We start from the raw sequence: 461,373 nt of genomic DNA, 5'->3' as shown, positions 1-461,373 counted from the left end.
CCCGCACACCAGGTGCCCCTCGCCGCTGACGAGGTCGCCGACCGCCACGTCCCGCACGTCCGCCCCGACCGAGACGACCTCGCCGACGAACTCGTGCCCGAGCACCCGGGGCGTCGCCACCGCCCGCCGCGCCCAGCCGTCCCAGGAGCGGATGTGCAGGTCCGTCCCGCAGATCCCGGTGCGCAGGACCCGGATCAGCACGTCACCGGGACCGGTCTCGGGCTCCGGGACGTCCATGAGCCAGAGGCCGGGCTCGGCCCGGTGCTTGACGAGTGCCTTCATGGGGGCGGCTCCAGCCGGAAGTGGGGGTGATCACGAACGCGCACCAATCTGCGGGACGGCGCCCCACCGCGTCCATCGAGGTTTTCTTAAGCGGCCCGACAGCGCAGCTTCACGCGCTGAACGCCCGGGATGCGGGTACGTTGCGGAAGCGTGAGCCATCCGGACGCCCGCACCACCGACAGCCGCGTGGACGACCCGCTCGACCCGCGCCGCTGGAAGGCCCTCGGCGTCTGCCTGATGGCCGGGTTCATCACCCTCCTCGACGTCTCCATCGTCACCGTCGCCCTGCCCTCGATCCGCACCGGGCTGGACGCCGGGGCGGGCGCCGTCCAGTGGATCGTCGCCGGGTACGCCCTCTCCTTCGGGCTGCTCCTCGTCCCCGCCGGACGGGTGGGTGACGCCCGGGGCCGGCGGCTGCTGTTCATGACCGGGCTGGTGCTCTTCGCCCTGGCCAGCGCCCTGTGCGGGGTCGCGCCGAACCCGGCGTGGCTGGTCGCGGCCCGGCTGCTCCAGGGGCTGGCGGGCGGCATCCTCGCCCCCCAGGTCGCCGCGCTCATCCAGCAGCTCTTCCGGGGCGCCGAACGCGGCCGGGCCTTCGGCATGTACAGCGCGGTGATCGGCGTGTCCACGGCCGTCGGCCCCGTCCTGGGCGGCGTCATCATCGCCGCGTTCGGTGCCGAACAGGGCTGGCGCTGGATCTTCTTCGTCAACCTGCCGGTGTGCCTGGTCGCGGTCGTGCTCGCGGCCCGCTACCTGCCGGGCCCCGAGGACACCGCCCGGCCCTGCGCCCGTGACCTCGACCCCTTCGGCGTCGTCCTGCTCGGCGCGGGCGTCGGCCTGCTGCTCGTCCCGCTCGTGCAGGAGCGGCAGTGGACCGGCCCCGGCAAGTGGCTCCTCGTGCCTGCGGCGTTCGTCTTCCTCGCCCTGTTCGTCCAGTGGGAGCGCCGCCACGCACGCCGCGCCCAACCCCTGGTCGACCTGGGCCTCTTCCGGCTCACGTCCTACACCCTCGGCTCGCTGCTCATGCTCGCCTACTTCGCGGGCTTCACCTCGATCTTCTTCGTCTTCACGCTCTACCTCCAGGCCGGTCTCGGCTACAGCGCCCTGATGGCCGGTCTCTCCGTGACGCCCTTCGCCCTCGGCTCGGCCCTCGCCGCCGTGCTCAGCGGACGCCTGGTCGCCCGCTACGGCCGCACGCTCGTCGTCGTCGCCCTCACCGTCGTGGCCCTCGGCCTGTGCCTGGTGATCGTCGCGGTGGCGGCCGTCCCGCAGCACGCCGTGGGCCTCGCCGTGGCCGGTCCGCTGCTGCTGGCCGGTCTCGGCGGCGGCGCGGTCATCGCCCCCAACCAGACGCTCACCCTGGCCGCCGTCCCGCCCGCGCAGGGCGGCAGCGCCGCAGGCGTGCTGCAGACCGGTCAGCGCATCGGTTCCGCCGTGGGCATCGCCGTCGCGGGCGCCGTGTTCTTCGCCCGCCTGGCGGCGACGGACGACGACTGGGCCGCCGCGTTCCGGTACAGCCTCGGCGTCTCCGTGGGCTTCGTCGTCCTCGCCCTCCTCGTCGCCCTGGTCGACCTGCGCACCCGGCGTCGCCCCGCACCCGGGACGGCGTGACCGGACGGCGTGACCGGACGGTGTCCGGGCCGGTCAGTACAGTTCGACGATCGAGCGGGGGACGACGACGTGCCGGGCGCGGTGCTCGCCGGCGAAGCGGAGCGTCGTGGCGGCCCGCACGTCCTCGTCACCGGCGGCCTTCGCCACCGCCCTGCGGTGGCTCGCGCAGGTGGGGCAGTCCGCGTCCCACTCGGGGAGCTGTTCGGGGTGGTCGGCGGCCATGTGCTCGGCCAGGGCGATCTGTGAGGAGACGACGCTGTCGAACGGGTCGTGGTCCACGTGGGGTTCACCGGTGAGGCGGCTCTCGTGCACCGCCGCCATGGTGTCCTTCATGGCCCGGTACCGTTCCGCGCACTCCTGGCAGGCCCACATCCAGGCGGGCGGCAGGGGCCATGCGTCGTCGGGCCTGATCTGGTCGGCGCTCATGGCGCCACCGTAGTCGGCGGTAGCTGTCCGTGGTTGCGGTTACGGTGATTGCGTCACTGCGGAGCGTGCGCACAGCAGGTTCCGCAGGTTCCGCGCACGACCGGGCGGGGCCGACGCCGTGGGGACGGGGGCCGGTGTGTCAGGGGGCCTGCTGCACATTGCCGTGGGAACGGCTGTGCCATGGAGGTGGCAGGGGGGCGCGTCGCGTCTGGCAGGATGGCCGGGAGTGACGGGGATTCCGTGCGGTGGGTGAAGAGGAATGGTGTCCGTGGCGTCGCAGAGGGCTTTTCAGGTCGGGGCCCCCGGGGAGCGGGCGGGTGTTTTCCGCTACGACGTCCGGGAGGACCGGTGGTGGTGGTCGGACGAGATCTACGCCGTGCACGGCTACGGGCCGGGGGAGGTACCGCCGACCATGGACGTCCTCCTGGCGCACAAGTACGAGGAGGACCGGGCGTACGCCGCCGAGTCGCTCAAGCACTGCCTCGTCAACGGCGAGCCCTTCGGCTGTTACCACCGCATCGTGGACGCGTCCGGTGTGGTCCGTCGCGTGGTGATGACCGGGGACGGTGACGTCGCGGAGGACGGCTCGGTCACGGCGTTGCGCGGATTCTTCGTCGATGTCACCGAGAGTGTCGAGAAGGAGTTGCGGACGGAGGCCGGACGATCCATCGCGACGGCGCGCGCCAGTCAGGAAGAGGTCGACCAGGCGCGCGGCATGCTGATGGCCGTGTACGGCATCGACGCGGACGCCGCCTTCCAGGTGCTGCGGTGTCACTCGCAGCACGCCAACGTCAAACTGAGGGACGTGGCCAACGCCCTGGTCGCGGCGGCGCCCACGCCCGCCGGGGACCCCGCCGGGGGGATGCGGCGGCGCGTGGAACGCGTGTTGTACCCGGAGTCCGGGTGCGGTCCGTGACGGGACGTCCCGTGCTCACGGGTGCGACACGAAGGTGATCTCCGCGGGATCGGGCGGGTTTTTCCTACACTCGCGGAATGCGGATACCGAGTGACGCCCCGGAGGAGGAGTGGGAGGGCCTGGCCGAGGTCGTTCCGCTGCGTGGTGGCTACGAGTGGGGTTCCTGGGCGACCGTGCCGCAACTCCCCGCCCTGGCGGAGGAGAACGGGTCGGAGTCCGGCCATCCCGCCGGACCGGTCGACGCGGCGCGGCAGTTCGTCGTGCTCCGTGTGCAGATCTTCGCGGACGCCCGCGACGTGGCCGAGTACGTGATCGCGGGGGACCCCGTCCTGCTGGACCTCAGCGCGGCCGAGCCCGACGTGGCACGGCGGGTACTGGACTTCGCCAGCGGAACGGTCTTCGGACTGGGCGGGGGCATGCACCGGATCAACACGGACGTCTTCCTCGTCACCCCGCTGGGGACGGAGGTCAGCGACCGCTGACCGGCGGGTGCGGAGCGGGGGCGGGCCGGCCGAAGGGGCGCGGGGGCGCGGGTGGTAGACCGGGGGCATGAGCACCGAGAACGGCCGCGATCTCGCGGCGCGGCAGCGGCGACTGGCCGAGTTCGCCGCCGCCCGCGACTGGGGGCGGTACCACAACCCGAAGAACCTGGCCGCCGCACTCAGCGTCGAGGCGGGCGAGCTCGTGGAGATCTTCCAGTGGCTCACACCTGAGCAGTCGGCGGCGGTGATGGAACGGCCCGAGCAGGCGGCCCGGGTGCGCGATGAGGTCGCCGACGTGCTGGCCTACCTGCTGCAGTTCTGCGAGGTGCTCGGAGTGGACGCGCTCGAAGCCCTCGACGCCAAGATCGAGCGGAACGAGCAGCGCTTCCCCGTGCCCGAGCCCGAGAGGCCCTGATCGGGTGGCTGAGTTGTCCACAACCGCCCAGTAATCCACAGATTCCCGAGGGTCCTGGCGAGCCTGCCGCGCAGCCGTCACGGTGGGTTCCGGCGACGCGTCACGTGGTGACGCTCGACGCTGCGAGGGCTCACGGAGAGGACAGATGGATGCGGTACGGCTCGTCGGTGCCAGTCGGTCGGCGCTCACCCGGTGCGGGGACGGCGCGCAGATCGTGGTGGAGGCGTGGCAGGTCCAGGCGCTCGCTCAGGCCGTGGGGCGGCTGCTGGCGGGCAGTGGCCCGCCCCAGGCCCGGGCGGCGGCCGGTGCCCTCGCCGAGGCGGGGGTCCGCCTGCGGTGCCTCCCCGGTTGCCCCGCCGAGATCCGGGCCGCGCGCCTCACCGAAGTCCGCGACCCGCGCCGCGCTCTCGGCGCTCTCGGCGGCCTGTTGGCGGAGTTGTGCGCCGCGTTGGTCGAGGTGGCGGCCGGAGCGGAGGACGAGACGCTGTACGGGCACTGTCTGGACGCCCTGGACGCGGCGGGGGAGGTGGCCGATCGCGCGACCGCGCTCCTGGAGTGCCTGGCCTGACCCGGTGCGGGCAGCCGCGTCGAGGGGGGTGAACGACTCCGGGAGCCGGGTGCGTCCACCGCCGCGGAGGGTGGGTCGGACGTTCGGTGGGGTCTTCGGTCGGGTGGTGCGCGGCGTGCGTTCCGCGCGCTCCCTTCCCCCGGCGCGGCAGTATGGAGGGCATGGATCTTCGCATCTTCACCGAGCCCCAGCAGGGGGCGAGCTACGAGACGCTGCTGCGCGTGGCCAGGGCCACCGAGGAGCTCGGCTTCGACGCCTTCTTCCGGTCGGACCACTACCTGGCCATGGGGGACGCGGACGGGCTCCCCGGACCGACCGACGCCTGGATCACCCTCGCCGGGCTGGCCCGCGAGACCAGCCGGATCCGCCTGGGCACCCTGATGACGGCGGGCACCTTCCGGCTGCCGGGTGTGCTCGCGATCCAGGTCGCCCAGGTGGACGCCATGTCCGGAGGGCGGGTGGAGTTCGGGCTCGGGGCGGGCTGGTTCGAGGCCGAACACACCGCCTACGGCATTCCGTTCCCCCAGGAGAAGCTCGGCCGGCTGGAGGAGCAGCTGGCCGTGGTCACCGGCATGTGGAACACACCGCCCGGCCGGACCTTCGACTTCGACGGGAGGTTCTACCGGCTCCAGGAGTGCCCCGCGTTGCCCAAGCCGGCCCAGGAGCGCGTCCCGGTCCTCGTCGGCGGGCTCGGCCCCACCCGGACGCCCCGCATCGCGGCGCGCTACGCCGACGAGTTCAACGTCCCCTTCGCCTCCGTCGAGGACAGCGACCGGCAGTTCGGGCGGGTCCGGGCCGCAGCGGCGGAGCAGGGCCGGCGCCCCGAGGAGCTGGTGTACTCCAACGCCCTGGTGGCCTGTGTCGGCAAGGACGACGCCGAGGTCGCCCGGCGCGCCGCCGCCATCGGGCGGGAGGTGCCCGAGCTGCGGGAGAACGGACTGGCCGGCTCCCCGGCGGAGGTCGTGGACAAGATCGGCCGGTATGCCGAGATCGGTGCCTCGCGCGTCTACCTCCAGGTGCTCGACCTGGACGATCTGGACCACCTGGAGCTGATCTCCTCCCAGGTCCAGTCCCAGCTGCCGTGACCCGGCCCGTGCGCCCGCTGGCGGAGGCGCTGGCCCGCGAGACGCTCGTCCTGGACGGCGGTCTGTCCAACCAGCTCGCCGACCAGGGGTGCGACCTCGACGACGCGCTGTGGTCCGCGCGGCTGTTGGTCGACGCCCCGCAGGAGCTGGCGCGTGCGCACGCCGCCTACGTCGCGGCGGGCGCGCGGGTCCTGATCACCGGGAGCTACCAGGCGTCCTTCGAGGGCTTCGCCCGGCGGGGCGTCACCGGGGAGGCGGCGGCCCGACTCTTCGCGCGCAGTGTGGCCGTCGCCCGCGAGGCGGCCGGGGAGCGTCCGGTGTGGGTGGCCGCCTCGGTCGGGCCGTACGGCGCGGTGCTCGCCGACGGGAGCGAGTACCGGGGCCGGTACGGGCTCACGACACACGAACTGGTCCGCTTCCACCGGTCGCGGATCGAGGCGCTGGCGGCGGCCGGGCCGGACGTCCTCGCGCTGGAGACGGTGCCCGACGTGCGCGAGGCGGAGGCCCTGCTGCGCGCGGCGGAGGGCTGCGGGCTGCCCGTGTGGCTGAGCTACACCGTGCGGGGGGAGGCGACGCGGGCCGGGCAGCCGCTGCCGGACGCGTTCGCGGTGGCGTCGGGCAACGACCAGGTGGCCGCCGTCGGGGTCAACTGCTGTGCACCGGCGGACGTGGCCTTCGCGGTGGCGGCTGCGGCCGAGGCCACGGGGAAGCCGGTCGTCGCCTACCCCAACAGCGGGGAGCGCTGGAGTCAGGCACGCGGTGGGTGGGAGGGACCGGCCTCCTACGATCCGCGGCTGGCCGTGCACTGGCGGGCGGCGGGGGCCCGGCTCGTCGGCGGCTGCTGCCGGGTCGGCCCGGACCGCATCGCCCGACTCGCCCCCGTCCTCGCGCGGTAGCGGACCGGTACCCGGGGCTGGTGCCCGTCCCCCCGTGCGGGGGAGGGCCGGACCGTTCTCCGGTCCGACGACGGGCGGGTTCACCACCGACAGCATGGAGGCATGCGCGACGACCAGCACCTGACCACTTTCCCGGCCCACACGGTCGCCCGCCCGACGGTGGCGGACGACGCCCCGGTCCCCGCGCCGCGGTGGGCGGTGGTGGCGGCGCACCTCGTTCCCCTCACCGTCCTGCCCTCCGGGGTGTGGCGCGTCGCGATGGCGCTCGGCGTCCCCGTCGGCTACAGCGACGCGGTGCTGCGTTCCCAGTACGACGCGCCGGGCCTGGGGTCGGTCACCATCATCGGGATCAGCGTCGTGGCCGAGGTCCTCGCCTTGCTCACGCTGGGCCTGGTCCGCCCCTGGGGCGAGCGGGTGCCGGGGTGGGTGCCGTTCGTCGGCGGCCGTCGCATACCGCCGTGGGCCGTCCTCGTCCCGGCCGCGCTCGGTGCGCTGGTGCTGACGTCGGTGCTGACCGGTCAGGCGTTGCTGTGGAACAGCGTGGGGCACGGCGCCATCTCCGCCGAGGGGCGTGCGGTGCTGGGATGGTGCTATCTGCCCCTGCTGGCCTGGGGCCCGCTGCTGGCCGCCGTCACCGTCTCCTACCACCGCAGGCGTCGATCGGGCCGCCGAGCGGCCTGGTGCGGGGGCGGGGGCGGGGTCATGGCGGGAAACGTCCGTCGTTCGCTGGGCACGGGGCACCGGCCTCGGGAAGGATGAGCGCATGGGATTCCACGTCGACTCCGAGGCCGGGCGGCTCCGCCGCGTCATCCTGCACCGCCCCGGGCTGGAGCTCAAAAGGCTCACCCCCTCCAACAAGGACGACCTCCTCTTCGACGACGTCCTGTGGGTGCGCCGGGCGCGTCAGGAGCACGACATGTTCGCCGACGTCCTGCGCGAACGGGGCGTCGAGGTGCACCTCTTCGGTGATCTGCTGACGGAGAGCCTGGACCTGCCGACGGCCCGTGCGCTGGTCCTGGAGCGCGTCTTCGACGAGAAGGAGTTCGGCCCGCTGGCCGCCGACCACCTGCGGGCGGCCTACGACGAGCTGCCCTCGGCGGAGCTGGCCCGCGTCCTGGTGGGCGGTGAGACCAAACGGGAGTTCCTGGAGCGGCACGCGGAACCCATGTCCGTGCGCTTCCACATCATGGCCCCGGACGACTTCCTGCTCAGCCCGCTGCCCAACCACCTGTTCACCCGCGACACCTCGGCCTGGATCTACGACGGGGTGGCCATAAACGCCATGCGCTGGCCCGCCCGGCAGCGCGAGACCGTGCACTTCGAGGCGATCTACCAGCACCACCCGCTGTTCACCGGGGCGGAGTTCGCCTTCTGGTCGCGCGGGGAGAGCACCCACCCCTCGACGATCGAGGGCGGCGACGTCCTCGTCATCGGCAACGGCGCGGTCCTGGTGGGGATGAGCGAGCGCACCACCCCGCAAGCGGTCGAGATGCTCGCCAAGGTGCTGTTCGAGTCGGGCTCGGCCCGCACCATCGTGGCGCTCGACATGCCGAAGGCCCGTTCCTTCATGCACCTGGACACCGTGATGACGATGATCGACGGGGACACCTTCACCCAGTACGCGGGGCTGGGCATGCTGCCGTCCTACACGATCGAGCCGGCGGCCGACGGGGACGAGCTGAAGGTGACCGGCCACGCGCCGGAGCACATGCACCACGCGATCGCCGCCGCCCTCGGTCTGGACGCGATCCGGGTGCTCACCGCCGTGCAGGACGTGCGGTCGGCCGAGCGGGAGCAGTGGGACGACGGCTGCAACGTGCTGGCGGTCGAGCCCGGCGTCGTCGTGGCCTACGAGCGCAACGTCACGACCAACACGCACCTGCGCAAGGAGGGCATCGAGGTGCTGGAGATCCCCGGGAGCGAGCTCGGCCGGGGGCGCGGCGGGCCGCGGTGCATGAGCTGCCCGGTGCACCGCGATCCGGTCGGCTGAGGGGCCGCCCGGAGAGCGGCTGCATAGAGATACGATGTCGCGTATATAGTTTCAGTACGTATCGGTTACGCGACCCAGGAGCCCATCCTCATGGCGACAGATCTCACCGGCCGCCACTTCCTCAAGGAGCTGGACTTCACTCCCGAGGAGTTCCGTCACCTGATCCGGCTCGCCGCCGAGCTCAAGGCCGCCAAGAAGCTGGGCACCGAGACGCCTCGGCTGCGGGGGCGCAACATCGCGCTCGTCTTCGAGAAGACGTCCACCCGCACCCGCTGTGCCTTCGAGGTCGCGGCGGCCGATCAGGGTGCGGCGACGACGTTCCTGGACCCCTCCGCGTCCCAGATCGGCCACAAGGAGTCCGTGAAGGACACCGCCCGCGTCCTGGGCCGGATGTTCGACGCCGTCCAGTACCGGGGCAGCGGCCAGGAGGTCGTCGAGGAGTTGGCGGCCCATGCCGGCGTCCCGGTGTACAACGGCCTCACCGACACGTGGCACCCCACCCAGATGCTGGCCGACGTGCTCACGATGACCGAGCACTGCGACAAGCCCCTGAGCGAGGTCGCCTACGCCTACCTCGGGGACGCCCGCTCCAACATGGGCAACTCGTACCTGGTCACCGGTGCGCTGCTGGGTATGGACGTCCGCATCGCCGCTCCCCGCGCGCTGTGGCCGCACCAGGACGTCGTCGAGCGGGCCCGGGAGCTGGCGCGGGACACGGGTGCCCGGGTGACCCTGTCCGAGGAGGTCGCCGACGCGGTGCACGGCGCGGACTTCGTGGCGACGGACGTGTGGGTCTCGATGGGCGAGCCCAAGGGCGTCTGGGACGAGCGCATCGGCCTGCTGTCGCCCTACGCCGTCACGATGGAGGTACTGCGGGCCACGGAGAACCCGCAGGTCAGGTTCCTGCACTGCCTGCCCGCCTTCCACGATCTCGGGACGGCCGTCGGCCGTGAGATCCACGCGCGCCACGGGCTGTCGGCCCTGGAGGTGACGGACGAGGTGTTCGAGTCCGAGCACTCCGTCGTCTTCGACGAGGCGGAGAACCGGATGCACACGATCAAGGCGGTGCTCGTCGCCACGCTGGCCGGCGGTTGACGGCTCCGAGGTGCGCCGGGGCCGACCGCGTCTATCGCACCCTCGTGACGACAGTCAGAAACCGGTGATACGTTCGTGTCATGAGCCCGTTCACCGGTTCCGCTCGCAGCACCGACCAGTGGCACCACCTCGACGTCGAACGGGACGACGGCGTCGTGACCGTGACCCTGAACCGTCCCCACCGGCTCAACGCCCTCACGTTCGCGGCCTACGCCGACCTCCGCGACCTGCTGGCGGAGCTGACACGGGAGCGCTCCGCCCGGGCCCTGGTCCTCGGCGGCCGGGGGAGGAGCTTCTGCTCCGGCGGTGACGTGGAGGAGATCATCGGCGCCACCCTCGGCGCCGACACCGCCCGGCTCCTCGACTTCAACCGCATGACCGGGCAGGTCGTGCGGGCGATCCGGGAGGCGCCCTTCCCCGTCGTCGCGGCCCTGCACGGCGCCGCCGCCGGGGCGGGTGCCGTGCTCGCGCTCGCCGCGGACTTCCGCGTCGCCGACCCCAGCACCCGCTTCTCGTTCCTGTTCACCCGCGTCGGCCTCTCCGGCGGGGACATGGGCGCCGCCTACCTCCTGCCGCGCGTCGTCGGCCTGGGGCACGCCACCCGTCTCCTCATGCTCGGTGACCCCGTCCCCGCCGACGAGGCCGAACGCATCGGCCTCATCAGCAGGTTGACGCGCGACGGTGACGCCGACACGGCGGCCGGGGCACTCGCCCGCCGGCTGGCCGACGGCCCCGCCCTCGCCTACGCCCAGACGAAGGCGCTGCTCACCGCCGAGCTGGACCTGCCGCTGGCGGCGGCCGTCGAGATGGACGCCGCCACCCAGGCCCTGCTCATGCACAGCGCCGACTACGCCGAGTTCCACGCCGCCTTCACCGGGAAGAGGCCCCCCGTATGGCAGGGCAGGTAGCGCACCGCGTCGCCGTCGTCGGCGGGGGCCCCGGCGGGCTCTACGCGGCGGCGCTGCTCAAGCGCCTCGACCCGGCCCGCCGCGTCACCGTCTTCGAACGCAACGCGCCCGAGGACACCTTCGGCTTCGGCGTCGTCCTCTCGGACGAGACGCTGGGCGGCATCGAGGAGGCCGATCCCGTCGTCCACGCCGCCCTGCGTGAGCGCTTCGTGCGCTGGGACACCATCGACGTCGTCCACCGCGGCCGCACCCTGACCTCCGGTGGGCACGGGTTCGCCGCCCTCGGCCGCCGCGCACTGCTCTCCGTGCTGCACGCGCGCTGCCGGGAGCTCGGCGTCGACCTGCGCTTCTCCGCCGAGGCCCCGCCCGCGGGCGAACTCGCCGACACACACGACCTGGTGGTCGCCGCCGACGGCGTGCACAGCACCATCCGCGAGGCCGGGCGGGACGCGTTCGGCCCGCACCTGACCGCGCACCGCTGCCGCTACATCTGGCTCGCGGCCGACGTCGCCTTCACGGCCTTCCGTTTCGAGATCGCCGAGACGCCCCACGGCGTCATGCAGCTGCACGGCTACCCGTACGCACCCGACCGCTCCACCGTCATCGTCGAGATGCGCGAGGAGGTGTGGCGGGACGCCGGGTTCGCGGGCCTGGACGAGGCCGCCTCGGCGCGGCGTTGCGCGCGGATCTTCGCCGACGCGCTCGGCGGCCGGCCCCTGCGCGGCAACGCCTCGCGGTGGACGCGCTTTCGCACCGTGGTCAACGAGCGCTGGTACCACGGCCGGACCGTCCTGCTCGGCGACGCCGCCCACACCGCGCACTTCTCCATCGGCTCGGGCACCAAACTCGCCGTCGAGGACGCCCTCGCCCTCGCCGCCTGCCTGCGCGAACAGCCCTCCGTCCCCGAGGCGCTGGCCGCCTACGAGGCGGAGCGGCGGCCCGTCGTGCAGTCGGTGCAGCGGGCCGCCCGCGCCAGCCTGGAGTGGTTCGAGGATGTGGCCGGGTACGTGCACCAGCCGCCGCGGCGGTTCGCGTTCAACCTGCTCACGCGCAGCCGTCGCGTCACCCACGGCAACCTGCGGTTGCGCGACGCGGCCTTCACGGACGCCGTCGCCGGGGAGGCCGGGTTCCCGCCGGGCACCCCGCCCATGTTCACCCCGTTCACCCTGGGGGGAGTCCGCCTGCGCAACCGCGTGGTCGTCTCGCCCATGGACATGTACGTGGCACGCGACGGTGTCCCGGGCGACTTCCACCTCGTCCACCTCGGCGCCCGGGCGCTCGGCGGCGCCGGCCTGGTGATGACCGAGATGGTGTGCGTCAGCCCCGAGGGGCGCATCACCCCGGGCTGCGCCGGGCTGTGGAACGACGCCCAGGAGGACGGCTGGCGCCGCGTCACCGACTTCGTGCGGGCACAGTCGCCCACGGCGGCCGTCGGCGTCCAGCTCGGCCACGCGGGCCGCAAGGGGTCCACGCGGGTGATGTGGGAGGGCATCGACCAGCCGCTCGCGGAGGGCAACTGGCCGCTCGTCGCGCCCTCCGCCCTGCCCTACCTCGACGGAGTCAGCCAACGGCCCAGGGAGTTGACGCGCGCGGACCTGGTCCGGCTGCGCGGGCGGTTCGCCGGCGCGGCCCGCCGCGCCGCCCGCGCCGGCTTCGACGTCCTGGAGCTGCACTGCGCGCACGGCTACCTGCTCTCCAGCTTCCTCTCCCCGCTCACCAACCACCGCACCGACGCCTACGGCGGCGACCTCGCGGCCCGGCTGCGGTTCCCGTTGGAGGTCTTCGACGCCGTGCGGGAGCAGTGGCCGGCCGCCCGGGCCCTGACCGTACGGATCTCCGCGACCGACTGGGCCCCGGGCGGCACGACGTCCGAGGACGCGCTCGGCATCGCCGCCGCCTTCCGCGACCACGGCGCCGACGCCATCGACGTCTCCACGGGCCAGGTCGTCCCGTACGAACGCCCCGACCACGGCCGCTCCTACCAGACGCCGTACGCGGACCGCATCCGCAACACCCTCGGCCTGCCCGTCATCGCCGTCGGTGCCCTCTCCTCCTGGGACGACGTGAACTCCCTCGTCCTGGCCGGCCGGGCGGACCTGTGCGCGCTGGCCCGTCCGCACCTGTACGACCCGCACTGGACGCTGCACGCCGCCGCCGAGCAGGGCTACAGCGGCCCCGGCGCCCCCTGGCCCGCGCCCTACCGCGCGGGCAGCCGCATCCCGCCGACCGGGCGGACGGACGCGCCCCGCCCGAGGCTCGCCCTCTGAGGCCGGTCAGACGTCCCGGCCTCCGGTCCCGTCCCCGTGCGCGTCGCCGTTCCCGGGACCGTCCCCGGGACCGTCCGCACCTTCGTCCCACCAGTGGTCCGACTCCTCGCGGCGGTTGGCCACGACGGCCGCCACCGGGGGAATGAGCGCGGCCACCACGCACATGCCGACGGCCAGCGGTACGGAGAACAGCCGCACGAAGGCCCAGGCGCTGACGAAGAGCGCCAGGCACACCGCCATCAGCGCGAAGTAGCGTCGCTCCCGTCGTGGCTGCGTCCCGGTGGGGACGCCGCCCGGGGGCCTGCGGTCGGGCATGCCTCCAGGCTACGCCCGGCGCCCCCGGCCGCGCCCGGACGTCAGGCGAGCTGCTCGCGCACGAACTCGGCCCCCCGGTCCCGCAGCCGTTCGTGCAGCCCGGCGAAGACGGCGGCGGAGCGCTCGCCGGGCCAGTCGGCGGGCAGCAGCGACGGGGGCAGGCCGGGGTCGGCGTAGGGCAACTGCCGCCAGGCGTCCAGGGCCGCCAGGTAGTCGCGGTACGCCTCGACGGGCGAGGGACGGCCCGCCAGGGGGGACCAGGTGTCCAGCACCGGCTCGTGGGCGCCGAGGAAAGCGTGGTGGAGCGCGGCGAGCGCGTCGAGGTCCCACCAGCGGGCGACGGTGCGTGCGGTGGGGGCGAAGCCCGCGTGGGTGCCGAGGAAGAGGTCGACGTACCCGTCCAGGTCCAGCCGCCGCAGGGTGTGCCGGGTCTCCTCCGCCAGGTGGGAGGGCGCGATCCAGACCCCGGGCGCCGCGTGGCCGAAGCCGAGCCGGGCCAGCCGGGAGCGCAGCAGATGGCGTTTGGTGCGCTCGCTCTCCGGCACCGAGAAGACGGCGAGGAGCCACTGCCCGTCCGGTCGCGGACGTCGGTAGATCCGCCGGTCGCCGTCCTCCAGGAGCTGCCGGGCGGCGGCGGAGGGCGCGTAGCCCGCGGTCTTGCTCCCGGCGTCGGCGACCGTCAGCAGCCCGCGCCGCTTGAGCCGGGAGACCGCCGAGCGCACGGCGGGGCCGTCCACGTCGAGCGGCGCCAGCAGGCGGATGAGCGCCGCGACGGGGACGCGGGCCTCGGGAGCGAGGTCGCGGCCGTAGGCGCCGTAGAAGGTGAGGATGAGCGATCCGGGTGTGTGCTGCTCTGCCACGCCCGTCACTCTAAGGGCCGTGGCACCCGGGTTACCCGTCGGTCGCGGCGGGGCCGGGCCCGCGCAGCCGGTACCGCTGGAGCTTTCCGGTCGGGGTGCGGGGGAGGGCGGCGGTGAACACGACGGCACGCGGGCACTTGTAGGGCGTCAGCTCCGTGCGGGCGAAGGCCCGCAGGCCCTCCGCCGTCGCGGCCGTCGCCGGGACCCCCTCGCGCAGGACGACGTGGGCGACCGCGATCTGCCCGCGCCGCTCGTCGGGCCGCCCGACGACGGCCACCTCGGCGACGTCCGGGTGGCGCAGCAGCGCGTCCTCGACCTCCGGTCCGGCGATGTTGTAGCCGGCGGACACGATCATGTCGTCGGCGCGCGCGACGTACCGGTAGGAGCCGTCGGGCTCCCGCACGTAGGTGTCGCCCGTGAGGTTCCAGCCCGCCCGCACGTAGGCGCGCTGCCGGTCGTCGGCGAGGTAGCGGCAGCCGACGGGGCCCCGGACGGCGAGCAGGCCCGGCTCGCCGTCCGGCACCGGCAGGCCGTCGGGGCCCTGGACCTGTGCCTGAAAGCCCGGTACGGGCACGCCCGTCACCCCGGGGCGGGCGGCCTCGTCGGCGGCCGAGAGGAAGATGTGGAGCATCTCCGTGGCGCCGATGCCGTTGATCAGCCGCAGCCCGGTCGCGCGCTCCCAGGCGGTCCAGGTGACGGCCGGGAGGTTCTCGCCGGCGGACACGCAGCGCCGCAGCGAGGAGACGTCCCGGCCGTCGAGCCGCTCCAGGAGCGCCCGGTAGCCGGTCGGGGCCGTGAACAGCACGCTCACGCGGTGCCGTTCGACGGCCTCCAGCATCTGCTGCGGGCCGCTCCACTGCTCCAGCACGGCGGAGGCCCCGGCCCGTAGGGGGAAGACGAGGAGCCCGCCGAGCCCGAAGGTGAAGCCGAGTGGGGGAGAGCCCGCGAAGACGTCGTCCGGCTCGGGGCGCAGGACGTGCGCGGAGAAGGTGTCGGCGACGGCGAGCACGTCGCGATGGAAGTGGACGCAGCCCTTGGGACGGCCCGTGGTGCCGGAGGTGAAGGCGATGAGGGCGACGTCGTCGGCGGCGGTGTCGACGGCCCGGTACGGCGCGGGGTGCGCCGCCCCCAGCCGGCGCAGCTCGTCCTCCTCGCCGCCGAAGGTGGTCAGCCGCAGCCCGGTGACCTCCGCGCCGACCAGTTCCTCCAGCGCCGAGACGTCGCACAGGGCGTGTCCGATCCGGGCCAGCTCGCAGACCGTCCGCAACTCGGCGCGGCGCTGCGCCGCCAGCACCGTGACGGCGACCGCCCCGGCCTTGAGCACGGCGAGCCAGCAGGCCGCCAGACGCGGCGAGTTCGGCCCGCGCAGCAGGACCCGGTTCCCGGGCACCACGCCGAGGTCGGCGGTGAGCACGTGGGCGATGCGGTCCACCTCGGCGCGGAGCTCGCCGTAGGTGAAGCGCGGTCCCCGGGCGTCGTGCAGGGCGGTTCGGTCCTCGCCCAGCCGCCGGGCGGTGGCGTCCAGCAGCTCGGTGGCGCAGTTGAGCCGCTCGGGGTAGCGGGGGCCGGGGCCGTCGAGGAGGAGTACGGGCCACTGTCCGGCCGGTGGCAGGTGGTCGCGGGCGAAGGTGTCCACGTGGGCGGACCGGCTCAGCTCCATGGCGGGATCTCCCCTTGGGCGTACCGAAGAAATGGGGTGGTTCCTGGCATGCCGTGTGCGGTTGAGCGTAGCGTGATGGTGACGACAGTCAACAGATCGCAATACACGACCCGGAGGAGCCGGATGCCGCAGTTCGCCCTGGAACCCGAGCAGACGGCGCGCTGCGCCGAACTCCGCGCCCTCGCCGCCGGAACGCTGCGGCCGCTCGCCGAACGCGGCACCCCCGGTACCGTCAACCGGCCACTCCTCGCCGCCCTCGGCGACCTCGGACTCCTGAGCCGCCTCTTCCCGGTCCGCGCCCTCGAACTGTGCCTCCTGCGCGAGTCCCTGGCCCACGGCTGCACCGAGGCGGAGACGGCCCTCGCCCTCCAGGGACTCGGCGCCTACCCGATGGTGCTGGCCGGCAGCGCCGCCCAACGCGACCGCTGGCTGCCCGAGGTCGCCGCCGGGCGCGCCGTCGCCGCCTTCGCCCTGTCCGAGCCGGACGCCGGGTCCGACGCAGCGGCCCTCTCGCTGCGGGCCCGGCCGGACGGCGCGGGCTGGCGCCTGACCGGCACCAAGACATGGATCTCCAACGCCCCCGGCGCCGACCTCCTGACCGTCTTCGCGCGTACGGGCGAAGACGCCGGAGCCCGGGGCGTCACCGCCTTCCTCCTCGCCGCCGACCGGCCGGGGCTCTCGGTGACACCGCTCGACATGCTCTCTCCGCACCCCATCGGCACCCTGGAGTTCGACGGCGTCCCCGTCGGCCGCGAGGACCTCCTCGGCGACGTCGGAGGCGGCTTCACCCTCGCCATGCGCACCCTCAACCTCCTGAGGCCCAGCGTCGGCGCCTTCGCCGTGGGCATGGCCCAGGCCGCGCTGGACGCCTCGCTCGCCCACGCCGACGAGCGCCGGGCCTTCGGCGGACGGCTGCGCGCCCTCCAGGCGGTGAGCCACCAACTGGCCGAGATGGCGACCCGGGTGGAGGCCGCCCGGCTCCTCGTCCACGCCGCCGCGGCGGCCTGCGACCGGGGCGCGCCCGACGTCGCGGCCCGCTCCGCGATGGCGAAGCTGTTCGCCACCGAGACCGCCCAGTACGTCGTCGACACCGCCGTCCAGATCCACGGTGCCCGCGCCCTCCAGCGCGGGCACCTCCTCGAACACCTCTACCGGGAGGTGCGCGCCCCCCGCATCTACGAGGGGGCCACCGAGGTCCAGCGCACGATCATCGCGAAGGAGCTGTACCGGTGACCCTGCACCGCCTCAACCCCGCCGGGCTCGCCCGCCCCTCCGGCTTCAGCCACGCCGTCGTCGCCACCGGTTCCCGCCTGGTGATGCTCGCCGGGCAGACGGCGCTCGACGGCCAGGGGCGCGTCATACCCGGCGGGCTGCCCGAACAGTTCGAGCGGGCCCTGGCGAACCTGCTGACCGCCCTCCGCGCGGCCGGCGGCACCCCGGCCGACCTCGCCCGCGTCACCGTCTACACCACCGACGTCCCCGCCTATCGCGCGCACGCGGCCGCCCTCGGTGGCCTGTGGCGCGCCCACGCGGGCCGCGACTACCCGGCGATGGCCCTCATCGGCGTCGCCCGGCTGTGGGACGAGGAGGCCCTCGTCGAGCTCGACGGCCTGGCCCTCCTCCCCTGAGCCGGGCTGGTGCCCGCGCGGATGCCGCGACCGGTACGCGCGACATCACCGAGCATGCTCGGGCCCTCACCACCGTCGTCACCGCACTGTCCCCCTCCTCGACGACGGGCTCCCCGCCCCTCCCCGCCGAGCGTCCCGGGGCCACCGAGCGGGGCGTCCCGGCGTCCCCGGACCCGCCCGATCGGCGACCCCGCCGTGGTAACTCTCCCGGGCCAGTCGCACCTGGTGCCCCTCGGGCACAGGTCAGGGAATACCGGTGGGAATCCGGAACTGACGCGCAGCGGTGAGGGCGACGGGCGTGGCATCGAAGGTGTCGAGAAGGTCGCGGAAGCGCTGCGCACCCACGGTTTCACCCCGTGAGCGGTTCTGAGGCGGCCACGGCTGGGAAGGCACGGGTGCGCCGGGCCCCGGTGGCCGGTTCCTCCGGCGCGGCACGGCGCTGGGGCGGCGCCCTCGCCCGGACGGCGGGGCTCGCCGCGCTCTGCGCGTCCGTCGCCGTGGCCATCACGATCGGTCCTGCGGACATCGGCGTACGGGACGTCTGGTCGTACTGCGACCGGGTCGCCGTCCTGAGTCGCGGCCGGACGGTGGCCTGCGGCAGTCCCCGGGAGGTGCTCACGGAAAGCCTCATCGCCGACGTCTACGGGGTGCGGGCGGCCGTCACCCTCGACGGTCCCGGGCTCCGCCCACATCCGCTTCCTGGGCACGCTCCGAGGGTCCTGAGTCCTCAGCGAGACGGAAGCGAGGGAAAGGACACCGGAAATGTGCAGGGGTGCGCAGGGGGATATCGACGGCCCCGGGAGGGGCGATTTTTCGCCTTTCCCGGTGAGCTGCTCAGGGGGTTCCCCGGTATCATCCGCGCCGCGCGTCCCCGCTGCCCGGGCGGGCCCCGGGGGCGTGCACGGCGCTCGGATTCGTGCGGGAGCAAACACGGCGAACTCCTCCCGGAGCGGCCGACGGCGGGTCCGCTTCATCTGATCTGCCGGGCTTGTCCGGTCGCTCCCGGCGGGTGGACCAGTCGGTGCGTCGGATCCACCTGACCACCGGAAACGTCGCTCAGGGGTAGGAACCGGGCTCACGGGGTAATGACGCGCGTATATTCCTTTGGGGCCCGCCGCTGCCGAAGGTGCGTACAGGGTTCGGTCCGGAACGCCGGCGGACGGGGGGCTCGGCGAAGTGGGAGGTGTGGGCCGTTCCATGGTCATCCGCATATGGTTCAACTACTTGTCTCCTTTCAGTATGTTGACCCGACGCATCGTCGGGAGCACGCTGGCCGGGGCGGCCGTGGAGGTCCGGTGGTTACCGCACGAGGGGGGAGTCCTGCGCCAGGGGCCGCTGCCGCCCTCGGGTCTCGTCTGGGAGTTCGGGGTGCGCCGCCTGGCGAGCAGGCTGGGCCAGGAGGTGGGCGCGTCAGCGCCCAGACCGACCAGCGGACGACTGGCCCTGCGCGGCTATCAGTACGCCTGTGACCAGGGACTGGGGGAGAACTACAGCGACCACGTCTACGCCGCCTACTTCTCCGAGGGGCGTGACATCGGGGCGCTGGGGCAACTGGTGGGGGCGGCCGAACGGGCGGGACTGGAGCCCGAGGCCTTCCGAAGAGCCGTCACCTCTCAGCACTACGCCCAGCGGCACCGGGCGGCACTGCGGGAGGGGCGCCACGTCACGGTCGTGCCGACGCTGGTCTGCGGCCGGCACCGGATCGAGGGGGTGCCCACGGAGGCCCAGATGGACCGCCTGACCGCCGACGCGGGCTCCGCGCGGGTGCTGCGGCCGTGAGAGCGGACGGCACACCGACGGGGGTCAGTTGCCCCGACCGGCCGTCGTCGGCTCTCCCGCCTCGTCGATGTGGGCGAGCGTCGTGTTGAGCGCCTGCAGGAGGTGCGCCGCCGTGCCGCAGGGCAGCCGGGCGAGGAGGCGGGCATGGCACTCCGTGACCGTCTCGGCCACGACACGCGTCAACTCCGCGCCTTCGGGGGTGAGATGGACCCAGTTGCTCCGGCCGTCGCGGGTGTTCGCCTCGCGGTTGACGAAACCCGACCGGGCGAGGCGCTGAATGATGTTGCTCGTTCCCCCGGACGACAGCCCGCAGGTGGCCGCCAGTGACGTCGGCCGCAGGCGGTGGTCCTGGGCTCTCAGCAGGGCCCTGAGGATGTCGGCCTCCGCACGGGTGAGTCCCACGCGGGCCGCTGCCGCGGCGGTCGCGGAGCTCAGCAGCTGGCCCAGCCGATCCACCTGGTGGGCGAGCAGGGCGGGGTTCACCGTGAAGTCGTCCGAAGGCGCCATTCAGCGTTCTCCTTCTGCTTCTGGAGCCTCTGCTCCCCGGGCCGGTCCGCGCAGCGACGAGCGAAGGCTCGATGCGGGGGCGCGAAGCCGAAGAGGGGGCTGTCTGAATCCCACTCCGTGGTGAAGGCGGCCCCCGGCGCCCTTGCTTGAGCAAGTGTAAAAGGCAACGTTCGCCGACGGGGTGGGCCCTGGCAATATTGGCCAGTTGATTCCGTGGAGCGCGTGATATTAGCATGTCGATGTACCTTTCTGGAAAGCTTTTTGAGGTGCGGTCGCACGGTTCTGCTCATGGCCCGACATCTCTCCACGCGTGACCAACCGTGTGATGCGCGCAGTTGGCCACCTCGACGTCCGCACACAGAGGGTCACATGATCAGTCAATCCGGACTCGTCCGAAGAACCGCCGCGTTACCCGAGCCGTTCGACGCCCCCGGCCCGGACCGCCTCTCTCCCACCGTCCCGGTGCCGATCGCGGATCTGCGTCCGGCCGACTCGCCGCGCTCGGCGGCGGCGGGGGACCCCGACCACCTCCGGGCGCTGGCCGCGTGGCCCGGCGAACTGCCCCCCGTCATCGTCCACCGCTCCACGATGCGCGTCATCGACGGGACGTACCGGCTGCGCGTCGCCGTGCTGCGGGGGGCCACCCACATCCCGGCGCGGTTCTTCGACGGCACCCCGGAGGACGCGTTCGTGCTCGCCGTCACCGCCAACTCCACGCACGGGCTGCCCTTCACACCGTCGGAGCGTTCGGCGGCGGCCGCGCGCATCCTCGCCACCCACGCCCACTGGTCGGACCGCTCCATCGGAGCGGTGACCGGCCTCTCGGCGCACGCCGTCGCCGCCCTGCGCCGACGAGCCGCCCTTCCCGCCGGCCCGGTCCGGGTCGGCCGGGACGGCCGGACCAGGCCGCTCAGCACCGTGACCGAACGTCAGGAGGCGCGCCGGCTGCTGGCCGAGGAGCCCGGTCTGTCCCTGCGGGAGATCGGTCGGCTCACCGGCCTCTCGCCCGCCACGGTCCGCGACGTGCGGGACCGGGTCAGCCGGGGTGAGGACCCCGTCCCCGCCCGGCTCCGGCGCCCCGCCCCGGCCGCCGGTGGACCGCCGCCCGCGCCACGGCGGCCGGGCCGTCCCGCCGCGCAGCGCCCCGCCCCGGCGAAGGAGCTGGGTGACCTCTACGGAAGCCTGTGCGGCGATCCGGCGCTGCGCCACAGTGAGTCCGGCCGCGCGCTCCTGCGGCTGCTCGGCCAGTTGAAGGTGGCGACGGACGAGTGGGGAGCCATGGCGGAGGCGGTCCCGGGCCACCGCACCGAGGACGTGGCCGCGATGGCGCGCGCCTGCGGCCGGCTGTGGGAGGCGTTCGCGGAGCAGGTGGGCGCCGGCGGCGCCCGGGGTCAGTAGCGGACGGAACGCAGCCGTGGTCCGTAGGGCGCCGCGTCCAGCCAGCGGCCCGCCGCGGACGACCAGGGCGCGACCGCCGCCGCCGCGCGCTGCGCCCACCGCTGCCGGCGGCGGGGCGCGAGCAGGTGGCGCAGGGCACTGCCGGCCGCCGCCACGTTCTGCTCCGCCGCCCGGCGGCGCTCGTGGGCGTAGGCCGCGACGCCGTCCTCGCGCACGGCGCGGGCGGCGGCCACCGCGTCGGCGATGCCGGAGTTCATGCCCCGGGCGCCGAACGGGGGCAGCAGGTGGGCGGCTTCCCCCGCGAGCAGGACGCGGGCCTGCGGGTCGGTGAAGCTTCCCGCCACGCGCTGCTGGAACCGGTAGACCGACGTCCAGGTGATCCGCGGCCCGCGCAGCTGGGGTACGACGTCGGACAGCCGCTCGGACGTCTCTCCGGCGACGCGGTCCGGGTCCTCCCCGGGGCGGCACTGCACGTCGATCCGCCAGCCCCCGCGGAACGGGACGAGGAGGACGTTCCGCCGCAGCGCCGGGTGCCGGTAGTGGAAGACGCGTTCCGGCTCGGCGGGGAGCGTGCCCTCGTCGACGTCGAGCACGACGAAGTCGGCGGGCGTGGTCACGCCCTCCATCGCCACCCCGAGCTCCGCGCGCACGGCGGAGCGCGGTCCGTCGCAGGCGATGAGATGGCCGGCCCGGTGCTCGGCCCCGGAGGCGGTGCGCACGCGCACGTCCTCGCGTGTGACGGTCACCTGCTCCGCGGCGTCGCCCCAGGTCACCGGGATGCCGGACGCCTCGCACGCGTCGCGCAGGAGATCCTCCAGCGCCGTCTGCGGCAGGCTGGTGAAGGGAGGGAGCCCCGACCGCGCCGGGTCTGCGCCGAAGGAGCGCCGGTGGACCTCCAAACCCGCCCACAGCGTGCGGTGGGTGGACCAGGTCAGCCCCTGTCCGGCGACGGCGGCGCCGAGCCCCGGGCGCACGGCCTCCAGGTGCCGCAGCGTGGCGCGGTGGACGAAAAGGGCCCGGCTGCCCGCGCGTTCCTCGTCACGACCGCGCGCCTCCAGGACGCGCGGTGACAGCCCGGACGCGGCGGCCGCCAGCGCGGCGCTCAGCCCCACCGGGCCCGCGCCGACGACGAGGACGGACCGGCTCACGTGCGTGCCCCTTCGTACGGGTGCGACCGGGCGGGGCCGCCATCCGGTGGACGCCGACCGCTCGGCACCACGGCGGGGTTGAAGTGCTCGACGACGTACAGCGGCGCCTCGTCGGCCAGGTGCAGCAGGTAATCCCGGCGCACGGCGGGGGAGTCCGGTGTCCCCGGCCACGGGGCGGTGCCGGCGCTCAGCAGGGTGCGTCGCTGGGCCATGCCGGTGCGCAGCAGCGTGCTGCCCAGGGGGGTGCGGGGGCAGGTGACGGCGTCGAGGACGGCCGGTGCCGTGGGCACGCGTCCCGTCACCAGGTTGCGGGAGACGGTGAGACCCTGCGGGGTCACCAACTCCGTCACCCGCACCAGCCGGGGCGTGCCCGGCGCCGGCCGGGCCGCGTGCGGCACGTGCGGCCGGTCCGCCTCCTGCGGCGGTCCCGTCCGCTGGCTGACGAGGCGCAGCAGCAGCGGCTGTCCGGTCCGCAGCCGGAGCTGTTCGGTCGTGGACCCGGTGTGCCCGACCAGCCGGCGGGTGAAGGGGTCGGCGAAGTGCTCCCACCGCACGGGCTGCGGCGGGGTCGAGGTACCGGTGTTCCCGCGCGTGCGCATGGTCGGTTCACCCCCGGCTGGACGGGACGACGCCGTTGTGGCCGCACCGGCGGCCACAACGGCCGGGAGGGTCACTCCCCGGGGTGGTAGTTCCCCGGCGCGAGGCGGGCGGTGATGGCCAGGCGGTTGTAGCTGTTGATGGCGACGACGACCCAGACGAGCTGGGCGAGCTGCGCCTCGCCGAAGGCCTCGCGGCCCCGCTCGAAGACGTCGTCGGGCAGCTGACCGTCGTGGATGAGGGTGACCGACTCGGCCACCTCCAGGGCCGCGCGCTCGCGGTCGCTGTAGAAGGGGGTCTCCCGCCAGGCGTTGAGCGCGTAGATGCGCTGCTCGCCCACGCCGGCCCGGCGGGCGTCGATGGTGTGCATGTCGATGCAGAACGCGCATCCGTTGATCTGCGAGGAGCGGATGCGCACGAGGTGGAGCAGTTCGCTCTCCAGCCCGGACTCCTCGGCCGCCTTGTCGGCCTGGCCGGCCAGCCGGTGCATCACCGCGTAGGTGGAGGAGGACAGTTCACGGAGGTCGAGACGCTCGTTCTTTCCGGTAGCCATGCGCTGACCATATGTGACCCGAAGTGGTCGCCCAACTTCCGGAATGACACCTGCAGTTGAACGTTGCGACGGTGTCCCGCCAGGCCGGTACCCGGTCAGCTCGCGGTGGGCTCGGGTCGTGTTCGGCTTCGCCTTGACAGGCGAACTGTCTCGCGCGAAAGATAACTGTGCTCTCCGGAACGATGACGCTCGGTTCCGGTGCGACGCGTGACCACATTCCCTGGCTGACCACCAGCACCACCTGCACCACCCTCACCTGCACCACAGCACACCGTGCTCCACGCCGCGGGTATCCCGGGGTGCGGGCTGCCGTCCAGGCGTCCGGCCCTTTCCCGCGGTCCGCCACGTTTCCACCTCCGGATCCGTCCCGCCGCGCTCCGACGGTGATCCGGGACCGACCGATGAAGGGCCGCAGATCAACATGCCTGAGCTGACCCCTGGCACGTCACGGCCGCAGGACGAGGCCGCCGTCGCCGCGCACCTGCACGCGATGATGCGGTGGCACTTCGAGCCCGCCACCGGTTCGCCGTTCTGGCTGAACCGGACGGGAAGTCTCGGCTTCGATCCGTTGACCGACATCACCAGCCTGGCCGACCTGCGCAGGTTCCCCGACGTCAGCGACGAACTGCGCACCGTCCCGGTCGAGGAGCTCTTCCCCAAGGGGTCCGACGCCGCGTCCTTCGACGTCTTCGAGTCCGGCGGCACGGTCGGCGCGCCGAAACGTATCGTCGACAGCACCGCCCGCACCCGCAACGTCGACTGGGTGAGTGAGGTGCTCGCGGAGCACGGCTTCCCCGCCACCGGCCACTGGCTGCACGTCGGTCCCACCGGCCCGCACGTCGTCGGGCGCACCGTGCGGCACCTCGCCCACCTGCGCGGCGGCGTCTGCTTCACCCTCGACTTCGACCCCCGCTGGGTGAAGCGGCTCATCGGCTCCGGGCGCACCGACCTGGCCGCCGAGTACCGCGAGTACCTGCTGGACCAGATGGAGCTGGTGGTCCGCTCCCAGGAGATCAAGACACTCTTCATCACCCCGCCCGTGCTGGAGGCCGTCTGCGCGCGGGCCTCCCTGCACGAGCGCCTGGCGTCCACCGTCGAGGGCATCCTGTGGGCGGGGACGAGCATGAGCGCCGAATCGCTGCGCCAGGTCGAGGAGTTCTTCTTCCCCCGGGCGAAGGTCGCCGCGATCTACGGCAACACGATCATGGGCATCGCGCCCCAGCGTCCGCCCGAGGAGGGCGACGAGCACCCCTGCGTCTTCCGGCCCTACTTCCCGCAGTCCGTGGTCGAGGTCCTGGACCCCGAGACGGGCGAGGAGGTCGAGTACGGCCGGCGCGGGCAGGTCCTGATGCACCAGCTGAGCCACGACATGTTCCTGCCGAACGTGCTGGAGCGGGACACCGCGATCCGGGTGCGCCCGGCGGCCGGGGACACCGTCGACGGGCTGGCCGACATCGCCCCCCTGCGCACCGACGACGCGCCGACCGTCGTGGAAGGGGTCTACTGATGAGCGCGCTGCCCGTGGTCAACCCGGTCATCTCCGGCCGCGACGTGGACAGCCGGGACCGCTCGACGCTGACCGGCGTGGACGGCATGCCGCTCGCGTCCGTGGGCCTCGCCCCGCGGCTACTCGCCCAGGCCGCCCTCAACCGGGTACGGGCCGGCGCCGCCGACCTCGCGCCCGACGCGTCCGTCTTCGCCAAGGCGGGCGAGCTGTTCGCCACCGCCGAGCTGGAGGGGGAGACGCCCGAGGAGTACGGGCGCCGCGTCGCGCTGGCCACCGGTACGCCGCTGGGCGCCGTCCACCGGGCCATCGAGGGCATCCGCGCCCAGCTGGGCCGGATCGAGCGGCTCAACCAGGCCGAACTGCCGGCCCCGTTCGCCGAACCCGGCTTCGCCACCCGCTGGCTTCCGCGCGGCGACCTGCTGGCGGCCGTCGTCCCCAACAACCACCCCGAGCCGAACGTCACCTGGGTGCGCGCCCTGGCGATGGGCGTCTCGGTCCTGGTGCGCCCCGGCAGCAAGGACCCCTTCACCCCCCGGCGGCTGTTCGCGGCCCTGCTCGCGGCGGGCACCGGCCCCGACCGCGCGGCCCTCCTGCCCGGTGGGCACGAGGTGGGCGAGCACCTCCTCGCCGAGGCGGACCTGGGCCTGGTCTACGGCGGTCCGGCCGCCGCCGAGCGGTTCGGCGCGCGGCGCGACGTCCTCGTCCGGGGCCCGGGCCGCAGCAAGGTGCTGGTCGGCCCGGCCGCCGCGCGGGACGAGGGCCTGCTCGGCGACCTCGTCGAGTGGATCGCCGACGACGGGGGCGTGCGCTGCAACAACATCTCCCTCGTCCTCACCAGCGGGCCCGTCGCCCCGCTCGCGGACGCGCTGGCCGAGCGCCTGGCCGCACTGCCGGTCCGTCCGGTCACCGACCCGACGGCCACGCTGCCCGCCATGACGCGGGAGAGCGGGGCCGTGCTGGCCGAGCACCTCACCGGGATGACGGCGGGCGCGGTCGACCACAGCACCCACCGGTACGCCGACGGCCTCTGCGGTGACCCCGGGGACGGCAGTGCCGTCATGCGTCCGCTCGTCGTGTCGGTGAGCGACGTGACCGCGCCGATCGTCGGCACGGAACTCGGCTTCCCCTTCGTCGTCGTGGCCCCCTGGCGCCCCCAGGACGGCACCGCACCGCTGCGCGACTCGCTGGTCGTCTCACTGCCCGACGAGCACGCCGAGCTGGCCGAACGGGTCCTGCGGGAGCCGAGCGTCCGCAAGGTCGTGACCGGCCGGGTCCGGCCCTGGACCTCGGTCCCCGAGATCCCCCACGACGGCAGTCTCGCCCAGTTCCTGCTCGAACCGAAGGGCCTGGTCTCCGCGCCGCCGGAGAGCTGAGTCCGCCGCCGGCGGGCCCCGTGCCCGCCACGTCCACGGAAGAGATGAACGGGTGACCACGACCGATTTCGCACCTGCGCCCCCCACTCAGTCCGACGCCCACGACCCCACCGGGGCAGCGGCCGTTCCGCTGCCCGGCCTCCACTGGCGGCACCTGCCCGCCGAGCAGCAGCCGGAGTGGCCCGACGCCTCCGCCGCCGCCCGGGTCCAGGACCGGCTCGCCCTGTGGCCCGCCCTGACGGCGCCCGCCGACGTGCGGCGGCTCGGCTCCGCCCTCGTGGACGTCCGCGCGGGCCGGGCCTTCCTGCTCCAGGCCGGTGACTGCGCCGAACCCACCGGCCCCGCCGCCGTCCACGCGGTCCGGGCCAAGCACGAGGTCATCGGCGCGCTGGGGGAACTCCTCAGCGAGCGGCTGGACCTGCCGACCGTCACCGTCGGGCGCATCGCCGGCCAGCACGCCAAACCGCGCTCCAAGCCCGTCGAGTGGTGCGACGGCCGCGCGCTGCCCGTCTACCGGGGCGACCTGGTGAACGGCCACGCGGCCGACGAGGCGTCCCGGACGGCCGACCCGGCCCGGATGGAACTCGCCTACGCCACCTCGCGCGCGGTCATGAACGAACTGCGCCTGCTGGCCCACGCGTCGGCGGGGGAGCAGGCCCTGCGCGAGCTGAACGGCGCGCGGAGCGGCAGCGCCTACCCGGTGCGCACCTGGGACGGCAGCCTGCGGTCCGTGCTGCGCGACTACGGCCGGACGGTGCGCGGCCCGGAGGGCTGGACCCGCACGGGGCTGTGGACCAGCCACGAGGCCCTCGTCCTGGACTACGAACAGCCCCTCGTCCGGCGGGACCCGCACACCGGCCAGCAGTACCTGCTCTCCACCCACTTCCCGTGGATCGGTGACCGCACGCGCCAGGTGGGCGGCGCCCACGTGGCCTTCCTCGCCGGCATCGCCAACCCCGTGGCGTGCAAGGTCGGCCCCGGCACCCGGGAGGAGGACCTGCTGCGGGTCTGCGCACGCATCGACCCGCACCGCACCCCCGGACGGCTCACCCTCATCAGCCGTCTCGGCGCCGGTCAGGTACGGGACCGGCTGCCCGCCCTCGTCCGCGCGGTGCGCGGGGCCGGACACGACGTGGCGTGGCTGTGCGATCCCATGCACGGCAACACCGTCACCCTCGGGAACGGCCTCAAGACCCGCCGGGTCGCCGACGTCCTCACCGAGATCACCGGGTTCTTCGAGGTGCTGGGCCGGGCGGGGGTGTGGCCCGGAGGCGTGCACCTGGAGATCGCGGGCGAGGAGGTCACCGAGTGCCTCGGCCCCGGCGGTCCCTCCTCCGAGGAGCAGTTGACCCAGGCCTACCGCACCCTGTGCGACCCGCGGCTCAGCAACGCCCAGGCGTTCCACGTCATCGAGGCCGTGGCCGACCTGCTGCGCCACCACTGAGCCCTTTCCCCATCCGAGCCGGAGGTACGTGACTTCGGCAGAAAGCGACAGGCATGCGCACTCTGCTGATCGACAACTACGACTCGTACACCTACAACCTCTTCCAGCTGATCGCCGAGGTCAACGGTGCCGAGCCCGTAGTGATCACCAACGACACACCGGCCACCGCCGTCCCGGAGCTGTCGGACTTCGACAACGTCGTCGTCTCCCCAGGCCCCGGCCACCCCGGCAGGGCGCGCGACTTCGGCATCGCCACCGACGTGCTGGAACGCAGCGAGATACCCGTCCTCGGCGTCTGCCTGGGGCACCAGGGCATCGGCCTCGCCGCGGGGGCCGGGGTCGTCCCCGCCCCGCAGCCCCGACACGGCTACCTCAGCACGGTCCGGCACCACGACGAGGACGTCTTCGCCGGGCTGCCGCAGGACTTCACCGCCGTGCGCTACCACTCCCTGAGCGTGGCCGAGCCGCTGCCGCCGGAGCTGGAGGCCACGGCGTGGTCGGAGGACGGCGTCATCATGGGGCTCCGGCACCGCACCAGGCCGCTGTGGGGGGTGCAGTTCCACCCCGAGTCGGTGTGCACCGAGTACGGCCGGCAGCTCCTGGCGAACTTCCGCGACCTCACCCTGCGGCGCGGCACCCGTACCCCGGCCGTCGGGGCCCCCGCCCGGACGTCCCCGGCCGCGCCGCCCGCCCCCGCGACGCCGAAGGCCCAGGCGCCCACCGTCCGGCCCGACGAACCGTCCGCCGGACTGCGGGTGCACCTGCGCACCATCGAGACGGCCGTGGACACCGAGGCCGCCTTCACCCACCTGTACAGCGACTCCGCCGCCCCCGCGTTCTGGCTCGACAGCGCCCACGTCGAGCCGGGCCGGTCCCGGTTCTCCTTCATGGGCGACGCCTCCGGCCCGCTGGCCGAGCTCGTCCGCTACCGCACCGGTGAGAACGCCGTCGTCGTCGAACGTGCGGGGCACCCCGCACGTCCGGTCCCGGGCGACATCTTCGACTACCTCCAGCGCCAGCTGCGCCGGCGGCGGGTGGACCTGACGGACGTTCCGTTCGACTTCTCCGGCGGCTACGTGGGGTACTTCGGCTACGAGCTCAAGGGCGACCTCGGCTCCGTCAACCGGCACACCTCCCCCGTGCCCGACGCGATGTGGCTCTTCGTGGACCGCTTCGTCGTCGTCGACCACTTCGAGGAGTGCACCTACGTCGTCGCGCTCTCCGACCCCGACACCGAGGTCGCGGCGGCGCGCTGGGCCGACGCGGCGGTGGCCTCGCTGCTGTCCCTCCCGCCGGTGCCGCCCGTCCCGACGCCCCCCGGCACCGACGCCGGGTCCTGGCTGCTGCACGACCGCGAGCAGTACCGGGCCCGGATCGCGGAGATCCAGCGCTACCTGCACGCCGGGGAGAGCTACGAGGTCTGTCTGACCACCTCCGCGTGGCTGCCCGCCGCCGACGGGGACGGTTTCGCCTACTACCGTGCCCTGCGGCGGCTCAACCCCGCCCCCTACGCCGCCTACCTGCGGCTGGGCGACGTCGAGGTGGCCAGCTCCTCCCCCGAGCGGTTCCTGTCCATCGACCGGTCCCGGGTGGTGGAGACCAAGCCGATCAAGGGCACGGTCCACCGCAGTCCGGACCCGCAGGAGGACGTGCGGCTGCGCGACTCGCTCGCGGCCGACGCCAAGACCCGCGCCGAGAACCTGATGATCGTGGACCTCCTGCGCAACGACCTCGGCCGGGTGTGCGAGATCGGCAGCGTCCACGTGCCCCGGCTGATGGCGGCCGAGACCTACACGACGGTGCACCAGCTCGTGTCCACCGTGTGCGGGCGCATCCGCCCCGAGAACGACGTGATCGACGTCGTGCGGGCCTGCTTCCCCGGCGGCTCCATGACCGGTGCGCCCAAGCTGCGCACGATGGAGATCATCGACTCCCTGGAGGACGAGGCACGGGGGATCTACTCCGGCGCCATCGGCTTCCTGTCCACGAACGGGACGGCGGACCTGAACATCGTCATCCGGACCGCCGTGCGCAGCGACGGACGCTGGCGGGTCGGCGCGGGCGGGGCCATCGTCCTCGACTCCGACGCCGACGCCGAGTACGACGAGGTGCTCCTCAAGGCCGCAGCCCCGCTACGGGCCCACGCCGCAGGGGAGACGGCCGACAGCGCGCAGGTGCCCCTACCGGGCTGACGCCCCCTCCACCCACCAGCCGGGACCCGACGACGACAGGAGCCGAAGGATGAACGCGACGACCGCGGGCAACGCGGCGGCGGTGCTGGCCGACCTCTGCGCGCGCAAGGGGTGGGACGGACGCCCGGCGTTCCACGAGGACGACGTGAGCGTCACCCACGGGGAGGTCCACGCCCTCGCGGCGCGGACGGCCACCGTCCTCGCCGAGCGGGGCGTGGGCCAGGGGAGCCGGGTGTGCCTGGCCCTGACCGACGGCATCGCCTGGGTCGCCGCGTTCCTCGCCACGGCGCGGCTCGGCGCCGTCACCGTCGTCACCAACCCGGCGCTGACGGCGGCCGACCACGCGCACCTCGTCCGCGACAGCGGGCCCGTGCTCGTCGTGACGCGCGAGGAGACCGTCGACCACTTCCCCGGCGTCCCCCACCTCACCCCCGACGCACTGCTGGCGGCCGCCGAGGGCCGGGAACCCGCCCCGGCGGCCCCGGTCGGGGGCGACCACCCCCTCTACCTCCAGTACACCTCCGGCACCACCGGCTCCCCCAAGGGAGTGCTGCACCGGCACCAGGACCTGGAGCGGTACCACAGCGGCGCCGGGGCCCAGGTGCTGGAGATCGGCACCGGCGACGTCCTGCTGTCGGTGTCCAAGCTCTTCTTCGCCTACGGCCTCGGCAACTCCCTCGCCTTTCCGCTCTGTTCCGGTGGCGCGGCCGTCCTGGAACCCGGCCCGCCCAAGCCGGCCCGGATCGCCGAGCTGGTGGCCCGCCACGGCGTCACCTACCTCTTCGCGGTGCCCTCGGCCTACGCCAACCTCCTCGCGGAGACGTCCTCCGACGCCTTCCGCACCGTCCGCGCGGCGGTGTCGGCGGGCGAGCGCCTCACCCCCGAACTCGGTGAGCGGGTGACGGCGTTCCTCGGCGCTCCCGTCTACGACCAGCTCGGCTCCACCGAGGCCGGACACGCGATCGCCACCAACGGGCCGGCCGCGCACACGCCCGGCACGGTCGGCCGCCCGGTGCCCGGCTTCGCGGCGGAGATCCGCGACAAGCACGGCCAGCCCCTCCCGGACGGCGAGGCGGGTGAACTGTGGGTGAGCGGGCCGACGGTGACGCCCGGCTACCACGGGCTGCCGGAGATCACGCGCGCGACGATCGTCGACGGCTGGCTCAACACCCGGGACCGGGCCGTCCGCAACCCCGACGGCACCCTCGTCCACCTGGGCCGCACCGACGACCTGGAGATGATCGGCGGCATCACCGTCTCGCCGGTGGAGATCGAACGCCTCCTGGCCCGGCACCCCGCCGTGCTGGACGTCGCGGTCGCCGGGGTCCCCGACGACCGGGGCGCCACCAAGCTGCGGGCCTTCGTCGTCCTGCGCCCCGGCACGGCCGACCCGCAGGAGGTCGCCGCCGCACTGCTCGCCACGGCCCGCGCGGAGCTGGCGGCCTTCAAGGTGCCGCGCGGCGTGGAGGTGGTGAGCGCCCTGCCGCGCACCGCCACCGGGAAGATCCAGCGCTACCTGTTGCGCGGCGGCAGTTGGTGACGTCCCGGCCCCGCGCCCGGCCGCCCGGAGCCCCGCCCGTATCCGTTCCCCCGCACCCGCGCCAGAGAAGAAAGCAGCCTGAGATGTTCCTCGATCGTCTGCCGGAATCCGCCTTCTACGTCGGCCTCATGTGGGAGAAGGCGGCCCGGAAGTTCCCCGCCGCGCCCGTGACCCTGGACGAGCCGCTGGCGACCCTGCCCAAGCTCGGCACCCACTTCACGTACGCGTCGGTCGCGGACGTCGTCGCCGACCTCTCCGCACGGCTGTGGCGGATGGGCGTGCGGCCCAGCGAACGCGTCGCCGTGCACAAGAGCGACAACTTCGACATATCCCTGCTGGCCAGCGCCGTGTCCCGGATCGGCGGCGTCCCCGTGATGATCTCGGCCGCGCTCCCGGGCGAGATCGTCGGCAAGCTGCTGAAGCGGCTGGACCAGCCGTGGCTGATCACCGACGCCGCGAAGCTGGCCGGCCCCCTCGACGGCGTCCCGGTGCGCGAGTTGACCCACGAGACGCTGCTGGCGGGCACCGACGAGCACGACGGCCTGCGGCTGATCGCCGCCGTCGAGGACGCCCCCCGGCGCTCGCCGGTGACGATGCACCCCACCCACCCGACGCTCATCACCCACACCTCCGGGACGACCGGCGTCTCCAAGCTGATGGTGCACAACGCCCGGGGGCTGTTCCACCGGCTGCTGCCGCAGCAGATCATGGCCTGGCCCGTGCGCCGGAAGGAGACGGTCGCGCTGTGCATGTCGTTCGTGCACTCGCGCTTCTTCCACTCGCTCGGCGTGTTCCTGAACTACGGCAACCCGCTCGTCGTCCTCCACGACCCGGACCCGGACAAGATCGGGCCCACGTTCGTCCGGCACCGGCCCGGACTGGTGGAGACCCACCCCAACAACTTCATCCAGTGGGAGGAGCTGGCGACCGCCGAGGGCTCGCCGCTGGCCAGCGTCCGCTACTACAGCAGCACCTTCGACGCCATCCACCCGCGCACCATCCAGCGGCTGCTGGCCGCCTCCCGGCGCCGTCGCCCCATGCTCGTCCAGCTCTACGGGCAGAGCGAGACGGGACCGATCTCCGGCGCGGTCTACACCGAGAAGGGCGCCAGCCGCATGGACGGCCGGGACGTCGGCTACGTCCTGCCCGGCTTCATCCGGGTGCGCGTCGTGGACGACGCGGGCCGCCCGGTGCCCAAGGGCACCCCCGGCCACCTCGAACTGCGCGGCCGCAGCACGGTGATGACCTACCTCGGCGAGCACGAGCGGTACCTCCGGAACAAAAACGAGGGCTGGTGGCGGCTGGGGGACATGGGCCACCTCGGCCGCTTCGGCAAGCTCCACCTCATCGACCGGGAGATCGACCGCATCGACGACATCGACAGCAACCTCGAGGTGGAGGACGTGCTGATGTCGCGGCTGCCCGAACTCCTCGAAGCCATCATCGTGATCGGTACCGACGGCGAGCCCGTCCCCGTCATCTGCACGCGGCGGGACGCCCCGCTGGACACCGACCGCTGGGCCAAGGCCACCGCCGACCTGCCGGCGCTCGCGCCCCCGCTGCACTGGCCCTTCAGCGAGGTGCCGCGCACCTCCACCTGGAAGGTCCGGCGGGTGGAGATCACCCAGATGCTGCGCGAGAACCGCGTGCCCGTCCTGAACGCCGACGACTGACGCGCCACGCCGCGACGGAAGACCGAGGGGAACACCCAATGACCGAAGACCAGCCGACGCAGGACGTGCTTCCGGTGCTGGTGGTCGGCGCCGGCCCGGTGGGGCTGACGGCCGCCCTGGCCCTGCGCAGCCACGGACTGCCCGTCACCCTGCTGGAGGCCGAGCCGGAGGACCGGGTCCGGCCCGGCAGCCGCGCGCTGTTCGTCCACCGCGAGTCGCTGCGGCTGTTGGGCCGCATCAGCCCCGGCCTGGACGAGACGCTGGTCAGCCACGGCGTCGTGTGGCCGACCCGCCGCACGGTCTACCGGGGCCGCGAGGTGTTCGCCCGCACCTACCCGGCCCGCGACGGCGCCGCGGGCGCCCCCGGCGCCGCCCCGCCCTTCACCAGCCTGCGGCAGGTCGAGACCGAGCGGCACCTGCTCGCGGCCTGCCGTCGGGCGGGGGTGCGCTTCCAGTGGGGCGCACCGGTGCGGGACGTGCGCTCCTCCGCCGAGGGCGTGGAGGTGCACGCCGGGGAGGGCGTGTGGCACGGCCAGTACGTGATCGGCGCCGACGGCGCGCGCTCCACCGTGCGGCGTTCGCAGGACATCACCATGCGCGGCGACCGTTCCGTCGCCTTCCACGTCGTCGTCGACATCCAGGAGGACGAGGACGACCCGATGCCGCTGGAGCGGGTGTTCACCTACGAACACCCCGGCCTCGGCGGTCGCAGCGTGATGCGGGTGCCCTTCGCCGGCGGGTTCCAGCTCGACGTCCAGTGCAAGGACGACGACGCCCCCGAGGACTGGGCCGACGAGGAGGCCGTGCGGCGCTGGGTGCCGCGCGTCGTGCCCGCCAAGTACGCCGACCGCGTGCTGTGGGTCTCCAAGTACCACTTCCTCCACCTGGTCGCCGAGCGCTTCGCCGACCACCACCGGCGGGTGCTCCTCGTGGGGGAGGCGTCCCACCTCTTCCCGCCCTTCGGCGCGCGGGGGATGAACAGTGGCATCGCCGACTCCGTGGCCGCCGCCGAGAGCGTGGCCAAGGCGCTGGCCGCCCCGGACGACCGGGAGCGGGCGATCGACGAGTTCGCCGTGCTGCGCCGGGAGGCCGCCCTCTACAACAGCGACGCCGCCCGCACCGCGCTCGACCACCTGCGGCCGAAGCGACGCATCACGCGGCTGCGGCAGGCGGCCGGAGCGGCCCTGTCCCCGGTCGTCCCCTCCTGCGGCGAGTGGCTGGAGAGGGCGCCCTACGGCCCGCGCGCCGGAGCCGCCACCAACACCAGCGGACGGTACTGAGTGGAGGACACCGCACCGCACCCCTGGTGGGTCTGGGACGACGGACACGGCCTGGTGCCCGGTGACGCGGGGCCCGAGCCCGCCCTGCTGGCCGCCGACTCCTGGCTCGTGGACGACGGCCGGATGCGCGGCCGGGCGACGCACCGCGCCCGGTTCACCGGTGCCTGCCGCCAGGAGGGCGTACCCGAGGACGTCGCCGCCCGCTTCTGGGACGCCGCCCTGGCCGTCCTGCCCCGGCAGGGCGCCTGGTTCCCCCGCACGGAACTGCACACCGACGGCGTCCTCGGGCTCCGCGTGCGGCCCGCGCCGCCCCTGCGGACCGACATCCGCGTGCTGGTGCCGCCCCGCCCCGACACCCGGCACGCCCCGGCCCGCAAGGGACCGGACCTGCCGGCCCTGGGCGCGCTGCGGCGGGAGGCGCAGCGCGAGGGCGCCGACGACCTCCTGCTGGCGCTGCCCTCCGGCGTCCTCACCGAGTCCACCACGGCCAGCCTGCTGTGGTGGGACTCCGGGACCCTGTGCACCGCCGACGCCGGGCGGCACCAACTGGGCGGCGTCACCCAGGCGCTGATCACCGGCCTCGCCACCGCCCGGGGCGTCCCCGTGCGGGCCGCCCCCGTCACGGCGGCGGAGCTGCCCGGGCACGAGGTCTGGCTGGTCAACGCCCTGCACGGCATCCGGCCGGTCTCCGCCTGGGTCGGTACCGGAGCGCGGGCGGCCGCCCCCGAACAGGCCGCCCGCTGGCGGGAACTCCTCCGCACCCTGGAGGAGCCCCTGCCGACCACCCGCCGGGACGCCGGACCGGCCGCCCGGCCCGCTTTCGAAGGAAGGAACACCACATGATCAGCCGCAGGGCACTTCTGGGAGCAGGCGCCGGCCTCGCCGCCGCGGCGGGTCCGCTCGCGACCGTCCCGAGCGCGACCGCCCAGCCGCGCCGCTCCTCGGTCCCCTGGCACCGCCTGGAGCACTGGCTCTCCGGGGACGTCGTGCTCCCCGGGCAGGCGCAGTACGACCCGGCGCGTAAGCTCGCCACCGCCATGTTCGACACCATCCACCCGCAGGCGGTCGTCCTCGCGGAGAACCCCCGCGACGTCAGCCGCACCCTCCGCTTCGCCCAGGACCACGGGCTGCACACGGCCGTCCGCAGCGGGGGCCACAACTACGGCGGCTGGTCCACCAGCGAGGGCCTCGTCATCAACATGACCCGGATGAACGGCGTGCGGGCGTGCGGGCGCACCGCCAAGGTCGGTACGGGCGCGCAGTCCGTGGACATCGTCGAGCAGCTCGCGCCGCACGGCGTCGCCGTGGCGGGCGGCTTCTGCCCGAGCGTGAGCCCCGGCGGGTTCATCACCGGCGGCGGCACCGGCTGGCAGTACCGCAAGTACGGGCCGGCCAGCGACCAGCTCGTCTCGGCGCGCGTGGTCCTGGCCGACGGACGGGTCGTGACCGCCTCCCGGCACTCCCACCCCGACCTCTTCTGGGCGCTGCGCGGCGGCGGTGGCGGCAACTTCGGCGTCGTCACCCACTTCGAGGTCGAGGCCAACCCGATCACCCACGTCGGCCACTACGTCCTGACCTGGGACTGGGACGACGCCCCCGACGTCGTCCACGCCTACCTGCGCTGGGCCGAGCAGGCCTCCGGCGACCTGGCCTGCGGTGCCCTCCTGCGGCTGCCGGACGCCGCTCCGGGCAACCGGCCGACCGTCATCATCACCGGCGTGCACTTCGGCGGCGTGGCGAAGCTGGAGCGGGAGCTCGCCGAGCTGGTCTCGCAGGCGGGCACCTCCCCGGCGACCCGCGCGGTGGAGGAACTCTCCTACGAGCGGGCGATGATGCGGGTCTTCGGCTGCGAGGACCGCACCGTCGACGCCTGCCACCTCACCGGCAGCAACCCGGAGGCCGCGCTGCCGCGCCAGGCCTGGGTGAAGAACCGGGGCCGGATGTTCGACGCCAACCTCTCCCGGCAGGGCGTCACCGACCTGCTCACCGCGTACGAGGCGGAGCGCAGGGCGGGGCAGACGCGGATCGTCAGCCTCCTCGGGCTCGGCGCCCGCGCCAACCTGCCCGCGACCGGCGACACCGCATGGGTCCACCGCGACGCGCTCTACAGCGCCACGTGCACCGTCTCGCTCGCCTCCGCGACGCCCCCCGCCGAGGAGCGGGAGGCCGCCCAGCACTGGCTCGACGGGATCTTCGCCGCGATCGACCCGCACTCCAACGGGCGCTCCTACGTCAACTTCCCCGACACGGCGCTGGAGAACTGGGCGGAGGCCTACTACGGGTCCAACCTGCCGCGCCTGCGGCAGGTCAAGCGCTCCTACGACCCGCACGGCTTCTTCCGGTTCCCCCAGTCGGTGCCCCTGCCGTGACGCGTGCCGGCGTGCGGGACGATCCCCCGGAACCGGCCGCTCCCGAGGCGGTCCCCACCCACTGCCCGTACTGCGCCCTGCAGTGCGGCATGTGGCTCAGTGAGGACGCCTCGGGGACCGTCCGCGTCCGTCCGCGCGACCTCCCCACCGACCGGGGCGGCCTGTGCGCGAAGGGCTGGACGGCGGCCGAACTCCTCTCCCCGGCGCACCGGCTCACCACCCCCCTGGTGCGCCGGGCGCCGGGCGCCCCGCTGGAACCGGCCACCTGGGACGAGGCGCTGGCCCGCGTCGCGGAGCGGGCCGGCGCCCTGCGCCGGGACGACGGGCCCGACGCCGTCGCCGTCTTCGGCGGCGGCGGCCTGACGAACGAGAAGGCGTACCTGCTCGGCAAGTTCGCCCGGACGGTCCTCGGCACCTCGCGGATCGACTACAACGGCCGCTTCTGCATGTCCTCCGCCGCGGCGGCCGGAACCCGCGCCTTCGGCCTCGACCGGGGCCTGCCCTTCCCCCTGGAGGATCTGGAGGGGGCCGGCGCCGTCCTGCTCGTCGGGGCCAACCCGGCCGAGACCATGCCGCCGTTCATGCGGCACCTGCACCGCCAGCGGGAGGCCGGGGGAGCCCTCGTCGTCGTGGACCCCCGGCGCACCGCCACCGCCGAGGAGGCCACCCTCCACCTGCGGCCACGGGTGGGCACCGACCTCGCCCTGGCCTGCGGCCTGCTGCACCTCGCCGTGGCCGAGGGACTCACCGACGACGCCTACATCGCGCGGCGCACCACCGGCTTCCGTCAGGTGCGGGACGGCGTCGCGGAGTTCTGGCCCGAACGCGTCGAGCGGATCACCGGCGTGCCCGTCGCCGACCAGCGCCGGGCCGTGCGGCTGCTCGCCGGGGCCGAGCGCGCCGTCGTCCTCACCGCGCGCGGCGCCGAGCAGCACAGCAAGGGCACCGACACCGTCACCGCGTTCATCAACCTCGCCCTCGCCCTCGGGCTCCCCGGCACGCCCGGCTCCGGCTACGGCTGCCTGACCGGGCAGGGCAACGGGCAGGGCGGGCGCGAGCACGGGCAGAAGGCCGACCAGCTGCCCGGCTACCGTCGCCTCGACGACCCCGCCGCCCGCGCCCACGTCGCCGCCGTGTGGGGCGTGCCCGAACACACCCTGCCCGCCCCCGGCCCGAGCGCCTACGAGCTGCTCGACTCCCTCGGTACACCGGGCGGGCCGCGCGGCCTGTTCGTCCTCGGCAGCAACCCGGTGGTCTCCGCGCCGCACGCCGGACGCGTCACCGAGCGGCTGCGCGCCCTCGACCTGCTCGTCGTCGCGGACGTCGTGCTCAGCGAGACGGCCCGACTCGCCGACGTCGTGCTGCCCGTCGCGCAGTGGGCCGAGGAGGACGGCACCATGACGAACCTGGAGGGCCGCGTCATCCGCCGGCGCCGCCTGCGGCCCCCGCCGCCGGGCGTCCGCACCGACCTGGAGGTGCTCGCCGCGCTGAGCCGGCTGCTCGGGCACCCCCGGGGCTTCCCGGCCGACCCGCACGCCGTCTTCACCGAGCTGCGGCGGGCCAGCCGAGGCGGCCCGGCGGACTACTCGGGCATCAGCTACGAGCGGATCGACGCCGAGCACGGCGTCTTCTGGCCCTGCCCGTCCGAGGAGGGCGCGGCGGGCACCCCACGGATGTTCACCGACGCCTTCGCGCACGCCGACGGCCGGGCCCGCTTCGTCCCCGTCGAGCACCGGCCCCTCGCCGAGGAGCCCGACGACGCCTACCCCGTCCTGCTCACCACGGGACGCTCGGCCGCCCACTACCAGTCGGGCGCGCAGACCCGCCGCGTCGCCTCCCTCACCGAGCGCGAGCCCGAGGCCTACGCCGAGATCCACCCCGATCTCGCGGCCCGCCACGGCCTGGTCGACGGCGGCCGCGTCCGCCTGGTCAGCCGCCGGGGGTCGGTGCTGGCCGTCGCCCGCGTCGTTCCGGCCGCGCCCCTGGACACCGTCTTCATGCCCTTCCACTGGGGCGGGGAGGGACGCGTCAACTCCCTCACCCACGCCGCGCTCGACCCGGTCTCCCGCATGCCCGAGTTCAAGGCCTGCGCCGTACGTCTGGAGCCGCTGTGAAGCACGTCGTGATCGTCGGCAACGGCATGGCCGGACACCGGGTGGCCACCCGGGTGCACGCCGCGCGTCCCGAGTGGGAGGTCACGGTGGTCGGGGCCGAGCCCCACGCCGCCTACAACCGCGTCCTGCTCACCGACCTCCTGGCCGGACGCCCGGACGCCGAGCGCCTCACCCTGCCCTGGCCGGACGGCCTCCCCGCCCCACTGACCGGCCACCGCGTCACGGCCATCGACCGCGCGGCGCGCACGGTCGCCCTCGCCGACGGCCGGGAGCTGCGCTGGGACCGGCTCGTGCTGGCGACCGGCGCGAGCCCCGTCCTGCCCCCGGTCAAGGGGCTCGTCTCGGACGACGGACACCTGCATCCGGACGCCGTCGCCTTCCGCACCCTGGACGACTGCCGCCGCATCGCGGACCTGGCCTCCCGGCGGCGGCGCGCGATCGTGCTCGGCGGCGGGCTGCTCGGCCTAGAGGCCGCGCGCGGGCTGGCCGCCCGCGGCCTGGAGGTACACGTCGTCCACGCCATGGGCCACCTCATGGAGCGCCAGCTCGACCCCGGCGCGGGCGCCGCGCTCGCCGGAGCCCTCGCCGAGCTGGGCGTCACCTGCTGGACGGGGGCCCAGGCCGCGCGGGTGCTCGGCGGCGGCCGGATGCGCGGCCTCGTCCTCACCGACGGCCGGCACGTCCCCGGCGACTTCCTCGTCGTCTCCTGCGGCGCCCGCCCCGACACGCAGCTCGCGGCCGCCGCCGGCCTGACCACGGCGCGCGGCGTCGTCGTGGACGACCACCTGCGCACCAGCGCGCCGGACGTCTACGCCGTCGGCGACTGCGCCGAGCACCGGGGCGTTGCCCACGGCCTCGTGGAACCCGCCTGGGAACAGGCCCGGATCGCCGCCGAGGCCCTCACCGACAGCGGCTGCGGCCCCGGCCCGGGCTACACCGGTTCCGCGCCCCTCACCCGGCTCAAGGCGGAGGGCCTCGAACTGGCCGCCATGGGTGACGTGGAGGCCGAGGCGGCGCACCCCGACGCGGAGGTCCTGCACTTCTCCCACTCGGGCCGACACGTCTACCAGCGGATCGTCGTGCGCGAGGAGCGCGTCGTCGGGGCCGTCCTGCTCGGCGACGCCACTCCGGCGGGCCCGCTCTCGCGGCTGTACCTGACCGGAGCCCGCATACCGCTGGACCGCCGGCTGCTCCTCTTCCCCGGGCTCGCCGCCGCCGCGCAGGACGCGGAGCCGCCCGACGCCGTCGTCTGCCGGTGTGCCCACGTGACCGCCGAGGCCATCCGGCGCAGCCGGAGCGAAGGCGCCAGGGACGCGGCCGACGTCGCCCGCCGGACCCACGCGACCACCGGCTGCGGAGGCTGCCGTTCCGCCGTGGAACGCCTGCTCACCGAGGGCTGAACCGCCCCCGGGAACCCGTGCCGACGCCCCGTCGGACGGCACCGGAGACCACCCTCTTACCCGTGTGGGGGAACGGGATCCTGGGTGCCTTGACAACCCCCGAACCCCCAGCTCACAGTGGGCGCTACGGACCCCTACAACGCCATCATCCGCGTTCATCCGGTGTCCCGGCGCTACGTGTCATCTGTCGTGCGGACTCTTCCGCCCCCTCGGGCTCTTCAGCCTGCTTGTGAACGCACCGGCTCCCACGCGAGCCGACCTTCGTGACCCCGAAAGGAACCTCTCCGCTGTGCCCTCGGGCCGACGGCGTACGCGCCGACCGGGGCACCGGCGTCGATCTCGTGCTGCTCAGTGGCTGGAAAGGGTGAGTGCCCCGTGCTGGAAACCGTTGTCGAGACCCCTCTTCAGGCCCGCGATCAGCCGTATCTGGAGATCACCTGGCACGATCCGGAGACCACCGCCCGAGGCCACGTCGTGATCGACCGGCTGATCACCGGCATCGCCACCGGCGGGCTGCGCATGCGGCCGGGCTGCACCCGCGACGAGGTCGCGGCGCTCGCCCGGGAGATGACGCTGAAGATGGGCGTCTTCGGCCTCCACGTCGGAGGTGCCAAGGGCGGCATCGACTTCGACCCCGCCGACCCGAGGGCCGAGTCCGTCCGGGAGCGCTTCCTGCAGGCCGTCCGGCCGCTCCTCGAACGCTTCTGGGTGACGGCGGGCGACCTCGGCACCCCGCAGGAACAGCTCGACCAGGCCTTCGCGCGCATCGGCCTGGGCGACACCTCCCTGCACGCCGCCATGGTCCGCGCCCCCGACGAGGCGGACGCGCGCTCCCGCGTCCGGCGGGCGTTCACCGCCCGCACCGACGGACTGCTGCTGGGCGAACTGATCGGCGGCTACGGCGTCGCCGAGGCGGCGCTGGCGGCGCTGGAACAGCGGCGCGTCCCGGCCACCTCCGCCCGAGCGGCCGTGCAGGGCTTCGGCGCCATGGGCGGCTCCACCGCCCTCTACCTCGCCCGCGCCGGGGTCACGATCGTCGGGATCACCGACGCGCGCGGCCTCGTCCTCAACACCTCCCGCGGCCTGGACGTGGAGGCCCTGCTCGCCGCCCGCAGCCCGTCCGGCGTCATCGACCGCTCGGCACTGCGCGAGGACGACGTCGAGTGCCCCGGCGACGCGTGGCTCGGCCTGGACGTGGACGTGCTGGTCCCCGCCGCCGTGTCCTACACGATCACCGCCGACAACTGCGACCTCATCACGGCCCCGCTCGTCGTGGAGGCCGCCAACGTGCCGACCACCCCCGAGGCCGAGCAGCGCCTGCTGGGGCGCGGCGTGACGGTCGTCCCCGACTTCGTCGCCAACACCGGCGCCGCCGCCGGGGCCTGGTGGGTGATCCTGGGCGAGGTGATCAGCCCCTCCGGCGCCTGCAGCCGACTGTCCGCGCAGATGCGTCCCCTCGTCCACGGCCTCCTGGAGCGCGCCGACGCCCTGGGGGTCCCCGTCCGGAGCGAAGCGACGCACCTGGCCCACGAGAACGCCGGACGCCTCGTGCACGAGTACGGTGGAGCGGTCGCGTTCCGGGGCCTCTTCCCCGAGTTGGGGGAGGAGCGCTACATGGTCCACCAGGAAGCGGGCCCCGCCTCCTGAGCCAGCTTCCTGAACCAGCCACAACGGCCCCGCACCCGCCGTACCGGCGGGTGCGGGGCCGGGACTTCCTTGACGAGGCACCTCTCGTAGCATCCCCTCCATGACGCAGGGGGAGCCCGGTGAACGGGTGATCGACGGCCGCTTCGCGCTGGAGGCACGCCTCGGGGGCGGCGGCATGGGCACGGTGTGGCGGGCACGCGATCTCGTGCTGGACCGGGCCGTGGCGCTGAAGGAGGTCCGGCCGTCCGACCCGGACCTCGCCGAGTACGACCCCGACGCGGCGGCCATGCTGCGCGCGCGGGTGCTGCGGGAGGCCCGGGCGCTGGCCCGCGTCGACCATCCGCACGTCGTCACCGTCCACCACGTCGTGGACGGCGCCGAGCACGCCTACCCGTGGCTGGTCCTGGAGCTGGTCACCGGCGGCTCCCTGGCCGACCGGCTCGCGTGCGGCCCGCTGGCCCCCGCCGAGGCGGCCCGCCTCGGCCGCGAGGTGCTCTCCGGGCTGCGGGCCGCGCACGCGGCGGGCGTCGAGCACCGCGACGTCAAACCCGCCAACGTCCTCCTGCGGCCGGACGGGCGCGCCGTCCTGACCGACTTCGGCATCGCCGCCGTCCGGGAGGCGACGGCGCTGACCGCCACCGGCTCCGTCATCGGCACGCCCGACTACATGGCCCCCGAGCGCATCTCCGGAGCACCGGGCGGACCCGCCGCCGACCTGTGGTCACTGGCGATGATGCTCTACGTGGCCGTGGAGGGCGACCATCCGCTGCGCCGCTCCAGCACCCTCGCCACGCTGGCGGCCGTGCTGAACGAGGAGCTCCCGCCGCCCGCCCAGGCCGGGCCCCTGACGCCCGCACTGAACGCCGCACTCCGCAAGGACCCGGCCGCGCGGCCCTCGGCCGCCGAGCTGGACGACCTGCTCGCGGCGGCCGAGGAGGGACGCCCCGGCCCGTCGCCCGCCCCCGGCCCGCCCGCCACGGCCGACGAGGACACCCCCACCTCCTACCCCCTCGCCCCACCCGCCGCCGTCGCTCCCGCCGCGAACCCTCCCTCCACCACCGCGCCCACCGCGCCGCCGCAGACCGGGCGCCCGCCGGTCCGCACGGTCCGGTCCCGGCGCCTGGCCTGGAGCCTCCCCCTCCTCGCCGCCGCCTTGGCTGGCGTCGTCGTCTGGACCGTCCTGCCGTGGGGCGGCGACGAGGACGCCCCGGAGGCCCGCAGCCCGCGCCCCTCCTCCGACCCCAAGGCCCCTGGCCCGTCCGGCACCCCGGCGCGGGACGCCGGGGACACCGAGCCGACCGGCCCCGCCCAGCCCGCCGAGAAGGAGGCGGTGGACCTCCTGACCCCCGAGGGCGTCCGCACCGCCGTCGCCGCCCTCAAGGAGGCGACCGGCACCGACCGGATGAGCTCCTTCACCGTGTACGCCGAGCACGTGTCGGCGAACGTCATGATCGACGGCAGCGACAGCCGCTACGACAGCTGGACCTACCGCACCGCCACCGGCGCGGAGAAGGGCATCATCCGCAGCTCGGTGAGCGCGACGGAGAGCCCGTTCAGCATCGACGACCTCGACTGGGACACCCTCCCCGCCCTGCTGCGGCAGGCCGAGAAGGAGCTGGACGTCGAGGACGTCACCGTCCGCTACCTCACCGTGCGGGCCCCCGACCCGACGTTCGAGACCCCGCTGGGCCTCGCCGTCTACCTCACCAACGACTACCACGAGGTCGGCTACCTGGAGGCGGACCCCAAGGGCCGGGTCACCCGCGTGATGCCCAACGAGACCGACTGACGCCGTGTACCGGGGGCCGTCAGCGGTCCCGCGAGAGGGCCAGCAGCTCGGCGAACGTCCCGTCGGCACGGACGAGATCCTCGTAGTGCCCCTGCTCGGTGATGCGGCCGTGCTCCATCACGACGACGTGGTCCGCGAGCCGGGTGTTCTCCAGCCGGTGGGTGACCACGATGGTGATGCGGTCGGCGGCGACGGCCTTGATCCGCTCGAAGATCCGGTGCTCGCCGCGTGGGTCCATCTGGGAGGTGGGCTCGTCCAGGATCAGCAGCTCCGGCCGTCGGTACAGCGCCCGGGCACAGGCGACGCGCTGCCACTGGCCCCCGGAGAACTCCGACCCGCCGAAGACGTCGCGGGCCAGGAGGGTGTCCAGGCCGGCCGGCAGCTCCTCGACGGCCTCCCGCAGCCCGGCCGCGTCGACGGCCTCCCACACCGGCCCGTCGTCGTGCGTCCTGGGCTGACCGAGGGTGACGTTCTCCCGCACCCGCAGGGGCCACTGGGCGAAGATCTGCGGCACCAGGCCGGTGCGCGCCCACACCGTCGCCGGGCCCACCTCGGCGAGGTCGGTGCCGTTCCAGGTGACCCTGCCCCGGTCGGGCAGGTAGATCCCGGTGAGCAGCCGGGTGAGCGTCGACTTGCCCGAGCCGTTCGCCCCGACGATCGCGAGGATCTGTCCGCGCCGGAGGGTGAGGGAGACGCCGTCCACGGCGGGCCGGTCCTTTCCGGGATAGCGGTAGACGACCTCCTCCAACCGGATCTCCTCCGCCGGGCCGGTGAGGGCGGCCCGGCCGCGTCGCGGAGCCCGCGCCACGGCGTCGTCGAGGAAGGCCTGCATGTCGCTCAGGTACAGGCTGGTGTGGAAGACGGCCGCCCCGCTGACGACCACCCCGGAGAGCGCGGCCAGAGTGGTCTGCACGGCGATGACAGCGGTGGCGGCGACGGCCAGATCGACCCGGCCCGTCACGGCCAGCCAGCCCAGGGCGCCCCATGCGGCGACGAGGAAGACCCCACCGGCCAGTGAGGACAGCAGCGCGATGCGCAACGTCCGGGGCGTGCCGGCCAGCGTCCGCCGGTCGCAGCGGTCGGACAGGGACCGGTACCAGAACACCAGGTAGTCGGTCATCGAGTTGGCGCGGACCTCGTCGGCGTACTTCGACGTGGTGGCCCACCAGCGCATCATGCCGCGTACGTTGCGGTCGGCGACGTTGGCGTAGTGGATCTCGTAGTCCACCCTCGCGGTCAGGACGGCGCCGACACCGGCCGGGAGCACCGCCAGCAGGAGCAGCGGCAGCATCAGCACGTTGAGCACCGACAGGACCCCGGCCGCCGTGATCATGCGGATCAGCGCGGAGCTGAACCGCTGCGCGTCGGCCACCATGAACTGCGCACGGATCACTCCCATCTCGGCCGCCTCCTGACGGTCCACGAACCCGTCCTCCGCGTAGGCGGCGGCCTCCACCCGGCACACCGCCTCGACCAGCGCGCTGTCCGTCTCGGTGATGAGCCGGGGCGTGATGCGTCGCTCGGCGTAGGTGGCCACCGCCCCCGCCCCCCGGCCCAGCGCGGCGGCAAGCGCCACCACCAGCAGCGCGGGCAGCGCCCCGTGCAACCGCTCGCCTGCCGAACCACCCCCGAGCAGCGGCCCCATGGCACGGGCGGTCGCGGTGAGCAGGACGGCCGCGGAGACGCCCGTCACGACCTGGCAGCCGAGCAGGAACTGCACGGCCCGCCGGTCCGTGCGCCACGCCAGCCGGCCGATCCGGCCCAACACGGCCGGGATCTGCGCGCACATCCGCCGGAAGGAGACCTCGGCGAGCGGATTGACGGAGTACTGCCCGGTGTAGGTGATCTCCGCCGGGGGCGGCGGAGGTACGGCTTCCGGCTTCTTGTGCACAGCGGTCGAGGTCAACGTCGTCACCCCTGACGGTCGTCCAGCGCGGTCGAGGGGCTCAACGACCCGGCCCGGGATATCGAACTGATGTGTTTCGGTCAGCCTCCGAACCCCGAAACCCCACGCGTGTCGACTCCTGCACCCACCACCCACCCCACCCCCGCAACGCCCCCGCAGCCACCCACGATGGCCAGAACACGTCTACCCGCTGTGGACTACGTTGTGCGGGCGCTCGGGCCCCACCGTTGCGGCCCCTGCTGGAAGTGGCGACGGCTGGCGTATTTCCGCGCCTACTTCTTGTCCAACGCTGACCCAACCCTGAAGGGGCACCGGCCGAACGGAGCGCCTCGGACGACACCTCTCGATCGTGTCGCTGACGGGCGTCACTATCGCCAGGGCCTGATGGGCGCCGTCAGCCCTCGACCGCCGCGTTGAGGAGGCGGCTCCGCTCACCGCTCCAGGAAACGGCCAGTGCGTCTCTCGCTCGGGTGCAGGCCACGAAGAGCAGGCAGTGTTCGGCGAGCAGGTCGGACTTATGCTGTACGGGATCCACCTCGGAGGGCGTGATCTTAGGCGGAAACGGCAGCACGCCCGCGTTGACACCGACCACGGCAACGCAGCGGAACTCGAGCCCCTTCATCGCGTACATGCTCGCCACGCGCACGCCCCCTACTTCCGGGCCGGGGGCTTTCCTCACGCCAACGGCGGGGACGCCCGCCCGCTTCAGCCCGGCGATGACCGCATCGACCACGGCGTTGAAGCGTGCGCACACGGCGATCTCTGACGGCCGCACACCGTCGACGTCGATCCAGGCCCGGACCTGCTCCGCCAAGCCCGCAAGCTCCTCCTCCTGCGTCCTCCACCCCCGGGCGACCGGCATGCGGCCGTGCAGCTCCGAGCGGTAACCGGCGAGCGTGTCGAGATCACCTTCCTCGTCGTCCTGACCCAACCGGAAGACCTGCTGTCCGTCCAAAAGAGACAGCGCCCAGGTCAAAATTTCCTCTGTGCTGCGGTAGTTGAGCCGCAGGCGGGCGGACCGGCCGGTGATCGGGATTCCCAAAGACTTCAGAGACACCCGTGAGTCATAGATCCGTTGATGGGGGTCGCCGACGAGGAACATGTCGTCGGCTCCGGGTGCGACACAGGCGCGCAGGACCCTCCACTGTGCCGGGTGCAGGTCCTGGGCCTCGTCCACCACGACATGCCGGTACCGGGGAGTCCGCCCCCGCAGAATGCGCGCGGCGCGGGCGCACAGCTGGGTGTACGTCGCTGTCCCGCGGGAGTCGACGGTGGTAGCGAAGTCCTCCATCGCTCGCCATAGCTGAGCCCGCTGGACAGGTCCTACCGGAGTTCCACGCCCGCGCCGAGTGCAGCGTAGATACTCCTCGGGGGTCCTCAGCTCTTGAGCCAGGAGCACGTGCCGGAACTCCTGGGAAAGGAACTGCTCGGACCATCCGAGCCCGTGGCGCGAGCGTATGGTCGTCCACATGCTCTTCTCGGCGGGACCGGAAAGTGCCTTCGGTACCGCGCCGTGAGCTTCGCGGATGACGCGGGAAGCGAGCGAGTCGACGGTGGTGATGTCGACGCGGGTGAGCAGGTGGCGATCGGCCTCGCCGAGGAGCAACCCGAGGTTCTCCCGTAGTGCGTCGGCCATGGCGTTGGTGAACGTGGTCAGGAGGACCCGTGCGTCACTGTCACGGTTCGCGAGTAGCAGGTGCCGCACCCTGTGCAGCGCCGCGACCGTCTTGCCGGTGCCGGGTCCGCCGGTCACCTGTGCGGGGCCCCTGTAGCCGGGGTGATAGGCGACTCGCCGCTGAGTCGGGTGCAGGAAGACGCGCCACCGGGCGAAGTCGTCGGCGAGTACGCGCTCCAGCTCGTCGGCGCCTGCCACTTCCACGATGCGGTTGGGAGTGTTGCGAATCGCCTCACCGATACCCACGGGTGCGCGCTTGTCGGTGGAGCGGCTCGCCGGCCGACGCACGGTGATCAGCTGTTCCCAGACCTCCTCGGGAGTGAAGCCCTCAGCCAGGAATTCCAGAACCTCGAACTGGTCCGCCGGCATCAGCGGCGGAGTGATCATGCGTAGGTCGTCCCGGTCTGTGCAGAGACGCGCCAATCTGAGCATCTGGTCGTCAAGTCCGAGGTCGCGCAGCACGGAGTCGGAATGCGTCGCGAAGAGCCGGCTCGGCTCGGTGTTCGCCTTGTCCGCGAAGAACGGTTCCACTGCTTCCAGTGCTTCGACGTTCCGTACCTCCAAGGCGCCCGTGGCCGCGTTGACCGAGTAGGCCCGCTTCTGAGCCCAGGTGATCGCCTCGTCATGCGGTGCTACTCGGATCAGGAGGAAGGTATGGCTTCCGTCGTCCGGTGCCAGTACGACACCCCGGTAGGACTTGGTGATGCGAATCGTGCGAATGCGCGGATCGCGAGCGTGCGCCAGCTGTTCGAGGTGCAACCCCTTCTTTCCGTACAATTGTGCGATCGTGAGTTGCTGGAAGGTGCGGACAGCGTCGCGTACGCCGCTGCGCACGTGCTTCTCCAGGCGCGCGTACTCCTCGAAGAACTCCTCCGAGATGGCCAGTTTTGGCATGTCTCCCCGCGGGCGATGCGATGTGTGCGGTCCGGCGACCAGTCTAGGGATCATGCTGACGTGACCTGGCCCGGATGCCGGAATGCGTGCGGCTTTCCGGCATCCGCCCGGACTCGGAGGTGAGGTGCTCAGAAAAGCGAGAGTTGGGGTTCGGGCGCCGCATCGGGCGAAGGGGGCTCGGTGAGGTCGGGGTCAAGGTCCCCTTCCGTTCTCCCATCTGCGTGCGCGCGGCCTTCCAGGTCCGCCTCCTCGGACTCCTCGGCCTCCGCCATAGGCAGCACGTAAGCCTGAGCCTGACCGGCCAGATGCAGCGGCAAGGGCAGTGAGAGGGCGTCCGGGTAGTCCGGCGCCTGGCGTAGCTGATGCATCGCCAGCGCGAAATCGAGTGGATCGTCTTGGCGGTCCTCGCTGTTGTCGTCAGGATGACAGGCGAGCACCGTGATCTCCGTCAGCGCGGGGTTGCAGGCATCGGTACCGGCTTGGGAAGTCGGTGTGCCCTGTGCGTTGACTCGAATGGCCAGGCGGTCCAGCGAGGGGGAGACGGGTTGCGTCTGCGGTCGGCTCGTAGCGCTGTAGAAGACCCGCTCGCCGAGCGTTCGCCTACAGCCCTCTTGCACCGGGAGGGACCAGAACCCTGCCGGCTGCCCGCTGGCCTGATCCGGTCCTTCGGCCACGCCCCACCACTGGGCTGTCTCCCTGCCCGAGCCTCCTCTTACCCGAACCAGTCGCAGTTGCTCGTCGATCCGGCGTGCCGGCGCGTGCCCGTCTTTCAACAGATCCCGGATTACTCGACCATCCTGGAGCCAGGGCCAGTGCAGTCTGCTGTTCTGCGCATGGGTGATGAGGACCGTAGGCCGCCCGCGCAGGGAGTGCAGCAACCGCTGGAGGAACCTTGCCGTCCGGCGTCGCTGCTCCTCGAGATTGCCACGCCACGCTGGAGAGGTGACGTGGACCGGCGACGACTCGGAGCCCTCTCCAGAACGCGGGCCCGGAAGGCGAGGCGTCGGCTCGTGGAAAGCGTCGGCGCTGACCTCTGCCTTCTTCACCAGCCCGAGCAGGAAGTCCGGATACGGAACCCAGTCGCCCCGCTCATCGTCCCAGCCTTGGATCCGAGCCAACCCCGCAGCACCTGGAAGTGGGGTCATGAGGACAGCGACAGGCTGATGGAGTGGCAGCCGAGTAGGCCCGTCCTTGCGTCGTTTGACCATCCACAGGGCGGCGTATCGCAGATCGTCGGGTAGCGCTTCGGTACGTGTATGTTCGGGCAGCACCCGCACACCGAGCTGCCGGATCCCGTCGAGCCAGGCGTTACGCACCCGGTGCTCCAGGCTTCCCTCGTTCCGGGCTCCTCGCTCGGCGGTAGGCGTTGCGGCGAACTGTGTCAGTACCCCCGCGTCCGCGCAGCCAAGCCGGAGCGCGAACTTGGGGTCAGTCCCGGAGGCTCGGAAGGCGCTGCGATGGGCGATCTCCACGAGGGCGAGGGCGGGCTGCTCCGGGGCGGCACCGTCCTCCTTGAGCCGGGTGCATACGTCGCGCCGTCGGGTGGTGATCGCCTCCGCGATCCGAGCCCCCTTGCCGCGGATGCTGTCGTCAAGCTCCAGTCTCTCTCCCAGCCCGCCGTTCAACGGCAGACAGCGCAGCCGGAGCAGCAGTTCGGGAGTGTGCCACTCCAGATCCACGGATGATCCCGGCCTGGCCTCGTCGAAGGTCTGGTCGGTGAGGCCGGAACGGTTGGACGCCTGCGGACGCTCGGGAAGACCGAGCACGTCAGCGAAGGCGGCCACGGCCTGGTGACGCAACTCGTGGGTCTGCCACAGGAGCCGGAACTCCACCTCGGGCCTTCTGCCGTCGGCCGATCGAACGGCGGCCAGTGCGGCACGCCGCTGGTGAGCCGTGCGCTCTCCTTCCCGCTGCTTCGCCTCATCCCCCTTCGGCTTGGGCCGCCGATTGGCGGGAGCACCGGCGCCCCGTGCCGCCCGTACCAGGTCGGGGGCCCGCCGCACGCCCTCCGGCAGCGCCTGCTCAGCCCACGCCGTCAGTTGGGACCGCTGATGAGGCATGAAGCCACGGCCGATCTCATGGGTGGCGCTCATGCGGTTGCTGTGTGTTACGGCCGCACGTACGCCGGGCCCACCCTCGTCGATCCAGGTGACGGGGTCGGACAGCAGCGCGTCGACAGCGGGGAAACGGTCTCCCAGCGTGAGGGCGCGCAGGATGCCGGCGGGGTCGTTGTGCATCCAGGTGAAGGAGCCGGAGCGGTGATCCCTCACCAGCCGGGCTACGGCGTACCGGTCGCTCGTCGGTGCACCGGGTAGCCAGGGGATGTTCGGGCGCAGATGGACGGAGGTCGCTTGTGTGAAGGGCAGATCGAGCCTGCCGGTGTCGCGGCGGGGGTGGGTTGCCCAACGTCGCACACTCCAGTGCAGGTGCAGGCGGGGTTGCGGGTCGAAAGGCACGGTGTGCAGCGAGATGTTGAGGACGACGGAGAACCACCACTCCCTTCGCTTGACGGTGCGGCACAGCGGCTGGGACATCAGCTCGGCGCCTTGATCCCGCGGCCCCCGTGGCACCGCGCGGAAGCGCAGCGTGCCACCGTCGAACTCGTAGGGGTCGAGTGCGAGGATGCGGCGGGCCAGCGCATCGGTGGCGAGCTGGAACTGCCGACCCTCAGGCACTGCGGTGCCACCGTCGCTGGCCGGAGTAACGAGCAGCTTGACCTCGCCGACCGCATGCCAGGTCGGCAGGCTCTTCTTCAGTTCGGCGCTGGTCGCGAGCATCAGACGACGGAACTTGTGCCCGAATCCGCCGTCCCTGGGGCCGAGCGTGGGCAACCAGGCATCCAGCAGCCGACTCAACGCGGGCGCGGGCAGCGGAGGCGGTGCCTCGGAAGGAACGTACAGCCAGGCGTCTTGGGGGGGAGTGGTCCGTTCGCCGAGGGGCGGACGGCTGCGAGGACGCACGATCAGATCGGGAGCCAGCGTTTGTAGTACTCCGTCGAGACGTCGGGTCGGGACCGTGCGCAGCCTTCTCTCTTCGTCCCGTCCGACGTTGCACAGGGCGAGGAGGCCCTCATGCCAGTGCTCGGGAAACGGTAGAGCGTGGTACGACGCGGTCCAGGGCGACGCGTCGGGGTCCTGGAGGTAGGCGGCACGCCGGAGATGGGTGTAGCTCGGCATGGTGCTCCGTTCAGCGGATTCTGTCGGTGGTCTGATCGATTCAGTCGTCGGTGCCGAGGCGGCACAGGGCCTGGTAGAGCGGCTGATAGAGCTTCCGGACGAGCGCCGGATCGGTCGGGTCCGTGAAAGTGCAGGGATCGGCCCCTTGGTCGAAGTACGGCGCGAGTACGTCTCGCAGCCGCACGAGCAGGCCGGGATCCCGCAGCCAGCGTGGTGGCTCGACCAGGGGACGCGGTGCCCAGGCGGCTGCCAGCGCGGGGGCGAAGGCCGCGTCCACGAAGACGACGCGGGCCGGAACACCGCCTCGCACGAGCCGTCCGATCACTTGCCAGATGGTGACGAGCTGATCCCAGGCGAACGACTCCTTCTCACTCTCCGACAGAGCGGAGTAGACGTACGGTCGGGACAGGAGATGCCGCCACACCCCTCGAGCGGTGGTACGGAACGTGGCGCCGGCCTGATTGAGATCCGGGGCCGCCGAGACGAGCTCGGTGAATCCGCCTTGCTGCCCGCTTCTGCTGTCCCGGTGTTGGTCCCGGACGAAGCGTGCCGCCCAGTCGTTCACGGCGAAGACCGTGAGCGACAGGTCGTCCGGTCGGGGATGCGGGCGGGCGAGGAAGAAGACGGTGCCGAAGGCGGCCACACGTTCCTCGCCGGGGCGTTGCGGCACGGTGAGGATGTTGTGTCCCCGTTCGATGGCCAGCAGCGGAGCCACCAGCAGTTCCGCGTCCGGATCGTCCGCGAACGTGGCCAGGTCGCCTCTGCGGACGGCGCCCGCACGGCCGCGTCCGTCGCCGCGCGCCGGGTCTCCCGCGACGGCCGCGTCCAGCTCGGCGTCATCGGCGGTCAGGACCCGTACCCGGCCGTGCCAGCGCGGGATCTCGTCCAGCAGATGGGCGGCGACTGTGGCCTCACGGTAGCTTCCCACCAGCAACAGGGCGCGCCGTCGGCGTTCGTCCGCGATGCGGCCGAGCTCCTGGCGCAGGGGCCCCGGCTCACCGCCGCGGCCGTCGCGGGCCAGCCCCAGCACCATGGAGCGCAGCACATCGGCGCGACGGTCCGGGTGCTGGCCGGAAAGCCTGATGGGCCGACCTGCGGTGTCGTAGAGGAAATGCGTTCGGAAGTGCGTCTCGCTGATGGCCCGAAGTGCCTTCGTCCCCGGACGGAGGACGGCGCGAACCGGAGCGAGGACATGCGCCCGGGTGGACGTTCCTGCCCAGCTGGTGCCGGACATCAGCAGCACCTGGGGGCCGCCCCGGCCGTGTTCCGGCTGTGCCCCCAGCCGGTGGAGGGAGAGCAGGAGCTCCCGGCCGACCCCGGCGCAGCGAAAGAACCGCAGAGTGCCGGTGCAGCGCCCTTCGGAGTCCCGGCGCCGCTCGCGGTCGTCGGGGAGGTACTGGAAACCCAGTACGTTCCCCATAGGCGTTTCGGGCACCAGCGGGGCGTAGTCGAGCGGCGGGCGACGAGTGAGGTCGTTGCCGCCGGTGTCCAGGTGGAGTGCCGCCTCAACCTGCGGCCACAGGAAGGTGACGCGATCCAGCCGCTGATGCAGCACGGCCAGGATGATCACGAACTCCAAGCGTTCTGCGGCTTGCTCAAGCCACTTATCACCGGATGCGCTCCCCTCCTTGACGCAGGGTGCTTCCTTCAGCAGGACTTCCAGCACGGTCCGGACCCTGCGCCGGGTGCTCTTCTCGTCGAGGGTGTGCAGCAGGTCGTGGGCCAGGCGCGTCAGGGCATCGGTGTCCGTGCCGTAGGGCCCGCGGTCGCCGAGCGGATCGTCACGGAAGGCGTCCAGCACCCGGGTGACCACCTCACGGCGTTCGGCGTGGGGATCTCCGGCAGGGCTCAGGCGTTGCCCGTCCGGTTCCTCCCCGGAGGTGCGGGCCGCACGCAGCCCCCCCTCGCCTTCGTACAGTTCCGCTTCGTTCTCCAGGGTCTCCTCGGTCGGAGCGGCAAGGGGCGGGTACCACTCGTGGAGCAGCCGCTCCTGCAACGTCCAGGCACTGAAGTAGTCGATCTGGGCCCAGGAACGCAGATCCTCATTCTTGATCAGCCGTGCGTACAAACGGTCGGTGGCCTGACCGACGACATCGAGTGCGGAGGACCAGCGCTCCACGTCACGGTCGGAGAGGGGCAGCCTGCCCTGCCGTGCCAGTTCGGCGATCTCGTGGGTCTGGAGCTGGTCGAGCCACGACTCCGGTCCACGCGTCACCAGCGTCGCCGATGGCGCGAACATCTGGTCCAGCTGCATCTGTACGCGGTCCGCCTCGTCCACGATCACGATGTCGCTGCGTAGGCAGGCCAGTTCCAAGTAGCGCAGTCGTTCGGCGCTGAGCTGACGTGGTACGGCCGTCTGCACCAGACTGGCCGGATTCGCCACCCAGATCAGCGCATCGACCAGGGAGCGAGCGGCGAAATGGCGTGGACAGGACGACCACAGGGGGCACGTGTGCGCGTCCCGAAGTTCGTCGGGAGCTTCCGACGGGCGGTCCGAAGGAGGTGACTCGGTCCGGCGAAGGGCGCGCAGGTGTTCCAGCCGGTCGTCCGGGCCGGACGGCTCCTCGGGGGGCGCGGTGTGACGGACCGGGTGCAGGGCTCCGCAGGGCGCGTCGGCGTAGCGTAGCGGAGCGGCCGCGTCCAGGCCGCGCAGGGCGTCCAGAGGGCACGTGGTGCTCAGATGGTCGAACGCACGGTCGGTGTGGAGCAGCAGGGATCGTGCACCACGGGCCGCGAGCCGACGGTGCAGCCGCTGGGTGTGCTGCTCCCGTGTGGTGCCGCCTTGGACCACGGCGGCGGACAGGCCGAGGCCGCGGAAGAGTTCGGTCAAGGCGATCTGTTCCGCGACGTCCCCGACGACCAGCGTGGTCCGCAGGCCGCGCTGGTGCGCCCAGACCGCCAGAAGGCTCATCAATGTGGACTTACCGGCGCCGACCATACCCACCAGGTGGGTGAGCTCGTCCAGCCGCAGCCGGGAAGCGGGGACGAAGTCGCTGCCGCCCGGGGAACGCGTGTCGAGATGGAGATCCGTGAGGCGCTCCGCCCAGTTGCCGGCCCGGAGCCCGAGCCGCTGCTCCTCGGCGTCCATCCACTCCGCAGTATCGGCGAGTTCATCCATCGACACATCGATCGGTGTGGAGTCACCAGGCCGGCCTGCCGCCAGATCGTGTCCCGCCGTCGGTTCTCGGACCAGGGACTCGGGGATGGATACGGACGCGTGTCGACGGCCGTCCATGAAGCGGTAGGATCCCGTGCCGGCCAGGGGGAGCGAGCTGGTGGCGAAGTCGGGCAGCGTCGCGAGTGCGGCATCGTAGACGGTAAACCGTGCCCCTGCGATCGGTGGGTCTACCCGACGGGCAGGACCGCCGGTGGTCGGAACACGGTAGCCGCGCAGGCGTTCCGGCAGCTCCAGGTAGGTCTCCAAAGCCTGTTCCCACATCCGCCGTCGGCGCATCGGCCACAGCAGATGCCGAGCGGCTGCTACCGCCAGGTGCTGGGAGTCGCTCCGCACCAGCCCCGCTGCCTGACCGAAGGGATATCCCCCGAGCAACGTCCACACCCCGTCCGCACCGCAGCGCGGATCCAGGGTCTCCAGCAGTCTGAGCCCCAGCTCCACTTGGCACAGCAGCGACGGTCTGGTGTCGTCGTGCGCTTCCGGCCAGGGTCGCAGGGCCTCCACCACCGGCCGGTACCAACTGCTCCGGTCACGCATGACCCTCTCCGTTCTCCGGGTAGGACGAAAGAGAGATGCGCGCCTTCGGGCCGCGCTCACCGCCCAGCCGTGTTCGGGCTGCGGCGAGAAGGCGGACGTCGGTCAGGAGCCGCAGCCCGCCCGCGCGGTCGCCGCGTTCGCGTTCATAGGTCTCCAGGTAGTCGCGCCGCGCCTGCAGACGGAATGCCGGAACCACCCAGCAGGCCTCGTCGTACGGAGGGTCGGGACGTACTGCTTCGGCCTTTCGGCCCAGCAGTCCCGGATGGGCCCAGTCCTTGACGTCCACGGCCCAGACGTGTCCGTCGGGGAAGGTGATCCGCACGTCGTAGGCGTCGTACCCGGGCCACATCTCCACGGCCAGCCCGAGCTTGCGCAGGGATCGTTCGAGAGCCACCTCGGCTCGGCCGGGTCCGGTGACGAACTGGCGCAGCGGCCTGTCGAGATGACGCACTTCACCGCAGGTGTCGGGACGGAGCCCGGGCCCGGGCGGGGGCGGGCCCAAGTGGCGGCACTGATCCCGCTCGCACCACCAGCCGCCGTCCGCGAGCGGAGTGAGCAGCGTCAGACAGCGTGCGCACGGCGTGTAGGAGCCTTGTCGCAAGTACCCGTCGGGAACCGAGGCGTAGACGAGGTTCACCAGCTCGCGCACGGGTTCGAGGTAGAGGTCGGCGGCCACGGACAGCCAGTCCGCCTCGGTGAGCACCGGCCGGGTCACCAGCAGCCGGCGGAACGCGGTGTAGGACTCCGGCGAGGCGGCGTCACGGCAGGCGCGCATGGCTTCGTGGACGACCATGCGGTCGTACTGGCGGGCGGTGCTGTCGCCGTGTTCGGGCACGGCCAGCTCGTGGCAGAGCTGGCTCGGCTCGCCGGACGTTTCGTCGATGAGCCGGTCTCCTGCGTCGAAGGGAAGCTCCGGTAGTGCCTCCAGGGGCCAGCTCCCCAACGGCCGAGCCCTGCACCAGCGCAGCAGGTCCGGCAGACCGGCGGGCGGTCGGGCGCCGTCGCGGAGGCACACCAGCACCAACGCGTCCAGGGCCCGCTGTGCCTGTGCCGGGTAGGGAAGGGCGAAGGAGTCCAACCGCGTCACCTCTTCCAGGCGGACGACGGCCGTGGCGATGTCCCGCAGCAGTCGCACGTCAGCGTGGGTGTACCAGTCGAGCCCTTCCTGAGAGGGTGAGGAGAGATCAGGCATCGGTACCTCCGTCGTCGCGGCCCGTGGACACTGCTACCTCAGACCGCTGAGCGACTGGTCGCTCGGTGACGAAGGCGGTGCCCGGGCCACACCACGGACGAGCGTCACAGTGGTGACAGTGACGTCCCGTCAGTGACGGAAAGGTGGTGTCTTCCAGCAGCGGGCCGGCCAACCCGGCAATGACCCCTTCTGCTTCAGCGACGACATCTGGACGGCTTGGGTCGATGCGCTCCAGCGTGGCCTCGCCGCGGTGGAGCAGCTCGAACTCCACCCATGAACGCCGGGGATCGGCCCCCAGGGCGCCGGCGTTGAGTAGGAGTACCGCCAGCGCCAGTTGTGGGTAGCTGCGGAGTAGAGACTCGCCCTCCCACAGCTCGGAGGAGGACGTCTTGGTCTCGCGCCAGACCCAGCCGCCGGACCGCGTATACAACAGGTCCGGAACGGCTAGGACGACAACGTCGAGCTCCGGCACGTAGACAGCGACGCGGTGCTGGACGAGGACCTGTTCGTCCGCGCCGAGACCGTCGAGCGGACAGCACGCCCGGTGCGCGTCCAACATGCCGGCGCCCTCTCGAGCGATAGCACCCTCCAGGTGATGGTCGCCGCCGGTCCAGTTGGCGGGGTCTGCCGGGCCGGGAAGGTCGTGGCACCCGCGGACCGGACGCCGAGTGGCCCCGTGGTGGTCATTGAGCCACGCGTCCACGGCACGCCCTCGCCGGATGGCTTCGCCTTCCTCCTGGAGGGACGTCAGCCACAGCTGGCGGGTGAGGTGGTACTGGGCCGGACACTGGTCGTGTGCGCGCAGGTCCGAGACGGAGAGGGACCTGCGCCCGGTCTGGGTTCCGGGCCGGCCTCCCCACAAGGCCGGGGTACGGCGTATCGATGTGCAGGCGTCGATCGCCTTGCAGTCCACACAGTCCGTGCCCGGACGTGCGCCGATGCCGGTGGCTGCCTCATGAAAGGCGGGGGCGGCGAAGGTGGCGAAGCGTCGTTCCGCTTCCTCTCGGTCGCAGTCCAGCAGGAGGCGTGCGTCACCTTCCGCGCAACCGAAATCGATGACGCGGACGCGCTCGGGGAGATCGGTGTCGGGGGTCGGCTCCGGTGCGGGGAAAGCACCGTAGCGCGTCGTACGGCCCGGGGCGCCGCGAGTGAGCACGTACGCCACCGCCGCGAGTTCGGCGTCCGGCCTGCTCGACTTGGCCCGGCCGAGGGACGGCAGCCACAGTTCTCGGACGTGTCCGTCGGCCGAGGCGTACCGGCGGCCCCACACGGTGTGCTCGTACTGCCTGGCACCCCGGGCGTCGGGCTCGGCACGCCGTGCGGTGCGTACGGTCCACGCGGAGCGGACCGGGAAGGTCGGTGGTAGTCCGGCGCGCTCGGCCGCCTCCTGTTGCGCGGCGCGTTGCGCCACGTACCTCTCCAAGGCCCCCATGGTCCAGCGCACCAAGCCGGGATGGCAGGGCCGCCCCCGCTCCCTTATCACCCCGTCCGAGGTCTCCAGCCGGTCGAGGACGCGGTCGAGGGACCAGTTCTCGTGTTCCAGGAGGTCGAGTGCGCCGAAGAGCGGGCCCAGCCCGAAGTCCTCCAGAGGGGGACGCGCCCGGCGTCTGACGGCGGAGGGCGTGAGCAAAGGGCGTACGGCCGTGCGGCGGTGGTCCGGGCAGCCGTCGGGCTGTGGTCTGGCCATCCGGGTACTGACTCGGATGAGTGAGGAATCGCCGGTGAGGCCGGGAGACATGGACGGGATGGGCATGGCCACTCCCTGAGGGCCGGGATCGAAGTCGCCGACAGCATGACACAAAGCTGTGAACTTAGTCCACTGACGACGCTTCTGTGAATGATGAAGCTCTATGCTGAGCGTTGGAGCGCGCGGAACGAAGACGCGGAACGAAGACGCGGAACGAAGGCGAGGAGCGGTCGTGGAGCTGTGGCCGGAGCGTATCGAGGCGGGCGAGGTCCTCGGTGATCGCTACGAGTTGGTCCGGGTGATCGGCAGAGGCGGTATGGCCGAGGTGTGGCGCGGCCGGGACGTCGTGAGCGGCCACGCGGTGGCCGTGAAGTTTCTCCGCCCCGACACCGAGGATCTCCAGACTCTCGACACTCGGGAGCTGCTTTCCGAACTGGACAATCTGCGAGGTCGGTTCCGTCGCGAGGCCGACTTGCTGGGCGGGCTCGATCACCCCGGCATCCCCGAGCTCTACGGCCAGGGCCTTCACCACAACGTGCCATACCTGGCGATGCGTCACGTGGACGGCGTCACTCTGCACGCGTTCCTGGCCGACCACTCGACACTTCCGATGACGGTGGCCGCCGCCGTTGCCGCGCAAGTGGCGTCCGCGCTCGCCTGTGCACACGTACATCCGCTCGTGCACCGCGACCTCAAGCCGCAGAACATCATGCTGTCGCGTCAGGGCATCGCCGTACTGATCGACTTCGGCATCGCCAAGCCGCTCGGCACGGGCGTCACCCGCTACACACGCCGTGGGTCCACCCTCGGCAGCCGCGGCTACCAAGCCCCCGAACAGATTCTGGAGAAGGAGCCGACGGCCCGTACCGACATCTACGCTCTCGGTTGCGTCGCGTACGAGCTCTTCACGGGCCGAGCACCGTTCCTCGGCGACGGAGCCCGGGGGCTGACCGACCAGCACCTGCACGTCGAACCCGCACCGCCCAGCTGGTTCGTGCCGGCGGTCCCCGCGGTCCTGGACGATCTGCTGCTCCGCATGCTCGCCAAGGACCAGCAAGACCGTCCGTACGTCGAGGAAGTCGTCGACGTGCTCGACACGTTGGTGCCGCGTCCCGGCGACCCGGAGCCGCGCCCCCGACTCAGTCCCGATCCGACGCGTCCCTTCCGCGTCCCCGGCGATGCCCCGCTACCCACCGGCCGGACGCCTCCTGCGGCACCGGGCGCAGGTCCGGATCTGGAGGAGTGGCTCGACGCTCGTACAGTGCAGGGGTTGTGCGCTGAGGCCGAGGACGAACTCGACACCGGGGAGCCGGGGAAGGCGGTACGTCGGCTGGCCACCCTCGCGGAGCGCGCGCGCAGGGAGTGGGGTGTGCGTAGGCCGCTGGTCCGCCGGGTGTGGTGGCTCGCAGCCGACGGCCTGCGGTGGTCCGGCGACTGCGGGGCCGCCGCAGCGCTCTACGAGGGGCTCGTGGGCGAGCTGATCCCCGGCCAGGGCGACGTTGCCCCCGGGGACGTGGCCGACCGGGCCGTGGCGCGGCTTCGCCTGGCGGAGTGCCGTCTCGCGTTCGGCGAGATCGGCGCTGCCCTCACCGCCCTGGAGGAGAGCGCCACGACGGTTCGGGCCCTGCCTCCCGACTTGGCCGCCACCGTGGACGCCGTGCGCCGTGAGGTCCAGATCGACGTGGCGGAGCGCTGTGCCGACCCTGAACAGGGGTAGTGCCTGGCCCATGGGCCTGTTCCCGGGCGACGTGCCCTGGTCACTCGACCTTCGTCAGACGACCTGCGGCCAGTCGGTCGCCGAGCTCCCCTGCGAGGCCGCCGCCCAGTTCCGCAAGGCGCCCGACGAGCTCCTCAAGGGCGCGTACGTGCCGGAACGCGGAATCGTAGCGGAGCTGTTCGGAGAGCGGGATCTGGAGCACCTGAAGCCTGCGCACCTCCACCCGGGATGAGCTTGAGGCGTGTGTGCCGGCCTGCCGCCGGTTGGCCGGAGCGCGGAGACAGCCCGCCAGGAAGCCGGCGTTCAGTTGTGTCGGGTCGACACGCAGAGCGTGGAGTTGAGGGCCCAGCGCGAGTGGCGATCCTTGGTGGACCCACGCGCGGAAGGCCCTCGCCACTCCGGCGACCACGACCTCGCCGTCCTCGACCACCACCGGTGCGGCGTCGGCCGTGACCCTGGTGGTGGGGTCGGTACGCATCATGACATCGGCCACCGTCAGCAACGGCACGGTGTCTCCACCCGGTGACTCAGTGTTCGTGAGCGTGTCCTCGGGCGGTTGTTGCCCGCTCCGCAGCGTCAGTGCCCCCGCTCGCGCCAGCTCGCCCACGGTGGTGGCCGGATGGCGGCCGGAGGCATCGTCCGGCAGATCGAGGTCGGCGAGCATCGCCCCGGTCTCCGACAGCCGGGTGAGCAGCGTTCTGTACTCGGTCCAGAGCGGACCGAGTTCGGGTCCGGTCTGCTCCGCGCTCGTCGAGACGTGGCGCCCCGGGGTGAGGTCCACGTCCTCGTCCAGCAGGTCGATGATGGGAACCCTGGCGACGGTTTCCGGGACCGCCGCCTCCGGATCGTCGAGCACACCCATCGCGTTCAGTGCGTCGGTCCTCAGAGCCTCCCACGCGGGACCCGATTCCTTACCCCCCGGCCCGCCGTGCCGTGCGGCGTCCATGAGCAGCACGTCGTCGGTCGTGGGCGCATCGTCCTCCTTCGACGGCAGACGCAGCACCCAGATGTGCAGTGAGACGCTGTGCGGAGGCGCGGAGCCGCGTGGTAGCGCCATCACCGCTCGCAGCAGACCGCTCCGCAAGAGAGCGCTGCGGATCCTGCGGCCCGCCTTGCGCGCGGCCACCGCAGGGGGCAGCAACATCACGGCGGTGCCCCCGGGTCTGAGGTGGGCGAGACAGTGCTGCACCCACGCGAGCTCCGGTTCCGTGCGGGGTGGCAGCCCGTACACCCAGCGCGCGTCCGTCGCCAGTTCCTCGTAGCCCCAATCGCGTTCGTTGAAGGGTGGATTGCAGACCACGACGTCGGCGACGGCGCCCGGGTGCGGATCGCCCCGCAGGGAGTCGGCGGTGCGGATGTCCGCAGTGGCCCCGGTGTCGTCCGTCACGAAGCCCAGCCGTGCCGCCGCCAGTGCCGCGAGGGCCGCATCCCGGTCGTTACCCAGCAGTGACGTTTTCTCCCGGCTGCGGACCTGCGCCGCCGCTGCGAGAATCTGCCCGCTGCCGCATGCGGGATCGAGCACCGTCAGTGGATTTCGACTCTCGTCCGGTCGGATGGCCAGGGCGATGCGGGTCATCAGCTCGGCCAGCTGCGGGGGAGTGGTGCTGATCTGCCGCACGTGGGTGTCCAGCCACCGCCTGAGCAAGAACTCATAGGTGTCCTGAGCTCCGGAGCGTCGACCGAGCCGGACCGCCTCGGAGATCAGCTCGACGGCTTCCTCGCGCAGGTGGGGACCGCCCTTCCGGGCCCGGCCCCCGCGCATCCGCCGTCCGCTCTCAGCGATGGCCATACCCGTGTCGTCGCGGTCCCCCAGGACCTCGAACCGGGGCCACAGCAACTCACGTTCGCCGCCCGTCTTGAGCTTTTTCTGGGAACGCAGCCATTGCTCCACTTCCTCGAGCGAGAACTGCGGGCTGACGTCCGTACCGCCGATGCGATCGGGGAAAGTGCTGTGGCGGCGTCGCCAGTTGCTGACCGCCGCGCGCCCCACCCCCGCGATCCGCGCGATCTCCGCGAGGGTGACCGGTACGGGTTGGGCTGAAGTCATCGAGGTCTCCGGGCGGTGGGCGGGTGTGTCCTGATCCGGCGTGTGGGGCCGACGGCCAGAGCTGGGTGCCCTGTGGCGCGAGTCGTTGCACCTGGCAGGCTACTACGCTTATTGACTCTGTTCACAGATAGGTGAGGGGGATGTCGTGCGGGAATGCGGAGGGGAAACCGTGACGAAGATCGGGCGAGGAGCCGTGCTGGGCGGCCGATATCAACTCGAGGGGCAGCTCGGTCGGGGAGGTATGGGGCAGGTCTGGGCGGGACGTGATCTCCGTCTCCACCGGCCCGTCGCCGTCAAGATCGCCGCTGCCGAACTGCTCTCCGATCCGGACGGGCGGTCCCGGGCGCTACGCCGGTTCGAACGCGAGGCCCGCGTGGCGGCATCGCTCGAGCACGCCAACATCGCCACCGTTCACGATGCCGACGTGACCGGATCCGCCTACTGGATCGCCATGCAGCTCGTGCAGGGCGCCACCGTGGACATCGTCTTGGGTGAGCGTGATCAGGAAAGGCTGGACGTCCCCTCGGCGGCGGCGCTGATCGCTCAGCTGTGCGCCGGGTTGTCGGCCGCCCACGCCGCCGACCTGGTGCACCGCGACCTCAAACCCGAGAACGTGATGATCGGCCGGGACGGCGTCGTCAAGATCCTCGACTTCGGCCTCGTCAAACTGCTCTCCGACCTGGGATCACGGCTGACCATGACCGGCGAGTACGTGGGCAACATCCTCTACGCCTCCCCGGAACTGCTCACCGGCTCCCGCGCACTCGACGGCCGCAGCGATCTGTACGCCGTCGGTTGCCTGCTGCATCACCTGCTCACCGGCGCGCCGCCCTTCCCTCGCCAGCAGTCGGCGCGGCTGGTCGTCCAGCACCTCAAGGAATCTCCGCCGTCGGCCGCCGCCCGCGGTGTCCGGATTCCCGCTGGATTGCAGGGCCTGCTGGACGGTCTGCTCGCCAAAGAACCGGAGGACCGCCCCGCCTCGGCCGCCACGGTCTACGCGGCACTGGCGCCATATCTCCCTGCCCCCGACCCCGCCCGGGCCACGGGGACCTGCGCCCCCGAGGACCCACGCCGTCCCTTCGTGCTGCCCGCCGGGCCGGTTCCGACGTAACCCCGGACGGAAACGGTGAGCACACGCCGGGTAGTGAGAGGATTCCCCCGGTGCGGTGCCGACACGGGTGGACTGGGGACGGACTGTGACGCGCGAGATCCTTGGGCGGTACGAGCTGCGTGACCTGCTGGGTCGAGGTGGCATGGGCGAGGTCTGGGCCGCCCACGACGCCCAGCTCGACCGCCAGGTGGCTATCAAGTTCCTTGCCCCTCGGGGAGTCGGCGCCGGTCTCACCACACTCGAACAGCGCTTCCTGCGCGAAGCCAGGCTCACCGCGCGGCTTGCTCATCCGGGTGTTCCCGTCATCCACGACCTGGGCAAGCTCGACGACGGGCAGCTCTACCTCGTGATGGAGCGGGTGAACGGCCACACCCTGAAGGACATGGCCGCCCGTGAGGGGCGCCTGCCCGTCCACCACGTAGGCGATGTCCTGGCCCAAGCCGCCGACATCTTGGCGTACGCGCACCATGCGGGCGTCATCCACCGGGACCTGAAACCCTCCAACCTCATGCTCACGACCGGCGGTGGGCTCAAGGTCCTGGACTTCGGCATCGCCGCCGCGTTGCGGGCCGTCCCGGACGACCAGCAGCTCACCGCCACCCACGCCACCCCCGGAACACCGGGCTTCATGGCTCCCGAGCAGGCCGACGGCCAGGTCGTCGAAGCCAGCGATCTCTACGCACTCGGATGCGTCGCCTATGAACTGCTGTCCGGCGAGCCGCCGCTGCGGGCGGACACGCCATTGATGCTGATCCTCAAGCACCTGCGCGAACCGGTGCCCGCGCTGCGTCAGCGCTGCCCGCACGTCCCCGTTCCCGTCGCCGATCTCGTCATGGCACTGCTGGCCAAGGACGCGGCCGACCGCCCCACTCCGGCGGAGGTCCGCGACCACGCGCGCGCCTGGTCCCGGGTCCGTGGCGCCACTCCCGCACCGGTGACGACCCCCGCCGCTCCGGCTGTGCTCCCCGCGCCTCGGCCCGTTCCGAGCCCGACGAACCGTGCCGCGGCGGCCCGGCTGATCACCGAGGCCGGTGCGCTGGCGGCCCAGGGAGACCATGCCGGTGCCGCGGCGCTGCTGGAGCCCGAGACCGGGGTCCTGAGCCGTTCCACAACCGACGCCTCAGTGGTCACGCTTCGGCTCGCCTACCTGGACCACCTCCGGCTGGCCGGCGCCCCCAGCCGGGCGCTGGACGGGTTCCGTGCCCTGGACGGTGCCCTGCGTGAGCATCGCGGAGCGGAGGACCCCCAGCTGCTCTCCTGTCGTATCGGCACCGCCCAGTGCCTCGCGATGGTGGGGGACACGCCTCAGGCGTTGAGCACCTTCGATGACGTCTTGCGGGTCCACATGCGCGGCCGGGGCCCGGCCGATCGGGAGGTGCTGCGGATCCGGGAGGAGGTCGCCGTCCTGGTGGCCCGGATCGGCGATCACCGGCGGGCCCGAGCACTCTTCGCCGCTCTCCGCGATGATCTGCGCGTGCTCGGCCCCGAGCACGCGGACCGCCTGACCCGGGCGGAGCTCCTGTTGGCCCGGTTGGACCGGCTGCTCCACGATGTGGCATGACCGGGCGACGATCTTCTGTGAACTAAGTGCACATGTAGTTCATTCTGTTAGTCTGACTCGCCCCGGCCACCGGTCGGACCGAGGACAATGCCGGTGAGTCGGCACCACGACGCACCCGAGGGGAAGGCCCGGCCCACGCCATGACGGCACCAGCAGCGCAGCGCGCCACCGGCACGACCGGCAACCCGGCCGAAGAGGAACGTCCCGAAGAGGGCAGGCTCGTCGAAGTGCGCGGGCAGAGCTGGGTCGTCGCGCGTGTGCAGCCGGCTACCCCGGCCGACGGCGGGCGTCCGGCCACGCTGGTCCACCTCCAGTCCGTAGCCGACGGCCGCTTCGGCGACACCCTGTCCGTCATCTGGGAGGTTGAGCCTGGCCGCCGCGTGCTGCCCGCGGGTTCCCTCCCCGACGCCGCCACCGGCACCTACGACCCTCCCGAGCGCCTGGCAGCGTTCCTGGACGCCGTCCGCTGGTCCGCCGTCGCCTCCGCCGACGTCAAGACCCTCCAAGCACCGTTCCGCTCGGGCGTCGCCATCGAGCCCTACCAGCTCGAACCCGTCTCCCGTGCCGTCGGCGCCCCCCGCGTCAACCTGCTCCTCGCCGACGACGTCGGCCTCGGCAAGACCATCGAGGCCGGGCTCGTCGTCCAGGAGCTGCTGCTGCGCGGCCGAGCCCGCCGCGTCATGGTCGTCTGCCCCGCCGGCCTCACCCTCAAGTGGCGCGACGAGCTTCATGACAAGTTCGGCCTGGACTTCACCATCGTCGACTCCGAGCACTGCGCCCGGCTGCGCCGCACTCACGGCACCGCGGCCAACCCCTTCCGCGTTCACCCGCTGACCATCGTCTCCCTGCCCTGGCTGCGCGGCACCAAGGCCCAGCGCCTCCTCGACGAGGTGATCCCCACCGGCTCCACCCACGCCGGCGGACCCCCACACGACGAGAAGGCCGGACGCGTAAGCCGCTTCTTCGACCTGCTCGTCCTGGACGAGGCCCACCACGTCGCACCCGCCGCCCCCAAGCAGGTCTACGCGGTCGACTCGCAGCAGACCAAGCTGATCCGCCGCCTCGCGCCCCACTTCGAGCACCGGCTCTTCCTGTCGGCCACCCCGCACAACGGCTACCCCGAGTCCTACACCGCGCTGCTCGAACTCATCGACGACCAGAAGTTCGCGCGGGGCGTCGAACCCGGAAGGGAAGCCCTCGCCGACACCGTCGTCCGCCGCCTGAAATCCTCCGTCACCCACCCCGACGGCACCCCGCGCTTCCGCACGCGCACCACCCACACCGTCGAGGTCGAGTACACCGAGACCGAGCGCGAGGTGCACGGCCTGCTGTCCTCCTTCGCCGATCTACGGCGCACCAAGCTCACCCCGCGCGCCCGCGGCGGACGCCGCGCCGCCGACCTGGTGACCCTTCTGCTGAAGAAGCGCCTCTTCTCCTCACCGGCCGCCTTCCTCCACACCGTCCGCGTCTACCTCTCCCACCTGGACGACACCGGAGGCCGCGCCCGTACCGCAGCCGACGACGTCCCCGAGTGGCTGGAGGACTACACCGACACCGTCGGCGACCTCGACGACCTCGGACTCGCCGACGCCGAGGACGACGCCCTCACCCGCTCCACGAGCCTCACCCCGACCGAGGACGGTGAGGAACTCGACCTCCTGGCCCGCATGGAGAGCTGGGCCCTCACCCACGAGGCCGCCGCCGACTCCAAGGCCCAGGCTCTCATCGACCTTCTCAAGGCCGTCTGCCTCGCCTCCCCCGGCGGCCTGTGGCTCAACGAGCGCGTCGTCGTCTTCACCGAGTACCGCGACACCCAGCGGTGGCTGCTGGACCTCCTGCGCCAGGAGCGGCTCACCGACGACGGCCGCGTCGCCGTACTGCACGGCGGCCTGAGCACCGAGGAACGCGAGCACATCCGCCTCGCCTTCCAGGCCGACCCCGCCACCGAGGAAGGCAAACTCCGCATCCTCCTCGCCACCGACGCCGCCGGGGAGGGCATCGACCTCCAGAACCACTGCCACCGGCTCGTCAACTACGACATCCCCTTCAACCCCAACAAGCTCGAACAGCGCATCGGCCGCATCGACCGCTGGGGCCAGCGCGCCGACCCCGAGATCACCCACTTCATCGGCTCCGGCTGGCAGCACGCCACCCCCGGCTCCTACGAGGCCGACCTGGAGTTCCTCTCCCGCGTCGCTCGCAAGGTCGCTCGCATGGAGGCCGACCTCGGCTCCGTCAACGCCGTCCTCGCCGACGCCGTGCAGCGTCGCATGACGGGCGACACCACGCCCGTCGACGTCGAGCACGCCCGGCCCCGGCAGATCAAGGGCCGCAGGACCGGGGGCGAGGTCGCCCCCGAGCAGAACGTCACCGCCCAGGCCCGCCGCCTCGCCGAGCAGTACGACGAGACCGTCACCACCCTCGGCCTCACCCCCGCCACGATCAAGCGGGCCGTCGACACCGCCCTCGCCCTCGATCACCAGCAGCCCCTCACCGACCACCCCCACGAGGACTTCGACGGTGGCCTCTACCGCGTGCCACCCCTGTCCGGCACCTGGGAACGCGCCACCCGCGGCCTGGCCCACCGGCTGCGCCCCGACGAGCAGCGCCCCATCACCTTCGACCCCGCGATCGCGTCCGAGAGCCGCGACGACGTGGTGCTCGCCCACCTCAAACACCCCCTCGTCGCCCTCTCCACCCGTCTGCTGACGGCCGCCGTCTGGAACGCCGACACCGTCGGCCTCCACCGCGTCACCGCTGTCGTCTCCGACGATCCCGCTCTCCAGACGACCCTCGTCTCCGCCTACGCCCGCTACGTGCTCGTCGGCGCCGACGGCACCCGGCTGCACGAGGAGATCCTGCACGCCGGCGGCTGGTTCGGGGACACCGGCCGCTTCCGCCGCTGGGAATCCGTCCGCGAACAGGCCGCCACCCTCGCCCGCGCCCTCACCGAGGGTGCCGAGGCCGCAGGCCACCTGCGCGCCCAACTCGCCGCTGCCTGGCCGAAGCTCCAGCAGCCCCTCTACGACTCGTTGGCGGCCCGCGCCCGAGAACGCCGTGCGTCCCTGGAGAAGGCCCTCGGCGACCGGCGCGGGGAGGAGGAGCGCCGCATCACCGCGACCCTCGACCGCTTCGAGACCACCCTGCGAGCCAAGCTCCGCGAGGAAGGCGAGGACGAGGGCGAACAGCTCGCCCTCATCAACCCCCGCGCACTCACCGCCCACGAGCGCCGCCAGTACGAGGACGACCGTGCCCGATGGCAGCGCCGGCTCGACGGCCTGCCCACCGAACGCGACCGCGAACTCGCCGCGATCGCCGCTCGCTACCGCGACCCCGGCTCCCACCTCTTCCCGGTCGCCGTCGTCTTCGTCATCCCCGCCAAGGAGGCCCGCCGATGAGCCGCCGCAACCGGTCCACCTCACCCGGCCTCGCCGCCGCCAAGGCCAAGGCACTCGACGGCCGCGCCCAGCACCAGGAATGGCTGGACCTCACCGAGGTCTCCGGCCCTTTCCTCACCATGCCCGTCCTCCTGACGGCCTGGCCCCAGCTCGACGCCCTGGACAAGGACGCCCGCACCCGGCTGCGCGCCCATCACGCGGATTGGCAGACCGACCCGGTGGCCGGGCGCGACGCGTGGGTCGCCCACGTCCTGCGCTCCCTGCTGGAGTGGGGCGACGCCCTCGTCCTGCGGCAGGAGGACGAGGAGCCGGCGGACGGGGGCCTGGACCGCCTCGCCCTGGACGTCCCCGAGCACAACACCCGCCTCCGCCCCGACTTCGCGCTCACCGAACCGGGCACTCGCCTCGACGCCGAACCCGGCGCCGAGTCCGCCGCCAAGCGCGTCCGCCTCCTCGGCATGACGGTCCCCACCGGCACCGTCCCCACCGCGCGGGCGACCGGCGGCGGCGAGTGGTCCGCCGGCCCGGCCGACCGCCTCGCCCGCCTCCTGCGCCACCACGGCATTCCCCTCGGCCTGGTCACCGATGGCCGCTGGTGGTGCCTGGTCTGGGCCCCGGTCGGCGGCGTCACCACGACGGCCGTCTTCGACGCCATCGGCTGGAACGAGGCCGCCGAACGCAACGTCGTCCGCGCCTTCGTCTCCCTGCTGCGCCGCCGCCGCTTCTTCGAGTACGACGAACCGGAGACGCTGGTCGGCCTGCTGCGCAAGAGCCAGGAAGCGGGCGAGGACGTCACGGACGCCCTCGGGATACAGGTTCGCCAGGCCGTCGAACTGCTGGTGGACGCCATCGGCCGGGCCGACGCCCGCGCCGTCGCGGGCGGCGCACCCGGCCTCCACGCCTCCGGTGTCCCCGCCGGGGAGGTCTACCGGGGCGCCGTCGCGGTGATGATGCGCGTCGACTTTCTGCTCTTCGCGGAGGAGCGCGGACTGCTCCCCGCCGACAACGAGGTCTAAGCCACCTCCTACTCCGCCCGCTTCCTGCGCACCGAACTCAAGGCCCGCGCGGACACGGAGGGCGAGACCGCCCTGGAACACACCACCTCCGGCTGGCACCGGCTCATCGCCCTCTTCCACGCGGTGCACGGGGGAGTGGACCACCCCGAACTGCGCCTGCCCGCGTACGACGGGTCCATCTTCGACCCGCGCAAATACCCCTGGCTGGAGCAGGGCACCCCGCTGCTCGCCATCGACGACCGCACGGTGCTGCACATGCTCCAGGCCGTCCAGGAGGTCAGCGTCGGCACCGGGCGACAGCGTGAGACCCGGACGCTGAGCTTCCGCGCGCTGGACGTGGAACAGATCGGCTACGTCTACGAGGGCCTGCTGTCCTTCGACGGCGAACGGGCCGTCGAGCCCATGCTCGGCCTCATCGGCCCGGCAGGGCTGGAACACGAGGTTCCGCTGCGGGACCTGGAGTCCCTGGCGGTAGCTTCCCAGGACACCAAGACCCTCGCCCAGAAGATCCACACCCGGTACAAGGACCCCAAGCCCCCGGCGAGCGCGGCCAAGCTGGAAAAGCTGCTGAACCCGCTGAAGCCGGAGGAGGACGCCGAGGCACGGCGCCTGCTGAACGCCGCCTGCAAGGACGCGGCCCTCGTCGAACGCCTGCTGCCGTTCTTCCGCCTCATCCGCCGAGACCTGCGCGACCTTCCGGTGGTCATCGCGGCCGGCTCGCTGTACGTCACCGAGTCCCCCTTGCGGAAGAACACCGGCACGCACTACACCCCGCGCTTCCTGGCCGAGGAGGTCGTCCTGCACGCGCTGGAGCCCCTGGTGTACGAGCCGGGCCCGCTCCAGACGGCGGACACGGGGGAGTGGCGTCTGAAGTCCGCCGAGCAGGTCCTTGACCTGAAGGTCGCCGACATCGCGATGGGCTCGGCGGCGTTCCTGGTCGCCGCCTGCCGGTACCTGGGGGACCGGCTCATCGAGGCCTGGGCAGCGGAGGAGCGGGCGGAGGCCATCGCCTACCGCGCGGGTCGCGCCGTCGACGCGGTGACCGCGGCTGACGCCGAGCAGGACCCGGTCGTCATCGAGGCCCGGCGGGAGGTCATCGAGCACTGCCTGTACGGGGTGGACATCAACCCCATGGCGGTGGAGATGGCCAAGCTGTCACTGTGGCTGGTCTCCATGGACCCCGAGCGGCCGTTCACGTTCCTGGACGACCGCCTGGTGGCGGGCGACTCCCTGCTGGGCGTGTCCCGGATGGACCAGATCGAGGGCATCCACCTCAACCCGACGGGCCAGCACGACGTGCTGGGGGACCTCGCCCGTCACCGGGTGGCGGAGCTGACCCGGGAACGGCTGGCCATCACCGCGATCAAGGGCGTGGACCTGCCCGCCCTGGAGGAGAAGCGCGCCCGGCTGGCCACCGTCAACGAGCATGCGGCTCGGCTGCGGTTGGTGGGCGACCTCATCGCGGGCGCGGCCCTGGCGACGTGCGCCTCCGGCCGCGTGGAGTGGTACGAGCCGGGTGGCGGAGAACGTCTCCGCAACCTCTTCCCCCGCGCGGCCTGGATCGCCGGCCAAATCGTCGCCGAGGGCGTGGACGAGGACTCGGAGATCGTGCGCGAGGCGCGAGCGACTGCGGCGGAATGGCTGGCCAGCGAACTTCCGGAAGGCGGGATGGAGCGCCAGCCGGTGCACTGGCCGCTGGTATTCCCGGAGGTGTTCACGCAGCGAGGCGGGTTCGACGCCGTCGTGGGCAACCCGCCGTTCTTGGGTGGGCAGAAGCTCACTGGGGCAATGGGAGAAGCGTACCGGGAGTATCTGGTGGACTACGTTGCGAGCGGGAAGCGGGGGAGCGCAGACCTTGCTGCGTACTTCGAATTGCGCGCACATGGGTCGCTGAATCGAGGTGGTCAGACGGGGCTGATCGCTACGAATACCCTGGCTCAGGGCGATACGCGGGAGGTTGGTCTCGATCAACTTGACGCAGCGGGGGCAACAATCCGACGGGCAGTTAAGAGCGCTCCTTGGCCATCGAGCTCTGCTGTGTTGGAGTACTGTGCCGTGTGGTCCACCAAAGCGCCAGTTAGACAAGGGGCAAATTTCGTACTGAGTGACATCATCGTCTCGAATGGGATTTCGACTTCCTTGAATCCTGCGACGCGAGAGGCGTCGTGGGTGGAATCCTTGGATCGGAACAGCGGAGCCTCGTTTATTGGGTCATACGTTCTGGGGATGGGATTCACACTGGACAAAGCTGTGGCTCGTGCATGGATTGCCGAGGACGAGCGGTATGCCGAGGTGCTGTACCCGTACGTGAACGGTGAAGATCTGAACCAAAGCCCTACACATAGTAGTGACCGGTGGGTGATCGATTTTCAGACTTGGCCTCTGGAGCGTGCGCAGGAGTACGAGAAGGCTATTGCGCAAGTTGAACGTGACGTCCGCCCCGAGCGCGAGACAAACAAGGACAAGCGGCGACGTGAGATTTGGTGGCAGTTCACTCGACCTGCTATGGACATGCGTGGCGCCATTGCGCGGCGTGAGCAATGCATCGTCATCACGCGCGTCAGTAAAGTTGTCATGCCTGTTATGGTTCCGACAGGGCAGGTCTTCAGTGAGGCAACTGTTGTATTCGCCTCCGACGATCCTGCTCTCTTGGCAGCGCTCTCCAGTGCACCCCACTACTGGTGGGCCATTGACCGGGCTTCAACCATGAAGGGTGATCTTCGCTACACCCCCACGGACGTCTTCGAAACTCTTGTCCGCCCCCCGCTCACAAGCGAGCTTCGCACCGCAGGTACCCAACTCGACAACTATCGCCGCGAGTTGATGATCCGCCGCAACGTCGGTCTGACTGCCACCTACAATCTCGTGCACGACCGGGCTTGCCAGGACGACGACATCGCGGAACTCCGGCGTATTCACGTCGAGATCGACCGTGCGACGGTTGCTGCCTACGGTTGGCACGATCTCTTGGACGAGACAGGCGAGACCCCGCCTGCCGATCCCACGCACGAGACTCATCCCCTCGACCACGGGTTCCACGAGACCGACCAGGGGACGCGCTACACCATCGGCTTGCTCGCCCGTACCGAAATCATCGACCGGCTGCGTCAGCTCAATCACCAGGCATACGCAGACGAGGTGTTCCTGGGCCTGCACAAGAAGCCCAAGAAGCACCCCGACATGCCCCCGCCCTCGGCTGAGGCCCGCCGTCGGAAAGCTGAGGGGAGTGGCCGTAGCGCGACCACTCCCTCCGGCTTCGACGACGGACTCTTCCCACCCGACGACGCCTTGTTCTGACCGCACAGCGCCGCACGGGGGCCGGTGGCCCGCCGCTTCCGGTGGGCCGCTTGCCTCTACTCCTCGTGCTCGCTGCGTTGGTGTCGGCGCATGCGCACATTTGCATCCGACACAGCCGATCCGTCGCCCATCGCGTAGGCCCGTTCCCGGCAGCGGGCCAGATGTGCGCAGGTGATACAGCCGCTCACCGGCTCGGGCCGGTCCGCGTTCTGGTCCTGTAGGTGTGGAATCAGCATCCGTTGTGCTCCCCCGATGCGGTCCTGGCTCCAGCGGCCGCCATCCGGGCAACCGTGTCGGCGGCCTTCGCCAAGAGCCGTAGGGAGTGTGCGGGGTCGGGGTCGGTCCCGCCGTCGGCACGGGCCAGGGCAACGGCTTTCCGCACAATCGCGGCGTGCCGTTCCTGCTCCGTCGCCCCCGGGTGACCGGCACTCCAGGCAAGGGCGGCAGGCGCCAGCGCGTGCACGTACGTGCAGAGTCGACGCCGCAACGTGTCGATCAGTTCGCCGTGCGCTCGGCCGAAGTGGGCGAGAAGAAGGGCCAGCGATGCGTCACTGTGCACTTCGGCCACGGGGAAGGGTGGCTGCGTTCGAGGTTGGACGGGGTTCATGGATCTCCCGGTTTTTCGAACTGACTTCTGGATTCGCGTGGGATTCAGGAGAAGTGAGCGCGCTCAGAACGGACGCCACTGGCTGTCTGCCAGTTGGTCGGGCATCCGAGAAAATCATGCACCTTTGAATCGGAGTCTCGCAATATTGCGAGCTCAACTCCCAAAGAAAGAAAACTAGTTCGATGGACTTGCGGACCCTATTCGAGGCAGAATTCACCCACCAGGGCGCCAGAGACGCCCGGTTGAGCCGTCTCAGCACCCGAACCGCCGCACTCGATACCCGCAAAGGACTCAGCGCTCATGCCGACCGTGAAGCCTGTTGCCACCCTGCGCCGACGGCGCCTTGGAGGACATCTGCGTGACCTTCGAAACCAGTCCGGGTACACGCTGGAAGCAGCGGCAGCGCTCGTCGGCTGGGATGCCACCAAGCTGTCGAGAATCGAGAACGCCAAGGCGCACATCAAGCCGAACGAGGTCGCACCGCTCGTCAGCGCCTACGGGGTCGAGGACCAGCAGGTGATCGGAGCCCTGGAGGGGCTGGCCAAGGACGCGGGGAAGCGTGGCTGGTGGCAGACCTACGGGAGCGTGGTCGCACACGGCTATCGGGACTACATCGCGCAGGAGGAGGACGCCGAGTCCACGCACATCTACTCGCCCAACCTCGTCCCTGGGCTGCTCCAGACCGGCGCCTACGCGCGAGAGGCCATCGCGGCGACTGCGATCACTCGGACTCCCGAGGAGGTGCACGCGCTTGCGGAGGTCCGTAAGACGCGCCAGGCCGTGCTCACCCGTCCGCAACGCTCGCTGACCTTGTGGGCCGTGATCCATGAAGCCGCCCTGTACCACCGGTCGGCGTCACATCCGTCGATGATGCGAGAGCAGCTCCGGCACTTGCTCGACATGACGGAGGTGCCCAGCATCACCATTCAGGTCATGCCACTCAGTGCTACCGCGCACCCTGGGATGATGGGCTTGTTCGAGGTTGTTCGCTTTCCGCAGCCGTGGCCGACCGTAGCGTTCCTGGAGAACCTGCGGGGTGGCCAGTTCGTGGAAGCTGACGACGACGTGAAGGTCTTCGAGATGGCGTTCGAGCGGGTTGTCGCCGCAGCGCTGCCCGTGGACGACTCACGGGAGAAGATCAGGAAGATCATGGAAGGAAGCATGCTGTGAATCACAACCGCGACGTGCACGCCGTCAGTCTGAGCGCGGCAGCCTGGCGCAAGTCGTCCTACAGCGCAAACGGCGGCGAGTGCGTCGAGGTCGCCGACCTGCCCGGCGGGCTCGCCGTGCGGGACTCCAAGGACGTCGTCGTTCCCGGCTTTCGGACCAGGGCGGATGCCTGGAACGCCTTCGTCCAGGCCGTCAGCGCCAACCGGCTCTGAGCCGTGTCCGTGTCGCCGCCCCGTCCCCGTGCCGGGGAGGCGACACGGGTGCTGCGCCGTACCTCGGTTGGGGGCTGCTGTCAGGGGTGCGCGGCTTGAGCGGCGGACGACCGCCGTCTGAGGGTTGAGCGCCCACAGATCCTCGGTATGCCGTGTCAGCGTCGCGCCGGGTTCGCTGATGCGCGGCATCTCCACGTCACCACGTTGGACATGCGGTTTTGCCGGGCGGGGCACAGGGGGGTCGACGAACCCTTTGCAGGAGGCCGCCAGGGCACCCTTGTGGTGTTCCCGCAGCGTCTGTGGCCGGGCTTCGCTACGACGAAGCCTCTTCGTCGGCAGCGGGTTGCAGCCAGTCGCTGTCGGGGCGAGCCAGCAGCCGAGCGTTGTTGTATGCCATGGCGGTCGTGAGAACTGTGTGGCCACGATAGAACTCTCCTTGTCGGGAGACCACCAGCGCGAGGTCCACCATGCCGGCCTCGAGGAGCGACAGCGGGAGCAGGAGCTGAACCGTGTCCTGCGCCGGATACCAGGTGGGTACGGCTGCCTTGTAGTTGCGGCGGACTCGGCCCACTGCTCCGTCGACGGCGCCTTTCAGGGCCATACGTGCAAGGTGGGGGTTGGCCTGGAGCGTTGCGGGAAACCGGGCAAGGTTGCCCTGATCGTCCAGGATGTGGTCCACGCTGACAACGACTTCTCGACGCCAGTCGTAGACGTAGTCCGCCGGGTTCTCGGTGTAGGTCACGAAGTCGGGGCGGAGCGAGGGTGGGAAATGGTCCATGAAGTCACGCTTGCTCTCCAGACACCAGTCAACGAAGACCCACGGCTGGCTGTCGGACCGGTCGTTGCGACGGAAGAGCCCGTAGATGGTCTCCTGTCGCGCAGCTGCCAGTCCTGTATTGAAGGCGGAGTAGGACGCGTCGCTGCTCGTCGAGATCTTGCCCTGCTGGTGAGCGCGCTCGAACGTCCATCGGACGTAATTGCGAAGGATGCGGTTGCCGCCGGGCGAGTCCCCCTCCCTCCCGTCCCAGTTCTCGCGCTCCGCGATGTCGGCCAAGCGGTCGAAGAGGTCGGGATCACCAGTGCCCTCACGAAGATTGGCACTCGATCGAACTCTCCCCATGTGTGCGTATTCGTAGAGCGCGTTACCAGACTGACCAGACAGATGGGGTGATCGCACCGGGGCTGTGTGCGACGTTGGAGGCGTCGCGCCACCGAAGTGCTGCTTCAGACGAGCAAGGTCTGTTGGTGACGCCGAGGGGCGGTTCTCGCTGATCACAGGAACTCTCTTAAGGTCGCATGCCGGAGGTGTCCGACACTATTTTCAGGTAACTGAAGGTCGTCGGGTAGGTTCGTGAGATGCTGTTGGCGACCGTCTCCGACACCTTCGCCGAGGACATCGGCACTGGTATGGGCTACGGCGCCAGCGAGACCTCGGTCGCCTCCGAGTCGGTGTTCGCCAGCAGCCCGGCGCGGCGCCGGGGCAGGCGCGAGACGCTCAAGTCCTTCGTGCGGTGCCACGCATTCCGTTGATACCTCTGGGCCGCCCCGAAGTCGGCGTCCGTGCCCGAACGGCTCGTGCGGTTCGTTGGGCCGCAGGTGTCCAGTGCTGCCTTGCACGGGGCCGTGGCATCGGTAGAGGTCCATCGGCGGCCGACGTCGCATGGGCGTAAGCGTTGATCGGGTCGGCGGTGTTTGCCCATGCGCCCTGCACTTGTATGGCGGTGGGCAATACCTGCACCCGCAAGGGCTACTGCCCAGGCCGTGGTGGGTATGTTCGCATACCCACTTGTACTCGTCGTCCTCCCCCGGAGCGTAGCGGCCTTCGCCGTCGAGAAGGTCGTTCACCTCGTCCACGCGGTTCGGTGGGGTTCGCTCGTCCAGCATGGCCCGCCAGGCGTGCCGAGCAAGGTGTGCCCGGAACCCAGCTCCCGCCGCCCGTGTGGTGTCAGCCCCGCCGCGCCAGGTCCAGGGCCGCCGTGTGGACGAACCACTCCAGCACCGCGCTGATCTCCTCACCGTGCTCGGCGAAGACGTGCAGGGAAAAGGACGGGCGCAGCTCCAGCTTGGCCTCGGCCAGCTCGATGCCGTCGATCTCGTTCAGCCGCCGCAGCAGTTCGCGTCGCTGCTCGGTGTCGTCGAAGGGGCTGCGCGTCTTCAAGGCCTGGAAGACGACCTCGGCCGTGCCGGAGACCGGGTAGAGCGCCAGCGGCCACAGGTCGTGCGGCTGGCGCGCGGTGCCGGCGTCCAGGACGGGGAAGCAACTCGTCTCCTCGTGGCGGCCGTAGTTGAGGTAGCCACCCTGGCGCCGCCAGAAGTCCAGTGCGGTTAGGACGCCGTCCACCGCGTCGGGGTGGTGCTCCTTCAGCTGGGCCTCGAAGCGTCGCGCGGCCTCGGCGTTCTCCGCCTCCGGCAGCGGGTCGTGCACGGTCTCCTGCTGGACGTCCTTGCCCAGCAGCGTCGCCAGGTCTGCGGCGTCGAGACGGTGGGAACGGTCGGCGCGACCGGTGGAGTTGAAGGAGACGCCTTCGCTCTCCAGGATCTGCTGGGGCGGGTCCGTGCGCCCGCCTTCGGGCCACCGGAAGCCCGGTGAGACCTTGCCGTCGGAGGTGAGCACACGGTAAGCCCCGAGGACTCCCGGGGTGTTGGCCAGGTAGTTGCCGACCACCAGCGGGTGGCGGCCGATGAGCTCGGCGATGTCCCCGTACGTCGTCCAGGTGCCGCTGGGCATCGCGACCAGCGCGGCCCGCAGGTCGGCCCAGTCCGGAGACTCCTCGGTGACGGAGGCGACGGCACCGATCGGGCCCGGCCACAGGCGGACGGCGCGCTCGGTGAGCCGGCCGGCCCGCTCCAGGATCTCCTTCTTGCCCCAGCGGTCCCCGGAGGCCGCGATCTCCTGGTTCATGTGCAGGGCGCTGGAGTCGAGGATCGCCTGCTTGCGGCGGAACGGGTGGTTGGAGAGCTTGGAGTTCTCCCCGCTGAGCGTGAGGTTGCCCAGGGTGTGCACCAGCAGGTCGTACAGCTCCTGGGGGGTCTGCCCGTCCTCCGTCTCTTCGGCGAGAAGTTCGAACCACGCCTGGGCCGGGCGCTGCGGCAGGATGTGCTCCAGGGTGAGGGACGCCTGGGTGAAGTCCACCGGTTCGGCGGAGGCGTAACTCTCCTCCAGGCGCCGCAGGATGTAGGTCCGCTGGATGGGCCGCCCGCTCCAGTAGAACGGCTTGGAGGCGATCGCCTCGCGCAGCTCCTCGTCGCTCGGCCACCGGCGGCGTCGGCCGGAGAGGAAGCGCCGCACCGCCTCGGCGGGGGAGCGGTCCTGCTCCAGGCCCCTCGGCGCTTCCATGAAGATGCGGTTCAGGCCGGTCGTCGGCGTCTGACAGATCAGTCGGCGCACCAGGTACGACTCGACGTAGCCGAGGGCCTCCGCCACCTCTTCGGGGGTGGTGCTGCCGGCGTCGATGAGGTTCAGCAGGTGCAGCGCGAGCGGGTAGTGGGTCTGGCCGCCCCAGGCGGCGAGCCGCTCCAGGGCGGTCCGCAGCGGCGCGGACGGCTCGCGGTGCGGTTCCAGGATGCGCAGGAGCCGCTGGCCGCGTTCGGCGAGCTGGGCGATTTCCTGCTGGAGTGCCGCCTCGTCCTTGGCCAGGGGCTCCAACCGCTTCTGCTGCTCCCGGTAGATGTCCCCCTGCTTGGCCCGCTCGTTGCCCCTGACCACCAGGTCCAGCCAGACCAGCAGCTCCAGGTTCTTCGGTCCGAGCTGCTGCTGCATCGGCAACCACAGCTCGTGGTAGACGCGTTCCCCGCGCTGGGGCAGCAGCATGAAGAGGTAGTTGCGCAGCAGGTCGCTCTGGCTGAGACCGACGCCCGTGTTGTTGATCGACTCGAAGATCCGGTAGACGTTGTCGCCCCGCTCGGCGGTGATCTCGACGATGGAGAGCAGGTCCTTCAGTACGGTCTCCACGGCGCCGGACCACGTCTCGTCCCGCTCGGTCGCCCCTTCGGCGAGGACACCGCGGAAATACCGGTAGGCGGCGCCGATGTTGTCCGCGCCGCCGGCCAGGGGGGTGGCCTCGACGCACGCGGTGTAGGCGTCCCGGTCCGCCTGCGTGGGCAGCAGACGGTAGTGGTCGTACCCCTCGTGGAACTCGTTGACCAGCAGCTGCCGGTGCACCCGGTCCACGGCGCGGTCGTCGCCCGCTTCCTTGAGGTGGTCCCGAAGGGCGGTGACCAGGAGCATCAGCGTGGTCAGGCGCTGCTGGCCGTCCACGACCAGCCAGCGCTGCACGCCCCCGGCCTGGAGGCGGCCGGGCGCCAGGACGACGGAGCCGAGGAAGTGGGGTGCGGGCGACTGGCCGGAGAGCTGCTGCTCGACCAGCTCGGTGATGTCGTCCCACAGCCGTTGCAACTGCTCGCGACCCCAGCTGTAGGTGCGCTGGTACAGCGGCACCTGGAACTGCTTCTCGCCTTGGACGAGCTTGAGGAAGGTGATTTCCTGGGCGCGCATGGGTCTCCCCCCGAATTCTCACGTGAGCGCTCGCGTCGCGATGGTGGCGCTGGGGTGTAACGAAGTGTCACCGTATCCCAGCAGCCCGTGGGAAACTAACACGACTTACTGCTAATGTCTCCGTGTACTCAGTTCACAGAGTTGCCCGGGTGCCGTCGCGCGCCGTCGAACGGGTGCTCCGGGGAGCTGCGATGAGGGCTTCCTACGCCAGGTGATGGCGGACCGCACGGGTGGGGTGATCCATGAGCGCGCACGACGAGGCTGACAGCGTTACGGAAGAGGCCGGTTCGGCTCATCCCGACCCGGACAGGACCGGACCCCTCCCGCACCCGCGGAAGGCCGGCCGGACCTCGGACGAGTCGGCCCGCATCCGTCAGATCTTTCGGTTCCTGGCCGCGGCGGAGGAGTCGCGGGTGCGCCCGGTGCGCACACTGGACGGAGCGCTGGGGGTGGTCTGGTTCGCCGATCTGCCCGACGACCCCAGGGTCACCGGTCTGCCGTGGACCGAGGACGCGGGGAGCGAGCCGGCGTGGCTGACCGTGCGGCGCCCCCGACTCGACGAGCCGCCCACGCTCCCGTCATCGCTCACCGACTGGGTGGACCTGGCCCGGGTACGCGACTTCACCGCGCGGCACGCCCCTGACCTGCGCCGCAGCAGGGAGGCTGCGCCTCCGGAGGGCACCTGGGGCGTCAGCCTCGAAAAGACCTACACCAAGCTGGCCGACCATCCCGACCGGAAGGACATCGAGCAGCGCTACGCGGCGTGGAAGGCGAGCTGGTACCAGTGGGCGGAGCGCCGCCGGGACGTCGACCCGCTGGTGCGTCTGTACGACCGGCTGCACAAGATGCACGACGACGCACGGAACCTTGGCGAGTCCTTCGAGCTCGTCCTCGGTTTCGGGCGCCTCACCTGGCGCTCCCCGGACGGCGCCCGGGTGGAACGGCACCTCGTCACCCACCGGGCGACCCTGCACCTCGACTCCGCCACCGGCACGCTGACCGCCGCGCCGGACGGTGGCACGCTGGGCCTCCAGCTGGAACAGTCCATGCTGGACGCCGCCCAGCACGTTCCCCAGGACGTCTACGACGAGATCCGCGAGGCGCTGAAGCAGGCGGCGGACGCCACCCGGTCGGAGCATCTGGAGTGCCTGCACACGGCCCTGGAAAGCTGGGTCAACGCCGCGCACAGCGCCGGCCGGTACGAGCGCGACGGTGCGCTTCAGCGACCGCACACGCTGGACACCCCCGTCGTCGGCTTCACCCCGGCGCTCGTGCTGCGTGAACGGACCGGGCGCGCCACGCTTGAGGCGCTGTCGGGAATCGCCGGACGCATCGAGGGCGGTGAGCGGCCCACCGAGCTGCTCCGCTACCTGGCGGGCGCGGAAGGCGCCTTCACCGCCGCCGACCGGCGGGCACCGGACGGCACGGCGGGTGAGGTGTACTTCGCCCTTCCCGCCAACGAGGAGCAGCGCACCATCGCCGAACGGCTGCGGGAGAACCGGCTGGTCGTCGTCCAAGGGCCACCCGGCACCGGCAAGACCCACACGATCGCCAACCTCGTCACCGATCTGCTCGCGCGCGGCAAGCGGGTGTTGATCACCAGCCACACGCCGCGCGCACTGCGGGTGCTGCGCGACAAACTGCCCCGGGACGTACGGGACCTGTGCGTGAGCCGAACCGAGGACGGCCGTCAGGCCCAACGGGAACTGGAGGCCTCGGTCCAACGCATCCTTCGCGAGTACTCCGGTTTCGACCCCCGCCACGCGCAGAGCGAGATCGCCCGGTTCGAGGCGCGATTGGCCACCGCCCGGGACGCCCAGCACCAGTTGCTGAAAGAACTCGCCACGCTGCGCGAGCAGGAGACCCGGCGCTTCACCGCCGACCTCGGTGACTACAGCGGCAGCCTCCAGGAGATCGCCGAACGCCTGGCCGCCGAGGCGCCGAGCTATTCCTGGATCGGATCGGTGCCCCAGGAACAGCCCGCCGTCACCGCCGAGGAGGCGCTGCGGCTGCTCCACACGGCCCGTGCGTACACCCCCGAGCTGCGCTCCCTGGCGGCGGAGGTGCCAGGTCCCGCCGAGCTGCCCTCGCCGGGCGACTTCGAGCAGGCCGTCGCCGTGGTGCGGACGGCGGAGGAGGCGCACACCGCCGCGGCCCGGGAACCCGGCGCGTCCGCATACGACGAGCCGGTGGACCGACTCACCGAAAAGGAACAGCAGCGCCTCGACGCCGCCCTGGATGTCTTCGCCGCCGCCCGTGTCCGTGCCGCGGCCATGGCCGCGGCTGCCGAGCCGTGGGTGGGGGAAGCGCTGGAAGCGGTGTTCGTCGGCCAGGACTGGCAGGTCAGGACGCGGCACGAGGCCGTCACCGCCGCTCTGGACACCGCCGGAACCGCACTCGGGGAACTCGGTCCGGCACTCGTCACCGGGCTGGAGGACGACGAGCCTCCGGCCGCGCTCGCCTCGGCCACGACTCTTCACGACGGGCTGAGCGTGGGCCGCAGGCTTCGGGGCGTACTCGGCACGCGCACCAAACTGGCCAAAGCGGTGGGTGCCTTCGCCGAGCGCGTCCGGGTGGACGGCCGGGCACCCGAGGATGTCGAGGGCGCGGCGAAGGTACTGGCCCGAGTGCGGCTCGAACTCGCCCTCGACCAGGTCGAAAGCGAATGGGGCGGGGGAGGGACGTCCGCCTGGCGCAGCCATGGGCCACGGCTGGCGCGGCTTCGCCAGGACGCGGAAACGCTCGACGCCTTGCTGGAACTCGGCGCGGCCCGTACCGAGGTGATCAGTGCGGCGGCCACCTCGCCGGAACTGGCCGCCGCGCCCTGGCAGGACCGTGCGGTGGAGAGCGCCGTGCGGGCGCTCCTGCGAGCACGCGTCACCTTGCGCGAGGCCGAACGCTCCCGCCGTCTCATCGCCGAGGCCGAGGACCTGCTGCGGACGTGGACCGACCGTCCCGGCGCCTCACCCGCCCTCGCTCTGGCCCGTGAAGCGGTCGTGGCGGTGGACGCGGCCGCCTATCGCGCGGCGTGCGGGGGACTGGCCGAGGTGCGGGAGGCGGCACGGCTGAGGGCCGCGCACGGGTCGGCTCTCACTCCGGTCCAGGAAGGGTTCCCCGCGCTGGCCAAGCGCATCGTTGCGGCACCCGATGAGCCGGAGTGGGAGGAGCGGCTCGTGGGACTCGCCGACGCCTGGGCCTGGTCGGCCTGGCGGGAGCGCTTGGAGAGGCTGACCGACCCCGAGGTGGAGCGTGCGTGTCACGCCCGCCTCGCCGAGGCCGACGCCGAGGTGCGCATCATGTTGAGTCGGCTGGCCGCCGCCCGCGCGTGGCATGGATCGCTCAGTGTGCTGACGGGAGACCAGACCACCGCGCTCAAGGCCTATCAGCAGGCCGCCGGGCGCATCCGCGGCAAGTATCAGCACCGCTACCGGCAGGCGGCCCAGGAAGCGCTGCGCGACGCACAGGCCGCTGTGCCGGCCTGGATCATGCCGCTCCACCAGGTCGCCGAGACCGTGCCCATGGAGCATCCCGGGGTCTTCGATGTGGTGATCGTGGACGAGGCCAGTCAGTCGGGGTTGGAGGCGATGCTGCTGACCTGGCTGGCGGACCGCATCGTGGTGGTGGGTGACGGCAAGCAGGTCAGCCCGTCCCACGTCGGGTTGCGGCAGGATGAGTACTTCGGCTTGCAGGACAAGCATCTCACCGGCCTCGATAGCAGTCGCAAGAGCCTTTTCGGGCCGGACACCAGCCTCTTCGACCTCGCGGAGGCCCTCGCGGGCGGCCGGGGCACGCTCATGCTCAAGGAGCATTTCCGCTGCATGCCGGAAATCATCTCCTTCTCCAACGAACTCGCTTACAACGGAGACCTGTTGCCGCTACGGCAGTACGGGGCTGACCGGTTGCCCCCGGTGCGCACCGTCCATGTCCCCGACGGAGAGGCGATGGGAAGCAGCGGACGTACGGTCAACCAGGCCGAGGCCGAGGCCCTGGTGTCGGCGCTCGTGGCGTGTAGTGCCGACCCCTCCTACGCCGGCCGCACCATGGGCGTCATCAGTCTGCGCAGCAGCAAGGCCCACATCCAGGAACTGGAGAACCTGCTCGTGGCCCGACTGCCGTACGAGGAGCGGGAAGACCGACGCATCCGCGTTGGGAACGCCGAGGACTTCCAAGGAGACGAGCGCGACATCATGTTCCTGTCCTGCCTCGACTCCGCCACCACCTCTGCCGGCAGTGTCCGGGGCGGCTACAGCGGCAAGACGTACGAGCAGCGGATCAACGTCGCGGCCTCCCGGGCCCGGGACCAGGTGTGGGTCTTTCACAGCGCGACCACCGAGCAGTTCCATGAGAACGATCTGCGCCGTGCCTACCTGGACCACCTCACCCGCCCGGCCGAGGAGGCCGAGGCGGTCGTCAGCGGGGAGGTCCACCCCGACCAGCGTCACGAGGCGTTCGAGAACCTCTTTCAGCAGCGCGTCTATCTGGAGCTCACCGGACGTGGCTACCGGGTCCGGCCCCAGTACCAGGTCGGTCGGCACGCGATCGATCTCGTCGTGGAAGGCGGCACCCGGCGGCTCGCCGTCGAGTGTGACGGCGACAAGTTCGCCGAGGGTGAGGATGCCGCGACGGCCGCGGCCCGCCAGCGCGACCTCGAGCGGGTGGACTGGACCTTTGTGCGCCTGCGGGGCAGCCGCTTCCACTGGGACCGTCAGCAGGCGATGGACCCGGTCTGGGCGGCGTTGGACCGGCTCGGCATCGAACCGGTCCCGGAGACGGACTCCTCGACTCCGGCCACCGTATCCGTCGAGTCGGCGGAGGCCGCCGTTCGGACCCAGCCTGCGGACGAGGCCGAGCCGATCGAGCTGATCGAGCCGATCGAGTCCGAACCGGCAGAACCGATGGAGACGCCGACGACGGGAGCGGTGGTCGGATCCGGGTACGACGCCCCGGAGGAAGCCGCCGCTCTGGAGCCGGAACCCGAGCCGGAACCGAAGGGGGGAGAGCCGGCTCCGCCCCCGCTCACCGGCCGCCGTCAGGGATTCCCGGTGTCCGAAGTGGCCCCCGATTGCTATCAGCGCGTGCTGCGGGAACTGCACCAACTCCAGCGTGTGCTGTCCCGTCCGGACGAGGACCCCGGGGACGTCGATCCGGCCAACCTGGTTTTCTACCGCATGACCCAGCGCGAGCGCCGCGACCGGTACGAGAAGCGGGCCGCGTTCCTCCGGTCCTTCCTCGACGCTGTGTCGGGCAGTGCCGAGACGGACGATGCCACGGTGGTGGTGCCCGGCTCACTGCTCACGCTGGAGCTCGACGGGGAGGTGGACGACAGCCTGTTCACCATCGCCGAGATGGCCGGTGAGGGAGTCGAGTGCGTCTCACCCGCATCACCCCTGGGGCAGGCCCTGATGTGGCGGCCGCAGGGCCAGCGAGTGGAGTACAGCGCGGCGGACGGCCGCGTCCGGCATGCCGTGATCCGCGCCATCCGATCACGGTGATTGCCTGCATTGCAATGATGTGAACTTAGTCAACGCCCCATATAAGTTAACCTGACGGCGTCCCTGACTCGTGTCAGTGGGGAGCAGTACGGTGCACTTTGACCGTGCCGTTCTGGTCTCCCCAGGAAGGTCCCCTGTCGTTATGCCTCCTCAGTCTGCTGTAACCGACGTACCGCACCCGATCGACGACGTGCCGCAGACCTTCCTGCCCGGCGATTCCTACGACGTGCGGGACGGCCTCGGTCACTACATCCGCAGGGACCTCCTCGGCCCGTGGGACGGGGAGGAGGAGACCCTGCCGCACCGCTCCGCAGGACCGCGTGATCGGTACCTCGTCGGCATGCTCGGCCCGAAACCGGCCGCCGGCACCACGCGGCAGATCGCGCGCGCCGCCGCTCAACTGGCCGAGTCGGAGCCGGGAGGCGAGGGCGAGCGCGAGGCGGAACAGCATGAGCGGCTCACCCCGCAGGCGGCGGGGCGTCTCTGGGCGTCGTCCATGGGCCTGTCCTTCGTGGTGCCGGCCTCCGTCGGCACGCTCACTGTGACGCTGCGGTGGGGCCGCTACGTGCTGCGTGAGACACCAGCCGAGGACGGTCGCAGCCGCCGGGTCTGGGCGCGCGAACAGGTGCAGCACCGCGAGGACATCGACGTGCACAGCTCGGGCGGAGCTGAGCGCGTCCTGGAAGGAACGCCAGGCGGCCCACGCGTCTGCCTCGACGTCCAGGTGCGCAAACGCCCGGCCCGGGCGAGGCGCGAGGAACTGCGTGTGGTCGAACTGTCGCTGGTCAACAGACTGCACGAGACGGTCGGTGACCGTCCCGACGCAAACTGGCTCTTTCAGACCGAAATCGATGTGACGGCTTTCCCCGAGGAGCGTGCCTCGGTCTTCCTGCCCGTCGATGATCCCCTGGAACCCGCTTCCGGCGAGAACGGGCCGGAGGACGCCGAGGACCGACGTCTGCGGCTGCTGTACCGGGACAGCCTCCGCCACGCCCAGGGGCGGAACGTTGCCGTGCATGCCCGGACCAGGCAGGGAGAACGGCGCGCGTACCGGCTGACCACCACGTGGTTGCCCGAGTACGACGTCCGGGACACCACAGCGCCCACGGCCGACGAGCAGCCCCTGCTGGCCGGGCTGGAGCTCGGCATGGATGAACTGGCCGACCTCGCCGTGCCCGCCCGCCGGAGCGAGCTGACCGAGGCTCTGGCTCCGCTCGCCGACGGCTATCACTCCTGGCTCGCCCAGCAGCGTGAGAAGGCACGCTCGCTCCCCGAGGGCCTCCGGGCCTCCGCCGAGGCGGCCATGGAACAGGCCGAGGACGTCTGTCACCGCATCGCCTTCGGAATCGACACGCTCCGTGCCGACGACGTCGCGCTCGACGCGTTCCGATTCGCCAATCAAGCTATGGCTCTCCAGCGGCGCAACACCGCCATCGCCGCTGCCCGGACGGGGAGCGAGCAGGACCCGGCCTCCTACAACCAGGCCTACGCCGAGGTTCACGGCCAAGGCAAGGAATCCGCGAGCTGGCGCCCCTTCCAGCTCGCCTTCATCCTGCTCAACCTCGCTTCGCTCAGCAAACCGGACCACCCGCACCGGAGCAGCGGCCGGGAGGCACTGGTCGATCTGCTCTTCTTTCCCACCGGAGGCGGTAAGACCGAGGCGTATCTGGGGCTTGCCGCCTACACCTTCGGGCTGCGCCGTCTCCAGGGCGTCATCGGCACCGGCACGGAGGCCCGCAGCGGCGAAGCCGGTGTCGGGGTGCTGATGCGTTACACCCTGCGCTTGTTGACCGCCCAGCAGTTCCAACGGGCGGCGGCGCTGGTCAGCGCCTGCGAGGTACTGCGACGTGAGGCGGTAGCGGCCGGTGACGTCCGCTGGGGCACCACCCCCTTCCGTATCGGCCTGTGGGTGGGGACAACGGTGTCGCCCAACTGGTTCGGTGAGGCGAGGGAGCAGATCGCCGGTGCCAAGGAGAGCGCCAGCGACAAGCACGCCCGCGTCATCCAGGTGCTCAGCTGTCCCTGGTGCGGCACTGAGCTGAAGGCCCACCAGAACATGGAGTACGACGAGGCCCGGCGCCGGGTGTTGCTGTACTGCCCGCGTGGCGAGGGTGAAGATCGCTGCCCCTTCTCCCGCCGCGCCGCGCCGGGGGAGGGTATTCCGGTGCTCACCGTCGACGAGGAGATCTACCGGCTGGCTCCCGCGATGCTCATCGCGACCGTCGACAAGTTCGCCCAGCTCCCGTGGAACGGGTATGGCGGGTTGCTCTTCGGCCGGGTCACCGAGTGGTGTCCACGCCACGGCTACCGTCACGACGATCTGGATCGTGAAACAGGTTGCCGTACCCGGCACACGGCCAAAGGAAAGATGCCCGCCGTCACCGCGCAGCCTGTGGCCAGACTTCGGCCCCCGGACCTGATCATTCAGGACGAGCTGCACCTCATCTCCGGTGCCCTCGGCACCTCGGTCGGACTCTTCGAGTCCGCCATCGACCAGCTTTGCACCTGGACCGTGGTCGGTGCCGACGGCACGCGGCGTGAGGCGGGGCCCAAAATCATCGCCTCCACTGCCACCACCAAGCGAGCCGCCGACCAGGTCCGCGGTGTCTTCGCCCGCGATGTCGCCGTCTTCCCGCCCCAGGTGCTCGACGCTCATGACACGTTCTTCTCCCGGCAGGTCCAGCTGGGACGTGACCATCCCGGCCGCCGCTATCTCGGTGTCTGTGCGCACGGCACGCGGCTGAAGGCCGCCGAGATCCGTGTCGCGGAAATCCTGCTGCTCGGCGCTCAGGAACTCTTCGACACCTACGGCGCACCGGCCGACCCTTACATGACCCTCGTCGGCTACTTCAACGCCACGCGCGAGCTCGCGGGCATGCGCCGCAACCTGGATGACGACATCACCACGCGAGTGCGTTCCAACGGCCGCCGCAAAGGGCACGACACCATCGCCGACCGCATCGTTTCCAGGTCCGGGATGCTGTCCATCCAGGAGCTGACCTCCCGTATCTCTTCGGCCGACATCAGCACCACTCTCAAGCGCCTCGACACCGGATTCGATCCGGAGCGCGACACCTCCGAGCGGCGCCGGGCCCTGCTCCGTGAGTACGCCGCCGCGTTCAAGGAGAAGCGTGAGCCACGCGTGGGGATGACCCCGCTCGCGCGGCAGGGGGTGGACGTGGTGCTCGCCACCTCCATGTTGCAGGTCGGCGTGGACGTTTCCCGATTCGGGCTGATGCTGGTGGTCGGCCAACCCAAGAACACCGCTGAGTACATTCAGGCGTCCTCGCGCGTCGGGCGTGACCGCAGGCGCCCTGGCCTGGTGGTCACCCTGTACAACTGGTCGCGTCCGCGGGACCTCGCCCACTTCGAGGATTTCGAGCACTATCACGCTACGTTCTACCGACAGGTGGAGGCACTCTCGGTCACGCCCTTCACCCGCCGCTCGCTGGACCGGGGCACAGCCGCGACGTACGTCGCAGCCCTGCGACAGGCCCACCACGAGCACTCTCGGAACACCGACGCCCATTCCCTCGATCTCCAAGGCCCGTTGGCGGAGGAGGTCGAGCGCCGCTTGCTCGAGCGCGCGGAGCGAGCCGACACCGTTGACGGCACCCGAGCCCGCCAGTACCTGAAGGAGCGCATCGACGTCCTCAAGGAGAAGTGGGACGAGCGACGCGACGGCAATGCCGTGCTCGGCTATCGGAAGGAAAAGAGGAAGGACACGGTGGTCTCCCCGCTGCTGCGCAAGGCAGACGGTGCCGGATGGACCGAGCTCACTGTGCCCATGTCGATGCGCGAGACGGAGAATGAGATCAACCTGTTGCTCCCGGGCGGGGGAGCCTTTCTGAACGAAGCCGCGGGCAGTGGCCCGGACTGGCGGTTCGGCTCGCGGCGCGAGGAGGGGGACGCGTCGGCTACGCCCGTGGACGCCGATGAGTACGGAGATCCACCGGCACCGGCGCCTGGAGGGAAGGGAAAGCGATGAACGACCGCCACTTCCGGAGGGTCGGCGCGGCCCGGCCCAGCCACCTGATGTACACGGCCGGTGTGGGAGCTCTCATCGACCTTCCCAACTTCTCCGTTCTGGTCAAAGGCCTGGAAGCCTGGAGCCACACCGGGCTGAGCGGCTACGACATCGACGAGCCGCGCCTTCGGTCGGCCGTCAATCGCTCGCTCCAGCTCTATGGGCGCGCCCAGGTCACTCAACTGCGGTCCGCGCCCTGGACGGAAGGAGCCGACAGCGCGCCCAAGGACTGGGCCGCTCAGGGCGTGGGAGTCCCCGTGACTCCGTTCCCCCAGTGGCTGCGGTGTACGGCATGCGATGTGCTCGCCGCCATTGACACGGGGGAGTTCACCTTCGTCAACCACAATCCACGGGCCCCGCACGAGGCGAAATTCGTCCACGACTGCAAGCGCGGCAAACCTCTGGCCGTCGCCGCGCGCTTCACCCTCGTGTGCACCGCCGGCCATCTGGACGAGTTCCCCTACACCCCCTTCGTCCACGGCGGTGGGGCATGCCCCAAGGTCCCCCGCCCCAAGTTGCGCATGAGGGACCACGGTGGCAACCAGGCGGCCAACGTCACCCTTGAATGTGTCGGCTGTGGCGGGAAGCGGAACATCCGGGACGCCATGGGTGAACGGGGGCGCCAAAACCTCCCGGCCTGCCGCGGCCGCCACGCTCACCTCGGCAGCTATGACAGTGAGGGATGTGATCGGGAGGCGAACCTGATGGTGGCCGGCGCCTCCAACCAGTGGTTCCCGCTCACGCTGAGCGCCCTCGCGCTGCCGCTGGGAAAGGACGGAGATGTCGGGAAGCTCGTCGAGAAGCACTGGGACGAACTGAAGGGCATTACACAGCCGGATCAGTACCACTTCCTGGCCGGGATCCCGCGTTACGGCTTCCTCAAGGAGTACGACGCGGCGGCCGTGCTCACCGCGATCCAGGCCCGGCACGCGGGTGAGAACGGGCAGGCTGTCACGGCGCCGGAGGCCCAGGCCGATCTGCTCGGGCCCGAGTGGGATGTGCTGTCCGGGTCACCACCCGCCGCGCCGACCGATGACTTCGCGCTGGCTCCGGTCACGGTGCCGGACGCCCTGCGCCCACTCTTCTCGGATGTACGGCAGGTGGAGCGGCTGCGTGAGGCACGAGCCCTGATCGGATTCACCCGGCTCGACGCGCCGGATCCGGAGGCCCCCGATATCGCGACCCCGGTCCGGCTGTCCCGCACGTCTCAGGAGTGGATCCCCGCGAGTGAGGTTCGCGGGGAAGGGATCTTCCTGCGTGTGCGCGAGGATCTGCTGACGGACTGGGTGGCACGGATGGAGAAGTCACCCCGGATGACCGCTCATCGGGAGGCGTTCGCTCGCTTTCGGACCAACCGCCGCTCGGACCGGATCACCGGACCCTTCGACCCCATGGCGGGCTGGCCCGGCGAGCGCTACCTGGCCCTGCACACTCTGTCGCACCTACTGATCCGCACCATCGCGCTGGAATGCGGCTACAACTCCGCGAGCCTGGCGGAGCGCATCTACGCGGGAGACGAGACGGCTCCCAAGAGCGGGATTCTCATCTACACCGCGGTGCCGGATTCGGAGGGCACCTTGGGGGGCCTGGTCTCGCTGGCCGAGAACCCCCACTTCGAACGTATCGTGCGTCGGGCACTTCGGGAGGCGGCGCACTGTTCGTCCGACCCTCTCTGTGCCGAGCGGCTGCCCCATGATCCGGAGGACTTCCTGCACGGCGCCGCCTGCCACGTTTGCCTGTTCGTCTCCGAAACCACCTGTGAGCGTGGCAATCGCTTCCTCGACCGTCGTTTCCTGGTACCGCTCGAGCACGGTGTGGACCAGGTCCTGACACCACCCGGCCTGCTCGGATGAGCAGTGCAGAGGAGAATTTCGTAGAGGCGGTCCATGCCGTCGCTGACGCCCTGGGTGCGGAGCGCACGCACGACCTCTCCTTGCTTCTGAGCCGCGGACGAGGGCGTGAGCACACGTTGACCGTGATGCAGTCCCCCGGCGCGAGCGCCGCGATATCGCAGCTGTATCGGACCATGGCGACCGTCCGCATACCCCAGGGAGAAGCGGCGGCATATCTGCGCGGATACGTGGAAGCGTGGCGTCACCGTCGTGACGAGGTCGATGTGCGGACCGTGTGGAGCGGTCCCGCGACGCCGGGAGTGCCGGTGCGAGCCACGGCCCACGTCCTCCTGGAGGTCATCGGTGAGGCCAAGAGCGAACTGCTGGCCATGACGTACGCGGCACGCCCGTATGCCGCGCTTACGACCGCGCTGGCCGCAGCGGTGGGACGCGGTGTCGAGGCGCACGTCGTCGTGGAGACCCTGGACGGTGCCGCCGGTCTGCTGCACGGCCCCGAGCCGGCGACTGCCTTCACCTCCGTGTCAGGGCTGCGACTGTGGCACTGGGCACCCCAAGCACGGTCGCAGCCGGGAGCGCGTCAGCACGCGAAGTTGGCGGTCGCCGACCGGCGTGTCCTCTTTCTGGGCAGTGCGAACCTCACTGAGGCCGGAGCTCGCCGCAACCTTGAAGCCGGTGCCCTCATCCGGGGTGGCACCGCCCCCATTCGCGCGGCCGAGCACATCACAGCGCTGCAGCGCATGGGTGCGCTCAAGAGACTGTCGATCTAAAGGTGTCGCGAAGGTGGCGTCTCCACCTGGAGGGAGGAGAGCCAGGGGCACCCCAACATCACTGAGATTGAAGTCGACGGGCATGCGTGTCATTTTCGGTGTTTTGCTGCGTCCTGAGTGATACAGGTGAGTCCGCCTACTGTCAGCAGCACGACAAGCAGGAAGAAAAATGACCAGATCGTGCGCTCTCGGGCTTCTATCCATAGGTAGAGGAGGGCAGTCGCGCTTGCCAATTGAACCCCCAGTGACATGAGGTAAACGGGGCTCTTCTCCTTTTTCATGAATGGTCCTCCGCTCTGAGTGCAGGGGGGCAACCTGTCCTAGTGTCTTGAGTCGTTAGTTCGGTTGCGGTTGTAGGGTGGGGCGATGCCTGGTCCGAAGCCGCTGCTGCTGGAGCTGTCCGATCACGAACGCCGTGTCCTGCGGGGCTGGTTGCGCAAGCGGACGGCCTCGCAGGCACTGGCGCTGCGGTCGAGGATCGTCCTGGCGTGTGCCGAGGGCCGACCGAACGCGCAGGTCGCGGATGACCTGGGGATCTCGCGGGAGACGGTGCGCAAGTGGCGCTCGAGGTTCGTCGCGGACCGGTTGGAGGGTCTGGTGGACCTTCCGCGTTCGGGCGCGCCCCGAAAGATCACCGACGAGCAGGTCGAGGCCATGGTCGCCAGGACCCTTGGCCAAGCGCCGCCGTCGGGTGATTCGCACTGGTCGACGCGGTCGATGGCCCAGGCCGAGGGCATATCGCAGTCGGCCGTCTCCCGGGTCTGGCGGGCGTTCGGCCTCAAGCCCCACATCGTCCAGACGTGGAAGCTCTCGACCGACCCGCAGTTCGTGACCAAGGTCCGCGACGTGGTCGGCATCTACCTCTCGCCCCCAGAGAACGCGCTGGTCCTGGCGGTGGATGAGAAGTCGCAGATCCAGGCCCTGGACCGCACGCAGCCCGTGCTGCCCCTGTCGCCGACGACGCCGGCGAGGATGACGCACGACTACGTCCGGCACGGCACCACCAGCCTGTTCGCCGCCCTGGACATCGCCTCCGGCTCGGTCATAGCCCAGCACTACCGACGCCACCGCCACCAGGAATTCCTCCGCTTCCTGAAGACCATCGACGCCGCCGTACCCAAGCACCTGGACCTGCACCTGGTCCTGGACAACTACGCCACCCACAAGACCGAAGCGGTCAAGAAGTGGCTGCTGCGACACCCTCGCTTCCACCTGCACTTCACCCCCACCTCCGCCTCCTGGCTCAACCTCGTCGAGCGCTGGTTCGCCGAGCTGACCTGCCGCAAGCTCCGCCGCTCGGCCCACCGCAGCGTCGTCGAGCTGGAACGGGACATCCGCGGCTGGATCAACGAGTGGAACAAGAACCCCAAGCCGTTCGTGTGGACCAAGAGCGCGGATGAGATCCTCGAAACCCTCGCCGCATACTGCACACGAACTAACGACTCAGGACACTAGAGGTTGTCCCGTAAGTGATCTGCGGGTTGGTTGTGGCTGCGGGGAGGTCGGTCCTATCCGGCAGTGCGAGGTTGTGCAGCCGGGCAACACCGAGGATTGCCTGGTGGACGCCGTCTCCTTTGAGGCGGCAGTCGCGGAGGATCTTCCAGTTCTTCATGCGGGAAAAGACGTGCTCGACCCTGGCCCGTACCTGACGGTGGGAGGCGTTGTGTTCCTCCTTCCATCCGGGCAGCTCCCGGCCCGCTTCCCGGCGGTGTGGGATGAGGAGGCCGGTGCCGATGTAGCCGCCGTCGGCGATGACCGTTGCGCTGCCGACGGCGATCTTGGCCCCGGACTCCTCCCACGCCTTGCAGTCGTTGCGGTTGCCCGGCAGGGGACGGCCGATCAACGCGACCAGGAGGGTGTCGGCGTCGATGACGACCTGGTGGTTGGTGGAGTAGCGGTAGTTCTTGCTGGAAGCGGCCACCTGCCGGTCGCGCGTGGGCACCAAGGTGCCGTCCACGATCCAGACCGTGTCCCTGCGCCGCTTGCGGACCGGCTGGAGTGCGAGCATCGGCACGATGTGGTCGATGACGCGGTCCGCGGCCGATTTCGAGACACCGAACAAGGGCGCCAGCTGCCGCAGCAAAACCTGGTCCGCCAGCGGCAGACCCCATGGCCTCCCACGACCCGGTGCACCCGCACCCTCACGCTCCAAGGCCGCCACCAGCTAGGCGAAGGAGCGCGGGCTCAAACCGATGAACGGGGCTATCCAGGACGGCTCCGACGCCGTGATCACACCAGCCACCACAAGATCATCCCACGACAAGATCACTTACGGGACAACCTCTAGGTGTGTCGCCCGTCACCAACGTGCCGGGACAACACACCTAGTTCTTCACCGGGCGAGGGCCTCGGCGGAAGCCGTGCCCGGGAGGGGAGAGGGTGTTCCGTACGGCGTGGAGCACCACCTCGTGCGGTTCTGGCCGACGTCCGCGGTGGGCTGAGCGTACGCATCGCCGGTCCCGCTGTGCCCATGCTGCGGTTCCGGCTTGAGCGCGGCACGGGCAACGGCCCGACGATCGGCGGATCGTCGGGCCGTTGCCGTACGTCGCGGGCTACCGGACGGTCGGGGTCAGGGGTGGGACGGGGTGTGGAGGAGTTCGGTGAGGATCTTCGGGAGGTCCTGGGCCGAGGCGGAGGTGCGGGCGCGCCAGGCGACGTGGGCGTCGGGGCGGACGAGGACGCCGCCGTCCGCGTCCACCTCGCGTAGCCGCTCCCAGGTGCCGTAGGGATCACGCAGCCCGTTGGTGGTGCCGATGGACAGGACCGTGACGTCCACGCCGGTCTCCCGGGCCGCCGACCGGGCCGCGTCGTACCAGGCGTCGCCGCCCCGGCCGGTGAGCAGGGTGAAGCGGCCGCCCCCGGCGACGTCCAGGGTGGAGCGCCGGCGGCGGCCGTCCTCCAGCCAGGCGTGCGGGAGCCGGGCGCCCGGCCAGGTCGTCGGCGCGTAGTACAGCTCCGGGTCCCGTTCGGCGGGGGGCTCCGGCGTGCCGTCGTCCATCCGCGCGCCCGCCCGGTAGCGGTAGCCGAGTTCCACCCCGTGCGCGTTGACCTGGTAGTCGATCCGCGCGGTGGCCTCGGCCAGGGCCGCGCGCCGGGCCGCGGCCGACGGGGTGTCGTCGTCGAGGGAGCGCAGCAGCTCCCACTGTTCCTCCGCGCTCTGCCCCGCCGTGTACCCGAGGGCGGCGGGGATGCCGAGGAAGTCGGCCATGCTGCGCACGGCCCGGTCCACGACCTGCGCGGCGACGGGACGACGCTCGCTCTCGTAGGTGGCCAGCAGTTCGGGGCCGGCCCTCCCTCCGAGGACCAGCGGCAGTTTCCACGCCAGGTTGAAGGCGTCCGCGATGGCCGTGTTGAGGCCGAGGCCGTTCGTCGGCGGCATCTGGTGCACGGCGTCGCCCAGGCAGAACACCCGCCCGGCGGCGAAGCGTTCGGCCACCACCGCGTTGACCTGCCACGGCGACACGCGTTTCACGCGGACGTCGATCGCGGGGTCGCCGATGCTCTGCCGGATGTGCGCGACGATCTCCTCGTGGTCGTCCGGGTCGAAGGACGCGGCGCCCTCGGCGTCGAGGAAGCGCAGGTACATCCAGTCGTGCCACGGGCGGACGCTCACGAACACCCGGCCGTCCTCGGGCGGCCGGCCGGGGACGCCCCCGACGTAGAGGATCGCGGGACGGTCCGCGCAGTGCCGGGAGAGGTCGGCCTCGAACCACACCGACACCACCCGGGCCAGGCCCTCGCTGCCCTCCAGCGCGATGCCGCAGCTCTCCCGCACCCGGCTGCGCCCGCCGTCGGCACCGATGACGTACTCCGACCGTACGGTCCACTCCCGCCCCGTCCGCCGGTCCAGCAGCACCGAGGTGACGCCCTCGCCGTCCTGCTCCAGCCGCAGGAACTCCTGGCCGCAGCGCAGCGACCCCACACCGGCGCGCTCCACCTCCGCGACCATGATCGGCTCCAGCAGGTGCTGGGCGAGGTTGCACATCCGGCTGGGGCTGGCGGCCAGGTAGTCCCCGATCCGGTCCGGCCCGTTGCCGTAGGCGTCCAGACGGCTGACCTCGGGCCCGGCGAAGGTCGACATGAAGACGTGGTTGGCGAACATCGGGCTCGGGGTCGCCTCGGCCAGCACCCGCTCCTCCAGGCCGAGGTCGCGGAGGATCTCCCCGGTGCGCTGGTTGAGGAGGTGGGCCCGGGGGGTGTGGGCACTGCCGTGGTGGCGGTCCACGAGCAGATGGGCCACTCCCTGCCGGGAGAGGGTGAGGGACGCCGTCAGCCCGGCCGGGCCCGCGCCCACGACCAGCACCGGGACGCGGACGTCGGGTGTGTGCGTCCCGGAGCCGCGAGCCGTCCCGGCGGCTCCGGGGGCGCCTCGCGGGCGTGCGGTCATCGGTGCACCTTCCGGGCCCAGCCGCCGTAGACGACCGAGGTGTCCCGGTGCACGCCGAGCTGGAAGCGGCGTCCCAGCTCCCCGTAGGTGATCTGGCCCTTGGCCCGGCTGCGCATCGCCCGCAGCAGCTCTCCCTTCGGGCGGTCGGAGGCGAAGCCGACCGTGTCCTGGTTCTCCAGGCCGTGCTTGCGGAAGAGGGCGTACAGCTCCTCGGGCTTGATGAAGCTGTTCCAGTCGTGCAGGTTCTTGGGTGCGAAACGCGTCGCCTTCCAGTCCTGAGCCATCTTGATCATGGACAGCTTGGAGAGGAACGTCCGGTTGATCGTGTCGTAGAAGTAGTGGCCGCCCGGCTTGAGGACACGGACCGCCTCCGCGACGGCCTGGTCGGTGCTGGTGACGTGCTCCAGCGTGTCGCAGCAGTACACGAGGTCGAACGAGGCGTCCTCGAAGGGCAGTTCCTCGGCGACGGCCTCCAGGTACTCGATCGTCAGGCCCTCCTGGGCGGCGTGCTCACGCGCCGACGCCAGGGAGGGGCCCGAGGGGTCCACGCCGGTGACGTGGGCGCCGAGGCGGCTGAAGCGCTCCGCGAGCAGCCCGCCGCCGCAGCCGATGTCCAGCACCCGCAGGCCCGCCGGGTCCAGGTGCAGACGGCCGGTGAGCACACCGTGGAAGTAGTCGAATCGTGCCGGGGTGAACGCCTCCAGCGTCGCGAACGGCTGGTCGTCGTCCCACCAGGGAAGTTCGTTGTACACGTCGTTGTCGACTGCCATGGGCTCGGCTGCTCCTTAGGACAAGGAAGGGAAGGGAGTGCGCGGGGGGTGGGGGAGAGGCGGGACGGCGGGGAGGCCGTCCGGGCTCAGGACAGCTTGATCGTCGGACGGTAGGTGTCGAGCCAGACGGCGAGGTCCAGGACGCGTTCGAACGCCTCGCGTTCGTCCGGCTCGACGGCGCCGGGCTCACCGGCCGCGGCCTTGGCCAGTGCGGCCCGGTCGAAGAAGTCCGCCGCGCCGTGGTCGTCGCTCAGCAGCTCGCTGACCTGGCGCTGCAACGCCGCGACGTAGCGCAGCTCCTGGGTGTGCGGGTAGAGGGCCTTGACGCGCTCCACCACCGACGTCGGGAGCGTGTCGCGCATCGCCGCGCGCAAGAGGCTCTTCTCCCGGCCGTCGAACGTCTTCATCGACCAGGGGGTGTTGAAGACGTACTCCGCGAGCCGGTGGTCGCAGAACGGCACCCGCACCTCCAGCCCCACCGCCATGCTCATCCGGTCCTTCCGGTCCAGCAGCAGGCCCAGCAGGCTGGTGAGGTGGACGTAGCAGAACTCGCGCATCCGACGTTCGCGCGCGTCCTCACCGGGGACGGCGGGCAGGTGCGCGACGCTGTCCGCCCAGCGCTGCGCCCAGTAGCCGGGCACGTCGAGGGTCTCCAGCAGCAGGGTGGGGTCGATGAGCTTGGTCGGATGCGACTTGGGTCCCATACCGGAGGCGGTGACCCACGGGAACATCGGGACCTCGGTCACGGCCGGCAGGTGGAACCACGGGTAGCCGCCGAAGATCTCGTCGGACGACTCGCCGGAGAGCGCCACCGTCGAGTGCTCGCGGATCGCCTTGAACAGCAGGTACAGCGAGTTGTCCGCCTCACCGAAGCCGAAGGGTAGATCACGCGCCCGGACCGTGGCCCGCCGCACCTCCGGGTTGGCCAGTTCCTGGTGGTCGAGCTTGATGTCGGTGTGCAGCGTGCCCAGGTGCTCGACGACGGCGCGGGCGAACGGGGCGTCCTGGGAGCCGCGCAACTCGTCGGGACGGAACGCCTCCGGCTGCTCGAAGTCGACGGTGAACGTCCGCGCGCGCTCCCCCTGCTCGGCCAACTGCCGGGAGGCCAGAGCCGTCAGGGCGCTGGAGTCCAGCCCACCGGAGAGCAGCACGCAGCGAGGGACGTCCGCGACGAGCTGACGGCGGACGCTGTCCTCCAGCAGCTCCCGCACGCGGCCGACCGTCGTCTCCGTGTCGTCGCGGTGTTCGGCCACCTCCAGCCGCCAGTAGACCCGCTCGCGCAGCCCGCTCCGGTCCAGCAGCAGCATGGTGCCCGGAGCCACCTCGCGCATGCCCGCCCACACCGCCCGGCCCGGCTCCTTGACGAAGCCGAACAGCTCGCGGAAGCCGTCGGCGTCGACCACGGCTTCCGCCTCCGGGTGGGCGAGGATCGCCTTGGCCTCCGACCCGAACAGCAGGCCGTCCTCGGTCTCGTACACGAACAGCGGCTTGATGCCGAGCCGGTCGCGCAGCAGGAGCAGCCGGTCGACCCGGCCGTCCCAGATGCCGAGCGCGTACATGCCCTCCAGATGGTCGGCCACCTCCTCGCCCCACTCCAGGTAGGCGTGCAGGACGACCTCGGTGTCGCTCGCGGTCCGGAACCGGTGACCGCGACGAACCAGCTCCTCGCGCAGCTCACGGAAGTTGTAGGTCTCCCCGCTGTAGGTGAGGACGACCGGCCCGTCGGGCGTCTCGGCCGTCATGGGCTGGACGCCGCCCTCCAGGTCGATCACGGCCAGCCGGCGGTGTCCCAGCGCGGCGGGGCCCGACACCCAGGCGCCCTCGGCGTCCGGGCCCCGGCAGCCCATGGTCGCGGTCATCGCGTCGAGCGCGGGCCGCTGCTCCTCCAGGTTCCGCCGCAGGGCGATCCATCCGGTGATCCCACACATGTGCGTCTTCTTCCTTCGCTCGTCGGGGTGCTCGGGGCTGCGCGGACCGGCCCGGACGTGGCCGGGCCGGTCGCGTGGCGGGGTCAGCGGCGGGTGGTGGCCAGATGGGTGGCCAGCCCGTCGATGTGGGAGCGGCCGGTCGGCGCGAAGGCGAGCCGGTCCAGCGTCCCCTTGAAGTAGGAGTAGGGCGGGTTCAGGTCGGCCGCCCAGCGCCAGCTGAACCGGGAGCCGCTCTCCGTCGGCTCGACGACGTAGTCCTCCACCAACCGGCGGAAGATGGGCCGGGTCGTCTCGACGGCGCAGAACGTCTTGCGGTGTCCCTCCTCCCAGCGGAAGAAGCGCTCCCGCAGCAGGAACCCGCCCCCCAACTCGATCTCGCGGGTGGTGCCGACGCCGAACGGGCGCGGCGAGGTCCAGGTGAGCCGCTTCATCCCCTTGGTCCAGCTGGACACCTCGTCGCCGGTCAGCGCCGCCCAGGTCTCCTCGGCCGAGTAGGGCACCTCGACGGAGCGGGCGTGGTGCAGGGAGGCCGTCGCGAACAGCGAGTCGTCGGCCTCCTCGATCGGGTACCAGCGTGTGGGCATGACGTTCCTTTCCGGGTGGTGCGGGGGAGAAGGGGGAGAAGCGGTGTCACGGGGTCCTGCGCGCGCGGAACAGGGCCACGCTGCCGCGGGTGACGAGGTCGAAGTCGGAGAAGTTCTGCTCCAGCTGGGACGTCAGGTCCGCCAGGCTGTCCTCGTCGTTGTGGAAGACGCCCTTCGCGTTGAGCTTGTTCATCAGGCTGCGGCCCGCCCGGGTGACGGGGACGCCCGAGGACAGCACGGTGCTGCCGAAGACCGTGCCGCCGGGGCGGACGGCCGCCGCGGCGTGCTTGATCGCCACCCCCTTGTCCCTGATGCTGCCGGGCACGCAGTGCAGCAGGAAGCACAGCGCCGCGGAGTCGTGGCTCCCGTCGGGCACCGGCAGCGGCTCCAGCGCGTTGCCGACGACCTTCGTCGTCTCGAAGAAGCGCAGCCGGGAGGCGGCGAAGTCGAGCGTCGCCGGGTTCAGGTCGACGAGCGTGATCTTGGGGTTGGACACCGGGAACCGGGCGCGGGAGGGCAGATAGCCGGTACCGACCCCTATCTCCACGTGCTTCGCCCCGACGCTGGTGTGGTAGAGCTGCTCGAAGTCGCGCGGCGAGCAGCGCCAGAACAGCGGGGCGCTGCCCCGGAAGACGAAGAAGTCGTAGAAGGCCAGCGCGCGTCGGTGGTAGGGGGCGTAGCCGTCCACCACCGCCTGGTCGTGGTCGAGCGGCGGTCGGTTGAGGTCGTCGGTCATGTCGGGGCTCACCCTCGGTCGGTGTCGGTGTCGGTGTCGGCTTTGGCTTTGGTGGTGTCGGTGGCCGGAGCGGTGTCGGGGGCGCTCGCCCGCCGGACCGCGTCGAGCGTCGTCGCGGCGTGCTCGGCCGTCATCGTGAAGTGGTCGCCGGGGACGTCCACGACGACGGGTCCCGGCTCGCCGGTCCAGGACGCGCGCCATCCCTGGGTCGGGAACCCCGGCAGGGGCTCGCTCGCCCGTACCAGCAGCGTGGGGCAGCCGGGTGCGTCCGGGCGCCAGGAGGCGAAGAGCCGCCCGTAGCCGGCCATCGCGGTGAGCACCGCGTCGTCACGGCCGGGCTCCCCGGTCGCGACGGCACCCTCGGCGTCGTCGGCGGGCGGGCGCGCCAGATGGTCCTGAATGCGGTCGAGCACCGGGCTGCCCGGCGGGTAGGTGTCCAGCAGCGCCACCCCGGACGCGGTGACGCCCTCGGCCCGCAGCCGCGCAGCGACGGCGTGCGCGATCCACCCGCCCGCCGAATGCCCGAGCAGGACGAACGGCCGCCCGTCCGCGCAGCGTTCGACGTCCGCCACATGCGCGCGCGCCAGGGCCTCGATGTCCACGGGCAGCGGCTCCCCGGCCGTGAAGCCGGGAGCGGGCAGCACCCACACGTCCCGCTCGCCGCGCGCCCCGGCCGCGAGCCGCGCGTACTGGTGCGCGCCGGACCGGCTCGCGAACGACGGGAAGCAGATGAGCACCGGCCCGCCCGGACCGCGCGCCAGCCGGACGGGTGCCGGACGCCGGACCGCTCCGGGGCGCGTCGCCGCCGTGGCGTCGAACGTCTCCCGGAACCGAGCGGCCTCCGCCAGCAGGGCGCCGAACTCGGCAGCCCTCCCGGTGCGCGCGGCCTGCTCCGCCAGCGCCGTCAGGAGTCCCGGCCCGGTCGGGGGGCCCGCCCCGTCCGGACCGGCGGTCGACGCCCCGCGCGCGGGCGCGGTGTCGAGCGGCCGGCCGGGCTCGGTGGGCAGCCGGCCCGTCTCCACCAGCAGTCGGTGCAGCTCGGCGGCGAGCGCGTCGACGGTGGGGTGCTCGAAGACGGCCGTCACCGCGAGCGTCACCCCGGTGGCCGCCTCCAGCGACTCCCGCAGCTCGGTCGCCGTGAGGGAGTCCAGTCCCAACTCGGGCAGGCCCAGGGCTGATTCGACCTCCGAGGTGTCACTGTGGCCCAGTACGGCCGCCGCCTGGACCGCCGCCAGCTCCCGCAGCACCTTCTCCCGGTCGGCCACCGCCAGCGGCGCGAGCCGGGCGTGCAGGGATACCGGCGTCCCCGGCTCCGCCGTGCCCTCGGGCGCCTCGCCGCCATCGTCCACGGTGGCCGGGTCGTCCACGGTGTGCACGTCCTGCGGGCGGCCGGGCGTGCCCGCAGCTGTGAGCGCCGGGCCGCCGGTCGGTGCGGGCCAGAAGCGCCGGCCCTGGAAGGCGTACGTCGGCAGCTCCACGGCCGCCCCGGCCGGACCGGTGCCGAGCAGCGCCGACCAGTCCACCGGCACGCCGCGTACGTGCAGTGCGGCCAGGGCCGCGACCGCGCTCTCCGCCTCCGGGCGGGCCCGCCGCAGCAGCGGCACCGCCTCGACCCTCCCCTCCGGCCGCTCCGCCGCCGCGTCCCGCACCAGCGCCGTCAGCACGCCGCCCGGGCCCGCCTCGACGACGGTCGTCACCCCGTCCGCCAGCATCCGGCACACCCCGTCGTGGAAGCGCACCGGCTCCCGGACGTGCCGCACCCAGTACTCCGGGGAGGAGACCTGACCGGGCTCCGCGAGGTCTCCGGTCACGTTCGACAGCAGCGGAATCCGTGGGGACCGCAGGGCCAGGCGCCCGACGACGTCCCCGAAGGCGTCCAGGACGCCGTCCATCAGCGGCGAGTGGAAGCCGTGCGAGACCCGCAGCAGCCGGGTGCGCCGCCCCCGGCCGCCGAACACCTCAGCGACCTCCTCGACCGCGCCCGCCTCGCCCGAGACGACCGTCGAGCGGGGGCCGTTGACGGCCGCGACACCGATACGGCCCGGCTCCGCGCGCTCCGCGAGCACCGCCGCCACCTCGTCCTCGGCCGCCTCCAGCGCCGCCATCGCGCCACGCGGCGAGGACTGCATCAGACGTCCGCGCGCCGCGACCAGCCGACAGGCGTCCCGGGTCGGCAGCACGCCCGCCACGTACGCGGCCGTCAGCTCACCGATGGAGTGACCCCCCACCACGTCCGGACGGACGCCCCAGGACTCCAGCAGCCGGAACCCCGCCGCCCCGACGGCGAACAGCGCGGCCTGGGTGTAGGCGGTCTCGTCCAGCAGCGCCGCCTCCGGCGTGCCCGCCTCCGCGAACATCACCGCACGCAGCCCAGGCGCCTGGCCGTGCCCCGCGTCCGGGACGGCATCGGCCAGCTCCGGGTCGAGCAGCCCGCACAACGCGTCCAGCGCCTCGGCGAAGACCGGGTACCGGGCGTACAGCTCCCGTCCCATACCCGGCGCCTGGCTGCCCTGGCCGGGGAAGAGGAACCCGACCCGGCCGGGGGACGGAGCACCGCGCACCACGGCGGGGGTCGCCGTGCCCGAGGCGAGCGCCGTGAGTCCGGCCTCCAGCTCCGGCCCGTCCGCGCCGATGACCACCGCGCGGTGCGACAGCGCCGACCGGGTCAGGGCCAGCGCCCGCCCGACCGCCACCGGACTCGGCGCCGGGTCCCGTCCGGCCAGGTGCGCGCGCAACCGCTCGGCCTGAGCCCGCAGCCCCGCCGCACTCCGCGCGGAGAGCGGCCAGGCCAGGACCGGCGGCACGGCACCCGACGCGGCCGCGTCCCGTTCTGCCGCGTCCTGTTCGGCCGGTGCCTCGGGGTGCGTCGGCGGGGCGTCGGGCGCCTGCTCCAGGATGACGTGGGCGTTGGTGCCGCTGATCCCGAAGGCGGACACCCCGGCCCGGCGGGGCCGTCCGTCCTCCGGCCACGCCACGGGCTCGGTGAGCGGTGTGACGGCACCGGTCGACCAGTCCACGTGGGGCGTCGGTTCGCTCAGGTGCAACGTGCGCGGCAGCACCCCGTGCTCCATCGCCTTCACCATCTTGATCACTCCGGCCACCCCGGCCGCCGCAGCGGTGTGCCCGATGTTCGACTTCACCGAGCCCAGCCACAGCGGCCGTTCGGCGGCCCGGCCCTGGCCGTAGGTGGCCAACAGGGCCTGCGCCTCGATCGGGTCGCCCAGCGGCGTGCCGGTGCCGTGCGCCTCGACGGCGTCCACTTCGGCCGCCGACAGCCGCGCGTTCGCCAACGCCTGACGCAGAACGCGCTGTTGGGAGGGGCCGTTGGGTGCGGAGAGGCCGTTGCTGGCGCCGTCCTGATTGGTCGCCGAGCCGCGCACGACGGCCAGGACCTGGTGTCCGTTGCGGCGCGCGTCCGACAGGCGCTCCAGCAGCACCAGCCCGACGCCCTCGCCCCAGGCCGTGCCGTCGGCGTCCGCCGAGAACGGCTTGCAGCGGCCGTCGGGGGCCAGGCCACGCTGGCGGCTGAAGCCCACGAACGCCTGAGGGGTCGACAGCACCGTGACACCCCCGGCCACCGCCAGCTCGCTCTCCCCGGACCGCAGCGACTGCGCGGCCAGGTGCAGAGCGACCAGCGACGACGAGCAGGCGGTGTCCACGGTCACCGCAGGCCCCTCCAGCCCGTAGGTGTAGGCGAGCCGGCCCGACACCACGCTCGCCGCGTTGCCCGTCATGAGGTAGCCCTCCACCTCCTGCGACGGGCCGAGGAGAAGCGGGTAGTCCTGCCCACTGAGCCCCGCGAAGACCCCGGTACGCGAGCCCCGCAGCGTGGCCGGATCGATGCCCGCGTGCTCGAACAGCTCCCACGAGGTCTCCAGCAGCAGCCGCTGCTGCGGGTCCATGGCCAGCGCCTCACGCGGGTTGATGCCGAAGAACGCCGCGTCGAACCGGTCGGCGTCGTCGAGGAAGCCGCCCTCCCGCACGTAGCTGTGCCCCGGACGCTCCGGATCCGGGTCGTAGAGCGCCTCGGTGTCCCAGCCCCGGTCCTGCGGGAAGGGGGCGACGGCGTCGGTGCCGTCCGCGACCAGCCGCCACAGCTCCTCGGGCCCCCGCACGCCGCCCGGATAGCGGCAGGCCATCGAGACGATCACGACGGGGTCCTCGTCCGGCCCCCCGTCCGCGTGCCGCTCGGCCGCCGACGGGGTGGCGGCTCCGTCCGGTGCGTCGGTGAGCAGACCGAGCAGGTGGCGTGCGAGGAAGGCGGGTGTGGGGCGGTCGAAGACGATGGAGGCGGGGAGCGGGGTGCCGGTCGCGGACACGAGCCGACGACGCAGCTCCAGAGCCGTCAGGGAGACGAATCCGGCCTCGTGGAAGGGCCGGTCGGCGGCTACGGCCTCGTCCACGCCCAGCACGGCGGTGGCATGCCGCACGACGAGGTCCGTGAGCACCTTCTCCCGCTGCTCGGGCGGGAGTTCGACAAGCTGCTCGCGCAGGCGTGCTCCGGCGGAGTCCGCGCCGTCCTCTTCCGTGGCATCGACTCCCGGGGAGCGGAAGGCGGCCACCTGGCCGCTCCCGGTCGTCTCCACCCAGTAGCGCCTGCGTTGGAAGGGGTAGGTGGGGAGGGTGATGTGGTGGGTGGGGCGTTGTTTGGGGGCTGTGGTGGGGATGCCGTGGGTGGTGGTGTGGGCGGCGTTGGTGAGGAGTTGGTGCCAGGCGTTCTTGTTGCGTTGGAGGGTGCCGGTGATGAGGACGGGTGTGTTGGTGGTTTCGAGGGTGGTTTCCAGTGCGGGGGTGAGGATGGGGTGGGGGCTGATTTCGATGTAGGCGGTGTGGCCTTGGGTGTGGGCGTGTTGGGTGGTGTGGGTGAGGAGGACGGGTTGGCGGAGGTTGGTGTACCAGTAGTCGCCGGTGAGCTGGGTGGTGTCGAGGGTGGTGCCGGTGACGGTGGAGTAGAAGGGGATCTTCGACGGCTGGGGGGTGATGTCGGTGAGGGTGGTGGTGAGGTGGGTTTTGAGGGTTTCGATGTGGTGGGTGTGTGAGGCGTAGTCGACGTCGATGCGTCGGGCCCGGATGTCGTTGTTCTCGCAGTGGGTGAGGAGTTGGTCGAGTGCCTCGGTGTTTCCGGCGATGACGGTGGTGTGGGGTCCGTTGTGGGCGGCGATGCTCAGCTCGGAGGCCCAGGGGGCGATGAGGTTCGTGGTGTCCTCAGGGCTCAGGGGTAGGGAGGCCATGCCTCCGGTGCCGCTGAGGGTGCGCAGGGCTTGGGAGCGTAGGGCTGCGATTTTGGCGCCGTCGTTGAGGGTGAGGGCTTCGGAGACGACGGCTGCGGCGATCTCGCCCTGGGAGTGCCCGATGACCGCCGCCGGTTCGACGCCTAGGGAGCGCCACATGGCGGCGAGGGACACCATGACGGCGAACAGGACGGGTTGGATGACGTCGACGCGGGTGATGGGCTCGTCGCTGCGCAGGACCTCGGTCAGCGACCAGTCCACGTACGGGTTGAGGGCTTCCTCGCAGGCGGCGATGGATTCCCGGAAGACGGCGGAGGTGTTCAGGAGGTCGTGGGCCATGCCGGCCCATTGCGAGCCTTGACCCGGGAAGACGAAGACGGGTCGTTCGGCCTGTCCGTGTCCGGTGATCACCCCGGGGGCTTCCTGACCTGCTGCGAGGGTGTCGAGGCCGTGGAGGAGTTCGTCGCGGTCGGTGCCGAGGATGACGGCGCGGTGGTCGAGGAAGGCACGCTGGGTGACCAGGGCATCGGCCACCTCACGCACGTCGTCGGACGTCTCCCGCAGGTGCGCCGCCAGACGTCCCGCCTGGGCCTGCACGGCACGGGCACTGCGCCCCGACAGCACCAACGAGATCACCGACGTCTCCGCCCCGGCCTCGGCCGTCCCGGTCGCTTCCTCCGGGGTGGCGGGGGAGACGTCCTCGGTGGTGGCCTCTTCCAGGATGACGTGGGCGTTGGTGCCGCTCACGCCGAAGGAGGAGACGGCGGCCCGGCGCGGCCGGTCCTCGACGGTCGGCCAGGGGCGTTGCTCGGTGAGCAGCTCGACGGCTCCGGCCGACCAGTCGACGTGCGGCGTCGGCGCGTCGACGTGCAGCGTCTTCGGCAGGGTCGCGTGGCGCAGTGCCATGACGGTCTTGATGATGCCGCCGACGCCTGCGGCGGCCTGGGTGTGGCCGATGTTGGACTTCACCGACCCGAGCCACAGCGGGCGTTCGGCGGGGCGATCCTGGCCGTAGGTGGCCAGCAGGGCCTGGGCCTCGATGGGGTCGCCCAGGGCCGTGCCCGTGCCGTGCGCCTCGACGGCGTCGATGTCGGCGGCGGTCAGCCGGGCGTCGGCCAGGGCCTGGCGGACGACGCGTTGCTGCGCCGGACCGTTGGGGGCGGTGAGTCCGTTGCTGGCGCCGTCCTGGTTGACGGCCGAGCCGCGCACGACGGCCAGCACGCGGTGCCCGTTGCGGCGCGCGTCCGAGAGGCGCTCCAGCAGCAGGACGCCGACGCCCTCCCCCCAGCCGGTGCCGTCGGCTGCGGCCGCGAACGCCTTGCAGCGGCCGTCGGCGGACAGTCCGCGCTGCCGGGCGAACTCCACGAACATGCCGGGCGCGGCCATCACCGCTGCCCCGCCCGCCAGCGCCAGCGTCGACTCACCCCGCCGCAGGGACTGGACGGCCAGGTGCAGGGCCACCAGTGAGGACGAGCAGGCGGTGTCGACGGTGACCGCCGGACCCTCGAAGCCGAACGTGTAGGACAGTCGTCCCGAGATCACGCTCGCCGCGCCGCCGGAGAGCAGGTAGCCCTCAAGGTTCTCCGTGGCGCGTTGGACGAGCCCGGCGTAGTCCTGCTGGCCGGTGCCCATGAAGACGCCCGTTCGGCTGCCGCGCCGCGTCGTCGGGTCGATGCCGGCGTGTTCGAAGGTCTCCCAGGTGGTCTCCAGCAGCAGTCGCTGCTGCGGGTCCATGGCCAGCGCCTCGCGCGGCCCGATGCCGAAGAACGCCGCGTCGAACAGGGCCGCGTCGTCGAGGAAGCAGCCCTCGCGGGCGTAGGTGCGGCCCGGTGCGTCCGGGTCCGGGTCGTACAACTCCTCGATGTCCCAACCGCGGTCGGTGGGGAAGGGAGTGGTGGTGTCCCGCCCCTCGGCCACCACCTCCCAGAGCCCGTCGGCCGACTCGACGCCGCCGGGGTAGCGGCAGCCCATGCCGATGACGGCGATCGGTTCGCCCGTGACGGCCTCCGACTCCTGCAACCGCCGCCGGGTCTCCTGGAGGTCGGCCGTCACCCGCTTGAGGAAGTACCGGAGCTTGTCCTCGGTCTCACTGCTCGCCACCGTGGTGCCACCCTTTCTTGTTCCTGCCGCTCAGGAGATGCCGAGTTCCTTGGTGATGAAGTCGAAGACCTGCTCGTCGTCCGCCGAGTCCAGTTCGAGCTCTGCGGTGCCGTCCGGTTCCGACCCGTTGCCCGCTGTGGTACGGGCGCCCTCGCCCCAGCGGGACACGAGCGCGCGCAGCCGGTCGTTGACCCTGGCGTGGTCGGGATGGTCGGGGCCGATGCGGTCCAGGCTCTGCGCCAGGCGATCCAGTTCGGCCAGGACGGGGTCGGCCGCCGGGACGTCCGTGCGGGGCAGCGCTTCGTCCAGGTGCTGGGCGAGGGCGGCGGCGGTGGGATGGTCGAAGACGAGCGTCGCCGGCAGCCGCAGCCCTGTGACCCGGTTCAGCTCGTTCCGCAGCTCGACGGCCGTCAGGGAGTCGAAGCCGAGGTCGTCGAAGGCGCGGTCGGGGGTGATGGCGGCGGTGCGTGTATGGCCGAGCGCCCGGGCCACCGCGCCGCGTACCAGCTCCAGCAGGATCCTTCGGCGTGCTGCGGCGTCCACCCCGTCGAGGCGGCGGTGCAGCTCGGCGACGGCCGCCTGCTCGGGTGCGCCCGCCGACGCCTCGCCGGGTGCTGGCCCGGCCAGCGCCCGGAGCAGCGGCGGCACGTCGGCGTCGGCCGAGCGGAGGGCCGCCAGGTCGAGCCGGACGGGCAGCAGGGTGGCGGGCGTCCGCCCGGGGTCGGTGCCCACGGCCGCGAGGGCCGTGTCGAGGAGGGACGCGCCTTCGTCCGTCGTCAGGGGCAGGACACCGGAACGGCGCATGCGTCGCCGCGTCGCCGCGTCCAGATCCGCCGCCATGCCGCCTGCCTGCTCCCAGGGCCCCCAGGCCAGGGAGACGGTCGGCAGCCCGAGCGCCGCACGGTGTCGGGCTAGGGCGTCGAGGAAGGCGTTGGCGGCGGCGTAGCCACTCTGTCCCGCCCCGCCGAGCGTAGCCGTGGCGGAGGAGAAGAGCACGAACGGGACGGGGTGGGCGCCCCGGGTCAGTTCGTGGAGATGCCAGGCGGCGTCGATCTTCGGGCGGAGGACGGCGGCCACCCGCTCCGGTGTCGAACCGTCCAGGGTGGCGTCGTCCAGCACCCCGGCCGTGTGCACCACGGCGATGAGGGGATGGTCCGCCGGTATCCGCTCCAGCTCGGCGGCGAGGGCGGCGCGATCGGCGGTGTCGCAGGCCGCGATCCGCACCTCGGCGCCCAGCGCGGTGAGCTCCGCCGTCAACTCCTCGGCGTTCGGAGCCTTTTCGCCCGTCCGGCTGAGCAGCAGCAACCTGCGGACACCGTGCCGGCTGACGAGACGCCGGGCGACGAGTGCGCCGAGCGCCCCCGTGCCACCGGTGACGAGGGCCGTGCCGTCGGTGTCCGTGAAGGTCGCGGCGGTGGCGTCGGACGTCCGGGCCCGCGCCAGCCGGGGGACGAGCAACGCCCCGCCGCGCAGGGCGTACTGGGGTTCGTCCGTCGCGCTCCCGCCGTCCGTGGTGTCCGTGGCCGGACGGGTCGCGAGCAGGCCGGCCGTTTCCTGGACGCTCGCCGTCGACGCGTCGTCGGTGTCGAGCAGCACGAAGCGGCCGGGGTGCTCCGCCTGTGCCGCCCGGACCAGCCCCCACACGGCTGCCTGGCGCAGACCGGCGACCTCGTCCTCGGGCGTGGCGGCCACCGCGTTGCGGGTGACCACCACCAGCCGCGCCCCGGCGAACGCCTCCTGCCGCGCCCAGGCGGTGAGCCTCGCGCGCACCGCGTGCACGGTGGTGTGCGCGGCCTCGTGCACCGGCCGCCCGGCGTCCCCGGGCACGTCGAGGAGGACGGCGTCCGGCACCGCGCGTCCGGCGGCCAGGGCGGCCGTCAGGTCGGCGAGGCCGGGGAACCGCTCCGCGGCGGCGTCCTCCCCGGTGACGCCTCCGGGCGGGCCCACCACGACCAGGTCGGGTCCGTCCCCTTCGGGGGCTGCGGGCGGGGGCGTGAGCGGGGTCCACTCCACGTGGTAGAGGTGGTCGGCGGACCGGCCCCGGGCCGCCGCGCGCAGCTGCTCGACGGAGACCGGCCGGGCCCGCAGCGCCGCCACCGAGGCCACCGGCGCGCCGTGTTCGTCGCTCACCGCGAGCCTCATCGCCCCGGCGCCGGCCGGGGAGAGCCGAATCCGCACGGTCGTCGCACCGGCGCGGTGCAGCCGGACGCCGCTCCAGGCGAACGGCAGCAGCACCTCGCCCCGGGTGTTGCCGACCAGGCCCGCGTGGAGCGCGGCGTCCAGCAGCGCCGGGTGCACGCCGTACCGGGCGGCGTCCGCGTCGAAGGGTTCGGGCAGGACGGCCTCTCCGAAGATCTCCTCGCCCGCCCGCCACACCGCACGCAGCCCCTGGAAGGAGGGCCCGTAGGCGAAGCCGTCACGGGCCGCGCCCGCGTAGAAGTCGGTCAGCTCGACGGGGACGGCGCCCGGCGGTGGCCACGTTCCGGCCGTCGTGGGCGCTTCGGACGGCTCGTTGGGCTCGTCCGTCCCGTCCGTCGTCGTCAACAGGCCGCTGGCGTGCCGCGTCCATGGCTGCTGCTCGTCGCGGTCGCCGTCCGGGAGGTGCGGCCGCGAGTGCACGGCGAGCGGGCGACGGCCCTCCGCGTCGGCGGGCCCCACGGTCAGGCGCAGGTGCACCGCCTCGTCGCCGGTGAGGATCAGCGGACTCTCCTGGGTCAGTTCCCCCACCGTGTCGCAGCCCACCAACCGGGCCGCGTGGAGGGCCAGGTCCAGGTAGGCCGTGCCGGGGACGACCGTCGTCCCGAGGATGACGTGGTCCGCCAGCCAGCTGTGCGTGCGGACCGACAGCCGGCCGGTGAGGACGGGGCCCGCCGCGTCGGTGGGCGCAAGCAGCGCCCCGAGCAGCGGGTGCTCCGCCCGGGTGAGGCCGAGGTCGGCGGGCTCGGCCGCGACGGTGGCCGGGGCCGTGGGCCAGAACCGCTCCCCCTGGAAGGCGTAGGTCGGCAGCGGGACGGGCCGGGGCGCCGGGGCCTGGGCGCCCTCGGCCAGGCAGGAACCCCAGTCGACCGGAACCCCGCGCACGTGCGCCTCGCCGAGCGCGGTGAGGAGCGTACGCTCCTCACCGCGTCCGCGCCGCAGCAGCGGGACCGCGAGCACCTCGGGCGGGACGGCCGCCGCCGTGCGGGCGTCGTCCCCGGTCTCCTCGGCGCCGGCGGCCTCCCGGACGGCCGCCGAGAGGACGCCGTCGGGGCCGAGCTCCAGGAAGAGGCGCACCCCGTGGCCCAGCAGCGTGCGGACCCCGGCGTGGAAGCGCACCGGCTCGCGCGCGTGCCGCACCCAGTGGTCCACCGAGCGGATCTCGGGCCCCGTGACCGGGCGCCCGGTGAGCGTCGAGACGAGGGGGAGGACGGGCTCGCGCAGCGTGAGCGTCTCCAGGACGGCGCGGAAGTCAGCCAACATGCCGTCCATGTGCGGCGAGTGGAAGGCGTGGCTGACGGGCAGCTCCTTGACCCGCCTGCCCCGGCCGCGCAGCTCCTCGGCCACCTCGCGCACCGCGTCCGCGTCACCGGAGACGACGACGGCCCGCGGCCCGTTGACGGCGGCCAGGGCCACCCGCCCCGAACGGCTCTCCAGCAACTCCACGACCTCGGCCTCCTCGGCCTCGACGGCCGCCATGAGACCGCCCGTGGGCAGCTCCTGCATCAACGTGCCCCGGGCCGCGACCGCCGCGACGGCGTCCGCCTCGCTGAAGACCCCCGCCACCTGCGCGGCGGCCAGCTCGCCCACGGAGTGGCCGATGAGGTGGCCCGGGCGCACCCCCCACGACTCGATGAGCCGGAACAGGCTGACCTCGACCGCGAACAGCGCCGCCTGCGTCCACGCGGTGCGGTCCAGCAGCTCAGCCCGCCGCGAGCCGGGCTCCGCGAACACCACGTCGCGCAGGCCCAGGTCCGCGCGCTCCTCGAACAGGGCGCAGAGCCGGTCGAAGCAGTCGGCGAAGACGGGGTAGCGCGCGTACAACTCCTTGCCCATGCCGAGGCGTTGTGCGCCCTGGCCGGTGAAGAGGAAGGCCGGGGCGGCTGCGTGCGCCACCGTGCCGACGACCGGCCGGACCGGGCCCTCCGGCTCCGTGCCGCGCAGCACCGCCAACCCGGCGAGCAACTCCTCCCGGTCCAAACCGAGCAGGACGGCACGCCGGGTGAGGTGCGCCCGGCTCGTCGCCAGCGCGTGGGCGATGTCCCGGGGACCGGCCGCCGAGGAGGCGACCGCCTCGTGCAGACGGTCCGCCTGGGCCCGCAGCGCCTCCGCGTCGGCCGCCGAGACCAGCCAGGGCACCAGCGTCCCGCCGTGCCCGGAGCCGCTCGTCGCCGCCCCCGTTCCGGAGGCGGCGGCGCCCTGCCCGCCGGGCTCCGTCGCCGGACCGCCGCCTGCGGGAGGCGACGACTCCTCGATGATCACGTGCGCGTTCGTCCCGCTGATGCCGAAGGAGGAGACGGCGGCCCGGCGCGGCCGGTCCGCCGTCGGCCACTCCCGTTCGCGGGCGAGCAGCTCCACGGCCCCGGCCGACCAGTCCACGTGCGGCGTGGGCTCGTCCACGTGCAGCGTGCGCGGCAGCACGCCGTGCTCCAGGGCCAGCACCATCTTGATCACCCCGGCCACCCCGGCGGCCAGCTGGGTGTGCCCGATGTTGGACTTCACCGAGCCCAGCCACAGCGGGCTGTTCGCCGGGCGGTCCTGCCCGTAGGTGGCCAGCAGCGCCTGCGCCTCTATCGGGTCGCCCAGCCGGGTGCCCGTACCGTGGGCCTCGACCGCGTCCACCTCGGAAGCCGAGAGTCGGGCGTCCGCCAACGCCGCCCGGATCACGCGCTGCTGGGCCGGACCGCTGGGCGCGGTGAGGCCGTTGCTCGCGCCGTCCTGGTTGACGGCGGAGCCGCGCACCACGGCCAGCACCCGACGCCCGTGACGCCGGGCGTCCGAGAGCCGCTCCACCAGCAGCACACCCACGCCCTCGCCCCAGGCCGTGCCGTCGGCGCCGCCCGCGAACGCCTTGCAGCGGCCGTCCGGCGCCAGGCCGCGCTGCCGGCTGAACTCCACGAACATGTGCGGACGGGCCATCACGGCCGCACCGCCGACGAGCGCCAGCTCGCACTCCCCGCCCCGCAGCGCCTGCGCCGCCAGGTGCAGGGCCACCAGCGAGGACGAACAGGCCGTGTCCACGGTCAGCGCCGGGCCCTCCAGCCCCAGGGCGTAGGCGGGGCGCCCGGACGCGACGCTCACGGTGGTGCCGGTCAGCACATGGCCCTCGGTCCCCGCCGACTCCGCCAGCGCCCCGTCGCCGTACCCGAGGGGGGCCACCCCGACGAAGACGCCCGTGCGGCTGCCCCGCAGCGCGGTCGGCGCGATGCCCGCCCGTTCCACGGCCTCCCAGGAGGTCTCCAGCAGCAGCCGCTGCTGCGGGTCCATGGCCAGCGCCTCGCGCGGGCTGATCCCGAAGAACGCCGCGTCGAAGCGGTCGGCGTCGCGCAGGAACGCGCCGTGCCGCACATGGCTGCGGCCCGGCCGGTCCGGGTCCGGGTCGTACAGCGACTCCACGTCCCAGCCGCGATCGGCCGGGAAGGGCGTGACGGCGTCCCGCCCCTCGGCCAGCAACTGCCAGAACTCCTCCGGGGAGGTGACGCCGCCGGGGAAGCGGCACGCCATGCCGACGATGGCGATCGGCTCGTGCCGGGCCTCCACCAGGGCCTCGTTCTCCTGGCGCAGGCGCTTGTTCTCGCGCAGTGAGTGACGGAGCGCCTCCGTCATCCGGTCGCTGCGGTCGCTGCGCTCGCCGGAAGTGCTCCGGCCCGACGCGTCGGCGGCCCGTCCGTGCTGTCCCACCGGGGTTCGCTCTCCACTCATGGTCGTCTCCGTGGCCCTTCCGTACGGGTTCAGTGGCCGTCGGCGCCGAGCGCCAGATCGATCAGGTCGTCGGCGTCCAACGCGTCCAGCTGGTCGTCGTCGTCCGGCGCGCCGGGGTCGTGGTTTCGGGTGTCACCCGCCGTGCCCTCCGGCGCCCCACCGGGCTCCGCCAGGGCCAGGAGCGGTGTGAGCAGCCCGGCGGCCCGCAGCCGCTGCGGCGACACCGTCGCCAGCAGCCGTCGCACCTCCTCGTCGGCGGCTCCGTCCGCGCCGCCCGGGGCGTCGATCGGGGCGCCGGCCGGGGCATCGCCGGGCGAGGCCGGAACCAGCTCGCGCAGCAGGTGTTCCGTCAGGGCCTGGGGCGTGGGGTGGTCGAACACCACCGTTGCGGGCAGCCGGAGCCCTGTCGCGGCGCCCAGCCGGTTGCGCAGCTCCACCGCCGTCAAGGAGTCCAGCCCCAGCTGCTTGAACGCCTGCTGCGGGCCGACCACCGAGGTGCCGGCGTGCCCCAGGACCAGGGCGACGTGGTCGCGCACCAGGTCGAGCAGCACCCGCTCACGCTCCGCGCCCGGCAGGGCCGAAAGCCGTCGCACCAGTGCGGCGCCCGCCGACTCCCCGCCCCCGCTGCCGGTCGCCGCCGCGACGGTGCGCCGGACGGACCGGCGGCCCACCAACCCTTCCAGCAGCGGCGGGAGCTGCCCCGCACGCCGAAGCGCTCCGAGGTCCAGCGGCAGCGCCACCGCCCGGGCCCGGCCACCGGGCAGCGCGGCGTCGAACAGCGCCAGCCCCTCCGCGTCCGTCAACGTGCCCATACCGGACCGCTGCAGCCGGGCCAGGTCGGCCGCGCCCAGGTGACCGGTCATCCCGCTCGCCCGCTCCCACAGGCCCCAGGCGATGGACACACCGGCCATACCCTGGGCCCGGCGGTGCTCCGCGAGCGCGTCCAGGAAGGCGTTGGCCGCCGCGTAGTTGCCCTGCGCCGGGCCACCGAGCAGCGCCGCCGACGAGGAGAACAGGACGAAGGCGGCCAGGTCGGCGTCCCGGGTCAGCTCGTGCAGATGCCACGCCGCGTCCACCTTCGGACGCAGGACCCGCTCCAACCGCTCGGGCGTCAGCGAGCCGATCAGGGCGTCGTCCAGCACACCCGCCGCGTGGACGACACCCGTCAGCGGGTGCGCCGCCGGGATCTCCGCCAGCACCGCCGCGAGCGCCTCGCGATCCGCGCTGTCACACGCCACGAGGTTCACCTCGGCGCCCGCCGCGACCAGGGCGTCCCGCAACTCCCCGGCGCCCTCGGCCTCCGCGCCCCGGCGGCCGAGCAGCAGCAGCCGCCGCACACCGTGCCGGGCCACCAGATGCCGGGCCACCAGCCCGCCCAGCACCCCGGTACCGCCGGTGATCAACACCGTTCCGTCCGGGTCCAGCTCGGCCGGCGGCATCGTCAGCACGATCTTTCCGACGTGCCGGGCCAGGCTCATGTACCGGAAGGCGTCCGGGCCCCGCCGCACGTCCCAGGCCGACGTCGGCAGGGGCCGCAGCGTCCCGGCGGCGAACAGCGACATCAGCTCGCCCGTCATCCGGCCGATCCGCTCGTGGCCCGCGTCGATGAGATCGAACCAGTGGTACGTGACGCCGGGGTGCTCGGCCGCCACCCGACCGGCGTCCCGGACGTCGGTCTTCCCCATCTCCACGAAGCGCCCGCCGTCCTCCAGCAGCCGCAGCGAGGCGTCCACGAACGGCCCGGCCAGCGAGTTCAGCACGACGTCCACCCCGCGTCCCCCGGTGGCCGCGCGGATCCGCTCCTCGAAGTCCAGCGACCGGGACGAGGCGATGCGCTCCTCGGGCACCCCGAGCTCCCGCAGTGTCTCCCACTTGGCGGGGCTCGCCGTCGCGTAGACCTCGGCGCCCAGGTGCCGCGCCAACTGGAGCGCCGCCAGCCCCACGCCCCCGGTGGCCGCGTGGATCAGCACCGACTCGCCGGGGCGGAGCTTCGCCAGGTCCACCAGCCCGTAGAACGCGGTGAGGAAGGCGATCGGCACGGAGGCGCCCTCCGCGTACGTCCAGTCCGGCGGCAGCGGCACCAGCAGCCGCGCGTCCACCACCGCGACCGGGCCGAACGACCTCGGCACCATGCCCATCACCCGGTCACCGGGGGCCAGATCCCGCACCCCGGGGCCGACCTCCAACACGATCCCCGCCGCCTCACCCCCCATCACGTCCTGGTCCACCATGCCCAGACCGAGCAGCACGTCCCGGAAGTTGACCCCGGCGGCCCGGACCGCGACCCGCACCTGACCCGCCGGAAGCTCGGCCACCGCCTCGGGGCACGGCACCAGGGCCACGTTGGCCAAGGTGCCCTTGCCAGTGGTGTCCAGCCGCCAGGCCGTCCCGTCCCCAGACGGCCGCAGCAGCTCCTCCGACGCCGCCCGGACGAGGCGGGGGACCCGCATCGTGCCGTCCCGCAGCGCCAGTTGCGGCTCCGAGGAGGCCAGAGCGCGGGGGAGCGCCGCCCGGGACGACTCCCGCGCGTCGAGATCGACCAGCGTGAACCGGCCCGGGTGCTCGGACTGCGCCGACCGCAGCAGCCCCCACAGCGTCGAGCGCACCACGTCCGACGGCGCCTCGCCCGTACCGGCCGCCACGGCGCCCCGGGTCAGGAGCACCAGCCGTCCGGTGAACCGTTCGTCGGCCGACCACTCGCGGACGACGTCGAGGACGCGGCGCACCTCCGCCCGTACCGCACCCGGCACGTCGGTCGCGGCGGCGACCGCGCTGTCGTCCGCCGGCTCGCCATCGCGTGTGTCCGTGGTCCAGCAGGGCAGGAGCAGCGTCTCGTCACCCCCCACCGACTCCAGGGTGCTGCGGACGGGGAGGCCGAGACGCTGATCGTCCGCACCGAGGACGACCAGCCCGTGCGCCTCGGCGTCCGGCACGGGTCGTTCGGACCAGTCGAGGTGGAACAAGGCATCCGGCACCTCGGAAGCGGTCGCCGCCAACTGCTCCTGGTCGACCGGGCGGGCCAGCAGCGAGCCGACCTCCACCACCGGCGCCCCGGTACCGTCGGCGGCGTTGAGCACCACGGCGTCCGGGCCGCACGGCGCGATCCGCACCCGCAGGGTCTCCGCCCCTGCGGCGTGGAGTCGCACGTCACTCCAGGCGAACGGCAGCCGCACCGTCCGGCCCCCGTCCGGCCCGTCGCCTCCGTCCGCGTCGTCGCCCTGGGCGGGCTTGTCGGCGAGCGAGGCGTGCAGGGCCGCGTCCAGCAGCGCCGGATGGAGGCCGAACGCGGACGCCTCCGTGCGCTGCTCGGGAGCCAGCGCGACCTCGGCGAACCGTTCGTCGCCGCGTCGCCACAGCGCACGCAACCCCCGGAACGCGGAGCCGTACCCGAGCCCCAGCTCGGCCGCCTGCTCGTAGAGGCCGCTCACGTCCACCGCTTCGGCTCCCACGGGTGGCCACTGCGCCAGGTCCCAGTCCGGCCGGGCCTCGTCGGAGGCGACGAAACCGGTGGCGTGACACGTCCAGTCGGCATCGTCCACCGCGCGATCGGGCCGGGCGTGCACGGCGAGCGTGCGCCGTCCCGCCTCGTCCGGCGCGCCCACGGTGACCTGGAGCCGTACCGCGTCCTTCTCCGGCAGGACGAGCGGCGCGTGCAACGTCAGCTCTTCGACCAGGGCGCAGCCGACCCGGTCCGCCGCGCACACCGCCACCTCCACGAGCGCGGCCCCCGGCACGATCACCGTGTCCCACACCGCGTGATCGGCCAGCCACGGCTGCGTGCTCCGGGACAGCCGACCGGTCAGCACCAGTCCGTCGCCCTCCGCGAGCGGCACGGCCGCGCCCAGCAGCGGATGCCCGGCGGCGTCCAGCCCGACGGCCGCCACCTCACCGGCCGACCTTGTGGCGGTGAGCCAGTAGCTCTGGTGTTGGAAGGGGTAGGTGGGGAGGTTGAGGTGGTGGTTGGTCTGGTTGGTGGTGTGGTTCCAGTGTGTGGGGATGCCGTGGGTGGTGGTGTGGGCGGCGTTGGTGAGGAGTTGGTGCCAGGCGTTCTTGTTGCGGTGGAGGGTGCCGGTGATGAGGAGGGGTGTGTTGGTGGTTTCGAGGGTGGTTTCGAGGGCGGGGGTGAGGATGGGGTGGGGGCTGATTTCGATGTAGGCGGTGTGGCCTTGGGTGTGGGCGTGTTGGGTGGTTTGGGTGAGGAGGACGGGTTGGCGGAGGTTGGTGTACCAGTAGTCGCCGGTGAGCTGGGTGGTGTCGAGGGTGGTGCCGGTGACGGTGGAGTAGAAGGGGATCTTTGAGGGCTGGGGGGTGATGTCGGTGAGTGATGTCGCGAGGTGGGTTTTGAGGGTTTCGATGTGGTGGGTGTGTGAGGCGTAGTCGACGTCGATCCGCCGCGCTCGGATTTGCTTTTCCTCGCAGTGGGTGAGGAGTTGGTCGAGTGCCTCGGTTTTTCCGGCGATGACGGTGGTGTGGGGTCCGTTGTGGGCGGCGATGCTGAGGTCGGTGGCCCAGGGGGCGATGAGGTCCGTGGTGTCCTCAGGGCTCAGGGGTATGGAGGCCATGCCTCCGGTGCCGCTGAGGGTGCGGAGGGCTTGGGAGCGCAGGGCGGCGATTTTGGCGCCGTCGTTGAGGGTGAGGGCTTCGGCGACGACGGCTGCGGCGATCTCGCCCTGGGAGTGCCCGATGACGGCTGCGGGTTCGATGCCCAGGGAGCGCCACATGGCGGCGAGGGACACCATGACGGCGAACAGGACGGGTTGGATGACGTCGACGCGGGTGATGGGTTCATCACGGCGCAGGACCTCGGTCAGGGACCAGTCCACATGGGGCGCCAGGGCCTCTTCGCAGGCGGCGATCGACTCTCGGAAGACGGCGGAGGTGGCCAGGAGGTCGTGGGCCATGCCGGTCCACTGGGAGCCCTGGCCGGGGAAGACGAAGACCGGGTCGGCGCAGCGGCCTGAGCCGGTCACCACACCGGGGGCCTCTTCGCCTGCTGCGAGGGCGTCGAGGCCGCCCAGGAGTTCGTCGCGGTCGCTGCCGAGGACGACCGCGCGTTGCTCGAACCAGGTGCGGGTCGTCGCCAGGGCGTGGCCGACCTCGTCGGGTGTCCAGTGGGGATGCTCGGCGACGGCTTCCCGCACGCGCGCCGCCTGGGCACGCAGGGCCTCCGGAGTGCGGGCGGATACGGGCCAGGCCGTCACGCCTCCCGTTGACGACGCGCTGCCCGCCTCCCCGGCGGCAGGGTGTCCGGAGCGCTCGGGGTGCGGCGTGGCTTCCGGGGCCTGTTCGAGGATGAGGTGGGCGTTGGTTCCGCTGATGCCGAAGGAGGAGACGGCGGCGCGGCGGGGGCGGCCGGTGTCGGGCCAGGGCTGGTCCTGGGTGAGGAGGCGGACGGCTCCGGTGGTCCAGTCGACGTGGGGGGTGGGTTCGTCGACGTGGAGGGTGGAGGGCAGGACGCCGTGCTGCAGGGCGAGGACCATCTTCATGACGCCCGCGACGCCGGCGGCGGCCTGGGTGTGACCGATGTTGGACTTGAGCGAGCCGAGCCACACCGGGCGTTCGGCGGGGCGGTTCTGGCCGTAGGTGGCCAGGAGCGCCTGGGCCTCGATCGGGTCTCCGAGCGTCGTACCGGTCCCGTGCGCCTCCACCGCGTCCACCAGGTCGGCCGACAGCCCCGCCGCGTCGAGCGCGGCCCGGATGACGCGCTGCTGCGCGGGACCGTTCGGCGCGGACAGGCTGCTGGTGGCGCCGTCCTGGTTGACGGCCGAGCCGCGGAGCACCGCCAGCACCGGGTGTCCGAGCCGACGGGCCTCCGACAGCCGCTCGACCAGCACCATGCCCACGCCCTCGCCCCAGGCCGTCCCGTCGGCGGCGGCGGCGAACGACTTGACGCGGCCGTCGGGCGCCAGCCCGTCCACCCGGCTGAAGTCGACGAAGGTGTCCGGAGTCGACATCACGGTCACGCCGCCCGCCAGCGCCATCTCGCACTCGCCGCGCCGCACCGCCTGGGCGGCCAGGTGCAGCGTGACGAGGGAGGACGAGCAGGCGGTGTCGACGGTGACCGCCGGGCCCTCCAGGCCCAGCACGTACGCGATCCGTCCGGAGACCACGCTGCCCGCGTTGCCGCTGCCGAGGAAGGTCGCGACGGTCTCGTCGACCTCACCGAGCCGGGTGGCGTGGTCGTGGTACATCAGTCCGGCGAACACGCCGACCTGGCGGCCGCGCAGCGTGGTCGGATCGATCCCGGCGCGTTCGACGGCCTCCCAGGTGGTCTCCAGGAGCAGCCGCTGCTGCGGGTCCATGGCCAGCGCCTCGCGCGGGCTGATGTCGAAGAACGCCGGGTCGAAGTCGGCGGCCCGATCGAGGAAGCCGCCCTGCCACACGTACGAGGTGCCGCGCCGCTGCCTGCTCGGGTCGTGGAGGTCCTCCTCCGGCCAACCCCGCTCGGCCGGAGGCGGCCCGATGGCGTCGCGTCCCTCAAGGACCAGGCGCCACAGCTCCTCGGGTGTGGTGACGCCGCCCGGGAGTCGGCAGGCCATGCCGACGAGCGCGATCGGCTCGCGGTCGGCCTCCTCCAGCTCGCTCACCCTGCGCCGGGCCTCGCCCAACTCGGTGGTGGCCCAGCGCAGATGCTCGCGGAAGGTGTCGAGCTGGGAGGACGCGGCGTCCTCGGACCGCGACCCGGGGGCCGGTGCGGCTCCGTGCGCCCCGGACGGTGAGGTCGATGACTCATGCGACACGTGCAACCGCTCCTTCATCCGTGCTGCCGGCTCGTTGACGGCCCGCCGTCGGCGGAGCGCATCTGCTTCAGGACCGCGAGGAGTTCGTCGTCGGACGCCTCGGCGAGGTCCGGGGTCCCGGACGCGTCCGGCTCCGGGGCCGTACGGGGCCCGGTGGGCGCGGGGGAGGGCGCCTCGCCGGGCCATCGGGAGACGAGGTCCCGCAGCCGCCGGGCGACGGTCTCCCGGGCGGCGGCGTCGGCCTCGTCGGCGAAGGTGGCGAGGAAGGTCTCCACCCGGTCCAGTTCGGCCAGGGCGGGAGCCAGGTCGGGCGCGGCCGGTCCCGCCTCGGCCAGCTCCGCGCAGAGGTGGTCGGCGATGGCCGAGGCGTTGGGGTGGTCGTAGATCAGGCTGCTCGGAAGCTCGACCCCGGTGGCCTCGAACAGCCGCTCCTGGAGCGTGAGCCCGGACAGGGAGTCGAAGCCCAGGTCCGTGAGCCCCTGGTGCGGGCTGATCTCCTGGGCGGTCACGTCCCCGAGCACCACGGCGGTGTGGGAGAGGACGAGAGCGAGCAGGGCGCGGCGTCGCTCCGGCTCCGCCATGGCCTTCAGCCGCCGGACGTGTGGCTCGCCCTCCGCCGGCTGGGGGTCGGTCGTCGGCGGTTCCGGTGTGGCTGCCGTGGGCCCCGGTCGCTCGGTCGAGGGCGTCTGCGGGTCCGCAGCCGCCGGGCCGCGCAGGAGGGCGGGGAGCCGTTCGGCGTCCCGGGCGTCGCCCAGCCGCTCGGGGTCGAGTCGCAGGGGGACGAGGACCGGCGCCCCGGTCGTCGCGCGGGCGGCGTCGAACAGGCCGAGGGCGTCCTCGGTGGCCAGGGTGCGGATGCCGGACCGCGCGAACCGTTCCCGGTCGGCGCTCCCCAACGCGGCCGTGAGCGCGCTGGATTCGTCCCACGGACCCCAGGCGAGGGAGAGGGCGGGGAGCCCCTGGGCGTGCCGCAGACGGGCGAGGGCGTCGAGGAAGGCGTTGGCCGCCGCGTAGTTGGCCTGACCGGCGCCTCCGAAGGCGCCCGACGCGGAGGAGAACAGGACGAACTGCGTCAGGTCCGTGTCCTTCGTCAGCTCGTGCAGGTGCCAGGCCGCGTCGACCTTCGGTGCGAACGCGGTGGCGAGGTGGCCCTCCGACTGGTTGCCGAGCGTCGCGTCGTCCGTCACGCCCGCCGCGTGCACGACGGCCGTCAGCGGGTGCGCCGGAGGAACCGCCGCGAGGACGGCGGCGAGTGCCGACCGGTCGCCGACGTCGCAGGCGGCCACCGTGACGCGGGCCCCCGCCGCCGCCAGCTCCTGGGCCAGATCGGCGGCGCCCGGTGCCTGTTCGCCACGTCGGCTGACCAGCAGCAGGTGCCGGGCACCCCCTGTGGCCAGCCGCCGGGCCACCTGCGCGCCCAGGGCACCGGTGCCCCCGGTGACGAGCACGGTCCCCTCCGGGTCGGGCTCCCGCAGGTCCCCGGTGTCGCTGCCCGGGGCGGGGGGCGCGGTGGACAGGCGGGGGACCCACAGCGTGTCCCCGCCGATCGCGACCTCCGGCTCCTCCCGCACCGCGCGTACCGCCTGCGCGAGCACCCCGGGGTCCGGTGCTGAGTCTGCCGGTCCTGCCGGTCCTGCCGGGACGGCCAGCAGGCCGAACCTGCGCGGGTGTTCGGTCCGCGCGCTGCGGACCAGCCCCCGCAGGGCGGCGGTGACCAGCCCGGTGGGCGAGCCGTCGGCGGCCGCCGCGTCCTCCTCGGGACGGCCGTCCGCGCCCGGCACCCCGGTCCAGACCGCCACCAGCCTGCTCCCGGTCAGGCCCGGCGCCGCGAGCCAGGCCCGCAGGACGTCCAGCAGCCCGGCCGCCGCCGCGCGCACCGAGGCCGGAACCTTGCGCGGGTCCGCGCCGAGGGCGCCGCCCGGCTTCGTCGCGTGGTCCAGGGGCAGCAGGACCACCTCCGGCGCGGGCGTCCCGTCGGCCACGGCGGCGACGAGCGCGGGCAGATCGGGGTAGCGCGGGCCATCCGCCCACGGCAGCACGTCCCCGCCGCCGATGACGGCGAGCGGCCCGCCGTCGTCAGCCGTGCCCTCCGGCGCCGCGTCGGGCGCGGCGCACCGTGTCCACCGTGGCCGGAGCAGCCCGTCAGGCTCGGCACCGGCACGGGTCCCGGCGCCGGGCTCGGCAGGTCGGCTCAGCAGCGACGACACCGACAGGACCGGCACTCCGGCCGCGTCGGCGGCCCACACGGAGACCGCCTGCCCGGAGTCCGGCGCCCGCCCCTCGGCCGGGGCGAGGCGGACCCGCAGCGCCCCGGCGCCCGCCGGCCCGGCCGTGACGCCGTGCCAGGCGGCCGGAACCCACCGCTCCGCCAACGCCTGCGGATGCGCCACCGGCCACGCCTGGAGTGCGGCGTCCAGCAACGCGGGGTGCAGACCGTACCGGCCCGCCTCCGACTGGAGCCCGCCCGGCGGCGTGACCTCGGCGAACACCTCCGCGTCCCGCCGCCACACCCGCCGCAGCCCCTGGAAGGAGGGCCCGTACGCGATGCCCTGTGCGGCAGCGTGCGAGTGGAACCCCTCGACGGGAACGGCCGTGGCCCCCGGCGGAGGCCAGGTCACCAGGTCGGGGCCGCCGCGCAGGCCCTCCGGCCCCGCCGTCGCCCCGCCCGCGTCGGTGCGCTCCACCGTGCCGGTCACGTGCCGGGTCCAGTCGTGGCCCGCACCGGGCCGGGTCGAGAGGACCAGGCGGCGCCGGCCGTCCGGCCCGGGCGCGGCGAGGTGCAGTCGCAGGGCCCGCTCGGCGGGGCGTCCCGGTTCCGCCGGAGCGCCGGAGCCCGGGACGGTCAGTTCCACCGGGGCGTGCAGGGTCAGTTCCGCCACCCGGACGCACCCGGTGGCCGCGCCCGCCCAGCGGGCCAGCTCCACCAGCGCCGTGCCCGGAACCACGATCCGGCCGCCGACCGTGTGGTCCGCGAGCCAGGGGTGCTCGGCCGTCGACAGCCTCCCGGTGAACAACACGCCGTCGCCATCCGGGAGGTCGACGGCCGCGCCGAGCAGGGGGTGCGCGGCGGGGACCAGCCCGGCGGCCGTCGCGTCGACCGGGGGCGGGCCGTCCGCCAGCCAGTACCGCCGCCGCTGGAAGGGGTACGTCGGCAGGTCCACCGGCGCGGGGCCGTCGGAGCCGGGCTCCGGGAAGACGGCCCTCCACCGCACCGTCACCGCGCTCACGTGCAGCTCGGCGAGCGTCCTCAGCAGCGCGTCCGCGCCGCCGTCGCCCCCGTCGGTGCCGGTGCCGGTGACGGGGGAGGGGACGAGCCGGCCGGGGGTGCCGTCGAGCGCCTCCGTGAGCCGTGCGCCGACCTCGCCCGCGACCCCGACCTCCACGAACAGCCCGTGCCCGCGCTCCGCCAACGCGGCCGCGACCCGCTCCAGATCGTCGGGCTCCAGCGTGGCACGACGCAGCGGCACCCGGGCGGTCGACGGGTCGGGAGCCGCGCCGCCGTGCGCGACGGCGCGGGCCCCCTCCTTGAGCGAAAGCGCGCCCGCGACGCACGCGGCCGCGATCTCCGCGACGTCGAGCCCTCCGCCAGCACCGTTCCCGGCACCATCGGGCCCTGCCTCCCGGCGCCCCGCCACGCCGACGACCGCCGCCGCCCGCACGCCCAGCGCCTCCCACAGACCGGCGAGCGCCACCAGCACCGCCCACCGCGTCACGGGCTCGTCCTCCCCGCCCGGCAGCGCCCCGACGCCCTCGCTCCGCTCCACGCCCGCCGTGCGCGGAGGCAGCGCCTCCACGGCGGCCAGCGCCTCGGCGCACTCCGCGAGCCGCCGGGCGAAGACCGGGAACGCCCGGGCCAGCGGCCCGACCCAGCCGAGACCGGCCGCCAGCGCCTGCTCGGAGAGCACCAGCACCGGCCGCGCCTCCCCGTCCACCGAACCGTGCACCAGCCCGGCGGCGGACCGCCCGGCGGCCAACGCGTCCAGTGCGGGCAGCAGTTCGTCCATCTCGGTGCCGAGCACCACCGCCCGGTGCTCGAAAACCGACCGGCCGTACGCCAACGCCGCGCCCACCGCGTCCGGTGCCGTCCCCGGCCGCCCGGCCAGGTGCTCCGCCAGGCGCGCGGCCTGTGCGCGCAACGCCTCCGGTGTTCGCCCCGCGAGCACCCAGGGCACGGTGACCCCGGCGCGTGACCCGGGCACCCGCGTCTCCTCCGGGGGCGGAGCGGGCTGCTCCAGGACGACGTGCGCGTTCGTGCCGCTGACGCCGAAGGAGGAGACACCGGCGCGACGCGGCCGGTCCGTGTCCGGCCAGGCCCGCCGGGCGACGAGCACGTCCACCGCGCCCGCGTCCCACTCCACGTGCGGGTTCGGCGCCTCCACGTGCAGCGTGCGCGGGAGCACCCCGTGCGCCATGGCCTGCACCATCTTGATCACACCCGCCACTCCGGCGGCGGCCTGGGCGTGGCCGATGTTGGACTTCACCGAGCCGATCCACAGCGGGCGTTCGGCGGGGCGGCCCTGCCCGTAGGTGTCGATGAGCGCCTGCGCCTCGATCGGGTCACCCAGCTCCGTGCCGGTGCCGTGCGCCTCGACCGCGTCCACGTCCGTCGCCGAGAGCCCGGCCGCCGCCAGCGCCTGACCGATGACGCGCCGCTGCGCCGCGCCGCTCGGCGCCGTCAGCCCGCTGCTGGCGCCGTCCTGGTTGACCGCGCTGCCCCGGACGACGGCGAGGACCCGACGCCCGTGCCGCCGGGCGTCGGACAGCCGCTCCAGGAGCAGCATCCCGACGCCCTCACCGAGCGCCGTGCCGTCGGCCTCCGCGGCGAACGCCTTGCAGCGCGCGTCGGCGGCCAGCCCGCGCTGCCGGCTGAACTCCACCAGGGCCAGCGGCGAGGCCATCACCGTCACCCCACCGGCCAGCGCCATCGTGCAGTCGCCGGACCGCAGGGCCTGCACGGCCTGGTGCAGCGCCACCAGCGAGGACGAGCAGGCCGTGTCCAGCGAGACGGCGGGACCTTCGAGCCCGAGCGCGTAGGCGACCCGGCCGGAGGCCACGCTGCCCGTACTGCCGTTGCCCAGGTACCCCTCGAACTCCCCGGGCGCGTTGCGCAGTCGGGCGGCGTAGTCCTGGTAGATCACGCCCGCGAAGACCCCGGTCCGGCTGCCGCGCAGCGTCACCGGGTCGATGCCCGCGCGTTCGACGGCCTCCCAGGAGGTCTCCAGCAGCAGCCGCTGCTGCGGGTCGGTGGCCAGCGCCTCCCGGCCGCTCATGGCGAAGAACGGCGCGTCGAACGCGGCCGGGTCCGCCAGGAAGCCGCCCTCGGAGACGTAGACCTTCCCCGTCCGCGCCGGGTCCGGGTCGTACAACTCCTCGTCCCAGCCCCGGTCCTCCGGCAGCGGCGCGATGACGTCGCGTTCGTCCTCGACCAGACGCCACAGCTCCTCGGGCGAGCCGACCCCGCCCGGGTAGCGGCAGGCCATGCCGACGATCGCGATGGGCTCGCGGGCGGCGTCCTCGGCCGCACGCAGCCGTTGCCGGGTCCGGCGCAGGTCCACGGTCAGCCGCTTCAGCGCGTCGACGACCTTCGCGTCGGTACCGCCCGCGCCCGGGGCTCCAGCTGTCGGATCGCTCGTCATGATGGTGGGCTGACCTTCCGTACGAGGGGGGCTGTGGGGTGGGGACCCGGTGCGCCCGGTGCGTGTGCCGGGCGTGGTGGGGCCTGCGGCGTCGCCGAGCACGTCAGGGCCTGCGCAGCTCGTCGTCGACGATGTCGAGAATGTCGTCCAGGGAGGCTCCCTCGAACGCGTCCTCCGGCTCGGACTCGGCCGGGTCGGGGTGCGGGGCGTCGGCCTGGGCGGTCGGCCCGGACCCGTCCGAGCCGGGCACGGCGGACCCCGCCCGGTGCGGCCCCGCATCGTCGAGCCGCTCCAGCAGCCCGCGCAGCCGCGCCGAGACCCGCTCCCGTTCCGGCCCGGCCGTGCCGGCCGCAGCGCCGCCCAGCAGCCCGGAGGCGACCAGCGCCTTCTCCAGCAGCTCGAGTTCGGGCGCCGCAGGGGTGACGGAACCGGCAACGGGACCGACCCCGCCGTCGACCCCGGCCTCCGCACCGGCCTGCGCACCCGCCTCCTGGAGTCGCACGTCCAGGTGCGCCGCGAGTGCCCCCGGCGTCGGATGGTCGAAGATCAGCGTGGCGGGCAGCCGCAGGCCGGTCGCGGCCCCGAGCCGGTTGCGCAACTCCACGGCCCGCAACGAGTCGAACCCCGTCTCCAGGAAGCCACGGGTGGGACGGACGGCGTCGGCCGAGCTGTGCCCCAGAACGGTAGCCGCCTGGCGGCACACCAACTCCTCCAACGCGTGGGCCCGTTCGCCCGGCGTGAGACCGGCGAGCGCGAGCCGGTCGTCCGCCACCGGCTGCCCGGCCCCGGCAGCAGCCGCGCGCGGCAGACCCCCTCCCGGTGCCAGGTACCGCAACAACGGCGCGACCCCCTCACCGTCGCGCACGGCCGTCAGGTCGAGCCGGATCGGCACCACCACGGCACGGTCCTCCGCGAGCGCCCGGTCCAACAGGTCCAGGCCGTCGTCGCTCGACAGCGGCAGCACACCCGCCCGCCGCATCCGGGCCAACCCGGCCGCGCCCAGACGGCCCGTCAGCTCGCTCGCCTCCGCCCACAGACCCCAGGCCAGGGCGTGGCCAGGCAGCCCCTGGGCCCGACGGAAGCGGGCCAGCGCGTCCAGGTACGCGTTGGCCGCCGCGTAGTTGGCCTGGCCCCCGTTGCCGAGCATCCCGCCCGCCGCCGAGAAGAGGACGAAACGGGTCAGCTCCAGCTCACGGGTGAGCTCGTGGAGATGCCACGCGCCCGCGACCTTGGGCCCCAGGACGGCGGTCACCCGGTCGGCGGTGAGGGTCTCGACCGTGCCGTCGTCCAGCGTCCCCGCCGCGTGGACGACGGCGCCGAGCGGCCGGTCGGCAGGCACGGCACCCAGCACCTCGGCCAGGGCCGCGCGGTCGGAGACGTCACAGGCCGCGACGGTGACCTCGGCACCCAGCTCCCGCAGTTCCGCGCAGAGCCGCTCGGCACCCGGGGCGTCCGGGCCGCGCCGCCCGAGCAGCAGCAGGTGCCGCACCCCGTGCCGTCGCACCAGGTGCCGGGCCACCAGCCCGCCCAGCACCCCGGTACCGCCGGTGATCAACACCGTGCGCCCGGCGTCCCAGGGCGCGGCATCCGACGGGGCCGCCTTCGCGGCACCCGGCGTGGCACGCACCCGGGCAAGTCGCGGCACGAACAGCCGTCCCCCGCGCACCGCGCACTGCCCTCCGCCGTCCCCGTCCGCCGCGACGGCGGCCAGGGCCGCGCGGAGATCCGCCGAGCCGTCCGCATCCCCGGACGTCCCCTGCTCCGCACTCCCGTCGGCGTCCACGATCAGCAGTCGGCCGGGGAACTCGGCCTGCGCCGAGCGCACTGCGCCCCAGACCGCGGCCGCCGCCAGATCCGCGACCTCCTCACCCTCCCGCACCGCCACGGCCCCGCGCGTCAGCAGCACCAACCGCGAGTCCGTGAACCGAGCGTCCGCCGCCCAGGCACGCAGCAGGGCGACCACGCGCCCCACCGCCAGGCCAACGCGATCCGGCACCCGCGACGGATGCGCGGACCACCCGCACGGGACGACGATCACCTCGGGGGACGCGACCGCGTCCGCCGCCGCGTCGAGCAGCCCGGTGGCGACCACGTCCGGGTCCCCGTCGGCGTGCAGCGCGTCCGCCCGGACGACGGCCGTTCGACGAGGTGCCCCGCCCGTGGGCCCGGACACCTCCCGCCACACCGGTTCGTACAGCGACTCCGCCACCACGGCCCCACGGGCCGCCGCCGACACCTGCTCCCGCTCGACCGGGCGTACCGCCAGGGACGAGACGGTCGCGACCGGGGACCCACCGGCGTCCGACACACTCAACGACAGGCTCTCGGGCCCGTCCGGAGCCAGACGCACCCGCAACTCCGTCGCCCCGACCGCGTGCAGGGTGATCCCGCGCCAGGCGAACGGCAGCCGGACCCGGTCGACGCCGTCCACCAGGTGCGTGTGCAGCGCCGCGTCGAGCAGCGCGGGGTGAACGCGGAACCGCTCGGCGTCCGCGTGCGACTCCTGGGGCAGGCACACCTCGGCGAACAACTCCGCACCGCGCCGCCACACCTGCCGCAGCCCGCGGAAGACGGGACCGTACCTCAGACCCTCCTCGGCCAGCCGCTCGTAGAGTCCCTCCACGTTCACCGGCTCGGCCCCGGCCGGGGGCCACGTTCCGGCCCAGGCACCGGACGCCGTGGCGTCCGCCGCGCCGGCCGCGCCGTCCGTCGGCACGGTGGGGGAGAGGACGGCGGACGCGTGGAGCGTCCAGGTGTGGTGGTCGGCCGTGCTGTGCACGGTGAGGGTGCGGCTGCCGTCGTCGGCGGGCGGCTCCGTACGGACGTACACGGTCCGGGCGGCGTCGGCGCCGAGGACCAGCGGTGCGTGCAGCGTCAGCTCCTCGACGTACGGGGTTCCGGCGTGGTGCGCCGCGTGCAGCGTCAGGTCGAGCAGACCGGTGCCGGGTAGCAGGACCGTGTCCCACACCGCGTGATCGGCGAGCCAGGGGTGCGTGCCCGTGGCCAGGGTGCCGGTGTGCAGGGTGGCCCCGTCCGGCAGCGTGGTCGCTACGGCGAGCAGCGGATGCTCGGCGGAGGAGAGCCCGGCCGACCGCACGAGCGCGTCGGGCGCCGGCGCACTGTCCAGCCAGTAGTGGGTGCGTTGGAAGGGGTAGGTGGGGAGGTCGATGTGGTGGGTGGGGCGTGGTTCTGGGGCTGTGGTGGGGATGCCGTGGGTGGTGGTGTGGGCGGCGTTGGTGAGGAGTTGGTGCCAGGCGTTCTTGTTGCGTTGGAGGGTGCCGGTGATGAGGACGGGTGTGTTGGTGGTTTCGAGGGTGGTTTCCAGTGCGGGGGTGAGGATGGGGTGGGGGCTGATTTCGATGTAGGCGGTGTGGCCGTTTTGGTGGGCGTGTTGGGTGGTGTGGGTGAGGAGGACGGGTTGGCGGAGGTTGGTGTACCAGTAGTCGGCGGTGAGCTGGGTGGTGTCGAGGGTGGTGCCGGTGACGGTGGAGTAGAAGGGGATCTTCGACGGCTGGGGGGTGATGTCGGTGAGGGTGGTGGTGAGGTGGGTTTTGAGGGTTTCGATGTGGTGGGTGTGTGAGGCGTAGTCGACGTCGATGCGTCGGGCCCGGATGTCGTTGTTCTCGCAGTGGGTGAGGAGTTGGTCGAGTGCCTCGGTGTTTCCGGCGATGACGGTGGTGTGGGGTCCGTTGTGGGCGGCGATGCTCAGCTCGGAGGCCCAGGGGGCGATGAGGTTCGTGGTGTCCTCAGGGCTCAGGGGTATGGAGGCCATGCCTCCGGTGCCGCTGAGGGTGCGGAGGGCTTGGGAGCGTAGGGCTGCGATTTTGGCGCCGTCGTTGAGGGTGAGGGCTTCGGAGACGACGGCTGCGGCGATCTCGCCCTGGGAGTGCCCGATGACGGCTGCGGGTTCGACGCCCAGGGAGCGCCACATGGCGGCGAGGGACACCATGACCGCGAACAGGACGGGTTGGATGACGTCGACGCGGGTGATGGGCTCGTCGCTGCGCAGGACCTCGGTCAGCGACCAGTCCACATGGGGCGCCAGGGCCTCTTCGCAGGCGGCGATGGATTCTCGGAAGACGGCGGAGGTGTTCAGGAGGTCGTGGGCCATGCCGGCCCATTGGGAGCCCTGGCCGGGGAAGATGAAGACGGGTCGTTCGGCCTGTCCGTGTCCGGTGATAACGCCGGGGGCTTCCTCGCCTGTGGCGAGGGTGTCGAGGCCGTGGAGGAGTTCGTCGCGGTCGGTGCCGAGGATGACGGCGCGGTGGTCGAGGAAGGCACGCTGGGTGACCAGGGCATCGGCCACCTCACGCACGTCGTCGGAGGTCTCCCGCAGGTGCGCCGCCAGACGTCCCGCCTGAGCGCGTAGGGCGTTCCCGTCCCGCGCGGACAGCACCAGCGACACCACCGGCAGGGACTCCGCTGCGGCGGTCTCGGAAGCGCTGGCGGGTTCGGGCACCGGGGTCTGACCCTGTGGCTCCTCAGGTGCTTCCTCCAGGACGAGGTGGGCGTTGGTGCCGCTGATGCCGAAAGCGGACACTCCGGCCCTGCGGCGCCGTCCACCCTTCGGCCAGTCACGCTGTTCGGTGAGCACTTCCATCGTCCCGTCCGACCAGTCGACGTGCGTCGTCGGCTCGGTGACGTGCAGGGTGGACGGCAGGACGTCGTGCTGGAGGGCGAGGACCATCTTCATCACGCCCGCGACCCCGGCGGCGGCCTGGGTATGGCCGATGTTGGACTTCAACGAACCGAGCCGCAGCGGTCGTTCGACGGGACGCTTCGCTCCGTAGGTCGACAGCAGCGCCTGCGCCTCGATCGGGTCACCCAGCCGGGTGCCGGTGCCGTGCGCCTCGACGGCGTCCACCTCTTCGGGAGCCACCCCGGCGTCCGCCAACGCTGCCCGGATGACGCGCTCCTGTGCGGGTCCGTTGGGTGCGGCGAGGCCGTTGGAGGCCCCGTCCTGGTTGATGGCTGAGCCCCGCACGACGGCCAGCACCCGGCGCCCGTTGCGACGGGCGTCCGAGAGGCGTTCCAGCAGCAGCACCCCGGCGCCCTCCGCCAGACCGAAGCCGTCCGCGTCGTCGGAGAACGCCTTGCAGCGCGCGTCCTCCGCCAGCGCGCCCATCCGACCGAAGCCGATGAACACGTCCGGCGTCGGCATCACCACGACACCGCCCGCCAGCGCCATCGTCGACTCGTTGCTGCGGAGTGAACGCACCGCCAGGTGCAGCGCGACCAGGGACGACGAGCAGGCCGTGTCCACCGTGACGGCCGGGCCCTCCAGCCCGAAGGTGTAGGCCAGCCGGCCCGAGATGACGCTCGTCACGCCCCCGGTGATCACGTAGTCCTGCACGGCCTGCGGGGCGTCGGCGGACCGTTGCCCGTAGCCGTGCCCCATCGCGCCGATGAACGCGCCGGTGCGGCTGCCGCGCAGCGAGGCCGGGTCGACGCCCGCGCGCTCGAACGCCTCCCAGGTGGTCTCCAGGAGCAGCCGCTGCTGCGGGTCCATGGCCAGCGCCTCGCGCGGCCCGATGCCGAAGAACGCCGCGTCGAACCCGCTGACGTCCGCCAGGAAGCCGCCGCGCAGAACGCCGGGGTCCTCGACGCCGAACGCTTGACCCTGTCCCCAGCCGCGCGCGGCGGGCGGCGAGGAGACCGCGTCACCGCCCTCGGCCAGCAGCCGCCACAGGGACTCGGGGGAGTCGACGCCGCCGGGGAAGCGACACGCCATCCCGACGATCGCGATGGCGTCCTCGTCATCCCGAAGCTCGCCGCCCTGATCCGCCGGACCGGACCGGAGGTCCTCTACGGCCTCCTCCTCCGCCCGGGGGAGGAGCTGCTCCCGCAGATACCCGACGAGAGCGCGCGGCGTCGGCCGGTCGAAGACCAGGGTCGCGGGCAGACGCAAGCCGGTCTCCCGGTTCAACCGGTTGCGCAGCTCCACGGCCGTCAGCGATTCGAAGCCGAGATCCTTGAACGCGCGGTCCGGGGAGAGGGCCTCCGTCCCGCCGTGGCCGAGCACCGTTCTCGCGAGCGAGTCGACACGTTCGAGCAGGACGCGTTCGGCGTCCGCCGGGGACAGGCCGTCCAAGCGCGCCCGCAACTCCGCACCGGCCACCGGGCCTTCGCCGCCCTGGCCCTCGGCGTCCGCCGTGGCCGTCGTGCTGCGCTCCGACACGGACCGAGCGGCCGGCAGTTCGGCGAGCAGACGACTCGGCCGCATCGCGGTGAACAGCGGCACGAACCGCTCCCAGTCGATGTCCGAGACCGCGACGAAGGTGTCGTCGTGGTCGAGCGCCTGTTCCAGCGCCGCCAGCGCCAGCTCGGGCCGCATGAGCGGCAAGCCCTGACGGCGTACCCGCTCGCGCGTCGCTTCCACATCGGTGTCGCCCAGGTTGCGCCACGTGTTGACGGCGTCCTCCCAGACGCCCCAGGCCACGGATGTCATCGGCAGTCCCCGGGCCCGACCCCGTTCCGCCCAGGCGTCCAGCGCCGCGTTGGCCGCCGCGTACGCCGCGTGATCGCCGCTACCCCAGAACCCGGCGATCGAGGAGAACAGCACGAACGCGTCCAGCTCCTCCGCGTCGAGCAGCTCCACCAGGTGCTCGGTTCCGTCCACCTTGGCGGCCAGAACGGCGTCGAAGCTTTCGGCGGTCGTCCCCTCGAACGGCGCCAACTCGATGTACGCGGCCGTGTGCAGCACGGTGCGCACGACGTGGCCCTCCGCGCGCAGCCGCGCCAGCAGAGCCGCGACGGCCTCGCGGTCCGACACGTCGCAGGCCGCCACCGTCACCCGGACACCGGCGGCGGACAACTCCGCCGACAGCTCGGCTGCCCCCGGCGCGTCGGCCCCCGAACGGCTCACCAGCACCAGATGCTCGGCACCGGTCTCGGCCAGCCGCCGCGCCAGCCGGGGAGCGAGACTCCCCGTCCCGCCGGTGATCAGTACCGTTCCCCTGGGCCGCCAGCGGCGCCCCGGCTCCACGTCCCCGGTCGCTGCGCCCACCATCCGTCGGACGGCGACGGTCCCGCGACGCACGGCCACCTGGTCCTCGCCGCCGCCGTCGACGGGGACGCGCAGCAGAGCGGTGAGGGACGACTCGTCCGGCTCCTGGGGCAGATCGATCAAACCGCCCCAGAGGCGGGGGTGTTCCAGCGCGACGACGCGACCCAGACCCCACAGTTGTGCCTGCACCGGATCGGCCGGGGCGTCCCCGGACGCCGCCGACACCGCGCCCCGCGTCACGCACCACAGCGGTGCCCGACTCCCGAGGTCCACCCACGCCTGGGCCAGCGCCAGCGTGAGACCCACGCCGACGGGGAGCGCCCGGTGCCGGGAGTCGCGCCCTCCGTCCCACGCGAGGAACGACAGCACACCGGCCGGCGCCTCCTCGCCGCCCGCGCCCAGCGCACGCAGTCGCCCGGCCAACGCCGCCCGGTCGGCGTCCGCCGCCGACAGCTCCACCGTCACCACACGCACCCCGTGGCGGGTGAGCATCCGTGTCGTCTCCGCGACCCACGGCGACTCCACGTGCCCCGTGGGCACCACGACCCACCACGTACCCGTCAGCCGCCCGTGCCCGCTCCACTCCAGCGGCCGCCACTCGGCACGGTAACGCCAGGCGTCGACCGTCGCCCGCTCCTTGCTCCGCCGACGCCACGAGGACAGCGTGGGCAGCACGGCCGACAGCGACGAGCCCTGCTCCTCGTCCACGTCCAGCGTCCGGACCAACTCGCCGAGGTCCTGTGCCTCGACCGCTTCCCAGAACGCCGCGTCAGGCCCGTGCGCCGGACCCGCCTCCGTCGCGGCGGCGTCCGGCTCGTCCGCGATCCACAGGTGCTGGTGTTGGAAGGGGTAGGTGGGGAGGTTGAGGTGGTGGGTGGCCTGGTTGGTGGTGTGGTTCCAGTGTGTGGGGATGCCGTGGGTGGTGGTGTGGGCGGCGTTGGTGAGGAGTTGGTGCCAGGCGTTCTTGTTGCGTTGGAGGGTGCTGGTGATGAGGACGGGGTGGGGTTCGAGGGTGGTTTCGAGGGCGGGGGTGAGGATGGGGTGGGGGCTGATTTCGATGTAGGCGGTGTGGCCTTGGGTGTGGGCGTGTTGGGTGGTGTGGGTGAGGAGAACGGGTTGGCGGAGGTTGGTGTACCAGTAGTCGGCGGTGAGCTGGGTGGTGTCGAGGGTGGTGCCGGTGACGGTGGAGTAGAAGGGGATCCTTGACGGCTGGGGGGTGATGTCGGTGAGTGATGTCGCGAGGTGGGTTTTGAGGGTTTCGATGTGGTGGGTGTGTGAGGCGTAGTCGACGTCGATGCGTCGGGCCCGGATGTCGTTGTTCTCGCAGTGGGTGAGGAGTTCTTCCAGTGCCTCGGTGTTTCCGGCGATGACGGTGGTGTGGGGTCCGTTGTGGGCGGCGATGCTGAGGTCGGTGGCCCAGGGTTGAAGCAGCGTGGTGGTGTCTTCGGGGCTCATCGGTAGGGAGGCCATGCCTCCGGTGCCGCTGAGGGTGCGCAGGGCTTGGGAGCGCAGGGCGGCGATTTTGGCGCCGTCGTTGAGGGTGAGGGCTTCGGAGACGACGGCTGCGGCGATCTCGCCCTGGGAGTGCCCGATCACCGCCGCCGGTTCGACGCCCAGGGAGCGCCACATCGCGGCGAGGGACACCATGACCGCGAACAGCACGGGCTGGATGACGTCGACGCGGGTGATGGGCTCGTCGCTGCGCAGGACCTCGGTCAGCGACCAGTCCACGTACGGGTTGAGGGCTTCCTCGCAGGCGGCGATGGATTCCCGGAAGACGGCGGAGGTGTTCAGGAGGTCGTGGGCCATGCCGGCCCATTGCGAGCCTTGACCCGGGAAGACGAAGACGGGTCGTTCGGCCTGTCCGTGTCCGGTGATGACCCCGGGGGTTTCCTGACCGGTGGCGAGGGTGTCGAGGCCGTGGAGGAGTTCGTCGCGGTCGGTGCCGAGGATGACGGCGCGGTGGTCGAGGAAGGCACGCTGGGTGATCAGGGCATCGGCCACCTCACGGACGTCGTCGGAGGTCTCCCGCAGGTGCGCCGCCAGACGTCCCGCCTGGGCCTGCACGGCACGGGCGCTGCGCCCCGACAGCACCAACGAGATCACCGACGTCTCCGCCTCGGCCTCGGCATCCCGGGGGGCGCCGGGAACGGCCACGGGGGCGGGACCGGGCGTTTCGTCGGGTGCCTGCTCGAGGATGACGTGCGCGTTGGTGCCGCTGATGCCGAAGGAGGAGACGGCGGCCCGGCGCGGCCGGTCCACGGCCGGCCAGGGGCGCTGCTCGGTGAGCAGTTCGACGCCCCCCGATCCCCAGTCGACGTACGGGGAGGGAGCGTCCACGTGCAGGGTCTGCGGGAGGACGCCGTGGCGCAGGGCGAGGACCATCTTCATCACCCCACCGACGCCGGCGGCGGCCTGGGCGTGGCCGATGTTCGACTTCAACGATCCCAGCCACAGGGGTCGTTCGGCGGGTCGGTTCTGCCCGTAGGTGTCGATGAGGGCCTGTGCCTCGATCGGGTCACCCAGCTTGGTGCCGGTGCCGTGCGCCTCGACCGCGTCCACGTCCGCAGGCGTCAGTCCGGCGCTGCCGAGCGCCTGCCGGATCGCGCGTTCCTGCGCCGGGCCGTTCGGCGCGGAGAAGCCGCTGCTGGCGCCGTCCTGGTTGACGGCCGAGCCGCGCACGACGGCCAGCACGCGGTGCCCGGCCCGGCGGGCGTCGGACAACCGCTCCAGCACCAGCACACCCACGCCTTCGGCCCAGCCGGTGCCCTGGGCCCCGGCCGCGAAGGAGCGGCAGCGGCCGTCGGGGGAGAGGGCACGCTGGCGGCTGAACTCGACGAAGCTCACCGGCGTGGTCATCACCGTCACACCGCCGACCAGTGCCATCGAGCACTCGCCCTGGCGCAGGGACTGGCCCGCCAGGTGCAGGGCCACCAGCGAGGAGGAGCAGGCCGTGTCCACCGTGACCGCCGGGCCTTCCAGCCCGAGGGTGTAGGCGACGCGCCCCGACACCACGCTGCCGAGGCTCCCCGTCATCAGGTAGCCCTCCAGGCCGTCGGGCGCCCGGCGCAGACGGGAGGCGTAGTCCTGGTGCATGACGCCCGCGAAGACGCCCGTGCGAGTGCCGCGCACCGAGGTCGGGTCGATGCCCGACCGCTCCAGGGCTTCCCACGACGTCTCCAGCAGTAGCCGCTGCTGCGGGTGCATGGCCGTCGCCTCGCGCGGGCTGATGCCGAAGAACCCGGGGTCGAAGTGGGCGGCACCGCGCAGAAAGCCGCCGGAGCGTGTGTACGTCCGGCCGATGGCCTCGGGGTCCGGGTCGTACAGACCCGCGACGTCCCACCCCCGGTCCTCGGGGAAGTCGGAGACGGCGTCGGTGCCGTTCGTCACCAGGCGCCACAGATCCTCGGGCGAGGTGACGTCCCCCGGGTACCGGCAGGCCATGCCGACGACGGCCAGCGGCTCGTCGGCGGCGGCAGCGGCGGCGGTCAGCCTGCGGTTCTGCTGCCGCAGCAGCTCGGCCTCTTTGAGCGAGGCGCGCAGTGCCTTGACGACTTGCTCGTTCGACGCGGTCATCGGGGGTCTCCGAACCTCTGGGTACGCGGCACGATGGCGGGGATGAGGAACGTCCTCGGGGCGGGGTCAGTCGTCTCGCAGGGCGGCCCGGACCAGGTCGTCCAGATCCATGGCGTCGATCGCCTCGGCCACGTCACGGCCGCCGTCAGGGCTGTCCGGCGGTTCGTGCTCGGCGTTCCGGGGGCTCGGCGTGACGACGTCGTCCGGTCCGGGGGCGGCGTCCGGTGGCGGGGACGCGGCGTCCCCTGCGGGGAACAACAGGCTCTCCAGCCTGAGGGCCACGGCGGCCGGGGTGGGATGGTTGAAGATCAGGGTGGCCGGGAGCCGCAGCCCCGCCTCGGCCCCCAGCCGGTTGCGCAGCTCCAACGCGGTCAGCGAGTCGAGCCCCAACTCCAGGAAGCCTCGGTCGGGATCGACCTGCTGACCTTCCGCGTGGCCGAGCACGGCCGCCACGGTGCGCCGGACGAGGTCCAGCAGCGCCCGGGCCCGGTCGGCGTCCGACGCGCTCCGCAGCCGCTCGTACAGACCGCTCCCGTCCGTGCGGGTGCCGTCGGACGCCCCGGGCGCCACCCTGCGCGGGGCCGGTCGTACGAGACCGCTGAGCAGTGCGGGCACCTCGGTACCGGCCCGCACGGCTGCCAGGTCCCACCGGGCCGGCACGAGGACGGACGGCCCCGCCTGCGCCGCCGCCGTCCGTACCGCCGCGTCGAACAGGGCCAGGCCCTCCTCCGTGGGCATCGGGGCGAGCCCCGTCCGGCGCAGTCGGCTCAGGTCCGAGGTGGTGAGGTGCCCCGTCATTCCGCCGGACTCCGCCCACAGCCCCCAGGCCAGGGAGAGCGCGGGCAGCCCCTGGGCGCGGCGGAAGTGCGCCAGCGCGTCCAGCCAGGCGTTGGCCGCCGAGTAGCTCCCCTGCCCCGCCTGCCCGAGCACTCCGGCCGCGGAGGAGAAGAGCACGAACGCCTTCACCTCGTGCTCGCGGGTGAGCTCGTGCAGGTGCCAGGCGGCGTCCGCCTTGGGCCGCAGCACGGCGGCGACGCGCTCAGGGGTGAGCGTCTCCAGGGTGCCGTCGTCCAGCGTGCCCGCCGTGTGCACCACGGCGCTCAGCGGATGGTCGTGCGGAACGTGGTCCAGGGCCCGGCGGAGGTCCGCGCGCTGGGACACGTCGCAGGCGACGATCACCACCTCCGCGCCCGACGCGACCAGTTCCTTCCGCAGCACATCCGCCCCGGGGGCCTCGGGACCACGGCGGCTGAGCAGCAGGAGACGCCGTACGCCGTGGTGCTCGACGAGGTGCCGAGCCGTCAGCGCACCCAGCAGTCCCGTACCACCGGTGATCAACACCGTGCCGTGGCCGTCGAACCCGCTGCCCGCGCCCGGCTTCTCCCCTTCCAGCCCTTCGTCCCCGGTTCCCGGACCGACGATCGGCTCGGCCTGTTCCGCCTCCTCCAACCGTGCGGCGTACACCTCACCACGCCGGACGGCGAGCTGCGGCTCGAAGCCGGGACGGTCGAGCGCGGCCGTCAGTGCCCGGTACGACTCCGGGGTCGCGTCCACGTCGGCCAGGACGATCCGACCCGGATGCTCGGACTGCGCCGACCGCACCAGGCCCCACAGCGGCGCCCACCCCAGATCGTCGATGCCCTCCCCGTCCCGCACGGCCACGGCACCCCGGGTGAGCAGCACCAGCCGCCAGGCCGAGAACCGTTCCTGAGCGAGCCAGGAGGTCAGCGACTCCAGCGCCCGTGCCAACGCCGTGTGCGCCGCCGTGACCCCCGCCTCCGCGCTCGCCACGCACGGCACGATGACGGTGGTCGGCACCGCCGCGTCGCCGGGCGGCGTCACGTCCTCCGGGGCCGCCAGCAGACCGGCGAGGTCGGCGTGGGCGGGGTTGGGCAGCCCCGGCAGCGCGGGTCCGACCACGACGGGCTCAGGCCGTGACCGATCGCTCCCCGACACGCCCAACGGGCGCCACCCCACGGTGTACAGGGGGCCGTGCGGGCGCACCCGCATGGCCGCGCGGAACTGCTCGGCCGTCACCGGACGCAACGTCAGCGAGGCCACCGATATGACCGGCCGGCCCGTCTCGTCACAACCGGTCAGCGACATGGTGTCGGGCCCGATCGGCGTCAGCCGGACGCGCAGCACCTCGGCGCCCGTGGCGTGCAGGGTGACCCCGCTCCACACGAACGGCAGACGGACTCCGTCGGAACCCTCCAGCAGGCAGGCGTGCAACGCCGCGTCGAGAAGCGCCGGATGAACGCCGAACCGGTGCGCGTCCGTCCGGGGCCCGTCGGGCAGCCGCACCTCCGTGACCAGCGCGCCGTCCCTGCGCCCGTGCCCCCTCAGCCCCCGGAAGGCGGGGCCGTAGTGGAACCCCGCATCGGCCAGCCGCTCGTACCAACCGTCCGCGGGCGTCAACGCCGCCGTGTCGTCGTCGGCCGACCACTCGGGGACCTCAACCGCCGAGGTCGGCTCCGGGGCCAGCGTCGCGGTGGCGTGGTGGGTCCAGGTGTCGTGGTCGACGCTCGTGTGCACCGTGAGGGTCCGCTGTCCCGTGGAGGAGGGCGCGGTGGTACGGAGGTGAAGAGTGCGCGCGGGATGGAGCGGAAGCGGGGCGTGCAGCGTCAGCTCTTCGACGTGCGGGGCACCGGCGTGCAAGCCGGCGTGCAGGGCAAGTTCGAGAAAGGCGGTGCCAGGCGCGAGGGGCAGGTCCCACACCGCGTGATCGGCGAGCCAGGGGGCGCGGTTCGCACCGATGGTGCCGGTGTGCAGGGTGGAACGGTCGGGGAGCGTGGTCGTGGTGACCAGCAGCGGGTGTTCGGCGGCGGCCAGCCCGACCGTGCGGAGTGACTCGTGGCCGTTGGCCAAGGCCCAGTAGTGGGTGCGTTGGAAGGGGTAGGTGGGGAGGTTGAGGTGGTGCGTGGTCTGGTTGGTGGTGTGGTTCCAGTGTGTGGGGATGCCGTGGGTGGTGGTGTGGGCGGCGTTGGTGAGGAGTTGGTGCCAGGCGTTCTTGTTGCGGTGGAGGGTGCCGGTGATGAGGACGGGGTGGGGTTCGAGGGTGGTTTCGAGGGCGGGGGTGAGGATGGGGTGGGGGCTGATTTCGATGTAGGCGGTGTGGCCTTGGGTGTGGGCGTGTTGGGTGGTGTGGGTGAGGAGGACGGGTTGGCGGAGGTTGGTGTACCAGTAGTCGGCGGTGAGCTGGGTGGTGTCGAGGGTGGTGCCGGTGACGGTGGAGTAGAAGGGGATCTTTGACGGCTGGGGGGTGATGTCGGTGAGTGATGTCGCGAGGTGGGTTTTGAGGGTTTCGATGTGGTGGGTGTGTGAGGCGTAGTCGACGTCGATGCGTCGGGCCCGGATTTGCTTTTCCTCGCAGTGGGTGAGGAGTTGGTCGAGTGCCTCGGTGTTTCCGGCGATGACGGTGGTGTGGGGTCCGTTGTGGGCGGCGATGCTCAGCTCGGACGCCCAGGGGGCGATGAGGTCCGTGGTGTCCTCAGGGCTCAGGGGTAGGGAGGCCATGCCTCCGGTGCCGCTGAGGGTGCGGAGGGCTTGGGAGCGTAGGGCGGCGATTTTGGCGCCGTCGTTGAGGGTGAGGGCTTCGGAGACGACGGCTGCGGCGATCTCGCCCTGGGAGTGCCCGATGACGGCTGCGGGTTCGACGCCCAGGGAGCGCCACATCGCGGCGAGGGACACCATGACCGCGAACAGCACGGGCTGGATGACGTCGACGCGGGTGATGGGCTCGTCGCTGCGCAGGACCTCGGTCAGCGACCAGTCCACATGGGGCGCCAGGGCCTCTTCGCAGGCGTCGATCGATTGCCGGAAGACGGCGGAGGTGTTCAGGAGGTCGTGGGCCATGCCGGCCCATTGCGAGCCCTGACCCGGGAAGACGAAGACGGGTCGTTCGGCCTGGCCGTGTCCGGTGATGACCCCGGGGGCTTCCTCGCCTGTGGCGAGGGTGTCGAGGCCGTGGAGGAGTTCGTCGCGGTCGGTGCCGAGGATGACGGCGCGGTGGTCGAGGAAGGCACGCTGGGTGATCAGGGCATCGGCCACCTCACGCACGTCGTCGGACGTCTCCCGCAGGTGCGCCGCCAGACGTCCCGCCTGAGCGCGTAGGGCGTTCCCGTCCCGCGCGGACAGCACCAGCGACACCACCGGCACCTCGCACGCCACCGGGTCCGGCGCCTCAGCCGGGGCGAGGTCCGGCGTCTCCGTCGGGGCCTGCTCCAGGACGACGTGGGCGTTGGTTCCGCTGATGCCGAAGGAGGAGACGGCGGCGCGGCGGGGGCGGCCGGTGTCGGGCCAGGGCTGGTCCTGGGTGAGGAGGCGGACGGCTCCGGTGGTCCAGTCGACGTGGGGGGTGGGTTCGTCGACGTGGAGGGTGGAGGGCAGGACGCCGTGCTGCAGGGCGAGGACCATCTTCATGACGCCCGCGACGCCGGCGGCGGCCTGGGTGTGACCGATGTTGGACTTGAGCGAGCCCAGCCACACCGGCCGTTCGGCGGGGCGGTTCTGGCCGTAGGTGGCCAGGAGCGCCTGGGCCTCGATCGGGTCTCCGAGCGTCGTACCGGTCCCGTGCGCCTCCACCGCGTCCACGCCGTCGGACATGAGGTTTGCGTCGGCCAACGCCGCCCGGACGACCTTCTGCTGGGCGAGTCCGTTGGGCGCGGTGAGTCCGTTGGAGGCGCCGTCCTGGTTGACGGCCGAGCCGCGCACGACGGCCAGCACCCGACGTCCGGCCCGCCGGGCGTCGGACAACCGCTCCAGCACCAGCACGCCCACGCCCTCGGCCCAGGCCGTCCCGTCGGCGGTTGCGGCGAACGCCTTGCACCGCCCGTCGGGAGCGAGTCCGCGCTGTCGGCTGAACTCCACGAACATGCCGGGCTCGGCCATGACGGTTGCCCCGCCCGCCAGCGCCATCGTGCACTCTCCCGAGCGCAGCGAGCGCACGGCCTGGTGCAGCGCGACCAGGGAGGACGAGCAGGCGGTGTCCACGGTCAGGGCCGGGCCCTCCAGGCCGAGGACGTATGCCAGACGCCCGGAGAGGACGCTGACCGTCGTCCCGGTCAGGACGTGCCCCTGCACCGACGCGTCGGCTTCGTGCAGTCGGGCACCGTACTCCTGACTCATCGCGCCGACGAAGACACCGCCCGTGCTGCCGTGCAGCGCCGTGGGGTCGATGCCCGCGTGTTCCAGCGCCTCCCAGGTGGTCTCCAGGAGCAGCCGCTGCTGCGGGTCCATGGCCAGCGCCTCGCGTGGGCTGATGCCGAAGAACGACGCGTCGAACAGGCCCGCGTCGTGCAGGAAGCCTCCGTGCCGCACGTAGGTCGTGCCGGGACGGTCGGGGTCGGCGTCGTGGAGCCCGTCGAGGTCCCAGCCGCGGTTCTCGGGGAAGTCGGAGATGGCGTCGGTGCCGTCGGTGACCAGCCGCCACAGCGCGGCGGGCGAGTCCACGCCGCCGGGAAGGCGGCAGGCCATGCCCACGATGGCGATGGGGTCGTCCGCTCCGGGGGGAGGGGAGGCCGCGCCCGTAGGGGACGGTTCGGCTTCGGGGACCGTCACCCCGGCCCCGTCCTCCCGCCCACCCAGCCGCGCGCAGAGATGGTCGACCAGTGCGCCGACGGTGGGATGCTCGAACAGCAGGGTGACGGGCAGCGACAGTTCGGTGGCCTCGACGAGCCTGTTGCGCAGGGCGATTCCGGTGACCGAGTCGAAGCCGAGGTCGCGGAAGGAGACGCGGGCGCGCCCGAGGTCACCGTCGTCCGCGCCGCCGCGCAGCGTGACGATCAGCGACCGCACCAACTGCTCGACCCAGGGGCGTTGCTGAGCGGCAGGCAGTGCGGTGAACCGGGCCTGGAAGTCCGCCACCCCGGTGGCTCCGCCTGCACCCTCCTCACTGTCTCCACCGTCGCCTCCCGCCTCCTGCGCCGGGCCGAGGTCCGCATGACCGGGCAGGAACGCCGGATCGAGCGCCGTGGCGTCGTCGTGCTCCGGGAAGAGCGCGGCCCAGCGGGCGTCACAGCCGGCGACGTACAGTTCCGCGAGCCCGGTCAGCAGGTTGACGGCTCCGTTCTGCCCGCGACGCAGCGTCGGCACGACCCGTCCGGAGGCGCCCCTCGGGGACCCCGCCGCGAGGGCGTCAAGGGTCTGCTGCACCCCGTCGAGCACCACCGGATGCGGGCTGACCTCCAGGAAGACGCGGTGCTCCGCCCCGGGGAGGGCGCGCACCGCGTCCGTGAGACGGATCTCGGAGACGATGTTGCGGTGCCAGTAGGCGCCGTCGAGTCCGGCGGTGTCGAAGGCGCCCCCGACCAGGGAGGAGTGGAACGGGACCGTCGTCGTGCGCGCGGTGACGGAGGCCGTCCGCCGCAGCAGGGGAGCCGGGTCCACCGCGAGGTCCGGGGCGTGCGCCGCCAGGCCGTTGCCGAGTGTGCGGACCCGCACGCCCGCCGTCCCGAGTGCCTCGACGAGTTCGGCCACGGCGGCGCGTTCCCCGCTGAACAGGACGGACGACGGTCCGTTGGCCCCGGCGAAGTGCACCCGCCCACGTCGGTGCTCGGCGCGCAGCCACGGCTCCAGCTCGGACCGGGACAGGAGCGCCGAGGCGAGGTCGCCCTCGCCCGGGGCGTCGGCCTGCATCCGGCTCCACGCGGCCACGACGGACGCGGCGTCCTCCAGGCTCAGTGCGCCCGCGACCTGCGCGGCGGTGATCTCACCGAGGCTGGCCCCGATGACGGCCGCCGGCTCCACGCCGCACGCGCGCCAGAGCGCGGACAGGGCCACCGTGACGGCGAACAGCACGGGCTGCACGACGTCGACGGACTCCAGCGGTGGTGCCCCCGGAGCCCCGCGCAGCACGTCGAACAGCGACCACGGGACGTGCGGCTCCAGGGCCTTGGCGCAGTCGGTCAAGCGCTCCCGGAAGACCTCGGAGGCGGCCAGCAGGTCCAGCGTCATACCGGCCCACTGGGAGCCCTGGCCGGGGAAGACGTGAACCGCACGGGGGTCGTGCGAGGAGTTTTCGCCGCAGGTGGCGCCGGCGGGGGAGCGGAACAGCAAGGGGGCGAACCCGCCCTCGACGAGGGCCGTCAGACCCTGGACCGCCTCCGACCGTTCGGCCACCAACAGCACGGCACGGTGTGGGCCGCTCGTCGCGCCGGGTGCGGTGACCAGCGTCCGCCCCACCGCTGCGGGCAGGATGTCGGGATGGGCCTCGATGTGGGCGAGGAGGGCCCGGGCCCGGTCGATCAGGGCGGACTCGCTACGTGCCGACAACACGAGCGGCACCAGCGGGGCGTCGAGGACGGGCGGTGCGACGGTGCGGGCGGGCTGGTCGTTGGCGGTGTCCGGGCCCGGTTCGGGGCGCGGCGTTGTCTGCGACACGGCTACTCGGCTTTCTCGTCGACCGGGTGCGTCGTCCGGTTCCCGTCGATCCGGGCGCGGTGGACACGGGTGTGTGTGGACACGGGTGTTCTCGCGGAGGTGCGGCAACGGGCGGGCGCGGCAATGCCCGATGACGGCCGTCGACGTGCCGGGCCGCTCACCGGACGGCGTCGGGCCCATCCGGGCGGGCGGGCCCGGTCGGTCACCGGCGTCCGCCTTCGTGGTCCACACGGCGGATGGGGCGCGGACCGGACACAGCGGAGTGTGCCGCGCTCAGTGGTGTGGACTTGCGGTGCCGTGCATCGTCGTCTCCCCCGGGTGACGTGTGGTCTGGTCGGCAGTGCGAGGCCGTGCGAGGGGCCTCGGGTCAAGTCGACGGGCCGCCGCAGCGAACCACCGGCCGCCGACGTGCGTGCTGCGCGTCCGCCCGGGTGTGCGACCCCCGTCTTCTTGATCCGTACCCTGCCACGGGCCCCTTGGCGACACCATGGCCACATCTTGAATGCCTGGTGGGGCCCCGTGGCGGGGCTGACGCGGACGGGTGAGCGAGGATGCCGGGCCGTCGCGAGGCTGCTGCTTTCGGCCACCCACCTCTCACGCGTGGCGGGTGGCGCGGACGGTGGCGCTCAGCTCACGGCCGGCTCTCCGCAGAGGATGCGACCGAACAGTTCCTGGAGTTCCACACCGGGATCGATGCCGTAGTCCTCGGCGAGCGTCCGGCGTGTGCGGTGGTAGGTGTCGATGGCTTCGGCCCGGCGGCCCGAGCGGTGGAGCGCCTTCATGAGGAGCAGGCTGAACCGCTCGTGGGTGGGGAAGCGGGCGCTGAGCTCCGCCAGGTCTGCCGTCGGCACCGAGACGTCGCTCTCCGAGGCCAGTTCGGCCTCCCACAGGCTCTCGAGCGCGACGAGCCGCAGCTCCTCGTAGCGGGCGGCGGCATGCGCGCCGGGTGTGTAGTCGCTCACCTCCGGATGTGCACCGCCGCGCCACAGGGCCAGGGCCTCGCGTAAGGTCCGGCTCGCCTCCTGGTGGCGTCCCGCCGTCGACAGCGCGCGGCCCTCGTGCAGGAGCCGCTCGAAGCGGACGGCGTCCAGACTCTCGGGGTCCCCGGCGAGCACGTAGCCGCCCTGCTCCCGGCGCAGCAGGTGATGCCGCTGCCGGGGCGGACCGTGCGGTTCCAGGACCCGGCGGAGATGGGACACGTAGCTGTGCAGATTCGCCGCCGTACGGGCGGGAGCCTTTCCGGGCCATACGGCTTCGGTGAGCTGTTCCGTGGTGACGGGTTGCCCCGGAGTAAGAAGGAGTGTTGACAGGACGGCTCTCTGCCGTGCCGACCCGAGAGGGACCGGACGGTCGTTCAGATACACATCCAGAGGGCCGAGAACATGGAAAGTCACTGCGTTGCCGACGATGACGGTCACACCTCCGGAGCTGCGGCGAAGGACGGTTGCGCGAGCGTTCATGGGTACGTGGAAGGGCGCGTGTTCCATGAATTGCGATGGCTCAAGAATGCTCCGCCACAGCGTACTTGGGCGTTCCTTGAAGACAAGCCCCGTTGATCTCCGGATGATGTGGCAATACGTCGCCCCGGTATCCGTCGGGTGACATTCCCCGGTGGCCGACATGCCTGCGCAGAATTACACATACACGCCACGTGGGCTTCATCACAGGCCGGTTACTGCGGCGACCCCACTGCGCTTGTCGGCGTGCTGTCGTCAGCGTGAGTCCGGTTGCGGCGAGGCGTCCGCCGGTGGTTTCGCCGCCGTGCCGGAGCCTGGGGTCGGGGCCGGGTTGAGACCGGCCAGGCGGGGAACGGCGGCGAGACTGAGCAGCAGGAGGGCGCCGCCGAGGAAGAAGGGGGCGCGGATGTCGAGGGCGCTCCCGATCCATCCGGCGAGGGTGGCCCCGAGGAGCATGCCCAGCCGGCTGGCCAGCAGGTAGCCGCTGTTGACACGACCGAACAACTCCCGTGGGACGATGCGTTGACGCAGCGTCACCACCTGCACGTTCCAGCTGACCACACCGAAACCGGCGACCGCGTACATCGCCGCCACCAGGGCCACCGATGTGCTCAGACCCATCACGGACATCGACACCGCCATGGAGGCCAAGGCCAGGCCGATGCGGGAACGCAGTCCCAGCCGGTCGCTGATCCGTCCGGCTCCGAAACCGGCCAGGACACCGCCGACGGCACCGGCTGCGAGTACCACGCCGTACAGGAGCGGGGGCGCGTCCAGGTGCCGGGTGACCAGCAGGACGAGCAGCGTCATGCCGAGGTAGAAGGCCAGGGTGGCGACCGTGCAGACCACGGCGAGCAGGCGAAGTCCCCGGTGGTTCCAGAGCCAGCGGGCGCCGTCCCCGATCTCGGTCAGTATCGGTCGCCGGCCCCGCACGGGCGCCGGGCGGCCGGAGCGGCCCGCGACGGCGAGCAGCACCGCGGCGAGGGCGAAGGTGAACCCGTCCACGACGAAGGGCAGGCCGGCGGCCACCGCGAACAGCGCGGAACCGAGCAGCGGCCCCACGAAGTGGCCGCCCACGATCTGGCTGCCCTGGAGGCGGCCGTTGGCGAGGTCGAGCCGGTCGGCGGGGACGACGTCCCGCACCATCGACATGGCCGCGTTGTCGAAGAGGGTCTCACCGCAGCCGAGCGCGAACGCGACCAGTGCGAGAGCGAGCAGCGGCGGACTTCCCACGAGCGTCCACACGGCGAACCCGGCCACCACCACCGCCCTCGACGTGTCGGTGGACATCATCAGCCACCGGGGGTCGAGCCGGTCCGCGAGGGCTCCGCTGAAGGGCGACACCAGCAGCCACGGCAGGGTCCCGGCGGCTGCGACCACCGCGACGGCACCGGGTGAGGCGGACACCGAGACCACGAGGAGGGGAAGCGCCGCCTCCCGCATCCCGTCACCGACCGAGGAGACCCACGACGCCGACCACAGCAGCGTGAACGTCCGTCCCAGGCGGCTTGGTCGACGCGTCCCGCGACGCCCTGGCGGCGACGTCACGCGGGCACCCTCGCACACCGGCCGGCGTTCCCGAGGGGACCGCGTCGATGCCCGCCGCGCGGGGTCGCGGGGTGCACGGGCCCGCCTCCTTCCCGACCTCCGCTCACCGGACGACGGCGTAGGCCTGGCCTCCACGCGGACTGGCCGCGGCGACCACGCCGCAACCGCCGTCCACGCCCGTCGCGCACACCTTGCCGAGGGTCTGTGCCGGGACCTCGCGGACCTCGTGCCCGCGACGGCCCAGCTCCTCCAGCACGGCCGGGTCGAAGCCCTGCTCGGCCACCAGGGCGAGCGGACGCGACTGACGTGGCGTGAACGAGGTGGGGACGTGGTCGGTGTGGAACGTGGTCGCCTCCGTGGCCTGCTGCGGTGTCATGCCGAAGTCGACATGGTTGAGGAAGAAGTGCAGTGTCCACTGGTCCTGCTGGTCCCCGCCCGGTGTGCCGAAGGCCAGGTGGGGGCGTCCTTCCTTCAGCACGAGGGTGGGGCTCAGCGTGGTGCGCGGACGCTTGCCGGGCGCGAGGGAGTTGGGATGCCCCTCGGTCAGCCATGCCATCTGTCCACGGGTGCCGAGGGGGAAGCCGAGGCCCGGCACCACGGGGGAGCTCTTGAGCCAGCCGCCGCTGGGCGTCGAGACGACCATGTTGCCCTCCCGGTCGGTGGCGGTGACACAGGTGGTGTCCCCCTTGGCCGCGGTCCGCAGCAGCACGGTGGGTATGCCGTTGTGCAGTTGGGCGAGCCAGTCCGGGTCGGTGGGCGCCCCGGAGCGGTCGAGGCACTCGGCGACGTGCGGGGTGCGGCCGTCGGGTGAGCCGGGACGCAGCACTCCGGACGCGGTGGGCCCGATGAGCTCGCGACGCTTCGCCGCGTAGTCGCGGTCGAGCAGGGCGGCCAGCGGCACGTCGGCGTGGACCGGGTCGCCGTACCAGGCCTCCCGGTCGGCGTAGGCGAGCTTCGCCGACTCGACCACGGTGTGCAGGTGGTCGGCACTGCCGTGCCCCGCGGCCGTCAGGTCGAAACCCTCCAGGAGTGCCAGTTGCTGGAGGAAGACCGGGCCCTGCGACCACGGTCCGGGCTTGTGCACCAGGTGGCCGCGGTAGTCGAAGGAGGCGGGTGTTTCCACGGGCGGCCGCCACGAGGCCAGGTCCTCTCCGGTGAGCAGGCCGCCGTGCCTGCGGCCCGTGGCGTCGACGGCCGAGCCGGTGGCCATGTACCGGTCCACGGCCTCGGCGACGAAACCCTGGTAGAAGGCCGCCCGTGCGGCTTCGGCCTGGGCTTCGCGGTCGGGTCCGGCCGCTCGGGCCTCGGCCAGAATGCGTCTGAACGTCCGTCCCAGGGCTGGGTTGCGCATCCGGGACCCGGCCGCCGGTGCGGTGCCGTGGTCCAGATAGGTGCGGCCGGACTCGGTCCACTCGTCGCGGAACAGTGGAGCCATCACGCTGATCATCTCGGCGGCCTTGGGCAGCAGGGGATACCCGTCCTCGGCGTACCCGATGGCGGGCAGCAGCACGTCCTCGACCCGGAGGCGCCCGCGGTCACGCAGGAGCCGCATCCACGCGCCGAACGCGCCCGGCACGCACGCCGCCAGCAGCCCCGAGCCGGGGACCGCGTCCAGCCCACGCTGCCGGAAGGCGTCGGTGGTGGCCGCCGCGGGCATCGGCCCCTGCCCGCAGAGGACCTCCACCCTGCCGCTCGCCGCGTCGTGGAGCAGGATCGGGGCGTCCCCGCCGGGGCCGTTGAGGTGGGGTTCCACGACCTGGATGACGAGGGCGGCGGCCGTCGCGGCGTCGAAGGCGTTGCCGCCGCGGTCGAACATCGCCATTCCCGTCGCCGAGGCGAGCCAGTGGGTGGAGGAGACGGCGCCGTGGATGCCGTGCAGTTCGGGACGGAGCAGCACAGGGGGTCCTTCCCAGGAGAGTCACCGGACGGTGTGCGGGGCGGTGATCCGGCCGTGGGCGACCGCCGTCACGCGGCCCGTCACGGCGGCTTGCGCGGGGGAGCCGTTCGCCACGGTGAGCGTGCACGTCAGCAGGGCGGGCCGGCCCGCTTCGGTGCCCTGGTGGAGCGTGTAGGTGTGGTCGCCGTCCGTGTTGGGCAGTCGGCCGGTCCCGGCCAGCCACAGCCCGAGGGCGGCGGCCACCGGTGCGCACGCCGGGTCCTCGGCGATGCCGAAGCCGGGTGCGAAGAGCCGGGTGCGGGCGGCGCGCCGGGAGCCGTCCCAGTGCAGGAGGCACAGAGCGGGGAGTGCGGCGGCGGCCATCCGGGCCGGTTCCGGCTCCGCCCGGGCGAGAGCCGCCTCCCGTACCGGCAGGAAGGTGAAGGGGGTTCCGAAGCCCTCGGCGCGGGGATTCCCACCGGACGCGTCCTCGGCGGCGAGACCGACTGCCGCGAGCAGCGGTGCCGGGTCGAGGTCGGCACCCGGAACCGGTCCGGTGAGGGTGAGCGTCGCACGGTCGGCCCGTGCGGTCAGGACGTGCCGGGCCGGCCCGCATTCCTGGACCACCCGCCCGGCCGGGACGGCACCGACCCGTACCAGCGTCGCCGCTGTGCCGACACAGGAGTGGCCTCCCCCGGGGGATTCCGCGGTGGGGGTGAACACCCGGACCCGGTAGGTGGCGTCCGGTGCCGTGGCCGGCAGCACGAACGCCGTCTCCACGGCGCCCAGCTCCGCTGCGATCGCGCTCATGGACGCGGTGGACAGGCCCTCGGCGTCCGGGACCACCGCCAGGGTGCTGCCGGCGAAGGGGCGGTCGGTGAACATGTCGACCACCTCGTAGCGGATCACGGGGCACCTCCGGGGGTGAGCACGGTGTGGGCGATGTCCTCCAGGACCTCGATGCGGCCCTGGTAGGGGAAGCCGTCCCGGGGCCAGTGGATGACGACGTCGGTGAAGCCGGCGGCCTCGAACAGTCCGCAGGCGTCCTGGTAGGCGGAGACCGAGTCGGAGACGTGGCGGATCATCGCCCCGGTCACCACCAGGCGACGCACCGTGGAGGGGTCGCGTCCGATCGCGGCGCACGCCTCCTCCATCGCACGCACCTGGCCGGCCAGGTGCGGGACGGCGTGGTCGTAGCGGGCGGGTTCACCCCAGCCGGGCTGCCCGGCCGTCACCCAGACGTCGGCGTACCGGGCCGCCAGTCGCATGCCGCGGGGGCCGGTGGCAGCGACGGCGAACGGCACCCGCGGCTGCTGCACGCTCCCGGGGACGGTACGCGCGTCGACGGCGGTGAAGTACCTGCCCGTGTAGTCCGTCACCGGCGACCGCAGCAGCAGGTCGGTCAGCTCGACGAACTCCTCGAACCGCTGTGCACGTTGGGAGGGCGACGGCGGCTTCGAGCCCAGCACCTCCTCGTCGTGGCCGCCCGCTCCGGCGCCCAGCCCGCAGACGAGCCGTCCGCCGGAGATGTCGTCGAGCGCCGTCAGTTCCTTTGCGAACGTCACCGGGTGCCGGAAGGCCGGGCTGGCCACCAGCGTGCCCAGGCGGATGCGCGAGGTGGCTGTCGCCGCCGCCGTGAGCGTGGGCACCGTCCCGAACCACGGCTCGTCGCGCAGGGTGCGCCACGTGAGGTGGTCGTAGGTCCACGCGTGGTCGAAGCCGAAGGTCTCCGCCCGGGCCCAGAGTTCCCGTGCCCGTGCCCATCGGTGCTCGGGCAGCAGGACCACACCGTGTCGCAGCCCGCTCACCGGGCTGCCGCCCGCGCACGGTCGAGGGGCAGCCCGGCGGCCAGACGGGCGATCCGGAAGAGGGACTCGGTCAGGTCCTCCTCACACGCGAGGACGTCCGGTTGCCGCAGTTCCTTGGGGACCTCGTCGCTGCCGGCGGCGGGGTAAAGACCGTTCGCGGCCAGGTCCATGACGACGGCCTTCTGCCTGCGCAGGAGTTGGGAGGCGACCTCCGGCGACGAGACCGGGGCGCGCAGGGTCAGGAAGTAGCAGTCGAAGACGGCGCCCCACATCCGCGGCTGGACGGTGTCCCGGTCGGCGATGGACCGCTGGAGCAGGGAGCGCCCTCCGGTGACGAGCTTCGAGGCCACGCCGAGGTGGATCCGGCTGCTGAGGCGCACCTCCCGCACCAGCGCCTCAACCTGCGAGGCCGCGACGGGTGGCACCCTCCGCCCGCGGAAGAGGCTGCGCACCGCCGGGTAGTCGGGTGCCCACGTGCCGCTGAAGGTGCTGTGCAGGCGGTACATGCTCGGCCGGATGGTGCCGTTGTAGACGGCGCGATCGCAGGAGCCGGTGTAGAGCAGCATTCCGCAGTACCCGCGCACGTGCTGGGTGATCTCCGCCGACAGCTCCTCGCGGTCGCCCTCGCCCGCGGAGAGCCGGGCCAGGGCGTCCGCGAGCAGCCGCCAGATGACGAAGGAGATCTGGTGTCCGGTGATCCAGCGGAACCAGAACAACCGCTCCAACGTGAACCCGGCGGCGGGCCGGGTGATCTCAAGTCCCTCCTCCGCGCGGGTGTGGAGGGCCCGACACACCTGCCGCACGTCGGCGTGCCGTACGCATCCCTCGGTGGCGTACGGCTCCCCCGGATGCGGGAGGGTGAGCGGCTCCAGACCGTAGGGGTAGTCGCTGAAGTCCCAGCTTCCGGTGCCGGGGAGGGCGAGGGCCGCCGCGGAACCGGGGGTCACGAGGCGCCCGCCGGGAGGTGGGTGAACTCGAACTCCAGACCGTTGACGTCGAGGCAGTAGAAGCTCTTCACCCCGTCGTCGTCCATGACGATCTCGGTGGGCGGGTCCGGCAGGGAGAACGCGTACCGGCCGGAACGAGCCAGTTCCCACCAGGACTCGCGCTGTCGGCGCAGGGCGTCCGGAGAATCGACGGCCATGCACACGTGCTGGAACTGCGTCTCGTGCGGGTGGGGCCTCCCTTCACCCGAGGCCGCGCTTTCGAAGAGATGGAAGCGGGTTTCTCCGCAGGCCAGTTCGGCCATGCGCACGATGCCCGGCAGACGGCTCACCGTCAGGTCGGAAAAACGGTCCGTCGCCCAGGTGCGCTGGCAGCCGAGGAAGTCGCGGTACCACATGGTGCAGTTGTCGAGGTCGGTCGTCTGCACCGCGATGTGGTGAAGGTACGTGTGGGGGAGAGGGGAAACCGGAGGAACTGGCTGGGCCTTCATGATTCTCCTTCGGCGGTCCGGTGCGGGTGGCCGTGGTGAGGACCGTTCCGGTCAGAGCTGTTCCAGTTCGAAGATCACCTCTCCGACCGCGAGGTCGATCGTGTGCTTGCGGCGCAGGAGCCACCCGCCCTCCTCGAAGACGGACTCCCAGTCCGCGACCGTGGGAATGAAAGTGCCCATGAGGTCGTGCGCGACCTCGAATCCCAAAGTGAAAACCGGCAGTTCGTCGTCCGGAATTCCCACCGTGCGGGTGGCGTCACCGAGGAGGAAACGTCGGGTCTCCGGAAACAGCTCGCGCAGCCGCCGCAGTGTGGCCACGCAGCTCTGCCGGGGCCAGAAGTCGTGGCCCATCATGAAGGAGGTGAGGAGTTCCACCCCCAGGAACTCCTCACGGGGTTCCATCGCGAGCACGTCCGCTTCCACGAAGAGGACACGGTCCGCCAGTTCGGCCGCGTCGGCCGCTTCGGCGGCCGACGCCAGGGCGGGGCGGGCGATGTCGACGCCCAGCCCGCGCGCCGCGGGAAAACGGCGAAGAAGTTGCAGCACGCGTTCTCCGCTACCGCACCCCAGGTCCGCGACGGCGGTGACCTCGAAGTCGAGGCCGTCGACGGCCTCGCGGAACCAGGGGTCGTAGCAGAACGTGCTGATCTCCCGGCAGGCGTACGCGATGGCCGCGCTGTCCCGCCGTCGGAAGTCCCCCACCCTGTTCTCGGCGACCAGGACCTCCGGCATCCGACGGAACAGGTCGGCGCTCCCCCGGGAGAGCCAGTGGAAGAAGGAACGGGCTCGGTAGACCTCGGCGAAATGGGTGGCAGGAACGATCTTCACGTCGTCACGTTCCACTATGCCGACGGCGGCCAACGCCCGGAAGAGAGCGAGTGCCGCCGTGCGGTCGAGATGTTTTTCGGATGCGAACTTGTTGACGTCGAGAACACCGTGGTCGGATAACTCGTCCAACGCCCCGAGCTCCCACGCCGCACCCACCGCCGAGGCGGCCACTGACGCATTGAAGATACGGGCCACCGACGATTCGGCGTCACCGGTAGTCATACGGATCCCCCCAAATTTTTTGAGTCGCGCAGTCCACGAGCCAACAGGATCTTGAGAGCCGTTGATCGTTTCTCGGTGTTCGCCCGGCCAGTACGCGGTCCTATCGTGAACCGGGCCGGTAGCGCACGATCTTCGAGCGGGGGCTCGGGTCCGTTTGTCCCGAGGCGCAGGAAGCCCGCTACGTTGCAATGCTCGCCCATCCCGGGTCGTCACGACAAGCGTCGCTCACAACAACGACCGCAGGGTTGACGAAGATGCCAGGAGCAATGCATCGTAGTCAACTGTCACGCGTAGTGGTTTAGACGGGGGACTGTGGACGGACCGGGCTTGACCAGCCCCTTCCGGCAGTGACTCAGCCGACCGTTCCCGCCTCCCCGCCAGGTTTCCGATTCAGGTCGATGAATTCCGTGCACCTCTTGGGCGAGGGACATTAAGTGGAATGGGACGATCCTGCACCGGCGAAAGCCGGATTAGTCACCCAGCATCAGCAAACCCGGCATGTGCAGCGCGACGCGGGTCCGGTCCGCTCCCACACGGAGTGGGACCCGCTTGAGGAAGTCATCGTCGGCATCGTCGACGGTGCGAGTTTTCCGACCTGGCACTTCTCCATGGAACCCGTTCTTCCGGTCGGGCGGAGCGAGACGTTCCGCCGGCACGCCGGCCGCCCGTTCCCGCTGGAACTGATCAGGGCCGCCCGGGCGGAACTGGAGGGGTTCGTCCGGATACTCGAGAGGGAGGGCGTCACCGTCCGCCGTCCGGAGCGGATGCCCCAGCGCCGCCCCTACTCGACCGGTGAGTGGGCCAGTACCGGCATGTACGCGGCCATGCCGCGGGACGCGCTGCTCGTGGTGGGCGACGAGATCATCGAGTGCCCCATGGCCTGGCGTTCGCGGTACCAGGAGACGCTCGCCTACCGCCCCCTGCTCAAGGAGTACTTCCACGGCGGCGCGAGGTGGAGCGCCGGGCCCAAGCCGGAGTTGCGCGACGAGCTCTACGACCACGAGTGGACCGAGCCGGGCGACGACGAGCCGGCCCGCCTGGTCGTCACCGAGTTCGAACCGACCTTCGACGCGGCCGACTTCCTCCGCTGCGGTCGGGACATCATCGCGCAGCGGAGCAACGTCACCAACACCTTCGGCATCGAGTGGCTGCGCCGCCACCTCGGCGACCGCTACCGCGTCCACGTCCTGGAGTTCGACGACGCGCACCCCATGCACATCGACGCGACCCTGATGCCGCTGGCCCCCGGCAAACTGCTCGTCCACCCGGAGCGAGTGCGGCGCGTACCGGACCTCTTCCGGGGCTGGGACGTCCTGCGCGCGCCGGAACCGGTGATCCCCGACAGCCACCCGCTCTATCTGACGAGCAAGTGGATCAACATGAACCTCCTCATGCTGGACGAGCAGCGCGTGGTGGTGGAACGCCAGGACGAGCCGATGATCACCGCGCTCAAGAACTGGGGCTTCACGCCCATCCCGTGCGACTTCCGCCACTTCAACAGCTTCGGGGGCTCCTTCCACTGCGCCACGCTGGACGTCCGTCGCCGAGGCGGCCTCAACTCCTACCTGGGATGAGGCGCGTCGTGCCGACCCGGAGGAACCCGAGCGAGCCGCCGCGGAACACCGGGCCCGTCAGCCTCGGCACCGAGCGGCCGGCCACACCCCGACAGGAGAACACTCCGACGCCTGATCCGAAGGAGTTTCCGTGACCAATCCGTTCGACGACCCCGAGGGGCGGTTCCTCGTGCTGCGCAACGAGGAGGGCCAGCACTCCCTGTGGCCGGTCTTCGCCACCGTGCCGACGGGCTGGCTGGTGGTGCACGGTGAGGACGACCGGGACGCGTGCCTGCGCTACGTGGAGGAGCACTGGACCGACATGCGGCCCGCCGGGCTGATCGCCGCCGAGTCCTGAACCACCCGTGACCGGGGCGGACCGAACGCCCGCCTCGGCGGCCCACGGCCCGTACACCGGTGACCGCCGCCGTGCGGAAGCCGTACCGGCCCCCGCACCGTCGCGGCCATCGACCATGGCCGCCGACGCCGCCTGATTTGGGGTGTGAGATGCCAGAACGCCGTCCCGAGCCCGTCGGCCTGATGCCCGGCCAGCGGGGCCTGTGGTACGCCCACCGGTTCGATCCGGACAGCCCGATCCTCAACGTGGGCGAGTACCTGGACATCGCCGGCCCGCTCGACACCGCGCTGTTCGACGAGGCGCTGCGGCGGGCCGTCCAGGAGGCGCAGGCGCTGCGGCTGCGCTTCTCGGAGGACGACGGAGCGCTGACCGCGGCCGTCGATCCGTCTCTCCGGCACACCCTGCACCACATCGACCTCCGGGACCGGGAGGACCCGGGGGACGCGGCCCTGGAGTGGATGCGGGCCGACCTCCGCAGACCGCGCGACCCGCTGACCGACCCGCTCGCCCGCTACGCCCTCTTCCGGGTGGACGACGACCGCTACCACTGGTACCAGGGGGGCCATCACCTCGTCAGCGACGGCTTCAGCCTCTTCCTCGTCGCGGGCCGGGTCGCGGACCTCTACACGCGGCTCGTCGAGGGCGTCGACGACCTCGGCCGCCCGTTCGAGCCGATCCAGGTCCTCCTTGACGCCGACGCCGCCTACCGCGGTTCGGCGGCGCTCCGAGCGGACCGCGAGCACTGGCGGAGCGTGCTCGCCGACCGCCCCACGGGGTTCAGCCTCAGCGGACGGCCGCCGCGCGGGCCGGCCCGGGACGTCCGTCGGCACCTGCGGAACCTGCCGTCCGGTGACGCCAACCGGCTCCGTACGGCCGCGACCGCCCTGGGCTCCAAGCTGGCCGGGCTCGTCGTGGCGGCGACGGCACTGGGCGTGAGCCGCGCCACCGGGGAGACGGACGTGCTGCTCGGGCTCGCCGTACCGGGGCGTGCGCCGGGGGCGGAGCAGCACGTGCCCGGCATGACGGCCAACGTCGTGCCGCTGCGCGTCGCCGTGGACCCGGGCAGGTCGGTACGGAGCCTGGTGGAGCAGTGCGCGGTGCGCGTCCTGGAGGCCGTGCGCCACCAGCGCTACCGGTACGAGGACCTGCTGCACGACGCCGGGCTGCGGCCCGGCGAGGCCCCGTGGTCGGTCTCCGTCAACGTCATGCCGTTCGACTACCGCATCAGCTTCGCCGGGGCGCCCGCCACCGCCCGCAACCTGTCCGCCGGTCCGTTCCAGGACCTGTCCGTCGCCGTGTGGGACATCTCCCACGACCGCAGCATCCAGCTCGCGGTCGACGCGGACCCCGAACTGTACGACGTGCAGCAGCACGCGTCCTGCGCGTCGCTGCTGCACGAGGCGTTGGAATGGGTCACCGGTGCGTCGCCCGACACCCCCGTCGGGCGCGCCGACCTGCTGGCCGACAGCGTCCGGGACCGCGTTCCGCGCACCTGGGACGAGCCGGCGCCACCCGTTCCGGAGACCACGCTGCCCCCGCTGCCGGCGGTCGGCGCGGCGTGCGATCCGGATGCCCCCGCGGTGGTCGTTCGCGACACTCAGCTGTCCTACGGCGAGGTGGCGGCGCGGGTGAACCGGCTGGCCCGGGCCCTGATCAGCCGCGGCGCCGGGCCGGGCAAGCACGTGGCCCTGCTGCTCCCCCGGTCCGCCCAGACGGTGGTGGCCGTCCTCGCCGTGCTCAGAGCCGGCGCCGCCTACCTGCCGATCGACCCGGCGCACCCCGACGACGGCGTCACCTACCTGCTGCGTGACACCCGGCCCGTGCTGGCCGTCACCACGGCCGAGTTCACCGGGCGGCTGGCGGCCGCCTGGCCCGAGGGGTCCCTGCTCGCCCTGGACGACCCGGCGGTCGCGGCCGACGCGGCCGCGCGATCGGACGCGGAGGTGACCGACGCGGACCGGCTGTCGCCCCTGCTGCCCACCCACCCGGCGTACGTCCTGCACACATCGGGGTCGACGGGACGCCCCAAGGGCGTCGTCGTCGAACACCGCGCCGTCGCCGCCTTCGTGCGGCACACCGTCCCCGCCTACGGCCTGGTCCCGCACGACCGGGTGCTGGCCGCCGCCTCACTCACTTTCGACGCCTCCGTGCTGGAACTGCTCGTCACCCTCGCCGCCGGGGCGACGGTGGTGCTGGCGGACGACGACGAACGCATCGACACCGAGGCGCTCCAGCGCCTCCTGGCGCGTCACCGGGTGACGGTGGCGCACCTGGCCCCCACGACCCTGCGCGCCCTGCGGCCCGAGGAACTGCCGGACCTGCGCCTGGTGACGGCCGGCGGTGACACGCTCGCGGGTGACCTCGTGCACCGCTGCGCCGCCGCGGGCATCCCGCTGCACAACGCCTACGGTCCGACCGAGACCACGGTCGAGGTGACCCGGAAGGTGTGCCTGCCCGGGCAGGCGGGGGAAGCACCACCGATCGGCCGCCCGGTGCCGGGCACCAGGACGTACGTGCTGGACCGCGCGCTGCGGCTGCTGCCCGCCGGAGTGGTCGGTGAACTCTACGTCGCCGGCGCCGCGCTGGCCCGCGGCTACCTCGGCCGCCCCGGTCAGACGGCCGCACGGTTCGTCGCGGACCCCTTCGGCCCACCGGGGGCGCGGATGTACCGGACGGGAGACCTGGCCCGCTGGACACCGGAGGGCGACCTGCTGTTCGTCGGACGGGCGGACAGCCAGGTCAAGGTGCGCGGCGTCCGCATCGAACCGGGCGAGGTGCAGGCGGCGCTGGCGCGCTGCGACGGCGTCGGGCAGGCTCTGGTGCGCGTGTGTGACGACGACCGTGGTGACCGCTACCTGGCCGCGTACGTCGTTCCCTCGCCCGGCGCGACCGTGGACCCGGCGGCGGTGCGCCGGCAGGCGGCGGAGTTCCTGCCGGCGCACCTCGTGCCCGCCGCCGTGGTCCCCCTGGAGTCGCTGCCCGTCACGGCGGAGGGCAAGGTCGACGTGCGGGCCGAGCTGCCGGAGCCGTCGTTCGCCCCGGCCGGCGGGGGGAGGTCACCCGCCACCCCCGTCGAGGAGAGGCTGTGCGCCGTCTTCGCGGACGTGCTCGGCCTGTCCCACGTGGGCGTGGACGACAGCTTCTTCGCACTGGGCGGTCACTCCCTGGCGGCCACCCGGCTGCTCAACCGCATCCGGGCCGTGCTCGGCCGGGAGCTCGGCATCCGCGCGGTCTACGAAGCGCCGACGGTCGCCGAACTGGCGAAGCGGCTCGACGGGACGGGGCAGGCCCGGGTCGAACCGGCCACCCCGGCGGTGCGGCCCGACCGGATTCCCCTGTCGTACGCCCAGACCCGGCTGTGGTTCCTGCGGCAGCTCCAAGGCCCGGGGGCCACCTACAACCACCCGGTCGCGCTGCACCTGACGGGACGTCTGGACACCGCGGCGCTGCGGGCGGCGCTCACGGACGTGCTCGACCGGCACGAGGCGCTGCGCACGGTCTTCCCCACCGTCGACGGGGAGCCGTACCAGCAGGTGCTCCCCGTCGACTCCGTGGCGCCGGCGCTGCCGGCACGACCCGTCGCGGCCGGGGAACTGGCCGACGTGCTGGCGCGCGCGGCCGTCGAGCCCTTCGACCTGGTGTCGGACATCCCGCTGCGCGCCCGCCTGTTCACGTCCGGGGCGGACGAGCACGTGCTGCTGCTGGTGATCCACCACATCGCGGGCGACGCCTGGTCCGAACAACTGCTGCTGCGCGACCTGTCCACCGCGTACGCCGCACGGCATGCCGGCCAGGCGCCGCGGTGGGAGCCGTTGCCGCTGCAGTACGCCGACTTCACCCTGTGGCAGCGTGCGACGCTGGGCCGACGGGACGACCCGGACAGCCCCCTGGCAACACAGCTCGACCGCTGGCGGAACGTCCTGGACGGCCTGCCGCAGGAGACCCCGCTGCCGACGGACCGGCCACGCCCGGGCACACCCTCCCACCGGGGTGGGTCGGTGTCCCTGAAGGTGCCGGAGGAACTGCACGAGGCGCTGCACAAGCTCGCCCACGCACACGGCGCGAGCACCTTCATGGTGCTCCAGGCAGCTCTGGCCGTGCTGCTCTCCCGGCTCGGCGCGGGGGACGACGTACCCGTCGGCGCGCCGGTGGCCGGGCGCACGGACGACTCGCTGGAGGATCTGGTCGGCTTCTTCGCGAACACCCTCGTCCTGCGTACCGACCTCTCCGGCGACCCCCCGTTCACCGAACTCCTCGGCCGGGTGCGGGAGAACTGCCTGCACGCCTACGCGCACCAGGACGTGCCGTTCGAGCTGCTGGTGGAAGAGCTCGCACCCGGCCGTTCCCTGGCCTGGCACCCGCTCTTCCAGGTGGTGCTGGCGCTGCGGAACACCCGCGCGGGTGAGCTGACCCTGCCGGACGTCGAGGTCCGCGCGGAGATGGTGGAGACGCACACCTCCCCGTTCGACCTGGCCTTCGAGTTCGACGACCGGGACCGGGCCGACCGCGGTGCCGCGGGGCTCAGCGGGACGGTGCAGTACAACGCCGACCTGTTCGACCACGACACCGTCGAGCGCCTGGCCGGTCGTCTGCTGCGGCTGCTGGACGGCGTGGCGCACGACCCGGCCCTGCCGGTGAGCCGGTACGAGCTGTGGGTCCCCGGCGAACAGGACCGTGTGCTGCGGCACTGGAACGACACCCGTCGGCCCGTCCCCGACACGTCGCTGCCCGACCTGTTCGAGGCGCGGGTGGCCCAGACGCCGCAGCACCCCGCCGTGACCGCCCCCGACGGCACGCTCTCCTACGTCGAACTGAACCGCCGGGCCAACCGGCTGGCCCGGTTGCTGACGGCGCGCGGCATCGGACCGGAGTCGGTGGTGGCCCTGGCGGTCCCGCGCTCGGTCGTCCTGCCCGTCGCGGTGTGGGCGACGCTCAAGGCAGGCGCCGCCTACCTGCCGCTGGACCCGCAGTACCCGGCCGAGCGGATCACCTTCCTCCTCGACGACGTGCGCCCGGCCGTCGTGGTGAGCACCGCCGCGACGGCTGCAGGGCTGCCGCCGGGCGGACCGGAGCGTCTCCTCCTGGACGAGCCGGCCGTGGCCGCCGCGCTGGCCGCGCAGCCGGAGGGCAACCTGCCCGACGAGGAGCGCACCGCGCCGCTGGTCCGGGACAGTCCGGTGTACGTGATCCACACCTCGGGCTCCACCGGCACGCCCAAGGGCGTGGTGATGACGGCCGGGCCGCTGGTCAACCTGGTGCTGTGGCACGCCGAGTGGCTCGCCGCCGGGGAGACCGGAGCCCGGCGCGGTGCCGTCGCCCAGTTCTCCGCGATCAGCTTCGACGTGTCCGCCTGGGAGATCATCGAGACGCTGACCTCCGGCAAGACGCTGGCGGTGCCCGATGACGCGGTACGGCGGGACGCGGCGGCGTTCGTCCGCTGGCTCGACGAGCACCGGGTGGAGGAGGTGTGCGCGCCGAACGTGATGGTGGAGGCGATCTGCGAGGCGGCCGCGGAGCAGCGGCTGGACCTGCCCGCGCTCCGGGACCTCAGCCAGGGCGGTGAGGTGCTGCGGCTGACGCCCCGGGTGCGCGAGTTCGTCGCGGCCCGGCCCGGGCGTCGCCTGCACAACCTCTACGGCCCCACCGAGACCCACCTCGTCACCACGTTCACCCTTCCCACGGCACTGGAGCGGTGGCGGTCCTTCACCGCGCCGGTGGGCGGACCCATCGCCAACGCCCGGATGTACGTCCTGGACCGGCGGCTGCGACCCGTACCGCCCGGCGTGACCGGGGAGCTGTACATCGCCGGGGACGTCCTGGCCCGCGGCTACTGGGACCGGCCCGCACTGACCGCCCAGCGTTTCGTCGCCGACCCGTTCGACGGGGCGGGAGCGCGCATGTACCGCACCGGCGACCTGGTGACGTGGACCCGCGACGGTCAACTCGCCTACGCGGGCCGTACCGACGCCCAGGTCAAGGTGCGTGGCTTCCGGATCGAGCCGGCCGAGGTCGAGTCGGTGCTCGGCCGGCACGACGACGTGGCCCAGGTGGCCGTCGCGGTACGGGAGGACGCCACCGGCGGGAAGCGGCTGGCCGCCTACGTCGTCCCGGCACGTGGCGCCCGTACCGACGGGGCCGCGCTGCGGGCCCACGCCGCCCGGGTACTGCCGGACTTCATGGTGCCGTCCGCCGTGGTGATGGTGGACGCCCTGCCGCTGACCGTGAGCGGCAAGGTGCACCACAGTCGGCTCCCGGCGCCCGACTTCTCCCGGTCGGTCTCCGGGCGAGAACCCCGGACGGAACGTGAGAAGGCCCTCTGCGGGCTCTTCGCCGAGGTGCTGGGGCTCGACCGGGTCGGCATCGACGACTCCTTCTTCGACCTCGGCGGCCATTCCCTGCTGGCGACCCGCTTGGCGGGCCGCGTCCGGGCGGCCCTGGCCGTGGAGATGGAGGTGCGCACCCTGTTCGAGGCTCCGACGGTCGCGGGCCTGGCGGAGCGACTGGAGAAGGCGCCGCGCTCGCGGCGGGCCGCGCTGCACCGCATGCCCCGACCGGGCGGTCCCCGGTGACCGCGGCCGGCCTCCGCACCACGCCCGCACCCGCGCACGGCCTGACCACCCCAGGGAGAACCCGTGATCCCCTTGTCGTTCGCACAGTCCCGCATCTGGTTCCTCAACCAGCTGGACGGCGGCGCCGGATACCGCATCCCGCTGGCGTACCGGCTGCACGGGGAACTGGACCACTGCGCGCTCTCCGAGGCGATCGCCGACGTGGTGGAGCGCCACGAGAGCCTCCGTACCGTCTTCCCCGAGGCCGACGGCCAACCTCACCAGGTCGTGCTCGACGCGGACTCCGCCCGGCCGCCGCTGCCGGTCGTCGTGCGCAGCGAGGCGGAGCTTGGCGACGCACTGCGCGCGGCGGCCGGCCACGTCTTCGACCTCACCACGGAAATCCCACTGCGCGCGCACCTCTTCCGGCTGGGCGCACGGGAGCACGTGCTGCTCGTCCTGTTACACCACATCGCCGCGGACGGCTGGTCGCTCACCCCCCTGCTGGACGAGCTGGCTGCCGCCTACACGGCCCGGCGAGCGGGCCGCGCGCCGCACTGGGACCCGTTGCCGGTGCAGTACGCCGACTACACGCTGTGGCAGAACGAGCTCCTGGCGGCGGAGGATGACCCGGAAAGTCTGGCCGGAGAACAACTCGCCTACTGGCGGCGTCAGCTGGACGGGCTTCCGGACTGCCTGGCCCTCCCCGCCGACCGGCCCCGGCCCCCCGTGGCCTCCCATCGGGGCGGCACGGCACCGGTCTCGCTCGGCCCGGACACCCACCGCCGCCTGCTGGCTCTGGCCCGGCAGGAGAAGGCGAGCCTGTTCATGGCCCTCCAGGCCGGGGTGGTCGCCCTGCTGACCCGGCTGGGCGCGGGCACCGACATCCCCGTCGGCTCGGCGATCGCCGGACGGACCGACGAGGCGCTGGACGGCCTCATCGGCATGTTCGTCAACACGCTGGTGCTCCGCACCGACGCCGCTGGCGATCCGACCTTCCGCGAACTCCTCGGGCGCGTCCGCGAGGTGGACCTGGACGCCTACGCCCACCAGGACCTGCCGTTCGAGCGACTCGTGGACGTGCTCCGTCCCGAGCGGTCCGCCGCCTGGAACCCCCTGTTCCAGGTGATGCTCGTACTGGAGGACGGGCCCGAGCAGACCCCGCGGCTGCCCGGTCTGACCGCCGTTGAGGAACCGGTGGACGGCGACAGCGCCAAGTTCGACCTCGCCCTGCACCTGCGGGAGCGGGCGCCGGACCCGGAACTCGCCCCCGCCGGCCTGTACGGCAACCTGGACTACGCCCTCGACCTGTTCGACCCCCCGACCGCCGTCGCCCTCGTCACTGGTGGACCCGGCTGGTGGAGGCGGCGGTGGCCGACCCCGACCTGCGGATCAGCCGCCTTCCCCTCCTCACGTCCGGCGAGCGGGCGCGGTTGCTGGCGTGCGGTACCGGTGGCCGGGTGCCGTCGGGGGAGGGTGCTGCCACGTTGCCCGGCCTCTTCGAGGAACAGGCCGCCCGCACTCCGGACGCGCCCGCGTTGGTGGAGAGCGGCACGGTTCTCGGCTACCGGGAGCTGAACCGGCGGACGAACCGCCTGGCCCGTGCGCTGGCCGGGCAGGGCATCGGGCCGGAGGACCTGGTCGCCGTCGTGCTGCCACGGTCCGCGGACGCCTTCGCCGCGATGCTCGCGGTGCTCAAGTCCGGCGCCGCCTACGTGCCGGTGGACACCGCACTGCCGCCCGCCAGGATCGCCATGATGCTGGAGGAGGCCGCGCCCCGCCTGTTGATCGGGAACGCCGAACTCGCCCGGCGGATCGGCGTGGCGGACGTGCCCCTGCTCACCGTGGCCGATCTCCACCGGCTCAGCGCCCCGGACCCCACCGCCCCGGACGCGTCCGACGCCGACCCGTCCGACGCCGACCCGTCCGACGCCGATCTGACCGACGCCGACCGCGTCCGGCCGCTGCTCCCCGGCCACCCCGCCTACGTGATCCACACCTCCGGCTCCACCGGGCGCCCCAAGGGGGTCGTCGTGGAGCACGGTGCGCTCGGCGCCTACCTGCGCCGGGGCCGGGTCACCTACCCGGGGGTGTCGGGCATCAATCTGATCCACTCGTCGATCTCCTTCGACCTGACCGTCTCCGCCGTCTACCTCCCCCTGGTCAGCGGTGGCTGCCTGCACCTCACGGACCTGACCGCAGCGGACCACGGCGGGGCGCCCCGGCCCGCGCTGCTGGAGATCACCCCCAGCCACCTGGATCTGCTGGAGTCGCTACCGCACGACCTCTCCCCCACCGCGTGCCTCCTCGTCGGCGGCGAGCCCCTGCGCGGCGAGGCCATGGAGCGCTGGCGTCTGCGGCACCCGGACACGGTGATCTACAACAGCTACGGACCGACCGAGACGACCGTCAACTGCGCCGAGTTCCCGCTCCCCCTCGGGGAACCGGTCCCCGCCGGCCCGGTACCGATCGGCGGGCCGTGTCCCGGTGCCCGGCTGTACGTGCTGGACCAGGTGCTCGGTCTCGTTCCGCGGGGCGTGGTGGGTGAGCTGTACGTCGCGGGCACCGGTGTCGCCCGCGGATACCTGCGGCAGCCCGGCCTGACCGCGGAACGCTTCCTGGCGGACCCGTACGGGCCGGCCGGGTCCCGCATGTACCGGACGGGCGACCTGGTGCGCTGGCTGCCGACGGGCGGGCTGGAGTTCGTCGGGCGGGCGGACGGGCAGGTCAAGATCAGGGGGCACCGGATCGAACTCGGCGAGGTCGAGGCCGCGTTGCTGGCCGACCCGCAGGTCGCGCGGAGTGCGGCGCTGGTGCACGAGCCCGCCCCCGGCGACCGCCGGATCGTCGGCTACGTCGTCCCCGAAGAGGGCCTGCGCGAGGAGCTGGACCTGGCCGGCCTGCGCACGTCCGTCGCCCGACGCCTGCCGGCGGCCATGGTGCCCTCGGCCGTCCTGGCGGTCGGCAGGCTTCCGCTCACCACGAACGGCAAACTCGACCGGGCCGCACTGCCGCTGCCGGAGTTCAGCGCCCCGCCCGCCGGGCGCCTCGCTCCGCGCACTCCCGCCGAGACGGCGCTGTGCGGCGTCTTCGCCGAGGTGCTGGGTGCGCGGGAGGTCGGCGTCGAGGACAACTTCTTCGAACTGGGCGGCCACTCCCTCCTGGTGCCCCGGCTGATCCGCTCGGCCCGGCAGGCGGTCGGCATCGACGTCTCGATGCAGCAGATCTTCCTGGAGCCGACGGTGGCCGGACTGCTACGGGAGCAGCCGAGTGCCCGCGGACCGCTCGACCCGCTGGTGCGGCTGCGCGCCGGCGGCGACGGCAGTCCGCTGTGGTGCCTCCATCCCGGCAGCGGGCTGGGGTGGAGCTACACCGGGCTGCTCCCGCACGTGCCGGCGGAGCATCCGGTGTACGCCGTCCAGGCTCGGGGCCTCGACGGCCGGGACCGGCTCGCGACGAGCTTCGGCGCGCTCGTGTCCGACTACTGCTCCCTCATCACCGCCGAACAACCGCGGGGGCCGTATCTGCTGACCGGCTGGTCCTTCGGAGGCACCGCCGCCCACGCCGTCGCCGCACGGCTGCGCGACGCGGGGCACCAGGTCGCGCTGCTGGCCGCCATCGACGCCTGGCCGGCCGGCGGTCCGCAGGAGACCGCCGCCGGACCAGCGGACGTCCGCGCCGTGGCCTTCGACGGCAAGGACGCGCCCCCCGGACTGGAGGCGGAACTGATCGACGCGCTCCTGGCCGTCACGGAGAACACCATGCGCCTGCTCGACGAACCCGACGTCGAGACACCGGTGTTCGACGGTTCGCTGGTGCTCTTCGAGTCCGCGCCCGGCGGCCGGGGCGCGGGAGCGGCGAAATTGTGGCGCCCCTACGTCACCGGGGAGATCCGGACCGTCCCGGTGGCCAGTGAGCACCTGCGCCTGATGCGTCCCGACGCGCTCGCCGTGATCGGGCCCGCCCTGCGGGACGCCCTGCGCTCCGCGACCCTCAAGCCCGCCGTCTGAAGAGGAGGTCCTTCGATGTGCGGAATCGCCGGGTCGATGACTCCGGGGAACGGACCGCCCACGGACGCCCTCGGCGCTCGACCGCGTGACGGCCCCCCTCGTGCACCGCGAACGACGCGTCCGCCACACCACATCGGACACGGTCCAAGAGCTTTCAGATGTCGCGGAAGATCTCGATCTGGGCGCCGACGGAGTTAAGGCGGGTGGCGAGGTCCTCGTAGCCGCGGTTGATGACGTACACGTTGCGCAGCACGGACGTGCCCTCGGCGGCCATCATGGCGAGGAGGACGACCACCGCCGGGCGCAGGGCGGGCGGGCACATCATCTCGGCGGCGCGCCAGCGGGTGGGGCCCTCGACGAGGACCCGGTGCGGGTCGAGGAGCTGGAGTCGGCCGCCGAGGCGGTTGAGGTCGGTCAGGTAGATGGCCCGGTTGTCGTAGACCCAGTCGTGGATGAGGGTCGAGCCGTGCGCGCTGGCCGCGATGGCGGCGAAGAACGGCACGTTGTCGATGTTGAGGCCGGGGAACGGCATGGGGTGGATCTTGTCGATGGGCGCCTCCAGTTTCGAGGGGCGCACGGTGAGGTCGACCAGGCGGGTGCGGCCGTTGTCGGCGGCGTACTCCGCGCTGCGGTCGTGGTCGAGGCCCATCTCCTCCAGGACGGCCAGCTCGATGTCCAGGAACTCCGCGGGCACCCGGCGCACCGTCAGTTCCGAACCGGTGACGACGGCGGCCGTCAGCAGGCTCATGGCCTCGACCGGGTCCTCGGAGGGGGAGTAGTCGACGTCGACGTCGATGTCCGGGACGCCGTGCACGGTCAGCGTGGTCGTGCCGACGCCCTCGACGGTGACGCCGAGCAACTCCAGGAAGAAGCACAGGTCCTGGACCATGTAGTTGGACGAGGCGTTGCGGATGACGGTGGTCCCGTCGTGCCGGGCCGCCGCGAGCAGGGCGTTCTCCGTCACGGTGTCGCCGCGTTCGGTCAGCGTGATGGGGCGGCCGGGGGTGACGGAGCGGTCCACGACGGCGTGGTAGACGCCGTCGGTGGCCGTCACGGAGAGACCGAAGCGGCGCAGCGCCTGCATGTGGGGTTCCACGGACCTGGTGCCGAGGTCGCAGCCGCCCGCGTAGGGGATGCGGAAGCGGTCCATGCGGTGCAGCAGCGGGCCGAGGAACATGATGATCGACCGGGTGCGGCGGCCCGCCTCCTCGTCCATGGCGTCCAGGTCCAGCTCGGCCGGGGGGACGATCTCCAGGTCGAGGCCGTCGTTGATCCAGCGGGTGCGGACGCCGACGGAGTTCAGCACCTCCAGGAGGCGGAAGACCTCCTCGATGCGGGCGACGCGGCGCAGCACCGTGCGGCCGGAGTTCAGCAGGGAGGCGCACAGCAGGGCCACGCAGGCGTTCTTACTGGTCTTGACGTCGATCGCGCCGGAGAGTCGGCGTCCGCCGACGACGCGCAGGTGCATCGGACCCGAGTAGCCCAACGAGACGATCTCGCTGTCCAGGGCCTCACCGATGCGGGCGATCATATCAAGGCTGATGTTCTGGTGTCCGCGTTCGATGCGGTTGACCGCGCTCTGGCTGGTGCCGAGCGCCTGTCCCAGATGCGCCTGTGACCAGCCACGATGCTGGCGTGCATCCCTGATGAGCTGTCCGATCCGGACGAGGTAGTCATCGGTCATGGAGTCGAGGCTAACTCACATATGAGATACCCGCGCGTCGGGGAGGAGGGGCGGAAAGGGGGTACCCGGCGGAGCCCGGTTCAACCGGTCGTCCAGGAGCGCCGGAGTCGGGCCGGGTCGGGTATGACCCGGCGACCGGCGATGTACTAGAGTTATCTCGACATCGAGATATCTGACCGGGGACGCGCCGTCGTCCGTCTGCCATCAGCAACTTAGGTAACCCTAACTTAGGGGAGCCTCAGCGATCGGGCAAGGGCCCGGGGGCGGCAGCATGGCGGTGGTACCACGCGAATTCATGCACTGAAGGAGACTGTCGTGTCGGCGAACACCTTCGACGCTCGCAGCACGCTGCAGGTGGGCGACGAGTCGTACGAGATCTTCCGGCTGGACAAGGTCGAGGGCGCGGCACGCCTCCCTTACAGCCTGAAGGTGCTGCTGGAGAACCTGCTCCGCACCGAGGACGGCGCCAACATCACCGCCGACCACATCCGGGCGGTCGGCGGCTGGGACTCCCAGGCGCAGCCGAGCCAGGAGATCCAGTTCACCCCGGCCCGCGTCATCATGCAGGACTTCACCGGTGTGCCCTGCGTGGTCGACCTCGCCACCATGCGCGAGGCCGTGAAGGAGCTGGGCGGCGACCCGGCGCGCATCAACCCGCTGGCCCCGGCCGAGCTGGTCATCGACCACTCCGTCATCGCCGACAAGTTCGGTACCGCCGAGTCCTTCACGCAGAACGTGGACCTGGAGTACGGCCGCAACAAGGAGCGCTACCAGTTCCTGCGCTGGGGCCAGACCGCGTTCGACGAGTTCAAGGTCGTTCCGCCCGGCACCGGCATCGTCCACCAGGTGAACATCGAGTACCTGGCCCGCACCGTCATGGTCCGGAACGGCCAGGCCTACCCCGACACGCTCGTCGGCACCGACTCCCACACCACCATGGTGAACGGCCTCGGCGTGCTCGGCTGGGGTGTCGGCGGCATCGAGGCCGAGGCCGCGATGCTGGGCCAGCCGGTGTCGATGCTCATCCCGCGCGTCGTCGGCTTCAAGCTCATCGGCGAGCTGCCCACCGGCACCACCGCCACCGACCTGGTGCTGACCATCACCGAGATGCTGCGTGAGCACGGCGTCGTCGGCAAGTTCGTCGAGTTCTACGGCGAGGGCGTCACCGCGATCCCGCTCGCCAACCGCGCCACCATCGGCAACATGTCCCCTGAGTTCGGCTCGACCGCGGCGATGTTCCCCATCGACGCCGAGACGATCAACTACCTGCGCCTGACCGGCCGCGACGACCACCAGCTCGCGCTGGTCGAGGCGTACGCCAAGGAGCAGGGCCTGTGGCTGGACCCGGCCGCCGAGCCGGACTTCTCCGAGAAGCTGGAGCTGGACCTCTCCACCGTCGTGCCGTCCATCGCCGGCCCGAAGCGCCCGCAGGACCGCATCGCGCTGTCGAACGCCAAGGAGCAGTTCCGCGCCGACCTGCCGAAGTACGCGGGTGAGGGTGCCGGCACCGCCTCCGCGCCGAAGTCCCCGGTGGACGAGGCCAGCGACGAGTCGTTCCCGGCCAGCGACGCCCCGGCGTACGCCAGCGGGGAGAACGGCAACGGCAAGCCGCAGCACACCGCCGCCGGCAACGCCCAGGGCCGCCTCAGCAACCCGGTGCAGGTCACCGCTGAGGACGGCGTCGTCTACGAGCTGGACCACGGCGCCGTCACCGTCGCGGCCATCACCTCCTGCACCAACACCTCCAACCCGTCCGTCATGGTCGGTGCGGCGCTGCTGGCGAAGAAGGCCGTCGAGCGCGGCCTGACCCGCAAGCCGTGGGTGAAGACGACCCTGGCCCCCGGCTCCAAGGTCGTCATGGACTACTACGACCGCGCGGGCCTGACCCCGTACCTCGACAAGATGGGCTTCAACCTCGTCGGGTACGGCTGCACCACCTGCATCGGCAACTCGGGCCCGCTGCCCGACGAGGTCTCGCAGGCGGTCAACGACAACGACCTCGCCGTCGTGTCCGTCCTCTCCGGCAACCGGAACTTCGAGGGCCGCATCAACCCCGACGTCAAGATGAACTACCTGGCGTCGCCCCCGCTGGTCGTGGCCTACGCCATCGCCGGTTCGATGGACATCGACATCACCACCGAGCCGCTGACCACCGACGCCGAGGGCAAGCCGGTCTTCCTGAAGGACATCTGGCCCACCGAGGCCGAGGTCGAGGAGGTCGTCGCCTCCGCGATCGGCCAGGAGATGTTCGGCCGCAGCTACGCCGACGTCTTCGCCGGTGACGCCCAGTGGCAGTCGCTGCCCATCCCCACGGGCAACACCTTCGAGTGGGACGCCGAGTCCACCTACGTCCGCAAGCCCCCGTACTTCGAGGGCATGAGGATGGACCCGGAGCCGGTCACCGACATCTCCGGCGCGCGGGTGCTCGCCAAGCTGGGCGACTCGGTCACCACCGACCACATCTCCCCGGCCGGGGCCATCAAGGCCGACACCCCGGCGGGCCAGTACCTCACCGAGCACGGTGTGCAGCGCCGTGACTTCAACAGCTACGGCTCGCGCCGGGGCAACCACGAGGTCATGATCCGCGGCACGTTCGCCAACATCCGGCTGCGCAACCAGATCGCGCCGGGCACCGAGGGCGGCTACACCCGCGACTTCACCCAGGGCGCTTCCGCCTCCGAGGCCCCGGTGTCGTTCATCTACGACGCCAGCCAGAACTACCAGGCGGCCGGCGTCCCGCTCGTCGTGCTGGCGGGCAAGGAGTACGGTTCCGGTTCCTCCCGGGACTGGGCGGCCAAGGGCACCGCGCTGCTCGGCGTCCGCGCCGTGATCGCCGAGTCCTACGAGCGCATCCACCGCTCGAACCTCATCGGCATGGGCGTCCTGCCGCTCCAGTTCCCGGAGGGGAGCAGCGCCGAGTCCCTCGGACTGACCGGTGAGGAGACGTTCGCGATCTCCGGCATCACCGCCCTCAACGACGGCGGCATCCCGGAGACGGTGAAGGTGGCCACCGACACCGGTGTCGAGTTCGACGCCAAGGTCCGCATCGACACCCCGGGCGAGGCCGACTACTACCGCAACGGCGGCATCATGCAGTACGTCCTGCGCGAACTTGTCGGTAGGTGAGCTGACCCGCTCGGATACCAGAGGATCTGGTCGCTGACTCGCTGCTACCGGTGGTCACACGAGCGACTCGCACCAGCGCCCCGTCAGGCTTCGGCCTGGCGGGGCGCTCGCTGTTCGGTCAAGACGTCGGCACGGAAACAGCGCGTCCGCGTCTCAAGGCTTACCGACACTATCGGACCGTGCCGAAGACCGATCGCTGCCCCGCCGGGGCTTCAGGTCACCGTCGAACGAGGAGAGAGACGAAAGCCGCTGGTGGCGGAGCGGGGCGGGATTTCACTGGTGCACAAGACCAGGATCGGCAGCCTTGACGATCACCCCACGCACGGGTCTCATGGCGCCGAAGTGCACCATGTTCGGCACCTGAGTGACCTCATTGTGCGGGGGCGGCTCCCGAGCCCGCCTGGAAGTGATCAGGCCCGGTTGGGTGGGGGCCGTTGGAAAGGGGCCCGGTCACAGGCACCCCGTTGGCGGCCAATCCCGCACATGCCCGGTGTGAGGCGGCTGGGACTGGAAACGGAGAACCAGCCACCGCGCCGGTCCTCCGACCCTACTCAGCTTGAGATGGCCTCGCCGACGCGGCCCGTCAGGGCGGAGACGGTGCGGGTCGGGTCCTCGGTGGCGGCGGCGAGGACGGACTGGAAGCGGCGGGCGAAGTCCTCGGCGGCCTGGTGGTCGACCGCGCCGAGGGCGTGGACGACCTCGCAGCGGTACATGCCATGGGAGCGCATGACCTCGAACAGCAGCTCGATCTGGGCCACCGTGGGGTAGCTCAGCAGGTTCTCGATCTGGATGCCGTCCAGCTGCCAGCTGTTGTCGACGTCGTGGGACGAGTAGGAGAACCCTGTCTGGTAGACCGGGTGGCGCAGGTCGCCGTACTCGAGTCCCAGGGCGTCCAGAATCTGCAGCATAGGGACGTGGCGGCGGGCATGGGCGGCAGCGGCCATGCGCTTGACGCCGTCCAGCAGAGTGGCGAACGACTCCTCGGGGCGTACCTCGTAGCGCATGAAGGTGGCTGTCTGGAAGAAGCCGACGGCGTCGAACTGCTGGTCCTCGTTGCGGGTGTCGGTAGGCACGAACATGGTGGTGTCAGCCGTGCCCGTCCAGTCCCACAGCACGGCGTAGTAGACCGCGAGCATCACCGAAAACGGGGTGGCCCGGTGCGCGGCGGCGGTGCGGTCGAGCGCGGCCGTGGCGTCGGCGGTCAGGGTGAAGTGCACCACGCCGGCGGTGAAGGCGTCGGGATCCTGCTGGAGGGAGACGTCCGGTAGCGGGCGCGGGGACAGCGGAGTGAGTTGCCGGGTCCAGTAGTCGAGGTCCTCCGCTGACACCTCGTCTCGAGGAGGGACCTCGTGGAGCTGGGGCGCCGGGTCCAGTTCCACGTCGGGATCGGAGTAGTACGCCCGCAGGTCCTTGATGAGAATCGCCTTGGACCGCTCGTCGATCACGACGTGGTCCACGACCAGGAAGAGCTCGTGCTCATCCTCGGTCACGCGCACCAGGGTGCACTGGAAGACCGGGCCGTGGTCCAGCGAGAGAGAGGTGCCCTGGAGCCGGACGGCCAGGGCGTCGACCGGGCTCTCGTCGGCCGGGCCTGCCGGGAGACTGTGCTGGTCGATCAGCCGGAAGACGTCAGGGTGGGGTTCGGCGTGCGCGATCTGCACGGTCTGGCCGCCGTGGAGCGCGAAGGTGCTACGCAGTACCGTGTGACGGACTGCTAGCTGAAGGAGTGCACGCTCCAGCCGGTCGGTGTCCAGCGGGCCGGTCAGCCGCAGTCGGGTCAGCACGTTGAACATGCCGTCCGCGGCAGGCCGGCGCGGGTGGATCACGAGGCGGCGCTGTGAGGCGTTGGCGGCGAAGACCCGCGCGGTGGACACGGCGGGAGACTGCTTCTCGATCACGGGAGTTGCCTTTCCAGGTCCAGTGGTTCAGAGCCCGAGGGCGTGGGCCGCGCGCAGAGCCTGGACGTCCACCTCGCCCTTGTGGGTGCGGGCGAGCGGGGAGTCCAGCCGGACGATCCGGGTGGGGACATGGGTGCGGGGCAGCAGGCCGGCCGCGTGGCGGCGGATCGCGGTGGCCGTGAGCTCGGCGTTCGTGACCACGTACGCGACTGTGCCGACGGTGTCCGGGCCGCTGGTCAGCGCCGCCACGTGGACCTCCTTGATGTCTGGGTGTTGAAGCAACTCATCTTCGATCGCGCCCAGTTCTGCGCGCACGCCGTTGATCTGGATCTGCCGGTCGAGTCGGCCTAGGTGGAACAGGCGGCCGTCGGGGTCGAGTCGGGCTAGGTCGCCGGTGCGGTAGAGACGCTCACCGTACGGGTCGGTGACGAACCGTTCGGCTGTACGCTCCGGCTGGTGGAGGTAGCCGTCGGCCAGACCGACCCCGCCGATCAGTAGCTCGCCTGTCTCGCCCGGAGCGACGGGCAGCAGCGAGTGGTCCGCCACCCTGATGTGCGTGCCGTCGATCGGTGTGCCGATCGGCACCTCGCCGCTGTACTCGGAGCCGTTGCACAGGAATGTGGTCGAGTCGATGCACGTCTCGGTCGGCCCGTACTGATTGAAGAGCCGGGTCCACGGGTACGCGGTCAGCCACGCGTCGCGGACAGCGGCGCTCATCGTGGCGCCACCACAGAACACGTAACGCAGCTGGGCGGCCTGGGCAGTGGACAGGCGCCCGGCGACGAGGCCGAGCATCCGCGGCACGAAGTGCACCGCAGTGATGGCGTCGCGTACCAGGCAGGCAGCCAGCGCATCCGGGTCGCCTGCCTCCTTGGGGTCGCCGACGACGACGGTCGCGCCGAAGGCGAGCGGCGCGAGCATCTCCCAGACGGAGAAGTCGAAACCCACGTTGGCGTGCCAGAGCACCCGGTCGCCGCGGCCGAGCGGGTAAACGCCCTGACCCCAGCGGAAACGGTTGACCAGTGCGCGATGCGGTACGACCACGCCCTTGGGTCTCCCGGTGGTCCCCGAGGTGTGCATCACGTAGACGGTGTCGCCGCCGCCGGGGCCGGGCCGTACGGCCGGGGCGGGCCCGGTCCCGCGGTCCGTGTCGGCGGGCGTGACGACGGGCAGCCCGGCCGGTCCGAGGTGAGCGGAGGCGGAGTCGGTGATCAGCAGGGTCGGTCGGCTGTGCGCCAGCAGCTCTTTGATCCGCGGTGCGGGCAGCTGCGGGTCGGTGGGCTGGTAGGCGGCGCCGACGCTGATGATGCCCAGGGCCGCGGCGATGTGGGCGGCCGAACGCTCCATGAGCACGGCCACCCGGTGGCCGACACCGACCCCGTGTGCGGTCAGTAACGCCGCCCAGCGCTCGGTGTCCTGCTTCAGCCGACGCGCCGTCAGCAGAAGTTGACCGTCGATGACGGCTACGCCCTGCGGCGCGGCGTCCAGACCGGCGAGGACCAGTTGGCCGGTACTCGTCGAGTGGTTCCCGCCGGAGGCGGGAGCGCCCGCGTTACCGGTAAGCACGGCGCTGCAGTTCGAAGAGGCGGGCGTAGTCGTCACCATTGGCGAGCAGCTCCTGGTGGGGACCGAATTCGTGCACCTTGCCGTGCTTGAGGAAGACGACGAGGTCGGCGTGGTTCAGCGTGGACAGCCGGTGCGTCACGATCACCGCGACGGCACCGGTGGATCGGGTGAGCGTGCGCGCCGCCAGCAAGTAGCGGTCGAGCAGCTCCTGCTCGGCGGCCGCGTCGATCGCCGAGGTGGGTTCGTCGAAGAGCAGCAGCAGCGGGGACTCCCGCATCGCCGAGCGGGCCAGCGCGGTCTTCTGCCACTGGCCGCCGGAGAGCTTGACGCCGTTCGGGAAAGAGGATCCCAGCGGAGTGTCCAGACCGAGCGGAAGATGTTCCGCCAGGTCACCGGCGGCGGCCTTGTCCAGCGCCCCGATCAGCGCGTCGGGGTCGTCCGCACGTGACAGGTCGCCGACGCCGACCACGTCGCGCAGGGTGAACTCCAGGCGGGCGAAGTCCTGGAAGGCGGCGGTGACGCGCGCCCGCCAGGCCTCCGGAGCCACAGCCGTCAGATCGACGTCATCGGCCAGGAGCTCTCCGGAGGTCGGTCGGTAGAATCCGGCGAGCAGCTTGACCAGCGTGGACTTGCCGGCGCCGTTCTCGCCGACGAGCGCGACCACGGTGCCGGCGGGCAACCGCAGGTCCACCGCGTCCAGTACGGGGGTGCCGGACGTGCCCGGATAGCGGAAGGTGACGCCGCGCAGCGCGATGCCGTCGGTGAGCCGCTCCGGCGGTTGCACCCCGGTGTCGGCGCCCCGCTCGGCCGCGCTGAAGCGCTCCAGCCAGTCGTACAGCGCGCCTGCCCGGGCCATCCGCAGCAGCGCCTTGGTGAACCGCACCAGCAAGTCGATCTGCAGGTTCATCCCGGTGATCAGCAGCAGTGCCAGCACGACCTGTCCGACGCTCGCCGTGCCGTCCTGGTACGCGCCCACCACGAGCAGCAGCGCGGTCAGGTATCCCGCGCTGAACACCACCCAGCCGAGCGTCGTCAGCCACAGTCCCCGCCAGTTCGCCGCGGCGAGCGTGGCCCGGGCCTGCTCGGTGCTGTCGGCGTGCCGTGCCTCGATGGTCGCGGCGAGACCGAAGACCCGCAGCTCCATCGCGGCGTCGGGGGAGCTGGCTAGCTGGAACAGGTCGCGGGTACGGCGCAGGTCGGCCGCCGCCTCGGTCAGCGCGGTCTGGCGCAGCCGTTCGGCGTGCCGTCCGGCGGCGAGCGACAGCAGCGTCGCGAACGGCAGGAGCAGCAGCCACGGGCTGATCAGGGCCAGCAGCACCACGGTGGCGAGGGTCCGGACCAGGACCCCGACCTCCAAGCCGACCACGTCCGCGCCTTCGGCCAGGTGCTGGCGTTCCTGGCGCAGGTGCTCCAGCCGGTCCAGATAGGCCGGGTTCTCGTAATGGCCCAGCCCCGGGATCCGGTTCGCCAGTGACTGCATGCGCAGGTCCACGTGGTGTGCGGTGTTCTCGATCATCAGGGCGCTGACGTTGAGCGACAGCCGCATGACCAGCACCGTCAGCCCCATGGTCAGGGCGCTGGCAAGGGCGTAGCCCCATGCGGAGGAGGTGTCGCCGCGGCCCGCGGCGTCCACCAGCAGGCCCAGCCAGACCACGGCCAGTACCTGACCGAGCGGGCGTAGGGCGAACATCAGCAAAGTGGCGGTGGCGTGGCGGCGGTCGGCGACGAAGGAGAGCCGTAGCACGGTGCGCAGGCCACGCATGTCGGACAGCTCGCCCCCGGTCCCGGCGGTGCCCGGCAGCGGCTCAGTCGACATGGAACCGCTTCGCCTGCAGGGTGAACATCTGTGCGTAGACCCCTTCCTGACACATGAGTGCGTCGTGACTGCCGTCCTCGGTGATCCGGCCGCCGTCCAGGGTGATGATCCGGTCCGCGTGCCGCACGGTCGCGAAGCGGTGCGAGATCAGCAGGGTCATGGAGGCGCCGCTGCGCTCCATCACCTCGTCGTAGAACCGGGCCTCGGCGCGGGCGTCCAGGGCCGACGTGGGCTCGTCAAGCACCAGACAGGGGGCACCGGCCCGCACCGCGTGCAGGGCGCGGGCGACCGCGACCCGCTGCCACTGGCCGCCGGACAAGTCGTCACCGTCCGGGTAGCGGCGGGAGAGCACGGTGTCGAAGCCGTGCGGCAGCCGTTGCGCCAGCGTATCGGCGCCGGCCGCGCGAGCCGACTCCTCGATGTGCTCGCGGTCGGTCGGCTGCTGCGGGGCGCCGAAGGCGATGTTCTCCGCGAAGGAGACCGGGTAGCGGTTGAAGTGCTGGAACACGACCGCGAAGTGCTGCTGCCAGGCGGCGGGTTCGAGGTCGGCGAGGTCACGCCCGCCGACCGTGATCCGTCCTTCGGTCGGGCGCTGCAGGCCGCACAGCAGCTTGACCAGTGTGGTCTTGCCGGCGCCGTTGAACCCGACCACCGCGAGCGTCTCACCCGGGCGGATCTCCAGGTCGAGCCCGCGCAGCGCCCAATGGGAACTGCCGGGATAGCGGAAGCCGACGTTCTCGAAGACGATCGGCGGCAACGGAGTCGCTACGCGCCCGCCGCCGACGGGTGTGGCGTGCCCGTCCAGTTCGGCGACCACCGACACGGCGGCCGGGATGGCGAGCGCGCCCTCACGGAGATAGACCAGGTCCATGGTGAGCGCGATCACCGACACCAGGCCGGCCGCGGCGGTGGTGAAGGCGATGAACCCGCTGAACCCGATGGACCCGTCGGCGGCGGCCGTGGTGAGCCGGTAGAAGAGCACGGTGTGGGCGGCGACCACGGCGGCGCAGGCGGCGAGGATCCGCAGCATGGCCGGGCTGAGCCGGGCTCCGGCGACCCCGGGTCGCCAGGCGGAGGCGAACTGCCGCTCCAGCCAGTCGGCCAGGTTGAAGACGCGGATCTCTTTGGCTGCCTCACCCGTCAGCGCAAGATCGCGGATGTAGCCGGACCGGCGCAGCCGCTCCGACTCGGTGTAGACGGCGCCCTGCTGGTCGCGGTACTCGGCGGCCAGCGCATGAGTGAGGGCGAAGTAGGCGAGAGTGACCAGTGCCCCGAGCAGCGGGTCGAACCAGAGCAGTACGATGCCGCAGGCCAGGGCCTGAAGGCGCGTCACCGAGACGTTCGCCAGGGCGGTGACGGCGACGTGCACCTCGACCTGGTTGGTGCCGATGCCGCGGGCCACCGCGATCCGGTCCAGCAGCTCTCGGTCCTCCAGCGGCGCGACGGTGGCCGGCCGCAGCATCGCCGCCATCATCTTCTGGCGCAGTGAGTCACCGATCCGTCGGCCCAGGTCCTCGGCCAGAATGTTGATCACCAGGGCGGTGAGCTGCAGGCAGAAGAACATGGTGGCCAGCGCGACCGCCGTGACGGAGACGGCATGGCCGATCGCGATGCCCTGGTGTCCCTGCCGGATCAGCCCGACCAGGTGGCCGTTGGCGATCGCGATCAGGATCGGCAGGACCCCGCTCGTGGCGACCGCCGCGCCGAGGGTGACGGTGCGTCGGGCGTCGGCACCGATCGCGGCCCGCAGCAGGGCCAGGACGGGGGAGGTCCGGGCGCCTCGCTCAGTGCTTCGCATTACCTGCCTTCAGCAGTAGCGGGTGGGCGCCACCGGTCCTCGAGGAAACGGCCACGGGTGAGTCGAATTTCTCGTCAGGCATGAGTTCTATCAGCGTTGATGGGAAGCGGTCAATGTTTATCAAAGGGTTCTGAGTGGTCCTTGCTGGGCGGGGATCTGGAGGGGGAAGAAAAGGGGGTGAGGAGTTCTTGACCCCTGTAACAAGGTGACTTAGTCTCAGGTTGCTCTTGATCCAGCGCCTTCCCGGGCGACGTAGGTGAAGCGCCTGGGAGGTCGCGGGAGCCTTCTCCGTCGCATTCCACAGGCCGTCGTACTACGAAAACAGGGCGGCCCCGATGATTTCCAGCCATGCCGCACCATTCATTGTCCAAGAATGCCCTGCTTCCCATTGGAATTCTGTGAGCGCGATGAAACCCGATGGTCCGGCGGTGCCGATCGCTGTGATCGGCGCTTCCTGCCGGCTGCCCGGCGGCATCGAGAGCCTCGACGCCCTCTGGCGCGCCCTGCGCGATGGTGTGGATGCCGTGACCGACCTGCCTGACGCCCCCTGGCAGCGGGAGACCGCGGCCCTGCTCGGAGCCGACCACGCTCAGCCGTCCCGGCCCGTGCGCGGGGCCTTCCTCGGTGACGTCTACGGGTTCGACGCCGGCTTCTTCGGTATCTCCCCCAAGGAAGCGGCCGGCACGGACCCGCAGCAGCGCGTCCTGCTGGAGGTCTGCTGGCGGGCCCTGGAGCACGCCAACCTCGCGGCCGACGCACTCGCCCGCAGCGCGACCGGCGTCTTTATCGGCATCGGCGGCGACGACTACGCCCAACTCGCGACTGCACCAGCGCGGTTCGACCAGCTCGACGCCTATTCCCTGCTCGGCGTCAACCGCGCCATGGCGGCCGGCCGGATCGCCTACCTGCTGCGGTCCCACGGTCCCGCCCTCACGTTGGACACCACCTGTTCTTCCTCGCTGGTAGCCGTCCACACGGCCGCGCAGTCGCTGCGTACGGGCGAGAGCGAGGTGGCACTGGCGGCAGGAAGCCACCTGGTCCGTACGCCGTGGAGCATCGTCACCCGCGGCCTGACCAACGCACTGTCACCCACCGGGTTATGCCGCGCCTTCGACGCCGAGGCCGACGGCTTCGTGCTCGGCGAGGGCGCCGGCGCGGTCGTCCTCAAGCGCCTTGAGGACGCGCAGCGCGACGGCGACCCCATCCTCGGCGTGCTGCGTGGCTCGGCGGTCAACCACGACGGGCCGAGCAGCGGGCTCACGGCCCCGAACGGCCGGGCCCAGCAGGCGGTCATCCGCAGCGCCCTGCGGATGGGAGGGCTCGCCCCGGCCGAAGTCGGCTACGTGGAGGCGCACGGCACCGGCACCTCTCTGGGCGACCCGATCGAGGCGGAGGCCCTCACGGCGGCCTACGGCGAGGGCCGACCGGTCGACCAACCGCTGGTGATCGGCTCGGTGAAGACCAACTTCGGCCACCTGGAGTCCGCCGCCGGCATCCTGTCGCTGCTCAAGGCCCTGCTGGTGGTGGAGCGCGGTGAGATCCCCGCGACGCTGCACCACCGCACGCCCAACCCGCACATCGACTGGGATCGGAGCAGCCTGCGGGTGCAGACGACGCACGGTCGCTGGGCGGCCGGACCCGGCCCGCGTGCCGCCGGCGTGAGCGCCTTCGGGTTGAGCGGCACCAACTGCCACGTGCTGGTCACCGAACCCCCGGTCCGACCGGAGGCCACACCGGTGCCGAAGGGCCCCGGCCTGGTGCTGCTCTCGGCGAAGGACGGGGAGGCGCTGCGAACGACGGCGCTGGAGTGTGCGCAAGCGTGGCAGGAGACGGACGCGCCGCTCGACGAGGTGTGCGCCGCCCTGGCCGTGGGCCGGTCAGCATTCCGCACCCGGCTCGCGTTCGTCGCACCCGACGCCGGCGCCGCCCGCGAGCGGTTGCTTCAGTACGGGAGCACCGGAGGGGCACCCGGCGTGCACTTCGGCGAGTTGGGCGCGCGCCCGACACAGGGCCCGGTGGTGGTGCTCCTGCCCGACGGCGGCCCAACTGGCGTGCCGACGCGGATCTACCGCGACGTCGGGGTGTTCCGACAGGCCGTCGACGCGGTGGCCGAGGCGGCGGGCGTGGAACCCGCGGCCGTCCTCGGCGACGTGGCGAGCGCTGTGGCGGCCTTCGCGAGCCGGTACGCGGCCGGCCAGATGTGGCGGGCCTGGGGCCTGACGCCCGACGTGCTGATCGCCGAGCCCGGCACCCTCACCGTGGCGCGCTGTCTGGCTGGCGAACTCTCTCTGCCTCAAGCCGTGTCGGCTTTCACGGGAGATGCGGGCGCGGGCGGTCCGGCGGGGCAGCCGACTCCCGATTCGGTCGACATCGTGATCGCCCGGGGCGGCGACGGCTCGCACCCGGTCCTGCGCGAGGCCGCGGCACTCGCGGCAGGGACCCCGTGCGTCCTGCTGCAGGCCGGCGGCGAAGCCGGACTGGCCGAGCGCGCCCTCGCGTCGGCCGCTCCCGGAACGGCGGTGGCGACGGCACTCACCGGCGTCGAGGACAGCTCGCGGGCCGGTGTGCTGGCCGGGCTCGGCGAGCTGTTCGTCCACGGACGGGCCGTCGAGTGGCGGCGCGTGCTGCCCGGGGTGCGCTCGGCCAGGCTCCCCGGACACCCGTTCCGGCGCAACCGGCTGTGGTTGTCCGGTATCCCGGACCCGCAGCTCGTACCCAGCACCGCACACGCGGACGATCAACCTGACGATGGATGGGATGGCGGCATGGCCGACGTTGGAGCGTTCCTGCGCAGTGAACTCGCGCACATGCTGGGCATGGCCGAAGCGGAGGTGTCCGAGCGGGCGCCGCTGCTGGAGCTTGGCGCGGACTCGCTGGTCTTCGCACGGATCGTCCAGCGGGTCGCGGACCGGTTCGACGTCGCGCTGACGGTGCGTGAGCTCTTCGAGGACCTGCTGACCGTCGAAGAGATCGCCCGTCATGTCGCTGGCGCGATCAGTGCTTCGGCCGCGAGCGTTGCAGCGCCCGAGAGGGCCCCCACGCCGACTGCCGCGCCGTCCCCGGCCGCCGTTCCGGCTCCGGATCCCGTTCGGTCCCCGGTTTCCACCCCCGCCCCCGCCCCGGTCCACGCACCCGCCACGGCTCCGGTCTCCGCCCCCGCCCCCGCCCCGGTCCACGCACCCGCCACGGCTCCGGTCTCCGCCCCTGCGCCAGTCGCCGCGCCCGCGGCGCCCGGTCCCGTCGGCGACGCCCTCGAGGCACTGCAGGCGCAGGTTCGAACGCTGACCGCCGAGCTCACCGAGCTGCGTGCCCGAACTGCCGCATCCACGGCGCCCGTTGCCGGACAACGTGCCGCGGCACCCGCGGCCGCGGCGCCCGCCCTCGCGCCTGCCGCCCGCCGTGAGGCGTACGTCGCCGACGTCATCACCCGCTACCAGGCCCGCACCGCCGCCTCCCGCGAGTACGCGCTGCGCCACCAGGACCGCCTGGCCAACAACCGGCGTTACGCCCCGGCGACCCGCCCGGAGGTACGCGCGATCCGCTACCCGCTGTGCGGCGACCGGTCGGCCGGCTCCCGCCTCTGGGATGCCGACGGGCACGCGTACATAGACCTCTCCATGGGCTTCGGCGCCCACCTGCTCGGTCACAGCCCCGAGCCGGTGGTCGCGGCTCTGGCCGAGCAGGTGCGCCGGGGCATGCAACTGGGCAGCGCCAGCCGACTGGCCGGCGAGGTGGCCGGGCTGGTGCACGAGTTGACCGGTGCCGAGCGGATGCTGTTCTGCGCCTCCGGTACCGAGGCCGTGATGACCGCGATCCGCCTGGCCCGCGCCGCCACCGGCCGGTCCAAGATCGTACTGTTCGCCAAGGGCTACCACGGGCACTTCGACGGGACGCTGGTCTCACCCCGCCTCGACCACCCGGACCATGGCGCGGACCCGATGGTCATCGGTGTCCCAGAGGCGATGGCGGAAGACGTCATCGTGCTGCCGCTGGACCGGGAGAGCTCGCTGACCACCATCGCCGAGCTGGCCGGGGAGCTCGCGGCCGTCGTGGTCGAGCCGGTGCAGAACGGCAACCCGGGCCTGCACCCGGTGGACTTCCTGCGCCGACTGCGCGCGCTCACCCGGGAGGAGGGCATCGCGCTGGTCTTCGACGAGGTCCTCACCGGCTTCCGGGTAGGGGCCGGCGGCTGCCAGGAGCTGTTCGATATCCAGGCGGACCTGGTGACCTACGGCAAGACGCTGGCGGCCGGCCTGCCGATGGCCGCCGTCGCGGGCCGCCGCGACTTCCTTGACCTGGTCGACGGCGGGTCCTGGGTGGGCGAGTGGATGATCCCGGGCGAGACCGCACTCACCTTCACCGCCGGCACGTACGCCAACCACCCGCTAGCCCTGGCGGCCTCCCGCGCGGTGCTCGGGCACCTGCGGGAAAACGGACCGCAGCTGTACAAGGAGCTCAACGAGCGCTCCGACGCGATGACCGAACGGCTGAACATGGGCTTCGCCGAGCTGGGTGTGCCGCTCGGTGCGGCCAACACGGGATCCTTCTTCCGGTTCGCGCAGAACGCCAACTTCAGCTTCGTCCACCAGCCGGTGGAGATGGACCTGTTCCGCGCCAACCTGGCGGTGCGCGGCGTGTACGTCGCCGAGACCGGAGCCTCGTTCCTGTCCACGGCGCACACCGACGAGGACGTCGACCAGGTGGTGCACGCCGCCTTGGACGCGGCCGCCGAGATGAGGGAGGCCGGCCTGTGGCAGCGCGCCGACGGATCGTCCGGTCCGGCGCCAGCGGTCCGTGCGCCCGAGGCCGCGCCCCGGCGCCCGATACCTCCGTCAGCACCGGTCGTACCGGTGCTGACGGTACGTGAACCCGAACGCCCGCAGGCCCCGGCCGTCCCGGCCGCGCGCCGCGCCCCGCAGCTGAGCCTGTCCTACTTCGGCGACAGCGACTTGATCGACATCGACGCGCACTACCGGCTGCTGATGGACGGCGCCGACTTCGCCGACCAGCACGGTTTCGACGCGATCTGGCTGCCCGAGCGGCACTTCCACCCCTTCGGCGGCCTGTCGCCCAACCCCGCCGTGCTCGCCGCGACGCTTGCTCAGCGCACCGGCCGGGTCAAGCTGCGCGCAGGCAGTGTGGTGGGTCCGCTGCACCACCCGGCCAGGATCGCCGAGGAGTGGGCCGTGGTGGACCGGCTCTCCCAAGGGCGAGTCGGCATCGCCGTCGCCTCCGGCTGGAACGACCGCGACTTCGTACTGGCGCCCGGCTCCTTCGCCGACCGCCGCGAAGTCACCATGAAGCGGATCGACCAGGTCCGTCGGCTGTGGCGCGGTGAGGAACTGGAGTTCCCCGCGGGCGAGGGAACTCACAAGGTCCTCACCTATCCGCGTCCCGTACAGCCCGAACTTCCCCTGTGGCTGACCACGCTGGGCAGTGCTGGGGCGTTCGGCGCAGCCGGTGAGGCGGGTCTGGGGGTGCTGACCAACCTGCTCACTCAGGACGTCGCCGAGCTCAAGACCAAGATCGCCGCCTACCGGGATGCCCGGGCCCGGGCCGGCCACGACGCGGGCCGGATTACGGTCCTCGTGCACACCCTGGTCGGCGAGGACGAGGAGAAGGTGCGGGCCGCGGCCGCCGACCCGCTGGCGCACTACCTGGCCGCGGCGCTCGACCTGACCAACCGGATGTCGCCCGCCGAGCGGCGGATCGACCCGGATCGGCTGGCCGAGTCCGACCGCGCGTTCCTGATCCGCTCGGCCCAGGACAAGTACCTGCGTCACCGCTCGTTGATCGGCGGCATCGAAGGCTGCCGGGCGACCGTGGACGAGCTCGCCGACGCCGGGGTGGACGAGATCGCCTGCTTCGTGGATTTCGGCGTGCAGCCGGACCTGGCGCGCGAGGGATTCGAGGCGCTCGACCGGCTGCGTCGGACGGTGGCCGACGCCCCTGCCCGCGACGCCGGGGCGGCGGCCCGTCCGGCGGTCGTCCTGACCCAGCCCGAGCGCGGGGCCGCACCGCAGAGCCGACCGCCGCAGCCCGTCGCGCTGCCCAGCACCCCCAACCAGCGCCTGGTCTGGGCCGCCGCACAGTTCGGCGCCGAGACCAACAGCGCGTACAACCTGCGCCGACTGCTCAGTCTGAGCGGAGAGTTGGACACCCGGGCGGTGCGCGCCGCGTTCCGGACGCTGGTGGACCGGCACGAGTCGTTGCGGGTGGCCTTCAGCGACGACGGCGCCACCCAGACCGTACGGACGGATGTGGACGCTGACCTCGAGCTGATGGACCTGTCCGGTCTGGACGAGGCCGCGCGCGCCCGAGAGCTCACGGCGCTGCTGGAGGAGGAGGCCGCCCGCCCGTTCGACCTGGCCCGTGGACCGCTGCTGCGTGGCACGCTCCTGACCGTGGGGCCTCGCGAGCACCTGCTCTGCCTGACCGCGCACCATGTGGCCGTCGACGGCGGTGCGGAGAACGTGCTGCTGGACGAACTGGGCCGTCTCTACGCTGACGAGATCGGTGTCGGCGAGCCGCTCGCCCCGGCACCCCGGCTCGCCGACTACCTGCTCGGGCCCGACGGCCGGTCCGCGACCGAGGCCGACCTGGCGTACTGGCGCGGCGTCTTCGACCCGCTGCCCGAACCGCTCACCCTGCCCGGCCGGCGCCGCACCGTCGGCAAGCGGGTGACCGGGCACGCCGGTGCCCGGCTGAACGTCGACTTCGACCAGGACCTGCTGCGACGGGTGCGGAAATTCGGCTCCCAACACGGAGCCAGTCCGTTCATGGTGGTGCTGGCCGCCTACACGGCGTTGCTGCACGAGATCGCCGGCCAGGATGACGTGGTGGTCGGTGTGCCCACCGCGCGCCGCCCTGCCGAGGGCCCGGGCAAGGACCTGGTCGCCTACTGCGCCAACGTGCTGCCCATCCGTTCGCTCCGCGACCCGGCGGAGGACTTCCACGCCCACCTGCGCCGGATCCGCGGGGTGCTGCTCGATGCCTTCGACCACGAGGCCTGCACGCTGGCCGAGATCATGCGTGACCTGCCGAAGCCAGCGACCTGGGGTCAGCCGGCGATCCTCTCGGCCGTGTTCAGCTGGGACAAGCCGCACCTGCCGGAGCTGCCCGGGCTCACGGTGCGGCACCTGGAGAGCGGGGCCCCCGCGGTCCGGTTCGACCTGGGGCTGAACATCACGCACTTCGACAGTGGCCACCGCATTTCCTGGGATTACAACACCGAGGCGGTCAGTGAGGACGAGGTCCGGGCACTGAACGTCCGGTTCGACGTGCTGCTGCGCGCCGCGGTGGGCGCGCCCGCGGCCGAGACCGAGGCCGAGCGCGCCACGGAGCTGGTGGCGCGGCACGCCGAGCGGCGGCCGCAGGCCGTGCCGGTGTGCGGCGAGACGGTTCCGCTGACACTCGCCATGGCGGTCGAGCGGGCCCGGCGGCTGGCGGCACGGCTGGTCGAGGCCGGGGTCGGCGCCGGCGATCCGGTCGGGCTCGCGGTCGAACCGGGGTCCGCGCTGCTGGTGGGAGTGCTCGGCATCCTGTGGTCCGGCGGCTGTGGGGTCCCGCTGGGCACCGACGGTGTCGCGACGGCCGGGCGGCCGACCGTGGCCGTCGCCGACCGGGGGCGGGTGCCGGGTCTCGACGGCGTAGCCCTGGTGGAGGTCCACGCCTGGGACGCCGGGCCGGTGCCCGAGCTGCCGGTGCTCGACGATCAGGCCGTGGCTGTGCGACTGGGACCTGACCTTTTCGTGACGCACCGTCAGTTGAGCGACGCGGTCGCCGCGTCGGTCGCCTCGCACGGCGACGAGGCCGAGGACGGGCACTTGCTACCGCGCGGCATGGCGGACTTGTCGGACTGGGCGGCCCTGCTCGGCGCGGCGGCCGGCGGCCGCGCCGTGCGGTGGGACGAACCGGTTCCGTCGGAGCGCGAAAGTGCCCGCGCGCACCAGCCGCCGACTCCGCGTACCGATGTGTCGACTCCGCTGGCCGACGAGTCGACCCCGCGATCCGGCATGTCGGATCAGGCTGCCGCTGCCCCCACCACGCGGGACCCCGGCATCGTCCCGGAGTTGATCGGGATCTGGTCCCAGGTCCTGGGCCGGACCGGACTCACCGCCGAGTCGGACTTCTTCGAGGAGGGCGGCGACTCCATCTCCGCGGTCCAGATCCTGGCGAAGATCCGCACCCGGTTCGCGGTCGACCTCCCCGTGGACGTCTTCTTCGACGCGCCCACCGTCAGCGACCTGGCCCGCTCGGTGCGGTCCCACTGATCACGGGCGGGCCGCCCGCCGCCACCGCACGTCCCGCCGAGCAGCAAGTAGGAGAGCGATGAATCAGGAGTCAGGATCCCCTGACGTCGAGCAGGCAGCGGACCGAGTCCGTGTGGCACTCCGGGAGCTGCCGGGGGTCACCGACTGGTGGGTGGCTGCTGGGCCGGCCGATACCGGGATCATCGCCTACGTGGTCCCTGGACGGCCGACCGGCCATGCCGACCTCCTGCGCACCCTGCGGCGCGCCTGCGTCGGCGTGCCGCCGGAACTGGGCCCGCACCTGGTCCGGCTGACCGCGTTGCCCCGCGACCCCGAGGGGCACGTGGACCAGGGCCAGCTGGCCGAGCTGCCGGCACTCGGCGAGGACACGCTGCGCGCGGCTGAACGGGCCGCACGGGACGTCGGCGCCGCCCAGGCCCGGGCCGCGATCGTGGAGGCCGGTGTACCGCAGCCCAACGGCCTGGTGGTCCGGCCGGACGATGCCGCCCCGGTGACCGGGCGTCAGGACGGCGAGGCGCGCCCGGCACTGCTCAGCGGGGGGCGGCGGACCAGCGACCCGGACGGTCCGCTCACCCTCGCACAAGCACTGGAGCGGGCCGCGGCCAGCAGCGCGGGCGTGGTGTTCGTCCCGGGCACGGGCGAGGCGGTCCGGCTGACCTACGGCGAGCTGCGCGAGCGCGCCGCACGGGTGGCGAAGGGCCTGCAGGGGGCCGGGGTGCGTCCGGGCGATCCGGTGCTGCTGCCGGCCGGCGACCACGAGGAGTTCCTGACCGCCTTCTGGGCCTGCCAGGTGAGTGGCGCGGTGGCTGTACCGTGCGCCCCGGTCACCGCCGAGGCGGGCGCCTTGGCGGCGGAGCGGCTGCAGTACGTGTGGGAACTGCTCCAGGAGCCCGTGATCGTCACCTCCGACCCGACGAGCGTGCCGCCGGCCGTACGCGAACGCGCCCGGCTGCACGGCCTGAACGCGCTGACCGAGGCCGAGCCCGCTACCCCGGCAGGGATCGCGCCGGATGACACCGCGGTGATGCTGCTGACCTCCGGCAGCACCGGGATGCCCAAGCTGGTCACCCAGACCCACGCGGCGATCCTCTCGATGACCGCCGCCGCCCGCGCCACGCTCGGCCTCGGCGCCGACGACGTCTCGGTCAACTGGTTCCCGCTGGACCACGTGGTCGGCCTGCTGATGTGCCACGTCCGCGACATCTACCTGTGCTGCGAGGACGTGCACGTCCCCACCGACGTCGTGCTCGGCGACCCGCTGCGCTGGCTGGACCTGCTCACCCAGTACCAGGCCACCCTGACCTGGGCGCCGAACTTCGCCTTCTCGCTGATCGGAGCCCGCGCCGGGGACCTGGCCGACCGTGACTGGGACCTGTCCCGGGTGCGGTCCATCATCAACGCGGGGGAAATGGTTGTCGCCGAGCAAGTACGCCAGTTCCTCGCCGTGCTCGCACCGTTCGGACTCCGGGATCACACCGTGCAGCCCGCCTGGGGCATGTCCGAGACCTGCTCCGTGGTGACCGCGGACCAGGACTTCTCCGGCACGGTGGGCTCTCTGCTCGGTCCCGTGTCGGTCGGCGGCCCGTTCCCCGGCCTGTCGGTGCGCATCGTCCGGGCCGACGGCTCGCCCGCCGTCGAGGGCGAGACCGGCGACCTGGAGGTCACCGGCAGCATGGTCACCCGCGGCTACCACAACAACGACAAGGCCAACGCTGACTCCTTCGCACCCGACGGCTGGTTCCGCACCGGCGACCGCGCCGTCATCGCCGCCGGGGCGCTGACCATCGTCGGCCGCTCCAAGGACGTCATCCGGGTCAACGGCATCAGTATCCCCTCGACCGAGGTGGAGGCCGTGGTCGAGCGCTCCGACCGGGTACGTGAGAGCTTCACCGCCGCGGTCTGCTACCGCCCCGACAACGCTGCCACCGACGAGATCGCCGTCTTCTACAGCCCGCGGGCCGGCCAGCAGGGGGAGGCGGTGGGCGCTGACGTACGCCGGCGGGTGCTGGAGCACTACGGCTTCCCGCCCCGGCACGTCATCCAGGTGCGGCCCGAGGAGATCCCCAAGACCTCGATCGGCAAGATCCGCCGAGCGGTGCTCGCCGCACGGCTGCACGCGGGGGAGTTCGATGACCGGCTGGCGCGCGGCGCGGCGGCCGAACCCGCCGGGGTGTGGCTGGCCCGCCCCGAGTGGCGTGTCCGAGCGGCCCGTCCCACCGCGCCTGGCATCCGTGACATCGACGCCGCGCGAACCGTGGTGCTGGGCGCGGACGCCACGACCGGCAGACGACTGCGTGCCCTGCTGACCGCCCACGGGCACCGCTGCACCTTCGGGATCTGGGACGGCGACCAGGAGATGGACCCCCACCTGGTCACGGTCGCGCCCTCCATCGGCGCGGTCGGCGCGTTCCTGGCCGACGGCGCGGACGGCACCCGGCTGCCCGGCGAAGTGGTGCTCGCCTTCCCGGCCGAGCCGCGGCCGCAGGATGCGCGCACCGTGATCGAACGCCAGGCCTCCGTGATCGAGCAGGTACTGCTGGTGGTCCGCGCGCTGGACGAACTGGCGCCGCGCGGGCCGGTCCGGCTCACCCTGCTCGGCGCCGGCCTGTGCGCGGTCACCGCCGACGACATCCCGGACCTCGCGCTGAGTCCGCTCGCGGGGCTGGCCCCCAGCCTCGATGCCGAACTGCCGTGGCTACGGGTGCGGTTGATCGACGCCGAACCCGGTGATGAGCGGGCTGCGGACGGCGAACTGCTCGGCGAGGCGGTCGGCGCTCTGGTTTCCTACCGGGGCGGTGTGCGGCGCGAGCTGTGCATCACCGGCCAGCCCGAGCCCGAGCCCGTCACGGACGGGCCGTCGGCACTCTTCCGACGGGACGCGACCTACCTGGTCACCGGTGGCCTCGGCGGCGTCGGCTTCGAGGTCTGCCGTCATCTGCTCGCCACCACCGGCTGCTCGCTCGTCCTGCTCGGCCGCACACCCCTGCCGGAGCCGAGCACCCTGCAGGGCGACCGGGACGCACTCGACGCCCGCCAGCGGCGTCTGCGCGAGCTGGAACAGGTCGGCCGGGTCCGCTACCTCGCTGTCGACTCCGGCGACGAGGACGGGCTGCGCGCCGCGCTCGCGGAGGTCGAGGCGGCCTGGAACCTGCCGGTCGCCGGTGCCGTGCACGTGGCCGGCCTGATGGACGGCGTCCCGGTCGCCGAGCTGACGCCGGAGCGGCTGCGCGAGGTACTCGCTGCCAAGGTCGAACCCGCCCTCCTGCTGGGTCGGCTGATCGCCGAGCGGAAGGGCTCCGTGGTCGCCTTCTCCTCGGTCAACGCGATCTTCGGCGGCGCCCAGGTGGCCGGTTACGGCGCGGCCAACGCCTTCCTCGACGCCTGGGCCGCACAGCTGGGCGCCCGGGGCGTGCCGGTGCACCTGCTGTCCTGGTCCCGCTGGCAGTCGACCGGCATGAGTGCGGGCAGTGAGGACGACGAACTGGTCCGCTCGCGCGGCTACCGGGTGCTCACCGTGGAGGCCGCGCTGCGCGCCTTCGACAGCGCCGTGCGGCTGCCCGTCGGCCACACCGTGATCGGCCTGGAGCCGACCAACCCGTTCATTCTGGCCCGCATCGAACTGCCGACCGCACCGCTGGACCGGCTCGAGGTCCGCTGCGTACCGCTGCCCGCTCACACCGGCGAAATCGTCGTCAACGATCTGCGCGGCAGACCGGTCGCGGTGGCGGCCGTCGCCGACCCGACGGGTACGGGCTCGCGCGAGGGCGCCGACCAGGAGACCCTCGCCACTCTCGCCGGTATCTGGCAGGAGGTCCTCGCCGTTCCCGAAGTCCTCTACGGTGAAGGCTTTTTCGACATGGGCGCGCGGTCTCTGCAGCTGCCCCGGGTGCAGCACCTGATCGAGGAGAAGCTGCGGACCCGGGTGGAGATCTCCGACTTCTTCGCCCATCCGACCGTGGCCGCCCTCGCCGCGCACCTGGACCGCCTGCGCGGCGCGGGCGGTGGGGGAGGCGGGAGCGGACAACCCGAACCGGCCGCGCCGCGGCGCGGTTCCGACCGGTTCGACCGACCGGGCACCGTCCTCCTTGAAACCGAGGCCGTGTGATGAGCACCGCCGAATCCGGACGGGACGTCGCGATCATCGGCATGGCCTGCCGGTTCCCGGGCGCGAACACGCCCGAGCAGTTCTGGGCCAACCTCACCGGCGGGGTCTCCTCGATTCGGACCTTCACCCCCGACGAACTCCTCGCCGCCGGCGTCGACCCCGACGTGGTGCGCCACCCCGACTACGTGCCGTCCGCGGGTTACCTGGAAGGCGCCGAGGACTTCGACCCCGGGCTGTTCCGGATCCCGCCCGCCGAGGCGCGGATCACCGACCCCCAGCACCGGCTCTTCCTCGAGTGCGTCTGGGACGCCCTCGAACGGGCCGGGTACGACCCGCAACGGCTCGGCGACGCACGGATCGGCTGCTTCGGTGGCGCGGGCATGGCCCTGTACGCGGGCAACCGACTCAGCTCCTACTTCAGCGAGAACCTGGCCCGCAGTTCCAGCCTGCTCACCGAACTCGCCCCGCTTCAGGCGTTCATCGCCACGCAGAGCGACCACCTCTGCACACGGGTCTCGCACCGCCTCGGCCTCCGCGGACCCAGCATCGGTGTGCAGACCGCCTGCTCCACCGGCCTGGTGACGCTCCATCTGGCCTGCCAATCGCTGCTCACCGGAGAGAGCGACATGGCGCTCGCCGGTGCGGCCGGGGTGCACTTCCCGCTGCGCCGCGGCTACGTGTACGAGGAAGGCGGCTTCCTGTCCCCGGACGGCGTGTGCCGCCCGTTCGACGCGGCGGCGCGCGGCACCGTGGGCGGCAGCGGCGCGGGCGTCGTACTGCTGCGCCGCCTGCGGGACGCGCTGGCCGACGGCGACCCGATCTGTGCGGTGGTCAAGGGCAGCGCGGTCAACAACGACGGCGCTCTCCGGGCCGGCTACCTGGCCCCCAGCGCCGAGGGCCAAGCCGACGTGGTCCGCACGGCGCAGCGGACGGCTGGGATCGCACCGGACGACATCGGGTACCTGGAGGCGCACGGCACCGGCACCGCGCTCGGCGACGCCATCGAGGTCAGCGCGCTCACGCAGGTGTTCGGCGCCGGAACCGGGCGGGAGATAGGCCTGGGATCGGTGAAGTCCAACATCGGCCACCTGGACACCGCGGCCGGCCTGCCAGGGCTGATGAAGGCGGCCATGGCGCTGGAGCACGGTTTGATCCCTGCCACGCTGAACTTCACCTCTCCCAACCCGGCACTGCGACTGGAGAGTTCGCCGTTCTTCGTGGTGTCCGAGAACACCCCGTGGATCCAGCCACGGGCCGAACGCCTCTCCGGGATCAGCTCGTTCGGTGGCGGCGGCACCAACGCGCACGTGGTGCTCGCCGCCGCGCCCGAGCGGCCCGCCGCGCGGACGGACGCTGGCCCCTACCTGCTCACCCTGTCGGCACGTAGCTCGGACGGGCTGCGTCAGCAGGCCGAAGCCTATGCCGACCACGTGGCCGCCACCGAGCAGGACCCGGCCGACGTCTGCGTCACCGCCCGGACGGCCCGGCCCGCTTTCGCCCACCGCGCCGCGGTGGCCGCGCCCGACGCGGACACCCTGGTGGAGCGGTTGCGCACCTTGGCGCGCCACGACGTGACGGCGGACCGGGCCGCGCCGACGGGGGACCGGCAGCCCGTCTTCCTGTACAGCGGCCAGGGCGGCGCACTCGCCGAGACCGCCTGGGCCCTGTACCAGCAGGTGCCGGCCTTCCGGTCCGGACTGGACGCGTGCCTGCGGGAACTCGGTGAGGCAGGCCCCGCACTGCTGGAGCTGTTGCGCACCGATGCCCCAGCCCTGCACACCGAAGCACGCTGGGCCCAGCTCGGGCTGTTCTGCTTCCAGTACGCGCTCACCGGAGTGTGGACTTCGGCCGGGGTCCATCCCGCCGCCGTGCTCGGCCACAGCCTCGGCGAGTACGCAGCCGCCTGCGCGGCCGGGGTCCTCGACCTGCCGGACGCACTGCGGCTGGTGACGGCGCGCGGCCGGCTGATGGACGAGCTCTGCCCGGCCGGCTCGTTGCTGGCTGTGATGGAGTCCGAGGAGCGGGTACGCGACGTACTCGTCCGCACCGCCGTGCCCGCCGAGATCGCCGTGGTCAACGGCGAGCGCGCGGTTGTGGTCGGCGGGCCCGCGGACGCGCTCGCCAAGATCACCGCCGAACTCGGTACCGAGACCGTCACCACCGCCGTTCACACCACGCACGCGTTCCACACCAGCGCCGTCGACCCGATGCGCGAGGAGTTCGAGCGCGCCGTCGACGGGGTCCGGTTCCGCGAGCCCAGGGTGCCGTTCGTCTCCTCGATGGCCGGCGGTGCGGGGCTGTCGGCCGCCGATCCGGCGTACTGGGTGCGCCAGGTGCGCGAGACCGTACGGTTCGGGGACGCCCTGGAGTCGCTGCTCGACGGCCACCGTCTGTTCCTGGAGATCGGTCCCGCCGCCGTGCTCAGTGGCCACGGGCGGAGCTCCGGAGCCGACGCGGCCTTCGTCTCCTCCCTGCAGCGCCGCAGGGGTAGGGCCGGGGCGCTCACGCAGGCGGCCGCCCGCCTCTACGCCCTCGGCACGCCGGTCGACACCTCCCGGTTCGGTGCGCGCGGCTCCGGACGACGGGTGCTCATTCCCACCTCGCACCGGGTCCGCGAACGCTACTGGATCGACCCGGGCCCGGCCGCGCAGACCGTGACACCCGAGGCCGCCTCGATCACCGACGGGACGCTCTTCCACGGCCGCACGGTCTGGGAGTCGGCACCGGGACCCTTCACCGAGACCACCTCGGACCTGTCCTGGACCGTGCTGGGCTCACCCGACAATCCGGTCGCTGTGCGCCTCGCGGAGGCGATCCGCACGCACACGGGGTCCTGCGAGCTGCAGGCACCGGGCGAGGCACCGCCGAGCGGGACGCCCGGCACCCTCGCCGCGGGGGTCGTCTGCGTCCCCGACCCGACCGTGGGCCCGGCCCCGGTCGGCCTGCCCGACTGCGTCGCCACCGTAGCCGCCCTGCTGCGCGGCTACGCGGACGGCACCACCGCCGCGCCGCGCCGCCTGGTCCTGCTGACCACGCGTGCCCAGTCCACCGATGCCGCCCCCGATCCCGCACATGCGGCGCTGTGGGGCCTGGCCCGTAGCGCGCGCACCGAGCTCACCGAGACCGCGATCCACTGCGTGGACACGGACGGTGGCCCGTTCGACGCCGGTCTGGTGGCCGACCTGGTCGGTGGTGTCGATGCGGAGGTCGCCTACCGTGACGGCGTCCGGCTGCTCGCCCGGCTCGGTCCGGTCGCCGGGCAGCCCGCCCTGCCGCGTCTGGACCCCGACGCGACGTACCTGGTCACCGGCGGCGCGGGTGCGCTCGGTGCCCGGGTGCTGCGTCGGTTGTACGAACTGGGGGCCCGTCACCTGGTGGCGCTCGGCCGGACAGCAGGCGGTGCCGGTATCGGTGAGACGATCCTTGAGGAGCTGCGGGCCGACGGCCTCGATCTGCTGAGAGCCCAGGTGGACGTCACCGAACCCGCGCAACTCGAGTCCTTGCTCACCTATGTGGCGAGCGCCTATCCGCCCGTACGCGGCATCGTGCACACGGCCGGAGTGCTCGACGACGCGACCTTGGCCAACCTCACACCCGATGCGCTGGCCCGGGTGCTGGCCCCCAAGCTCGACGGCACCCGTCATTTGGACCGGCTCACGGAGCGGCTCGACCTCGATTTCTTCGTCTGCTTCTCGTCCATCACCGCGACGCTGGGCGCCCCGGCCCAGGCCGCCTACGCTGCCGCGAACGCGGCGATGGACGCCGTCGCGGCAGGCCGCCGGGCGCGCGGGCAGCGGGCGGCCTCGGTCCAGTGGGGCCCTTGGTCCGGGGGCGGCATGCACACCGCCCTCGGGGAACGGTCCAGGAGCATCGGCCGGGGTCTCGGCGAGCTCAGCCCCGAGCAGGGCATGTCCGTGCTCGACCGCGTGCTCGCCGCCCCATCTGACACCACGCTCGCCGCCCAGCTGCGTGTACCGCACGCCGACGCTGATCCCGTCGCCTTCGCCCGCCAACTCACCGACCCGCCGGCCGAGGGCGCCATCCCGCCGGCCGCCGGCGCCGTGGCCGCCGACCTACGCGCACTCCGGCCCTGGCAGCGTGCCGCCCGGATGATCGATTACGTGTCCAGCGCCGTTGCGACCCTGCTAGGGGAGGAAGTCGGCGCCCTCGACACCGAAACCCCCTTCATCGAACTGGGTCTGGACTCCCTTCTCGGCCTGCGCCTGGGCAGCCGCCTCCGTCAGGACCTGGCCATACGCCTCTCACCGACCTACAGCTTCGACTACCCCACGATCGAGGAGTTGTCCTCACACTTGGTGGAGTTGATCGAGTGAGGTGGCCCGCACCAGCCGACACGGTCGGCTGACGGTCGCGTTCTGTGACGAGCTCCTCGGGGACGGGGCCGGCGACCGGCCGTGGGGTCGTGGCTGCGCTGATGGTGTCGCGAGGTTGAGGGCTGATCGGTGCCGACGCGGACTCAGCCGGAGTTCGCGGCGATGTCGTGGATCTCCTACGGGATCGCCTTGTCGGCCTCTGCCGGTCCAAGAGATCGCGTGTCGTGGCAAGGGCCGGCTCGCCGCCCGGCCGCCCCTGGAGGTCGCACCGACGGCGCCGCACCCCGCACGAGCGGGGTGCGGCGCCGTCGTGTCGCGCCGAGGTCTCGACCGGACAAAGAAGTCGCCGAACCTTGTTCCCGATCTTGCCCTGTCGGTGGCGAGTGGACTATACCTGTCGGCACCCGGGCCGCCGAGGAACCCCGCGCGGCCCGGCCCGGTAGCACGACCCGAGCTTCAACCGAACTGCGGTGTAGGGCATTTCGCCGGTAGCGCCTCGAACGTCCGGTACACCGCCTGAGTCCTGGAGAAGGCGAGGACTTGAGCATGGGATCTGCCGACGTCGACCGCAGAAACCTCATCAAACGCGCCACCGCCCTCGGCCTGCTCGCCGCCCCGGCGATGGGCGCGCTGACATCCTGCGCCTCCGGCGGCGGCGGTGAGGGAAACGAGAAAGTCGCGGGGGGCGAGAAGACGGATCAGAACCCGCTCGGCGTGAACGAGAAGGCCGGGCTGGAGGTCGTGATCTTCAACGGCGGCTACGGCGAGCAGTACGCCAAGGACGCGCACAAGATCTACGAGAGCCGCTACGGCTCCGTCAAGCACGACGCCACGCAGAAGATCCGCACCACGCTGCAGCCCCGCATCATCAAGGGCAACCCGCCGGACGTGATCAACAACTCCGGCGCCGAGGCGATGGACATCGCCTCGCTCATCGAGGAGGAGCAGGCCGAGCCGCTGGACGCGCTGCTCGACGCGCCCACCCTGGACGACCCGGACACCAAGATCCGGGACGTGCTGGTGCCGGGCACGATCACGAAGGGCCAGTTCGGCGGTGAGGAGATGTACCAGCTCAACTACTCCTTCACCGTCTACGGCACCTGGTACTCCCAGACCGCCCTGGACCGGCTGGAGGTGGAGTACCCGAAGACGTGGGACCAGATGCTCGCCGTCTGCGCCAAGGCGAAGAAGGAGGGCATCGCCGGCTGGACGTACGCGGGCAAGCACCCCTACTACTTCGCCTTCACGATGTACCCGTTCATCGCCAAGATCGGCGGCCAGGACGTTCTGAAGGCCATCGACAACCTGGAACCGGGCGCCTGGAAGCACGACGCCGTCCGCAAGGCGTTCGACGCCTACTACGAGCTGTACGCCAAGGGCTACATCCTCGAGGGCACGCCCGGCATCGACCACACCCAGTCCCAGACGCAGTGGAACAAGGGGAAGGCCCTGTTCATACCCAACGGTTCGTGGGTGGAGAACGAGGCCAAGAAGACGACCCCGGCGGACTTCGAGATGCGGGTCGCCCCGCCCACCTCCCTGGACTCCTCCGACGCCATGCCGTTCGAGACGGTGTGGGCGGAGGCCAGCGAGCCGTTCATGGTCCCGTCCCGGGCGAAGAACGTGGCGGGCGGGATGGAGTGGCTGCGCATCATGCTCGGCAAGGAGTCCACCGCCAACTTCACCCAGCTCGTCTCCGCCCTCACCTGCGTCCAGGGCGCCGCCGACGGCCTCGACCTCCAGTCCGGCCTGGCCTCGGCGAGCGAGGTGCTGAAGGCGGCGGGGGAGAACGTCGTCGCGCCCCGCATCCACGACTGGTACCTGGAACTGCACAAGGACAAGATCGGCGGCACGATCGCCGCCATGATGGCCGGGGACATCAAGCCCGCCGAGGCCGTCAAGCGCTGTCAGCGCTTCGCCGACGAGACGGCGAAGGACGACAGCGTCCGCAAGTACGAGCGCTGAGCGACGGTGCCGCCCGCCCCGCGCGGGCGGCACCGTCACCCAGCGGCCAGCAGCAGTCGCGACACGCCGGTCACCGGCGCGGTGAGGAAAGCGGGAGGCCCATGGCGACCGGCGCGCAGGTTTCGGCGGGCCCGGCGGGTTCCGGGGCTCCGGAAGGGCGCAAGCCACCGGAGCGGACGTCCCCGGCGCGGCGGCTGCGTCCTGCCGAGATCCCGCTCTTCGTGGTGGCGTTCCTGCTGCCGCCCCGGCTCACCCCCGCCCGGGTGAAGCACGACCGGCGGTACCGCACGCTCGACAAGTACCGCTTCGTCTGCGGTTTCCTCCTGCTGCCCCTGGCGATCTACGCCGTCTTCGTGGTGTCGCCGTTCGTGCAGGCGTTCTACTACTCGCTGACGGACTGGACGGGCTACAGCGCGGACTTCACGTTCGTGGGCCTGGAGAACTACGAGCGGCTGCTGGACGACTCCGACTTCTGGGCCTCGCTGACCAACAGCCTCACCTTCCTCGTCCTCGCGCCCGCCCTGACGCTCGGCCTCGGCCTGTTCTTCGCCTTCATGCTGCAGGCGGGCGGGCGGCGGGCCCGTGGCGAGGCGATCTCGGGGGTGCGGGGCGCGAAGTTCTACAAGATCGTGTACTTCTTCCCGCAGGTCATCTCGGTGGCGATCATCGGTGTCGTCTGGGCCGCCGTCTACGACCCGATCACCGGCCCGCTGAACGAGGCCTTCCGCGCGGTGGGTCTCGACGGGCTCGCGCAGAACTGGCTGGCGGACCCGGACCTCGCCCTGTGGTCGGTGCTCTTCGTCCTGTGCTGGAGCTTCATCGGCTTCTACGTGGTGCTCTTCTCCGCCGCGATGGGCTCGGTGCCCAAGGACATCTACGAGGCGGCTCTGCTGGACGGTGCCGGGCGCACGGTCACCTTCTTCCGCGTGACGCTCCCCCTGATCGGGGACAGCGTCCGGACGGGCTGGATCTACATGGGCATCCAGGCCCTGGACGCCTTCGCCATCGTGCACATCATGACGATCAACAAGGGCGGGCCCGGCAACTCCACGCTGGTCACGCCGGTGTACCTGTACAAGAAGGCGTTCGAGTCCGCGCAGGCGGGCTACGCCACCGCCATCGGCGTCGTCCTCCTGCTGGTCACCATGGCCTTCGCGGCGATCATGATGCTGGTCGGCCGGCGTGAGCGCATCGAGTACTGAGACGAGCGGGGAGACGGACCGATGAGCGCCATCCGCACCGACCAGCCCACCGGCGACGCCGGGGCCGACCTCGCGAAACGCCCGCCGCGGGGCCCCGACCGCCCGGCCGGGGGCAGCGCGAAGGACGGCGCGGCGCTGAACGTCTTCTCCGGTGCCTTTCTCGTCCTGTGGTCGGTCATGGCCGCTGGCCCGCTGCTGTGGGTGATGATCAACTCGCTGCGCGAGTCGGGGAAGATCCAGGGGCAGCCCTTCGGCTGGCCCACGGACCTCAGCTTCGAGAACTTCGCGAACGCCTGGTCGGACGCCAACATCGGCCAGTACGCCCTGAACTCGGTGATCGTGCTGGCCGGTTCGCTGCCCGGCACCATGCTGCTCGGCTCCATGGCCGCCTACGTCATCGCGCGCTTCGGCTTCTTCGGCAGCCGGGCGGTGTACCTGCTGTTCGCGGGCGGCATGATGTTCCCGATCATCCTCGCCGTCGTGCCGCTGTTCTTCGTGATGGACACCATGGGCCTGCTGGACACCAAGCTGGGCCTGGTGCTCGTCTACATCGCCTACTCGCTGCCGTTCACGACGTTCTTCATGACCGCCTTCTTCCGGACGCTGCCGGGCAGTGTCGCCGAGGCGGCCATGATCGACGGTGCCTCGCACAGCCGCACGTTCTTCCAGATCATGCTGCCCATGGCCCGTCCGGGCCTCATCAGCATCGGGATCTTCAACTTCCTGGGGCAGTGGAACCAGTTCTTCCTGCCGCTGGCGCTGAACTCCGAGAGCCGGGACGAGGCGCTGCTCACCCAGGGGCTGGCCGAGCTCTCCGTGAGCCAGGGCTACGAGGGGGACTGGGGTGCCCTCTTCGCCGGGCTGACCATCGCGATGCTGCCCATCCTGGTGGTGTACATGGTCTTCCAGCGGCAGGTCCAGGAAGGGCTGACGGCGGGAGCCGTCAAGTAGGGCGGAAGTCGGTCGGTGTCCGCACCTGGAGGGAGTATGCCCGCACTTCGCACCCTCTGCGCCTTCGGCCCCCCCCTGAAACCACGGCGCCCCGTTCCGTCACGTCCACCACATCTGAGCGCGTGCCCCGCTCAAGGGGTTGACGGAAACCGGCGCACACGGTCCCCTTAGGGTTCATATGTTGGAAACGGGCCGTGTCGCGACGGGTGGGAGTGGGTCAGTAGTGGAGACACCGGGGTCGCAGTCCTCGCTGCACCGGGCCAACCTGGAGCGGGTGATCCGCGCCGTTCGCACGGCGGGGTCGCTGACCCAGGCGGAGATCGCCCGGACCACGGGTCTGTCGGCCGCCACCGTCTCCAACATCGTCCGGGAGCTCAAGGAGAGCGGAACCGTCGACGTGACGCCGACCTCGGCGGGCGGCCGGAGGGCGCGCAGCGTCTCCCTCTCGGGGGACGCCGGAATCGTCGTCGGCGTCGACTTCGGCCACTCCCACCTGCGGGTGGCCATCGGCAACCTCGCGCACAAGGTCCTGGCCGAGGAGTCCGAGCCGATCGACGTGGACGCGTCCGCGTCACAGGGCCTGGACCACGCCGAGGCCCTGGTCACTCGGCTGCTGGCCGGGCTCGGCATCCGGGCGGAGAAGATCGTCGGGGTGGGGCTCGGCGTGCCCGGGCCCATCGACGTGGAGACCGGCATCCTCGGCTCGACGGCCATCCTGCCCGGCTGGTCGGGCACCAACCCGCGCGACGACCTGGCCGCCCGCCTGGGGGTCGCCGTGCACGTGGACAACGACGCGAACCTCGGCGCCCTGGGTGAGCTGGTCTGGGGCACCGGGCGCGGCGTCGCGGACCTGGCCTACATCAAGGTGGCCAGCGGCGTCGGCGCCGGCCTGGTCATCGGCGGGCGCGTCTACCGCGGCCCCGGCGGCACCGCCGGGGAGATCGGCCACATCACGCTGGACGAGTCCGGGCCGGTGTGCCGCTGCGGCAACCGCGGCTGCCTGGAGACCTTCACCGCGGCCCGCTACGTGCTCCCGCTGCTCACCCCGGGCCACGGGCCGGACCTGACCATGCCGCGCGTCGTGGAGCTGGCCCGGGAGGGCGACCCGGGCTGCCGGCGGGTGGTCTCGGACATCGGGCGGCACATCGGCAGTGGAGTCGCCAACCTCACGAACCTGCTCAATCCCAGCCGGGTGATCCTCGGGGGCGATCTCGCCGACGCCGGTGACCTGGTGCTCGACCCCATCCGCGAGTCCGTGTCGCGCTACGCCATCCCGAGCGCCGCCCGCCGGCTCTCGGTGGTGCCCGGTTCGCTCGGCGGCCGGGCCGAGGTGCTGGGCGCGCTGGCGCTCGTGCTGAACGAGATGGGCGACGCGCCGCTCCTCCAGCCGGCGACGGACACCGTCCCGGTCGGCGTCTGAACCCCCTTTCCGGGCTGTTCCTGACACCTTTTCGGGCACCCTCCGCGTTCAGGATGTTCACGCACGCCATCGTTGCGTTCTCTTTATTGCTTAACTTCTTGACGGCATCCCGGGCCGACGGTTGACTTCGGCGCACCTCGGCCGCACCGCCGCGGCCTCGTCAGGGAGGTAGTCACACATGAGCGCAACACTGCGTCGCGCCGCCGTCGTTCTGGCCGCGTCCGCCATGGCCCTCTCGCTCGCCGCGTGCGGCAGCGCCAAGGAGGCGGACGGCGACGACACGCCCGACAACAAGAACGGCGACAAGAACGACGGTCCGCTCTCCATCGGTCTGCTGCTGCCGGAGGACCAGACCGCGCGCTACGAGAAGTTCGACCGGCCGCTGATCGAGGCGAAGATCAAGCAGCTCTGCTCCGACTGCACGATCACCTACAACAACGCCAAGCAGAACTCCTCCGCCCAGCAGCAGCAGATGAACTCGCTCATCACCAAGGGCGTGGACGTCATCATCCTGGACGCCGTGGACTCCAAGTCCATCGCCGGATCGGTCGAGAAGGCCGACGAGGCCGGCATCCCCGTCGTCGCCTACGACCGGCTGGCCGAGGGCCCGATCGACGCCTACACCTCCTTCGACAACGAGGAGGTCGGCCGCGTGCAGGGGAGGGCGCTGCTCGAAGCGCTCGGTGACGACGCCCAGGACGGGCAGATCGTGATGATGAACGGCTCCCCGACCGACCCCAACGCCGCGATGTTCAAGAAGGGCGCCCTCTCCGTACTGGAGGGCGAGGTGACCATCGGCAAGTCCTACGACACCACCGAGTGGAAGCCGAGCGAGGCCAACAAGAACATGAACGGCGCCATCGCGGCGCTCGACGAGGACAACATCGTCGGGGTCTACTCGGCGAACGACGGCATGGCCGGCGGCATCATCACCGCGCTCGAACAGGCGGGCTTCGACGAGCTGCCCCCCGTCACCGGTCAGGACGCGGAGCTCGCCGGAGTCCAGCGCATCATCGCCGGCACGCAGTACATGAGCGTCTACAAGCCCTACCGTCCGGAGGCGGACACGGCGGCCGAGATGGCCATCGCGCTGGCCCGCGGCGAGGACGTCCCGGCCGAGACCACGATCGACAGCCCGACCACGAAGGGCGTGCCGGCGACGCTCATCAAGCCCGTCGCGCTGACCGTGGACAACGTGGAGGAGACCGTCCTGAAGGACAACCTCTACACCCTCGAGGAGATCTGCACGCCCAAGTTCCGCGCGGCGTGCGAGCAGGCCGGACTGATGTGACGCCCGGCGCCCGGGACACCGCTCCCGGGCGCCCCGCGGTCCGCCAGGGCCCCTCAGTCCGCCCCCTCGCAAGGAGTTGTTCTATGTCCACTACGCCGGTACTGGCGCTGCGCGGTGTCTCCAAGCGCTTCGGTGCCGTCCAGGCGCTCACCGATGTCGACCTGGAGGTGCACGCGGGCGAGGTCGTCGCCCTCGTCGGCGACAACGGCGCCGGAAAGTCCACCCTGGTCAAGGCCATCGCCGGAGTCAGCCCCGCCGACGCGGGGGAGCTCCTGTGGCAGGGCGTCCCCGCCCGGGTCGGCCGTCCGCACGACGCGCAGGACCTCGGGATCGCCACCGTCTACCAGGACCTCGCGCTCTGCGACAACCTCGACGTCGTCGGAAACCTCTTCCTCGGCCGTGAGCTGAAACGTTCCGGCGTGCTGGACGAGGTGGAGATGGAACGCCGCAGCCGCGAACTGCTCGCCACCCTGTCCATCCGCATCCCCAGCGTGCGCATCCCGGTGGCCTCGCTCTCCGGCGGCCAGCGGCAGACCGTCGCCATCGCCCGCTCCATGCTGGGCGAGCCGCGTCTGGTCATCCTGGACGAGCCCACCGCGGCCCTCGGCGTCGAGCAGACCGCCCAGGTCCTCGACCTGGTGGAGCGGCTGCGGGAACGCGGCCTGGCCGTCGTCCTCATCAGCCACAACATGGCCGACGTCAAGGCCGTGGCCGACAAGGTGGCCGTCCTCAGGCTCGGCCGCAACAACGGCGTCTTCGACGTGGCCACCACCTCGCAGGAGGAGGTCATCGCCGCCATCACCGGCGCCACCGACAACGCCGTGACCCGCCGCAGGGCGCGCAGCACGGAGCCGAAGACGGAGGCACCGCAGTGACCACCGACCTTTCCAAGACCCCCGGGGACGCCCCGGACGCCTCCGCCGAGCCGCCGTCCCCCGCCACCCCGCCCCCCGCGACCGACCCCCGGCTGCTCGTCCGCACGGAGGGCCTGGCCGGCTACTGGAGCGACTTCCTGCGCCGTATGCGCAGCGGCGAACTCGGCTCGGTGCCCGTCGTCGTCGGACTGGCCGTCATCTGGGTCGTGTTCTGGCTGCTGGAGCCCAGCTTCCTGTCCGCGCAGAACGTCAGCAACCTCTCCGTCTACATCGTCGGCACCGGGCTCATCGCGGTGGGGATCGTCTTCGTGCTGCTGCTGGGTGAGATCGACCTGTCGGTCGGCTCGGTCAGCGGGCTCGCCGGAGCGGTCTTCGCCGTCCTGGCCGTCAACGAGGGCATCGCGGAGTGGCTCGCGCTGCTCGTCGCCCTCCTCACCGGAGCGCTCGCCGGCGCCGTGCACGGCTTCTTCTTCGCCCGCGTCGGCGTCCCGGCCTTCGTGGTCACCCTCGCGGGCCTGCTGTTCTGGAACGGCCTGATGCTCCAGGTCCTCTCCAGCGACGGCACCGTCAACCTGGACAAGGACGGGCTCGTCGGCTCCATGACGAGCCACTTCTTCACCGACGTCGCCGCCGCCTACGGTCTGGCCCTCCTCGCCGTCCTCGGCTACTTCGCCGCCCAGTGGAGCGAGCACCGCCGCCGCAACGCCGCCGGCGTCCCCGCCCGGCCGCTGAGCGAGATCGCCGTCCGCACCGGTGCCCTCGCCGTCGCGGCGTTCCTGCTGGCGTACACCCTGAACCAGTACAAGGGGCTCCCGCTCGCCCTGGTGATCTTCCTGGCCGTCCTCGTGGTGTTCGACTTCGTGGTCCGCCGCACGACGTGGGGCCGGCGGGTCTTCGCGCTCGGCGGCAACACCGAGGCGGCGCGGCGCGCGGGCATCAACGTGACGGCCGTGCGGATTTCGGTGTTCTCCCTCGCCGGCACCATGGCGGCCTTCGGCGGGCTGCTCATCGCCTCCCGCATCGCCGCGGCCGACCAGGGCGCGGGCTCCGGCGTGCTGCTGATGGAGGCGATCGCCGCGGCCGTCATCGGCGGCACCAGCCTCTTCGGCGGACGCGGCACGGTGTGGTCGGCGCTGCTGGGCATGCTGGTCATCGGCTCGATCTCCAACGGCCTCGCGCTGCTGGGGAGCCCCTCCCACCTCCAGTACATGATCACCGGAGGGGTGCTGCTGGCGGCCGTCGTGATCGACTCGGTCTCCCGGCGCACCCAGCGGTCGGCCGGGCGCACGTAGGCGCGCCGCACACCGTCGCCCGGGACGGTGGGCCCCCTCCGCGCGCGGCGGTGGGGCCGTCGTCCCCCGGGTGGAGCAGGCGGCCGGGCTCCCCGCGGAGCCCGGCCGCCCGCGTGCGTCGGGTGCCCCACCCCACCGCGCCGGGCGGCCACCGCGCGGCGAAGACTAGACTCGGGCAGATCGGTGTTCAGGCGTAGACGCCCGAAAGCAAGGAGGCTCAGTGCCAAAGGTGCCGCGTGAACCGCGACGACCCGGTGCGGCAGGGAGCACGCCCCCGACCAGTGGACCGCTGCTGCCCAGCATCTCGGGACCGCGTGACCTGGACGGACTGACCCCGGAGCAGCTCGACGCGCTCGCCGCGGAGATCCGGACGTTCCTCGTCGAGGCGGTGGCCAGGACCGGTGGCCACCTCGGCCCGAACCTCGGTGTGGTGGAGCTGACGATCGCCCTGCACCGCGTGTTCGACTCCCCCCGCGACAGAGTGCTCTTCGACACCGGACACCAGTCCTACGTGCACAAGCTGCTCACCGGCCGCCAGGACTTCTCCCGGCTGCGGGCCAAGGGTGGCCTGTCCGGCTATCCCTCGCAGGCCGAGTCGCCGCACGACGTCATCGAGAACAGCCACGCCTCCACGGTGCTCGGCTGGGCCGACGGCATCGCCAAGGCGAACGAGCTGCGCGGCACCGGTGCCCACGTCGCGGCGGTCATCGGTGACGGTGCCCTCACCGGCGGCATGGCCTGGGAGGCGCTGAACAACATCGCCGCCGCGAACGACCGCCCGCTGGTCATCGTCGTCAACGACAACGAGCGCTCCTACGCCCCCACCATCGGCGGCCTCGCCAGCCACCTGGCGACCCTGCGCACGACCGACGGCTACGAGCGCTTCCTCGCCCGGGGCAAGGAGATGCTGAACCGCACCCCCGTCGTCGGCAAGCCGCTCTACGGCACGCTGCACGGGGCCAAGAAGGGGCTGAAGGACGTCATCGCGCCGCAGGGCCTCTTCGAGGACCTGGGGCTGAAGTACATCGGCCCGATCGACGGGCACGACGTCTCCGCCGTCGAGACGGCCCTGTGGAAGGCCAAGCGCTTCGGTGGTCCGGTCATCGTCCACTGCCTGACCGAGAAGGGCCGCGGCTACCAGCCGGCCCGCCTGGACGAGGCCGACCAGTTCCACGCCGTCGGCGTCATCCACCCCGACACCGGTCTGCCCGTCTCCGCCTCCGGTGCGGACTGGACCTCCGTCTTCGCCGAGGAGATGGTCCGGCTCGGCCGCGAGCGGAAGGACGTCGTCGCCATCACGGCGGCGATGATGCGCCCCACCGGGCTGCACCGCTTCGCCGAGGAGTTCCCCGAGCGGGTGTTCGATGTCGGCATCGCCGAGCAGCACGGTGCCGTCTCGGCGGCCGGGCTCGCCCACGGCGGGCTGCACCCCGTCTTCGCGGTCTACGCGACATTCCTCAACCGCGCCTTCGACCAGGTCCTCATGGACGTCGCCCTGCACCGGCTGGGCGTCACCTTCGTGCTGGACCGGGCCGGCGTCACCGGGACCGACGGCGCCTCCCACAACGGCATGTGGGACCTGTCGATCCTCCAGGTCGTGCCCGGTCTGCGGATCGCGGCGCCGCGCGACGCCGAGCAGCTGCGGGCACAGCTGCGCGAGGCCGTCGAGGTCACGGACGCGCCGACCGTCGTGCGCTACTCCAAGGGCGCCGTCGGGCCCGCCGTACCGGCGGTCGGCACGGTCGGCGGGACGGACGTGCTGCGGGAGGCCGACGCCGAGCGTCCGGACGTCCTGCTCGTCTCCGTCGGAGCGCTCGCCCCGATGTGCCTGGAGATCGCCGAACTCCTCGACCGCCAGGGCATCTCGACCACCGTCGTCGACCCGCGCTGGGTCAAGCCCGTGGACCCGGCGCTGGCGCCGCTCGCCGAGCGGCACCGCGTCGTCGTCACCGTCGAGGACAACTCCCGTGCGGGCGGCGTCGGTTCGGCCGTCGCCCAGGCGCTGCGGGACGCCGGGGTCGACGTCCCGCTGCGAGACTTCGGCATCCCGCCGCGCTTCCTCGACCACGCCTCCCGCAAGGAGGTGCTGGCCGAGATCGGACTGACCGCGCCCGACATCGCCCGGCAGGTCACCGGACTCGTCGCCCGGCTCGACGGCCGCTACGAGGACGACGAGCCGGCCGCCGACCGCGAACGCGAGACGGCGCGGGACTGACCCGGGGCGGCCGAGCCCCACAACGTCCGGCCCCGCACACCGCTTTCGAGCGGCCGTGCGGGGCCGGATAAGTTGGGGCGCATGCCCACCGCCCAGCCGCCGGGCCCGTCCCGCACCACCCGTACCGCCGACCCCTCGGCCCCGGTACGGGCGCCCCGCCCCCGGCGGCCCGATCACTACGCGTCCGCCGCCGCCGTGCGGGAGGCGTCAAGTCCGGTCGGTACGGCCGTCCGGCGCCGTCCGGATACCGCCGCACCGTCCCGCACCCCGTCGACGCCCCGCACGCCGCCGCGCTACTGGCTGCGGCTGCTGCCCGCCCTGCTGGTGCTGACGGTCGCGACCCGACTGCCGTCCTTCCAGCGCCCGGTGTGGAACCCGGACGAGGGTTTCCTCGCCACCCAGGCCCGGATGCTCGCGGCCGGCGGCACCCTCTACGACAACGTCGTGGACCGCAAACCGCCGTTGCTGCCCTGGCTCTACCGGGGCGCCTTCGCCGTCTTCGGCGACGACTCGCTGTGGCCGCTGCGAACCCTGGCCGTCCTCGCCGTCCTGGCCACGGCGACGTTCGCCGCCGCCCTGGCGCGTCGGCGGTGGGGGCCGCGCGCGGGCGCGGTGGCCGGCGTGCTGTGCGTCCTCGGCTCGGTGGGGCTGAACCCGGAGGACGCCCAGGCGGCCACCTTCGAGGTCTTCATGCTGCCGTTCACCGCCGCCGCCGTGTGGGCCGCCGACCGGCGCCGCTGGGTCGTGGCCGGGCTGGCCGTGGCGGGCGCCCTGCTCGTCAAACAGACCGGTGGTGCCGTCCTCCTGCCCGTCCTGTACCTGGCGTGGGCGCGCACGGACCCGGGGCCGGACGGCGGCCGACGGCGCGCCCTGCTCCGCGTCCTGGCCGCCTTCGCCGCGCCGCTGCTGGCCGTGGCGCTGGCCAACGACGTGTCACGCACGCTCTTCTGGACGGTCACGGGCTCCGGCTCGTACGCCACCTTCACCGGCTCCGAACTGCACGTGCTCTCCCGGGGGCTGGCCAACACGGCGCTGTTCGCCGCCGGGGCGGGTGGTCTGCTGCTGCCACTCGCCGTCGTGCTGCGGCGCGGGCTGCCCCACCGCCGCGTCCTCACCACCGACGTGTGGCTCTGGCTCGGCGTCTCGGCGCTCGGCGTCCTCACCGGCTTCCACTTCTTCGGCCACTACTACCTGCAACTCGTCCCGCCGCTGGCCGTCCTGGCCGCCGGGGCGCTGACGCTGCTCACCGTCGACTGGCTCCGGCTGACCGCCGTCGTCTCGGCGGTGCTGTGCACGGTGTTCGTGGCCTGGGGCAGCCATGCGGGCCAGGCCGACCTCGACCACGCCCGGCGGGTGGCCGACGCGGTCCGCAAGGAGACGCGGGCGCAGGACACGGTCCTCATCTGGGGCATGCACCCCGAGACGTACTGGCTCGCCGACCGCATGCCGGCGTCCCGCTACCTGACGGCCGGGCTGCTCACGAACTACAGCGGCGGACGCGACGGACCGCGCGTGGGGGAGGAGTACGGGATGGAACGCTCCTGGCCCACGCTGATGGCCGAGCTCGTGGCGGACCCGCCGCGGCTGATCGTCGACGACTCGCGGGGCAAGCCGTACCGCCCCGCACGCATGCCGCGCCTGCAGCGGCTGCTGGACAGCCGCTACGTCCTGGTCGGCGAGGTGGACGGCGCGCTGTTCTACACCCGCGAGCCGCCCCGGTAGCCCGGCGTTCCGACCGGCCGTCGCCACGGCCGGTCGGAACGCCGGGTCCCGTCTCACAGTCCGCGCGGTCCCACGGTGGTGGCGCCCTCGGCCGCGACGCGGGCGCGCAGCTCGCGGTCGGCGGTCACCACGACGACGCCGCGCCCTGGGCCCTCCGCCGCGACGAGCGAGACGATCGCGTCGTCACCGCTGCCGGACGCCGCGAGGACCCGGACCCCGGCCACCGGCTCGACGCCCCGGGCCTCGCCCTCCACGACGAGCACCAGCTCCAGGGGTGTGTCCACACCGGCGACGCGTCCCCGGGCCACCGCCGCGGCGAGCCGGTCGCGCAGCCGCCGGGTCGCGCCCGGGCGGTCGCGCCACCAGCCGTCGGGCACCGAGCCGACGACGTTGGCGGCGTCGACCACCACCAGCGGGGCTAGCGTGCCGCTTCCGGATGGTGCAGACACCAGCCCTCCCACGCCGAGGCGACCATGTCGCGGACGTCGTGCCGGGCCGTCCAGCCCAGCACCTCCGCCGCGCGGTCGGCCGAGGCGACGACACGCGGCGGGTCACCCGGCCGCCGCGCGGTGACCTCGGGGGTGCAGGCGTACCCCGTCACCTCGGCGATCAGGTCGATCATCTCCCGCACCGACGCCCCCTGGCCCCGGCCGATGTTGACGGTCAGGTCGTGCCCCGCCTTGGTCTCCCCGGCCTGCAGCGCGCGCGCCGCCGCGAGGTGCGCCGCCGCGAGGTCCGCGACGTGGATGTAGTCCCGCACGCAGGTGCCGTCGGGGGTGGGGTAGTCGTCACCGAAGATCAGCGGCGCCTTCCCCTCGGTGAGCTTCTCGAAGGCCATCGGCACGAGGTTGAAGACGCCGGTGTCGGCCAGCTCCGGCGCCGCCGCGCCGGCCACGTTGAAGTAGCGCAGACAGGCCGTGCGCATCCCGTGCGCGGCGCCGGTGGCCCGGACCAGCCACTCACCGGCGAGCTTCGTCTCGCCGTAGGGGCTCATGGGGGCGCCCGGGGTCTCCTCGGTCACCAGGGCCACGTCCGGCATGCCGTAGACGGCGGCCGAGGAGGAGAACACGAACTGCCGCACCCCGCCCGCCACGGCCGCCTCCAGCAGCACCTGGAGCCCGTGCACGTTCTCGTGGTAGTAGCGCAGCGGCATCGCGACGGATTCACCGACCTGCTTCTTCGCCGCGAGGTGCACGACACCGCTCACGGCGTGCTCGGCGATCGTCCGGTCCAGCAGCTCGCGGTCCAGGATGGAGCCGACCACCAGCGGGACGTGCTCCGGCACCCGCTCCCGAACGCCGGTCGACAGGTCGTCCAGGACGACGACCCGCTCACCCGCCTCGGTCATGGCACGGACGACGTGGGCGCCGATGTACCCGGCGCCGCCGGTGATGAGATAGGTCATCCCGGCATTCTAGGCGCCGGGGGAAACGGCCCGGGCGGGTCCGGGCGTGGTGTCCGGGGGACCCGGCACACCGACGGCGCCCGTCCGCGCTGAACGCGGTCGGGCGCCGTGGTGCTGCGCTCGCGGCCGTTGCGGCCGTGGGGGATTACTGCGGGACGCTCGCCACGCCGGGGGCGTGGAAGGCGGAACCGCGCACGCGCTCGCTGACACCGGCCCGGTCCAGGTACGGCGTGATACCGCCCAGGTGGAAGGGCCAGCCGGCGCCGGTGATCAGGCACAGGTCGACGTCCTGGGCCTCGGCCACCACGCCTTCCTTGAGCATGAGGTCGATCTCCTCGGCGATGGCGGCCAGGGCCCGCTCGCGCACCTCCTCCTCGCTGAGGACGGTGTCGCCGGTCTCGAACAGCGCCGCCACCTCGGGGTCGAGGTCGGTGGTGCCCGGCAGGTAGAGGCCGCGCTTGCCCGCCTTGACGACCCGGCCCAGGTTCTCCGAGACGCCGAAGCGCTCCGGGAACGCCTCGTGCAGCGTGCCGGCGACGTGGTGGGCCACGGCGGGGCCGACGAGCTCCAGCAGCACGATCGGCGACATGGGCAGGCCCAGCGGGGCGAGCGCCCGGTCGGCGACCTCCACCGGCGTGCCCTCGTCGATCGCGCCGAGCACCGAGCCCATGAAGCGGGTCAGGATGCGGTTGACGACGAACGCGGGCGCGTCCTTGACCAGCACCGCCGTCTTCTTGAGCTGCTTGGCCACGGCGAAGGCGGTGGCCAGCGAGGCGTCGTCGGTCTGCTCGGCCCGGACGATCTCCAGCAGCGGGAGGACCGCGACGGGGTTGAAGAAGTGGAAGCCGACCACGCGCTCGGGGTGCTTGAGCTGCGAGGCCATCTCAGTGACCGACAGGGAGGAGGTGTTGGTGGCCAGGATCGCGTGGGCGGGCACGACGGCCTCGACCTCGGCGAAGACCTTCTGCTTGACGCCCATCTCCTCGAACACGGCCTCGATGACGAAGTCCGCGTCGCTGAAGGCGGCGGCCTTGTCCAGCGAGCCGGTGACCAGCGCCTTGAGACGGTTGGCCTTGTCCTGGCCCACGCGGCCCTTGAGGAGGAGCTTGTCGATCTCCTCGTGGACGTAGCCGACGCCCTTGTCCACGCGCTCCTGGTCGATGTCGGTCAGGACGACCGGCACCTCCAGGCGGCGGGCGAAGAGCAGCGCGAGCTGCGAGGCCATGAGGCCCGCGCCCACGACGCCGACCTTCGTCACCGGGCGGGCCAGCGACTTGTCGGGGGCGCCGGCCGGGCGCTTGGCGCGCTTCTGCACCAGGTTGAACGCGTAGATGCCGCTGCGCAGCTCGCCGCCCATGATCAGGTCGGCCAGCGCGGCGTCCTCGGCGTCGAACCCGGCCTGGAGGTCGCCGTCCTTGGCGGCGGCGATGATGTCCAGCGCCCGGTAGGCGGCCGGGGCCGCGCCGTGCACCTTGGCGTCGGCGAACGCGCGCCCGGCGGCGACGGCCTGGTCCCACGCCTCGCCGCGGTCGATCTCGGGCCGCTCGACGGCCAGCTGACCGGAGAGCACGGCCGAGGTCCAGTGCAGCGACTGCTCCAGGAAGTCGGCGCCCTCGAAGAGGGCGTCCGCGATCCCCAGCTCGTGCACCTGCGCGCCCTTGAGCTGCTTGTTCTGGTTCATCGAGTTCTCGATGACGACCTTCACGGCGCGCTCGGGGCCGATCAGGTTCGGCAGCAGCACGCAGCCGCCCCAGCCGGGCACCAGGCCGAGGAAGACCTCGGGCAGCGAGAACGCGGGGACGGCCTTGGAGACGGTGCGGTAGGTGCAGTGCAGACCCACCTCCACGCCGCCGCCCATCGCCGCGCCGTTGTAGTAGGCGAACGTCGGCACGGCGAGGCCGGACAGCCGCTTGAAGACGTCGTGGCCGCCCTTGCCGATGGCCTCGGCGTCGGTGCGCTCCTTGAGCACCTCGACGCCCTTGAGGTCGGCGCCGACGGCGAAGATGAACGGCTTGCCGGTCAGGCCGACGCCGACGATGTCACCGGCGGCCGCCTCCGCCTCGACCTGGTCGATCGCGGCGTCCAGGTTGCCCAGGGACTGCGGACCGAACGTGGTCGGCTTGGTGTGGTCGAAGCCGTTGTCGAGCGTGATGAGCGCGAACCGGCCCACGCCGCCGGGAAGGTCGAGGTGGCGCACGTGCGCCTGGGTCACGACCTCGTCGGGGAAGACGTCGGCCGCGCCCTTGAGCAGCTCCTGCGTGGTGGTCACTTGCCAGCCCCTTCGAAGTGCGGGTTCTCCCAGATCACGGTGCCGCCCATGCCGAAGCCGACGCACATCGTCGTCAGGCCGTAGCGGACGTGCGGCTGCTCCTCGAACTGGCGGGCCAGCTGCGTCATCAGCCGGACGCCGGAGGAGGCCAGCGGGTGGCCGAAGGCGATCGCGCCGCCGTACTGGTTGACGCGCGGGTCGTCGTCGGCGATGCCGAAGTGGTCGAGGAAGGCGAGGACCTGGACGGCGAAGGCCTCGTTGACCTCGAACAGGCCGATGTCGCCGATGGACAGGCCCGCCTGGGCGAGCGCCTTCTCGGTGGACGGCACCGGGCCGATGCCCATGACCTCGGGCTCCACACCGGCGAAGGAGTAGGAGACGAGGCGCATCTTGACCGGGAGCTCCAGCTCGCGGGCGACGTCCTCAGCGGCCAGCAGCGAGGCGGTGGCGCCGTCGTTGAGGCCGGCGGCGTTGCCCGGGGTGACCCGGCCGTGCGCGCGGAACGGGGTCTTCAGACCGGCCAGGTTCTCCAGGGTGGTGCCCGGGCGCATCGGCTCGTCGGCGGTGGCCAGGCCCCAGCCCGTCTCACCGGCCTCGGGGTTGGTGCGGCGGACGGAGACGGGCACCAGGTCCGCCTGGATCCTGCCGTTGGCGTAGGCCTTGGCGGCCTTCTCCTGGCTGGCGACGGCGTAGGCGTCGGCGCGTGCCTTGGTCAGGTGCGGGTAGCGGTCGTGCAGGTTCTCCGCCGTCATGCCCATGAACATCGCCGACTGGTCGACGAGTTTCTCGGAGACGAAGCGCGGGTTCGGGTCCACGCCCTCGCCCATCGGGTGGCGGCCCATGTGCTCGACGCCACCGGCGACGACGACGTCGTACGCGCCGAAGGCGATCGACCCGGCGGTGGTGGTGACGGCGGTCATCGCACCGGCGCACATCCGGTCGATGGAGTAGCCGGGCACGGTCTGCGGGAGGCCCGCCAGGATGCCGGCGGTGCGGCCCAGCGTCAGGCCCTGGTCGCCGATCTGGGTGGTCGCGGCGAGGGCCACCTCGTCGATGCGCTCCGGCGGCAGGTCCGGGTTGCGGCGCAGCAGCTCACGGATGCACTTGACGACGAGGTCGTCGGCGCGCGTCTCGTGGTAGATGCCCTTCGGTCCCGCCTTGCCGAACGGGGTGCGGACGCCGTCGACGAAGACGACGTCCCTTGCGGTACGAGGCACGTTGGCTCTCCTCCTGCAGGGTGCGGCCGGGGTTGTCCGGGGGTCCTACCCCGGAGGGGGTGCCGCCGCCGCGCGGCGCGCTCCCACCTCCATGCTACTAGCCGGTAACCGCCAAGCAAGGGGGTGCCCTCGATGGCCACTGCGGTTCCGGTCACATTGTGGGCGCGGGCCCTTCTCCTCGGGCGGGAGTCTGGGCGCCCGCCCAGGGGACGGGCGCCGTGCGCGGGCCTTGGTCATGGGGGGGCGCCCGGGGCCGGTCAGTCGGCCGAGGCGGTCAGCGCGGCGGTCAGGAGCGGCAGGGTCTGCTCGATCTGCCACTCGCGCGCGCCGTGCGAGCGCAGCACCTCGGCGACCGCGTCCGGCCCGTGGTCGGCCGGCGGCTCCCAGCACAGCCGGCGCACGGTGTCGGGTGTGATGAGGTTCTCCTGCGGCAGGGAGAGCCGCTCCGCGTGGGCCGTCACCGCGGCGCGGGCCGCCGCGAGCCGGGCGGCGGCGGCCGGGTCCTTGTCCGCCCAGGCGCGCGGGGGCGGCGGCCCGCCCGGCGCCTGGCCCGGCTGGGGCAGCGCGGAGTCGGGCAGGGCCCGGGCCCGGTCGACGGCGTTCTGCCAGTGCTGGAGCTGCTTGCGGCCGGTCCGGTTGCCGAAGCCGGACAGCTTGGCGAGGGCGTCCACGCTCTCCGGCACGGCGAGGGCGGCCTCGACGATGGCGGCGTCGGAGAGCACCTTGCCCGGGGAGACGTCACGGCGCTGAGCGACCCGGTCGCGCGTCTGCCACAGCTCGCGGACGACGGCGAGCTGTCTGCGCCGCCGCACCTTGTGCATGCCGGACGTCCGCCGCCAGGGGTCCTTGCGGGGCGGCGGCGGGGGAGCGGCTGCGATGGCCGCGAACTCCTCCCGGGCCCACTCCAGCTTGTCCTGCCGCTCCAGCTCCTTCTCCAGGGCGTACCGCAGCTCGACGAGGAGTTCCACGTCGAGCGCCGCGTAGCGCAGCCAGGGCTCGGGCAGCGGGCGGGTCGACCAGTCGACGGCGGAGTGGCCCTTCTCCAGGGTGTAGCCGAGGACACTCTCGACCATGGCGCCCAGGCCCACCCGGGGGAAGCCCGCGAGCCGGCCGGCCAGCTCGGTGTCGAAGAGGGTGCTGGGCACCATGCCTATGTCCCGCAGGCACGGGAGGTCCTGGGTGGCGGCGTGCAGCACCCACTCGGCGCCGTCCAGCCCGGCGGCCAGCTCCGACAGGTCGGGGCAGGCGACGGGGTCCACGAGCGCGGTGCCGGAGCCCGCCCGCCGTAGCTGGACGAGGTAGGCGCGCTGCCCGTACCGGTAGCCCGAGGCCCGCTCGGCGTCGACGGCCACGGGGCCGGTGCCCGCCGCGAAGGCGGCGACGACGGCCGCCAGCCCGTCCTCGTCCGCGATGACCGGCGGGATGCCGTCCCCGGGTTCCAGCAGCGGCACGGGGGCCGGTGCGGAGTCCTGGGACGGGGGCTGAGCTGCGCTGCCTGCTGCGGTCTCCTGTGCGTCGGTCACCCGACAAGGGTATCCGTGGCTCCCGGTGGAGCACCCGGTGACCGTGAGCGCACGCCCTCGCGCCCGCGACGGAACGTTCCGTCGCGGGCGCGAGGGCGGTGGCGCGGGCCGGTGGTCCGGGGCGCTCAGTGGATGATGCCGGTGCGCAGGGCGACCGCCACCATCCCGGCCCGGTCACCGGTGCCGAGCTTGCGGGCGATGCGGGCGAGGTGGCTCTTGACGGTGAGCGCCGAGAGCCCCATCGAGACGCCGATGGCCTTGTTCGACTGGCCCTCCGCGACCAGCCGCAGGACCTCGACCTCGCGGCCGGACAGCTCGCGCTGTCCGCCGGGGTGGCCGGGTGCGCCGTGCGGCCGCCGGTGGAGGCGTGCGGCGGCGGCGCCGATGGCTGCGGCGCCGGGGCGGGTGGTCATGCCCATGCTGTTGCGGGTGCCGGTGACGACGTAGCCCTTCACGCCGCCGGCCAGGGCGTTGCGCACCGCACCGATGTCGTCGGCGGCGGACAGCGCCAGCCCGTTGGGCCAGCCCGCGGCGCGGGTCTCGGACAGGAGCGTCAGACCGGAGCCGTCGGGCAGGTGGACCTCGGCGACGCAGATGTCGCGGGGGTTGCTGACCCGCGGGCGGGCCTCGGCGACGGACGAGGCCTCGATGACGTCGCGGACGCCGAGCGCCCACAGGTGACGGGTGACGGTGGAGCGGACACGGGGATCTGCCACGACGACCATGGCCGTGGGCTTGTTGGGACGGTAGGCGACCAGGCTGGTGGGGTGGTCGAGGAGAACAGACACCGAGCCTCCTGGGGAGTGGAGTGTGACGGCAGCCGACTGAAGCGCCAAGCCGGGGGATGTCCCTGGGGAAGGGTCACGAAGTGCTTCGGCAGCCGGGTCGGTGTCCTTTAGGGGAAGATCACGAACGAGTGAGGACAAATCTGCCAATTCGGACAGGGTGTCGAGCGTCTGACGCCCCCTCGGCGAGGTGTTCCGCCCTCCGTCCACCGCCCGGGCGGTTCCGGTACGCACCAGGGGCGGTCGCTACAGCGGACGCGGCCCTCGGCGCTGGGGCAGCGGCACGATGCCGGGGCCACCGGAGGGGTCGGTCCCCTCGCCGCTGTCCGCAGGCTCCGGCGGCAGCCCCGCGCACTGGCACAACAGGTCGCACCAGGCGCCCAGGTGGGCCGCCACGTCCGGAAGTCCCAAGGGGGCCAGCGGCGTCCAGGAGGCGCGCAGCTCGATCTCCGCCTCGGGGGGACGTCCGCCGAGCTGGCCGAAGAACCAGGACCCGGCCCGCGTCACCGTGCCGCCCGGGCGGCGCACCACGACCCCCCGGGCGTCGAGCGCCCCCGTCAGCCACGACCACGTCACCTCCGGCAGCAGCGGGTCGCCGGCCATCTCGGGCTCCAGCTCCGCCCGGGCCAGCGTCACGACGCGGAACGTGCCCTCCCAGCCCTCCTGGCCGCGCGGGTCGTGCAGCAGGACGAACCGCCCGTCCGCCAGTTCCTCGTCGTCCACGCTCACCGACGCCCCGAGCGCGTGCGCGTACGGGGCGAGCCGCCGGGGTGCGGGAAGGGGCTCCAGCTGTACGGCGCGCCTCAGCCGGGCCCCCGTCAGGGCCGCCACCGCCTGCCGGAACGCGGCCGGGACCGCCGCGTCGGACTCCCCGGGGGGCCCGGACGCGCCGGGTTCGTTCCGGGTGCCGTCCCCACCCTGCTCCGAGCCCTCCGCCTGCTGTCCTCGCGCCGCTGCCATGGGCCGAAGATTAGGCGCCGCGTGAGCGGGAGGCGGGGAGGAACACCCGGCGGTTCCCGGCCAAGTCGGACCCCACGGACGACCCGTGCGAGACTTCCCGTGTGAGTTCCGCTGACCGCCCCCAGGGCCCGCCGACCCAGACGTATGACTCCGCGTTCCTCAAGGCATGCCGCCGGGAACCCGTACCGCACACCCCCGTGTGGTTCATGCGGCAGGCGGGTCGCTCGCTGCCGGAGTACCGCCGCCTGCGCGAGGGCATCGCCATGCTCGACTCGTGCATGCGGCCCGACCTCGTCACGGAGATCACCCTCCAGCCCGTCCGGCGCCACGGGGTCGACGCGGCCATCTTCTTCAGTGACATCGTGGTGCCGCTGAAGGCGATCGGTGTCGACCTCGACATCAAGCCGGGCGTCGGCCCGGTCGTCGCGCAGCCGGTCCGCACCCGCGCCGACCTGGAGCGGCTGCGGCCGCTGGAGCCGGCCGACGTCTCCTACGTCACCGAGGCTGTCGGCATGCTGACCGGTGAGCTGGGCGGCACGCCCCTCATCGGGTTCGCGGGCGCCCCCTTCACCCTCGCCAGCTACCTGGTCGAAGGCGGCCCGTCGCGCAACCACGAGCACACCAAGGCGCTCATGTACGGCGACCCGGAACTGTGGGCGGACCTCCTGGACCGGCTCGCGGAGATCACCGCATCCTTTCTGCGGGTGCAGATCGAGGCGGGCGCGAGCGCCGTCCAGCTCTTCGACTCCTGGGTGGGGGCCCTCGCCCCGGCCGACTACCGCAGCCGGGTCATGCCGGCCTCCGCCAAGGTCTTCGAGGCGATCGCCGGGTACGGCGTGCCGCGCATCCACTTCGGCGTCGGCACCGGTGAGCTGCTGGGCCTCCTGGGAGAGGCGGGCGCGGACGTGGTCGGCGCCGACTGGCGGGTGCCGCTCGACGAGGCGGCCCGGCGCGTCGGGCCGGGCAAGGCCGTCCAGGGCAACCTCGACCCGGCGGTGCTGTTCGCGCCGCGCGCCGCCGTCGAGACCCAGGCCCGCTCCGTGCTCGACGCCGCCCGCGACCTGCCCGGCCACGTCTTCAACCTGGGCCACGGCGTCCTCCCGCAGACCGACCCCGACGCCCTGACCCGCCTCGTCGCCTACGTGCACGAGCAGACCGCGCGCTGAGAGGGGCGTCAGGCGGCATGCGCATCCTCGTCATCGGCGGCGGCATCTCCGGCCTCGTGGCCGCCCACCGGCTGCTGGGCCCGGGCGGCGGCACCGAGGTGACGGTCCTGGAGGCGTCCGGACGGCTCGGCGGCAAGCTGCGCGGCGGCGAGATCGCCGGTGTCGCGGTGGACCTGGGCGCGGAGTCCATGCTGGCCCGCCGCCCGGAGGCGGTGGAGCTGGCACGCGCCGTGGGCCTCGGCCCGGATCTGGAGCCTCCGGCCGTCGCCGGTGGCGCGATCTGGACGCGCGGCGCGGTGCGGCCCATGCCCCGGGGACACCTCATGGGCGTGCCCGGCGACCCCGCCGCGCTCGGCGACGTCCTCTCGCCCGACGGCCTGGCCCGCGTCGCCGAGGACGCCGACCTGCCGCGCACCGCGGTCGGCGAGGACGTCACGGTGGGCGGCTACGTGGCCGAGCGGCTGGGCCGGGAGGTCGTGGACCGGCTGGTGGAGCCGCTGCTGGGCGGGGTCTACGCGGGCGACGCGTACCGGATCTCGCTGCGCGCGGCGCTGCCGCAGCTGTTCGAGGCGGCCCGCCGCGAACGCTCCCTGCTGGCCGCCGTCCGGTCCGTGCAGGCCCACGCGGCGGCGCCGACGCCCGGGCCCGTGTTCATGGGGGTCTCCGGTGGCGTCGGACGGCTGCCGGGAGCCGTCGCGGACGCGGTGCGCACGGCCGGTGGCCGGATCTCGACGGGCGTGACCGCGCGGGAGCTGCGCCGCACCCCCGACGGCTGGGCCGTCGCCACCGACGCCGGGGTGCACCACGCCGACGCGGTGGTCGTCGCCCTGCCCGGCCCGGCCGCCGCGCGGCTGCTGCGCCACGAGGTGCCGACGGCGGCGGACGCGCTCGCCGGCGTCGACTACGCCTCGATGGCCCTGTGCACGCTCGCCTTCCGGCGGGCCGACCTCGGCCCCGAGCCCCCCGGGGGCAGCGGCTTCCTCGTGCCGCCGGTGGACGGCCGCACGATCAAGGCGTCCACCTTCTCCGCCAACAAGTGGGAGTGGGTCGCCGCCCAGGATCCGGAGCTGTTCGTCCTGCGCACCTCCGTCGGGCGGTACGGCGAGGAGGCCGTGCTCGAACGCGACGACGAGGAGCTGGTGGCCGCCTCCCTGGCGGACCTGCGTGACGCCGTGGGGCTGACGGCCACTCCGGTCGCCTCACGGGTGACCCGCTGGCCCGCCGGGCTGCCGCAGTACGCGCTCGGTCACCCGGGCCTGGTGGCCCGGGTCCGCGCCGCCGTCGCACAGGCGCCGGGCCTGGAGGTGTGCGGCGCCCTCTACGACGGCGTCGGCATCCCCGCGTGCGTCGCCTCGGCCCGGGCGGCCGCCGATCGGACCCTGACGTGGGCCGCCGCGGCGCAGGGGCGAGAATGAGGACATGACCAACGCACCTCACAAGGCCCCGAACGCGGGCAAGAAGGCCAAGGACCTCAACGAGGTCATCCGCTACACCCTGTGGTCCGTCTTCCGGCTGAAGGACGTGCTCCCGGAGGACCGCACCGGCTACGCGGACGAGGTCGAGGAGCTGTTCGACCAGCTCGCGGCGAAGGACGTCACGGTGCGCGGCACCTACGACGTCTCCGGGCTGCGCGCGGACGCCGACGTCATGGTCTGGTGGCACGCCGAGACCGCCGACGCCCTCCAGGACGCCTACAACCGCTTCCGCCGCACGAAGCTCGGCCGGGCGCTGGACCCCGTGTGGTCGAACATGGCCCTGCACCGCCCGGCGGAGTTCAACCGCTCCCACATCCCGGCGTTCCTGGCCGACGAGACGCCGCGCGACTACGTCAGCGTGTACCCGTTCGTCCGCTCCTACGAGTGGTACCTGCTGCCGGACGAGGACCGCCGTCGGATGCTCGCCGACCACGGCAGGATGGCGCGCGGCTACCCGGACGTGCGGGCCAACACCGTCGCGTCGTTCTCGCTGGGCGACTACGAGTGGCTGCTGGCCTTCGAGGCCGACGAACTCCACCGCATCGTGGACCTCATGCGCCATCTCCGCGCCTCCGAGGCCCGGCTGCACGTCCGCGAGGAGGTCCCCTTCTTCACCGGCCGCCGCAAGGCGGTCGCCGAGCTGGTGGCCGGTCTGGCCTGACGCTCAGCCCCGCTCGGCGCCCAGCAGCTCGGAGACGCGCACGAAGCGGTAGCCGCGCTCGCGCAGCGCCGGAACGAGCCGGCGCACCGCCTCGGCGGTGGTGGGCGCCGCGCTGCGGGTGCAGTGCAGGACGACGACCGAGCCCGGCCGCACGCCCGACAGCACCCGTCGGACGACGGCGTCGGCGTCCTCGGTGAACGGGTCGCCCCCGACGACGTCCCACTGCACGGCCGTCACCCCCGCCGGGGCGATGGCCCGCAGCGCGGCGTCGTCGTAGCAGCCGCCGGGGAAGCGGAAGTAGGGCACCGGCCGCTCCACCCCGGCCGCGCGCAGGGCGTCGAAGCCCGCGCGCACGTCGGCGAGCCGGCGCCGCGCGTCGAGGGCGGGCAGGCCGTGGCAGGGCTCGGTGAAGGCGTAGTGGGAGAAGGAGTGGTTGCCGACCTCGAACAGCGGGTCGCGGCCGAGCGCCGCCGTCTGGGCCGGGTAGGTGCGGGCCCACATGCCGGTGACGAAGAACGTGGCCGGGACCCGCTGCTCGCGCAGCAGCCGGACGAGGGCCGGGTGGTCGAACCGCTCGCCCGCCGCCGCGCGGTCCGCCTGCCCGGCGGTCATGTCGGCGTCAAAGGTGAGCGCGACCGGCTTCGTGCCGTGCCGCGTGCCCGCAACGCCCTCCGTTCCCTCCGCACGGGGGGCGCGCGGCCCGTGGCGGAAGACCGGGGTGCGGCCGTCCGGGGTGAGCGGCAGGGTGGCCGGCCGGTCCTCCCGGACGGGTGCCTCGGCCGCCGCGCGCTTCGGCCCGTCACCGTGCTCCGGAGGGGACGCGGGGGCGGCGCCGGTCCCGCAGGCCGCCGTCGCGGCCAGGGCCAGCAGCAGTGCCGGGCAGCGGATCAGGGCACGGAACGTGAGCACATCACGACGCTAATGCGATGATCGTACTTACGCGTCCTCCGTGCCCCCGTCCGGGTCACCCCTCGGTGGCGAGGCGCTGCCCGTCGCGGGCCAGGGCGGTGAGGCGGGATATCGCCCGGAAGTACTTCTTCCGGTACCCCCCGTTCAGCATCTCCTCGCTGAACAGCGCGTCGAACGGCCGCCCGGAGGCGAGCACCGGTACCTCGCGGTCGTACAGCCGGTCGGCGAGGACCACCAGGCGCAGCGCCGTCGCCTGGTCCGCGACCGGCGTCACGCCCGTCAGGCACACCGCCGTCAGGCCGTCGCACAGGGCGCCGTAGCGGCTGGGGTGGACCTGGGCCAGGTGGCCCAGGAGCGCGGGGAACGCGTCCAGGCTGGCTCCGGGCGTGCGGTAGGCCACCCGGGTGACCTCGTCGTCGCCGCACGGCCGCGGTGCCTCGGGCAGGCCCCGGTGGCGGTAGTCCTCACCGTCGATCCGCTGGGCGCGGAAGTGGGCCGACAGGCCCTGGATCTCGCGCAGGAAGTCGGCCGCCGCGAAACGTCCCTCGCCGAGCTTGCCGGGCAGGGTGTTGGACGTGGCGGCGAGCGCCACCCCCTCCTCGACGAGCCGCGCGAGCAGGGAGGAGACGAGCACGGTGTCGCCGGGGTCGTCCAGCTCGAACTCGTCGATGCACAGGAGCCGGTGCTCGGAGAGCGTCGCGACGGTCTGCTGGAAGCCGAGCGCCCCCACGAGGTTCGTCAGCTCCACGAAGGTGCCGAACGCCTTGCGCTCGGCCGGTGCCGGGGTGGCGTGCCACAGCGAGGCCAGCAGGTGCGTCTTGCCGACGCCGTACCCCCCGTCGAGGTACACCCCGCGCGGGCCGGTGGCCTCCGCGCGCTTCGGACGCCGGAACCACCGGCCCACGCCACCGCGCCCGCCGCCCGACGCCGTCGCGCCGCCGAGGGAGCGGGCGAAGTCGCTCAGCACCTCGACGGCCTCGGCCTGGCTCGGCTGGGCCGGGTCGGGGAGGTAGGTCTCGAAGCGCACCGCGTCGAACCGGGGCGGCGGGACGAGCTCGGCGACCAGCCGGTCGGCCGGGACGTGCGGATGCCGCTCGCTGAGCGCGGCGGGCGTCTCGTCGGCCGCCCCGGAGGCCGTGCCCGTGGGCGGCTCCGGGCGCTCCGGGGTCTTCGGCTGCGGAGTCGTGGCGGAGGAGGAGGCGGAGGTCGGCACGTCTGCCACTGTACGGCGCACGGGCCCCTCCCTCGGACGACAGTGGCCCGTGCCACACTGCGGTCATGCGACGCCTGTTCCCTTTGTCCCCCGATGCCTCCGGACATCCGGACGTCACCGTCGACCGCGAGTGGAGCCTTGCGGAGCTCGCCGACGCGTACGCCTACCCGGGGGCCGACGCGTGCCCACCGCACGGGCCCGAGCCCGCCGGCCGGAGCTGGCTGCGGGGCAACATGGTCGCGTCGCTGGACGGCGCGGCGCACCACGACGGCCGGTCGCAGCCCCTGTCCAACGCCACCGACATGCGGGTCTTCGGCGTGCTGCGCGGGCTGGCGGACGCCGTCGTGGTGGGGGCCGAGACGGTGCGCACGGAGGGCTACCGCCCGGCGAAGGCCCGCGCGGCGTTCGCCGAGCGCCGCGCGGCGGCGGGGCAGGCGCCCGCGCCCGCCGTCGCGGTGCTCAGCGCGGGCCTGGACCTGGACTTCACGGCGCCGCTGTTCACCTCCCCGGTGACCCCCACGCTGGTGGTGACGGGAGCCGGGGCGCCCGCCGAACGGGTCGAGGCCGCGCGGCACGCCGGGGCGCGGGTCGTCTTCGCGGGGGAGGGCGTGGGCGCCGACCCGGCCCGCGTCCCGGCGGCGCTGGCCGGGGAGGGGCACCGCAGGCTGCTGACCGAGGGCGGCCCCTGGGTGCTCGGGGAGTTCGCCTCGGCGGGCGTCCTGGACGAGCTGTGCCTGACCGTCGCACCCCGGATCACGGCGGGCGACGCCCCGCGGATCATGAAGGGCGCCACCTTCCCCGTCCCCGTGGAGTTCGCCCTGGAGTCCCTGCTGGAGGAGGCCGGCTTCCTGTTCACGCGTTACCGTCGGCAGTGACGGCGAAAGCGGAATTGAGCGTTCCGCTTTGCGTTCGCCGGGCAGACTCTCTCCAGCGCAGGAACGTTGGCTGTACGGGCCCCGCGGGGCCGTGGAGAAGAAGGGCACCCGCCGTGTTCACGACCGTACTCATGATCGAGAAGCCGCTGGTGCCGACGGACGTGGAGCTCGTCACCACCCTCCACGGCGAGGAGGAGGTCTCCTTCGTCGTCCTCATGCAGCCGCGCGGGCGGCAGGACCGCCTGCTGCGGGCCCTGGACGACGTCGCGCTCGGCGAGCTGGAGCAGGCCGTGCACGAGGCCGAGGAACCGGAGGACGGCGACGTCGCGCAGCCCGCCCGGCTCGCCCTCGAACACTCCCTCAAGTCGCTGCGCGAGACCGGCGCCGGGGCCGAGGGACGGCTGATCGACAAGCACCCGCTCGACGTCCTGAAGTCCGTCGTCGCGCGGTCCAACGCCGACGAGGTCATCGTGCTCACGGCACCGCACCTGGTGGAGGAGTTCTTCCACCGGGACTGGGCCTCCCGGGCCCGCCACCAGGTCGGCGTACCGGTGCTCAGGCTGTTCGCGCACGCGGAGTGACGCCCGCGCGGGCGGTGAGCCGGCCGTCGGCCATGTCCAGCACCCGGTCCGCGCGGCCGAGCACACTGAGGTCGTGCGTCACCAGGACGGTCGCGGTGCCGTGCCTGCGGGTCACCTCCCGCAGCAGCTCCGCCACCCGGGCCCCGCGCTCGTGGTCCAGCGCCGAGGTCGGCTCGTCGACCAGCAGCACCGCCGGCTCGCCGAACAGCGCCCTGGCGATGTTCACCCGCTGGCGTTCACCCCCGGAGAGCTGGTGCGGCCTGCGCCGCCGCCGGGACGCGTCCAGGCCGACCGTCTCCAGCAGCTCCTCCGCCCGGCGCCGCTCACCCGCCCGCCGCAGCGCCCGGCGTCCGCCCCGCAGGTGGGCCATCACCAGCAACTGCTCCACGGACGTCAGTGAGGGCAGGAGGTTCGGCTGCTGGAAGACGATGCCCACGGCCGTGCGCCGCCACGCGGTGCGGGCCGCCGCCCGCAACGCGCCGACGTCCTGCCCGGCGAGGCGGACCGTCCCGGCGTCCGGGCGCAGCAGCGTCGCGGCCACCGCCAGCAGCGAGGACTTCCCCGAGCCGGACGGTCCGGCCACCGCGACCAGCTCACCGGCCGCGACCCGCAGGCTGACGTCGTCCAGCGCGGTGAGCCGCCGGTCCCCGTCCGGGTAGGTGAGGCGCACGCGGTCCAGGGCGAGGGGGATCGGACGCTCGGTCATCGGCTGGCTCCCAGCGCGGTCAGGGGGTCGACGGAGGTGATGCGGCGGACGGCGAGCGCGGCCCCGGCCAGACCGAGCACGACCATGGCGGCCACCGGCGGCGCGGCCGTCCGCACGTCCAGGACGAAGGGCACCCCGCGCACCGCCACCAGCCCGCCCGCCAGCGCCAGGCCCGCGCCGAGCAGGGTGCCGCCCAGCAGGAGCACGAGGGCCTGGGCCAGGGCGTCGCGTACGAGGTAGCCGCTGCTCGCCCCCACGGCCTTGAGCACGGCGACCTCCGGTCGGCGCTGCACCGTCCAGACGGTGAAGAACGCCCCGGTCACCAGCGCGGCCACGACGAACAGGCAGCCCTGGACGAGCCGGAGGCTGCCCTGCTCGGCGGCGTGGCTCGCGATCCCCTCCACTGCGTCGCCGGTCGGCACGGCGGCCGTCGCGAGCCGGGCGTCGACCGCCGGGGTGTCGGCGTCGGCGGACAGGGTCAGGGCGAGCACCGTCGGCCGTTCGTGGCCGCTCACCGCGTGCCAGGTCGGCAGGTCCGTCCAGACGGTGGGGGCGTGGGCGTGGGCGCGGTCCTCGGTGACCCCGGAGACCGTCAGCTCCCGCGTGCCGAGCCGCACCGGCCCGCCCACGGCCAGCCCGTACTCCTCGGCGACCGCCGCACTGACCGCCGCCTCGCCCCGGCCCGGCGCCGCCCCCTCGGTCAGGCGGGGGAGCAGGGCCGGCGGGCCGCCGAAGAGGCTCACCGAGCCCGCGCTGTCCCGGCCCGTCAGCCGGGTCATCGCGACGCCCAGCGGCTCGGCCGCGCGTACCCCGTCCGCCGCAGCCCAGCCCCGCGCCTGCTCGGCGGAGACCGTGCTGTCGGAGAACGACACCTCCGGCTCGGCGCCGGTCGGCGCCCCGAAGGCGATCCGGTCGGCCGGCAGCCCGGCGACGGCCGAGGAGGAGTCCCGGGCCAGCCCCTCGGTGAGGCCGTGCAGGAACACCACCAACGTGGCGAGCAGCGTGACCACGACGCCCATCAGGGCGAACCGCCCACGGGCGAAGCGGAGGTCACGGAGGGCGACGAACACAGCGGGACTCCTGGTGGATCGGGGAGGGACGGTGACCTGCGGGGCCGCACGCCCTGCCGGACGGCGGCCGCTCCAGCCTCGCGGGCGCCGCCCCCGTGCGCATCGCCGACGCGGAGGGGCCCGTCGTCCCCCGTGCGGTGCACCCCGGAATCCACCGAACGGTTGATGGCGGCTGCGGCCGTCGCCCCCGCCGCCACCCGTACCCTCGGCGGAGTGAGCTCCGCCCCGCCCCCTCCCGCCGCCACCGCCCCGTCCGTGGAGCGGCTGCTGAGCGCCGCGCTGCACGGCACCTTCGCGGTGCTCCTCGTCGTCGCGCTCGCCGCCTCACCCGCCTGGCTCCTGCCGCCCGGCGCGCTGCTGGGCGCGGTGTACGCCGCCGGGGTGCTGGACGTCCGCCGGTCCCCGTCCCGGCGGCGTGCGCGGTACTGGCTCGGCGCCGTCACCGCGCTGTGGCTCTGCCTGCTGGCCGTCGAGGCGGACGTCAGCTACCTCGCGTTCCCGCTCTTCTTCCTCCAGCTGCACCTGCTCCCCACCCGCTGGGCGCTGCCCGCCGTCGCTTTCACCACGGGCGCGGTGATCGCCGCACAGGCGGCCGGCACCGGCGGGCTGACGGCGGCGAAGGTCGTCGGGCCGCTGGCCGGGGCCGCCGTCGCCGTGCTCACCGCCTACGGCTACGCCGCGCTGCACCGCGAGAGCCGGGAGCGGCAGCGGCTCATCGACGACCTCGTCCGCACCCGGGGCGAGCTGGCGGCCAGCCAGCGCGAGGCCGGGCGCCTGGCCGAGCGCCAGCGCCTCGCCCGGGAGATCCACGACACCCTCGCCCAGGGGCTGTCCAGCATCGTCCTCCTCAGCCGCGCCGCGCACAGCGCGCTCCCCGACGGCCCCACCTCCGCCACCGCCCGGGAGCACATCCGCGAAGCGGAACGCACCGCGGCCGACAACCTCGCCGAGGCCCGGCGCTTCGTGCACGCCCTCACCCCGCCGGCCCTCACCGACGCGCCCCTGCCCGAGGCACTGCGCCGCCTGACCGCCGCGCCGCTCGGCTCCGGTACCCGCACCGAGGTCACCTTCCGGGTGGAGGGCGAGCCCTGCCCGCTGCCGGTGGAGGCCGAGGTGGCACTCCTGCGGCTGACCCAGGAGGCGCTGGCCAACGTCGCCCGGCACGCCCACGCCCCGCGCGCCGCCGTCACCCTCGTCTTCCACGCGAGCGAGGTGACGCTGGACGTCTTCGACGACGGCGCGGGGTTCGTCCCCGGCGCCCCGGCGGGCGGCTTCGGGCTCCACGGCATGCGGGAGCGCATCGCGGAGCTGGGCGGAACGCTGTCCGTGGAGTCCGCTCCCGGCGAGGGCACCGCCGTGGCCGCGACCCTGCCGCTGCGCGCCCCCGTGGCGGTGCCGTGAACGCCGGGCCGGTGCGCGTGCTGCTCGTGGACGACCACCCCGTGGTGCGACGCGGACTGCGGGCCATCATCGAGGAGCTGCCCGGCGTGGCGGTCGTCGGGGAGGCGGGGGACGGCGCCGCCGCACTGGCCTTCCTCGACGCGGCGGACGGCGCCGACGCCGTAGCCGCCGCCGACCCCGCCGCCGACGACGCCCCCACGGGCCGGGCGCGGCCCGACGTCGTCCTGATGGACCTCCAGATGGGCGGCGGCATGCACGGGGTGGACGCCACCCGGGCCATCGCCGCACGTCCCGCGCCGCCCGCCGTGCTCATCCTCACCACCTACAGCACGGACGCCGACATCCTCGCCGCCGTCGAGGCCGGGGCCACGGGGTACCTCCTGAAGGACGCCCCGCCCGAGGAGCTGGCCGCCGCCGTCCGGGCGGCGGCCCGGGGCGAGACGGTCCTCGCGCCGACCGTCGCCGCCCGGCTGCTGGGCCGGGTGCGTGCGGGGCGCCCCACGCTCTCGCCCCGCGAGAGCGAGATCCTCCAGCTCCTCGCCGAGGGGCTGGCCAACCGGCAGATCTCCCGGCGGCTGTTCATCAGCGAGGCGACCGTCAAGACGCACCTGGTGCACATCTACGACAAGCTGGACGTCGACAGCCGTACGGCCGCCGTCGCGGCGGGGCTGGCGGCCGGGCTCATCAGGCCCGCCTGACCGGGGCCGCCCCGGCGGGGTGCGAGAATCGGGGCACGGCGCCGGGGTCCCGGGGCGCCGGCACGACGCAACCGAGGGAGACCCGCACATGGCACCGGCTGTCCCGTCCGGCATGGACAGACCGCACTTCATCGGCATCGGCGGAGCCGGCATGTCGGGCATCGCCAAGATCCTCGCCCTGCGCGGGGCGCGGGTGGCGGGCAGCGACGCCAAGGAGTCGGCCACGGTCGCCGCCCTGCGCGACCTGGGCGTCACCGTGCACGTCGGCCACGCGGCCGAGCACCTCGCCGCCGACGCCACGTCCGTCGTCGTCTCCTCGGCCATCCGCGCGGACAACCCCGAGCTGGCCGCCGCGGCCACCCACGGCGTCCCCGTCGTGCACCGGTCGGACGCCCTGGCCGGGCTCATGACGGACCACCGCACGATCGCGGTCGCCGGGACGCACGGCAAGACCACGACGACGTCCATGCTCGCCGTCAGCCTCGGCGCCCTGGGGCTCGACCCGTCCTACGCCATCGGCGGGGACCTGGCGGGCCCGTGCAGCAACGCCCACCACGGCACGGGCGGCATCTTCGTCGCCGAGGCCGACGAGAGCGACCGCAGCTTCCACGCCTACCGCCCCGACGTCGCGATCATCCTCAACGTCGAGCTCGACCACCACGCCAACTACGGCTCCATGGAGGAGATCCACGTCTCCTTCGAGACGTTCGCCGGGCGGATCCGCCCCGGCGGCACCCTGGTGATCTCCGCCGACCACCCCGGAGCGCGCGAGCTGACCGCCCGGGTGCGGGGCCTCGCGGACGTCACCGTCGCCACCTACGGCGAGTCGCCGGACGCCGACGTGCGCGTCCTGGACGTCACCGCGCGCGGCCTGACCAGCGAGGTCACCGTGCTCCTCGGCGGCGAACGGCTCACCTTCACCGTCTCCGTGCCGGGGCGGCACTACGCGCACAACGCCGTGGCCGCACTCGCCGCGGGCGTCGCGGCGGGGGTGCCCGCCGCCGCGCTGGCCGACGCCCTGGCCGCCTACACCGGCGTGGGCCGCCGCCTCCAGCGCATCGGGGAGGCCGGGGGCGTGCAGGTCATCGACTCCTACGCGCACCACCCCAGCGAGATGGTCGCCGACCTGGAGGCGATGCGGGCCGCCGCGCCCGAGGGCCGGGTCCTGGTCGTCTTCCAGCCGCACCTGTTCAGCCGCACCAAGGAGCTGGGCGCGGAGATGGGCGCCGCGCTGGCCCTCGCCGACGCCTCGATCGTGCTGGACGTCTACCCCGCGCGGGAGGACCCGATCCCCGGCGTGACCAGCGCGCTCATCACGGACGCCGCCCGCGCGCGCGCCGCGGACGTCACGGCCGCGCCCGGGCGGGACGCGGTGCCCGAGGCCGTCGCGGCCATGGCCAAGCCGGGGGACCTCGTCCTGACCATGGGCGCCGGGGACGTGACGGAACTGGCGCCGCTGATCCTGACCCGCCTGGAGAACGGAGGGGAGCACTGATGGCGTACGAGATCGAGAAGCCGGACGAGCAGTGGCGCGCCGAGCTGACCGACGAGGAGTACCGCGTGCTGCGGCAGGCCGGGACCGAGCCGGCCTTCCGGGGCGAGTACACCGACACCGACACCGAGGGCGTCTACGCCTGCCGGGCCTGCGGCGCCGAGCTGTTCCGCTCCGACACCAAGTTCGCCTCGCACTGCGGCTGGCCGTCCTTCTACGACCCGGCGGACACCGCCGCCGTGGAACTGGTCGAGGACCACTCGTTCGGCATGTCGCGCACCGAGGTCCGCTGCGCCCGCTGCGGCTCCCACCTCGGGCACGTCTTCTCCGGCGAGGGCTATCCCACTCCGACGGACCAGCGGTACTGCATCAACTCCGTCTCCCTGCGGCTGGAGCCGAAGGGGAGCTGAGGGACGCGGCGCCGGGCCGGCCCCGGCGCCGTCCCGTGAGGTCGCGCCGGGGCGGCTGCCCCGGCCGGTACCCGTCGTCTTGACGGCCCGTGCGCCCCGGCAAAGAATTCGAGGCGTGACCGAGCATCCAGCGCGTTCCGTCGCCGCCGTGCCCACCGCGACGTACCGCGTGCAGCTCCAGCCGGACCACCCCTTCGCCGCCGCCGCGCGCGACGTTCCGGCGATCGCCGCCCTCGGCGTCTCCCACCTGCACCTCTCGCCGGTGCTGGAGTCGGTGCCGGGCTCCACCCACGGCTACGACGTCACCGACCACACGCGCGTGCGGGCGGAGCTGGGCGGGGAGGCCGGGCTGCGGGCCCTGTCCCGGACCGCGCGGGAGCACGGGCTCGGCCTGGTCGTGGACATCGTGCCCAACCACATGTCCGTCCCGGCGCCCGTCAGCCTCAACGGGCCGCTGTGGTCCGTGCTGGCGGACGGACCGGCGTCCCCGTACGCGCACTGGTTCGACATCGACTGGGAGGCCGGCGACGGCCGGGTGCTCCTGCCCGTGCTGGGCGGTCGGCTGAACGAGGAGCTGGGCGCCCTGCGGGTGGCGGACGGCGTGCTGACGTACGCCGAGCACCGCTTCCCCGTGCGCCCCGGCACCGAGACGCTGCCGCTGCCGGAGCTGCTCGACGCCCAGCACTACCGGCTCGGCTGGTGGCGACTGGCCCGCACCGACCTCAACTACCGGCGCTTCTTCTCCGTCTCGGAGCTCATCGGCGTCCGGGTGGAGGACCCGGAGGTCTTCGAGGCGACCCACGAGCGGATCCTGGCCCTGCTGGAGGAGGGCGTCGTCGACGGGCTGCGCGTCGACCACCCCGACGGGCTGGCCGACCCCGGCGGGTACCTGCGGCGGCTGCACCGGCGCACGGGCGGGGCCTGGACCGTCGTGGAGAAGATCCTCGGGCCCGACGAACACCTTCCGCGGGGCTGGCCGGTCGCGGGGACGACCGGCTACGACGCCCTGCGCCGCCTCGACGCCGTCTTCGTGGACCCCGAGGGCGCCGCCCGGCTGACCGACCTGTACCGGGAGGTCACCCGGGTGGCCGACGACGCGGGCGGCGACTGGGCGGCCACCGTGCACCGGGCCGCCCGGGAGGTGATCGGCCACGAGCTGGACGCCGAGGTGCGGCGGCTCGTGCGGGCCACCCACCGGGCCCTGGCCCGGGCGGACGGACAGCGCCGTGGCGACCACGCCGACTGGGCGCTCACCCGGGCGCTGCGTGAACTCCTCGTCCGGTTGCCCGTCTACCGGCTCTACCGGCCGCCGGACGACGACCCCGACCTGACCGGCGCGTTCCTGACCGACCTCGTCGCCGACGCGCGGGCGGCCTTCCCCGTCCCGGAGGAGGCCGACACCGTCGACCTCGTCAGCCGGCTCGTGCTCGGCGACCGGGAGCTGTTCGCCCGGTTCGCGCAGGTCTCCGGCGCGCTGCGGGCGAAGTCCGTGGAGGACACGGCGTTCTACCGCTACCTTCCGCTGCTCTCCGCCGCCGAGGTGGGCGGCGATCCCGGCCGACCGGCCCTGCCCCCGGACGACTTCCACGCCTACTGCGCCCGGCTGCAGCGGGACTGGCCGGCCACCGGCACGGTCTTGTCCACGCACGACACCAAACGCAGCGCCGACGTGCGCGCGGTCCTCGCCGCCCTCAGCGAGGACCCGGCCGGGTGGGGCGCCCTGCTGCGGCGGGTCATGGAGGCCACCGCCCGCAGCGGCGGCGTCGGCCTGGACCCGCACACGGCCTGGCTCGTCTGGCAGACGGCGCACGGGCTCGGCGTCCCGGACCGGGCGCGGCTGGCCGGGGCGCTGCTCAAGGCCGTCCGGGAGGCGGGGCTGCACACCACCTGGACCGAACCGGACGCCGCCTACGAGGAGCGGGTCGAGCGGTACCTCGACGCGGGCCCCTGCGGAGCCGGCCGCGCGCCGCTGGCCGCGTACGCGGAGGCGGCCCGGCCGCAGGTGCGGGCCAACGTCCTCGGCATGGCGCTGGCGCACCTCACCATGCCCGGCGTCCCGGACCTCTACCAGGGCACGGAACGCGTCTACCGGACCCTCGTCGACCCGGACAACCGCCGCCCGGTCGCCTTCGACGCACCCGAGCGGACACCGGGGGAGGCACCGGGGGAGGCACCGGCGGAGGAGAAGGAGCGGCTCACCCGGGCCGCGCTGCGGCTGCGCCGGGAGCACCCGCGGTGGTTCGGCGCCGAGGCGGGCTACACCCCGCTCGCCGCCGAGGGCCCGGCCGCGGAGCACTGCCTGGCGTTCGGCCGGGGGCCGGGTGGGGAGAGCCCCGCCGTCGTCACCGTCGTCTCCCGGCTGACCCGCCGTCTCGCCGACGCGGGCGGCTGGCGCGGCACCGCCCTGCCGCTGCCGCCGGGGCGGTGGCGGAACCTGCTCGCACCCGACGCCCGGCCCGTCGACGGCCGCGCGGAGCTCGGTGCGCTGCTGGCCGACCTCCCCGTGGCGCTGCTGCTCCGGCAGTGACGACGGGGTCGTGCCCGGCCCGGGCGGCTCAGGACTGCTCAGGACGGCTCAGGGCGCGGTCAGCCGGAAGCCGACCTGGCCGAAACGGACCCGGTCGCCCGGGTGCACGGCCACCGCACCGGTGACGCGGCGGCCGTTGACCCAGGTGCCGTTGAAGGAACCGAGGTCCCGCAGCGTCCACCCGGCACCGGTGTGCCGCAGCTGCGCGTGCGTCCGGGAGACGGTGTGGTCGCCGAGGCGCAGCACCGAGCCGGGCGCCCGGCCGATCGACAGCGGGTAGGGGCCGGGGCCGGGCAGTAGGAGTTCGGGCAGCCGTTCGTCGAGCCAGGCGCGGCGCACCCGCCCCGGGAAGCCCGACACGGCGCCCAGCGCCCGCTCCAGCGCCCCCGGCCGCCGCTGACGTGCCCCCAGGTCGTGCAGGACGGCGTGGAGTTCGCCCGGGTGCCGGGCGTGCAGCACCAGCTCCATCCGGCGTTCGAACGTGCGGTGGGAGACGCGTCCGTCGGCCGCGCTCTCCCGCAGGACGCCGAGCGCGTGGTCCCGCTCCGCGTCGGTCAGGCGCGGTGGCTGCGCGGCGAACTCGTACGTCGTCATAGCGGTTGATTGTCCGACGGGCGCCCGGCGGCTGTCCAGGCGCGGCCGGGGACCGTGGACGAACGGTGACGGGGTGTCCCGTGGCGCGGGAGCCGCCGTGCCCCGACGATGGTGTCCATGCTGTTCGAGGTATGGGCACCTGACGCCGCACGGGTCCGGCTCCGCACCGGGGCAACCGTCCCCGATCCCGCCGGTCCCGCCGATCCCGCCGACTCCGGGGCGGAGGAGCACGGCGGGGCCGACCGGTCGATGGAGCCGGACCCCGCCCGGCCCGGCTGGTGGCGGGCCTCGGCCCCGGCGGGTCCGGGCACCCGCTACGGCTTCGTCCTCGACGACGGCCCGGTCCGTCCCGACCCCCGCTCCCGCCGCCAGCCCGACGGCCCGGAGGGCCTGAGCGCCGTCGTCAGCGGCGACGAGGGCGGCCCGCGCGCCCCCTGGCCGGGCCGGGGCCTGGCGGGTGCGGTGCTGTACGAGCTGCACCTCGGCACGTTCACCCGCGCGGGGACGTTCGACGCCGCCGCCGGGCACCTGGCCCACCTGGCCGACCTGGGGGTGACGCACGTCCAGCTCATGCCGCTCAGTCCGTTCCCCGGCCGGCACGGCTGGGGCTACGACGGCGTGGCGCCCTGGGCCGTGCACGAGCCGTACGGCGGGCCCGCCGGACTGCGCCGGTTCGTGGCCGCCGCCCACGCCCACGGGCTGGGCGTCGTGCTCGACGTCGTCCACAACCACCTCGGCCCGTCCGGCAACCACCTGCCCGCCTTCGGCCCGTACTTCACCGACCGTCACCACACCCCGTGGGGCGCGGCCGTCAACCTCGACGCGCCCGGTTCCGACGAGGTCCGGGACTACTTCATCGGCAGCGCGCTCGCCTTCCTGCGCGAGCACGACCTGGACGGTCTGCGGCTCGACGCCGTCCACGCCCTCGCCGACACCCGCGCCGAGCACTTCCTGGCCCAGCTCTCGGCCGCCGTGGACACCCTCGCCGCCGAGCTCGGACGCCCGCTGTTCCTCATCGCCGAGTCCGACCGGAACGACCCGGCCACCACCGCCCCGCTTGAGCGCGGCGGGCTCGGGCTGCACGCCCAGTGGAACGACGACTTCCACCACGCCCTCCACACCGCCCTCACCGGCGAGGCGCAGGGCTACTACGCCGACTTCGCCAGCGACCCCCTGGCCGCCCTGGCGAAGACTCTGACCGGTGGCTTCTTCCACGACGGCACCTACTCCGGCTTCCGGGGCCGAGGACACGGCCGTCCCCTGGACGCGGCCACACCCGCCCACCGGCTCGTCGGCTACGCCCAGACCCACGACCAGATCGGCAACCGGGCACTCGGCGACCGGCTCGCCGCCGGGCTCAGCCCCGAGCGCGCCGCCTGCGCCGCCGCGCTCGTCCTGTGCGGCCCCTTCACCCCCATGCTCTTCATGGGGGAGGAGTGGGGCGCCCGCACCCCGTGGCAGTACTTCACGGATCATCCGGACCCGGAGCTGGCCGCAGCGGTCCGCACCGGGCGGCGTCGCGAGTTCGCCGCACACGGCTGGGCCGAGGAGGACGTCCCCGACCCGCAGGACCCGGCCACCCGGGAACGCTCCTGCCTGGACTGGGAGGAGTCCCGGCGCCCGGACCACACCTGGCTGCTGGAGTGGCACCGCCGGCTGATCGCCGTCCGCCGCGAGCATCTCGACCCGGCACTGCGGCTGGGGGACGTGACGGTGCGGACGGGGACGACGGCCGAGGGGGCGCGCTGGCTGACGGTGCGGCACAGCACCCTGCTCGTCGCCGTCAACCTCGGCGACGCCCCGGCCGAGGTCCCCGAACTCGCCGAGGGGGAACGGCTGGCGACGACCCACCGCTGCGTGGGGACGCGGCTGCCCGCGCACGCGGCGGCGGTCCTGAAGGTCTGACGACGGGACGTCCGGCCCCGAGCGTGCCGCACACCGGCTCAGGCCGGCCGCTGCAGCACCACGAGGCTCCGGTCGCTGACCGTGACCACGTCGCCGCCCGGGACGTTCGGCCCCACCCACGGCGGGTGGCCCTCCTCCCGCGCCGTGTCCACGATCGTGCGCCATTCCTTGCCGTGGTCGGCCGGCACGGTGAAGTCCAGCTTCTCGTCGTGCGCGTTGAACATGAGGATGAACGAGTCGTCGTGGATCGGCTCGCCGCGCGGCCCGGGCTCGGAGATGGCGTGGCCGTTGAGGAAGACGGTCAGCGCCCGCGCGTGCGCCTCCTGCCAGTCCTGCAGCGTCATCTCCTCGCCCTCGGGGGTGAACCAGGCGATGTCGGAGAGCTCGTCGTGCGTGCCCTCGACCGGACGGCCGTGGAAGAAGCGCCGGCGCCGGAAGACGGGGTGGTCCCGCCGCAGCCACACCATCGCCCGGACGAACTCGCACATCGGGTGCTCCTCGCCGGGCGCGGGCCAGTGCACCCAGGCCAGTTCGCTGTCCTGGCAGTACGCGTTGTTGTTCCCGCGCTGGGTGCGCGCGAACTCGTCACCGTGACTGAGCATGGGCACGCCCTGCGACAGCATGAGCGTCGCGGCGAAGTTGCGCATCTGCCGACGGCGCAGCGCCAGCACGCCGGGCTCCCGCGTGTCGCCCTCCGCACCGCAGTTCCACGACCGGTTGTGGCTCTCGCCGTCCCGGTTGTTCTCGCCGTTGGCGTCGTTGTGCTTCTCGTTGTAGGACACCAGGTCGTGCAGGGTGAACCCGTCGTGGCAGGTGACGAAGTTGATCGACGCCAGCGGGCGCCGCCCGTCGTCCTGGTAGAGGTCCGAGGAGCCGGTCAGCCGGGAGCCGAACTCCGCGAGCGTGCGCGGCTCACCGCGCCACAGGTCCCGCACGGTGTCCCGGTACATGCCGTTCCACTCGGTCCACAGCGGCGGGAAGTTGCCGACCTGGTAGCCGCCCTCGCCGACGTCCCAGGGCTCGGCGATGAGCTTGACCTGGCTCACCACCGGGTCCTGCTGCACCAGGTCGAAGAAGGACGACAGCCGGTCCACCTCGTGGAACTGCCGGGCCAGGGTGGCCGCGAGGTCGAAGCGGAACCCGTCGACGTGCATCTCGGTGACCCAGTACCGCAGCGAGTCCATGATGAGCTGGAGCACGTGCGGGCTGCGCATCAGCAGGGAGTTGCCGGTCCCGGTGGTGTCCATGTAGTAGCGCGGGTCGTCCGCGAGCCGGTAGTACGAGGCGTTGTCCAGGCCCCGGAAGGACAGCGTCGGGCCCAGGTGGTTCCCCTCGGCGGTGTGGTTGTAGACGACGTCGAGGATGACCTCGATCCCGGCCGTGTGCAGAGCCCGCACCATCTGCTTGAACTCCAGCACCTGCTGGCCCCGGTCGCCCCAGGAGGCGTAGGTGTTGTGGGGCGCGAAGAAGCCGATGGTGTTGTAGCCCCAGTAGTTCGCGAGCCCCGCGTCTGCGAGCCGGTGGTCGGTCACGAACTGGTGCACCGGCATCAGCTCCAGCGCCGTGACGCCCAGCCGCGTGAGGTGCTCGATGATCGCCGGATGGCCCAGCGCCGCGTACGTGCCGCGGAGCTCCTCGGGGAGGTCGGGGTGGAGCATGGTGAGGCCCTTGACGTGCGCCTCGTAGATCACCGTGCGGTGGTACTCCGTGCGCGGCAGCCGGTCGTCACCCCAGTCGAAGTACGGGTTCACCACGACGGACGCCATCGTGTGCGGCGCCGAGTCCAGGTCGTTGCGCCGCTCGGGCTGGCCGAAGTGGTAGCCGTACACCGCCTCGTCCCAGTCGATGCTGCCGCTCATGGCCTTGGCGTACGGGTCCAGCAGGAGCTTCGCGCTGTTGCAGCGCTGCCCGCGCTGCGGCTCGTAGGGTCCGTGCACCCGGAAGCCGTACCGCTGGCCCGGCATGACGCCCGGCAGGTACGCGTGCCGCACGAAGGCGTCCGACTCGCGCAGCTCGACGGCCGTCTCCGAGCCGTCGTCGTGCAGCAGGCACAGCTCGACGCGGTCGGCCGCCTCCGAGAAGACGGCGAAGTTGGTCCCCGCGCCGTCGTACGTGGCGCCCAGCGGATACGCCTGCCCCGGCCAGATCTGCATGGGCCCTCTTTTCCCTTGTCCGTCTGCGTCGTCCGTCGTCGGCCGGTGCGGTGGTCCGCCGCACCCTCCGTACCGACTGTTGATGCTGCCCGGCCCGGCACGTGGCGAACACCGCGTGCACGAGCTGTTACGCGAGCGACTATCTTCCCCTGGCAGGGTCAAGAGGCAAAGGAAGTTGAGGGGGACAGTGCTGCCGCGTCCCGGACGCCGCAGTAGGCTCCCCTGATCGAACCAACGGGGGCTGGAAGGCGGTGCACAGGTGAGTTCGGGAGGGCTTGAACTCCCACCGGGCGGCGACGGTTCGGGCGACGGCGCCGCCGACCCCCCCGACGCGCGATCCGGGACCGTCTCGCTGGCGCAGCCGGTCGAGATCGGACGCGGCCTGGCCTGGGACGCGGACACCTGGGCCGAGGTGCACACCCGGGCCCAGCGGGCCGGTCGCGCGTACGTCTGGCTGAACCTCGTCGAGCAGCGGCTGCGCGCCGTCGTCGGCGCCGTCCTGCGCCCCGTCTACGAGCCGGTGCACGGGGAGGAGTGGGTCGTCGCGGCCGCCGGGCCGGCCGGGCAGGAGTGGGTCCAGCGGGCGGTGGCCGTCCGCGAGGTGAGCCGGCGCAAGGGCTACGTGCTCGACCCGGCCGACGACAACCTGCTCTCCTTCCTCACCCTTCCCCAGCTGCGGGAGCTGATGGTCCAGCACTGGCCCTGCTACGAGCCCTACTTCGAGGAACGGCGCGGGCTGGAGCTGGCCCTGGACGAGCTGGAGGTCGCGCGCAGCGCCGTGTCCCGCAACCGGGCGCTGTCCCCGGCCGTGCTGGCCCAGGCCGAGCGCACCTCGCAGCGGCTGCTGGCGATGCTGGGCATCGGCGGTGGGCCGTACGGGGGACGCCTGCCGGTGGACGCCGTGGAGGACCTGGTGGGTGACCGCTTCGCCGACGTCGTCGGGGTGCACGCCGACCGCGTCCGGCTCCAGCGCAGCCTCCCGGCCGAGGACCTCTTCGGCGGGGCCCGCCGCATCGACGCCGTCGGCATCGGGCTGAACCTGCTGGTGCAGAACTACTCGGGGCGCCGACTGGCCCGGCTGGCCGACACCGGCTGCCGCATCCGGCTGCTCTTCCTCAACCCGGCCAGCAGCGCCGTCCGCCGCCGGGAGCGGGAGCTCGGCCTCAAGCGCGGGGAGCTCAGCCGGGCCGTTGAGACGAACATCCTGCACATGCGCCGGGTGCGTGCCAAGGTGCGGGACGCGAACGCGTTCCGGATCCACGTCTCCGACGAGACGCCGCGCTTCACCGCCTACCTGGTCGACGGGGACGGCCCCGACGGCCTGGCCGTCGTCCAGCCCTACCTGCGCCGGGCCCGGGGCATGGAGTCCCCCGTCCTCGTCCTGCGCGGCGGCGGCCGCACCCTCCTGCAGGACCGGCCCCCGGGCTCCCTGGACGACGGCCTGTTCCCGACCTACCGAGAGGAGTTCGAGTCCGTCTGGACCGACGCCCGCCCGGTGTCCTGAACCCCTCGTGCGACGGGTGGGGCCGTCGTCCCGGCGTTCGCGGAAGCGGTGGTGTGGACGAGGGCCGGCCGCACCGCACGTGGGGAGCACAGGGATCCGGCCGTTCGGCGGGGGAGTCGCATGTCCCGGTGTCGAACGGCCGGATTCCGGTTCGTGTTCACCTCGGCCGGTGAGCCGTCAGACCTTTCCGCTCCGAAACAGGAGGGGCCCGGCGTGGGGCGAGGGGTTGGTCACCGAGCGACGGAAGCGCTGTCGGCCGGCTGCGCCGTGGTGATGTCCTCGGGGCCGTAGGAGGCCATCACGCGTTCGAACTCCCGGGTGGCGAGGAGCAGTCGGTACACGAGAGCGAGTTCGAACAGCAGCAGCAGAACCCCCGCACCGATGGTGACGCCCACGATGGCCCCGGTCAGCGGGCCGATGATGAAGACGGCCATCTGGAACTCGATACCGCTGATCAAATGGGTGCGAATCCGGTGGTTGACCAAGAAGTCCCGGAACCGTACGTACCCGGGGAATCGGGTGAAGAACAACCGAGGAGTGGAGATCCGGGGTACGGCGGTCTCGGACGCCGGCGCCGCGGCGTCGACCTCCGGTTCCGTGCGGCGTTGTTCGGTGGAGCTGTTCGAGGGCTCTTCCTCTCGGGCGAGCGCTGCCTCGTCAGCCCGGAGCAGGAGCTTCCTCCGCATCCCCTGGCGCACCTTGCGGATCTCGAGTGCGTCCAGATACCGGAGCATGTCGAGGAAGACGACCGTCAGGGCCAGCCAGATGTAGGCGGTCTCCCCCGTGCTGCGGAACTGTCCGCCCATCAGGGCTATGGCGCACACCAGGACCCTGATGCGGTCGAAGATGTAGTCGAGCCATGCACCGAACTCCGACCCCCGCCCGGTGAGGCGGGCGAGTTTGCCGTCCATGCAGTCGAGAATGAAGCTGCAGTGATAAATGAGCGCGCCGACCGCGAGCCACCGCCATTCGCCCTGCACGAAGCACGCCGCTGCGATGAGTCCGAGGATCAAGGATCCCCAGGTGATCTGGTTCGGTGATATGCGCGTCCATTTGGCGGTCCAACGCACCAGTGGGGTGGCGACCGGATCGACGAGAAGGACGGTCCACCACGCGTCCCGCTGTTTTTCCGTACGACGGCGCACTTCAGCGAGCGGAGGTATATCCATTCCCGACGGAACCCTTTCGGTGTGGTCCCCGGCGTCCGCCGAGGAGGTCTGGCTGCGGTGCCCGGGGTGGCTGTGGCCAGGAGGACGCCACTGGAGGCAGGCGCCGTGTCTACACAGCGTCAGCAGCACGTAGGATTGTACCCAGCTTGTCCCTCGACCGACGGACAGGTGAACAAGGTGGGAACGACGCCGAGTCGACTCAATCACTGACCCGTGGTCCGAGTCACACCGGAGCACGTGATTCCTCTTCTGTGGCCGCTCATTGTCGGCTTGGCGGGGCGTCACGGAGGGCGGGAAAGGCGCGCTTGCGCGCACGGGTAACGGACCCCCAAGGAAACGATTGCGTAACGGAGGACGATGTCAGTGAACGCAGACGCGGCGCCGGTCATCTCTGTCGTGGTACCCGCCTACAACGCGGCGGGGACCCTGGGCAGGGCGCTGGATTCTCTGGCCGTTCAGACCTATGCGGGGCTGGAGGTCATCGTCGTCGACGACGCGTCGACCGACGCCACGCTCGCGGTGGCCCGCACGTACCAGGAGCGTCTTCCCGGCCTCCGTGTGATCGCGCGGACGACGAACAGCGGCGGCGTGGGTGGGCCGCGCAACGACGGGCTCCGCGCGGCGACCGGGGACTACGTCATGTTCCTCGACGCCGACGACGAGTTGACGGCCAAGGCCTGCGAGGTCCTGCTCGACACCGCGCGCGGTACGGGTGCCGACATCTCCGCCGGGCGAACGCAGCGCGTCAACCTCGCCAGGGGGACCACGCAGAACTGGCAGGCCGACCTGTACGGCGCGGACCGCTCGGTGGGGCGGGCCCGCGAGTGGCCGGAGCTGATCAACGACCCCATCGCCGCGGCCAAGCTCTTCCGTCGTTCCTTCCTCACTGAGAACGACATCTTCTTTCCGGAAGGCATTTTCTACGAGGACACGCTCTTCTCCGCCAAGGCCTACGCGCTGGCGGCCGGGATTTCCGTCCGCTCGGAAGCCGTCTATCGGTGGTACTGGGAGGACGCGCCTGAGGGGGCCGGCTCGATCACCAACCGGCGTCAGGAAATCCGTAGCATCGCGGACCGGATCGCCGCGCACCGCCTGGCTGACTCCTTTCTGGCGGACCAAGGCGCCCGAGAGCTCAGAACGCAGAAGGATGTCAAGTTCCTGACGCACGATGTGCGCCTGTACATGAAGGAACTGCGCACCGGGGACTCGGATTTCCGTGAGCGGTTTCTCACCATGGTTTCGAGCTATCTTGCCGGAATCACGGACGAAGCCTATGACCTCTGTGGTCCGCTGGATCGCGTGCGCGCGTTCTATCTGCGTCACGGACTCGCTGCCGCCGCCCTGACCGTCTCTGATTTCGAGCAGCGTCGCAGTGTCATCTCCACGGACATCGTCCAGCGTGACGAGCGGGTCTATTGGTCCGGGCAACATCTCTCGCTACCCGATGCCGAACGCTTTCTGGACGTCACGGAACTGGGTCTGCAGCACGAGGCGTTTCGCTCGGCCAAGCTGTTCAACGAGATGACGGAGCTGGAGGTCTCCGGAGGTGAGCTGCGCTTCTCCGGTCGGATCCCGAACCAGTTCCGCCGCTTCACCAAGGAAAACCTCCCCGACCTCGACCTCGTGATTCGGGCGAAGGATTCCGGTGCCGGGACGGAGATCGGTCTTCAGGACGTACGGCTGGCCGGAGACCACGTCACCTACACCGGTTCCGTGGCGCTCACGGCAGTGCTCGGTCGTCTGGCCGGTCAGGGGACGGTGCATGTCCTCGTGCGGGTCACCTGGGAACGCAAGCGTCACATGACGGCTCTCTGCGTGCGTGGCCGGGAGCTCACGGCACTGGGTGGGCCCTTGGAGGGGCTCGAGCTGGAGGCCTACGAGACCGCCAGCGGCAACCTGGCCTTCCGGCCGGCCGAGACGGGGGTTCTTGAGAGCGCCGGTGAGGCGGCTCCTGACCCCGGCCAGTGGCACTGGTACGAGGAACTGCCGCTGCCGGCACCCCGAACCCCGGTGGAACCGGTGCTCGCCTCCGTGGTGGTCGACGCCACGGAGACCGCCGAGCGGCTGGACCACGCACTCCACTCACTCCTGTGTCAACCCGAGTTCCCGCGACTCGACGTACTGGTCGTCATGGACCCCGACGCGCCGAGGCCGAAGAGGGTCGAGGAGATCACCGCGGCCCACGACCAGATCACGCTGATCGAGGGGGGCACTGCGGCGACCGGAGTGGCGACCCGCGTCCGAGGGCCCTACGTCACGTTCATGGACGGTTCCGGGATTCTTGCCGAGAACGCCGTGGGCCGACTGCTCGACGCGGCGGCGCGGACCCGCTCCGATGTCGTGATCGGCCGTGGACGGGACGCGGTCGTGCTGCGGGGGGCGGACCGTCTGCACGGAACGTGTTTCGGCTCGGGGGACCGGGAGTTCCCCGGCATCGCCGGTGCCCCGAACCTGGTCTTCTCCGAGTCCCCCGCCGGAAAGCTGTTCCGCACGGACCTGCTCATGCGAGAAGAGTGGTTTCCGCACGGTGCGCGCCCGTTCGACCGGCTCCGGTGGGTCCTGAGGACACTCCTGCGCGCGGGGCGCACGGTCCTCGTCGACGACTTCGTCCACGGTGTGCCGGATTCGGCGCGGTCCTCCCTCCCTGTGGCCGACCGGCTGTCCCTGACGCGGGAGGTGCTACGACTCGGCCTCACCCTGCAGGATGAATACGCGCGGGCTGAGCCCGCTGAGGCGCGGTTGGTGCAGCGCTACGTCGCGGGCAGCTTCGATGAGTACCTCTCCAGCCTGCCGAAGATGCTCACCGCCGAGAAGCTCGCGGAGCTGTTCCCCGAGGTGCGGGAGCTGTACCGGTCGATACCCGAGGACGTGATTCTGGACGTCGCCGCCCCTCGTGGAACACGCCTGCTCCATCACGCGGTCAAGTCCGGGAACGTCGATCTGTTCTGCAAGGTGTCGGATCCTGCGCCGTACCTCCCCGAGCTGTTGGTGTCGGGCGACGTCCTGCACCGCACGGTGCGAGGTGACCGCGAGGCGTCCACGGTGCTCCGAGTCGGAGCCCGCGCGGCGAAGGCCGAGTCGCTGCGCGTGGTGGACGGAAGCATCCGGGTCGAGGGATTCTTGGCACTCGGCGGAGTGGACCTGAGTGAACCGCTCACCAACACCGTGGAGCTCGTGTTCCACACCGACCGGGGTGCCGAGCACGCGGTTCCGGTGCGACAGGTGTACCGGCGGGACCGGTGGCACGTCAGGCAGCAGCGGGACCTGTACGCGGGCTGGCGAGCTGATCTCGCCGCCCAGGACCTCGCAGCCCTGCACGGCGGAACCCACAGCCTCTCCGTCCGTATCCACGGGGGCGGGTACGTGGACGTCCCGGTCACGGCCCGCCCGGCTCTGCACAGGTTCAAGGGCGTCCTGCGAGCATGGGGCCACCGGTGCGAGACCCGGGTGAGCGGCGACGGCACCGTGGGGCTGCGCGTCGCCCGGTCCCGGTCGGCCCTGAGGGTCGCACACGCCGCCCGCAGGGCGGGGCGGGAAGCCGCCGCGATCGTCGGCCGCAAGCCGGGCTGGCGGCTTCGGGCCCTTCACTGGCTGGCTCGCCCGGTGCTGTCCCGCCGTGACATCTGGCTCGTGGGCGAGCGCCACGACACCGCCCAGGACAACGGCTACCACTTCTTTCGCTGGGTGCGTGAGAACCGTCCCCGGCGGAACGTCTACTACGTGATCGATTCCGCCGCCGCCGACCACGCCAAGGTGCGGCCTTTCGGCAAGGTGATCGCTCGTGGGTCGTTGAAGCACCGTCTCTACCTGCTCAGCGCGACCCGTCTCGTCTCCCCCTACGACGCGGAGGCCTATCTCGCACCGCCGGGGCGCAGCAAGCTCGGATACCTGCGGGACTTCGGCGACCTCCTGGGCTACCGCAGGGTCTTCCTGCAGCACGGTGTGACCTACAACGACGTGTCGCAGTCCGCGCACCGTCAGTCCACCAGCGTCGACCTGTTCGTGACGGTCTCCGAGGACGAGGCGGAGTACATCCGCCAGGAGATGGGGTACCGGCCACAGGAGGTGCGGACCCTGGGGTTCCCCCGCTTCGACACGCTGCAGTCCGAGGAGTCGGTGCCGACGGTTCTGCTCATGCCCACCTGGCGGCGTGACATCGTGATCCCCTCGTACCGCCGCAGCCTCCGGCCGAAGATCCAGTTCACGGCCTCGCAGTACTACCGCTTCTACAGCCGGCTCCTGGCGGACGAGCGCCTGCGCGCGGCCCTGCAGCGCTCAGGGGTGCGGTTGGAGTTCTTCCCGCACTACGAGATCCGACCCTATCTGCGCCATTTCGAGGTCGATCATCCCTCCATCACGGTGGCCGATCAGGCGGAGCGTGGCGTCCAGGAAGCCATGAGGCAGTGCTCCCTGCTGGTGACCGACTACTCCTCCGTCTTCTTCGACGTGGCCTACATGAACAAGCCGCTGGTCTACGTTCCTTTCGACGAGGACGAGTTCTATGGACGGCACTACCGGCGCGGATACTTCGATCTGTCGCGGGACGGGTTCGGTCCCGTCTGCAGAACCGTCGACGCGGCGGTGGACGAGATCATCGCGGCCATCGACCGGGAATTCAGTGTCGAGTCCCCGTACGAGGAGCGGATCGACGCGTTCTTCGGCAGACGTGACACGAACAACTCGGCACGGGTCTTCTCAGCGATCGACGAACTCGATCGGTAGGGCGGGTGCCGTGCCCTGCTCCCGCGCACGGCACACCCCTCGCCCGGCGTCGGCTCCGCGGGGCCGACGCCGGGCGCGCACGGGGCGGGGGGACGCGCGGCCCGGGGTCCGTCGTGCGTACGTACTACTCTCGGGGGTGCTGGGGAGCCTTCGATCCGCGTGCACGTTCCCCGTCCGAGTCCCACGGAATGGTGTGAAGGATGCCTCGACTGACGCTCGTCGTTCCTGCGTACAACGTCCAGAGCTACCTCAGAGAGTGCCTGGACTCCGTGCTGGGGCAGGACTTCGGAGACTTCGAGGTCGTCGCGGTCGACGACTGCTCGCCGGACCGGTCGGGGGCGCTGCTCGACGAGTACGCCCGGCGGGACGAGCGGGTCCGGGTGCTGCACCTCGAGCGGAACGTCGGCCTCGGCCGGGCGCGCAACGCGGGGCTGGCCGAGGCCACGGGCGACTACGTCCTGTTCCTCGACAGTGACGACACGCTCACGCCCGGAGCCCTGAGGGCGATCGCGGAGCGGCTCGACGCCACCGGCGACCCGGAGATCCTCGTCTACGACTACGCCCGCGCCTACTGGAACGGAATTGAGCGGCGCAATCTCCTGCGGGCCTACCTCGCGCAGGAGGGGCCGGACGTCTTCTCCCTCCGGGAGCGGCCGCAGCTTCTCGATCTCCTGCAGATCGTCTGGAACAAGGCCTACCGCCGCGACTTCATCGAGAAGCACGGTTTCGAGTTTCCCTCCGGCTATTACGAGGACGCCCCCTGGACGTTCTGCTCGCTCATATCCGCGCAGCGCATAGCCGTGCTCGACCGGGTGTGCCTGCGATACCGCCAGCGCCGCGCGGGCGGCAACATCCTGCGCACGGTCAGCCGCAGGCACTTCGACGTCTTCGACCAGTACGACCGGGTCTTCGCCCACCTCGACGCGCACCCCGAGCTCGAGCGGTGGCGCCCCGAGATGTTCCGCAAGATGGCCGACCACTACCTCACGGTGCTGGACAAGCCGGACCGGCTGCCGCCGGACGCGCGGGCCGAGTTCTACCGGCGGGCCGCCGCCGACTACCGCAGGCGCCTCCCGGCCGGGTTCGTCCGGCCGCCGGGTATGCAGGGGCGCAAGTACGCCTTTCTCGCCCTGGGCTCCTACTCCGCGCTGGCGGGTGTCAAAGCCGCCAACAAGGTGCGCCGGACGGTGCGCAGCCAGGGCAGACGCCAGGCCGGCCGGGCCAGGGACGCCGCCATGCGGCTCTTCTACCAGGCGCAGCTGCGCCTGCCGCTGGAGCAGAACCTGGCGCTCTTCTCCGCCTACTGGAGCCGTGGTTACGCGTGCAACCCGGCGGCGATCGACGCGGTCGTCGCCCGGCTCGCGCCGCACATCCGCCGGGTGTGGGTGGTGAAGGACCCGGCGGCGCCGGTGCCGCCGGGCGTGGAGGTCGTCCGACCGGGCTCGAAGGAGTACTGGGCGGCGATGGCGCGGGCCCGCTACACCGTCAACAACGTGAACTTCGCCGACGAGATGGTCAAGCGCGACGGATCGGTCCACCTCCAGACGCACCACGGCACGCCGCTCAAGACGATGGGCCTGGACCAGCAGCGGTACCCCGCCTCGACGCGCATGGACTTCGCCGACCTGCTGCGGCGCTGCGACCGCTGGGACTACAGCCTGTCCGCCAACCGCTTCTCGACGGAGATCTGGGAGCGGGTCTACCCGTGCGGGTACACCTCGCTGGAGACCGGCTACCCCCGCAACGACGCGCTGGTCAACGCGACGGCGGCGGACGTCCGCGCGGCCCGGGAGGCACTCGGCGTCGCCGACGGCCGCAAGGTGTTCCTCTACGCGCCGACGCACCGCGAGCACCACGCCGAGTTCACGCCGCGCCTGGACGTCGCCGCCCTCGCCGAGGAGCTGGGCCCGGACGTCACCCTCCTGGTGCGCGGGCACTACTTCTACGCGCCCTCGCCGGAACTGGCCCGGCTGACGGCCGGCGGCCGGGTGCGCGACGTCTCCACGCACCCCCGGATCGAGGAGCTGTACCTGGCGGCGGACGCCCTCATCACCGACTACTCCTCGGCCATGTTCGACTACGCCAACCTCGATCGTCCCCTGGTGGTCTTCGCGGACGACTGGCAGATCTACCGGGAGGTGCGCGGCACCTACTTCGACCTGCTGCGGGAGCCCCCCGGCGCCGTCGCCACCTCCCAGGAGGAGCTGACCGGCCTGCTGCTCTCCGGCGCCTGGGACACCGAGGAGACCACTGCGCTGCGGGCCGCCTTCCGGGAGCGGTTCTGCGAGTTCGACGACGGCCGCGCCGCCGAGCGGGTGGTGCGCCGGGTCTTCCTCGGCGAGGGCCCCGACGCCGTGCCCGTGATCCCGCTCCGGGAACGCCGCGCGGTGCCGTCGCCGCCGGAGGCGCTGGCCGCCGGGCGCGGCTGACGCGCCGGGGCCGGACGCGCGCCGCCGCGCGCCCGGCCGGGGATCACGCCTCCTCGCGCGCCCGCAGCGCGGCGGCCTCCTTGTCCGCCGACAGGCCCGTCGTCGCCCGGGGGTGGGGGCGGGCCGCACCGAGCGCCGCCCAGGTGTCCGCGACGGTCGCGGCGAGCGGACGGCAGCGCAGTCCGGCGGCCCGGGCCCGACCGGCGTCGGCGCGGTGCAGGGCGTCGTGCAGCTCGCCCGGCGGCGTCCACACCGGAAGTTCCGACCACGGCTCGATCCCGGCCGCCTCGACCGTCCCGGGGTCCGTCCAGCACAGGTCGGCGTCCGCGCCGGTGACCTCGACGCAGGCGTCCAGCAGCTCGCCCATGGTCGCCGCGCCGGAGCGGCCGACCGTGTCGTAGGGGCCCGAGAGGCCCGCCACGGCGCCGTCCAGGGCGAACGCCGCCAGGTCGCGGGCGTCGACGTACTGCAGGGGCAGCTCACGGGGGCCCGGCGCCAGCACCGGTCCGCCCCGGGCGACGCGGCGCAGCCACCACGGCAGCCGTCCGACGTCCTCGTGCGGGCCGAGGATCAGCCCCGCCCGCAGGAGGAGGGCCCGGTCCCCGAAGGCGGCCAGGGCCGCGAGCTCCCCGCCGCGCTTGTTGGCACCGTAGTCGCCGTCCTCGGCGTCCGGGGAGCCGGTCACCAGCGGGGCCGCCTCGTCCGCACCGGCCGGGACGGGCCAGCGGTAGACGGACCGGCTGGAGACGTAGACGTAGCGGCCGGCGGAGGCCGACAGCAGCGTGGCGGCGTCCCGGACGGCGCGCGGCGCGGCCGTCCAGGTGTCCACGACGACGTCCCACGCGCCGTCGGCGAGGGCGGCCAGGCCGTCGGGGGTGGTGCGGTCGCCGAGGAGGGAGCGGGTGCCGGGCGGCGCGGGCGAACCGCCCCGGTTCAGGAGCGTCACGTCCCAGCCGCGCGCCACCCCCTCCTCCGCCACGGCGCGTCCCACGAAGTGGGTGCCACCCAGGATCAGAAGTCTCATGGCGTCACTCTGCTCCCACCGGCACCGGGTGGGAACGGCGGATCACCGACAGCGGAATCCGCTCCCGGCGAAGCCCGGCCGCCGTCAACCGCCGGCCGCCGTCAACTCCCGGCCGCGCTCGGGCTCCCGGCCGACGCGGTCCGCGCTCTACGCGGCCGCCGGCTCGGCGCGGCGGAGGCACGCCTGCCGGAAGCGGGTGAGCAGCAGCCGCGCCAGCTCCGGGGCGTCGCCGAGGACGGGAGCCAGGACGTCGGCCCCCGCCTCGGCCGCACCGGCGGCGATGCGGTCGGGCAGGAAGCCGGGGGCGACGACGTAGGGGGCGACCGCCACCCGGCGGACGCCGTCGGCGCGCAGGGCGCGGACGGCGTCCGCCGTGCGGGGCGGTGATGCGGAGGCGAACGCAGGCCGCACGGCGCACCAACCGCTGGTACGCCGCCACTCCCGCGCGGTTTCTGCGATCACTGCGATCGCCTCCGGGTCCGAGGAGCCCGCGGCCGCCAGCACGATCCCGGTGGACCCGGCGTCGGCGGGGTCCACCCCCGCCTGCCGGAGGCGGCGTTCCAGCGCGGCCGTGAGCAGGGGGTGCGGGCCGAGGACGTCGGCCTGGGTGACGCGGAGCCGGGGCAGCCGGGCTCGCGTCTCGCGCAGCACGGCGGGGATGTCGCTCTTGGCGTGGAAGGCCCGGGTCAGCAGCAGCGGCAGGGCGACGACGTCCCGCACGCCCTCGGCGTCGAGGCGGCGCAGCGCCCGGGGCACCGAGGGGGCGTTGAAGTCGAGGTGCCCGGCCTCGACGCGGAGGTCGGGGCGCAGCGCGCGGACCCGGTGGCACAGCGCGGCGACGGTCGCGGCGTGCCGCGGGTCGCGGCTGCCGTGGGCGACGACCAGCAGGGCGGGCCGGTGTGACATGGGAGGTCCGTTCCGTCAGCGGCCGGTGAGGCCGCGGTTGTGCAGGACGCGCCGTTCGAGCGGGGAGAACAGCAGCGACTCGACGCTGACGCCGACGGCGAGGATGAGCGCCACGGCCGCCAGGACCGCACTCATGGACGCCGCCTCGTTCCCCTCGGCCAGCATCCGTCCGATGCCGGGGAGCGGCGTCGCCGTGATCAGCTCGGCCGTCATGAGCGCGCGCCAGCCGAACGTCCAGCCCTGCCGCAGCGCGGCGATGAGGCCGGGCAGCGCGGCGGGCAGCAGGATGTGCAGGGCACCGCTCGGGCCGCGCGCCCCCATGGACCGTCCGGCGCGCAGCAGCAGCGGGGGCACCTGGTCGATCCCGGCGGCCACGCCGACGGCGATGGACGGGACGGCACCGAGCAGCACGACGGCGTACACCGCGCCCTCCGAGGGGCCGAGCCCGATGACGGCGACCGGCACCAGGGCCGCCGCCGGCAGCGACTGGAGGGCCGCCAGCACGGGCCCGAGCACCGTGCGCAGCGCCGCGATCCGGGTGAGCAGCACGCCGAGCGGGACGCCGATGACGGCGGAGGCCGCGAAGCCGACGAGGCAGCGCAGCACGCTGTGCCCGAGCGAGGGGAGCAGGGTGCCGTCCGCCAGGGCGTCGCCCAGCTCCCCGGCGACGGCCGCCGGGGAGGGCAGCCGCTCCGACCAGCCGAACACGTGCGCGAGCTGCCACAGGGCCAGCACCGCCACGACGGCGAGCAGCGGCGGCGCGGTCTTGGCCAGGACCCGGCGGGAGGCCTCGGCGGCGGGCTGGCTCTCCAGGGCGTCGAGCCCGGAGGCCATCTCCACCGCGTCGTCCGCCTCCGGGCCCCGGCCGCGCCCGGAGGCGGGGGTGCCCACGGCGTCAGTGACGGGCATGGCGCACGATCTCCTGGTGCAGGTGGCCGGTGATCTCCCGGGCGAGCGAGGTGACGCCGGAGTCCTCGATGCGCCGGGGGTGGGGCAGGTCGACGTCCCACTCGCGGGCGACGCGTCCGGGGCGGGAGGACAGCAGGACGACGCGCTGGCCCAGCCGGACGGCCTCCCGCACGTTGTGCGTGACGAACAGGACCGTGAGCCTCCGCTCCTGCCACACCCGGCTCAGCTCGTCGTGCAGCAGGTCGCGGGTGATGGCGTCCAGCGCGGCGAACGGCTCGTCCATGAGCAGCACCTCGCTGCCCTGCGCGAGCGAGCGGGCCAGCGCGACACGCTGCCGCATGCCGCCGGAGAGCTGGTGCACCCGCTTGCCGTACGCGTCCGGGAGCCGCACCAGGTCCAGCAGCTCGGCGGCCTGCTCCCGCCGCCGCGCCTTGGGCACCCCGGCCAGCTTCAGGGCCAGTTCGACGTTGCGGCCCGCGCTCAGCCACGGGAACAGCGCGTGGTCCTGGAACATCAGCGCGGGACGCCCGAAGGGCACCTGGGCGGTGCCGGACGTGGGCTGGTCCAGCCCGGCGACCAGGTTCAGCAGGGTCGACTTGCCGCACCCGGAGGCACCGAGCAGGCACACGAACTCGCCCGGCGCGGCCTGGAGCTGGATGTCGTCGAGCACGAGCTGCTGCGCGCCCCGGCGGCCGAACGCCTTCGAGACGTGGTCCAGCCGTACCGCGTAGGGGGCGGGGGAGCCCGCCGGGGGAGCCGTGGCGGGGGCCGTGGCCGGGGTGGCGAGGTGCGTGGGCACGTGGGGTGTCCTCTCGTCTTCGCCACCCGGGCGGGCGGCGCTACGGCAGGTGAGATCGGACGTACGGAGGTGGTGCGGGCGGGGCGGGCGTCACCGGCGGCATCGCCCCATGCCGCCCTGGCCGCTGCCTAGGGGGCCGCTGCCGACGCGGACACCGCGCCGGTCGAACGTCGCGTACGCGGCCCATCCCGCCGGGCCGCCCGGGACACCGTTCATGTCAGAAGTCCCAGCCCTCGTCGTCGGCTGCGGCCCGGCCGCCGTCGGCGGCGTCCGCGGCGGCCTCGGCGAAGGCGTCACCGGCCATGCCGGCGGTCAGCGTCGAGCCGTCGGCGGGGTCGATCAGCAGGAACGATCCGGTGCGCCGGGAGTCGGCGTAGGGGTCGACGGCCAGCGGTTCGGCGGTGCGCAGGACGACCCGGCCGATGTCGTTGGCGGTCAGCTCCCCGGGCTCCGGGTGCTGGGAGAGGTCGTCCAGCGTGAGGCGTGAGGGGATCTGCTTGACGATGGCCTTGACCGTGCGGGTCGTGTGCTTGAGCAGCACGCGCCGGCCCACGGTGAGCGGGCTGTCGTGCAGGTGGCACACGGTGGCGGTGAGGTCCTGGCTCGGGCTGACGCTCGCCTCCGCCGGGGCGATGAGGTCGCCCCGGGAGATGTCGAGGTCGTCGGTGAGCCGCAGCGTCACCGACTGGGGTGCCCAGGCGACGTCCACGGCCGCGCCGAGCGCGTCGATGCCCTCGATCGTCGACGTCCGGCCCGAGGGCAGGACGGTGACGGGCTGGCCCACGCGCAGCACGCCGGAGGCGATCTGCCCCGCGTAGCCCCGGTAGTCCGGCAGCTCCGGCGTCTGCGGCCGGATGACGTACTGGACGGGGAAGCGGGCCACGTCGTCGGAGGGGTCGTGGGCGACGGGGACCGTCTCCAGGTGCTCCAGCACGGTCGGCCCGGCGTACCAGTCCATGTGCGCCGAGGGGGTCACCACGTTGTCGCCGACCAGCGCCGAGATGGGCACGGCGGTGATCTCCGGGACGCCGAGGGAGGCCGCGTAGCGGGTGAACTCCTCGGCGATGGCGGCGAAGACGGACTCCTCGTAGCCGACGAGGTCCATCTTGTTCACCGCCAGCACCACGTGCGGGACGCGCAGCAACGCGGCCACGGCGGCGTGCCGCCGGGTCTGCTCGACGACGCCGTTGCGCGCGTCGACCAGCACGACCGCCAGCTCCGCCGTCGAGGCGCCCGTGACCATGTTCCGCGTGTACTGCACGTGCCCGGGGGTGTCGGCCAGGATGAACCGGCGCCGGGGCGTGGCGAAGTAGCGGTAGGCGACGTCGATCGTGATGCCCTGCTCGCGCTCGGCGCGCAGGCCGTCCGTCAGCAGCGCCAGGTCGGGCGCCTCCTGACCCCGGCTGCGGGAGGCCAGCTCGACGGCCTCCAGCTGGTCGGCCAGCACCGACTTGGAGTCGTGCAGGAGCCGTCCGACCAGGGTGGACTTGCCGTCGTCCACGCTCCCGGCGGTGGCGAAGCGCAGCAGCGAGGTGGCGGAGGTTCCCTCGACGTCGCCGGGCGGCGTCGTGCTCGGCTGGCTCATCAGAAGTACCCCTCGCGCTTGCGGTCTTCCATCGCGGCCTCGGACAGCTTGTCGTCGGCCCGGGTCGCGCCCCGTTCGGTCAGCCGGGAGGCGGCGATCTCGGCGATGACCTTCTCGATCGTGTCGGCGTCGGAGTCGACGGCGCCGGTGCAGGACATGTCGCCGACCGTGCGGTAGCGCACCTGCCGACGCTCCACGGCCTCGCCCTCCCGGGGCCCGCCCCACTCGCCCGGAGCCAGCCACATGCCGCTGCGGGCGAAGACCTCGCGCTCGTGGGCGTAGTAGATCTGCGGGAGCTCGATCTTCTCCCGCGCGATGTACTGCCACACGTCCAGCTCGGTCCAGTTGGAGAGCGGGAAGACGCGCACGTGCTCGCCCGGCGCGTGCCGCCCGTTGTACAGCTGCCACAGCTCGGGCCGCTGGCGGCGCGGGTTCCAGCCGCCGAACTCGTCGCGCAGAGAGAAGACGCGCTCCTTGGCGCGGGCCTTCTCCTCGTCCCGGCGCCCGCCGCCGAACACGGCGTCGAACCGGTGGTCCTCGATGGCGCGCAGCAGCGGCACCGTCTGGAGCGGGTTGCGCGTGCCGTCGGGACGCTCGCGCAGCTCGCCGCGGTCGATGAACTCCTGCACGGAGGCGACGTGCAGCCGCAGTCCGTGCTCGGCGACCGTGCGATCGCGGTACTCGATGACCTCGGGGAAGTTGTGCCCGGTGTCCACGTGCAGCAGGGCGAACGGCACCGGGGCCGGCGCGAACGCCTTGAGCGCCAGGTGCAGCATCACGATGGAGTCCTTGCCGCCGGAGAAGAGGATCACCGGCCGCTCGAACTCGCCCGCGACCTCGCGGAAGATGTGCACCGCCTCGGACTCCAGCGCGTCCAGGTGGCTCAGTGCGTACGGGCTGTCGGTGGGCTCGCCGGTCGCGGTCGCCGTCGTCATGCCAGTCCCCTCTCGGTCAGCAGCGTGTGCACGGCGGCGGCCGACTCGGCGACGCTCTGCTCGTGTGCCGCGATGCGCAGGTCCGGGTCGGCCGGAGCCTCGTACGGGTCGTCCACACCGGTCAGTCCGGAGATCTCCCCGGCCGCCTGCCGGGCGTAGAGCCCCTTGACGTCGCGCTCGGAGCACACCTCGACGGGCGTGGCCACGTGCACCTCGACGTACGGCGTGCCCGCCCGCTCGTGGCGCTTGCGCACCGCCTCGCGGCTGTCCGCGTACGGCGCGATCACGGGCACGAGCACGGTGACGCCGTGCGACGCCAGCAGCTCGGCCACGAAGCCGATCCGCTGCACGTTGGTGTGGCGGTCCTCCCGGGAGAAGCCGAGCCCGGCGGAGAGGAACTCCCGGATCTCGTCGCCGTCCAGCACCTCGGTCCGCCGGCCCGCCTCGGCCAGCCGGGCGGCGAGCGCGTGGGCGATCGTCGTCTTTCCCGCGCTCGGCAGCCCGGTCAGCCAGACCGTGCCGCCCCGGCGTCCTGCCTCACTCATCCTCTGCGCTCCCTGCGCTTCCCGCGTCTCGTCACTCATCAGCCGTGCAGCCCGCACTCGGTCTTGCCGGAACCCGCCCAGCGCCCCGCACGGGCGTCCTCGCCCGGCGCCACGCGGCGGGTGCAGGGGGCGCAGCCGATGGACGGATAGCCGTCCCACAGCAGCGGGTTGGTCAGAACGCCGTGTTCGGCGACGTAGGCGTCCACGTCCTCCTGCGTCCAGCGCGCGATGGGGGAGACCTTCACCTTCTCCCGCTTCTCGTCCCAGCCCACGACGGGCGTGCCCGCCCGGGTGGGGGACTCGTCGCGGCGCAGCCCGGTCGCCCACGCGTCGTACCCGGCGAGCCCCTCCCGCAGCGGTGCGACCTTGCGCAGCGCGCAGCACCGGTCGGGGTCGCGGTCGTGGAGCTTAGGGCCGTACCGCGCGTCCTGTTCGGCCACGGTCTGCCGGGGGGTGAGGGTGATGACGTTGACGTCCATCACCGCCGCCACGGCGTCGCGCGTGCCGAGCGTCTCGGGGAAGTGGTAGCCGGTGTCCAGGAAGACGACGTCCACACCGGGGAAGACCCGGGACGCGAGGTGCGCGACCACGGCGTCCTCCATGGACGAGGTCACGCAGAAGCGCTTCCCGAAGGTCTCGGCGGCCCAGCGCAGGATGTCGGGCGCCGAGGCGTCCTCCAGCTCCCGCCCGGCCTCCTCGGCCAGCTCCCGCAGATCGGTCGCGGTTCTCATGCGGTTCCCCCTTCGTGGTCGTCGGTGCTGCCGGGCCGCCGCACGTCCCGCGCGAAGCCCCGGGAGAGCAGGCCGAGGAAGGACAGCCGGAAGGCCCGGTTGCAGGCGCCGCACTCCCAGGCGCCGTGCCCCTCCTCGGACGGCCGCAGGTCCTCGTCCCCGCAGTAGGGGCAGTAGAACGGGGCGGCCCGCTCGCTCATTTCAGTGACCCCTCGTCAGCCCGGGTCACCCACTGGGAGAACCGCTCACCCTCGGTGCGTTGTTCCTCGAACGCCCGCAGCACCCGCTCCACGTAGTCGGCGAGGCCGTCGGCCGTCACCTTCAGCCCGCGCACCTTGCGGCCGAAGCCGGGCTCCAGGCCCAGCGAGCCGCCCAGGTGCACCTGGTAGCCCTCGACCTGGTTGCCCTCGTCGTCCAGGACGAGCTGCCCCTTGAGGCCGATGTCCGCGACCTGGATGCGGGCGCAGGAGTTGGGGCAGCCGTTGATGTTGATGGTGATCGGCTCGGCGAAGCCGGGCAGCCGCCGCTCCATCTCCTCGATGAGGCTCTGGCCCCGGCCCTTGGTCTCCACGATGGCGAGCTTGCAGAACTCGATGCCGGTGCAGGCCATGGTGCCGCGCCGGAAGGGCGAGGGCCGCGTGGTGAGGTCGAGCGCGGCCAGCTCGTCGCTGAGGGCCCGCACCTGCTCCTCGGGCACGTCGAGGATGATCATCTTCTGCTCGACCGTGGTGCGCACCCGGGTGGAGCCGTGCGCCTCGGCGAGGTCGGCGATCTTGGTCAGCGTCGCGCCGTCCACCCGGCCCACGCGCGGGGCGAAGCCGACGTAGAAGCGGCCGTCCTTCTGCCGGTGCACGCCGACGTGGTCGCGCCAGCGCTCGACGGGGGCGTCCGGGGCCGGGCCGTCGGCCAGCTTGCGGCCGAGGTACTCGTCCTCCAGCACCTGACGGAACTTCTCCGGGCCCCAGTCGGCCACGAGGAACTTGATGCGGGCCCGGTTGCGCAGGCGTCGGTAACCGTAGTCCCGGAAGATGGAGACGACGCCCTCGAAGACGTCGGCGACCTCCTCCAGGGGCGTCCAGGCACCGAGCCGGACGCCGATCTTCGGGTTCGTGGACAGGCCGCCGCCGACCCACACGTCGAAGCCCGGGCCCAGCTCCGGGTGGTGCACGCCGACGAAGGCGATGTCGTTGATCTCGTGGGCCACGTCCAGCAGCGGCGAGCCGGAGATCGCGGACTTGAACTTGCGCGGGAGGTTGGAGTAGGCGGGGTTGCCCACCACGCGGCGGTGCACCTCGTCGACGGCGGGGGTGCCGTCGATGATCTCGTCGGCCGCGATGCCCGCGACGGGCGAGCCGAGGATGACGCGCGGGGTGTCGCCGCACGCCTCGGTCGTGGACAGCCCCACGCCCTCCAGGCGGCGCCAGATCTCCGGCATGTCCTCGATGCGGATCCAGTGATACTGGATGTTCTGCCGGTCGGTGATGTCGGCGGTCCCGCGCGCGAACTCCTGCGAGATCTCGCCGATGACGCGCAGTTGCCCTGTGGTCAGCCGGCCGCCGTCGATGCGGACGCGGAGCATGAAGTACTCGTCGTCCAGCTCCTCCGGCTCCAGCACGGCCGTCTTGCCGCCGTCGATGCCGGGCCTGCGCTGCGTGTAGAGGCCCCACCAGCGCATCCGGCCCCGCAGATCGGCGCCGTCGATGGACGCGAAGCCGCGGTGGGCGTAGATCGTCTCAATGCGTGTCCGCACATTGAGACCGTCATCGTCCTTCTTGGTCTGCTCGTTGGCGTTGAGGGGGGTGAAGTGTCCCTTGGCCCACTGGCCTTCGCCACGGTGGCGGCCGGTCCTGCGGCGCGTCGGGGCGGTGGCTTGCTCGGGCGTGTCGGCCATGGTGGCAGGTCCTTCGGGCTGACGGGTGGATGGCGGGAGGGGGCGGACGTGCGCGTGCGAACACGCGCGCGGCCGGGGCACACGGCGGTGCGGTCCGCGCTGGGCGTCTCCCGGCCGCGCGGCCGGAAGGCGAAGTCAGAGGGTGGCACCCGCCCGCGACAGCGGGGGCGGCGTGCGGTGCGGCGGAGCGTGCGAAGTTCGTGGTGCTGTGACTGTCAGCCCGCCGGACAGATCGCGCTGGACATGCGGCAAAGGTCGACGTGACGCCGACTCACCAAGAGGATTCCAGCTCTGGACATGGGAGGAAGACTGGCACGCGCGCTTGGACGCAGTCCACCGTTATCCACGATGCGGACAAGACCGTCTCGCAGGGCGGGACGGTGTGCCCTGGGTCACACCGGGCGACGGGACGGCCACAGGGCGGGGGCGTGCACCTCCGGCTCGACCTCGGTGCGGGTGTCGAAGAGGCGGAACCCCCGGCGCCGGTAGTTCGCCAGCGCGTGCGGGGAGTCCTTGCTGCACGTGTGCACCCACACCCGGCGCGTCCGCTCCCGGCCGGGCCACCGCCGCGCCAGGTCCCACGCCCGCGCCGTGCCCTCGAAGAGCAGTCGCCCGCCGATGCCACGTCCCCGGAAGCCCGGGAGCAGGCCGAAGTAGCTGATCTCCACGACGCCCTCCGGCTGGGCGTCCAGCTCGATGAACCCGGCCGGCGTCCCGTGGTCCCAGGCCACCCAGGTCTCGGTGCCGGGCCGCTCCAGGAAGCCGAGCCAGCGCTCACGGCTCCACGGCAGCCGGTCGGTCCAGGCGAGATCGGTCCCCACGGAGGTGTAGAGGAAGCGGCTGAACTCCGGGCTCGGCACCTCGGCCCGGACGATCCGGATGGCGGACCCGGTGTCCGCTCCGTGGACACCGGCGGTTGGTGGACGGAGATCGTCGGCCGATGTCTGCTCCAGTGACCACGTCGTCACGCTGATTCCGCCGGTGGGTCCGTGGGGGGTGCTGTCCGTGGCGCTGTCCATCCGGGCATCCCATCACACCGCGGTTCCCCGCCCCGCTCCCGGTCGGGGGCAGTCGGTACGCCTGGGCGGGGAACGGCACGGCTGGCAGGATGTGCCGTCAGTCCCGGACTCCGTCCCCGTCCCCGACCGAAGGGGGAACCGTTGGCCCCGTCGCCCCGCCCGACGCCACGGCCCGCCGTGGGCCCCACCGTGAGCCCCGCCGTGCATTCCGCCGTGCATTCCGCCGGGCCCGGCCACCCGGAGCGGGACGCGCCCGTCGCGGTCCTGGGCGAGTGCGTGGCCGACGCCTTCACCACCCCGGCCGTCTCCGGTGCCCTGGGCCTGCACGTGCTCCCCGGGGGAGGCCCGGCCAACACCGCGGCCGCGCTCGCCCGGCTCGGCACCCCCACCCGCTTCCTCGGGCGGCTCTCCGGTGACGTCTTCGGCCGCCTCTTCCGCTCCCGGCTGACGGCCGCCGGCGTCGACCTCGGCGCCGTCGTCGAGGCGGCCGAGCCCAGCACCCTCGCCGTGGCCGACGTCGACGCCCACGGCAGCGCCGCGTACTCCTTCCATGCCGCCGGCACCGCCGACTGGCAGTGGACGGACGCCGAGCTGGAACGGGCCGCGCGGGCCCCGGCGGCCTGCCTGCACACCGGCTCCCTCGCCCTCGTCCGCGATCCGGGCGGCCCGGCCGTCGAACGGCTGCTCACGGCCGTGCGGCCCCGGGCCACCGTCTCGCTGGACCCCAACGTGCGCCCGCTCCTCGTCGACCCCGCGCACTACCGCGCGCAGCTGGCCCGGTGGTGCGCGGCGGCGGACGTCCTGCGGTGCTCCGAGGACGACCTGGTCCACCTGCTGCCGGACGCCGGGCCCGAGCGGGCGGCCGACACCTGGCACACGTCCGGGGTGCGGCTGGTCGTCGTCACCCTCGGTGCACGCGGGGTCTTCGCGTCGCTCGACGGCCACCGGCTGCGCGTGCCGACGCCGCCGGTCACCGTCGTCGACACGGTCGGCGCCGGGGACGCCTTCACGGCCGGCCTGCTGCACGGACTGCACCGGGCCGGTGCGCTGGGCGGCCGCCTCGACGGGCTCGGCGCCGACGTCCTGCACGACGCGCTGACCGCCGGGGTGCGCCTCGCGGCGGCCGTCTGCACGGTGCGCGGCGCCGATCCGCCCCCGTCCGCCGCCGGATGAGCCGGGCCCGCGCGCTCCCGCGCGGAGGCCGGACGGCGGGGCCCAGCACGTCACCGGTGCGTGTCCCGCGCCGGAAGCCGGATACGTTGGACGCGTGCGAGCAGCCGAACCGTCCCCCAGGCGCCGCTCCGCCGGGCGCGTGAGCATGAGCGGTCTCTACCGCAACATCCCGAAGAGGCGACTCTCGTGGCTGCTGCTGAAGGACACGGTCAACTCCTGCATGGAGTACCGCATCCTCGGCCTCGCCGCCGAGGCCGCGTTCTTCACGCTGCTCTCCCTGCCGCCCCTGCTGCTCGGCCTGCTCGGGCTGCTCGGCTACCTGGACGCGTGGATCGGCACGGACACCATCGACAGCGTCCGCACCAACATCCTGGAGGCCTCCGCCACCGTCCTCTCCGAACGCGGTGTCAACGAGATCGCCGCACCCCTCATCGACGACGTCATCGAGGGCGGACGGCCCGACATCATCTCCTTCGGCTTCGCGCTCGCCCTGTGGTCGGGCTCGCGCGCGGTGAACGTCTTCATCGACACGATCACGGTGATGTACGGGCTCGACGGGCACCGCGGCATCGTGAAGACCCGGCTGCTGGCCTTCCTGCTCTTCCTCGTCGCGCTGCTGATCGGAGCCGTCGCGCTGCCGCTCATGGTGATCGGCCCCGACGCCGTGATCGGCTGGGTGCCGCAGGCGGAGTGGGTGGTCCAGATCTTCTACTGGCCCACCGTCCTGTTGCTCTCCATCGCGTTCCTGACCACGCTCTTCCACGTCTCCGTCCCCGTCCGCTCGCCGTGGCGCGAGGACATTCCGGGGGCCCTGGTCGCGCTGCTCATGTGGGTGGGGGGCTCGTTCCTGCTGCGCCTGTACCTGACGGCCACGGTGGAGGGGCCGACGATCTACGGGTCGCTCGCCGCACCCGTCGCCGTGCTGCTGTGGATCTTCGTGTCGGCCTTCGCCGTCCTGGTCGGCGCCGCCGTCAACGCGGCGATCGACCGGGTGTGGCCGTCCGTCGCCACGGCCGCCGCGCGCCGTGCGCGCGACCGGCAGCGGGAGCGGGAGGCGGCGGTGCTGGTCGCCGCCGCCGAGGCCCGCCGCCACCGGGACGGCGGCCCCGCCGGGGCCGACCCGGCATCCGGCACGGGCGACGACGAGGAGGACGACGGCTTCGGCCCCGAGCCCCCCGAGTTCCCCGAACGCTGGGCGCGCTTCCTGCCGCCGGAGGACCTCCGCTCGCGGCTCAAGGGGCCCCGCCACTGACGCCCGGCCCCCTCCGGCCCCATCCCGGCCAGGTCCTCCCCTCCGCGTCGCTCGCGCGCCGCACAGCGGTCGTGGAACCGGGCGAACGGTGACACAGTGAAGGAGATCGCCTTCCGGTCTGGGGTGCGGCATGAACACGCAGCGAACGGTTCCCGGGGCCACCGGGCCGGGCGGGTGGCCCGCCGACACGCGCACCACGCTCGCCCTCAACCGCATGGGCACCTTCGACCTGGACCTCGACCGCGACGTCATGCACCTGGACGACGGCGCGCTCGCCGTGTTCGACCTGCGCCGCGACGAGTACGACGGCCGGCCCGAGAGCCTCGGCAGCCGGGTGCCCCAGTCCGAGTCCGCCCGGATGGACACGCTGGTCTCCCAGGCCATCAAGGACGGGCGCCGCCGCTACGGCCTGTACTTCCGCGTCCGCTGCCGCGACGGCACCCTGCGCTGGACCCACACCCAGGGCCACATCCTCCGCGACCCCGCCGGCCGGGCCCGCCGCCTCGTCGGCGTCGTCCGGGACGCCACGGACGAGCTCGCGGGCGCGGCCGGCGGGGGCGCGCCCGACACCGAACGCCACCGCGAGTCCAGCGTCGTGGAGGAGACGACCGCGGCCCTCGCCCACGCGCGGTCCGTGCGCGACGTCATCGACGTCCTGGAGAGCGCCCGCGGCATGGGGCGACTCGGCGCCGTCAGCCTCCTGATGGGACTGGTCGAGGGCAACCACATCCGCCAGATCGCCGAAGGCCGCACGGCGAGCCTCGTGCCCGAGCTGGAGTACACCCGCATCGACGCGGACTTCCCCATGAGCGAGGTCGTCCGCACGATGACGCCGCGCTTCTTCGTCTCCCGGCAGGAGTTCGCCGCCCGCTATCCCCGGCTGTGGCCCCACATCGCACCGCTGAACGCCTCCGCCGCCGCGTACCTGCCGCTGATCGCCCAGGGGCGGGCGATCGGCGCCGTCGGGCTGCTCTTCCGGGACAAGCACACCTTCCCGCCCCACGAGGAGACCCTGCTCACCGCGCTCACCAGCGCTATCGCGCAGAGCCTGCAACGGGCGATGCTGTACGAGCAGGAGATGGAGCTGGCCGAGAGCCTCCAGCGCTTCATGCTGCCCCACACCATCCCCGCCGTGCCGGGGCTGCGCACCGAGGTCAGCTACCGGCCGGCCCGCCGGGGGCGGGACATCGGCGGGGACTGGTACGACGTCATCCCCCTGCCCGGGGGCCGGGTCGCGGCCGTCATCGGCGACGTGCAGGGCCACGACACGCACGCCGCCGCCGTCATGGGCCAGCTGCGCATCGTGCTGCGCGCCTACGCCGCCGAGGGCCACACCGCCTCCACCGTGCTGGCCCGCGCCTCCACGTTCCTGCACGACCTGGACACCGACCGCTTCGCCACCTGCCTGTACGCCGAGGCCGACCCGTCCACCGGCTGGCTGCGCCTGGTCCGCGCCGGGCACCTGGACCCGTTGCTCCGGGGCACGGACGGCCGGTGCCGGGTGCTCCCGGTGGCCGGCGCCCTGCCGCTCGGGCTGCCCCACCTGGGCGCGCCCGACTTCCCGGTGACCTCCGTGGAACTGGCGGTCGGGGAGACGCTCGTGATGTTCACCGACGGCCTGGTCGAGCGGCCGGACGCCGACCTCGACGACGGCGTGCGCGCCCTCGTCGACGCCGTCGGACGCGGCCCCGACGACCTGCGCAAGCTCGCCGACTGGCTCTGCGAGCTGCCCAACGCGCGGGCGGGTGTCGACGACCTGGCCCTCGTCCTGCTCCGGCGCGACGCCTCGCCGGTCCCGCAGCTCGGCCGCCGTCTCCACCACCACGTCGCGCCGGGGGACCTGCGGGCGGTCGCGGGGGTGCGGCAGATGGCGAGGGCGGCCGTGCGCTCGTGGAACGCCGACGCCTGCGCCGACGCCCTGGAGCTGGTCACCCACGAGCTGACGGTCAACGCCCTGCGGCACACCGACGGCGGCGCGGTCGTCACCTTCCGGCTCCTGGACGGCGCCGACCGCCGGGTCCGCGTCGAGGTCGAGGACACCTCCACCGAGGCCCCGGAACTCGGCCGCGACGAGGACATCGGCCTGACGGGCCGGGGCATGCTCCTCGTCGACCGACTCGCCGACGTGTGGGGCGTGGAGTCGCGCGCCACCGGAAAGTCCGTCTGGTGCGAGTTCGTCGCCCCGACCCGCTACGGCACCCCCGAATAACCCCCACCCCGCCCGGCGCGGACGTGCTCGTGGCCTTGAGTATGTCGCCCCCGACATATAGCCTCGGTCACGTGCGCCCCCTGTTCGCCGTCGAGCTCGAACCCGAAGTGCGGGACTGGCTGGAAGCCCTGCCCGCCAAGCACTTTCTCAAGATGGCGAGTATGTCGGGTTGCTCGCTGAGCATGCTGCGGCGCTCGGCGAGCCCTACGCCCGTTACCTCGGCGACGGGGTGAGGGAGTTACGTCCCACGCTTGATGGTGCCGCCATGCGTGTGACGTACTGGCTCACCCCGAACCGCACCGCCGTCCTGCTGACCGTCTTTCGCAAGACGAGGATGCGGGAGGGCGCCGAGGTGAAGCGCGCGAAGGTCGCACAACAGGTCTGTGAAGCCGAACATGGCCCCGCACACGAAGAGTTCATCCGTATCATCGGGCCGGGAGAGGTGGAGCCGTGACTCACAGTCGCTGGAGAACGCAGCGAGAGCGCAAGCTCGCCGAGGGCTTCACCGAACCCGAGGACGTGGCCGAGGCCCGGCGCGCGATCCGGCTGTCCATGGCGCTGGCGAAGGCCGTGTACGACCGGCGCACCGAGCTCGGACTCACGCAGACCGAGTTGGCCGACCGTGCGGGCCTGACCCAGGCCAAGATCTCCCGCGTCGAAGGCTCCGACACCGTCCCCACCCTGCCCCTCCTCGCCAAGCTGGCCACGGCGCTCGACGCCACCCTCAACATCGCCCTGGACGAGGACGACACCCGGGTGTCCTTCATCGGGCATCGCAGGGACGCGGCCTGAGGGTGGCCGGTTCGTGGCGTTGTGGAGGCTCGGCGCCGTAGGATCGGCGTATGCGCCGACGACATTGATCCTCGCCCGCCTCCGCCGCCTCCCTCCGCCGCAGGCTGTACGCCTACGCGGGGCTGGAGGACTTCGTTCTGCTCTACCCCGTCTACGCGGTGCTCTTCGCCGACACGGGGCTCGACGCGGCCGGGATCTCCTCGCTGTTCGTCATCTGGTCGCTCGCCGGGTTCCTGCTGGAGGTTCCCTCCGGAGTCCTGGCCGACCTGCTGCCACGCCGGACGTTGCTGGTCCTCGCACCGCTGCTGAACGGCGCGGGGTTCGCGCTGTGGACGGTCGCCCCCTCCTATCCCGCGTTCGCGGCGGGTTTCGTGCTGTGGGGTGCCGGGGAGGCGCTGCGGTCCGGCACCTACCAGGCGCTGGCCTGGACGGAGCTGGACCGCCTCGACGCGGCGGACGGTTACGAGCAGGTCATCGGGCGCGGCCGGGCGTTGGGGCTCACCGCCCAGCTGCTCGCCGCCGCCGTGGCCGGGCCGGTGCTCGCGGCGGGCGGCTATCGCGCACTCGGGCTGGCCAGTACGGCGGCGCTCGCACTGTGCGCCGTCGTCGCCCTCACCCTCCCCGACTCCCGCGCCCCCGGCCCGAAGGAGGGGGAGGAGGAGCCGGGCTTCGGCTCGGTCCTGCGCGGCGGCCTGCGGGAACTGCGCCGCACCCCGGGCGCGCGCCGGGCGGCGCTCTTCTGGGCGGTCGTCACGGGCGTCACGGCCCTGGACGAGTACGTACCGCTGCTGGCCGACGCGGTCGCCCCGGGACCGGCCGCGCTGCCGCTGCTGGTGGGCCTCGTCACGGCCGGAGCGGCGGTGGGCGGCTGGCTGGCCGGCCGGGGTCCCCGCCGAGCGGGCGGGCTCCTGGCGGTCGGCGCCGCCTGCCTCGCCGGGGGCGCGCTCAGCGGCCACCCGGCCGGACTCGTCCTGGTGGCCGTCGCCTACGGCGTCTTCGAATGGACCATGGCGCTGGCCGACGCCCGTCTCCAGGCCGCCGTCTCCGACCGGTCCCGGGCGACGGTCACCTCGCTCGCCGGCTTCGGCTCGGAGGTCCTCGCGGTCCTCGTCTTCGCCGGGTACGCCCTCGGTTCGCACGTCGCCGGGCCCGGCGTCCTCTTCGCCGCCGGTGCCGTGCCCTACCTGCTGATGTCCCTGTCCGATTTCCGCGAGTGGCGGCGCCGCCGGAGTCGCACACTGAAGGAGTGATGGACGACGAAAGCAGGTACGAAGCGGTCCGCAGCCGGGACGCCCGGTTCGACGGTGTGTTCTTCACGGCGGTCCGCACGACCGGCATCTACTGCCGTCCGAGCTGCCCGGCGGTCACCCCGAAGCGGCGGAACGTCACCTTCCACCCCTCGGCCGCCGCCGCCCAGGCCGCCGGGTACCGGGCCTGCCGCCGGTGCCGTCCCGACACCGTGCCCGGCTCGGCCGAGTGGAACGTCCGGGCCGACGCCGTGGGCCGGGCCATGCGCATGATCGCCGACGGTGTGGTGGACCGCGAGGGGGTCGGCGGGCTGGCCGGGCGGCTCGGCTACAGCGCCCGGCAGGTCCAGCGCCAGCTGACCGGGGAACTCGGGGCCGGTCCGATCGCGCTCGCCCGCGCCCAGCGCGCCCACACCGCGCGGACGCTGTTGCAGACCACGGGCCTGCCGGTCACCGAGATCGCCTTCGCCGCCGGGTTCGCCAGCGTCCGGCAGTTCAACGACACCCTCCGCGCCGTCTACGGCACCACCCCGACCGGCCTGCGCGGCGGGTCGAGCACCCCGCCCGAGGGCGACGGGGTGCACCTGCGGCTCGCCTACCGGGGCCCCTACGACGCGGGGGGCGTCTTCGACTTCCTCGGCCGCCGCGCGGTGCCGGGCGTCGAGGAGGTGACCGGCGGGCCGGGGGACCGCCGCTACCGCCGCACCCTCGCCCTGCCGCACGCCCACGCCGTCGCCGAGATCGGGGAGCGCGGCGGAGCGGGGTGGCTGCCCTGCCGGCTGCACCTGGCCGACCTGCGGGACCTGACCACCGCCGTCCAACGCCTGCGCCGGCTGTTCGACCTGGACGCCGACCCCTGGGCCGTCACCGACCGGCTGAGCTCGGACCCGCTGCTGCGGTCGTCCGCCGCCGCCCGGCCGGGGCTGCGCTCGCCCGGCGCGGCCGACGGCGCCGAGCTGGCCGCTCGCGCCGTGCTCGGGCAGCAGGTCACCGTCCGGGCCGCCCGGACCCTCACCGCCCGGCTCGTCGCCGCGTACGGCAAACCGCTGTCCGCTCCGGACGGCACGTTGACCCGGTTGTTCCCCGACGCCGCCACCCTGGCGGAGGCCGACCTCGCCGAACTCGGCATGCCCGCCGCCCGCCGGGCCGCGCTGCGCACGGTGATGGCGGCCGTCGCCGACGGCTCGGTGCGGTTGGACCCCGGCGCGGACCGCGAGGAGACCCAGCGCGCCCTGCTCGCGCTGCGCGGGGTGGGTCCGTGGACGGCGTCCTACATCCGCATGCGGGCCCTCGGCGACCCCGACGTGCTCCTGACCGGCGACGCGGGGGTCCGGCACGGTCTGGCGCGCCTCGGCGGCACGCCCGACACGGCGGCCTGGCGGCCCTGGAGCTCCTACGCGGTCCACCACCTGTGGCGGGCCGCCGCGTCCGCCGTCGACGGGTGACTGCGGTTCGGCGTCACCCTCGGGAGTGACGCTGCTGTCAGCATCCCCGGTGCGGTCGAAGCCAGTTGGCGTGTGCCACGCGCCCGTACGGGTAGGCGGCGGCGCGGCGCGCGGCGACACTGTCACCATGACGCACGACTGGTGGACCCGGCTGTACGCGGACGACCAGCCCGACGCGGGACGCACCGCGGCGGCCGACAGCCTGGACGACCGCTTCGAGGCGGCCGCCCGCGCCCTGAACCACGGGAGAGGCCGCGTCCCCGGCCGACAGGAGCCGGCCGGGGACGCCGAGCCCGCCGCATCGCCCCGGCACGTCGGTGACCGCCCGCCGACGCACGGCCCCGAACCGTCGGCCTGGCCCGAGGCCGATCCGGCCCGCCTCGAACAGCTCGCGCCCGACATCGAGTTGGACGCCGCCGGCTACGGCGCGCTCACCGTGCGGACCGTCTCCCTGCGTGGGGACTTCGCCCGGTTCCGGGGCCGCCCCCGGCACGACGCCCTGCTGACGGCGCGGTTCGGTACGGGCGATGACGCGTTGCTGCTGCTCGCGGTGGCCGGCAGTGACCGGGGCGCGTCGTCGGGACAGCGAGCCGCCCGGACGGCCTGCCACCGCATCGCCGAAGCCGTGGGCCGCAGTCACGCGGGCCTGCTGGACGACGTGCGGGCCGGGCGGCGCAGCGCCCTCAGGTCGGGCCTCGGCCGGCTGACCGGACGCGGTCTCGGCGGGCCCCGCCGCCCGGTCTCGGACGGGAACCCCGACCGCACCGGCCACGCCGACCGCACCGGTGGTGCCGAGGCCGAGGGGACGGCCGAGCGCGCCGCCTGGCTGCGGTGCCTGTTGCTGCCCGTCGACCCCCGCTGCCGGACCCGGCTGTTCTTCGGCGCGGGCCCCGGCGGCCTGTTCCGGCTGCGGGACGGCGCATGGGAGGACATCGAGCCGTCCGCGGCCGCCGGGCCCGCCCCGTCCGCGCCCGGCGGCGCGCGACCGTCCGTGCCCCCGTTCCGCTTCCGTGCCTGCGCCGCCCGGCCGGGGGACACGCTTCTCCTGTGCAGTCCGGGGCTGGCCGAGCCGCTGCGCGGCGAGCCGGAGCTCGGCCACGAACTCGCCGCCCGCTGGGCCGGGGACGCGCCGGGGCCGGCCGCGTTCCTCACGGACGTTCAGCTCCGCGTGGCGGGTCACGCCGAGGACCGCACGGCCGCCGCCGTCTGGGAGGCCTGAGCGCGGGGCCGTCCGCCGGGCCCGACGGACGGCCCCGCGCTCAGCCGAACTGCTTCTCGATCGCGGCGAGTTTCTCCTCCAGGGAGTCCAGCCGCCCGCCCGCCTGCCCGATGTCGCCGCTCTCCCGGGACGCGGCCCCCCGGCTCCGCTCGGCGCTCTCCTCCTCGGCGGCGGCGAGGGCCGCACGGGCCCGCACGGGCTGCTCCACCTCGACCGCGACCTCGACGTCCTGCGGCCCGGCGGCGCGGCCGGGCACCCAGCCGGGCCGCCGTCGGCTGAGCGCCTTCAGGCGGGCCCGCTCCAGCTTGGTCTGCTCGCGCTGCCGGGCCCGTTCCCGCTCCTTGGTGCGCCGCTCCTCGCGGACCTCGTCCACGGCCTCGTCCAGCGTGCGCACCCCCTCCAACAGCATCAGCGACCACGCGCGGAAGGTCTCGCGCGGCGCCCGCAGCCAGCGCACCACCCGGATCTGCGGCAACGGGCGCGGGACGAGCCCCTGTTCGCGCAGCGCCGCCCGCCGGGTCTGCTTGAGCGCCCGGTCGAAGAGGATGGCGGCCGAGATCGACATCCCGGCGAAGAAGTGCGGAGCGCCCGCGTGGTCGGCGCCGCGCGGGGCGTGGACCCAGTTGAACCAGGCGGCGGCCCCGGCGAAGATCCACACCAGCAGCCGGGAGCCGACGGAGGCGTCCCCGTGGCTGGCCTCGCGCACGGCGATGACGGCCGAGAACATCGCCGCCCCGTCCAGTCCGAAGGGGACGAGGTACTCCCAGCCGCCGCTGAGGTTCAGGTTCTGCCGGCCGAATCCGACGAGCCCGTGGAAGGACAGGGCGGCGGCCACTCCGGCGCAGCAGAAGAGCAGCAGGTAGGAGGCGGTCGCGTAGACGGTCTCCTTCCGGCGGCGCCGTTCCTCACTACGCTCCCAGGAGTCGTGCTGCGCGGCGTCCTCGGCGGACTTCCTCCCGCGCACCATCAGCACGACGGCCCCCAGCAGGCCGACGAGCATGACGGCTCCCGCCACCGTCCACTGCAGTGATCCATCCGTGAGTTCCATACCGGTGCCCCTCGTCGGCCGTCGGCCGTGGACCCGGGGTCCGGGGAGCCGGGCCGCGGGTGCCGCTTTCTCGCGGTGCATCCTGACCCAGGCCGGGGGCGCGCAGGGGCGATTCCCGGCAAGTGCCCGCCAACGAGGTGCGCGGGGACGGTATTCGCCCGCCCGGATTCGAACGCGTCAGGTGTCGGCGGTCAGACGTGCGATGCGCTCGGCGTCACCCGTGCGCGGGCAGGTGACGCAGGTCTCCTTGGGGCGCAGGGTGTAGAAGAGGCAGCAGCTCGCCCGGTCGCGCGTGGGGAGGCAGCTGCCGTCGGGGGCGGTCAGCTCGCGGAAGCCGGCGCCGCGCGGGAAGGGCGACGTGGAGCCCGGCAGCAGCGCCTCGGCGGCCTCGATCGCCCGCCTCTCCTGCCCCAGGAGCCGGCCGACGTACCACAGGCCCTCGGTGATCTCGTCCGCCGCCGCGCCCCACAGGGCGCGCGGACCGCGCCGCATGCGCGGCCGGAAGCCCTCCAGGACCGGTCCCAGGTGCTCGGCGACGGCCGCCCGCACCTCGGCCCGCAGTGCCTCCTCGTGCGGGACGACCCGTGCGTCGGGGCGGTCCGCCGCCGGGTCGTCCGGAAGGCAGGCGAACGTGGTGGTGCGCAGGGCCAGGCGACCCTCGGCGCGGTGGAACGCCACCGCGTCGGCCGGGAAGCGCGGCACCCGGCGCAGCAGGAACCACGGCACGGTGATCAGCAGGGTCGCGGGCCAGGCGTAGCGGTGGAGCCCGAAGGAGGCGATGACGTCGGGCCGGCCGGTCACGCCGTAGTCGCGGCGGATCTGCTCGTCGTCGCAGGCGAGGAAGGTCTCCAGGGCGCCGCCGCCGTCGGCCAGCTCCGAGCTGGTGACCCAGCCGTCCCCGGTGGGCAGCGGGGCCGCGCCGGTGTCGGTGATCACCAGCCCGGGCAGGACGTCTTCGAGCCGCGCGTAGGCGGCGGCGAGGGGTGCCTCCGCTGCGGGGGCGGAAGGCACTGGGGCGAGGCTGGTGACGGCCATGCGCGAGGTCCCGATTCCACGATCACTGACAGGTAAGCCTTACCTTACCGGATCTTTGGACGGTTTGATCTCCGGCACTCTCGGCCTAAGGTGCTCTTCGGACAGTTCGGCGGACAGGAGCGGACGGATGGCACGGACCCGGGCGGAGTCGTCGTCGGTGCCTCCCACCACCCCCTCCCCGCCCTCGCACCGGCCCGACCGGCCCCTTCCGGCGCCCGCCTCAGGTGACGACGCCCTCGGCCCCCTCGGTGCCGCCGGTCCCGGCGACCCCGCCGGCCTCCTCGGCCCGTCCGGGGCGCAGGCCGGTCCGGCGACGGACCCCTCGCAGAAGGGGAGGGCGCGTCCGGTGGCGCGCACTCCGCAGAGCGCGCGCGGGGAGCACGTACACGCCGCCGAGGGTGCGCCCCCGCGCCGCATGCCGCGCCGCCACTCCGTCCGGGGCCAGATCCTCAGCGCCCTGCGCGAGGCGCTGCTCGGCGGGGAGCTGGTGCCCGGTCGCGTCTACTCGGCACCCGCACTCGCCGAACGCTTCGGCGTGTCGCCCACCCCGGTCCGGGAGGCCATGCAGCAGCTCGCGGCGGAGGGGGCGGTCGAGACCGTGCTGAACCGTGGCTTCCGGGTGGCCGAGCACTCGCCGTCGGATCTCGCCGAACTCGCCGAGATCCGGGCCCTGCTGGAGGTGCCGCCCCTGCTTGCGCTGGCCCGCGCCCTGCCCGCCGAGCGGTGGCGTCCGCTGCGTCCGCTGGCGCAGGCGACCGTCACGCACGCCGCCCGGGGTGAGCGGGTCGCCTACGCGGAGGCCGACCTGGTCTTCCACCGCGCGCTGCTGGAGCTGACCGGCAACCGGCATCTCGTCCGGGTGGCGGAAGACGTACGCCGCCGGTGCGCCCGCCCGCCGCAGTCCTCCGGGGCGCTGCTGGCCACGGCCAGGGAGCACGTCCTGCTGGTCGACGCGCTCGCCGCCCGGGACCTCGTCGCCGCCGAACGGCTGCTCCGTGACCACGGCGTGAACTGAGCGCTCCTCGGGGGCGCGGCGCCGGAGCCGTGCCCGGGGCGGCTGTGCCTCAGGCGGCGGGCAGCCGCTCCGCGAGCCACGTCGGGACGCCGCCGAGCAGCCGGAACAGGCGCTGTGCCTCCGCCCGTAGCCGGGTCGCCTCGGGCTCGGGCTGGACGTCGGCGAGAGCGGCCAGCGCCGGTGCCATCCCCACCAGGAAGCCCAGCTCCTCACGCAGCCGCAGCGACTCGGTGAAGCCGTGCCGCGCCTCGGTGAGGTCGCCGCCGCGCAGGGCCAGCCCGGCGAGATGGCGCCAGGTGAAGGAGCACAGCAGGGTGTCGCCGTGGGCGGTGGCCGCGGCGTGGGCCCGCCGGTACGCCGCTTTCGCCGCCTGTGGGGTGTCGCCGAGGTGTTCGGCGAGCAGTCCGCGCCGGAAGTCCAGGACCGCGCGGCCGGGGGCGGTCGGTGGGAGCAGCGCGGCGGCCCGGCCCAGCGCGGAGCGGGCCTCGTCCGCCCGGTCGCGCACCCCCAGGACGGTGGCCGCGTAGGCGAGGTGGCCGCGCTCGCAGGCGGCGGCGCCGCGCAGGGCGTCGTCCTGGGCCAGCGCCTCGGCGGCCCGTACCGCCTCCTCCGCCTCGGCCCAGCCGGCGGTGGTGAACATGCACCGCTCGACGAGCAGTCCGGCCCGCCGGACGGCGGCGCCCGCGTCGGTCGCGGCGTCGGCCGCGAGCAGTGCCGCGGCGTCGTCCCAGCAACCGCGGGACCGCAGCCGCCACACGGCGCGGTCCAGCGGGTCCTCGCCCTGTTCCCGGTGTACCGAACCTGACATGGCGGAGTCCGCCACAGTGCCCTCCCCAAGCGCGTCATCGAGCCGGATGGTGCCGGTGAGCCCGGACGAACCCCTCTGGGCCCGGGTGATCGCATCACAGCACGGAAGCGGCACGGAGCCAAGAGGCCGGTGTGAATTCTTTCACAATCTTGAGCACCTGGGGGCGGCGTGGAACGGGCGCCGACGCTCCCACGCGACGGCGGAGCTGTAACCGTGGGTTAAGGCCGTGGTGCGGTCGCTGTCGCTGCGGGGATCTGGTGTTCCGTGGAGACGGCGTGGCACGATACGGGCCTGGAACTCGCCTTAACTGAGCGTGAGTCGGGCGGAGTAGGGAAGGCGGTGAGCATGGCCGCAGCCGAGGAGGTGCCGCGCGGTGGCGTCGGCGGCACGCTGGCGGAGCGCCTCGGCTACCTGTTCGCGAACATGCACCCGGTGGGCTCTCCGTACACCAACGCCCATGTGGCGGAGGCCATCAGCGGTCACCCCGGGGAGTACGGCGGCGTCCGGCTGACCGAGCAGTACCTCTCGATGCTGCGCAACGGCCGACGTGTGAACCCCAGCCCCGACGTCCTGCGGGCGCTGGCGAAGTTCTTCGGCGTACCCGGCGGCTACCTGCTGGGGGACCTCTCCGCGACGCAGGCGGAACGGGTGGAGGAGGAGGTCCAGTTCCTCGCCGCCATGCGGGACCAGCGGGTCCGGACGATCGCGCTGCGCTCGGTCGGGCTGCCGCCCGAGGTGCAGGAGAGCCTGACCACGATTATCGGCCAGTTTCGGCAACAGATGAATTTGCCCGTGGAACCTCCGGAATCCGGCGAACGCCCTGCGTGCGGTGGTTCCGAGCCCACGGAGTGAGGCGGGGTGGCGATCCCTCAAGGACAAGGTGGCCCGGCACGGGGGTCCGGGCCGCCTGTGACAAGGGCGGCGCCGAGCGGCAGGCCGGTTCGGCGCCGCCCGCCCTCCCGGCCGGTGCCCGTGGGCGCGCGCGGGCGGTCGCCGGTCCCAACCTGAAGCCGTGGCTTGATATCGCCTGCGGTGCGGCGTCGCAGCGGGGGCCGAACGGCTTTGTGCTGCGCGACCGTTGGCTGATGCGGTAGAAAGGTCCTGTGCCCGTCCGGTGTGCATCCCCCGTCGCACCGGGCGGGCCTTCGTGCGTTCCGGTGCTGTGCGTTCCGGTGCTGTGCGTTCCTGTACCGCGTTTCCCGTGCCTGCGTTCTCCGGGGGCTCCCGGCGTGAACCCGGCGAGCTGAGGCCCGCTCAGCGTCCGACGGCATCCAACTCGGCCCGGTCCCCCGCGTGCAGCAGGGCCAGGCGGCCGCCTTCGTCCAGCGGTGTGGGCGTGTGCAGCACGCCCGTCGCCCTGCCGTCGGCCGCGTCGAACAGCTGGATCTCCCCGTGTCCGCCCCGGCTGACGGCCACCCGGTCGGCGCCGGGGGAGGCCGCCACGGCCCGGCGCTGCACGCCGTCCCACGGTGTGCCGCCACGGCGCGGCGCGCCGTCCATGGCCGGCAGGGGGAACCGGGCGGAGACCGACGGCCGCCCGCCCCCGCGCGCGAGCAGCAGGAGTTCGTCGCCGTCCGGGTGGATGCGGGTGAAGGCCGCGTGGTCCCGGGCGAGAGCCATGCGGAAGACGAGCCCCGGGCCGAGGTCGGTGTGCGCGGTCAGTCCCGTGTCGAGGTCGTGGCACCAGGCGGTGTTCGTCCACTCCGGCCAGCGGGTCGGGTCGGCGGGCCCGCCGCGCAGGCACGACCACAGCAGCCGGTGCGGCGCGTCCAGCCGCAGGAACCAGCCCCGTCCCGCGCCGCCCCAGGGCAGCGGGTCCTCGGCGACGAGGGCGCCGTCGTCGAGCCGGGCGCGGTGGACGCCCTCCCCGGTGGCCGTGAACACCCGGCCGGACGCGGGGTCGTAGGCGTCGCCGTGCCCGTCGTCCGGCAGCCGGAGGGCGGCGTCCGGCTCGACGGTGGGGCAGCCGGGGCCCGCCGCGAGGAGCCGGGAGTGCCGGAGGAGGGCGAAGCCGCCCGGCGCCCGCTGCCGCAGGACGAGGTGCGGGTCCGGGCCGCCGGTCAGCGTCACCCCGGGCTCGTCCACGCGGACGCGGGTGCGGTTCGCGCGCCCGGTGTCCAGGTCGACGGCGGTGAGCAGGTCGCTCCAGGGCTCCTCGGCGTGGCCGAGTCCCGTGGTGACGGCGAGGTGGCGGCCGGACGGGTCGGCCGCGAGGTGCTCGGCGGGCGTGGCGACGGGTATCGCCGCGCTCTCCAGCGGCTCCCCGCCCGCCGCGCCGAACGGGTCGAGGACGAGGAGGGCGCCCGCGAGGTCGTCGACGCACGCCACCCGGTCGCCCGGCAGCCGCAGGAAGCCCGCGTGCTCGCTGACGTGCCGACCCTCCACGGCGGCGATCTCGGTGCCGTCCGCACCGTCTGAGAGGTCCAACAGGCCGATACGCCCGGCGACATGGTCGGCGACGAGCAGCAGGGTCTCGGTGGTGGGCACGGGCGTCCTCCGGCGGTCGGGTGCGGCATGAGGGTGACTGGAAATGATTATCATGTGTATCCTGCGCTGCGCGGACCGCCCCCGACAGCGCGGGTGGTGCCCGCACGCTCCCTCACCCCCCCCCGTGCAAGCGCCCGGCGCCCCCGGGCGCGTCGAAGAAGACCAACGGCACCAGCAGAACGGACGACGCCTCATGTCGCGCTCATCGATCCGCACCGGCCGACGGAGGCTGATAGCCGCCGCCGTCACCCTCACCGCGCTCCTCGCCGGGTGCGGCACGTCCGACGGCACCTCAACCGGTGACGAAGGACGCCCGGACTCCGCGAACGGCGACCGCGCCACCACGGACGTCACCGTCGAACCCATCAAGGCGGCCCGCGAGATCACCGACGCCCGGGGCGTCACGGTCGCCACCGACGCCCCGCCGCGCCGCGTCGTGTGCCTCGTCGCCCTGTGCGACGACATGCTCGTCGAACTCGGCATGGAGCCCGTCGCCACGAACAGCGCGCTGCTCGCGCACCCCGACGTCCTCGGTGAGCGGCGGGCCGCCGAGATCCCCGTCGTCCCCGGCGGCTTCCTCGCCCCCGAGGTGGAGGCGATCCTCTCCCACGAGCCCGACCTCGTCATCGGGCTGGAGGACACCCACGGCAAGCTCGCCCCCGCGCTGGAGGGCGCCACCACGTTCTGGCCCGTGCAGCCGGAGAAGTGGCAGGACAGCGTCGGCTACCTGCGCGACCTCGCCGCCCTCACCGGCCGCACCGAGCAGGGCGAGAAGGCCGAACGGACCTTCCGCACCGCGCTGGCCGAGGCCGAGGCCGAGCCGAGTGAGCACACGGCCCTCATCATCTACGGCAGCGACGAGAACTTCGGTGTCGCCACCCCCGGCACCGACGTGGCCGCCGGGCTCTTCCCGAAGCTCGCCGACTACCCCTTCGCCTCCCGGGGCGTCGAGGGCAGCTACAGCCTGGAGGAGATCCTCGCCAAGGACGTCGACGTGCTGTTCGTCGAGACGATGTCCTTCGGCGACGACAGCGGCAAGCTCTCCGAGAAGCTCGCCGACAACCCCCTGTGGGGGCAGATCCCGGCCGTGCGCAACGGTGACGTGCACGAGGTCGACCCCGAGGTGTGGGCCAAGGGCCGCGGCACCCGCTCCCTCGGCATCGTCCTGGACGAGGCGACGGCCGCGCTGCGGTGACCGGCCGCCGCCAAGTCCTGGTCCTGGCCGCGCTGCTGCTCGCCGCCGCGCTCGCCGCGCTCTGCCTGGGCACCCCCGTCGTCGCCCCGGCCGGGCTGCCCGGAGCCCTGCGCGGCGTGCTGCCCGGCGGCGAGCACGACGGCCTGACCGGCGTCGTCGTCGGCGAACTCCGGCTGCCCCGCCTGGTGCTGGGGCTCGTCGCCGGTGCCTGCCTGGGCGCCGCCGGACTCGTCCTCCAGGAGGCCCTGCGCAACCAGCTGGCCGTGCCGGAGATGCTGGGCGTCTCCTCCGGCGCCGCGCTCGGTGTCGCGGCGCCGCTCGTGCTGGCCGTCTCGCTGCCCGCCGTCGTCGAGCCGCTGCTCGCGCTCGGCGGAGCGGCGCTCGGTGGGGTCCTCACCCTGCTGGCCGCCGGCTTCGGCCGGAGCCCGTCCGCCGTCCTGCTCACCGGCGCCGCCGTGTCGGCCGCGCTCCAGGCGGCGCTGCTGGTCCTCATGGTGATGGCCGACCAGCTCGACCTCCAGCTCATCTACCGCTACCTCCTCGGCTCCCTCTCGGCCCGCACCTGGGACGACGTCACCGGCCTGTGGCCGTGGCTGCTCGCGGCCCTGCCCGCGCTGGTCCTGTGCGCGCCCGTCCTGTCCGTCCTGCGGCTCGGGGACGACGACGCCGAGGCCCTGGGCGTGCGCGTGCGGCGGGCCCGGCTCGCCGCGCTGGCCGTCTCCGTCGTGCTGATCGCCCCGGTGGTCGCCGTCTGCGGGCCGGTGGCGTGGGTGGGCTTCCTGGCCCCCCAACTGGCCCGGCGGCTGCGGCCGCACGCCGGTCCCGTCCACTGGCTGCCCTGGTCGGCGGGGTGGGGAGCCTGCGTGGTGGCGCTCGCCGACGTTCCGGCCCGCCTCGCGCTGGCTCCCGTCGAGACGCCGGTCGGGGCCTGGACGGCACTGCTCGGCGTGCCCGCCGGTGTCGCCCTGCTCCGCACCGGGGCCCGGCGGCGGGCGGTGGCGGCGTGAGGGCCCGCAGCGCCGCCGTGGCGCCGGGCGCCGGACGCGTGCGGCCCCGCGCCGCCCGGCGACTGGGCGCGCTCGCCGCCCTGGCCGTGCTGGTGGCCGCCGCCGACCTGCTGGCCGGGCGGTCGTTGGACACCGCCACGGTGCTGGACGTGCTGACCGGCGGGGGCGACCCGACCGCGCGGCACATCGTGCTGAACCTGCGCCTGCCCCGCCTGCTCGTGGCGCTGGGCGCGGGCGCCGCGCTGGGGCTGGCCGGCCTGGTGCTCCAGTCGGCGCTGCGCAATCCGCTCGCCGGGCCGGAGGTCACCGGCGTCACCCCGGGCGCGGTGCTCGGGGCGGTGACCGCGACCGGGCTCGGCTTCGCGGGCTGGGAGTCGCCGGCCGCCGTCTGCGCCGCCGCGACCGTCGGCGGGTTCACCGGCGCGGGACTGCTGTGGCTGCTGGCCGGGCGGGACCGGGGCGACCCGGCGGGCACCGCCGTGCACGGCGTCCTCGTCTCGGCGGTTCTCGGCGGGCTCACCGCGATGGTCCTGCTCGTCGCGCCGGGCGAGTTGGGCAGCGTGGTGCAGTGGCTCGTCGGCAGCACCGAGGGCCGGGTGTGGGCGCACTGGCACCTGCTGTGGCCCTGGCTGCTGGTCTGGGCGGCGGCCGTCTGGCTGCTGGCGGGCCCGCTGACGCTGCTGCGGCTCGGCGACGAACCGGCCGCCGCGGCCGGACTCGCCACCGGACGGGCCCGGGCGCTCGCCCTGCTGTGCGCCGTCGCGCTGACGGCGGGAGCCGTCTCGTCCGTCGGCGCGCTCGGCTTCGTCGGCCTGCTGGTGCCGCACCTGGCCGTCGCGCTCTTCGGCGCCGACCTGCGGTACGCCCTGCCCGGCGCCGCGCTGACCGGTGCCGTCGTGGTGTGCGGGGCCGACGCGCTGGCCCAGGTGCTTTCCCGGCACCTGGCCACCTGGCTGGACGCCGACCGGCTGACGCTGCCCGTCGGCGCGCTCACCACCTGCCTCGGGGCCGGGCTGCTGCTCGTGGTGGTGCGCCGCGCCCCGGACCGTACGTTCTGAAGCCGTCTTCGAGGAAGTGGACGATGGACCTGACCGAACCGCCCGGCATCAGCGTGGAGGGTGCCGGCTTCGGCTACCCGGGGCGTCCCGTGCTCCGCGACGTCGACCTGCGCGTGCCGCCCGGTGAACTGACCGCGCTCGTCGGGCTCAACGGCTGTGGCAAGTCCACCCTGTTGCGGCTCGTCGCGGGCCTGCTGAAACCGGACCGGGGCCGGGTGCTCCTCGGCGACGACGACCTGGCGCGCCTGGGCCGCCGGGCCGCCGCCCGCCGGGTGGCCCTGCTCCACCAGTCCGCGCCCGCCGTACCGGGGATGACCGTGCGGCAGTTGGTGCGCCAGGGCCGGTACGCCCAGCGCGGCCCGCTCGGCATGCTGCGGGACGGGGAGGACGCCGCCGTGCGCCGGGCGCTGGCCGACACCGGCGTCGCGTCCTGGGCGGACCGCCCGGTGGACGCGCTCTCCGGCGGCGAGCGGCAACGCGTCCGGCTCGCCATGGCGCTCGCCCAGGACACCCGCGTCCTGCTGCTGGACGAGCCCACGACGTACCTGGACCTGCGCCATCAACTGGAGGTCCTCCAGACGGTGGTGCGGTTGCGGGCCGAGCGGGGGATGACGGTGGTGATGGTGCTGCACGACCTGGGCCACGCCGCCCGGTTCGCCGAGCGCGTCGTCGCGCTGCGGGACGGCCGGATCGTCGCGGACGGGGCACCGAAGGAGGTCGTCACGCCCGCGTTCCTGGCCGAGGTGCTCGACGTGGCCGGACGCGTGGGGGAGGACCCGCACGGCGGATGGCCGGTGTGTTACCCGGATCACCCTCTTACGACTGGCACATGACAATCGTTTTCACTTAGTCTTTTCCTGCGTCACCCGATCGGGTGACGTCAACCACCTCAACTCCAGGAGGAATTCATGGAGCAGGAGAAGGTCTTCGCCCCCATCGCCGACCCGGGCCAGCTGGCCCACGCCTCGGCCAGCCACTCCAACGCGCTCGTCGAGAACCCCTTCGACGACAACGAGGAGTAAGACCCCACCCGGCGGGCCCGGCCTCCGGGCCGGGCCCGCCCCCGACCGCACCGAAGGAGCCCCTCTCATGACCAGCAGCCGGCTCGCCCCCGGAGTGGAGGTCGTCGCCGTTCCCGGCGGTGGGCCGGCCCTGCGCACCGCGGACGGTGAGTTCCTGCGCATCAGCACCGGGGAGGCGGACCAGGACCGCCTGCTGGACCGTCTCTCCGGCCGCGCCGCCACCGCCCCCGCCGCCGCCGACGCCGACGCGCTCGACCGTCTTGTCGCCGCCTTCGCCGACGCCGGGTACCTCGCCGAGAGCGACAACGAGAACGACGATCCGCCGCCGTGGCCCCGACACCGCCGCGACGTGAGGCTGTTGGGCGCTCCCGCGCTCACCGGCCCGCTCGCCGCCTCCCTCGCCGCCGCCGGTGCCGCTCCCCGCACGGTCTCGCCCGCCGAGCTCGGCACCGGTCGGCCCGCCGCCGTCGTCTGGTGCCTCGACGGGCCCGTGCCGCCCGGCCTGTGGGACGACGCCGACCACCTGCCCGCACGGGGCACGGCGTGGCTGCGCTGCCACCGGGAGGGGCACCAGCTGTGGATCGAGCCGCTCGCCTGCGGTCCGGGTGACGTCTCCTCCGCCCACGTGCGGTCCCGCCGCCTGGCCGCCACCCCGGCCCACCGCGAACTCGCCGCCTACTGGGCCGGCCACCGCACGGCCGGGGCGCCCGTCACCCTCACCCCGGCGGCGGCCGCCTTCGTCGCCGCTCTGCTCGCCGCCGACCTGACCCACTGGGCCACCGGCGCCGCCCCCCGGCCCGGCGCCCTGCCCGTCACCCGTCGGCTGCGCCGGGTCGACCTTCGGGACCTGACGGTGACCCAGCACGCCGTCCTGCCCGTGCCGCCCGTCGCCCCGCCCGTCAGGCCCCGGCGGTGACCGCACGCGTGCACACCGAGCACCTGCCGGCCGCCGACGGCACACCGCTCGCGACCGGCCTGTGCCTGCCCGCCGGGCCCGGACCGCACCCGACCGTCCTGATCCGCACGCCCTACGACCGGCGGCTCCACCACGCCGAGCTGGCGTCCTGGGCCCGGCGCGGCTTCGCCGCCCTGGCGCAGGACGTGCGGGGACGCCACGGCTCGGCGGGGGAGTGGCGGCCCTACCACCACGAGCGCGCCGACGGGGCCGCCGCCCTGCGCTGGGTGCGTGCCCGCCCCTGGAGCGACGGCCGCGTCGTCGCCGCCGGGGCCTCCTACGCCGCGTACAGCGCGCTGGCCCCGGCGCTCGACGCCGCGCCCGACGCCCGGCCCGACGCCGTCATCGCCGCCGTTCCGGCCCTCGGCCCCGCCGACACCGCCCGGGAGCCGACCGGGCCCGAACGGCTGTGGTCCCGGGCCGGCTGGTGGCTCGCGCACGGCGACCGGCCCGACAGCGATCCGGACGCCCTCGCCCGGGCGCTGGCACGGGACCCGCACCTGCTGGACCACCTGCCGCTCACCGACCTGCCGCAGCGCCTCGGCCGCCCGCTGCCGTCCTGGCCGCAGCTGTGGCGCGGTCGGGGACGCGGGCGGATCGTCCGGGCCGCCGCGCGGGCGACCGTGCCGCTGCTCGCCGTCGGAGGCACCCACGACCCCTTCCTCGCCGACACGTTGGCGCTCTGGGGGCGGTGGCGGGGTGCGCCCGCCCGGCTGCTCCTCGGCCCCTGGGCGCACGGCCTGACGGCCGCCCCGGGGCCGGACGCCGACCCGGCGCACCGGGTCGCCCTCGGCCCGCTGTACGCGCGCTGGGCCCGGCTCGCCCTCGACGGCCGGCTGGAGCCGCAGCCGCGCGGCGTGCTCGCGCTGGGCGGCGCACCCCTGTGGCTCCCGGCCGCCGGGCCCGCCGCCCGGCTGCGGCCGCGCCCGCTCGTGCAGCGCTTCGGTCGGCCCGGTGGGCTCCGCGTCCTCGGCGGGAGCCGCTTCACGGCGGACCCGCACGACCCCGTCCGCTCCGACGACCTGACCGTGCCGCGCCGCCCGGACGGCGCGGCGGACCGCTGCGTGCTGCTCGCCGCACCGCTGCCCCGCCCCCTCGACCTGCTGGGCGAGGCCGCCGTCCGGCTGCGCGTCACCGCCGACACGCCGAGTGCCGACTGGGTCGCCCGGCTCATCGCCCTCGCGCCGTCCGGGGCCGCCGTCCACCTGGCCACCGGCGTCACCCGCCGTCACGACCCGCCCGGCCGCCCCGCCGACGTCACGGTGCCGCTCGGGCACCTGGCCCGGCGGCTGCCCCCCGGCTTCCGGCTGCGGCTGGAGATCGCCGGACACCACTTCCCCGCCCACGCCCGCAACCCGCACACCCGCGAGAACCCGGTGACCGCGACCGTGCTGCGCCCCTCCCGGCGCGCCGTGACCACCGCGGGCGGTGCGCTGGTGCTGCCCGCCGTCCGCCCGTGCCGCTTCACCGACGCGGTCGACCCCGTTCAGGAGATCTGCCGATGACCACCCCGCCCACCCTGCCCCTCGACGCCCTCGTGGACCCGGTGTGCGGCATCGTGCGGTCCGTGGAGCCGGTCGCGCACCCCACCGGCGCGCCACCCCGCTACGTCGCGATGACCGCCGAGGTCGCCGACGCCCGGCGGCTCGGCGCCTGGCCCGCCGACCGCGTCTCGCTGGGCACCACCTTCGACGACCCCGAGGGGGCCCGCGTCGCCGCCGTCGCCGAAGCCGTCGAGCGGTACTGCGGCAACCGCGTCCCGCCGCCCGGCCACCGCGACGCGCCGCTGGCCGCGACGCCCGCCGAACTCGTGGCCGCCGGCCTGCGCCACCTCGGCCCCGCCGACCTCCCGCGCTACGCCCCCTGGCAGTACGCCCGGCCGGGCTTCCCCTACCGGCCCCTGGACGAGCACACCCCCGCCCTGTGGGCCCGGGGGCAGGAGCACCTGCCGGACGGCGGCGTCGCCGAGTGCCGGATACCGGTCTCCCTGACCCACCTCAACTGGCGTCAGGGCGAGTTGAGGTCCTACCCGCGCACGCACCACCTCAACTACGCGGGCATCGCCACCGGGCAGGGCCTGACGGACGCCGTCGAGCGCGGCCTGCTGGAGGTCGTGGAGCGCGACGCGCTGGAACTGTGGTGGCACCTCGACGGCCCCACGCGGGGCATCGACCCGGCCAGCGTGCCGGGCCTCACGGAGGAACTGACCGGTTCGGGGCTGCGGTTGTGGCTGACCGAGATGCCCTCCGAGTTCGCACCGTGCGTCGCCGCACTCGTCCACGACCCGGAACGCGGCGTGTACGCCGCCGGGTTCGCCTGCCGCGAGGACCCGGCAGAAGCCGCCCGCAAGGCCGTCCTGGAGGCCGTGCACACCTGGGTGTTCACCCAGGGCCTCACCGCACCCGACGGCTGGGTCTTCCGCGCCGTGGAGGCCGGGCTGCTCGCCCGCGGGCTCTACCTCGACCACCGTGCCGACGCCCGGTACCTGGACTCCTGCGGGCCCGACTTCGCGGCCGTCCGCGACCTCGGGGCGCACGTCCAGGTGTGGCTCGATCCGCGCATGGCCGCCGAGGCGCGCCGCTTCACCGAGCCCGCGCTCGGCGTCGTTCCCGTCGACGCGATCGAGCCCGGCGGCCGGGAACGGCTGTGGGGCGCCCTGCACGCGGGCGGCCACCGCGTCGTCACGGCCGACCTCACCACCGAGGACGTGGCCGAGACCCCGCTGCGCGTCGCCCGCGTCCTCGTCTCCGGGCTGGTGCCCAACGCCCCCGCCGCCTTCGCCTACCTGGGCTGCGCGCGGTTCGCCGAGGCCGCTGTGGCCCGGGGCTGGCGGACGTCCGCCCCGCACGCGCCGGCGGACTTCAGCCTCGCCCCGCCGCCGCACATGTGAGCCCGCCGTCATGACCCGTCCCCCGTCCGACGTCCCCACCGGCGTCCCCACCGGCGCGGCCCCGAGCGCCGACGCCGACCTGCCCGCCGTCCTCGCCCGGGCGCGCGGCGCCGAGACCCCCGGCCCGGACACGCCGCCCGGCCCGCCCGTGCCCCACTGGCCCGGCCCCGCGCGCCCGGTGCCCGCCGCCCGTCCCGGCGAGGTCGACCTCGGCCCCCTGCTGCGGCTCTCCCTCGCCGCCCGGGACGCGGGCGGACGGCTGCGCCCCGCCTCCTCCGCCGGAGGGCTGCACCCCGTCGACGTCCGCCTGACCGTGGGCGCCGCCGCACCCCTGCCGCCCGGCCGCTACGGCTACGACCCGCTGGCCGACCGCGTCCACCGGCTCGGTGCCGCACCCGGCCCCGTACCGCCCGGGGTCCGGGCCGAGCTCAGCGTGACGCTCGCCCGGACGCGGTCCCACTACGGGCACCGCGCCTGGCCGCTCGCCCTGCTGGACACCGGTCACGCCGTGGCCGCCCTGTGGCTCGCCGCCGGGGCGCTCGGCGCTCCCGCCCCCGTCCTGGATCTCGACGGAGCGAGAGCCGAACCGCTCGCCACGGTCCACCTGCCGCCGCCCGGGAGCGCACCGGCCGCCGCCCACCCCCGCCCGGCGCCCGAGGCCCGGCGGCTGCTGGCCCGGCGCAGCGCGCCGCCGCCGCTCACCGGCGCGCCGGACGCCGCCGCGCTGGCCGCCGTCCTGGCCGTCGTGGAGACGGCCGGGGACGGCGTCCTCGGCTGGTGCGCCGCCGTGGGCGGACCCGCCCCCGAGCCGGCACCCGGACTATTCGCCCTCCGCCCCGGCGGGGCCCTGCGCCGCCTGGCCTCCGGCGAGGCCCGCCCGACGCTGGCCGCCTGGGCGGCCGGACAGGGGTGGATCGCCGAGAGCGGAGCCGTCCTCCTCGGGTACGGCTGCCCGGACGACGCCGACGCCGTCCACATCCGCCGGGCCCACCTGCGCGCGGGCCACGCCGTCGGGCTCGCCCAGGCCGTCGCCGACCGCCACGGCCTGGGCGCCCGCCCGGTGGGCGCCTGGCAGCGCGCCGACCTCGGGGCCGCCCTGGGCGAGCCGCCCGGCCGCGGCTGGGTCGTACACGGACTCGCCCTCGGCGCCGACGGCCCTTCCCCCGTCCACGACGCCTCCGGGGCCCGTGTCGCTCCCGAGCCAGCCGGAACCCCCCGACCGCAGGAGCCGCACCCATGCTGATACACCCCGAGCTGCGGGCCGCCGCGCGCACCGCGCCGCTTCCCCTGCTCGCCGCCACCGCGCTGCTCGGCGCCGTCGCCCTCACCCACCTGGCCCAGGCCGGGCTGCTCGCGCTCGCCCTGGCCGCCGTCGCCCGGGGGGACACCGGCCCGCTCCCGTGGCTGCTGGGCTCCGTCGCCCTCGTCGTCGCGCTGCGCTCCTGGCTCGGCTGGTGGCAGCGACGCACCGCCGCCCGCGCCGGGGCGCTCGTCCGCGTCCGGCTGCGGGACGCCCTCGTCGACCGGCTCGGCGACCTCGGCCCGGCCCACCTCGACGGCGCCCGCGCCGGAGCGGTGCGCACCACGCTCGTCGACGGCGTCGAGGGCGTGGACGCCTACGTCTCCCGTTACCTGCCGCAGCTCCTGGTCACCTGCGCCACCCCACCGCTGCTGCTGGCCGCCGTCGGTCTGATCCGGCCCGCCGTGCTGCTCGCCCTGGTCCCGGCGCTGCTGCTCGCCCTGCTCGGACCGCGCGCCTGGGACCGGCTGCTCGCCCGTCGCGGCGGTGAACACTGGGACACCTACGAGGAGTTGGGCGCGGACTACCTGGAGGCGCTGCAGGGCATGCCGACGCTGCGCGCCGCCGGTGCCGTCGGCCGCACCCGCGCGCGGCTGGAGCGCCGCTCGGACGCGCTGCACCGGGCCACGGTCGCCAAGCTGCGGGTGTCGCTGGTGGACACCGGCCTCACCGACCTCGCCGTGCAGGGCGGCACGGTCGCCGCCGCGCTGCTGGTCTGCTGGTCGGCGGCGACCGGCGCGACGACCGCCACCGGCACCTACCTGCTGCTCCTCCTGATCTCCGAGTGCTTCCGGCCGGTGCGCGACCTGGCGCGCGAGTGGCACGCCGGCTACCTGGGCGCCTCGGCCGCCGACGGCATCGCCGCCCTGCGCACCGCACGGCCCCGGACCCCCGACGAGGGCACGCGGGCCGCCCACCGGACGGAGCCGCCCGCCGTCCGCTTCGAGTACGTGGGCTTCCGCTACCCCGGCGCGCTCCGCCCGGCCCTGGACGACGTCACCTTCACCGCCCCGGCCGGTCGCACGACGGCCGTGGTCGGGCCGTCGGGCGCGGGCAAGTCGACCCTGCTCGCCCTGCTGCTGCGGCAGCACGCACCGGACCGGGGGCGCGTGCTGCTCGACGGAACGGACGTCGGGCGGTACACGCTCGCGTCGCTGCGCCGGGGCATCGCGGTCGTCTCCCAGGACACCTACCTCTTCCACGCCACGGTCGCCGACAACCTCCGCCTGGCCGCCCCGGGCGCCGACGAGGCGGCGCTGCGGGCCGCCGCACGCACCGCGGGCGTCCACGACGAGATCGCCGCGCTGCCCGACGGGTACGCCACCGTGATCGGGGAACGCGGCGCGAACCTCTCCGGCGGTCAGCGGCAGCGTCTCGCCCTGGCCCGGGCGTTGCTCGCCAACGCGCCCGTCCTCGTCCTGGACGAGGCCACCAGCGCCGTCGACGAGCGCCGCGAGGCCCACGTCCTGCGCGAACTGGCCGACGCCGCCCGGGGCCGCACCTGCCTGGTCATCGCGCACCGGCTCGCCTCCGTGCGGCACGCCGACCGGATCGTCGTCCTGGCCGGGGGCCGGGTGGAGGCGACCGGCGACCACACCAGCCTGCTGGCCGACTCCCCGGTCTACGCCGGACTCGTCACCGCCGGGCACACCGAGGGGAACGGACGCGCCGCATGACCGCCACCGAGGCCCCCCGCGCGCACCCCGCCCCGCGCCCCGGTGCGCTGCGGGCCCTGCTGCCCGCCCTGCGCCCGCACCGGGCCATGGCCGTGCGCACCGCCGTCGCTGCCCTGTTCGAACACGCCGCCCTGGCCGCGCTGGTGACGCTCGCCGCCCACACCGTCGGCGCGGCCCTGCTCGACCGGGAGCCACCCGGCCCCGGCACCGTCGTGGCGCTCGTCGCCCTCGTCGCCGTCCGGGCCCTGGCCACCTGGCGGGAGATGGACCTCTCCCACGACCTCGCCTACCGCGTGCTCGCGGGCCTGCGGGTCCGCGTCTTCGACGGGCTCGCCCGCAGCGCCCCGGCCCGGATCGCCGGGCGCCGCAGCGGGGACCTGGCGGCGACCGCCATGGCGGACGTGGAGGCCCTGGAGTTCTTCTACGCCCACACCACCGCCCAACTGCTCGCCTCCGGAGCCGTCCTCGGCGCCGGCTGCACCGGCTTGGCGTTCGCCGAACCGGCGCTGCTCGCCGCCGTCCTCCCGGCGGCCGCGCTGCTGCTCGCCTCGGCCCTGCTGGAGGGCCGCGCGCGGGCAGCCCGGGGCGCGCGCACCCGCGCCGCGGCGGCCCGGCTCTCGGCCGACACCGTGGACACCGTCGACGGGCTGCCCGAGCTGCTCGCCTTCGGCGCCCTGCCCCGGCGACGGGCCCTGCTCGCCGACCGGGGAGCCGAGCTGGGCCGGGCCCAGCGCGCCGAGGCCGGGTGGGAGGCCGCCGCCTCGGCGCTGCGGGAGGCCGTCGTGGTCGCCGCCGTGCTCGCCGTGGTCGCGGTCACCGCCCACGCCGTCACCGACGGACGCCTGGCGGGTCCCTGGGCCCCGGCCGCCCTCGCCCTGGCCCTCGCGGTGCTGGCCCCGGTGGCCGAGTCCGCGCAGGCCCTGGCCCGCGCCGCCGCCCTGCGCCCGGCCGCCGCCCGGGTGCGGGCCGCCGTCCACGCCCCGGCGCCCGCCCCGCCTCCCGCCGCGCCGGTGCCCCTGCCGCCCGGTCCGCTGGCCCTGCGGCTGAGCGGGGTGCGGTTCGGCTACGGCGGGCAGCCGGTCCTGGACGGGCTGGACCTCGCGGTGCCGTCCGGACAGACGCTCGCCCTGGTCGGCGTCTCGGGGGCGGGCAAGTCCACCTGCGCCCACCTGCTGGCCCGCTTCTGGGACCCCGAGGCCGGGACCGTCGCGCTCGTGCCGGCGCGGGGACCGGCCGTGGACCTGCGGTCGCTGGCCGACGCCGACCTGCGGCGCGCGGTCGCCGTCGTGGGCCAGGACGCCCCCCTCTTCCACGGCACCCTCGCCGACAACCTCCGGCTCGCCGCCCCGGAGGCGAGCGACGCCGAGGTCGCCCGCGTCGCCGCGATGTGCGGGGTGGACGAGATCGCCGCCGGGCTGCCGGGCGGTCTGGCCGGAGGGGTCGGGGAGCGGGGGACGACCCTGTCGGGCGGTCAGCGGGCCCGCGTCGCCCTGGCCCGCGCGCTGCTCGTGCGGCCCCGGGTGCTCGTGCTGGACGAGTCCACGGCCCAGCTCGACACCGCGAGCGAGGCCCGGCTGGCCGAGGCGCTGGCCCCCGACGCGGCCGAACGGGTGACGGTGGTCATCGCCCACCGCCCGGCGACGATTCGGCGCGCCGACCGGGTCGCCGTCCTCTCCGGTGGCCGCGTCACCGAGACGGGCACCTGGCACGAGCTGACGCGGCGGCCCGGGGAGCTGACCCGCATCCTGGACCGCCGTCCCTGACCGGGCGGGCCGGCCCGGGGCGGGCCGGGACGTCAGCTGATGCGCAGGGCGAGGAAGAAGTCGAGCTTGTCCTCCAGCCGCGACAGGTCCCGGCCGGTGAGCTGCTCGATCCGGCCGATCCGGTAGCGGAGGGTGTTCACGTGCAGGTGGAGCCGCGAGGCGCAGCGGGTCCAGGAGCCGTCGGACTCCAGGAACGCCTCCAGCGTGTCGATCAGTTCCGCGCGGTGCCGCCGGTCGTAGTCGCGCAGCGGGTCCAGCAGCCGTGCGGTGAAGGCGCGCCGGACGTCGTCGGGGACGAAGGGCAGCAGCAGGACGTGCGAGGCGAGCTCCTCGTGCCCGGCGGCGCAGACCCGTCCGGGCCGGGCGGCCGCCACCCGGCGGGCGTGCCGGGCCTCCTCCAGCGCGCCGCGCAGGCCCTCGGCGGAGGTCACGGCCGCGCTGACCCCGAGGGTGAGCCGTCCGTCGTCGGCCAGCCCGCGCTCCAGCGGCTCGCGGACCGAGGCCAGCATCGCGTGGGCGTGCAACCCGGGCGAGCCCGCGCCGGAGTCCGGGGCGCTCTCCCCGGCCGACCCGCCGGGGGACGTGTCGTCGGTGGAGAGCGGCACGAGGGCCACCGCCTCCTCGCCCGTGTGGGCGACGGCGATCCGGTCGGCCGGGTCGGGGCCGGGTACGCCCGGGTCCACGAGCGCCTCCTCCAGCAGGGCCTGGGCCACGGGACCGCCGGGAATCCCCGCACCGGACCACTCCACCGAGGCCACCACGACCTGCCAGCGCGGCGCCGTGCCGAGACCGGGCAGCAGGACGGGGGCCGCCACCCGCAGCCGCGCGGCGATCTCGCCGGGCGGCGCGCCGCCCTGGACCAGCTCCAGCACGTCCTGGGCGAGACGGCGCCGGACGGTGCGGGCCGCGTCGCGCCGGTCCCGTTCGACCGCGATGAGCTGGGTGACGCCCTGGAGCAGGTCCAGCCGCTGCCCCGGCCAGTCACCGGCGTCGGCCTCCACGGCGAGCAGCCAGTCCGAGAGCACCGTCGCGCGCAGATCCCGGCCGTCGCTGCGGACGGGGAAGAGGGAGTACGTCGTCCCCTCGAAGGAGGTGCGGTAGGGGCCGCGTCGCCCGCCGCGCAGCGCCGCGAGGTGTTCCCCGGCGAGCTGGGCGCGGACGGCGGCGGGGAGCTCGGGTGTCTGCGAGCCGGGCCCGGCGCCCGCGATCTGCCGGCCGGTGGGCGTGAGCACCCAGGCGCGCAGGTCGAGGTCGGACCCGAGCAGGTCGAGCACCACGTCGGGTCCCGCGCCGCCGGGGCCGGGCGTCATGAGGCGTCGGTGTCTTTCGACGACTGCGGCGAGGTCGCCGGCGCGCTCCCCGGAGACCTGGCGCACCACGTGCTCGGTGATGGTCGCGAACGCGACGTCCTCGTCGACCGCGAACAGCGGCAGCCGGTGCCGGGCGCAGGCGGCCACCAGGTCGTCCGGAACCTGGCCCATCTCCGCCTCGCCCGCCGCGAGTCCGGCCACGCCGGCGGCGGCGAGGATCCGCACGAAACCGTCCGAGTCGTCGGCGTCGCGGCGCCACGCCAGCCCCGTGAGCACCAGCTCTCCGCCGGAGAGGTAACGGCTGGGGTCGCGCAGGTCCGTCGTCATGACGCCGCGCACCTGGCGGTCGAGCTCCTGCTCACCGCCGAGGAGGCGCAACCCGAGCGAAGCCGTCTCCAGCAGTGCACGCAGCCGCATGTCGTCGCTCACCGTTCCGTCGTGTGTTGCCTCTGTGATCGGACGAGCCCGGCCTCACGGTGAGGAACCCGTCATTCGTTCGAATCTACAAGACCGGACCGGTCACCGGCTAATCGCTTCATGCCTTCGGTGACTGCACCGGTGCGATTCGACGCCTGTCTACTGGGTCACACCTGATGAACGACAGATGAACGATCACGTGGCAAGGGCGCCTCTTTGGCCAGGGCCCCCTCACCTCATGTAGTCGCGATCCGAGAAGACCGAGAAGAGAGTTTTCATGGACTTCCTGCGCCCCGCCAGCTGGGAGGAGGCGCTCGCCGCGAAGGCCGAGCACCCCACGGCTGTGCCCATCGCGGGCGGCACCGACGTGATGGTCGAGCTCAACTTCGACCACCGTCGACCCGAGTACCTGCTGGACCTCAACCGCGTCACCGAACTCCACGAGTGGGAGGTCGGAGAGGAGAACGTCCGCCTGGGCGCTTCGGTTCCCTACAGCCGGATCATCGACAACCTGCGCACCGAACTGCCGGGGCTGGCTCTCGCCGGCCACACCGTCGGCTCGCCGCAGATCCGCAACCGCGGCAGCGTCGGCGGCAACCTGGGCGCCGCCTCCCCGGCCGGCGACTCCCACCCCGCGCTGCTGTCCGCCGGCACCGAGGTCGAGGTCGAGTCCGTGCGCGGCACCCGCTTCATCCCGGTGGAGGAGTTCTTCACCGGCGTGAAGCGCAACGCGCTGGCGGCCGACGAGCTCATCAAGACCGTCCACATCAAGAAGGCCACCGGGCCGCAGCAGTTCTCCAAGGTCGGCACCCGCAACGCCATGGTCATCGCCGTGTGCGCCTTCGGCATCGCACTCCACCCGGAGACGCGCACCGTGAGGACCGGCATCGGTTCCGCCGCCCCGACCCCGCTGCGTGCCACCGCCGCCGAGGAGTTCCTCAGCGCGGCCCTGACCGACGGCGGCTTCTGGGAGAGCGGCAAGACGATCACGCCCTCCATCGCCCGCCAGTTCGCCGAACTGGCCTCCGGCGCCTGCAACCCGATCGACGACGTGCGCGGCAGCGCCAAGTACCGCCGCCACGCCGTCGGGATCATGGCCCGCCGCACCCTGGGCTGGACCTGGGACGCGTACCGCACCGGGGGCCGCGGCACCCGCACCACCGAAGGAGGCGCACAGTGCGCGTGAACTTCCGAGTCAACGGCCGGCCGCACGAGGCCGACGACGTCTGGGAGGGCGAGAGCCTCCTGTACGTGCTGCGCGAGCGCATGGGCCTGCCCGGCTCCAAGAACGCCTGCGAGCAGGGCGAGTGCGGTTCGTGCACCGTCCGGCTGGACGGCGTGCCCGTCTGCGCCTGCCTGGTCGCGGCCGGCCAGGTCGAGGGCCGCGAGGTCGTCACCGTCGAGGGCCTGGCGGACTTCGCCAAGGACCGTGCGGCGGGCTGCGCGAGCGGAGCGTGTGGGGGCACCGACCTCAACGCCGCCCAGCAGTGGGAGGCGAAGCCCGGAAAGGTCGAGGGCGACGGCGCCGGGAGCGGTGAGGGCGCCGAGCTGTCCACCGTGCAGCAGGCGTTCATCGACGCCGGGGCCGTCCAGTGCGGCTTCTGCACGCCGGGTCTGCTCGTCGCGGCCGACGAGCTGATCGAGCGCAACCCGCAGCCGAGTGACGCGGACATCCGCGAAGCGCTCTCCGGCAACCTGTGCCGCTGCACCGGTTACGAGAAGATCCTCGACGCCGTCCGCCTCGCCGCGGCGCGCGAGGAGTCCCAGACCGCTGGAACGGGAGCCTGACGATGGGCGGAGTGACCCGCACCCCGACGAACCTCACCCAGGGCAGCGCCACCAAGGGCGGCATCGGCGAGTCCACGCTGCGCCCCGACGGCACGCTGAAGGTGACCGGCGAGTTCGCCTACTCCTCGGACATGTGGCACGAGGACATGCTGTGGGGCTACACGCTCCGCAGCCCGCACGCCCACGCCGAGATCCGCTCGATCGACACCTCCGCGGCCCTGGCCCAGGCCGGCGTCCACGCCGTCCTGACCTACGACGACCTGCCCACCGGGGTGAAGAACTACGGCCTGGAGATCCAGGACACCCCCGTCCTGGCCCACGGCCGCGTCCGGCACCACGGGGAGCCGGTGGCGATCGTCGCCGCCGACCACCCCGAGACGGCCCGCCGGGCCGCCGAGAAGATCCGGGTCGACTACGCGCCGCTGCCCGTCGTCCACGACGAGGCCACCGCGACGGCCGAGGACGCGCCGCTGCTGCACCCCGGCCGCGACGACCACCACGCCGGGCACGTGCCGCACCCGAACATCGTCCACCGCCAGCCCATCGTGCGCGGTGACGTCGAGGCGGCGCGGGCCCGGGCCGACGTGATCGTCAGCGGCGAGTACGAGGTCGGCATGCAGGACCAGGCCTTCCTCGGCCCGGAGTCCGGCCTGGCCGTGCCCGCCGAGGACGGCGGCGTCGACCTGTACGTGGCCACCCAGTGGCTCCACTCCGACCTGCGCCAGATCGCCCCGGTCCTCGGCCTGCCCGAGGAGAAGGTCCGCATGACGCTCTCCGGCGTCGGCGGCGCGTTCGGCGGCCGCGAGGACCTGTCGATGCAGATCCACGGCTGCCTGCTCGCGCTGCGCACCGGCAAGCCCGTCAAGATCGTCTACAACCGGTTCGAGTCGTTCTTCGGCCACGTGCACCGCCACCCGGCGAAGCTCTGGTACGAGCACGGCGCGACCCGCGACGGCCGGATCACGCACATGAGGTGCCGGATCGTGCTGGACGGTGGCGCCTACGCCTCGGCCTCCCCGGCCGTCGTCGGCAACGCCTCCTCGCTGTCGGTCGGCCCGTACGTGATCGACGACGTCGAGATCGAGGCCGTCGCCCTCTACACGAACAACCCGCCCTGCGGCGCCATGCGCGGCTTCGGCGCGGTCCAGGCCTGCTTCGCCTACGAGAGCCAGATGGACAAGCTCGCAGCCGAGCTGGGCATGGACGCGGTGGAGTTCCGCCGGCTCAACGCCATGAGCCAGGGCACGATCATGCCCACCGGGCAGGAGGTCGACTCCCCGGCGCCCGTCGCCGAGCTGCTGCGCCGCGTCAAGGCGCTGCCGCTCCCGCCGGAGAAGCAGTGGGAGAGCGGCGACCTGGCCGGGACCAGCGTCGACGTCCGCGCCCTGCCCGGCGGACTGTCCAACACCACGCACGGCGAGGGCGTCGTGCGGGGCGTCGGCTACGCGGTGGGCATCAAGAACGTCGGCTTCTCCGAGGGCTTCGACGACTACTCCACCGCCCGCGTCCGGCTCTCCGTGGTCGGCGGCGAGCCGGTCGCCATGGTGCACACCGCGATGGCGGAGGTCGGCCAGGGCGGCGTCACCGTGCACGCGCAGATCGCCCGCACCGAGCTGGGCGTCACGAACGTGACGATCCACCCGGCCGACACCCGGGTCGGATCCGCCGGCTCCACGTCGGCCTCGCGGCAGACCTACGTCACCGGCGGGGCGGTCAAGCACACCTGCGAGGCCGTCCGCGCGAAGGTGCTGGAGCTCGGCCGCGCCAAGCTGGGCACCTACCACCCGGCCTGGGCGACCGCCGAGCTGCTGCTGGAGGGCGGCAAGGTCGTCACCGACGGCGGCGAGGTGCTGGCCGGCATCGCGGACGTCCTGGAGGACGAGGTCGTCGACATCGAGCTGGAGTGGCGCCACCGGCCCACCGAGGCGTTCGACCTGCGCACCGGCCAGGGCCAGGGCCATGTGCAGTACTCCTTCGCCGCGCACCGCGCGGTGGTGGAGGTCGACACCGAGCTGGGCCTGGTCAAGGTCATCGAGCTGGCCTGCGCCCAGGACGTCGGCAAGGCGCTCAACCCGCAGTCGGTCGTCGGCCAGATCCAGGGCGGCACCACGCAGGGCCTGGGCCTGGCCGTCATGGAGGAGATCGTCGTGGACACCGACGGGAAGGTCCGCAACCCCTCCTTCACCGACTACCTCATCCCGACCATCCTGGACACCCCCACCATCCCGGTGGACGTCCTGGAGCTGGCCGACCCCAATGCGCCCTACGGGCTGCGCGGCATGGGTGAGGCCCCCACGCTGTCCTCCACCCCCGCGGTGGTGTCGGCGATCCGTGCGGCCACCGGTCTGGCGCTGCGGCGGGTACCCGTCCGCCCCGAGCACCTCACCGGCACCTGACGGAACCCGGAAGTGAGGCGCCGGGCGGACTTCCGCACCACCCCGCCCGGCGCCGCCCGCTCAGAAAGCCCCCCACGGCAATGCGCACCACACTCGTTCGTCTCGGGCCGTCCCCCGCGTCGTGCATCCCAAATCCCGGCCGGCGTAAGGAGCCGGCGGGTGCCCCTGTGAACCTTGGGAGTTGGCACACATGGCACAGTCGTCGATAGAGCCGAGGACCGCGGCGGAAGACGCGGGCTCCGGCTCTCGCCCGCCCGCGGGAAGAGGCTGGCTCGACCGGTACTTTCACATCACCGCGCGCGGCTCCACCACAGGCCGGGAGGTGCGTGGCGGCGTCACCACCTTCATGGCGATGGCGTACATCCTCCTGCTCAACCCGTTGCTGCTGAGCGTCCCCGACGTCAACGGCGACACCCTGAACCCGGCGGCGATCGTCACCGCGACGGCGTTCGCGGCGGGTCTGTCGACCCTCCTGATGGGCATCATCGGCAAGGTGCCCCTCGCCCTGGCCGCCGGCCTGAGCGTCTCCGGCGTCCTCGCCACCCAGGTCGTCCCGGGCATGACCTGGCCGCAGGCCATGGGCATGTGCGTGATCTACGGGGTCGTGATCATGCTCCTGGTGATCACCGGCCTCCGGGAAAAGATCATGAACGCGATTCCGATGGGGCTCAAGCACGCCATCACCATCGGCATCGGCATGTTCGTCGCGATGATCGGCCTGGAGAAGGCCGGGTTCGTCGGCCGGGGCGGTGAGGGCGGCCCGCCGATCACCCTGGGAGTCGAGGGCGCGCTCGCCGGCTGGCCGGTGTTCGCCTTCTGCCTCACCGTGCTCGCGATCTTCATGCTGATGGCGCGCAACGTGCCCGGCGCCATCCTCATCGGCATCGGCATCGGTACCGTCTTCGCCCTCGTCGTCACCGCGGTCCTCGACCTCGGCGACGAGGAGTGGGGCCTGGCCACCCCGGCCTTCCCCGACACCTTCGTCTCCAGCCCCGACTTCAGCCTCTTCGGGCAGGTCGAGCTCGGCGGCTTCGCCGAACTGGGCGCCGCGACCGTCACGACGGTCGTCTTCACCCTGGTGCTCGCCGCCTTCTTCGACGCGATGGCCACCATCATCGCGGTCGGCCAGGAGGCCAAGCTCGCCGACGAGAAGGGCCGCATGCCGGGCCTGAACAAGGCCCTGCTCGTCGACGGCGCCGGCGGTGCCATCGGCGGCTCGGTCAGCGCCTCGGGCCAGACGGTCTTCATCGAGTCCGCCTCGGGCGTCGGTGAAGGAGCCCGCACGGGCCTGTCGGCCACGGTGACCGGTCTGATCTTCGGTCTGATGCTGCTCTTCACGCCGCTCGCCGAGATCGTGCCCGGCCAGGTCGCCGCGGCGGCACTGGTCGTCATCGGCGCGATGATGATGCAGAACGCCCGCCACGTGGACTGGAAGGACCGCGCGGTCGCCATCCCGGTCTTCCTCACCGTGATCCTCATGCCGTTCACCTTCTCGATCGTCAACGGCGTCGGCGCGGGCATCATCGCGTACTGCGCGATCAAGCTCGCCCAGGGCAAGTGGCGCGAGCCGGGGCTGTTCATGTGGATCCTCGCGGCCGTGTTCGTCTACAACTTCGCATTTGTGGGGCACTGACTGCACTGACCGGCCCGCCCGGCCCCGCGCCCCCCACCCCCCGACCTGGACAAGGAGACCGCCATGCTGGACATCGCCGACGAGCTGAACCGGTGGTGCGAGCAGGGACGTGACTTCGCCGTCGCCACCGTCGTGGCCACGCACGGCAGCGCCCCGCGCCGGCCGGGTGCGGCCATGGCGGTGGACGCCGACGGGACCGTCGTCGGCTCCGTGTCCGGCGGTTGTGTGGAGGGCGCGGTCTACGAGCTGTGCCGGACGGCGATGGAGACGGGTACGCCCGTCGCCGAGCGCTTCGGCTACAGCGACGAGGACGCCTTCGCCGTGGGCCTGACCTGCGGCGGCGTCATCGACGTCCTCGTCACCCCGGTACGGGCGGCGGCCGGTGCGGACGGCGGCATGGATGAGCCCGCCGTCCGCCCGGCCGTCGCCGCCGCGGTGGCCGCCGCCTCCCGGCAGGAGGCGTCGGCGCTCGTCCGCGTCGTCGCGGGTCCCCCGGGGCTTCTCGGCCGCACCCTGTACGTCAGGCCCGACGGCTCCCACGTGGGCGTCCTGGACGGGTCCGGCGGCACCGCCGGGCCGACGGCCCTGGAGCGCACCGCCGTGGCCGAGGCCGTCGGGCACCTGGCCTCGGGCCGGACCGCCACCGTGGAGCTGGGCGCCGACGGCAGCCGCTGCGGTGAGCCGGTGACGCTGCTGGTCGAGTCCAGCGTCCCGCCGCCGCGCATGCTCGTCTTCGGCGCCATCGACTTCGCCTCCGCCCTGGTGCGGGTCGGCGCGTTCCTCGGCTACCGCGTGACGGTGTGCGACGCCCGCCCGGTCTTCGCCACCGCCCGGCGCTTCCCGGAGGCCGACGAGGTCGTCGTCGACTGGCCGCACCGCTACCTGGAGAGCCAGCGACTCGACGGCCGCGCGGTGCTGTGCGTGCTGACGCACGACGCGAAGTTCGACGTGCCGCTGCTGGAGCGGGCCCTGCGGCTGCCGGTCGCCTACGTGGGGGCGATGGGCTCGCGGCGGACCCACGAGTCCCGGCTGGCGAAGCTGCGCGAGGCGGGACTGGGCGAACGGGAGCTGGCCCGGCTCCGCTCGCCGATCGGACTCGACCTCGGCGGCCGGACGCCGGAGGAGACGGCCCTGTCGATCGCGGCCGAGATCGTCGCGGACCGGCACGGCGGCTCGGGCGTCCCCCTCACCGGTGGCGGCGTCCCCATCCACCACGACACCCGCACGACGCGGCTGGGTTCGGCCGCCTGACGTTTGTACGCGGCACCTTTCTTCCTGCCTGCATTGGTCTGGACATGTCCAAAACCGGCCTCTACCGTCAGAGTTGGTCTGGACCAACTCAGGCAACCCCCACGTCAGGCAGGAGCGCAGCCATGCGCACGATCACCTCCCTCGCGGCTGCCCTAGGGCTGGCCGCAGTGACCGTTCTCACCTCCGCGGGCCCGGCCACCGCGCACGGATACACCACCTCCCCGCTCAGCCGTCAGCTGCACTGTGCCCAGGGCACCGTGAGCGGCTGCGGGGCCATCCGCTGGGAGCCGCAGAGCGTCGAAGGGCTCAAGGGCTTCCCCGGACGCGGGCCCTCCGACGGCACCATCTGCGCCGGTGGCAACGCCCGGTTCGCCGAACTCGACGACCCCCGCGGCGGTGCCTGGCCGACCACGCGGCTCAGCGGCGGCCAGCAGTACACCTTCACCTGGCGCAACACCGCGCCGCACCGCACCACCAAGTACGAGTACTTCATCACCCGCGACGGCTACGACCCCACCCGGCCGCTCACCCGCAGCGACCTGGAGGCGCAGCCCTTCCTCACCGTGAACCTGGGCGGCCGGCAGCCGGCCACCGTCGAGAGCCACACCGGGCGCATCCCCGCCGGCAAGACGGGCACGCACCTGATCCTGGCCGTCTGGACCGTCCACGACACGGCGAACGCCTTCTACGCCTGCTCCGACGTCAGGTTCTGACCGGCGGTGCCGGGCGGCGTCAGCCGATGCTCGCCGCCCGGTCGCCCGTGTCCACCGGGGCCGTCGACGCGTCACCGGCCTCGGCCGCGCGCCGCACCTGGTCGGCGGTGAGGGCGTAGCCCGTGTCCGGATCGGTGACGGACCGGGCGAAGACGACGCCGTAGACCCGGCCGTCCGGGGTGAGCAGCGGGCCCCCGGAGTTGCCGGGGCGGACGGTGCCCCGCAGCGGATGGATCTCCCGCGTGACCATGCTGGCGTTGTAGATGTCCTGCCCACGGGCGGTGACCTCACCCGCCACGGTCGCGGCCTGGAGGTCCAGCCCGCCGTTCTCCGGGTACCCCGCGACGACGGCCGGGTCGCCCCGGGAGACCTCGGAGGTGAACTCCAGCGGCGTCGCGTCCAGCTCGGGCACCCGCAGCACCGCGACGTCGACGTCCGGGTCGAAGTGCACGACGGTCGCCGACAGGGCCGGGCCCACCCCGCCCACCCGGACAGTCGGCCGGTCCACCCCGGCCACCACGTGGGCGTTCGTCATGACCCGGCGGTCCGCGTAGACGAAACCGCTGCCCTCCTGCCCCTGCCGCCGGCCGTCGACGAACGCGACGCCCTCCACCTTGACGCTGCCGCGCTGGGCGGCGACGGTGGCCGCCTCGGTGACCTCGTCCCCCGTCGGTTCGGGTATCCCGGTGACCGGCTCGTTCTCGAAGGGGTTGAAGACCTGGGGGAAGCCGGCCGTGGTGAGGGCGTTCGTCGCCCGGCTGAACCAGGTGGGCGCGGCCTCCGGCATCCGCTCCTGCACGGCGCCCAGCACCGTCGAGCCCCGGACGGCCTGGCTCACCTCCGGCGAGGGCGAGGTGACGAGCACGCTCGCCGCGAGCCAGCCGACGAGCAGGACCGCGACCGCGTTCGCGAGGGCACCCCCGATGCCGTCGAGCCAGCGCACCGGCGCCCAGCGCAGCGCGCCTCGCAGCTCCCAGCCGAGCCGTGCGGCGAGCGCGTGCCCGGCGCCCGCGGGCAGCAGGACGGTCAGGACGGCCGTGACCGTCGCCGCTCCGCTGCCCCGCTCGACGAAGCCCAGGGTGAACGGCAGCAGCCACACCCCCACGACCGCGCCGCCGACGAAACCGGCGAGCGACACCAGGGCCGCCACCAGCCCGCGCTGGTACCCGTCGGCGGCGAAGGCGACCGCGGCCAGCAGCAGTACGACATCTATCAGGTTCACGACCGTTCCTCTTTCCCGGTCCGCCCCCGTCGGCCGGTGCGCCGGCCACTGATCGGGTAGAACGTCCCAGCCCCCGGGTGTGGTTCCCGCCCGGCACCCGCCGTCCGGGACCCGGCTCCGTACCGACGCCGGGGCGGGCGCTCGCGCGTCAGCGGACCTGGACGTCGGCGAGCAGGGCGCGGTGGTCGGTGCCCGGCAGGTCGAGGAAGTGCGCGCCGACCGGCGTCAGCCGCTCGCTCACCAGGACGTGGTCGATCTGGGTGCCGAGCAGCGGAGTGGTCGCCGCCGGCCACGACGGCGTCCGGGAATGGCCGACGGACCGGGCGCTGTCGCGCAGCCCGGTGTCCAGGACGGCCCGGAATCCGGCGTGGTCCTGGGACGCGTTGAAGTCCCCGGCGACGATCGTGCGCGTCCCCGACCGGCGTTCCGCCGCGCGGCGGATCGTCTCGAGGTCGCGCGCCCACGCGTCCATCGAACCCAGGCGCGGCGGCATGGGGTGGACGACCTGGACGCGCACCGGCACCCCGGCCACGTCCGCCACGGCGCTCGGCATGGACAGCTGCCCGGGGAGGTGACCGACGTCGCTGAGCGGATACACGCTCAGCAGCGCGGAGCCTTCCGCCGGCTCGCTGCCCCGGACGACACGGTAGGGGTACGCGTCCTTCAGTCGCGGTGTGTCCAGCGCCTCGGCGCAGCGCCGGTCGCACTCCTGGACGGAGACCAGATGGGGGCGCTCGCGGCGCAGGACGTCCAGCAGCGCGCCCGTGGCACCGCCGAACTCCAGGTTGGCGCTCAGCACCCGCACCTGCGCCAGTGGCGGTCCGGCGGGGGTGGCGACCTGCGGGCCGTAGGGCTGGAGGAACCAGGCGGTGCTCCCCAGCACGGCCAGCGACCAGCCGGCCAGCAGCGGCCGACGCGCCGCGGCGGCGACGGCCAGCGCCAGCCAGCCGGGCACCAGGAACCAGGGCAGGAACGCCAGCAGCTGGGGGAGGGGCATCGGTCCGTCCACGTCCAGCGCCCGCGCCACGAGCGCGGCGCTCGGCGGGAGCAGCAGCGTCCCGCCGAGCACCGCGAGCCGGCGGAAGCGCCGCCGACCCGGCCCGGGGCCGGACGGGGGTACGGAGCGGACGACGGGCCCGCGCTGCGGCTTCGGCACCCGCGTGGCGTTTGTCTGCTGGTCGTACTCTTGCGTCTGCACGTATCAGATCGTGCACCATGAGCGGCGCGGAGTCGTGGAACCCGGCCCCGTGCCTCGCCGGGTGCCCCCGTCGGCATCCGCGTCGTTCGGGTGACCCGGTGCTCCGCCGGAGCGCCCGCCCCGCCGGAGCACCCGCCCCGCCCGTGCGCCGGCCCCGCTTGGGCGTCGGGAAGGACCGAGGGGCCCCGGCTCGTGGTGAGCCCGGGCCCCTCGGTCTGCTGTCCCCGGCCGTCAGGTGAGCGGGGAGATCGCGGTGGGCGCGTGGCCCGGCTCGGTGGCGAGCTCCTCGAACTCGTTCACCTTGTCGATGTCGTTGCCGCTCATGGAGATGTTGGTGACGCGCTCCAGGATGGCCTCGACGACGACCGGCACCCGGTACTCGGCGGCGAGCTTCTTGGCCTGCTCCAGCGCGGCGCCCAGCTCGGCCGGATCGGTCACGCGGATGGCCTTGCAGCCGAGACCCTCGGCGACCTTCACGTGGTCCACGCCGTAGACGCCGATCTCGGGCGAGTTGATGTTCTCGAACTCCAGGTTGACCTGGAAGTCGATCTCGAACATCCGCTGCGCCTGGCGGATCAGGCCCAGGTAGGAGTTGTTGACCAGCACGTGGACGTAGGGGATCTTGTGCTGCGCCCCGACCGCCAGCTCCTCGATCATGAACTGGAAGTCGTAGTCGCCGGAGAGCGCGACGACGGGGGCGTCCGGGTCGGCGGTGGCGACGCCGAGGGCGGCCGGCACGGTCCAGCCCAGCGGGCCGGCCTGGCCGCAGTTGATCCAGTGCCGCGGCTTGTAGACGTGCAGCATCTGCGCGCCGGCGATCTGCGACAGGCCGATGGTGGTGACGTAACGGGTGTCCGGCCCGAAGGCGCGGTTCATCTCCTCGTACACCCGCTGCGGCTTCATCGGGATGTCGTCGAAGTGCGTGCGGCGCTGGAGCGTGGCCTTCCGCTCCTGCGCGGACGCCGCCCAGGTGTCGCGGTCCGGCAGCTTCCCGGCGGCCTTCAGCTCCCTGGCGACCTCGACGAACAGCTCCAGCGCGGCCCTCGCGTCCGAGACGATGCCGTAGTCGGGCGCGAAGACCCGGCCGATCTGCGTCGGCTCGATGTCGACGTGCACGAACGTGCGGCCCTCGGTGTAGACGTCCAGGCCGCCGGTGTGGCGGTTGGCCCACCGGTTGCCGATGCCGAGGACGAAGTCCGACTCCAGGAACGTCGCGTTGCCGTAGCGGTGGGAGGTCTGGAGCCCGACCATGCCCGCGTTGAGCCGGTGGTCGTCGGGCAGGGTTCCCCAGCCCATCAGCGTCGGGATCACGGGGACGCCCGTCAGCTCGGCGAACTCGACGAGGAGGTCGGAGGCGTCGGCGTTGATGATGCCGCCGCCCGCGACGATCAGCGGACGCTCGGACGCGTTCAGCATGCCGAGGGCCTTCTCGACCTGCTTGCGGGTCGCGGCCGGGCGGTGCACCGGGAGGGGCTCGTAGGTCTCCGGGTCGAACTCGATCTCGGCGAGCTGAACGTCCAGCGGCAGGTCGATGAGGACCGGGCCGGGGCGTCCGGACCGCATCAGGTGGAAGGCCTGCTGGAACGCGCCGGGGACCTGTGCGGGCTCCAGGACCGTCATCGCCATCTTGGTCACCGGCTTGGCGATGGACTGGATGTCGACGGCCTGGAAGTCCTCCTTGTGCAGCCGGGCCGTGGGCGCCTGTCCGGTGATGCACAGGATCGGAACGGAGTCCCCGATCGCGGAGTACAGACCGGTGATCATGTCCGTGCCCGCCGGGCCCGACGTGCCGATGCACACGCCGATGTTGCCGGGCTTCGCCCGGGTGTAGCCCTCGGCCATGTGCGAGGCGCCCTCGACGTGCCGGGCGAGCTTGTGCTCGATGCCCCCGCCGGCGCGCAGCGCGGCGTAGAGCGGGTTGATCGCCGCGCCGGGGACACCGAAGGCGGTGTCGATGCCTTCACGCTTGAGGATTTCGACGGCCGCGCGGGCGGCGGTCATACGAGGCATGGATGCTCCTGAGTCGACCGTGCGTGGCTTTTCCGTATGACGGAATTCACGTTCTGCTATATGGAAGTAAAGGTACGGCGGGCGTCAACAAGCCGTCAACCCTTGTCCGGAGTCCGGGCCGTACGGAACGAGGGCCGCACGGTGGACGCACCCACGCCGAGTGCGACGGGGTGCGACGGGGCGCGACGGGGCGGGGAAGGCGCGAGACAGGGGGAAGAGGGGGCGGGTGGGGCGACGCCCCGGTCAGCGGGTCTCCGGAGGTGGCGTCAGGCCCCGGTGGAGACCAGGTGCTCGGCAGCCGCGCTCGCGGGCTGCGGCGTCCCCGTGAGATCCAGGGTGAACAGGGGCAGGGCGGTCTGCTCGGCCCGCGCGTAGGCGTCCTGCTCGTAGCCGGCGAGGGCGAAGCAGACGGCCACGGCGGAGATGTGCAGCGCCGATAGCCACACCGTCTCCACGGCGCGTACGCCCATCGGGGACGTCGTGGGGTCGACCCGGGCGACGACGCCGCGTCCGCGCAGGTCGATGCCGGACGCCGGGGGTCCGTGGGTCGCCAGCACGTCGGCGAAGCCGAGCCAGCGCAGGTAGTGCGCGGCGGCCAGGACGGCGTCCCGGGCGGTGCGGATGGTGACGGGGGTGAACACGGGCCGGTCGGCCGGCGGGCCCCCGACCGGCCCGCCGGCCGTGCCCGGCCCGGCCCCGGTGCGGTCCACCGGCAGCGCGAGCAACGCCCCGCACGGACAGCACAGTTCGGGCTGCGGCCAGTCCTGGGACCGCCCGCAGGCGCCACAGGGCACGGCCACCCAGGAGCCGGCCCAGGTGCGTCGCCTGACGCGCAGGGGTACCCCGTCCCGCGCCAGGGGCAGGGCCACCGGGGCGCCGCACGGACAGGGGTAGGTGGGTGGCGCCCAGCGGTGCTCACGTCGGCACACGGGACACCGCACCGAGCTGTTCGCGCTCACGTCCGCCATGCGTTCCATGGTCCCCGAAAAGCCCGGGCCCCGCAGGCGAACGCGGGGCCCGGCGGGGGAGTTGTACGCCCGAGGGCGCGAGGCTGGGCGCGACAGGACGTTCGCGCCCCCGGGCGGTTCTGTGGCGTGCTCGGCCCGCTGACGCGGGGCCGCACCGCGCTCGGTCCGCTGACGCGCACCGGCGGGATGTCCCATACCGCCGGCCACCCCTCGTCCACGGGCCGGCGGCATGGGACGGCGCTCGGGCCGACCTCCCAATCAGCCTTCGCGCAGCTCGCGCACGGCTTCCTCGACGCGCTGGCCGTAGTCCGGGTCGGCGGCGTGGAAGTGGGCGAGGTTCTTCTCGACGACGTCGTCGCGGGTCACCTGCGACAGACCGCCGGCGATGTTCGCGACGAGACGCTTCCTCTCCTCCTCCGACATCAGCCGGTACAGCTCGCCGGCCTGGAAGAAGTCGTCGTCCTTGGAGTGCCGCGGCGCCTCGTGGGTGCCGGTGTGGCCGGAGACCGCGAAGGGGGCGGCGAGGGGCTGGCCGGTCTCCACGGGCCCTCCGTAGGAGTTGGGCTCGTAGTTCCTGGCGTCGCGGCCCTGTGCGTTGAGCGCCATGAGGCCGTCCCGGCCGTAGTTGTCGGCGGTCGTCGCCCTCGGGGCGTTCACCGGCAGCTGGGTGTGGTTGACGCCCAGCCGGTAGCGGTGCGCGTCCGCGTAGGCGAAGAGGCGGCCCTGGAGCATCTTGTCCGGCGAGGGGCCGATGCCGGGGACGAAGTTGTTGGGGGAGAACGCGGCCTGCTCGACCTCGGCGAAGACGTTGTCGGGGTTGCGGTCCAGGACCAGGCGGCCCACCCGCTGGAGCGGGTGGTCGGCGTGCGGCCACACCTTGGTGAGGTCGAACGGGTTGAACCGGTAGTCGGCGGCCTCGGCGGCCGGCATGACCTGCACGTACACCGTCCACGACGGGTGCACGCCGCGCTCGATCGCCTGCAGCAGGTCCGTCTGGTGGCTGTTCGCGTCCCGGCCGACGGTCTCGGCGCCCTGCTCGCTGCTCAGGCAGCGGATGCCCTGGTTCGTCTTGAAGTGGTACTTGACGAAGAAGGCCTCGCCCTCGGCGTTGGTCCACTGGTAGGTGTGGGAGCCGTAGCCGTTCATGTGGCGGTAGGAGGCGGGGATGCCGCGATCGCCCATGAGCCAGGTGACCTGGTGGGTTGCCTCGGGGGCGTGGGCCCAGAAGTCCCAGACGTTGTCCGGCTCCTGCTTGCCGGTGAAGGGGTCGCGCTTCTGCGAGTGGATGAAGTCGGGGAACTTCAGCGGGTCCTTGATGAAGAAGACCGGGGTGTTGTTGCCGACGAGGTCGTAGTTGCCCTCCTCGGTGTAGAACTTCACCGCGAAGCCGCGCGGGTCGCGCACCGCGTCGGCGCCGCCGAGGCTGTCGGCCACGGTCGAGAAGCGCACGAACACCTCGGTGCGCTTGCCGACGGTGCCGAGGAAGGCGGCCCGGGTGAAGCCGGTGACGTCGTCGGTCACCTCGAAGTGGCCGTAGGCCCCCGAACCGCGGGCGTGCACGACACGCTCCGGGATGCGCTCGCGGTTGAACCGGGCGAGCTTCTCCAGCAGGTGCTGGTCCTGGAGGAGCAGCGGTCCGCCGACGCCGGCGGTGGCGGAGTTCTGGTTGTCGGCGACCGGAGCGCCGGACTCGGTCGTCAGCGTGGGCTTGGACATCGTGACCTTCCGTAACGAAGCGCGGAAGGGGACTTCCGCGGAAGTGGAGCGTAAGGACGGCTACGGCAGCACGTCAACAGTTTGTTGAATATCCGGGTGGCGGCGCCTTGGGCGCGACAGGACAGGTTGTCGGCGCCGCCACCCGGAGTCGGGGGAGCGTCAGGCGACCCGGTCGCCGGAGAGACGCTCGACGGCGCGCAGCAGCGCCGAGTGGTCCAGGCCGCCGTCGCCTTGGGCGCGGAGCGAGGCCACCAACTGGGCGACGACCGCGCCGACCGGCAGGGCCGCGCCCACGCTGCGGGCCGCGTCCGTCACGATGCCCATGTCCTTGTGGTGCAGGTCGATGCGGAAGCCCGGCGCGAAGTCCCGGTTCTTGAAGTTGTCCTTCTTGCGCGTCAGCACCGTCGAGCCGGCCAGTCCGCCGTTCAGGACCTCCAGCGCGGCGTTCAGGTCCACGCCGGACTTCTCCAGGAACACCACGGCCTCGGCGCACGCCTGGATGTTGACCGCCACGATGAGCTGGTTGGCGGCCTTCACCGTCTGGCCGGCGCCGTGCGGGCCGCACAGGATGATGGTCTTGCCCAGGGCCTCGAGAATCGGCTTCACGGCCTCGAAGTCGGCCTGCTCGCCGCCGACCATGATCGACAGGACGGCCTCGACGGCGCCCGCCTCGCCGCCGGAGACGGGGGCGTCGAGGACCTTGAGGCCCTTGCCCGCCTTCGCCGCGGCCTCGGCCACCGCGATGGAGGTCTGCGGGGTGATCGAGGACATGTCGATGATCGTGGCGCCCTGCTTGGCGTGGGCGAGCACGCCGTCGTCACCGAGGATGACGGCCTTCACGTGCGGGTCGGCGGGGACCATGGTGATCACCATGTCGGCGTCGGCCACGGCCTCGGCGATCGAGGACGCGGCGGTGCCGCCATTGGCCGCCAGCCGGTCCAGCTTCTCCTGCTCCAGTGTGAAGCCGGTGACGGAGTAGCCGGCCTTGATCAGGTTCTCGGCCATGGGGGAGCCCATGATGCCCAGGCCGACCCAGGCGATCTTCGGAAGGTTGCTGCTCATGGTGTTCGGTGCCTTTCGGTGCCGTGAGGGGAGGCGTGTGGGGGCGGGACGCGGGACGGTGTCCCGGCTCAGCCCGCCGGGGCGGGCCGCAGCGGTGCGGGCAGCCACGCGAAGGTGCTGCCGCTCGGCGCGTCGCCGGGCTTGTACTCCAGGCCGACCCAGCCGTCGTAACCGGCCTTCTTCAGGCGGTCCAGCAGGTCGGTGAAGTCCAGGTCGCCGGTGCCGGGGGCGCCTCGGCCGGGGTTGTCCGCGATCTGCACGTGGCCGGTGACGGCGGTGTACTTCTCGATGACCTCGGTGAGGTCCTCGCCGTTCATCGACAGGTGGTAGAGGTCCATGAGGAACCTCGCGTTGCCCAGGCCCGTCGCGGCGTTGACCTTCTCCACGACCTCGATCGCGGCCGGGGCGCTGACCAGCGGGTACCGGGGCGACTCGGGCCGGTTCAGCGCCTCCACGAGGAGTACGGCGCCGACGCGGTCGGCGGCGCGGGCGGCGATCGCCAGGTTCTCCAGCGCCAGTTCGTCCTGGACGGCCGGGTCGACGCCGTCCACCCGGTTCCCGTAGAGGGCGTTGAGGGCCGTGCACCCGACGGAGGCCGCGAAGTCGGCCGCCACGTCGACGTTGGCCCGGAACCTGTCGGACTCCTCGCCGGGCACCGAGAGCGCCCCGCGATCCGGTCCGGGGAGCTGCCCGGCGTAGAAGTTCAGCCCGGTGAGCCGCACCCCGGCGTCGTTCAGTGCCTCGCGCAGCGCGTCCAGCTCGGCCTGCTCCGGGGTCGGCGTGTCGATCCACGGCCACCACAGCTCCACCGCGGTGAAGCCCGCGGCGGCGGCCGCGGCCGGCCGCTCGAGCAGCGGGAGCTCGGTGAAGAGGATCGAGAGGTTCACTGTGAAGCGTGTGTCCGTGTAACCCATGAGGGGCGACCCGCTCCTTCCGTATTGCGGAAGTTAATTTCTATCTGATGGAAGATTGCAAGCAGTGCGGTGCCGCTGTCAAGGGGGTGGTCCGAAATGTGCCGATGGCGGCCCCGCAGCAGCGCGGTACGTTGAGCCGGTGCGATTGAAAGTGGAATTCACGACAGAGCCGTTCGACCTGGACGAGGCTCCGGAGCACGCGGTGGTGGCGCGGGAGGTCGTGCAGCGCGGCGGTCTGGACGCCGTCGACGTCGGCCCCTTCGGCAACACGGCCGAGGGGGCCGCGGACGAGGTGCTCGCCGTGGTGGACGAGATGCTACGCCGAACACTCGCCGCCGGGGCGACCCGCGTCTCCCTGCAGGTCAATGTGGTCGGATCCGACGACCAGGAGCCGGGTGACGCATGACTGGTCTGGGCGAACATCCCTTCACCTCGGCGGTCAAGCCGCTGGTCGACGCGATGGGTGGCGAGATCATCGCCGTGCCGGACGCCACGGAGGCGGACGTCGTGCTGGCGTGGGAGGGCGAGGACGTCCTCGCCGTCCGCCTGCCCCACCTGTCGGAGTCGCTCGACCACATCCTGGCGGGGCTGGAGCGGGCGCAGGGCAGGCCGCTCGCCGAGCTGGACCGCAAGTCCAAACAGCGCGTCGTGCGGCTGCTGGAGTCGCGCGGGGCGTTCTCCGTGCGGCACGGCGTGGAGACGGTCGCGACCGCGCTCGGTGTCAGCCGCTTCACCGTCTACAACTACCTGAACCGGGAGAACCCCAAGGGGCGCGGCTGATCGCGCCTAGGCCGGGCGCCGGGCAGTCACCGCGAGTGGCCGCCCGGCGCCCGGCGTGTGTCTGGGGCCCGAGGGCCGGGCGGGGCTTGCGTCCGCGGTCACCTCGCCGGACACTCGCGGTACGGCGCCCGCGCCGCGCCCGCCCGGGGTCGGGGTGCCGGGTGGTCGTGGGGGCGCGGGGGGTGCGGTGGAGGCCGGTACGGGCCCGCCGGTGGAGGCCCCGCGAAAAAGTTCAACAAAGTGTTGACGGGGCGTTCCCCGGCGGCTTAGCTATTGCGCAGCCCACCCGCAACACGGCCAGAGAGGCTCCCGTGACTTCGAGTACGGCACCGGGGCTGACCCGGTTCAACACCGCCGAGGAGGGCGAGGCCCGCGCGGCGCTCCACGAGGTCTGCGCCTCGACGGCCTGGGCCGACAAGCTGCTCGGCCGGCGCCCGTACCCCGACGCGGCCGCCCTGTTCACCGCGAGTGACGCCGCCATGGCCGAGCTCGGCGAGGCCGACCTCGCCGAGGCGATGGCGGGCCACCCGCCCATCGGCCGCCCGAAGCCCGGGGACCCGACCTCCTCGCGTGAACAGCGCGGGATGTCCGGCGCCTCCGAGGAGCTCAAGGCGGAGATGCTCGAACTCAACCTGGCGTACCAGGAGAAGTTCGGGCACGTCTTCCTGATCTGCGCCACCGGTCTGTCCGGTGACCAGATGCGTGACGCGCTGCGCGCCCGGATCGACAACACGCCGGAACGGGAGCGGGAGAACGTCCGCACCGAGCTGGTGAAGATCAACCGCATCCGGCTGACCCGCCTCGCACAAGGAGCCTGACCATGAGCACCACGACGACCGCATCGGTGTCCACCCACATCCTGGACACCAGCGTGGGACGGCCGGCCGGCGGCGTCGCCGTCCAGCTGTCCGTCCGCGGCGGCGCCGACGGCGCATGGGCCGCGCACGGCGTCTCGAGGACCGACGACGACGGGCGCTGCAAGGACCTTCCGGCCCTGCCGGAGGGCACGACCCACGTACGGCTCGTCTTCGAGGTCGAGCCGTACTTCTCGACCAAGCAAGCCGAGGAACAGCAGGACGCCCCCCGCGTAAGGGACAGCGGTGTCTTCTTTCCCGAGGTGGCGATCGTCTTCGCCGTGACCCCGGGCGAGCACTACCACGTACCGCTGCTGCTCAACCCGTTCGGCTACTCCGTGTACCGAGGGAGCTGACACCCGCAATGACTGCTACTTCCCGCCCGGCCCGCCCGGCCCGCCCTGTGATGCTCGGCCAGAACCAGTACGGCAAAGCGGAGAACCGCGTCGTCAAGATCACCCGGGACGGCGACACCCACCACATCAAGGACCTGAACGTCTCCGTCGCCCTCTCCGGTGACATGGACGACGTCCACTACTCCGGCTCCAACGCCCACGTGCTGCCGACGGACACCACCAAGAACACGGTGTTCGCCTTCGCCAAGGAGCACGGCATCGAGTCCGCCGAGCAGTTCGGCATCCACCTGGCCCGGCACTTCGTCGAGTCCCAGCCGGCCATCCACCGGGCCCGCATCCGGATCGAGGAGTACGCCTGGGACCGGATCGAGACCTCCGACTCGGGCAACCGCTTCATCGGCGCGGACGAGGTGCGCCACTCCTTCGTGCGCAACGGCCAGGAGACCCGCACCGCGCAGGTCACCTACGACGGCGAGAACTTCCAGGTCTTCTCCGGCCTGAAGGACCTCACCGTCATGAACTCCACCAACTCGGAGTTCTGGGGGTACGTGAAGGACAGGTACACCACCCTCAAGGAGGCGTACGACCGCATCCTCGCCACCCAGGTGACGGGCGTGTGGCGGCACAACTGGACGCGTGACGACCAGCGCATGCCCCACTGGGAGCGCAGCTACGCCCAGGTCAAGCGCCACATGCTCGACGCGTTCGTCGAGACCTACAGCCTCTCGCTGCAGCAGACGCTGTACCAGATGGGCGCGCGCGTCATCAACAGCCGCGGTGAGGTGGACGAGATCCGCTTCTCGCTCCCGAACAAGCACCACTTCCTGGTGGACCTGGAGCCGTTCGGGCTGAAGAACGACACCGCCGAGGGAGCCGTCTACTACGCGGCGGATCGGCCCTACGGCCTCATCGAGGCCACCATTCTGCGGGACGGAGCCGAGCCGCAGATCCCGGTCGACATGACCAACCTGTAAGCAGCCCGTAGGGGCGCCGCCCGGCAGGGCGGCCGCCCGGGCCCCCCGACGCAGCGCCGGCGTCGACGAATCCCGGGGGAGAGCGGGGGCATCTGCGCGACACAGCACCACCTTCGGACCCGGTCGGCACCCCGCTCGACCCCCGGGCCCGGACCTCCGGACGGAAACACGAGGTACATCCCATGGCTGGTTCAGCACCCGAGCGCATCGTCATCGAGAACTGCGCCGTCGCCACCGTGGACGCGCACGACACCGAGTACGCCGCCGGGCACGTCGTCGTCGCCGGCAACGTCATCGAGTCGGTGGGCGCCGGCGCCGCCCCCGAGGGCCTGGCGAACGTCGTACGGCGCGTCGACGGCACCGGGCACCTGGCCACCCCCGGCCTGGTCAACACCCACCACCACTTCTACCAGTGGATCACCCGGGGGCTCGCGCAGGACTCCAACCTCTTCAACTGGCTCGTGGCCCTGTATCCCACCTGGGCGCGCATCGACGAGGAGATGGTCTACGCGGCCGCCCAGGGCTCCCTGGCCATGATGGCCCGGGGCGGAGTCACCACCGCCATGGACCACCACTACGTCTTCCCGCGCGGCACCGGCGACCTGCTCGGCGCGGAGATCCGCGCCGCCCGGGAGATGGGCGTCCGCTTCACCGCCGCCAGGGGGTCGATGGACCGCGGCGCGTCGGACGGCGGCCTGCCGCCGGACTTCGCCGTCGAGACGCTCGACAGCATCCTGGAGGCCACCGAGGCGGCCATCGACACGCACCACGACGCCTCCTTCGGCTCCATGCTGCACATCGCCGTCGCGCCCTGCTCGCCCTTCTCCGTCTCCACCGAGCTGATGCGCGAAGGCGCGAAGCTCGCCCGGCGCAAGGGCGTGCGGCTGCACACCCACGGCTCGGAGACGGTCGAGGAGGAGAAGTTCTGCCACGAGCTGTTCGGCATGGGCCCGACCGACTACTTCGAGTCCACCGGCTGGCTCGGTGACGACGTGTGGATGGCGCACTGCGTCCACATGAACGACGCCGACATCGCCGCCTTCGCCCGCACCGGCACCGGCGTCGCCCACTGCCCGTCCTCCAACGCCCGCCTGGCCGCCGGCATCGCCCGCGTCCCGGACATGCTGGCCGCCGGCGTGCCCGTCGGCCTCGGCGTGGACGGCACCGCGTCCAACGAGTCCGGCGAGCTGCACACCGAGCTGCGCAACGCGCTCCTCATCAACCGCCTCGGCGGCCACCGGGAGAACGCGCTGAACGCCCGCCAGGCCCTGCGCCTGGGCACCTTCGGCGGCGCGCAGGTCCTCGGCCGCACCGCCGAGATCGGCTCCCTGGAGGCGGGCAAGCTGGCCGACCTCGTCCTGTGGAAGCTGGACGGCATCGGCCACGCCTCCATCGCCGACCCGGTCGCCGCCCTCGTGCTCGGGGCCGCCGCACCGATCACGCTCTCCCTCGTGAACGGCCGGGCGGTCGTCGAGGACGGCCGGCTCACCACCGTCGACGAGGACGCCGTCGCCCGCAGCACCCGGGCCGAGGCGCAGCGCCTGGCCCGGATCGCGGCCGACGCGTCCTGACCGACATCAGAGGACTCCGGCCGGGAGGGACGGCTCCCGGCCGGTGGTTCAGGATCCGAGCGGGGTCCTGAACGAACGGCCGGGGCGGGGCGCGCACTACGGTACGCGCCCCGCCCCGGTACCCCCGCCCACGTCCCGTTCCGCCACCTCCCACACCTGAGCACCACACCTATCACCTCCCTGACACCCTCGTGCCGCCTCCCCGGCGGCGCAGTAACCGACAGGAGGACCGAGTGTCCGCTAGGCCCGGTACCCGGAACGACGACGCAAGCCCCGAACAGGACGGCGGTCAGGCGAAGGGAGGGAAACACCCCGTCGACGAGGTCCTGCCGCCCCTGAAGATGGTCACCAGCGGGCTCCAGCACGTCGCCGCCATGTACGCGGGCGTCGTGGCGGTGCCCCTCGTCATCGGCGCCGCGGCGGGGCTCGGCCCCGGCGACACGACGCTGCTGATGGCCGCCAGCCTCTTCACCGCCGGGATCGCCACGCTGCTCCAGACGCTCGGGGTCTGGCGGATCGGCGCCCGGCTCCCCTTCGTCAACGGCGTCTCCTTCGGCGGCGTCGCCGCCATGACCGCCATCATCGCCGCCGAGGGCGGCGCGTCCGGACTGCCCGTCATATTCGGCGCGGTCATCGTCGCCGGACTGCTCGCCTTCGCGGTCAGCAGCTGGTTCTGCAAACTGGTGCGGTTCTTCCCGCCCGTGGTCACCGGCTCCGTCATCACCCTGATCGGCCTGTCCCTGATGCCGGTCGCCTTCGGGTGGATCGCCGACGGCGAGGGGGGTGCCGACGGCGCCCCGGCGGGCAACATCGGACTCGCCGCCGTCGCGCTCGTCATCACGCTGGCCGTGCGCCGCTACGCGCGTGGGTTCCTGCAGTCCATCGCCATCCTCATCGGCCTGGTCGCGGGCACCCTCGTCGCGGTCCCGCTCGGCATGGCGGACTTCTCCGGCCTCGGCGACGCCGACCTCGTCGGGTTCCCGACCCCCTTCCACTTCGGCGCTCCGCAGTTCTCCGTCCCGGCGATCGTCTCGATGTGCATCGTGATGCTGGTGATCATGACCGAGTCGACGGCCGACATGATCGCCCTCGGCCGGATCGTGGACAGGCCGGTGGACGAGAAGGTCATCGCCGCCGGCCTGCGCGCGGACGCCCTCGGCAGCGCCGTCGCCCCCGTGTTCAACGGCTTCGCGGCCAGCGCCTTCGCCCAGAACGTGGGCCTGGTGGCCATGTCCAAGGTGCGCAGCCGGTTCGTCGTGGCGGTCGGCGGCGGCATCCTGGTCCTGCTGGGCCTGTGCCCGGTGGCCGCCGCCCTCGTCTCGGCCGTACCGCTGCCGGTGCTCGGTGGTGTGGGCGTCGTCCTCTTCGGGACGATCGCGGTGAGCGGCGTCCAGACCCTCGTGCAGGCGGGCCTCGAACACGGCGAGAACGCCCTCATCGTCGCCGTCACGCTCGGCGTCGGCCTGGCTCCGGAGATGGCGCACGGCTTCTACGGGCAGTTCCCCGACAGCGCCACCATCATCCTCGACTCCGGCATCAGCACGGGCTGCATCCTCGCCGTCCTGCTGAACCTGCTCTTCAACCACCTGCGGTCCCGCAAGGACGCTGCGACGCCGACGCCGACGCCGACGCCGCCGGTCGGCGCGCCCACGGAACCGGGGGTGACCGCCCCGGCCGCGGCCCATCTCCACTGAGCCGCGGCCCGTGTGGGCGGGGCGCCCCCGGCCCCGCCCACACGGACGCCGCCGCCCGCGCCGTCGGGGCGCCTACGCGCCGCAGGTGCGGAGGTAGTGGCGGGTGCGGCGGGCGATCGGAAGCGGCCGTTCCGGTGGGCAGGGGTACATGTCCTGCTCGACGATGGCGAACAGGTCCACGTCCAGCTTCCGCGCCGCCGCCAGGACCGGCTCCAGCGCCGGTTCGCCGGCCGGGGGTTCGCACATGACGCCCTGCCGCACCGCCGGGCCGAAGGGCGTGCCGTCCCGCACGACGGCGGCCAGCACCGCCGGGTCGACCTGTTTGAGGTGCAGGTAGCCGATGCGCTCCCCGTACGTCTCGATGAGCCGCACGCTGTCCCCGCCGCAGTAGGCGTAGTGGCCGGTGTCCAGGCACAGGTTCACCAGCGCGGAGTCCGTCGCGTCGAGGAAGCGGGTGACGTGCTCCTCGGTGGCGATGTGGGTGTCCGCGTGCGGGTGGACGACGGTGTCGAGGCCGTACTCCTCCCGCACCCGCCGGGCCAGTCGCTCCGTGCCGGTCGTCAGGTCGTGGAACCGCTCGGGCGTCAGGTGCGGCGGCTCGACGGGCTCGCCGGTCCGGTCGTCCCGCCAGAACGCCGGGATGACGACGAGGTGCCCCGCGCCCATGGCGCGGGTCAGTTCGGCGACGCGGGAGACGTGCGCCCACGTCTCGTCCCACACCCCGGGTCCCCGGTGCAGCGCGGTGAAGACCGTCCCGGCGGACACCCTCAGCCCACGGCGCCCGGTCTCCTCGGCGAGCCGCGCGGGGTCGGTGGGCAGGTAGCCGTAGGGGCCCAGTTCGATCCAGTCGTACCCCGCCTCGGCCACCTCGTCGAGGAAGCGCTCCCAGGGCACCTGCCGCTCGTCGTCGGGGAACCACACGCCCCAGGAGTCGGGCGCCGAGCCGATCCGCAGCCGGTCCGAGGCGGGCACGTTCGCGGTGTTCATCGGCATCGGACTCCTCCGTGGTCCCCCGGCCCGGCCGGGGAGGCGGGCCCCGTGGCGCGGGGCGTGGGCGCGGGCCGCCGGAAGCGGCCCGTACCCCCCGGCTACCCGGAATCGGCCGTGCTCAGTGCGGAGCCGGGGGAAACGGTGGCAGGCTCCGCACTCGGGGCCGCAGCCGTGGGTACGGATGCCCCGGGGGAGTGAAGGCCGCCGACCGACCTGCTGAAAGGCTGCGCCCATGACACCGCCGCTGGACGTGATCACGATGGGCCGCATCGGCGTGGACCTCTACCCCCTCCAGACGGGCGTCCCCCTCGCCCGGGTCGAGACCTTCGGGAAGTTCCTCGGCGGCTCCGCGACCAACGTCGCCGTCGCCGCCGCCCGGCTCGGCCGCTCGGCCGCCGTCATCACCCGCACCGGGGACGACCCCTTCGGCGCCTACTGCCACGAGGCGCTGCGGGACTTCGGGGTGGACGACCGCTGGGTCACCCCCGTCCCCGGCCTGCCGACCCCCGTCACCTTCTGCGAGATCTTCCCGCCCGACGACTTCCCCCTCTACTTCTACCGGCAGCCCAAGGCCCCCGACCTGGAGATCCACGGCGGCGATCTGGACCTGGACGCCGTCACCGCCGCCCGCGTCTTCTGGATGACCGGAACGGGCCTGTGCGCGGAGCCCAGCCGCGCCGCCACCCTGCGCGCCCTCACCGCCCGCGCCCGCCGAAGCCCCACCGTCTTCGACCTGGACTGGCGGCCCATGTTCTGGCCGGGCGAGGGTCGGGCGGCGGCGGAGGCCGCCCGCGCGCCCTACCGCGAGGCCCTCGCCCTGGCCACCGTCGCCGTCGGCAACGTGGCCGAGTGCGAGGTGGCCACCGGGCGCGACGACCCGGCCGACTGCGCCCGGGCCCTGCTCGACGCGGGCGTCGAGCTGGCCGTCGTCAAACGCGGGCCGGACGGCGTACTCGCCGTGCACCGCGACGGCACGACCGCCGAGGTCCCCCCGCACCCCGTCGAGGTCGTCAACGGCCTCGGCGCGGGGGACGCGTTCGGCGGCGCGCTGTGCCACGGGCTGCTCGCCGGGTGGGACCTGGAGCGCGTCCTGCGGTACGCCAACGCGGCGGGCGCCCTGGTGGCGTCCCGCCTCGCCTGCTCCTCGGCGATGCCGACACCGGGGGAGGTCGACGCCCTGCTGACCGGCTGAACCCCGGCCGCGGGCCCGCCACCCCGCGGCGACCTGCGCCACCCGGCGGACGGCACCGCCGCCACGACCGCACCCTCGCCCCACCGCGACGAAACGGGGAAGCTGAATCACCATGAGCGACACCGGAGCCCACCTGACCGCCGGCCGCACCGCCCACGGCCCGTACGCGCTCGACATCGACCCGCGCACGGCGGGCTGGAGCCACAGCGCCCTGCGGATCGTCGAGCTCGCCCCCGGCGCCGCGCACACCTTCGCCACCGGTGACAGCGAGTGGATCGTGCTGCCGCTGTCCGGCGGCTGCACCGTCCGCGTCGACGGCCTGGCCTTCGAGCTGGCCGGACGCACCGGCGTCCTCGACGGCGTCACCGACTTCGCCTACGTGCCCCGGGACGCCGAGGTGACGGTCACGAGCCGGGACGGCGGACGGTTCGCCCTCCCCGGGGCCCGTTGTACGCACCGGCTCCCGGCCCGCTACGGCCCGGCCGCGGGCGTCCCCGTCGAGCTGCGCGGCGCGGGCCGGTGCTCGCGGCAGGTCCACAACTTCGCCGCCGCCGACGTCTTCGAGGCCGACCGGCTCATCGCCGTCGAGGTCCTCACCCCGGGCGGCAACTGGTCCTCCTACCCGCCCCACAAACACGACGAGCACCTGCCCGGCCGCGAGTCGCGGCTGGAGGAGATCTACTACTTCGAGATCGCCCCCCACGCCGGCGCCGACGGCTTCGGCTACCAGCGGGTCTCGCCCTCCGCCGAAGGCGGCACCGACGTCCTCACCGAGGTCCGCACCGGGGACGCCGTGCTGATCCCCGACGGCTGGCACGGCCCCTCCATCGCCGCCCCCGGCCACGCCATGTACTACCTCAACGTCATGGCGGGCCCGGACGCCGAACGGGCCTGGCTCATCCGCGACCACCCCGACCACGCCTGGATCAGGGACACCTGGCGCGACGCCGACGTCGACGCGCGGCTCCCCTTCCCGCAGGAGTCCCGATGACGACGACGTGCCGGCTCACCGTCGCCCAGGCGCTCGTGCGCTTCCTCGCCGCCCAGTACACCGAGCGCGACGGCAGGCGGCAGCGCCTGATCAACGCCGTCTGGGGCATCTTCGGCCACGGCAACGTCGCCGGGATCGGCCAGGCGCTCGTCGAGCACCGGGACGCCATGCCCTTCCTCCAGGGCCGCAACGAACAGGCCATGGTCCACGCGGCCGTCGGCTACGCGCGCCACAGCGACCGGCTGCGCGCCCACGCCGTGACGACGTCCATCGGGCCCGGTGCCACCAACCTCGTCACCGGCGCGGCGCTCGCCACCGTCAACCGACTGCCCGTCCTGCTCCTGCCCGGCGACACCTTCGCCACCCGCGTCGCCGACCCGGTGCTCCAGCAGCTCGAAGTGCCCCACGCGGGCGACGTCTCCGTCAACGACACCCTGCGGCCCGTCTCCCGCTACTTCGACCGGGTGACGCGGCCCGAGGCGCTGATCCCCGCCGCGCTCCAGGCCGTGCGGGTGCTCACCGACCCGGCCGGGACCGGCGCCGTCACCCTCGCCCTGCCGCAGGACGTCCAGGCCGAGGCGTTCGACTGGCCGGAGGAGTTCTTCGCCGACCGGGTGTGGCCCGTCCGCAGGCCGCAGCCCGAAACGGCGGCGCTCGCCGAGGCCGCCTCGGCCCTGCGCGGCGCCGAGCGGCCGCTGCTCGTCGCGGGCGGCGGCGTCCACCACAGCGAGGCGGAGGCGGCCCTGGCGGCCTTCGCGGACGCCACCGGCATCCCCGTGGCCGTCACCCAGGCCGGGAAGGGCGCGCTGCGCCACGACCACCCGGCCGACGTCGGCGGGATCGGCCACACCGGCACCGCGACGGCCGACGACCTCGCCCGCACCGCCGACGTCGTCCTCGGCGTCGGCACCCGCTGGACGGACTTCACCACCGCCTCCCGGACGCTCTTCGCCCATCCCGGCGTCCGCTTCGTCAACCTCAACGTCACCCCGGTGGACGCCCACAAGCACGCCGCCACCGCCCTCGTGGCCGACGCGCGGGAAGGGCTCGACGCCCTGCGGCGCGCCCTGGCGGGGCACCGCGTCAGCGCCGCGTACGCCGACGCCTACCGGCAGGCCGAGGACCGCTGGGAGCGCCGGGTGGACGCCGCCTTCGCGGCCCCGGACCCCGCCGCCCGCCCCACCCAGGCCCAGGTCATCGGCGCGCTCGACGCCGTCGTCGGCGAGGAGGACGTCGTCGTGGCCGCCGCCGGGTCGCTCCCCGGCGACCTGCACAAGCTCTGGCGGGCCCGCGCACCGCGCCAGTACCACCTGGAGTACGGCTACTCCTGCATGGGGTACGAGATCCCCGGGGCGCTCGGCGTCAAGCTGGCCGCGCCCGACGCGCCGGTGTGGGCCCTGGTCGGGGACGGGTCGTACCTGATGATGCCCGGCGAACTGGTCACCGCCGTGCAGGAGGGACTGAACATCAACCTGCTGCTCGTGCAGAACCACGGCTACGCCTCCATCGGCGGCCTCTCGGAGGCCACCGGGGCCGAACGCTTCGGCACCGACTACCGCTTCCGCGCCGAGGACGGCACCTACACCGGCGACCCGCTGCCCGTCGACCTGGCCGCCAACGCCGCCTCCCTCGGCCTGGACGTCCTGCGCGCCACGACGGTGGCGGAGCTGCGCGACGCGCTCGCCGCCGCCCGCGCCTCCCCGCGTCCCACCTGCGTGTACGTGGAGACCGACCCCCGCCCCTCCGCGCCGGAGGCGCAGGCCTGGTGGGACGTGCCCGTCGCCGCCACCGCGACCCGGGAGGCGGCCGTCACCGCGCGCGCCGCGTACGTCCGGCAGGCCGCCGCCCGCCGCCACCACCTGTGACCCGTCCCGACCCGTCCGCCCCCACACCCGAAAGGCCGCCCATGAAGACCCTCGGCCACTGGATCGGCAACCGCTCCGTGCCCGGCGCCTCCGGGCGCTTCGCCCCCGTCCACAACCCGGCCACCGGCGACCGCACCGCGCGGCTGGCCCTGGCGGACACCGACGAGGTCGACGCCGCCGTCGCCGCCGCCCGCACGGCCCACCGCACCTGGGGCACCAGCTCCCTCGCCCGGCGCACGGCCGTCCTCTTCCGCTACCGCGCCCTGCTCGAAGCCCACCGGGAGGAGTTGGCGGCCCTCATCACCGCCGAGCACGGCAAGGTCCGGGCCGACGCGCTCGGCGAGGTCGCGCGCGGCCTGGAGATCCTCGAACGCGCCTGCGGCATCGGCGAGCAGCTCAAGGGCGAGCTGTCGACCGAGGTCTCCACCGGGGTCGACGTCGCGGCCCTCCGGCAGCCCCTCGGCGTCGTCGCGGGCATCACGCCGTTCAACTTCCCCGCCATGGTGCCGATGTGGATGTTCCCGATCGCCGTCGCCTGCGGCAACACCTTCGTGCTGAAGCCGAGCGAGAAGGACCCCTCGGCCGCGTTCCGGCTGGCCGAGCTGGCCGCCGAGGCGGGGCTGCCCGACGGCGTGCTGAACGTCGTGGGCGGCGACCGCGCGGCGGTGGAGCGGCTGCTGGAGCACCCGGACGTCGCCGCCGTGTCGTTCGTCGGCTCGACGCCCGTCGCCCGGCACGTCCACCGGACGGCCGTCGCCCACGGCAAGCGGGTGCAGGCCCTCGGCGGCGCCAAGAACCACATGGTCGTGCTGCCCGACGCCGATCTCGACCTCGCGGCGGACAGCGCCGTCAACGCCGCCTACGGCTCGGCGGGGGAGCGGTGCATGGCGGTCTCCGTCGTCGTCGCGGTGGGGGAGAGCGGTGACGAGCTGGTCAGGAGGATCGCCGACCGCACCGCGCGGCTGCGCGTCGGCCCCGGCGACGACCCGGCCTCTCAGATGGGCCCGCTCATCACCCGCGAACACCGCGACACGGTCGCCTCCTACGTCGCCTCCGCCCGCGCGCAGGGCGCCGAGGTCGTCCTCGACGGCACCGCCGCGCGTGTCGAGGGCCACGAGGACGGCTACTTCCTCGGCGCCAGCCTGCTGGACCGGGTGCCGCTGGAGGCCGACGCCTACCGGGACGAGATCTTCGGCCCGGTCCTGTGCGTCGTGCGGGCCGCGAGCTACGAGGAGGCCCTCGGGATCGTCAACGCCTCCCCGTGGGGCAACGGTGCGGCCGTCTTCACCCGGGACGGGGGCGCCGCCCGCCGGTTCCAGCTGGAGGTGGAGGCCGGGATGGTCGGCGTCAACGTGCCCATCCCGGTGCCCGTCGGCCATCACTCCTTCGGCGGCTGGAAGGACTCCCTCTTCGGTGACCTGCACGTCTACGGCAACGACGGGGTCGCCTTCTACACGCGAGGCAAGGTCGTCACCACCCGCTGGCCCGACCCCGCCGACGCCGGCATCGACCTCGGCTTCCCCCGCACCGACCGCTGACCCGACGTGCGGGCCCCGGTGCGGCGGACCCCGACGGGGCGGGCCGGGAGTTGACACTCCCGGCGAAGCTGTCAAGGCTGGCGGGCATGCGCATCGGACTCATCGGCACGGGACGGATCGGGACCTTCCACGCACGCACCCTGCGGGGCCTGCCGGAAGTGACGGAGCTGCTGCTCGCCGACGCCGACCCCGCCCGCGCCGCGACGGTCGCCGAAACGGTGGACGCCACCGCGCTCCCGTCGCCGGACGCGCTGCTCGCCGCCGCACCGGACGCGGTCGTGATCGCCTCGGCGACGGCCTCCCACGCCGAGCTGATCGGCGCCGCCGCCCGCGCGGGGCTGCCCACGTTCTGCGAGAAGCCCGTCGCCGCCGACCTCACCGGCACGGTGACGGTGCTGGAGGAGGTCGAGCGGGCGGGCACCGTGCTGCAGATCGGCTTCATGCGGCGGTTCGACGCCGGATACGCGGCGGCCCGGGAGGCGGTGCGGGCGGGCCGGCTCGGGCGGCTCCACACCGTGCGGACCGTCACCTCCGACCCGGCCCCGCCCCCGCCCGGCTACCTGCCGCTCTCCGGCGGCCTCTTCCGCGACTGCCTGGTGCACGACGTCGACGCCCTGCGCTGGGTGACGGGACGTGAGGTCGCCTCCGTGTACGCCGTCGGCGTGGACACCGGGCCGCCGATGTTCCGGGAGGCCGCCGACGTCGCGACGGCGGCCGTCCTGCTCACGCTCGACGACGGCACGCTCGTCACCGCGACCGCCACCCGGCTGAACGGCGCCGGGTACGACGTCCGCATGGAACTGGCCGGTGAGCGCGACCAGATCGCGGTCGGTCTGGACCCCCGCACGCCCCTCAGCTCCGTCGAGCCCACCGCCGAGCCGCGCGGCGGCGTGCCCTGGGACGGCTTCCTGACCCGGTTCGCCCCCGCGTACGAGGCCGAGTTGGCGGCGTTCGTCGCCGTCGCCCGGGGGGAGCGGGCCAACCCGTGCGACGGCCGCGAGGCCCTGGAGGCGCTGCGGGTGGCCGAGGCGTGCGAGGTGTCCCGCCGCGAGGGTCGCGCGGTCACCCCGGCCTGAGGCCCCATGGCCTTCATGACCTCATGGCCTCAGGCCGGCGGTCCGTCAGGGCAGCAGCTCGTACGCCGGGAGGGTGAGGAAGTCGGCGTAGTCGGCGTCCAGGGCCACCTTCAGCAGCAGGTCGTGGGCCTGCTGCCACTGCCCGGCGGCGAACGCCTCCTCGCCCAGCTCGGCGCGGAGCGCCTCCAGGTCGCGCGCGGCGATCGAGCGCACGAGCTCCGCCGTCACCCGCTGACCGTCGTCGAGGACGACGCCGGCGTCCACCCACTGCCAGATCTGCGAGCGGGAGATCTCGGCCGTCGCCGCGTCCTCCATCAGCCCGAAGATGGCCACCGCGCCGAGGCCGCGCAGCCACGCCTCGATGTAGCGGATGCCGACCTGGACGGCGTCCACCAGCCCCTGGTGCGTGGGGCGGGCGTCGAGCGAGTCGATGGCGATGAGGTCGCCCGCGCCGACCCGGACGTCCTCGCGCAGCCGGTCCTTCTGGTGCGGGCGCTCGCCGAGCACCGCGTCGAACGACGCCCGGGCGACGGGGACCAGGTCCGGGTGGGCGACCCAGGAGCCGTCGAAGCCGTCGGCGGCCTCGCGGTCCTTGTCGTTCCTCACCTTGGTCAGGGCCCGTTCGTTCGCCTCGGGGTCGCGGCGGTTGGGGATGAACGCCGCCATGCCGCCGATGGCGTGCGCACCGCGCTTGTGACAGGTCCGCACGAGCAGCTCGGTGTAGGCGCGCATGAAGGGCGCCGTCATCGTCACGGCGTTGCGGTCCGGCAGGACGAACCTCTCCCCGCCGTCGCGGAAGTTCTTCACGATGGAGAACAGGTAGTCCCAGCGGCCCGCGTTGAGCCCGGAGGCGTGGTCGCGCAGCTCGTAGAGGATCTCCTCCATCTCGTAGGCCGCCGTGATGGTCTCGATCAGGACCGTGGCGCGGACGGTGCCCTGCGGGATGCCGAGGCGGTCCTGGGCGAAGACGAAGACGTCGTTCCACAGCCGGGCCTCACGGTGCGACTCGGTCTTCGGCAGGTAGAAGTACGGGCCCTTCCCCAGGTCCAGCAGCCGCTGGGCGTTGTGGAAGAAGTACAGCCCGAAGTCGACCAGGGCGCCCGGGACGGCGCGCCCGCGCACCTGGAGGTGTCGTTCGTCCAGGTGCCAGCCGCGCGGCCGCATCACGACGGTGGCCAGCTCCTCGGCGGGCCGCAGGGCGTAGGACTTGCCGCGGGCGTCGGTGAAGTCGATGCGGCGCTCGTAGGCGTCGATCAGGTTGGCCTGGCCGTCGACGACGTTCGCCCAGGTGGGCGCCGAGGCGTCCTCGAAGTCGGCGAGCCAGACCTTCGCGCCCGAGTTGAGCGCGTTGATGGTCATCTTCCGGTCGGTCGGACCGGTGATCTCGACCCTGCGGTCCTCCAGCGCGGCGGGCGCCGGGGCGACCCGCCAGTCGCCGTCGCGGATGTGCGCGGTCTCCGGCAGGAAGTCCAGGGTGCTCGTCCGGGCGATCTCCGCCCGCCGCTCCGCTCGGCGGGCCAGCAGCTCGTCACGACGTGCGGTGAACCGCTCGTGCAGCTCGGCGACGAACGCCAGGGCCGCCTCGGTCAGCACCTCGTCCTGCCGGGCGGGGGCCCGGTCGGGGTCGACATCGACGATGGCCAGCGGTGACGGCGCTGGTGCGGACATGGGCGCTCACTCCTCTTGGGTCTCCGAACGACCCTCCCACGCCGTCCCCTTGACGGTCAGGGGCCGGTGCCTGGGACGCCGGACTTCCGTGCTCGTGGTACGCGTGCGCGGCACTCGGTGCCACGCACCTTCGAAACTGGAGACTAGTTTCCTCATGGTGGAACTTCAATAGTTTGTTGACATCAAGATGGACGACGTCGAGAAGAACGGGGTCGAGATACCCCGCCCGGTCCCGGGCGTCACTCCAGGCGGGAGAGGTCCGCCGGGGTGTCGATGTCGGCCGGGTCGGCCACGTCGCCGCACTCGACCAGGGTGAGCCCGGCCGCGTGGGCCCGCAGGTAGGCGCGGGCCCCCTGGTCGCCGGAGGCGGCGCCCGCCACGCCTGCCCAGTGGTCGCTGCCCAGGAGGACGGGGTGCCCGCGTCGTCCCCCGTAGGACGCGGCGGCCAGCGTGCCGGGACCCCGGAAGGCCGCCGCCACCCGGGCGACGGCCGCCGCGCCGATGCCGGGCTGGTCCACCAGCGACACCACGACGCCCCCCGCCCCCGGGACCAGTGCCCGCAGCCCGATCCGCAGGGACGAGCCCATGCCGTCCTCCCAGGCCGGGTTGTCCAGCAGCACGCAGCCCTCCAGCCGGGCCTCCGCGCGCACCCGCTCCCGCGCGGCACCCAGCACGACGTACACGGTGTCGCAGCCCGCGTCCCGCAGGACGCGCACGGCGTGCTCCACCAGGGGACGCCCCCGGTGCGGCAGGAGCGCCTTCGCGCGGCCGCCGAGCCGCCGTCCGCCCCCGGCCGCCAGCAGCAGCCCGGCGAGCCCTTCCGGTTCCGTCCACTCGTCCATGCACCTGACCCTACGGAGCGCCTGTCCCCGCCGCCGCGCCGCCGCCCGCACGATGGGGCCCATGACGGCCACGACCCGCCCCGCACCACCCCTGACCGCCAACCCCGCCGACCCCCGCTTCTGGCAGCAGCCGCAACGTGAGCAGCGGGCGGCCTTCGCCCGGCTGCGCGGCCTGGACGCCCCCGCGTACTGCGCCGACCCCACCTCCGGCCGGGGCTTCTACGCGCTGGTCCGGCACGCCGACGTCGTCGAGGCCAGCCGCAGGCCGCAGGTCTTCACCAGCGCGCCGGGCGTCACCACGCCCGAGCCCGCGCGCTGGGTGCGGGCCCTCTTCGGCGACTCCATGGTCAACCTGGACGACCCCCAGCACGCCCGGCTGCGCCGGACCGTGGCCCGCGCCTTCACCCCGCGCGTGCTGGCCGACGCCGAGGCGGACATCCGGGCCCTCTCCACCCGCATCGTCGACGACATGGTCGCCGAGCGGCCGGGCGACTTCGTGACGGCCGTCGCCTCCCGGCTGCCGTTCGAGGTGATCTGCAACATGATGGGGATCCCCGAACGCCATCGCCCGGAGATCCTCGACCGCGTCAACCACGCCTCGGAGCACATCGGCGTCTCGCGCACCCGGCTGCGCGTGCCGGGCAAGGGGCTGCGCGCGCTGGCCCGGATGCAGCGCATGATCGCCGTGCTGGCCCGCGACCGGCGCCGCCGTCCGGCCGACGACCTCGTCTCCGCGCTCGTCCACGCCGACGTCGACGGACAGGCGCTCACCACCCGTCAGCTCGGTGCCTTCTTCTCGCTGCTGATGGTCGCCGGGGTGGAGACGACCCGCAACGCCATCGCCCACGGCCTGGCCCTCCTGACCGACCACCCCGACCAGCGCGCCCTGCTGACCGCCGACTTCGACGCGCACGCCGAGGGGGCGGTGAACGAGATCGTCCGGCACGCGACGCCGATCATCCAGTTCCGCCGCACCGTCGCGGAACCCTACGCGCTGGGCGGACGCACCTTCCGGCCCGGCGACAAGGTCGTTCTCTTCTTCGCCTCCGCCAACCGGGACGAGACGGTCTTCGCCGAGCCGGACGCCTTCGACGTCACGCGCACGCCCAACCCCCACCTCGGGTACGGCGGCGGTGGCCCGCACTACTGCCTCGGGGCCCACCTGGCCAAGCGCGAGATGACGGCCCTCTTCCGCGAACTCCTCACCCGCACCCCGGACATCCGCGCCACCGCGCCCCCGGTGCTCGCCGCGTCGAACTTCGACAACCGGGTGCGCTCACTGCCCTTCGCCTTCGGCTGAGCACGCCGCCCGCCGCACCCGTCGCGGCCGCGGCCTCTTGCGGAGGTGCGGCGGGCTGCGTAGACAGAACGATCAGGACGGCCGAGCGGCGGGAGGTCGCGGTGACGGAGCGGGCGGTCAGCGAGGCGGCGGCGACGTTCGACGCCATCGGAGCGGAGTACGAACGGGCTTTCGGCCACCTCCCGGAGCTGCGCTCGGCGGTGGAGTGGCTGACCGGGCGGCTGCCGGCGGGCGCCCGGGTGCTGGACGTCGGCAGCGGGACCGGTCGTCCCGTGGCCGAGGCGCTGGTGCGGGCCGGGCACGAGGTCACGGGCATTGACGTCTCCGCGACGATGGTCGAGCTCGCCCGCGCCCGGGTGCCCGGCGCCCGCTTCGAGCGGCGGGACGTCCGGGACTTCGACGCGGAGCCCGGCGCCTATGACGCCGTGTGCGCCTTCTTCCCGTTCCTCCAGATGCCCCGGCCGGACATCGACGCGACGCTCTCCCGCGTCGCCGGCTGGCTGGCGCCCGGCGGATACCTCGTCACGGCGACGGTGCCCGCCGACGTGGAGGGCCTGGAGATCGTCTGGATGGGCCGGCCGGTGCGGGTCACCAGCTACGCGGCCGAGGACTTCCTCCTGCGGCTGCGCCGGGCCGGACTGGAGGTCGTCCACCACGCCGTGACGTCCTTCGTGCCCGCGGGCGGGAGCGCGGAGCCGGAGGACCACCTCTTCTGCTACGCCCGCCGCCCCGCCGCCTGACGGGGGGCCGGTGCCGCTGGCCGATTTTCGCTTTGCGTATGGACTGATGAGCGGAGAGTGGCGTTAACTGTGTCACCCGCTCCTCGCGACGGTCCGCCGTGAGGGCGCCGACCGAGGCTGTCCCCGGCCCGGGGGCCCAGACGTTGCGAGGCGATGGATGGAACCGACAGCGGTACGGTCCCGCGCATTCTCCACGGCCCGGACGACCCGGGCGGCCCCGGCGGCCGACCCCCGGAAGGCCGCCCTGCTCTCCGCCGTCGTGCGGGTCCGCCGGGCCCTGGCCGTCCACCCGGGGTGGCTCGCCGACCGGGAGGTGGCGGACGAGGAGCTGGCACGGCTGGAGGCGGTGGCCGCCGCGGGCACGGTCGAGGTGGCGGCCCTGCGGCACGGGCTGCTGCTGGTGGTCGGGGCCCTCGGTTCGGTCAGCGCGCTGACCGAACCGCTGCGGGAGCTGCGCGGCGCCGTCGCCCTCTTCGGGGAGCCCCCGGAGAGGAGCTGAACCCCCGGCCGCCGACGGTCACCCCGGCGGTCGACTCCGGGCCTCAGCCGCCGTTGCCGTTCACCGGGGCGGTGGTGGCAAGCGCGTCGGCGAGTTCCCGGGCGACCTGCTGGAGCAGCGGCACGATCGTGTCGGTGGCCGTGTCGGTGACCCGGCCCGCCGGGCCGGAGATGGAGATGGCGGCGGCCGTGGGGGAGTCGGGCACCGGCACCGCGATGCAGCGGACGCCCATCTCCTGCTCGTTGTCGTCCAGGGCGTAGCCGCGTCGCCGGGTCAGCTCCAGGGCCTCCAGGAAGCCGTCCGGTGTGGTGATCGTGCGGTCCGTGGCGGCCGGCATGCCGGTGCGGGCGAGCAGGGCGCGCACCTCCTCGGCGTCGTGCCCGGCCAGGAGTGCCTTGCCCACGCCCGTGGAATGGGGCAGCACGCGGCGTCCGACCTCGGTGAACATCCGCATCGAGTGCCGGGAGGGCACCTGCGCCACGTACACCGCCTCGTCGCCGTCGAGCAGGGCCATGTTCGCCGTCTCGCCGGTCTCCTCGACGAGCCGGGCCAGGTAGGGGCGGGCCCAGGTGCCGAGGAGCCGCGACGCGCTCTCGCCGAGGCGGATGAGCCGGGGGCCGAGCGCGTACCGCCGGTTGGGCTGCTGGCGGACGTAGCCGCAGGCCACCAGGGTGCGCATCAGGCGGTGGATGGTCGGCAGCGGCAGCCCGCTGCTGCCGGACAGCTCGCTGAGCCCGACCTCGCCGCCGGCGTCGGCCATCCGCTCCAACAGGTCGAAGGCGCGTTCGAGGGACTGGACGCCCCCGGTGGCCGTGGGGGCGGAAGGGGTCTTGTGCTCGGACGGCGGCACGTGGCGGTTCCTTTCGGCCGGATGTGCCGCATGCTACCGGGCCCGGTGGCGGTCGGGTCGAGTGGTGGCGGGGCCCGCCACGTGCGCTAATCGCCGGTAGGGGCGGGTTTGTGCGGCTGTCCGGCCGGGGAGGCGCCGTCCCCGTCGGAGCGAGTTCTGGGCGGAGCTCCATTCCGTGATGCGACATCGCATATCCATTTCGTGGAAACCTCCAAGGTGTGCGTGGGTCGCGTGCGGGGTGGCCGGCGGCCCTTGACTCCGCCGCCCCGGAGGGGAAAAATTCAACAGAACGTTGAAATTCGCGAAGGAGGGCCGATTGACCGCCACCCCGTCCCACGCCGACCTCGTCCTGCGCTCGACACGCGTCGTCACCCCCGAGGGGACGCGCCCCGCCGCCGTCGCCGTCACCGACGGCCGCATCACCGCCGTCCTGCCGCACTCCGCGGGCGGGAACGAGGCGCTCCCGGCCGGGGCACGCCTCGTCGACGTCGGCGACGACGCGCTGCTCCCGGGCCTCGTGGACACCCACGTCCACGTCAACGACCCCGGGCGCACCGAGTGGGAGGGCTTCTGGACGGCGACGCGGGCGGCGGCGGCCGGCGGCATCACCACCCTCCTCGACATGCCGCTCAACAGCCTTCCGCCCACGACCACCGCCGCCCACCTGGCCGTCAAGCGCGAGGTGGCCCGGGACAAGGCGCACGTCGACACCGGCTTCTGGGGCGGCGCCGTCCCCGGCAACGTGGGCGACCTGCGTCCGCTGCACGAGGCCGGGGTGTTCGGCTTCAAGTGCTTCCTGTCGCCGTCCGGCGTGGAGGAGTTCCCCGAACTGGACGCGGCCCGGCTCGAAGCCGCGCTCACCGAGATCGCCGCCTTCGACGGCCTCCTCATCGTCCACGCCGAGGACCCCGGCCACCTGAGCGGCGCCCCGCAGCCGCACGGCCCGCGCTACGCGGACTTCCTCGCCTCCCGCCCCCGCGCCGCGGAGAACGACGCGATCGCCCTCCTGATCGACCTCGCCCGGAAGCTCGACGCCCGGGTGCACGTCCTGCACCTGTCCTCCTCCGACGCGCTGCCGATGATCGCCGCCGCCCGGCGCGAGGGCGTCCGGATCACCGTCGAGACCTGCCCCCACTTCCTCACCCTCACCGCCGAGGAAGTGCCGGACGGCGCCACCGAGTTCAAGTGCTGCCCGCCCATCCGCGAGCGGGAGAACCAGGACGCGCTGTGGGCCGGGCTGGCCGACGGCACCATCGACTGCGTCGTCTCCGACCACTCGCCCTGCACCACCGACCTCAAGGTCCCCGACTTCGGCCGGGCGTGGGGCGGCATCTCCTCCCTCCAGCTCGGGCTGCCCGCCGTGTGGACGGCGGCCCGCGCGCGCGGCCACGGGCTGGACGACGTCGTGCGCTGGATGTCCGCCGCCCCGGCGGCGCTGGCCCGGCTCGACGGGGACAAGGGCGGCATCGCCGTCGGACGTCACGCCGACTTCGCCGTCCTGGCCCCCGAGGAGACCTTCACCGTCGACCCGGCCGAGCTCCACCACCGCAACCAGGTCACCGCCTACGCGGGCAGGACGCTGCACGGCGTTGTCCGGTCCACCTGGCTGCGCGGCGAGCAGATCACCGACCACGGCCGCACCACCGCCAAAGCCGGCCGACTCATCGAGAGGACCTCCGCATGACCGCCCTGCCCCGCTTCACCGGTGACGCGAGCCCCTACGGCGGCGGTGACCCGTACGCGGACTACCGCACCGCGGACTTCCCCTTCACCACCTTCGCCGACCTCGCCGACCGCCGCCTGGGGGCCGGCGTCATCGCCGCCAACGACGAGTTCTTCGCCCAGCGCGAGAACCTGCTGATCCCCACGCCCGCCGTGTTCGACCCCGAGCACTTCGGCCACAAGGGCAAGATCATGGACGGCTGGGAGACCCGCCGCCGTCGCGGCTCCATCGCCGACGTCCCGCACCCGGCCGACGACGACCACGACTGGGCCCTCGTCCGCCTCGGCGCGCCCGGCGTGATCCGGGGCGTCGTCGTGGACACCGCCCACTTCCGCGGCAACTACCCGCAGTCCGTCTCGATCGAGGCCACCTCCGCGCCGCTGTCCGCCTCGCCGGAGGACCTGCTGGCCGACGACGTGAAGTGGACGGTCCTCGTCCCGCGCACCCCCGTCGGCGGGCACGCGGCCAACGGCTTCGCCGTCGACGCCGAACAGCGCTTCACCCACCTGCGGGTCAACCAGCACCCCGACGGCGGCATCGCCCGGCTCCGGGTGCACGGCGAGGTGCTCCCCGACCCGGCGTGGCTGGCCGCCCTCGGCACGTTCGACGTCGTCGCGCTGGAGAACGGCGGCGCGGTGCTGGACGCCTCCGACCGCTTCTACTCCCCGGCCACCCACACCATCAACCCGGGCCGCTCCCAGAAGATGGACGACGGCTGGGAGACCCGCCGCCGCCGCGACCAGGGCCACGACTGGATCAGCTACGCCCTGACCGGGCAGGCCCGCATTCGCGCCATCGAGATCGACACCGCCTACCTGAAGGGCAACGCGGCGGGCTGGGCCGCCCTCGTCGGCAAGGACGGCGAGGACGGCGCGTGGGTCGAGCTGCTGCCGCGCACCCGGCTCCAGCCGGACACCGTCCACCGGTTCCTGCCGACGGACGCCCCGGCCGTCACCCACGTCCGCCTGGACATCTTCCCCGACGGCGGCATCTCCCGGCTGCGCCTCTTCGGCTCCCTGACGGAGGACGGCGCGGCGGCGCTCGACGCCCGCCACCGCCACCTCGGCGGCTGAGCCACCGGCGGGCCCCGCGCCCCGGCGCGGAGGCCCGCCCGCCCCGCCCCCTTCCGCCTGTGACCGTTGTCCGATACTTGTGCGGTTCGACCGGAAACGGGGATCGCGAGTGAAGGGCTGGGCTCAGGTGGCCAGGGAGACAGGGTTCCGCAGGCGCGGGGCGGGGGTGGTGGCCGCCGTGCTGACCCTCGTGGTGTCGCTCGCCGGGTGCAGCAGTACCGGCGGCAAGCGGGCCGCGGAGGAGCGCGCCCGGCAGGAGGCCGGGGGGAGCGCCGCCGTGGACACCCCGCGCTGGACGGTCGCGATGGTCACCCACTCCGGCGAGGGCGACACGTTCTGGGACATCGTCCGCTCCGGCGCCGAGCAGGCCGCCGTCAAGGACAACATCGAGTTCCTGTACTCCCACGACGACGACGCGGGCCAGCAGGCCCAGCTCGTGCAGGCGCGCATCGACCAGCGCGTCGACGGGCTGATCGTCACCCTCGCCAAGCCCGACGCCCTGCGGGACGTCGTCCGCAAGGCCGCCGACGCCGGCATCCCCGTCGTCACGATCAACTCCGGGCAGGCCCACTCCGCCGACGTCGGCGCGCTCGCGCACATCGGCCAGGACGAGGTGACCGCCGGTGAGGCCGTCGGCGCCGAGCTGAACGAGCGGGGCCGGAGGAAGGCCGTGTGCCTGCTGCACGAGCAGGGCAACGTCGGCCACGAGGAGCGCTGCGAGGGCGTCCGCAACACCTTCGACGGCTCGCTGGAGAACCTCTACGTCGACGGCACCTCCATGCCGTCCGTGCAGTCCTCGCTCGAGGCGAAGCTCCAGTCCGACCGCGCGGTGGACTCCGTCGTCGCGCTCGGCGCGCCCTTCGCCGCCACCGCCGTGCAGGCGGCCGAGCAGGCCGGCAGCGACGCCGAGGTCGCCACCTTCGACCTGAACGCGCAGGTCGTCGACGGGCTGCGGGACGGCGGCATCACCTTCGCCGTCGACCAGCAGCCCTACCTCCAGGGCTACGAGGCCGTCGACCTGCTGTGGCTGTACCGCTACAACGCCACCATGCTCGGCGGCGGCCTGCCGGTCCTCACCGGGCCGCAGATCCTCACCGGTGACGACGCCGAGGCACTGGCCGCGTACACCGAACGGGGCACCCGGTGACGGCCGCCACCACCGGGGTCGACGTCCGCCGACGGCCGGGGCACGCCCTGTTCGCCCGCCCGGAGCTGGGCTCGGTCGTCGGCGCGGTCGCCGTCCTCGTCTTCTTCGCGGTGGTCGCCGACAGCTTCCTGCGCCCGGCCGGCCTCTCCACGGTCGTGTACGCGGCGTCCACGATCGGGATCATGGCCGTCCCGGTGGCGCTGCTCATGATCGGCGGCGAGTTCGACCTGTCCACCGGCGTGATGGTCACCACCTCGGCGCTGGTCTCCTCGATGGTCAGCTACCAGCTGACGGCCAACGTGTGGGTCGGTGTCGGGGTGTCGCTGCTGGCCACGCTCGGCGTCGGCCTCTTCAACGGCTGGATGCTGGCCCGCACCGGCCTGCCCAGCTTCATCATCACGCTGGGCACCTTCCTCATGCTCACCGGGCTGAACCTGGGCGCCACGAAGCTGATCTCCGGGACCGTCTCCACGCCCTCGATCGCCGACATGGAGGGGTACGGGAGCGCCGGCGCCCTGTTCGCCTCGCAGCTCACCTTCGGGGACGACGTCCGCCTCCGCGTCACCGTCCTGTGGTGGCTCGGGCTGACCGCCCTGGCCACCTGGGTGCTGCTGCGCACCCGGGCCGGCAACTGGATCTTCGCGGTGGGGGGCAACGCCGAGGCCGCGCGCGCCGTCGGCGTCCCCGTCGCCCGGACGAAGATCGGCCTGTACCTCGGTGTCGCCCTGTGCGCCTGGATCTCCGGACAGCACCTGCTGTTCACCTACGGGGTCGTCCAGTCCGGGCAGGGCGTGGGCAACGAGCTGATCTACATCGCCGCCGCCGTCATCGGCGGCTGCCTGCTCACCGGTGGCTACGGCTCGGCGGTCGGCGCCGCCGTCGGCGCGCTGATCTTCGGCATGACGAGCAAGGGCATCGTCTACGCGCAGTGGGACCCGAACTGGTTCACCTTCTTCCTCGGCGCGATGCTCCTGCTCGCCACGCTGCTCAACGCCTGGATCCGCCGTCGTTCGGAGGCCGCCGCATGACGTCCGACGCGACCGGGGCCGCCGCCCCGCCCTCCGCCGACGCGCCGCTCCTCGCGCTGGAGGACGTGTCCAAGTCCTACGGGAACGTCCGCGCCCTGCACGGCGTCTCCCTCACCGTGGAATCCGGCAGCGTGACGTGCGTCCTCGGCGACAACGGCGCCGGCAAGTCCACCCTCATCAAGATCGTCTCCGGGCGGCACCGGCACGACGGCGGCAGCTACCGCATCGACGGGCGGGAGGTGCGGCTCGGCTCGCCCCGCGAGGCGCTGGACGCCGGGATCGCCACCGTCTACCAGGACCTCGCCGTCGTGCCGCTGATGCCGGTGTGGCGCAACTTCTTCCTGGGCTCGGAGCCGCACACCGGCCGTGGGCCGTTCCGCCGCCTGGACGTCCGGGCCATGCGGGCCACGACCCGCGAGGCCCTGCGCCGCATGGGCATCGACCTGCGGGACGTCGACCAGCCGATCGGCACCCTCTCGGGCGGCGAGCGGCAGTGCGTCGCCATCGCCCGGGCCGTCCACTTCGGGGCCCGCGTCCTCGTGCTGGACGAGCCGACGGCCGCGCTCGGCGTCAAGCAGTCCGGCACCGTGCTGAAGTACGTCGCCGCGGCGCGGGACGAGGGGCTCGGTGTCATCCTGATCACGCACAACCCGCACCACGCGTACCTCGTCGGGGGCCGGTTCGTGCTCCTCCAGCGGGGAGCGATGGCCGGTGCGTACGCCGCCGACGAGATCGGCCTGGACGAGCTGACCCGGCAGATGGCCGGCGGCTCCGAGCTGGACGAGCTCCGCCACGAGCTCCGCCACGACCCCAGGGGTGAGGCACAATCGAGCTGATGAGTACGTACCGTGACCGCACCGCCCACGGCTCGACGCGGGCCACCGTGCTGCGCACCGTCGCCACGCGGGGCACGGCGGGGGTGCGCGAGCGGCGTTCGCACCTCTCCGCGCCCCGGGTGCCCACCGTCGGCATCGACATCGGCGGCACGAAGGTCATGGCGGGCGTGGTGGACGCCGAGGGCACCATCCTGGAGAAGGTCCGCACGGAGACGCCCGACAAGTCCAAGAGCCCCCGGGTCGTCGAGGACGTGATCACCGAGCTGGTGCTCGACCTCTCCGACCGGCACGACGTGCACGCCGTGGGCATCGGCGCCGCCGGCTGGGTGGACGCCGACCGTTCCCGGGTGCTCTTCGCCCCGCACCTGGCCTGGCGCGACGAGCCCCTGCGCGAGGCGCTCCAGGCCCGGCTGGCCGTGCCCGTCATGGTGGACAACGACGCCAACACCGCCGCCTGGGGCGAGTGGCGCTTCGGGGCGGGCCGGGACGAGGACCACCTCGTCATGATCACCCTCGGGACGGGGATCGGCGGCGCGATACTGGAGGACGGCCGCGTCAAGCGCGGCAAGTACGGGGTGGCGGGGGAGTTCGGGCACATGCAGGTCGTGCCCGCCGGGCACCGCTGCCCCTGCGGCAACCGCGGCTGCTGGGAGCAGTACAGCTCCGGCAACGCCCTGGTCCGCGAGGCCCGCGAGCTCGCGGCGGCCGACTCCCCGGTCGCGTACAACATCCTCGACCGCGTCGGCGGGCAGATCGGCGACATCACCGGGCCGCTCATCACCGACCTCGCCCGCGAGGGGGACGCGATGTGCGTGGAGCTGTTCCACGACATCGGCCGCTGGCTCGGCATCGGCCTCGCCAACCTCGCCGCCGCGCTCGACCCCTCCTGCTTCGTCATCGGCGGCGGCGTCAGCGCGGCCGACGAACTGCTGATCGACCCGGCGCGCGACGCGTTCCACCGCCACCTCACCGGGCGCGGCTACCGGCCCGAGGCACGGATCGTCCGCGCCGAACTCGGACCGGAGGCCGGACTCGTCGGCGCCGCCGACCTCGCCCGCCTGGTCGCCCGCCGCTTCCGGCGGGCCACCCGCCGTCGGCTGGAGCGCTACGAGCGGTACGAGCGGGCCGCCGCCCACCTGGGGCTCACCCCGCGCAACCGGGAGGTGAGCCGGTGAGTGCCGCGAACCGGTCCGAGGATGCCACCGGTCCCGCAGCCGAGGGGGACACGGCCGCCGCGGGCCCGGCCCCCGCGGGCCCGGCCGGAGCGGGCCCCGGCGTGCCGGGCCGTCCGCACCGCCGCTGGCGGGTCGCCGTCGTGGTGGCCCTGCTCATCGCCGTACCGGCGGGCTACCTCACCCTTTCGGCCTACCAGAGCCGGGACAGCGGCAAGGACAAGCAGGCGCTGGCCTCCGCCACCGGGCTGGAGTGGCGCTGGCCGCGCAAGGTGACGCGGCGCGTCTTCGAGGTGCGCATCCCCCGGGGGTCGACCTACGTGGGCTACTACGAGAAGAACGCCTGGGAGACCAGCAGCCTCTACGTGCAGTTCCGCACCTCTCCCGAGGAGCTCGAGTGGTTCCTCGGCGAGCTGGGCACGACGCCCGCCGCCCTCCGGCCCGAGGCCGACGCCGTCTCGCGGGAGCAGGCCGACGAGGTCGGCTGGCGGCTGGACGAGGCGGGACGCGACTACGCGGGCCTGACCGTGGACCTGCCCGGCACCCGCCCCGAGGTCGCCGTCACCGTCGACCGGACCCGCCCCGAACGCCCGCAGGTCCACGTCGTCTCCACCGCCACGTTCTGACGGCCCGTCCGGCCCGCCGGTAGCACAATGGCGAACCATGAAGCTGACCAAACAAGGACACGCCTCGGTACGGCTGGAACGCGACGGACGGACGCTCGTCATCGACCCGGGCGGGTTCAGCGAGCCCGAGGCCGCGCTGGGCGCGGACGCCGTCCTCGTCACCCACGAGCACCCCGACCACTTCGACGAGGGCCGGCTCCGGACGGCCCTGGAGGGCAACCCGGCGGCCGAGATCTGGACGCTGGCCGCCGTCGCGGAGCGGCTCTCGGCGGCCTTCCCTGGCCGGGTGCACACCGTCGGTCACGGGGACACCTTCGAGGCCGCCGGTTTCGAGGTGGAGGTGCACGGCCGGCTGCACGCCGTCATCCACCCCGACATCCCGCGCGTCACGAACGTCGGCTACCTGGTGCACGGCGCCTCCGGCACGAAGGAGGCCACCGCGAAGGAGGCCACGGCGAGGGAGGACAGCCTCTTCCACCCGGGCGACGCGCTGACCGTCCCGGAGCGCCCCGTCGGGACCCTGCTGCTGCCGCTCCACGCGCCGTGGAGCAAGTTCTCCGAGATCGTCGACTACGTCCGGGAGGTCGCCCCGCGCCGGGCGTACGACGTGCACGACGGGCTGCTGGCCGATCCCGGCCTCGCCGTCTACGGGCGCATGCTCGGCCCGGCCGGGCCCGGTCTCGGCGGAGCCGAGCACGTCCGGCTGGCGCCGGGGGAGTCCGCGCGGGTGTGAGCGCTGTCGGTGGCGGCGGGTAGGTTGAGCACCATGGCTACGCGCATCGCCACCTGGAACATCAACGGGATCAACACCCGCATCGAGCGGCTCTCGGCCTGGCTGGAGGCCACCGCGCCCGACGTCCTGTGCCTGCAGGAGCTCAAGTGCACGGCGGAGCAGTTCCCCGCCGAGGCGCTGCGCGGGCTGGGCTACGAGGCGGCCGTCCACGCGGACGGGCGGTGGAACGGCGTGGCGGTCCTCTCCCGTGTCGGCGTCGAGGAGCCGGTGACCGGGCTGCCGGGCGGCCCGGAGTTCGAGGGCAAGCAGGAGCCGCGCGCGGTGTCCGCCCTGTGCGGCGGGGTGCGGGTGTGGTCGGTCTACGTGCCCAACGGCCGCGAGGTCTCCCACCCGCACTACGCCTACAAGCTGCGCTGGCTGGAGGCGCTGCGCGAGGTCGTCGAGCGGGAGGCGGGCGGGGATCGGCCGTTCGCCGTCCTGGGCGACTTCAACATCGCCCCCACCGACGAGGACGTCTGGGACATCGCCCGGTTCGAGGGCGCCACCCACGTCACCGAGGCCGAGCGGGCCGCGCTCGCCGCCCTGCGCGCCACCGGGCTCGACGACGTCCACCCGCGCCCGCTCAAGTACGACGTGCCGTTCACGTACTGGGACTACCGGCAGCTCTGCTTCCCCAAGAACCGCGGCATGCGGATCGACCTCGTCTACGGCAACGCGCCCTTCCGGTCGGCCGTGACGGACGCCTGGGTGGACCGCGAGGCGCGCAAGGGCAAGGGCCCCTCCGACCACGCCCCCGTCGTCGTCGACCTGGAACCCGCCGCCTCGTAGCGGGCGGCCCGCGAGAGCGCCCGGCGGTCGGCCGCGTGCGGTGACAGCAGGGACAGGTCGACCGACTCCCCGAGGGCCCGCAGGCCCGCGTCCCCGGGGTGGAGGTGGTCGCCGCTGTCGTAGGCGGGCAGCAGCCGCTCGGGCGCGTCCGGGTCGCGCAGGACGGCGTCGAAGTCCAGGACGGCGTCGAACGTGCCGCGATCCGCGCGCAGCGAGGCGTTGACCTCCTGGCGGGCTCGTTCCACGGCCGGCGTGCAGTCCGGCCAGCCGCCGCAGGGCGTGAGGGTGGCGACCAGCACCCGCAGCCCGCGGGCCCCGGCGCGGTCGGCGAGGGCGCGCAGCCCGGCCAGGAGGTCCGCCGCCGAGGTCCCGTGGCGCAGGTCGTTGATGCCCTCGAAGACGACGACCGTGCGCACGCCCGTCTGGTGCAACACGTCGCGGTCCAGCCGGTGTTGGGCGCTGACCCCGCCGGTGTCGGAGCTGACCCCGTCCCCGTCGTAGCGGTCGGTGACGACGCGGTTGGCGGAGATGCCGTGGTTGAGCACGCCGTACGCGGGCACGTCGCGGGCCTCGGCCAGCCGCCGGGCCAGCACGTTCGGCCAGCGCCGGTCGGTACCCGGGGTGGACCCGGTGCCGTCGGTGATGGAGTCCCCGAGGGCGACCACCGCGCCGGGGCCGCCGCGCACGTCCACCCCGGTGAGGAACGGCCAGGTGGTCAGCCCGGCCCGGAAGCCGGTGCCGTCCGCGCCGAGGGTGAGGTCACCGGCTCCGTCGGCGGAGGTGTAGGAGCGTTGCAGCGCCTTGGCGTGCACGGGTGCCGCCGCGACGGTGCCCGGCAGGTGCAGGCTGACGAGCAGGGACGACGTCGGGGGTACCGCCAGGGCCACCGGGTCGCTGACGGCCTGTCCGCCGGCGGGCAGGCGCACACCGGCACGGCCGCCGAACCGCAGCGGCGCCGGGCGCTCGCGTGGTGCCGCCCCCGCCCCGCGCACCGCGACGGAGACCGCGCCGACGTCCACCGGGAGGGTGCCGAAGGTGTTGGCGAGCCGGACGCGCACCCGCGTGCCGCCGGTGCTGGCGGGGACGACGAGCCGCAGGGTGCGGTCCGTCCACGGGCCCACCGCCGTGTAGCCGGACGTGCTCGCCGCCCAGGTGCCCGTCCAGCCCTTCGCCGCCCGCTGCAGGGCGAGGTCGAAGACGTGCAGGTCCGCGTCGGGCCCCGGGTCGTCGGGCAGCCGCACGGCGACCGCCGGGCTCGCGCCGTGCAGCGGGACCGTGACGGCGTACAGGCGCACGGTGTCGGTGCGGGAGCCGGTGGCCGTGTTGCGGTGCGGCAGCGCGACCACCGCGACGGAGGCCGGGCCGCCGCGCCAGTCACCGGCGCTCAGGACGTAGTCCGAGCGGGAGCCGTCGGCGTGGCGGACGGTGCCGGGGAGCCGCAGCGCCGCGCCGGGGCCGTGCGGTGAGGTGGCCGCCACGAGGAAGGACAGGGCGTCCCCCGAGCCGTCCAGCCGCACCCACTGGCCGTCGGCGACGACATTGTCGGGGGTGTCGGGGGTGTCGGAGGTGTCGGACCCGCCCGGGCGGGGCGCCGTCAGCCGGGCGCCGCCGAGGTCGAGCGGCGCGCCGGGCGTCCACCCGGCGGCGGACAGGTCCTGTGCCGAGAAGGAGTTGCCCGCGCCGTCGAGGTCGGCCGCTCCCGGGTCGCGGTCGTCGCTGATGCCCCGGTTGTCGAAGTGCTCCCGCAGCGCTCGCGCCGGGGGCGGTTCGGCGGTGGCCGTCGCGGTGGTGAGGCCCGAGGCGGTCAGCGTCAGGCAGCAGACGAGGGCGGCGGCCAGGCCGAGCGCACCGCGTGCCGGTGGTGTCGCGGCGGCGCCGGGTGCGACCCTTACCCGCATGAACATCCCCTTCCTGGACAACTGGCGCAAGCGGCACGGCATGGCGCGCGGCGTCGCCGTGTTCGGAGGCGGCGAACACGATCCCGAGGGCATGGCCGAACTGCTGGCCGAGGCCGACCTGCTGCGCGGCCAGGCGGCGGACAGCGGCGTCCGCCTGGACGACAGCCCGGCGTCCCTGGAAGCGCTCGACCAGTTGCTCCCGCGCTGGCGTGACGACCCGGAAACCATGTCCTGGCTGGGTAACGACGCGGGGCTCTATCTGGGTACGGTCATCGTCCGCCGGGTGACCGGCGCGCGGTGGCAGGTCCGGCCGAACGGCCAGCCGGTCGTGCGGCTCGACTCGGGGCGGGAGGTCGACGTCGTCGGCGTCGGGCACGCCTGGGCCAGCGGCGGTACGCCCGAGCTCTCCCAGGTCTACGCCGAGGCCGACGAGTCCTGAGCCGCGCCCTCCCCGGCGTCGCCGCCCTGCCCGGCGGGCGCGGAGGCGGGGGTGGGCGCGGGGGCGGGGGCGGGGGTGAGGGCCGCCCGGGTCACGTCGCCGACGACCTCGACCACGTCGGGCCCGTACGCGGCGGAGCTGACGACCTTCAGCAGCAGGCAGAACGTCCCCGTGCCGCCGTGCTTGCGGGCCAACCGCCGGTGGTGCCGGGCGAGATGGCGGGCGGCGGCCTGGTTGGAGACCGAGGTCTGCCCACAGATGAGGAAGACCGGGCGCATGTCCGCCTCGGGGGCCAGCCGGGCCAGCAGGACGTACTCCACGGCCCCCTTGCGCGGCCGGTGGCTCTCGCCGCCGACGGTGTACGTGCCGTGGCCCGGTGCCTCGTGCGAGCCCGCCTCGACGTGCACGCCCGGCAGCAGGGCTTCGAGGTGCGCGGCCGTGCGGGGGTTGGAGACCGGCCCGCCGATGCAGAACTCGGTGCGTTCGCCGAAGCCCTGCCGCGCGTCGTGGGCGGTCAGCACCCGCAACTGCGCGCGGCAGTCCTTGATGAGCGACGTCACCTCCAGCAGCGCGAAGACGTCGCTGCGCGCGACGGCCCCGGCCGCTCCGGGGTCGCGGTTGACCACCAGCACGCTCTCGGAGTGGTCCGGCAGGCCGAAGAACCGCTGCTTGCGGCGCAGCGCCCGGCGCCACAGGAAGGTGCGGAACGTCCAGCCGATCGCGGCGCCGAGTCCCGTGGCGGCCACACCGAGTACGAGTTCGCGCAGGGAGTCGTCCATGGCCGCGCAGCCTAGCGCCGTTGGGGCGTTTGTTCGACGGGCGGGGGAGTGGCGTCAGGCATCGTTGCTCCGCCGGCGGCTGCGGGCCCACGCGGGGAGCACGAACCAGCACAGGACGAACCAGCTGAAGACGGCCGCGACGATACCGACCGCCCACGGGCCGCCGAGGACCACCCGCAGGATGAGCAGCAGCGCACAGGTCACCGTGCACAGCAACAGGAACAGGCCGGTGACGGTGAGCCGCGCCGCCCACTCCACGGTCTGCGGCTTCATCCGGTGTCCGGTCACGAAGCGGTGGAGGGAGACGGGAGCGATCAGCGCCCCGGTGGACGAGGCGCCCAGCACGATGGTGACGACGAAGATGGCCACGTCGACGTCGCCCAACTCCGTGAAGCGCTGGGTGAAGACGATGCTCAGCAGGAAGGCCAGCAGGATCTGCACGCCGGTCTGGGCGACGCGCACCTCCTGGAGCAGTTCGACCCAGCGCCGGTCGGCGCGCTCCTCCTCCGTCTCGCTGCGGCCGCGCGGCAGGACCTGACGTTCCTCCCCCGCGTCGGCCCGTATGCTCCGCTCGCTTCCGCTGACGGCCATGAGTGCCCCTCCTGACATCCGGTGAACACGGTCTGCTGGTTCCGGGTCTGTTCGCTCCGCCCCGCGCCAAACCTGCCGCTACCCCCCGCCCCCCGCCGCCCACGGTCCGTCACCGCCCCCACCGTCACCCGCCCGTGCCCTCCGATCGGGCCAAGAGGGCGCAGATGCCCTTGCCAGTGCGCGGGACGGGATCTACGGTCCTATCCTCGCGAAACCCCCGGAAGCAGGACGGACCCACGCCCGGACGAAGGAGTCGTTCATGCCCGATGTCGTACGTGCCGCGGTGGTACAGGCGACCTGGACCGGCGACACCGCGTCCATGGTGGCCAAACACGAGGAGCACGCCCGGGAGGCCGCCCGGCAGGGGGCCGCCGTCATCTGTTTCCAGGAGGTCTTCAACGCCCCCTACTTCTGCCAGGTGCAGGACGCCGAGCACTTCCGCTGGGCCGAGCCCGTCCCCGGCGGGCCGACGACGGAGCGCATGCGCGCGCTCGCCCGGGAGACGGGCCTGGTGATCGTGGCCCCCCTCTTCGAGACCGAGCAGCCCGGTTTCCACTACAACACCGCCGTCGTCATCGACGCCGACGGCACGGTGCTCGGCACCTACCGCAAGCACCACATCCCGCAGCTCAGCGGTTTCTGGGAGAAGTTCTACTTCCGGCCCGGCAACCGGGGTTGGCCCGTGTTCGACACGGCGGCGGGCCGCATCGGCGTCACCATCTGCTACGACCGCCACTTCCCCGAGGGGTGGCGCGCCCTCGGCCTGGCCGGGGCCCAGCTCGTCTTCAACCCCTCCGCCACCTCCCGCGGCCTGTCGTCCCACCTGTGGCAGCTCGAACAGCCCGCGGCGGCCGTGGCCAACGGCTACTTCGTCGCCGCGATCAACCGCGTCGGGACGGAGAGCTACGGGGACAACGACTTCTACGGGACGAGCTACTTCGCCGATCCACGCGGGCAGATCGTCGGCGCCGCCGCGGGCGACAAGGAGGAGCTCCTCGTCCGGGACCTGGACTTCGGCCTCATCGACGAGGTCCGCCGCACCTGGGCGTTCTACCGCGACCGCCGCCCCGACGCCTACGAGGAGCTGGTGCGCCCGTGACCGACCACCCCACGCCCTCCCTGCACGATCGTCACCGCGCCGTCCTACCGGACTGGCTCACGCTCTACTACGAGCGCCCCCTCGAACTCACCCACGGCGAGGGGCGCCACGTCTGGGACGCCGACGGCAACCGCTACCTGGACTTCTTCGGCGGCATCCTCACCACCATGACCGCCCACGCCCTGCCGGAGGTCACCAAGGCCGTCGCCGAGCAGGCCGGGCGGCTCATCCACAGCTCCACGCTCTACCTCAACCGGCCCATGGTGGAGCTCGCCGAGCGCATCGCCGCCCTCTCCGGCATTCCCGACGCCCGGGTCTTCTTCACGACCTCCGGCACCGAGGCCAACGACGCGGCCCTGCTCCTGGCCACCACCTACCGGCGCTCGAACCAGATCCTCGCCCTGCGCAACAGCTACCACGGCCGCTCCTTCTCCACGGTCGGCGTCACCGGGAGCCGCTCCTGGTCGCCCACCAGCCTCTCGCCGCTCCAGACGCTGTACGTCCACGGCGCCGTCCGCGGCGGCCCCTACGCGCGGCTGAAGGACGCCGAGTTCACCGACGCCTGCGTGCAGGACCTGACCGACCTGCTCGGCCAGACGTCCCGTGGCGTCGCGGCCCTCATCGCCGAACCCGTGCAGGGCGTCGGCGGGTTCACCGCACCGCCCGACGGCCTCCTCGCCGCCTTCCGCGACGTGCTGGACGAGCACGGCATCCTCTGGATCAGCGACGAGGTGCAGACCGGCTGGGGGCGTACCGGCGACCACTTCTGGGGCTGGCAGGCCCACGCCGGGCGTGGCGCCCCCGACATGATCACCTTCGCCAAGGGCATCGGCAACGGCATGTCCGTCGGCGGCGTCGTCGCCCGCGCCGAGATCATGAACGTCCTGGACGCCCAGTCCATCTCCACCTTCGGCGGCAGCCCCGTCACCATGGCCGCCGCCCTGGCCAACCTCACCTACCTGCTCGAACACGACCTCCAGGGCAACGCCCGGCGGGTGGGCGGCCTGCTCATCGAGCGCGTCCGGGCGGCCACCGCCGGGCTCGGCGCGGTGCGGGACGTCCGGGGACGCGGCCTCATGATCGGCGTCGAGCTCGACAGCGCCGCCACGGCCGCCCGCGTGCTGGAGGCCGCCCGCGACGGCGGCCTGCTGATCGGCAAGGGCGGGCCGGACGGCGCCGTCCTGCGCGTCGCACCGCCCCTGTCCGTCAGCGTCGCGGAGGCCGAGGAGGGCGCGGCCATCCTGGAGAAGGCCCTGCACGACGCATCGGGAGGCGCGGCATGAGCCGGACCGTCATCCGGGGCGGGCTCGTCGTCACCGCCACCGAGGAACTGCACGCCGACGTCCTCATCGAGGGGGAGCGCATCGCGGCGCTGGCCGCCCGGGACACGGAGGCCGCTGCGAGCTGGCGGGCCGACCACACCATCGACGCCACCGGACGGTACGTCGTCCCCGGCGGTGTCGACGCCCACACCCACCTCGACTTCCCCTTCGGCGGGACGTTCTCCGCCGACACCTTCGAGACGGGCACCCGCGCCGCCGCCTGGGGCGGCACCACGACCATCGTCGACTTCGCCGTGCAGAGCCGGGGCCGCAGCCTGCGCGAGGGCCTGGACGCCTGGCACGCCAAGGCCGAGGGGCAGTGCGCCGTCGACTACGCGTTCCACATGATCCTCGCCGAGGTGAACGAGGGCACCCTGAAGGAGATGGACACCCTCGTCGCCGAGGGCGTCACCTCGTTCAAGCTCTTCATGGCCTACCCCGGGGTCTTCTACAGCGACGACGGACAGATCCTGCGCGCCATGCAACGGGCCGCCGGCAACGGTGGCCTGATCATGATGCACGCCGAGAACGGCATCGCCATCGACGTCCTCGTCGAGCAGGCGCTCGCCGCCGGGCGGACCGACCCCCGGTACCACGGCGAGGTCCGCCGGGCCCTCCTGGAGGCCGAGGCCACCCACCGCGCCGTGCAGCTCGCCCGGGTCGCCGAGGCGCCCCTGTACGTGGTCCACGTCTCCGCGCGCGAGGCCGTCGCCGAGCTGGCCCGCGCCCGCGACCTGGGGCTGCCCGTGTTCGGCGAGACCTGCCCGCAGTACCTCTTCCTCACGGTCGACGACCTGGCCCGGCCGGGTTTCGAGGGCGCCAAGTACGTCTGCTCCACGCCGCTGCGCCCCGCCGACCACCAGGACGACCTCTGGCGCGCCCTGCGCACGGGCGACCTCCAGGTCGTCTCCACGGACCACTGCCCCTTCTGCTTCGCGGGCCAGAAGGAGCTGGGGCGCGGCGACTTCTCCCGCATCCCCAACGGTCTGCCCGGCATCGAGCACCGCATGGACCTGCTGCACCAGGCGGTGCTGGACGGCCGCATCTCCCGCCGCCGCTGGATCGAGCTGGCCTGCGCGGCCCCGGCGCGCATGTTCGGTCTGGCCGGGCGCAAGGGCACGCTCGCCCCCGGCGCCGACGCCGACGTCGTCGTCTACGACCCCGGGGCGCGGCAGACGCTGTCGGCCCAGACGCACCACATGAACGTCGACCACTCCGTGTACGAGGGCCGCGAGGTCACCGGGCAGGCGGAGACCGTCCTCAGCCGGGGCCGCACCGTCGTCGACCGCCGCACCTGGACCGGGCGCGCCGGCCACGGCCGCTACCTCCCCCGCGCCACCTGCCAGCAGCTCGACTAGGAGACCCCCGTGGACTTCGGACTCGTCCTCCAGACCGATCCGCCCGGTGCCGCCACCGTCGGACTGATGCGCCGCGCCGAGCGCAACGGGTTCCGCTACGGCTGGACCTTCGACTCCGTCGTGCTGTGGCAGGAGCCGTTCGTCATCCACAGCCGCATCCTCGACCACACCGAACGGCTCGTCGTGGGCCCCATGGTGACGAACCCCGGCACCCGGTCCTGGGAGGTGACGGCCTCCACGTTCGCCACGCTCAACGAGATGTACGGCAACCGGACCGTGTGCGGCATCGGCCGCGGCGACTCCGCGATGCGGGTGGCGGGCCGCCGCCCGTGCACGCTGGCGCGGCTCGGGGAGGCCGTCACCGCCATCCGCGGCCTGGCGGAGGGCCGCGAGGCCGTGGTGGACGGCACGCCGCTGCGGCTGCCGTGGGTGGGGGAGGGGCGGCTGCCGGTGTGGATGGCCGCCTACGGCCCGAAGGCCCTCGCGCTCGCCGGTGAGGTGGCCGACGGGGTCATCCTGCAACTCGCCGATCCCTACCTGACGTCGTGGATGGCCGGCGAGGTGCGGACGGCGGCGGCCGCCGCCGGACGGGACCCGGCGGCGCTGACCGTGTGCGTGGCCGCGCCCGCCTACGTCACGGACGGCACGGCGGCGGGGCTGGCCCACGCGCGCGAGCAGTGCCGGTGGTTCGGCGGCATGGTCGGGAACCACGTCGCCGACCTGGTCGGCCGCTACGGCGCGCACTCCGACCTGGTGCCGGAGGAGCTCACCGCGTACATCGCGGGGCGGCGGGGCTACGACTACCGCCACCACGGCCGGGCCGGAAACCCGTCCACCGACTTCGTGCCCGACGAGATCGTCGACCGCTTCTGCCTCCTGGGGCCGACCGAGGACCACCTCGCCAAGCTCCGTGTCCTGCGGGACGCGGGGGTGGACCAGTTCGCCCTGTACTGCATGCACGACGCCCGGGAGGAGGTCATCGACGCCTACGGCGCGGACGTCGTGCCGGTGCTCGGAGGCTGAGCGCCGGGCGGCTCGGCCCGGTCGCCGAACCGGCGGGCGGAGGCGTCGACCTGGGCGATGCGGCGTAGCGCGGTGAGCACCGCGTCCCCGAGGACGGTGCCGACGACGGCGCGCTCGACGAGGTCCTCACGCCGCTCCCGCCCCGCCACGTAGTCCAGGTCGGCCTCGGCGACGCGTTCGGCGGCGTCGGCGTAGGGCTCCAGGGCGTGGCCGAGGAAGTCGCCGTGGCCCACGCGGGTCAGCGCGGCGGCGGCGGACACCAGGGCGGTCACGTTGTTGTTGCGCGGTGAGACGCGCCAGCCGCGCCGGGCGAGGAGATCCTCCACGGCGGCCCGCGCGGCGTCCGTCGCACCGTCCCCCGCCGGGTCCGGGTCCTCGGCCCGCTCGGCGGCCGTGTCATCGGCCCGGCCCGTGCCCGCTCCCGCGTCGACGGGTGCGGCGATGCTGTGGGAGGCCGCGCCGAGCGCCTTGTGCACGGGGAGGGCGGGGTCGTCGATGGCCGCGAGCACCTCCGCCGTGGCGGCGACGGAGAGCCCGCCCACGCCGATGAGCGCGCGGATCAGCCGCAGCCGCCGTTCGTGTTCCTCGCCGTAGTGGGCCTGGTTGGGGCTGGTCAACCGGCCCGGCGGCAGCAGCCCCTCGCGGACGTAGAACTTGACGGTCGGCACCGGAACTCCGGTCCTGCGACTCAACTCTCCGATGCGCACGGCGCGTTCTCCCCTCGCGGTTCCTGCGGGGACCTTGCCAATTCAGTCCCCGTCGTAGATAGTCTCACTATCAGCAATCGATAGTGTTACTTACCACTATCCATTCGGGGGTTTCTCATGCTCACCTGGCGTACCGCCATGACCTGGCACCGGCCGCTCATGGTCTTCGCCCTCTCCATGGCCCTGCTGGCGCCGGTCGCCGCCGTCGGCACGGTGCTCGACGACCGCGTACTGTCCGGCGCCGCGATCTGGCTCAAGCCGCTCAAGTTCTCCCTCTCCTTCGCCGTGTACGCCCTCACGCTCGCCTGGATGCTCTCCCTGCTCACCCGGCACCGGCGCGCCGGCTGGTGGGCCGGAACGGTGGTGGCGGTGGCGGGCGCGGTCGAGATGGTGCTCATCACGACCCAGGTCGTGCGCGGGAAGGGCAGCCACTTCAACGTCGCCACTCCGCTCGACTCGCGGCTGTTCGCGCTCATGGGGCTCACGATCGTGCTGCTGTGGACCGGCACCCTGGTCGTCGCCCTGCTGCTCTTCCGCACCCGCACGCTCGACGCGGCCACCGCCTGGGCGGTGCGCCTGGGCGCGGTCGTCTCCCTCCTCGGGCTGGCCGTCGGCGGGCTCATGCTCCTCCCCACCCCGGAGCAGCGGGCCGCCGACCGCCGGGGCGTCACCGAGACGATCGGCGCCCACAGCGTCGGCGTCCCGGACGGCGGCCCGGCCATGCCGCTCACCGGCTGGTCCACGACGGGCGGGGACCTGCGCATCCCGCACTTCGTCGGCATGCACGCCCTGCAGGCGCTGCCGCTGCTGCTCGTGCTGCTGCTCGCGCTGGCGCCCCGGCTGGCGCGGCTGCGGGACGAGCGCGTGCGCCTGCGCATCGTCCTCGTCGGGGCGGGCGTCCACACGGCGCTGCTGGCCCTCCTCACCTGGCAGGCCCTGCGCGGGCAGCCGCTGACGAGCCCCGACGGCCGCACGCTCGCCGCCGCCGCGGCCCTGCTCGTCCTCGGCGTCGGTGCCACCTGGGCGGCACTGCGGGTGCCGGGGGCCGAGCCATCCCCGGCTGCGCCTCCGTCGACGGTTCCGACGGCTTCGGCTCCGCCCGTCCGCAAGGAGCCGGTGGCATGACCGATCTCCTCTTCGACCTCGCCTTCTGGCTGGCGGCCCCGGTCTGGCTGCTGCTGATCCTCGCCCCCGGCCGGCGCGTGTCGGACCGGGTGGCCGCGTCCCCCCTGACGGTCGTTCCGGTGCTGGCCGTGTACCTCGCCCTCGCCCTGCCCGTCCTGCCGGAGTTGTGGGCCGCCGTCACCGACCCCTCGCGCGCCGGTTTCCAGGACCTCCTGGCCCTCGACGCGGGCGCCGGTGCCATCTGGGCCCAGGTCATCGCCTGGGACCTCCTCATCGGCCAGTGGATGTACCGGGAGGCGCGCAGGCTCCGCGTTCACCCTCTCGTCATGAGCCCGCTGCTCGTGCTGACCATCCTGCTCGCACCGGTGGGCGTGCTGCTCTTCCTCGGCCTGCGGGCGCTGCGGACGGGCGGCGCACGGGGCGTCGGCGAAGCCTCGGCGGTGCGCACCGCGGCGCCGCGCGGGACGTCGTAGGGGCCCGCGGGACGGGGCGTGCCCCGCCGTCGGCGGTCCGCTATCGTGCACCGATATCGGATCCCGTTAGGCGGGCCGTCCCCGTGTCGCCGAGGAGTGTGTCCATGAGCAAGCCCCCGACGGCGGGCGGCGTCCCCGGAGAGCTGCGGCGGACGCTCGGCGTACCGGACGCCGTCCTGATCGGCCTCGGATCGATGATCGGTGCGGGGATCTTCGCCGCGCTCGGCCCCGCCGCACGCGCCGCCGGCTCCGGACTGTTGATCGGCCTGGGCCTGGCCGCCGTCGTCGCCTACTGCAACGCCACCTCCTCCGCCCGGCTCGCCGCCCGCTATCCGGCCTCGGGCGGGACGTACGTGTACGGGCGCGAGCGGCTCGGCGACTTCTGGGGCCACCTCGCCGGGTGGGCCTTCGTGGTGGGCAAGACCGCCTCGTGCGCCGCGATGGCGCTGACGGTCGGTGCGTACGTGTGGCCCGGGCAGGCGCACGCGGTCGCCGTGGCGGCGGTGGTGGCGCTGACGGCCGTCAACTACGCCGGGGTCCAGAAGTCCGCCCTGCTGACCCGGGCGATCGTGGCCGTCGTCCTGGCGGTGCTCGCCGCCGTGGTCGTCACGGCCCTGACCTCGCAGGCGGCGGACGCGGCCCGGCTGGACGTCGGCTCCGACGCCACGGCCGGCGGGGTGCTCCAGGCGGCCGGCCTGCTGTTCTTCGCCTTCGCCGGATACGCGCGCATCGCCACGCTGGGGGAGGAGGTCCGCGACCCGGCCCGCACGATCCCCAGGGCGATCCGGCTCGCCCTGGGGATCACGCTCGTCGTCTACGCCCTCGTCGCCGTCTCCGCCTTGACGGTGCTGGGCCCGGACGGGCTGGCCGGGGCCGCCGCGCCGCTGTCGGAGGCCGCGCGGGCGGCGGGCGCCGGGTGGCTCGTCCCCGTCGTCCGCGCCGGTGCCGCCGTCGCCGCGCTCGGCACGCTGCTCGCCCTGGTCCTCGGTGTCTCCCGCACCACGCTGGCCATGGCCCGTGACCGGCACCTGCCGCACGCCCTGGCCGCCGTCCACCCGCGCTTCCAGGTGCCGCACCGCGCCGAGCTGGTCGTCGGCGCGGTCGTGGCGGTGCTCGCGGCGACGGCGGACCTCCAGGCGGCGATCGGGTTCTCCTCCTTCGGCGTGCTCGTCTACTACGCCGTCGCCAACGCCTCCGCCTGGACCCTGGGCGCGCAGGAGGGCCGGCCCGCGCGGATCGTGCCGGTGGTCGGACTGACCGGCTGCCTGCTCCTGGCCTTCTCGCTGCCGCTGTCCTCGGTGGCCTCCGGGGCCGCGGTGCTGGGCGCGGGAGCCGCCGTCTACGCGATCCGCCGCGCACTGACCGGCCGTACGCCGTGAGACCCCCTCAGCGGATCTCGTCGCCCAGGACCTCGCGGGCCAGCTCGGCGAGCGCCCTGCGGTCCTCGGCCAGCGCCCGCCGCCCCGCGCCGGTCGCCCGGTAGACGCGCCGGGTGCGGCCGTCCACGACGCGCTGCTCGGAGACCAGCAGTCCGTCGCTCTCCAGCCGGTGCAGCGTCGGGTAGAGCGTGCCGGGGCTGATCCGGTAGCCGTGGCGGGCCAGTTCCTCGGTCATCCAGGCGCCGTGGATCTCCTCCTCGGCTGCGTGGTGGAGGATGTGCAGCCGCACCGCACCGCGCTGGAACTCCCGCACCCTGGCCCACCTCCGGCGGTGACGCAACCGATATCGCCCCCCGATCCTAGTCGCCGGAGCCGGTGCGGTGATCAGATGCGGACCCCTGCTCCGACGGGAGGGGGGACCGGGTGTCGCGGGGGCGTGGTTGTATGGACACATGATCGACGACGCGCTCACAGCCGGGGTAGAGGCCGCCATCCGCAAGGCGGCGGCGGAGGAGATCATGCCGCGCTGGCGGCAGCTCGCCGACCACGAGGTGACGTCGAAGGCCGGGCCGCACGACCTGGTGACCGTCGCCGACCGCCGGGCCGAGGCGCACCTGGAGGAGGCCCTGCGCCCGCTGCTGCCCGGGGCGGCCTTCGTCGGCGAGGAGGGCGTCCACGCCGACCCGGGACGGCTCGCCGCCCTGCACGGGGACGCGCCCGTGTGGATCGTGGACCCGGTGGACGGGACCCGGCAGTTCGTGCGCGGGGAGGACGGTTTCTGTACCCTCGTCGCCCTGGCCCACCGGGGGGAGCTGCTCGCCTCCTGGACGTACGTGCCCGCCCGGGACCAGCTGGCCGTCGCGGTGCGCGGCGGTGGCGCCCGGCTGGACGGCACGCCGCTGCGGGCCGGTTCCCCCGACCCCGGGGCCGACCTCACCGTGGCCACCGACCATCCCGACTTCGTGGACGCGGAGCGCCGGCGCGTCCTGATGAGGCTGCGGACCGAGGGCGTGGCCCCCCGCCCCTGCGGCTCGGCGGGTCTGGAGTACCTGCACGTGGCGACGGGTCGGCTGGACGGTCTCGCCTTCTCCTGGGAGAACGCCTGGGACCACGCGGCCGGCCTGCTGCTCGTCGGTGAGGCGGGCGGCGCCCACGCCACCGCCGACGGCCGCCCGTTCGCCGTCGGCGGCGGCAACGCGCTCCCGTTCGCCGTGGCCCGGGACGAGGCGGCCCTGCGGCGTATCCTCTCCCTGTTGGCGGGGACGGGGGCGTGACACGGCCCCCAGGGACGACGTGGCCCCGGAAAGCGACGCCTCGAGGATGAGGGAGAGCCGACGTGCCGTCCATGTGTGACGCGGTGGTGGTGGGGGCGGGCCCGAACGGCCTGACGGCGGCCGTGGAGCTGGCCCGCCGGGGCTTCTCCGTCGAGGTCTTCGAAGCCGGCACGACCGTGGGCGGAGGCGCCCGCACCGAGGAGCTGACCCTCCCCGGCTTCCGGCACGACCCGTGCTCGGCCGTGCACCCCATGGGCGCCGGATCGCCCGCCTTCCTCGACCTGCCGCTCGCCCGGCACGGGCTGGAGTGGGTGCACCCGGAGCTGGCCCTGGCGCATCCGTTCCCCGACGGCACGGCCGCCGTCCTGGCCCGCTCGGTCGGTGCGACGGCGATGTCCCTCGGCCCGCGTGACGCCGGGGCCTACCGGCGGCTGATGGCGCCCTACGTCGGCCGGTGGGACACGCTCGCGACGGACTTCCTGAGCGTGCCGTGGAGCCGCTTCCCCTCCGAACCGCTCACCCTCGCCCGCTTCGGGATGCTCGGTATCCAGCCCGCCTCCCTGCTCACCCGCCGCTTCCGCGACGACAAGGCGCGGGCGCTCTTCGCCGGGCTCGCCGCCCACGTGATGGCCCCGCTCACGACGAACGCCACGTCCGGCATCGCGATGGTCTTCGCGCTCGCCGCGCACGCGTACGGCTGGCCCGTCGCGCGCGGCGGCTCGCAGGCCGTCTCGGACGCCCTCACCTCCCACCTGCGGGAGCTGGGGGGCGTCGTGCACACCGGGTTCGAGGTCAAGCGGCTGGACGACCTCCCCCCGGCGCGCGCCTACCTCTTCGACACCTCACCCACCGCACTGGCCCGCATCGCGGGCCTCGGCCGGGCGTTCCAGGGGTTCCGCTACGGTGCCGCCGCGTTCAAGGTGGACTACGCCCTGGACGGTCCCGTGCCGTGGACGGCACCGGAGGCGCACCGGGCCGGCACCGTCCACCTCGGCCCCTACCGGCGGGACATCGCCGCCGCCCTGAAGGCGCCGGTGCGCGGTCGCGCCCCGGAGCGGCCGTTCCTCATCACCTCCCAGCCCACCGCGGTGGACGCCACCCGGGCACCGGAGGGCAAGCACGTGCTGTGGGCCTACGGCCACGTGCCCAACGGCTGGGACGGCGACCTCACCGACGCCGTCGAGCGGCAGATCGAGCGCTTCGCCCCCGGCTTCCGCGACCTCGTCCTGGCGCGGGCGGTGAGCGGTCCGGCGGAGCTGGCGGCCCGCAACGCCAACTACGTCGGGGGCGACATCGCCTGCGGCGCCTTCACCGGCCTCCAGACCCTGCTGCGCCCCCGGCTCGCCCGCGTGCCGTACGCGACGCCGCACCCGGCCGTCTACCTCTGCTCGTCGGCGACGTGGCCGGGCCCCGGCGTCCACGGCATGTCCGGGCACAACGCCGCCCGGGCCGTCTGGCGCCGGCTCCGCTCCTCCTAGGGCCCGAAGAGCCCAGGAGGAGCGGAGTCCGGCGCCGGGCGGCGCTTCATCAGACGCGGTCCGGCTCCTCGTCGCCGGACTCCGCGTCCTCGGTGACGCGTGAGGCCGCGCGGCGCAGCCGCCAGTGCCGGGACCGGTGCTGCTCGCTGACGGCCTCACCGACCATGACCCGCATGGCGTCCCGCAGACCGTGCAGCGCGTGGTGCCGGGTGGGTCCGGCCCCGGGGTCCTGGCGCATCTCCCGCAGCAGCGCCCAGCACATCGCCATGAGGACCACCACGAACGGCAGGGCCACCAGGATCGTCCCCGACTTGAGGGCGTCCAGACCGCCGGCGACCAGGAGGACGGCGGCGACCGACGCCATCAGCACACCCCAGGTGACCACGAGCCACCGCTGCGGATGCAGGGCGCCCCGGCTGGTGAGCGAACCCATGACCAGGGAGGCGGAGTCGGCGCTGGTCACGAAGTACGTCATCACCAGCAGCATGGCGACGACCGACGTCACCGCCGTCAGCGGCAGCGCGTCCAGCAGGGCGAAGAGGGAGGACTCCACGCCCTCGTCCAGCGGGCCGGACAGGTCGGCCTGCCCGGTCGAGTCGAGGCGCAGCGCGCTGCCGCCCATGACGGAGAACCACACGATGCTCGCTCCGGAGGGCACCAGCAGCACGCCGACCAGGAACTCCCGCACGGTGCGGCCGTGCGAGATGCGGGCCAGGAAGGTGCCGACGAAGGGCGCCCACGACATCCACCACGCCCAGTAGAAGATCGTCCACAGGCCCAGCCAGTCCTGCTCGCCGAAGGCTCCGGTGCGCGAGGAGGTGATGAGGAGTTCCTGCAGGTACGGTCCGACCCCGGCCGGGATGGCGTTCAGCACGTAGACGGTCGGGCCGACGAGGAAGATGAACGCCATCAGCAGCGCCGCCGTGACGATGTTCATGCTGCTGAGCCACTTGATGCCCTTGTGCAGTCCGGAGAAGGCGGACAGCACGAACGCGGCGCCGAGGACCGCGATGATGGCCAACTGCAGGCCCCGGCCGTCCTCGATGCCCGTGGTGATGTTCAGGCCCCTGGCGACCTGGAGGGCGCCGAGCCCCAGGCTGGTCGCCGTGCCGAAGACCGTCGCGAACACCGCGAGGAGGTCTATCGTGCGGCCGGGCCAACCCGCCGCCCTGCGCTTGCCGATGAGCGGCACGAACACGGAGCTGATCTGGTTGCCGCGCCCCTTGCGGAAGGTCGCGTAGCCCAGCGCCAGGCCGGTGACACCGTAGATCGCCCACGGGTGCAGTGCCCAGTGGAAGAACGAGTACTCTAGCGCGGCCCGTTCGGCCTCACCGCTGCGCGGCTCGACGGAGCCGAAGGGAGGCGGGTCGAAGTAGTGCGTGAGCGGTTCGCCGACGCCGTAGAACATCAGGCCGATCCCCATGCCGGCGCTGAACATCATCGCGATCCAGGCCAGGTTGGTGAACTCCGGTCTGGAGTCGTCCTTGCCGAGGCGGATGCGGCCGAAGCGGCTGATCGCGATGTAGACGCACAGGACCAGGAAGGCGTTGGCCCCGATGGTGAAGAGCCAGCCGAAGTTCCTGAGGGCCCACTCCAGGGAGCCGGAGGCGGCGGTGGAGAACGAGTCCTGCCCCAGTGCCGCCCAGCCCACGACGACCAGGACCGTCACCACACCGATCCCGACGATCGTCGGGTCGGGGCCGGGGTCCTTGCGGTGCGGGCCCTTCCCGAGGGGCTCCGAAGGCGGTGGGGAAGACGTCGTGTCCGTTGTCATGTTGTCTCACTATCAGTGGTCGATTGCGCGTCGTCACCCGGCACGCCGGACGTCGATGGCCGCCGGGGCGGCGCGCCGGATAGGGTCGTCCTTGGCGCGACTGCCCGTTCGAAAGCAAGGGACACCCACATGAGCCAAACAGGGCGCGTGCTGATCGCCGCCGACAAGTTCAAGGGCTCGCTGACGGCCGTCGAGGTCGCCGCCCACGTGACCGAGGGCCTGCGCCGGGCCCGGCCCGGTCTGGACGTCGAGGCCCTCCCCGTGGCCGACGGCGGTGACGGCACCGTCGCGGCGGCCGTGGCCGGCGGATTCGAACGTCGCGAGGCCGAGGTGACCGGGCCGCTCGGGTCTCCTGTGACGGCGGCCTACGCGCTGGCCGGCTCGACGGCGATCGTCGAGATGGCCGAGGCGTCCGGCCTCCAACTGCTGCCCGAGGGGGTCTTCGCACCGCTCACCGCGACCACCTACGGCAGCGGTGAGCTGCTGCTGGCGGCCGTCGCGGCCGGGGCCACGACGATCGTTCTCGGCGTCGGCGGCTCGGCGACCACGGACGGCGGGGCCGGTATGCTCGCGGCCCTCGGCGCGCGCTTCCTCGACGCCGACGGGCAGCCGCTGGCGCCCGGCGGCGGCCCGCTGCGCGAGCTGGCCGAGGCCGACCTGACGGGCCTGGACCCGCGCCTGAAGGACGTGGACGTGGTGCTCGCCAGCGACGTCGACAACCCGCTGACCGGGCCGACGGGCGCCCCGGCCGTCTACGGCCCGCAGAAGGGCGCCTCCGAGGAGGACGTCGCCACGCTGGACGCCGCCCTCGCCCACTACGCCCGTGTGCTGGAGAGCGCCGTCGGCCCGCGCGCGGCGGAGTGCGCCGCCGCGCCCGGTGCCGGGGCTGCGGGCGGTATCGGCTACGGCGCCCTGGTGGGCCTGGACGCCACCTTCCGACCCGGCATCGAGGTGCTGCTGGAGGTGCTCGGCTTCGCCCCGGCCCTGGAGCGGGCCGCACTCGTCATCACCGGTGAGGGGTCCATGGACGCGCAGACGCTCCACGGCAAGGCCCCGGCCGGCGTCGCGACGGCGGCGCGGGCGGCGGGGAAGCCGGTGGTGGCCGTCTGCGGTCGGCTGGCGATCGACGAGGCGGCCCTCCGGGAGGCCGGTATCGAGGCCGTCTACCCGCTGACGTCCATCGAGCCGGACCCGGCGCGGTGCATGGCGAACGCGGGGCCGCTCCTGGAGCGCGTGGCGGAGCGGCTCGCGACCGAGCACCTCTAGGAACGGCGGAACGCCGGGTGCGCCGCTTCGGCGGCCCACCCGGCGTTCCGTGCGCCGTGCCCGGTGCTCAGCCCTGGGCCGCGGCCCGGGCCTCGCGTCGGTTGTAGCGGAAGGTGTTCACCCGGCGTGCCGTCGCGAACAGCGGGATGACGGCGCCCAGCACCAGCTGGAGCGCGCAGCCGGTCTGGAGCAGCAGCTCCCCGCCGGGGGAGTCCAGCGCCCAGGCGGCCAGCATGCCCATCGCCAGGACGATCCAGCTCAGCATGCCCACGGCCAGCTTGCCGCGCGGTTTGGGGTACTCCACGCGGCTCACCATCAGCCAGGCCGTACCGATGATCGCCAGCAGCGTCGGGATGAACGGCAGCTCCAGCAGCACGATGGAGACCACGGTCAGGGCTCCGAAGGGACTCGGCATCCCCTGGAAGATGCCGTCGCGCAGGGTCACGCAGGAGAACCGCGCAAGCCGCAGCACCACCGCCAGCAGGACCACGATCGCGGCCAGTGCCGAGACGTGCTGGTTCGCGTCGGTGGCGACCATGCCCCACACCAGCACGAAGTACGCGGGGGCCAGCCCGAAGCTGATGAGGTCGGAGAGGTTGTCCAGCTCGGCGCCCATCGCCGAGGCCCGCAGCTTGCGGGCCACGATCCCGTCGAAGAGGTCGAAGACCGAGGCCATGAGCATCAGCATCACGGCGGTGGCGGCGCTGGAGCGCGCCATGCCGCCGTCGCCGCTGTCGGTCAGGTGGGGGATCAGCACGCCGGTGGTGGTGAAGTACACCGCCATGAAGCCGCACGTGGCGTTGCCCAGCGTGAGGGTGTCCGCTATCGAGAGCCGCGTGGACAGCGGCATCTCGTCGTCGTCCGCCTCGTCGAGCCCCCAGCCGGAACCGGCGTGGGTGCGGTCGGTGTCAGTCGCGGTCAAGGCGTGTCACTCCCGCCGTCGTCTTCTGGCCGACCTCGACAGCGGCCTCCACCCCTTCGGGCAGGTACACGTCGACGCGGGAGCCGAACCGGATCAGGCCGATCCGCTCGCCCTGCTCGACCTTGGTGCCCTCGGGCAGGTAGGGGACGATGCGCCGCGCCACGGTGCCGGCGATCTGCACCATCTCGATGTCGCCGAGCTCGGTGTCGAAGTGCCACACGACGCGCTCGTTGTGCTCGCTCTCCTTGTTGAACGCCGGGACGAACCCGCCGGGCACGTGCTCGACGGACGTCACCGTCCCCGCCAGCGGGGCGCGGTTCACGTGGACGTTCAGCGGGCTCATGAAGATCGCCACCCGCGTGCGGCCGTCCTTCCACGGCATGACGCTCTGCACCACGCCGTCGGCCGGGGAGATGACCCGGCCCTGGGCGACCTCCCGCTCCGGGTCCCGGAAGAACCACAGCATGCCGGCGGCGAGCGCGGTGACCGGCACGGCCACGGCCCGCGCCTTCCCGGAGCGGCGCGCCCCGGCGAGGCTGACGGCGGCCGTGGCCACCGTCGGGAGGAGCCATGGTGACGCGCCGCGAGCAATGCGGACACGACCACGGGAGGAAGAGGATGAGCGGTGGGGCATGGAAGACCTTCGTAGCGGGAGGGTGCCGCGCAGATACGGTGGACCACGGCTGTCCTCCGCATGGTATCGGCACAGGACGGCAACTGGGAAAGCCCGATCCCCCGTCAGGACGCGGAACCCCGGCCCGGGCGTGTGACCTCCCTCACGGGGGAAACGGCCCGAACCGGGGCGAAACGCCGGTCAGCCCTGGAGTCGGTACTCCTCCAGCAGACGACGGCCGACGATCATTTTCTGGATCTCTGCCGTACCTTCACCGATCAGCAGCATGGGCGCCTCGCGGTAGAGGCGCTCGATCTCGTACTCCTTGGAGAACCCGTAGCCGCCGTGGATGCGGAACGCGTCCTCGACGACCTCCTTGCAGTACTCCGAGGCCAGGTACTTGGCCATGCCCGCTTCGAGGTCGTTGCGCTGCCCGGAGTCCTTCTTGCGGGCGGCACCGACCATGAGCGCGTGCGCGGCCTCCACCTTCGTGGCCATCTCGGCCAGCTTGAACTGGATGGCCTGGTGCTGGGCGATCGGCTTGCCGAAGGTGCTGCGCTGCTGGGCGTAGGAGACGCCCAACTCGAACGCGCGCTGAGCGACTCCGCAGCCGCGCGCGGCCACGTTGACACGGCCCACCTCGACGCCGTCCATCATCTGGTAGAAGCCCCGGCCGGTCTCCCCGCCGAGGACCCGGTCCGCCGGTACCCGCAGCCCGTCCATGATGAGCTCGGTCGTGTCGACGCCCTTGTAGCCCATCTTGTCGATCTTCCCGGGGATCGTGAGGCCGGGCTTGACCTCGCCGAACCCGGGCTCCTTCTCGACCAGGAAGGTCGTCATCGACTTGTGCGGGGCGGTGCCCTCGGCGTGCCCCTCGTCCGTCCGGCAGAGCACCGCGACCAGCGACGACGAACCGCCGTTGGTCAGCCACATCTTCTGGCCGGTGAGGACGAACTCGTCCCCCTCGCGCACGCCCTTGGAGGAGATGGCCGAGACGTCGGAGCCGAGCGCCGGCTCCGACATGGAGAAGGCGCCCCGGATGTCACCGGCCGCCATCTTCGGCAGGAAGTAGTCCTTCTGCTCCTGCGTGCCGTGCTGCTTGAGCATGTAGGCGACGATGAAGTGCGTGTTGATGATGCCCGAGACGCTCATCCAGCCGCGCGCGATCTCCTCCACGCACAGCGCGTAGGTCAGCAGCGACTCGCCGAGGCCGCCGTACTCCTCGGGGATCATCAGGCCGAAGATGCCGAGCTCCTTGAGGCCCTCGACGATCTCGGTGGGGTACTCGTCCTTGTGCTCCAGCTCCGTGGCGACCGGGATGATCTCCTTGTCGACGAAGCCGCGGACGGTGGAGAGGATCTCCCGCTGGATGTCGGTGAGGCCGTCGGTCTGTGCGAGGCGTCCCATGTCACTTACCGCCCTTCGGGCGCTCGACGAGCTCCGGACGGCCGGGCTGCTCGCCGCCGCGCTTCTCGATGTACTCGGCGGTGGGCACCATCACCTTGCGGCGGAAGACGCACACGAGCGTGCCGTCCTGCTTGTAGCCCTTGGTCTCGACGTACACGATGCCGCGGTCCGACTTCGACTTCGACGGCGTCTTGTCCAGCACGGTCGTCTCGCCGTAGAGGGTGTCGCCGTGGAAGGTCGGGGCCACGTGACGCAGCGACTCGATCTCCAGGTTGGCGATCGCCTTGCCCGAGACGTCCGGCACGGACATGCCGAGCAGCAGCGAGTAGATGTAGTTGCCCACCACGACGTTCTTGCCGAAGTCGGTCGTCTTCTCGGCGTAGTTGACGTCCATGTGCAGCGGGTGGTGGTTCATGGTCAGGAGACAGAACAGGTGGTCGTCGTACTCCGTGACCGTCTTGCCGGGCCAGTGCTTGTAGACGGCACCGACCTCGAACTCCTCGTAGGTACGGCCGAACTGCATCGCTTACGCCTCCGGTGCCTCGAACTTGCTGGTGCGGGTCATGCCGGCGGCCCGGCCCTTGCCCGCGACGACGAGCGCCATCTTGCGGCTGGCCTCGTCGATCATCTCGTCGCCGAGCATCGCCGAGCCCTTCTTGCCGCCCGCCTCGGAGGTGTGGAACTCGTAGGCGTCCAGGATCAGCTCGGCGTGGTCGTAGTCCTCCTGGGAGGGCGAGTAGATCTCGTTGGCCGCCTCGACCTGGCCGGGGTGCAGCACCCACTTGCCGTCGAAGCCCAGCGCCGCCGAGCGTCCGGCCACCTCGCGGTAGCCCTCGACGTTCTTGATCTGCAGGTACGGGCCGTCGATGGCCTGCAGGTCGTGCTGGCGGGCGGCCATGAGGATGCGCATGAGGATGTAGTGGTAGGCGTCGGCCGGGTAGCCCGGGGGCTGCTCGCCGACGACCAGCGACTTCATGTTGATGGACGCCATGAAGTCGGCGGGCCCGAAGATGATGGTCTCCAGCCGGTCCGACGCGGCGGCGATCTCGTCGACGTTCACCAGGCCCTTGGCGTTCTCGATCTGCGCCTCGATGCCGATCCTGCCGACCTCGAAGCCCATCGTCTTCTCGATCTGCGTGAGCAGCAGGTCCAGCGCCTTGACCTGGGTGGCGTCCTGGACCTTCGGCAGCATGATGCAGTCGAGGTTGGGGCCCGCGCCCTCCACGACCGTCACCACGTCGCGGTAGGTCCAGTGCGTCGTCCAGTCGTTGACGCGCACGACGCGCGTCTTGCCGCTCCAGTCGCCGTTGTTCAGGACGTCGACGATGGTGTGCCGGGCGCCCTCCTTGGCGAGCGGCGCGCAGGCGTCCTCCAGGTCCAGGAACACCTGGTCAGCCGGGAGGCCCTGCGCCTTCTCCAGGAAGCGCGGGTTGCTGCCGGGCACGGCCAGGCAGGAACGGCGCGGACGCAGACGGTTGACGGGGGTGCTCATGCGGGGACCTCCAGAGGGTCGAGCCGGTTCGCGGTGCGGATCTCGTCGACGATACGGCCGATGATCTCCGTGATGCCGAAGTCCTTCGGCGTGAAGACCGCCGCCACACCGGCGGCCTTCAGGGCGGCGGCATCGGCGGAGGGGATGATCCCGCCGACGATGACGGGCAGGTCCTCCGCGCCCGCCCGGCGCAGCCGGTCCAGCACGTCGGGCACCAGTTCCGTGTGGGAGCCGGAGAGGATGGACAGACCCACGCAGTGCACGTCCTCGGCGATGGCGGCCGAGACGATCTGCTCGGGCGTGAGCCGGATGCCCTGGTAGACCACCTCGAACCCGGCGTCCCGGGCGCGGACGGCGATCTGCTCGGCGCCGTTGGAGTGGCCGTCCAGGCCGGGCTTGCCGACCAGCAGCCGCAGCCGTCCGCTGCCCAGCTCCTCGGCGGTGGCGGCGACCTTGCGGCGCACCTGGGCGAGCGTGGAGCCCGCCTCGGCGGCCACGGCGACCGGCGCGCTGCTCACGCCCGTGGGCGCGCGGAACTCCCCGAAGACGTCCCGCAGCGCCCAGGCCCACTCACCGGTCGTGACACCCGCGCGGGCGCACTCGACGGTGGCCGGCATGAGGTTCACGTCCCCGGCGGCGGCCTTCTTCAGCGCCGCCAGCGCCTCCTGGGCCCGCGGCTCGTCCCGGCGGTCCCGCCAGGTGCCCAGCGCCTCGATGACACGGGCCTCGTTCGCCGGGTCCACGGTCATGATCGCCGTGTCCAGGTCCGCGGTCAGCGGGCTCGGCTCCGTGGCCTCGTAGCAGTTGACGCCGACGATCTTCTCCTCGCCGGACTCGATGCGGGCCCGGCGCTGCGCGTGCGAGGAGACGAGCTGCGACTTGAGGTAACCGGACTCGACGGCCGCCATCGCGCCGCCCATCTCCTGGATGCGCTCGATCTCGGTGAGGCACTCCTCGACCAGCCCGTCGACCTTCGCCTCGATGACGTGCGACCCGGCGAAGATGTCGTCGTACTCCAGCAGGTCGCTCTCCAGGGCGAGCACCTGCTGGATCCGCAGCGACCACTGCTGGTCCCAGGGCCGGGGCAGACCCAGCGCCTCGTTCCAGGCCGGGAGCTGCACGGCGCGGGCGCGGGCGTCCTTGGAGAGGGTGACGGCCAGCATCTCCAGCACGATGCGCTGGACGTTGTTCTCCGGCTGCGCCTCGGTGAGCCCGAGCGAGTTGACCTGCACGCCGTAGCGGAAGCGGCGCTGCTTGGCGTTCTCGACGCCGTAGCGCTCCCGGGTGATCTGGTCCCAGATGCGCGTGAACGCCCGCATCTTGCACATCTCCTCGACGAACCGCACACCGGCGTTGACGAAGAAGGAGATGCGGGCGACCACGTCCCCCATCCGCTCCTGCGGCACCTGGCCGGAGTCGCGGACGGCGTCCAGGACGGCGATGGCGGTGGACATCGCGTAGGCGATCTCCTGCACCGGCGTGGCCCCGGCCTCCTGCAGGTGGTAGCTGCAGATGTTGATCGGGTTCCACTTGGGGATGTGGGCCACCGTGTAGGTGATCATGTCGGTGGTCAGCCGGAGGGAGGGCCCGGGCGGGAAGACGTGCGTCCCGCGCGAGAGGTACTCCTTGACGATGTCGTTCTGCGTCGTCCCCTGGAGCCTGCCGGGATCGGCGCCCTGCTCCTCGGCGACCACCTGGTAGAGCGCCAGCAGCCACATGGCGGTGGCGTTGATGGTCATCGAGGTGTTCATCTGCTCCAGGGGGATGTCCTGGAACAGCCGCCGCATGTCGCCCAGATGTGAGACGGGCACACCCACCCGGCCGACCTCGCCGCGGGCCAGGACGTGGTCCGGGTCGTATCCGGTCTGCGTCGGCAGGTCGAACGCGACCGAGAGCCCCGTCTGGCCCTTGGCGAGGTTGCGCCGGTACAGCTCGTTGGACGCCTCCGCGGTGGAGTGCCCGGCGTAGGTGCGCATCAGCCAGGGACGGTCCCGCTGCGGGCGCGCGCTGGTGTTCTGACGCTCAGTCATGGTGGTGGCGTCTCTTCTCAGACGTTCCGGAAGCGGTTGATGGCGTCGAGGTGCCGGGCCCGCGTCTCCGGGTCGCTGACGCCCATGCCCTCCTCGGGGGCCAGGCACAGCACGCCGACCTTGCCCTGGTGGAGGTTCTTGTGCACGTCGAACGCGGCCTGGCCGGTCTCCGCCAGGGAGTAGGTCCTCGACAGCGTCGGGTGGATCTTGCCCTTGGCGATGAGCCGGTTGGCCTCCCACGCCTCGCGGTAGTTGGCGAAGTGCGAGCCGACGATGCGCTTCAGGGACATCCACAGGTAGCGGTTGTCGTACTGGTGCATGTAGCCCGAGGTCGAGGCACAGGTGGTGATGGTGCCGCCCTTGCGGGTGACGTAGACGGACGCGCCGAAGGTCTCGCGGCCGGGGTGCTCGAAGACGATGTCGATGTCCTCGCCGCCGGTGAGCTCACGGATGCGCTTGCCGAAGCGCTTCCACTCGCGCGGGTCCTGGGTGTTCTCGTCCTTCCAGAACTTGTAGCCCTCGGCCTTGCGGTCGATGATCGCCTCCGCGCCCATGCGCCGGCAGATCTCGGCCTTGTCCTCGCTGGAGACGACGCAGATCGGGTTGGCGCCACCGGCCAGCGCGAACTGCGTGGCGTAGGAGCCGAGGCCGCCGCTGGCGCCCCAGATCAGGACGTTGTCGCCCTGCTTCATCCCGGCGCCGTTCTGCGAGACGAGCTGGCGGTAGGCGGTGGAGTTCACCAGGCCCGGCGCCGCCGCCTCCTCCCAGCTGAGGTGCTTCGGCTTCGGCATGAGCTGGTTGGACTTGACGAGCGCGATCTCGGCGAGGCCGCCGAAGTTGGTCTCGAACCCCCAGATGCGCTGCTCGGGGTCGAGCATCGTGTCGTTGTGGCCGTCGGCGGACTCCAGCTCGACGGACAGGCAGTGGGCGACGACCTCGTCGCCGGGCGTCCAGGCGTTCACACCCGGGCCGGTGCGCAGGACGACGCCGGCGAGGTCGGAGCCGATGACGTGGTACGGCAGGTCGTGGCGCTTGGTCAGCGGGGACACCCGGCCGTAGCGCTCCAGGAAGCTGAAGGTGGAGACCGGCTCGAAGATCGAGGTCCAGACCGAGTTGTAGTTGACCGAGCTCGCCATGACGGCGACCAGGGCCTCGCCCGGGCCGAGCTCCGGCACCGGCACGTCGTCCAGGTGCAGGGACTTGCGGGGGTCCTTGTCGCGGCTCTCCAGGCCCTGGAACATCTCCTGCTCGTCCTTGTGCACGGTGATCGCGCGGTAGGACTCGGGCAGCTCCAGCGCGGCGAAGTCGTTCGCGGTGCTGTCCGGCGAGACGATCGCGTCGAGGATGGGGTTGGTCACGGTATGCCTCCGGCGAAGCGTGTGGTGCGAGGGACGCGGGGGACGCCGTCGGTTCAGCGTTGTGCCTGGTGACGCAGGCGGACCGGGCGCGCGGCCGTGGGTGGGGCCGCGGGGACAGTGCCCGGCGTGGTGGCCACCGTATGACACGCAGTGCCACCTCGCAAGACACCCCGTGCCATTTCTTTGCGCCGCACGTCACACCGGGTGCGCGGCCCCGGCCACCGCCCCGTGCGGGCAGGCCGAAGCGCCCCGGGGGACGTCTCGTGCGGGTCCACCGGGGCGGCGTCGGGGGAGGTGTCGGGGTGCGGCGGGGAGGGGCGCCCACGGCGTCGGACCGGCCGGGGCGCGCGGCGTCAGCCCGGTCGCAGGGCCGCCTCGATGGTGCGCATGATCTCGGGCAGCGGGGTGTCCGTGCGGGCCACGGTGACGAGCACGTCGCGGTCCGTCTGGGCGGTGACGGCGGCCGGCTCGGACACGCCGCCGCTCAGGGCCGTGGCGCGGCTCGCGCCGAAGCCGGTGCCGAACGTCTCGCGGACGATGGCGAAGGCCCGGTCCAGCTGCGCCTCGACGTCGCCCTGGCCGCCCGAGCGCAGCCAGCGGCGCAGGACGTGGTTGTGCGCGGTGACCACCGCCGAGGCCGCCACCTCGGCCAGCAGCGGGTCGTCGTCGCCGTCCCGGTGCGCGGCCTCGTCGAAGTGGCCCAGCAGGTACCGGGTGAAGAGCCGTTCGTAGCGGGCCACGGAGGCGATCTCGCGCTCCCGCAGCGCCGGTACCTCGCGGGTCAGCTTGTAGCGCTCGACGCTCCCCGCCGGGGAGGCCGCGTACATGCGCATGACCTCCTTGATCCCCCGGCACACGGTGTCGAGCGGGTTCTCGTGCGGCGGCGCGGCCTCCAGGACGGCCCGCGCGCGCTCCAGCGTCTCGTCGTGGTCGGGGAAGATCGCCTCTTCCTTGGACCGGAAGTGGCGGAAGAACGTCCGCCGGGCCACTCCGGCGGCGGCGGCGATCTCGTCCACCGTCGTCTCCTGGTAGCCCTTGGTGGCGAAGAGCTCCATCGCCGCGGCAGCCAGCTCCCGGCGCAGCTTCAGGCGCTGCGACGACGCGGTGGTACGAGTGCTCGTTCGAGCGGGCTTGGCTGGCTGCGACATGTGGGGAACGTTACACGGGCCGCTGGACGGGACGGACGGGCCGCCGGAAGAGGGTTCCAGCAGCCCGCCCCACCCGGTCGGAACGCTCACCGACGGGCGTACTCGCGGAAGCCGCGCCCGGACTTGCGGCCCAGGCACCCGGCCGCCACCAGGTGCTCCAGCAGCGGCGCCGGCGCGAGGCCCGGCTCGCGGAACTCCTCGTGCAGCACCCGCTCGATGGCGAGCGAGACGTCGAGTCCGACGACGTCCAGCAGCTCGAACGGGCCCATCGGGTAGCCGCCGCCGAGCTTCATGGCCGCGTCGATGTCGTCCAGCGTCGCGTAGTGCTCGTCCAGCATCTTCACCGCGTTGTTCAGGTACGGGAAGAGCAGGGCGTTGACGATGAAACCGGCCCGGTCCCCGCAGTCGACGGGGTGCTTGCGGATGCGGGTGGTCACCTCGCGGACGGTGGCGTGGACGTCGTCCCCGGTCAGGACCGTGCGGACGACCTCCACCAGCTTCATCGCCGGGGCGGGGTTGAAGAAGTGCATGCCGATCACGTCCTGCGGGCGGCCGGTGGCCCGGGCGCAGGCGACGACGGGGAGCGAGGACGTCGTCGTGGCGAGGACGGCGCCGGGCCTGCAGACGCGGTCCAGGGTGGCGAAGAGCTCCTGCTTGATCCCCAGGTCCTCGGCGACGGCCTCCACGGCCAGGTCGACGTCGGCCATGGCGTCCAGCGAACCGGCGGGGGTGACGCGGGCCAGCGTCGCGTCGCGGTCCTCCTGACCCATCCGGCCCTTCTTCACCGAGCGGTCCAGCGAGGAGGCGACGCGGGCCTTGGCCTTCTCCGCCTTCTCCTCGCTGCGGGCCACCAGGACGACGTCGTAGCCGGCCTTCGCGAACACCTCGGCGATGCCGCTGGCCATCGTCCCGGAGCCGGCGACGCCGACGGTGCCGACCTCGCGTGCGGTGCCGCGCCGCGCCCCGGCGTCGGGGGTGAGGGCGTCGGGGACGACGACGGCGCTCCCGGGGGCGTCGTAGGTGTAGAAGCCGCGGCCCGCCTTGCGGCCGGTGAGCCCCGCCCGGCTCAGCTGGCCCAGGATCGGCGCGGGGGCGTGCAGCCGGTCGTGGGACTCGGCGTACATGGCGTCCAGGACGGTGCGGGCCGTGTCGATCCCGATGAGGTCCAGCAGTTCCAGCGGGCCCATCGGCAGGCCGCAGCCGAGCTTCATCGCGGCGTCGATGTCCTCGCGGGTCGCGTACTGCGACTCGTACATCGCCGCGGCCTGGTTGAGGTAGCCGAAGAGGAGGCCGTCGGCGACGAAGCCGGGGCGGTCGCCGACCCGGATCGGCTCCTTGCCCAGCTCCTCGGCCAGTTCGGTCACGGCGTCGACGGCCGCCGGCGCCGTGAGGACGGAGGAGACGACCTCCACGAGCTTCATGGCGGGCGCCGGGTTGAAGAAGTGCAGCCCGAGGACGCGCTCGGGGTGCGCGGAGTCGGCCGCCAGGCGGGTCACGGACAGGGCGTTGGTGCCGGTGGCCAGGACGGCGGTCGGCTTGACGACCTCGTCCAGCGCCCGGAACACCTCGTGCTTGAGCGCGTACTCCTCGGGGACCACCTCGATGACGAGGTCGGCCTCGGCGGCGGCCCGGACGTCCCGGTGCGTCCGGAAGCGGCCCAGGACGTCCTGCCGCTCCCGCTCGGTGATCCGCTCGCGGGCCACCGAGCGGGCGGTGGACGCCTCCAGCGCGGCCACGGCCCGGCGGGCCGCCTCGTCGCTGGTGTCGATTCCGACGACCTCGCGGCCCGCGCGGGCGAGGACCTCGGCGATGCCGGTGCCCATCGTGCCGAGGCCGACGACGGCGACTGTGCTCAGGGAAGGACGGTCCATCACGGGACTCCAGGGGTGACGACGAGAGAAAGGGTGCCGGCCTGCCGCGTGGACCGGTGCGCCGCGCACACCCGTTGGGGCGGTGCAGGGGCGCTGGGGGAGGACCGCGGCGGGGCGGTGAGCCGGCACGGCCCTGTCCCGGGCCGACGCCGTAACGTGCGTACGCGGACGTACGGATGCTGAACCGACTGACACTCTCGGCGGCTGCGTCACCAGACCGCCTGAGCGGTTGTCCCGCTCTGATGAGCAGGCTAACCGGCTGGTAACAAGAACGCCAGAGGGGTGGCGGGGCGATGTCGTGTGGTCCCCGCCACGTGACCGGTGTGGCCGCCCGCCCGGCCGGGGAAGCACCGGGGGAGGGCGCCGGGGACGGGCGCCGGGAGGGGCGGGGCCGTGGACGACACCTTGCGGGCGATGGCGGAACGCGTCGAGGAGGAGGACGGCCCGACGCGCGACCGTCTCCTCGCCCTGGCCGCGACGGCACCGGCCCGCGCCGATGCCCGTGACGCGCTCGCGGAGTGGCTCACCGCCGTCGGGCGCCCGCTGTGGCAACAGGAGATGGCCGCCTACGCGCTCGCCCTCGCGGGGGACCGCCGCGCCTTCGAGACGCTGGTCTTCCTGCTGAACCACCGTGACTCCGGGCGGGGTGAGAACGCGGCCGAGGGGCTGTTCCGGCTGGCCGACCCCCGCACCGGCCGGGCCGCGGCGGCGCTGGCCGGCAACGCCCTGCGCACGGCCTACGCCGTCCACCCGGTGCGCCTCCTGGCCCGGCTCCGCGCGCCGGAGGCCGCACCGACGCTCTCGGCGCTGCTGCGGCGGCTGCTGGCCGGCCCGGAACACCACTGGCCCGTCGCGCGGGCCTGCGTCGAGGGCCTGGCCGTGCTGGCCGACCCGGCGTCCCGCCCGCTGCTGACGGACGCCCTGGCCCACCCGCCGCTGCGCCCCGCCGCCGAGGCGGCCCTGCGCGCGCTCCGGCCCCCGCGGTCCCCCGCGTCCCGGAAGCCCCCCGCGTCCTCCGGCTAGAGGTCGCGGTACATCAGGTGGAGGTCCACGGACCCCTGGTCGGGGTGGTCGAACCCGCCGGGAACCGTGCCGATGACCGTGAAGCCGATCGACTGCCACAGCGCGAGGGCCCGGGTGTTGGTGGCGACGACCGCGTTGAACTGCATGCCCCGGAAGCCCGCCGCGCGGGCCCACTCCAGCGAGTGCTCGCCCAGCGCCCGGCCCACGCCGCGCCCGCTGCGGGCCGGGTCGACCAGGTAGCTCCCGTTGGCCACGTGGGAACCGCCCCCTGCCTGGTTGCGCGTGACCTTGGAGGTGCCGAGCACCGTCCCGTCGTCGTCCACGGCGACGAACGCCCGGCCGGGCGGCGGCACGAACCACAGGGCGCGGGCGGCCTCCTCCGGGGTGTCGCGGTCGTAGGTGTAGGTCTCACCCGCCGCGATGACGCCGCGCATGAAGGCCCAGATCGCGGGCCAGTCCTCTTCGGTCGCTTCTCTGATCAGCACCGGGCCAGCATGACGCGGCCCCGCAGGCCGTGCCAAACCGTCGAGCGGTCGGCACGGCCGGCGGGGCCCGGGCTCAGCCGAAGGGCAGGTGCAGGACGGACCGGTCGCCGGTGCCGAGCGTGCTCGGACCGTTGCCGATGGCGTTCCACACCTCCACCCGTACCGTGCCGTTCACCATGTCGCCGTGGTCGCCGGTGGCCGAGTGCAGCCCGCGCTCGGCCGTGTAGTGCTCGAAACCGGGCACGGGATCGGTGGCGAAGTAGTGGTAGGTCTCGGAGCGCTCCCAACTGCCGTCACCGGTCCGGTCGTAGGAGATCCGCACCTGCTGGCCGTTGCCCACGGTGGTGCCGGCGTCCACGAAGAGGTCGAACGCCGTGGCGCCACCGGAGTAGTCGCCCGTCACGCCCCGGGCCGTGAAGGTCTGCGGCGCGTGGGGTGTGCCGTCGTGGTTGCGGCCGTCGGCGGAGGCCAGCGTCGCCGTCCCGGAGGCGGGCGCCGCCTCGCCGAGCCCGCCGCCGTCCCGCAGGTACAGGGTGCTCGGCGTCGGCTCACCGGGGTCGCCCGGGTCCTGTCCGCCGTCGCCGCCGCGCGTCCACACGCCGACGTAGTCGACGAGCATGGAGTGGCCCGGCTCGGTGGCGGCGGTGGGCGTGGCGTGCCCGGCGACCCCGTCGGGGAACCCGCCGCCCATCGCCACGTTGAGCAGGATGAAGTATCCGGCGTGACCGGTCATGTTCTCCCAGGTCGTGGCGTCGAACTGGTCCTGGGCGAGCCGGTGGTAGAGCTGGTCGTCGACGTACCAGCGCAGTTCGTTCGGGGAGACGCTGCGGTCCCACTCGAACCGGTAGGTGTGGAAGGCCGCCTGGCAGGTCGCCCCGGGGCAGGGACGGCTGGCGCCCAGTCCGTTGTTCTCGTCGCACGGCCCGCCGGGGGCGACGCCGCAGTGCAGGACGCCCCAGACGCGGTTCATCCCGTTGACGTTCTCCATCACGTCGAACTCGCCGATGCCCGGCCAGTTCCAGTAGTTGCCCCGGTAGGGCGAGCCGAGGGCCCAGAAGGCCGACCAGTAGCCGAGGGCCTGCTCACCGGCGACGTCCGGCATCCGTAGCCGGCTCTCGATGCGCAGGGTGCCGTCCTCGGGCGCCTTGAAGTCGCTCCTGCGGGTCTCGATCCGCCCGGAGGTCCAGTTCCCGGCCTCGTCGCGGAGCGGGGTGATGCGCAGGTTGCCGTTGCCGTCGAGGCTCAGGTTGTCGGGGGAGTCGGTGTAGCGCTGGATCTCCCCGGTGCCCCAGTTCGCGGGGCCGCCGGGATAGGAGTGGCCGAGGTCGGTGATCCACTTCTCGCTGGAGGGCGGCGTCCGGTCGGGCCCGGTGAAGTCGTCGCCCCACTGGAGTTCCCAGCCGTCGGCGGGCGGCGGGATGTCCCCGCGGGCGGAGGACGTCCCGAGGCCGGAGGCCAGGACGGCGAGGAGCAGGGCGACGACGCCGAGCAGGGCGTGTCGTCTGTGGACGTGTGCGGACATGAAGGAGAGCACCTCCTGGGTGGGGGGAAGCACAAGGCTGAGAGCGCTCTCGCAGTTTTATAGATGGACGCAGGGGGGCCGTCAACGCCCCTGGCACGTCGACTTCTTGAAGGGATGGTGCACACAGGGGCGGAGACGGCACGAGGACCCCCGCACCGCCGGTGCGGAGGTCCTCGCGCGGTGCGACGGCCGTCCGGCCGGGTCGCCTACGGGCCGTCAGATCTCCAGCTGCGCCTCGACGCGGCGGAGCTGGTGCCGTGCCATGGCGAGGTTGGCCCGGCCCCGGTCGAGCGCGAGGTAGAGGAACAGCCCGCCCGCGTCCCGCCGCTTGAGCAGGCGGATCAGGTGGTACTGCGTGCCGAGCGTGATGAGGATGTCCTCGATCTCGTCCTTGAGTCCCAGGTGCTCCATCGTGCGCACCTTCGCCCGCACGACGTCGGTGTTCCCGGCGGCGGCGACGTTGAGGTCGAGGTCCTTGCCGCCGCCGAGGGTGCCGAGCGCCATGCCGCTCTCGTAGTCGACCAGTGCGACGCCGACGACGCCGTCGATGGTCGTCATCGCCTCTTTGAGAGTGGTCTCGGTGTTCGCCATGGGATGTCCTTTCTGTGGTGTGACGGAGGGTCAGGAAGCGGCGTCTTCGAGAAGAGCGCCGATGCGGGCGCCCGCGCGGCGGGCCTCCAGGTGGACGCGGCCGACGTTGCTGCGCGGCTCGGCCAGCACGGTCAGGACGGCGGTGGTGCCGGCCGCGTAGGTCGCGACGTAGCCGCCCTCGGCGCGGACGACGAGTTCGCGGAAGCCGCCCTGCCCGGTGACGTCGGCGAGCCGTACCGCGACGCCGAGGGAGGCGGCGGTGACGGCGGCCAGCGGTTCGGGATCCACCCGCGCGGTGTCGGAGGCCAGCACGAGTCCGTCGACGCTCGCCGCGAGGGCACCGGTGACCTGCGGCAGCCGGGCGCGCAGTCGGACGAGTTCGTCGAAGACGTCCGGGCGGGGCGGCCGGGGCGGCGCGGGCGGCGGGGGCGGGGGAGGAGGCGTCCGCTCGCCCACCGGGCGCTGGCGCAGTGCACGCCTCATGACGCGGTGGGGGTGGACGACGACGGGGTGCGGTCGGGTGGTGGGCTCAACGGAGGGCCTCCAGGGCGTCACGTATGCGGCGCAGGGTCGCGATGTCCGGGCAGTCGGTCGGCGTGGGCACCGGGGGCGGCGGGTCGTCCGCCCGGCGCCGGGGGAGCGGCGGCGGGGAGGTGTGCGGTGTCTCGATGAGCCCGGCCGCGGCCAGTCGGCGGACGTCGAGCAGCGTGCGGTACGCGGGACGGGCCAGCGCGGTGGCGAGGTCGGCCGGCGTGCGACGGCCGTCGGCGAGCCGCAGGAGGTCGAGCTGGCGGGGGGTGACGGCGCATCGCGCCGCCGGGCCCCGCTCCGCCGCCCGCCGGAGGCGGACCGGCGCGGAGTCGACCTCGTCGTGCGGCCAGATCCGCCGCAGCAGCCGGCTGCGCCGCCGCATCTCCCGGTCCAGTGCCGCGACCGGCGCCGAACGCACCGGGCCGAGCCAGTGCCGGACCCCGTGGTCGAAGCGGACGGGCCCCTCGGGGTGGGACCGCAGGAGGTAGGCGGCGTCGTGGAGCGCTCCCAGGTGGCAGATCTCCAACTCGCCCCGCGTCAGGTGGCCGTGCTCCAGGAGCGACCGGGCGCCGCCGTCGTGCGCGTCCCGCCAGACGGCGGCGTCCAGGCGACCGGCCCGCACGAGCAGGGTGCCCACGTCGGGGGCCCCCGTGCACTCGGCGTGGGCCACGGCGCCGTCGAGGAGGTACAGGGTGCCGGCGGGCCCGACGAGCGCGCCGGTTGCGGCCTCGTCGGCCAGGTGTGTCAGGAGGTGGTCGAGAGCGGTCGCCATGGTCAGCTCAGCACCAGCTCACGCGCCAGCTCGGCCAACCGGATGCGGGCCAGGGCGAGGTTGCCGTCCCGCCGGTCCAGCCACAGGTGCAGGAAGACACTGCTGTCGAAGGCCGTCTCCACGAAGCGCAGCAGGTGGTAGCCGTCGCGGGTGGTGATGATGAGGTCCTCGACGGCCGGCTCGGGAGGGGTGGACGCGTCGGGTGGGCCGGCCGCCGCCGGCGGGCCGCCGGGAGCCGCCTCGGCGAGCGTCACCTGCTCGGCGGCCGTCCGGGCCAGCTCGGCGGTGTCGGCCGCCGTCACCTCGTGGTCGCCGGACACGGCGGAGCCGATCGTGCCCAGGGCGAGCCCGCTGGTCCAGTCGACCACGGCCGCCCCACGCGCACCGGACAGTCCCATCGCCGCGAGCAGGCACTCGTCGATTCCGGACACGCCAGCATTCCTCCCCGGATTCCGGCACCGGGATTGGCACCGGACGTGAGGGTGAAGTTACGCTTCGTGCCACTCGTTCGGGCGATTTCGGCGGTACTGCTCCGCAATCGCCGCGCACGGGATATAGTCCGCGCCGCATATCCGGCTGGCATGTGCCCCGGCCGGGTCCGTCCGCCTCACAGCAACGTCAGCTGGACGCCCCCGTCCTCCCGCGCGGAGCCCGGCGGGGGCTCACCGGTGGGCGGCAGCCGCCGGGCCGCGCCCGCCCGGGAGGGGCCGATGCCGTACTCGGCGGCCAGCTCGTGCACCTGGCCGGTGATCCGGCGCTGGTACCAGGTGGGCGCGTAGGGCCCCTCCGCGTACAGGTTCTCGTAGGGGCGCACGAGCTGCGGGTGGTGGCGGGCGAGCCAGGCCGTGAACCACTCCCGCGCCCCCGGGCGCAGGTGCAGGGTGAGCGGTGTGACGGACGTGGCCCCGGCGGCGGCGACGGCCCGCACGGTCGCCCGCAGTTGCGCCGGCGAGTCGCCCAGGAACGGGATCACCGGTGCCATCAGCACCCCCACCCCGATGCCGTGCCCGCTGAGCGTGCGGACGACGTCGAGTCGACGCTCGGGGGCCGGGGTGCCCGGTTCGACCGTGTGCCACAGCTCCTCGTCGGTGAAGCCCACCGACACCGCGACGCCGACCTCCGTCACGGCCGCCGCCGAACGCAGCAGGTCCAGGTCGCGCAGGATGAGGGTGCCCTTGGTGAGGATGGAGAACGGGTTGGCGAAGTCCCGCAGGGCGGTGAGGATGCCCGGCATCAGCCGGTAGCGGCCCTCCGCCCGCTGGTAGCAGTCGACGTTGGTGCCCATGGCGATGTGCTCGCCGCGCCACCGGGCGGAGGCCAGCTCGCGCCGCAGCAGTTCGGGGGCGTTCGTCTTGACGACGATCTGGGAGTCGAAGTCCCGCCCGGTGTCCAGGTCGAGGTAGCTGTGCGTCGTGCGGGCGAAGCAGTAGACGCAGGCGTGGGTGCACCCCCGGTAGGGGTTCACCGTCCAGTCGAACGGCATCCGGGAGGCGCCGGGCACCCGGTTGAGGATCGACCGGGCGCGGACCTCGTGGAAGGTGACGCCCCGGAACTCGGGGGTGTCGACGGTGCGGGTGACGACGGCGTCCGTGCCGAACAGGGCGGCGGAGCCGTCCCCGCCCAGGTGGTCCCAGCGCATGACTGCCTCCTCGTGCTCGCCCCCGGCCTCGGTCGCCCCCCCCGCTTCGAGAATAGAACACCTGTTCGGGCCATCCGTGTCAACCGTGATTTGGCCCGCATGGCCCGGGGTGGTGGGATGGCCGGTGGTGCGCCGGGTCCACCGGATCCGCCGGGCGCACCCCACGACGCGACACCAGGAGGAGCCATGGCCCAGGTCGAGGTCAGCAGGGAGCGCGAGATCGCGGCGGACCCGAACACGGTGTTCGAAGCCCTCGCCGACTACGCCGGCACCCGTGAGCGCGTCCTCACCGAGCACTTCGGCGAGTACGAGGTGCGCGAGGGCGGCACCGGCGCGGGCACGCTCGTGCACTGGAGGCTCCAGGCGACCAGCAAGCGGGTCCGCGACTGCCTGCTGGAGGTCGACGAGCCCTCCGCCGGACGGCTCACCGAGCGTGACCGCAACTCGTCCATGGTCACCACCTGGACCGTCACCCCGGGGGCGACCACGGGCAGCAGCCGCGTCACCGTCGAGACGACCTGGCAGGGAGCCGGCGGCATCGGCGGGTTCTTCGAGAAGACCTTCGCCCCCAAGGGCCTCGGCCGCATCTACGACGAGCTCCTCGCGCGCCTGGACGGCGTCGTCCGCGCCCGGGCCTGACCGCGCGGTCCGGCGGTGGCGAGGGGCAGGACCCTCCCGGGGCTCGTGCGACGGGCCGCGCCCCTCTAGATTGGGACCTTCCACCTCCCCGCCCCAGACACGGAGTTCCCATGACCCACGACGCGACCGCAGCCCAGCCCGGTGTGCCGCGGATCGACAGCAACGTGCCCCACTCGGCGCGGATGTGGAACTACTGGCTGGGCGGCAAGGACAACTACGAGGTCGACCGGTCCGCCGGGGACGAGATCCACCGCCTGCACCCCGGGATCCTGGAGTACGCCAGGGCCGACCGGGCGCTGCTCGGCCGCGCCGTGCGGCACCTGACCGGTGAGGTGGGCATCCGGCAGTTCCTGGACATCGGCACCGGGCTGCCGACCGCCGACAACACCCACGAGGTCGCCCAGCGCGTCGCGCCGGACTCCCGCATCGTCTACGTCGACAACGACCCGCTCGTCCTCACCCACGCGCGCGCCCTGCTCACCAGCACCCCCGAGGGCGTCACCGACTACATCGACGCCGACCTGCACGACCCCGGCGCCATCCTCGAACAGGCCGCGAAGACCCTCGACTTCTCCCGGCCGGTGGCGGTGATCCTGCTGGGGGTGGCCATGTTCGTCGACGACACCGACGAGGCGTACCGCATCGTGCGCCACGTCATGGACGCCGTGCCCTCCGGCAGCCACCTCCTGCTGTCGCACACGATCACGGCGCCGGGCTTCGAGGACGTCGACGAGGCCGTCAGGTTCTGGAACTCGGTGGGAACCCCGAAGCTCAAGCAGCGCACCCCCGAGCAGATCGCCGGCTTCTTCGAGGGCCTGGAACTGCTGGAGCCGGGCGTCGTCTCCTGTTCCCGCTGGCGGCCGGAGCCCGTCGTGGCCCCGGCGCCCGGCGGCACCGGAGAGCCCGCACAGCCCGAGCAGCCCGAGGAAGTCGCGTTCTACTGCGGGGTCGCGCGCAAGCCGTAGTCGCCGTCCCGCCGGGTTTCAGCAGGTCTTTGCCCGGATTCTCCGGCGCGCGGCACCTCCACGCCTCTACCGTGGTAGGGGTCCGCTGGAAGGAGACTGGCAGCCCATGGAGCACGAGCAGCCGAGCACCGCGGCCCCGTCGGGCGGCCCTGCCCGCGAGGGGCCCGGTGCCTCGACGGCGTCGGATCCGTCGGTGAACTCCGACGGGCCCGAAGCCCAGGGGCGCATCCCGCTGGCCGTCGTGGTCGTGGACCGGCAGGGCGCCATCACGCACTGGAGCACCGGCGCGCGCCGGCTCTTCGGCCCGTCCCGGGAGGAGGCGGTGGGCCGTCCGGCGGCCGAACTCATGCCGGTCTCGGGCGCGTTCGGCGATCCGGGCTGGGAGGCCGGGCTGCGCGGCGACGCCGTCGGGTACGCGACGACCGGCCGGGCCGGCGGCTCCGGGGCGGGTGACCCCGGCGACGTCCTGTGGTGGGCCTACCCCCTGGTCGGCCCCGGTCCGGAACGGCTGCTGGTGCTGGCCACCGGTACCGAGGGCCTGACCGCCTCCGACGAGGAGGAGCGGCGCATCGCGCCCGGGCTCGCCCTGCACACCGACTTCCCCGGGGCCGACCGGCTCGCCGCCCGGCTGCCCGAGATCCTGCCGAGCATGAGCCCGCAGGAGAGCGCCCGGGTGGTCTCCCAGGTCCTGGAGCTCGGCTACCCGGTGCTGGAGGTCAGCCGGCACGAGCGTGTGCCCGTCACACCCGACTGGGGCGTGGCACGGCGCGTCGCCCGCCGTGCCCGGCTGATCCGCGCGGCGGCGGAGGCCGACATCGACCCGAAGGCCGCCGAAGCGGCCGCCGCCGAACTGGAGTCGGACCTCGAACACGCCGCCGTCCGCGAGCGCCTGGAGTTCCTCAACGAGGTCAGCGGCCGCATCGGCACCTCGCTGGACCTCGCGCGGACGATCCAGGAGGTGAGCGCGGCCGTCGTCCCGCGCTTCACCGACGTCGCCGGAACCTACCTGCGGGAGCAGGTCGTGGCCGGTGAGGGCTTCCCCGACGGCGTCCCGGACACCACGACGCTGTGGCACCGCGTCGCGCTGGAGCACACCGACGAGCCGGGGCGTTGGGAGGACGTCGTCCCCGTCGGCGAGTCCATGCCCTTCCCCGCGCACACGCCCTTCTTCCAGTGCATGACCACCGGGGAGCCGGTCCTGGTGCCGCGCATCACCGAGGAGATGGGCCACGCCATCGCCTCGCAGTTCGAGAAACGGGACATCCGCCCGCTCATCACCCACCGTTCGATGCTCGTCGTGCCGCTGAAGGCGCGCAACGTCGTGCTCGGCTTCATGATCCTGCTGCGCCACCGGGAGCGCCCGGAGTTCAACGACATGGACCGCGTGACCGGTGCCGAACTCGCCGCCCGCGCCGGTCTGGTGCTGGACAACGCCCGCATGTACACCTACCAGGAGAACGTCGCCGACACCCTCCAGGACAGCATGCTGCCGCGGATCGCCGCCCGCATGCCCGGCTGCGACACGGCCACGCGCTACCTGCCCGGCACCCGCCTCGGCCGGGTCGGCGGCGACTGGTTCGACACGATCCAGCTCCCCGGCTCCCGTACCGCCCTCGTGGTCGGCGACGTCATGGGGCACGGGCTGAACTCGGCCGCGATGATGGGCCAGTTGCGTACCGCCGTACAGACGATGGCGGGCCTGGACCTGGAGCCGGCCCAGCTCCTGCGCAGCCTCGACGACCTGGCCCAGCGGCTCGGCGACAGCTACCTCGCCACCTGCCTGTACGCCGTGTACGACCCGATCCGCTCCCGGCTGCTCATCGCCAACGCCGGGCACATCCCGCCCGTCCTGGTGCACGCGGCCGACGGCCGCAGCGAACTCCTGGAGCTGCCGACCGGCGCGCCCATCGGCGTCGGGGGCGTGGCCTTCGAGACGGCCGAGGTCCCCGTCGCACCCGGCGACCGGCTGGTCATGTGCACCGACGGACTGGTCGAGGTGCGCGGTCAGGACATCGGCACCGGGCTGGCCGCCCTGTGCGAGTCGGCGGCCCACCCGGCCGCGTCCATGGACGACGCCTGCGACACGATCATCCGCACCCTGGCGGCCGCGGCGGCGGCCGAGCGCGACGGGCGCAAGGACGACGTGGCCCTCCTCATGGCGCGGCTCAACGGCATCGACGGCGACGACACGGCGGCCCACACCCTCGCCGCCGACGTCCGCGCGCCCGGCCGGGCCCGCGCCTTCGTCCGCGCTCAGCTCGCCGGGTGGGGGCACGAGGACCTCGGTGCGACCGCCGAACTGCTCGTGAGCGAGCTGGTCACCAACGCGGTGCAGCACGCGGGCACCGCCGGCGTCGAGGTGCGCCTGGTGCGCGGGGACGCCCTGCTGTGCGAGGTCTCCGACGAGGACCCGGCCCTGCCCCAACTCCTCAGCGCACGACCGGACGCCGCCGCCGGACGGGGCCTGCGGGTCGTGAGCCGGCTCGCCACCCGGTGGGGTACGAGCCGCACCGGACGGGGTAAGACGGTGTGGTTCGAGTTGGCGCTGCGGCGCCGCTGACAACCGGCCCAGGGGGCGAGATGACGACAGTCGAGGACATCCACGGTGGTTCCGGCACGCGGTGGGAGGGATACTGGCAGCAGGCTCCGGCGGAACCGGGGCGCGTCTTCTGGGACGCGGCCCCCGAGGTGACCGTCGAGCGGCACCGCCCGCTGTTCGCACCGCACTTCACCGGCGACCTTCCCCTGCTGGACCTCGGCTGCGGTTCCGGGCGGCAGACGGTGGTCCTGGCCGGGCACCACACGCCGGTCCTGGGCCTCGACATATCCCCGGCCGCCGTGGAGCTCGCCCGGCGGCAGCCCGGCGCCGCCGGGGTGGACTTCCGCGCCGCCGACGTCACCGACCCCGACGTCGCCGCCCGGCTCCACGCCGAGCTGGGGGACAGCCACGTCTACGTGCGCGGCGTCCTGCACCAGTGCCCGCCGCCGGAGCGGGCCCGCTTCACCGAGGCCGTGGCCGTCCTCCTGGGCGCGCGCGGCCGGGCGTTCGTCTGCGAGCCCGCCGCGGCCGCCAAGGAGGCCCTGCGCGGGCTGATGGGCCGCCCCGGCGGGCCGCCCCCCACGCTCGCCGCCGTCTTCGAGCACGGCATAGCGCCCACGGAGATGGCCGACGAGGAGGTCCCCGCCGCCTTCGCCGGTGCCGGGCTCGCGGTGCTGGCCTCCGGTCGGGAACCGCTCGTGACGACCGAACCCGGCCCGGACGGCGTCGCGGTGCGGCTGCCCGCGCAGTGGCTCGTGGTGGGGCGGAACGGCTGACACGCGGGCCCGGTGCGCCCGCCCCGGCCGGGCGCGCTTCCACGAGCCGGGCGGGGCGCGTAACGTGTCCCGCCATGAAGATCCTTGTCAGCGCCGACATGGAGGGGGCCACCGGCGTCACCTGGCCGGACGACGTCCTGCCGGGGCACGCCCAGTGGGAGCGGCACCGGCCGATGTTCACCGGTGACGTCAACGCGGCGATCGCCGGGTTCTTCGCCGGCGGTGCCGACGAGGTCCTGGTCAACGAGGCGCACTGGTCCATGCGGAACCTGCTGCTGGAACAGCTCGACGAGCGGGCCCGGCTGCTCACCGGGCGGCACAAGGCGCTGTCCATGGTCGAGGGCGTGCAGCACGGTGACGTGGACGGCGTCGCGTTCGTCGGCTACCACGCGGCGGCCGGGGCCGAGGGCGTGCTGGCCCACACCTACCTGGCGAACTCGCTCACCGGGGTGTGGGTGGACGGCAGGCGGGCCAGCGAGGGCCTCCTCAACGCGCTGGTGTGCGCCGAGTACGGCGTGCCCGTCGTCCTGGTGACCGGTGACGACAAGGCCTGCGAGGACGCCGGTGGGTACGCGCCGGGGGCGCGCACGGCCGCCGTCAAGGAGTACGTGTCGCGCTACGCGGCGGTGTGCCTGCCGCCCGCCCGCAGCGCCGCCGCCATCCGTGCGGCGGCCCGTGCGGCGGCGCCGCTCGCGGTGCGGCACGAGCCGGTCGTCACCGAGCACGAGGTGACGCTGGAGTTCGACGCCGAGCACCTGGCCGGTGCGGCCACCGTGGTGCCCGGCGTCCGGCAGACGGGGGAGCGCCGGGTCGGCTACGCCTCCCCGACCATGTACGAGGGCATCCGCTGCTTCAAGGCCGTGACGACGGTCGTGTCGGCGGCGGTGGAGGAGCAGTATGGCTGAGCGAGCGGCGTCCGGGGCGCACATCGACGAGCGGGCGCTGGATGAGGTGGTGGCCGCCACCGCCGACCTGATCCGCATGGACACCACCAACCGGGGCGGCGGCGAGGGCTGCGAACGGCCGGCGGCCGAGTACGTCGCGGAGCGGCTGGCCGACGCGGGCGTCGAGCCCCGACTGCTGGAGAAGGCCCCCGGCCGCACCAACGTCGTCGCCCGGATCCCCGGTACCGACCCCACGGCCGACGCCGTGCTCGTCCACGGCCATCTCGACGTCGTCCCCGCAGACGCCGCCGAGTGGTCGGTGCACCCGTTCTCCGGTGAGCTGCGCGACGGCTGCGTGTGGGGTCGCGGGGCCATCGACATGAAGAACATGGACGCCATGGCCCTGACCGTGGTCCGGGCGTGGGCCCGTGCGGGCGTCCGTCCGCGCCGGGACGTCGTGCTGGCCTTCACGGCGGACGAGGAGGACACCGCCGAGTACGGCGCCGGATACCTCGTCGAGCAGCACGCCGAGCTGTTCGACGGCTGCACCGAGGGGCTCAGCGAGTCGGGCGCGTTCACCTTCCACACCGACACCGGGCTGCGGCTCTACCCGGTCGGCGCGGGGGAGCGCGGTACGGCGTGGCTGCGGCTGACCGCCCAGGGCCGTGCCGGTCACGGTTCGAAGATCCACCCCGACAACGCCGTGACGCGGCTGGCCGCCGCCGTGACGCGGATCGGCGAGCACACCTGGCCGGTCCACCTGACGCCGACCGTGCGGGCGGCCCTGCGGCGCCTGGCGGAGCTGCACGAGGTCGACGCCACCGGACTGGACGGCCCGGACGCCGCCGGCGCCGCCGAGGAGCTGCTGGGCACGCTCGGGTCCGCCGCCGACCTGATCCGGCCGGTCCTGCGCAACAGCAGCAACCCCACGATGCTCGACGCCGGATACAAGGTGAACGTCATCCCCGGCCGCGCGGGCGCGCACGTCGACGGGCGGATGCTGCCGGGCGCCGAGGAGGACTTCGTCCGCACCCTCGACGCGCTGACCGGTGACGGCGTCGACTGGGAGTTCCAGCACCGCGAGATCCCGTTGCAGGCGCCCGTCGACAACGCCACGTTCGCGGCCCTGTGCGAGGCGCTGGAACACTTCGACCCCGGCGCGCACGCCGTCCCGTGGTGCCTGACCGGCGGCACGGACGCCAAGCAGTTCTCCCGCCTCGGGATCGACGGCTACGGTTTCTCGCCGCTGCGGCTGCCGCCCGGCTTCGACTACGGGGCGCTCTTCCACGGGGTGGACGAGCGGGTCCCCGTCGACGCCCTGCACTTCGGGGTGCGGGCCCTGGACCGCGCCCTGCTGTCCCTCTAGCTCCCCCGGCCGCCTCGCACCCGCCCGCCCGAGACCGCAGCAACCGTCAGGAGACGCACCGGTGACGGCTTCGCAGACCCTCCCCCACGGCACGTGGCCCACGCCGATCGACGCCGCGCTGGTGGCCGCGCACGACGGCCGGCCCGAGTACCTGGGCGCCGTCGGCGGCGAGTTGTGGTGGACGGCACCCCGGCCCGAGGAGGGCGGGCGCCGCGCGCTGATGCGGCTGCGCGCCCCGGGCGGGGCGGCGTCCGAGGCCGCCCCCGAGGAGCCGGAGTCCGTGCTTCCGGAGCCGTGGAACGTGCGGAACCGGGTGATGGAGTACGGCGGTCTGCCCTGGGCCGGAGCGCCCCGGGACCACGGCGGTCCGCTGCTGGTCTTCACCCACCAGGGCGACCAGCGGATGTACGCCGTGGAGCCCGACGTACCCGGTGCGGCGCCACGCCCGCTCACGCCGGTCTCCGGGGTGGGTGGCGGCCTGCGCTGGGCCGACCCGGTGGTGCGCCCGGAGCGGGGCGAGGTCTGGTGCGTCCTGGAGGAGTTCACCGGGGAGCGGCCCACCGACGTGCGCCGCGTGCTGGCCGCCGTGCCGCTCGACGGCTCCGCCGCCGAGGACCGGAGCCGGGTCAGGGAGCTGAGCGGCGACGGGACGGCCGCCGGCGGCGGTGACTTCGTCACCGGTCCGCGCGTCTCGCCCGACGGGCGGCACGTGGCGTGGCTCACCTGGAACCACCCGCGGATGCCCTGGGACGGCACCGAGCTGCGGCTGGCCGAACTGACGGGGGACGGTGTGCCGGGGGCGGCCCGCACGGTCCTGGGCGGGCCCGAGGAGTCCGTCGCGCAGGTGGAGTGGGCCGCCGACGGCTCGCTGCTCGCGGTGACGGACGCCTCCGGCTGGTGGAACCTGCACCGCGTCGACCCCGGCGGCGGCCCGGCCGTCAACCTCTGCCCGCGCGAGGAGGAGTTCGGCGACGCGCTGTGGCGCGTCGGGCAGCGTTGGTTCGCGCCCCTGGAGGACGGGACGGTGGCCGTGCTGCACGGCCGGGGCGCGAAGCGGCTCGGCCTGCTCGACCCGCGCACCGGCTCGGTCGTGGACGCCACCGGGCCGTGGACCGAGTGGTCCGCCGCCCTCGCCGTGGACGGCACCCGGGTCGTGGGCATCGCCGCCGGCCCGCACACCGCCCACGAGATCGTCGAACTCGACACGGCCACCGGGCACAGCACGGTCATCGCCGCACACCACACCGATCCCGTGGATCCGGCGTACTACCCGGTCCCCGTCCCGCGCACCGTCACCGCCCAGGGACGTGAGGTCCACGCGCAGATCTACCCGCCCCGCAACCCCCGGGTCCGGGGCCCGCAGGACTCCGCGCCGCCGTACGTGATCTGGGCGCACGGCGGGCCGACCGGCCGCGCCCCCCTCGTCCTGGACCTGGAGATCGCCTACTTCACCTCACGCGGCATCGGCGTCGCGGAGGTCAACTACGGCGGCTCCACCGGCTACGGGCGCGCGTACCGGGAGCGGCTGCGCGGCCGGTGGGGCGTGGTGGACGTCGAGGACTGCGCGGCGGTGGCCCGGGCGCTGGCCGAGGAGGGCAGTGCCGACCGGGAGCGGCTCGCGATCCGGGGCGGCAGCGCCGGCGGTTGGACGACGGCGGTCTCCCTCACCTCCGCGGCCACCGCCGACGTCTACGCCTGCGGCACCATCAGCTACCCGATCCTCGAACCGGAGAGCTGGTCGGGGGACGCCACGCACGACTTCGAGTCGCGGTACCTCGAAGGGCTCATCGGCCACCCCGGCCGGGACGCCGAGCGGTACCGCGGGCGTTCGCCCGCCCGCAACGCCGCCCGGCTGACGGTCCCGTTCCTGCTGCTCCAGGGGCTCGACGACGTCATCTGCCCGCCCGAGCAGTGCGAACGCTTTCTCGCCGCGCTGGCCGAGGCGGACGGTGAGCCGGTCCCGCACACCTACCTGACGTTCGCGGGCGAGGGCCACGGCTTCCGCCGGGCCGAGACCATCGTGCGGGCGGTGGAGGCGGAACTGGAGCTGTACCGGAGCACGTTCCACGGCCGCTGAACCGAGCGGACCGGGCCCGCCCACCGCTACGTCCGCTGCGGTGGGCGGGCGTGTGCGGCCGGACGCCACCGAACCGGCGCGGCCGGGGCCGGAGGTGAGGTCAGCGGGCGTAGACGCGTTCGGTGAAGTGGGCGATCTGGTCCTCGCTGAGGTGCTGGGCCAGGTCGGCCTCGCTGATCATGCCCACCAGCCGCTTGTTCTCGATGACGGGGAGCCGCCGGATCTGGTGGCCCTCCATCTCGTCCAGGACCTCGGTCACGTCCGCCGAGGAGTCGATCCAGCGGGGCGTGCCGTGGCACAGCGCCTCGCACGTCACGCGGGACGGGTCGTGGCCGCGTGCCACGCATTCGACCACGATGTCGCGGTCGGTGATGATGCCGCAGAGCCGCTCGTCGGCGTCGCTCACGGGCAGGGCGCCCACATCGAGCTCCCGCATGAGCTGGGCGGCGCGGTCGAGGGTCTCGTGCGCGGGAATCCACTGCGCACCCGGATGCATGATGTCTTTCGCCGTGGTCATGAGGTACCTCCACGTCGAGCCGGTGCCGCACGGGGGCCGTACGACAGCAGCCATCCTGCGCCCCGGCCGGGGCCCCGGCAACCGCAGGGCGGCGGGCCCGGGACGCCCGCCGCGTGAGCGGGTTCCGGGCCGGGACGGGTGGGTTTCGGACATTGCGCGGCCGGTTCGCGTGATCTTGGTTCCGGCGGGAGGACGCGTGCCTATGCTTCTACACCGTTGTAGAGGCCCGCGTTCGGTGCGGGCCCGAGTCACGTGTGGAGGCGATGTCCGTGGCGTCGATCGACCTGGGCAAGGTGCTGGACAAGGCGTGGGCCGAGAAGGAGCTCGACGAGATTCTCGACGCTCCCGTGGCCGCGCTCAAGGGGGTCTCGGACCGGGACGGGGAGCTGCTTCAGGAAGCCTTCAACGTCAAGACCGTGCGCGACCTGGCCGAGCTCAAGTACGTCCGCTGGGCGCAGGCGCTCGCGGCGCTCGACGTGGCCAAGTGAGCTTCGGGGGCCGCCCCGTGCGGGTGGCCCCCTCGGCTTCTCCCGGAGTCGGGGGCCGGGCTCAGACCCGGCAGAGAACCTGCCCGTGCAGCACGCTGAACCAGGCGTCGGGGTGCGCGCCCCACGCCCGCCAGGCCGCCGCGATCTCCGCCAGCCGCTCCGCCGTGGCGTGCCCGCCCTCCACCGCGAGCCGCGCGTACCGGGACTCCACGGTGCGGTCCGCCCACAGCGCGCTCCACCACGCCCGGTCCTCGGCGGTGGCGAAGCACCACACGTCGGCGGAGGGTGTGATCTCCGTGAACCCGGCCGCGCGGGCCCAGGCCAACAACCGCCGTCCCGCGTCGGGCTCGCCGCCGCCCGCCCGCGCGACCCGGCCGTACAGCTCCTGCCAGGCGTCCAGAGCGGGGGAGGCCGGGTACCACGTCATGGCGTCGTAGTCGGCGTCGCGGACGGCGACGACCCCGCCGGGACGGCAGACGCGGCGCATCTCGCGCAACGCCCGCACCGGGTCGCCGACGTGCTGGAGCACCTGGTGGGCGTGCACGACGTCGAAGCTGTCGTCCGCGAAGTCCAGCGCGTGGACGTCACCCGTGGTGAACACCACGTTCGACACACCGTGCTCCCGCGCCGCGGCCCGCGCGGCGGTCAGCACGTCCGCGGCCTGTTCGAGCCCGGTGACGGTCCCGGGCGCCACCCGCGCGGCCAGGCCGGCGGTGATGGTGCCCGGGCCGCATCCGACGTCGAGCACGGAACTGCCCGGGCGCAGCAGGGGGAGCAGGTAAGCGGCCGAGTTCTCGACGGTGCGCCAGCGGTGCGAGCGCAGGACGGACTCGTGGTGGCCGTGGGTGTACACGGCGGTCTCTTCCGGCATGGCCGCCACCCTAGAGCGTCGTCCGTATGACGAGAACTATCGTCTCGCATCGCGGACTTGAGTGGGTCGACGCGTCCGGGCGGCGGCGCCCGGACCGGCCCCTCAGCCGCCCTCCGTCTCGCCCTCGGCGTACGGCCAGCGCAGGACGGCTCCGAAGCCGCCGGCCGGCTCGTCGGCGACGTTCGCGCCCGTCCCCTCCGGGTCCATCAGCGGCCGGACGGACAGCACCTCCGCGCCCGTGGCCGCGGCGGCCCGCAGCAGCGCGTCGTCGGCCCGGGCCGAGAGGGGCTCACCGGTGCCGAGGATCTTCGCGTCCGTGCGGCGCACCGCGATCTGCTCCGGCTCCCGGCCGACCCACACCTCCCGGCCGAGGTCCGGCCCTCCGGTCCGCACCAGCAACTGCGCGATCCGGTGCTCCCGGACCGCCTCCACCAGGGCGGGTACGCCCTCGGCGGCGTCCGTCCGGCCGCCGTCGCCCTGGCCGCGTCCGGCGCGGAAGCGGTCGAGCACCTCCGCGGTGTGCCGTTCGGCGTGGGTCCTGCGGATCTCGGCCAGCTCCTGGTCCAGCAGGTGTTCACCGGCCCTGGCACTGCTGCCCGGGTGGCGGGTGCCGTGCTCGGCGAGGACGGTCACCTCGCGCAGCGGCTCCGGCAGCCGGTCGCGCACCGCCACGCACTCGCGCTGCTCCCCGGCGAGGACCACGACCTCGGCACCGGTCCGCTCCCGGTGTTCGGCCAGCGCCTCGGCGACGACAGCCGCGTTGCGCTCCCAGGTGTTCTCCACCGCGTTCTGAAAGTGCCGTTCGGACCAGTCGGCGCTCCCGGTGCGGTGCAGCGGCCAGTCCTCGCCCTCGGCGCCGCCCGCGGGCGCGCTGCTCAGCGGTCCGCGCAGCTCGAAGTCCGCGCCCTGCCGGTCGATCCGGGCCAGCAGGCACACCGGCTCCGTCGCGGCCAGGTCGACCAGCGGCGCGGCGTGCGGCAGCGGTGCCCAGCTGACGTCCACGCGGCTCTCCGGCGTCGTGGACAGCGGCCGGTCGAGGACGACCCGCCCCTCGGTCGCGAAAACCGCGCGTCCCGGCGGATTGGCGCCGTCCGGGACCGTCCGCAGGGCCTCGTACACCGCGCGGCACGTGGCGTCGTCCGCGCCCTGACCGCCCAGCGCCTCGCGGGCCTCGCGGGCCAGCAGCTCCTGCCGGGCGGCCGCGTCCTCGGTGCCGCCGGCCGTCGCGACGTAGGCGCTGGCCCACGGGCCCGAGCGGTCGTAGAGCGGGCTGAGGAATGCGAGATTCATGAAGTACGTCTCCCGGGTAGGGGGTTGTGCGGTGGTCAGGTGAGCCGGGGCAGGACCTCGGTGCGGTAGAAGTCGAAGAACCCCCGCACGTCGGAACCGAGCTGGCTCGTGAAGACCCGGTCGAAGCCCGCCTCGGCACCGCTGCGCAGCGAGGCGATGTGGGCTTCGGGGTCCGGACCGCAGGGGATCGGGGACCGTGCCACCTGCGCCTCCGTCACCAGCTCGGCCGCCTGCTCGAAGTGGGCCGGTGTCGGCAGGACCTGTCCCAGCTCACCGGGGAGGAACAGGTTGGGCCAGCGGCGATGCACCGTGCGCACCGCCTCGTCGCGGCTGCGGTCGTAGGCCGCCTTGAGCCCGGTGAAGGTCGGGGCCTGCCCGCCCTGCCGTCCCCCTCCGGCGTGGTGGAACCGCCGCACGGACTCCTCCTGCGGGCCCGCGCAGACGAAGCCGTCGCCGATCCGGGCGGCCAGTTCGATGGCGGCCGGGCCGAAACCGGAGACGTCGATCGGCACCGGCTCCTCCGGCAGGTCGTAGAGCCGGGCGTTCTCGACGGTGTAGTGACGGCCGTAATGGGTGACCCGCTCTCCCGTGTGGAGCCTGCGCATCACCTCCACCGCCTCCTCCAGCATCTCCAGCCGGACGGCGGCGGGCGGCCAGCGCTCACCGGTGACGTGCTCGTTCAGCGCCTCGCCGCTGCCCACGCCGAACCGGAAGCGGCCGTCCAGCTGGACGGCCGCGGTCGCCGCCGCGTGCGCGGCCACCACCGGGTGCACGCGCACGGTGGGGCAGGTGACCGCCGTCTGCACCGGCAGGGACGTGACCTGCGACAGCGCGCCGATCACCGACCACACGAAGGGGCTGTGACCCTGTGCGTCCGTCCACGGGTGGAAGTGGTCCGAGATCCACAGCGCCGTGAACCCCGCGTCCTCCGCCATTCTCGCCTGCTCCACCAGGGCCTTCGGCCCGTGGTCCTCGCAGGCGAGGAAGTACCCGTACTCGGTCATCACCCGTTCACCCACCATGTCGTCGCAAGATCGCGAACAGAGTCCGGGTACCGCGTGAAGGGAGTGAAAAACCTTGTTTCGTCCCCGCAGTCAGGGGTAATCGCCCCGTCGTGCTTCGGACCGTAGGCACATCCTTGGGAGCGTCACGACCGCCGCCCGGGTGCCCACTGGTCCGGTGGCGTGTCCCTCCCGTGCCCCGCAGTACGACCCCGCTTGGGAGAGACCCGCATGACCCTCGCAGCACCGCGCAACCGCAGCACACGCCATCCGCACGACGACGCCCCCGACACGGCCGAGCGCTTCCGCCGGCTGGCCGGCCTCCCGGAGGGGCTCGAACGCGAGGAGCTGAGCCAGGAGATCGTCCGCGCCTGGATGCCCATGGCCCGGCGACTGGCCCGCCAGTTCCGCAACCGCGGCGAATCGCTGGAGGACCTGGAACAGGTGGCCGCCCTCGGTCTGGTGAAGGCGGTGGGCCGGTACGACCCGGCGCACGGCAGCGCCTTCGAGAGCTTCGCCGTCCCGACGATCGTCGGTGAGATCAAGCGCCACTTCCGCGACCACACCTGGGGCCTGCACGTACCCCGCCGGGTGCAGGAACTCCGCAACCGGGTCCGCACCGCGCACCGTCAGCTCAACACCGGGCTCGACACCCACGCCCCCAGCGTCAGCCGCGTCGCCGAGCACACCGGGCTCACCGAGGAGGAGGTGCGCGCGGGCTCCGAAGCGATGGAGAGCTACAGCACGCTCTCCCTCGACGCGGAGACGCCCAGCTCCGACGACGGCTTCTCCCTCATGGACGCCCTCGGCACGCGCGAGAGCGGCTACGACCTCGTCCTCGCCCGCGAGGCGGTCAAACCCTCCCTGCGCCGGCTGTCCGAGCGTGAACGCCACATCCTCTACATGCGCTTCTTCTGCGACATGACGCAGAGCCGCATAGCCGAGCACCTCGGCATCTCCCAGATGCACGTCTCACGGCTGCTGAACCGCACCTGCGACCGCCTGCACGCGGACGTCGAGCGGTCGGCGGTCCGCCTCCGGAACTGACCACCGCCCCGGCGCCGCGCGGCGGCGCCGGGGAACTGCGATCGTGGAGTAAGGAGCGGCAGCGGAGGGCACGGATGCGCGAAGAGGGCGGGAGCCCGAACCTCAGGGTCGCCGCCTGCGGCTACTGGCGGCGGCGCGGCCTGCCCACCGAAACCGCACAGGTGGTGCCGGCGCGCAGCGCCGACCTGCTGCTCCTCGCCCTGCTGGCCGCGACGCCGGACCGTGTCTACGTGCCCGCGCCCGGTCCCGTCCGGCACCTGGCGCAGGCCCTGCTGCTCGGCCGCGCGCCGCACCGGTTGCCGACGCCCGCCGAGTGCGGCGGTGTGCCCGATCCGTTCGCCCTGCTGGAGGCCGTGCGCCGGGACCGGGCGGCGGGCCTGCGCCCCGGTGTCCTGCTGCTCTCCGTCGTCGACGACCCCACCGGGACCGTGCCGCCGCCGGAGCTGCTGCACGAGGTGTGCGAGGCGGCGGCTGGGGAGGGCCTGGTCATCGTCAGTGACGAGAGCCTGCGCGACACCTCGCACGACCCGCACGCCACCGTGATCGTCTCCCCGGCGGAGATCCTGCACCCGAACGGAGCCGACGCCGAGGACGTCGTCGTCCTCACCGACCCCCGTGCCGCGCCGTTGCCCGGGGCGGAGGGGGCGGAGGGGCCGGGCGCGGCGCTGGCCCGGTTCCCCGCCACCGCGCGCGGGGAGGCCCGGGCCGGGGCCGTCCGGCACGTGCTGGACGCGCTGGACGCGCACGCGGGCGACGCGCGGGCCGTGGCGCGGGCGCTGGAGGAGCCGGTGGAGCTGCGGGCCGAAGCGGAAGCGGCCGCCCGCGCCGCAGGGCGCCACACCGGGGCGCTGAGCCGGGCGGTGGCGGCCGCGGGTGGGGTGTGCCGGCCACCGCAGGCCGGGCGGCACGTCTACGCGGATCTTGAGCCCCTGCGCCCGCAGCTGGCCGCGCGCGGTGCCACGGACGCCGCTACCTTGGAGGCCGCGCTCGTCGTGCGGCTCGGCACCGGAGTGCTGGGCGGCCACCGCTTCGGGGACCGTCCGGGCGCCCTGCACGTCCGGCTGACCGCCGCCGCACCGGCCGCCCCGGCACCGGAACACCGGGACGGGCACGAGGCGTTGGCGAGGGTGGAAGCCGCCCTGGCCGACCTGACGGGCCACTCATCCACGGGGAGTCGACGATGACGGAACAGCACGAGGACACCGGCTCGTCGCGGCCCGCCGCGCCGCCGCGCCCCGCCGGTGAGCGGCGCGGCCGTCGGCCGCGAAGCTTCGCCGACCGGCTCACCGAGCCGCTGCCCGGCACCGGGGCCGTGCTGCGCGCCGGCCTCACGGGCCGCTTCCGGCCGCGCGCGGAGGACGTGCGGGCGCAGGTGCCCCGGCTGCCGGTGGAGCCCGGCCCGCTGCCCGAGGCCGGCCCGCGGACGGTCGCGGTGACCTGGGCCGGACATGCCAGCTGGGTCGTGAGCATCGCCGGGCTCACCGTGCTGACGGACCCGGTGTGGTCCCGGAGGATCCTCGGCACACCCGAACGGGTCACCCCGGTGGGCGTGGCCTGGGAGGCGCTGCCGCCCGTCGACGCCGTCGTCATCTCGCACAACCACTACGACCACCTCGACGCGGCGACGCTGGCGCGGCTGCCGCGCGGGACCCCGCTGTTCGTCCCGGCCGGGCTGGCCCGCTGGTGCGCACGCCGCCGGTTCACCCGGGTGACGGAACTGGACTGGTGGGAGGCGGCCGAGCTCCCCGCGCCGGGCGGCGGAAGCGTCCGGCTGGACTTCGTCCCCGCCCACCACTGGTCGAAGCGCGGGCTGCTGGACACCTGCCGCTCGCTGTGGGGCGGGTGGATGCTCACCGCGCCGGACGGCCGCCGGGTGCACTTCGCGGGGGACACCGGGTACGGGCACTGGTTCGCCGAGATCGGCCGCCGGTACCCCGGCATCGACCTCGCGCTGCTGCCCATCGGCGCCTACGCGCCGCGCTCCCTGTTGCGGTCGGTGCACACCGATCCCCGGGAGGCGGTACGGGCCTGCCGCGACCTCGGCGCGGCCCGGATGGCCCCGATGCACTGGGCGACGTTCCTGCTGTCGAGCGAGCCGCCCCTGGAGCCGCTGATCCGGGTCCGCGAGGAGTGGGCGGCGGACGGGCGTCCGCCCGAGGACCTCTGGACACTCCCCGTGGGGGGCTCCCGCACCCTGCCCTGAACCGTCGGCCGGCGGCGTGAGGCCGTCACTCCCGTCGGCCCGCCGTCCGTCCGTGAATCCGCCCGTGGAGAGGAACGCCATCATGCCCGCACCCGAGCACCTCAGCGACGCCGCACTGTCGACCGCACTCGCCGACCTGCCCGGCTGGCGGCACGAGCGCCATCGGCTGACCCGCACCTACCGCCTGCCCGGCCATCTGCCGGCCGCCGCCCTGGTCATGCACATCGCCGCACTCCACGAGGAGCTGGACCACCACTCCGACGTGGCGCTCGGCTACGACACCGTCGGCGTCGCGGTGAACACCCACAGCGTCGGCGGTCGCGTCACGGAGCTGGACACGCGACTGGCCCGCCGGATCGAGGAGATCGCGGCGGGCCATGGTGCGCGCTGAGCCGTGCCCTGACGGGCGCTTACGTCAGCCGGTCACCAGCGTGAGACCGTAGGAGTTCAGGATCTCGTTGATCGGCTGGTGGTACGTGGTGCCGCCGGAGGAGCAGTTGCCCGAGCCGCCGGACGTCACGCCCTGGGCCTGGCTGCCGGAGATGTACGAGCCGCCGGAGTCACCCGGTTCGGCGCAGACGCTCGTGCGGACCAGACCGTAGACGGTGCCCTGCGGGTACCGGACGGTGGAGTTGTACTGCTGGACGTAGCCGCAGTGCCAGCCGGTCGTCGAGCCGGAGCGGCAGATGGACGAACCGACGGGGGCCTGGTTCGAACCGGCCACGCGGTAGCTGCTGCCACGCACGTACGGCGTCGGGTTCCAGTTGCTGTTCACAGCCACCCAGGCCATGTCGTTGCCGGGGAACGAGGACCCCTGGAAGGTGCCCTGCGAGGCCCCGTTGTAGCCGGAGGTGGACGTGCCGTACCGACCGCAGTGCCCGGCGGTCGCGAAGCCCGGGGTGGACCCGCGGCGCACGGAGAAGCCGACCGAGCAGCGGCCGCCGCTGCCCATGTAGTAGGCGTCGCCGCCCACGATGTCGTACAGCGGCCGGGGCTGCTCGTCGGAGCGCACGACCTTGACGGCGTCGCGGTCCGCGCCGCTCGCGGCGACGAACTTCTTGGCGGCGGCCGTGTCCTCGGCGTGCACGACGACGCTGTTGGAGCGGGTGTCGACGTACCACACGGCGGCGTCGGCGGCGTTCTTCTTGTCGCCCTTCGCGGCCCGGTCCAGCTTCGCCCGGACCGACTCCAGCTCGGCCAGGCTGTGCTCGACGACCTCGGCTCTCGCGCCGGCCCGCTCGATCGCGGCGGCCTGGCCGCGGTCGGCGGTCGCGACGACCAGTTCGGCGGTGGGGCCCGTCACCCACGCGCCGCTGAACTCGTCGCCGAGTGCCTTCTCCAGCCGGGGGGCGAGCGTGCTCGCCTCGGCCTCGTTCGCGACCCGCGTCTTGGCCTGGGCCTGGGTGAGGCCGAGGTCGCGTTCCATGGCCTTCAGCATGCCGGCGGGCAGCTGGGCGGCGGTGTCGGCCTTGGGGGCCTCGGCCGCTCCCGCGGTGGCGGGGAGCGTCGAGATGCCCAGTGCGGCGATCGCCACGGCGGCGCCCGCGATCACACGTGTCCTGTGGAGCATGGGGGTTCTCCTCAGTGTTTGGGGGGTGCGCTGAAGAAGTTAGCCCCGGAACCACCAGGTCGTGTACCTGCCAAAGAACACCTCTTACGGTGTGATGGAGGCCACCTCCTGTTTCCGACCCGTCAACCACCCAGGTGGAAATGGGGGTTGGCCTCCAGCCAGCGGCTGTAGCGCGGGCTGCGGGCGGCCGCGTCCCGGTGCGCCGCGCGCGCGTGCACGACGACGGCGGGTGCCGCCTCGGCCGCCGGGGAGTTGCGGTCGTGGCCGATCAGGTGACGCCAGCTCAGCGGCGTCCCGGCCAGGGGCACCGTCACCACGCCGGGTGTCGGGGGGAACGTCGCCCGGCACAGTCCGACGGCCCGCCCCACCTGGACCAGGTGCACACAGGCCGCGATGTCCGTCTCGAAGAGGGAGACGGGGGTGAACCCCGCCTGGGTGCAGGCGGCGGTGAAGCAGTCGGTGAAGCAGCCGCTCCCCGGGGCCGCGACCCACCGTTCCTGGGCGAGCTTGCCCAGCTCCAGCTCCTCCTCGTCCGCGCACGGATGGTCCTCGGCCAGCATCACGAAGACCGGGTCGCGCCCGACGAACTGCCACTCCAACCGCCCGGTCGCCGGGGGCGTACCGTCCCCGCACACGCCGACCAGAGCGAAGTCGAGCCGGGCCTGCGCCACCATGTCGGCCAGTTCGGTCACCGACCAGGCCGTGCAGGTGCTCACCGGAGCCGTGGGGTGGGCACCGGCCAGACGGTCCACCAGGCCGCCCAGCAGCGGCCCGTGGGTGCCGCCGATCCGGAAGCGCGGAGCCGAGCCCCAGGAGCGGGCGAACCGACGCGCGTCCTCCTCCAGTTGACGCATCGCGGGCAGCAGGACGCGCGAGCGGTCCAGAACGAGCTCGCCGAGCGGCGTCGGATGGGCGCCGGTGCGGTCGCGGACGAACAAAGCCCCGCCGAGGGCGCGTTCGATCCGCTTGAGCTGTCCGCTCAGCGCGGACTGTGCGAGGCCGAGCGCGGTGGCCGCACGGGTGAGGCTCCCCGCGTCGGCTATCGCGCGGATCACCTTCAGGTGCCGTAGCTCCAGGTCCATGAGTCCTCTTCTCGCGGACCGCGCTGTCCGGGCGCTCGGTGGGCGGCCGGTGAGCGGTCCGGTGTGGGGGGTGAGGCCCGTGCGTGAACTCGTCGCACACGCCCTGCGGGTGAAATTACGGCCCGCTCCACGATGCGGCAAGGTGCTTCCATGGCGCGGCCGGGTGGAGACACGGCGATGCCGCCGCCCGGGCCGGTCGGGCGGCGGCATCGGTCGAGGGGATCAGGACTGCGGCATCAGCACCTCGTCCACGATGTAGACCGTGGCGTTGGAGGTCTGCACGTTGCCGCACACGACGTTGGAGCTGTCGTTGACCTGGTACTCCTCACCGGAGCCCGAGGTCTTCACCTCCTGCTCGGCCAGCGTCTTGAAGGTGCCGTTCTCCAGGTCGGCGGGCTCCAGGCGCTCACCGACGACGTGGTAGGTCAGCACCTGCGTCAGCTGCTCCTTGTCGGCCAGCAGCGCGTTCAGGTCCTCCTCGGGGATCTCGGCGAAGGCGTCGTTGGTCGGCGCGAAGACCGTGATGTCCTCCGCGCTGTTGAGCGTGTCGACCAGTCCGGCCTCCGTGACGGCGGTCACCAGGGTGGACAGGGCCGGGTTGTTGGAGGCGGCGGTGGCGACCGGGTCCTGGGCCATCCCGTCGAAGCTGCCCTCGCCGTCCTCCGGGACGGCGGCGCAGCCGGGACCGAACGGCTCGGCCGTCATGGCGTCCTCGGTTGCGTCCGAGTCCTCGGTGCCCTCGGTGTCATCGGTGGGCTCGCTGGTCTCCTCCTGCGCGGCGGCGGTGGAGTCGTCGCTCGCGGAGTCACCGTCGGAGCCGCAGGCGGTGATGGCCAGCGGGAGGACGGCGGCGGCGACGACGGCCACGGCGGAACGACGGACGCGACGGAAGCTGTTCATGGTGACTCTCTCCAGTAGGTCGCGGGTCTCGGACGAGACCCTCTTTCGGGGGCGAAGGAATCTGGTCGTAAAGGGATGAAGCGGTCTTCGAGGGGCAAGCCGGGGGCGGGCCCCGGACCCCGGGGGCGGTGGAATCAGTCGACGGTGACCACCACCGAGTGATGTCCGGACGCCCCGTCGGGGACGGTCCCGGTGCGGCGGGCCGTCTGGACGCGCCCGTCACCGTCGGTGGCGCGCACCTCCAGCCGGTGCCGGCCCGGCGTGGCGGGCCACTGCCACACCCACTGGCGCCAGGTGTCGTCGGTGGCGACGGGCGCCAGCTCGGCACGCTGCCAGGGGCCTTCGTCCACCCGCACCTCGACGCGGGCCACCCCGCGCGTCTGTGCCCAGGCGACCCCGGCCACCGGCACCGTGCCCGCCGGTACCGAGGCGAGCGGACGCGGGGTGTCGATACGCGACTGGGTCTTGATGGGCGCCTGCGCCGCCCAGTCCCGCTTGACCCAGTAGGCGTCGTAGTCGGCGAACGTGGTGAGCTCCAGCTCGCGCAGCCACTTGCACGCGGACACGTACCCGTACAGCCCCGGCACGACCATGCGCACCGGGAAGCCGTGGTCGAACGGCAGCGGCTCGCCGTTCATGCCGACGGCCAGGAGGGCGTCGCGGCCGTCGAGGACGGTCTCGACCGGCGTGCCGATCGTCATGCCCTCCACCGAGCGGGCCACCAGCTGGTCGGCGGGCCCGCCGACCGACGGCGCCCGTACGCCCGCCTCCCGCAGCACGTCCGCGAGCCGGACGCCGATCCACCGGGCGTTGCCGACGTAGGGGCCGCCGACCTGGTTGGAGACGCAGGTGAGGGTGATGTCCCGCTCGACCAGCTCCCGCCCGAGCAGGTCGTCGAAGGTGAGCGTGAGCGGGGTGCGCACGCCCGCGCCGTGGAGGCGCAGGGTCCACCGCGTGGCGTCCACCCGGGGCACCCGGAGGGCCGTGTCGATGCGGTAGAACGCGTCGTTCGGTGTGCGGAACGGTGCGACGTCCCGGATGCCGAGGTCCGCACCGGCGGGTTGCGCCGGGGCCGCCACGTCCGGAGCGGGCAGTGACACAGCGGTACGGGACGCGGCCGCCTCGGCCCCACTGGAGCTGTTCAGGCGCCGACCCAGAGCGCCCGCGCCCGCCGAGGCGGCCGCCGCCACGGACGCGGCGAGGACGAATCCCCGCCGGTCGAACCCCTGGTCCGCGCCCGGAGCGACGACGGAGCCGCCGCCGTTCGGCAGCCCGCCGTCCGTCGGTGGTGGTGTGTCGGCCGGTGCGGTGGTCAGTCGTCCCGCCAGCAGGTACAGCACCCCTGCCCCGACCACGGACCCGACCACCGGGGGCAGCACGTCGCCCGTCTCGGCGGCCGGGCGGCTCAGCGCGGCCAGTACGCCGACCACGCCGAACACCAGCACGCCCGCCGAGGCGATCCGCCGGTGACGCAGGCCGAGCACGCCGAGGCCCATGGCGAACAGCGCGACGAAGACCAGCACGCCGCGCCGCAGCCACGTCTTGTTGTCCGGGCCGAGCGTCTGGACCGCCCACTCCTTGACCGCCTGCGGCGTCGCGTCGATGACCGAGCCACCGATGACGGTGAGCGGAGCGGACTCCGGCCGGACGGCCGCGGACACCAGCTCTGCGGCGCCCAGGGCGGACGCGGCGGCCAGCAGGCCGCTGAGCGCGCCGAGCGCCGACAGGCGGAGGCGTCGTGCCGAGTTCGTCTTCACATCCCGCATTCGGGCCCCGCCGCCCGGCGGATTGGTACGACCTTCGATCGAGTGAAATCCGCCCGGCGGTGCGGCGTGTCGGCTGCGACCGCGTTCCAGGAATGATCCACGCCGGACCAATCCGCCCGGCCGTCGGCACCGAATGCCCCTCGACGCCCCGGCCCGCGCGACGCGGGCGCGCATCCGTGGGGCCCAGGGAGGGAAGTGGCATGCCAGGCGAACGACGGCGCACCGCGGTCATCGGCAGCGGGGTCGCGGGACTCACGGCGGGATACGTGTTGAGCCAGGCGCACGAGGTCACGCTCTACGAGGCCGACGTCCGGCTCGGCGGCCACGCCCACACCCACGAGGTCACCGACCCCGACGGCACCACGCACGCCGTCGACTCCGGGTTCATCGTGCACAACCGGCGCACCTACCCCCACCTCCTGCGCCTGTTCGACGTGTTGGGCGTCGAGACGCAGGAGTCCGAGATGAGCATGTCGGTGCGGTGCGAGGGATGCGGACTGGAGTACGCCGGAGCGCTCGGCCCGCGCGGCCTGTTCGCCGACCCCCGCAACGCCCTGCGCCCCGCCTACCTGCGGCTGCTCACCGAGGTGCCCGTCTTCCACCGGCGCGCCCGCGCCCTCCTGGCCACGCCCGAGGGCGAGGCCGAACCCACACTCGGCCAGTTCCTCGCCCACGCGCGGTTCTCCCGCTACTTCGTCACCCACTTCATGACGCCGGTGGTCTCGGCGGTCTGGTCCTGCGCGGCCGACACCGCGCTGCGCTACCCCGCCCGGTACCTGTTCCGGTTCCTGGACCACCACGGGATGCTCTCGGTCACCGGTTCGCCCACCTGGCGGACGGTCACCGGCGGTTCCCGCGCCTACGTCGACCGCGTGGCCAAACAGATCCCCGTCGTCCGCACCGGCACACCGGTGCGCAGCGTGCGCCGGCACGCCGAGGGGGCGGACGTCGTCACGGCGGACGGCGGTGCGGAGCGCTACGACGCGGTCGTCGTCGCCGTCCACCCCGACCAGGCGCTGCGGCTGCTGGCCGACCCGACCGAGGACGAACGCCGGGTCCTCGGGGCGTTCCGCTACTCCCGCAACGCCACCCAGCTGCACACCGACGACTCCCTCCTGCCCCGCCGCCCCGGCGCCCGGGCCTCCTGGAACTACCTGATGCCCGCCTGCGACTCCGGCGCGGACGCCGTGCGGGTCAGCTACGACATGAACCGGCTGCAACGGCTGCCCGCCACCCGGCCGCACGTCGTCACCCTCGGCGGGGCCGACCGCGTGGACCCGGCGAAGGTGCTGGCCGAGATGGTCTACGAGCACCCCGTCTACACCCCCGAGTCCGTGGCGGCCCAGCGCGAACTGCCCGCTCTCAGCGGCCCGGTCACCGCCTACGCCGGCGCCCACCACGGCTGGGGGTTCCACGAGGACGGCTGCCGCTCCGGGGTGGAGGCCGCCCGCGCCCTGGGGGTGGAGTGGTGAGCGTGCCCGCGCTCTACCCCAGCGAGGTGGTGCACGTCCGCAACCGGCCGCTGCGGCACACGTTGCGGCACCGCACCTACCTGTGGCTCATCGACGTCGACCACCCGCCGCGGCTGCCCCGGCCGCTGCGCCCGCTGGCCCGCTTCGACGCCCGCGACCACTTCGCCGGCACCGCGTCCTCCCTGCGGGAGGGGCTCGCCCGCTACCTGGCCGCCCACGACGTGCGCCTCGGCGACGGCCGGGCGGTGATGCTGGCCCACGCCCGCGTGCTCGGCCACGTCTTCAACCCGCTGACGCTCTACTGGTGCACCCCCGAGGACGGCTCCGGCCCCTGCGTGGTGGCCGAGGTGCACAACACCTACGGCGAGCGGCACTGCTACCTGCTGAGGCCGGGGGAGGCCGGACGGGTCAGCGTGGCCAAGGAGTTCTACGTCTCGCCGTTCTTCCCGGTCGACGGCGGCTACCGGATGCGGCTGCCCGAACCCGGCGAGCGGCTCGACCTGACCGTCCACCTCGAACGGGACGGCGCCCGCCCGTTCACCGCCACCGTGCGGGGCCGGCGCCGACCCGCCGGCGTCCGCGAGCTGCTCCGGGCGGCGCTGCGCCACCCGTGGTCGACCCTCGCCGTCTCCGCCGCCATCCGGCTGCACGGCGTCCGCCTGTACCTGCGCGGCCTGCCCGTGCTTCCCCGTCCCCGTCACCAGGCCCAGGAGGGTGTGGAGTGAACGTGTCCGCAGTTGCCCGAGCCACCGCGATCGATCCCGTGCGGTGGCCTGACGTGGCGGAGGTGCCACGCGTCTCCCCGGCGCGGGTGCTGATCGCCGAGCGGCTGGTCCGCCGGGCCCTGTCCCGTCTGCCCCTGCGGGTCCGGCGGCCCGACGGCCCGGACGTCGGTCTCGGCGGCCCGCTGCTCGAACTGCGCGACCCCCGCGCGTTCCACCGGCGCGTCGCGGCCCACGGCCTCATCGGCTTCGGGGAGTCCTACATGGCCGGGGAGTGGGAGGCCGAGGACCTCGTCGGCGTCCTGACCGTCCTCGCCGCCCACATCGCCGAGCTCGTGCCCGCACCCCTCCAGCGCCTGCGCGCCCTGTGGGCCGGCCGCCAGCCGACGTCCCAGCGCAACACCCCGGACGGCTCGCGCGAGAACATCCACCGCCACTACGACCTGTCCAACGACCTCTTCGGGCTCTTCCTCGACGAGACGCTGTCCTACTCGGCGGCCCTCTTCCGGGGCTTCCCGGCCTCCTTCGACACACTCCCCGCCGCCCAGCACCGCAAGATCGACCAGCTCCTCGACCTCGCGGGCGTCGGCCCCGGCACGCGGCTGCTGGAGATCGGCACCGGCTGGGGCGAGCTGGCCCTGCGGGCCGCGTCCCGGGGGGCGACCGTCGTCAGCGTCACCCTCTCGGCCGAGCAGCGCGAGCTGGCCCAGCGGCGCATCGCGGCGGCCGGGCACGCCGACGCGGTCACCGTCCTGCTCGCCGACTACCGCGAGGTCACCGGACGGTACGACGCCGTGGTGAGCGTCGAGATGATCGAGGCGGTGGGGGCCGAGTTCTGGCCCACCTACTTCCGGACGTTGGAGAGGCTGACCGTGCCCGGCGGCCGGATCGCCGTCCAGGCCATCACCATGCCCCACGACCGCATGCTGGCCACCCGGAACACCTACACCTGGATACAGAAGTACATCTTCCCGGGCGGCTTCCTGCCCTCCACCACCGCGGTGCGGGAGGTGACCGCCGCCCACACCGCCCTGCGCCTGGACCGGTGCGACGCCTTCGGCCCGCACTACGCCGAGACGCTGCGCCTGTGGCGGGAGCGCTTCACCGAACGCGCCGACGAGGTCGACGCGCTCGGTTTCGACGCCACGTTCCGGCGCATGTGGACCTTCTACCTCGCCTACTCCGAGGCCGGGTTCCGCTCCGGCTACCTCGATGTCCACCACCTGCTGCTGACCACCCCGCCCGCGCACGACCCGCAGGAGATCCCCTCGTGACCACCGGTGCCGCCACGCGGCTCAGCGACCTCGCGGCCCAGTTCCTCGGCGGTCCGCTGCCCGTGCGGCTGCGGACCTGGGACGGCGACGAGGCCGGCCCCACCGACGCCCCCGTCGTCGTCCTCACCTCCCGGCGCGCCCTGCGCCGGCTGTTGTGGCAGCCCGGCGAACTCGGCCTGGCCGAGGCCTACATCACCGGCGACCTCGACGTCGAGGGCGACCTCGGCGACGGCCTGCGCCACGTCTGGCGGGCCGTGCGCGAACGGGGACTGCACCCGCCCCGGTTGCGCCCCGGCGACCTGCGGGCGAGCGCCGCACTCCTGGGGGACGCCGCCCGAACGGCCGTCCGCCTGGGGGTACCCGGCCCCCGGCCCGCGTCCCCGGCCGAACAGGCCCGGCTGTCCGGCGCGCTGCACAGCAAGCGGCGCGACCGCGCGGCCATCAGCCACCACTACGACCTGTCCAACGCCTTCTACGAACTGCTGCTCGACCCGTCCATGGCCTACTCGTGCGGATACTGGACCTCCCCGCCCGACACGGAGGGCTACGGTCTGGCCGACGCCCAGCGGGACAAGCTGGAGCTGATCTGCCGCAAGCTGGACCTCCGTCCCGGCATGCGGCTGCTCGACGTCGGCTGCGGCTGGGGTTCGCTCAGCCTCTACGCGGCCGAACACCGGGGTGTGCGGGTGACGTCGGTGACGCTCGCCGCCGAGCAGGCCGCCTTCGTCCGGGCCCGCGCCGCCGAACGCGGCCTGGCCGACCGGGTCGACGTCCAGCTGTGCGACTACCGGGACATCGACGGCGGCGGGTTCGACGCCGCCGTCAGCATCGAGATGGGGGAGCACGTCGGCGACGCGCAGTACCCGGAGTTCGCCGCGATGCTGCGGCGCATGCTCCGCCCCCGGGGCCGCGTCCTGGTGCAGCAGATGTCCCGGGGCGCGACCGCACCGGGCGGCGGCGCCTTCATCGAGACCTACATCGCGCCGGACATGCACATGCGCCCCCTCGGCCAGACCGTGTCCCTGCTGGAGGACGCCGGGCTGGAGGTGCGCGACACGCAGTCGCTGCGGGAGGACTACGTCCACACCGTCCAGGCGTGGCACCGCACGCTGGAGGAACGCTGGGACGACGTCGTCGCCCTGGTCGGCCTGCGCACCGCGCGGGTGTGGCGGCTCTACCTCGTCGGCGGGGCCCTCGCCTTCGAGGAGCGCCGCATGGGCGTCGACCAGATCCTCGGCGTCCGCCCCGGCCCCGACGGGGACAGCGGCATGACCGGCACGCCGCGCGCGTGGCACACCGACGAAGGGACGACGCCGTGAACGGCTTCCCCTGGGGCGACTTCGCCCTCAACCTGGCCTTCGCGGCGGGCAGCGCGCTCGCCGTCATGCTCGTCACCTTCGCCGTGGCCGTCGTCCGGGGGATGCACCGCATCGTGGACGTGGCGTGGGGGCTCGGCTTCGTCGCCGTGGCCCTGACCGGATACGTCCTCTCCAGCGGGCAGGGTGACGACGGCCGTCGGCTGCTCGTCACCGTCCTCACCGCCGTGTGGGGGCTGCGGCTGGCCGGACACATCGCCCTGCGCGGCCGGGGCAGGGGCGAGGACCCGCGCTACGACCGGATGCTGTCCAAGGCCCCGCCCGGCACCAGCCGCAACGCCTACGCCTTCCGCATGGTGTACCTGCTGCAGGGCGGGCTGGTCTGGCTGGTGTCCCTGCCGGTGCAGGCGGCCCTCTACGTGCCCTCCGGGCTCGGCCCCCTGGCGGTGCTCGCGGTCGTGGTGTGGCTGACGGGCCTGTTCTTCGAGGCCGTGGGCGACCGGCAACTCGCCCGCTTCACCTCCGACCCCGCGAACAAGGGCCGCATCATGGACCGCGGTCTGTGGAGCTGGACCCGCCACCCGAACTACTTCGGGGACTTCTGCGTCTGGTGGGGCCTGTACCTGCTGGCCGCCCCCGGGGGCTGGGCGGTGGCCGCCGCGACGCTCGTCTCCCCGGTGGTGATGAGCCTGCTGCTGACCAAGGGCAGCGGCAAGCGGCTGCTGGAGGCCCACATGGCCGAGCGCCCCGGCTACGCCGAGTACGCGGCCCGCACGAGCGGCTTCTTCCCGCTGCCACCCCGTGGGAGGCGGTGACGGGACGACTGACGCGACGACGAAGCGCCGTGGCCCCGCGTCCCGGGTGGACGCGGGGCCACGGCGCGTGGACGGTGCCGTCGGACCGTGCCGTCAGTCCTTGCCGCGCGCGGCCTTGAAGCGGGCCAGTCCGTCGGAGAGCTCCACCAGGGGAGCCGGGTAGCGGACGCCGTCCGCCTTCCACGGTTCGTGGATGCTGCGGCCGGGCAGGAAGTCCAGCTCCGGGAGCCAGCGCCGCACGTACGCACCGTCCGGATCGAAGCGGCGCGCCTGCGTCAGCGGGTTGAGCACGCGGTTGGGACGGGTGTCGGTGCCCGTGCCGGCCATCCACTGCCAGTTCAGCTGGTTGTTCGCCACGTCCCCGTCGACCAGCAGGTCGAGGAAGTGCCGCGCGCCGACCCGCCAGTCCAGGTACAGCGTCTTGGTGAGGAAGCTGGACACCAGCAGCCGGGCCCGGTTGTGCATCCAGCCCTCGTGCCGCAGCTGGCGCATGGCCGCGTCCACGATGGGGTAGCCCGTCTCGCCGTTCCGCCAGGCGGCCGCCTCGCGCTCGTCCGTGCGCCACCGGTCGTGCTGCGTGCGGTAGTCGGTGTGCGACGCCGAGGGGCGGGCGTGCAGCGTCTGGTGGTGGAAGTCGCGCCAGGCGAGCTGCCGTACGAAGGCCTCGGGCCCCTCGCCGCCCCGCGTGCGCGCGCGGTGCACGACCTCGAGCGGGGACAGGCACCCGAAGTGCAGGTAGGGCGAGAGCCGTGAGGTGCCGTCACCGGCCAGGTCGTCGTGCCGCTCCGCGTAGTCGCGGATGCCGGAGGACAGCCACCGGTCGAGCCGCTCCCGCCCCGCCCGCTCACCGCCGGGCGGCAGGCCCGGGGAGGCGCCCGGCACGTTCTCCGGGAGCGGCTTCGCCGACCCGATGTCCGGGACCTCCACCCGGCGCGGCGCACCCAGCGGGGACCGCGTCCGCACCCCCTCCCACTGCCGCAGGTAGGGCGTGAAGACGGCGAAGTGGTCCTTGCCGTTCGGCGTCACGGCGCCGGGGGTCACGGCGGTGATGACGCCGTCGTGGACGCGCAGCGCACAGCCCTGCTCACCCAGCGCCCGCCGCAGCCGTTCCTCGCGGGCCAGCGCGTAGCGGCTGACCCCGGCGGCGACGTGCACCTCCCGGGCGCCCGTCTCCCGGACGACGGCGCACACCTCGTCCACCACCGGACCCTCCCGGGTGACGAGCCGCCCGCCGCGCGCCCGCAGCGACGTGTCGAGGTCGGCGAGCGTCTCGGCGAGGAACGCCAGCCGGTTCGGCACGGTGAAGCCGGCCCGGCGCACCCCGTCGTCCAGGACGAACAGCGGTACCACCCGCTCGGCGGCGTCCAGGGCCGCCCGCAGCGGGGGGTGGTCGTGCACCCGCAGGTCGGAGGTGAACAGAACGATCGCCACCGAGGTCACCGGGGCGTTCTCCTTTCCCGGCCGCAGCCGGTCGTGCGGAACGGCTCAGACGTCGAAGGGCATGGCGGCCACGGGCTCGGAGGTCGGCTCGGCGGAGCCGCCCGGCGGTTCCACGGTGATGCCCATACCCGAGGCGCCGTCCAACGGCCCCTCCATGAGCATCGCCGTGTCGCGCGCCCCGGGGTCCATCAGACCGGCCGGACGCATGGTGCCCTCGTGGTCGAACCAGAGCTGGTACACCTTGCCCTCGGGCGGCGGCGGCATGTCGGAGGCGAGGAAGGCCGCCCTCCCCTGCTCCAAGGAGACCACGACGGTGGCGGTGGCGCCTCCGGGCAGCTCGCTGGAGGTCACCCGGGCGTCGCCCGAGGCCAGCACCTCCGCCAGCTGCTCCGACCGGTCCTGGGCCTGCTCGGCACGCCGCTGCGCGTCGCGCGCCTCCCCGTGCTGCCACACCGCGATGCCGCCGAACCCGACGGCCGCCGCGAGGCAGGCGGCGAGCACGAAACGGGAGAGCCCGCGGCCGCCGCGTACGGCCCCGCCGCCGCGCTCCTGCCGGGGCACCCGGGGCGGCTCCTGGCGCACAGTGGTGATCTGCTCCAGCACCCGCTCGCGCAGGGCCGGGGACGGTGTCGTGGCGACGGCCAGACCCAGCCGGGCGGCCGTCGCGGCCAGCTCCCGCACCTCCTGCGCGCACGGCTCGCACACCGCGAGGTGGCGTTCGAACGCGGCGCGCTCGTCGTCACCCAGCGCGTGGACGGCGTAGGCGCCGGTCAGCGTGTGCAGGTCGACGGTGGTCATGCGCTCACCCCCAGGCAGTCGCGCATCCGGATGAGGCCGTCGCGCAGCCGCGTCTTCACCGTGCCCAGCGGCAGGGCGAGCAGCTCGGCGACCTCGCGGTAGGTCAGGCCCCGGTAGTAGGCGAGGGTCACCGACTCGCGCTGGCGTTCGGTGAGCGTGCGCAGACAGCGCCGCACCTGCTCACGCTCCAGCCGGGCCTCGACCTGTTCGGTGACCTCGTCGAAGGCGGGAGTGCGGGCCAGCAGGGCGGCCTTCTCCTCCCGGTCGGTGGCGGCCTGCGCGGAGCGCACCCGGTCCACCGCGCGTCGATGGGCCATCGTCATGATCCATGCCATGGCACTGCCCTTCTCCGGTTGGAAGTGCGCCGCGCGGCGCCACACCTCCACCAGGACCTCCTGGGCCACCTCCTCGGCCTGGGCGGGATCCCGCAGCACACTGCGGACGAGCCCGAGGACGGGCCCGGACACGCGGTCGTAGACCCCGGCGAAGGCGTCGGAGTCCCCGCGCGCCACCGCTCCCATCAGCTCCTGGAGGTCGGGCCCGGGCGCGGCCGGACGACCGATGGAGACCGGCTCCCTCATGCCGCGGACCTCCCCGTGCGCACCGAGCGGGGCCGCCTCGCGGCGGCCGGCCGCACGTCGAGGAGCGGACAGATGGACGCCATGTGATTCCTCCCAGAGCCGGCTTCACCCCCGGTTCGGAGCTAAGGGCCCGTGCGGATTGGTGTGTCCTTCGAGATTCTTCCCGAAGCGCCGTGGCCGACCCCGGCACGTCCGTGGCCCGGCGGGCGGGCGGGGCGCAGCACACACACGCGCGCGCCGTTCGACCGGCAGCCGGTCGGCGGCGCGCGCGTGCTGCGCGAGAGGGCCCTGGAGCTGCCCGGGCCCGGGGGTCAGCCCGTCCAGTCCATCTCGGACGGGTCCGGGCCGAGCCGGGACGCCGACTCCAGGCCGGCGAGGGCGGAGAGGTCCTCCGCCGGGAGCTCGAAGTCGAACACGTCGATGTTCTCCCTGATCCGGGAGGGCGTCACCGACTTGGGGATCACGACGTTCCCCAGCTGCAGGTGCCAGCGCAGGATGACCTGCGCGGCCGTCTTCCCGTGCCGCTCGGCGATGCCGGTGATCACCGGGTCGCTGAGGATGTCCTTGCCCTGGCCGAGCGGCGACCAGGCCTCGGTGGCGATGCCGTGCGCGGCGTGGAAGGTGCGGGACTGCTCCTGCTGGAGACGCGGGTGCAGTTCGATCTGGTTGATCACCGGAACGGCGGACGTCTCGGCGAGCAGCCGCTCCAGGTGCGGCGGCTGGAAGTTGGACACGCCGATGGCCCGCACCCGCCCGTCCGCGTACAGCTTCTCGAAGGCCCGCCAGGTCTCCACGTACCGGTCGAACATGGGCAGCGGCCAGTGGATCAGGTAGAGGTCCACGTAGTCCGTGCCCAGCCGGTCCAGGGAGGCGTCGAAGGCCCGCAGGGTCGAGTCGTGGCCGTGCTCGCTGTTCCACAGCTTCGTGGTGAGGAAGACGTCCTCACGCGGTACCCCCGAGGAGGCGATGGCCCGCCCGGTGCCCTTCTCGTTCTCGTAGACGGCTGCCGTGTCGATGCTGCGGTAGCCCGCCTCCAGCGCGTGCGTGACCGCGGTGGCCGCCTCGTCGTCCGGCACCTGCCAGACGCCGAAGCCGAGCTGCGGCATCGTGACGCCGTTGTGCAAAGTGATGCTGGGAACGCTGCTCATCGAGCGGAGAATCCTTACGTCGTTCGTCAGTCTGTGCGTGTCTCTACCGGAGCAACAACGTCCGGTTCCCTCCGCGCATTCCCGCGCGGGCCGTGGGTGATGCTCACCGGCTCCGGTACATCGCCTCGATGTCGGCGGCGAACGCGCGTTCCACCGCCGCCCTCCTGATCTTCAGGGACGGCGTCAGCAGCCCGCTCTCCTCGGTGAACTGCGTGCCCAGCACGCGGAAGGCGCGGATCGACTCGGCCTGCGAGACGGCCGTGTTCGCCGCCAGCACCGCGCGCCGCACCTCGGCCTCCAGATCCGCGTCCCGCAGCACCTCCTGCGGGCCGAGCGCGGGCTTGTGGCGCAGCGCGAGCCAGTGCGCCACCGCCTCCGGGTCCAGGGTGACGAGCGCCGCCACGAAGGGCCGGTCGTTGCCGACGACCACGCAGTGCGCCACGAGCGGATGGGTCCGCACCCGGTCCTCCAGGGGCCCCGGGGACACGCTCTTCCCGCCGGAGGTCACCAGCACGTCCTTCTTCCGCCCGGTGAGCGTCAGGTAGCCGTTCTCGTCCAGCCGGCCGAGGTCGCCGGTGGCCAGCCAGCCCTCGTAGCGGAGGTCACCGCCTCCCGGCGGGTCGTTGTGATAGCCCGCGAAGACCTGGCCGCCGTGCAGCCACACCTCCCCGTCGTCCGCGACGTGCACCGACGCCCCCGGCACCGGCGTGCCGACCGTCCCGAAGCGGGTGCGCCCGGGCGGATTGGCCACGGCCGCCCCCGTCGTCTCCGTCAGGCCGTACCCCTCGTAGACGCGGATGCCCGCCCCGTCGAAGAACAGCCCCAGCCGCCGCTCCAGCGCCGAGCCGCCCGACATCACCGAGGCGCAGCGCCCGCCCAGCGCCTCCCGGAAACGGGCGTACACCAGCCGGTCGAAGAGCTGGTGCTGGAGCCGCAGCCCGGCGCTCGGCCCGGGGCCCTCCCCGAAGGCCCGTGCCTCGACGGCCTCCGCGTACCGCACGGCCACGTCCACGGCGCGGTCGAACGCCGTCAGCCGCCCCTCGCGCTCGGCCCGCCGTCGGGCGGAGTGGAACAGCCGCTCCAGCACGTAGGGGACCGCGAGGAAGAAGTCCGGCCGGAACGCGGCGAGGTCCGGCAGCAGCTCCGCCGCGCTCAGCACCGGCTGGTGCCCCAGCTTCACACCCCCGCGCACGGCGGCCACCTGCACCATCCGCCCGAACACGTGGGACAGCGGGAGGAAGAGCAGGGTCGCGGGCTGCTCCGAGGGCCGTGGCCGGACGACCTTCTCGTACGCACCGAGCATGTTGTCGCACTGGGACATGAAGTTGCCGTGCGAGAGGACGCAGCCCTTCGGCCGCCCGGTCGTGCCGGAGGTGTAGAGGATGGTCGCGGCGGTGTCCGGCGTCAGAGCCATCCGGTGCCGGTCCACCAGCGAGTCCGGCAGGTGGGCACCCGCCTCGCGGAGGTACGCCTCGGCGCCCGCGTCGATCTGCCACAGCCGCTTCAGCCCCGGCAGCCGGTCCAGTACCGAGCCGACCGTCATCGCGTGGTCCTCGTGCTCGACGACCACGGCGCTGACGTCGGCGTCGTGCAGGATCCACGCCACCTGCTCGGCCGAGGAGGTCGGGTAGATCGGCACCGGCTGGGCGCCCACGGACCACAGGGCGAAGTCCAGCAGCGTCCACTCGTACCGCGTCCGGCACATCAGCCCGACCCGGTCCCCGAACCGCACGCCCTCGGCCAGCAGCCCCTTCGCGACCGCCATCACCTCGTCCCGGAAGGTCGCGGCGCTCACGTCCCGCCACACCCCGGCGGCGTCCTTGCGGGCCAGCAGAGGCGCCTCGGGGCCGGCCTCGGCACGGCTGAAGACGGAGTCGGCCAGCCCGCCCACCGGCGGTGCCGACACCACGGCGGGGGCCGAGATCTCGCGCAAGAAGCCGTCCTCCTCGGTGCCCGTGCGGCGGGTGGGGGGTGTGCCGTCGCACGTGGCGAGGCCGACCGTACCCGATCGGCCGGACGCCGGAAAGGCGGTCATCGCAGGTCAGTAGGGGTGAATACGGGCGGCTCGACCACCGGCGCCCGGCCTCGTCGCACGGCGCACGGAAGATCTCCGGGCGCCGTCCCCCGGATCTGCACACCACCCGCACCGATCTCTGTCCGCGGACGGGCGCACGGGCGGTCCGCGCCGCCTGGTTCAGTGAGCGCCATGGCCCGCCCGCACCGCCTGTCCGGCCTGCTCCGCCTGTTCGACCCGTTCGTCGTGCTGCTCCTCGGCACCGTCGCCCTCGCCGCGCTGCTCCCCGCCCGGGGACCGGCCGCCGAGGCCGTCGGCACCTCCGCGCAGGTCGGCGTCGGGCTGCTGTTCCTCCTCTACGGCACCCGGCTCGCCCCCCGCGAGGCCGTCGCCGGGCTGCGCCACTGGCGGCTGCACCTGACCGTGCTCGCGCGCACCTTCGCCCTCTTCCCGCTCCTCGGCCTGGCCGCCGGCGGGCTCGTGCCGCACGCCCTGACCGAGGAGCTGTGGCACGGCCTGCTCTTCCTGTGCGTCGTGCCCTCCACCGTGCAGTCCTCCATCGCCTTCACCTCGGTGGCCCGGGGGAACGTCCCCGCCGCGATCTGCGCCGGGACGTACTCCAGCCTCCTCGGCATCGTCCTCACCCCGCTGTTGGCGGGCGTCCTGATCGGCACCACCACCGGCTTCTCCGCGCACGGGCTGAGCGCGCTCGGCACGCAGCTCCTCGGGCCCTTCCTCGCCGGGCAGCTTCTGCGGCGCCGCGTCGGGGGCCTCATCTACCGGGTCGCCCGGCACCGCGCGGTGGCGGGCCTGGCGGACCGGGGCGTCATCCTGCTCGTCGTCTACGCCGCGTTCAGCCGGGGCGTCACCGACGGCGTGTGGCAGGAGCTCTCACCGGGCCGGCTGGCGGTCCTGGGCGCGAGTGAGGCCGTGCTGCTCGCCGTGATGCTGACGCTGACGACCTGGGGCTCGCGGATGCTCGGCTTCGCCCGGGAGGACCGGATCGCCCTCGTCTTCGCCGGGTCGAAGAAGTCGCTCGCGGCCGGGCTGCCGATGGCCGCCGTCCTGTTCGGGCCGGACGCGGCGCTCGCCGTGCTGCCGCTCATGCTGTTCCACCAGCTGCAGCTCGTCGTCTGCGCCGTCCTCGCCCGCCGTCTCGCCCGCACCGCCCCGCACCGGGACGGGGAACCCCAGGCCGAGGAACCCCGGGCGGGAGCACCTCAGCCCCCGGGCAGCACCAGGCGCGCCTCACCGGTGTAGACGTTCATCGACGTCCCGCGCAGGAAGCCCACCAGCGTCAGCCCGCTCTCCTCCGCCAGGCGCACCGCGAGCGAGGACGGCGCCGACACGGCCGCCAGCATCGGGATGCCCGCCATCACGGCCTTCTGCACCAGCTCGAACGACGCCCGCCCCGAGACCATCAGCACCACCTCCGACAGCGGCAGCCGTCCCTCCTGGAGCGCCCGGCCCACCAGCTTGTCCACGGCGTTGTGCCGCCCCACGTCCTCCCGGACGTCCAGCAGCTCCCCGGCGGGGGAGAACAGCGCGGCGGCGTGCAGCCCGCCGGTGCGGTCGAAGACGCGCTGCGCGGCCCGGAGGCGTTCGGGCAGCGCGCTCAGGGTGGCGGCGGTGACGCGCGGCGCGGCGTCCGGCGGCATCGGCAGCCGCGCGGTCGTGCGGACGGCCTCCAGGCTCGCCTTGCCGCACACACCGCACGACGAGGTGGTGTAGACGCTGCGGGCCAGCCCCGGGCGCGGCGCCGGCACCCCGGGGGCGAGCCGCACGTCGACGACGTTGTAGGTGTTGGACCCGTCGTCCGTGGCGCCCGCGCAGTACACGACGTTCGCCAGCTCGGAGCGCCGGGCCAGCACGCCCTCGCCGACGAGGAAACCGGCGGCCAGCGCGAAGTCGTCCCCGGGCGTGCGCATGGTGACGCTCAGCGGCTCCCCGTTCAGCCGGATCTCCAGCGGCTCCTCGGCGGTCAGGGTGTCCGGACGCGCCGAGACCACCCCGTCCCGGATCCGCAGTACCCGGCGCCGCTCGGTGACCCGGCCCATGGCGCTCACTTCCGTCGAACCGCCGCTTCCCGTACGCCGCCCATTGTCCGTCACGGCGCGCCGTGCCCGTGACCGCGCGTACGCTCCCGGCATGGTCACCGAACAGCGCCCCATCGCCGTCTTCGACCTGGACGGCACGTTGAGCGACGCCCGGCACCGGCTGCACTTCCTCACCGGCCGGCCGAAGAACTGGAACGCCTTCTTCCGCGCCGCCCCGAAGGACCCGCCGCTCGCGGCCGGGGTGGAGCTGGCCCTGCGCTGGGCGAAGGAGTGCGACCTCGGGTACGTCACCGGGCGGCCCGAGCGCTGCCGTCGCGACACCGAGCGCTGGCTCGCCGCGCACGGGCTGCCCGCCGGGGACCTGTGGATGCGCGGGAACCGCGACTACCGGCCGGCCCGTGAGGCGAAGCGTGAACTGCTCCTGGAACTCGCCGCCGCACGGACCGTCGCCGTCGTCGTGGACGACGACGCGCAGGTGTGCGCCGCGTACCGGGAGGCCGGTTTCCCGGTGGTCGAGGCCGACTGGATGCCCGTGTCGGACGTCGCGGACGCGACCCTGCGCACCGCGCAGGAGGACGAGGGCCGCACCTGAGGCCGCGCGGGACGTCCGGAGCGCGCGCCCCGGACACGGACCGGTGGCGGGGAGGGGCTTGCGGTCCTCCCCGCCACCGGGGTCATGCCGCCGCCGGGGGTGCCGACGGCGCGGGGTCAGGGCTTCGGCTTGCCGCGCGTGCGGCCCTGTTCGTCGATCGTGTCGGACTCCGCGTCGATGCGCTCCTTGCGCACCCGTCCGCGCACGGTCTGGTTCTCGGTGGTCTCCTCGACCCGCAGCCGGACCCGTTCGACGGGCTGGACGCGCGTCTCCACCACGGGCCGGTCCTCGTGCAGCGTCACCTCGTACTCGGCCTCGGTGATCTCCGGGCCGGAGACCGCCTGGCCCTTGTTGGCCTCCGTGATCGGCTCGCGGTCCAGGCGCACCTGCTCCTTGCGGACCGGCACGGAGATCTGCTCCTCTTCCGTGACCACGTACTTGCGCAGCCGGGCGTGGCCGGTCTCGCGGCGTTCGGTGTGGACGTCGAGGTGCTCCTCGGACCGCGTCATGAAGTCGTCGTCCGAACCCCGCCGTGCACGCTCTCCGTGCTGCTGCTTCTCGCCCTCCCCGGCCATGCCGCCCCGCGCGCCCTCACGTCCTCGCATGTCGTCGCGTCCTCGCATGTCGCCCCTTCCACGCTTCTCGTCAGCCCCGGCGGTTCCCGGCGCTGTCCTTTCCTCCGGCTCGCCCCGGCGGTGCCGGCCACGGCCCGCCGCGGCTCCCGCCGCTCCGGCCGCTCCCGCGCCGGCCGCCGCCCCCGTGCCGCCCGCGCCGCCGCGCTCCCGGGCGGCCCAGCCGCCCTCGCCCGGCTGGTTGGCCTTGCGCCAGTGGGCGTCCCAGTCGATGCCGTAGTGGTCGTAGAGACGGTGCTCCTCGTCCTCGGAGAGGTGCCCGCCGCTGTCGATGTCGACGTGCGGGGCTCCCTTGATCTTGTCCCGGGAGTACGGCACCTCCAGGTGGTCCTCGACCGTCCGCGCGTCCCGCACGGGCACGAACGACTCGTGCGAGCCGAACATGCCGGTCTTCACGGTCACCCACTCCGGCTCGCCGGTGGTGTCGTCCACGAAGACGTGCTTGGCCTCGCCGATCTTCCGGCCGTCGGAGGCGTACACGGGATGGTCCAGCACACTGGGGATCTGGTCTCGCGTGATCACTTGTCTGCTCCCTTGGGTGGTTACGGATGAGTCCGCCCCGGGCCGTCCCGCACGGGCGTGGTCCGAGAGCTCGTGGACCGCGTTCCGGGCGGCGTCGGACCGCTGCCTCACCTCCTCCGCCACGCGCGGGCCGGCGACCCGCCACTCACGACGTCTCCTCGGTCGTCTCGGTCGTGCGCTCGGCCGACGCCGTCCCGCGCGCCTCCCGGCGTCCCCGGGTGAAGAGGACCGCCCCGGCGACCGCCCACACGCCGGTGACGATCAGCGCCGCCCAGCGCAGGTCCATCGCCCCCCACAGCAGGAACATGAGCGTCAGGGAGAGGAAGCAGAGCACCATGTACCCGGCGAACACGGCGGCGCCGAGCAGCCCGGCCGCCTTCCGTGCCCGCCGCGCCTCCTCCCGGACCTCCGCCTTCGCCCGCCGGATCTCCTCGCGGACCAGCCGCTCCACGTCCGCCTGTCCGCCCGGGTACGGGCCCACCGACGTCGCCATGTCATACCTCCGTAGGCGTGTCCTGCGCCGGACGCGCCGGGTGCCGGCGGCCCGGACCAGCCCGGGAATCCTCATCGCGCTCCGTCCGCTCGCCCGAGCCGCGTGCCCGATACGCGGACCGCTGTCGCCTCGGACGCCTCCATTCGGGTAACCACCCCTAATGGTGCAAAACGGATCAAACACGTCGCAACAGGAGAAACGGGAGTCACGCTGTTCGCGGGCGAAACGAGCGCCGCGCGGAGCCGTCCCTGTGCCCACGGTGCCGCCCACCTCGACAGGGCGTAGCCGTTGGGCGGCGGCCGGTGGGCCCGGTGAACCCTGGTGAGACCTGCCCGTAAACCTTGGTATCGTTGTCCGCGCGAGCACGCACCGGGTCCGGGTGGCGGAATGGCAGACGCGCTAGCTTGAGGTGCTAGTGCCCTTTATCGGGCGTGGGGGTTCAAGTCCCCCCTCGGACACAACGAAGAGAACCCCAGCCGAAGCTGGGGTTCTTCTGTTTCTCCGGCTGTGCGAGGACGACTCACGCCTGCGCCGCGTGGGCAGGTCGAGCTTCACTCCGACCAGGCCGCCCCAATGCGGCACGCCTTTGGCGAGCGTGACGGCGTCACGCTGGGTCCCTCAGTCCCGGGTACCACGATTGGAGCCTCTTCTCTTTTGTCGCGGTCCGTGGGGGTACGCGGTGTCGCATGACTCCCGCTCACCGCGCACCGCTTCGCCGTGCCACCGTCCTCGGCCTGCTCCTCGCGCCGCTCCTGGCGCTGACCGCCTGCGAGGAGGAGAGCGAGGGGGGTGAGGTCCTCCCCATGGTCGAGGTCCCCGCCGACCACGCGATCCGCCTGGCCGTCGACGAGGTCCCCGGCAGCGCCCTGGCCCGCCTCGAACTCGTCCAGCCGCAGGGCGAACAGCCGGTGTGGCACGGGGAGGTCGTCACGGACGACGGGACGCGTCACCTGGTCGAGGTGGACACCACGCGCTTCGAGGTGCTCGACTCCCGCACCCTCACCGGCGGGGACGGCGCCGCTCTGCGCGCCCTGCTGGACGAGGCGACGATCCTCCCCGACTCGGCGGTCAGGGAGGTCACCGATCCCGAGTACGGCAAGGTGACGGACGTCGAGGTCGGTGAACGCGAGGGCGGGCCGGCCTGGACCATCGAGGTGGCCACGCCCGGCGAGGAGGGGGAGGAGCCGACGTACGTGGTCGACGGGCGGACCGGCACGGTGGTGGGCTGACGTCTGGCGGGCGCCCGGGCCGCAGGACCTCCCGCCGCGTCACCCGCGACGCCCTCACTGTCAGTCGTGCAGGGCCGCCAGCAGCATCGGCAGGGACCTGCGGAACTCCCGGGACCAGTACGCGGGGTCGTGGGTGCCGGGGTGGAAGTGCGTGGTGAGCCGGGCGCCCGTCCGACTCAGCCGGGCGGCCAGGGTCTCGTTCTCCTCCCGCATGATGGCCTCGGTCGGGGAGTAGACGTCCTCGGGGAAGGGGTTCTCGGGGTCCTCCAGCCCGGGGATGTCCGGGTCGGGCTCGGTCCCCGGCGGGTCGAGCGGCCCGAGCCGGCCGTCGCCGCAGGACAGGTGGACGGGGAGGCCGCGCAGCCGGTGCGCGAGGTGGACGGGGTCGTGCGCCTCCCAGATCGCCCGCTGCCGCACGGGGTGGCCCCACAGGGCGAGCCAGTCCATGCCGAGGTACGTCATTCCGGCCCGGACCGTGTGCGGGTGCTGGAGCGGGTGGACGTAGCCGCTGTAGCTCGCCGCCGCGCGGAACAGGCCGGGGCGACGCGCGCTGTAGGAGAGGGCGCCGAAGCCGCCCTGCGACTCCCCGGCCACCGCTCGCCGCCGCCCGGCGCCGAAGTGCCGCTCCATCAGCGGCATGACCTCGTCGAGGTGGTAGGTCGCCACCCGGGGCGGGCCGCCCGCGCCGTGGTTCCACCAGTCGGTGGAGAAGCCGTACAGCGGCATGTCCGGCATGACGACGAGGGTCTCCCGCAGGTCGGCCAGGCGGTGGATGCCGTGGTGCTCCGTCCACGACAGGTGGTCGCCGTCGCCCCCGGGCAGCAGGTAGAGGGTGGGCCAGTGCGCGCCGAGGTGGTGACGCCGGTACCAGCCCCGGGGGGTGAGCAGCCGGACCGCGCCCCTGCCGCCGAGCGCCGGGGAGTCGAGCGTCAGGTCGATGACGCGCTCACCGGCGCGTTCCACCCGGACCACCCGTGGGCGGCGGGGCCGCGTGCCGGTGGTCACCTGCGCGGCACCGGCCGGACCGGCGGAAGCCAGCACCCCCAGGGCGGCGAGCGAGGCGAGGACGTGACGGCGTGAACGGCCGGGCGTGGGCGCGGTCATGGGAATCCCTTCGGGAGGAAGCGGCTGTCCTCCCGAATATGGACGGAGTGAAGATTCCCGGGCATCAGGGACACGCCCCAGATCCACCCCTCGGGGACGGTGCGGCGCGCGAGCGCTCAGCGGGCGGGCAGGAGGACGCCGGGGTTGAGGACGCCCGCCGGGTCGAGCGCCGACTTGGCGGCGGCGAGCGCGGCGGCGAACGGGTCGGGACGCTGCCGGTCGTACCAGGGGCGGTGGTCCCGGCCCACGGCGTGGTGGTGGGTGATGGTGCCGCCGTGCGTGACGATCGCCTCGGAGACGGCCGCCTTGATCTCGTCCCACTGCGCCACGGTGCTGCCCCAACGTCCCGGTGCGTAGACGCCGTAGTAGGGGGCAGGCCCGTCCGGGTACAGGTGGGTGAAGCGGCAGGTGACGACGCCCGCGCCGGCCACGGCCCGCAGCGCCCCGGTCGCGGCCTCGGTGATCGCGTGGTGCAGCTCGTCGAACCGGTCCCAGGTGCAGGCGGTCTCGAACGTCTCGACGATCATCCCGTGCCGGGCCAGGGCGTCCCGCTGGTAGGGCATGCGCAGGAACGCCGCACGCCAGGCCCGTTCCGCCCCGGCCTCGTCCGGTACCGCGTCGGTCCCGTCCCGCCCGGCGCTGCGGCTCCGCGCGGCCGGGACCGTGCCGCCGTGCGCCCGGGCCAGTTCGATCGCGCGGCGCAGGGAGGCGTCGACGGGGTGGTCGGCCGACTCGAAACCCAGGACCAGCACGCCGCCGCCCACGGCGACGTCCGCGTGGAGGAACGCCTCACCGGCGTCCAGGAGCCGGCAGTTGGCCGGGTCCAGCCCGCTCTGCGCGACGTCGCGCGTCGCGGCCACGGCGGCCGGCCACGCGTCGAAGTGCACGGACGCGGCGGCCTTCCAGCGCGGTCGCGGCCGCACCCGCATCCACGCCTCCGTGATGACGCCGAGCGTGCCCTCGGAGCCGAGGAACAGCCGGTCGGGTGAGGGCCCGGCCCCGGAGCCCGGCAGTCGGCGGGAGGCGCTGATCCCGCTCGGCGTGACCACCCGCAGGGACTCCGTGAGCTCGTCGATGTGGGTGAGCACGGTGGCGTGGTGGCCACCGGCCCGGGTGGCCAGCCACCCGCCCAGGGTCGAGAACGCGAAGGACTGCGGGAAGTGGCGCAGCGTCAGCCCGTGCGGGCGCAGTTGGTCCTCCAGGTGCGGCCCGAGGACACCGGCCTGGACGCGGGCCGCCCGGCTGGTCGTGTCGACCTCCACGACGCGGTCGAGCCGTTCCAGGTCCAGAGTGACGACGGCGGGGTGGCCGTCGAAACGCGGTTCGACGCCGCCGACCACGGAGCTGCCCCCGCCGTAGGGGATGACCGCGTAGCCGCGCTCCGTGCACCACTGGAGGACGTCCACGACGTCGCGTTCGTGGCGGGGCCGGGCCACCAGGTCGGGGACGGACGGCAGGTCGCCGTGCAGGTTCCGCACGACGTCCCGGAACGCCTTGCCGTGCGCGTGCGCCGCGCGGTCGCCGGTTTCGGCGGAGCAGAGCGGGGCCAGCGCGTCCGGCACCACGGCCCGGGAGGGCGGCAGTCCGAGCGACGCCACCCGCGGCGGCGGGTGGTCGGTCAGCTCGGCGTCCGGCAGGGCGGCCCGCACCCGCCGCAGCAGCGCGTCCAGTTCGGCGCCGCGCACGGCGTCCTCGACGTGTCCCCAGCCCCACCACGATCGCGTCCTGCCCACGTCCGGCACCTCCGCTGGATTTGACGTCCGGGTAAGTTACCGCGCGGTCACCGGCGGAGGTACCCCGCGCGGACGGCCCGCGCTCACCCGGGCGGCCCATGCGGGGCTCGACGCGACCGCCGGACGGGTGGACCCTGGAGACGGTGTGGCGGTGAGGGAGCGGGCAGAAGGGAGCCGGGTGCCATGGGCGGATTGCCGGTCATCGCGGCCGTCGACGGGTCCGAGCCGAGTCTGCGGGCCCTGGACTGGGCCGTGCAGGCGGCCCGGCTGCACGGCGCCGAGCTGCTGGTGGCACACGTGTGGCCCTGGCCGCCCAACATCCACGGCGCGCCCGAGCCGCCCCCCACCGCGCCCCCCGCCGTCGAGGACCCGGTGCTCGACGGCGTCCGCGAGCGCCTCGCGGGCCGGGAGGGGATGCCGGAGACCCGCTTCACCACGCTCAGCGGCACCCCGTCCGCCGCCCTGCCGGAGCTGGGCGGGCAGGGTCGGCTGCTGGTGCTCGGCTCACGGGGCCGGGGAGGGTTCGCCAGCCTGCTGCTGGGGTCCAACGGGCGGGCCTGCGCGGCGCACGCGGCCTGCCCCGTCGTGGTCGTGCCGCACCACGAGCGCGGTCGCGGGGCGGTGGCCGAGCCCGTCGGACGCGTCGTCCTCGGCCTGGAGCCGCAGGAGACGGTCGACGCGGTGGTGGACTTCGCCTTCCGGGAGGCGCTGCTGCGCGGCGCGCAGCTCCAGGTCGTCACGACCTACCCGGTGCCGTTCTCCACGCTCACCCTGCTCGGCGCTCCCCAGATGGACCTGACCGACCCCGAGGGGCCGGAGATCGCCCGGGAGACGGGGCAGGCCCAGCGGGAGCGGCTGGAGCACGCCACGCGGGGCCGCGCCTCGGAGGTCGACATCGACTGGGTCGTGGCGCCCGGCGACGCGGCCGGACGGCTGGTCGACACCTCCGACGCGGCCGACCTCGTCGTCGTCGGACGGCATCGTCACCGGCTGCGGCACGCGGGGATGTTCGTCGGCTCGGTGTCGAACGCCGTCCTGCTGCACGCCCACTGCCCGATCGCCGTGGTGCCACCGGGGGACCGCTGAGCGGCCCCGGATGGATGTGCGCGAGGTGCGCGCCCCTGGTCACGGATCTAGCGTCATGCGTGACGGTGCGTGGTCAACGTGTGTGCGGAACGGTCCGCCGCGGCCCCGCCCGGGAACCCTGGAGTACCCCCGATGCGCCCCTTGCGCCTGGTGCCCGCGACGCTGGCGGGCACGGCCTGCCTCATAGCCGCGACAGCCGCCCCCGCGTACGCCGCCGACGCCGAGGTCACACCCCGGCGTAGCGCGCCGGGCGGCACCCTCACCCTCTCCGTCAGCTGCGGTCCCACCGACGGGAGCATTCCAGGCGGCATCAAGGCGAGTTCGCAGGCGCTGGCCAGGGGAACGGTCACGCTGCGCCGCGTCGACGGACGGGAGTCCGGCGACCGGGAGGGCGGGCCCGTCTACCGTGGAAGGGCGAAGGTCGCCGGTCCCGACTTCTTCTCGGAGCGGGGACCGAACCCCGTCGGGCGCGTCTCGACGTGGGGCGTGGACGGCACCTGTCCGGGCGGTGAGCCGTGGGCCGCGAGCTTCGAGGTCGACCGCGAGGCGGAGGGGCCGACGCACTCGCCACGGCCGACCGGTTCGCCGCAACCGACGCACCACGGGCAACCGACGCACCACGGCCAGCCCACGCACCACCCGGCGCAGCCGACCCACCCGAGCGGACCCGTCCGCACGGGTGTGGGAGGCGCCTTGGAGGGCACCGACACCGCCGCCCTCCTCGGCGGCAGCGCCCTGCTGCTGGCCAGTGCCGGTGGCGCGGTGTACTGGAAGCGGCGGTCCGCACGCGGCCGGTCGTAACGGCCGTCCGCGCCCGATCCCCCGGAGGCGGTCAGGCTCCGGGGGATCTTCCCCGCGCGCCTACTTGAGCAGCCGCGACATGCGGCGGTCGGCCAGCACCCGGCCGCCGGTCTGGCAGCGCGGGCAGTACTGGAGGGAGGAGTCGGCGAACGACACCTCCCGGACCGGCTCGCCGCACACCGGGCACGGCTCGCCGGTGCGCCCGTGGACGCGCAGGCCGAGCTTCTTCTCCGCCTTCAGCTCTCCGGCCGCCAGCCCCCGGGCCCGCTCGACGGCGTCCCGCAGCGTGGCGCCCATCGCCTCGTACAGCGTCGCGGTCTCGCCCTCGGAGAGGTCGGCGGCGAGCCGGTAGGGGGACATGCGGGCCGCGTGCAGGATCTCGTCCGAGTAGGCGTTGCCGATGCCCGCGATGACGCTCTGGTCGCGCAGGACGCCCTTGATCCGGTGCCGCCGGCCCGCCAGGAGCTCCCGGAACGCCGCCAGGGTGAAGCCGGGGGCGAGCGGGTCCGGCCCGAGCCGCGCGACGCCGGGGACGTCGGCCGGGTCGCGGACGACGTACACCGCGAGCCGCTTGCGGGTTCCGGCCTCCGTCAGGTCGAAACCGGACCGGTCGGCACCCGCGAGCTGCAGCCGCAGCGCCAGCGGACCCCGGCCCGGCCGTGGCGGTGTCCGCGGCACGGTCTCGTGCCAGCGCAGCCAGCCCGCCCGGGCCAGGTGGACGACGAGGTGCAGCTCCCCGGCGACGAGGTCGAGGAACTTGCCGTGCCGGGCGACGGCGGTGAACGTCGCCCCCTCCAGCGCGGTGACCGGCGGGTCGAACGTCTTCAGGACGCTGACCGCCACCGGTCGGACCGTGGCCACGGTCCGACCGGTGAGGCGGTCGGCCAGGACGTCGCGGAGCGCCGCCACCTCGGGCAGTTCGGGCATGCGCCCAGTGTCGCGCAGCCCTGCCGCCCCGGCACCTCGCGCGGGGGGACGACGCGCCTACTTCCGGTTGTAGAGGCGCATGGTCACCGTCCCGAAGACGGCGCAGATGACCCCGGCCCACCCGAGGGACCAGGCGATCTCGTCGGCGGGCCAGTCGCCCGCCATCAGCCCGCGCACGGCGGACGTCAGGTGGGTCACCGGGCTGTTGTGCACGAACGCCTGCAGCCACCCGGGCATCGTCGCCGGGTCGACGAAGATGTTGCTGAGGAAGGTCAGCGGGAAGAGCACCATCATGCTGACGCCCATGACCGACTTCTCGGTGCGCAGCAGCAGGCCGAACATCGTCCACACCCAGGAGAAGCAGAACGAGAAGACGATCAGCAGGGCGACACCGGCCAGCACGCCGGTGACGCCGCCCTCGGGTCGGAAGCCCATGATCAGCCCGACGGTGAGCATGACCGCCGACCCTATGGCGTACCGGAGCATGTCGCCCAGGAGGTAGCCGACCATGGGGGAGGGGCGCCAGATCGGCAGGGTGCGGAACCGGTCGAACACGCCCTTGTCGATGTCGATGTTGACCGCGACACCCGTGTACATCGTGATCATCACGATGCTCATCACCAGGATGCCCGGCAGCAGCCCCTGCAGGTACTCCGTGGGCGACCCGGCCAGCGCGCCTCCGAAGAGGTACGTGTACATCAGCACCATCATGATCGGGAACGCCGTGACGTCGAACAGCTGCTCCGGGACGTGCTTGATCTTCAGCACGGCCCGCCGTCCGAAGGCCATGGACGTCGCCCAGCCGCTCGGGCGCGGGGGCCGCTCGGTGCTGATGAGGAGCGCGGAGAGGCTCTCGGCGGTGACCGGGGCCAGCTCCGCGTCCTGCGTCGCGGTGGGTGCGGGGGCGCTCATGCCACGGCCTCCTTCTGGTTCTTCCGGCCGTTCTGGCCGTTCTGGCCCGCCGTGCTCTCGCGCGGGGCGGCTGGGCGGTCGGTGAGGGCGAGGAACACCTCGTCCAGGCTCGGCTGCCCGAGCGAGAAGTTGTCGACGACGATGCCGTGCTGCGCCAGCTCCGCCAGCGCCCGGCCCGCCTGCTCGGCCGCGCCCTGCCCGCCGTCCCCCACCCGGGCGGTGAGCGCCAGCGGGTCCGGGTCGAGCGCGGCCTGGACGCCGAGCACGCCCGACAGCACGTGGGCCGCCTTCTCCCGCTGCTCGGCGGCGCGCAGCCGCAGGTGGACGGTGCCGCCGCCCACGGAGGCCTTCAGCTCGCCCTTGGTGCCCTCGGCGATGACCGTGCCCTTGTCGATCACGGCGATGCGGGAGGCCAGCTGGTCCGCCTCGTCGAGGTACTGCGTCGTCAGCAGCACCGTCGTCCCCTGGGCGACGACGGCCCGCACGATCTCCCACACCTGGTTGCGGCTGCGGGGATCGAGGCCGGTCGTGGGCTCGTCCAGGAACAGCAGGTCGGGCGTGTTGAGGATGCTGGCGGCGATGTCGATGCGTCGGCGCATGCCGCCCGAGTAGTTCTTCACCTGCCGACCGGCGGCCTCGCTCAGCCCGAACGCCTCCAGCAACTGGCCCGCGCGCTCCCGGGCGGCGCGCTTGCCGTGCCCCAACAGCCGCCCGAGCAGCACGAGGTTCTCCGTGCCGGTCAGATCCTCGTCGACCGACGCGTACTGTCCGGTCAGGCTCACCAGGCCGCGCACGGTGTCGGCCTCGTGCAGGACGTCGTGCCCGAAGACGCGGGCCTCGCCGCCGTCGGGCTTGAGCAGGGTGGCGAGCATCCGCACCGTCGTCGTCTTCCCCGCGCCGTTGGGCCCGAGGACGCCGTAGACCGTGCCCGCCGGGACGGTGAGGTCGATGCCGTCCACCGCGCGGGTCTCCCCGAAGTTCTTCACCAGGCCGGAGGTCTCGATGGCCGGGCCTCCGCCCGGGCCCGCACGCCGCGTGGTGCGCCCCGTTCGGTCAAGTGCTGTCATCATCCGCTCGCTTCCGTAAAACGTTGCCGGAGGTTCCGACGGTTGCCACGGCCGTTTCTCATCGGTCGGCGGCGTGCTGCTCCGCGCGGCCGCCGACCGTCGGGCCGAAGCCGGGGTGAGGGCCGTCGCTCATCCTGCCGGTCGCCACTGACAACGCCCCGGTCCCGAAGGACGCGGCACGCCTCCGGACGGGTGAGCGGAGGCGTTGGGCAAAGCATTACGCTCCTGTGCATGACCGCACTCGGCGAGAACGACGTGACCACCTCCGCAGGCCCGGGGCGCCCCACCGGCCGTCTGACCCCCCGACAGGCCCGCCTCGTGCGCGGGGTCGCCGCCGCCGTCGTGATGCTCGCCGTGGCCGTCACCATGGTCGTCCGCTTCGCCGCCGAGCCCTCGCTCCTGACGCTCGGGCTCTACGGCGTCGCGCTGATCCTCTCCGGTACGGCCATCGTGCTCAGCCGCCTGGGCCGCACCCGCGTGGCCACCGCGGTCCTCGGCGGCGGCCTGGCCGTCGCCGTCCTCGCCGTCCTGCTGCGGTAGGCGCGGTCACCGCAGTAACTGCGGTAACACCCGGTGGGTGCCCGGGTGGTGGGACGGGTGGCGCTGCGCCCGGCGGGGTCCGGTGCGTAGGCTGCGGGCCATGGACGGAGAACTGCCCGACGTGCGGGCTTCGGATGCGGAACGGGACGAGATCGCCGACGTGCTGCGGGACGCCCTCGCCGAGGGGCGGCTCGACACCGACGAGTTCGGCGAACGCCTCGACGCCGTGTACCACGCCCGTACGCGGGGCGAACTCGTGCCGCTCGTGGCGGACCTGCCGCAGGCCGACCGCCGCGCGGCGTCCCCGGCCCCGCGCGAGGCGGACGGCTGGACCGGCCGGTTCGGCGGCACGGCCAGTTCGCGGGGCGGCTTCGCCCTGATGGGAGCGTTCGTCCGCAAGGGCCACTGGGTGGCGCCGCGCACGTTCACCGCCGTCGCGGTCTGGGGCGGCGGGGAGATCGACCTGCGCGAGGCCCGCTTCGAGGACCGCGAGATCGTCATCCGCGCCACCGCCGTCATGGGCGGGGTGCACATCGTCGTCCCGCCCGACGCGGAGGTCACCGTCGGGGGCGTCGGCATCATGGGCGGCTTCGACCACTCCGCGACGGGCGGGGGAGCCCCCGGCGCCGTCCGGGTCAAGGTCACGGGCCTGGCCTTCTGGGGTGGGGTGTCCGTGGAACGCAAGCCGCTGCAGCGTCCCGGCGGGGAGCGCAAGGGCCTGCCCGGCGGTGCCCCGCACGGCACGTGACCGGCTACGCCGCGCGGCACACGACCCCGGCGACCGCCGAGGAGGCGGTCGCCGTCCAGGGCGCGCTGCGCGGCCGGGTCGTGGTGGCCGACGAGGCGCCGCCCCCGGGGCGGCCGGGCACGCTGATCGCCGGTGTCGACGTCGCGTACGACGACGCGCGCGACGCGGTCGCGGCCGCCGTCGTGGTCCTGGACGGCGGCACGCTGGAGGTCGTCGAGGAGGCTACGGCGGCGGGTCCGGTGCCCTTCCCCTACGTCCCCGGCCTGCTCGCGTTCCGGGAGTTGCCCGCCGCGCTCGCGGCCCTCGACCGGCTGCGGAACGTCCCCGACCTCGTCGTCTGCGACGGCTACGGGCTCGCCCACCCCCGCCGGTTCGGGCTCGCCAGCCACCTGGGCGTGCTGACGGGGCTGCCGTCGGCCGGTGTCGCGAAGAACCCGTTCGGGTTCGCGCACGGCCCGCTCGGCGCGGAGCGCGGCGCACGGGCCGCCCTTGAGGACCCCGCGACGGGTGAGGTGGTCGGGGCGGCCCTGCGGACGCGGGCCGGCGTCAAGCCCGTGTACGTCTCCGTCGGCCACCGGGTGACGCTGGACGCCGCCTGCGCGCACGTCCTCCACCTCGCCCGTGACTACCGGCAGCCGGAGACGACGCGGCGGGCCGACCGGCTGTGCCGGACGGCGCTCGCCCGTCCGGCGGCGGGGGCCTGACCGGCGCGCGCCCGCCCGGCCCGGCCCCCCGGCGTCAGACCCCGGCCTCCGGCCTGCCCGTGTGCGTCACCCGGAACTCCAGCCCGGCCTTCCGCAGCCGCGCGGTCAGGGCCGATCCCATCGCCTGAGCCGTCGTGACCTGGCCGGACGTTGTCGGCAGGTCGTCGAAGGCCAGCGAGAGCGCGGACTCGGCGAGCATCTTCGCCGTCTCGTCGTAGCCGGGGTCACCGCCGGACACCTCGGTCGCCACGCGCCGGCCGCCCCCCTCGCCGAGGAACCGCACGGTGAAGCGGCTGCGGGCGCGGCGGGCCTCGTCGGGGCCCTCACCGGGCGCCAGCCGGGACGACAGCCAGCGCCGGGCCGGCGGGATCTGGGCCAGGCCGACGAGCCCGGCCACTCCGGCGATGCCGCCGAGGGCCAGCGGCAGCGAACGCGTCGTCGCGGCGTGGCGGTAGGTGAAGTGCGGTCCGTACCGCTCCAGGGCGGCGGCCGAGCGGCCCACGATCTGCGTGTCGATCGTCGGCAGGGGCACCGCCCAGGTCTCCAGCAGGCCCTGGCGCCGCACGGTGCCCAGCGGCAGCGAGACGCGGCGCCCGGCGGGCCGTGGCTCGGCCCGGCGGCGCTCCCGCGCCGCCTGAAGCATCTGCGGCCCCCGGGAGAAGGCCCCCAGCGCCGAGGCGAACGTGCCGCCGGAGAACGTCGCGTTGCTCCACACGTAGCCGTCCACGGACAGCGGGACGCCCTCGGGGAGCAGCCCGACGGTGAACAGGACGCCCAGGTCGTGCGGGACGGAGTCGAAGCCGCAGGCGTGGACGAGGCGCGCCCCGGTGCGCCGGGCCGTCGCGTCGTGGCGGACGTACATGCGGTCGACGAACTCGGGCTCGCCGCTGAGGTCCACGTAGTCCGTGCCCGTCTCGGCACACGCGGCGACCAGGGGTTCCCCGTGCCGCAGGTAGGGGCCGACGGTGGTGATGACGACCTTCGTGTCGGCCGCCAGGGCGCGCAGCGCGGCCGGGTCGGCGGCGTCGGCCTCCAGCAGGGGCAGGTCGGCGCAGTGCGGGAAGGACGCCGTCAGCTCCTCGCGGACGGCGGCCAGCTTGGCCCGGTTGCGTCCGGCGAGCGCCCACCGGGCGCCCTCGGGGGCGTGCTGCGCCAGGTAGCGGGCGGTGAGCCGGCCGGTGAAGCCGGTCGCACCGAAGAGGACGAGGTCGTGGCTGGCGGGCAACAGGGGCTCCTTCGCCGGGTCGGGGTCCGGTCGGGTCCGCTCGGGTTCCACCGGCGTCGTCCCGGTGAGCGGACGGCGGGCGGCTGTCGGTGGCCGCGCCTACCGTGACCGTATGGCCAAGGCATCCGGTGATCCAACGGCGGTGTGGGAAGCGGTACGTGAGTTCGCCCTCACTCTGCCCGGCGCGGTGGAGGAGTTCCCGTGGGGCGAGAGCGTGGTGAAGGTGAACCGGAAGGTCTTCGTCTTCCTCGGCGGCGGTGACGGCGGCCCGTCCCCGGGGATCACGGTGAAGCTGGCGGACGCCGAGGTCCACGCGCACGCGCTGAGCTGCCCGGACGCGGCCCCCGCCGGGTACGGGCTGGGGCGCTCGGGCTGGGTCGGCGTGCCGCTGGCCCCCGAGGGCGCGCCGGGGGCGGAGCTGTTGCGGGAGTGGGTCGAGGAGAGCTACCGGACGGTCGCCCCCCGGCGGCTGGTCGCCGAGCTGGACGCCGCACGGTCGGGCGGCTGACGCCTCGCGCCGTGCGAGCGGTGCGGTGTCGCGGGTGTACCCGCCGGTAATCCCGTGCCCCGAAGGGCTTGTGGAAACAGGAACACGTTCTTAGCATCTTCGGTGTTACATCAGTTGTGTCATACGGCTGGGGGCCTGATGCAGGCGGCGAGGAGCGGGACCGGACCGCTGTCCGGGGTACGCGTGGTGGAGCTGGCCGGGATCGGACCGGGCCCGTTCGCCACGATGCTGCTCGGCGATCTCGGCGCGGACGTCGTGCGCGTGGACCGGCCCGGCGGCCCCGGCCTCGGCATCGAGCCGCACCTGGACGTCACCGGCCGCAACAAGCGTTCCGTGTTGCTCGACCTCAAGTCCGAGGCGGGCCGGGAGGCCGTGCTGGAGCTCGTGGCCCGCGCCGACGTCCTGGTCGAGGGCTACCGTCCGGGCGTCGCCGAGCGGCTCGGCGTCGGCCCCGGCCCGTGCCTGGAGCGTAACCCGGCCCTCGTCTACGGGCGGATGACCGGCTGGGGCCAGGACGGGCCCCTGGCCCCCCGGGCGGGCCACGACATCGGCTACATCGCCCTCACCGGCGCGCTCGGCCTCACCGGCCCCGCGGACGGCCCGCCCCACTTCCCGGCGAACCTGCTCGGCGACTACGCGGGCGGCTCCCTCTACCTCGTCGTCGGCGTCCTGGCCGCCCTGCACCACGCGCGGACGCACGGCGCCGGGCAGGTCGTGGACGCCGCGATCGTGGACGGCACCAGCCATCTGACGGCCATGCTCCACGGCATGCTCGCCGCCGGCGCCTGGCAGGACGCCCGGGGGAGCAACCTGCTGGACGGCGCCAGCCCGTTCTACGGCGTCTACGAGACGGCCGACGGCGGCCACATGGCCGTCGGCGCGCTGGAGGAGCGGTTCTACGCCGAGTTCACCCGGCTGCTGGGGCTGGACGAGGAGACGGCCGACCGTTCGGACCCGGCCGGCTGGGACGCCCTGCGCACGGCCGTCGCCGACCGGTTCCGCAGCCGGACCCGTAAGGAGTGGACGGAGGTCTTCGCCGACTCGGACGCCTGCGTGGCCCCCGTCCTCTCCCTCCGGGAGGCGCCGGAGCACCCCCACCTCGCCGCCCGGGGGACGTTCGTGGAGCACGCCGGTCTCACCCAGCCGGCGCCCGCCCCCCGCTTCTCCGCCACGCCCGGCGCGGTGCGCGCGGCTCCCGCCCTGCCAGGCGCGGACACCGAGTCCGTGGCCCGCGACTGGGGCCTGCCGCCGCACGTGTTCGGCGGCAGGCCCCAGTCGCGGGACCGCAGCGAACCCAACGAACCCCGCAACCCTTCCGCGTACCGAAAGGCCGCACCGTGAGCACCGAAGCGTTCGTCTACGACGCCGTCCGCACCCCGCGAGGGCGCGGAAAGGCAAACGGCGCCCTGCACGCCACCAAGCCCATCGACCTGGTCGTCGGCCTCATCCACGAGATCCGGGCCCGCTTCCCCGACCTGGACCCGGCCGCCATCGACGACGTCGTCCTCGGCGTCGTCAGCCCGCACGGCGACCAGGGCTCCGACATCGCCAAGATCGCCGCCATCGCCGCCGGGCTGCCCGACACCGTGGCCGGGGTGCAGGAGAACCGCTTCTGCGCCTCGGGCCTCGAAGCGGTGAACCTCGCCGCCGCCAAGGTGCGTTCCGGCTGGGAGGACCTGGTGCTCGCCGGTGGCGTGGAGTCCATGTCGCGGCTGCCCATCGGCAGCGACGGCGGCGCCTGGGCCATGGACCCGATGACCAGCTTCGAGACCGGCTTCGTGCCGCAGGGCATCGGCGCCGACCTCATCGCCACCGTCGAGGGCTTCTCCCGCCGGGACGTGGACGAGTACGCGGCCCTGTCCCAGGAGCGCGCCGTCGAGGCGTGGAAGGCCGGGCGGTTCGCCCGCTCGGTCGTGCCCGTCCGGGACCGCGCCGGCCTCACGATCCTCGACCACGACGAGCACCTGCGCCCCGGCACCACCGCCGACTCCCTGGCCACGCTCAAGCCGTCCTTCGAGACGATCGGCGACCTGGGCGGGTTCGACGCGGTCGCGCTGCAGAAGTACCACTGGGTCGAGAAGATCGACCACGTGCACCACGCGGGCAACTCCTCCGGCATCGTCGACGGCGCCGCGCTCGTCGCCATCGGCAACGAGGAGACCGGCCGCCGCTACGGCCTCACCCCCCGGGCCCGCGTCCTGTCCGCCGCCGTCTCCGGCGCGGACCCGACGATCATGCTGACCGGCCCCGCACCCGCCTCCCGCAAGGCGCTCGCCAAGGCCGGGCTGACGATCGACGACATCGACCTCGTCGAGATCAACGAGGCCTTCGCCGCCGTCGTCCTGCGCTTCGTGCGCGACATGGGCCTGAGCCTGGACCGGGTCAACGTCAACGGCGGCGCCATCGCGCTGGGCCACCCCCTCGGCGCCACCGGCGCCATGATCCTCGGCACCCTGATCGACGAACTGGAGCGGCGCGACCAGCGGTACGGGCTGGCCACCCTGTGCGTCGGCGGCGGCATGGGCATCGCCACCGTCGTCGAACGCCTCTGAGCACCGGACGCCCCCGCCCGCACCCGACACCTCCCTGGAGACCGACCGCCATGCCCGAGCCCACGCCCGCCACGATCCGCTGGGACCGCGACGCCGACGACATCGTCACCCTCACCCTCGACGATCCCGACCAGTCGGCCAACACCATGAACGCGGCCTTCACCGCGTCGCTGACCGACGTCGCCGACCGCCTCGAAGCCGAACGCGACACCGTGCGCGGCGTCATCGTCACCTCGGCCAAGAAGACGTTCTTCGCGGGGGGCGATCTGCGCCTGCTCATCCGGGCGACGCCCGAGAACGCCCAGGACGTCCACGACAAGAGCATGCGGATCAAGCGCGACCTGCGGCGCATCGAGACGCTCGGCAAGCCGGTCGTCGCCGCCATCAACGGGGCCGCGCTCGGCGGCGGTTACGAGATCGCCCTGGCCTGCCACCACCGCGTCGCCCTGGACGCGAAGGGCAGCCGCATCGGCCTGCCCGAGGCCACCTTGGGCCTGCTGCCCGGCGGGGGCGGCGTCGTGCGCACCGTGCGGCTGCTCGGCATCGCCGACGCGCTGCTCAACGTGCTGCTGCAGGGGCAGCAGCACGTCCCGGCCGCCGCGCTGGAGAAGGGCCTGGTCCACGCCCTCGCCACCAGTGAGGAGGACATGCTCGCCCAGGCGCGGGCCTACATCGACGCCCACCCCGAGTCGCACCAGCCCTGGGACGCCCCCGGCTACAAGATCCCCGGCGGCACCCCCGCGCACCCCAAGTTCGCGGCCAACCTCCCGGCCTTCCCCGCCAACCTGCGCAAGCAGACCGGCGGCGCCCCCTACCCCGCCCAGCGCAACATCCTGGCCGCCGCCGTCGAGGGCAGCCAGGTCGACTTCGCCAACGCCGAGGTCATCGAGGGCCGGTACTTCACCGAACTGGCCACCGGGCCGATCGCGAAGAACATGATCCAGGCGTTCTTCTTCGACCTCCAGGCGGTCAACGCCGGCGCCAGCCGCCCGGACGGCGTCCCCGAGCGCCGGGTCTCCAAGGTCGCGGTGCTGGGCGCGGGCATGATGGGGGCGGGCATCGCCTACTCCTGCGCCAAGGCCGGCATCGAGGTCGTGCTCAAGGACGTGTCCCCGGAGGCCGCCGAGAAGGGCAAGGCCTACTCCGTCGCCCTGGTCGACAAGGCGCTTTCGCGGGGGAGGACCACCCAGGAGAAGCGGGACGCGCTGCTCGCCCGCATCACCCCCACCGCCGACCCGGCCGACGTCGCGGGCTGCGACGCCGTCATCGAGGCCGTCTTCGAGTCCACCGAGCTGAAGCACCAGGTGTTCCAGGAGATCCAGCACCTCGTCGAGCCCGACGCGCTGCTGTGCTCCAACACCTCCACGCTGCCGATCACCGGGCTCGCCGAAGGGGTCGAGCGGGAGAGCGACTTCATCGGCCTGCACTTCTTCTCGCCCGTCGACAAGATGCCGCTCGTGGAGATCGTGCGCGGGCGGAAGACCGGCGACGAGGCCCTGGCCCGCGCCTTCGACCTGGTGCGTCAGATCAACAAGACGCCCATCGTCGTCAACGACGCGCGCGGCTTCTTCACCTCCCGCGTCATCGGGCAGTTCCTCAACGAGGGCGTCGCGATGGTCGGCGAGGGCATCGAGCCCGCCTCCGTCGAGCAGGCGGCCGGACAGGCCGGATACCCGGCGAAGGTGCTGTCCCTCATGGACGAGTTGACGCTCACCCTGCCGCGCAAGATCCGCAACGAGACCCGCGCCGCGTTGGAGGCCGAGGGGATCGACTGGCCCGGGCACCCGGCCGAGGCCGTGATCGACCGGATGGTCGACGAGTTCGGCCGCCCCGGCCGCGGCGGCGGCGCCGGGTTCTACGACTACGAGGACGGCAGGCGCACCCGGCTGTGGCCCGGGCTGCGTGAGCACTTCGGCAGGCCGGAGGGCGAACGGCCCGAGGTGTCGCTGCGGGACCTGAAGGAGCGCATGCTCTTCTCCGAGGCCCTCGACACCGTGCGTTGCCTGGAGGAGGGCATCCTCACCACCGTCGCGGACGCCAACATCGGCTCCATCATGGGCATCGGCTTCCCGCCGTGGACGGGCGGCGCCCTCCAGTACATCAACGGCTACGAGGGCGGCCCGTCCGGCTTCGTGGCCCGGGCCCGCGAGCTCCAGGAGCGCTACGGCGACCGCTTCGCCCCGCCCGCGCTGCTGCTGGAGAAGGCGGAGAAGGGCGAGCGGTTCAGCGACTGACGCCGTCGTCGGGGCGCTCCGCCCCGGCCGCGTCCGGCCCCAGCCGCGGGACGCGCTCCTTCGGGAACGCGTCCCGCAACTCGGCCTTCAGCGAGCGTTGGAACGCGGTCAGCAGGGCCTGTACGACGACGGGCTGCATGTGGGCCGAGAGCGACTTCATGCGCTCGACGTCGTCCGGGGCGGGCCCGGCGGCCCGGTAGGGCTCCCACACCTCGTCCCGGAAGAGCCGGCTCAGCTCCCGGGCCACCTCACGGGCGTGCCCGACGACGACCTCGCGGGCGGCGAGGATCGACTCCAGCGAGAAGGGCACGTCCAGCAGCCGCACACCGAGGTGGAGCAGCCCGGGGTCGACGAGGAACACCTCCGGGTCGTCCGTGCGCTCCAGGATGTTCATCGCGGTGAGCCGTTCGACGTCGGCCTCCCGCAGCGCCCGGCCGCAGCGGCGCTCCAGCTGCTCGCGGGTGACCTCGTCGGCGGTGTCCGGCATCCAGGAGGCCACCAGCGCCCGGTGGATGGCCAGCTCGTCGGCGCTCAGGCCCTCCGGCAGCCGCTGCACGTAGCGCTCGATGGCGGCCAGCGTCATGCCCTGGCTCTGCAGCTCCTCGATGAGGGCCAGCCGCGAGACGTGGTCGGGCCCGTACCGGCCGACGCGGCGGGGTCCGATGTCGGGCGGGGGCAGCAGACCGCGCGTGCTGTAGAAGCGGATCGTGCGCACGGTGACGCCCGCACGGGCGGCCAGTTCGTCGACGGTCATGCTCGTCATGGTGCAACAGTATTGCTGTCTCACCAACGCTGTGAAGCCATCCGCCCCCACCGCGACCGCCCGGGCACCCTGTTGCGCCCGTCACGCCTCCGCGACGGGCCCCTCCCGGAGGGACCGGCCCGTGGGGGCCGGTCCCGGTGGGGTCAGTGGCCGATCACGGGGTAGTGGTCCGAGAGGTTGGTGTAGGTGTACGACGTGCCCCAGCTCGTGACCGTCCAGGGCGCCGAGCGCTCGTCCACGGTCTCGTTGTGCCACTCCGCGGGGCGCGCGTGGCCGGCCCGGTGCAGGACGTGGTCCAGGTGTTCGCGGGCCTCGCCCGGGTAGCGGTCGGCGGCGATCGAGTTGCGCTGCGGGTCGAAGGAGTGGGCGGGGCCGGAGCGACCGTCGGCGTCCACCACGTCCGCGTCGGCCAGCATCGTCGCGTACTCGGCGCTGTGGCTGTCGACGTTGAAGTCCCCGGCGACGATCACCTGCTCACCGGCCGGGATGCGCCGGGCGTCCAGGAAGGCGTCGAGCTCCTTGAACTGGCTGCTGCGCACCCGCGCCGCCTCGCCCGCCCCACAGCCGGGGTCGGTGGACTGGGCGTGCGTCCCCACGACGTGCACCGGTGTGCCGTTCACGTCCAGCTCGGTGTAGACGAAGCCCTTGTTGGAGTACCAGTCCGAGCCGCAGCCCTCCGCGTAGACGTACTGCTCCTTGCGGACGATGGGCCAGGTGCTCAGCACGGTGACGCCCCCGTCCTCCGGGGTGAAGGAGGAGTACGCGCCGCCGGTCGCGTCCCAGCCGCCGCGCGAGCGGCCGAGCACGGGTGTGCGGTGCGGGTAGTCCTCGGCTGCGGCGGCCAGCAGGGCGTCGGAGGAGGAGTTGTCGAACGTCTCCTGGAGGACGACGACGTCGTTGCCCCGGAAGAAGTCGGTGCGGGGGATCTCGGCGGCCCGGTGGTCCTGGCCCCAGTTGGGGTACAGGGTCCTGCTGAACAGGAAGGCGTTGTAGCTGAGGACCCGCAGGTGCGGGGTGTCCGCGGTGGCCGTCGCCGTCGCCGCCGTCGCCGGAGCGGCGGTGGCCGGTGGGGTGGCACCGGCCACCAGGGCGGCGAGGGCGACGGCGGCGACGGCCGTCGAGCGGGCGGAGCGAAGCCAGGGGCGCTTCGGCACGGGGACTCCCTTGGGGTGGGGACACGTTGACGCACAGGAAAGCAGCCGCGATTACTCCTAAGTAACCCTCAGGAGTGAGCGAAGTGCACCGCGGGTCAACTCCCGGCCTCAGCCCCGGACCGGCTCCAGCGTCTCCGGATCCGCCTCCCTCACCTCCCCGTCCAGGTGCAGCCACCGGGTGATGCCCAGCGACCGCAGGAACGGCACGTCGTGACCGGCCACGATCAACGCGCCCTCGTAGCCCTCCAGGGCCGCCGTCAGCTGGTCGACGGAGGCGAGGTCCAGGCTGTTGGTCGGCTCGTCCAGCAGCAGGAGCTGCGGCGCGGGCTCGGCCAGCATGAGGGCCGCCAGCGTCGCCCGGAAGCGCTCGCCGCCGGAGAGCGTCCCCACGAGCCGGTCCGCCCGCTCGCCGCGGAAGAGGAACCGTGCCAGCTGCGCCCGGACGCGGTTGTCCCCGGCCTTCGGGGCCGTCCGCGCCACGTTCGCGACGATGCTCAGCCCCTCGTCGAGCACGTCCAGCCGCTGCGGCAGCATCCGGGCCGGGACGTGGGTCGTCACCGTCCCCGCGCGGGCCGGCAGCCCTCCGGCGACGGTGCGCAGCAGCGTCGACTTCCCGGCGCCGTTGGCGCCGATCAGCGCGATCCGCTCGGGCCCGTGCACGTCGAACGTCGCCCGCGCGCCGCAGCGCAGTTCGACCTCGCGCAGGCTCAGCACCTGGCGTCCGTGCGGGACGGCCGTGAAGGGCAGCTCCACCCGGATGCGCGCCTCGTCGCGTACGTGCTCGGCCGCCTCGTCCAGCCGCTCGCGCGCGTCGGCGAGCCGCTGCTCGTGCAGGATGCGGTGCTTGCCGGCGGAGACCTGCGCACTGCGTGCGCGCAGCCGCATGACGACGCGTGGCTCCCGCTTGGTGGCGTACATCTTCCGGGCGTAGCGGTTGCGGGCGGCCAGCTTGCCGTGCGCCTCGACCAGTTCCTGCTTCTGGCGGCGCAGGTCGGACTCGGCCGCGCGCAGCGTGCGCTCGGCCGCGGCCTGCTCCGTGGCGAGCGCCTCCTCGTAGGCGGAGAAGTTCCCGCCGTACACGCGCACCTCCCCGTCGTGCAGGTCCGCGATCCGGTCGACGCGCTCCAGCAGTTCGCGGTCGTGGCTGACGACGACGAGCACGCCGCGCCAGCCGTCCACCGCCGCGTACAGCCGCTGCCGGGCCGCGAGGTCGAGGTTGTTGGTCGGCTCGTCGAGCAGCAGCACGTCGGGCCCGCGCAGCAGCAGAGCCGCGAGCCGCAGGAGGACGCACTCGCCACCGGAGACCTCGCCGACCGTTCGGTCGAGCCCGACGCCCGTCAGGCCGAGGGAGTCGAGCGTCGCGCGGGCGCGCTCCTCGATGTCCCAGTCGTCCCCGAGCGTCGTGAAGTGCTCTTCGCGGACGTCGCCGGACTCGATGGCGTGCAGCGCCGCGCGGCGGGTGGCGATGCCCAGCGCCTCGTCGATCCGCAGCCCCGTCGCCAGGGTGACGTCCTGCGGCAGGTGACCGATCTCGCCGGTGACGCGCAACGTGCCGCCCTCCGGGGTGAGTTCTCCCGCCAGCAGCTTCAGCAGGGTGGACTTGCCGCTGCCGTTGGAGCCCACGAGGCCGGTGCGCCCGGCGCCGAGGGCCAGATCGAGACCGTCGAAGACGGGTGAGCCGTCCGGCCAGGCGAAGGTGAGACCGGTGGCGGTCACGGAGAGGGACGGGCGGCCGGGGGTGGGGTGGGTGGACACAGGGCGCCTCCTGGTTGCTTCTCGAACGGGCTGAGAGGGGGGAGCAACACGGGAAGACACCGCGGACCGGGCGGCGGGGAGGGCGGCCGGAGGGGAGCGTCGGGAGGGCCGGCCGGGAGGCCGGGGCGGGGCTCGCCTCATCGAGGTCGCACCCGTGGCACGCGCCGGACGGCGCGGACGTCCCGGGGCGCGGGACGTCGAACGGTGCACACGGTGTCTTCCGACCTCAGACGAGCAACGGCCTCTCCGATCAACGGCTCCACGACGACATGGCCGAAAGCGAGGTTAGGACGGGGACCGTTACCGCGCAACGCATTTACGTGGTGACCGTGGATGTGCTGTGCTGCCGCCCATGGTCCATACCAGTGCGCATTCCGCTCATCCCACGGTTCCGCTCCGGCCGATGACCGTTCCCGCCCACGAGGCGGCGGACCGGGGCCGGGCCTTCCACACGATCATGGCCCAGCGCCGTACCGTCCGGGACTTCGACTCCCGGCCCGTTCCCGCCGAGACGGTGGACTGGGCGATCCGGACGGCGGCCACCGCGCCCAGCGGGGCCCACGTGCAGCCCTGGCGCTTCGTCGTCATCACCGACCCCGAGCGCAAGCGGCGGCTGCGGGAGGCCGCCGAGGCCGAGGAGCGGGAGTTCTACGAGCGCCGGGCGTCACAGGAGTGGCTCACCGCGCTCGCGCCGATCGGCACGGACTGGCGCAAGCCCTTCCTGGAGACCGCGCCGGTCGTCATCGTCGTCTTCGAGGTGCACAAGGGGCCGCACACGCCGCGCCCCTACTACACCAAGGAGTCCGTCGGCATCGCGGTCGGGCTGATGCTGGCGTCCCTGCACCAGTCCGGGCTGGCCACCCTCACCCACACGCCGAGCCCGATGCGCTTCCTCAACGAGGTGTGCGAGCGGCCGCCCGAGGAGCGGGCCGCCTACGTCGTGCCCGTGGGGTACCCGGCCGAGGACGCGCGCGTGCCGGATCTGCGGCGCAAGAGCCTGGACGAGGTCGTCGTCCGGCTCTGAGGAGGCCCCGTGGGGCGCCGTGTGGTGACGCGGCGCCCCACGGACGGCGGTGCGTCAGCGCAGCCCGGCGCGGCGCAGGGCCTCGGCCATCGCGTCGTTGGCCGGGGCGCCGCCACCCTGCCGGCCGCCCCGCTGACCCCCGCGCTGGCCGCTGCCGCGCTGCCCGCCGCGCTGCTCGCCGCGTGGGCCGCCGCCGCGCTGGCCGCCGCGTTCGCCCTCCCGGCGGGCCGGCACTGCGCCACGGCGGCCACCCCGCCCGTCCCCCGAGCCCTTCCCCGGCTCGTCGTCGAGACGCAGCGTCAGCGAGATGCGCTTGCGGGCCTCGTCCACCTCCAGGACCTTCACCTTCACGATGTCACCCGGCTTGGCCACGTCGCGCGGGTCCTTCACGAACGACTTCGACATCGCCGAGACGTGCACCAGGCCGTCCTGGTGGACGCCGACGTCCACGAACGCGCCGAAGGCCGCCACGTTGGTGACCACGCCCTCCAGCACCATGCCGGGGCTCAGGTCGGCGAGCTTCTCCACGCCCTCCTTGAACGCCGCCGTGCGGAAGGCCGGACGCGGGTCGCGCCCGGGCTTCTCCAGCTCGCCCAGGATGTCGGTGACGGTCGGCAGACCGAACGTCGCGTCCACGAAGTCGGCGGGCCGCAGGGTCCGCAGGACCGTGGAGTTGCCCACGAGGGCCGCGACGTCCCCGCCGTGCGTCTTCGCCATCCGGCGCACCACCGGGTACGCCTCCGGGTGGACGCTGGAGGCGTCCAGCGGGTCGTCCCCGCCCCGGATGCGCAGGAAGCCCGCGCACTGCTCGAACGCCTTGGGCCCCAGGCGCGGCACGGACTTCAGCCCGGTGCGGCTGCGGAAGGGACCGTTGGCGTCCCGATGGGCGACGATGTTCTCCGCCAGGGTGCCGCCGATGCCCGACACCCGCGAGAGCAGCGGCGCCGAGGCGGTGTTGACGTCGACCCCGACGCCGTTCACGCAGTCCTCCACCACCGCGTCCAGCGAGCGGGAGAGCTTCACCTCGGACAGGTCGTGCTGGTACTGGCCGACGCCGATGGACCTCGGGTCGATCTTCACCAGCTCCGCCAGCGGATCCTGCAGGCGGCGGGCGATGGAGACCGCGCCGCGCAGGGAGACGTCCAGATCCGGCAGCTCCTGCGAGGCGAAGGCCGAGGCCGAGTACACCGAGGCACCGGCCTCGGAGACCATGACCTTCGTCAGGCCCAGCTCCGGCTCCCGGGCCAGCAGGTCGGCGGCCAGCTTGTCCGTCTCCCGCGAGGCCGTGCCGTTGCCGATGGCGATCAGCTCCACGCCGTGCGTCCGGGCCAGCTCGGCCAGGGTGGCCAGCGACGCGTCCCACTTCCGCGCCGGGGCGTGCGGGTAGATCGTGTCGGTCGCCGCGACCTTGCCGGTGGCGTCCACCACCGCCACCTTCACGCCGGTGCGCAGGCCCGGGTCCAGGCCCATCGTGGCCCGGCTGCCGGCGGGCGCGGCCAGCAGCAGGTCCCGCAGGTTGGCCGCGAAGACACCGACGGCGTCGTCCTCGGCCGCCTGCCGCAGCCGGGTGCGCAGGTCGATCCCCAGGTGCACCAGCACGCGCGTGCGCCAGGCCCACCGCACCGTCTCGGCCAGCCAGTCGTCCGCCGGGCGGCCCCGGTGGACGATGCCGAAACGCGCGGCGATGGCCCGCTCGTAGGCGGTCGGTCCCGGCTCCGAGGCCGCCTCGGCGGTCGCCTCGGGCTCCAGGGTGAGGTCGAGGACCTCCTCCTTCTCACCGCGCAGCATGGCCAGCACGCGGTGCGAGGGCAGCTCCGTGAACGGCTCGGCGAAGTCGAAGTAGTCCGCGAACTTCGCGCCCTGCTCCTCCTTGCCGTCCCGCACCTTCGCCGCGAGCCGGCCCTCGCGCCACATCCGCTCGCGCAGCTCACCGATCAGGTCGGCGTCCTCGGAGAAGCGCTCGGTGAGGATCGCCCGCGCGCCCTCCAGTGCCGCGGCGGTGTCGGCCACGCCCGCGTCGGCGTCGACGAACGCCGCCGCTGCCGCCGCCGGTTCCACGGAGGGGTCGGTCAGCAGGCCGTCGGCCAGCGGCTGAAGCCCCGCCTCCCGGGCGATCTGCGCCTTCGTGCGCCGCTTGGGCTTGTACGGCAGGTAGACGTCCTCCAGGCGGGCCTTGGACTCCGCCTCGCGGATCCGCGCCTCCAGGGCGGCGTCCAGCTTGCCCTGCGTGCGCACCGACTCGAGGATCGCGGCACGCCGGTCCTCCAGCTCCCGCAGGTAGCGCAGCCGCTCCTCCAGGGTGCGCAGCTGCGCGTCGTCCAGGGTGCCGGTGGCCTCCTTGCGGTAGCGGGCGATGAACGGCACGGTCGAACCGCCGTCGAGGAGCTCGACGGCGGCCCGGACCTGGCGCTCGGCGACGCCGAGTTCGTCGGCGATCCTGGCTTCGATGGAGATGGTCGTAGCGGTCACGCCCCGCATTGTGGCAGGCCGCGCCGACAGGCGGCGGCAGCCCCGCCCGCGCCGGGGCCGCTCAGCCCTTGCCGAACATGTCGGCGGGGAAGGCGCCCGCCTCCAGCGCGGCCCCGGAGAAGACGGTGCCCAGCTCCGTCAGCCGCTCGACGCCGGCGGCCCCCAGGTGCTCGTAGGGCGCGCGGTCGCGGCGGTCGGTGTCCTCCTCGATCTCGCGGCGCAGCGCGACCCCCTTCTCGGTCAGCTCCCCGTCGGCGTCCAGCAGCCCGCGGGCCCGGAGCCGGTCCTGCGCGGCGGTCCAGTCCTCGCGGGTGTACCCCCGGGTGCCCAGGGCCCACTTGGGGCTCATGCCCTTGCCGGTCGCGGTGTGGGTCACCTGGGCCTCCAGCCCGGTGAGGTCGGCGCCCATGAGCGCCGCCAGGTGCCCGTCGCCCCGGTGCTCGCGCAGCAGGGTGGCCGCGTGCCACAGGGCCAGGTGCGGTGCCTCGGGTACCGGCAGGTCGGCGTGGGCCGCGTACAGGGGACGTGCTCCCCGCTCGCACGCCTCGGTGGCCCGCAGGGCCAGCTCGGCCGCCTCCGTCACCTCCTTGGAGGCGACGGCCTCCGCGCCCAGCAGGCGCCGCAGGGTGCGGTCGGCGGCCCGCAACCGGGCGTCCAGCACCTGCTGCGGGGTGGCCGTGTCCCAGGCGGCGGGCAGGTGGCGGGCGATCAGGCCGTGGTCGAAGCTGTAGAACGTCGCGGCGACGACGCCGGGGCCGACGGCGCCGAAGGCCGCCGCGCGGGTGGTGAAGTAGACGGCCCGGGGGTCGGTGATGCCGAGGGCCGCCAGCTCCTCGCCGGTGTCGGGGGAGAAGTAGACGGTCGAGTGGAGCGGGTTGATCATGTTGTGGCAGCGCCGACCGGCCCGCGCGTGGAGAGTCGTCATGCCGCCACGTTACTGAGCGCTTGCTTATCTGACTAGGCCGACGGCCCCGGCCCGCCCGGCTGCTCGGTGACGGGCCCGGTGTCGGGTTCGGTCGCCGCGTCCGCACCGCTCGGCGGCGTCCAGGTGAACACCGGGGCGCGGCGCTCCAGGAACGCGGCCACGCCTTCCTGGGCCTCCGCGCCCGAGGCCGCCTGCCCGCTCCAGTACCGCACGCGGTCCGGCCGGGCCGGGCCGGCGGCGAACTCCTTGGCGGCGGCCTGCGTCAGCTGCGAGCGCAGGGTGAGGGACCGGGTGAAGTCCGTCACCCTGCCGTCCAGCTCCTCCTCGGGCAGCACCTCGTCCACCAGCCCCGTGCGCAGGGCGCGGTCGGTGCCGATGAGCTCCGCCGAGAACAGCAGGTGCTTGGCGGCCGACGGTCCGACGAGTTCCACCAGCCGCCTGGTCGAGGTCGCCGGATAGACGATGCCGAGCTTCGCCGGGGTGATGCCGAACCGGGCCCCCTCGGCGGCGAACCGCAGGTCGCAGGCGACGGCTAGCTGGCAGCCGCCGCCCACGCAGAAGCCGCGCACGACGGCGAGCGTCGGCTTGGGAAAGGCGGCCAGACGCTCCTCGGCGGCGAGCGCGAGCCCCTGCGGGGCGCTGTCCCCGCGCAGGCTGGAGATGTCCGCCCCGGCGCAGAAGGTGTCCCCCGAGCCGGTCAGCACCACGGCCCGCACGGCGGGGTCGGCGGCCAGCCCGTCGAGCAGCGGGGGCAGCTCCCGCCACATGGCGGCGGTCATCGCGTTGCGCTTGGTGGGGTGGTGCAGGCGCACGGTCGCGACCCCGTCCTGCCGTGCGCACACCAGACCTGAGTCCATGGCCGGATGCTAACCGGGCGTCGCCGACCGCTCCCGACCCGCCCCGGCCGCCGCCCGCACCGCCCCGCCGCTCGCGGCCCACCGCCCCTCCGAGGCGACGGCCCGGACTCGGGTACGAATCCGGGCATGCGGCCCGGAAAGCCGCAGAAACCTTTCAGGAACCGTCGATGTGCGGTCCTGTGCGATCCCGGTGCGTCGGCACACGTCGGAAGACGCCCAATTGCGTGCAGGTCCCTCCCGGGCGGCGGCACGGGCCAACACTCAGGGGTAAGGAGGCCCCCTACCTCGGCGCGACGGCAGGGCGGGCCACGGACGCACGACGGACGAGGGCGGGTGCCGGTCACGATGGAGAGCAGCGGGAGAGCCCTGCAGCCACCGCCGCGCAGCGCGGAGGCCTACGAAGGCGCCTGGCGGTTCACCGCCCCCGCGCTGGACACCTCGGTGCCGCAGGTGCGGCACGCGGTGCGGGACCTCATCCGGCGGCAGCGGGCCCCGGTCTCCCCGGAGGTCCTGGACGGGCTGCTGCTCATCGTCTCGGAGCTGGTGACCAACTCCGTGCGCCACGCGGCGCTGCTCTCCCCCCAACTCGGTGTCGAGGTCTCACTCGGCGACGGCTGGGTGCGGGTGGCGGTCGAGGACGGCCACCCCTACCGGCCGAAGGCGCTCGCCTCCGACCCCGCCGAGGAGCACCTCGGCGGGCGCGGGCTGCTGCTGGTGAAAGCGGTGGTCGCCGAGTCCGGGGGCACCTGCGACGTGGAACCGACGGCGGCCGGAGGCAAGATCGTCTGGGCCGCCCTGCCTCTCCTCGCGGCCTGACGACCCCCGCCGGGACCGCCCCCGGCCGCGAGCCCCGCAGGGACCCGCCTACCAGCCCCCGAGGCCGCCGGTGGCGGCGCGGATCCCCGGACGCGCGGCGTCCAGCACCGTCATGAACCACGCGGAGAACACGTCCCGCTCGTGCCGCGCCTTCAGCTCCTCCGGGGTGACGAAGGCCGTCTCGGCGACCTCCTCCGGGTCCGGTGCCAAAGGCGCCCGGAGGAGCCCCGCGAAGAGGTGGTTGTACTCCCGTTCCACCAGCCCCGAGAGCGGGTCGGGATGGTTGTAGGTCACCGTGCCCGCCTCCGCCAGCAGGGCGGGGGCCACGCCCAGCTCCTCCCGTACCCGCCGGGCGGCGGCGGAGAAGGGCGGCTCACCGGGGTAGGGGTGGCCGCAGCAGGTGTTGGACCACACACCGGGGGAGTGGTACTTGCCCAGCGCGCGCCGCTGGAGCAGCAGCCGGCCGTCCTCGTCGAAGAGGAAGACGGAGAACGCGCGGTGCAGGCGGCCCGGTGCCCGGTGGGCGGAGAGCTTCTCCGCCGTGCCGATCGTCGTGCCCTGTTCGTCGACGAGTTCCAGCATGATGGGGGCCGCGGTGTCGTTGCTCATGTGGTCTTTCTATCCGACGTGCGACCACCGGACGGGACCGCGCCCCCGCACGTCATCCGTCTCAGTGGCGGCTCAGCGGATCAGTGGCAGACTTTCGCCTCGTGTTCGGCGTGGCCGTGCGGTTCGAGTTGGAACGTGCAGTGTTCCACGTCGAAGTGGGTGCCCAGGCAGTCGCGCAGATCGTGCAGGACGCGTTCGTTCCCCTCGGTGTCCAGCACGACCTCGTCCACCACCACGTGGACGGAGAGGACGGGCATGCCCGAGGTGATCGTCCACACGTGCAGGTCGTGCAGCGCCTCGACCCCGTCGACGGCGAGGATGTGCCGGCGCACCTCGTCCAGGTCGACGTCCTTCGGAGCCGCCTCCAGGAGGACGTCCAGCGCCTCACGCGCCAGCTTGACCGTGCGCGGCACGATCATCAGTGCGATGACCAGAGAGGCGACCACGTCGGCCCGGGTCCAGCCGGTGACGATGATCACGACGGCCGCCACCACGACGGCCAGGGAGCCCAACGTGTCCGCGAGGACCTCCAGGAAGGCCCCCCGGACGTTGAGGCTCTCCTTCTGCCCGCGCATCAGCAGACTCAGGGAGACGCAGTTCAGCGCCAGGCCGACGAGGCCGATGACGACGGTCGTCCCGCCCGGCACGTCCGCCGGGTCCTGGAACCGCTCCACGGCCTCCACGAGGATGTAGCCGCCCACTCCGAGCAGCAGCAGGCAGTTGAACAGGGCCGCCAGGATCTCCACCCGCGCGAACCCGAAGGTGCGGCGGCCGGACGCCGGCCGGTTCGCGAAGTGGATGGCGGCCAGCGCCACCGCGATACCCGTCGCGTCCGTCGCCACGTGACCGGCGTCGGCCAGCAGGGCCAGCGAGCCCGTCAGCCACGCGCCGACGAGCTGGACCCCGAGCAGGGCCACGGCGATCAGCAGCGCCGTCAGCAGCCTCCCCCGGTAGGCCGTGGACGCGGTTCCCTCCGGTGGTGGACCGCCGTGCTGGTGCCCCGCACCCATGTGACCTCCGCCTCCCACGCGCACCGTGTACGCGGCCGCGCCGCGCAGAGGGCGATCGTTCCGCCGCCCACGGTCGTCCAGTGAACTACGGACGGGGGGTATGTGCAACGCGGCGCTGAAACCCGTTGTCATGTGCGCTGAGCTGGGCTTTCGTCGCCGCGCCGAGGTGTGTTCCCGTGCCCGTCGCCGCGCCGAGCCCGCACACCGGCCACAGGCGTCGGCCGGGCGGCGGTGCCGTCCGGGGCCGCCGTTCGGGGCCCGCACCGCCGGGCCCCGGGTGCGGGCCGGGGCGCGGAGGCCGGCGCCGGGGGCGTGGCACGTCACGGCGGCAAGTCCGGTCGGGTGAATCCGTGGTGAACAGCAGCTTCCGGCGATCGGATAGCCTCTGGCGAGGCGCTGCCCCCCGAACGGGCGATGGCGCGCCCCTGTGCGCTGCCCTGCCGTCGTCCGGAAAGGGCCGGACCTCCCCGGACGGGGACCGCTGACAAGGGAGTGAGTTCGTCTGTCGACCGCCATCCTCACCGGTCAGCCGACCGTCGGCTCACCGCTGGCGGCGGACCTGGGCTCCCTCGGGTTCACCGTACGTACCGCCTCCGGGCCCGCCGACGTCCTCGCGTGGCTGGCCGACGTCCCGGCGCACGAGCGGGTCGCCGTCGTCGACCACCGCTTCACCGGGCACCCGCACAGCCTGCGGCTCGGCCTGACCGACCCGCGTCACCCCCTCGCGGCGCTCCCCGGCGCCGTCACCGCGCAGCCCGCCGCCCGGGCGCGGCTGCTCCGCGCGCTGGAGACGGCCGTGCCGGGCGGCCCGTCCCTGCCGGACCGCGCCGCCGAGCTGCTGGAGGCCGACGGCGTGCCCGTCCACCGCCCCGAGCTGGGCGTCCTGGTCGCCACCGTCCCCGCCGACGACGCCGAACTGGCCGCCGCCCGCGAGCGCACCGGGGCCGTCGACGAGGAGGAGGTGCGGCTGCGCTCGGCCGTGAAGTCCCGCGACGGCTTCTTCACCACCTTCTGCGTCAGCCCGTACTCGCGGTACGTGGCGCGCTGGTGCGCCCGGCGCGGCATGACGCCGAACCAGGTCACCACCCTCTCCCTGCTGACCGCGCTCGTCGCGGCGGGGTGCGCGGCCACCGGCACCCGGCCCGGCTTCGTCGCGGCCGGGGCGCTGCTCCTCGCGTCCTTCGTCCTCGACTGCGCCGACGGGCAGCTCGCCCGCTACGCGCTGCGCTACTCCACCCTCGGGGCCTGGCTGGACGCCACGTTCGACCGGGCCAAGGAGTACGCCTTCTACGCGGGCCTGGCCCTGGGCGCCGCCCGCGGCGGGGACGACGTGTGGGGGCTCGCGCTCGGCGCGATGGTCGTGCAGACCGTGCGGCACGTGGTGGACTTCTCGTTCAGCGAGGGGGACCACTACCAGCCCACGTCCGCGTCCGCACCCGACGGCGGGCAGGCGGGCGCCGCGGCCCCCGCGAGCCCCGCCGCCGCGCTCTCCGGCCGCCTGGACCGGGTCGGCTGGACGGTGTGGGCACGGCGCATGGTCGTCCTGCCCATCGGGGAACGCTGGGCGCTGATCGCCGTCCTGACCGCCCTGACGACGCCGCGCCTCACCCTCACCGTCCTCATCGTCGCCTGCCTGTTCGCCGGCTGCTACACCACCGCAGGCCGGGTGCTGCGCTCGGTGACGCGGCGCGCGCGGCGCACCCCGCAGGCCGCGCGGGCCCTGGCCGACCTGGCCGACACCGGACCGCTGGCGGCCCTCGCCGCCCGGCTGCCGCTCCCGTTGCCCGCCCTCGCGGCGGCCGGGGCGGGCGCCGCCCTGGTGCTCGGCACCGCTCTGGTGGCGCCGGTCGGCAGCTGGTGGCCCGTGCTCGCGGCGGGCGGCTACGCGCTGCTGGCGGGCGCGGCGGTCGCGCGTCCGCTCACGGGCCGCCTCGACTGGCTGGTCCCGCCGCTGTTCCGGACGGCCGAGTACGGCACCGTGCTGCTCCTGGCCGCGCGGTCCGAGGTGAACGGAGCGTTGCCCGCGGCTTTCGGGCTGGTGGCGGCCGTCGCCTACCATCACTACGACACGGTGTACCGCATCCGCGGCGCGGCCGGGGCTCCGCCCCTGCTGCTCGTGCGTGCGGTCGGGGGGCACGAGGGCCGGACGCTGGCCGTCGCACTCGCCGCCGCCCTGTGGTCCACGGGGGCCAGCTTCCCCGTCGCGCTCACGGTCCTCGCTGGGGCCGTCGCGCTCGCGGTGCTCGCGGAGAGCATCCGCTTCTGGGTGTCCTCCACGGCACCCGCACTACACGACGAATCAGGAGTACCCGCATGATCGGCCTTGTGCTGGCCGCCGGCGCCGGACGGCGTCTGCGTCCCTACACCGACACCCTCCCCAAGGCCCTGGTGCCCGTCGGTCCCGAGGGGGAGGCCGAGGCGACCACCGTGCTCGACCTGACCCTGGGCAACTTCGCCGAGGTGGGCCTGACCGAGGTCGCCATCGTCGTCGGCTACCGCAAGGAGGCCGTGTACGAGCGCAAGGCGGCGCTCGAGGAGAAGTACGGCCTCAAGCTGACGCTCATCGACAACGACAAGGCCGAGGAGTGGAACAACGCCTACTCCCTGTGGTGCGCCCGCGACGTCATCAAGCAGGGCGTGATCCTCGCCAACGGTGACACCGTCCACCCCGTCTCGGTGGAGAAGACGCTGCTGGCCGCGCGCGGCAAGGGCCGGATCATCCTCGCCCTGGACACCGTCAAGCAGCTCGCCGACGAGGAGATGAAGGTCGTCACCGGCGAGAACGGCGGCGTCGCGAAGATCACCAAGCTGATGGACCCCGCCTCGGCGACCGGCGAGTACATCGGCGTCACCCTGATCGAGGGCGAGGCGGCCGCCGACCTGGCCGACGCGCTCAAGGCGACCTTCGAGCGCGACCCGGACCTCTACTACGAGGACGGCTACCAGGAGCTGGTCAACCGCGGCCACGTCGTCGACGTCGAGCCCATCGGCGACGTCAGGTGGGTCGAGATCGACAACCACGAGGACCTCGCCAAGGGTCGGGAGATCGCGTGCCAGTACTGACCCGGCTGATCCCCTCGCCGGTCGTCGTCGACATCCGGCCCGGGGCGCTGAACGACCTGGCCTGCGTCCTGGCCGACGAGCGCATCTCCGCCTCCGGGAAGCTCGCCGTGGCCATCAGCGGCGGCTCGGGCGCGGCGCTGCGCGAGCGGCTCGCGCCGGCGCTGCCCGGCGCCACCTGGTACGAGGTCGGCGGCGGCACCCTGGACGACGCGATCAAGCTCGCCGACGCCATGAAGTCCGGCCACTACGACGCCGTCGTCGGCCTGGGCGGCGGCAAGATCATCGACTGTGCGAAGTTCGCCGCCGCGCGGGTCGGGCTGCCGCTCGTGGCCGTCGCGACGAACCTGTCGCACGACGGCCTGTGCTCGCCCGTCGCGACCCTGGACAACGACGCCGGCCGCGGATCCTACGGGGTGCCGAACCCCATCGCCGTCGTGATCGACCTCGACGTCGTCCGGCAGGCGCCGCCGCGCTTCGTGCGCTCCGGCATCGGGGACGCCGTCTCCAACATCTCCGCCGTCGCCGACTGGGAGCTCTCCCACCGGGTGACCGGGGAGAAGGTCGACGGGCTGGCCGCCGCCATGGCGCGACAGGCCGGCCAGGCCGTCCTGCGGCACCCCGGCGACATCGACGACGACGGCTTCCTGACGGTCCTGGCCGAGGGCCTGGTCCTCACCGGCATCTCCATGTCCGTGGCGGGCGACAGCCGTCCGGCGTCCGGGGCGTGCCACGAGATCAACCACGCCTTCGACCTGCTCTACCCCAAGCGCGCCGCGAGCCACGGCGAGCAGTGCGGCCTCGGCGCCGCCTTCGCCATGCACCTGCGCGGGGCCGGGGAGGAGTGCGGGCTCATGGCGCAGGTGCTGCGCCGGCACGGCCAGCCCGTCCTGCCCGCCGACATCGGGTTCTCCGTGGAGGAGTTCGTGAAGGTCGTGGAGTTCGCTCCGCAGACCCGTCCGGGGCGCTACACGATCCTGGAGCACCTCGACCTGTCCACCGACCAGATCAGGGACGCGTACGCCGACTATGCCAAAGCCATCGGTAGCTGAACTCCGCCCGGTCGTGCACCCCGAGGGGGTCAAGGACCGGCGCAGCGGTGAGCACTGGGCCGGACGCCTGTACATGCGGGAGATCTCCCTGCGGTGCGACCGGTACCTGGTGAACACCAGGATCACCCCGAACCAGCTCACCTACCTGATGGTGGTCGCCGGGGTGCTCGCCGGCGCGGCGCTGCTGATCCCCGGACTGACGGGCGCGGTCCTCGCCGCCCTCCTGGTCCAGCTGTACCTGCTGCTGGACTGCGTGGACGGGGAGATCGCCCGCTGGCGCAAGCAGACGTCCGTCACCGGCGTCTACCTCGACCGGGTCGGCCACTACCTCGCCGAGGCGGCCCTGCTGACGGGGTTCGGCCTGCGCGCGGCGGACCTGTTCGGCACCGACGGCGAGGCGAACTGGATGTGGGCGTTCCTGGGCGGCATGGCCGCGCTCGGCGCCATCCTGATCAAGGCGGAGACCGATCTGGTGGACGTCGCGCGGGCCCGCAGCGGCCTGCCCGCCGTCCAGGACGCGGCGGCCGTCCCGCGCTCCTCCGGGCTGGCCGTCGCCCGTCGCGCGGCGGCGGCGCTGAAGTTCCACCGGCTGGTCGGCGGCGTCGAGGCGTCGCTGTTCATCCTGCTGGTCGCCCTGGTCGACTTCGCCGTCGGCGGGCTGTTCTGGACCCGGCTGGGCGTGGCCGTGCTCGCCGCCGTCGCGGTGCTCCAGACCGTGCTGCACCTGGTGTCGGTCCTGGCCTCCAGCAGGCTGCGATGAGCGGCTCCGCGCGCTTCGCCCTCGGGGCGGTCGTCCTCACCATGGGCAACCGCCCCGAGGAGCTGCGCGCCCTGCTGGAGTCCGTGGCCCGCCAGGAGGGCGAGCCGGTGGAGGTCGTCGTCGTCGGCAACGGGGCGCCGCTCCCCGAGCTGCCCGACCTCCCCGGCGGGCTGCGCACCGTCGAACTGCCGGAGAACCTGGGCATCCCCGGCGGCCGGAACGCCGGGATCGAGGCCTTCGGCCCCGGCGGGCGGAACGTGGACGCCATCCTCTTCCTCGACGACGACGGGCTCCTGCCGCTGACCGACACCGCCGAGCGGTGCCGGGAGGCGTTCACCGCCGACGCCCGTCTGGGGATCATCAGCTTCCGCATCGCCGACCCGGAGACCGGCGTCACCCAGCGGCGGCACGTGCCCCGGCTGCGCGCGGCCGACCCCCTGCGCTCCTCGCCCGTCACCACCTTCCTCGGCGGGGCGAGCGCGGTGCGGACCGCCGTCGTCCAGGAGGTCGGGGCCCTGCCCGGCGACTTCTTCTACGCCCACGAGGAGACGGACCTGGCCTGGCGGGCCCTGGACGCCGGCTGGGACATCGCCTACCGCGCGGACTGCGTCCTGCACCACCCCACGACGCAGCCCAGCCGGCACGCGGTCTACCACCGCATGGTGGCCCGCAACCGGGTCTGGCTGGCCCGGCGGCTGCTGCCCGCCGCCCTCATCCCCGTCTACCTGGGGGTGTGGGTGCTGCTGACGCTCGCCCGGCGGCCCTCGAAGGCCGCGCTGCGCGCCTGGCTGGGCGGTTTCCGCGAGGGCTGGGCGACGCCGTGCGGTCCCCGCCGCCCCATGCGCTGGCGTACGGTGTGGCGCATGACCCGGCTGGGGCGACCTCCCGTCATCTGACAAGTTCGGGTCTGAGAACATTCAGCTCCCGACCCCTCCACACAAGAGGACGAAAGTTTCCCCGTGAGCGAGTCAGCGCACGATCGTGCGGTCGTCGTGAACGCACCCCCCTCCCCGGATGACGGGCTGACCCCGGCCCAGCTGGCGGCCAAGTACGGCCTGACGGTCAGCGGCGCCCGGCCGTCGCTGCCCGCCTACGTGCGGCAGCTGTGGGCGCGGAGGCACTTCATCGGCGCCTTCTCCCGGGCCAAGCTCCAGGCCCAGTACAGCCAGGCCAAGCTCGGGCAGCTGTGGCAGGTCGCCACCCCGCTGCTCAACGCCCTGGTGTACTTCTTCATCTTCGGGATCCTGCTGGACGCCAGGGGAGGCGTCCCCGGCGGAGGCGAGAACTACATCCCGTTCCTGGTGATCGGCGTCTTCGTCTTCACCTTCACCCAGCAGTCGGTGCTCTCCGGGGTGCGGGCGATCTCCGGGAACGTCGGACTGGTGCGGGCCCTGCACTTCCCCCGTGCCTCGCTGCCGATCTCCTTCGCGCTGCAGCAGCTCCAGCAGCTGATGTACGCGATGATCGTGATGTTCGTGGTGCTGCTCGCCTTCGGGCAGGTCCCGGCGTGGTCCTGGCTGCTGGTGCTGCCCATCCTGGTGCTGCAGTTCGTCTTCAACAGCGGAGTGGCCATGATCATGGCCCGTCTCGGCAGCCACACCCCGGACCTGGCCCAGCTCATGCCGTTCGTGCTGCGGACGTGGATGTACGCCTCGGGCGTGATGTTCCCCCTCCAGCACATGATGACCGAGCGGGCCTCGCTGCCCACCTGGGCGGCCGACGTCGCCGCCGCCAACCCGGCGGCGGTCTTCATGGACCTCATGCGCTTCGCGCTGATCGACGACTACACCTACGCAGATCTGGCGCCCTTCCCGTGGCTGCTCGCGCTCGGGTGGGCCCTGTTCGCCGGTGTGCTGGGCTTCGTCTACTTCTGGAAGGCCGAGGAGCGGTATGGCCGTGGCTGAAACGACACGTCCGACGGACACGGTGGGACCTGCGGCGGGCGACGGGCGCCGACCGACGGTCATCGCCGACGACGTCCACATCGTCTACCGGGTCTACGGCGCGGGCGGCGGCCGGGGGAGCGCCACCGCCGCCCTGAACCGCATCGTGCGCCGCAGGCCCAGTGGCCGGGTGCGCGAGGTGCACGCCGTCAAGGGCGTGAGCTTCACCGCCTACCGGGGCGAGGCCATCGGCCTGATCGGCTCGAACGGCTCGGGGAAGTCCACGCTGCTGCGGGCCATCGCCGGGCTGCTGCCGGTGGAGAGCGGCAAGGTCTACACCGACGGGCAGCCGTCCCTGCTCGGCGTCAACGCGGCGCTGCTCAACGACCTGACCGGCGAGCGCAACGTCGTGCTCGGCGGGCTGGCGATGGGCATGTCGCGCGAGGAGGTGCGGGAGCGGTACGAGGAGATCGTCGACTTCTCCGGCATCAACGAGAAGGGCGACTTCATCACCCTGCCGATGCGCACCTACTCCTCCGGCATGGCCGCCCGGCTCCGGTTCTCCATCGCGGCGGCCAAGCGGCACGACGTCCTCATGATCGACGAGGCGCTCGCGACCGGTGACAAGAAGTTCCAGAAGCGCTCCGAGGCCCGCATCCGCGAGCTGCGCAGGGAGGCCGGCACGGTCTTCCTCGTCAGCCACAACAACAAGTCCATCCGGGACACCTGCGACCGGGTGCTGTGGCTGGAGAAGGGCGAACTGCGCATGGACGGTCCCACGGAGACGGTCCTGAAGGCGTACGAGGAGTTCACGGGCAAGTAGCCGCCGGTGCGTGGTGGCGTAGAGACCCCCGTCCTGCGGGCGGGGGTCTCGACGCGTGCCGTCAGCCAGGTGGCGGGGCCTGTGCGGCGGAGGCCGACATACAACATATGGTGATCGGAGTCGTGCACCAATATGGCGTGTCCGATATGACGATTATCTTGATGTCGGGTGAGAAACGGAGACGTGACGGCGATGGCGACGGGGAGTCCGTGATGACGGCGCAGGACCCGGCGGCCCCGCGCACCGCCGACGGCGACCATCCGCCCGGTGGTACGCACCGCGACGCCACGGCGGGGACGCTGGCCAAGGCGGCCCGGGAGAACTTCCCCGTGGCGCCCCGCTTCCTCCCCGCGGCCTGGCGCGACGACCTCATGGCCGTCTACGGCTACGCCCGGCTCGTCGACGACATCGGCGACGGCGACCTGACCCCCGGTGGCGACGACGCCCGGTGGCTGGGCGTCGCACCCGAGCACGCGGAGGACCGCACGGCCCTGCTCGACGCGGTCGAGGCCGACGTGCGGCGGGTCTGCGCCGCAGCGGCAGCGCCCGGTGACGCGGAGCCGCCCCGGCACCCGCTGCTGCGCGCCCTGCGGCCCGCCGTCCGCCGCCACGGCCTCACGCCCGGACCGTTCCTCGCCCTCATCGAGGCCAACCGGCTCGACCAGCACCGCCGGACCTACGCCACCTGGGACGACCTGCTGGCCTACTGCGAGCTGTCCGCCAACCCCGTGGGCCACCTGGTGCTCGCCGTCACCGGCACCACCAGCCCCGAGCGCGTCCGCCGGTCCGACGCCGTGTGCACCGCCCTCCAGGTCGTCGAGCACCTCCAGGACGTCGCCGAGGACTTCGGACAGGGCCGCGTCTACCTCCCGGCCGAGGACATGGACCGGTTCGGGGTGCGTGAGCGCGACCTGGCCGCGCCCAGCGCCTCGGCCGCCGTGCGCACCCTCGTCGCGTTCGAGGCGGAACGTTCCCGCGTACTCCTGGACGAGGGCGTGCCGCTGGTCGGCAGCGTCTCCGGACGGCTGCGCCTCCTGCTCGCCGGTTTCACCGGCGGCGGCCGGGCCGCGCTGCACGCGATCGCCGCCGCCCACCACGACGTCCTGGCCGGACCTCCGAGGGCCGGCCGCCTCACCCTGCTGCGCGAGATGACGGCGGTCCTGGCGGCCGCCCGGCGAGGAAGCCCACGATGACGCCAACGCCCACGTCCGACACGACGCACTCCCGGTCCGCCGGAGACACCGGGTCCGCCGGGAAGCCCGGAGCCCCCGGAGACGCCGGCAACCCCGGAGACCCCGGAGACCCCGGAGACGACGCCCCCGCCGCGTCGCCCGCGGTGCTCGCCGCCTACGGCTACTGCGAGGCCGTCACCGTCCAGCAGGCGCGCAACTTCGCGTTCGGCATCCGGCTGCTGCCCCCGTCGCAGCGGCGCGCCATGTCGGCCCTCTACGCCCTCGCCCGCCGCGTGGACGACATCGGCGACGGCGAACTGGACGCGGACACCAAGACCTCCCGGTTGGCCGGCACCCGGACCCTGCTCGCCCGCGTCCGCGACGGGGACGTCGCCGAGGACGACACCGACCCGGTGGCCGTCGCGCTGGCCGACGCCGCCCGCCGCTACCCCATCCCGCTGGACGCCTTCGACGAGGTCGTCGACGGCGTGCTCATGGACGTCGAGGAACGCACCTACCGCACCTGGGACGACCTGCGCGACTACTGCCGCTGCGTCGCCGGGGCCGTGGGACGGCTCTCCCTCGGCGTCTTCGGGACGCGCCCCGGCGCCCCCGAGGCGGAGCGGGCCGAGCGTTACGCCAACACCCTCGGCCTCGCGCTCCAGCTCACCAACATCCTGCGGGACCTGCGCGAGGACGCCGCGTTCGGCCGCAGTTACCTGCCGTACGAGGAGCTGGTCGCCTTCGGCTGCGTGGGCGCCTTCCGCACCGCCACCCCGCCGCCGGGCGCCGACCTCGCCGGGCTCGTCCACCACCAGGCCCGCCGGGCCCGCGAGCTGTTCACCGAGGGGTACCGGCTGCTGCCGATGCTCGACCGGCGCTCGGGTGCCTGCGTCGCCGCGATGGCGGGCATCTACCGCAAGCTCCTGGACCGCATCGAGGCCGACCCGGCGGCCGTGCTCCGGGGCCGGGTCAGCGTCCCGGCCGGGCACAAGGCGCTGACGGTCGTGCGCGGGCTCTCCGGCGTCGACGGACTCGTCGTGGGCCGGCGCGTGCGGCGGGAGCTGCGCAGGAGCGCCGGGTGACGCGCCCGGCCGCTCCGCCCGCCCAGGGCGCCCCGGGACGACCGGGGACCGAGGGGCGCGCCACCGTCGTCGGTGGCGGCCTCGCCGGGATCACCGCGGCGCTCGACCTGGCCGACGCGGGGCTCGCGGTCACCCTGCTCGAGTCGCGCCCCCGGCTGGGCGGACTGGCCTTCTCCTTCGCGCGCTCCTCCCCGGCGGGGGAGCTGAGCGTCGACAACGGACAACACGTCCACCTGCGGTGCTGCACCGCCTACCTGGCCTTCCTCGACCGGATCGGCGCGCGCGGGCTCGCCCCCCTGCAGCGGCGGCTGGACATCCCGGTGCTGGACGTCGGCCGCCCCCGGCCCCGGCTGGGCCGCATCCGCCGCACGGCCGCCCCGGTGCCGCTGCACCTGGCCACGGCGCTGGCCACCTACCCCCACCTGCGCCCCTCCGAGCGCCTGGCCGCCGCCCGCGCCGCGCTCGCCCTGCGCGGCCTGGACCCGGCCGACCCCGCCCTGGACGCCGTGGACTTCGGCGGCTGGCTGCGCCGCCACGGCCAGTCCGACCGCAGCATCGCGGCGCTGTGGGACCTGGTCGGGGTGGCCACGCTCAACGCCCGGGCCGAGGACGTCTCCCTCGCGCTGGCCGCGATGGTCTTCCGGACCGGCCTGCTCACCGCGCCCGGCGCCGCCGACCTCGGCTGGGCCCGGGTCCCGCTCGGCCACGTGCACGACACACTCGCCCGCCGGGCCCTGGAGCGGGCCGGGGTCCGCGTGCGCACCGGCGTCCGGGTCGCGGAGCTGGGCGCCGGCCCGGCCGAGGACGGCGGCTGGCAGCCGCTGACCGCGCGCGGCGGGCGGACGGACGCCCCGCCATCGGCCGGCACGCTGGTCCTGGCCGTGCCCCAGGGCCAGGCCGCCGCGCTGCTCCCGCCGGGCGCGCTGGCCGACCCCGGGCGGCTGGGACGGATCGGGACGGCCCCCATCCTCAACGTCCACGTCGTCTACGACCGGACGGTGCTGCACCGCCCCCTCCTCGCCGCGCTGGGCAGTCCCGTCCAGTGGGTCTTCGACCGCACCGAGGCGTCCGGCCTGCCGGCGGGGGCCGGGCAGTACCTTGCGCTGTCCCAGTCGGCCGCGCAGGAGGAGATCGACGAGCCCGTCGCCGTCCTGCGCCGGCGCTACCTGCCGGAACTGGCGCGCCTGCTGCCCGCCGCGCGCGGCGCGCGGGTGCGGGACTTCTTCGTCACCCGCGAGCGGAACGCCACCTTCGCCCCGACGCCGGGCGTCGAGCGCCTGCGGCCCGCCACGCACACCAGTGCGCCGGGTGTATACCTTGCGGGCGCATGGTGCGCCACCGGGTGGCCCGCGACCATGGAAAGCGCGGTACGCAGCGGCCGGACCGCTGCGCGCGAGGCTCTGGCACGCCTCGGGCAGCCGCACGGCGACGCCCCCCGGGGGTCGGCGTCAGTACGACCGCTGAACGCTAAGGAGACCTTGTGAACCCGGTGCAACCGGCTAGCGCTGGCATCGACACCGCGGGGGTGACCGCACTGCTCCACCGTGGCCGCACACTGCCGCAGGCCGAGCTGCGCTCGGCCGTGGCCCGCCTCGCCTCTCCCATGGACACCGTCGCCGCCTACCACTTCGGCTGGATCGACGCCGAGGGCCGTCCGGCCGACGGTGACGGCGGCAAGGCCGTCCGGCCCGCCCTGGCCCTGCTCTCCGCCGAAGCCGCCGGCGCCGCGCCGGAGACGGGCGTCCCCGGCGCCGTCGCGGTGGAGCTGGTGCACAACTTCTCGCTGCTGCACGACGACCTCATGGACGGTGACGAGCAGCGCCGCCACCGTGACACCGTCTGGAAGGTCCACGGGCCCGCGCAGGCCATCCTCGTCGGCGACGCACTCTTCGCCCTCGCGGGCGAGATACTGCTCGAACTGGGCACCCCCGAGGCCGCCCGCGCCACCCGCCGCCTCACCGCCGCCACCCGTGCGCTGATCGACGGCCAGGCGCAGGACATCTCCTTCGAGCACCGCGAGCGGGTCGACGTCGCCGAGTGCCTGGAGATGGAGGGCAACAAGACGGGCGCCCTGCTGGCCTGCTCCGCCTCGATCGGCGCCGTCCTCGGCGGAGCGGACGAGGCCGCCGCCGACGCGCTGCACGCCTACGGGCACCACCTGGGCCTGGCCTTCCAGGCCGTCGACGACGTGCTCGGCATCTGGGGCGACCCCCAGTCGACGGGCAAGCTCACCTGGAGCGACCTGCGCCAGCGCAAGAAGTCCCTGCCGGTGGTGGCGGCACTGGCCGCGGGCGGCCCGGCGGCGGAGCGGCTCGGCGAGCTGCTGGCGGCCGACGCCAAGAAGAGCGCGGCGGAGTTCGAGGACTTCGACGAGGCGGAGTTCGCGACGCGGGCCGCGCTGATCGAGGAGGCCGGGGGCCGGTCCTGGACCGAGGCGGAGGCCCGGCGCCGGCACGAGGTGGCCGTCCGTGCGCTGGACGGCGTCGACATGCCCTCCGGTGTCCGGGCCCAGTTCACCGACCTGGCGGACTTCGTCGTGGAGCGCCGCCGCTGACCGCCTGACCGCTGCGCCGGACCCGGGCCCGCCGGGCCCCGGGTCCGGCGCGTCTCCGGCCGAGCTCCGAGCCCCGGCCTCACTCCAGGAAGTGCTCGCGCAGGCGCCCGCGCGCCGTGTCGTCGATGCCCAACCCGGTGCTGAGATAGGTGTCCACGTCGCCCCAGTGCTCGGCGATCGCCGCGTAGGCGGCGGCGAGGTAGGCCGGGCGGGCGTCGAAGAACGGTGCGAGCAGCTCCCGCACCTCGGGGTCGATGCCGCGCCGTTCGCCCTCCTCGCGGTCCGCGTCCCCCCGGTGCACCTTGTAGCGCCGGTGCGGGTCGTTGGACAGGAGGTAGTCCGCCTCGATGGCCTCCTGCTCGACGCCCAGCGCCAGCAGGGTGATCGCGACGGACAGGCCCGCGCGGTCCTTCCCGGCGGCGCAGTGCACGAGCACCGGCACGCTGCCCGCCGCCAGGTCGCTCAGGACGCGGCGGTGCTCGGCCGTCCGGTTGAGCACGATGTCCCGGTAGGACTCCTGCATCCGCACCACCGCCCGGCCGCCGGCCAGCTCCTCGCGCAGCCGCTCCACCGCGCCGTCCCGCACGAGCTGCCAGAACTCCGCGCCGTGCGCGGGGTCGCTCAGGGGTATGTTCACGTTCCGCACGCCCGGCAGGGCCACGTCGAGGCCGTCCAGCGCCTGGTCGGCCTCGTTGCGGAAGTCGTAGACGGTGTGCAGTCCGAGCCCGCTCAGGAACGCGGCGTCCTCCTCGGTGGCCCGCGCGAGGTGACCGCTGCGGTACAGCATGCCGTGCCGCACCCGGCGGCCGTCCGTGGTCGGCAGGCCGCCGAGGTCGCGGAAATTGCGTACACCGGCGAGGACGGGCTCAAGGGCTTCGGACGTCACAGGCGCTCCTAACGGCTGGCAGGGGGGGGCGGCTCGTCCGACGATACGGCACCGGGTTACCGGCAGGTCAGACCACGTACGCCTAGGCTGGACGGGTGACCGGTGAGCTCTTCCCGCGCCCCGCCGCCGAGATCGCCCCGGGGGCCGTCCACCTGCCCGGTCTGCTGGGCCGGGAGGCGCAGCGCGAGCTGCTGGCGGCGTGCCGGGAGTGGGCGCGGCCGCCGGCCGGGCTGCGGACGGTCCGGATGCCGCGCGGCGGGCGGATGTCGGTGCGGCAGCTCAGCCTCGGCTGGCACTGGTACCCCTACGGCTACGCCCGCACGGTCGTGGACGGCGACGGTGCGCCCGTCAAGCCGTTCCCGGAGTGGCTGGGGGAGTGGGCCCGGGAGGCGGTCGGCGAGGCCTACGGACGTCCGGAGACGGCGGCCTACGACGTCGCGCTCGTCAACTTCTACGACGCGTCCGCGCGGATGGGCATGCACCGGGACAGCGACGAGCGGTCCCCGGCGCCGGTGGTCTCCTTCAGCCTCGGCGACACCTGCGTCTTCCGGTTCGGCCGTCCCGAGGGGCGCGGCCGTCCCTGGACGGACGTGGAACTGGCCTGCGGCGACGCCTTCGTGTTCGGCGGCCCGGCCCGGCTGGCCTACCACGGGGTGCCGCGCACCCGTCCGGGTACCGCTCCGCCCGACCTGGGCCTGCGGGGCCGGGTCAACGTCACGGTGCGGCAGCGCTGAGACGGGCGCCCCCGCCGCGACCTGAACCCGCTTCCGGCGGGCCCGAACGCCCGCACGACGTTCTCACCCGTTCGGGGTTGGCGAGGGGTGGCGAATCCGCTGACCGGGCCCTTTCCGGCAGGTGGGGCCCACTAGCGTGAGGCCCGCCGCTCACCGGCGGGTGCCGCTCTCCCCGCCGGGACCGGAACCACCCCGACCGCTAAGGACCGCGATGCCCGAACCCCCCAGCCGTGTGACGGAGATCGGAAGAGGAATCTCCTCTTCCGATCTGTTCGCCGAACCGGTGCCCCGCCCACCGCACCGTGCGTCCGCCGAGGACACCGCACCGCCGCCCGGCCCCGGCACACGGCACGGCAGCGGTACGGACGGCCCCGAGGCGCGTCGCCTGCTGCGCCTGGCGGTCCTCCCCGCCGGGCTCACCGCCGTCGTCGCCGCCGCCCTGGTCGGCTGGCTGCTGCGGGCGGGGGCCGTCCTCACCGGACCGGAACCGGGCAGCGGCACCGTGGGGGCGGTACTCGCCACGGCGACCGTGCTGTGCTGCGCGATCGTCATGGGCGGCGCGTACGCGGCCTGGACGCAGGCGCGCTCCACCACCGCGCGCTACGCCGCCCTGCGTCGGGAGGCCGTCCGCAACCAGGAGGCGCTGCGCACGCTCCTGGCCCGGCTGGAGCGGGGCGAGCGACCGGCCCGGCCGGACCTTCCGCTCGTCCCCGAGCCCGAGGGGGACGCCTTCGGCCTGCTGGCCCACGAGTGCACGCTGGCGCAGCGCACCGCCGAGGCGGCGGTCGTCGAGGCCGCGTTGCTGACGCGCGGGGGAGAGGTGGACGGCCGGGAGAAGGTCGAGGTGTTCGTCAACCTGGCCCGCCGCCTGCAGTCCCTCGTGCACCGGGAGATCGAACTGCTCGACGAGCTGGAGAACGACGTCGAGGACCCGGATCTGCTGAAGGGCCTCTTCCAGGTCGACCACCTCGCGACCCGGGTGCGGCGGCACGCGGAGAACCTGGCCGTGCTCGGCGGAGCCGTCTCCCGCCGCCAGTGGACGCGGCCGGTCACGGCCACCGAGGTGCTCCGCTCCGCCATCGCGGAGGTCGAGCAGTACCCACGCGTCAAACTGCTGCCGCCCGTGCAGGGCACCGTGCGCGGCCACGCCGTGGCCGACGTCATCCACCTGCTCGCCGAACTGGTCGAGAACGCCACGGTCTTCTCCTCGCCCCGGACCTCCGTCTCCCTGCGGGCCCAGTACGTCACGGCCGGGCTCGCGGTGGAGGTCGAGGACCGCGGCCTCGGCATGACGGGCGCCGAGCTCGCCCGGATGAACGCCCTCCTCGCCGACCCACGGCGGCTCAACGTCTCCGAGCTGCTCCAGGACGGCCGCATCGGCCTGTTCGTCGTCTCGCAGCTCGCCCGGCGGCACGGCATCGCCGTCCGGCTCCAGAGCAACATCTACGGCGGCGTGCAGGCGGTGCTCGTCCTCCCGAAGACGCTCCTGGGCGACCCGGCGGACGACGGGGCGGAGGCGGACGGCCTCCAGCTGGACGGCTTCCCGCCGGACGCCCCCGACTCCCTGCCCGCACCGGACGGCTACGCCCCCTCGGCGCCGCCCGCGCTGCCCGGGAACGTCCCACGGCCACCGGCCCCGCACGGGGCCCCGGTGCTCGACGTCCCCGCGCCACGGGCGGCGCCCGCGCCCCCGTTCGCCTCGGGCGGGCCGTACCCGCACCCGCAGGACCGTCCGCTGCTCCCGCGCCGCCGTCGCCAGGAGCACCTGGTGCCCGAACTGCGCGACCCGCCGCAGGCCCCCCGGGAGCACGACGGCGCCGAGCCCGAGCCCGACCCCGGCCTCATCGCGGCCTTCCGCCGGGGCACCGGCCTCGCCGAGGACCAGCCGACCCCGCGTCCGGTCCACCCCCTCGACGTCCCCGACCTCTTCCCCGACGGCCTCCGCTGAGCCGCCCGCATCCCCGCCGTCATGCCCAAGGAGACGAACCCCCTCATGGTGAGCGAAGCGCCCGCCGGGCCCCCCACCGACCTGTCCTGGCTGCTGGCCGGCCTCGTCCAGCGCGTACCGCACACCCGCAGCGCCCTGCTGCTCTCGGCCGACGGCCTGGTGAAGGCCGCGCACGGCCTAGAGGCGGACGTCGCCGACCACCTCGCCGCCCTGGCGTCCGGCCTGTACGCGCTCGGCCGCAGCGCGGGCGTGCGGTTCGGCGGGGGAGGCGAGGTGCGGCAGGTGCTCGTGGAACTGGACACCTCGCTGCTGTTCGTCTCCACCGCCGGTCAGGGTGCCTGCCTCGCGGTGCTGGCGGAGCGGAAGGCCGACGCCGCCGTCCTCGGCTACGAGACGGCCATGCTCGTCAAGAGCGTCCGCCCCTTCCTGGCCACGCCCGCGCGGCAGCGGACGGGACGCTGAGCCGCCGTGTCCGCTCCGGAGACGCACACCCGGCCGGACGGCGCGGCGGGGCGCCTGGTGCGCCCGTACACCGTCTGCGGGGGACGGACCCGGCCCTCGTCCGCCTTCGACCTGCTGACCCTCGTCATGGCCACGGGACGCGGCGCGGGGGCGGCGCACCACCCGGGTGTGCTCGGCCCCGAGCACGCCCGGGTCCTGCGGCTGTGCGCCGGGCCGACGCCGGTGGCCGAGATCGCCGCGCACATCCGGCTGCCGGCGGTGGTCACCAAGGTGCTGCTGTCCGACCTGCTGGACTGCGGGGCCGTCACCGCCCGGGCTCCGGCGCCCTACGGGCACGGCCGGGGACGCACCGACCGCGATCTGCTGGAGGCAGTGCTGCATGGACTCCGAACCCGCCTGTGACGTCTTTCCCGAGTCGCTGAAGATCCTCGTCGCCGGTGGCTTCGGCGTCGGCAAGACGACGTTCGTCGGCGCCGTCAGCGAGATCGAACCGCTCAGCACCGAGGAGCTCCTCACCGAGGCCGGAGAGGGTCTCGACGACCTGGCGGGCGTCGAGACCAAGCGCACGACCACCGTCGCCATGGACTTCGGCCGCATCACGCTCGGGACGCGGCACGTGCTCTACCTCTTCGGCACCCCCGGGCAGGAACGCTTCTGGTTCCTGTGGGACGAGCTGAGTGCCGGGGCGCTCGGCGCGGTCGTCCTCGCGGACACCCGCAGGCTGCACGACTGCTTCTCGGCCGTGGACTTCTTCGAACGGCGGGGCCTCGGCTTCGTCGTCGCCGTCAACGAGTTCGACGGAGCCCACCGCTATCCGCCGGAGGAGGTCCGCGCCGCCCTCGATCTCGGCCCGGAGGTACCGGTCATGTGCTGCGACGCGCGTCACGCCGCCTCCGTCACCCAGGTCCTCGTCACCCTCGTCACGCATCTGCTCGCCACCAGGAGTGCCCATGCCCCCGATGTCGTATGACCCGACCACGCACCTGCTGCTCACGCCGCGGGACGACGAGGCGCCCGCGCGGGCCGTGCGGTTGCGGGAGCTCGGGCTGGGCGACTCCCCCGTACCGGAGCTCGACGCGTTCGCCCGCGAGCTCGCCCGGCGGACGGCCGCCCCGTACGCCATGGTCAACTTCATCGACCGGCAGCGCCAGTACTTCGCCGGTCTGTACACGCCCGCGTCCGACCGGGCGGAGGAGCGGGGCGAGGCAGCGCCCGACTCCCGCGTCGGCCGCACGATGACGCGGGACCAGGGGTACTGCCCGCACGTGATCGTGCGCCGCAAGGCCCTGGTGCTGGAAGACGTCTGCGACTACCCGCGCTTCGCCGGGAACCCGGTCGTCGACGAGATCGGGGTCCGCTCCTACCTCGGCGCTCCCGTGATCGACCGGACCGGGACGGCCCTCGGCACGGTCTGCGTCGTCGACCGCGAGCCCCGGCCCTGGGGGCGGCCGGGCCTGGAGACCATCAAGACCATGGCCGCCGAACTCGCCGAGCGGCTCCAGCGCCGCGCGGACACCCGCTGACCGGCGGCACGGGCCGGCCCCGGCGTCACTGCGCGGCGGCCAGCGGCAGGGGGACCGTGACCCGCTCGGGCGGCCCGGGGCGCGCGTAGTACCACCCCTGGGCCGAGTCGCAGCCCAGCTCCCGCAGGTGGGCGGCCTGCGCCGCCGTCTCCACGCCCTCCACGGTCACCGAGAGGTCCAGCACGTGCGCCAGCGAGACGATGCCCTCCACGATCTTGAGGTCGACCGGGTCGGCCGGGTGCTGCTGGAGACCCCGGGTGAAGGACCGGTCCAGCTTCAGCGTGCTGGCGGGCAGCCTGCGCAGGCTGGCCAGGTTCGAGTAGCCGGTGCCGAAGTCGTCCAGGGCGATGCCGACGCCCAGTTCGGCCAGCTGGCGCAGCGGTTTGAGCTCGGCGTCGTCCGCCCGGATCATCGCCGACTCCGTGACCTCCAGGCACAGCGACTCCGGCGGCAGCCCGGCGTTCTCCAGCACCGCGACCGTCTCCGACACCAGGTCGGGGTGGCTGAGCTGACGCGGCGAGAGGTTGACGTTGACGCGCAGCGGGCGCGCGCCGCCGATGCCCCGCACCTGCCACTCGCAGGCCTGGCGCACGGCCTCCTCCAGCACCCAGCGGCCCAGCGGCACGATGAGCCCGGTGTGTTCGGCCAGCGGGATGAACCGGTCCGGGCCGAGCACGCCGTGCCGGGGGTGTTCCCAGCGCACCAGCGCCTCGGCGCCCTCCACACCGCCGTCGCACATCCGCACCAGCGGCTGGTACTCGATGAAGAACTCGTGTCCCTCGAGCGCGGCGGGCAGCCGGTTGGTGAGGCTGTGACGGCTGATGACCCGGGCGTCGGAGTCGGGGTCGGCCAGCTCGTAGCGGTTGCCGCCCTGGGCCTTCGCGCGGTACATCGTGATGTCCGCGCTGCGCAGCACCTCGGCCGCCGTCCGTTCGCCGGCCGGCCCCTCCACGATGCCGATGCTGGTTCGCACCGGCAGCTCGCGGCCGTCCACCAGCACGGGTGTGGACAGCGCCTCCAGCGCGCGCTCGGCGAGATCGGTGATGTCCCGGGTGGAGTGCGGGTCGTTGATGAGGGCGACGAACTCGTCCCCGCCGATCCGTGCCACGAGCTGGCCCGGGCCCTTCACGCAGTTCTGCAGCCGCTCGGCGACGGCGACGAGCAACTGGTCGCCCACGGCGTGGCCGAGGCTGTCGTTGACGGTCTTGAAGCCGTCCAGGTCCAGGTAGCACAGGCCGAAACGGGCCGCGTCGCCCTCCCGGGCGAGGGTCTGCTCCAACCGCTCGAAGAACAGCGTGCGGTTCGGCAGGTCCGTCAGCGCGTCGTGGGTGGCCTCGTAGCGCAGCCGCAGGTGCAGGAGCCTGCGCTCGGTGATGTCCTCCATCAGCGCCAGCATGAGGCGCGGGGTGCCGTCCGGATCGCGCAGGAGCGACACCGTCAGGTGGGTCCACAGCACCGTGCCGTCGGGCCGGTGGTAAGGCTTCTCCGCCCGGAAGTGGTCGCGTTCGCCGCGCACCAGCTCGTCGTACATGCGCCACACCGTGGGCCCGTCGTCGGGGTGGACCCAGCTGGTGATGCGGCGGTCCCGCACGAGCTCCTCGTTGCCCCCGAACATGCGGGTGAGGGCGCTGTTCACCTCGATCACGCGGCCGTCCAGGGTACCGATCCCGATGCCGATGGTGGCGCCCTCGAAGACGGCCCGGAACCGCGTCTCGCTCTCGTGGAGGGCCCGTTCGATCTCCGACTGGGCCTTCAGCGCCGCCCGGGAGAGGGCCTCCTGCTCCGCGCGGGTGCGCTCCTGGAGGGCGCGTGCGAACCCCGCCGCGACGGCGTGCTGGAGGCGCGCGCAGCGGGCCCGGCCCTCCTCGGCGGGCAGCCGGTCGGGGTCGGAGCAGTAGAGCAGCAGGTAGGCGTCGACGACACCGAGGATCTGCGGGAGCGACTCCGGTGCGGTGCAGTGCGCCGCGACCAGCTCCTGCCCGACCGCGCGGGCCGGTACCGGGTCGAACGGCCGGGCGTGCAGGGTGGTGCTCAGCAACTCCGCCAGCGGAACGAGGTGTTCCTCGAACTCCGCGCGCGTCATGCAGGTGGCCGTGGTGGGGTAGACGGCACGGCTCCAGATCGTCGCGAAGCGCCGCAGCCCGTCGGGGTGCGGGCCGGGACGGTGCGGGCGGGCGGCCCCCGGCCCGTCCGCGTCCTTCGGGGCTGTGTTCACGCTTTTCGTCCCACCCCTGCGAACCCGGTGAAGACCACCGGGTCCTCGTGCTCCGTCGACCCTTCCGGACGCCAGTTCGGCATGGCGACCAGACCCGGCTCGACCAGCTCGAACCCCTCGAAGAAACGGTCCACCTCGGCGGCCGAGCGCATGATCAGCCGGGAACCCACCTGTTTGTACACGTCCGAGATCTCCTGCCCCTGCCGGGCCGTGTGCGGGCCCCCGTCGGTGGAGGCGTGCGTGAGGACGAGCAGCGAACCGGGCGCCAGCCGGTCCCGCAGCTCCGCGAGGGCCTTGCCCGGCTCCTCCTCGTCCTTGATGAAGTGCAGCAGCGCCACGAGCAGCAGGGCGACCGGCCGGTCCAGGTCGAGCAGCCGGCCCACCGGTTCACTGGTGAGCACCGCCTGCGGGTCACGGAAGTCGGCGGCCACGATGTCGGCCCTCCCGTTGCCGTCCAGGACCGCGCGGCTGTGCGCGACGGCCACGGGGTCGTTGTCGACGTAGACCACGCGGGCCTCGGGGGTGGCGGCCAACGCCACCTCGTGCACGTTGCCGAACGTCGGTATGCCGGAGCCGATGTCCAGGAACTGGGTGATGCCCCGGTCCACGGCGTACCGCACGGCCCGGCGCATGAAGGCCCGGTTCGCCTGCATGAGTTTCGGCAGACCGGGGAACACCTCAATCGCCCTCCGTGCCGCCTCCCGGTCCACCTCGAAGTTGTGCGATCCGCCGAGGTAGTAGTCGTAGATCCGGGAAACACTCGGCATCGACAGGTCGATGCCCTGCGGTGCCCAGGAGGGACGTTCCATCAAAGACTCCTCATCACGATCGCCGGCGCATTGACGTTCGAGGGATGAGGCTACTGACCTGAAGTGGGTGGGAGTAAGGAAACGGAGACTCAACCTCCCGATACTGTCCTGATGTTGAGGTATATGCCCGGTTCGCGGAGGTGAAATCCTCCGGATGTGCGCCGTGTTCCCCTCCCGTGCGTCCCCCGACCGCGCCGTTTCCCGCCGGAGGCGCCGGGTACCCGCCCGGCCGGACCACCATGGAGGTGCGCACCGTGCCCGCACGAGAAGAGCTCCCGTCGACCCTGCGCCGCTCACCCGAGGGCGCCCGCCGCACGTGGATCAAGGCGCACGACTCGGCCGTGGAGACGTACGGCGAGGGCGAACGCGCCCACCGTGTCGCGTTCAGCGCGCTCAAGCACACCTACGAGAAGGTGGGCGACCACTGGGAGCGCAAGGAGAAGGGCCGCAAGGGGCCCTCCGACCCGAAGGCCGCCCGCCCGCGCGGGGCCGGCGGGCGCAGCGGCGAGGGCGTCGACGAGAGCGCGACCAAGGACCACCTGTACGACGTCGCCAAGCGGCTGGACGTCTCCGGCCGCTCGCGCATGACCAAGGGCGAGCTCCTCAGCGCGATCCGCAAGGCCAACCGCACCAGCACCCGCAGGGCCCGCTCCTGACGAACCGCCCGGGGCCCGCCCCGCGCTCGGCCACCCGGCTCAGCCGACGTAGCGCCGGGCGGCGGAACGCCGCTGCGCCCGGTCCAGGACCCGCAGCCGCGCCTCCACCCCCGGCGGCACCACCCGCCGCTCCCGCAGCACCCACGGCAGCCCCGCCAGCGCCAGGCCGAACGCCCGCAGCGAGGCCCGGTCGCGGGGCACGCTGCGGGCGAGGTGCAGCGTCCGGTCGAGGGCGGCAGGCAGCGGTCGGCGCAGCCAGCCGAACCACAGGGTGTTCCGCAGGCCCACCACGCGCCGTCCGGTGGCGTCCCGCGCCGGGGACGGCTGGTGGTGGACGGTGACGTCGGGGGCGTAGGCCAGCCACCAGCCGCCGGTCATCAGGTCGGTGGCCAGCAGTTCCTCCTCGCCGCCCAGCCACAGCCGGGGTGAGAACCCGCCGGCCCGCCGGAAGGCGTCCGTGCGCAGCACCGTGGCGGCGGCCAGGAAGGAGCCGAGCGCGGGGCCGGGCAACCAGTCCGGGCCCCTCAGCGGGGACTCGCGCAGCTCGCGGACGATGGGGTCCTCCGTCCCCGCGGGCTCGACGAGGATGCGCCCGGTGACGGCCCCGAGGCCGGGGGCCGACTCCAGCAGTTCCACCGCCCGCGCCAGCGCACCCGGCGCCCACCAGGAGTCGTCGTCACAGAACGCCACGTAGGGCGTGCGGACGTGCTCGATCGCGAGGTTCCGCCCGACGGCGCCGAGGTTCCGGGAGGCCCGCAGCAGCCGCACCCGTGGGTGGAGCCGTGCCACCGCGTCCGGGGTGCCGTCGGTGGAGGCGTTGTCGGTGACGAGGACCGGTGGGCCCTCCGGCAGTCGCGCCATCCGGTCCAGTGTGCGCAGCAGCGACGCGCGCCGGTTGCGCGTGATGACGACGACGGAGACCTTGGCCCCCGCTCGCCGGGCCGCGCCGTCCTGGTCCTCGATGGTCATGCTCCCCCGCTCGATGTCGATGTCGATGTCGATGTCGATGCCGACTGCGTTTCCGATGCGGATGTCGACCCGGCCGTCACCGCGCGTCCCCCGCCTCCAGGCGGCGGACGGCGTTCTCCGTCCACGGCGGCAGCGGATCGCGCAGCCGCAGAGCGGCGGGTAGCCCGCTCAACACGCCTCGCAGCGCGCGGGCCGCCTCCGGGTCGCGCCGCGCCCGGCGGGCCAGCCGCGCGGTACGTCCGGCGGCGACGGGCAGCGGACGGCGCAGCCAGCAGGTGAGCACCTCGTTGCGGCGTACCACCGTGCGGCGTTCCGGCCGCGGGCCGTCGTCCGGGTCGTGCCGGGCGACCACCTCGGGGCAGTACGCCACGCCCCAGCCGCGTGCCGACAGGTCGTAGGCGAGCAGGGCCTCCTCGCCCCCGATGCCGAGCATCGGGTGGTAGCCGCCCGCGTCGAGGAACGCCGAGCGGCGGGCCACGGCGGCACAGCCGAGGAAGCCCAGCACCGAGGGGCCCGGGAGGTCGGGGGGACGGCCGAGCGGTGAGCGGGCCAGCACCGCGTTGAGCGGATCCTCGGCACCCTCCGCGCCGACGCGGGTCGCGGCGGCGAGGAGCCCGAGGCGGGGGTGGTCGCGCAGCAGTTCGACGGCGAGCGCCAGGGCGCCCGGCTCCCACCAGGAGTCGTCGTCGCTGAAGGCGACCACGGGCGTGTCCAGCACGGCGACCGCCAGGTTGCGGGCGACGGCCGCGTGGTTGCGCGGCAGCGCCAGGAGCCGCACGTGCGGGAAGTGCTCGGCGACCAGCGCGCGGGTCCCGTCCGTCGAGGCGTTGTCGGCGACCACGATGGCCGGGCGCTCGGGCAGGGCGCTCAGCCGGGTCAGCGTCCCGGCGAGGCGGTCCGCCCGGTCACGGGTGGCGATGGCCACGCCGACCCGGGCGCCGGTGGGCCCGGCGACCGCCTCGCCGACGTCGCGTCCCCGGACGTCGTCGGACGCGTGGGCACGTCGGTGCGCGGGGGGCCGGGAACGGCGGCCGGGCATGCCATCTCCTGTGGGTCGTCGGGCGGTTCCTCCGGGGCGTCCAGGGGGCCGTGCGCCGTGAGCGCCGTGAGCGCCGCGAGGACCTCGGCGGGCCGGACGCGGAGCAGCAGCGGGTCGGGACGGTCCCCGTGCGGGTCGCCCCTCGGGCCGGGGTGCCACAGCACGCGGTGCCGGGCCCGGGCCGGCGGCCCCCACTCGGACGGCGGCACCGGACCGAACAGCGTGACCGAGGCGGTGCCGTGCGCGACCGCCAGATGGGCGACCCCGGTGTCCCCGCTGACCACGGCCCCCGCCCCGGCGACCAGCGCGGACAGGACGTCGAAGGGCATGCCGCTCCGGACGGTGTCGTCCGGCAGCCCCGCGAGCACGGCCACCCGGGCCGCCAGCCGCTCCTCGCCCGGCCCCGCCGTGACCACCACCGGGCGGCCGGCCGCACGCACGGCGGCGGCGACCTCCGCGAACCGCTCGGGCGGCCAGCACCGCGAGCCGGCGGCGGCGCCCGGGTGCAGGACGACGGCGCCGGGCGCGGGGCTCGGCCCGGTCGGGCGGGGAAGCCGGACCTCGTCGGCGTCGGCGGGCACACCGTGCCACCGCAGCAGCCGGCACCAGCGCTCCCGCTCGTGCTCCGCCACGGCCGGGGGCGGCCCGTCGGGCGCGGCGTAGGCGAGCAGCCGCGCGGGCCGCACGGTCCGCAGCAGGTCCTGGCTCTCCGGGCCGGTGCCGTGCAGGTCGACCGCGAGCTCCGGGGGGCGTCCCTCCCAGGTCAGCGTCGGGGGCACGGCCCGGCCCGGCGCGGCGGCCGGGAGCAGCCGGTCCACCACGCCGGTGGCCCGCGCGGCCTCCCGCAGCCCGGCCGGGGCGGCGAGCACGACCTCGTGGGCCGGGTGGGCGCGGCGCAGAGCGGTGAGCGCGGGCACGGCGGTCAGCAGGTCGCCCAGCCCGAGCGCCCGCAGGACCAGCAGTCGGGGGCGGGCACGCGGTCGGTCGCTCACGGCGTCCCCCCGCCCGCCGACACGGCGGCCCGGGCCGCGATCCTCGTGCTGGACCGGCCGTCCAGGTAGGGCAGGAGGACGACCTCGCCGCCCCACTCCTTGAGCAGCCGGGCCTCCGGCAGCTCCGCGCGGGCGTAGTCGCCGCCCTTGACCCAGATGTCCGGACGCAGGACGTCCAGCAGCCGCTCGGGCGTGTCCTCGTCGAAGACGGCGACGGCGTCCACGCAGCCGAGCGCCCGCAGCACCCGTACCCGGTCGCTCAGCGGTGTGATGGGCCTCCCCGGCCCCTTGCGGCGCCGCACGGAGTCGTCGGAGTTGACGCACACGACCAGGCAGTCCCCGGTGGCGCGGGCCGCCTGGAGGAGGCCCACGTGCCCGGCGTGCAGCAGGTCGAAGCAGCCCCCCGTGGCGACGACCGTCCCGCCCGCCGCGCGGACGCCGCGGATCACCTCCTCGGCGGCGTCCGGAGCCGGTCCCTCCGGCCGGGGCGCGGCCGAGGGCCGTCGGCCGCCCGGGGAGGCGGTCGTCGAGAGGGCTCCGGCACCGCCCGCCGCGACGAAGCCGGTGGCCGCCGCGACCGCGCCCCGCACGGCCTCCTCGGGCAGGGCGCCGTCGGCCAGCAGCCCGGCGGCGCTCGCCGCGAACCGGTCGCCCGCGCCGCAGGAGTCGCCGCCGTGCCGGGCCGGAGCGGGGACGAGCAGCGGATGGTCGCCGAACGACAGCAGGGCCCCGTCGGCGCCGAGCGTCACCGCGACCGCGCCGGCCCGCCACGCGCGGACCAGGGCCCGTGCGTGGTCCATGACGGCCCCCAGGCCGTCGGCCGACGAGCCCGTGGCGTCCGGCAGCCGCGCCGCGAAGTGCCGCGCCTCACCGGCGGTGGGGGTGACGAGCCGGGCTCCGGGCACCGGCGGGCCGCCGCGCGGGTGCGGGTCCCAGACCAGAGGTACCCGCGCCGCCCGTTGTGCGAGCGGTCCGCGCAGCACCTCGGCGGCGCCCCGGCCGTAGTCGGCCACCAGCAGCGCCCCGGCTCCGGCGACGGCGCGGCGCGCCGCCGGGGTGACGCCCGTGGCACGGCCGTCGCCCCGGTCCAGCCGCAGCATGACCCGCCCCTCGGCGAGCACCCGGGTCTTCTCGGGGAGCGTGCCGGTCAGGGTGAGCGGGACGACGGTGACCCAGGGGTCGAGCAACTCCAGCAGCCGGGTGCTGGCGGCGTCGTCGCCCACCGCCGTCACGAGGGTCACCTCCCGTCCGGAGAGGGCCGCCAGGTAGGCGGCGAGGGCGGCGCCGCCGGGCCGCAGCCGCTCCTCGCAGCCGTCCACCACGGGGACGGGGGCGTCCGGGGCCAGCCGGTCCGCCCGGCCGGTCAGGTCGCGGTCCAGCAGCGCGTCCCCGACGACCACCAGGGGCGTCCCGGGGGCCCCGGCTCCGTCGCCGTGGCGTGGGGCGTGCCCCGACCGGGGTGCGGTCGTCCCGGTCATCGCGGGCCGCCGTCCCGCCCGGGCGCGAGGCCGGGCAGCGCGGCGTCGAAGGCCGCGCAGACCATGTGGACCACGACCAGGTGGCACTCCTGCACGGTGGCGGCGGTGGCGGCGGCCACGCACAGCGCCTCGTCGCTCCCGGCGGCCAGCGGGTTGGGTTCCGGTCCGGTCAGGCCCCAGACGGCCAGGCCGGCCTGCCGTCCGGCGTCGGCGGCGGTGAGCAGGTTGGCGCTGGCGCCGCTGGTGGAGAGCAGCATGAGGACGTCGCCGGGGCGCCCGTGCGCCCGTACCTGCCGGGCGAACACCTCGGCCACGCCGTAGTCGTTGGCGATCGCGGTCGTGCTGGAGGTGTCGGCGTGCAGGGCCAGCGCGGAGAACGGCGGGCGGTCCTCCCGGTAGCGTCCCACCAGCTCGGCGCTCAGGTGCTGGGCCTGCGCGGCGCTGCCGCCGTTGCCCGCGACGAGCAGGCGTCCGCCGCCGTGCAGCACCTCGGCGAGCCGTTCGCCCCAGCGCTGGGCCACGTCGGCCGAGCGCCGCAGGTCGAGGAGGGCGTGGCGCAGTTCGTCGCAGTGGGTGCTGACCGATGTCGTGGCGAAGGTCATCGGACCACCCCCGTCGGGACGCGGTGACCTGCCGTCACCTTCGCGTACACGTGCTCCACGCGTTCGGCGACGCGGCTCCAGGAGAACCGGTCCAGGGCCCGGCGGCGGCCGGCGGCGCCGTAGGCCGCGCGGACCTGCCCGGAGGTGAGGAGCCCGCGTACGGCGTCGGCCAGCGCGGCGGGGTCGCCGGGCGGGACGAGCCGCCCGGTCACCCGGTCGGCCACGGAGTCGAGCTGTCCGCCCACCCCCGTGGCCACCACCGGCACCCCGGACGCCATCGCCTCCAACGGGACGATGCCGAAGGGTTCGTAGGCCGGCGTCGCCAGCATCAGGTCGGTGCTGCGGACGAGGGAGGGCATCCGTTCGTGGCCCACGGCGCCGAGCAGCCGCACCCGGTCGGCGACGCCGTGCTCCCCGGCCACGGCCAGCAGCCGGGCCGCTTCGTCGTCGGCGGCCAGCAGGGCCGCGTCGGGTCCGCCCGCGATGAGCAGCTCGGTCCCCGGGACGGCGGCGAGTGCGCGGATCGCGACGTCGAACCCCTTGCGCGGGACCAGCCGTCCGGCCGCCAGCAGGCGGTGGGGGTGCCGGCGCGGCGGGTCGGCGGCGGGTGCGACCCGCGGGGTGAACTCGTCGGTGTCCACCCCGCAGGGCACGACGGTGGTGTGCCCGGGCGGCACCCCCATGGCGGACAGCTCCGCCACCTCGTCGCCGCACGTGGCCAGGACCCGTGCGGCCGCCAGCGCGATCCGGCGCTCGGTGGCGACGCGTCGGGCGGGGCTGGTGTCCCGCTCGCCCTGGTGCCGCCGCTTGACGGTGCCGAGCGCGTGGAACGTCTGCACCACCGGGACGCCGTGCGGCCGCGCCCCGTCCAGCGCCGCCAGCCCGGACATCCAGAAGTGGGCGTGCGCCACGTCCGGCGGTGCGGCGGACCAGGACCGGGCCAGGTGGGCGCCGAACTCCCCCATGCACGGGTACAGCTCGTCCTTCGGCAGCGGCTCGGCCGGGCCGGCCGGGACGTGTTCGACCGTCACGCCGGGGGCGAGGGCGGTCCGGTCGGGCAGGCCCGGCGCGTCCCGGCGGGTGTGAACGGTGACCTGGTGGCCCCGCCGTGCCAGCGCCCGCGACAGCTGGGCCACGTAGACGTTCTGCCCTCCCGCGTCGGGCCCGCCGAGTACCGCGAGCGGGCTCGCGTGTTCCGACACCATGGCGATCCTCATCGCGTCACCTCCTTCGTGAGCCGGTCCCAGTCGTCCAGGAAGCGGTCGACGCCGTAGCGCGCGCTCACCGCCGCACGGGCCTCGGCGCCGACCGCCCGGGCGTGTTCCGGTTCGGCGACGAACGTGCGCACGGCCTCCGCGAGGACGTCCGGCCGGTTGGACACCACGCCCGCGCCCGGCGGGACGGCCTCGGCCGTCTCGGTGGTGTCCAGCGCGACCACGGGCATGCCCAGGTACATCGCCTCCAGGAGCGCCAGGCCGAGCGACGTCCAGCGGAACGGGTGCAGGTAGAGCCGTCGTGTGGCCATCGCCCGGTGCAGCTCCTGCTGCTGGAGCTCGCGGGTGCGCAGCCGCTCCCCGGGCAGTCCGAGGTGTTCGGCGAGTCCGTCGGTGCCCATGCCGAACACGTCCAGCGGCGCCGCGCTGGCGAAGTGGGGGAGCAGGTCGGTCCCCGTGACGCGGCCCCGGCGCAGCGGCTCGTTGATGGCGACGGCCGCTCTGGCCTCGGTGCCCGTGTAGAGCGGGCCGGGGTCGAGCACGCCGTGCTCGATGACGGTGGTCGGCGCCCGGCCGGCGTCCCAGAAGAGCCGGTTGAAGTGGGTGACGTGCACCAGCGTGCAGTTCGGGATCCGCGCCGCCGGGTGCACCGTGTCGGGCACGTCGCGCAGCGGCGTGCTGTGCTCCAGGTACACCACCGGGACGTCCCGCCCCGGCCGGCGTCCCAGCCAGCGGGTCGCCAGCTCCGCCTCGTGCGGGCGCTGCAGGATGACGAGGTCGACGTCCGTCCCGCGCAGTTGTTCCGGGGTCAGCTCGACGGCTCCCGGCGGCCAGTCCCACGTGCGCGCCCGGCCCCGGCCGTCCTCCCCGCGGCCCGGGAGGACGGGGAGCAGGTAGGTGTGCGGGCCCTGCACGAACGACGTCGTCCACGAGCCGTGCACGTGCCACAGCAGAATCCTCACGCGGTGCTCTCCTTCAGCAGCTTGTCCACGGCTCCGACGGCGTCGACGGCCGTCACGTCGCCCAGGCAGGGGTGGCCCGGCACGGGGCACTCCCGGGCCCGGCTCCCCGCGCACGGGGCGAGTTGGTCGCCCAGCAGCACGTGCGGCACCCGGTACGGGCCCCACCGCGCGGCGGGGACCACGGGCGCGAACAGCGAGACGACGGGCGTCCCCACGGCGGCGGCCAGGTGGGCCGGCCCGGTGTTGCCGACGACGACGGCCCGCGCGCCCGCCAGGACGGCGGCGAGGACCGGGGCGTCCGTGCGCCCGCCCAGGTCGGC

At 73.4% G+C, this 461,373-nt stretch carries 335 protein-coding genes, 1 tRNA gene and 3 pseudogenes (2 of these 339 only partly in view); 188 read left to right on the top strand and 151 right to left on the bottom strand.

The window, feature by feature from the left end:
- Positions 1-282: the 5' end (the start) of an L-threonine 3-dehydrogenase gene (gene tdh, locus V6D49_RS03635; RefSeq protein WP_340557053.1), read on the bottom strand. 747 nt of this gene lie to the left of the window's left edge; the window shows 282 of its 1,029 coding nt (coding positions 1-282); the start codon lies at positions 280-282; its stop codon lies off the left edge, out of view.
- A 129-nt stretch (positions 283-411) separates the two neighbouring features.
- Here tdh and V6D49_RS03630 point away from each other — a divergent pair, with 129 nt between their 5' ends.
- Positions 412-1,893 carry an MFS transporter gene (locus tag V6D49_RS03630; RefSeq protein ID WP_445330457.1) on the top strand — a complete coding sequence of 494 codons (1,482 nt, stop codon included), beginning with the start codon at positions 412-414 and terminating at the stop codon, positions 1,891-1,893.
- Positions 1,894-1,926: 33 nt separating this feature from the next.
- On the opposite strand, the gene V6D49_RS03625 is transcribed toward V6D49_RS03630, so the two are convergent.
- Positions 1,927-2,319, bottom strand: coding sequence for a hypothetical protein (locus tag V6D49_RS03625; protein ID WP_340557049.1), 393 nt, complete (start codon positions 2,317-2,319; stop codon positions 1,927-1,929).
- Between the two features lie 268 nt (positions 2,320-2,587).
- Between V6D49_RS03625 and V6D49_RS03620 the strand changes: the two genes are divergently transcribed.
- The 11 genes from V6D49_RS03620 to V6D49_RS03570 all read left to right on the top strand — a co-directional run bounded on the left by V6D49_RS03620 (position 2,588) and on the right by V6D49_RS03570 (position 12,941).
- Positions 2,588-3,235 carry a PAS and ANTAR domain-containing protein gene (locus tag V6D49_RS03620; RefSeq protein WP_340557047.1) on the top strand — a complete coding sequence of 216 codons (648 nt, stop codon included), beginning with the start codon at positions 2,588-2,590 and terminating at the stop codon, positions 3,233-3,235.
- A 77-nt stretch (positions 3,236-3,312) separates the two neighbouring features.
- Positions 3,313-3,717 (top strand): cell division protein SepF, encoded by a 405-nt coding sequence (locus V6D49_RS03615; RefSeq protein WP_340557045.1) that lies wholly within the window; start codon positions 3,313-3,315, stop codon positions 3,715-3,717.
- Positions 3,718-3,784: 67 nt separating this feature from the next.
- Entirely contained in the window at positions 3,785-4,132 is a 348-nt protein-coding gene (locus tag V6D49_RS03610; RefSeq protein ID WP_340557044.1) for a nucleotide pyrophosphohydrolase, read from the top strand.
- Between the two features lie 145 nt (positions 4,133-4,277).
- On the top strand, positions 4,278-4,700 hold the full coding sequence (locus V6D49_RS03605) for a DUF6099 family protein (RefSeq protein WP_340557042.1): 423 nt from the start codon (positions 4,278-4,280) through the stop codon (positions 4,698-4,700).
- A gap of 161 nt (positions 4,701-4,861) precedes the next feature.
- Positions 4,862-5,785: an LLM class F420-dependent oxidoreductase gene (locus V6D49_RS03600; protein WP_340557040.1), complete on the top strand. Its 924-nt coding sequence runs from the start codon at positions 4,862-4,864 to the stop codon at positions 5,783-5,785.
- Entirely contained in the window at positions 5,782-6,681 is a 900-nt protein-coding gene (gene mmuM, locus V6D49_RS03595; RefSeq protein WP_340557038.1) for a homocysteine S-methyltransferase, read from the top strand. Before V6D49_RS03600 ends, mmuM begins: the two co-directional genes overlap by 4 nt.
- 102 nt (positions 6,682-6,783) lie before the next feature.
- Positions 6,784-7,440, top strand: a complete 657-nt coding sequence (locus V6D49_RS03590; protein ID WP_340557036.1) for a hypothetical protein — start codon at positions 6,784-6,786, stop codon at positions 7,438-7,440.
- Positions 7,441-7,444: 4 nt separating this feature from the next.
- Positions 7,445-8,671, top strand: a complete 1,227-nt coding sequence (locus V6D49_RS03585) for an arginine deiminase (protein WP_340557035.1) — start codon at positions 7,445-7,447, stop codon at positions 8,669-8,671.
- Between the two features lie 90 nt (positions 8,672-8,761).
- Complete coding sequence (gene argF / locus V6D49_RS03580; RefSeq protein ID WP_340557034.1) at positions 8,762-9,766, top strand: ornithine carbamoyltransferase; 1,005 nt, start codon at positions 8,762-8,764, stop codon at positions 9,764-9,766.
- Between the two features lie 80 nt (positions 9,767-9,846).
- Positions 9,847-10,674, top strand: a complete 828-nt coding sequence (locus tag V6D49_RS03575; protein WP_340557033.1) for an enoyl-CoA hydratase family protein — start codon at positions 9,847-9,849, stop codon at positions 10,672-10,674.
- The gene (locus tag V6D49_RS03570; protein WP_340557032.1) at positions 10,659-12,941 is read left to right on the top strand and encodes a bifunctional salicylyl-CoA 5-hydroxylase/oxidoreductase; all 2,283 of its coding nucleotides are present in this window, start codon (positions 10,659-10,661) and stop codon (positions 12,939-12,941) included. The genes V6D49_RS03575 and V6D49_RS03570 overlap by 16 nt, the downstream gene beginning before the upstream one ends.
- A 6-nt stretch (positions 12,942-12,947) precedes the next feature.
- On the opposite strand, the gene V6D49_RS03565 is transcribed toward V6D49_RS03570, so the two are convergent.
- The 3 genes from V6D49_RS03565 to V6D49_RS03555 are packed head-to-tail and all read right to left on the bottom strand — an operon-like array spanning position 12,948 to position 15,776.
- A complete protein-coding gene (locus V6D49_RS03565) occupies positions 12,948-13,256 on the bottom strand; it encodes a DUF3099 domain-containing protein (protein ID WP_340557030.1) in 309 nt (102 codons plus the stop codon).
- A 41-nt stretch (positions 13,257-13,297) separates the two neighbouring features.
- Positions 13,298-14,116, bottom strand: coding sequence for a PaaX family transcriptional regulator (locus V6D49_RS03560; RefSeq protein WP_340557029.1), 819 nt, complete (start codon positions 14,114-14,116; stop codon positions 13,298-13,300).
- Positions 14,117-14,147: 31 nt separating this feature from the next.
- Positions 14,148-15,776: an AMP-binding protein gene (locus V6D49_RS03555; RefSeq protein WP_340557028.1), complete on the bottom strand. Its 1,629-nt coding sequence runs from the start codon at positions 15,774-15,776 to the stop codon at positions 14,148-14,150.
- A 123-nt stretch (positions 15,777-15,899) separates the two neighbouring features.
- Here V6D49_RS03555 and V6D49_RS03550 point away from each other — a divergent pair, with 123 nt between their 5' ends.
- Positions 15,900-17,009, top strand: coding sequence for an acyl-CoA dehydrogenase family protein (locus V6D49_RS03550; protein WP_340557026.1), 1,110 nt, complete (start codon positions 15,900-15,902; stop codon positions 17,007-17,009).
- On the top strand, positions 17,006-17,404 hold the full coding sequence (locus tag V6D49_RS03545) for a RidA family protein (RefSeq protein WP_340557024.1): 399 nt from the start codon (positions 17,006-17,008) through the stop codon (positions 17,402-17,404). Before V6D49_RS03550 ends, V6D49_RS03545 begins: the two co-directional genes overlap by 4 nt.
- 349 nt (positions 17,405-17,753) lie before the next feature.
- Here the strand turns inward: V6D49_RS03545 and V6D49_RS26175 are convergent, their stop codons facing one another.
- Complete coding sequence (locus V6D49_RS26175) at positions 17,754-18,023, bottom strand: hypothetical protein (RefSeq protein WP_445330456.1); 270 nt, start codon at positions 18,021-18,023, stop codon at positions 17,754-17,756.
- Between the two features lie 578 nt (positions 18,024-18,601).
- On the opposite strand from V6D49_RS26175, the gene V6D49_RS03535 reads away from it, so the two are divergent.
- Positions 18,602-19,183: a DsbA family oxidoreductase gene (locus V6D49_RS03535; RefSeq protein WP_340557022.1), complete on the top strand. Its 582-nt coding sequence runs from the start codon at positions 18,602-18,604 to the stop codon at positions 19,181-19,183.
- A 24-nt stretch (positions 19,184-19,207) separates the two neighbouring features.
- On the opposite strand, the gene V6D49_RS03530 is transcribed toward V6D49_RS03535, so the two are convergent.
- Positions 19,208-19,690 (bottom strand): MarR family winged helix-turn-helix transcriptional regulator, encoded by a 483-nt coding sequence (locus tag V6D49_RS03530; RefSeq protein ID WP_340557020.1) that lies wholly within the window; start codon positions 19,688-19,690, stop codon positions 19,208-19,210.
- 369 nt (positions 19,691-20,059) lie between these two features.
- Between V6D49_RS03530 and V6D49_RS03525 the strand changes: the two genes are divergently transcribed.
- The gene (locus tag V6D49_RS03525) at positions 20,060-21,088 is read left to right on the top strand and encodes a helix-turn-helix domain-containing protein (RefSeq protein ID WP_340557018.1); all 1,029 of its coding nucleotides are present in this window, start codon (positions 20,060-20,062) and stop codon (positions 21,086-21,088) included.
- On the opposite strand, the gene V6D49_RS03520 is transcribed toward V6D49_RS03525, so the two are convergent.
- The 3 genes from V6D49_RS03520 to V6D49_RS03510 all read right to left on the bottom strand — a co-directional run bounded on the left by V6D49_RS03520 (position 21,082) and on the right by V6D49_RS03510 (position 23,386).
- Positions 21,082-22,236 (bottom strand): FAD-dependent monooxygenase, encoded by a 1,155-nt coding sequence (locus V6D49_RS03520; RefSeq protein ID WP_340557017.1) that lies wholly within the window; start codon positions 22,234-22,236, stop codon positions 21,082-21,084. The genes V6D49_RS03525 and V6D49_RS03520 overlap by 7 nt on opposite strands.
- Positions 22,233-22,835 (bottom strand): hypothetical protein, encoded by a 603-nt coding sequence (locus V6D49_RS03515; protein WP_340557015.1) that lies wholly within the window; start codon positions 22,833-22,835, stop codon positions 22,233-22,235. Before V6D49_RS03515 ends, V6D49_RS03520 begins: the two co-directional genes overlap by 4 nt.
- 71 nt (positions 22,836-22,906) lie before the next feature.
- On the bottom strand, positions 22,907-23,386 hold the full coding sequence (locus V6D49_RS03510) for a carboxymuconolactone decarboxylase family protein (RefSeq protein WP_340557014.1): 480 nt from the start codon (positions 23,384-23,386) through the stop codon (positions 22,907-22,909).
- A 421-nt stretch (positions 23,387-23,807) separates the two neighbouring features.
- Here V6D49_RS03510 and V6D49_RS03505 point away from each other — a divergent pair, with 421 nt between their 5' ends.
- The 13 genes from V6D49_RS03505 to V6D49_RS03445 all read left to right on the top strand — a co-directional run bounded on the left by V6D49_RS03505 (position 23,808) and on the right by V6D49_RS03445 (position 43,714).
- Positions 23,808-24,893, top strand: a complete 1,086-nt coding sequence (locus V6D49_RS03505) for an AMP-binding protein (protein ID WP_340557013.1) — start codon at positions 23,808-23,810, stop codon at positions 24,891-24,893.
- Positions 24,893-26,266 (top strand): aldehyde dehydrogenase family protein, encoded by a 1,374-nt coding sequence (locus tag V6D49_RS03500; RefSeq protein WP_340557012.1) that lies wholly within the window; start codon positions 24,893-24,895, stop codon positions 26,264-26,266. The genes V6D49_RS03505 and V6D49_RS03500 overlap by 1 nt, the downstream gene beginning before the upstream one ends.
- A 52-nt stretch (positions 26,267-26,318) precedes the next feature.
- The gene (locus V6D49_RS03495) at positions 26,319-27,710 is read left to right on the top strand and encodes a 3-deoxy-7-phosphoheptulonate synthase (RefSeq protein WP_340557011.1); all 1,392 of its coding nucleotides are present in this window, start codon (positions 26,319-26,321) and stop codon (positions 27,708-27,710) included.
- 53 nt (positions 27,711-27,763) lie between these two features.
- Positions 27,764-29,902, top strand: coding sequence for an aminodeoxychorismate synthase (pabB, locus tag V6D49_RS03490; RefSeq protein WP_340557010.1), 2,139 nt, complete (start codon positions 27,764-27,766; stop codon positions 29,900-29,902).
- Positions 29,903-29,951: 49 nt separating this feature from the next.
- The gene (locus V6D49_RS03485) at positions 29,952-31,442 is read left to right on the top strand and encodes an AMP-binding protein (RefSeq protein WP_340557008.1); all 1,491 of its coding nucleotides are present in this window, start codon (positions 29,952-29,954) and stop codon (positions 31,440-31,442) included.
- A gap of 83 nt (positions 31,443-31,525) precedes the next feature.
- Entirely contained in the window at positions 31,526-33,115 is a 1,590-nt protein-coding gene (locus tag V6D49_RS03480) for a class I adenylate-forming enzyme family protein (RefSeq protein ID WP_340557006.1), read from the top strand.
- A 38-nt stretch (positions 33,116-33,153) separates the two neighbouring features.
- The gene (locus V6D49_RS03475) at positions 33,154-34,395 is read left to right on the top strand and encodes an FAD-dependent oxidoreductase (protein WP_340557004.1); all 1,242 of its coding nucleotides are present in this window, start codon (positions 33,154-33,156) and stop codon (positions 34,393-34,395) included.
- Entirely contained in the window at positions 34,396-35,238 is an 843-nt protein-coding gene (locus tag V6D49_RS03470) for an aminotransferase class IV (RefSeq protein ID WP_340557003.1), read from the top strand. It abuts the gene before it with no gap.
- Complete coding sequence (locus tag V6D49_RS03465) at positions 35,235-36,764, top strand: FAD-binding oxidoreductase (protein WP_340557001.1); 1,530 nt, start codon at positions 35,235-35,237, stop codon at positions 36,762-36,764. The genes V6D49_RS03470 and V6D49_RS03465 overlap by 4 nt, the downstream gene beginning before the upstream one ends.
- Positions 36,761-38,878, top strand: a complete 2,118-nt coding sequence (locus tag V6D49_RS03460) for a molybdopterin oxidoreductase family protein (RefSeq protein WP_340556998.1) — start codon at positions 36,761-36,763, stop codon at positions 38,876-38,878. Before V6D49_RS03465 ends, V6D49_RS03460 begins: the two co-directional genes overlap by 4 nt.
- Positions 38,875-40,278, top strand: a complete 1,404-nt coding sequence (locus V6D49_RS03455) for an FAD-dependent oxidoreductase (RefSeq protein WP_340556996.1) — start codon at positions 38,875-38,877, stop codon at positions 40,276-40,278. Before V6D49_RS03460 ends, V6D49_RS03455 begins: the two co-directional genes overlap by 4 nt.
- 375 nt (positions 40,279-40,653) lie before the next feature.
- Entirely contained in the window at positions 40,654-41,925 is a 1,272-nt protein-coding gene (locus V6D49_RS03450; RefSeq protein ID WP_340556994.1) for a Glu/Leu/Phe/Val dehydrogenase dimerization domain-containing protein, read from the top strand.
- 100 nt (positions 41,926-42,025) lie between these two features.
- Complete coding sequence (locus tag V6D49_RS03445) at positions 42,026-43,714, top strand: serine/threonine-protein kinase (RefSeq protein ID WP_340556992.1); 1,689 nt, start codon at positions 42,026-42,028, stop codon at positions 43,712-43,714.
- A gap of 19 nt (positions 43,715-43,733) precedes the next feature.
- Here V6D49_RS03445 and V6D49_RS03440 read toward each other — a convergent pair whose 3' ends face one another.
- The 6 genes from V6D49_RS03440 to V6D49_RS03415 all read right to left on the bottom strand — a co-directional run bounded on the left by V6D49_RS03440 (position 43,734) and on the right by V6D49_RS03415 (position 57,956).
- A complete protein-coding gene (locus V6D49_RS03440) occupies positions 43,734-45,503 on the bottom strand; it encodes an ATP-binding cassette domain-containing protein (protein WP_340563654.1) in 1,770 nt (589 codons plus the stop codon).
- 511 nt (positions 45,504-46,014) lie between these two features.
- The gene (locus V6D49_RS03435) at positions 46,015-48,189 is read right to left on the bottom strand and encodes an ATP-dependent helicase (RefSeq protein ID WP_340556990.1); all 2,175 of its coding nucleotides are present in this window, start codon (positions 48,187-48,189) and stop codon (positions 46,015-46,017) included.
- Positions 48,190-48,317: 128 nt separating this feature from the next.
- Positions 48,318-51,365, bottom strand: coding sequence for a pPIWI_RE module domain-containing protein (locus V6D49_RS03430; RefSeq protein WP_340556988.1), 3,048 nt, complete (start codon positions 51,363-51,365; stop codon positions 48,318-48,320).
- Positions 51,366-51,405: 40 nt separating this feature from the next.
- A complete protein-coding gene (locus V6D49_RS03425; RefSeq protein WP_340556986.1) occupies positions 51,406-55,077 on the bottom strand; it encodes a pPIWI_RE_Z domain-containing protein in 3,672 nt (1,223 codons plus the stop codon).
- Positions 55,070-56,269: a pPIWI_RE_Y domain-containing protein gene (locus V6D49_RS03420; RefSeq protein WP_340556984.1), complete on the bottom strand. Its 1,200-nt coding sequence runs from the start codon at positions 56,267-56,269 to the stop codon at positions 55,070-55,072. Before V6D49_RS03420 ends, V6D49_RS03425 begins: the two co-directional genes overlap by 8 nt.
- Positions 56,262-57,956 (bottom strand): PD-(D/E)XK nuclease family protein, encoded by a 1,695-nt coding sequence (locus V6D49_RS03415; protein ID WP_340556982.1) that lies wholly within the window; start codon positions 57,954-57,956, stop codon positions 56,262-56,264. Before V6D49_RS03415 ends, V6D49_RS03420 begins: the two co-directional genes overlap by 8 nt.
- Positions 57,957-58,188: 232 nt before the next feature.
- Here V6D49_RS03415 and V6D49_RS03410 point away from each other — a divergent pair, with 232 nt between their 5' ends.
- Positions 58,189-59,673, top strand: coding sequence for a serine/threonine-protein kinase (locus V6D49_RS03410; RefSeq protein WP_340556980.1), 1,485 nt, complete (start codon positions 58,189-58,191; stop codon positions 59,671-59,673).
- 40 nt (positions 59,674-59,713) lie between these two features.
- Here the strand turns inward: V6D49_RS03410 and V6D49_RS03405 are convergent, their stop codons facing one another.
- Entirely contained in the window at positions 59,714-61,720 is a 2,007-nt protein-coding gene (locus V6D49_RS03405) for an N-6 DNA methylase (RefSeq protein WP_340556978.1), read from the bottom strand.
- A gap of 169 nt (positions 61,721-61,889) precedes the next feature.
- On the opposite strand from V6D49_RS03405, the gene V6D49_RS03400 reads away from it, so the two are divergent.
- From V6D49_RS03400 to V6D49_RS03370, 7 genes are all read left to right on the top strand, one after another.
- Positions 61,890-62,831, top strand: coding sequence for a serine/threonine-protein kinase (locus V6D49_RS03400; protein ID WP_340556976.1), 942 nt, complete (start codon positions 61,890-61,892; stop codon positions 62,829-62,831).
- 85 nt (positions 62,832-62,916) lie between these two features.
- Entirely contained in the window at positions 62,917-64,392 is a 1,476-nt protein-coding gene (locus V6D49_RS03395) for a serine/threonine-protein kinase (protein ID WP_340556974.1), read from the top strand.
- 140 nt (positions 64,393-64,532) lie between these two features.
- Positions 64,533-67,790, top strand: coding sequence for a DISARM system SNF2-like helicase DrmD (drmD, locus tag V6D49_RS03390; RefSeq protein ID WP_340556972.1), 3,258 nt, complete (start codon positions 64,533-64,535; stop codon positions 67,788-67,790).
- Positions 67,787-68,806 (top strand): hypothetical protein, encoded by a 1,020-nt coding sequence (locus V6D49_RS03385; RefSeq protein ID WP_340556971.1) that lies wholly within the window; start codon positions 67,787-67,789, stop codon positions 68,804-68,806. The genes drmD and V6D49_RS03385 overlap by 4 nt, the downstream gene beginning before the upstream one ends.
- A 135-nt stretch (positions 68,807-68,941) precedes the next feature.
- Complete coding sequence (locus tag V6D49_RS03380) at positions 68,942-72,103, top strand: Eco57I restriction-modification methylase domain-containing protein (RefSeq protein ID WP_340556969.1); 3,162 nt, start codon at positions 68,942-68,944, stop codon at positions 72,101-72,103.
- Between the two features lie 907 nt (positions 72,104-73,010).
- Complete coding sequence (locus V6D49_RS03375) at positions 73,011-73,880, top strand: helix-turn-helix domain-containing protein (RefSeq protein WP_340556967.1); 870 nt, start codon at positions 73,011-73,013, stop codon at positions 73,878-73,880.
- Complete coding sequence (locus V6D49_RS03370) at positions 73,877-74,092, top strand: DUF397 domain-containing protein (RefSeq protein WP_340556965.1); 216 nt, start codon at positions 73,877-73,879, stop codon at positions 74,090-74,092. The genes V6D49_RS03375 and V6D49_RS03370 overlap by 4 nt, the downstream gene beginning before the upstream one ends.
- 313 nt (positions 74,093-74,405) lie before the next feature.
- Here the strand turns inward: V6D49_RS03370 and V6D49_RS03365 are convergent, their stop codons facing one another.
- Positions 74,406-75,368, bottom strand: a complete 963-nt coding sequence (locus V6D49_RS03365) for a DUF3825 domain-containing protein (protein WP_340556964.1) — start codon at positions 75,366-75,368, stop codon at positions 74,406-74,408.
- A gap of 80 nt (positions 75,369-75,448) precedes the next feature.
- Between V6D49_RS03365 and V6D49_RS03360 the strand changes: the two genes are divergently transcribed.
- On the top strand, positions 75,449-75,622 hold the full coding sequence (locus V6D49_RS03360) for a hypothetical protein (protein ID WP_340556962.1): 174 nt from the start codon (positions 75,449-75,451) through the stop codon (positions 75,620-75,622).
- Positions 75,623-76,037: 415 nt separating this feature from the next.
- Here the strand turns inward: V6D49_RS03360 and V6D49_RS03355 are convergent, their stop codons facing one another.
- Positions 76,038-78,587, bottom strand: a complete 2,550-nt coding sequence (locus V6D49_RS03355) for a GmrSD restriction endonuclease domain-containing protein (RefSeq protein ID WP_340556960.1) — start codon at positions 78,585-78,587, stop codon at positions 76,038-76,040.
- A gap of 422 nt (positions 78,588-79,009) precedes the next feature.
- On the opposite strand from V6D49_RS03355, the gene V6D49_RS03350 reads away from it, so the two are divergent.
- The 4 genes from V6D49_RS03350 to drmC all read left to right on the top strand — a co-directional run bounded on the left by V6D49_RS03350 (position 79,010) and on the right by drmC (position 90,726).
- Positions 79,010-84,079 carry an AAA domain-containing protein gene (locus V6D49_RS03350; RefSeq protein WP_340556958.1) on the top strand — a complete coding sequence of 1,690 codons (5,070 nt, stop codon included), beginning with the start codon at positions 79,010-79,012 and terminating at the stop codon, positions 84,077-84,079.
- A 190-nt stretch (positions 84,080-84,269) separates the two neighbouring features.
- Positions 84,270-88,067 (top strand): DISARM system helicase DrmA, encoded by a 3,798-nt coding sequence (gene drmA / locus V6D49_RS03345; RefSeq protein ID WP_340556956.1) that lies wholly within the window; start codon positions 84,270-84,272, stop codon positions 88,065-88,067.
- Positions 88,064-89,959, top strand: a complete 1,896-nt coding sequence (locus V6D49_RS03340; protein WP_340556954.1) for a DUF1998 domain-containing protein — start codon at positions 88,064-88,066, stop codon at positions 89,957-89,959. Before drmA ends, V6D49_RS03340 begins: the two co-directional genes overlap by 4 nt.
- Positions 89,956-90,726 carry a DISARM system phospholipase D-like protein DrmC gene (gene drmC, locus V6D49_RS03335; RefSeq protein WP_340556952.1) on the top strand — a complete coding sequence of 257 codons (771 nt, stop codon included), beginning with the start codon at positions 89,956-89,958 and terminating at the stop codon, positions 90,724-90,726. Before V6D49_RS03340 ends, drmC begins: the two co-directional genes overlap by 4 nt.
- 89 nt (positions 90,727-90,815) lie before the next feature.
- Here drmC and V6D49_RS03330 read toward each other — a convergent pair whose 3' ends face one another.
- Entirely contained in the window at positions 90,816-91,007 is a 192-nt protein-coding gene (locus V6D49_RS03330; RefSeq protein ID WP_340556950.1) for a hypothetical protein, read from the bottom strand.
- Between the two features lie 85 nt (positions 91,008-91,092).
- On the opposite strand from V6D49_RS03330, the gene V6D49_RS03325 reads away from it, so the two are divergent.
- Positions 91,093-92,181: an IS630 family transposase gene (locus V6D49_RS03325; RefSeq protein WP_340556948.1), complete on the top strand. Its 1,089-nt coding sequence runs from the start codon at positions 91,093-91,095 to the stop codon at positions 92,179-92,181.
- A 61-nt stretch (positions 92,182-92,242) separates the two neighbouring features.
- Here the strand turns inward: V6D49_RS03325 and V6D49_RS03320 are convergent.
- The 20 genes and pseudogenes from V6D49_RS03320 to V6D49_RS03225 all read right to left on the bottom strand — a co-directional run.
- Positions 92,243-92,968 (bottom strand): annotated as a pseudogene (locus V6D49_RS03320) (transposase); the annotation flags it as partial.
- Positions 92,969-93,295: 327 nt separating this feature from the next.
- Entirely contained in the window at positions 93,296-95,113 is a 1,818-nt protein-coding gene (locus V6D49_RS03315) for an FAD-dependent monooxygenase (RefSeq protein ID WP_340556946.1), read from the bottom strand.
- Positions 95,110-95,883: a bifunctional 2-polyprenyl-6-hydroxyphenol methylase/3-demethylubiquinol 3-O-methyltransferase UbiG gene (gene ubiG / locus V6D49_RS03310; protein ID WP_340556944.1), complete on the bottom strand. Its 774-nt coding sequence runs from the start codon at positions 95,881-95,883 to the stop codon at positions 95,110-95,112. The genes V6D49_RS03315 and ubiG overlap by 4 nt, the downstream gene beginning before the upstream one ends.
- Positions 95,884-95,969: 86 nt before the next feature.
- The gene (gene asnB / locus V6D49_RS03305; RefSeq protein ID WP_340556942.1) at positions 95,970-97,811 is read right to left on the bottom strand and encodes an asparagine synthase (glutamine-hydrolyzing); all 1,842 of its coding nucleotides are present in this window, start codon (positions 97,809-97,811) and stop codon (positions 95,970-95,972) included.
- 83 nt (positions 97,812-97,894) lie between these two features.
- Positions 97,895-98,395: an SRPBCC family protein gene (locus V6D49_RS03300; RefSeq protein ID WP_340556940.1), complete on the bottom strand. Its 501-nt coding sequence runs from the start codon at positions 98,393-98,395 to the stop codon at positions 97,895-97,897.
- A gap of 46 nt (positions 98,396-98,441) precedes the next feature.
- Positions 98,442-99,131 carry a class I SAM-dependent methyltransferase gene (locus tag V6D49_RS03295; RefSeq protein ID WP_340556938.1) on the bottom strand — a complete coding sequence of 230 codons (690 nt, stop codon included), beginning with the start codon at positions 99,129-99,131 and terminating at the stop codon, positions 98,442-98,444.
- An 8-nt stretch (positions 99,132-99,139) separates the two neighbouring features.
- Positions 99,140-106,408 (bottom strand): annotated as a pseudogene (locus tag V6D49_RS03290) (type I polyketide synthase); the annotation flags it as partial.
- 84 nt (positions 106,409-106,492) lie between these two features.
- Positions 106,493-112,360, bottom strand: coding sequence for a type I polyketide synthase (locus V6D49_RS03285; RefSeq protein WP_340556934.1), 5,868 nt, complete (start codon positions 112,358-112,360; stop codon positions 106,493-106,495).
- A gap of 29 nt (positions 112,361-112,389) precedes the next feature.
- Positions 112,390-119,100: a type I polyketide synthase gene (locus tag V6D49_RS03280; RefSeq protein WP_340556932.1), complete on the bottom strand. Its 6,711-nt coding sequence runs from the start codon at positions 119,098-119,100 to the stop codon at positions 112,390-112,392.
- 14 nt (positions 119,101-119,114) lie between these two features.
- Complete coding sequence (locus V6D49_RS03275; RefSeq protein ID WP_340556930.1) at positions 119,115-124,736, bottom strand: type I polyketide synthase; 5,622 nt, start codon at positions 124,734-124,736, stop codon at positions 119,115-119,117.
- 103 nt (positions 124,737-124,839) lie between these two features.
- Entirely contained in the window at positions 124,840-135,285 is a 10,446-nt protein-coding gene (locus V6D49_RS03270; RefSeq protein WP_445330614.1) for a type I polyketide synthase, read from the bottom strand.
- 99 nt (positions 135,286-135,384) lie between these two features.
- Positions 135,385-142,698 (bottom strand): SDR family NAD(P)-dependent oxidoreductase, encoded by a 7,314-nt coding sequence (locus V6D49_RS03265; RefSeq protein ID WP_340556926.1) that lies wholly within the window; start codon positions 142,696-142,698, stop codon positions 135,385-135,387.
- Between the two features lie 626 nt (positions 142,699-143,324).
- Positions 143,325-144,158 carry an AfsR/SARP family transcriptional regulator gene (locus tag V6D49_RS03260; RefSeq protein WP_340556924.1) on the bottom strand — a complete coding sequence of 278 codons (834 nt, stop codon included), beginning with the start codon at positions 144,156-144,158 and terminating at the stop codon, positions 143,325-143,327.
- A gap of 252 nt (positions 144,159-144,410) precedes the next feature.
- Entirely contained in the window at positions 144,411-145,703 is a 1,293-nt protein-coding gene (locus V6D49_RS03255) for an MFS transporter (protein ID WP_340556922.1), read from the bottom strand.
- A 103-nt stretch (positions 145,704-145,806) separates the two neighbouring features.
- On the bottom strand, positions 145,807-147,600 hold the full coding sequence (locus V6D49_RS03250) for a gamma-glutamyltransferase family protein (protein WP_340556920.1): 1,794 nt from the start codon (positions 147,598-147,600) through the stop codon (positions 145,807-145,809).
- A gap of 21 nt (positions 147,601-147,621) precedes the next feature.
- Positions 147,622-148,488, bottom strand: coding sequence for a PhzF family phenazine biosynthesis protein (locus V6D49_RS03245; RefSeq protein WP_340556918.1), 867 nt, complete (start codon positions 148,486-148,488; stop codon positions 147,622-147,624).
- A complete protein-coding gene (locus tag V6D49_RS03240; RefSeq protein ID WP_340556915.1) occupies positions 148,485-149,387 on the bottom strand; it encodes an LLM class flavin-dependent oxidoreductase in 903 nt (300 codons plus the stop codon). The genes V6D49_RS03245 and V6D49_RS03240 overlap by 4 nt, the downstream gene beginning before the upstream one ends.
- Complete coding sequence (locus tag V6D49_RS03235; RefSeq protein WP_340556913.1) at positions 149,384-150,334, bottom strand: hypothetical protein; 951 nt, start codon at positions 150,332-150,334, stop codon at positions 149,384-149,386. Before V6D49_RS03235 ends, V6D49_RS03240 begins: the two co-directional genes overlap by 4 nt.
- The gene (locus V6D49_RS03230) at positions 150,331-150,822 is read right to left on the bottom strand and encodes a VOC family protein (RefSeq protein ID WP_340556911.1); all 492 of its coding nucleotides are present in this window, start codon (positions 150,820-150,822) and stop codon (positions 150,331-150,333) included. The genes V6D49_RS03235 and V6D49_RS03230 overlap by 4 nt, the downstream gene beginning before the upstream one ends.
- 51 nt (positions 150,823-150,873) lie before the next feature.
- Complete coding sequence (locus V6D49_RS03225) at positions 150,874-151,650, bottom strand: class I SAM-dependent methyltransferase (RefSeq protein ID WP_340556909.1); 777 nt, start codon at positions 151,648-151,650, stop codon at positions 150,874-150,876.
- Positions 151,651-152,372: 722 nt separating this feature from the next.
- Between V6D49_RS03225 and V6D49_RS03220 the strand changes: the two genes are divergently transcribed.
- The 5 genes from V6D49_RS03220 (at position 152,373) to V6D49_RS03200 (ending at position 164,341) form a co-directional block, all read left to right on the top strand.
- A complete protein-coding gene (locus V6D49_RS03220; RefSeq protein ID WP_340556907.1) occupies positions 152,373-153,446 on the top strand; it encodes an amidinotransferase in 1,074 nt (357 codons plus the stop codon).
- 130 nt (positions 153,447-153,576) lie between these two features.
- Entirely contained in the window at positions 153,577-153,783 is a 207-nt protein-coding gene (locus V6D49_RS03215) for an MbtH family protein (protein ID WP_340556905.1), read from the top strand.
- Between the two features lie 149 nt (positions 153,784-153,932).
- On the top strand, positions 153,933-160,352 hold the full coding sequence (locus tag V6D49_RS03210) for an amino acid adenylation domain-containing protein (protein ID WP_340556903.1): 6,420 nt from the start codon (positions 153,933-153,935) through the stop codon (positions 160,350-160,352).
- Positions 160,353-160,415: 63 nt separating this feature from the next.
- Positions 160,416-161,909 (top strand): condensation domain-containing protein, encoded by a 1,494-nt coding sequence (locus V6D49_RS03205; protein WP_340556901.1) that lies wholly within the window; start codon positions 160,416-160,418, stop codon positions 161,907-161,909.
- Entirely contained in the window at positions 161,792-164,341 is a 2,550-nt protein-coding gene (locus tag V6D49_RS03200; protein WP_340563651.1) for an amino acid adenylation domain-containing protein, read from the top strand. Before V6D49_RS03205 ends, V6D49_RS03200 begins: the two co-directional genes overlap by 118 nt.
- 154 nt (positions 164,342-164,495) lie before the next feature.
- Here V6D49_RS03200 and V6D49_RS03195 read toward each other — a convergent pair whose 3' ends face one another.
- Positions 164,496-166,025, bottom strand: coding sequence for a UDP-N-acetylglucosamine 1-carboxyvinyltransferase (locus V6D49_RS03195; protein WP_340556899.1), 1,530 nt, complete (start codon positions 166,023-166,025; stop codon positions 164,496-164,498).
- Between the two features lie 315 nt (positions 166,026-166,340).
- Between V6D49_RS03195 and V6D49_RS03190 the strand changes: the two genes are divergently transcribed.
- Positions 166,341-169,151 carry an aconitate hydratase gene (locus V6D49_RS03190; RefSeq protein WP_340556897.1) on the top strand — a complete coding sequence of 937 codons (2,811 nt, stop codon included), beginning with the start codon at positions 166,341-166,343 and terminating at the stop codon, positions 169,149-169,151.
- 551 nt (positions 169,152-169,702) lie between these two features.
- Here V6D49_RS03190 and V6D49_RS03185 read toward each other — a convergent pair.
- The 4 genes from V6D49_RS03185 to V6D49_RS03170 are packed head-to-tail and all read right to left on the bottom strand — an operon-like array spanning position 169,703 to position 176,229.
- Entirely contained in the window at positions 169,703-171,049 is a 1,347-nt protein-coding gene (locus tag V6D49_RS03185; protein WP_340556895.1) for a condensation domain-containing protein, read from the bottom strand.
- A gap of 27 nt (positions 171,050-171,076) precedes the next feature.
- A complete protein-coding gene (locus V6D49_RS03180; protein WP_340556893.1) occupies positions 171,077-172,615 on the bottom strand; it encodes an amino acid adenylation domain-containing protein in 1,539 nt (512 codons plus the stop codon).
- Positions 172,602-174,431, bottom strand: coding sequence for an ABC transporter ATP-binding protein (locus V6D49_RS03175; protein WP_340556891.1), 1,830 nt, complete (start codon positions 174,429-174,431; stop codon positions 172,602-172,604). The genes V6D49_RS03180 and V6D49_RS03175 overlap by 14 nt, the downstream gene beginning before the upstream one ends.
- Positions 174,421-176,229, bottom strand: a complete 1,809-nt coding sequence (locus V6D49_RS03170; RefSeq protein WP_340556889.1) for an ABC transporter ATP-binding protein — start codon at positions 176,227-176,229, stop codon at positions 174,421-174,423. The genes V6D49_RS03175 and V6D49_RS03170 overlap by 11 nt, the downstream gene beginning before the upstream one ends.
- Before the next feature lie 428 nt (positions 176,230-176,657).
- Here V6D49_RS03170 and V6D49_RS03165 point away from each other — a divergent pair, with 428 nt between their 5' ends.
- The 12 genes from V6D49_RS03165 (at position 176,658) to V6D49_RS03110 (ending at position 205,874) form a co-directional block, all read left to right on the top strand.
- On the top strand, positions 176,658-184,502 hold the full coding sequence (locus V6D49_RS03165) for a MupA/Atu3671 family FMN-dependent luciferase-like monooxygenase (RefSeq protein WP_340556887.1): 7,845 nt from the start codon (positions 176,658-176,660) through the stop codon (positions 184,500-184,502).
- Between the two features lie 112 nt (positions 184,503-184,614).
- Positions 184,615-188,607, top strand: coding sequence for an SDR family NAD(P)-dependent oxidoreductase (locus tag V6D49_RS03160; RefSeq protein ID WP_340556885.1), 3,993 nt, complete (start codon positions 184,615-184,617; stop codon positions 188,605-188,607).
- Positions 188,607-192,941 (top strand): type I polyketide synthase, encoded by a 4,335-nt coding sequence (locus V6D49_RS03155; RefSeq protein ID WP_340556883.1) that lies wholly within the window; start codon positions 188,607-188,609, stop codon positions 192,939-192,941. The genes V6D49_RS03160 and V6D49_RS03155 overlap by 1 nt, the downstream gene beginning before the upstream one ends.
- Positions 192,942-193,487: 546 nt before the next feature.
- A complete protein-coding gene (ngcE, locus tag V6D49_RS03150; RefSeq protein WP_340556882.1) occupies positions 193,488-194,906 on the top strand; it encodes an N-acetylglucosamine/diacetylchitobiose ABC transporter substrate-binding protein in 1,419 nt (472 codons plus the stop codon).
- Positions 194,907-195,007: 101 nt separating this feature from the next.
- Complete coding sequence (locus V6D49_RS03145) at positions 195,008-196,108, top strand: carbohydrate ABC transporter permease (protein WP_340556880.1); 1,101 nt, start codon at positions 195,008-195,010, stop codon at positions 196,106-196,108.
- Positions 196,109-196,129: 21 nt separating this feature from the next.
- Positions 196,130-197,059: a carbohydrate ABC transporter permease gene (locus V6D49_RS03140; protein WP_340556878.1), complete on the top strand. Its 930-nt coding sequence runs from the start codon at positions 196,130-196,132 to the stop codon at positions 197,057-197,059.
- 223 nt (positions 197,060-197,282) lie between these two features.
- A complete protein-coding gene (locus tag V6D49_RS03135; RefSeq protein ID WP_340556876.1) occupies positions 197,283-198,479 on the top strand; it encodes an ROK family transcriptional regulator in 1,197 nt (398 codons plus the stop codon).
- Positions 198,480-198,657: 178 nt separating this feature from the next.
- Entirely contained in the window at positions 198,658-199,770 is a 1,113-nt protein-coding gene (locus tag V6D49_RS03130; RefSeq protein ID WP_340556875.1) for an ABC transporter substrate-binding protein, read from the top strand.
- Positions 199,771-199,853: 83 nt separating this feature from the next.
- Positions 199,854-200,645 carry an ATP-binding cassette domain-containing protein gene (locus V6D49_RS03125; protein ID WP_340556873.1) on the top strand — a complete coding sequence of 264 codons (792 nt, stop codon included), beginning with the start codon at positions 199,854-199,856 and terminating at the stop codon, positions 200,643-200,645.
- Complete coding sequence (locus V6D49_RS03120) at positions 200,642-201,937, top strand: sugar ABC transporter permease (protein WP_340556871.1); 1,296 nt, start codon at positions 200,642-200,644, stop codon at positions 201,935-201,937. The genes V6D49_RS03125 and V6D49_RS03120 overlap by 4 nt, the downstream gene beginning before the upstream one ends.
- Before the next feature lie 229 nt (positions 201,938-202,166).
- Positions 202,167-204,152 carry a 1-deoxy-D-xylulose-5-phosphate synthase gene (gene dxs / locus V6D49_RS03115; protein ID WP_445330455.1) on the top strand — a complete coding sequence of 662 codons (1,986 nt, stop codon included), beginning with the start codon at positions 202,167-202,169 and terminating at the stop codon, positions 204,150-204,152.
- Positions 204,153-204,233: 81 nt separating this feature from the next.
- The gene (locus V6D49_RS03110) at positions 204,234-205,874 is read left to right on the top strand and encodes an ArnT family glycosyltransferase (RefSeq protein WP_340556869.1); all 1,641 of its coding nucleotides are present in this window, start codon (positions 204,234-204,236) and stop codon (positions 205,872-205,874) included.
- Between the two features lie 53 nt (positions 205,875-205,927).
- Here the strand turns inward: V6D49_RS03110 and V6D49_RS03105 are convergent, their stop codons facing one another.
- The 7 genes from V6D49_RS03105 to V6D49_RS03075 form a co-directional block, all read right to left on the bottom strand.
- On the bottom strand, positions 205,928-206,323 hold the full coding sequence (locus tag V6D49_RS03105; RefSeq protein ID WP_340556867.1) for an NTP pyrophosphohydrolase: 396 nt from the start codon (positions 206,321-206,323) through the stop codon (positions 205,928-205,930).
- Positions 206,293-207,279: a UDP-glucose 4-epimerase GalE gene (gene galE / locus V6D49_RS03100; RefSeq protein WP_340556865.1), complete on the bottom strand. Its 987-nt coding sequence runs from the start codon at positions 207,277-207,279 to the stop codon at positions 206,293-206,295. The genes V6D49_RS03105 and galE overlap by 31 nt, the downstream gene beginning before the upstream one ends.
- A gap of 145 nt (positions 207,280-207,424) precedes the next feature.
- The gene (locus V6D49_RS03095; protein ID WP_340556863.1) at positions 207,425-209,548 is read right to left on the bottom strand and encodes a 3-hydroxyacyl-CoA dehydrogenase NAD-binding domain-containing protein; all 2,124 of its coding nucleotides are present in this window, start codon (positions 209,546-209,548) and stop codon (positions 207,425-207,427) included.
- Positions 209,545-210,765, bottom strand: coding sequence for a thiolase family protein (locus tag V6D49_RS03090; RefSeq protein WP_340556861.1), 1,221 nt, complete (start codon positions 210,763-210,765; stop codon positions 209,545-209,547). The genes V6D49_RS03095 and V6D49_RS03090 overlap by 4 nt, the downstream gene beginning before the upstream one ends.
- Positions 210,766-211,022: 257 nt before the next feature.
- A complete protein-coding gene (locus V6D49_RS03085) occupies positions 211,023-212,288 on the bottom strand; it encodes an HRDC domain-containing protein (RefSeq protein WP_340556860.1) in 1,266 nt (421 codons plus the stop codon).
- Positions 212,289-212,413: 125 nt separating this feature from the next.
- Positions 212,414-213,076 carry a helix-turn-helix transcriptional regulator gene (locus tag V6D49_RS03080; RefSeq protein ID WP_191208695.1) on the bottom strand — a complete coding sequence of 221 codons (663 nt, stop codon included), beginning with the start codon at positions 213,074-213,076 and terminating at the stop codon, positions 212,414-212,416.
- A gap of 243 nt (positions 213,077-213,319) precedes the next feature.
- Entirely contained in the window at positions 213,320-214,033 is a 714-nt protein-coding gene (locus V6D49_RS03075) for a DUF3000 domain-containing protein (protein ID WP_340556858.1), read from the bottom strand.
- A 101-nt stretch (positions 214,034-214,134) separates the two neighbouring features.
- On the opposite strand from V6D49_RS03075, the gene hemE reads away from it, so the two are divergent.
- Genes hemE through hemQ form a run of 3 tightly spaced genes read left to right on the top strand, consistent with a single transcriptional unit; the run spans position 214,135 to position 217,335 of the window.
- Positions 214,135-215,199, top strand: a complete 1,065-nt coding sequence (gene hemE / locus V6D49_RS03070; protein ID WP_340556856.1) for a uroporphyrinogen decarboxylase — start codon at positions 214,135-214,137, stop codon at positions 215,197-215,199.
- 17 nt (positions 215,200-215,216) lie between these two features.
- On the top strand, positions 215,217-216,614 hold the full coding sequence (hemG, locus tag V6D49_RS03065) for a protoporphyrinogen oxidase (protein WP_340556854.1): 1,398 nt from the start codon (positions 215,217-215,219) through the stop codon (positions 216,612-216,614).
- A 4-nt stretch (positions 216,615-216,618) separates the two neighbouring features.
- Complete coding sequence (gene hemQ, locus V6D49_RS03060; RefSeq protein WP_340556852.1) at positions 216,619-217,335, top strand: hydrogen peroxide-dependent heme synthase; 717 nt, start codon at positions 216,619-216,621, stop codon at positions 217,333-217,335.
- A gap of 3 nt (positions 217,336-217,338) precedes the next feature.
- Here hemQ and V6D49_RS03055 read toward each other — a convergent pair whose 3' ends face one another.
- Positions 217,339-218,244 (bottom strand): polysaccharide deacetylase family protein, encoded by a 906-nt coding sequence (locus tag V6D49_RS03055; protein WP_340556851.1) that lies wholly within the window; start codon positions 218,242-218,244, stop codon positions 217,339-217,341.
- A 55-nt stretch (positions 218,245-218,299) separates the two neighbouring features.
- Positions 218,300-219,457 carry a cell division protein ZapE gene (gene zapE, locus V6D49_RS03050; RefSeq protein WP_340556849.1) on the bottom strand — a complete coding sequence of 386 codons (1,158 nt, stop codon included), beginning with the start codon at positions 219,455-219,457 and terminating at the stop codon, positions 218,300-218,302.
- Positions 219,458-219,522: 65 nt separating this feature from the next.
- On the opposite strand from zapE, the gene V6D49_RS03045 reads away from it, so the two are divergent.
- Both V6D49_RS03045 and V6D49_RS03040 read left to right on the top strand, forming a co-directional pair.
- Positions 219,523-220,332, top strand: a complete 810-nt coding sequence (locus V6D49_RS03045; RefSeq protein ID WP_340556847.1) for a pyrimidine reductase family protein — start codon at positions 219,523-219,525, stop codon at positions 220,330-220,332.
- A gap of 113 nt (positions 220,333-220,445) precedes the next feature.
- Positions 220,446-220,913: an indole-3-glycerol phosphate synthase gene (locus tag V6D49_RS03040; protein ID WP_340556845.1), complete on the top strand. Its 468-nt coding sequence runs from the start codon at positions 220,446-220,448 to the stop codon at positions 220,911-220,913.
- Here V6D49_RS03040 and V6D49_RS03035 read toward each other — a convergent pair.
- Positions 220,888-221,604 (bottom strand): ABC transporter ATP-binding protein, encoded by a 717-nt coding sequence (locus V6D49_RS03035; protein WP_445330613.1) that lies wholly within the window; start codon positions 221,602-221,604, stop codon positions 220,888-220,890. The genes V6D49_RS03040 and V6D49_RS03035 overlap by 26 nt on opposite strands.
- An 11-nt stretch (positions 221,605-221,615) precedes the next feature.
- Positions 221,616-222,689, bottom strand: coding sequence for an ABC transporter permease (locus tag V6D49_RS03030; protein ID WP_340556842.1), 1,074 nt, complete (start codon positions 222,687-222,689; stop codon positions 221,616-221,618).
- 165 nt (positions 222,690-222,854) lie between these two features.
- On the opposite strand from V6D49_RS03030, the gene V6D49_RS03025 reads away from it, so the two are divergent.
- The 5 genes from V6D49_RS03025 to treY all read left to right on the top strand — a co-directional run bounded on the left by V6D49_RS03025 (position 222,855) and on the right by treY (position 229,217).
- Entirely contained in the window at positions 222,855-224,090 is a 1,236-nt protein-coding gene (locus tag V6D49_RS03025) for a sensor histidine kinase (protein ID WP_340556840.1), read from the top strand.
- Positions 224,087-224,788 (top strand): response regulator transcription factor, encoded by a 702-nt coding sequence (locus tag V6D49_RS03020; RefSeq protein ID WP_340556838.1) that lies wholly within the window; start codon positions 224,087-224,089, stop codon positions 224,786-224,788. Before V6D49_RS03025 ends, V6D49_RS03020 begins: the two co-directional genes overlap by 4 nt.
- 88 nt (positions 224,789-224,876) lie before the next feature.
- On the top strand, positions 224,877-226,283 hold the full coding sequence (gene murC / locus V6D49_RS03015) for a UDP-N-acetylmuramate--L-alanine ligase (protein ID WP_340556836.1): 1,407 nt from the start codon (positions 224,877-224,879) through the stop codon (positions 226,281-226,283).
- Positions 226,283-226,690, top strand: a complete 408-nt coding sequence (gene msrB / locus V6D49_RS03010; RefSeq protein WP_340556834.1) for a peptide-methionine (R)-S-oxide reductase MsrB — start codon at positions 226,283-226,285, stop codon at positions 226,688-226,690. Before murC ends, msrB begins: the two co-directional genes overlap by 1 nt.
- A gap of 115 nt (positions 226,691-226,805) precedes the next feature.
- Positions 226,806-229,217: a malto-oligosyltrehalose synthase gene (treY, locus tag V6D49_RS03005; RefSeq protein ID WP_340556832.1), complete on the top strand. Its 2,412-nt coding sequence runs from the start codon at positions 226,806-226,808 to the stop codon at positions 229,215-229,217.
- A gap of 48 nt (positions 229,218-229,265) precedes the next feature.
- On the opposite strand, the gene V6D49_RS03000 is transcribed toward treY, so the two are convergent.
- A complete protein-coding gene (locus tag V6D49_RS03000) occupies positions 229,266-229,811 on the bottom strand; it encodes a DUF1707 and FHA domain-containing protein (RefSeq protein ID WP_340556830.1) in 546 nt (181 codons plus the stop codon).
- A 117-nt stretch (positions 229,812-229,928) separates the two neighbouring features.
- Here V6D49_RS03000 and treZ point away from each other — a divergent pair, with 117 nt between their 5' ends.
- Entirely contained in the window at positions 229,929-231,716 is a 1,788-nt protein-coding gene (gene treZ / locus V6D49_RS02995; RefSeq protein WP_340556828.1) for a malto-oligosyltrehalose trehalohydrolase, read from the top strand.
- A 38-nt stretch (positions 231,717-231,754) separates the two neighbouring features.
- Here treZ and glgX read toward each other — a convergent pair whose 3' ends face one another.
- The gene (gene glgX / locus V6D49_RS02990) at positions 231,755-233,869 is read right to left on the bottom strand and encodes a glycogen debranching protein GlgX (protein ID WP_340556826.1); all 2,115 of its coding nucleotides are present in this window, start codon (positions 233,867-233,869) and stop codon (positions 231,755-231,757) included.
- 259 nt (positions 233,870-234,128) lie between these two features.
- On the opposite strand from glgX, the gene V6D49_RS02985 reads away from it, so the two are divergent.
- The gene (locus tag V6D49_RS02985; RefSeq protein WP_340556824.1) at positions 234,129-235,373 is read left to right on the top strand and encodes an SAV2148 family HEPN domain-containing protein; all 1,245 of its coding nucleotides are present in this window, start codon (positions 234,129-234,131) and stop codon (positions 235,371-235,373) included.
- Positions 235,374-235,603: 230 nt separating this feature from the next.
- On the opposite strand, the gene V6D49_RS02980 is transcribed toward V6D49_RS02985, so the two are convergent.
- The gene (locus tag V6D49_RS02980) at positions 235,604-236,542 is read right to left on the bottom strand and encodes a CDP-alcohol phosphatidyltransferase family protein (RefSeq protein ID WP_445330612.1); all 939 of its coding nucleotides are present in this window, start codon (positions 236,540-236,542) and stop codon (positions 235,604-235,606) included.
- Positions 236,543-236,899: 357 nt separating this feature from the next.
- On the opposite strand from V6D49_RS02980, the gene V6D49_RS02975 reads away from it, so the two are divergent.
- The gene (locus V6D49_RS02975) at positions 236,900-241,264 is read left to right on the top strand and encodes a bifunctional glycosyltransferase/CDP-glycerol:glycerophosphate glycerophosphotransferase (protein WP_340556822.1); all 4,365 of its coding nucleotides are present in this window, start codon (positions 236,900-236,902) and stop codon (positions 241,262-241,264) included.
- A 200-nt stretch (positions 241,265-241,464) separates the two neighbouring features.
- The gene (locus V6D49_RS02970; protein ID WP_340556820.1) at positions 241,465-243,693 is read left to right on the top strand and encodes a bifunctional glycosyltransferase/CDP-glycerol:glycerophosphate glycerophosphotransferase; all 2,229 of its coding nucleotides are present in this window, start codon (positions 241,465-241,467) and stop codon (positions 243,691-243,693) included.
- 43 nt (positions 243,694-243,736) lie between these two features.
- Here the strand turns inward: V6D49_RS02970 and V6D49_RS02965 are convergent, their stop codons facing one another.
- From V6D49_RS02965 to V6D49_RS02910, 12 genes are all read right to left on the bottom strand, one after another.
- On the bottom strand, positions 243,737-244,717 hold the full coding sequence (locus tag V6D49_RS02965; protein WP_340556818.1) for an NAD-dependent epimerase/dehydratase family protein: 981 nt from the start codon (positions 244,715-244,717) through the stop codon (positions 243,737-243,739).
- Positions 244,718-244,864: 147 nt separating this feature from the next.
- Complete coding sequence (locus V6D49_RS02960; RefSeq protein WP_340556816.1) at positions 244,865-245,623, bottom strand: sirohydrochlorin chelatase; 759 nt, start codon at positions 245,621-245,623, stop codon at positions 244,865-244,867.
- Positions 245,624-245,638: 15 nt separating this feature from the next.
- Positions 245,639-246,532, bottom strand: a complete 894-nt coding sequence (locus V6D49_RS02955; RefSeq protein ID WP_340556814.1) for an ABC transporter permease — start codon at positions 246,530-246,532, stop codon at positions 245,639-245,641.
- Positions 246,519-247,331 (bottom strand): ABC transporter ATP-binding protein, encoded by an 813-nt coding sequence (locus V6D49_RS02950; protein WP_340556812.1) that lies wholly within the window; start codon positions 247,329-247,331, stop codon positions 246,519-246,521. Before V6D49_RS02950 ends, V6D49_RS02955 begins: the two co-directional genes overlap by 14 nt.
- 217 nt (positions 247,332-247,548) lie before the next feature.
- The gene (locus tag V6D49_RS02945; RefSeq protein WP_340556810.1) at positions 247,549-248,916 is read right to left on the bottom strand and encodes a sulfate adenylyltransferase subunit 1; all 1,368 of its coding nucleotides are present in this window, start codon (positions 248,914-248,916) and stop codon (positions 247,549-247,551) included.
- Entirely contained in the window at positions 248,916-249,851 is a 936-nt protein-coding gene (cysD, locus tag V6D49_RS02940) for a sulfate adenylyltransferase subunit CysD (RefSeq protein WP_340556808.1), read from the bottom strand. Before cysD ends, V6D49_RS02945 begins: the two co-directional genes overlap by 1 nt.
- Positions 249,848-250,435, bottom strand: coding sequence for an adenylyl-sulfate kinase (gene cysC / locus V6D49_RS02935; protein WP_340556805.1), 588 nt, complete (start codon positions 250,433-250,435; stop codon positions 249,848-249,850). The genes cysD and cysC overlap by 4 nt, the downstream gene beginning before the upstream one ends.
- Entirely contained in the window at positions 250,435-251,127 is a 693-nt protein-coding gene (locus tag V6D49_RS02930) for a phosphoadenylyl-sulfate reductase (RefSeq protein WP_340556804.1), read from the bottom strand. Before V6D49_RS02930 ends, cysC begins: the two co-directional genes overlap by 1 nt.
- Entirely contained in the window at positions 251,124-251,327 is a 204-nt protein-coding gene (locus V6D49_RS02925; protein ID WP_340556802.1) for a hypothetical protein, read from the bottom strand. Before V6D49_RS02925 ends, V6D49_RS02930 begins: the two co-directional genes overlap by 4 nt.
- Positions 251,324-253,018, bottom strand: a complete 1,695-nt coding sequence (locus V6D49_RS02920) for a nitrite/sulfite reductase (protein ID WP_340556800.1) — start codon at positions 253,016-253,018, stop codon at positions 251,324-251,326. Before V6D49_RS02920 ends, V6D49_RS02925 begins: the two co-directional genes overlap by 4 nt.
- Before the next feature lie 215 nt (positions 253,019-253,233).
- On the bottom strand, positions 253,234-253,317 hold the full coding sequence (locus tag V6D49_RS02915) for a putative leader peptide (RefSeq protein ID WP_340563645.1): 84 nt from the start codon (positions 253,315-253,317) through the stop codon (positions 253,234-253,236).
- Between the two features lie 93 nt (positions 253,318-253,410).
- The gene (locus tag V6D49_RS02910; RefSeq protein WP_340556798.1) at positions 253,411-254,037 is read right to left on the bottom strand and encodes a GNAT family N-acetyltransferase; all 627 of its coding nucleotides are present in this window, start codon (positions 254,035-254,037) and stop codon (positions 253,411-253,413) included.
- Positions 254,038-254,238: 201 nt separating this feature from the next.
- On the opposite strand from V6D49_RS02910, the gene V6D49_RS02905 reads away from it, so the two are divergent.
- The 8 genes from V6D49_RS02905 to V6D49_RS02870 all read left to right on the top strand — a co-directional run bounded on the left by V6D49_RS02905 (position 254,239) and on the right by V6D49_RS02870 (position 263,374).
- Complete coding sequence (locus V6D49_RS02905; protein WP_340556796.1) at positions 254,239-255,210, top strand: carbohydrate kinase family protein; 972 nt, start codon at positions 254,239-254,241, stop codon at positions 255,208-255,210.
- A 145-nt stretch (positions 255,211-255,355) separates the two neighbouring features.
- Positions 255,356-256,462 (top strand): YihY/virulence factor BrkB family protein, encoded by a 1,107-nt coding sequence (locus tag V6D49_RS02900; RefSeq protein WP_340556794.1) that lies wholly within the window; start codon positions 255,356-255,358, stop codon positions 256,460-256,462.
- Positions 256,463-256,592: 130 nt separating this feature from the next.
- A complete protein-coding gene (locus V6D49_RS02895) occupies positions 256,593-258,671 on the top strand; it encodes a SpoIIE family protein phosphatase (RefSeq protein WP_340556792.1) in 2,079 nt (692 codons plus the stop codon).
- Positions 258,672-258,840: 169 nt separating this feature from the next.
- A complete protein-coding gene (locus tag V6D49_RS02890; RefSeq protein WP_340556790.1) occupies positions 258,841-259,125 on the top strand; it encodes a type II toxin-antitoxin system RelE/ParE family toxin in 285 nt (94 codons plus the stop codon).
- On the top strand, positions 259,122-259,463 hold the full coding sequence (locus tag V6D49_RS02885) for a helix-turn-helix domain-containing protein (RefSeq protein ID WP_340556788.1): 342 nt from the start codon (positions 259,122-259,124) through the stop codon (positions 259,461-259,463). The genes V6D49_RS02890 and V6D49_RS02885 overlap by 4 nt, the downstream gene beginning before the upstream one ends.
- Positions 259,464-259,567: 104 nt before the next feature.
- On the top strand, positions 259,568-260,713 hold the full coding sequence (locus V6D49_RS02880; protein ID WP_340563642.1) for an MFS transporter: 1,146 nt from the start codon (positions 259,568-259,570) through the stop codon (positions 260,711-260,713).
- On the top strand, positions 260,713-262,155 hold the full coding sequence (locus V6D49_RS02875) for an AlkA N-terminal domain-containing protein (protein WP_340556786.1): 1,443 nt from the start codon (positions 260,713-260,715) through the stop codon (positions 262,153-262,155). Before V6D49_RS02880 ends, V6D49_RS02875 begins: the two co-directional genes overlap by 1 nt.
- Before the next feature lie 127 nt (positions 262,156-262,282).
- Positions 262,283-263,374: a protein phosphatase 2C domain-containing protein gene (locus V6D49_RS02870; protein WP_340556784.1), complete on the top strand. Its 1,092-nt coding sequence runs from the start codon at positions 262,283-262,285 to the stop codon at positions 263,372-263,374.
- 40 nt (positions 263,375-263,414) lie between these two features.
- Here V6D49_RS02870 and V6D49_RS02865 read toward each other — a convergent pair whose 3' ends face one another.
- Both V6D49_RS02865 and V6D49_RS02860 read right to left on the bottom strand, forming a co-directional pair.
- Complete coding sequence (locus V6D49_RS02865) at positions 263,415-264,422, bottom strand: DUF2637 domain-containing protein (protein WP_340556783.1); 1,008 nt, start codon at positions 264,420-264,422, stop codon at positions 263,415-263,417.
- A gap of 177 nt (positions 264,423-264,599) precedes the next feature.
- On the bottom strand, positions 264,600-265,457 hold the full coding sequence (locus V6D49_RS02860) for a (2Fe-2S)-binding protein (protein ID WP_340556781.1): 858 nt from the start codon (positions 265,455-265,457) through the stop codon (positions 264,600-264,602).
- Positions 265,458-265,584: 127 nt separating this feature from the next.
- Here V6D49_RS02860 and V6D49_RS02855 point away from each other — a divergent pair, with 127 nt between their 5' ends.
- On the top strand, positions 265,585-266,472 hold the full coding sequence (locus V6D49_RS02855; RefSeq protein WP_340556779.1) for a GntR family transcriptional regulator: 888 nt from the start codon (positions 265,585-265,587) through the stop codon (positions 266,470-266,472).
- Positions 266,473-266,521: 49 nt separating this feature from the next.
- On the opposite strand, the gene V6D49_RS02850 is transcribed toward V6D49_RS02855, so the two are convergent.
- Complete coding sequence (locus tag V6D49_RS02850; protein ID WP_340556777.1) at positions 266,522-267,280, bottom strand: hypothetical protein; 759 nt, start codon at positions 267,278-267,280, stop codon at positions 266,522-266,524.
- 345 nt (positions 267,281-267,625) lie between these two features.
- On the opposite strand from V6D49_RS02850, the gene V6D49_RS02845 reads away from it, so the two are divergent.
- Positions 267,626-268,132 (top strand): helix-turn-helix domain-containing protein, encoded by a 507-nt coding sequence (locus V6D49_RS02845; protein ID WP_340556775.1) that lies wholly within the window; start codon positions 267,626-267,628, stop codon positions 268,130-268,132.
- 402 nt (positions 268,133-268,534) lie between these two features.
- Here V6D49_RS02845 and V6D49_RS02840 read toward each other — a convergent pair whose 3' ends face one another.
- Positions 268,535-269,767, bottom strand: coding sequence for a hypothetical protein (locus tag V6D49_RS02840; RefSeq protein ID WP_340556773.1), 1,233 nt, complete (start codon positions 269,765-269,767; stop codon positions 268,535-268,537).
- Between the two features lie 193 nt (positions 269,768-269,960).
- Between V6D49_RS02840 and V6D49_RS02835 the strand changes: the two genes are divergently transcribed.
- The 11 genes from V6D49_RS02835 (at position 269,961) to V6D49_RS02785 (ending at position 282,633) form a co-directional block, all read left to right on the top strand.
- Positions 269,961-270,962: an ABC transporter substrate-binding protein gene (locus V6D49_RS02835; RefSeq protein WP_340556771.1), complete on the top strand. Its 1,002-nt coding sequence runs from the start codon at positions 269,961-269,963 to the stop codon at positions 270,960-270,962.
- On the top strand, positions 270,959-271,969 hold the full coding sequence (locus tag V6D49_RS02830; RefSeq protein ID WP_340556770.1) for a FecCD family ABC transporter permease: 1,011 nt from the start codon (positions 270,959-270,961) through the stop codon (positions 271,967-271,969). Before V6D49_RS02835 ends, V6D49_RS02830 begins: the two co-directional genes overlap by 4 nt.
- A 17-nt stretch (positions 271,970-271,986) precedes the next feature.
- Positions 271,987-273,027: a FecCD family ABC transporter permease gene (locus V6D49_RS02825; RefSeq protein ID WP_445330611.1), complete on the top strand. Its 1,041-nt coding sequence runs from the start codon at positions 271,987-271,989 to the stop codon at positions 273,025-273,027.
- 23 nt (positions 273,028-273,050) lie between these two features.
- Positions 273,051-273,860, top strand: coding sequence for an ABC transporter ATP-binding protein (locus V6D49_RS02820; RefSeq protein ID WP_340556767.1), 810 nt, complete (start codon positions 273,051-273,053; stop codon positions 273,858-273,860).
- 75 nt (positions 273,861-273,935) lie between these two features.
- Entirely contained in the window at positions 273,936-274,049 is a 114-nt protein-coding gene (gene amiA, locus V6D49_RS02815) for a streptamidine family RiPP (protein WP_257573115.1), read from the top strand.
- Between the two features lie 67 nt (positions 274,050-274,116).
- The gene (locus V6D49_RS02810) at positions 274,117-274,965 is read left to right on the top strand and encodes a hypothetical protein (RefSeq protein WP_340556766.1); all 849 of its coding nucleotides are present in this window, start codon (positions 274,117-274,119) and stop codon (positions 274,963-274,965) included.
- A complete protein-coding gene (locus V6D49_RS02805) occupies positions 274,962-276,509 on the top strand; it encodes a CocE/NonD family hydrolase (RefSeq protein WP_340556765.1) in 1,548 nt (515 codons plus the stop codon). The genes V6D49_RS02810 and V6D49_RS02805 overlap by 4 nt, the downstream gene beginning before the upstream one ends.
- On the top strand, positions 276,506-277,894 hold the full coding sequence (locus tag V6D49_RS02800; protein ID WP_340556763.1) for a YcaO-like family protein: 1,389 nt from the start codon (positions 276,506-276,508) through the stop codon (positions 277,892-277,894). The genes V6D49_RS02805 and V6D49_RS02800 overlap by 4 nt, the downstream gene beginning before the upstream one ends.
- Positions 277,895-277,904: 10 nt before the next feature.
- The gene (locus tag V6D49_RS02795) at positions 277,905-279,137 is read left to right on the top strand and encodes a SagB/ThcOx family dehydrogenase (protein ID WP_340556761.1); all 1,233 of its coding nucleotides are present in this window, start codon (positions 277,905-277,907) and stop codon (positions 279,135-279,137) included.
- The gene (locus V6D49_RS02790) at positions 279,131-280,870 is read left to right on the top strand and encodes an ABC transporter ATP-binding protein/permease (protein WP_340556759.1); all 1,740 of its coding nucleotides are present in this window, start codon (positions 279,131-279,133) and stop codon (positions 280,868-280,870) included. The genes V6D49_RS02795 and V6D49_RS02790 overlap by 7 nt, the downstream gene beginning before the upstream one ends.
- Entirely contained in the window at positions 280,867-282,633 is a 1,767-nt protein-coding gene (locus tag V6D49_RS02785; RefSeq protein WP_340556757.1) for an ATP-binding cassette domain-containing protein, read from the top strand. The genes V6D49_RS02790 and V6D49_RS02785 overlap by 4 nt, the downstream gene beginning before the upstream one ends.
- Before the next feature lie 32 nt (positions 282,634-282,665).
- On the opposite strand, the gene V6D49_RS02780 is transcribed toward V6D49_RS02785, so the two are convergent.
- Complete coding sequence (locus V6D49_RS02780; RefSeq protein WP_340563638.1) at positions 282,666-284,360, bottom strand: PucR family transcriptional regulator; 1,695 nt, start codon at positions 284,358-284,360, stop codon at positions 282,666-282,668.
- A gap of 277 nt (positions 284,361-284,637) precedes the next feature.
- Between V6D49_RS02780 and V6D49_RS02775 the strand changes: the two genes are divergently transcribed.
- The 6 genes from V6D49_RS02775 (at position 284,638) to V6D49_RS02750 (ending at position 292,141) form a co-directional block, all read left to right on the top strand.
- Positions 284,638-285,546, top strand: coding sequence for an FAD binding domain-containing protein (locus V6D49_RS02775; protein WP_340556756.1), 909 nt, complete (start codon positions 284,638-284,640; stop codon positions 285,544-285,546).
- Positions 285,537-286,148 carry a (2Fe-2S)-binding protein gene (locus V6D49_RS02770; protein WP_340556754.1) on the top strand — a complete coding sequence of 204 codons (612 nt, stop codon included), beginning with the start codon at positions 285,537-285,539 and terminating at the stop codon, positions 286,146-286,148. Before V6D49_RS02775 ends, V6D49_RS02770 begins: the two co-directional genes overlap by 10 nt.
- A gap of 2 nt (positions 286,149-286,150) precedes the next feature.
- Entirely contained in the window at positions 286,151-288,544 is a 2,394-nt protein-coding gene (gene pucD, locus V6D49_RS02765) for a xanthine dehydrogenase subunit D (RefSeq protein WP_340556752.1), read from the top strand.
- 190 nt (positions 288,545-288,734) lie between these two features.
- Complete coding sequence (locus V6D49_RS02760) at positions 288,735-290,177, top strand: NCS2 family permease (RefSeq protein ID WP_340556751.1); 1,443 nt, start codon at positions 288,735-288,737, stop codon at positions 290,175-290,177.
- 63 nt (positions 290,178-290,240) lie between these two features.
- Positions 290,241-291,428 (top strand): XdhC family protein, encoded by a 1,188-nt coding sequence (locus V6D49_RS02755; protein WP_340556750.1) that lies wholly within the window; start codon positions 290,241-290,243, stop codon positions 291,426-291,428.
- Between the two features lie 122 nt (positions 291,429-291,550).
- Entirely contained in the window at positions 291,551-292,141 is a 591-nt protein-coding gene (locus V6D49_RS02750; protein WP_340556749.1) for a lytic polysaccharide monooxygenase auxiliary activity family 9 protein, read from the top strand.
- Positions 292,142-292,160: 19 nt separating this feature from the next.
- On the opposite strand, the gene V6D49_RS02745 is transcribed toward V6D49_RS02750, so the two are convergent.
- The 7 genes from V6D49_RS02745 to V6D49_RS02715 form a co-directional block, all read right to left on the bottom strand.
- On the bottom strand, positions 292,161-293,363 hold the full coding sequence (locus V6D49_RS02745) for a MarP family serine protease (RefSeq protein ID WP_340556748.1): 1,203 nt from the start codon (positions 293,361-293,363) through the stop codon (positions 292,161-292,163).
- Between the two features lie 148 nt (positions 293,364-293,511).
- Positions 293,512-294,561, bottom strand: a complete 1,050-nt coding sequence (locus V6D49_RS02740; RefSeq protein ID WP_340556747.1) for an endonuclease/exonuclease/phosphatase family protein — start codon at positions 294,559-294,561, stop codon at positions 293,512-293,514.
- Positions 294,562-294,792: 231 nt separating this feature from the next.
- Positions 294,793-296,571 (bottom strand): glyoxylate carboligase, encoded by a 1,779-nt coding sequence (gcl, locus tag V6D49_RS02735; RefSeq protein WP_340556746.1) that lies wholly within the window; start codon positions 296,569-296,571, stop codon positions 294,793-294,795.
- Between the two features lie 266 nt (positions 296,572-296,837).
- Positions 296,838-297,539 (bottom strand): hypothetical protein, encoded by a 702-nt coding sequence (locus V6D49_RS02730; protein WP_340556745.1) that lies wholly within the window; start codon positions 297,537-297,539, stop codon positions 296,838-296,840.
- 258 nt (positions 297,540-297,797) lie between these two features.
- Positions 297,798-299,255 (bottom strand): catalase, encoded by a 1,458-nt coding sequence (locus tag V6D49_RS02725; RefSeq protein WP_340556744.1) that lies wholly within the window; start codon positions 299,253-299,255, stop codon positions 297,798-297,800.
- A gap of 159 nt (positions 299,256-299,414) precedes the next feature.
- Complete coding sequence (locus tag V6D49_RS02720; protein WP_340556743.1) at positions 299,415-300,317, bottom strand: 2-hydroxy-3-oxopropionate reductase; 903 nt, start codon at positions 300,315-300,317, stop codon at positions 299,415-299,417.
- Between the two features lie 68 nt (positions 300,318-300,385).
- On the bottom strand, positions 300,386-301,231 hold the full coding sequence (locus V6D49_RS02715) for a TIM barrel protein (protein ID WP_340556742.1): 846 nt from the start codon (positions 301,229-301,231) through the stop codon (positions 300,386-300,388).
- Between the two features lie 139 nt (positions 301,232-301,370).
- Here V6D49_RS02715 and V6D49_RS02710 point away from each other — a divergent pair, with 139 nt between their 5' ends.
- The 7 genes from V6D49_RS02710 (at position 301,371) to V6D49_RS02680 (ending at position 307,460) form a co-directional block, all read left to right on the top strand.
- The gene (locus V6D49_RS02710; RefSeq protein WP_191208631.1) at positions 301,371-301,637 is read left to right on the top strand and encodes a thiamine-binding protein; all 267 of its coding nucleotides are present in this window, start codon (positions 301,371-301,373) and stop codon (positions 301,635-301,637) included.
- Positions 301,634-302,011 carry a helix-turn-helix domain-containing protein gene (locus tag V6D49_RS02705; RefSeq protein ID WP_340556741.1) on the top strand — a complete coding sequence of 126 codons (378 nt, stop codon included), beginning with the start codon at positions 301,634-301,636 and terminating at the stop codon, positions 302,009-302,011. Before V6D49_RS02710 ends, V6D49_RS02705 begins: the two co-directional genes overlap by 4 nt.
- Positions 302,012-302,322: 311 nt before the next feature.
- Complete coding sequence (gene uraD / locus V6D49_RS02700; protein WP_340556740.1) at positions 302,323-302,829, top strand: 2-oxo-4-hydroxy-4-carboxy-5-ureidoimidazoline decarboxylase; 507 nt, start codon at positions 302,323-302,325, stop codon at positions 302,827-302,829.
- A 2-nt stretch (positions 302,830-302,831) separates the two neighbouring features.
- A complete protein-coding gene (gene uraH, locus V6D49_RS02695) occupies positions 302,832-303,221 on the top strand; it encodes a hydroxyisourate hydrolase (protein ID WP_340556739.1) in 390 nt (129 codons plus the stop codon).
- A gap of 8 nt (positions 303,222-303,229) precedes the next feature.
- Positions 303,230-304,195, top strand: coding sequence for a factor-independent urate hydroxylase (pucL, locus tag V6D49_RS02690; RefSeq protein WP_340556738.1), 966 nt, complete (start codon positions 303,230-303,232; stop codon positions 304,193-304,195).
- 182 nt (positions 304,196-304,377) lie between these two features.
- Positions 304,378-305,766, top strand: a complete 1,389-nt coding sequence (locus V6D49_RS02685; RefSeq protein WP_340556737.1) for an 8-oxoguanine deaminase — start codon at positions 304,378-304,380, stop codon at positions 305,764-305,766.
- Positions 305,767-305,999: 233 nt separating this feature from the next.
- Positions 306,000-307,460 (top strand): nucleobase:cation symporter-2 family protein, encoded by a 1,461-nt coding sequence (locus V6D49_RS02680; RefSeq protein WP_340556736.1) that lies wholly within the window; start codon positions 306,000-306,002, stop codon positions 307,458-307,460.
- A 72-nt stretch (positions 307,461-307,532) separates the two neighbouring features.
- Here the strand turns inward: V6D49_RS02680 and V6D49_RS02675 are convergent, their stop codons facing one another.
- The gene (locus V6D49_RS02675) at positions 307,533-308,447 is read right to left on the bottom strand and encodes a sugar phosphate isomerase/epimerase family protein (RefSeq protein WP_340556735.1); all 915 of its coding nucleotides are present in this window, start codon (positions 308,445-308,447) and stop codon (positions 307,533-307,535) included.
- A 235-nt stretch (positions 308,448-308,682) separates the two neighbouring features.
- Between V6D49_RS02675 and iolC the strand changes: the two genes are divergently transcribed.
- From iolC to V6D49_RS02650, 5 genes are all read left to right on the top strand, one after another.
- A complete protein-coding gene (gene iolC / locus V6D49_RS02670) occupies positions 308,683-309,642 on the top strand; it encodes a 5-dehydro-2-deoxygluconokinase (RefSeq protein ID WP_340556734.1) in 960 nt (319 codons plus the stop codon).
- A gap of 112 nt (positions 309,643-309,754) precedes the next feature.
- Complete coding sequence (gene iolB / locus V6D49_RS02665; RefSeq protein ID WP_340556733.1) at positions 309,755-310,633, top strand: 5-deoxy-glucuronate isomerase; 879 nt, start codon at positions 309,755-309,757, stop codon at positions 310,631-310,633.
- Entirely contained in the window at positions 310,630-312,498 is a 1,869-nt protein-coding gene (gene iolD, locus V6D49_RS02660) for a 3D-(3,5/4)-trihydroxycyclohexane-1,2-dione acylhydrolase (decyclizing) (protein WP_340556732.1), read from the top strand. Before iolB ends, iolD begins: the two co-directional genes overlap by 4 nt.
- Before the next feature lie 41 nt (positions 312,499-312,539).
- Complete coding sequence (locus tag V6D49_RS02655; protein WP_340556731.1) at positions 312,540-314,036, top strand: CoA-acylating methylmalonate-semialdehyde dehydrogenase; 1,497 nt, start codon at positions 312,540-312,542, stop codon at positions 314,034-314,036.
- Between the two features lie 86 nt (positions 314,037-314,122).
- Complete coding sequence (locus V6D49_RS02650) at positions 314,123-315,112, top strand: Gfo/Idh/MocA family protein (protein ID WP_340556730.1); 990 nt, start codon at positions 314,123-314,125, stop codon at positions 315,110-315,112.
- A gap of 45 nt (positions 315,113-315,157) precedes the next feature.
- On the opposite strand, the gene aceB is transcribed toward V6D49_RS02650, so the two are convergent.
- Complete coding sequence (aceB, locus tag V6D49_RS02645) at positions 315,158-316,780, bottom strand: malate synthase A (RefSeq protein ID WP_340556729.1); 1,623 nt, start codon at positions 316,778-316,780, stop codon at positions 315,158-315,160.
- A gap of 239 nt (positions 316,781-317,019) precedes the next feature.
- Positions 317,020-317,622, bottom strand: a complete 603-nt coding sequence (locus V6D49_RS02640) for a nucleotidyltransferase family protein (protein ID WP_340556728.1) — start codon at positions 317,620-317,622, stop codon at positions 317,020-317,022.
- 61 nt (positions 317,623-317,683) lie between these two features.
- Between V6D49_RS02640 and V6D49_RS02635 the strand changes: the two genes are divergently transcribed.
- The 3 genes from V6D49_RS02635 to V6D49_RS02625 all read left to right on the top strand — a co-directional run bounded on the left by V6D49_RS02635 (position 317,684) and on the right by V6D49_RS02625 (position 320,161).
- Positions 317,684-318,922, top strand: a complete 1,239-nt coding sequence (locus V6D49_RS02635; RefSeq protein WP_340556727.1) for a cytochrome P450 — start codon at positions 317,684-317,686, stop codon at positions 318,920-318,922.
- A gap of 101 nt (positions 318,923-319,023) precedes the next feature.
- Positions 319,024-319,662 carry a class I SAM-dependent methyltransferase gene (locus tag V6D49_RS02630; RefSeq protein WP_340556726.1) on the top strand — a complete coding sequence of 213 codons (639 nt, stop codon included), beginning with the start codon at positions 319,024-319,026 and terminating at the stop codon, positions 319,660-319,662.
- Between the two features lie 157 nt (positions 319,663-319,819).
- Positions 319,820-320,161 carry a DUF5955 family protein gene (locus tag V6D49_RS02625; RefSeq protein WP_340556725.1) on the top strand — a complete coding sequence of 114 codons (342 nt, stop codon included), beginning with the start codon at positions 319,820-319,822 and terminating at the stop codon, positions 320,159-320,161.
- Between the two features lie 43 nt (positions 320,162-320,204).
- Here the strand turns inward: V6D49_RS02625 and V6D49_RS02620 are convergent, their stop codons facing one another.
- Positions 320,205-321,011, bottom strand: a complete 807-nt coding sequence (locus tag V6D49_RS02620) for an IclR family transcriptional regulator (RefSeq protein ID WP_340556724.1) — start codon at positions 321,009-321,011, stop codon at positions 320,205-320,207.
- 316 nt (positions 321,012-321,327) lie between these two features.
- On the opposite strand from V6D49_RS02620, the gene allB reads away from it, so the two are divergent.
- The 9 genes from allB to V6D49_RS02575 all read left to right on the top strand — a co-directional run bounded on the left by allB (position 321,328) and on the right by V6D49_RS02575 (position 330,177).
- Positions 321,328-322,695 carry an allantoinase AllB gene (gene allB / locus V6D49_RS02615; protein WP_340556723.1) on the top strand — a complete coding sequence of 456 codons (1,368 nt, stop codon included), beginning with the start codon at positions 321,328-321,330 and terminating at the stop codon, positions 322,693-322,695.
- A complete protein-coding gene (gene alc / locus V6D49_RS02610) occupies positions 322,692-323,807 on the top strand; it encodes an allantoicase (protein ID WP_340556722.1) in 1,116 nt (371 codons plus the stop codon). Before allB ends, alc begins: the two co-directional genes overlap by 4 nt.
- 127 nt (positions 323,808-323,934) lie before the next feature.
- Positions 323,935-324,954, top strand: coding sequence for a sugar ABC transporter substrate-binding protein (locus V6D49_RS02605; protein ID WP_445330454.1), 1,020 nt, complete (start codon positions 323,935-323,937; stop codon positions 324,952-324,954).
- A complete protein-coding gene (locus V6D49_RS02600) occupies positions 324,951-325,982 on the top strand; it encodes an ABC transporter permease (protein WP_340556721.1) in 1,032 nt (343 codons plus the stop codon). Before V6D49_RS02605 ends, V6D49_RS02600 begins: the two co-directional genes overlap by 4 nt.
- Entirely contained in the window at positions 325,979-326,818 is an 840-nt protein-coding gene (locus tag V6D49_RS02595; protein WP_340556719.1) for an ATP-binding cassette domain-containing protein, read from the top strand. The genes V6D49_RS02600 and V6D49_RS02595 overlap by 4 nt, the downstream gene beginning before the upstream one ends.
- Positions 326,818-327,993 carry an ROK family glucokinase gene (locus V6D49_RS02590; protein WP_340556717.1) on the top strand — a complete coding sequence of 392 codons (1,176 nt, stop codon included), beginning with the start codon at positions 326,818-326,820 and terminating at the stop codon, positions 327,991-327,993. Before V6D49_RS02595 ends, V6D49_RS02590 begins: the two co-directional genes overlap by 1 nt.
- The gene (locus V6D49_RS02585) at positions 327,990-328,616 is read left to right on the top strand and encodes a hypothetical protein (RefSeq protein ID WP_340556715.1); all 627 of its coding nucleotides are present in this window, start codon (positions 327,990-327,992) and stop codon (positions 328,614-328,616) included. The genes V6D49_RS02590 and V6D49_RS02585 overlap by 4 nt, the downstream gene beginning before the upstream one ends.
- Positions 328,617-328,653: 37 nt before the next feature.
- Positions 328,654-329,349 carry an MBL fold metallo-hydrolase gene (locus tag V6D49_RS02580; protein ID WP_340556713.1) on the top strand — a complete coding sequence of 232 codons (696 nt, stop codon included), beginning with the start codon at positions 328,654-328,656 and terminating at the stop codon, positions 329,347-329,349.
- Positions 329,350-329,382: 33 nt separating this feature from the next.
- Positions 329,383-330,177, top strand: a complete 795-nt coding sequence (locus V6D49_RS02575; protein WP_340556712.1) for an exodeoxyribonuclease III — start codon at positions 329,383-329,385, stop codon at positions 330,175-330,177.
- Between the two features lie 38 nt (positions 330,178-330,215).
- Here the strand turns inward: V6D49_RS02575 and V6D49_RS02570 are convergent.
- Positions 330,216-332,075, bottom strand: a pseudogene (locus tag V6D49_RS02570) (SGNH/GDSL hydrolase family protein); the annotation flags it as partial.
- On the opposite strand from V6D49_RS02570, the gene V6D49_RS02565 reads away from it, so the two are divergent.
- Positions 332,074-332,514 carry a DUF6278 family protein gene (locus V6D49_RS02565; RefSeq protein ID WP_340556710.1) on the top strand — a complete coding sequence of 147 codons (441 nt, stop codon included), beginning with the start codon at positions 332,074-332,076 and terminating at the stop codon, positions 332,512-332,514. The pseudogene V6D49_RS02570 and the gene V6D49_RS02565 overlap by 2 nt on opposite strands.
- Here V6D49_RS02565 and V6D49_RS02560 read toward each other — a convergent pair.
- Positions 332,490-333,293 (bottom strand): hypothetical protein, encoded by an 804-nt coding sequence (locus V6D49_RS02560; RefSeq protein ID WP_340556709.1) that lies wholly within the window; start codon positions 333,291-333,293, stop codon positions 332,490-332,492. The genes V6D49_RS02565 and V6D49_RS02560 overlap by 25 nt on opposite strands.
- Positions 333,294-333,347: 54 nt before the next feature.
- On the bottom strand, positions 333,348-333,884 hold the full coding sequence (locus tag V6D49_RS02555; RefSeq protein ID WP_340556707.1) for a DUF6328 family protein: 537 nt from the start codon (positions 333,882-333,884) through the stop codon (positions 333,348-333,350).
- Between the two features lie 259 nt (positions 333,885-334,143).
- Here V6D49_RS02555 and V6D49_RS02550 point away from each other — a divergent pair, with 259 nt between their 5' ends.
- From V6D49_RS02550 to V6D49_RS02535, 4 genes are read left to right on the top strand one after another with little or no spacing between them, the layout of a single operon-like run.
- Positions 334,144-334,983, top strand: a complete 840-nt coding sequence (locus tag V6D49_RS02550) for a nitrilase-related carbon-nitrogen hydrolase (protein ID WP_340556706.1) — start codon at positions 334,144-334,146, stop codon at positions 334,981-334,983.
- Positions 334,980-336,266, top strand: coding sequence for an aspartate aminotransferase family protein (locus V6D49_RS02545; RefSeq protein ID WP_340556704.1), 1,287 nt, complete (start codon positions 334,980-334,982; stop codon positions 336,264-336,266). The genes V6D49_RS02550 and V6D49_RS02545 overlap by 4 nt, the downstream gene beginning before the upstream one ends.
- On the top strand, positions 336,263-337,663 hold the full coding sequence (gene hydA / locus V6D49_RS02540; protein ID WP_340556702.1) for a dihydropyrimidinase: 1,401 nt from the start codon (positions 336,263-336,265) through the stop codon (positions 337,661-337,663). The genes V6D49_RS02545 and hydA overlap by 4 nt, the downstream gene beginning before the upstream one ends.
- A gap of 9 nt (positions 337,664-337,672) precedes the next feature.
- A complete protein-coding gene (locus V6D49_RS02535; protein ID WP_340556700.1) occupies positions 337,673-338,686 on the top strand; it encodes a TIGR03842 family LLM class F420-dependent oxidoreductase in 1,014 nt (337 codons plus the stop codon).
- Here V6D49_RS02535 and V6D49_RS02530 read toward each other — a convergent pair.
- Positions 338,650-339,393 (bottom strand): MerR family transcriptional regulator, encoded by a 744-nt coding sequence (locus V6D49_RS02530; protein ID WP_340556698.1) that lies wholly within the window; start codon positions 339,391-339,393, stop codon positions 338,650-338,652. The two genes, V6D49_RS02535 and V6D49_RS02530, sit on opposite strands and share 37 nt — an antisense overlap.
- Before the next feature lie 117 nt (positions 339,394-339,510).
- Here V6D49_RS02530 and V6D49_RS02525 point away from each other — a divergent pair, with 117 nt between their 5' ends.
- The 3 genes from V6D49_RS02525 to V6D49_RS02515 all read left to right on the top strand — a co-directional run bounded on the left by V6D49_RS02525 (position 339,511) and on the right by V6D49_RS02515 (position 342,370).
- Positions 339,511-340,518 carry a hypothetical protein gene (locus V6D49_RS02525; RefSeq protein WP_340556696.1) on the top strand — a complete coding sequence of 336 codons (1,008 nt, stop codon included), beginning with the start codon at positions 339,511-339,513 and terminating at the stop codon, positions 340,516-340,518.
- Entirely contained in the window at positions 340,515-340,991 is a 477-nt protein-coding gene (locus V6D49_RS02520; RefSeq protein WP_340556694.1) for an ABA4-like family protein, read from the top strand. Before V6D49_RS02525 ends, V6D49_RS02520 begins: the two co-directional genes overlap by 4 nt.
- Positions 340,992-341,095: 104 nt before the next feature.
- The gene (locus V6D49_RS02515; RefSeq protein ID WP_340556692.1) at positions 341,096-342,370 is read left to right on the top strand and encodes an APC family permease; all 1,275 of its coding nucleotides are present in this window, start codon (positions 341,096-341,098) and stop codon (positions 342,368-342,370) included.
- 7 nt (positions 342,371-342,377) lie between these two features.
- Here the strand turns inward: V6D49_RS02515 and V6D49_RS02510 are convergent, their stop codons facing one another.
- Complete coding sequence (locus V6D49_RS02510; protein WP_340556690.1) at positions 342,378-342,683, bottom strand: PadR family transcriptional regulator; 306 nt, start codon at positions 342,681-342,683, stop codon at positions 342,378-342,380.
- 139 nt (positions 342,684-342,822) lie between these two features.
- On the opposite strand from V6D49_RS02510, the gene V6D49_RS02505 reads away from it, so the two are divergent.
- Complete coding sequence (locus V6D49_RS02505; protein WP_340556689.1) at positions 342,823-343,644, top strand: inositol monophosphatase family protein; 822 nt, start codon at positions 342,823-342,825, stop codon at positions 343,642-343,644.
- Positions 343,645-343,706: 62 nt separating this feature from the next.
- Positions 343,707-345,122 carry a phytoene desaturase family protein gene (locus V6D49_RS02500; RefSeq protein ID WP_340556687.1) on the top strand — a complete coding sequence of 472 codons (1,416 nt, stop codon included), beginning with the start codon at positions 343,707-343,709 and terminating at the stop codon, positions 345,120-345,122.
- A gap of 49 nt (positions 345,123-345,171) precedes the next feature.
- Here the strand turns inward: V6D49_RS02500 and V6D49_RS02495 are convergent, their stop codons facing one another.
- Entirely contained in the window at positions 345,172-346,896 is a 1,725-nt protein-coding gene (locus V6D49_RS02495; protein ID WP_340556685.1) for a BCCT family transporter, read from the bottom strand.
- Positions 346,897-347,025: 129 nt separating this feature from the next.
- Between V6D49_RS02495 and V6D49_RS02490 the strand changes: the two genes are divergently transcribed.
- The gene (locus tag V6D49_RS02490; RefSeq protein WP_340556684.1) at positions 347,026-348,162 is read left to right on the top strand and encodes a glycerate kinase; all 1,137 of its coding nucleotides are present in this window, start codon (positions 347,026-347,028) and stop codon (positions 348,160-348,162) included.
- 67 nt (positions 348,163-348,229) lie between these two features.
- Here V6D49_RS02490 and pssA read toward each other — a convergent pair whose 3' ends face one another.
- The 9 genes from pssA to V6D49_RS02445 all read right to left on the bottom strand — a co-directional run bounded on the left by pssA (position 348,230) and on the right by V6D49_RS02445 (position 359,003).
- Positions 348,230-349,084 (bottom strand): CDP-diacylglycerol--serine O-phosphatidyltransferase, encoded by an 855-nt coding sequence (pssA, locus tag V6D49_RS02485; RefSeq protein ID WP_445330453.1) that lies wholly within the window; start codon positions 349,082-349,084, stop codon positions 348,230-348,232.
- The gene (locus V6D49_RS02480) at positions 349,071-349,718 is read right to left on the bottom strand and encodes a phosphatidylserine decarboxylase (RefSeq protein WP_340556683.1); all 648 of its coding nucleotides are present in this window, start codon (positions 349,716-349,718) and stop codon (positions 349,071-349,073) included. Before V6D49_RS02480 ends, pssA begins: the two co-directional genes overlap by 14 nt.
- A 180-nt stretch (positions 349,719-349,898) precedes the next feature.
- On the bottom strand, positions 349,899-351,104 hold the full coding sequence (locus V6D49_RS02475; protein ID WP_340556682.1) for an acyl-CoA dehydrogenase family protein: 1,206 nt from the start codon (positions 351,102-351,104) through the stop codon (positions 349,899-349,901).
- Between the two features lies 1 nt (position 351,105).
- On the bottom strand, positions 351,106-351,627 hold the full coding sequence (locus V6D49_RS02470; protein ID WP_340556680.1) for a MaoC family dehydratase: 522 nt from the start codon (positions 351,625-351,627) through the stop codon (positions 351,106-351,108).
- Positions 351,628-351,630: 3 nt separating this feature from the next.
- Positions 351,631-352,596, bottom strand: a complete 966-nt coding sequence (locus tag V6D49_RS02465; protein WP_340556678.1) for an HpcH/HpaI aldolase/citrate lyase family protein — start codon at positions 352,594-352,596, stop codon at positions 351,631-351,633.
- Positions 352,593-354,626: a protein meaA gene (locus V6D49_RS02460; protein WP_340556676.1), complete on the bottom strand. Its 2,034-nt coding sequence runs from the start codon at positions 354,624-354,626 to the stop codon at positions 352,593-352,595. The genes V6D49_RS02465 and V6D49_RS02460 overlap by 4 nt, the downstream gene beginning before the upstream one ends.
- A 17-nt stretch (positions 354,627-354,643) precedes the next feature.
- On the bottom strand, positions 354,644-355,984 hold the full coding sequence (gene ccrA / locus V6D49_RS02455; RefSeq protein ID WP_340556675.1) for a crotonyl-CoA carboxylase/reductase: 1,341 nt from the start codon (positions 355,982-355,984) through the stop codon (positions 354,644-354,646).
- Between the two features lie 353 nt (positions 355,985-356,337).
- A complete protein-coding gene (locus tag V6D49_RS02450) occupies positions 356,338-357,132 on the bottom strand; it encodes a TetR family transcriptional regulator (RefSeq protein WP_340556673.1) in 795 nt (264 codons plus the stop codon).
- A gap of 86 nt (positions 357,133-357,218) precedes the next feature.
- A complete protein-coding gene (locus V6D49_RS02445) occupies positions 357,219-359,003 on the bottom strand; it encodes a 3-hydroxyacyl-CoA dehydrogenase family protein (protein WP_340556671.1) in 1,785 nt (594 codons plus the stop codon).
- 393 nt (positions 359,004-359,396) lie between these two features.
- Between V6D49_RS02445 and V6D49_RS02440 the strand changes: the two genes are divergently transcribed.
- The gene (locus V6D49_RS02440) at positions 359,397-360,026 is read left to right on the top strand and encodes a hypothetical protein (RefSeq protein ID WP_340556669.1); all 630 of its coding nucleotides are present in this window, start codon (positions 359,397-359,399) and stop codon (positions 360,024-360,026) included.
- Here the strand turns inward: V6D49_RS02440 and V6D49_RS02435 are convergent.
- The 7 genes from V6D49_RS02435 to V6D49_RS02405 all read right to left on the bottom strand — a co-directional run bounded on the left by V6D49_RS02435 (position 360,023) and on the right by V6D49_RS02405 (position 365,566).
- Positions 360,023-360,511, bottom strand: coding sequence for a GNAT family N-acetyltransferase (locus V6D49_RS02435; RefSeq protein WP_340556667.1), 489 nt, complete (start codon positions 360,509-360,511; stop codon positions 360,023-360,025). The genes V6D49_RS02440 and V6D49_RS02435 overlap by 4 nt on opposite strands.
- 73 nt (positions 360,512-360,584) lie before the next feature.
- Entirely contained in the window at positions 360,585-362,033 is a 1,449-nt protein-coding gene (locus tag V6D49_RS02430; protein WP_340556665.1) for a glycoside hydrolase family 16 protein, read from the bottom strand.
- Positions 362,034-362,249: 216 nt separating this feature from the next.
- Positions 362,250-362,624, bottom strand: a complete 375-nt coding sequence (locus tag V6D49_RS02425; RefSeq protein ID WP_340556663.1) for a hypothetical protein — start codon at positions 362,622-362,624, stop codon at positions 362,250-362,252.
- 30 nt (positions 362,625-362,654) lie between these two features.
- A complete protein-coding gene (locus V6D49_RS02420; RefSeq protein ID WP_340556661.1) occupies positions 362,655-363,107 on the bottom strand; it encodes a roadblock/LC7 domain-containing protein in 453 nt (150 codons plus the stop codon).
- Positions 363,108-363,153: 46 nt separating this feature from the next.
- Positions 363,154-363,927 (bottom strand): transcriptional regulator, encoded by a 774-nt coding sequence (locus V6D49_RS02415; protein ID WP_340556660.1) that lies wholly within the window; start codon positions 363,925-363,927, stop codon positions 363,154-363,156.
- 2 nt (positions 363,928-363,929) lie between these two features.
- A complete protein-coding gene (locus tag V6D49_RS02410) occupies positions 363,930-364,358 on the bottom strand; it encodes a hypothetical protein (RefSeq protein WP_340556658.1) in 429 nt (142 codons plus the stop codon).
- A gap of 176 nt (positions 364,359-364,534) precedes the next feature.
- Positions 364,535-365,566, bottom strand: coding sequence for an Rv2578c family radical SAM protein (locus V6D49_RS02405; RefSeq protein ID WP_340556656.1), 1,032 nt, complete (start codon positions 365,564-365,566; stop codon positions 364,535-364,537).
- A 186-nt stretch (positions 365,567-365,752) separates the two neighbouring features.
- Between V6D49_RS02405 and V6D49_RS02400 the strand changes: the two genes are divergently transcribed.
- The 7 genes from V6D49_RS02400 to V6D49_RS02370 all read left to right on the top strand — a co-directional run bounded on the left by V6D49_RS02400 (position 365,753) and on the right by V6D49_RS02370 (position 374,812).
- Complete coding sequence (locus V6D49_RS02400; RefSeq protein ID WP_340556654.1) at positions 365,753-366,205, top strand: SRPBCC family protein; 453 nt, start codon at positions 365,753-365,755, stop codon at positions 366,203-366,205.
- A 110-nt stretch (positions 366,206-366,315) separates the two neighbouring features.
- The gene (locus V6D49_RS02395) at positions 366,316-367,170 is read left to right on the top strand and encodes an SAM-dependent methyltransferase (RefSeq protein ID WP_340556652.1); all 855 of its coding nucleotides are present in this window, start codon (positions 366,316-366,318) and stop codon (positions 367,168-367,170) included.
- Between the two features lie 106 nt (positions 367,171-367,276).
- Positions 367,277-369,730, top strand: a complete 2,454-nt coding sequence (locus tag V6D49_RS02390; protein WP_340556651.1) for an ATP-binding SpoIIE family protein phosphatase — start codon at positions 367,277-367,279, stop codon at positions 369,728-369,730.
- A 20-nt stretch (positions 369,731-369,750) separates the two neighbouring features.
- Positions 369,751-370,485: a class I SAM-dependent methyltransferase gene (locus tag V6D49_RS02385; RefSeq protein WP_340556650.1), complete on the top strand. Its 735-nt coding sequence runs from the start codon at positions 369,751-369,753 to the stop codon at positions 370,483-370,485.
- A 74-nt stretch (positions 370,486-370,559) separates the two neighbouring features.
- Positions 370,560-371,390 (top strand): M55 family metallopeptidase, encoded by an 831-nt coding sequence (locus V6D49_RS02380; protein ID WP_340556648.1) that lies wholly within the window; start codon positions 370,560-370,562, stop codon positions 371,388-371,390.
- Entirely contained in the window at positions 371,383-372,735 is a 1,353-nt protein-coding gene (locus V6D49_RS02375; RefSeq protein WP_340556646.1) for a M20/M25/M40 family metallo-hydrolase, read from the top strand. The genes V6D49_RS02380 and V6D49_RS02375 overlap by 8 nt, the downstream gene beginning before the upstream one ends.
- A 61-nt stretch (positions 372,736-372,796) precedes the next feature.
- Positions 372,797-374,812: a prolyl oligopeptidase family serine peptidase gene (locus V6D49_RS02370; protein WP_340556644.1), complete on the top strand. Its 2,016-nt coding sequence runs from the start codon at positions 372,797-372,799 to the stop codon at positions 374,810-374,812.
- Positions 374,813-374,912: 100 nt separating this feature from the next.
- Here V6D49_RS02370 and V6D49_RS02365 read toward each other — a convergent pair whose 3' ends face one another.
- Positions 374,913-375,329, bottom strand: coding sequence for a CBS domain-containing protein (locus tag V6D49_RS02365; RefSeq protein ID WP_340556643.1), 417 nt, complete (start codon positions 375,327-375,329; stop codon positions 374,913-374,915).
- A gap of 269 nt (positions 375,330-375,598) precedes the next feature.
- On the opposite strand from V6D49_RS02365, the gene V6D49_RS02360 reads away from it, so the two are divergent.
- Positions 375,599-375,817, top strand: a complete 219-nt coding sequence (locus tag V6D49_RS02360) for a hypothetical protein (RefSeq protein ID WP_340556641.1) — start codon at positions 375,599-375,601, stop codon at positions 375,815-375,817.
- Between the two features lie 61 nt (positions 375,818-375,878).
- On the opposite strand, the gene V6D49_RS02355 is transcribed toward V6D49_RS02360, so the two are convergent.
- The 3 genes from V6D49_RS02355 to V6D49_RS02345 all read right to left on the bottom strand — a co-directional run bounded on the left by V6D49_RS02355 (position 375,879) and on the right by V6D49_RS02345 (position 378,982).
- Positions 375,879-376,688, bottom strand: coding sequence for a methyltransferase domain-containing protein (locus V6D49_RS02355; protein ID WP_340556640.1), 810 nt, complete (start codon positions 376,686-376,688; stop codon positions 375,879-375,881).
- 102 nt (positions 376,689-376,790) lie between these two features.
- On the bottom strand, positions 376,791-377,978 hold the full coding sequence (locus V6D49_RS02350; protein WP_340556638.1) for a baeRF2 domain-containing protein: 1,188 nt from the start codon (positions 377,976-377,978) through the stop codon (positions 376,791-376,793).
- 35 nt (positions 377,979-378,013) lie between these two features.
- Positions 378,014-378,982: a TIGR03557 family F420-dependent LLM class oxidoreductase gene (locus V6D49_RS02345; RefSeq protein WP_340556636.1), complete on the bottom strand. Its 969-nt coding sequence runs from the start codon at positions 378,980-378,982 to the stop codon at positions 378,014-378,016.
- A 228-nt stretch (positions 378,983-379,210) separates the two neighbouring features.
- Between V6D49_RS02345 and V6D49_RS02340 the strand changes: the two genes are divergently transcribed.
- The 4 genes from V6D49_RS02340 to V6D49_RS02325 all read left to right on the top strand — a co-directional run bounded on the left by V6D49_RS02340 (position 379,211) and on the right by V6D49_RS02325 (position 382,620).
- Positions 379,211-380,026 carry a SigB/SigF/SigG family RNA polymerase sigma factor gene (locus tag V6D49_RS02340; RefSeq protein WP_340556634.1) on the top strand — a complete coding sequence of 272 codons (816 nt, stop codon included), beginning with the start codon at positions 379,211-379,213 and terminating at the stop codon, positions 380,024-380,026.
- A gap of 74 nt (positions 380,027-380,100) precedes the next feature.
- The gene (locus V6D49_RS02335) at positions 380,101-381,210 is read left to right on the top strand and encodes an aminotransferase class I/II-fold pyridoxal phosphate-dependent enzyme (RefSeq protein WP_445330452.1); all 1,110 of its coding nucleotides are present in this window, start codon (positions 380,101-380,103) and stop codon (positions 381,208-381,210) included.
- Positions 381,207-382,229, top strand: coding sequence for an MBL fold metallo-hydrolase (locus V6D49_RS02330; RefSeq protein WP_340556633.1), 1,023 nt, complete (start codon positions 381,207-381,209; stop codon positions 382,227-382,229). Before V6D49_RS02335 ends, V6D49_RS02330 begins: the two co-directional genes overlap by 4 nt.
- A gap of 82 nt (positions 382,230-382,311) precedes the next feature.
- Positions 382,312-382,620: a 4a-hydroxytetrahydrobiopterin dehydratase gene (locus tag V6D49_RS02325; RefSeq protein ID WP_340556631.1), complete on the top strand. Its 309-nt coding sequence runs from the start codon at positions 382,312-382,314 to the stop codon at positions 382,618-382,620.
- 24 nt (positions 382,621-382,644) lie between these two features.
- On the opposite strand, the gene V6D49_RS02320 is transcribed toward V6D49_RS02325, so the two are convergent.
- The 4 genes from V6D49_RS02320 to V6D49_RS02305 all read right to left on the bottom strand — a co-directional run bounded on the left by V6D49_RS02320 (position 382,645) and on the right by V6D49_RS02305 (position 387,547).
- Positions 382,645-383,799, bottom strand: coding sequence for a S1 family peptidase (locus V6D49_RS02320; protein WP_340556629.1), 1,155 nt, complete (start codon positions 383,797-383,799; stop codon positions 382,645-382,647).
- 122 nt (positions 383,800-383,921) lie between these two features.
- Entirely contained in the window at positions 383,922-384,881 is a 960-nt protein-coding gene (locus V6D49_RS02315; protein WP_340556627.1) for a LysR family transcriptional regulator, read from the bottom strand.
- A 222-nt stretch (positions 384,882-385,103) separates the two neighbouring features.
- Positions 385,104-385,781: a fasciclin domain-containing protein gene (locus tag V6D49_RS02310; RefSeq protein ID WP_340556625.1), complete on the bottom strand. Its 678-nt coding sequence runs from the start codon at positions 385,779-385,781 to the stop codon at positions 385,104-385,106.
- A gap of 134 nt (positions 385,782-385,915) precedes the next feature.
- Positions 385,916-387,547: a molybdopterin-dependent oxidoreductase gene (locus V6D49_RS02305; protein WP_340556623.1), complete on the bottom strand. Its 1,632-nt coding sequence runs from the start codon at positions 387,545-387,547 to the stop codon at positions 385,916-385,918.
- 200 nt (positions 387,548-387,747) lie between these two features.
- Between V6D49_RS02305 and V6D49_RS02300 the strand changes: the two genes are divergently transcribed.
- From V6D49_RS02300 to V6D49_RS02280, 5 genes are read left to right on the top strand one after another with little or no spacing between them, the layout of a single operon-like run.
- On the top strand, positions 387,748-389,019 hold the full coding sequence (locus V6D49_RS02300) for an NAD(P)/FAD-dependent oxidoreductase (RefSeq protein WP_340556621.1): 1,272 nt from the start codon (positions 387,748-387,750) through the stop codon (positions 389,017-389,019).
- 2 nt (positions 389,020-389,021) lie between these two features.
- Entirely contained in the window at positions 389,022-389,744 is a 723-nt protein-coding gene (locus tag V6D49_RS02295; protein WP_340563630.1) for a DUF1365 domain-containing protein, read from the top strand.
- Positions 389,741-391,015: a cyclopropane-fatty-acyl-phospholipid synthase family protein gene (locus V6D49_RS02290; RefSeq protein ID WP_340556620.1), complete on the top strand. Its 1,275-nt coding sequence runs from the start codon at positions 389,741-389,743 to the stop codon at positions 391,013-391,015. The genes V6D49_RS02295 and V6D49_RS02290 overlap by 4 nt, the downstream gene beginning before the upstream one ends.
- Positions 391,012-392,334 carry a cyclopropane-fatty-acyl-phospholipid synthase family protein gene (locus V6D49_RS02285; protein WP_340556618.1) on the top strand — a complete coding sequence of 441 codons (1,323 nt, stop codon included), beginning with the start codon at positions 391,012-391,014 and terminating at the stop codon, positions 392,332-392,334. Before V6D49_RS02290 ends, V6D49_RS02285 begins: the two co-directional genes overlap by 4 nt.
- Entirely contained in the window at positions 392,331-393,146 is an 816-nt protein-coding gene (locus V6D49_RS02280) for a DUF1295 domain-containing protein (RefSeq protein WP_340556616.1), read from the top strand. Before V6D49_RS02285 ends, V6D49_RS02280 begins: the two co-directional genes overlap by 4 nt.
- A 93-nt stretch (positions 393,147-393,239) precedes the next feature.
- On the opposite strand, the gene V6D49_RS02275 is transcribed toward V6D49_RS02280, so the two are convergent.
- The 5 genes from V6D49_RS02275 to V6D49_RS02255 form a co-directional block, all read right to left on the bottom strand.
- Entirely contained in the window at positions 393,240-394,586 is a 1,347-nt protein-coding gene (locus V6D49_RS02275) for a cryptochrome/photolyase family protein (protein WP_340556614.1), read from the bottom strand.
- Between the two features lie 45 nt (positions 394,587-394,631).
- Positions 394,632-395,384: an anti-sigma factor gene (locus tag V6D49_RS02270; protein WP_340556612.1), complete on the bottom strand. Its 753-nt coding sequence runs from the start codon at positions 395,382-395,384 to the stop codon at positions 394,632-394,634.
- Positions 395,381-395,965: a sigma-70 family RNA polymerase sigma factor gene (locus V6D49_RS02265; protein WP_340556610.1), complete on the bottom strand. Its 585-nt coding sequence runs from the start codon at positions 395,963-395,965 to the stop codon at positions 395,381-395,383. Before V6D49_RS02265 ends, V6D49_RS02270 begins: the two co-directional genes overlap by 4 nt.
- 311 nt (positions 395,966-396,276) lie before the next feature.
- A complete protein-coding gene (locus V6D49_RS02260; protein WP_340556607.1) occupies positions 396,277-397,113 on the bottom strand; it encodes an aldo/keto reductase in 837 nt (278 codons plus the stop codon).
- Between the two features lie 103 nt (positions 397,114-397,216).
- Positions 397,217-399,046, bottom strand: a complete 1,830-nt coding sequence (locus V6D49_RS02255) for an AMP-dependent synthetase/ligase (RefSeq protein WP_340563627.1) — start codon at positions 399,044-399,046, stop codon at positions 397,217-397,219.
- A gap of 273 nt (positions 399,047-399,319) precedes the next feature.
- Here V6D49_RS02255 and V6D49_RS02250 point away from each other — a divergent pair, with 273 nt between their 5' ends.
- Entirely contained in the window at positions 399,320-400,387 is a 1,068-nt protein-coding gene (locus tag V6D49_RS02250; RefSeq protein ID WP_340556606.1) for a bile acid:sodium symporter family protein, read from the top strand.
- Here the strand turns inward: V6D49_RS02250 and fdhD are convergent.
- Positions 400,348-401,184, bottom strand: a complete 837-nt coding sequence (gene fdhD / locus V6D49_RS02245; protein ID WP_340556604.1) for a formate dehydrogenase accessory sulfurtransferase FdhD — start codon at positions 401,182-401,184, stop codon at positions 400,348-400,350. The genes V6D49_RS02250 and fdhD overlap by 40 nt on opposite strands.
- Before the next feature lie 91 nt (positions 401,185-401,275).
- Between fdhD and V6D49_RS02240 the strand changes: the two genes are divergently transcribed.
- Positions 401,276-401,776 carry a phosphatase domain-containing protein gene (locus tag V6D49_RS02240; RefSeq protein ID WP_340556603.1) on the top strand — a complete coding sequence of 167 codons (501 nt, stop codon included), beginning with the start codon at positions 401,276-401,278 and terminating at the stop codon, positions 401,774-401,776.
- 116 nt (positions 401,777-401,892) lie between these two features.
- Here the strand turns inward: V6D49_RS02240 and V6D49_RS02235 are convergent, their stop codons facing one another.
- Positions 401,893-402,930: a PRC and DUF2382 domain-containing protein gene (locus tag V6D49_RS02235; protein ID WP_340556601.1), complete on the bottom strand. Its 1,038-nt coding sequence runs from the start codon at positions 402,928-402,930 to the stop codon at positions 401,893-401,895.
- Between the two features lie 145 nt (positions 402,931-403,075).
- Positions 403,076-403,423, bottom strand: coding sequence for a phage holin family protein (locus V6D49_RS02230; protein ID WP_340556599.1), 348 nt, complete (start codon positions 403,421-403,423; stop codon positions 403,076-403,078).
- A 373-nt stretch (positions 403,424-403,796) separates the two neighbouring features.
- Between V6D49_RS02230 and V6D49_RS02225 the strand changes: the two genes are divergently transcribed.
- Together V6D49_RS02225 and V6D49_RS02220 are read left to right on the top strand one after the other, a co-directional pair.
- A tRNA-Leu gene (locus V6D49_RS02225) sits at positions 403,797-403,881 on the top strand.
- A gap of 228 nt (positions 403,882-404,109) precedes the next feature.
- Positions 404,110-404,652 (top strand): hypothetical protein, encoded by a 543-nt coding sequence (locus V6D49_RS02220; RefSeq protein WP_340556597.1) that lies wholly within the window; start codon positions 404,110-404,112, stop codon positions 404,650-404,652.
- 60 nt (positions 404,653-404,712) lie between these two features.
- On the opposite strand, the gene V6D49_RS02215 is transcribed toward V6D49_RS02220, so the two are convergent.
- Together V6D49_RS02215 and V6D49_RS02210 are read right to left on the bottom strand one after the other, a co-directional pair.
- Positions 404,713-405,756, bottom strand: a complete 1,044-nt coding sequence (locus tag V6D49_RS02215) for an alpha/beta hydrolase (protein ID WP_340556595.1) — start codon at positions 405,754-405,756, stop codon at positions 404,713-404,715.
- Positions 405,757-405,872: 116 nt separating this feature from the next.
- Positions 405,873-407,489, bottom strand: coding sequence for an FAD-binding oxidoreductase (locus V6D49_RS02210; RefSeq protein WP_340556594.1), 1,617 nt, complete (start codon positions 407,487-407,489; stop codon positions 405,873-405,875).
- A gap of 183 nt (positions 407,490-407,672) precedes the next feature.
- Between V6D49_RS02210 and V6D49_RS02205 the strand changes: the two genes are divergently transcribed.
- Together V6D49_RS02205 and V6D49_RS02200 are read left to right on the top strand one after the other, a co-directional pair.
- Positions 407,673-408,575 (top strand): universal stress protein, encoded by a 903-nt coding sequence (locus V6D49_RS02205; protein ID WP_340556592.1) that lies wholly within the window; start codon positions 407,673-407,675, stop codon positions 408,573-408,575.
- Positions 408,576-408,707: 132 nt separating this feature from the next.
- The gene (locus V6D49_RS02200; protein ID WP_340556590.1) at positions 408,708-409,376 is read left to right on the top strand and encodes a hypothetical protein; all 669 of its coding nucleotides are present in this window, start codon (positions 408,708-408,710) and stop codon (positions 409,374-409,376) included.
- 60 nt (positions 409,377-409,436) lie between these two features.
- On the opposite strand, the gene V6D49_RS02195 is transcribed toward V6D49_RS02200, so the two are convergent.
- From V6D49_RS02195 to V6D49_RS02185, 3 genes are read right to left on the bottom strand one after another with little or no spacing between them, the layout of a single operon-like run.
- Entirely contained in the window at positions 409,437-410,303 is an 867-nt protein-coding gene (locus tag V6D49_RS02195; RefSeq protein WP_340556588.1) for an Fpg/Nei family DNA glycosylase, read from the bottom strand.
- 57 nt (positions 410,304-410,360) lie between these two features.
- Positions 410,361-411,215, bottom strand: coding sequence for an ABC transporter permease (locus V6D49_RS02190; RefSeq protein WP_340556586.1), 855 nt, complete (start codon positions 411,213-411,215; stop codon positions 410,361-410,363).
- Positions 411,212-412,282, bottom strand: a complete 1,071-nt coding sequence (locus V6D49_RS02185) for an ATP-binding cassette domain-containing protein (protein WP_340563624.1) — start codon at positions 412,280-412,282, stop codon at positions 411,212-411,214. Before V6D49_RS02185 ends, V6D49_RS02190 begins: the two co-directional genes overlap by 4 nt.
- Positions 412,283-412,513: 231 nt before the next feature.
- Here V6D49_RS02185 and V6D49_RS02180 point away from each other — a divergent pair, with 231 nt between their 5' ends.
- From V6D49_RS02180 to V6D49_RS02170, 3 genes are all read left to right on the top strand, one after another.
- Complete coding sequence (locus V6D49_RS02180) at positions 412,514-412,822, top strand: hypothetical protein (protein ID WP_340556584.1); 309 nt, start codon at positions 412,514-412,516, stop codon at positions 412,820-412,822.
- Between the two features lie 100 nt (positions 412,823-412,922).
- Positions 412,923-413,570: a DUF1707 SHOCT-like domain-containing protein gene (locus tag V6D49_RS02175; RefSeq protein WP_340556582.1), complete on the top strand. Its 648-nt coding sequence runs from the start codon at positions 412,923-412,925 to the stop codon at positions 413,568-413,570.
- The gene (locus tag V6D49_RS02170) at positions 413,567-414,274 is read left to right on the top strand and encodes an endonuclease V (protein WP_340556581.1); all 708 of its coding nucleotides are present in this window, start codon (positions 413,567-413,569) and stop codon (positions 414,272-414,274) included. The genes V6D49_RS02175 and V6D49_RS02170 overlap by 4 nt, the downstream gene beginning before the upstream one ends.
- A gap of 34 nt (positions 414,275-414,308) precedes the next feature.
- Here V6D49_RS02170 and V6D49_RS02165 read toward each other — a convergent pair whose 3' ends face one another.
- Positions 414,309-415,499 carry a saccharopine dehydrogenase family protein gene (locus V6D49_RS02165; RefSeq protein WP_340556580.1) on the bottom strand — a complete coding sequence of 397 codons (1,191 nt, stop codon included), beginning with the start codon at positions 415,497-415,499 and terminating at the stop codon, positions 414,309-414,311.
- A 112-nt stretch (positions 415,500-415,611) separates the two neighbouring features.
- Here V6D49_RS02165 and V6D49_RS02160 point away from each other — a divergent pair, with 112 nt between their 5' ends.
- From V6D49_RS02160 to V6D49_RS02145, 4 genes are all read left to right on the top strand, one after another.
- Positions 415,612-416,007 carry an MmcQ/YjbR family DNA-binding protein gene (locus V6D49_RS02160; protein WP_340556579.1) on the top strand — a complete coding sequence of 132 codons (396 nt, stop codon included), beginning with the start codon at positions 415,612-415,614 and terminating at the stop codon, positions 416,005-416,007.
- Positions 416,008-416,145: 138 nt separating this feature from the next.
- Positions 416,146-417,348, top strand: coding sequence for a CaiB/BaiF CoA transferase family protein (locus V6D49_RS02155; protein ID WP_340556578.1), 1,203 nt, complete (start codon positions 416,146-416,148; stop codon positions 417,346-417,348).
- Entirely contained in the window at positions 417,345-418,559 is a 1,215-nt protein-coding gene (locus V6D49_RS02150; protein ID WP_340556576.1) for an acetyl-CoA C-acetyltransferase, read from the top strand. The genes V6D49_RS02155 and V6D49_RS02150 overlap by 4 nt, the downstream gene beginning before the upstream one ends.
- Positions 418,560-418,609: 50 nt before the next feature.
- A complete protein-coding gene (locus tag V6D49_RS02145) occupies positions 418,610-420,793 on the top strand; it encodes a 3-hydroxyacyl-CoA dehydrogenase NAD-binding domain-containing protein (RefSeq protein WP_340556574.1) in 2,184 nt (727 codons plus the stop codon).
- Here V6D49_RS02145 and V6D49_RS02140 read toward each other — a convergent pair.
- The 3 genes from V6D49_RS02140 to V6D49_RS02130 form a co-directional block, all read right to left on the bottom strand.
- On the bottom strand, positions 420,783-421,556 hold the full coding sequence (locus V6D49_RS02140) for a MerR family transcriptional regulator (RefSeq protein ID WP_340556572.1): 774 nt from the start codon (positions 421,554-421,556) through the stop codon (positions 420,783-420,785). The genes V6D49_RS02145 and V6D49_RS02140 overlap by 11 nt on opposite strands.
- A 143-nt stretch (positions 421,557-421,699) precedes the next feature.
- Positions 421,700-422,710 (bottom strand): sphingomyelin phosphodiesterase, encoded by a 1,011-nt coding sequence (gene sph / locus V6D49_RS02135; protein WP_340556571.1) that lies wholly within the window; start codon positions 422,708-422,710, stop codon positions 421,700-421,702.
- 108 nt (positions 422,711-422,818) lie between these two features.
- Complete coding sequence (locus tag V6D49_RS02130; protein WP_340556569.1) at positions 422,819-424,465, bottom strand: ABC-F family ATP-binding cassette domain-containing protein; 1,647 nt, start codon at positions 424,463-424,465, stop codon at positions 422,819-422,821.
- 352 nt (positions 424,466-424,817) lie between these two features.
- On the opposite strand from V6D49_RS02130, the gene V6D49_RS02125 reads away from it, so the two are divergent.
- A complete protein-coding gene (locus V6D49_RS02125) occupies positions 424,818-425,489 on the top strand; it encodes a nitroreductase family protein (RefSeq protein WP_340556568.1) in 672 nt (223 codons plus the stop codon).
- Positions 425,490-425,543: 54 nt separating this feature from the next.
- On the opposite strand, the gene V6D49_RS02120 is transcribed toward V6D49_RS02125, so the two are convergent.
- The 3 genes from V6D49_RS02120 to V6D49_RS02110 all read right to left on the bottom strand — a co-directional run bounded on the left by V6D49_RS02120 (position 425,544) and on the right by V6D49_RS02110 (position 429,740).
- A complete protein-coding gene (locus V6D49_RS02120) occupies positions 425,544-427,958 on the bottom strand; it encodes a Tex family protein (protein WP_340556566.1) in 2,415 nt (804 codons plus the stop codon).
- A gap of 61 nt (positions 427,959-428,019) precedes the next feature.
- The gene (locus V6D49_RS02115; protein WP_340556564.1) at positions 428,020-428,883 is read right to left on the bottom strand and encodes an SCO6745 family protein; all 864 of its coding nucleotides are present in this window, start codon (positions 428,881-428,883) and stop codon (positions 428,020-428,022) included.
- 32 nt (positions 428,884-428,915) lie between these two features.
- Entirely contained in the window at positions 428,916-429,740 is an 825-nt protein-coding gene (locus V6D49_RS02110; RefSeq protein WP_340556563.1) for an enoyl-CoA hydratase/isomerase family protein, read from the bottom strand.
- 345 nt (positions 429,741-430,085) lie between these two features.
- On the opposite strand from V6D49_RS02110, the gene V6D49_RS02105 reads away from it, so the two are divergent.
- Entirely contained in the window at positions 430,086-430,556 is a 471-nt protein-coding gene (locus V6D49_RS02105) for an ATP-binding protein (RefSeq protein WP_340556561.1), read from the top strand.
- A 48-nt stretch (positions 430,557-430,604) separates the two neighbouring features.
- Here the strand turns inward: V6D49_RS02105 and idi are convergent, their stop codons facing one another.
- The 3 genes from idi to V6D49_RS02090 all read right to left on the bottom strand — a co-directional run bounded on the left by idi (position 430,605) and on the right by V6D49_RS02090 (position 433,040).
- Positions 430,605-431,165 carry an isopentenyl-diphosphate Delta-isomerase gene (idi, locus tag V6D49_RS02100; RefSeq protein WP_340556559.1) on the bottom strand — a complete coding sequence of 187 codons (561 nt, stop codon included), beginning with the start codon at positions 431,163-431,165 and terminating at the stop codon, positions 430,605-430,607.
- An 80-nt stretch (positions 431,166-431,245) separates the two neighbouring features.
- The gene (locus V6D49_RS02095; RefSeq protein WP_340556557.1) at positions 431,246-432,175 is read right to left on the bottom strand and encodes a cation diffusion facilitator family transporter; all 930 of its coding nucleotides are present in this window, start codon (positions 432,173-432,175) and stop codon (positions 431,246-431,248) included.
- Positions 432,176-432,716: 541 nt separating this feature from the next.
- Complete coding sequence (locus tag V6D49_RS02090; RefSeq protein ID WP_340556556.1) at positions 432,717-433,040, bottom strand: hypothetical protein; 324 nt, start codon at positions 433,038-433,040, stop codon at positions 432,717-432,719.
- Between V6D49_RS02090 and V6D49_RS02085 the strand changes: the two genes are divergently transcribed.
- From V6D49_RS02085 to V6D49_RS02035, 11 genes are all read left to right on the top strand, one after another.
- Positions 433,029-434,492, top strand: coding sequence for a DUF5941 domain-containing protein (locus V6D49_RS02085; protein ID WP_340556555.1), 1,464 nt, complete (start codon positions 433,029-433,031; stop codon positions 434,490-434,492). The two genes, V6D49_RS02090 and V6D49_RS02085, sit on opposite strands and share 12 nt — an antisense overlap.
- Positions 434,489-435,238: a phosphocholine cytidylyltransferase family protein gene (locus tag V6D49_RS02080; protein ID WP_340556553.1), complete on the top strand. Its 750-nt coding sequence runs from the start codon at positions 434,489-434,491 to the stop codon at positions 435,236-435,238. The genes V6D49_RS02085 and V6D49_RS02080 overlap by 4 nt, the downstream gene beginning before the upstream one ends.
- Positions 435,226-436,287, top strand: coding sequence for an iron-containing alcohol dehydrogenase family protein (locus V6D49_RS02075; protein ID WP_340556552.1), 1,062 nt, complete (start codon positions 435,226-435,228; stop codon positions 436,285-436,287). Before V6D49_RS02080 ends, V6D49_RS02075 begins: the two co-directional genes overlap by 13 nt.
- A complete protein-coding gene (locus tag V6D49_RS02070) occupies positions 436,265-437,047 on the top strand; it encodes a CDP-alcohol phosphatidyltransferase family protein (protein WP_340556550.1) in 783 nt (260 codons plus the stop codon). The genes V6D49_RS02075 and V6D49_RS02070 overlap by 23 nt, the downstream gene beginning before the upstream one ends.
- On the top strand, positions 437,044-437,943 hold the full coding sequence (locus tag V6D49_RS02065; RefSeq protein ID WP_340556548.1) for a glycosyltransferase family 2 protein: 900 nt from the start codon (positions 437,044-437,046) through the stop codon (positions 437,941-437,943). The genes V6D49_RS02070 and V6D49_RS02065 overlap by 4 nt, the downstream gene beginning before the upstream one ends.
- Positions 437,944-438,006: 63 nt before the next feature.
- A complete protein-coding gene (locus tag V6D49_RS02060; RefSeq protein WP_340556546.1) occupies positions 438,007-438,951 on the top strand; it encodes an ABC transporter permease in 945 nt (314 codons plus the stop codon).
- Entirely contained in the window at positions 438,938-439,753 is an 816-nt protein-coding gene (locus V6D49_RS02055; protein WP_340556545.1) for an ABC transporter ATP-binding protein, read from the top strand. The genes V6D49_RS02060 and V6D49_RS02055 overlap by 14 nt, the downstream gene beginning before the upstream one ends.
- 212 nt (positions 439,754-439,965) lie before the next feature.
- On the top strand, positions 439,966-440,946 hold the full coding sequence (gene hpnC / locus V6D49_RS02050; RefSeq protein ID WP_340556543.1) for a squalene synthase HpnC: 981 nt from the start codon (positions 439,966-439,968) through the stop codon (positions 440,944-440,946).
- Positions 440,943-442,010, top strand: a complete 1,068-nt coding sequence (hpnD, locus tag V6D49_RS02045) for a presqualene diphosphate synthase HpnD (RefSeq protein ID WP_340556541.1) — start codon at positions 440,943-440,945, stop codon at positions 442,008-442,010. The genes hpnC and hpnD overlap by 4 nt, the downstream gene beginning before the upstream one ends.
- Positions 442,007-443,494 carry a hydroxysqualene dehydroxylase HpnE gene (hpnE, locus tag V6D49_RS02040; protein WP_340556539.1) on the top strand — a complete coding sequence of 496 codons (1,488 nt, stop codon included), beginning with the start codon at positions 442,007-442,009 and terminating at the stop codon, positions 443,492-443,494. The genes hpnD and hpnE overlap by 4 nt, the downstream gene beginning before the upstream one ends.
- The gene (locus V6D49_RS02035; RefSeq protein WP_340556538.1) at positions 443,491-444,564 is read left to right on the top strand and encodes a polyprenyl synthetase family protein; all 1,074 of its coding nucleotides are present in this window, start codon (positions 443,491-443,493) and stop codon (positions 444,562-444,564) included. Before hpnE ends, V6D49_RS02035 begins: the two co-directional genes overlap by 4 nt.
- Before the next feature lie 79 nt (positions 444,565-444,643).
- On the opposite strand, the gene V6D49_RS02030 is transcribed toward V6D49_RS02035, so the two are convergent.
- Positions 444,644-445,450: a tyrosine-protein phosphatase gene (locus V6D49_RS02030; RefSeq protein ID WP_340556536.1), complete on the bottom strand. Its 807-nt coding sequence runs from the start codon at positions 445,448-445,450 to the stop codon at positions 444,644-444,646.
- A gap of 95 nt (positions 445,451-445,545) precedes the next feature.
- Here V6D49_RS02030 and V6D49_RS02025 point away from each other — a divergent pair, with 95 nt between their 5' ends.
- The 6 genes from V6D49_RS02025 (at position 445,546) to V6D49_RS02000 (ending at position 450,117) form a co-directional block, all read left to right on the top strand.
- Positions 445,546-446,184 carry an alpha-ketoglutarate-dependent dioxygenase AlkB family protein gene (locus V6D49_RS02025; RefSeq protein WP_340556535.1) on the top strand — a complete coding sequence of 213 codons (639 nt, stop codon included), beginning with the start codon at positions 445,546-445,548 and terminating at the stop codon, positions 446,182-446,184.
- Between the two features lie 211 nt (positions 446,185-446,395).
- Entirely contained in the window at positions 446,396-448,132 is a 1,737-nt protein-coding gene (locus V6D49_RS02020; protein WP_340556534.1) for a sensor histidine kinase, read from the top strand.
- Between the two features lie 45 nt (positions 448,133-448,177).
- The gene (locus tag V6D49_RS02015; protein ID WP_340563622.1) at positions 448,178-448,594 is read left to right on the top strand and encodes a roadblock/LC7 domain-containing protein; all 417 of its coding nucleotides are present in this window, start codon (positions 448,178-448,180) and stop codon (positions 448,592-448,594) included.
- A 6-nt stretch (positions 448,595-448,600) separates the two neighbouring features.
- Positions 448,601-448,996 carry a DUF742 domain-containing protein gene (locus V6D49_RS02010; RefSeq protein WP_340556533.1) on the top strand — a complete coding sequence of 132 codons (396 nt, stop codon included), beginning with the start codon at positions 448,601-448,603 and terminating at the stop codon, positions 448,994-448,996.
- A complete protein-coding gene (locus V6D49_RS02005; RefSeq protein WP_340556531.1) occupies positions 448,974-449,564 on the top strand; it encodes a GTP-binding protein in 591 nt (196 codons plus the stop codon). Before V6D49_RS02010 ends, V6D49_RS02005 begins: the two co-directional genes overlap by 23 nt.
- Positions 449,554-450,117, top strand: a complete 564-nt coding sequence (locus tag V6D49_RS02000; RefSeq protein WP_340563619.1) for a GAF domain-containing protein — start codon at positions 449,554-449,556, stop codon at positions 450,115-450,117. Before V6D49_RS02005 ends, V6D49_RS02000 begins: the two co-directional genes overlap by 11 nt.
- 25 nt (positions 450,118-450,142) lie before the next feature.
- Here the strand turns inward: V6D49_RS02000 and V6D49_RS01995 are convergent, their stop codons facing one another.
- Positions 450,143-452,332 carry a putative bifunctional diguanylate cyclase/phosphodiesterase gene (locus tag V6D49_RS01995; protein ID WP_445330451.1) on the bottom strand — a complete coding sequence of 730 codons (2,190 nt, stop codon included), beginning with the start codon at positions 452,330-452,332 and terminating at the stop codon, positions 450,143-450,145.
- Positions 452,329-453,141 (bottom strand): SAM-dependent methyltransferase, encoded by an 813-nt coding sequence (locus tag V6D49_RS01990; RefSeq protein ID WP_340556530.1) that lies wholly within the window; start codon positions 453,139-453,141, stop codon positions 452,329-452,331. Before V6D49_RS01990 ends, V6D49_RS01995 begins: the two co-directional genes overlap by 4 nt.
- Before the next feature lie 254 nt (positions 453,142-453,395).
- On the opposite strand from V6D49_RS01990, the gene V6D49_RS01985 reads away from it, so the two are divergent.
- Complete coding sequence (locus V6D49_RS01985) at positions 453,396-453,797, top strand: ChaB family protein (RefSeq protein ID WP_340556529.1); 402 nt, start codon at positions 453,396-453,398, stop codon at positions 453,795-453,797.
- Between the two features lie 39 nt (positions 453,798-453,836).
- Here V6D49_RS01985 and V6D49_RS01980 read toward each other — a convergent pair whose 3' ends face one another.
- From V6D49_RS01980 to V6D49_RS01945, 8 genes are all read right to left on the bottom strand, one after another.
- The gene (locus V6D49_RS01980; protein ID WP_340556528.1) at positions 453,837-454,766 is read right to left on the bottom strand and encodes a glycosyltransferase family 2 protein; all 930 of its coding nucleotides are present in this window, start codon (positions 454,764-454,766) and stop codon (positions 453,837-453,839) included.
- Positions 454,767-454,842: 76 nt separating this feature from the next.
- Positions 454,843-455,691, bottom strand: coding sequence for a glycosyltransferase family 2 protein (locus V6D49_RS01975; RefSeq protein WP_340556527.1), 849 nt, complete (start codon positions 455,689-455,691; stop codon positions 454,843-454,845).
- Entirely contained in the window at positions 455,643-456,797 is a 1,155-nt protein-coding gene (locus V6D49_RS01970) for a glycosyltransferase family 9 protein (protein WP_340556526.1), read from the bottom strand. The genes V6D49_RS01975 and V6D49_RS01970 overlap by 49 nt, the downstream gene beginning before the upstream one ends.
- Positions 456,794-458,275, bottom strand: a complete 1,482-nt coding sequence (gene rfaE2, locus V6D49_RS01965) for a D-glycero-beta-D-manno-heptose 1-phosphate adenylyltransferase (protein ID WP_340556525.1) — start codon at positions 458,273-458,275, stop codon at positions 456,794-456,796. The genes V6D49_RS01970 and rfaE2 overlap by 4 nt, the downstream gene beginning before the upstream one ends.
- Positions 458,272-458,877: a D-sedoheptulose-7-phosphate isomerase gene (locus V6D49_RS01960; RefSeq protein ID WP_340556524.1), complete on the bottom strand. Its 606-nt coding sequence runs from the start codon at positions 458,875-458,877 to the stop codon at positions 458,272-458,274. Before V6D49_RS01960 ends, rfaE2 begins: the two co-directional genes overlap by 4 nt.
- The gene (locus tag V6D49_RS01955) at positions 458,874-460,094 is read right to left on the bottom strand and encodes a glycosyltransferase (RefSeq protein ID WP_340556523.1); all 1,221 of its coding nucleotides are present in this window, start codon (positions 460,092-460,094) and stop codon (positions 458,874-458,876) included. The genes V6D49_RS01960 and V6D49_RS01955 overlap by 4 nt, the downstream gene beginning before the upstream one ends.
- Positions 460,091-461,053 carry a glycosyltransferase gene (locus V6D49_RS01950; RefSeq protein WP_340556522.1) on the bottom strand — a complete coding sequence of 321 codons (963 nt, stop codon included), beginning with the start codon at positions 461,051-461,053 and terminating at the stop codon, positions 460,091-460,093. The genes V6D49_RS01955 and V6D49_RS01950 overlap by 4 nt, the downstream gene beginning before the upstream one ends.
- On the bottom strand, positions 461,050-461,373 hold the end of the coding sequence (locus tag V6D49_RS01945) for a glycosyltransferase family 9 protein (RefSeq protein ID WP_340556521.1). Its footprint extends 702 nt past the window's final position; the window shows 324 of its 1,026 coding nt (coding positions 703-1,026); its start codon lies off the right edge, out of view; the stop codon is at positions 461,050-461,052. Before V6D49_RS01945 ends, V6D49_RS01950 begins: the two co-directional genes overlap by 4 nt.

The sequence above is a fragment of the Streptomyces sp. GSL17-111 genome (genome assembly GCF_037911585.1).
Taxonomy (GTDB): domain Bacteria; phylum Actinomycetota; class Actinomycetes; order Streptomycetales; family Streptomycetaceae; genus Streptomyces.
This window is presented reverse-complemented; position numbering and strand designations above follow the sequence as displayed.

Excerpts from the sequence above, each read along its gene's own strand:
- V6D49_RS03630 (WP_445330457.1), top strand. The coding sequence starts at position 412 with ATGCGGGTACGTTGCGGAAGCGTGAGCCATCCGGACGCCCGCACCACC.
- V6D49_RS03625 (WP_340557049.1), bottom strand. The coding sequence starts at position 2,319 with ATGAGCGCCGACCAGATCAGGCCCGACGACGCATGGCCCCTGCCGCCC.
- V6D49_RS03615 (WP_340557045.1), top strand. The coding sequence starts at position 3,313 with ATGCGGATACCGAGTGACGCCCCGGAGGAGGAGTGGGAGGGCCTGGCC.
- V6D49_RS03610 (WP_340557044.1), top strand. The coding sequence starts at position 3,785 with ATGAGCACCGAGAACGGCCGCGATCTCGCGGCGCGGCAGCGGCGACTG.
- V6D49_RS03605 (WP_340557042.1), top strand. The coding sequence starts at position 4,278 with ATGGATGCGGTACGGCTCGTCGGTGCCAGTCGGTCGGCGCTCACCCGG.
- V6D49_RS03600 (WP_340557040.1), top strand. The coding sequence starts at position 4,862 with ATGGATCTTCGCATCTTCACCGAGCCCCAGCAGGGGGCGAGCTACGAG.
- V6D49_RS03590 (WP_340557036.1), top strand. The coding sequence starts at position 6,784 with ATGCGCGACGACCAGCACCTGACCACTTTCCCGGCCCACACGGTCGCC.
- V6D49_RS03585 (WP_340557035.1), top strand. The coding sequence starts at position 7,445 with ATGGGATTCCACGTCGACTCCGAGGCCGGGCGGCTCCGCCGCGTCATC.
- argF (WP_340557034.1), top strand. The coding sequence starts at position 8,762 with ATGGCGACAGATCTCACCGGCCGCCACTTCCTCAAGGAGCTGGACTTC.
- V6D49_RS03575 (WP_340557033.1), top strand. The coding sequence starts at position 9,847 with ATGAGCCCGTTCACCGGTTCCGCTCGCAGCACCGACCAGTGGCACCAC.
- V6D49_RS03570 (WP_340557032.1), top strand. The coding sequence starts at position 10,659 with ATGGCAGGGCAGGTAGCGCACCGCGTCGCCGTCGTCGGCGGGGGCCCC.
- V6D49_RS03565 (WP_340557030.1), bottom strand. The coding sequence starts at position 13,256 with ATGCCCGACCGCAGGCCCCCGGGCGGCGTCCCCACCGGGACGCAGCCA.
- V6D49_RS03555 (WP_340557028.1), bottom strand. The coding sequence starts at position 15,776 with ATGGAGCTGAGCCGGTCCGCCCACGTGGACACCTTCGCCCGCGACCAC.
- V6D49_RS03550 (WP_340557026.1), top strand. The coding sequence starts at position 15,900 with ATGCCGCAGTTCGCCCTGGAACCCGAGCAGACGGCGCGCTGCGCCGAA.
- V6D49_RS03535 (WP_340557022.1), top strand. The coding sequence starts at position 18,602 with ATGGTCATCCGCATATGGTTCAACTACTTGTCTCCTTTCAGTATGTTG.
- V6D49_RS03530 (WP_340557020.1), bottom strand. The coding sequence starts at position 19,690 with ATGGCGCCTTCGGACGACTTCACGGTGAACCCCGCCCTGCTCGCCCAC.
- V6D49_RS03525 (WP_340557018.1), top strand. The coding sequence starts at position 20,060 with ATGATCAGTCAATCCGGACTCGTCCGAAGAACCGCCGCGTTACCCGAG.
- V6D49_RS03515 (WP_340557015.1), bottom strand. The coding sequence starts at position 22,835 with ATGCGCACGCGCGGGAACACCGGTACCTCGACCCCGCCGCAGCCCGTG.
- V6D49_RS03510 (WP_340557014.1), bottom strand. The coding sequence starts at position 23,386 with ATGGCTACCGGAAAGAACGAGCGTCTCGACCTCCGTGAACTGTCCTCC.
- V6D49_RS03505 (WP_340557013.1), top strand. The coding sequence starts at position 23,808 with ATGCCTGAGCTGACCCCTGGCACGTCACGGCCGCAGGACGAGGCCGCC.
- V6D49_RS03500 (WP_340557012.1), top strand. The coding sequence starts at position 24,893 with ATGAGCGCGCTGCCCGTGGTCAACCCGGTCATCTCCGGCCGCGACGTG.
- pabB (WP_340557010.1), top strand. The coding sequence starts at position 27,764 with ATGCGCACTCTGCTGATCGACAACTACGACTCGTACACCTACAACCTC.
- V6D49_RS03485 (WP_340557008.1), top strand. The coding sequence starts at position 29,952 with ATGAACGCGACGACCGCGGGCAACGCGGCGGCGGTGCTGGCCGACCTC.
- V6D49_RS03480 (WP_340557006.1), top strand. The coding sequence starts at position 31,526 with ATGTTCCTCGATCGTCTGCCGGAATCCGCCTTCTACGTCGGCCTCATG.
- V6D49_RS03475 (WP_340557004.1), top strand. The coding sequence starts at position 33,154 with ATGACCGAAGACCAGCCGACGCAGGACGTGCTTCCGGTGCTGGTGGTC.
- V6D49_RS03465 (WP_340557001.1), top strand. The coding sequence starts at position 35,235 with ATGATCAGCCGCAGGGCACTTCTGGGAGCAGGCGCCGGCCTCGCCGCC.
- V6D49_RS03445 (WP_340556992.1), top strand. The coding sequence starts at position 42,026 with ATGACGCAGGGGGAGCCCGGTGAACGGGTGATCGACGGCCGCTTCGCG.
- V6D49_RS03440 (WP_340563654.1), bottom strand. The coding sequence starts at position 45,503 with ATGTGCGCGCAGATCCCGGCCGTGTTGGGCCGGATCGGCCGGCTGGCG.
- V6D49_RS03435 (WP_340556990.1), bottom strand. The coding sequence starts at position 48,189 with ATGCCAAAACTGGCCATCTCGGAGGAGTTCTTCGAGGAGTACGCGCGC.
- V6D49_RS03430 (WP_340556988.1), bottom strand. The coding sequence starts at position 51,365 with ATGCCGAGCTACACCCATCTCCGGCGTGCCGCCTACCTCCAGGACCCC.
- V6D49_RS03425 (WP_340556986.1), bottom strand. The coding sequence starts at position 55,077 with ATGCGTGACCGGAGCAGTTGGTACCGGCCGGTGGTGGAGGCCCTGCGA.
- V6D49_RS03420 (WP_340556984.1), bottom strand. The coding sequence starts at position 56,269 with ATGCCTGATCTCTCCTCACCCTCTCAGGAAGGGCTCGACTGGTACACC.
- V6D49_RS03415 (WP_340556982.1), bottom strand. The coding sequence starts at position 57,956 with ATGGCCAGACCACAGCCCGACGGCTGCCCGGACCACCGCCGCACGGCC.
- V6D49_RS03405 (WP_340556978.1), bottom strand. The coding sequence starts at position 61,720 with ATGACTTCAGCCCAACCCGTACCGGTCACCCTCGCGGAGATCGCGCGG.
- drmD (WP_340556972.1), top strand. The coding sequence starts at position 64,533 with ATGACGGCACCAGCAGCGCAGCGCGCCACCGGCACGACCGGCAACCCG.
- V6D49_RS03385 (WP_340556971.1), top strand. The coding sequence starts at position 67,787 with ATGAGCCGCCGCAACCGGTCCACCTCACCCGGCCTCGCCGCCGCCAAG.
- V6D49_RS03375 (WP_340556967.1), top strand. The coding sequence starts at position 73,011 with ATGCCGACCGTGAAGCCTGTTGCCACCCTGCGCCGACGGCGCCTTGGA.
- V6D49_RS03360 (WP_340556962.1), top strand. The coding sequence starts at position 75,449 with ATGCTGTTGGCGACCGTCTCCGACACCTTCGCCGAGGACATCGGCACT.
- V6D49_RS03355 (WP_340556960.1), bottom strand. The coding sequence starts at position 78,587 with ATGCGCGCCCAGGAAATCACCTTCCTCAAGCTCGTCCAAGGCGAGAAG.
- V6D49_RS03340 (WP_340556954.1), top strand. The coding sequence starts at position 88,064 with ATGAACGACCGCCACTTCCGGAGGGTCGGCGCGGCCCGGCCCAGCCAC.
- drmC (WP_340556952.1), top strand. The coding sequence starts at position 89,956 with ATGAGCAGTGCAGAGGAGAATTTCGTAGAGGCGGTCCATGCCGTCGCT.
- V6D49_RS03330 (WP_340556950.1), bottom strand. The coding sequence starts at position 91,007 with ATGAAAAAGGAGAAGAGCCCCGTTTACCTCATGTCACTGGGGGTTCAA.
- V6D49_RS03325 (WP_340556948.1), top strand. The coding sequence starts at position 91,093 with ATGCCTGGTCCGAAGCCGCTGCTGCTGGAGCTGTCCGATCACGAACGC.
- V6D49_RS03315 (WP_340556946.1), bottom strand. The coding sequence starts at position 95,113 with ATGACCGCACGCCCGCGAGGCGCCCCCGGAGCCGCCGGGACGGCTCGC.
- ubiG (WP_340556944.1), bottom strand. The coding sequence starts at position 95,883 with ATGGCAGTCGACAACGACGTGTACAACGAACTTCCCTGGTGGGACGAC.
- asnB (WP_340556942.1), bottom strand. The coding sequence starts at position 97,811 with ATGTGTGGGATCACCGGATGGATCGCCCTGCGGCGGAACCTGGAGGAG.
- V6D49_RS03300 (WP_340556940.1), bottom strand. The coding sequence starts at position 98,395 with ATGCCCACACGCTGGTACCCGATCGAGGAGGCCGACGACTCGCTGTTC.
- V6D49_RS03295 (WP_340556938.1), bottom strand. The coding sequence starts at position 99,131 with ATGACCGACGACCTCAACCGACCGCCGCTCGACCACGACCAGGCGGTG.
- V6D49_RS03285 (WP_340556934.1), bottom strand. The coding sequence starts at position 112,360 with ATGAGTGGAGAGCGAACCCCGGTGGGACAGCACGGACGGGCCGCCGAC.
- V6D49_RS03275 (WP_340556930.1), bottom strand. The coding sequence starts at position 124,736 with ATGACGAGCGATCCGACAGCTGGAGCCCCGGGCGCGGGCGGTACCGAC.
- V6D49_RS03260 (WP_340556924.1), bottom strand. The coding sequence starts at position 144,158 with ATGAACGCTCGCGCAACCGTCCTTCGCCGCAGCTCCGGAGGTGTGACC.
- V6D49_RS03230 (WP_340556911.1), bottom strand. The coding sequence starts at position 150,822 with ATGAAGGCCCAGCCAGTTCCTCCGGTTTCCCCTCTCCCCCACACGTAC.
- V6D49_RS03210 (WP_340556903.1), top strand. The coding sequence starts at position 153,933 with ATGCCAGAACGCCGTCCCGAGCCCGTCGGCCTGATGCCCGGCCAGCGG.
- V6D49_RS03195 (WP_340556899.1), bottom strand. The coding sequence starts at position 166,025 with ATGACCGATGACTACCTCGTCCGGATCGGACAGCTCATCAGGGATGCA.
- V6D49_RS03175 (WP_340556891.1), bottom strand. The coding sequence starts at position 174,431 with ATGTCGACTGAGCCGCTGCCGGGCACCGCCGGGACCGGGGGCGAGCTG.
- V6D49_RS03170 (WP_340556889.1), bottom strand. The coding sequence starts at position 176,229 with ATGCGAAGCACTGAGCGAGGCGCCCGGACCTCCCCCGTCCTGGCCCTG.
- V6D49_RS03155 (WP_340556883.1), top strand. The coding sequence starts at position 188,607 with ATGAGCACCGCCGAATCCGGACGGGACGTCGCGATCATCGGCATGGCC.
- ngcE (WP_340556882.1), top strand. The coding sequence starts at position 193,488 with ATGGGATCTGCCGACGTCGACCGCAGAAACCTCATCAAACGCGCCACC.
- V6D49_RS03145 (WP_340556880.1), top strand. The coding sequence starts at position 195,008 with ATGGCGACCGGCGCGCAGGTTTCGGCGGGCCCGGCGGGTTCCGGGGCT.
- V6D49_RS03140 (WP_340556878.1), top strand. The coding sequence starts at position 196,130 with ATGAGCGCCATCCGCACCGACCAGCCCACCGGCGACGCCGGGGCCGAC.
- V6D49_RS03130 (WP_340556875.1), top strand. The coding sequence starts at position 198,658 with ATGAGCGCAACACTGCGTCGCGCCGCCGTCGTTCTGGCCGCGTCCGCC.
- V6D49_RS03125 (WP_340556873.1), top strand. The coding sequence starts at position 199,854 with ATGTCCACTACGCCGGTACTGGCGCTGCGCGGTGTCTCCAAGCGCTTC.
- V6D49_RS03110 (WP_340556869.1), top strand. The coding sequence starts at position 204,234 with ATGCCCACCGCCCAGCCGCCGGGCCCGTCCCGCACCACCCGTACCGCC.
- galE (WP_340556865.1), bottom strand. The coding sequence starts at position 207,279 with ATGACCTATCTCATCACCGGCGGCGCCGGGTACATCGGCGCCCACGTC.
- V6D49_RS03075 (WP_340556858.1), bottom strand. The coding sequence starts at position 214,033 with ATGGCAGCGGCGCGAGGACAGCAGGCGGAGGGCTCGGAGCAGGGTGGG.
- hemG (WP_340556854.1), top strand. The coding sequence starts at position 215,217 with ATGCGCATCCTCGTCATCGGCGGCGGCATCTCCGGCCTCGTGGCCGCC.
- hemQ (WP_340556852.1), top strand. The coding sequence starts at position 216,619 with ATGACCAACGCACCTCACAAGGCCCCGAACGCGGGCAAGAAGGCCAAG.
- V6D49_RS03045 (WP_340556847.1), top strand. The coding sequence starts at position 219,523 with ATGCGACGCCTGTTCCCTTTGTCCCCCGATGCCTCCGGACATCCGGAC.
- V6D49_RS03025 (WP_340556840.1), top strand. The coding sequence starts at position 222,855 with ATGGCGGCTGCGGCCGTCGCCCCCGCCGCCACCCGTACCCTCGGCGGA.
- murC (WP_340556836.1), top strand. The coding sequence starts at position 224,877 with ATGGCACCGGCTGTCCCGTCCGGCATGGACAGACCGCACTTCATCGGC.
- msrB (WP_340556834.1), top strand. The coding sequence starts at position 226,283 with ATGGCGTACGAGATCGAGAAGCCGGACGAGCAGTGGCGCGCCGAGCTG.
- V6D49_RS03000 (WP_340556830.1), bottom strand. The coding sequence starts at position 229,811 with ATGACGACGTACGAGTTCGCCGCGCAGCCACCGCGCCTGACCGACGCG.
- treZ (WP_340556828.1), top strand. The coding sequence starts at position 229,929 with ATGCTGTTCGAGGTATGGGCACCTGACGCCGCACGGGTCCGGCTCCGC.
- glgX (WP_340556826.1), bottom strand. The coding sequence starts at position 233,869 with ATGCAGATCTGGCCGGGGCAGGCGTATCCGCTGGGCGCCACGTACGAC.
- V6D49_RS02980 (WP_445330612.1), bottom strand. The coding sequence starts at position 236,542 with ATGGATATACCTCCGCTCGCTGAAGTGCGCCGTCGTACGGAAAAACAG.
- V6D49_RS02975 (WP_340556822.1), top strand. The coding sequence starts at position 236,900 with ATGTCAGTGAACGCAGACGCGGCGCCGGTCATCTCTGTCGTGGTACCC.
- V6D49_RS02970 (WP_340556820.1), top strand. The coding sequence starts at position 241,465 with ATGCCTCGACTGACGCTCGTCGTTCCTGCGTACAACGTCCAGAGCTAC.
- V6D49_RS02965 (WP_340556818.1), bottom strand. The coding sequence starts at position 244,717 with ATGAGACTTCTGATCCTGGGTGGCACCCACTTCGTGGGACGCGCCGTG.
- V6D49_RS02960 (WP_340556816.1), bottom strand. The coding sequence starts at position 245,623 with ATGTCACACCGGCCCGCCCTGCTGGTCGTCGCCCACGGCAGCCGCGAC.
- V6D49_RS02955 (WP_340556814.1), bottom strand. The coding sequence starts at position 246,532 with ATGCCCGTCACTGACGCCGTGGGCACCCCCGCCTCCGGGCGCGGCCGG.
- V6D49_RS02945 (WP_340556810.1), bottom strand. The coding sequence starts at position 248,916 with ATGAGCCAGCCGAGCACGACGCCGCCCGGCGACGTCGAGGGAACCTCC.
- cysD (WP_340556808.1), bottom strand. The coding sequence starts at position 249,851 with ATGACGACGGCGACCGCGACCGGCGAGCCCACCGACAGCCCGTACGCA.
- cysC (WP_340556805.1), bottom strand. The coding sequence starts at position 250,435 with ATGAGTGACGAGACGCGGGAAGCGCAGGGAGCGCAGAGGATGAGTGAG.
- V6D49_RS02930 (WP_340556804.1), bottom strand. The coding sequence starts at position 251,127 with ATGAGAACCGCGACCGATCTGCGGGAGCTGGCCGAGGAGGCCGGGCGG.
- V6D49_RS02925 (WP_340556802.1), bottom strand. The coding sequence starts at position 251,327 with ATGAGCGAGCGGGCCGCCCCGTTCTACTGCCCCTACTGCGGGGACGAG.
- V6D49_RS02920 (WP_340556800.1), bottom strand. The coding sequence starts at position 253,018 with ATGGCCGACACGCCCGAGCAAGCCACCGCCCCGACGCGCCGCAGGACC.
- V6D49_RS02915 (WP_340563645.1), bottom strand. The coding sequence starts at position 253,317 with ATGTCCAGAGCTGGAATCCTCTTGGTGAGTCGGCGTCACGTCGACCTT.
- V6D49_RS02910 (WP_340556798.1), bottom strand. The coding sequence starts at position 254,037 with ATGGACAGCGCCACGGACAGCACCCCCCACGGACCCACCGGCGGAATC.
- V6D49_RS02900 (WP_340556794.1), top strand. The coding sequence starts at position 255,356 with ATGAGCGGTCTCTACCGCAACATCCCGAAGAGGCGACTCTCGTGGCTG.
- V6D49_RS02895 (WP_340556792.1), top strand. The coding sequence starts at position 256,593 with ATGAACACGCAGCGAACGGTTCCCGGGGCCACCGGGCCGGGCGGGTGG.
- V6D49_RS02875 (WP_340556786.1), top strand. The coding sequence starts at position 260,713 with ATGGACGACGAAAGCAGGTACGAAGCGGTCCGCAGCCGGGACGCCCGG.
- V6D49_RS02870 (WP_340556784.1), top strand. The coding sequence starts at position 262,283 with ATGACGCACGACTGGTGGACCCGGCTGTACGCGGACGACCAGCCCGAC.
- V6D49_RS02865 (WP_340556783.1), bottom strand. The coding sequence starts at position 264,422 with ATGGAACTCACGGATGGATCACTGCAGTGGACGGTGGCGGGAGCCGTC.
- V6D49_RS02860 (WP_340556781.1), bottom strand. The coding sequence starts at position 265,457 with ATGGCCGTCACCAGCCTCGCCCCAGTGCCTTCCGCCCCCGCAGCGGAG.
- V6D49_RS02855 (WP_340556779.1), top strand. The coding sequence starts at position 265,585 with ATGGCACGGACCCGGGCGGAGTCGTCGTCGGTGCCTCCCACCACCCCC.
- V6D49_RS02850 (WP_340556777.1), bottom strand. The coding sequence starts at position 267,280 with ATGTCAGGTTCGGTACACCGGGAACAGGGCGAGGACCCGCTGGACCGC.
- V6D49_RS02845 (WP_340556775.1), top strand. The coding sequence starts at position 267,626 with ATGGCCGCAGCCGAGGAGGTGCCGCGCGGTGGCGTCGGCGGCACGCTG.
- V6D49_RS02835 (WP_340556771.1), top strand. The coding sequence starts at position 269,961 with ATGTCGCGCTCATCGATCCGCACCGGCCGACGGAGGCTGATAGCCGCC.
- V6D49_RS02820 (WP_340556767.1), top strand. The coding sequence starts at position 273,051 with ATGGACCTGACCGAACCGCCCGGCATCAGCGTGGAGGGTGCCGGCTTC.
- amiA (WP_257573115.1), top strand. The coding sequence starts at position 273,936 with ATGGAGCAGGAGAAGGTCTTCGCCCCCATCGCCGACCCGGGCCAGCTG.
- V6D49_RS02810 (WP_340556766.1), top strand. The coding sequence starts at position 274,117 with ATGACCAGCAGCCGGCTCGCCCCCGGAGTGGAGGTCGTCGCCGTTCCC.
- V6D49_RS02800 (WP_340556763.1), top strand. The coding sequence starts at position 276,506 with ATGACCACCCCGCCCACCCTGCCCCTCGACGCCCTCGTGGACCCGGTG.
- V6D49_RS02795 (WP_340556761.1), top strand. The coding sequence starts at position 277,905 with ATGACCCGTCCCCCGTCCGACGTCCCCACCGGCGTCCCCACCGGCGCG.
- V6D49_RS02790 (WP_340556759.1), top strand. The coding sequence starts at position 279,131 with ATGCTGATACACCCCGAGCTGCGGGCCGCCGCGCGCACCGCGCCGCTT.
- V6D49_RS02785 (WP_340556757.1), top strand. The coding sequence starts at position 280,867 with ATGACCGCCACCGAGGCCCCCCGCGCGCACCCCGCCCCGCGCCCCGGT.
- V6D49_RS02780 (WP_340563638.1), bottom strand. The coding sequence starts at position 284,360 with ATGCGGCTGCGTGCACTGCTGGAGACGGCTTCGCTCGGGTTGCGCCTC.
- V6D49_RS02775 (WP_340556756.1), top strand. The coding sequence starts at position 284,638 with ATGGACTTCCTGCGCCCCGCCAGCTGGGAGGAGGCGCTCGCCGCGAAG.
- pucD (WP_340556752.1), top strand. The coding sequence starts at position 286,151 with ATGGGCGGAGTGACCCGCACCCCGACGAACCTCACCCAGGGCAGCGCC.
- V6D49_RS02760 (WP_340556751.1), top strand. The coding sequence starts at position 288,735 with ATGGCACAGTCGTCGATAGAGCCGAGGACCGCGGCGGAAGACGCGGGC.
- V6D49_RS02755 (WP_340556750.1), top strand. The coding sequence starts at position 290,241 with ATGCTGGACATCGCCGACGAGCTGAACCGGTGGTGCGAGCAGGGACGT.
- V6D49_RS02750 (WP_340556749.1), top strand. The coding sequence starts at position 291,551 with ATGCGCACGATCACCTCCCTCGCGGCTGCCCTAGGGCTGGCCGCAGTG.
- gcl (WP_340556746.1), bottom strand. The coding sequence starts at position 296,571 with ATGCCTCGTATGACCGCCGCCCGCGCGGCCGTCGAAATCCTCAAGCGT.
- V6D49_RS02730 (WP_340556745.1), bottom strand. The coding sequence starts at position 297,539 with ATGGCGGACGTGAGCGCGAACAGCTCGGTGCGGTGTCCCGTGTGCCGA.
- V6D49_RS02725 (WP_340556744.1), bottom strand. The coding sequence starts at position 299,255 with ATGTCCAAGCCCACGCTGACGACCGAGTCCGGCGCTCCGGTCGCCGAC.
- V6D49_RS02720 (WP_340556743.1), bottom strand. The coding sequence starts at position 300,317 with ATGAGCAGCAACCTTCCGAAGATCGCCTGGGTCGGCCTGGGCATCATG.
- V6D49_RS02715 (WP_340556742.1), bottom strand. The coding sequence starts at position 301,231 with ATGGGTTACACGGACACACGCTTCACAGTGAACCTCTCGATCCTCTTC.
- V6D49_RS02705 (WP_340556741.1), top strand. The coding sequence starts at position 301,634 with ATGACTGGTCTGGGCGAACATCCCTTCACCTCGGCGGTCAAGCCGCTG.
- uraH (WP_340556739.1), top strand. The coding sequence starts at position 302,832 with ATGAGCACCACGACGACCGCATCGGTGTCCACCCACATCCTGGACACC.
- pucL (WP_340556738.1), top strand. The coding sequence starts at position 303,230 with ATGACTGCTACTTCCCGCCCGGCCCGCCCGGCCCGCCCTGTGATGCTC.
- V6D49_RS02685 (WP_340556737.1), top strand. The coding sequence starts at position 304,378 with ATGGCTGGTTCAGCACCCGAGCGCATCGTCATCGAGAACTGCGCCGTC.
- V6D49_RS02675 (WP_340556735.1), bottom strand. The coding sequence starts at position 308,447 with ATGAACACCGCGAACGTGCCCGCCTCGGACCGGCTGCGGATCGGCTCG.
- iolC (WP_340556734.1), top strand. The coding sequence starts at position 308,683 with ATGACACCGCCGCTGGACGTGATCACGATGGGCCGCATCGGCGTGGAC.
- iolB (WP_340556733.1), top strand. The coding sequence starts at position 309,755 with ATGAGCGACACCGGAGCCCACCTGACCGCCGGCCGCACCGCCCACGGC.
- iolD (WP_340556732.1), top strand. The coding sequence starts at position 310,630 with ATGACGACGACGTGCCGGCTCACCGTCGCCCAGGCGCTCGTGCGCTTC.
- V6D49_RS02655 (WP_340556731.1), top strand. The coding sequence starts at position 312,540 with ATGAAGACCCTCGGCCACTGGATCGGCAACCGCTCCGTGCCCGGCGCC.
- V6D49_RS02650 (WP_340556730.1), top strand. The coding sequence starts at position 314,123 with ATGCGCATCGGACTCATCGGCACGGGACGGATCGGGACCTTCCACGCA.
- aceB (WP_340556729.1), bottom strand. The coding sequence starts at position 316,780 with ATGTCCGCACCAGCGCCGTCACCGCTGGCCATCGTCGATGTCGACCCC.
- V6D49_RS02640 (WP_340556728.1), bottom strand. The coding sequence starts at position 317,622 with ATGGACGAGTGGACGGAACCGGAAGGGCTCGCCGGGCTGCTGCTGGCG.
- V6D49_RS02635 (WP_340556727.1), top strand. The coding sequence starts at position 317,684 with ATGACGGCCACGACCCGCCCCGCACCACCCCTGACCGCCAACCCCGCC.
- V6D49_RS02625 (WP_340556725.1), top strand. The coding sequence starts at position 319,820 with ATGGAACCGACAGCGGTACGGTCCCGCGCATTCTCCACGGCCCGGACG.
- alc (WP_340556722.1), top strand. The coding sequence starts at position 322,692 with ATGACCGCCCTGCCCCGCTTCACCGGTGACGCGAGCCCCTACGGCGGC.
- V6D49_RS02595 (WP_340556719.1), top strand. The coding sequence starts at position 325,979 with ATGACGTCCGACGCGACCGGGGCCGCCGCCCCGCCCTCCGCCGACGCG.
- V6D49_RS02590 (WP_340556717.1), top strand. The coding sequence starts at position 326,818 with ATGAGTACGTACCGTGACCGCACCGCCCACGGCTCGACGCGGGCCACC.
- V6D49_RS02580 (WP_340556713.1), top strand. The coding sequence starts at position 328,654 with ATGAAGCTGACCAAACAAGGACACGCCTCGGTACGGCTGGAACGCGAC.
- V6D49_RS02575 (WP_340556712.1), top strand. The coding sequence starts at position 329,383 with ATGGCTACGCGCATCGCCACCTGGAACATCAACGGGATCAACACCCGC.
- V6D49_RS02565 (WP_340556710.1), top strand. The coding sequence starts at position 332,074 with ATGAACATCCCCTTCCTGGACAACTGGCGCAAGCGGCACGGCATGGCG.
- V6D49_RS02560 (WP_340556709.1), bottom strand. The coding sequence starts at position 333,293 with ATGGACGACTCCCTGCGCGAACTCGTACTCGGTGTGGCCGCCACGGGA.
- V6D49_RS02555 (WP_340556707.1), bottom strand. The coding sequence starts at position 333,884 with ATGGCCGTCAGCGGAAGCGAGCGGAGCATACGGGCCGACGCGGGGGAG.
- V6D49_RS02550 (WP_340556706.1), top strand. The coding sequence starts at position 334,144 with ATGCCCGATGTCGTACGTGCCGCGGTGGTACAGGCGACCTGGACCGGC.
- hydA (WP_340556702.1), top strand. The coding sequence starts at position 336,263 with ATGAGCCGGACCGTCATCCGGGGCGGGCTCGTCGTCACCGCCACCGAG.
- V6D49_RS02525 (WP_340556696.1), top strand. The coding sequence starts at position 339,511 with ATGCTCACCTGGCGTACCGCCATGACCTGGCACCGGCCGCTCATGGTC.
- V6D49_RS02520 (WP_340556694.1), top strand. The coding sequence starts at position 340,515 with ATGACCGATCTCCTCTTCGACCTCGCCTTCTGGCTGGCGGCCCCGGTC.
- V6D49_RS02515 (WP_340556692.1), top strand. The coding sequence starts at position 341,096 with ATGAGCAAGCCCCCGACGGCGGGCGGCGTCCCCGGAGAGCTGCGGCGG.
- V6D49_RS02505 (WP_340556689.1), top strand. The coding sequence starts at position 342,823 with ATGATCGACGACGCGCTCACAGCCGGGGTAGAGGCCGCCATCCGCAAG.
- V6D49_RS02495 (WP_340556685.1), bottom strand. The coding sequence starts at position 346,896 with ATGACAACGGACACGACGTCTTCCCCACCGCCTTCGGAGCCCCTCGGG.
- V6D49_RS02490 (WP_340556684.1), top strand. The coding sequence starts at position 347,026 with ATGAGCCAAACAGGGCGCGTGCTGATCGCCGCCGACAAGTTCAAGGGC.
- V6D49_RS02480 (WP_340556683.1), bottom strand. The coding sequence starts at position 349,718 with ATGCCCCACCGCTCATCCTCTTCCTCCCGTGGTCGTGTCCGCATTGCT.
- V6D49_RS02475 (WP_340556682.1), bottom strand. The coding sequence starts at position 351,104 with ATGGGACGCCTCGCACAGACCGACGGCCTCACCGACATCCAGCGGGAG.
- V6D49_RS02470 (WP_340556680.1), bottom strand. The coding sequence starts at position 351,627 with ATGCAGTTCGGCCGTACCTACGAGGAGTTCGAGGTCGGTGCCGTCTAC.
- V6D49_RS02465 (WP_340556678.1), bottom strand. The coding sequence starts at position 352,596 with ATGAGCACCCCCGTCAACCGTCTGCGTCCGCGCCGTTCCTGCCTGGCC.
- V6D49_RS02460 (WP_340556676.1), bottom strand. The coding sequence starts at position 354,626 with ATGACTGAGCGTCAGAACACCAGCGCGCGCCCGCAGCGGGACCGTCCC.
- V6D49_RS02450 (WP_340556673.1), bottom strand. The coding sequence starts at position 357,132 with ATGTCGCAGCCAGCCAAGCCCGCTCGAACGAGCACTCGTACCACCGCG.
- V6D49_RS02445 (WP_340556671.1), bottom strand. The coding sequence starts at position 359,003 with ATGGACCGTCCTTCCCTGAGCACAGTCGCCGTCGTCGGCCTCGGCACG.
- V6D49_RS02430 (WP_340556665.1), bottom strand. The coding sequence starts at position 362,033 with ATGTCCGCACACGTCCACAGACGACACGCCCTGCTCGGCGTCGTCGCC.
- V6D49_RS02425 (WP_340556663.1), bottom strand. The coding sequence starts at position 362,624 with ATGGCGAACACCGAGACCACTCTCAAAGAGGCGATGACGACCATCGAC.
- V6D49_RS02420 (WP_340556661.1), bottom strand. The coding sequence starts at position 363,107 with ATGAGGCGTGCACTGCGCCAGCGCCCGGTGGGCGAGCGGACGCCTCCT.
- V6D49_RS02415 (WP_340556660.1), bottom strand. The coding sequence starts at position 363,927 with ATGGCGACCGCTCTCGACCACCTCCTGACACACCTGGCCGACGAGGCC.
- V6D49_RS02405 (WP_340556656.1), bottom strand. The coding sequence starts at position 365,566 with ATGCGCTGGGACCACCTGGGCGGGGACGGCTCCGCCGCCCTGTTCGGC.
- V6D49_RS02400 (WP_340556654.1), top strand. The coding sequence starts at position 365,753 with ATGGCCCAGGTCGAGGTCAGCAGGGAGCGCGAGATCGCGGCGGACCCG.
- V6D49_RS02395 (WP_340556652.1), top strand. The coding sequence starts at position 366,316 with ATGACCCACGACGCGACCGCAGCCCAGCCCGGTGTGCCGCGGATCGAC.
- V6D49_RS02390 (WP_340556651.1), top strand. The coding sequence starts at position 367,277 with ATGGAGCACGAGCAGCCGAGCACCGCGGCCCCGTCGGGCGGCCCTGCC.
- V6D49_RS02385 (WP_340556650.1), top strand. The coding sequence starts at position 369,751 with ATGACGACAGTCGAGGACATCCACGGTGGTTCCGGCACGCGGTGGGAG.
- V6D49_RS02380 (WP_340556648.1), top strand. The coding sequence starts at position 370,560 with ATGAAGATCCTTGTCAGCGCCGACATGGAGGGGGCCACCGGCGTCACC.
- V6D49_RS02375 (WP_340556646.1), top strand. The coding sequence starts at position 371,383 with ATGGCTGAGCGAGCGGCGTCCGGGGCGCACATCGACGAGCGGGCGCTG.
- V6D49_RS02365 (WP_340556643.1), bottom strand. The coding sequence starts at position 375,329 with ATGACCACGGCGAAAGACATCATGCATCCGGGTGCGCAGTGGATTCCC.
- V6D49_RS02355 (WP_340556640.1), bottom strand. The coding sequence starts at position 376,688 with ATGCCGGAAGAGACCGCCGTGTACACCCACGGCCACCACGAGTCCGTC.
- V6D49_RS02350 (WP_340556638.1), bottom strand. The coding sequence starts at position 377,978 with ATGAATCTCGCATTCCTCAGCCCGCTCTACGACCGCTCGGGCCCGTGG.
- V6D49_RS02345 (WP_340556636.1), bottom strand. The coding sequence starts at position 378,982 with ATGACCGAGTACGGGTACTTCCTCGCCTGCGAGGACCACGGGCCGAAG.
- V6D49_RS02340 (WP_340556634.1), top strand. The coding sequence starts at position 379,211 with ATGACCCTCGCAGCACCGCGCAACCGCAGCACACGCCATCCGCACGAC.
- V6D49_RS02335 (WP_445330452.1), top strand. The coding sequence starts at position 380,101 with ATGCGCGAAGAGGGCGGGAGCCCGAACCTCAGGGTCGCCGCCTGCGGC.
- V6D49_RS02330 (WP_340556633.1), top strand. The coding sequence starts at position 381,207 with ATGACGGAACAGCACGAGGACACCGGCTCGTCGCGGCCCGCCGCGCCG.
- V6D49_RS02325 (WP_340556631.1), top strand. The coding sequence starts at position 382,312 with ATGCCCGCACCCGAGCACCTCAGCGACGCCGCACTGTCGACCGCACTC.
- V6D49_RS02320 (WP_340556629.1), bottom strand. The coding sequence starts at position 383,799 with ATGCTCCACAGGACACGTGTGATCGCGGGCGCCGCCGTGGCGATCGCC.
- V6D49_RS02315 (WP_340556627.1), bottom strand. The coding sequence starts at position 384,881 with ATGGACCTGGAGCTACGGCACCTGAAGGTGATCCGCGCGATAGCCGAC.
- V6D49_RS02310 (WP_340556625.1), bottom strand. The coding sequence starts at position 385,781 with ATGAACAGCTTCCGTCGCGTCCGTCGTTCCGCCGTGGCCGTCGTCGCC.
- V6D49_RS02305 (WP_340556623.1), bottom strand. The coding sequence starts at position 387,547 with ATGCGGGATGTGAAGACGAACTCGGCACGACGCCTCCGCCTGTCGGCG.
- V6D49_RS02300 (WP_340556621.1), top strand. The coding sequence starts at position 387,748 with ATGCCAGGCGAACGACGGCGCACCGCGGTCATCGGCAGCGGGGTCGCG.
- V6D49_RS02270 (WP_340556612.1), bottom strand. The coding sequence starts at position 395,384 with ATGACCACCGTCGACCTGCACACGCTGACCGGCGCCTACGCCGTCCAC.
- V6D49_RS02265 (WP_340556610.1), bottom strand. The coding sequence starts at position 395,965 with ATGAGGGAGCCGGTCTCCATCGGTCGTCCGGCCGCGCCCGGGCCCGAC.
- V6D49_RS02260 (WP_340556607.1), bottom strand. The coding sequence starts at position 397,113 with ATGAGCAGCGTTCCCAGCATCACTTTGCACAACGGCGTCACGATGCCG.
- V6D49_RS02250 (WP_340556606.1), top strand. The coding sequence starts at position 399,320 with ATGGCCCGCCCGCACCGCCTGTCCGGCCTGCTCCGCCTGTTCGACCCG.
- fdhD (WP_340556604.1), bottom strand. The coding sequence starts at position 401,184 with ATGGGCCGGGTCACCGAGCGGCGCCGGGTACTGCGGATCCGGGACGGG.
- V6D49_RS02240 (WP_340556603.1), top strand. The coding sequence starts at position 401,276 with ATGGTCACCGAACAGCGCCCCATCGCCGTCTTCGACCTGGACGGCACG.
- V6D49_RS02230 (WP_340556599.1), bottom strand. The coding sequence starts at position 403,423 with ATGGCGACGTCGGTGGGCCCGTACCCGGGCGGACAGGCGGACGTGGAG.
- V6D49_RS02220 (WP_340556597.1), top strand. The coding sequence starts at position 404,110 with ATGACTCCCGCTCACCGCGCACCGCTTCGCCGTGCCACCGTCCTCGGC.
- V6D49_RS02215 (WP_340556595.1), bottom strand. The coding sequence starts at position 405,756 with ATGACCGCGCCCACGCCCGGCCGTTCACGCCGTCACGTCCTCGCCTCG.
- V6D49_RS02205 (WP_340556592.1), top strand. The coding sequence starts at position 407,673 with ATGGGCGGATTGCCGGTCATCGCGGCCGTCGACGGGTCCGAGCCGAGT.
- V6D49_RS02200 (WP_340556590.1), top strand. The coding sequence starts at position 408,708 with ATGCGCCCCTTGCGCCTGGTGCCCGCGACGCTGGCGGGCACGGCCTGC.
- V6D49_RS02195 (WP_340556588.1), bottom strand. The coding sequence starts at position 410,303 with ATGCCCGAACTGCCCGAGGTGGCGGCGCTCCGCGACGTCCTGGCCGAC.
- V6D49_RS02190 (WP_340556586.1), bottom strand. The coding sequence starts at position 411,215 with ATGAGCGCCCCCGCACCCACCGCGACGCAGGACGCGGAGCTGGCCCCG.
- V6D49_RS02185 (WP_340563624.1), bottom strand. The coding sequence starts at position 412,282 with ATGACAGCACTTGACCGAACGGGGCGCACCACGCGGCGTGCGGGCCCG.
- V6D49_RS02180 (WP_340556584.1), top strand. The coding sequence starts at position 412,514 with ATGACCGCACTCGGCGAGAACGACGTGACCACCTCCGCAGGCCCGGGG.
- V6D49_RS02175 (WP_340556582.1), top strand. The coding sequence starts at position 412,923 with ATGGACGGAGAACTGCCCGACGTGCGGGCTTCGGATGCGGAACGGGAC.
- V6D49_RS02160 (WP_340556579.1), top strand. The coding sequence starts at position 415,612 with ATGGCCAAGGCATCCGGTGATCCAACGGCGGTGTGGGAAGCGGTACGT.
- V6D49_RS02155 (WP_340556578.1), top strand. The coding sequence starts at position 416,146 with ATGCAGGCGGCGAGGAGCGGGACCGGACCGCTGTCCGGGGTACGCGTG.
- V6D49_RS02145 (WP_340556574.1), top strand. The coding sequence starts at position 418,610 with ATGCCCGAGCCCACGCCCGCCACGATCCGCTGGGACCGCGACGCCGAC.
- V6D49_RS02140 (WP_340556572.1), bottom strand. The coding sequence starts at position 421,556 with ATGACGAGCATGACCGTCGACGAACTGGCCGCCCGTGCGGGCGTCACC.
- V6D49_RS02125 (WP_340556568.1), top strand. The coding sequence starts at position 424,818 with ATGGTCCATACCAGTGCGCATTCCGCTCATCCCACGGTTCCGCTCCGG.
- V6D49_RS02115 (WP_340556564.1), bottom strand. The coding sequence starts at position 428,883 with ATGACGACTCTCCACGCGCGGGCCGGTCGGCGCTGCCACAACATGATC.
- V6D49_RS02110 (WP_340556563.1), bottom strand. The coding sequence starts at position 429,740 with ATGGACTCAGGTCTGGTGTGCGCACGGCAGGACGGGGTCGCGACCGTG.
- V6D49_RS02105 (WP_340556561.1), top strand. The coding sequence starts at position 430,086 with ATGGAGAGCAGCGGGAGAGCCCTGCAGCCACCGCCGCGCAGCGCGGAG.
- idi (WP_340556559.1), bottom strand. The coding sequence starts at position 431,165 with ATGAGCAACGACACCGCGGCCCCCATCATGCTGGAACTCGTCGACGAA.
- V6D49_RS02095 (WP_340556557.1), bottom strand. The coding sequence starts at position 432,175 with ATGGGTGCGGGGCACCAGCACGGCGGTCCACCACCGGAGGGAACCGCG.
- V6D49_RS02080 (WP_340556553.1), top strand. The coding sequence starts at position 434,489 with ATGATCGGCCTTGTGCTGGCCGCCGGCGCCGGACGGCGTCTGCGTCCC.
- V6D49_RS02070 (WP_340556550.1), top strand. The coding sequence starts at position 436,265 with ATGCCAAAGCCATCGGTAGCTGAACTCCGCCCGGTCGTGCACCCCGAG.
- V6D49_RS02065 (WP_340556548.1), top strand. The coding sequence starts at position 437,044 with ATGAGCGGCTCCGCGCGCTTCGCCCTCGGGGCGGTCGTCCTCACCATG.
- V6D49_RS02055 (WP_340556545.1), top strand. The coding sequence starts at position 438,938 with ATGGCCGTGGCTGAAACGACACGTCCGACGGACACGGTGGGACCTGCG.
- hpnC (WP_340556543.1), top strand. The coding sequence starts at position 439,966 with ATGACGGCGCAGGACCCGGCGGCCCCGCGCACCGCCGACGGCGACCAT.
- hpnD (WP_340556541.1), top strand. The coding sequence starts at position 440,943 with ATGACGCCAACGCCCACGTCCGACACGACGCACTCCCGGTCCGCCGGA.
- V6D49_RS02020 (WP_340556534.1), top strand. The coding sequence starts at position 446,396 with ATGCCCGAACCCCCCAGCCGTGTGACGGAGATCGGAAGAGGAATCTCC.
- V6D49_RS02015 (WP_340563622.1), top strand. The coding sequence starts at position 448,178 with ATGGTGAGCGAAGCGCCCGCCGGGCCCCCCACCGACCTGTCCTGGCTG.
- V6D49_RS02005 (WP_340556531.1), top strand. The coding sequence starts at position 448,974 with ATGGACTCCGAACCCGCCTGTGACGTCTTTCCCGAGTCGCTGAAGATC.
- V6D49_RS02000 (WP_340563619.1), top strand. The coding sequence starts at position 449,554 with ATGTCGTATGACCCGACCACGCACCTGCTGCTCACGCCGCGGGACGAC.
- V6D49_RS01990 (WP_340556530.1), bottom strand. The coding sequence starts at position 453,141 with ATGGAACGTCCCTCCTGGGCACCGCAGGGCATCGACCTGTCGATGCCG.
- V6D49_RS01980 (WP_340556528.1), bottom strand. The coding sequence starts at position 454,766 with ATGACCATCGAGGACCAGGACGGCGCGGCCCGGCGAGCGGGGGCCAAG.
- rfaE2 (WP_340556525.1), bottom strand. The coding sequence starts at position 458,275 with ATGACCGGGACGACCGCACCCCGGTCGGGGCACGCCCCACGCCACGGC.
- V6D49_RS01960 (WP_340556524.1), bottom strand. The coding sequence starts at position 458,877 with ATGACCTTCGCCACGACATCGGTCAGCACCCACTGCGACGAACTGCGC.
- V6D49_RS01955 (WP_340556523.1), bottom strand. The coding sequence starts at position 460,094 with ATGAGGATCGCCATGGTGTCGGAACACGCGAGCCCGCTCGCGGTACTC.